The sequence below is a fragment of the Mycobacterium sp. 012931 genome (assembly GCF_000419295.1).
Taxonomy (GTDB): domain Bacteria; phylum Actinomycetota; class Actinomycetes; order Mycobacteriales; family Mycobacteriaceae; genus Mycobacterium; species Mycobacterium marinum.
In genome coordinates this window covers 2,941,251-3,402,623 of sequence record NZ_AOPX01000001.1, presented here as the reverse complement: position 1 = coordinate 3,402,623, position 461,373 = coordinate 2,941,251, and the positions used below count along the sequence as shown (strand labels likewise).

Annotated in this window: 351 protein-coding genes, 2 tRNA genes, 1 other RNA gene, 49 pseudogenes and 1 riboswitch (2 of these 404 running past the window's edge); of the genes and pseudogenes, 179 read left to right on the top strand and 224 right to left on the bottom strand. The window is 65.9% G+C overall.

What is annotated here, in order from left to right:
- Together MMSP_RS14940 and MMSP_RS14935 are read right to left on the bottom strand one after the other, a co-directional pair.
- Positions 1-19, bottom strand: partial view of a cutinase family protein gene (locus MMSP_RS14940; protein WP_020787305.1) — the 5' portion only. It extends 623 nt beyond the left edge of the window; only the first 19 of its 642 coding nucleotides appear in the window; it begins with the start codon at positions 17-19; its stop codon lies off the left edge, out of view.
- 104 nt (positions 20-123) lie between these two features.
- Complete coding sequence (locus tag MMSP_RS14935; protein WP_020787304.1) at positions 124-1,392, bottom strand: YcaO-like family protein; 1,269 nt, start codon at positions 1,390-1,392, stop codon at positions 124-126.
- A gap of 344 nt (positions 1,393-1,736) precedes the next feature.
- On the opposite strand from MMSP_RS14935, the gene car reads away from it, so the two are divergent.
- Positions 1,737-5,264, top strand: a complete 3,528-nt coding sequence (car, locus tag MMSP_RS14930; RefSeq protein WP_369797319.1) for a carboxylic acid reductase — start codon at positions 1,737-1,739, stop codon at positions 5,262-5,264.
- A gap of 39 nt (positions 5,265-5,303) precedes the next feature.
- On the opposite strand, the gene MMSP_RS14925 is transcribed toward car, so the two are convergent.
- Both MMSP_RS14925 and MMSP_RS14920 read right to left on the bottom strand, forming a co-directional pair.
- Positions 5,304-5,852: a thioredoxin family protein gene (locus tag MMSP_RS14925; protein WP_036427296.1), complete on the bottom strand. Its 549-nt coding sequence runs from the start codon at positions 5,850-5,852 to the stop codon at positions 5,304-5,306.
- 109 nt (positions 5,853-5,961) lie between these two features.
- Positions 5,962-6,591, bottom strand: coding sequence for a nitroreductase family protein (locus tag MMSP_RS14920; protein WP_020787300.1), 630 nt, complete (start codon positions 6,589-6,591; stop codon positions 5,962-5,964).
- Positions 6,592-6,714: 123 nt separating this feature from the next.
- Here MMSP_RS14920 and MMSP_RS14915 point away from each other — a divergent pair, with 123 nt between their 5' ends.
- The 4 genes from MMSP_RS14915 (at position 6,715) to MMSP_RS14895 (ending at position 11,930) form a co-directional block, all read left to right on the top strand.
- Complete coding sequence (locus tag MMSP_RS14915) at positions 6,715-7,260, top strand: MarR family winged helix-turn-helix transcriptional regulator (protein ID WP_012394635.1); 546 nt, start codon at positions 6,715-6,717, stop codon at positions 7,258-7,260.
- Positions 7,260-8,423, top strand: coding sequence for a DUF3179 domain-containing protein (locus MMSP_RS14910; RefSeq protein ID WP_036427294.1), 1,164 nt, complete (start codon positions 7,260-7,262; stop codon positions 8,421-8,423). The genes MMSP_RS14915 and MMSP_RS14910 overlap by 1 nt, the downstream gene beginning before the upstream one ends.
- Positions 8,424-8,563: 140 nt before the next feature.
- Positions 8,564-10,528, top strand: coding sequence for a serine/threonine-protein kinase (locus MMSP_RS14905; protein WP_020787298.1), 1,965 nt, complete (start codon positions 8,564-8,566; stop codon positions 10,526-10,528).
- Between the two features lie 829 nt (positions 10,529-11,357).
- Positions 11,358-11,930: a cyclic nucleotide-binding domain-containing protein gene (locus MMSP_RS14895; RefSeq protein ID WP_011740220.1), complete on the top strand. Its 573-nt coding sequence runs from the start codon at positions 11,358-11,360 to the stop codon at positions 11,928-11,930.
- Between the two features lie 31 nt (positions 11,931-11,961).
- On the opposite strand, the pseudogene MMSP_RS14890 reads toward MMSP_RS14895, so the two are convergent.
- Positions 11,962-13,671: pseudogene (locus MMSP_RS14890) on the bottom strand (PPE family protein).
- A 221-nt stretch (positions 13,672-13,892) separates the two neighbouring features.
- Positions 13,893-14,106, bottom strand: a riboswitch (cobalamin riboswitch).
- 425 nt (positions 14,107-14,531) lie between these two features.
- Between MMSP_RS14890 and MMSP_RS14880 the strand changes: the two are divergent.
- Positions 14,532-15,521, top strand: coding sequence for a 1-aminocyclopropane-1-carboxylate deaminase/D-cysteine desulfhydrase (locus tag MMSP_RS14880; RefSeq protein WP_020787294.1), 990 nt, complete (start codon positions 14,532-14,534; stop codon positions 15,519-15,521).
- A 271-nt stretch (positions 15,522-15,792) separates the two neighbouring features.
- Here the strand turns inward: MMSP_RS14880 and MMSP_RS14875 are convergent, their stop codons facing one another.
- Positions 15,793-16,263, bottom strand: a complete 471-nt coding sequence (locus MMSP_RS14875; protein ID WP_020787293.1) for a DIP1984 family protein — start codon at positions 16,261-16,263, stop codon at positions 15,793-15,795.
- 172 nt (positions 16,264-16,435) lie between these two features.
- Between MMSP_RS14875 and hrpA the strand changes: the two are divergent.
- The 3 genes and pseudogenes from hrpA to MMSP_RS29855 all read left to right on the top strand — a co-directional run bounded on the left by hrpA (position 16,436) and on the right by MMSP_RS29855 (position 23,183).
- Positions 16,436-20,378, top strand: a pseudogene (gene hrpA / locus MMSP_RS14870) (ATP-dependent RNA helicase HrpA).
- A 118-nt stretch (positions 20,379-20,496) separates the two neighbouring features.
- On the top strand, positions 20,497-22,302 hold the full coding sequence (locus MMSP_RS14865; protein ID WP_020787291.1) for a PE family protein: 1,806 nt from the start codon (positions 20,497-20,499) through the stop codon (positions 22,300-22,302).
- Positions 22,227-23,183 (top strand): PE-PGRS family protein, encoded by a 957-nt coding sequence (locus MMSP_RS29855; protein ID WP_369797318.1) that lies wholly within the window; start codon positions 22,227-22,229, stop codon positions 23,181-23,183. The genes MMSP_RS14865 and MMSP_RS29855 overlap by 76 nt, the downstream gene beginning before the upstream one ends.
- Positions 23,184-23,242: 59 nt before the next feature.
- Here MMSP_RS29855 and MMSP_RS14860 read toward each other — a convergent pair whose 3' ends face one another.
- Positions 23,243-23,809 (bottom strand): FKBP-type peptidyl-prolyl cis-trans isomerase, encoded by a 567-nt coding sequence (locus MMSP_RS14860; RefSeq protein WP_223161717.1) that lies wholly within the window; start codon positions 23,807-23,809, stop codon positions 23,243-23,245.
- Positions 23,810-23,911: 102 nt separating this feature from the next.
- Complete coding sequence (locus MMSP_RS26100; RefSeq protein WP_235065755.1) at positions 23,912-24,316, bottom strand: hypothetical protein; 405 nt, start codon at positions 24,314-24,316, stop codon at positions 23,912-23,914.
- A 91-nt stretch (positions 24,317-24,407) separates the two neighbouring features.
- On the opposite strand from MMSP_RS26100, the gene MMSP_RS14855 reads away from it, so the two are divergent.
- From MMSP_RS14855 to MMSP_RS14845, 4 genes are all read left to right on the top strand, one after another.
- Positions 24,408-25,379, top strand: a complete 972-nt coding sequence (locus MMSP_RS14855; protein WP_020787288.1) for an NAD(P)-dependent alcohol dehydrogenase — start codon at positions 24,408-24,410, stop codon at positions 25,377-25,379.
- A gap of 192 nt (positions 25,380-25,571) precedes the next feature.
- Positions 25,572-26,000: a cellulose-binding domain-containing protein gene (locus MMSP_RS14850; protein ID WP_012394646.1), complete on the top strand. Its 429-nt coding sequence runs from the start codon at positions 25,572-25,574 to the stop codon at positions 25,998-26,000.
- Between the two features lie 164 nt (positions 26,001-26,164).
- Positions 26,165-26,449: a ParA family protein gene (locus MMSP_RS29360; RefSeq protein WP_255342208.1), complete on the top strand. Its 285-nt coding sequence runs from the start codon at positions 26,165-26,167 to the stop codon at positions 26,447-26,449.
- Positions 26,450-26,476: 27 nt separating this feature from the next.
- Positions 26,477-27,055, top strand: coding sequence for a ParA family protein (locus MMSP_RS14845; protein WP_235065754.1), 579 nt, complete (start codon positions 26,477-26,479; stop codon positions 27,053-27,055).
- A gap of 92 nt (positions 27,056-27,147) precedes the next feature.
- Here MMSP_RS14845 and MMSP_RS14840 read toward each other — a convergent pair whose 3' ends face one another.
- The 3 genes and pseudogenes from MMSP_RS14840 to MMSP_RS14830 form a co-directional block, all read right to left on the bottom strand.
- The gene (locus tag MMSP_RS14840; RefSeq protein ID WP_012394648.1) at positions 27,148-27,975 is read right to left on the bottom strand and encodes a DUF1906 domain-containing protein; all 828 of its coding nucleotides are present in this window, start codon (positions 27,973-27,975) and stop codon (positions 27,148-27,150) included.
- Positions 27,976-28,303: 328 nt separating this feature from the next.
- Positions 28,304-29,989, bottom strand: a pseudogene (locus MMSP_RS14835) (GMC family oxidoreductase).
- 1,072 nt (positions 29,990-31,061) lie between these two features.
- On the bottom strand, positions 31,062-31,565 hold the full coding sequence (locus tag MMSP_RS14830) for a zinc-binding dehydrogenase (RefSeq protein ID WP_020787281.1): 504 nt from the start codon (positions 31,563-31,565) through the stop codon (positions 31,062-31,064).
- Positions 31,566-31,572: 7 nt separating this feature from the next.
- Here MMSP_RS14830 and MMSP_RS14825 point away from each other — a divergent pair.
- From MMSP_RS14825 to MMSP_RS14805, 5 genes and pseudogenes are all read left to right on the top strand, one after another.
- Positions 31,573-34,278: pseudogene (locus tag MMSP_RS14825) on the top strand (MFS transporter); the annotation flags it as partial.
- A 413-nt stretch (positions 34,279-34,691) separates the two neighbouring features.
- Positions 34,692-35,714: an AAA family ATPase gene (locus MMSP_RS14820; RefSeq protein WP_020787279.1), complete on the top strand. Its 1,023-nt coding sequence runs from the start codon at positions 34,692-34,694 to the stop codon at positions 35,712-35,714.
- Between the two features lie 109 nt (positions 35,715-35,823).
- Positions 35,824-37,504, top strand: a pseudogene (locus MMSP_RS14815) (DHA2 family efflux MFS transporter permease subunit).
- A 53-nt stretch (positions 37,505-37,557) separates the two neighbouring features.
- A complete protein-coding gene (locus tag MMSP_RS14810) occupies positions 37,558-38,094 on the top strand; it encodes a peroxiredoxin-like family protein (protein WP_012394661.1) in 537 nt (178 codons plus the stop codon).
- A 26-nt stretch (positions 38,095-38,120) separates the two neighbouring features.
- Positions 38,121-38,845, top strand: a pseudogene (locus MMSP_RS14805) (hemerythrin domain-containing protein).
- A 218-nt stretch (positions 38,846-39,063) separates the two neighbouring features.
- Here MMSP_RS14805 and MMSP_RS14800 read toward each other — a convergent pair.
- Positions 39,064-39,885 carry a class I SAM-dependent methyltransferase gene (locus MMSP_RS14800; RefSeq protein ID WP_020787276.1) on the bottom strand — a complete coding sequence of 274 codons (822 nt, stop codon included), beginning with the start codon at positions 39,883-39,885 and terminating at the stop codon, positions 39,064-39,066.
- 296 nt (positions 39,886-40,181) lie between these two features.
- Between MMSP_RS14800 and MMSP_RS14795 the strand changes: the two genes are divergently transcribed.
- Both MMSP_RS14795 and MMSP_RS14790 read left to right on the top strand, forming a co-directional pair.
- Positions 40,182-41,246, top strand: a complete 1,065-nt coding sequence (locus MMSP_RS14795) for a cupin domain-containing protein (RefSeq protein ID WP_020787275.1) — start codon at positions 40,182-40,184, stop codon at positions 41,244-41,246.
- 145 nt (positions 41,247-41,391) lie between these two features.
- On the top strand, positions 41,392-42,723 hold the full coding sequence (locus tag MMSP_RS14790; RefSeq protein ID WP_020787274.1) for a PE family protein: 1,332 nt from the start codon (positions 41,392-41,394) through the stop codon (positions 42,721-42,723).
- Between the two features lie 55 nt (positions 42,724-42,778).
- On the opposite strand, the gene MMSP_RS14785 is transcribed toward MMSP_RS14790, so the two are convergent.
- Both MMSP_RS14785 and MMSP_RS14780 read right to left on the bottom strand, forming a co-directional pair.
- A complete protein-coding gene (locus tag MMSP_RS14785; RefSeq protein ID WP_036427291.1) occupies positions 42,779-43,612 on the bottom strand; it encodes an enoyl-CoA hydratase-related protein in 834 nt (277 codons plus the stop codon).
- Positions 43,609-45,021, bottom strand: a complete 1,413-nt coding sequence (locus tag MMSP_RS14780; protein WP_012394669.1) for a DUF2254 domain-containing protein — start codon at positions 45,019-45,021, stop codon at positions 43,609-43,611. The genes MMSP_RS14785 and MMSP_RS14780 overlap by 4 nt, the downstream gene beginning before the upstream one ends.
- Positions 45,022-45,300: 279 nt before the next feature.
- On the opposite strand from MMSP_RS14780, the pseudogene MMSP_RS27555 reads away from it, so the two are divergent.
- Both MMSP_RS27555 and MMSP_RS27550 read left to right on the top strand, forming a co-directional pair.
- Positions 45,301-46,473: pseudogene (locus tag MMSP_RS27555) on the top strand (NAD(P)-binding protein); the annotation flags it as partial.
- Positions 46,447-47,193 carry an acyl-[acyl-carrier-protein] thioesterase gene (locus MMSP_RS27550; RefSeq protein WP_036427289.1) on the top strand — a complete coding sequence of 249 codons (747 nt, stop codon included), beginning with the start codon at positions 46,447-46,449 and terminating at the stop codon, positions 47,191-47,193. The pseudogene MMSP_RS27555 and the gene MMSP_RS27550, both read left to right, overlap by 27 nt.
- A 167-nt stretch (positions 47,194-47,360) precedes the next feature.
- Here MMSP_RS27550 and MMSP_RS26865 read toward each other — a convergent pair whose 3' ends face one another.
- Entirely contained in the window at positions 47,361-47,672 is a 312-nt protein-coding gene (locus tag MMSP_RS26865) for a hypothetical protein (RefSeq protein ID WP_131807378.1), read from the bottom strand.
- Between MMSP_RS26865 and MMSP_RS14765 the strand changes: the two genes are divergently transcribed.
- From MMSP_RS14765 to MMSP_RS14740, 6 genes and pseudogenes are all read left to right on the top strand, one after another.
- Positions 47,618-49,039: a cytochrome P450 gene (locus MMSP_RS14765; protein ID WP_015355745.1), complete on the top strand. Its 1,422-nt coding sequence runs from the start codon at positions 47,618-47,620 to the stop codon at positions 49,037-49,039. The two genes, MMSP_RS26865 and MMSP_RS14765, sit on opposite strands and share 55 nt — an antisense overlap.
- Before the next feature lie 304 nt (positions 49,040-49,343).
- Complete coding sequence (locus tag MMSP_RS14760) at positions 49,344-49,850, top strand: TetR/AcrR family transcriptional regulator (protein ID WP_235065752.1); 507 nt, start codon at positions 49,344-49,346, stop codon at positions 49,848-49,850.
- Between the two features lie 121 nt (positions 49,851-49,971).
- Positions 49,972-51,054: an LLM class flavin-dependent oxidoreductase gene (locus tag MMSP_RS14755; protein WP_015355743.1), complete on the top strand. Its 1,083-nt coding sequence runs from the start codon at positions 49,972-49,974 to the stop codon at positions 51,052-51,054.
- Between the two features lie 40 nt (positions 51,055-51,094).
- The gene (locus tag MMSP_RS14750) at positions 51,095-51,877 is read left to right on the top strand and encodes an SDR family oxidoreductase (RefSeq protein ID WP_020787268.1); all 783 of its coding nucleotides are present in this window, start codon (positions 51,095-51,097) and stop codon (positions 51,875-51,877) included.
- A gap of 104 nt (positions 51,878-51,981) precedes the next feature.
- A pseudogene (locus MMSP_RS14745) lies at positions 51,982-53,236 on the top strand (acyltransferase).
- A 165-nt stretch (positions 53,237-53,401) separates the two neighbouring features.
- On the top strand, positions 53,402-54,313 hold the full coding sequence (locus MMSP_RS14740) for a universal stress protein (RefSeq protein WP_020725455.1): 912 nt from the start codon (positions 53,402-53,404) through the stop codon (positions 54,311-54,313).
- Between the two features lie 428 nt (positions 54,314-54,741).
- Here the strand turns inward: MMSP_RS14740 and MMSP_RS14735 are convergent, their stop codons facing one another.
- The gene (locus MMSP_RS14735; RefSeq protein WP_081435712.1) at positions 54,742-55,428 is read right to left on the bottom strand and encodes a TetR/AcrR family transcriptional regulator; all 687 of its coding nucleotides are present in this window, start codon (positions 55,426-55,428) and stop codon (positions 54,742-54,744) included.
- Between the two features lie 67 nt (positions 55,429-55,495).
- Between MMSP_RS14735 and MMSP_RS14730 the strand changes: the two genes are divergently transcribed.
- The 5 genes from MMSP_RS14730 (at position 55,496) to MMSP_RS14710 (ending at position 60,142) form a co-directional block, all read left to right on the top strand.
- On the top strand, positions 55,496-56,668 hold the full coding sequence (locus MMSP_RS14730) for a VOC family protein (RefSeq protein WP_020787266.1): 1,173 nt from the start codon (positions 55,496-55,498) through the stop codon (positions 56,666-56,668).
- Entirely contained in the window at positions 56,665-57,615 is a 951-nt protein-coding gene (locus tag MMSP_RS14725) for a fumarylacetoacetate hydrolase family protein (protein WP_020787265.1), read from the top strand. The genes MMSP_RS14730 and MMSP_RS14725 overlap by 4 nt, the downstream gene beginning before the upstream one ends.
- Positions 57,612-59,156, top strand: a complete 1,545-nt coding sequence (locus tag MMSP_RS14720) for a bifunctional 3-(3-hydroxy-phenyl)propionate/3-hydroxycinnamic acid hydroxylase (RefSeq protein WP_020787264.1) — start codon at positions 57,612-57,614, stop codon at positions 59,154-59,156. The genes MMSP_RS14725 and MMSP_RS14720 overlap by 4 nt, the downstream gene beginning before the upstream one ends.
- A 64-nt stretch (positions 59,157-59,220) precedes the next feature.
- The gene (locus MMSP_RS14715) at positions 59,221-59,694 is read left to right on the top strand and encodes an acetyltransferase (RefSeq protein ID WP_020787263.1); all 474 of its coding nucleotides are present in this window, start codon (positions 59,221-59,223) and stop codon (positions 59,692-59,694) included.
- 214 nt (positions 59,695-59,908) lie between these two features.
- A complete protein-coding gene (locus tag MMSP_RS14710; protein WP_012394683.1) occupies positions 59,909-60,142 on the top strand; it encodes a CsbD family protein in 234 nt (77 codons plus the stop codon).
- A gap of 141 nt (positions 60,143-60,283) precedes the next feature.
- Here MMSP_RS14710 and MMSP_RS14705 read toward each other — a convergent pair whose 3' ends face one another.
- Positions 60,284-60,682 (bottom strand): MerR family transcriptional regulator, encoded by a 399-nt coding sequence (locus tag MMSP_RS14705; protein WP_020787262.1) that lies wholly within the window; start codon positions 60,680-60,682, stop codon positions 60,284-60,286.
- Positions 60,683-60,827: 145 nt separating this feature from the next.
- Between MMSP_RS14705 and MMSP_RS14700 the strand changes: the two genes are divergently transcribed.
- Complete coding sequence (locus MMSP_RS14700; RefSeq protein ID WP_036426536.1) at positions 60,828-61,277, top strand: Hsp20/alpha crystallin family protein; 450 nt, start codon at positions 60,828-60,830, stop codon at positions 61,275-61,277.
- 427 nt (positions 61,278-61,704) lie between these two features.
- On the top strand, positions 61,705-62,433 hold the full coding sequence (gene folE, locus MMSP_RS14695) for a GTP cyclohydrolase I (protein WP_015355736.1): 729 nt from the start codon (positions 61,705-61,707) through the stop codon (positions 62,431-62,433).
- 34 nt (positions 62,434-62,467) lie between these two features.
- On the opposite strand, the gene MMSP_RS14690 is transcribed toward folE, so the two are convergent.
- The 22 genes and pseudogenes from MMSP_RS14690 to MMSP_RS14585 all read right to left on the bottom strand — a co-directional run bounded on the left by MMSP_RS14690 (position 62,468) and on the right by MMSP_RS14585 (position 83,947).
- On the bottom strand, positions 62,468-63,355 hold the full coding sequence (locus MMSP_RS14690; protein WP_015355735.1) for a universal stress protein: 888 nt from the start codon (positions 63,353-63,355) through the stop codon (positions 62,468-62,470).
- A 16-nt stretch (positions 63,356-63,371) separates the two neighbouring features.
- The gene (gene fdxA / locus MMSP_RS14685; protein ID WP_036427288.1) at positions 63,372-63,716 is read right to left on the bottom strand and encodes a ferredoxin; all 345 of its coding nucleotides are present in this window, start codon (positions 63,714-63,716) and stop codon (positions 63,372-63,374) included.
- Positions 63,717-63,805: 89 nt separating this feature from the next.
- The gene (locus MMSP_RS14680) at positions 63,806-64,690 is read right to left on the bottom strand and encodes a universal stress protein (protein ID WP_020787259.1); all 885 of its coding nucleotides are present in this window, start codon (positions 64,688-64,690) and stop codon (positions 63,806-63,808) included.
- Between the two features lie 168 nt (positions 64,691-64,858).
- On the bottom strand, positions 64,859-65,125 hold the full coding sequence (locus MMSP_RS14675; RefSeq protein WP_015355734.1) for a hypothetical protein: 267 nt from the start codon (positions 65,123-65,125) through the stop codon (positions 64,859-64,861).
- Positions 65,122-65,736 (bottom strand): RNA polymerase sigma factor, encoded by a 615-nt coding sequence (locus MMSP_RS14670; RefSeq protein WP_020725466.1) that lies wholly within the window; start codon positions 65,734-65,736, stop codon positions 65,122-65,124. Before MMSP_RS14670 ends, MMSP_RS14675 begins: the two co-directional genes overlap by 4 nt.
- A gap of 19 nt (positions 65,737-65,755) precedes the next feature.
- Positions 65,756-66,823: an acyl-CoA dehydrogenase family protein gene (locus tag MMSP_RS14665; protein WP_020787258.1), complete on the bottom strand. Its 1,068-nt coding sequence runs from the start codon at positions 66,821-66,823 to the stop codon at positions 65,756-65,758.
- Positions 66,824-66,994: 171 nt separating this feature from the next.
- Positions 66,995-67,519 (bottom strand): OsmC family protein, encoded by a 525-nt coding sequence (locus tag MMSP_RS14660; RefSeq protein ID WP_020787257.1) that lies wholly within the window; start codon positions 67,517-67,519, stop codon positions 66,995-66,997.
- A 405-nt stretch (positions 67,520-67,924) separates the two neighbouring features.
- Complete coding sequence (locus MMSP_RS14655) at positions 67,925-68,215, bottom strand: WXG100 family type VII secretion target (protein WP_015355730.1); 291 nt, start codon at positions 68,213-68,215, stop codon at positions 67,925-67,927.
- A 35-nt stretch (positions 68,216-68,250) separates the two neighbouring features.
- A complete protein-coding gene (esxG, locus tag MMSP_RS14650; protein ID WP_020787256.1) occupies positions 68,251-68,544 on the bottom strand; it encodes a type VII secretion system protein EsxG in 294 nt (97 codons plus the stop codon).
- A gap of 36 nt (positions 68,545-68,580) precedes the next feature.
- A complete protein-coding gene (locus MMSP_RS14645; protein WP_020787255.1) occupies positions 68,581-69,867 on the bottom strand; it encodes a PPE family protein in 1,287 nt (428 codons plus the stop codon).
- Between the two features lie 10 nt (positions 69,868-69,877).
- Positions 69,878-70,183, bottom strand: a complete 306-nt coding sequence (locus tag MMSP_RS14640) for a PE family protein (RefSeq protein WP_011740247.1) — start codon at positions 70,181-70,183, stop codon at positions 69,878-69,880.
- Positions 70,184-70,621: 438 nt separating this feature from the next.
- Positions 70,622-71,836 (bottom strand): PPE family protein, encoded by a 1,215-nt coding sequence (locus MMSP_RS14635; protein ID WP_020787254.1) that lies wholly within the window; start codon positions 71,834-71,836, stop codon positions 70,622-70,624.
- A gap of 459 nt (positions 71,837-72,295) precedes the next feature.
- Positions 72,296-73,506, bottom strand: a pseudogene (locus MMSP_RS14630) (PPE family protein).
- 655 nt (positions 73,507-74,161) lie between these two features.
- Positions 74,162-74,998: a DUF3097 domain-containing protein gene (locus tag MMSP_RS14625; protein WP_020787250.1), complete on the bottom strand. Its 837-nt coding sequence runs from the start codon at positions 74,996-74,998 to the stop codon at positions 74,162-74,164.
- Between the two features lie 206 nt (positions 74,999-75,204).
- Positions 75,205-77,064 carry a PE family protein gene (locus MMSP_RS14620; RefSeq protein WP_369797354.1) on the bottom strand — a complete coding sequence of 620 codons (1,860 nt, stop codon included), beginning with the start codon at positions 77,062-77,064 and terminating at the stop codon, positions 75,205-75,207.
- 204 nt (positions 77,065-77,268) lie between these two features.
- A complete protein-coding gene (locus tag MMSP_RS14615) occupies positions 77,269-78,243 on the bottom strand; it encodes a patatin-like phospholipase family protein (RefSeq protein WP_086085263.1) in 975 nt (324 codons plus the stop codon).
- Positions 78,244-78,336: 93 nt separating this feature from the next.
- The gene (locus MMSP_RS14610; RefSeq protein WP_036426534.1) at positions 78,337-79,407 is read right to left on the bottom strand and encodes an ABC transporter ATP-binding protein; all 1,071 of its coding nucleotides are present in this window, start codon (positions 79,405-79,407) and stop codon (positions 78,337-78,339) included.
- A gap of 5 nt (positions 79,408-79,412) precedes the next feature.
- Positions 79,413-80,255 (bottom strand): carbohydrate ABC transporter permease, encoded by an 843-nt coding sequence (locus tag MMSP_RS14605; RefSeq protein ID WP_020787246.1) that lies wholly within the window; start codon positions 80,253-80,255, stop codon positions 79,413-79,415.
- Entirely contained in the window at positions 80,242-81,195 is a 954-nt protein-coding gene (locus tag MMSP_RS14600) for a carbohydrate ABC transporter permease (protein WP_015355720.1), read from the bottom strand. Before MMSP_RS14600 ends, MMSP_RS14605 begins: the two co-directional genes overlap by 14 nt.
- Positions 81,192-82,508, bottom strand: a complete 1,317-nt coding sequence (locus MMSP_RS14595; protein ID WP_020787245.1) for a sugar ABC transporter substrate-binding protein — start codon at positions 82,506-82,508, stop codon at positions 81,192-81,194. Before MMSP_RS14595 ends, MMSP_RS14600 begins: the two co-directional genes overlap by 4 nt.
- 81 nt (positions 82,509-82,589) lie before the next feature.
- A complete protein-coding gene (locus MMSP_RS14590; protein ID WP_020787244.1) occupies positions 82,590-83,387 on the bottom strand; it encodes a ketosteroid isomerase family protein in 798 nt (265 codons plus the stop codon).
- A complete protein-coding gene (locus tag MMSP_RS14585; RefSeq protein ID WP_020787243.1) occupies positions 83,387-83,947 on the bottom strand; it encodes an isochorismatase family protein in 561 nt (186 codons plus the stop codon). Before MMSP_RS14585 ends, MMSP_RS14590 begins: the two co-directional genes overlap by 1 nt.
- Before the next feature lie 95 nt (positions 83,948-84,042).
- Between MMSP_RS14585 and MMSP_RS14580 the strand changes: the two genes are divergently transcribed.
- Entirely contained in the window at positions 84,043-84,858 is an 816-nt protein-coding gene (locus tag MMSP_RS14580) for a DoxX family protein (RefSeq protein ID WP_036427287.1), read from the top strand.
- Here the strand turns inward: MMSP_RS14580 and MMSP_RS14575 are convergent.
- Genes MMSP_RS14575 through MMSP_RS14565 form a run of 3 tightly spaced genes read right to left on the bottom strand, consistent with a single transcriptional unit; the run spans position 84,855 to position 88,878 of the window.
- Entirely contained in the window at positions 84,855-85,370 is a 516-nt protein-coding gene (locus MMSP_RS14575) for a gluconokinase (protein WP_020725481.1), read from the bottom strand. The two genes, MMSP_RS14580 and MMSP_RS14575, sit on opposite strands and share 4 nt — an antisense overlap.
- Positions 85,367-87,367, bottom strand: coding sequence for a phosphotransferase (locus MMSP_RS14570; RefSeq protein WP_020787241.1), 2,001 nt, complete (start codon positions 87,365-87,367; stop codon positions 85,367-85,369). The genes MMSP_RS14575 and MMSP_RS14570 overlap by 4 nt, the downstream gene beginning before the upstream one ends.
- A gap of 5 nt (positions 87,368-87,372) precedes the next feature.
- Positions 87,373-88,878, bottom strand: coding sequence for a carboxylesterase/lipase family protein (locus MMSP_RS14565; protein WP_015355713.1), 1,506 nt, complete (start codon positions 88,876-88,878; stop codon positions 87,373-87,375).
- Between the two features lie 78 nt (positions 88,879-88,956).
- Between MMSP_RS14565 and MMSP_RS14560 the strand changes: the two genes are divergently transcribed.
- From MMSP_RS14560 to MMSP_RS14550, 3 genes are all read left to right on the top strand, one after another.
- Positions 88,957-89,637 (top strand): hypothetical protein, encoded by a 681-nt coding sequence (locus MMSP_RS14560; RefSeq protein WP_012394711.1) that lies wholly within the window; start codon positions 88,957-88,959, stop codon positions 89,635-89,637.
- A gap of 330 nt (positions 89,638-89,967) precedes the next feature.
- Complete coding sequence (locus MMSP_RS14555; RefSeq protein ID WP_015355712.1) at positions 89,968-90,285, top strand: hypothetical protein; 318 nt, start codon at positions 89,968-89,970, stop codon at positions 90,283-90,285.
- A 3-nt stretch (positions 90,286-90,288) separates the two neighbouring features.
- Positions 90,289-91,152 (top strand): bestrophin family protein, encoded by an 864-nt coding sequence (locus MMSP_RS14550; RefSeq protein ID WP_015355711.1) that lies wholly within the window; start codon positions 90,289-90,291, stop codon positions 91,150-91,152.
- Positions 91,153-91,293: 141 nt separating this feature from the next.
- Here MMSP_RS14550 and MMSP_RS14545 read toward each other — a convergent pair whose 3' ends face one another.
- The 3 genes from MMSP_RS14545 to MMSP_RS14535 form a co-directional block, all read right to left on the bottom strand.
- Entirely contained in the window at positions 91,294-93,954 is a 2,661-nt protein-coding gene (locus tag MMSP_RS14545; RefSeq protein ID WP_020787238.1) for a sugar epimerase family protein, read from the bottom strand.
- A 72-nt stretch (positions 93,955-94,026) separates the two neighbouring features.
- Positions 94,027-104,766 (bottom strand): SDR family NAD(P)-dependent oxidoreductase, encoded by a 10,740-nt coding sequence (locus tag MMSP_RS14540; RefSeq protein WP_036426531.1) that lies wholly within the window; start codon positions 104,764-104,766, stop codon positions 94,027-94,029.
- 330 nt (positions 104,767-105,096) lie between these two features.
- Entirely contained in the window at positions 105,097-105,456 is a 360-nt protein-coding gene (locus MMSP_RS14535; RefSeq protein WP_081651020.1) for a hypothetical protein, read from the bottom strand.
- A 156-nt stretch (positions 105,457-105,612) separates the two neighbouring features.
- On the opposite strand from MMSP_RS14535, the gene rbpA reads away from it, so the two are divergent.
- Entirely contained in the window at positions 105,613-105,948 is a 336-nt protein-coding gene (gene rbpA / locus MMSP_RS14530) for an RNA polymerase-binding protein RbpA (RefSeq protein WP_011740265.1), read from the top strand.
- Here rbpA and lnt (MMSP_RS14520) read toward each other — a convergent pair.
- From lnt (MMSP_RS14520) to MMSP_RS14510, 3 genes and pseudogenes are all read right to left on the bottom strand, one after another.
- Positions 105,931-108,618, bottom strand: a pseudogene (gene lnt, locus MMSP_RS14520) (apolipoprotein N-acyltransferase); the annotation flags it as partial. The gene rbpA and the pseudogene lnt (MMSP_RS14520) sit on opposite strands and share 18 nt — an antisense overlap.
- A 289-nt stretch (positions 108,619-108,907) precedes the next feature.
- Positions 108,908-110,512: an amidohydrolase gene (locus MMSP_RS14515; protein WP_020787232.1), complete on the bottom strand. Its 1,605-nt coding sequence runs from the start codon at positions 110,510-110,512 to the stop codon at positions 108,908-108,910.
- A gap of 174 nt (positions 110,513-110,686) precedes the next feature.
- A pseudogene (locus MMSP_RS14510) lies at positions 110,687-111,175 on the bottom strand (FxsA family protein); the annotation flags it as partial.
- A 72-nt stretch (positions 111,176-111,247) separates the two neighbouring features.
- On the opposite strand from MMSP_RS14510, the gene MMSP_RS14505 reads away from it, so the two are divergent.
- Both MMSP_RS14505 and MMSP_RS28545 read left to right on the top strand, forming a co-directional pair.
- On the top strand, positions 111,248-111,958 hold the full coding sequence (locus tag MMSP_RS14505; RefSeq protein ID WP_020787231.1) for a dienelactone hydrolase family protein: 711 nt from the start codon (positions 111,248-111,250) through the stop codon (positions 111,956-111,958).
- Between the two features lie 217 nt (positions 111,959-112,175).
- On the top strand, positions 112,176-113,045 hold the full coding sequence (locus MMSP_RS28545; protein WP_020787230.1) for a DUF389 domain-containing protein: 870 nt from the start codon (positions 112,176-112,178) through the stop codon (positions 113,043-113,045).
- An 818-nt stretch (positions 113,046-113,863) separates the two neighbouring features.
- Here MMSP_RS28545 and MMSP_RS14495 read toward each other — a convergent pair.
- From MMSP_RS14495 to cobN, 4 genes are all read right to left on the bottom strand, one after another.
- Positions 113,864-115,555 carry a threonine/serine exporter ThrE family protein gene (locus MMSP_RS14495; protein ID WP_020787228.1) on the bottom strand — a complete coding sequence of 564 codons (1,692 nt, stop codon included), beginning with the start codon at positions 115,553-115,555 and terminating at the stop codon, positions 113,864-113,866.
- A 40-nt stretch (positions 115,556-115,595) separates the two neighbouring features.
- Positions 115,596-116,405, bottom strand: a complete 810-nt coding sequence (locus MMSP_RS14490; protein WP_020787227.1) for a type 1 glutamine amidotransferase domain-containing protein — start codon at positions 116,403-116,405, stop codon at positions 115,596-115,598.
- A 79-nt stretch (positions 116,406-116,484) separates the two neighbouring features.
- Positions 116,485-116,904 carry a PPOX class F420-dependent oxidoreductase gene (locus tag MMSP_RS14485; RefSeq protein WP_020787226.1) on the bottom strand — a complete coding sequence of 140 codons (420 nt, stop codon included), beginning with the start codon at positions 116,902-116,904 and terminating at the stop codon, positions 116,485-116,487.
- A gap of 105 nt (positions 116,905-117,009) precedes the next feature.
- Positions 117,010-120,582, bottom strand: a complete 3,573-nt coding sequence (gene cobN / locus MMSP_RS14480; RefSeq protein ID WP_020787225.1) for a cobaltochelatase subunit CobN — start codon at positions 120,580-120,582, stop codon at positions 117,010-117,012.
- 56 nt (positions 120,583-120,638) lie between these two features.
- Between cobN and MMSP_RS14475 the strand changes: the two genes are divergently transcribed.
- A complete protein-coding gene (locus MMSP_RS14475; RefSeq protein ID WP_020787224.1) occupies positions 120,639-120,839 on the top strand; it encodes a hypothetical protein in 201 nt (66 codons plus the stop codon).
- Positions 120,840-120,842: 3 nt separating this feature from the next.
- Here MMSP_RS14475 and MMSP_RS14470 read toward each other — a convergent pair whose 3' ends face one another.
- Positions 120,843-122,384, bottom strand: a complete 1,542-nt coding sequence (locus MMSP_RS14470; protein WP_036426529.1) for a molybdopterin-dependent oxidoreductase — start codon at positions 122,382-122,384, stop codon at positions 120,843-120,845.
- A 162-nt stretch (positions 122,385-122,546) separates the two neighbouring features.
- Between MMSP_RS14470 and MMSP_RS14465 the strand changes: the two genes are divergently transcribed.
- Together MMSP_RS14465 and MMSP_RS14460 are read left to right on the top strand one after the other, a co-directional pair.
- Complete coding sequence (locus MMSP_RS14465) at positions 122,547-123,374, top strand: SDR family oxidoreductase (RefSeq protein ID WP_020787222.1); 828 nt, start codon at positions 122,547-122,549, stop codon at positions 123,372-123,374.
- The gene (locus tag MMSP_RS14460; protein ID WP_015355694.1) at positions 123,371-124,267 is read left to right on the top strand and encodes an oxygenase MpaB family protein; all 897 of its coding nucleotides are present in this window, start codon (positions 123,371-123,373) and stop codon (positions 124,265-124,267) included. The genes MMSP_RS14465 and MMSP_RS14460 overlap by 4 nt, the downstream gene beginning before the upstream one ends.
- Positions 124,268-124,352: 85 nt before the next feature.
- Here MMSP_RS14460 and MMSP_RS14455 read toward each other — a convergent pair whose 3' ends face one another.
- Positions 124,353-125,099, bottom strand: a complete 747-nt coding sequence (locus tag MMSP_RS14455) for an adenylate/guanylate cyclase domain-containing protein (RefSeq protein WP_020787221.1) — start codon at positions 125,097-125,099, stop codon at positions 124,353-124,355.
- Between the two features lie 73 nt (positions 125,100-125,172).
- Here MMSP_RS14455 and MMSP_RS14450 point away from each other — a divergent pair, with 73 nt between their 5' ends.
- From MMSP_RS14450 to MMSP_RS14435, 5 genes are all read left to right on the top strand, one after another.
- Complete coding sequence (locus MMSP_RS14450) at positions 125,173-126,501, top strand: hypothetical protein (RefSeq protein WP_020787220.1); 1,329 nt, start codon at positions 125,173-125,175, stop codon at positions 126,499-126,501.
- A 235-nt stretch (positions 126,502-126,736) separates the two neighbouring features.
- Positions 126,737-127,087: a hypothetical protein gene (locus MMSP_RS28540; protein WP_232022543.1), complete on the top strand. Its 351-nt coding sequence runs from the start codon at positions 126,737-126,739 to the stop codon at positions 127,085-127,087.
- A gap of 85 nt (positions 127,088-127,172) precedes the next feature.
- Positions 127,173-128,282, top strand: a complete 1,110-nt coding sequence (gene cobG / locus MMSP_RS14445) for a precorrin-3B synthase (RefSeq protein WP_011740282.1) — start codon at positions 127,173-127,175, stop codon at positions 128,280-128,282.
- Between the two features lie 17 nt (positions 128,283-128,299).
- Positions 128,300-128,926: a precorrin-8X methylmutase gene (locus MMSP_RS14440; protein ID WP_020787216.1), complete on the top strand. Its 627-nt coding sequence runs from the start codon at positions 128,300-128,302 to the stop codon at positions 128,924-128,926.
- Positions 128,923-130,392, top strand: a complete 1,470-nt coding sequence (locus MMSP_RS14435; RefSeq protein ID WP_020787215.1) for a precorrin-2 C(20)-methyltransferase — start codon at positions 128,923-128,925, stop codon at positions 130,390-130,392. The genes MMSP_RS14440 and MMSP_RS14435 overlap by 4 nt, the downstream gene beginning before the upstream one ends.
- Here the strand turns inward: MMSP_RS14435 and MMSP_RS14430 are convergent.
- The 4 genes and pseudogenes from MMSP_RS14430 to bla form a co-directional block, all read right to left on the bottom strand.
- Positions 130,389-131,615, bottom strand: coding sequence for a bifunctional 2-polyprenyl-6-hydroxyphenol methylase/3-demethylubiquinol 3-O-methyltransferase UbiG (locus MMSP_RS14430; RefSeq protein WP_020787214.1), 1,227 nt, complete (start codon positions 131,613-131,615; stop codon positions 130,389-130,391). The genes MMSP_RS14435 and MMSP_RS14430 overlap by 4 nt on opposite strands.
- Positions 131,616-131,647: 32 nt before the next feature.
- Positions 131,648-134,608 (bottom strand): annotated as a pseudogene (locus MMSP_RS14425) (RND family transporter).
- Positions 134,609-134,640: 32 nt separating this feature from the next.
- Positions 134,641-135,072 carry an MmpS family transport accessory protein gene (locus MMSP_RS14420; RefSeq protein ID WP_011740286.1) on the bottom strand — a complete coding sequence of 144 codons (432 nt, stop codon included), beginning with the start codon at positions 135,070-135,072 and terminating at the stop codon, positions 134,641-134,643.
- Between the two features lie 351 nt (positions 135,073-135,423).
- Positions 135,424-136,360 (bottom strand): annotated as a pseudogene (bla, locus tag MMSP_RS14415) (class A beta-lactamase).
- Between the two features lie 135 nt (positions 136,361-136,495).
- On the opposite strand from bla, the gene sigC reads away from it, so the two are divergent.
- Positions 136,496-137,050 (top strand): RNA polymerase sigma factor SigC, encoded by a 555-nt coding sequence (sigC, locus tag MMSP_RS14410; RefSeq protein ID WP_012394740.1) that lies wholly within the window; start codon positions 136,496-136,498, stop codon positions 137,048-137,050.
- 5 nt (positions 137,051-137,055) lie between these two features.
- Here sigC and MMSP_RS14405 read toward each other — a convergent pair whose 3' ends face one another.
- From MMSP_RS14405 to MMSP_RS14390, 4 genes are read right to left on the bottom strand one after another with little or no spacing between them, the layout of a single operon-like run.
- Positions 137,056-137,784 carry a cobalt-precorrin-6A reductase gene (locus MMSP_RS14405; protein WP_036426527.1) on the bottom strand — a complete coding sequence of 243 codons (729 nt, stop codon included), beginning with the start codon at positions 137,782-137,784 and terminating at the stop codon, positions 137,056-137,058.
- Positions 137,781-138,530, bottom strand: coding sequence for a precorrin-4 C(11)-methyltransferase (cobM, locus tag MMSP_RS14400; protein ID WP_020787208.1), 750 nt, complete (start codon positions 138,528-138,530; stop codon positions 137,781-137,783). Before cobM ends, MMSP_RS14405 begins: the two co-directional genes overlap by 4 nt.
- A complete protein-coding gene (locus tag MMSP_RS14395) occupies positions 138,527-139,699 on the bottom strand; it encodes a bifunctional cobalt-precorrin-7 (C(5))-methyltransferase/cobalt-precorrin-6B (C(15))-methyltransferase (protein ID WP_015355687.1) in 1,173 nt (390 codons plus the stop codon). The genes cobM and MMSP_RS14395 overlap by 4 nt, the downstream gene beginning before the upstream one ends.
- Positions 139,696-140,445 (bottom strand): SDR family NAD(P)-dependent oxidoreductase, encoded by a 750-nt coding sequence (locus MMSP_RS14390; RefSeq protein ID WP_020787207.1) that lies wholly within the window; start codon positions 140,443-140,445, stop codon positions 139,696-139,698. Before MMSP_RS14390 ends, MMSP_RS14395 begins: the two co-directional genes overlap by 4 nt.
- Positions 140,446-140,480: 35 nt before the next feature.
- Between MMSP_RS14390 and MMSP_RS14385 the strand changes: the two genes are divergently transcribed.
- The 3 genes and pseudogenes from MMSP_RS14385 (at position 140,481) to MMSP_RS28530 (ending at position 141,406) form a co-directional block, all read left to right on the top strand.
- Positions 140,481-140,891, top strand: a complete 411-nt coding sequence (locus MMSP_RS14385) for a F420-dependent biliverdin reductase (protein WP_012394745.1) — start codon at positions 140,481-140,483, stop codon at positions 140,889-140,891.
- A 189-nt stretch (positions 140,892-141,080) separates the two neighbouring features.
- A pseudogene (locus MMSP_RS29850) lies at positions 141,081-141,260 on the top strand (PPE domain-containing protein); the annotation flags it as partial.
- The gene (locus tag MMSP_RS28530; RefSeq protein WP_231507077.1) at positions 141,248-141,406 is read left to right on the top strand and encodes a hypothetical protein; all 159 of its coding nucleotides are present in this window, start codon (positions 141,248-141,250) and stop codon (positions 141,404-141,406) included. The pseudogene MMSP_RS29850 and the gene MMSP_RS28530, both read left to right, overlap by 13 nt.
- Before the next feature lie 23 nt (positions 141,407-141,429).
- Here MMSP_RS28530 and MMSP_RS14380 read toward each other — a convergent pair.
- From MMSP_RS14380 to MMSP_RS14370, 3 genes and pseudogenes are all read right to left on the bottom strand, one after another.
- Positions 141,430-142,900 (bottom strand): annotated as a pseudogene (locus tag MMSP_RS14380) (hypothetical protein).
- 350 nt (positions 142,901-143,250) lie between these two features.
- Positions 143,251-144,093, bottom strand: a complete 843-nt coding sequence (locus MMSP_RS14375) for a hypothetical protein (protein ID WP_015355684.1) — start codon at positions 144,091-144,093, stop codon at positions 143,251-143,253.
- Positions 144,093-146,431 (bottom strand): annotated as a pseudogene (locus tag MMSP_RS14370) (hypothetical protein). Before MMSP_RS14370 ends, MMSP_RS14375 begins: the two are co-directional and overlap by 1 nt.
- Positions 146,432-147,000: 569 nt before the next feature.
- On the opposite strand from MMSP_RS14370, the pseudogene MMSP_RS28525 reads away from it, so the two are divergent.
- From MMSP_RS28525 to MMSP_RS29840, 4 genes and pseudogenes are all read left to right on the top strand, one after another.
- Positions 147,001-147,280, top strand: a pseudogene (locus tag MMSP_RS28525) (integrase core domain-containing protein); the annotation flags it as partial.
- A gap of 536 nt (positions 147,281-147,816) precedes the next feature.
- Complete coding sequence (locus MMSP_RS29845; protein ID WP_317742248.1) at positions 147,817-148,107, top strand: hypothetical protein; 291 nt, start codon at positions 147,817-147,819, stop codon at positions 148,105-148,107.
- Positions 148,097-150,271, top strand: coding sequence for a DUF5631 domain-containing protein (locus MMSP_RS27220; protein ID WP_158420144.1), 2,175 nt, complete (start codon positions 148,097-148,099; stop codon positions 150,269-150,271). Before MMSP_RS29845 ends, MMSP_RS27220 begins: the two co-directional genes overlap by 11 nt.
- 176 nt (positions 150,272-150,447) lie before the next feature.
- Positions 150,448-150,552 (top strand): annotated as a pseudogene (locus MMSP_RS29840) (hypothetical protein); the annotation flags it as partial.
- Positions 150,553-151,332: 780 nt separating this feature from the next.
- Here the strand turns inward: MMSP_RS29840 and MMSP_RS14340 are convergent.
- The 3 genes from MMSP_RS14340 to MMSP_RS14330 are packed head-to-tail and all read right to left on the bottom strand — an operon-like array spanning position 151,333 to position 156,825.
- On the bottom strand, positions 151,333-154,695 hold the full coding sequence (locus MMSP_RS14340; RefSeq protein ID WP_020787198.1) for an ATP-binding protein: 3,363 nt from the start codon (positions 154,693-154,695) through the stop codon (positions 151,333-151,335).
- Positions 154,688-155,383: a DUF4194 domain-containing protein gene (locus MMSP_RS14335; protein WP_015355679.1), complete on the bottom strand. Its 696-nt coding sequence runs from the start codon at positions 155,381-155,383 to the stop codon at positions 154,688-154,690. The genes MMSP_RS14340 and MMSP_RS14335 overlap by 8 nt, the downstream gene beginning before the upstream one ends.
- A complete protein-coding gene (locus MMSP_RS14330) occupies positions 155,380-156,825 on the bottom strand; it encodes a DUF3375 domain-containing protein (RefSeq protein WP_020787197.1) in 1,446 nt (481 codons plus the stop codon). Before MMSP_RS14330 ends, MMSP_RS14335 begins: the two co-directional genes overlap by 4 nt.
- Positions 156,826-157,273: 448 nt before the next feature.
- Between MMSP_RS14330 and MMSP_RS27545 the strand changes: the two are divergent.
- Positions 157,274-157,396, top strand: a pseudogene (locus MMSP_RS27545) (transposase); the annotation flags it as partial.
- A gap of 301 nt (positions 157,397-157,697) precedes the next feature.
- Here MMSP_RS27545 and MMSP_RS14325 read toward each other — a convergent pair.
- From MMSP_RS14325 to MMSP_RS14310, 4 genes are all read right to left on the bottom strand, one after another.
- Positions 157,698-157,961: a hypothetical protein gene (locus tag MMSP_RS14325; RefSeq protein WP_011740305.1), complete on the bottom strand. Its 264-nt coding sequence runs from the start codon at positions 157,959-157,961 to the stop codon at positions 157,698-157,700.
- Between the two features lie 6 nt (positions 157,962-157,967).
- Entirely contained in the window at positions 157,968-160,544 is a 2,577-nt protein-coding gene (locus MMSP_RS14320) for a hypothetical protein (protein WP_020787196.1), read from the bottom strand.
- 214 nt (positions 160,545-160,758) lie between these two features.
- The gene (locus MMSP_RS14315; RefSeq protein ID WP_036426521.1) at positions 160,759-163,002 is read right to left on the bottom strand and encodes an alpha/beta hydrolase-fold protein; all 2,244 of its coding nucleotides are present in this window, start codon (positions 163,000-163,002) and stop codon (positions 160,759-160,761) included.
- Positions 163,003-163,038: 36 nt separating this feature from the next.
- A complete protein-coding gene (locus MMSP_RS14310; protein WP_020787194.1) occupies positions 163,039-164,166 on the bottom strand; it encodes a Xaa-Pro peptidase family protein in 1,128 nt (375 codons plus the stop codon).
- 123 nt (positions 164,167-164,289) lie between these two features.
- On the opposite strand from MMSP_RS14310, the gene MMSP_RS14305 reads away from it, so the two are divergent.
- A complete protein-coding gene (locus MMSP_RS14305) occupies positions 164,290-165,246 on the top strand; it encodes a 5'-3' exonuclease (RefSeq protein ID WP_015355675.1) in 957 nt (318 codons plus the stop codon).
- A 12-nt stretch (positions 165,247-165,258) separates the two neighbouring features.
- Here MMSP_RS14305 and MMSP_RS14300 read toward each other — a convergent pair whose 3' ends face one another.
- The 11 genes from MMSP_RS14300 to dop all read right to left on the bottom strand — a co-directional run bounded on the left by MMSP_RS14300 (position 165,259) and on the right by dop (position 177,385).
- Positions 165,259-166,023, bottom strand: coding sequence for a DUF4333 domain-containing protein (locus MMSP_RS14300; RefSeq protein WP_020787193.1), 765 nt, complete (start codon positions 166,021-166,023; stop codon positions 165,259-165,261).
- 106 nt (positions 166,024-166,129) lie between these two features.
- Positions 166,130-168,886: an RNA helicase gene (locus MMSP_RS14295; RefSeq protein ID WP_036427283.1), complete on the bottom strand. Its 2,757-nt coding sequence runs from the start codon at positions 168,884-168,886 to the stop codon at positions 166,130-166,132.
- Positions 168,887-168,973: 87 nt separating this feature from the next.
- On the bottom strand, positions 168,974-169,864 hold the full coding sequence (gene tatC / locus MMSP_RS14290) for a twin-arginine translocase subunit TatC (RefSeq protein ID WP_086084997.1): 891 nt from the start codon (positions 169,862-169,864) through the stop codon (positions 168,974-168,976).
- Between the two features lie 105 nt (positions 169,865-169,969).
- The gene (tatA, locus tag MMSP_RS14285) at positions 169,970-170,236 is read right to left on the bottom strand and encodes a Sec-independent protein translocase subunit TatA (RefSeq protein WP_011740313.1); all 267 of its coding nucleotides are present in this window, start codon (positions 170,234-170,236) and stop codon (positions 169,970-169,972) included.
- Between the two features lie 126 nt (positions 170,237-170,362).
- Positions 170,363-171,331: a YafY family protein gene (locus MMSP_RS14280; protein ID WP_020787190.1), complete on the bottom strand. Its 969-nt coding sequence runs from the start codon at positions 171,329-171,331 to the stop codon at positions 170,363-170,365.
- Positions 171,332-171,380: 49 nt separating this feature from the next.
- Positions 171,381-172,379 (bottom strand): YafY family protein, encoded by a 999-nt coding sequence (locus MMSP_RS14275; RefSeq protein WP_015355671.1) that lies wholly within the window; start codon positions 172,377-172,379, stop codon positions 171,381-171,383.
- Between the two features lie 53 nt (positions 172,380-172,432).
- Positions 172,433-173,791 carry a Pup--protein ligase gene (gene pafA / locus MMSP_RS14270; RefSeq protein WP_085981849.1) on the bottom strand — a complete coding sequence of 453 codons (1,359 nt, stop codon included), beginning with the start codon at positions 173,789-173,791 and terminating at the stop codon, positions 172,433-172,435.
- Positions 173,792-173,843: 52 nt separating this feature from the next.
- Positions 173,844-174,647: a proteasome subunit alpha gene (prcA, locus tag MMSP_RS14265; RefSeq protein ID WP_011740317.1), complete on the bottom strand. Its 804-nt coding sequence runs from the start codon at positions 174,645-174,647 to the stop codon at positions 173,844-173,846.
- Positions 174,644-175,513: a proteasome subunit beta gene (prcB, locus tag MMSP_RS14260; RefSeq protein ID WP_011740318.1), complete on the bottom strand. Its 870-nt coding sequence runs from the start codon at positions 175,511-175,513 to the stop codon at positions 174,644-174,646. The genes prcA and prcB overlap by 4 nt, the downstream gene beginning before the upstream one ends.
- Complete coding sequence (locus MMSP_RS14255; protein ID WP_012394770.1) at positions 175,510-175,704, bottom strand: ubiquitin-like protein Pup; 195 nt, start codon at positions 175,702-175,704, stop codon at positions 175,510-175,512. The genes prcB and MMSP_RS14255 overlap by 4 nt, the downstream gene beginning before the upstream one ends.
- 172 nt (positions 175,705-175,876) lie before the next feature.
- A complete protein-coding gene (dop, locus tag MMSP_RS14250; protein WP_012394771.1) occupies positions 175,877-177,385 on the bottom strand; it encodes a pup deamidase/depupylase in 1,509 nt (502 codons plus the stop codon).
- 296 nt (positions 177,386-177,681) lie between these two features.
- Between dop and MMSP_RS14245 the strand changes: the two genes are divergently transcribed.
- The 3 genes from MMSP_RS14245 (at position 177,682) to MMSP_RS14235 (ending at position 180,825) form a co-directional block, all read left to right on the top strand.
- On the top strand, positions 177,682-178,890 hold the full coding sequence (locus MMSP_RS14245; RefSeq protein ID WP_020787188.1) for a DUF2314 domain-containing protein: 1,209 nt from the start codon (positions 177,682-177,684) through the stop codon (positions 178,888-178,890).
- Between the two features lie 116 nt (positions 178,891-179,006).
- The gene (locus MMSP_RS14240; protein ID WP_200861949.1) at positions 179,007-180,191 is read left to right on the top strand and encodes a hypothetical protein; all 1,185 of its coding nucleotides are present in this window, start codon (positions 179,007-179,009) and stop codon (positions 180,189-180,191) included.
- A 10-nt stretch (positions 180,192-180,201) separates the two neighbouring features.
- Positions 180,202-180,825, top strand: coding sequence for a hypothetical protein (locus MMSP_RS14235; RefSeq protein WP_020787186.1), 624 nt, complete (start codon positions 180,202-180,204; stop codon positions 180,823-180,825).
- Positions 180,826-180,846: 21 nt separating this feature from the next.
- Here MMSP_RS14235 and arc read toward each other — a convergent pair whose 3' ends face one another.
- Positions 180,847-182,676 (bottom strand): proteasome ATPase, encoded by a 1,830-nt coding sequence (gene arc, locus MMSP_RS14230; RefSeq protein WP_020787185.1) that lies wholly within the window; start codon positions 182,674-182,676, stop codon positions 180,847-180,849.
- A 297-nt stretch (positions 182,677-182,973) separates the two neighbouring features.
- Here arc and MMSP_RS14225 point away from each other — a divergent pair, with 297 nt between their 5' ends.
- Together MMSP_RS14225 and MMSP_RS14220 are read left to right on the top strand one after the other, a co-directional pair.
- On the top strand, positions 182,974-183,633 hold the full coding sequence (locus MMSP_RS14225) for a hypothetical protein (RefSeq protein WP_036426519.1): 660 nt from the start codon (positions 182,974-182,976) through the stop codon (positions 183,631-183,633).
- Positions 183,634-183,641: 8 nt separating this feature from the next.
- Positions 183,642-183,944 carry a DUF503 domain-containing protein gene (locus tag MMSP_RS14220; protein WP_012394777.1) on the top strand — a complete coding sequence of 101 codons (303 nt, stop codon included), beginning with the start codon at positions 183,642-183,644 and terminating at the stop codon, positions 183,942-183,944.
- Positions 183,945-183,956: 12 nt separating this feature from the next.
- Here MMSP_RS14220 and trmI read toward each other — a convergent pair whose 3' ends face one another.
- Entirely contained in the window at positions 183,957-184,799 is an 843-nt protein-coding gene (trmI, locus tag MMSP_RS14215; protein ID WP_020787183.1) for a tRNA (adenine(58)-N(1))-methyltransferase TrmI, read from the bottom strand.
- A gap of 73 nt (positions 184,800-184,872) precedes the next feature.
- On the opposite strand from trmI, the gene MMSP_RS14210 reads away from it, so the two are divergent.
- Positions 184,873-185,754: a RecB family exonuclease gene (locus tag MMSP_RS14210; protein ID WP_036426517.1), complete on the top strand. Its 882-nt coding sequence runs from the start codon at positions 184,873-184,875 to the stop codon at positions 185,752-185,754.
- Positions 185,751-186,530 (top strand): thioesterase family protein, encoded by a 780-nt coding sequence (locus MMSP_RS14205; RefSeq protein WP_015355661.1) that lies wholly within the window; start codon positions 185,751-185,753, stop codon positions 186,528-186,530. The genes MMSP_RS14210 and MMSP_RS14205 overlap by 4 nt, the downstream gene beginning before the upstream one ends.
- 20 nt (positions 186,531-186,550) lie before the next feature.
- Here the strand turns inward: MMSP_RS14205 and MMSP_RS29835 are convergent.
- A pseudogene (locus MMSP_RS29835) lies at positions 186,551-187,252 on the bottom strand (thioesterase domain-containing protein); the annotation flags it as partial.
- 39 nt (positions 187,253-187,291) lie between these two features.
- A pseudogene (locus MMSP_RS28515) lies at positions 187,292-198,840 on the bottom strand (amino acid adenylation domain-containing protein); the annotation flags it as partial.
- A gap of 148 nt (positions 198,841-198,988) precedes the next feature.
- Between MMSP_RS28515 and mshC the strand changes: the two are divergent.
- From mshC to MMSP_RS14180, 3 genes are read left to right on the top strand one after another with little or no spacing between them, the layout of a single operon-like run.
- Positions 198,989-200,224, top strand: coding sequence for a cysteine--1-D-myo-inosityl 2-amino-2-deoxy-alpha-D-glucopyranoside ligase (gene mshC, locus MMSP_RS14190; RefSeq protein ID WP_012394792.1), 1,236 nt, complete (start codon positions 198,989-198,991; stop codon positions 200,222-200,224).
- Between the two features lie 23 nt (positions 200,225-200,247).
- A complete protein-coding gene (locus MMSP_RS14185; RefSeq protein ID WP_020787176.1) occupies positions 200,248-201,129 on the top strand; it encodes an SDR family oxidoreductase in 882 nt (293 codons plus the stop codon).
- A gap of 39 nt (positions 201,130-201,168) precedes the next feature.
- The gene (locus MMSP_RS14180) at positions 201,169-202,374 is read left to right on the top strand and encodes an FAD-dependent monooxygenase (protein ID WP_020787175.1); all 1,206 of its coding nucleotides are present in this window, start codon (positions 201,169-201,171) and stop codon (positions 202,372-202,374) included.
- A 49-nt stretch (positions 202,375-202,423) separates the two neighbouring features.
- Here the strand turns inward: MMSP_RS14180 and MMSP_RS14175 are convergent, their stop codons facing one another.
- On the bottom strand, positions 202,424-203,302 hold the full coding sequence (locus MMSP_RS14175; RefSeq protein ID WP_011740337.1) for a PAC2 family protein: 879 nt from the start codon (positions 203,300-203,302) through the stop codon (positions 202,424-202,426).
- Positions 203,303-203,651: 349 nt separating this feature from the next.
- Between MMSP_RS14175 and MMSP_RS26040 the strand changes: the two are divergent.
- Positions 203,652-203,861, top strand: a pseudogene (locus MMSP_RS26040) (vitamin B12 dependent-methionine synthase activation domain-containing protein); the annotation flags it as partial.
- Here the strand turns inward: MMSP_RS26040 and MMSP_RS14170 are convergent.
- Positions 203,851-205,296 carry a PPE family protein gene (locus tag MMSP_RS14170; protein ID WP_020787173.1) on the bottom strand — a complete coding sequence of 482 codons (1,446 nt, stop codon included), beginning with the start codon at positions 205,294-205,296 and terminating at the stop codon, positions 203,851-203,853. The pseudogene MMSP_RS26040 and the gene MMSP_RS14170 overlap by 11 nt on opposite strands.
- Before the next feature lie 395 nt (positions 205,297-205,691).
- Between MMSP_RS14170 and MMSP_RS29585 the strand changes: the two genes are divergently transcribed.
- The 5 genes and pseudogenes from MMSP_RS29585 to MMSP_RS14145 all read left to right on the top strand — a co-directional run bounded on the left by MMSP_RS29585 (position 205,692) and on the right by MMSP_RS14145 (position 211,034).
- Positions 205,692-207,797 (top strand): PE family protein, encoded by a 2,106-nt coding sequence (locus tag MMSP_RS29585; protein ID WP_020787172.1) that lies wholly within the window; start codon positions 205,692-205,694, stop codon positions 207,795-207,797.
- Positions 207,798-207,915: 118 nt separating this feature from the next.
- Positions 207,916-208,197: a phosphoribosyl-ATP diphosphatase gene (locus MMSP_RS14160; protein WP_011740335.1), complete on the top strand. Its 282-nt coding sequence runs from the start codon at positions 207,916-207,918 to the stop codon at positions 208,195-208,197.
- A 2-nt stretch (positions 208,198-208,199) separates the two neighbouring features.
- Positions 208,200-209,054: an ATP phosphoribosyltransferase gene (hisG, locus tag MMSP_RS14155; protein WP_015356102.1), complete on the top strand. Its 855-nt coding sequence runs from the start codon at positions 208,200-208,202 to the stop codon at positions 209,052-209,054.
- A gap of 116 nt (positions 209,055-209,170) precedes the next feature.
- Positions 209,171-209,653 (top strand): glycine zipper 2TM domain-containing protein, encoded by a 483-nt coding sequence (locus tag MMSP_RS14150; RefSeq protein ID WP_020787171.1) that lies wholly within the window; start codon positions 209,171-209,173, stop codon positions 209,651-209,653.
- Positions 209,650-211,034, top strand: a pseudogene (locus MMSP_RS14145) (FAD-containing oxidoreductase). Before MMSP_RS14150 ends, MMSP_RS14145 begins: the two are co-directional and overlap by 4 nt.
- A gap of 39 nt (positions 211,035-211,073) precedes the next feature.
- Here the strand turns inward: MMSP_RS14145 and MMSP_RS14140 are convergent.
- Both MMSP_RS14140 and MMSP_RS27535 read right to left on the bottom strand, forming a co-directional pair.
- Positions 211,074-212,675, bottom strand: a complete 1,602-nt coding sequence (locus MMSP_RS14140; protein ID WP_020787169.1) for a DHA2 family efflux MFS transporter permease subunit — start codon at positions 212,673-212,675, stop codon at positions 211,074-211,076.
- Positions 212,676-213,095: 420 nt separating this feature from the next.
- Positions 213,096-213,329: pseudogene (locus MMSP_RS27535) on the bottom strand (hypothetical protein); the annotation flags it as partial.
- 96 nt (positions 213,330-213,425) lie between these two features.
- Between MMSP_RS27535 and MMSP_RS14135 the strand changes: the two are divergent.
- The gene (locus MMSP_RS14135) at positions 213,426-214,979 is read left to right on the top strand and encodes an aldehyde dehydrogenase family protein (RefSeq protein ID WP_232022550.1); all 1,554 of its coding nucleotides are present in this window, start codon (positions 213,426-213,428) and stop codon (positions 214,977-214,979) included.
- Positions 214,980-215,007: 28 nt separating this feature from the next.
- Here MMSP_RS14135 and MMSP_RS14130 read toward each other — a convergent pair whose 3' ends face one another.
- The 6 genes from MMSP_RS14130 to MMSP_RS14105 form a co-directional block, all read right to left on the bottom strand.
- Positions 215,008-215,799 carry a 3'(2'),5'-bisphosphate nucleotidase CysQ gene (locus tag MMSP_RS14130; protein ID WP_020787167.1) on the bottom strand — a complete coding sequence of 264 codons (792 nt, stop codon included), beginning with the start codon at positions 215,797-215,799 and terminating at the stop codon, positions 215,008-215,010.
- Between the two features lie 111 nt (positions 215,800-215,910).
- Positions 215,911-216,726 carry an SCO1664 family protein gene (locus MMSP_RS14125; protein WP_015356110.1) on the bottom strand — a complete coding sequence of 272 codons (816 nt, stop codon included), beginning with the start codon at positions 216,724-216,726 and terminating at the stop codon, positions 215,911-215,913.
- Positions 216,710-217,297 carry a DUF3090 domain-containing protein gene (locus MMSP_RS14120; protein ID WP_020787165.1) on the bottom strand — a complete coding sequence of 196 codons (588 nt, stop codon included), beginning with the start codon at positions 217,295-217,297 and terminating at the stop codon, positions 216,710-216,712. Before MMSP_RS14120 ends, MMSP_RS14125 begins: the two co-directional genes overlap by 17 nt.
- Before the next feature lie 88 nt (positions 217,298-217,385).
- A complete protein-coding gene (locus tag MMSP_RS14115; protein WP_020787164.1) occupies positions 217,386-218,132 on the bottom strand; it encodes a histidine phosphatase family protein in 747 nt (248 codons plus the stop codon).
- A complete protein-coding gene (locus MMSP_RS14110) occupies positions 218,129-218,959 on the bottom strand; it encodes an undecaprenyl-diphosphate phosphatase (protein ID WP_036426514.1) in 831 nt (276 codons plus the stop codon). Before MMSP_RS14110 ends, MMSP_RS14115 begins: the two co-directional genes overlap by 4 nt.
- Positions 218,960-219,020: 61 nt before the next feature.
- Positions 219,021-219,323, bottom strand: a complete 303-nt coding sequence (locus MMSP_RS14105) for a hypothetical protein (protein ID WP_015356113.1) — start codon at positions 219,321-219,323, stop codon at positions 219,021-219,023.
- Positions 219,324-219,433: 110 nt separating this feature from the next.
- Here MMSP_RS14105 and MMSP_RS14100 point away from each other — a divergent pair, with 110 nt between their 5' ends.
- The 3 genes from MMSP_RS14100 to MMSP_RS14090 are packed head-to-tail and all read left to right on the top strand — an operon-like array spanning position 219,434 to position 221,879.
- Complete coding sequence (locus tag MMSP_RS14100) at positions 219,434-220,504, top strand: YncE family protein (RefSeq protein WP_036426512.1); 1,071 nt, start codon at positions 219,434-219,436, stop codon at positions 220,502-220,504.
- Entirely contained in the window at positions 220,501-220,764 is a 264-nt protein-coding gene (locus MMSP_RS14095; protein WP_036426510.1) for a DUF5703 family protein, read from the top strand. The genes MMSP_RS14100 and MMSP_RS14095 overlap by 4 nt, the downstream gene beginning before the upstream one ends.
- 32 nt (positions 220,765-220,796) lie before the next feature.
- Positions 220,797-221,879 (top strand): quinone-dependent dihydroorotate dehydrogenase, encoded by a 1,083-nt coding sequence (locus tag MMSP_RS14090; protein WP_015356116.1) that lies wholly within the window; start codon positions 220,797-220,799, stop codon positions 221,877-221,879.
- A gap of 11 nt (positions 221,880-221,890) precedes the next feature.
- On the opposite strand, the gene MMSP_RS14085 is transcribed toward MMSP_RS14090, so the two are convergent.
- From MMSP_RS14085 to MMSP_RS14075, 3 genes are all read right to left on the bottom strand, one after another.
- Positions 221,891-223,279 (bottom strand): HNH endonuclease signature motif containing protein, encoded by a 1,389-nt coding sequence (locus MMSP_RS14085; protein WP_020787159.1) that lies wholly within the window; start codon positions 223,277-223,279, stop codon positions 221,891-221,893.
- Between the two features lie 126 nt (positions 223,280-223,405).
- Positions 223,406-223,933, bottom strand: a complete 528-nt coding sequence (locus MMSP_RS14080; protein WP_011740352.1) for a YbhB/YbcL family Raf kinase inhibitor-like protein — start codon at positions 223,931-223,933, stop codon at positions 223,406-223,408.
- 26 nt (positions 223,934-223,959) lie between these two features.
- Positions 223,960-225,315 (bottom strand): M20/M25/M40 family metallo-hydrolase, encoded by a 1,356-nt coding sequence (locus MMSP_RS14075; protein WP_015356118.1) that lies wholly within the window; start codon positions 225,313-225,315, stop codon positions 223,960-223,962.
- Between the two features lie 149 nt (positions 225,316-225,464).
- On the opposite strand from MMSP_RS14075, the gene MMSP_RS14070 reads away from it, so the two are divergent.
- A tRNA-Leu gene (locus MMSP_RS14070) sits at positions 225,465-225,550 on the top strand.
- Positions 225,551-225,640: 90 nt separating this feature from the next.
- On the opposite strand, the gene MMSP_RS28500 is transcribed toward MMSP_RS14070, so the two are convergent.
- The 5 genes and pseudogenes from MMSP_RS28500 to MMSP_RS27530 form a co-directional block, all read right to left on the bottom strand.
- Positions 225,641-225,973 (bottom strand): hypothetical protein, encoded by a 333-nt coding sequence (locus tag MMSP_RS28500; protein ID WP_235065748.1) that lies wholly within the window; start codon positions 225,971-225,973, stop codon positions 225,641-225,643.
- Between the two features lie 566 nt (positions 225,974-226,539).
- A pseudogene (locus MMSP_RS14055) lies at positions 226,540-226,722 on the bottom strand (plasmid replication initiator protein); the annotation flags it as partial.
- Positions 226,723-226,770: 48 nt separating this feature from the next.
- Positions 226,771-226,896, bottom strand: coding sequence for a hypothetical protein (locus tag MMSP_RS26845; RefSeq protein ID WP_020787155.1), 126 nt, complete (start codon positions 226,894-226,896; stop codon positions 226,771-226,773).
- On the bottom strand, positions 226,893-227,708 hold the full coding sequence (locus MMSP_RS14050; RefSeq protein WP_036427280.1) for a phthiotriol/phenolphthiotriol dimycocerosates methyltransferase: 816 nt from the start codon (positions 227,706-227,708) through the stop codon (positions 226,893-226,895). Before MMSP_RS14050 ends, MMSP_RS26845 begins: the two co-directional genes overlap by 4 nt.
- Positions 227,709-227,934: 226 nt before the next feature.
- A pseudogene (locus MMSP_RS27530) lies at positions 227,935-228,303 on the bottom strand (integrase core domain-containing protein); the annotation flags it as partial.
- 656 nt (positions 228,304-228,959) lie between these two features.
- Here MMSP_RS27530 and MMSP_RS14040 point away from each other — a divergent pair.
- A pseudogene (locus MMSP_RS14040) lies at positions 228,960-229,237 on the top strand (IS256 family transposase); the annotation flags it as partial.
- An 80-nt stretch (positions 229,238-229,317) separates the two neighbouring features.
- Here the strand turns inward: MMSP_RS14040 and MMSP_RS14035 are convergent.
- The 3 genes and pseudogenes from MMSP_RS14035 to MMSP_RS14025 all read right to left on the bottom strand — a co-directional run bounded on the left by MMSP_RS14035 (position 229,318) and on the right by MMSP_RS14025 (position 233,196).
- Positions 229,318-229,548: an MbtH family protein gene (locus tag MMSP_RS14035; RefSeq protein WP_020725582.1), complete on the bottom strand. Its 231-nt coding sequence runs from the start codon at positions 229,546-229,548 to the stop codon at positions 229,318-229,320.
- 291 nt (positions 229,549-229,839) lie between these two features.
- Positions 229,840-232,699, bottom strand: a pseudogene (locus MMSP_RS14030) (RND family transporter).
- The gene (locus MMSP_RS14025) at positions 232,696-233,196 is read right to left on the bottom strand and encodes an MmpS family transport accessory protein (RefSeq protein ID WP_200861948.1); all 501 of its coding nucleotides are present in this window, start codon (positions 233,194-233,196) and stop codon (positions 232,696-232,698) included. The pseudogene MMSP_RS14030 and the gene MMSP_RS14025 overlap by 4 nt, the downstream one beginning before the upstream one ends.
- On the opposite strand from MMSP_RS14025, the pseudogene MMSP_RS27525 reads away from it, so the two are divergent.
- Positions 233,191-233,364 (top strand): annotated as a pseudogene (locus MMSP_RS27525) (ISAs1 family transposase); the annotation flags it as partial. The gene MMSP_RS14025 and the pseudogene MMSP_RS27525 sit on opposite strands and share 6 nt — an antisense overlap.
- Here the strand turns inward: MMSP_RS27525 and panD are convergent.
- Positions 233,361-233,768, bottom strand: a complete 408-nt coding sequence (gene panD / locus MMSP_RS14020; protein ID WP_020787147.1) for an aspartate 1-decarboxylase — start codon at positions 233,766-233,768, stop codon at positions 233,361-233,363. The pseudogene MMSP_RS27525 and the gene panD sit on opposite strands and share 4 nt — an antisense overlap.
- A 136-nt stretch (positions 233,769-233,904) precedes the next feature.
- On the opposite strand from panD, the pseudogene MMSP_RS27520 reads away from it, so the two are divergent.
- Positions 233,905-233,997, top strand: a pseudogene (locus MMSP_RS27520) (VapC toxin family PIN domain ribonuclease); the annotation flags it as partial.
- Positions 233,998-234,192: 195 nt separating this feature from the next.
- Here MMSP_RS27520 and MMSP_RS14015 read toward each other — a convergent pair.
- The 21 genes from MMSP_RS14015 to MMSP_RS13915 all read right to left on the bottom strand — a co-directional run bounded on the left by MMSP_RS14015 (position 234,193) and on the right by MMSP_RS13915 (position 258,768).
- Complete coding sequence (locus MMSP_RS14015; protein ID WP_020787146.1) at positions 234,193-234,597, bottom strand: hypothetical protein; 405 nt, start codon at positions 234,595-234,597, stop codon at positions 234,193-234,195.
- 84 nt (positions 234,598-234,681) lie between these two features.
- Complete coding sequence (locus tag MMSP_RS14010; protein WP_020787145.1) at positions 234,682-235,464, bottom strand: DivIVA domain-containing protein; 783 nt, start codon at positions 235,462-235,464, stop codon at positions 234,682-234,684.
- Between the two features lie 255 nt (positions 235,465-235,719).
- Complete coding sequence (locus tag MMSP_RS14005; protein WP_020725593.1) at positions 235,720-236,010, bottom strand: YggT family protein; 291 nt, start codon at positions 236,008-236,010, stop codon at positions 235,720-235,722.
- Between the two features lie 177 nt (positions 236,011-236,187).
- Positions 236,188-236,859 (bottom strand): cell division protein SepF, encoded by a 672-nt coding sequence (locus tag MMSP_RS14000; protein WP_015356129.1) that lies wholly within the window; start codon positions 236,857-236,859, stop codon positions 236,188-236,190.
- A gap of 64 nt (positions 236,860-236,923) precedes the next feature.
- Positions 236,924-237,709, bottom strand: a complete 786-nt coding sequence (locus tag MMSP_RS13995) for a YggS family pyridoxal phosphate-dependent enzyme (protein WP_036427278.1) — start codon at positions 237,707-237,709, stop codon at positions 236,924-236,926.
- On the bottom strand, positions 237,706-238,413 hold the full coding sequence (gene pgeF, locus MMSP_RS13990; RefSeq protein ID WP_036426505.1) for a peptidoglycan editing factor PgeF: 708 nt from the start codon (positions 238,411-238,413) through the stop codon (positions 237,706-237,708). The genes MMSP_RS13995 and pgeF overlap by 4 nt, the downstream gene beginning before the upstream one ends.
- 91 nt (positions 238,414-238,504) lie before the next feature.
- A complete protein-coding gene (gene ftsZ / locus MMSP_RS13985; RefSeq protein ID WP_012394856.1) occupies positions 238,505-239,665 on the bottom strand; it encodes a cell division protein FtsZ in 1,161 nt (386 codons plus the stop codon).
- A gap of 249 nt (positions 239,666-239,914) precedes the next feature.
- Positions 239,915-240,871 (bottom strand): cell division protein FtsQ/DivIB, encoded by a 957-nt coding sequence (locus tag MMSP_RS13980; RefSeq protein ID WP_020787143.1) that lies wholly within the window; start codon positions 240,869-240,871, stop codon positions 239,915-239,917.
- Complete coding sequence (murC, locus tag MMSP_RS13975; protein ID WP_020787142.1) at positions 240,868-242,334, bottom strand: UDP-N-acetylmuramate--L-alanine ligase; 1,467 nt, start codon at positions 242,332-242,334, stop codon at positions 240,868-240,870. Before murC ends, MMSP_RS13980 begins: the two co-directional genes overlap by 4 nt.
- Positions 242,331-243,530, bottom strand: a complete 1,200-nt coding sequence (murG, locus tag MMSP_RS13970) for an undecaprenyldiphospho-muramoylpentapeptide beta-N-acetylglucosaminyltransferase (protein WP_036426504.1) — start codon at positions 243,528-243,530, stop codon at positions 242,331-242,333. Before murG ends, murC begins: the two co-directional genes overlap by 4 nt.
- On the bottom strand, positions 243,527-245,158 hold the full coding sequence (gene ftsW, locus MMSP_RS13965) for a putative lipid II flippase FtsW (protein WP_020787140.1): 1,632 nt from the start codon (positions 245,156-245,158) through the stop codon (positions 243,527-243,529). Before ftsW ends, murG begins: the two co-directional genes overlap by 4 nt.
- A 6-nt stretch (positions 245,159-245,164) precedes the next feature.
- Positions 245,165-246,631: a UDP-N-acetylmuramoyl-L-alanine--D-glutamate ligase gene (murD, locus tag MMSP_RS13960; protein WP_020787139.1), complete on the bottom strand. Its 1,467-nt coding sequence runs from the start codon at positions 246,629-246,631 to the stop codon at positions 245,165-245,167.
- 1 nt (position 246,632) lies between these two features.
- Positions 246,633-247,712: a phospho-N-acetylmuramoyl-pentapeptide-transferase gene (gene mraY / locus MMSP_RS13955; RefSeq protein ID WP_020787138.1), complete on the bottom strand. Its 1,080-nt coding sequence runs from the start codon at positions 247,710-247,712 to the stop codon at positions 246,633-246,635.
- Positions 247,709-249,286: a UDP-N-acetylmuramoyl-tripeptide--D-alanyl-D-alanine ligase gene (murF, locus tag MMSP_RS13950; protein WP_020787137.1), complete on the bottom strand. Its 1,578-nt coding sequence runs from the start codon at positions 249,284-249,286 to the stop codon at positions 247,709-247,711. The genes mraY and murF overlap by 4 nt, the downstream gene beginning before the upstream one ends.
- Positions 249,283-250,851: a UDP-N-acetylmuramoyl-L-alanyl-D-glutamate--2,6-diaminopimelate ligase gene (locus MMSP_RS13945; protein ID WP_051153676.1), complete on the bottom strand. Its 1,569-nt coding sequence runs from the start codon at positions 250,849-250,851 to the stop codon at positions 249,283-249,285. Before MMSP_RS13945 ends, murF begins: the two co-directional genes overlap by 4 nt.
- A 399-nt stretch (positions 250,852-251,250) precedes the next feature.
- Positions 251,251-252,744: a PE family protein gene (locus MMSP_RS13940; RefSeq protein ID WP_020787135.1), complete on the bottom strand. Its 1,494-nt coding sequence runs from the start codon at positions 252,742-252,744 to the stop codon at positions 251,251-251,253.
- A gap of 250 nt (positions 252,745-252,994) precedes the next feature.
- On the bottom strand, positions 252,995-255,070 hold the full coding sequence (locus MMSP_RS13935) for a penicillin-binding protein 2 (protein WP_020787134.1): 2,076 nt from the start codon (positions 255,068-255,070) through the stop codon (positions 252,995-252,997).
- The gene (locus MMSP_RS13930; RefSeq protein ID WP_020787133.1) at positions 255,067-256,338 is read right to left on the bottom strand and encodes a hypothetical protein; all 1,272 of its coding nucleotides are present in this window, start codon (positions 256,336-256,338) and stop codon (positions 255,067-255,069) included. Before MMSP_RS13930 ends, MMSP_RS13935 begins: the two co-directional genes overlap by 4 nt.
- Complete coding sequence (gene rsmH, locus MMSP_RS13925; protein ID WP_086085356.1) at positions 256,335-257,522, bottom strand: 16S rRNA (cytosine(1402)-N(4))-methyltransferase RsmH; 1,188 nt, start codon at positions 257,520-257,522, stop codon at positions 256,335-256,337. The genes MMSP_RS13930 and rsmH overlap by 4 nt, the downstream gene beginning before the upstream one ends.
- 1 nt (position 257,523) lies before the next feature.
- Complete coding sequence (mraZ, locus tag MMSP_RS13920) at positions 257,524-257,955, bottom strand: division/cell wall cluster transcriptional repressor MraZ (protein WP_011741272.1); 432 nt, start codon at positions 257,953-257,955, stop codon at positions 257,524-257,526.
- A 408-nt stretch (positions 257,956-258,363) separates the two neighbouring features.
- Complete coding sequence (locus MMSP_RS13915) at positions 258,364-258,768, bottom strand: DUF3040 domain-containing protein (RefSeq protein WP_020787131.1); 405 nt, start codon at positions 258,766-258,768, stop codon at positions 258,364-258,366.
- 297 nt (positions 258,769-259,065) lie between these two features.
- Between MMSP_RS13915 and MMSP_RS13910 the strand changes: the two genes are divergently transcribed.
- Positions 259,066-259,704, top strand: a complete 639-nt coding sequence (locus tag MMSP_RS13910; RefSeq protein WP_020787130.1) for an N-acetyltransferase — start codon at positions 259,066-259,068, stop codon at positions 259,702-259,704.
- 149 nt (positions 259,705-259,853) lie between these two features.
- Complete coding sequence (locus tag MMSP_RS13905; protein WP_015356146.1) at positions 259,854-260,501, top strand: DUF3153 domain-containing protein; 648 nt, start codon at positions 259,854-259,856, stop codon at positions 260,499-260,501.
- A gap of 45 nt (positions 260,502-260,546) precedes the next feature.
- Here the strand turns inward: MMSP_RS13905 and MMSP_RS13900 are convergent, their stop codons facing one another.
- On the bottom strand, positions 260,547-261,443 hold the full coding sequence (locus MMSP_RS13900; RefSeq protein WP_012394871.1) for a mycobacterial-type methylenetetrahydrofolate reductase: 897 nt from the start codon (positions 261,441-261,443) through the stop codon (positions 260,547-260,549).
- A gap of 285 nt (positions 261,444-261,728) precedes the next feature.
- Between MMSP_RS13900 and idsA2 the strand changes: the two genes are divergently transcribed.
- Together idsA2 and MMSP_RS13890 are read left to right on the top strand one after the other, a co-directional pair.
- Positions 261,729-262,787, top strand: a complete 1,059-nt coding sequence (gene idsA2 / locus MMSP_RS13895; RefSeq protein ID WP_036426503.1) for a bifunctional (2E,6E)-farnesyl/geranyl diphosphate synthase — start codon at positions 261,729-261,731, stop codon at positions 262,785-262,787.
- Positions 262,788-262,791: 4 nt separating this feature from the next.
- A complete protein-coding gene (locus MMSP_RS13890) occupies positions 262,792-264,372 on the top strand; it encodes an alpha-(1->6)-mannopyranosyltransferase A (RefSeq protein ID WP_036426502.1) in 1,581 nt (526 codons plus the stop codon).
- 37 nt (positions 264,373-264,409) lie between these two features.
- Here MMSP_RS13890 and MMSP_RS13885 read toward each other — a convergent pair whose 3' ends face one another.
- Complete coding sequence (locus tag MMSP_RS13885) at positions 264,410-264,814, bottom strand: Rv2175c family DNA-binding protein (protein WP_020787128.1); 405 nt, start codon at positions 264,812-264,814, stop codon at positions 264,410-264,412.
- Between the two features lie 150 nt (positions 264,815-264,964).
- Here MMSP_RS13885 and MMSP_RS13880 point away from each other — a divergent pair, with 150 nt between their 5' ends.
- Positions 264,965-266,200 carry a protein kinase gene (locus MMSP_RS13880; RefSeq protein WP_174524096.1) on the top strand — a complete coding sequence of 412 codons (1,236 nt, stop codon included), beginning with the start codon at positions 264,965-264,967 and terminating at the stop codon, positions 266,198-266,200.
- Between the two features lie 157 nt (positions 266,201-266,357).
- On the opposite strand, the pseudogene idsB (MMSP_RS13875) reads toward MMSP_RS13880, so the two are convergent.
- From idsB (MMSP_RS13875) to idsB (MMSP_RS13840), 8 genes and pseudogenes are all read right to left on the bottom strand, one after another.
- A pseudogene (gene idsB, locus MMSP_RS13875) lies at positions 266,358-267,361 on the bottom strand (geranylgeranyl diphosphate synthase IdsB).
- Positions 267,362-267,377: 16 nt separating this feature from the next.
- Positions 267,378-268,544, bottom strand: a complete 1,167-nt coding sequence (locus MMSP_RS13870; protein ID WP_020787124.1) for a hydroxymethylglutaryl-CoA synthase — start codon at positions 268,542-268,544, stop codon at positions 267,378-267,380.
- Positions 268,545-268,589: 45 nt separating this feature from the next.
- Positions 268,590-269,596: pseudogene (locus MMSP_RS13865) on the bottom strand (hydroxymethylglutaryl-CoA reductase).
- Between the two features lie 73 nt (positions 269,597-269,669).
- Positions 269,670-270,782 carry a phosphomevalonate kinase gene (locus MMSP_RS13860; protein ID WP_015356152.1) on the bottom strand — a complete coding sequence of 371 codons (1,113 nt, stop codon included), beginning with the start codon at positions 270,780-270,782 and terminating at the stop codon, positions 269,670-269,672.
- The gene (mvaD, locus tag MMSP_RS13855; protein ID WP_020787121.1) at positions 270,779-271,789 is read right to left on the bottom strand and encodes a diphosphomevalonate decarboxylase; all 1,011 of its coding nucleotides are present in this window, start codon (positions 271,787-271,789) and stop codon (positions 270,779-270,781) included. The genes MMSP_RS13860 and mvaD overlap by 4 nt, the downstream gene beginning before the upstream one ends.
- The gene (gene mvk / locus MMSP_RS13850; protein WP_235065747.1) at positions 271,786-272,769 is read right to left on the bottom strand and encodes a mevalonate kinase; all 984 of its coding nucleotides are present in this window, start codon (positions 272,767-272,769) and stop codon (positions 271,786-271,788) included. The genes mvaD and mvk overlap by 4 nt, the downstream gene beginning before the upstream one ends.
- A 29-nt stretch (positions 272,770-272,798) precedes the next feature.
- Entirely contained in the window at positions 272,799-273,335 is a 537-nt protein-coding gene (gene idi, locus MMSP_RS13845) for an isopentenyl-diphosphate Delta-isomerase (RefSeq protein WP_020787119.1), read from the bottom strand.
- Between the two features lie 182 nt (positions 273,336-273,517).
- On the bottom strand, positions 273,518-274,555 hold the full coding sequence (idsB, locus tag MMSP_RS13840; protein ID WP_020787118.1) for a geranylgeranyl diphosphate synthase IdsB: 1,038 nt from the start codon (positions 274,553-274,555) through the stop codon (positions 273,518-273,520).
- 612 nt (positions 274,556-275,167) lie between these two features.
- Here idsB (MMSP_RS13840) and MMSP_RS13835 point away from each other — a divergent pair.
- Positions 275,168-276,184: a terpene cyclase gene (locus MMSP_RS13835; RefSeq protein ID WP_020787117.1), complete on the top strand. Its 1,017-nt coding sequence runs from the start codon at positions 275,168-275,170 to the stop codon at positions 276,182-276,184.
- Positions 276,185-276,552: 368 nt separating this feature from the next.
- Positions 276,553-277,554 carry a 3-oxoacyl-ACP synthase III family protein gene (locus MMSP_RS13830; protein ID WP_020787116.1) on the top strand — a complete coding sequence of 334 codons (1,002 nt, stop codon included), beginning with the start codon at positions 276,553-276,555 and terminating at the stop codon, positions 277,552-277,554.
- A gap of 259 nt (positions 277,555-277,813) precedes the next feature.
- On the opposite strand, the gene MMSP_RS13825 is transcribed toward MMSP_RS13830, so the two are convergent.
- Together MMSP_RS13825 and MMSP_RS13820 are read right to left on the bottom strand one after the other, a co-directional pair.
- Positions 277,814-278,293, bottom strand: a complete 480-nt coding sequence (locus MMSP_RS13825) for a polyadenylate-specific 3'-exoribonuclease AS (protein ID WP_012394886.1) — start codon at positions 278,291-278,293, stop codon at positions 277,814-277,816.
- A gap of 9 nt (positions 278,294-278,302) precedes the next feature.
- Positions 278,303-279,170, bottom strand: a pseudogene (locus MMSP_RS13820) (hypothetical protein).
- Positions 279,171-279,261: 91 nt separating this feature from the next.
- Between MMSP_RS13820 and MMSP_RS13815 the strand changes: the two are divergent.
- Positions 279,262-280,545, top strand: coding sequence for a glycosyltransferase 87 family protein (locus MMSP_RS13815; protein ID WP_036426500.1), 1,284 nt, complete (start codon positions 279,262-279,264; stop codon positions 280,543-280,545).
- On the opposite strand, the gene MMSP_RS13810 is transcribed toward MMSP_RS13815, so the two are convergent.
- The 5 genes from MMSP_RS13810 to MMSP_RS13790 form a co-directional block, all read right to left on the bottom strand.
- Positions 280,546-281,277 (bottom strand): 1-acyl-sn-glycerol-3-phosphate acyltransferase, encoded by a 732-nt coding sequence (locus MMSP_RS13810; RefSeq protein WP_011741292.1) that lies wholly within the window; start codon positions 281,275-281,277, stop codon positions 280,546-280,548. It abuts the gene before it with no gap.
- Between the two features lie 87 nt (positions 281,278-281,364).
- A complete protein-coding gene (locus MMSP_RS13805) occupies positions 281,365-281,754 on the bottom strand; it encodes a hypothetical protein (RefSeq protein ID WP_015356162.1) in 390 nt (129 codons plus the stop codon).
- Positions 281,751-283,025 (bottom strand): ArsA family ATPase, encoded by a 1,275-nt coding sequence (locus tag MMSP_RS13800; RefSeq protein ID WP_188069513.1) that lies wholly within the window; start codon positions 283,023-283,025, stop codon positions 281,751-281,753. Before MMSP_RS13800 ends, MMSP_RS13805 begins: the two co-directional genes overlap by 4 nt.
- Complete coding sequence (locus MMSP_RS13795; RefSeq protein ID WP_011741295.1) at positions 283,022-283,456, bottom strand: SRPBCC family protein; 435 nt, start codon at positions 283,454-283,456, stop codon at positions 283,022-283,024. The genes MMSP_RS13800 and MMSP_RS13795 overlap by 4 nt, the downstream gene beginning before the upstream one ends.
- Before the next feature lie 96 nt (positions 283,457-283,552).
- On the bottom strand, positions 283,553-283,942 hold the full coding sequence (locus MMSP_RS13790; protein WP_036426499.1) for a hypothetical protein: 390 nt from the start codon (positions 283,940-283,942) through the stop codon (positions 283,553-283,555).
- Positions 283,943-284,149: 207 nt separating this feature from the next.
- Between MMSP_RS13790 and MMSP_RS13785 the strand changes: the two genes are divergently transcribed.
- The gene (locus MMSP_RS13785; protein WP_020787112.1) at positions 284,150-285,952 is read left to right on the top strand and encodes a long-chain fatty acid--CoA ligase; all 1,803 of its coding nucleotides are present in this window, start codon (positions 284,150-284,152) and stop codon (positions 285,950-285,952) included.
- 181 nt (positions 285,953-286,133) lie between these two features.
- Here MMSP_RS13785 and pimB read toward each other — a convergent pair whose 3' ends face one another.
- The 4 genes and pseudogenes from pimB to MMSP_RS13765 all read right to left on the bottom strand — a co-directional run bounded on the left by pimB (position 286,134) and on the right by MMSP_RS13765 (position 289,822).
- On the bottom strand, positions 286,134-287,291 hold the full coding sequence (gene pimB / locus MMSP_RS13780; RefSeq protein ID WP_020787111.1) for a GDP-mannose-dependent alpha-(1-6)-phosphatidylinositol monomannoside mannosyltransferase: 1,158 nt from the start codon (positions 287,289-287,291) through the stop codon (positions 286,134-286,136).
- 71 nt (positions 287,292-287,362) lie between these two features.
- Positions 287,363-288,174: pseudogene (locus MMSP_RS13775) on the bottom strand (hypothetical protein).
- 58 nt (positions 288,175-288,232) lie between these two features.
- Complete coding sequence (gene ripC, locus MMSP_RS13770; protein WP_015356166.1) at positions 288,233-289,393, bottom strand: peptidoglycan hydrolase RipC; 1,161 nt, start codon at positions 289,391-289,393, stop codon at positions 288,233-288,235.
- A gap of 174 nt (positions 289,394-289,567) precedes the next feature.
- Complete coding sequence (locus tag MMSP_RS13765; RefSeq protein ID WP_012394895.1) at positions 289,568-289,822, bottom strand: hypothetical protein; 255 nt, start codon at positions 289,820-289,822, stop codon at positions 289,568-289,570.
- Positions 289,823-289,974: 152 nt separating this feature from the next.
- On the opposite strand from MMSP_RS13765, the pseudogene MMSP_RS13760 reads away from it, so the two are divergent.
- Positions 289,975-291,936 (top strand): annotated as a pseudogene (locus MMSP_RS13760) (DEDD exonuclease domain-containing protein); the annotation flags it as partial.
- Here MMSP_RS13760 and trpD read toward each other — a convergent pair.
- Entirely contained in the window at positions 291,874-292,977 is a 1,104-nt protein-coding gene (gene trpD / locus MMSP_RS26015; protein ID WP_012394897.1) for an anthranilate phosphoribosyltransferase, read from the bottom strand. The pseudogene MMSP_RS13760 and the gene trpD overlap by 63 nt on opposite strands.
- A gap of 153 nt (positions 292,978-293,130) precedes the next feature.
- Here trpD and MMSP_RS13750 point away from each other — a divergent pair, with 153 nt between their 5' ends.
- The 4 genes from MMSP_RS13750 to MMSP_RS13735 all read left to right on the top strand — a co-directional run bounded on the left by MMSP_RS13750 (position 293,131) and on the right by MMSP_RS13735 (position 297,563).
- Complete coding sequence (locus MMSP_RS13750; protein ID WP_011741302.1) at positions 293,131-293,742, top strand: heme-copper oxidase subunit III; 612 nt, start codon at positions 293,131-293,133, stop codon at positions 293,740-293,742.
- Positions 293,743-293,860: 118 nt separating this feature from the next.
- A complete protein-coding gene (locus MMSP_RS13745) occupies positions 293,861-294,700 on the top strand; it encodes a cytochrome c (RefSeq protein ID WP_036427271.1) in 840 nt (279 codons plus the stop codon).
- Positions 294,697-295,881, top strand: a complete 1,185-nt coding sequence (locus MMSP_RS13740; protein ID WP_020787106.1) for a ubiquinol-cytochrome c reductase iron-sulfur subunit — start codon at positions 294,697-294,699, stop codon at positions 295,879-295,881. The genes MMSP_RS13745 and MMSP_RS13740 overlap by 4 nt, the downstream gene beginning before the upstream one ends.
- On the top strand, positions 295,878-297,563 hold the full coding sequence (locus tag MMSP_RS13735) for a cytochrome bc complex cytochrome b subunit (protein ID WP_011741305.1): 1,686 nt from the start codon (positions 295,878-295,880) through the stop codon (positions 297,561-297,563). The genes MMSP_RS13740 and MMSP_RS13735 overlap by 4 nt, the downstream gene beginning before the upstream one ends.
- Positions 297,564-298,008: 445 nt before the next feature.
- Here the strand turns inward: MMSP_RS13735 and MMSP_RS13730 are convergent, their stop codons facing one another.
- The 4 genes from MMSP_RS13730 to MMSP_RS13715 form a co-directional block, all read right to left on the bottom strand.
- Complete coding sequence (locus MMSP_RS13730; protein ID WP_020787105.1) at positions 298,009-298,647, bottom strand: DUF2561 family protein; 639 nt, start codon at positions 298,645-298,647, stop codon at positions 298,009-298,011.
- The gene (locus tag MMSP_RS13725; protein WP_020787104.1) at positions 298,647-299,594 is read right to left on the bottom strand and encodes an MmpS family transport accessory protein; all 948 of its coding nucleotides are present in this window, start codon (positions 299,592-299,594) and stop codon (positions 298,647-298,649) included. Before MMSP_RS13725 ends, MMSP_RS13730 begins: the two co-directional genes overlap by 1 nt.
- A 182-nt stretch (positions 299,595-299,776) precedes the next feature.
- Entirely contained in the window at positions 299,777-300,196 is a 420-nt protein-coding gene (locus MMSP_RS13720; RefSeq protein WP_011741308.1) for a cytochrome c oxidase subunit 4, read from the bottom strand.
- An 8-nt stretch (positions 300,197-300,204) separates the two neighbouring features.
- On the bottom strand, positions 300,205-301,308 hold the full coding sequence (locus MMSP_RS13715; protein WP_020787103.1) for a cytochrome c oxidase subunit II: 1,104 nt from the start codon (positions 301,306-301,308) through the stop codon (positions 300,205-300,207).
- Positions 301,309-301,704: 396 nt separating this feature from the next.
- On the opposite strand from MMSP_RS13715, the gene asnB reads away from it, so the two are divergent.
- Positions 301,705-303,699 (top strand): asparagine synthase (glutamine-hydrolyzing), encoded by a 1,995-nt coding sequence (gene asnB / locus MMSP_RS13710; RefSeq protein ID WP_020787102.1) that lies wholly within the window; start codon positions 301,705-301,707, stop codon positions 303,697-303,699.
- Positions 303,700-303,711: 12 nt separating this feature from the next.
- On the opposite strand, the gene MMSP_RS13705 is transcribed toward asnB, so the two are convergent.
- Entirely contained in the window at positions 303,712-304,686 is a 975-nt protein-coding gene (locus tag MMSP_RS13705; protein ID WP_020787101.1) for a carbohydrate kinase family protein, read from the bottom strand.
- A gap of 191 nt (positions 304,687-304,877) precedes the next feature.
- On the opposite strand from MMSP_RS13705, the gene MMSP_RS13700 reads away from it, so the two are divergent.
- Entirely contained in the window at positions 304,878-305,567 is a 690-nt protein-coding gene (locus MMSP_RS13700; RefSeq protein ID WP_015356175.1) for a hypothetical protein, read from the top strand.
- Between the two features lie 40 nt (positions 305,568-305,607).
- Here the strand turns inward: MMSP_RS13700 and MMSP_RS13695 are convergent, their stop codons facing one another.
- Complete coding sequence (locus MMSP_RS13695) at positions 305,608-305,964, bottom strand: iron-sulfur cluster assembly accessory protein (RefSeq protein WP_011741313.1); 357 nt, start codon at positions 305,962-305,964, stop codon at positions 305,608-305,610.
- Between the two features lie 85 nt (positions 305,965-306,049).
- Positions 306,050-307,126, bottom strand: a complete 1,077-nt coding sequence (locus tag MMSP_RS13690; protein ID WP_085981928.1) for a glycerate kinase — start codon at positions 307,124-307,126, stop codon at positions 306,050-306,052.
- Between the two features lie 206 nt (positions 307,127-307,332).
- Here MMSP_RS13690 and MMSP_RS13685 point away from each other — a divergent pair, with 206 nt between their 5' ends.
- The 5 genes from MMSP_RS13685 (at position 307,333) to MMSP_RS13665 (ending at position 312,095) form a co-directional block, all read left to right on the top strand.
- A complete protein-coding gene (locus tag MMSP_RS13685) occupies positions 307,333-307,992 on the top strand; it encodes a DUF3043 domain-containing protein (protein WP_369797353.1) in 660 nt (219 codons plus the stop codon).
- 28 nt (positions 307,993-308,020) lie between these two features.
- Complete coding sequence (locus MMSP_RS13680; protein WP_012394909.1) at positions 308,021-308,581, top strand: bifunctional adenosylcobinamide kinase/adenosylcobinamide-phosphate guanylyltransferase; 561 nt, start codon at positions 308,021-308,023, stop codon at positions 308,579-308,581.
- A complete protein-coding gene (gene cobT / locus MMSP_RS13675) occupies positions 308,578-309,654 on the top strand; it encodes a nicotinate-nucleotide--dimethylbenzimidazole phosphoribosyltransferase (RefSeq protein ID WP_020787097.1) in 1,077 nt (358 codons plus the stop codon). The genes MMSP_RS13680 and cobT overlap by 4 nt, the downstream gene beginning before the upstream one ends.
- Positions 309,651-310,409 (top strand): adenosylcobinamide-GDP ribazoletransferase, encoded by a 759-nt coding sequence (locus tag MMSP_RS13670; protein ID WP_011741318.1) that lies wholly within the window; start codon positions 309,651-309,653, stop codon positions 310,407-310,409. The genes cobT and MMSP_RS13670 overlap by 4 nt, the downstream gene beginning before the upstream one ends.
- A gap of 189 nt (positions 310,410-310,598) precedes the next feature.
- Positions 310,599-312,095 carry an MFS transporter gene (locus tag MMSP_RS13665; RefSeq protein WP_020787095.1) on the top strand — a complete coding sequence of 499 codons (1,497 nt, stop codon included), beginning with the start codon at positions 310,599-310,601 and terminating at the stop codon, positions 312,093-312,095.
- On the opposite strand, the gene MMSP_RS13660 is transcribed toward MMSP_RS13665, so the two are convergent.
- On the bottom strand, positions 312,087-313,193 hold the full coding sequence (locus MMSP_RS13660) for a branched-chain amino acid aminotransferase (protein ID WP_036426498.1): 1,107 nt from the start codon (positions 313,191-313,193) through the stop codon (positions 312,087-312,089). The genes MMSP_RS13665 and MMSP_RS13660 overlap by 9 nt on opposite strands.
- 54 nt (positions 313,194-313,247) lie before the next feature.
- Entirely contained in the window at positions 313,248-314,351 is a 1,104-nt protein-coding gene (gcvT, locus tag MMSP_RS13655; protein WP_015356180.1) for a glycine cleavage system aminomethyltransferase GcvT, read from the bottom strand.
- Positions 314,352-314,395: 44 nt separating this feature from the next.
- Between gcvT and MMSP_RS13650 the strand changes: the two are divergent.
- The 3 genes and pseudogenes from MMSP_RS13650 to MMSP_RS28495 all read left to right on the top strand — a co-directional run bounded on the left by MMSP_RS13650 (position 314,396) and on the right by MMSP_RS28495 (position 317,570).
- Positions 314,396-315,541 (top strand): annotated as a pseudogene (locus MMSP_RS13650) (adenylate/guanylate cyclase domain-containing protein).
- Between the two features lie 11 nt (positions 315,542-315,552).
- Positions 315,553-317,112 (top strand): leucyl aminopeptidase, encoded by a 1,560-nt coding sequence (locus tag MMSP_RS13645; protein ID WP_020787091.1) that lies wholly within the window; start codon positions 315,553-315,555, stop codon positions 317,110-317,112.
- A 114-nt stretch (positions 317,113-317,226) separates the two neighbouring features.
- Positions 317,227-317,570: pseudogene (locus MMSP_RS28495) on the top strand (aminopeptidase).
- Positions 317,571-317,574: 4 nt separating this feature from the next.
- Here the strand turns inward: MMSP_RS28495 and MMSP_RS13640 are convergent.
- Complete coding sequence (locus tag MMSP_RS13640; protein WP_020787090.1) at positions 317,575-319,359, bottom strand: SDR family oxidoreductase; 1,785 nt, start codon at positions 319,357-319,359, stop codon at positions 317,575-317,577.
- A 228-nt stretch (positions 319,360-319,587) separates the two neighbouring features.
- Here MMSP_RS13640 and sucB point away from each other — a divergent pair, with 228 nt between their 5' ends.
- Both sucB and MMSP_RS13630 read left to right on the top strand, forming a co-directional pair.
- Positions 319,588-321,318, top strand: coding sequence for a 2-oxoglutarate dehydrogenase, E2 component, dihydrolipoamide succinyltransferase (gene sucB / locus MMSP_RS13635; protein ID WP_020787089.1), 1,731 nt, complete (start codon positions 319,588-319,590; stop codon positions 321,316-321,318).
- A gap of 4 nt (positions 321,319-321,322) precedes the next feature.
- Complete coding sequence (locus MMSP_RS13630; protein WP_020787088.1) at positions 321,323-322,234, top strand: TIGR01777 family oxidoreductase; 912 nt, start codon at positions 321,323-321,325, stop codon at positions 322,232-322,234.
- A gap of 146 nt (positions 322,235-322,380) precedes the next feature.
- Here MMSP_RS13630 and MMSP_RS28490 read toward each other — a convergent pair whose 3' ends face one another.
- The 4 genes from MMSP_RS28490 to MMSP_RS26005 all read right to left on the bottom strand — a co-directional run bounded on the left by MMSP_RS28490 (position 322,381) and on the right by MMSP_RS26005 (position 325,691).
- Positions 322,381-322,716, bottom strand: a complete 336-nt coding sequence (locus MMSP_RS28490) for an ABC transporter permease (protein ID WP_235065746.1) — start codon at positions 322,714-322,716, stop codon at positions 322,381-322,383.
- 17 nt (positions 322,717-322,733) lie between these two features.
- Positions 322,734-322,949, bottom strand: a complete 216-nt coding sequence (locus MMSP_RS28485; RefSeq protein ID WP_020787086.1) for a hypothetical protein — start codon at positions 322,947-322,949, stop codon at positions 322,734-322,736.
- A gap of 276 nt (positions 322,950-323,225) precedes the next feature.
- Positions 323,226-324,839 carry a fatty acyl-AMP ligase gene (locus MMSP_RS13615; protein WP_020787085.1) on the bottom strand — a complete coding sequence of 538 codons (1,614 nt, stop codon included), beginning with the start codon at positions 324,837-324,839 and terminating at the stop codon, positions 323,226-323,228.
- Between the two features lie 438 nt (positions 324,840-325,277).
- Positions 325,278-325,691 carry an acyl carrier protein gene (locus MMSP_RS26005; RefSeq protein ID WP_223161185.1) on the bottom strand — a complete coding sequence of 138 codons (414 nt, stop codon included), beginning with the start codon at positions 325,689-325,691 and terminating at the stop codon, positions 325,278-325,280.
- A 424-nt stretch (positions 325,692-326,115) separates the two neighbouring features.
- On the opposite strand from MMSP_RS26005, the pseudogene MMSP_RS13605 reads away from it, so the two are divergent.
- A pseudogene (locus MMSP_RS13605) lies at positions 326,116-326,313 on the top strand (NAD-dependent epimerase/dehydratase family protein); the annotation flags it as partial.
- A gap of 137 nt (positions 326,314-326,450) precedes the next feature.
- Here MMSP_RS13605 and MMSP_RS13600 read toward each other — a convergent pair.
- Positions 326,451-326,969, bottom strand: a complete 519-nt coding sequence (locus tag MMSP_RS13600) for a carboxymuconolactone decarboxylase family protein (RefSeq protein ID WP_020787082.1) — start codon at positions 326,967-326,969, stop codon at positions 326,451-326,453.
- A gap of 152 nt (positions 326,970-327,121) precedes the next feature.
- Between MMSP_RS13600 and MMSP_RS13595 the strand changes: the two genes are divergently transcribed.
- The 7 genes from MMSP_RS13595 (at position 327,122) to MMSP_RS13570 (ending at position 332,567) form a co-directional block, all read left to right on the top strand.
- Entirely contained in the window at positions 327,122-327,775 is a 654-nt protein-coding gene (locus tag MMSP_RS13595) for an RNA polymerase sigma factor (RefSeq protein WP_020787081.1), read from the top strand.
- Positions 327,765-328,049 carry a zf-HC2 domain-containing protein gene (locus MMSP_RS13590; protein ID WP_015356190.1) on the top strand — a complete coding sequence of 95 codons (285 nt, stop codon included), beginning with the start codon at positions 327,765-327,767 and terminating at the stop codon, positions 328,047-328,049. Before MMSP_RS13595 ends, MMSP_RS13590 begins: the two co-directional genes overlap by 11 nt.
- 526 nt (positions 328,050-328,575) lie before the next feature.
- Positions 328,576-329,328, top strand: a complete 753-nt coding sequence (locus MMSP_RS13585) for a flavodoxin family protein (RefSeq protein WP_020787079.1) — start codon at positions 328,576-328,578, stop codon at positions 329,326-329,328.
- Between the two features lie 32 nt (positions 329,329-329,360).
- Complete coding sequence (locus tag MMSP_RS28480; protein WP_020787078.1) at positions 329,361-329,516, top strand: hypothetical protein; 156 nt, start codon at positions 329,361-329,363, stop codon at positions 329,514-329,516.
- A gap of 12 nt (positions 329,517-329,528) precedes the next feature.
- A complete protein-coding gene (locus tag MMSP_RS13580; protein ID WP_020787077.1) occupies positions 329,529-330,200 on the top strand; it encodes a hypothetical protein in 672 nt (223 codons plus the stop codon).
- Between the two features lie 31 nt (positions 330,201-330,231).
- Complete coding sequence (locus MMSP_RS13575) at positions 330,232-330,891, top strand: RraA family protein (RefSeq protein WP_020787076.1); 660 nt, start codon at positions 330,232-330,234, stop codon at positions 330,889-330,891.
- Positions 330,891-332,567, top strand: coding sequence for an acetolactate synthase large subunit (locus MMSP_RS13570; protein WP_020787075.1), 1,677 nt, complete (start codon positions 330,891-330,893; stop codon positions 332,565-332,567). Before MMSP_RS13575 ends, MMSP_RS13570 begins: the two co-directional genes overlap by 1 nt.
- 24 nt (positions 332,568-332,591) lie before the next feature.
- Here MMSP_RS13570 and MMSP_RS13565 read toward each other — a convergent pair whose 3' ends face one another.
- The 3 genes and pseudogenes from MMSP_RS13565 to MMSP_RS13555 form a co-directional block, all read right to left on the bottom strand.
- Positions 332,592-332,984 carry a DUF1622 domain-containing protein gene (locus tag MMSP_RS13565; RefSeq protein WP_012394938.1) on the bottom strand — a complete coding sequence of 131 codons (393 nt, stop codon included), beginning with the start codon at positions 332,982-332,984 and terminating at the stop codon, positions 332,592-332,594.
- Positions 332,985-333,096: 112 nt separating this feature from the next.
- Positions 333,097-335,172 (bottom strand): annotated as a pseudogene (locus tag MMSP_RS13560) (ABC transporter ATP-binding protein).
- A 179-nt stretch (positions 335,173-335,351) separates the two neighbouring features.
- The gene (locus MMSP_RS13555; protein WP_020787072.1) at positions 335,352-337,193 is read right to left on the bottom strand and encodes an ABC transporter ATP-binding protein; all 1,842 of its coding nucleotides are present in this window, start codon (positions 337,191-337,193) and stop codon (positions 335,352-335,354) included.
- Between the two features lie 160 nt (positions 337,194-337,353).
- Here MMSP_RS13555 and lipB point away from each other — a divergent pair, with 160 nt between their 5' ends.
- From lipB to MMSP_RS13540, 3 genes are read left to right on the top strand one after another with little or no spacing between them, the layout of a single operon-like run.
- The gene (gene lipB, locus MMSP_RS13550) at positions 337,354-338,079 is read left to right on the top strand and encodes a lipoyl(octanoyl) transferase LipB (protein ID WP_020787071.1); all 726 of its coding nucleotides are present in this window, start codon (positions 337,354-337,356) and stop codon (positions 338,077-338,079) included.
- Positions 338,076-339,041, top strand: coding sequence for a lipoyl synthase (gene lipA, locus MMSP_RS13545; protein WP_020787070.1), 966 nt, complete (start codon positions 338,076-338,078; stop codon positions 339,039-339,041). Before lipB ends, lipA begins: the two co-directional genes overlap by 4 nt.
- A gap of 26 nt (positions 339,042-339,067) precedes the next feature.
- Entirely contained in the window at positions 339,068-339,820 is a 753-nt protein-coding gene (locus MMSP_RS13540; protein ID WP_011739516.1) for a DUF4191 domain-containing protein, read from the top strand.
- Positions 339,821-339,870: 50 nt separating this feature from the next.
- Here MMSP_RS13540 and MMSP_RS13535 read toward each other — a convergent pair whose 3' ends face one another.
- Positions 339,871-340,293, bottom strand: coding sequence for an RDD family protein (locus MMSP_RS13535; RefSeq protein WP_020787069.1), 423 nt, complete (start codon positions 340,291-340,293; stop codon positions 339,871-339,873).
- A 242-nt stretch (positions 340,294-340,535) separates the two neighbouring features.
- Here MMSP_RS13535 and glnA (MMSP_RS13530) point away from each other — a divergent pair, with 242 nt between their 5' ends.
- The 3 genes and pseudogenes from glnA (MMSP_RS13530) to MMSP_RS29580 all read left to right on the top strand — a co-directional run.
- Entirely contained in the window at positions 340,536-341,972 is a 1,437-nt protein-coding gene (glnA, locus tag MMSP_RS13530) for a type I glutamate--ammonia ligase (RefSeq protein ID WP_020787068.1), read from the top strand.
- A 263-nt stretch (positions 341,973-342,235) separates the two neighbouring features.
- Positions 342,236-342,454, top strand: a pseudogene (locus MMSP_RS29830) (PE family protein); the annotation flags it as partial.
- Between the two features lie 55 nt (positions 342,455-342,509).
- Positions 342,510-343,731: pseudogene (locus MMSP_RS29580) on the top strand (PGRS repeat-containing protein); the annotation flags it as partial.
- A gap of 44 nt (positions 343,732-343,775) precedes the next feature.
- Here the strand turns inward: MMSP_RS29580 and MMSP_RS13520 are convergent.
- The 8 genes and pseudogenes from MMSP_RS13520 to MMSP_RS13485 form a co-directional block, all read right to left on the bottom strand.
- Positions 343,776-344,636 (bottom strand): TIGR03619 family F420-dependent LLM class oxidoreductase, encoded by an 861-nt coding sequence (locus MMSP_RS13520; protein WP_020787065.1) that lies wholly within the window; start codon positions 344,634-344,636, stop codon positions 343,776-343,778.
- Entirely contained in the window at positions 344,633-345,271 is a 639-nt protein-coding gene (locus tag MMSP_RS13515; protein WP_015356200.1) for a PaaI family thioesterase, read from the bottom strand. The genes MMSP_RS13520 and MMSP_RS13515 overlap by 4 nt, the downstream gene beginning before the upstream one ends.
- 13 nt (positions 345,272-345,284) lie before the next feature.
- On the bottom strand, positions 345,285-348,272 hold the full coding sequence (locus MMSP_RS13510; RefSeq protein ID WP_020787064.1) for a bifunctional [glutamine synthetase] adenylyltransferase/[glutamine synthetase]-adenylyl-L-tyrosine phosphorylase: 2,988 nt from the start codon (positions 348,270-348,272) through the stop codon (positions 345,285-345,287).
- 69 nt (positions 348,273-348,341) lie between these two features.
- The gene (gene glnA, locus MMSP_RS13505; RefSeq protein WP_012394948.1) at positions 348,342-349,682 is read right to left on the bottom strand and encodes a type I glutamate--ammonia ligase; all 1,341 of its coding nucleotides are present in this window, start codon (positions 349,680-349,682) and stop codon (positions 348,342-348,344) included.
- 89 nt (positions 349,683-349,771) lie between these two features.
- Positions 349,772-351,340: an alpha/beta hydrolase gene (locus MMSP_RS13500; RefSeq protein ID WP_020787063.1), complete on the bottom strand. Its 1,569-nt coding sequence runs from the start codon at positions 351,338-351,340 to the stop codon at positions 349,772-349,774.
- 60 nt (positions 351,341-351,400) lie between these two features.
- A pseudogene (ctaD, locus tag MMSP_RS13495) lies at positions 351,401-353,133 on the bottom strand (cytochrome c oxidase subunit I).
- A 143-nt stretch (positions 353,134-353,276) separates the two neighbouring features.
- On the bottom strand, positions 353,277-354,833 hold the full coding sequence (locus MMSP_RS13490) for an alpha/beta hydrolase (protein WP_020787060.1): 1,557 nt from the start codon (positions 354,831-354,833) through the stop codon (positions 353,277-353,279).
- A 59-nt stretch (positions 354,834-354,892) separates the two neighbouring features.
- Positions 354,893-356,284 (bottom strand): wax ester/triacylglycerol synthase family O-acyltransferase, encoded by a 1,392-nt coding sequence (locus MMSP_RS13485; protein ID WP_020787059.1) that lies wholly within the window; start codon positions 356,282-356,284, stop codon positions 354,893-354,895.
- A 148-nt stretch (positions 356,285-356,432) separates the two neighbouring features.
- Here MMSP_RS13485 and panB point away from each other — a divergent pair, with 148 nt between their 5' ends.
- Positions 356,433-357,326: a 3-methyl-2-oxobutanoate hydroxymethyltransferase gene (gene panB / locus MMSP_RS13480; RefSeq protein WP_011739506.1), complete on the top strand. Its 894-nt coding sequence runs from the start codon at positions 356,433-356,435 to the stop codon at positions 357,324-357,326.
- 7 nt (positions 357,327-357,333) lie between these two features.
- Here the strand turns inward: panB and MMSP_RS13475 are convergent, their stop codons facing one another.
- Positions 357,334-357,762, bottom strand: coding sequence for a heme-binding protein (locus MMSP_RS13475; protein WP_020787057.1), 429 nt, complete (start codon positions 357,760-357,762; stop codon positions 357,334-357,336).
- 156 nt (positions 357,763-357,918) lie between these two features.
- On the opposite strand from MMSP_RS13475, the gene MMSP_RS13470 reads away from it, so the two are divergent.
- Positions 357,919-359,511, top strand: coding sequence for a CYTH and CHAD domain-containing protein (locus MMSP_RS13470; RefSeq protein ID WP_036426495.1), 1,593 nt, complete (start codon positions 357,919-357,921; stop codon positions 359,509-359,511).
- 99 nt (positions 359,512-359,610) lie between these two features.
- Here the strand turns inward: MMSP_RS13470 and MMSP_RS27515 are convergent, their stop codons facing one another.
- Positions 359,611-359,781 (bottom strand): hypothetical protein, encoded by a 171-nt coding sequence (locus MMSP_RS27515; RefSeq protein WP_015356207.1) that lies wholly within the window; start codon positions 359,779-359,781, stop codon positions 359,611-359,613.
- Between the two features lie 323 nt (positions 359,782-360,104).
- Here MMSP_RS27515 and MMSP_RS28460 point away from each other — a divergent pair, with 323 nt between their 5' ends.
- Together MMSP_RS28460 and MMSP_RS13465 are read left to right on the top strand one after the other, a co-directional pair.
- Entirely contained in the window at positions 360,105-360,242 is a 138-nt protein-coding gene (locus tag MMSP_RS28460) for a sulfotransferase (protein WP_020787055.1), read from the top strand.
- Positions 360,243-360,914 carry a sulfotransferase gene (locus MMSP_RS13465; protein WP_020787054.1) on the top strand — a complete coding sequence of 224 codons (672 nt, stop codon included), beginning with the start codon at positions 360,243-360,245 and terminating at the stop codon, positions 360,912-360,914. It abuts the gene before it with no gap.
- 62 nt (positions 360,915-360,976) lie between these two features.
- Here the strand turns inward: MMSP_RS13465 and MMSP_RS29355 are convergent, their stop codons facing one another.
- The 6 genes from MMSP_RS29355 to cobC form a co-directional block, all read right to left on the bottom strand.
- Positions 360,977-361,960 (bottom strand): PE family protein, encoded by a 984-nt coding sequence (locus tag MMSP_RS29355; protein WP_084472570.1) that lies wholly within the window; start codon positions 361,958-361,960, stop codon positions 360,977-360,979.
- 432 nt (positions 361,961-362,392) lie between these two features.
- Positions 362,393-362,818: RNase P RNA component class A (rnpB, locus tag MMSP_RS25420), an RNA gene on the bottom strand.
- A 92-nt stretch (positions 362,819-362,910) separates the two neighbouring features.
- Positions 362,911-364,035, bottom strand: coding sequence for a bifunctional RNase H/acid phosphatase (locus tag MMSP_RS13455; protein ID WP_012394957.1), 1,125 nt, complete (start codon positions 364,033-364,035; stop codon positions 362,911-362,913).
- Complete coding sequence (locus MMSP_RS13450; RefSeq protein ID WP_020787052.1) at positions 364,032-364,769, bottom strand: zinc ribbon domain-containing protein; 738 nt, start codon at positions 364,767-364,769, stop codon at positions 364,032-364,034. Before MMSP_RS13450 ends, MMSP_RS13455 begins: the two co-directional genes overlap by 4 nt.
- A gap of 22 nt (positions 364,770-364,791) precedes the next feature.
- A complete protein-coding gene (locus MMSP_RS13445) occupies positions 364,792-365,928 on the bottom strand; it encodes a Nif3-like dinuclear metal center hexameric protein (RefSeq protein ID WP_020787051.1) in 1,137 nt (378 codons plus the stop codon).
- Positions 365,925-366,980: an Rv2231c family pyridoxal phosphate-dependent protein CobC gene (gene cobC / locus MMSP_RS13440; protein WP_036426494.1), complete on the bottom strand. Its 1,056-nt coding sequence runs from the start codon at positions 366,978-366,980 to the stop codon at positions 365,925-365,927. The genes MMSP_RS13445 and cobC overlap by 4 nt, the downstream gene beginning before the upstream one ends.
- Before the next feature lie 187 nt (positions 366,981-367,167).
- Between cobC and MMSP_RS13435 the strand changes: the two genes are divergently transcribed.
- Genes MMSP_RS13435 through MMSP_RS13425 form a run of 3 tightly spaced genes read left to right on the top strand, consistent with a single transcriptional unit; the run spans position 367,168 to position 369,198 of the window.
- Positions 367,168-367,887, top strand: coding sequence for an HAD-IA family hydrolase (locus MMSP_RS13435; RefSeq protein WP_167470903.1), 720 nt, complete (start codon positions 367,168-367,170; stop codon positions 367,885-367,887).
- Positions 367,880-368,374 carry a low molecular weight protein-tyrosine-phosphatase gene (locus MMSP_RS13430; RefSeq protein ID WP_020787049.1) on the top strand — a complete coding sequence of 165 codons (495 nt, stop codon included), beginning with the start codon at positions 367,880-367,882 and terminating at the stop codon, positions 368,372-368,374. The genes MMSP_RS13435 and MMSP_RS13430 overlap by 8 nt, the downstream gene beginning before the upstream one ends.
- Entirely contained in the window at positions 368,374-369,198 is an 825-nt protein-coding gene (locus tag MMSP_RS13425; RefSeq protein ID WP_011739497.1) for an SURF1 family protein, read from the top strand. Before MMSP_RS13430 ends, MMSP_RS13425 begins: the two co-directional genes overlap by 1 nt.
- On the opposite strand, the gene MMSP_RS13420 is transcribed toward MMSP_RS13425, so the two are convergent.
- Entirely contained in the window at positions 369,180-370,121 is a 942-nt protein-coding gene (locus MMSP_RS13420) for a cobalamin biosynthesis protein (protein WP_020787047.1), read from the bottom strand. The genes MMSP_RS13425 and MMSP_RS13420 overlap by 19 nt on opposite strands.
- A 113-nt stretch (positions 370,122-370,234) precedes the next feature.
- On the opposite strand from MMSP_RS13420, the gene MMSP_RS13415 reads away from it, so the two are divergent.
- A complete protein-coding gene (locus MMSP_RS13415; RefSeq protein ID WP_011739495.1) occupies positions 370,235-371,050 on the top strand; it encodes an oxygenase MpaB family protein in 816 nt (271 codons plus the stop codon).
- Between the two features lie 20 nt (positions 371,051-371,070).
- Here the strand turns inward: MMSP_RS13415 and MMSP_RS13410 are convergent, their stop codons facing one another.
- The 9 genes from MMSP_RS13410 to MMSP_RS13375 form a co-directional block, all read right to left on the bottom strand.
- Entirely contained in the window at positions 371,071-371,994 is a 924-nt protein-coding gene (locus MMSP_RS13410) for a cation diffusion facilitator family transporter (protein ID WP_036427262.1), read from the bottom strand.
- A 307-nt stretch (positions 371,995-372,301) separates the two neighbouring features.
- Positions 372,302-373,426, bottom strand: a complete 1,125-nt coding sequence (locus MMSP_RS13405; protein WP_020787045.1) for an epoxide hydrolase family protein — start codon at positions 373,424-373,426, stop codon at positions 372,302-372,304.
- A gap of 29 nt (positions 373,427-373,455) precedes the next feature.
- Positions 373,456-373,650 carry a hypothetical protein gene (locus MMSP_RS26820; protein ID WP_012394971.1) on the bottom strand — a complete coding sequence of 65 codons (195 nt, stop codon included), beginning with the start codon at positions 373,648-373,650 and terminating at the stop codon, positions 373,456-373,458.
- A gap of 134 nt (positions 373,651-373,784) precedes the next feature.
- Positions 373,785-374,795, bottom strand: coding sequence for an NAD(P)-dependent oxidoreductase (locus MMSP_RS13400; RefSeq protein WP_020787044.1), 1,011 nt, complete (start codon positions 374,793-374,795; stop codon positions 373,785-373,787).
- Positions 374,796-374,898: 103 nt separating this feature from the next.
- Positions 374,899-375,933, bottom strand: a complete 1,035-nt coding sequence (locus MMSP_RS13395) for an AraC family transcriptional regulator (RefSeq protein ID WP_020787043.1) — start codon at positions 375,931-375,933, stop codon at positions 374,899-374,901.
- A 72-nt stretch (positions 375,934-376,005) separates the two neighbouring features.
- Positions 376,006-377,427, bottom strand: a complete 1,422-nt coding sequence (locus tag MMSP_RS13390; protein WP_015356218.1) for an SRPBCC family protein — start codon at positions 377,425-377,427, stop codon at positions 376,006-376,008.
- A gap of 10 nt (positions 377,428-377,437) precedes the next feature.
- Complete coding sequence (locus MMSP_RS13385) at positions 377,438-378,451, bottom strand: alpha-ketoacid dehydrogenase subunit beta (RefSeq protein WP_020787042.1); 1,014 nt, start codon at positions 378,449-378,451, stop codon at positions 377,438-377,440.
- Entirely contained in the window at positions 378,448-379,509 is a 1,062-nt protein-coding gene (locus tag MMSP_RS13380; RefSeq protein ID WP_020787041.1) for a thiamine pyrophosphate-dependent enzyme, read from the bottom strand. The genes MMSP_RS13385 and MMSP_RS13380 overlap by 4 nt, the downstream gene beginning before the upstream one ends.
- Before the next feature lie 59 nt (positions 379,510-379,568).
- On the bottom strand, positions 379,569-380,570 hold the full coding sequence (locus tag MMSP_RS13375) for an NAD(P)-dependent oxidoreductase (protein ID WP_020787040.1): 1,002 nt from the start codon (positions 380,568-380,570) through the stop codon (positions 379,569-379,571).
- Positions 380,571-380,938: 368 nt separating this feature from the next.
- Here MMSP_RS13375 and MMSP_RS13370 point away from each other — a divergent pair, with 368 nt between their 5' ends.
- From MMSP_RS13370 to MMSP_RS13345, 6 genes and pseudogenes are all read left to right on the top strand, one after another.
- Positions 380,939-381,499, top strand: coding sequence for a 2,4'-dihydroxyacetophenone dioxygenase family protein (locus MMSP_RS13370; protein ID WP_036426493.1), 561 nt, complete (start codon positions 380,939-380,941; stop codon positions 381,497-381,499).
- 422 nt (positions 381,500-381,921) lie between these two features.
- Positions 381,922-384,433: pseudogene (locus MMSP_RS13365) on the top strand (PE family protein).
- Positions 384,434-384,609: 176 nt separating this feature from the next.
- On the top strand, positions 384,610-385,170 hold the full coding sequence (locus tag MMSP_RS13360; RefSeq protein ID WP_012394980.1) for a 2,4'-dihydroxyacetophenone dioxygenase family protein: 561 nt from the start codon (positions 384,610-384,612) through the stop codon (positions 385,168-385,170).
- Positions 385,170-386,252: a zinc-binding dehydrogenase gene (locus MMSP_RS13355; RefSeq protein WP_020787035.1), complete on the top strand. Its 1,083-nt coding sequence runs from the start codon at positions 385,170-385,172 to the stop codon at positions 386,250-386,252. The genes MMSP_RS13360 and MMSP_RS13355 overlap by 1 nt, the downstream gene beginning before the upstream one ends.
- Positions 386,253-386,288: 36 nt before the next feature.
- Positions 386,289-387,761: a wax ester/triacylglycerol synthase family O-acyltransferase gene (locus MMSP_RS13350; protein WP_020787034.1), complete on the top strand. Its 1,473-nt coding sequence runs from the start codon at positions 386,289-386,291 to the stop codon at positions 387,759-387,761.
- Positions 387,758-389,308 (top strand): wax ester/triacylglycerol synthase family O-acyltransferase, encoded by a 1,551-nt coding sequence (locus tag MMSP_RS13345; RefSeq protein WP_020787033.1) that lies wholly within the window; start codon positions 387,758-387,760, stop codon positions 389,306-389,308. Before MMSP_RS13350 ends, MMSP_RS13345 begins: the two co-directional genes overlap by 4 nt.
- Before the next feature lie 7 nt (positions 389,309-389,315).
- Here MMSP_RS13345 and MMSP_RS13340 read toward each other — a convergent pair.
- The 4 genes from MMSP_RS13340 to MMSP_RS13325 all read right to left on the bottom strand — a co-directional run bounded on the left by MMSP_RS13340 (position 389,316) and on the right by MMSP_RS13325 (position 391,013).
- Positions 389,316-389,390, bottom strand: a tRNA-Val gene (locus MMSP_RS13340).
- A 56-nt stretch (positions 389,391-389,446) separates the two neighbouring features.
- Entirely contained in the window at positions 389,447-389,908 is a 462-nt protein-coding gene (locus tag MMSP_RS13335; protein ID WP_011739492.1) for a peroxiredoxin, read from the bottom strand.
- Positions 389,908-390,330 (bottom strand): DUF3052 domain-containing protein, encoded by a 423-nt coding sequence (locus MMSP_RS13330; protein WP_015356256.1) that lies wholly within the window; start codon positions 390,328-390,330, stop codon positions 389,908-389,910. The genes MMSP_RS13335 and MMSP_RS13330 overlap by 1 nt, the downstream gene beginning before the upstream one ends.
- Positions 390,331-390,410: 80 nt before the next feature.
- Positions 390,411-391,013 carry a hypothetical protein gene (locus MMSP_RS13325; RefSeq protein ID WP_086085331.1) on the bottom strand — a complete coding sequence of 201 codons (603 nt, stop codon included), beginning with the start codon at positions 391,011-391,013 and terminating at the stop codon, positions 390,411-390,413.
- Between the two features lie 184 nt (positions 391,014-391,197).
- Here MMSP_RS13325 and aceE point away from each other — a divergent pair, with 184 nt between their 5' ends.
- The 8 genes from aceE (at position 391,198) to MMSP_RS13285 (ending at position 401,975) form a co-directional block, all read left to right on the top strand.
- Positions 391,198-393,987 (top strand): pyruvate dehydrogenase (acetyl-transferring), homodimeric type, encoded by a 2,790-nt coding sequence (aceE, locus tag MMSP_RS13320; RefSeq protein WP_020787031.1) that lies wholly within the window; start codon positions 391,198-391,200, stop codon positions 393,985-393,987.
- A gap of 133 nt (positions 393,988-394,120) precedes the next feature.
- Positions 394,121-395,431, top strand: coding sequence for a CdaR family transcriptional regulator (locus tag MMSP_RS13315; protein WP_020787030.1), 1,311 nt, complete (start codon positions 394,121-394,123; stop codon positions 395,429-395,431).
- 161 nt (positions 395,432-395,592) lie between these two features.
- Positions 395,593-396,501, top strand: a complete 909-nt coding sequence (locus MMSP_RS13310) for an ACP S-malonyltransferase (protein ID WP_020787029.1) — start codon at positions 395,593-395,595, stop codon at positions 396,499-396,501.
- 72 nt (positions 396,502-396,573) lie between these two features.
- Positions 396,574-396,921, top strand: coding sequence for a meromycolate extension acyl carrier protein AcpM (gene acpM, locus MMSP_RS13305; RefSeq protein ID WP_015356260.1), 348 nt, complete (start codon positions 396,574-396,576; stop codon positions 396,919-396,921).
- Entirely contained in the window at positions 396,918-398,168 is a 1,251-nt protein-coding gene (gene kasA / locus MMSP_RS13300) for a 3-oxoacyl-ACP synthase KasA (protein ID WP_020787028.1), read from the top strand. Before acpM ends, kasA begins: the two co-directional genes overlap by 4 nt.
- 81 nt (positions 398,169-398,249) lie before the next feature.
- Positions 398,250-399,503, top strand: a complete 1,254-nt coding sequence (gene kasB / locus MMSP_RS13295) for a 3-oxoacyl-ACP synthase KasB (RefSeq protein ID WP_011739484.1) — start codon at positions 398,250-398,252, stop codon at positions 399,501-399,503.
- A 37-nt stretch (positions 399,504-399,540) separates the two neighbouring features.
- A complete protein-coding gene (locus MMSP_RS13290) occupies positions 399,541-400,962 on the top strand; it encodes an acyl-CoA carboxylase subunit beta (RefSeq protein ID WP_015356262.1) in 1,422 nt (473 codons plus the stop codon).
- A 125-nt stretch (positions 400,963-401,087) separates the two neighbouring features.
- Positions 401,088-401,975, top strand: a complete 888-nt coding sequence (locus MMSP_RS13285) for a hypothetical protein (protein ID WP_036426492.1) — start codon at positions 401,088-401,090, stop codon at positions 401,973-401,975.
- Here the strand turns inward: MMSP_RS13285 and MMSP_RS13280 are convergent.
- The gene (locus MMSP_RS13280) at positions 401,905-403,530 is read right to left on the bottom strand and encodes a glycerol-3-phosphate dehydrogenase/oxidase (protein ID WP_020787027.1); all 1,626 of its coding nucleotides are present in this window, start codon (positions 403,528-403,530) and stop codon (positions 401,905-401,907) included. The two genes, MMSP_RS13285 and MMSP_RS13280, sit on opposite strands and share 71 nt — an antisense overlap.
- Entirely contained in the window at positions 403,530-404,099 is a 570-nt protein-coding gene (locus tag MMSP_RS13275; protein WP_012394992.1) for a TetR/AcrR family transcriptional regulator, read from the bottom strand. Before MMSP_RS13275 ends, MMSP_RS13280 begins: the two co-directional genes overlap by 1 nt.
- A gap of 47 nt (positions 404,100-404,146) precedes the next feature.
- Between MMSP_RS13275 and MMSP_RS13270 the strand changes: the two genes are divergently transcribed.
- The 3 genes and pseudogenes from MMSP_RS13270 to MMSP_RS13260 all read left to right on the top strand — a co-directional run bounded on the left by MMSP_RS13270 (position 404,147) and on the right by MMSP_RS13260 (position 407,248).
- Positions 404,147-405,727 carry an FAD-binding oxidoreductase gene (locus tag MMSP_RS13270; RefSeq protein ID WP_020787026.1) on the top strand — a complete coding sequence of 527 codons (1,581 nt, stop codon included), beginning with the start codon at positions 404,147-404,149 and terminating at the stop codon, positions 405,725-405,727.
- 23 nt (positions 405,728-405,750) lie between these two features.
- Positions 405,751-406,686 carry a diacylglycerol kinase gene (locus MMSP_RS13265; protein WP_174524092.1) on the top strand — a complete coding sequence of 312 codons (936 nt, stop codon included), beginning with the start codon at positions 405,751-405,753 and terminating at the stop codon, positions 406,684-406,686.
- A gap of 122 nt (positions 406,687-406,808) precedes the next feature.
- A pseudogene (locus MMSP_RS13260) lies at positions 406,809-407,248 on the top strand (hypothetical protein).
- A 5-nt stretch (positions 407,249-407,253) separates the two neighbouring features.
- Here the strand turns inward: MMSP_RS13260 and MMSP_RS13255 are convergent.
- The 3 genes from MMSP_RS13255 to MMSP_RS13245 all read right to left on the bottom strand — a co-directional run bounded on the left by MMSP_RS13255 (position 407,254) and on the right by MMSP_RS13245 (position 409,812).
- A complete protein-coding gene (locus MMSP_RS13255) occupies positions 407,254-407,766 on the bottom strand; it encodes a DUF3145 domain-containing protein (RefSeq protein ID WP_011739477.1) in 513 nt (170 codons plus the stop codon).
- Positions 407,767-407,919: 153 nt separating this feature from the next.
- Complete coding sequence (locus MMSP_RS13250) at positions 407,920-408,738, bottom strand: serine hydrolase (protein WP_012394996.1); 819 nt, start codon at positions 408,736-408,738, stop codon at positions 407,920-407,922.
- 12 nt (positions 408,739-408,750) lie between these two features.
- Positions 408,751-409,812, bottom strand: coding sequence for a class I SAM-dependent methyltransferase (locus MMSP_RS13245; protein ID WP_085981931.1), 1,062 nt, complete (start codon positions 409,810-409,812; stop codon positions 408,751-408,753).
- 139 nt (positions 409,813-409,951) lie between these two features.
- Here MMSP_RS13245 and MMSP_RS13240 point away from each other — a divergent pair, with 139 nt between their 5' ends.
- The gene (locus MMSP_RS13240) at positions 409,952-411,037 is read left to right on the top strand and encodes an S-(hydroxymethyl)mycothiol dehydrogenase (RefSeq protein ID WP_011739474.1); all 1,086 of its coding nucleotides are present in this window, start codon (positions 409,952-409,954) and stop codon (positions 411,035-411,037) included.
- Positions 411,037-411,660, top strand: coding sequence for an MBL fold metallo-hydrolase (locus tag MMSP_RS13235; protein WP_012394998.1), 624 nt, complete (start codon positions 411,037-411,039; stop codon positions 411,658-411,660). The genes MMSP_RS13240 and MMSP_RS13235 overlap by 1 nt, the downstream gene beginning before the upstream one ends.
- Before the next feature lie 62 nt (positions 411,661-411,722).
- On the opposite strand, the gene MMSP_RS13230 is transcribed toward MMSP_RS13235, so the two are convergent.
- Both MMSP_RS13230 and lnt (MMSP_RS13225) read right to left on the bottom strand, forming a co-directional pair.
- Positions 411,723-412,472, bottom strand: a complete 750-nt coding sequence (locus tag MMSP_RS13230) for an SHOCT domain-containing protein (protein WP_020725705.1) — start codon at positions 412,470-412,472, stop codon at positions 411,723-411,725.
- Complete coding sequence (gene lnt, locus MMSP_RS13225) at positions 412,469-413,971, bottom strand: apolipoprotein N-acyltransferase (RefSeq protein ID WP_174524128.1); 1,503 nt, start codon at positions 413,969-413,971, stop codon at positions 412,469-412,471. The genes MMSP_RS13230 and lnt (MMSP_RS13225) overlap by 4 nt, the downstream gene beginning before the upstream one ends.
- 82 nt (positions 413,972-414,053) lie before the next feature.
- Here lnt (MMSP_RS13225) and MMSP_RS13220 point away from each other — a divergent pair, with 82 nt between their 5' ends.
- The 3 genes from MMSP_RS13220 to MMSP_RS13210 all read left to right on the top strand — a co-directional run bounded on the left by MMSP_RS13220 (position 414,054) and on the right by MMSP_RS13210 (position 416,566).
- Positions 414,054-415,007, top strand: a complete 954-nt coding sequence (locus tag MMSP_RS13220; protein WP_012395001.1) for an SDR family oxidoreductase — start codon at positions 414,054-414,056, stop codon at positions 415,005-415,007.
- Between the two features lies 1 nt (position 415,008).
- Positions 415,009-416,115, top strand: a complete 1,107-nt coding sequence (locus MMSP_RS13215; RefSeq protein ID WP_036426490.1) for an SAM-dependent methyltransferase — start codon at positions 415,009-415,011, stop codon at positions 416,113-416,115.
- A gap of 94 nt (positions 416,116-416,209) precedes the next feature.
- On the top strand, positions 416,210-416,566 hold the full coding sequence (locus tag MMSP_RS13210; protein ID WP_015356275.1) for a hypothetical protein: 357 nt from the start codon (positions 416,210-416,212) through the stop codon (positions 416,564-416,566).
- A gap of 23 nt (positions 416,567-416,589) precedes the next feature.
- Here the strand turns inward: MMSP_RS13210 and MMSP_RS13205 are convergent, their stop codons facing one another.
- Entirely contained in the window at positions 416,590-418,527 is a 1,938-nt protein-coding gene (locus MMSP_RS13205; RefSeq protein WP_020787020.1) for an Hsp70 family protein, read from the bottom strand.
- Positions 418,528-418,658: 131 nt separating this feature from the next.
- Complete coding sequence (locus MMSP_RS13200; RefSeq protein ID WP_015356278.1) at positions 418,659-419,744, bottom strand: dihydrodipicolinate reductase related protein; 1,086 nt, start codon at positions 419,742-419,744, stop codon at positions 418,659-418,661.
- 214 nt (positions 419,745-419,958) lie between these two features.
- On the opposite strand from MMSP_RS13200, the gene MMSP_RS13195 reads away from it, so the two are divergent.
- The 3 genes from MMSP_RS13195 (at position 419,959) to MMSP_RS13185 (ending at position 423,111) form a co-directional block, all read left to right on the top strand.
- A complete protein-coding gene (locus tag MMSP_RS13195) occupies positions 419,959-420,297 on the top strand; it encodes an MmpS family transport accessory protein (RefSeq protein WP_012395006.1) in 339 nt (112 codons plus the stop codon).
- 105 nt (positions 420,298-420,402) lie between these two features.
- The gene (locus MMSP_RS13190; protein ID WP_020787019.1) at positions 420,403-421,704 is read left to right on the top strand and encodes a cytochrome P450; all 1,302 of its coding nucleotides are present in this window, start codon (positions 420,403-420,405) and stop codon (positions 421,702-421,704) included.
- A gap of 33 nt (positions 421,705-421,737) precedes the next feature.
- A complete protein-coding gene (locus MMSP_RS13185; RefSeq protein WP_012395008.1) occupies positions 421,738-423,111 on the top strand; it encodes a flavin monoamine oxidase family protein in 1,374 nt (457 codons plus the stop codon).
- Between the two features lie 8 nt (positions 423,112-423,119).
- On the opposite strand, the gene MMSP_RS13180 is transcribed toward MMSP_RS13185, so the two are convergent.
- The 3 genes from MMSP_RS13180 to MMSP_RS28450 form a co-directional block, all read right to left on the bottom strand.
- Positions 423,120-423,695, bottom strand: a complete 576-nt coding sequence (locus MMSP_RS13180) for a class I SAM-dependent methyltransferase (RefSeq protein WP_232022558.1) — start codon at positions 423,693-423,695, stop codon at positions 423,120-423,122.
- A gap of 144 nt (positions 423,696-423,839) precedes the next feature.
- On the bottom strand, positions 423,840-424,352 hold the full coding sequence (locus MMSP_RS28455) for a hypothetical protein (protein WP_235065743.1): 513 nt from the start codon (positions 424,350-424,352) through the stop codon (positions 423,840-423,842).
- 43 nt (positions 424,353-424,395) lie between these two features.
- On the bottom strand, positions 424,396-424,956 hold the full coding sequence (locus MMSP_RS28450) for a hypothetical protein (protein WP_020787016.1): 561 nt from the start codon (positions 424,954-424,956) through the stop codon (positions 424,396-424,398).
- A gap of 259 nt (positions 424,957-425,215) precedes the next feature.
- Between MMSP_RS28450 and MMSP_RS13170 the strand changes: the two genes are divergently transcribed.
- The 5 genes from MMSP_RS13170 to MMSP_RS13150 all read left to right on the top strand — a co-directional run bounded on the left by MMSP_RS13170 (position 425,216) and on the right by MMSP_RS13150 (position 427,762).
- Positions 425,216-425,857 carry an ester cyclase gene (locus MMSP_RS13170; RefSeq protein ID WP_020787015.1) on the top strand — a complete coding sequence of 214 codons (642 nt, stop codon included), beginning with the start codon at positions 425,216-425,218 and terminating at the stop codon, positions 425,855-425,857.
- A 68-nt stretch (positions 425,858-425,925) separates the two neighbouring features.
- Positions 425,926-426,459 carry a hypothetical protein gene (locus tag MMSP_RS13165; RefSeq protein ID WP_012395012.1) on the top strand — a complete coding sequence of 178 codons (534 nt, stop codon included), beginning with the start codon at positions 425,926-425,928 and terminating at the stop codon, positions 426,457-426,459.
- Positions 426,456-426,854, top strand: coding sequence for a hypothetical protein (locus MMSP_RS13160; RefSeq protein ID WP_036426488.1), 399 nt, complete (start codon positions 426,456-426,458; stop codon positions 426,852-426,854). The genes MMSP_RS13165 and MMSP_RS13160 overlap by 4 nt, the downstream gene beginning before the upstream one ends.
- Before the next feature lie 198 nt (positions 426,855-427,052).
- Positions 427,053-427,430, top strand: coding sequence for a YidH family protein (locus MMSP_RS13155; protein WP_012395013.1), 378 nt, complete (start codon positions 427,053-427,055; stop codon positions 427,428-427,430).
- Entirely contained in the window at positions 427,427-427,762 is a 336-nt protein-coding gene (locus MMSP_RS13150; protein ID WP_020787013.1) for a DUF202 domain-containing protein, read from the top strand. The genes MMSP_RS13155 and MMSP_RS13150 overlap by 4 nt, the downstream gene beginning before the upstream one ends.
- A gap of 23 nt (positions 427,763-427,785) precedes the next feature.
- Here the strand turns inward: MMSP_RS13150 and MMSP_RS13145 are convergent.
- The 4 genes and pseudogenes from MMSP_RS13145 to MMSP_RS13125 form a co-directional block, all read right to left on the bottom strand.
- A pseudogene (locus MMSP_RS13145) lies at positions 427,786-428,155 on the bottom strand (potassium channel family protein); the annotation flags it as partial.
- A gap of 628 nt (positions 428,156-428,783) precedes the next feature.
- Positions 428,784-429,497, bottom strand: coding sequence for a haloacid dehalogenase type II (locus MMSP_RS13135; RefSeq protein WP_020725714.1), 714 nt, complete (start codon positions 429,495-429,497; stop codon positions 428,784-428,786).
- 116 nt (positions 429,498-429,613) lie between these two features.
- Positions 429,614-430,084: an HD domain-containing protein gene (locus MMSP_RS13130; protein ID WP_012395017.1), complete on the bottom strand. Its 471-nt coding sequence runs from the start codon at positions 430,082-430,084 to the stop codon at positions 429,614-429,616.
- Positions 430,085-430,107: 23 nt separating this feature from the next.
- A complete protein-coding gene (locus MMSP_RS13125; protein ID WP_235065741.1) occupies positions 430,108-430,920 on the bottom strand; it encodes an LLM class flavin-dependent oxidoreductase in 813 nt (270 codons plus the stop codon).
- 269 nt (positions 430,921-431,189) lie between these two features.
- On the opposite strand from MMSP_RS13125, the gene MMSP_RS13120 reads away from it, so the two are divergent.
- Positions 431,190-432,458, top strand: a complete 1,269-nt coding sequence (locus tag MMSP_RS13120; protein WP_020787010.1) for a DUF3500 domain-containing protein — start codon at positions 431,190-431,192, stop codon at positions 432,456-432,458.
- A 78-nt stretch (positions 432,459-432,536) separates the two neighbouring features.
- Here the strand turns inward: MMSP_RS13120 and MMSP_RS13115 are convergent, their stop codons facing one another.
- Together MMSP_RS13115 and MMSP_RS13110 are read right to left on the bottom strand one after the other, a co-directional pair.
- Positions 432,537-433,733: a serine hydrolase gene (locus MMSP_RS13115; protein WP_020787009.1), complete on the bottom strand. Its 1,197-nt coding sequence runs from the start codon at positions 433,731-433,733 to the stop codon at positions 432,537-432,539.
- Positions 433,730-435,208, bottom strand: a complete 1,479-nt coding sequence (locus tag MMSP_RS13110; RefSeq protein WP_020787008.1) for a biotin carboxylase — start codon at positions 435,206-435,208, stop codon at positions 433,730-433,732. The genes MMSP_RS13115 and MMSP_RS13110 overlap by 4 nt, the downstream gene beginning before the upstream one ends.
- Positions 435,209-435,514: 306 nt before the next feature.
- Here MMSP_RS13110 and MMSP_RS13105 point away from each other — a divergent pair, with 306 nt between their 5' ends.
- From MMSP_RS13105 to MMSP_RS13075, 7 genes are all read left to right on the top strand, one after another.
- On the top strand, positions 435,515-437,368 hold the full coding sequence (locus MMSP_RS13105; protein WP_020787007.1) for a long-chain fatty acid--CoA ligase: 1,854 nt from the start codon (positions 435,515-435,517) through the stop codon (positions 437,366-437,368).
- Positions 437,369-437,410: 42 nt separating this feature from the next.
- Positions 437,411-438,343 (top strand): alpha/beta fold hydrolase, encoded by a 933-nt coding sequence (locus tag MMSP_RS13100; protein ID WP_012395033.1) that lies wholly within the window; start codon positions 437,411-437,413, stop codon positions 438,341-438,343.
- Between the two features lie 267 nt (positions 438,344-438,610).
- A complete protein-coding gene (locus MMSP_RS13095; protein WP_020787006.1) occupies positions 438,611-439,903 on the top strand; it encodes a hypothetical protein in 1,293 nt (430 codons plus the stop codon).
- Positions 439,904-440,060: 157 nt separating this feature from the next.
- The gene (locus MMSP_RS13090) at positions 440,061-440,573 is read left to right on the top strand and encodes a nitroreductase/quinone reductase family protein (RefSeq protein WP_036427254.1); all 513 of its coding nucleotides are present in this window, start codon (positions 440,061-440,063) and stop codon (positions 440,571-440,573) included.
- A gap of 164 nt (positions 440,574-440,737) precedes the next feature.
- Complete coding sequence (locus MMSP_RS13085) at positions 440,738-441,391, top strand: class I SAM-dependent methyltransferase (RefSeq protein WP_020787004.1); 654 nt, start codon at positions 440,738-440,740, stop codon at positions 441,389-441,391.
- A gap of 229 nt (positions 441,392-441,620) precedes the next feature.
- Positions 441,621-442,856, top strand: coding sequence for an FAD-dependent oxidoreductase (locus tag MMSP_RS13080; protein ID WP_036426486.1), 1,236 nt, complete (start codon positions 441,621-441,623; stop codon positions 442,854-442,856).
- A gap of 164 nt (positions 442,857-443,020) precedes the next feature.
- Positions 443,021-443,341 carry a hypothetical protein gene (locus MMSP_RS13075; protein WP_232022564.1) on the top strand — a complete coding sequence of 107 codons (321 nt, stop codon included), beginning with the start codon at positions 443,021-443,023 and terminating at the stop codon, positions 443,339-443,341.
- A gap of 21 nt (positions 443,342-443,362) precedes the next feature.
- Here MMSP_RS13075 and MMSP_RS13070 read toward each other — a convergent pair whose 3' ends face one another.
- A complete protein-coding gene (locus tag MMSP_RS13070) occupies positions 443,363-443,764 on the bottom strand; it encodes a nitroreductase family deazaflavin-dependent oxidoreductase (protein WP_020787001.1) in 402 nt (133 codons plus the stop codon).
- Positions 443,765-443,859: 95 nt separating this feature from the next.
- Between MMSP_RS13070 and MMSP_RS13065 the strand changes: the two genes are divergently transcribed.
- Both MMSP_RS13065 and MMSP_RS13060 read left to right on the top strand, forming a co-directional pair.
- Positions 443,860-444,456, top strand: a complete 597-nt coding sequence (locus tag MMSP_RS13065; protein WP_020787000.1) for a TetR/AcrR family transcriptional regulator — start codon at positions 443,860-443,862, stop codon at positions 444,454-444,456.
- 102 nt (positions 444,457-444,558) lie between these two features.
- Complete coding sequence (locus MMSP_RS13060; protein ID WP_020786999.1) at positions 444,559-446,427, top strand: serine/threonine-protein kinase PknD; 1,869 nt, start codon at positions 444,559-444,561, stop codon at positions 446,425-446,427.
- Positions 446,428-446,519: 92 nt separating this feature from the next.
- On the opposite strand, the pseudogene MMSP_RS13055 reads toward MMSP_RS13060, so the two are convergent.
- A pseudogene (locus tag MMSP_RS13055) lies at positions 446,520-447,896 on the bottom strand (serine hydrolase domain-containing protein).
- Between the two features lie 665 nt (positions 447,897-448,561).
- Here MMSP_RS13055 and MMSP_RS13050 point away from each other — a divergent pair.
- The 3 genes and pseudogenes from MMSP_RS13050 to MMSP_RS13040 all read left to right on the top strand — a co-directional run bounded on the left by MMSP_RS13050 (position 448,562) and on the right by MMSP_RS13040 (position 451,685).
- Positions 448,562-448,978, top strand: a complete 417-nt coding sequence (locus MMSP_RS13050) for a M15 family metallopeptidase (RefSeq protein ID WP_020786996.1) — start codon at positions 448,562-448,564, stop codon at positions 448,976-448,978.
- Positions 448,979-449,070: 92 nt separating this feature from the next.
- A pseudogene (locus MMSP_RS13045) lies at positions 449,071-450,812 on the top strand (PE family protein).
- Between the two features lie 117 nt (positions 450,813-450,929).
- Entirely contained in the window at positions 450,930-451,685 is a 756-nt protein-coding gene (locus MMSP_RS13040; protein WP_036426485.1) for an Asp/Glu racemase, read from the top strand.
- An 86-nt stretch (positions 451,686-451,771) separates the two neighbouring features.
- Here MMSP_RS13040 and MMSP_RS13035 read toward each other — a convergent pair whose 3' ends face one another.
- Positions 451,772-453,220, bottom strand: coding sequence for a PE domain-containing protein (locus MMSP_RS13035; RefSeq protein ID WP_020786992.1), 1,449 nt, complete (start codon positions 453,218-453,220; stop codon positions 451,772-451,774).
- Positions 453,221-453,594: 374 nt separating this feature from the next.
- On the opposite strand from MMSP_RS13035, the gene MMSP_RS13030 reads away from it, so the two are divergent.
- From MMSP_RS13030 to MMSP_RS28445, 3 genes are all read left to right on the top strand, one after another.
- Positions 453,595-454,995 (top strand): wax ester/triacylglycerol synthase family O-acyltransferase, encoded by a 1,401-nt coding sequence (locus MMSP_RS13030; protein WP_036427252.1) that lies wholly within the window; start codon positions 453,595-453,597, stop codon positions 454,993-454,995.
- Positions 454,996-455,234: 239 nt separating this feature from the next.
- Positions 455,235-458,828, top strand: coding sequence for a protein kinase (locus MMSP_RS13025; protein WP_369797315.1), 3,594 nt, complete (start codon positions 455,235-455,237; stop codon positions 458,826-458,828).
- 7 nt (positions 458,829-458,835) lie between these two features.
- Positions 458,836-459,456 (top strand): WD40 repeat domain-containing protein, encoded by a 621-nt coding sequence (locus MMSP_RS28445; RefSeq protein ID WP_020786987.1) that lies wholly within the window; start codon positions 458,836-458,838, stop codon positions 459,454-459,456.
- A gap of 2 nt (positions 459,457-459,458) precedes the next feature.
- Here the strand turns inward: MMSP_RS28445 and MMSP_RS25985 are convergent.
- Together MMSP_RS25985 and MMSP_RS13020 are read right to left on the bottom strand one after the other, a co-directional pair.
- A pseudogene (locus tag MMSP_RS25985) lies at positions 459,459-459,569 on the bottom strand (cellulose binding domain-containing protein); the annotation flags it as partial.
- Between the two features lie 164 nt (positions 459,570-459,733).
- Positions 459,734-461,124, bottom strand: a pseudogene (locus tag MMSP_RS13020) (wax ester/triacylglycerol synthase family O-acyltransferase).
- A gap of 109 nt (positions 461,125-461,233) precedes the next feature.
- Here MMSP_RS13020 and MMSP_RS13015 point away from each other — a divergent pair.
- On the top strand, positions 461,234-461,373 hold the 5' end (the start) of the coding sequence (locus MMSP_RS13015; protein ID WP_020786984.1) for an NAD(P)-binding protein. It continues 1,546 nt past the right edge of the window; only the first 140 of its 1,686 coding nucleotides appear in the window; its start codon is at positions 461,234-461,236; the stop codon falls past the right edge of the window.

Sequence of the window (461,373 nt, the reverse complement as noted above, 5' to 3'; positions counted from 1 at the left end):
CAAAACTGCGTGCGATCATTCCCAAATGCTTACATATCGGCGGCGGGGGTGCCGGTGGGGTCGGAGCTTCCGCACGTCAGGGCCCTAACTGCCGGTGCTGATGCCAGCGCCGTCAATGCGTTGTCAGCGCAGTCCGATGGCGGCCAGGCCCCGTTGGCCGGGGACCACGGCCGCGTCGGTGATCAGGTGGAAGTGTTCCAGGCCGGGGATATGGGTGTGGACTGCGGTGACCCCGTTGGAGCTGGTGTGTAGGTGCCGGAAGTAGGCAGTGAAGCCGCGCGAGTGCAACATCTGCAGCAACTGCTGTAGGTGCTCGTCTGGGGTGGACGCCACGAGGGTGTCGATAAATCCCGTCGCGGACATGGAGGTGGCGAACCTGCTGAGATCGAGCGCCATGGCGGCCTGTAACCCCGGATAGTCAGCCAGTTGACTTATCGCCAGCACACGTTTGGCGGCCTGGCCGGCTCCGGCCCGCTCTTGTTCGAGCTGGACTTGAACCAGCTCGGTTAGGGCCCGATAGACCGAATAGTGCCGCGACAGCGAGGCTCCGCTGCCCAGCAAATACCGGCCTCGGGAACCGGGGGAGTACGCCAAGGTGCTGGGTACTCCCAAGTCGGTGGTGATGTCGATGAGCCAGACCTGGCGGCCGATTCGGTTTTGAACCCGGCGCAGCAGCTCCAGCAGCTCGTTCGGCAAAGTTTCGGTTGCCAGCGCGACCGGCGCATCGGGTTCCTCGGCAAGAAACGTTTTGGCCAGAAACAACGACAATGCGTCGCGCTCGATGGCCTCGTTTATCGCGTGCACGGTGGCTTCGGTGCGGCTCGTGCCGATCGCCGAACCGTTGTTGGACGAATAGCGCGCCACCGCTGTGTAGTCCGCGGTGTCGCCCACCTCGGCACGCCGTTCGGCGGTGGCCGCCTCCGCCCACCATGGATTGGACAGGAACTGCGGTATGGCCAAAGTGTCGCTGCCGTCGATGGTTTGATATCGCCGGCAGGCGATGTGGTTGTCGGGCTGGTCGGCGAGGATGGCCGCGTACGCTTCGCCGGATAGCGCCGAGTGCGCGATTTGCCCGCAGGGCAGTAACTCGATATTGAACGGGGTCAAGCTCTCTCGATGGATCAGGTAGTGCTCGAGCGCTTCGTAGAGGGCACCGACGCGCGCTTCGGCGACTTGGCCCTTGCCGAACCCGATGCCCTGCCGGGCTTGGCTATTGGTGTCGAACAACTCGCAGTGCCACGCGGTGGGGTCACCCCCGTAGTAGCGGAACTGCGCCGTCAGGCCTAGCTCTTCGAGCAAACCCATCCCGTGGGCCTCGGACTCGGTAAGCGGTAGCTGTCGCTCACCGTGCTGGTGTCGGACGTTGGCCGCGCTAGCTGCGATGGTCAACACTTGTCTTGCCCCAATGCATCGTGTTCACAGGAGATCTCCGACCTCCGAAGGGAGGCGCCTTTCCGGGCCCAGGTGTGCGAGCCCCTGAAATTCCGCCTGGAAAGGCGCGGTACGCGCTTTGAAACTTAGGTGCACAGCAACTTCAGCACGGCCTGCTCAGCCGGCGTCAGCTTCGCCTCCGCGTCATCTACGGGCCGGAGCCAAGGCGATCGGGTTGGCCGAACTTTCATCCTCATCATCAATCTCCCTTCGGTGTATACCATACCCCCCTAGGGTAGTAGTAGGGCCTGCCACTTATCCGGGTCAACCTCCACGGGAGGTGAAGTTTGTTGTCAATTACCTGTGTGGATACCCGTGCACAGCGGAGCGCTCGTCGCATCGAGCAACTTTACTCCACCGATGCGCAATTCGCCGCCGCCCGGCCCAGTACGACGGTCGGTATCGCAATCAGCAAGTCCGGGTTGGGATTACGACAGATCATTCAAACGGTGATGGACGGATACCCGCAACGTCCGGCACTTGGGCAGCGGGCGACGCGCGTTGTTACCGATCCGAATACCGGGCGTAGCTCGGCGCAGCTGTTGGCGGAGTTCGAGACCATCACCTACCGGGAGTTGTGGAACCGCACCAATGCATTGACCAACGCATTCGCCGCCGAGGCACTTGCGGATCGCGGTCAGCGGGTCTGTGTGCTGGGATTCGCGAGCATCGACTACGCCACCATCGACTTGGCGCTGACGTTGCTCGGCGCGGTATCGGTTCCGTTGCCGACGAATGCGGCCCGCGCCCAGCTGTGCCATATCGTCTCCGAGACCCAGCCCAGCCTGATCGCCTCGAGTACCGAAAACCTGCCCGATGCAATCTCTTTAGTGCTGTCGCACGGCGCACCACACCGGGTGGTGGTGTTCGACTACCGCCCCGAACTCGACGCACACCGCGAAGCCCTCGAAGCCGCTCGCGCGCGCCTGGCCGCCATCCCGGTGACCGTCGAAAAGCTCACCGCCATCATCGCGCGCGGTCGAACGGTGCGGCCGGCCGAGGCCGATTGCGGCGCCCAGTCCGCTGATGCACCGGCGCTTTTGATCTATACCTCCGGAAGCACCGGGGCACCCAAGGGCGTCGTCTACACCCGCAACCGGGTGGCGGACTTCTGGCGTACCTCGAAAGCCGAGGTCGAACCGACCGAACAACGAACCGCTCCTTCGATCACCCTCAACTTCATGCCGATGAGCCACGCGAACGGCCGCCAGGTGCTCTACGGGACGCTGTCCAACGGCGGCACCGCGTATTTCACGGCCCGCAGCGACCTCTCGACGCTCTTCGATGATCTCGCGTTGGTCCGGCCCACCGAATTGGGCTTTCCACCGCGCATTTGGGACATGCTGTTGGAGAGGTTTGGGCGCGAAGTCGACCGTCGGCTCGGGGACGGCACAGCCGAGGGCGCCGACCCGGGCGCGCTGAAGGCTCGCGTGGCGGCCGACCTACGCCAGGTGCTGCTCGGCGGACGGTATGCGCTGGCGATGATGGGCTCCGCGCCAATCTCCGAGCAGATGAAAGCATCCGTCGAATCCCTGCTCGATCTGGACGTCATGGAGGGCTATGGCTCCACGGAAGCCGGAACGGTCATCATCAACAACGAGGTTCAGCGTCCCCAGGTGATCGACTACAAGCTGGTCGACGTTGCGGAACTGGGCTATTTCCTTACCGACCGGCCATATCCGCGAGGCGAACTGCTGGTCAAAACGCGGACACTGTTTTCCGGCTACTACCGGGACCCCGAAGACGGCGCCCAGGTCTTCGACCCGGACGGCTTCTACCGGACCGGTGACATCATGGCCCAAGTCGGCCCCGATCGGCTCGCCTACCTCGACCGGCGCAACAACGTGCTGAAGCTGTCGCAGGGGGAGTTCGTCGCGGTCTCGCGACTAGAAGCAATATTTGCCAATAGCCCGTTGGTCCGGCAGATCTTCGTCTATGCCAACGGTGCTCGCGCCTACCCACTGGCGGTAGTCGTGCCCACCGAGGACGCACAGTCGCGCCACGGTCGCGCCGAACTCAAGGCCGAGCTCCATACATCGCTGCACCGCGTTGCCATGTCGGCCGGTCTGGCACCCTACGAGATCCCACGCGACTTCATTGTCGAGACAACCCCCTTCACACCGCAGAACGGCCTGCTCACCGCAATCCACAAGCTGGCCCGGCCGCACCTCACGCAGCGCTATGGCGCACGTCTGGAGCTGCTGTACGCCGAGCTGGCCGACAGCCAGACCCGCCGGCTGCACCGATTGCGCCAAACCGGTGGGCGGCTGCCGGCGCTCGAGACCATCAGGCGTGCCGCCGGGGCGCTGTTGGGCACGGCGACCACCGAGCCGCGGCCCGAGGCCCACTTCAAAGATCTGGGCGGGGATTCGGTATCGGCGGTGACGTTCTCCAACCTGCTATACGACATCTACGGTTTCGATGTTCCGGTCGGTGTGATCCTCGGCCCGGCAACCGATTTGCGGGCGCTGGCCAGCCACGTCGAGAGCCGGCGCGGTGCCGGATGGTCGGGGCCCAGCTTCGCGTCGGTGCACGCGCCGCGGGCGACCTCGGTACACGCCGGCGACCTGAAACTGGCCAAGTTCCTGGACACCAAGACGCTCGCAGCTGCCACGAGCCTGCCCGCTGCCGATGCCCGGGCGCGGACGGTGCTACTCACCGGCGCAACCGGATTCCTGGGACGCTACCTGGTGCTGGAATGGCTGCGCCGGTTGCGGGCCGTCGGCGGCAAGCTGATCTGTCTGGTGCGAGCCGCGTCCGACGAACAAGCCCGGGTTCGGCTGGATACGGCCTTCGATAGCGGCGATCCGCGGCTGCCCGAGCACTTTCGGCAGCTCGCTGTCGACCGCCTGGAGGTCATCGCCGGCGATAAGAGCGAACCAGGTCTCGGTCTGGACGGCCCAACCTGGCAGCGACTGGCCGACACGGTCGACCTGATCGTCGACCCCGCCACGCTGGTCAACCACGTGCTGTCGTACCGGCAGCTGTTCGCCTCCAACGTGGCGGGCACCGCCGAGTTGCTCCGCCTCGCACTCACCACCAAACGCAAGCCCTATGCCTACGTCTCGACCGTCAGCGTGGCCAACCAGATCGAACCGTCCGCATTCACCGAAGACGCCGACATCCGGGAGATCAGCCGCACCCGAACCATCGATGACAGCTATGCCAACGGCTACACCACCAGCAAGTGGGCCAGCGAGGTGTTGTTACGTGAGGCTCACGATCTGTGCGGACTGCCGGTCACGGTCTTTCGTTGCGACATGATCCTGGCGGACACCAGCTACGCCGGCCAGCTCAACCTCGCCGATACCTTCACCCGGCTGATGCTCAGTGTGGCGGCCACCGGGATCGCGCCCGCCTCGTTCTACCGGCTGGGCCCCGACGGCAAACGCCAGCCCGCCCACTTCGACGGATTGCCCGTCGAATTCATCGCCGAGGCGGTGGCCACCCTGGGGGCGCGGCGCCACGACGGGTTCCAGGTCCACCATGTGGCGAATCCGCACCACGACGGCGTTGGGTTGGACGAGTACGTCGACTGGCTAGTCGATGCCGGTTGCCCCATCCGGCGCATTCCCGACTATGGCGAGTGGCTGAGTCGATTCGAGACGGCGCTGCACGCGCTGCCGGATCGCAAGCGTCGTCATTCACTGCTTCCGCTGCTGCAGAACTATCGAGAACCCGCCGAGCCGATCCGGGGCGGCATCGCGCCCGCACCACGGTTTCGCGGTGCGGTACGGCAGGCGAAAATCGGCCGCGACAACGACATTCCCCATGTCGGCCCGGCGATCATCGCCAAGTACGCCAGCGACCTGCAGCTTCTCGGCCTGGCTTGAGCGGCGAGCGCCGGGGCGAACCGGCAAATGGCGCCGTGCTCAGCGCCACTTGATGCCGCAGCCGATCGACGGCCGCTGATCGGGCTGCACCGCACGCCCCGCCAAGATGGCATCGACGGCGGCCCGGATGTCGGCGGCCGTCACCGGCAGGTCGTTGCGTGGGCGTGAGTCATCGAGTTGGCCACGGTAGACGAGTCGGCGCTCGCCATCGAACACGAAGGTGTCGGGTGTGCAGGCCGCGGAGAAGGCGCGGGCGACGTCCTGGCTTTCGTCGTAGAGGTAGGGAAACGTCCACCCGTGCCGGCGAGCCTCGGCGGCCATCTGGTCCGGCCCGTCCTGGGGGTAGGTGACCGCGTCGTTGCTGGAGATGCCGACCATCGGCACACCCTGATCCGCCAGATCACGACCGAGCTGCGCGAGCCCGGCGGCGACGTGCTGGACATAGGGGCAGTGGTTGCAGATGAAGGTGGCGACAAGCGCAGGACCGGTCAGCTCCTCGAGACTGACCGTGGCTCCGGTGGCCGGGTTGGGCAGTGAGAAGTGCGGTGCGGGGGTGCCCAGGGCAAGCATGGTGGATTCGATAGCCATGTCCGCCAGCGTAGGGCCAAGGGCGTAGCGCGCCACAGGGTTGCCGCGCCGCGGGTTCACGGATCCGATGCCCGGCGGATGGTCGCAATTCGGGTCCGGCGACCGGTTCCTACCGGAACGCTCGATTGCCGTATCTGTCCAGCGAAACGATCTCTGCGACGGGCCGGCGCGTGGTGGGCCCGTACTTACCGATCGGCCATCCAAGCGGCACCACCGCGCATGGCGTCACGTTCCACGGAAGGCCCAACGCACGCCGCGCCAGCACCGTGCTCCACAGCGGCACGGTGATCAGCCCCGCGCCCAGTCCCGCCGCACGCGCGGCCAGTAAGAGGTTCTGCACGGCGGGATAGATGGAACCGTAGGCGCTGCTGGTCGATATCCGCGGCCAGGGCGCGATGACGCCCCTGAGGCAGGCCACCACGACAACCGGGATTTCTTCGAAGTGGTCCGCCTGCCATTGCACGGCCTTCTGCAGCCGCAGCATCTTCTCGTCGCCTCGGCGCGCGATGGAACGCCGGTAGATCGGGCCGAACAGTTGCATGGCGCGGCGATTGAGGCGGCCCAGTTTGGCGACCACCTCGCGGTCCTTGACGACGATGAACTCCCAATTCTGCGCGTTGGAACCGGTCGGCGCCTTCATGGCCAGCTCCAGTAGATGCAGTACCAGCGAGTTGTCTACCGGGTCGCTCTTGAGCCGTCGAATCGACCGTTGTGTGCGCATCGCGTCTTCCAGCGGCATGGTCAAAGGCTCTGCCTGCGTCATAACCCCGATTCCAGCACAACCAAGCCCCGGTAGCCGAGCATGCCGGAGCGATTGGGTGCGGTCTCGACGCCGCGCCCAATAATGATTAGGCTCCTAACTATGTCCGGGACGCGCAAGGTTCCTCAGCTGCCGCAGCCGATCGAGACCACCAGGCAAGAGACGCTGAAATGGGTCGCCGCGTCCGCACCCGGACTCGCCGTCGACGACGCGGAACTGGGCACCGCGTTGTTTGCCGGTTCGGTTCGGCTGGTGCGGACCGTCGAAAGCCACCTGCAGCGGTACGGCCTGTCGTCCGGCCGGTTCGCGGTGCTCATCACATTGGGCGCGGCGCCAGAGGGCCGCCATACGCCCTCGGCGATCGCCGAACGCATCGCCGTACGACGACCCACCGTGACCGGGATCGTGAACGGATTGGAAAGCGCCGGACTGGTGCGCAGGAGCGCCGATCCGACAAGCCGGCGCAATCAGCTGGTGGAACTGACCGAGCGGGGGCGCCGGCTCGTCGCAGAAATCGCGCCCGACCATTTTGGGCGGTTAGCCGCGGCGATGGGGGAGTTCACGCCGGCCGAACGGGACACTCTGCGCGCCGCGATGGGCCTGCTGGACCGATTCGGTGAAGTCCTGCTCGACGAAAGGGATGCATGATGCTCGCGCTGCTCTACGTTCTGGCCCTGGTCGCACTCGTCGTCAGCACCGGCGCGTTCTATCTGACGCTCATCCCGGCTTTTCCCGCCCCCTGGGTCTACTACCACTACCGGGTGCGTAAGCCTGCGGTGTGGACTTTGTTCGCCGTGGGCGTTCTCGTCGTCGGGTGGGCGGCCCTTCGGCAGGGGACGTTTCCACTCGCCGCGCTGTGGCCTCTGCTGCTATTGGCGCTGGCAACGGTGTTCACCTACCGCCTGCACCAGGAGGTGGTGTTCCCCGCGGTGGACTTCCCGCCGATGGCACCGGATGCGCTGCGGCTGCCCCTGCACGACGACATGCAACTGGCCCTGATCGAGTACCAGGGAGTCAGCAAGGCGTACCCGCTCGACTATGTGATCCACCACCACATCGTCAACGACCGCTTCGGCGAGGCCACCGTTTCGCTGACGTACTGCGCCATGTGTCGCAGCATCATTCCGTTCGACGTCACCGACATCGGACCGCTGTTCGTCGGCTCCTTCAAGAACGCCAACATGATCGTCGCGGACCGGCGCACCAAGACGTTCTTCCAACAGGGCACCTTCAGCTCGATCGTCGGCCCGCTGCATCCGCACACGCTGAACATGATTTCGTTTCAGATCCTTTCCTGGGCCGATGTGAAACAGCTCGAGCCGCTCCCACAGGTTGTCGACGTCACCGAGAAGGATCTGCGGCCGTTCGAGCTGCCCATCCACGGAGTGTGGCGGCGGATCCTCGCCAGCCAGGCCACACCGGGATTGCGGCGCGAGGACCGCGATCAGTCGATGCCAGCCCGCACCCGGGTCGTCGGCGTTCTGGAGTCCGCAGGCCGCCCGAGCCCGGTCTATGTCAAGGACAAGCTGCTCGAGCATGGCGTGGTGAAGGACCCGGAGACGGGCTGCTACCTAGTCGCGGTGCACGGTGCCGTCAACGGTTTCCGGGCCCGCGTCGATGGACACGACGTCGCTCTGAGCCTCGGTGCGGACCTGCTGCTGCACGACAAGACCAGCGCAACAACCTGGGACCTCACCGGACACCGTGTTCGCGGTCGGCTCAATGCGAACCTCACGCCCATCGCGGTCTCCGACGAGTACTGGTTTTCCTGGAAGTACGTTCACCCCGATACCCGGGTGATCGACGTCTGAGCGCTCCGCGCGGGGCCCGCCGCACGGAGAACCCCACCCCGGCGGTCGAGATTGGGCCGTCCGTCGATGTCGCACCGGACCTGCCCGCGGGCCAATGACAGGCCACGGGCCGCGGCAGCCACCCGGCTAGGCTTTCGAATATGCCGCTGAACGAAGGTGACATTTTCGCCGGATACGTCATTCAGCGGCTGCTCGGCACCGGCGGCATGGGTGAGGTCTACCTCGCCCAGCATCCCCGTCTGCCCCGTCTGGACGCCCTCAAGATCCTGTCCCTCGACGCCACCGACGACGACGAGTTCCGCGCCAGATTCACCCGTGAAGCCGAGCTCGCGGCCACACTGTGGTATCCGCACATCGTCGGCGTGCATGACCGCGGCGAGTTCGACGGCCGGCTGTGGATCTCGATGGACTATGTGGACGGTACCGACGCCCGCCACCTGGTGGAACAGCGCTACCGGTCCGGAATGCCGCTGGAAGACGTCATCGAGATCGTGACCGCGGTGGCCGAAGCGCTGGACTTTGCGCATGAGCGTCGCCTGCTGCACCGAGACGTCAAACCGGCGAATATCCTGGTCACAGAGCCATCCGAGAGCGCCCGGCGCCGGGTACTGCTGACCGATTTCGGTATCGCCCGCGAAATCGATGACAAGCACCGTCTGACCGAGGCCCAAATCGCCATCGGCACCGTGGCCTACGCAGCACCCGAACAGCTTACCGGTAAGCCGCTTGACGGTCGCGCCGACCAATACGCGCTGGCGGCGACGGCCTTCCACCTGCTGGCCGGTGTGCCACCCTTCGATCACTCGAATCGCGCCGTGGTGGTCGGCCAACACCTCAACATGCCTCCGCCCCGGATCTCCAAGCACCACCCCAAACTCGCGCACCTTGATGCCGCGTTCGCCAAGGCGCTGGCCAAGGATCCCGATGATCGGTATCCCCGGTGCATCGATTTCGCCAAGACTCTTGCCGCGGGGCCCGGCAGCATCGCCGAGCACCAGGCCCGCCGCGGCGCCACATCCACCGAGCCGTTCGACGTCAACGCGGAGATGTCGGCCGAAGCGTTAGAACCCGCACGTCCGTCCGGCACGGCCCCGTCGGCGCAAGCTCAGCCACACCCGTCAGAGGCAGGCGTGTCCACCGCTTCACTCGGTGCTGCCGACCAGCCCGGTGCCGGCAAGGCGCGTCACACCAAGCGGCTGGAGCGCATGACGGTGGACGGCACCGCCGTCTCGGTCCAGAAGCGACCGGCCGGACCCGAGCAGGATGAAGAAGTCTGGTTGTTCTGCGTGCAGCGCTACGAGTCGACCGGCGAACCACACACCGTCATTCCGGTCGAATTGCGCGGCACGTCAATCACCGGGCAACTCGCCAACGGCGACGCGGTCGGGGTCAGCGGAATCTGGGATGGCAGCACGCTGTTCGCCGATGCGGTCGTCAACTACACCGCCGCAAATCGGGGCCGACGGCGATCGTCGGCATTGAAGGTCGAGGGGGGCCTGAAAGAGGACGAGGCCAGCGCACCGGCCAGACCCCCCGGTTCGAAGTCACGCAAAGGCCGGGCCTTCGCAATCGTCGCGGCGCTGCTGGCGCTCGCGGCGATTGCGGTGGCCGCTGTCTTAACCCACGGGTTCGGGTTGTGGTCGACCAGCGAACCGGGCCCGGTGGTGAAAGCGCAGCAGGCCACCGTGTTCTCTCCGGGTGGTACACCCGATCATCCCGGGCAGGCCGGCCTCGCCATCGACGGCGACCCGAACTCGGCGTGGCCAACCGACACCTATGTCGATGCGACCCCGTTCCCCGCCTTCAAGCAGGGGGTGGGTCTGATACTGCGGCTTGCCAAGCCGACCGCGCTGAGCGAGGTGACCATCGACGTGCCCAGCACCGGGACCGAAGTGCAGATCCGTGCGGCCGGCAGCGCGACTCCGGCCAGCCTGTCCGACACCACTGCGCTGACGCCCAACGTGGCACTTCATCCGGGGCACAACCGCATCCGGGTGGACAGCACGACGAAAACGGCCAATGTGCTGGTGTGGATCAGCAAGCTGGGCACAACCAAGGGGGAGAGCCGTACCGCGATCTCCGACATCACGCTGCGCGCACGCTAATCCAGCACTCTCGCCCATGGCGGACCCGCCATGGCTATCTCGCCGATGAGCGCCCGCCGGCAGGACGGTTGAGAGCTGACCGGCGCTACTCGGCCTCGTCCGCCGGGCGCAGCACCGACGACAGTTGCAGTCTTCAGGTTGGTTTCAGATCGCCTCTGTATCAACACACATATGACAGGATTCGCGCACTTCACCGCAACGACTGCCCTAGTAATCGCCGGCTTCAGGGTAGTCGGTTCGGGTATGGCCACCGCTACCCAAGCCGGGGCAGCCATCGCCCAAGACAGCCCGAAAATTGAACTGTCCGGTCTTGCGGAGTTCGGTCCCCAAGGACCCAACCCGCGCGACCCCGGCCCAGGTTGGCCAGGCGGTCCGGGCGGACCCGGCGGACCCGGCGGACCCGGCGGACCCGGCGGACCCGGCATGGGCGAGCTTGGGCCCGGTGGCCCCGGCGGCCCCGGCGGACCGGGTGGACCGGGTGGCCCCCCTGATCCAGCCGGACCGGGCGGACCCGGCGGTCCCGGTATTGGCGGATTCGGTCCCGGCGGACCGGGCGGGCCCCCTGATCCAGCCGGACCGGGCGGACCCGGCGGCCCGGGCGGACCCGACGGACCGCCCCCCGCTGGTCCCGCTGTCAACGGTCACGGGCTTGGCGGGCAGTCGCAGTCCCCAACCGCGGTGTAGGCGGTCCAACAACGAACGGATCCGTCGCGCACCGGAGCGGGCCGGGATCGTCGGCATGCCACCTGCAAAAATTCGTCCTCGTCTCGGGGCAAAACCCGCGTAGGCTCCACGATGTCAAGGACACATCGCAGGTCAGGGGCGCAGCATGGATGTCGACATCGAGAGCAACGCCGAAGATGCCCGTCGGCTACGCGAATTCTCCGCTTTCGACGCCTTCTCCGATGCTGAGCTGGAGCGTGTCGTGGAGGCGGCACAGCGCATTTCGCAGTCCGTGCCGTGGCCTTTGATCCGCGAACAGACTCCATCAGATGCCTGCTACATCCTGCTCAGAGGGGAGGCCGGCGTTTACGTCGGCCGGGACCGCATCGCCGTACTAAGGCCCGGCGAAGTGATCGGTGAATCTGCGCTTCGCCGTGGGAAACTGCGGTCTGCGACAGTAACGACAACCGGCCCGGCCGAGGTATTGCGAATCGGCCGCGACGATCTCGCCCGCCTGCTTGATGAGATTCCCGCACTGCGCGAGACCATGGAGGCCACCACCGCTCGGCATGTGCCGGTAGCCCAGCCGCCGAAGCCAAAACCCGAACGCTCACCGCTGAATGCCTCGGCGCCGACGGAAGTGGTCGAACGTTTCGAGCAGGCAGCCGCCGCTGCCGGGGTGAGCGTCGGGGCCGCGCTCGAGGATGCGCTCACCCAGTGGATCGACCGGAACCAGTAGGCGTAGGCGGTCATCGACCCAGGTCTGCGGGCTAGTCCGGCGAGGGCGCCGGGTCGCCATCCCAGGTGCTCGGCATCGCAGGTGTTCGCGGGCCGTCGTCGTACCCGTCACCGGCCAACTTGATCAACCCGGCTGCGGTGCGGTCGCCGGATTTGCCGGCGACACCGGAGAACCCGAAAGTCCCCGCACTACCTGCCAAGCCGGACGCGGTGGTGATTCGCTCGCTGCCCGTCATCGAGTCGGGAGCCGTCTCCGATTCCAAATCCATGTACTCAAAGCCGCGGCCGAGCTGGCCGACCTTCGTGCGCCGGCGGCGCTGCGAGCGAGCCGGCTCCGATGGGGCCGGCGCGACGACCGGCACCTCGGCACCATCGGGCCGCGGGGCCTTCTTGCGGGCGCTGGCACGTGCGGCGCTCTTGGCATCCGCGCCCAGGCCACCCACCATGTAGCCGAAATTCTCCATCCCCACTCCCAGACCAGCACCGCTTACCGGCGGTGGTGCGGTCGACGGCGGTGGCGGCGGAGCCTGCGTGAGGGTAAGGGTGCTCGCGTCCCCGGGTGCTGGCGCCGGGGGAGTGGGCGGGACGTTGGGGGTTAGCGCGACCGGCGGAGCGGCGGGCGCGGCGACCGGTAGCGCCGGTGGCGGCACGGCGACCAGCGCCGCCAACCCCTTGGCACCAAGCGGCACCAGCACCGCGCCGGCCGCCAACGGCACCAGCGGAGCGGCCAACATCGGTGCCAGGGCCGCGAGAAGCACAGCGGTCTGCTCCAGCAGGGTCTTCAGCAGCGCGATCGTATCGGTGATGATCGTGCCAATGGCTTCCACGCTGGTGAACAAGATGGTGAGGCCAATGGTCATGGGATTGCCCGACGCGAACGCGGCGGCAAGGTCGGCACCGATGAATGCGAACGTTTGTGACAGGAGGGTGACATACGTAGCAAAGTCCATCGGGTAGCCGAGGGCGAAGGCGATGTTGAGCGGGCTGAGGTAGGTGAGCGGATTGCCGAGGGTGAGCAGATACGGGTCAAATCCGGAGAACAGCGCCTGCAGGAAGGGGATGTTCGCCAGCCAATCGACGAACGGCTTGATCAGCTTGTTGTAGAGGTCGACATACCCGATGTCCTTGAGCCATTGCAGAAACTGGCTTTGCCGGTCGGGAGGTAGCTCCGCTGCCTGTGCGGCGGCAGCCGCCGGCGCGGCGGCGTTCATGATCGGCGGGGCCGGGGCGGGCTGCGGCGCGGCAGCCACCGCCGTGGCCGAGACGTCCTGGTAGCCGCCCATGACCGCGGCGGCCTGAATCCACATCCGCACGTAATCCGCTTCGTTGACCGCGATTGGGATGGTGTTGATGCCGAAAAAATTTGTGACTACCAGCCCCGTATGGATCGTGTGGTTGGCCCCCAGCTCCGCCAATGTCGGCATCGCCGCCAGGGCGGCGGTGTAGGCGGCGGCAGCGGTTTGCTGCTGACCGGCCATTGCAGCGCTGTTGGCGCTGGCCTATATCAGCCACATCAGATATGGCACGTGGGCCGCCACGTAGATTTCGGCGGTCAGACCGTCCCACGCTCCGGCCTGTACGGCGGCTAGCAGAGCGGCAAGTTCCTCCGCCGCCTCGGCGTAGGTGATGCTCAGCGAAGTCCACTCGCCCGCGGCCACTAGCAACGAACCGGGGCCCGGGCCGCTGCTCAACAGGGCCGAATGCACCTCTGGCGGCGCCGCCATCCAGATCGGCGCGGTCATCGATCACCACCAGCGAACCGATGCTCACCGATGTGAGGCGCGGCCGACATCCTGACGGTGTGGGCACGTGGGGCCATCAATAGTCCTCCGGTACGACGGGATGCCCGCGCCTGGTGAACCGTGTTAGCCGCTAGAGCCGATGAATGGCGCCGTCTGCCCGGCACCGTGTCTGCATACCTACGACCATCCGCCCAATCCACGAGGCGACGCGCGCCGAACACAACGTGCCCGGCGCAACTGGCAGGTCTTCGGACTCGCAGGCCCGCACCGACGATGGTGCTCCTACTAACCGTCGCTTCCCAGTCCCAGGCTGTGGGGCCAGTGCCGATGACGGTGTTCGTTCCTGCATACCGCTGCGGGACAGTCCCGGATTCCCACCGGGTTCCCTCTCACGACGAAGCTGCGAAAGCCTCCGCCGCTTGATGCCGACAACACTCAGAATGCCGCCAGCAAACCAGCTGCGCGGCTTAGATTACTCGACGCGCACGCTTTGGGCCCAACGCTCACACCTAAATCACAGCGGGAAGCCAGGCGGATAGGCGACGCTGTTGCGGATTGAGATCCAAATGTAGGTGGGGTGCCCCCCAGGGCTCCGGCGTTGTTGATTGGCCCCTGGGGTGCCCCCCTCGGCGGCAGCATCAAATCCGTTCGAGGGGGAGCGGCTGGAACAGCCATGTTGGCGACGAGTTTGCTGAGGTTGGGTCACAACTGCCGTGACCGGGCTTCATATTCGCCGCCGCCGCGCTGGCATCGGTGATAATGGCCGAAGTGTGGACGTCCAATGATGCTGATGCTCGACCGGCCCAGAGGTGGCTGTTCGCGAGGTCACGGATGCGAGGCTCCCTAGGCCCGGTAGCCGCGTGAACGCCTACCTGCATCAGCGATTCCCCGAGCTGCGCACCACCCTCGAGCGCGTCACCCTCGGCGACGGTCCCACACCCGTGCGCCCCCTGTCCCATCTGATCAGCGCTTGCCCGTCGATCTGGATCAAAGACGACGGCGCCTACGGCAACGGGGGCTGGGGCGGCAACAAAGTCCGCAAACTGGAATGGCTGCTGCCCGAAGTAAGGCGCCAACGGCGAAGCACGATCCTGACCTTCGGTGGGCTGGGCACCAACTGGGGACTCGCGGCCACGCTCTACGCCGCCGAGCTGGGCATTCACACCGCTCTGGCACTCATCGACCAGCCGGTAGACGAGCATGTCGAAGCCCAGCTCGACCGCCTTCGGGCATCCGGTGCCGACATCTATCTGACGCGCTCCAAGGCACGAACGGTGGCCGCCGCCCCGTACCTATACCTGCGCCACCGACGTCCCTACCTGCTACCGGCCGGCGGGTCCTCACCCCTGGGAGTCATCGGCTATGTCGAGGCAGCATTCGAACTCGCCGCGCAGCTTAGAGACAGTGCGCTGCCGACGCCATCGTCGATCGTCACCGCGGTCGGGTCTGGGGGTACGGTGGCCGGCCTGCACCTGGGCCTCACGCTCGCCGGCCTGACCGATATTCAGGTGATCGGCGTCGTTGTCAACGACAAGCTCCGACTCGACCATCGATCGATCACATCGCTGGCTCGACGGGCCGCACGTCTGCTGCAAGATCGCGGCGCCAAGCTACCGTCCATCGACCTGCCTGCCGAACGGCTGACCCTGCTGCGCGACTGGCTGGGGCCCGGTTACGGCCACCCGACCAGCCAGGGGACTCTGGCACTGAAACTCGCGCGCGAATCCGAGCATCTCGATCTCGAACCCGTCTACACGGCCAAAGCGATGGCCGCCCTGCTCGACCTGACCACCAGCGGCCGGCTGCCAGTGGGACCGACGCTCTACCTGCACACCAACGGGCCGCGGTAGCGCGCACCGGGGTGCCGTGTTGCACCCCGGTGCCGCCCGCACTGCTACGCCAAGGTGGGTGCCCCTTACCCGCCCTCGCCATCACGGATCTGCACGTGGTGATGTGCTGTGTGCTGTGCCCTATCACCGGTGCGCAATGCTGGGCTGCGATGTCAAGGAGGGAATCGAACCCTCTGCGCTGCCCTCCGCGCGCCAGCAGAGACCGGACTTTGCCCGCCGATCTTGGGCTTGTGCACGCCTCCGCGACAACTACCTGCTCCACCTCGGCCCGCTAATCCAGCAGCTCGACCTCCCAGTTGGACTGTTGGATCCGAACATCGAGCTCACGAAGTTCGCGGGCGAGCTCGTCGGCCTGGGCGCGCAGTTCGGCAACGGGCAGGGCCGGCAGCATCTTGAGCTCGGACCGCAGTTGGCGCGAGTAGGTGGGCTGGTTGCTACCGGCGGCCGCGTCCGCGGCGGCGGTGAGCACGTAGTGACGCAGACGCAGGGCGTCTCGGCGGGCCAGCGCGTCGGTCAGCGTGCCGTCCGCGCCGATCGCCGTGGCGGCGTTGGTGCGGTTGATGCGCCGGATCAGCGTCTCGTACTCATCCAGCGTCTCGCCGGCTTCGGCGAGCAGAGCCGCGGCATCCTCGGCCGGTTCCTCGCCTTCTTGATAGCGGGCGTTGCCCACGATGCGCGTGCGCAGCTGCTCGACCCGCCGCGCCGCGTTCGCGCGCAGCGATAACGCCCCTGCCAGCTTCACAATCCCTGCTCCTCAGTTCGTCACCCCAAGCGCCGGCTCTCGCCAAGGCCCGGCTGCAAGCCCTTAGCATGATGGCTCCAAATCAGGTAGCTGGCAACGCATTTTCGGTGCCCGGTCAGATCCGCGGACCGCGCTATCGAGGGGCAACGCGGCACCGCCTATCCTGACCGGAGTGGCCGATCTGTCCGTTGCGCAGCTGCGCAGCCGTCTCGACGGTCTGAGCACCCGTGACGCCGTGCGTCTGGGCAGGCGCTTGAAGGGGGCTTCGCGGCGCCAAGCCGGAGAGGCTGCAGCAGCTGACCGAGCAGATCGCTGTCCAGATTTCTGCGGCCGAGGCGCTGATTGCGACGCGACAAGCCGCCGTTCCGACGATCACCTACCCCGACCTGCCGGTCAGCGAGCGTCGCCAGGAGATCGCCGAGGCGATACGGGCGAACCAGGTGGTCGTCGTCGCGGGGGAGACCGGGTCGGGCAAGACCACCCAGCTACCGAAAATCTGCCTGGACATCGGCCGCGGGGTCCGCGGGACGATCGGACACACCCAACCTCGGCGGCTAGCCGCCCGCACGGTCGCGCAACGCATCGCCGACGAGCTGCAAACCCCGCTGGGCGACGCGGTCGGATACGCCGTCCGGTTCACCGACCAGGTCAGCGAGCGCACCCTGGTCAAGTTGATGACCGACGGGATTCTGCTCGCCGAGATCCAGCGCGATCGACGCTTGCTGCGCTACGACACGCTGATTCTGGATGAGGCCCACGAGCGCAGCCTCAACATCGATTTCTTGCTCGGATACCTGCGCGAGCTGCTGCCGCGCCGCCCGGACCTGAAGCTGATCGTGACGTCGGCGACGATCGAGCCGCAACGCTTCGCCGCCCACTTCGGTGGGGCGCCGATCATCGAGGTGTCCGGACGGACCTACCCGGTCGCGATTCGGTACCGGCCGTTGGAGGTTCCCGTTTCGACGGGGTCCCCGGAAGACTCCAGCGACCCGGACGACCCGGACCACGAAATCGTCCGCACCGAGACCCGCGACGAGGTGGAGGCGATCGTCGACGCGGTCCACGAACTGCAAAACGAAGCCCCCGGAGACGTCCTGGTTTTCCTGTCCGGGGAGCGTGAGATCCGCGATACGGCCGAGGCACTCAGCGGCCTCGAACACACCGAGGTGCTTCCGCTGTATGCCCGGCTGCCGACCGCCGAGCAGCAGAAGGTGTTCGCGCCGCACACCGGGCGCCGCGTCGTGCTGGCAACCAACGTGGCCGAGACATCGCTGACCGTGCCGGGCATCCGCTACGTCGTCGACCCGGGCAATGCCCGCATCTCGCGCTACAGCCGCCGCCTCAAGGTGCAACGGCTACCGATCGAACCGATCTCCCAGGCGTCCGCCGCGCAGCGGGCCGGCCGATGTGGTCGGGTTGCCCCCGGCATCTGCATCCGCCTCTACTCCGAGGACGACTTCGCCGCCCGACCGCAATACACCGACCCGGAGATACTGCGGACCAACCTGGCCGCGGTGATCCTGCAGATGGCGGCGCTGCAGCTGGGCGAGATCGAGAACTTCGGATTTCTCGACCCGCCGGATCGGCGCAGCGTTCGCGACGGCGTACAGCTGTTGCAGGAACTCGGCGCCTTCGACCCAACCGGCGCGATCACCGATCTCGGCCGTCGCTTGGCGAGGCTGCCGGTTGACCCCAGGCTGGGCCGGATGATTCTGCAGGCCGGGGTGGAGGGGTGTCTGCGTGAGGTCCTGGTCCTAGCCGCGGCGCTGACGATCCCTGATCCGCGGGAAAGACCAACCGACCGCGAAGAGGCAGCCCGCCAAAAGCATGCCCGATTCGCCGACGAGGACTCGGACTTCATGTCCTACCTCAACCTCTGGAGGTACCTCGGCGAGCAGCGAAGGGCTCTGTCACGCAGCGCTTTCCGGCGGATGTGCCGCAACGAGTTCCTGCACTACCTGCGCATCCGGGAGTGGCAGGACTTGGTCGGACAGCTGCGCAGCATCTGTCGCGACCTCGGCCTAGCCGAGTCAGGACCGCAATCGGATGATCCGGCCGAGCCCGCCCGGGTGCACGCGGCGCTGCTGGCCGGGCTGCTCTCGCATGTTGGGATGCGCCGTGAAGACGGCCGGGAGTATCTGGGTGCGCGCAACTCGAGGTTCGTTCTGGCGCCCGGATCGGTGCTCACCAAGCGACCGCCACGCTGGGTCGTGGTGGCCGAGCTGGTCGAGACCAGTCGCCTCTACGGGCGCATCGCCGCCCGCATCCAGCCGGAAGTGGTCGAGCGAGTTGCGGGGGAGTTGGCCCAACGCAGCTACAGCGAACCGCACTGGGACGCCAAGCGCGGCGAGGTGATGGCCTACGAACGGGTGACGCTGTACGGTTTGCCGCTGGCCGCGCGCCGACGCGTGGGGTACTCGCGGGTCGAGCCCACGGTGGCACGGCAGCTGTTCATCCGCCATGCGCTCGTGGAGGGCGACTGGCAGACCCGTCATCACTTCTTTGCCGACAACGCGCGGTTGCGCACGCAACTCGAAGAACTGGAGGAGCGGGCCCGCCGACGCGGCCTGCTGGTCGATGACGATGACGTCTATGAGCTCTACGACGCCCGCATCCCCGCCGAGGTCGTCTCCGCACGGCACTTCGACACGTGGTGGAAAAAGCAGCGCCACCAGACGCCGGATCTGCTCACCTTTACCCGAAATGAGCTGCTGCGCAGCGATGATCCTGCCGACACCGATCGGCCGGACGCCTGGCAGACCGACGACGCGGCACTGCCCCTGACCTACCGGTTCGAGCCCGGCGCCGCCGATCACGGCGTCACGGTGCACGTGCCGGTCGACGTGCTTGCCCGCTTGGGGGACGACCAGTTCGCCTGGCAGGTGCCGGCGTTTCGCGAAGAACTGGTCACCGAGCTCATCCGCTCACTCCCGAAAGACTTGCGCCGCAACTTCGTTCCGGCCCCCGATGCCGTCCGGGCGGTGTTGGCCGGGATCGACCCGGCCAAAGAGCCGCTAATGCAGGCGTTGCAGCGCGAACTACGGCGTCGCAGCGGCGTCTTGGTACCCATCGATGCCTTCGACCTGACCAAGCTGCCACCGCACCTGCGGGTGAATTTCGCCGTGGAATCCGCCGATGGCACCGAGGTCGCCCGCGGCAAGGACCTCAAGGCGCTGCACGCCGAGCTGGCGGCCCCCGCCCAGCGGGCGGTCGCCGACGCGGTTGCCGGCGATCTGGAACGAAAAGGGTTGCGCGCCTGGCCCGATGACGTGGACGAACTGGCGCGCGTCGTCGAGCGCAGCGTCGGCGGGCGGGCCGTGCGAGGGTTCCCGGGGTTCGTCGATCAAGGCTCGCACGTGGACTTGCGGGTGTTCGCGACATCAGCCGAACGTGACCATGCGATGGCACCCGGCACCCGGCGGCTGGTGCGGCTCGGTGTGGCCGCACCGCTGAAAGCCGTCGAACGCCAGCTGGACCCACGCACCCGCCTGCTGCTCGGGACCAACCCGGATGGTTCGCTGACCGCGCTGCTCGACGACTGCGCCGACGCGGCGACCGACGCACTGACACCGGGGCCGGTATGGACGCGGGCCGAGTTCGTCGCCTTGTGCGCCGACGTGGCGAAAGCGCTGGTCCCGATGACCATCGACATCGTGGGGCGCGTCGCGAAGGTGCTCGCCGCCGCGCAGGAGGTGCAGCTCGCCTTGCCCGCGAAGCCACCGTCGGCGCAGACCGACGCGATCGCCGATATCCGCGCCCAGCTGGACCGGTTGGTTCCACCGGGCTTCGTGGCCGCAACCGGGCGGGCACATCTCGGCGACCTCGCCCGCTACCTGATCGCGATCCGTCGACGCCTTGACCGGTTGCCGCATGCCGTTGCGGCCGACCGGGACCGGATGGAGTGGGTACAAGCCGTTGTGGAGGCCTACGACGAACTTGTGCACGCGCTGCCGCTGGCACGGGCCAGCGCCGCCGACGTCCGCGACATCGGCCGCCAAATCGAGGAGTTGCGGGTGAGCCTGTGGGCCCAGCAGCTCGGCACCCCGCGTCCGGTCAGTGAACAGCGGATCTACCGGGCGATCGACGCCGTGCACCACAGCGACACGGAGCGCTGAGTTCGCGCCGGAATCCGAAGCGAAAGTGGCCCGCATCACAATAGGCTGTTGCTGACCCGAGCTCGTCGAAACCAGCCGGGAACCCCCCGGCTGGTTGTGAGCTTTATGGAGGTTCGACATGACCGCGCTGACGGCGGTTCCGGAAATCGTGGTACACGCGGCCACCGAGCTAAGGGACATAGGTTCTTCGGTCAACACCGCCAACGCCATGGCGACGACGCAGACCACAACCATCGTCGCCGCGGCCCAAGACGAAGTATCAGCGGCGATCGCGGCGCTGTTTTCTGTTCACGGTCAGACCTATCAGCAGTTGAGCGCGCAGGCGATAACTTTTCACGAGCAGTTTGTGCGGGCGCTGAGCAGCGCCGGAGGCGCCTACGCAGCTGCGGAGGCCGCCAACACCGGACCGCTTCAGCAGCTGCTGGAGGCGATCAATTCGCCGGTACAAGCGTTGACCGGGCGGCCGCTGATCGGCAATGGCGCCAACGGTGCGCCGGGCACCGGCGCCAATGGTGGCGATGGCGGCTGGCTGCTCGGCGATGGCGGCGCCGGCGGGTCGGGCGCCACCGGCCAAGTGGGAGGTAACGGCGGGGCGGCCGGGCTGCTGGGATCCGGAGGTGCGGGCGGGGCCGGGGGCGGCTCCACGGTCGGTAACGGTGGTGCCGGAGGGGTTGGGGGGACCGGGGGCTGGTTGTCGGGTAGTGGCGGAGTCGGCGGGGCAGGTGGGGCGACCAGCGACGTTGGCGCGGTCGGCGGGGCCGGCGGGGCCGGGGGTCTGCTGGGTGCCGGCGGAACCGGCGGGGCAGGCGGAGCGGGCCGTCTCGGGAGTGGCGCGACCGGTGGGGCCGGAGGAGCCGGGGGGCCGTGGGCCGGACTGGTCGGTGCGGGCGGAGGCGATGGCGGCATCGGCGGGATGGGACAACACAATGGCGGAGCCGGCGGGACGGGTGGCAGCGCTGGGGTGCTCGGTGGCCCAGGCGGGGCCGGCGGCACCGGCGGATACGGCGGTGTGACAGGCGGCGGCGGTGGTTCCGGCGGTGACGCCGGCGGGATGTTCGGCGTGCGGGGGCTATTCGGCACCGGTGGGGCGGGCGGGACCGGAGGATTCGGCAGTACATCCGGGGCGGCCGGGGGGACCGGGGGGACCGGCGGTGACGGTGGGTTGTTCTTCTCCAGCGGCGGGGCCGGCGGGGAAGGCGGTGCCGGCGCGACCACCGGCCCGGGTGGGGGCGGCGGGGCCGGCGGATTGCTGTTCTCCGACGGCGGCGTCGGCGGAGTCGGCGGCTCCAGCACCGGCGGTGTTGGGGGCCAGGGGGGAACGGGAGGCCGGGCGGGCCTGCTGATCGGCAACGCAGGCGCCGGTGGCGCGGGTGGCGAAGGTACGGCGGCTGGAGGCGACGGCGGTAACCGCGGCAACGGAGTGCTGATCGGTAACGGTGGCAACGCCGGTACCGGCGGAGCGGGTCCGAGCAACGGTGGCAATGGTGTCGGCGGTACCGGTGGTGTGCTGCTGGGAGCCGACGGATTCGACGCCCCGGCGAGCAGCTCACCGCTGCACAGTTTGCAGCAACAAGCGCTGACCGCGGTCAATGCCCCCATTCAGGCGGCCACCGGGCGCCCGCTGATCGGCAATGGAGCCCCGGGGGCTACCGGCAGCGGCGCGAGTGGGTCGCCCGGGGGTTGGTTGCTTGGTGACGGCGGGGCCGGCGGCTCCGGAGCTGCCGGCTCGGGTATCGCCGGTGGTGACGGCGGGGCAGCCGGGCTCATCGGTACCGGCGGCACCGGCGGCGCCGGCGCTGGCTCGGCCTCCGATGACGGCGGCGGCGGCGGCTCCGGTGGGGCGGGCGGGTGGCTATCCGGTGCCGGCGGGGTCGGCGGGGTCACGGGGTCGACGGGGTCGACGGGGTCGGCGGATTCTCACTGACCGGCGGTACCGGCGGGAGCGGCGGTGCCGGCGGGGCCGGCGGGCTGTTGGGTGCGGCCGGGCTGGACGGTGCCGGCGGGGCTGGCGTCAACGGAGACGGTGGTGGCGGCGGGAGCGGCGGGGCCGGCGGGCTGTTGGGTGCGGCCGGGCTGGACGGTGCCGGCGGGGCTGGCGTCAACGGAGACGGTGGTGGCGGCGGGAGCGGCGGGGCCGGCGGCCTACTGGGTGGGCTGGTCGGCGCCGGTGGCGGCGACGGCGGGGCGGGGGGAGCCAGCGAGTCGGCAAACGGTGGCGCCGGCGGGGCCGGGGGCGATGCCGGAGCGTTCGGCGGGCCCGGCGGTGCGGGCGGGAGCGGCGGATTTGGCGATGTGGCTGGGGGGATTGGTGGCACCGGCGGCAATGCCGGGATGCTGTTCGGCAGCGGCGGGGCCGGCGGTGACGGTGGATTTGGCCTGGGTGTCGTGGGTGGGCACGGCGGGGACGGCGGCAACGCCGGCCTGTTGTTCTCCAGTGCGGGATCTGGAGGATTTGGCGGTTCCAGCACGAAAACCGCTGGTGACGGCGGGATGGGCGGGGCAGCCGGGTGGCTGGGCTTCGGTGGGGCCGGTGGAGCCGGCGGGTTCGGTGGCGTGGTCGGTGCAGGCGACGGGGTCTCGGGCGGCAACGGCGGTGCCGGCGGTCAATTGTTGGGAATCGGCGGGGCCGGCGGGGCCGGCGGACAGTCGCTATCGAGCGGCGTTGGAGGCGACGGCGGCACTGGCGGCAACGCCGTGCTGATCGGCGACGGCGGCAACGGCGGCAACGTTGGAACCGGCACCCCCGGCGCCGGTGGGTCAGGTGGGGTCCTGCTGGGCGACGAAGGGCTCAACGGCTCGCCCTAGTCGAGGCAACCAAACGACGGGGACCGCCAACTCAGGTCGCACGGCCCGCAGGCCGCGAATCAGTTCGAGGCGCTGAGGACCTTGATCGCGAAGACCAGTGTGTCGCCCGGACGGATGCCAGCGCTGGGCTGGCCGTCGGCGTAACCATCGGCGGAGGTCATTGCGACGGCAACCGTGGAGCCGACTTTTTGTCCCGCGATGGCCTTTTGGAAGCCCGGCACCACCCCATTGAGCGGGAAGACGACCGGGGCGCCCCGTTCGTAGCTGCTGTCGAAGACCGACCCGTCGCGCCCATTGACGCCCATGTAGCAGACGGAAACCCTCGCCGTACCCGGGACCACGGGGCCGTCGCCGGCTTGCAGCGTGTGCACCTGGGTTTGATTCACGCTGAACGGGGTCGACACCTTCACGACTGGAGCCGCCGTCTCGGTGGATCCGGTGACGGCAACGCTGCCGGTGGCCCCGTTGAGCGTCCACTCCGGCGTCGTGCCACTGGACGGCGCCGCGGTTGGACACGAAGCGGCGGCGGTTGCCGTTCCCGATGCGGCGAGCGGAACCCCGATTGCCGCGACGCAGGCGGCAAGTACAGCGGAGGAATAAACCCGGAAGGACTTCACGGCGCTCAGGCTACAGCCACTGGTCACCGCCCCAATTGGTAGCCCTGCCGTAGCCGACCAGGCGAAGCGGCGGCGCCACGCGGCGCATTGAGCTGTGCCCTTTGGAACCGCTCAGAAATGGCTGGGATTAGCGGGGTTCATCGGGCTCATCGGATTTGCCGGGTTCATCGGATTTGCCGGATTTGCCGGGTTCATCGGGTTTACCGGATCCATCGGGCTCGCGGGGTTGAGAGGACTGTTCGGCCCGCTTTCCCTGGGCCCATACGGGCCGAGGTTGCATAGGGCATCCGCATTCGCCATGCAATCCGCAGGGTCAAACGGGTTGACCGGGTCCGCGCCGGCGGGGGCGGCAGCAATGAGGGCAGATGCGGCGCAAAAAGCGCCTATTGCCAATACTTTTCCAAAGCCACGGCGGGCACCAGAAAACGTCGTCAACCTCATCGAAATAATCCTTCTTTCTCTAGCGCCATCAATGGTACCGAGGAAATCGATGCATATCGCACGGCGATCTTCCATGCCGTAAGTCCCGCCGGCGCCTGACCGACCCGAGACCCGGGGACCGGTCCGGTGTCACAGGTAGGGAACCCGTTTCACTAGCCTCTGGGGCATGAAGGCCATGGCGCAGCGAACGTGGAATCCGGCAAAACCGCTAGAACTCATCGAGCTACCCACGCCCGAACCGAAAGCCGGCGAAGTCCGGGTACAGGTCCAGGCGATCGGGGTCAACCCGGTCGACTGGAAGATGCGCAGCTCGGGCCCCCTGCGGCTGGCGGCACGCCTGATCGGACCAAAGCCACCGGTGGTGGTGGGGGTGGACTTCGCCGGAGTGGTCGAGGCGGTCGGTCCGGGCGTGACGCGCGCCGCCCCGGGAGACTGGGTGGTGGGCGGCACCAACTTCTCCCGTGGTCAGCGGGGTTCATACGCCGACACCGTGCTGGTGCGCGAGGACCAGCTCTGCCGCGTCCCGGACACGGTCGACATCGCAGTGGCCGCCGCCTTGCCCGTGGGCGGTGTCACCGCCTGGATGGCGGTCGTGGAGCTGGGCCGAATCCGGCAAGTGCCGCCCGCCGACCGGCGCGTGCTGGTGCTGGGTGCCTCCGGGGGCGTGGGCCAGCTGACCGTGCAGATCGCCAAGCTGCAGGAGGCCTTCGTGGTCGGCGTGTGCTCGACAAAAAACGTCGAGATGGTCAAGGACCTAGGGGCCGACCTCGTTCTGGACTACAACCAGGGCGACGCACTGGCGCAGGCCAAGCCGCATGCCCCATTTCACGTCGTGATCGACTGCGTGGGCAGCTACTCCGGCGCCGGGTGTCGGGCACTGCTGTCTTCGCGCGGTCGCCACATCATGGTGGCCGGTGACGAGCCCAGCTCCGCCGTGCAAGTGGTGGTGCCCCCGTTCAAATCCAAGGCAATCCTGGGCAGACCCAACGGCGCGCGGCTGGAACCGCTGGTGAATGCTGTGGCCGCCGGCAAGCTGCGGGTGAGCATCGCCCAGAAGCTCCCACTCACCAGCGCCGAGGAGGCCCACCGGCTCAGCCAGACCAGCCGCATGACCGGGAAACTGATCCTCGAACCCTGAGATCGTCTGCCGGGCGCTTTGACTGTGCCGACGGTCAGTTGCGCGACAGTGCGGGGCCAATGCGGGGCACCCCGGGGCCCGACGAGTGCGGCGATGCCGACATCTCATGACGGTTTCGGTTGCGCAAAGGTACTGCAGCCCACCCGCGACGCAACGGCCAATATCGCTTTGGTGTCTCTAGCGTTGGCTGTCATGGCCAGACTGGACAGCTTCGTGAAGCGCTGGCGTACAGCGCTTCACGTCACTCTGTTGGCGTTGATGGTCGCCATCCCCGGACTCGCCATTAGCCCCGAGGCTCACGCAGCCGCGGCCACGGCAACGTTGACGGTGGAACATACGTGGCAGACCGGCTTCATCGCGCGCTTCGCGATCACCAATGCGAGCCTGGTACCGATGAGCGACTGGCGGCTTGAATTCGACTTGCCGGCGGGAGAATCCATCTCGCACGCGTGGAATAGCACCGTCGCGCAATCCGGCACGCACTATGTTGTGAGCCCCGCGAACTGGAATCGCGTCATTGCACCTGGCGGTTCAGCTACCGGTGGATTCCGAGGAGTGTTGCTCGGCACGTACTCGCCACCGACCAATTGCATGCTCAACCGACAATATCGTTGCTCCTAGGAGCACTCCGAGGTCCAGAAGTCATCAGCCCTCGCGATGCGCCGGTGCAGCATCGGCGCTGGATGTGCCATGTCCTGCCTGGGCGTCCGACAGGAGTCGCCAAGTTGAGCTCGATGATCGGCTGTGCAGAATTCCGGCAACCTATAGGCTAACTACCGCGCGCGATGTCTGGCCATAGCGCGAACGTGACGGAGGGATGTAGCGCAGGTGAGTCAGGCACTCGGCGGAGGCACGCAGTGGTAGCCGTGTCGGCGCTGGTGCTTTCCGGCAAGGGCGGAACAGCGAAAACGCTTTGGCAGATAATGCTGGCAGGGGAAGCGTCGCGAGCCGGGATCTCGACCTTGCTGGTCGACGCAGACCCAGAGCGGAATCTGTCTAATCACTTTGGGGTGTCGCAGCATTCAACCGGCTTGGGTTCCGTCCTAGAAGATGCCGGAATCGACTTTTGAGGCAAGCCCGACCAGGGCGCCAAGCGGATGCCCGAAGAGATTATTGAAACCGCATGGCCCTCGGTGGATTTGGTGCCCGCCGGCGCTTCGTTAGGCCGCGTCGCGGGCATAGGCGTATCGGACACCGGGTTGTTGCGACGCATCTTTACAGTTGCGGGGATATTCGACCGCTATGAACTTCTGCTGATCGACACCGGCGGTCGCACCGGCTCTTTGGAAGCGCTGGCAATGCATCTAGGTGATGTGGCATACGCGCCGATCACCCCAACCCTCGATGCGGTACGGAAGGCCAAGGAGGCGCGGAACAGGGTGGAAAGTGTCCAACGAACACATCCACTCAGATGGTGCGGTGTTGTCTTGTCCGCCTTCGACAGTCGGATCGGCATCGAGCGGTCGATCCGGGAAAAGGCGTACCGCGAGTTTGGCGACGAAGTCCGCGCCGAGGTGCCGAGGCGTGCCGTCATAAATGAGGCTTTCCAAGGCGGCACGCGGCTCGGTGATTGCCACGACACCATCGCGACCAATCTCGCGCGAGTCTTCCAAGGCTTCCTGGAACGCGACCTGTTGGGTCGACCCGCTAGTACGCCCCCGAACGTGCAGCCCTGACGAATCGGTGGTTGGCGCAATAACACCGGTGAGGCTCTTGGGGTCTGTATGTCGCACGCGATGATGCCGAGCTCAGCGAACGCCAGCAGCGGCTATCGCGCATCGCCATTCCGATGCCCTTGATGGAGGTTCCACTGTCCGCAGTCCGGTGCCAGAACGTCGTTGACGTCGACTTCGAATCCGCCGACCCGCGGGCCAGGACTGGACTTGGTGCTCACGACGCGCTGGTAGAGAACGGCGGCCGGGTAGATCCGATGGCCGGACCAGGCTCGAGTTTGCCAGGCCCACCGGCGGCCGGGTGTGCCCGAAGATCCGATAACACCATCGGCCGCGGCCCACTGACACACATCGATTCCTCCGTAAACCCCGGTACGTTGAACCCCAAGAACCGAGTTGATTCCGCGAAACCATTGCAGCGCAACACGGTTCCAGGTATCGCGATTGATGTCCTCATCGACCGTGAAGAAGACCGGCGCACCTTGGCCGCCGCCCGCGGCGGTGTGCAGCTGCCAGGCGGTGCGCGCATCCGCGACGCCGCCGGCATAGCCCCGCGTGAAGTCCGACGGCGCTGACCCACCCGGTTTGCCGTATTGGTAGTTACTGACTATCACCAAGCCCGCGGCCGTCAGTGAATCAGCGTAGCGCCGGGTAATCGGCTTAGCGCCAAACGATGAGCCGGGACGCGACAGCGAAACGTAGTTGACCACACCGCTGTAGCCGGCAGCTCGGATCTGCTGCGCCGGAATCTGATGCGCGGCGAAGTCGATCAGTCGAGGGGGAGCGGCGGCGGCCGCGGTGGGCATGCCGCAGGCCGCCGATGCGGCACCGAGCCCGGCCAACGCAGTCGTGTAGCGCAGCGCGTCGCGCCGGGAAATCGCTCGCGATCGAACAGCGCTGGGCGGCAGGGGCAAATTGTGCATCGCGCGATGTTAACGATGTGACTGCTGTTGCCGATAGACCTGCGCCAGCCGAAACGCGGGTGCGTTCCCAAATGGATACCAAGCGGTGACCGTTCGGCAATGGCCACGCCGAATGAGAACGCCTCGGCGTGTCGTTGGTGGGGCCGTCGACGTACGCTTCAGGTGGCGGCTACTGGTAACCCGCCATCTCCGGTTCTCTGCATAGTCATTCGGCCCAAGTGTCCGAACAGTCTCGAGTGTGCGTCCAAAGTGTGTCCAACGCCCGCGACTCCGAGCTGCCAAGTAATGCTTGGGCGTGGCGGTTGGGGACCACTCGGTATTGACCGACTCATCCCAGGATCGCCCGCGCTGCGCGCTCTGCGACCAGCATGACTGGCGCGTTGGTGTTCCCGGAAGTGATGGTGGGCATCGCCGACGCATCGGCCACTCGAAGACCGGCGACGCGGTACACGCGACAGTCGGTGTCGAGCACCGTGGCGGCCGACCTCGGCCTACCGCGTGCGTCAAAGGCTCCCATCGCGCAGGTGCCCACCGGATGAAAGATAGTTGTGCCGAGTTCGCGGGCCGCCTTCTGCAGGTCTTCGTCGCTCACCAGTTGCGGGCCGGGAAGCAACTCTTCTGGGCAGTAGCGAGCCAGCGACGGTGCCGCCATGATCTGCCGGGTCATCCGGAGGCCGCGCACGGCTAGTTGACGATCCTGGTCGGTGGACAGGTAATTGCAGAGGATCTTTGGCTTGGTCAGCGGATCTCCACTGGTTATGCGCACGTGGCCACGCGAGCTGGGTCGCAGATTGCACACCGAGGGAGTGATCGCTCCGAAACGGTGCAGGGGTTCGCCGAATTTCGGCAACGACAAGGGCTGCACATGCCACTCCAAATCGGGACTGGCCAGCGCGGGGTCGCTTCTGGCGAAGGCGCCCAGCGTGGAGGGCGGCATGGTCAAGGGCCCCGATCGCAGCAGTAGGTACTGAAGTCCCATGCCTGCCCGGCTGATCCAATTCCGGTACAGCGTGTTGACGGTCCGGGCGCCCCGGACCCGGTAGATCGTTCGCAGCTGCAGGTGGTCCTGGAGGTTTTCACCCACTCCCGGCAGGTCGACGGCCACCGGCACTTGATGCTCGGCAAGCAGCCCGGCCGGGCCCAGACCCGAGGCCTGCATCAGCTGCGGCGACCCGATCGCTCCGGCGCTCAGGATCACCTCTCGACGGGCTTGGACGTCGACGATTTGGCCATCTTTGAGCAGCCGCACGCCGGTGGCGCGGTGCTGAGCTGTGGTCCAGGCACCGCGACGCTGATCGTCGTGAACCCGGTTGTCCACCAGTAGCTTTAAGGCCTGGGTCTGGGTGTAGATGGTGAGATTAGGCCGGTGGGCGACGGGATGCAGGAAAGCATCGGCCATCGACCAGCGCCGGCCACGCCGTTGGTTGACATGAAAGTACGCACTACCGGCGTTGTCTCCCCGGTTGAACTCGTCGATCGGAGCAATGCCCACCTGGGCAGCGGCGGCCTGCCAGGCGTCGAGGATCTTCCAATGCACCCTTGGCCGCTCAACGCGAATCTCGCCACCGGCGCCGTGCCAGTCGTCGGCTCCGCCGAAGTAGTTTTCCAACTTCTTGTAGATCGCCAGTGTCTCGCCGGAGCTGTCCGGGCCGCCCCAAAGCCATCGCTGGTCGCCGGTGGCCTGCGCCCATAGGTCGTAATCGCTGGCCTGTCCGCGCATGTGGATCATGGCGTTGATCGATGAGCAGCCGCCGATCACGCGGCCCCGTGCGTAGTGAATGCTGCGGCCGGCCAGACCCGGGTCAGCCTCGGTCGTGAAGCACCAGTCGGTGCGGGGGTTGGCAATTGTGTACAGGTAGCCCACCGGCACCTTGATTCAGAACCAGTTGTCCTTGCCGCCGGCCTCGATCAAGAGCACACGGTGATCAGGGTTGGCGCTGAGCCGGTTGGCGAGCAGGCAGCCCGCACTGCCTGCTCCTACGATGATGAAGTCGAATTCGGCGACCGGGCTCATTGCGGCATCGGTCCTCCATCTCATGCGTGTTCTGGTGTCACGCGAAGACAGCCCTATCCGCCGAGAGCGGGGTACGGCTGTCCGGTATCCGTCTTGTCAACCGGCAACTGCAGAATGCCATCTTCAGAGACATGGTCGTAGCGCGACTGTCTCAACGGTGTCCTCGTCTCCGTTGCAGCGGACGTGACCGATCGGAGTTCGCGGCCCTCAATGGCCCCCAGGTAGAGCCGAATGGATTCATCGTTGCCGCGGCCGGGGAGAGAAACCGCTCATGTGGCCCCCAACGATCGTCTTACAAAATGTCGTACACTGTTGCGATGGCTAACACCATCACCTTCAGGCCCGACGAAGACACAACGAAGGCGCTGGAGGTCTTGACCAAAGATGGAACTTCGATGAGATGCGCCGCGTTGATGCGGCACTGCGCATCGTCCTCGATCTATGAGTATCCGGCAGCCTCTCTATAGCCAATGGATGCGAGGCCTTTTGGCCGACGCGGCGGGTGACGGCCGCTCACCACCGGTATGGCGGGCGAAAAGTCCTGCAACACAGCCGAAACGACGGGAGGAGCGGTGGTGAGAAACAGGTCAGGCGTTGATTCATCTGATGCAATATGCAGTGGTTAACTTGACATAATGTCGCTTATCGGCACATTGGGTGGCATATATAGGGATCGCCACACACGTCTTGGTGACCGTCGCTTGTTGACACAGCCAGGTCTCCGACGTCGCCTGCCAACACCGCCACGACGACATCGACGGCGATGTGCTCGCCCGACCTTCCCCGCGCCATGCGCACACGTTTTCGTCACGTGACAATAGCCAACGAGCGCATCTCCACAAACTATCGAGGCGATCATCGCGACGAGTCATCCCGAACGGACCGGCCGCGGATCCACACAACACACGGGACCGACCCGATTGCATGACCCCGCTTTGACCATCCGCGGATCTACCCCCCGTGCGTACCCCCCACCACCCAAAGAGCCCGCACCCGAGCCCCAGATCGAGGCCTAGCGCAGCACAGTTACGTCACGTGACGTAATGGCAATCGATGGGCGAGATCCCCGAGCTCAATGGCCAGACGCGTCGAGTACGAAGATCGGCTTATGCCCGGCCTGCTTTGAGGTGAGCACCTCCGGCATCTCGTCCCATCCGTAGATCCCGGAGGTGACCAATTGGGGATGCAGCACATTCGCGGCAACCGCGTCGAGTGTCGGCGTCATGCTGGGCCGAGCGTGACCTTTGCCGTTGTGAAAATGGACTCCACGCATATATAGCTGCAGCATCGGCAACGCGACATCCTGGAAGTAGATGCCCACACTGTTGACATGTCCTTCCGGCACCACCGACCGCAGCGCCATCTTGAGCCGTTCGGGATCGGCAGAGGCATCCACCGCAAGATCGAAGTTTTTCTCCCGCTTGCCGTTGATGTCGGCGACTTCGGCTCCAAGTTGCTCAGCGACCGCCATCCGCACCGGGTCGTCGTCGTAGTAGACCGTGTGCGCACCAGCACAGTGCACCGCGGCGTCAACGCAGTAGAGCCCGATCGAACCCGTACCCCCGAAGACCGCCACCCGCGGGTCACTCGGGCTCGTCGTGGAGAGCTTTCCCGCCGAGCGGCGAGCCCACGGGGTGAACCTGTGGGGTGCCGCCGGGGCGATCGCGGCCGGTCTCGGCCCACCCATTGGGGGCGCGCTCGTCGAGGCGCTGAACTGGCGCTGGGTCTTCTTGGTGAATCTGCCGCTGGGCATCGTGGCAGTGCTGGCCGCGCGCCGGGCGCTGGTGGAGAGCCGGGCTTGCGGGCGTCGACGGGTGCCCGACGTTCGGAGCGCGGCGATGCTGGCCACTGCGCTGGGACTGCTGACCCTGGGCTTGATCAAGGGCCCGGACTGGGGCTGGTCCAGCCTGCCCGCAATCGGGTCCTTGGTGGCCGCGGCGCTGGCGATGATCGGATTTGTCGTGAGCTCGCGAAACCACCCGACGCCGCTGGTGGAGCCGGCGCTGTTGCGCATCCGCTCGTTCGTGGCCGGCAGCGCACTCACCGCCATCGCGAGCGCCGGCTTCTACGCCTATCTGCTTACCCATGTCCTGTTCCTGAGTTACGTGTGGGGTTACACGCTGCTACAGGCCGGCCTGGCGGTGTGTCCGGCCGCGATCATCGCGGCCGTCACCGCGGGGCTGCTGGGCCGGGTTGCCGACCGGCACGGCTACCGCGTCATCATCGGCGTCGGCGCGCTGATCTGGGCCGGCAGCCTGCTGTGGTACCTGACCTGCGTCGGGACCACCCCCAACTTCCTCGGCGAATGGCTTCCCGGCCAGATATTGCAGGGCATCGGTGTGGGCGCCGCGTTCCCGCTGTTGGGCAGCGCCGCCCTGGCCGGGCTGGCCTCGGGCAGCAGCTATGCCACCGCTTCGGCGGTGACCGGAACCATCCGCCAGGTCGGGGCCGTAATCGGCGTCGCGCTGCTGGTGATTCTGGTGGGTACACCGGCGCCTGGTGCGGCTGAAGAGTCTCTGCGCCGCGGCTGGACGATGGCGGCGATCTGCTTCGTCGCCGTCGCGCTCGGCGCGGTTTGGCTGGGCCGCATCCGCCCTGCCCCCGCAGAGGCCGTCACGCCCGAATCCGTACCGCCGGCGCAGACGCCCCTACCGCAGCCGAGCGTGGCCCCAGTTGTGTCGACTTCCCCCGATATCGACGTGCTGCAGGCCGTGCCCGACCTGCATCGCCACGCCGAACACGTTGAGCTGCAAGCGGGTTCGTACCTGTTCCGGGCCGGCGACGTATCGGACTCGCTCTACGTGGTGCGCAGCGGGCGCCTGCAGGTGATCGACGAACACGGCTTGGTGGCCGAACTGGGTCGCGGCCAGCTGGTGGGCGAAGTCGGGGTGCTGCGCGACGCGCCCCGCAGCGCGTCGGTCCTGGCGGTGCGCGACTCGTCCCTGCTGCGCGTGCCCAAGTCCGAATTCGCCAAGATCGCCGACGCGCGGCTGCTCGGTGTGTTGGCCTCGGTACTGGCCAATCGTCAGGTGCCGACATCGCGCACGGCTAGCCGGCCGCCGGCACGAGAGGTCGTCGTCGCGGTCATCGGTGTCGACGCCGGCGCGCCCGCGACGGTGGTGGCCACCGAACTGTGCGCCGCCCTGTCCCAGCGGCTGCGGGCGGTGGCCCCCGGCCGGGTCAACGCCGACGGGCTGGAGCGTGCCGAGCGGTCCGCCGACCGGGTGGTGTTGCAGGCGACGGTCGGTGACGGACCGTGGCTGGACTTCTGCGTGCGCGTCGCCGATCGGGTGGTGCTGGTGGCCCGGGACTTCTTGGCGCCTCCTCGGCGACTAACGGCCAAAGCACCGGGCGTCGACCTGGTCCTCACCGGCCCCTCGGCGGCTCCCGTGTACCGGCGGGAGTGGGAGGAGTTGATCACCCCGCGGTCGGTGCATACGGTTCACCCCGCAACGATTGCCGACGACCTGCGCCCTCTGGCCGCGCGCATCGCCGGCCGTTCGGTCGGGCTGGTCCTTGGCGGCGGCGGTGCGTTGGCGTGTGCCCACCTAGGCGTGTTGGAGGAGCTGGAGGCGGCCGGGATCACCGTCGACCGCTACGCCGGCACCAGTATGGGCGCGCTCATGGCGGCGCTGGCCGCCGACGGCGTGGACGCGGCCGGAGTGGACGCCTACATCTACGAGTACTTCGTGCGCAAGAACCACAGCGACTTCACCCTCCCGAGTAAGGGATTCCTGCGGGGGAAGCGCACCGAGGTCGCCCTGCGCAGTGCCTTCGGGGACCGGCTGGTCGAGGAGTTGCCGAAGCAGTTCCGCTGCGTCAGTGTCGATCTACTGGCCCGCCAGTCGGTCGTGCACCGCAGCGGTCTACTCACCGACGTGATCAGCTGCTCGATGCGGCTGCCGGTGATGTACCCGCCGATGGCCCATGCGGGGTCCCTGCACGTCGACGGCGGCATCCTCGACAACGTGCCCGTGACCGCGCTCGCCGGGCCGGAAGGCCCGGTGATTGCGGTGAACGTGGCCGGCGGCAATCGGGACAGCGCTCCAGACAGTCGGCATGGTAAGCGGCTACAGGTGCCAGGGATCACCGATACCCTGTTGCGCGCGTTGACGATTGGCAGCGCGATGACCTCCTCCGAGGTACTAGCGCACGCCGACGTGGTGATTCAGCCCAATCCCAGCGGCATTGGGTTTCTCGAGTTCCACCAGATCGACCGCGCCCGTGAGGCGGGACGGATGGCTGCTCGCCAAGCGCTGCCGCAGATCATGAAGCTGGTGTTCCCGTGAACCGACAGGCCGCCAACAAATCCCCCCTGCCTGACGCACCAGGACGCCAGCGGGGTTGGGCGTGAACCACCCACCGCCGGTGGCACCGCCAGCAAACTGAGTGGTCCCCCGTTTTCGACGCCCGCCCAATCTTTTGAATGCTGCGCAGAAACTTGCCGCACCGTCAGAGATCGGCGTTTATCCTGGTGACCATCATGTTTTACCCCACGGTGGTGTCCTACGGGCTACGCGAGACTGCGCGCAGGCGCTGGGCGACGAGATAGTGCGGCGATGACGCAGATCTTCGGCGGCTACCCGCGGATGAGAGGCGTCACACGGCAGTTGCTCGGGCGCACCGTCGGGGAGGCGCCGACGGTTGGATCCGATCGGCCCAGCGGTAGGCCCGGAAGCCCCGTCACCGCGGGAGCACCCTCGTGACTCACGGCATGGTGCTCGGGAGGTTCCTGCCACCCCATGCCGGACACGTCTATCTCGGCGAGTTCGCAAGCCGATGGGTGGATGATCTGACCATCGTGATCTCGGTACAGGACGAAGACCCGATTTCGGGTACCCAACGATTTGCCTGGATGCGTGAGCTGTTTCCCTTCGACCACGTGGTTACCGTTGCCGTGGAAAACCCACAGCATCCGCCGGAGCATCCGTCGTACTGGGACATCTGGAAGCAGCGCCTCGAGCGGGTACTCCCCCGGCGCCCCGACTTCGTCTTTGCTTCCGAGCCTTACGGCGAGGACCTCGCCAAGGTTCTCGGAGCGCGTTTCGTGGCGGTCGATCAAGCCCGCAACATCGTTCCGGTGAGCGGAACGCGCATCAGAGCGGACCCGCTTGCCTACTGGCGCTACATCCCACGGTGCGTGCGGCCTGCCTTCGCGAAGCGCATCAGCATCATCGGCCCCGCATCCACCGGTAAGACCACCCTCGCACGAGCCCTCGCAGAAAGGCTCGGAACGACGTGGGTGCCGGAGTGGGCAAGGACACCGCGGGGGCTCAATCCCGACTCGCTAGAGGATTGGACCGAGATCGTTCGCGGACAAATCGCGTCGGAAGAGGCGCTGGCCCGCAATGCCGATCGCATCCTGATTTGCGACACCGGTCCCCTCGCGACCACCGTATGGGCCGAGTTCCTGCTTGGGCACAGCCCGCGCGAACTCGACTGTTGTGCCCGGCGTCCTTACGATCTCACGCTGCTCACCAAACCCGATCTGCCCTGCAACGCAAACCAGAGGGGTGGCCGGCCCGGCGATCGCGGCGAGTTCTTCGCGCGCTGCCAACACGCCCTGAAGACGGCCAGACGCCCGTTCGTGGTGGTCAATGGCGACTGGGACGAAAGGACGTCGACGGCTCTGCGCGCCATCGAAGAGCTCACTCCTGCGGTCCGCGTGAAGGACAGCGGTGTGGACCGCGCGGAACGCCAAGTTGGGGCGTCGCGCTCCCCGTGACAAATTCCATCACCCCCAGTCGGCGCCAACGGCCGGCTCTAGCTCCAGCGGCGGACGCGTCCCCGACCCCAACTTCCGGCGTGGCCCAAGGGTTCCGGATCCTATGGTGATGCGCCGCGCGGGCACCCCGCGCCGACCGAGATCACCGGACACTCATCCGGACAACCGAGACCAACACAGCTATCCGGACCGGGCTGGACGCCGGACTGTGGCGGATTGCCGGCGTGTGCGTTCTGGGCTCGATCATGACCATGGTGGACACCAGCGTCGTCACCGTCGCACAGCGCACATTCGTCGACACCTTCGGTTCGACCCAGGCCGTCGTTGCCTGGACGATCACCGGCTACACGCTTGCGTTGGCTGCTGTGGTCCCCCTGGCAGGCTGGGCGGCCGACCGATTCGGTACCAAACGAATGTTCATGGGTTCGATATTGGTGTTCACCCTGAGCTCACTTCTGTGCGCGATTGCGCCAAACATCGCCCTGCTGATCGCTTCTCGAGTGGTGCAGGGTCTCGGTGGCGGCATGCTGGCGCCGCTGGCCCTGACCATCGTCAACCGCGAGGCGGGCCCCAAACGGGTTGGCCGTGTGATGGCCGTGCTGGGGATTCCGGGTGTGCTCGCTCCGGCTTTTGGTCCCGCCTTGGGCGGCTGGCTCATCGACAGCTATAGCTGGCAGTGGATCTTCTGGGTCAACTTGCCGGTCGGGGTGGTCGCGGTGGGTCTGGCCGCGGTCGTGTTCCCTCGAGATACGCCCGCACCGTCGGAAACCTTCGACGTCGTCGGGATGCTGCTGCTGTCGCCGGGCCTGCCGGCGTTTTTGTACGGGATGTCGGAAATCCCCATCTATGGCACCGTGGCCGATCGCCACGTGTGGGTACCGGCGGGAATCGGTATCGCCTTGATAGTCGGGTTTGTGTTTCATGCCCTCTACCGCGCGGACAAGCCCCTCATCGATCTGCGCCTGCTCACCAACCGCGCGCTCACCTTGGCCAACGTGGCGATGTTTCTCTACATCGTCTCGACTTTCGGCGCCGGGGTGCTCTTTCCCAGCTACTTCCAACAGCTGCTCGACCACACCCCGCTGCAAGCCGGGATGAGCTTGCTGCCCCGCGGAATCGGCGCCGCGCTGGCAGTGCCGTTGGCGGGAGCGTTGGTGGACAGACGCGGTGCTCGCGGGGTACTCGTCATCGGCGTCACGCTGATTGCCACCGGTATGGGCGTCTTCGCCTTCGGGGTCGCCACCCAGCGCGACTACCTTCCGATGCTGTTGATCGGTCTGACGATCCTGGGCATGGGCATGGGCTGCACCAGGATGCCGCTTGTCGCGGTGGCAATGCAGAGCCTGGCCCCCAACCAGATCGCGAGGGGTTCAACGCTGATCAAAGTCAATCAGCAGATGGCAGCCGCGGTAGGCACCGCGCTAATGTCGGTGATCCTGACCAGCCAGCTCAACAATGGCGAAAATGCCTCCGGCGCCAGCAAGGCCGAGATCTTGCGTGAGCACCGACCCGGCGTCCCCCTTGACCAGCCCGTGTTGCACGAACTTTCGCGCGCGTACAGCGTGGTGTTTGTGGTGGCAGTCGTCCTGGCGGTGTTGGCCTTCATACCGTTGGCTTTCTTGCCGAAATGGTCGGCGCTGACCGCACTGAGCCAAACGTCGTCGCTCGAGCGCACGCCCGAACCCGACGCTGCACCCCATGGCCGGCAGTCGCCACCAGAAGACACCCGGCCCGGCGCCGGCCGCAACAGCTCATCGAACGACCTGACGCCGTTCGGGCCGGATGGCTGAATCATGCAGCGCACTGGGTACCCGGTGTCGGAAGCTCGTGGTTGGCTGGTTGCATGCGAAGAATCGAAGTCGGTGACGTTCTCGCCGCGCATCAACTCAGCGACATCCATGACCAGACGGTGCCAGTGCCCGACCCGGATCACCTGGTACATCTACAGTTCCGCCGCTTCGCCGGCTGCCCGATCTGCAACCTTCATCTCCGGTCGATCAGCGGACGACACGATGAGATCGTCGCCGCCGGAATCCGAGAGGTCGCGGTGTTTCACTCCAGCGCTTCGGCGATGCGTGAGTATCAGGCGGAACTGCCCTTCGCGACGATCGCCGACCCCGCCAAAGAGCTCTACCGCGAGTTCGGTGTCGAGTCCTCGCCGAAAGCCGTGCTAAGCCCACGGGCCTGGATGGCCGCGAGCCGGGGAATGAAGGGCCAATCGTGGCGCGGCGCCGCGGGGATCGGTGAGGGACACTTGGGACTTCCGGCCGACTTCCTCATCGGTTCAGACGGCCGGGTGCTGGCCACCAAATATGGAAACCACGCCGACGATCAGTGGTCGGTAGACGAACTATTGGACCTGGCCGCCTCCTCCCGCTGAGGCGGCTGGTCACGAGAGGTGCGATCGTGATCGATGAGCCACACCGGCCCCTGAGCCGCCGTCGCCTCTTCGGAATCGCGATGCCCGTAACCGGTGCGATCGCCCTGTCGGCTTGCACCGGTTCACCGCGCAAGCCAGCCGACGCGGGCGCATCCTCATCCGAGCAGGTGACCGTCACCGCTCCCGAAGACCTGATACGCGAGCACGGGGTCCTCAAACGAATCTTGCTGATCTACCGAGAAGGGATCCACCGCCTGCAAGTTGGCGATCCGGCTCCCACACAAGAACTCAACGCCAGCGCTCAGATAATCCGAGCGTTCGTCGAGAACTATCACGAAGCCCTCGAAGAACGATATGTCTTTCCCATGCTGGAGCAGGCCGGAAAATTCACCGACACCACTTCCGTACTGCGCACCCAGCACCAACGAGGCCGGGGAGTCACCGACCGGATTCTCGCCGCTACCGCCGCAGCGGGTAGCGCGCCCGGCCAGCCAGGGCGAGACGCCCTGGTCCGGGATATGACGGCGTTCATCCGAATGTACGAGCCGCACGAGGCACGCGAAGACACCGTCATCTTTCCGGCGTTGCGGGACGTGATGCCGGCCGGAGAGTTCCGCGACCTGGCCGAGGGTTCGAAGACGAGGAGCACCGGCAGTTCGGCCAGGCCGGTTTTCAAGGGGTGGTCGACCAGGTCGCCGATGTCGAGAAAGCCCTCGGCATCTACGAGCTGGGCCAATTCACGGCCAGCTAGCCCCGCCTGCGCAACGCCTGCCGCCCTGCACCGAAATCGCCCTCTCCGAACTGACGAAATGCATTGCTAGGCAACATTTCCCGTTCAATCACACCATTTGCACCGAATAGTTTTCCAATGCCATACATACTGTTTGGCATTGGCAGGCATCCAACGAGCGGCTAGCGACGGCACCTAACTAGACGGGGGCCGAGCGAGGCCCCGAGTTGTGGCCTGAACTAGAACGCAAACCGGTTGAGCACGTCGAAGTTTCGCACCGGTGTGGCATAGACCAGCCGCCATAGCAGTCGTATCGGCGCCGAGGGTATGCGTGCACAAAGCGCCCCAACATGGGTCTGCTCGAGGAAGCGCAGCCGCGGGTTCCATTGCTGGAGGTCCCGCACGTCACTGATACCCCACTTGGTGATGCCCTTGGTAAAGGCCTTGGACAGCCGCGGCCCCAACGGCGACGTTGTGTCAAAGGCAAGCTCCCCGGCACCAAACCGATCCGTCACACGCTGCAGCAACATCCGGACCTCCGGCTCGGTGAGATACATGAGCAGGCCCTCTGCGACCAGCAGCGTTGGGCGATCGGTGGGTATCTCGTCCAGCCACGCCTCATCGGTCACCGACGACCCGATCATCCGGTAGCCGACGCAGTCGTCGTAGAGCTTGCGCCGCAACGCGATCACATCCGGTTGATCGACGTCGTACCATTGCGCGCTCTGTGGCGGGTGCAGCCGGAAGGCTCGGGTATCCATGCCGCACCCCAGGTGCAGAACCACGGCGTTGCGATGGCGCCCCAGAAAGTCCGTACACCAGTCATCGAACTGCTTGGCCCGCATGGTGACCATGTATTGGCTGGTTGCGGGCCACATGGTGCGGTCCATGCGGCCCCAGTCGTATTCGATGCGCTGCACCGCCTCCGCTGCCGCCGTGTCGCCCAGAATTGGCGCCGGCGAGCGGCTCTCGCATGCCCGCAAGTACAGCGTGCAGAGATTTGTCCACTCCACCGACCCCCACCGCACATCGCTGAAGTCGACCTTGTGCGTCTCGGTCATTGCTGCCTCCGTTTGCCCGATTACGACTGCCGCTACGAACGCCGCCTTACCCCGAATTGTGCAATGCCACTCGAGTATCAGAATCCTCCCCACCAGGGCGACCTCCACGATGCCACCGATACGAACTACCCGACAGGCCTGGGCCTGCGATCAAGGCCCCGTTTCGCATTGATAGGCGCCGATTGTTGAACCATTCGAGATCAGTCTTGGACGGTCACTCGCCGGCGCTGCGACGATCCGAGGTATGGCAAAGGCATCGACCCAAGCCGGTTGCCGCTACCGGAGAGGAACCTTCAATGACCACGACGTCCGACCGCCTCACCACCCACGCCATCTCCCTGTGGGATGGCGAAATCGTTGAGGAAAGCGACCTGGGTTCGATCCGCCGAGTCACCGCTGACACCTTCCCGATCCTGCGAGGCATGTCGATCAAGCGAGTGCTGATCAACCCGGGCGCGATGCGTACCCCCCACTGGCATGCCAACGCCAACGAGCTGACCTACTGCGTGTCCGGAACCTCACTGGTGTCAGTGCTCGACAGCGGAAGCCAGTTCTCGTCATTCACCGTCAGCGCCGGCGAGATGTTCCACATCGACTCGGGGTCGCTGCACCACATCGAGAACATCGGCGAGGACGTCGCCGAGTTCATCATCGCCTTCCGCCACGAACGCCCCGAAGACTTCGGCTTGGGCGCTGCGTTTGGCGCGATGACCGATGCCGTGCTGGGCAACACCTACGACCTGGACGCCGCCGCGTTCGGCACGATCCGTCGTCGCGCCTCCCACCGAGCGCTGGCGGCCCGATCCGGCCCTGCGGTGGCCCCCGGCACTGCCTGGTACAACGACCCGCACAAGTTTGCGGTGGAGGCTCAGCAACCGCCCATCAGCGTCGCGGTCGGTTCGGCGCGGCTCGCGCGGGTGCAGTACTGGCCGGCGTTGAAGGACTTGTCGATGTACTCACTGCGGATCAAGGAGGATGGCATGCGCGAACCGCATTGGCACCCCGTCACGGCCGAAATGGGTTATGTACAAAAGGGTTCGGCCCGGATGACAGTCATGGACCCCGATGGCACCCTGGACACTTGGCACCTGAACGCGGGAGACGTCTACTTCATCCCGCGCGCCTATCCGCACCACATCGAGGTGATCGACTGCGACGAGTGGCACTTCACCATCTTTTTCGACCAACCCACACCCGGCGACATCGGCTACCGCGCTTCGGTGAGCGCCTACTCGCGCGAGGTGCTGGCCGCCACCTTCAACACCCACATCGACGACCTGCCGGACTTCCCGTTCACCCGGACTGACCCCCTGGTCGTCAATCGCATCAATCCCGTCGACCGGCACCTGGTAGGTGAGTGACCGCAAGCCGGCCGAAACCGGACAGCTGCGAATGTGAACGCGGGCCCCGACCAGGTAACGACGAAAGTCCCTAGTGGAGCTGGCAAGGTGCTGCGATCGTTTCTGCCATGCCAATGGGTCGATGATGACCGGGCAGGAGGTAGACATGTCATTTCTCACCGTGCTGCCGGACATGGTGGCCACGTCCGCGGAAAATCTGGTGGATGTTTGTTCGACGCTGGGGGTGGCGAACGCGGCGGCCGCGGTCCCCACGACGAGGATAGCAGCCGCAGCCTCCGATGAGGTATCCACCGCCATTGCAACGCTATTCGGCTCCTACGCTCAGGAGTACCAAACCCTCAGCGCCCGGGCGGCAGCATTTCATGACGAGTTCGTGAGCGTGTTGAAAGGCAGCGGGGCCGCATACCTAAGCGCCGAAGTCGCCAACGCCGAGCAGAATCTGATCAAGACGGTGAACGCGCCCGCTCGAGCATTGCTCGGGCACCCGTTGATCCCCACCGATGGTTCCGCAACCGCTGGCCCCGGCACTGGCGTCATCGGGACCGCAGGCCTGCGAACCGTCGATGCCGTAGCGACTGCGGTGCGTAGCGGCGCGAACGCCACACTTGGCCGGGTCACTGCGGCCGAGTCCGTGGTTGCCGCCTCGGCCACCCGGGTCGCCAGCGCGGCCACGCTCCTTCCCGGGCACGTCGCGGCCAGCGTGGAATCCGTTTCCGCATCGTTGCCTGCCTCGCTCGCGTCGCTGTCGCTGCTCGGCTCCACCGCGGCACCGGCGGCACAGGCGACGGTGGACATTGCCGCCCCGTACCAGGAACTGATCGAGAACACGGCCGCCAACCTGCAAAGCCTGGGCAGCACGTGGGCCGCCAATCCGGCGCCCTTCTTGAGTCAGATCCTCGCCAACCAGCTGGGTTACGGGCAAACGATCGCCACGTCGCTGCAGAACGCAGCCCAGGACCTCGGTGCCGTGCTGTATGACCCGTCGGCGCTGAATCGGGCGTTGGCTGACCTATCCCCGATCTCGGCCATTGGGGGACAGATCCAGCAAAACCTCATCAATCTCGGTGGCACAGCACTCACCGACGTGGCACCCGCGGTGGCGTTCGTGGCAGCAGGTCCCGCGCTCAGCACACTGCAGGGGTTCGGAATTAGCTTGAACGCCTTCACCACCGCGGTGCAGAGCGGGGACATTGCGGGGGCATTGGGCGCCCTCGTCGATGCTCCTGCTGTCTTGGCCAACGGCTTCCTCAATGGTGGGGTGACGCTGCCGTTGTTGCTGCCGATCGGTCTGGGATTCGTGGTCCTCGATGTCCCGTTCGACGGGATTCTCGTTGCTCCACATGCCACCACAGCGACCGTGACCTGGTTCCTGCCGTATTTTCAGGAGGTTGTCTCGGGTCCCACCGTTGGCGGCATCGTTAGCACGCTATTGACCTCTGTGCCACAAGAATTAGCGACGGCGATCACTCCCGCCTAGCCGTCCAAGCTGCCGCCCTTCACCGACATCTGTCGGCACGGGGTAGCCGCGGTTGTCACGGTTGCTCCCGATGATCGGGTGCGGGCAACGGTTTCCACGCCGATGACACCGACGCGCTCCAACGTGGGGCGCGGTGCTGCAGGAACGCCTCGACTCCCTCGCGTGCATCGGCACTGCCCATGACCCGCCGATGCAGTTGTGTCTCCAGCTCGGCGACCTGACGCGGTGTGTAGCCGTTGATCAGGGTGTCCCACAGCAGCCGCTTGCTCAGCGCGACCGACATCGGTGCGGTGTTGGCCGCGATGTCGCGCGCCACGGCCATTGCGTGTCCGAGCACGTGCGGACCCGGCAGTGTTCGGGTGGCGATTCCCATGGCCAATGCCTCCGCGCCGTCGAACGTGCGCCCGGTCAACAGGATGTCCGCTGCCGCCGCACTGCCCACCAGATGCGGCAGGGTCCAATGCGACATGCAGTCGGCAATGACTCCGCGACGGACCTGCACGACCGCGTATTTGGCGAACTCCGCCATGATCCGGATGTCGGCTTGCAAGGCGATGGTCAGACCGATCCCGATGGCGTGGCCGTTGACTGCGGCGATGACGGGCGTGCGCAACTCGAATGCCGCGGGATCTATCGGTGCTGCGGTAAACCCGCCGCCACCGTCGGGCGCGTCAAAAGGATTTGTGTCCCCGGAGAAATCGGCGCCGGCGCAAAACGCATCACCGGCTCCGGTGACCACGATCGCGCGCACCGCATCATCGTCATCGCACTGCCGGTAGGCCGAGCTGAGCGACAGTCCCATCTCGGCGGTGTAGGCGTTGCGGCGCTGCGGACGGTTCAGGGTCAATATCGCGATGCCGTCGGTGACGCTCACGGTGAGATCGGTCATGTCGAGGTACCGATCGCCGGTGACCACCGCCGATCCATCGCCGCACGAACTTCGCCGGCGAGTGCATCGAGCTGAGCGCTCACGCTGGCATCGAAGCCCTGTTCGGCGATGGCCTGCTGAACGCGGACGAGCCGGCCGGCGACGGCACGTCGATGCACCGGCAGCCGCGCCGTCCAGGCTAGTTCGCGAAGCAGCGACAGCAGTCTGGCCAGCACCACCGGATCTCTGGAGCCATACTGCTGCACCTGCGTGCACACGACATCAAGTAGCGCGGCCAGGTCCGGCGCGGCGACGACTACCCGGGGCGCCCCGTCGTCGTCGCGCAGCACCCGATAGCCCAGCCGGTAGTTGACGAGGTCACACAAAACGGCCGCACAAGAACTCAAGCCGTGCACCGCGGTGGTCGGGTCGTTGATGCCCGGGGAAAGTGCCCGGATCACGACATCGGTGAGCTGTCGCAGCCCGTAGCTGATGTCTTGGGTGCTGGTGCGCTCCATACCGGTGCGCATCGCAGCGCAGACGCGTTTGCGCAGCGACGCCAGTCTTTCCGCATCAAGCGGACACGACGGATCCGCCGACCAGCAGAATGCGGCCGGCACGCCCGCGATCAGCGAAGATCCGACTTGACGGTCGAGCCAGACGACGGCGTCGGCGTCCACCGCTGCGGCCAGGACGGCGCGCTCATCGACTTCCACCAGGAAACCCGACGCTTGGGTCACGATCATCGAATGCGCCGTCGGAGGTGATGGAATGCGGTCGTCGGGCTCGTCGTCATCGAGCGGATCCAGCACGCGGTGGGCGGTCGCGGTCGCCTCAGCCGAGACGTGGCCGAGCATCATCTCGATCCGGATCTGACGCACCAGATGGCCCAGAAACAAGACCAGGGCCAGCACACTCACCATGGCCAACAGATAGGACAGCGTTACCGCGATCTGGGGAACGAACTCGGCGCCTTCACCGCGCTTGTTGCGGACGCTGCGCAGGACCGTCAGCGCATAGGCGAACGTGGCGAGGAACACCGCCAGCGTGCGCTGAACGAAATGATCGGCGGCGAAGGTGCGGAGCAGTCTGGGCGTGTACTGACTGCTGGCCAGCTGCAGGGTGATCAGGGTCAACGAGAACGTCAACGACGTCACCGTCACCAACGAGGTCGCGATCGCGCTCAGCAGTTCCCGCGCCGCATCGGCGCCACCACCGAATATGTAGCTGGTCAGCGCGGGCGGCATGTGCGGATCGACGGCGCTGTCGACTTCGGGTAGCGCCAGCCCAACCGCGATCGCCATCACTACGCCCAGTGCCGGCGTTGGCCACAATCGGCTGCGCAGGCCTTCGGCGATCGCGACTCGACGCTGGGTGAGAGCCTGCAGAAAGCCCCGCAGGCCCGAATTCCGCTCACCCCCGCGCGACACCCGGCTACCCGCCGCCCGAGCCTGATCGATAGGTGCGTTCTCGGGTGTTCGGGTCCGTCATGGGGCCTCCTCAAACATGCAGCCCAACCAGTCATACACCCGGAGGTGCTCCGCAGACACCCCTGCGGGCTCCCGCGCGTCGCTTGCCGCGGCCCATCCACGGTCGGTCCAGTGGCGCGCGGGCTTAGACTCCATTCGGCGCGGCGGTAGCAAAGGAGCGCTTCGCCAGGGCGACGGTGGGTCGCGTACCGTCAGCGGCTTCAGTGTCGCCCCATACCGATGCGCGAAGGAGAGCATGTGCAGGCGCCAGCAAAAGCCATTGAAGCCGATTACCTCGTGGTGGGAGCCGGTGCAATGGGAATGGCGTTCACCGACACGCTCATCACCGAATCCGATGCGCGGGTGGTTATCGTCGACCGCGCGCATGCGCCGGGTGGGCACTGGACCACGGCTTACCCCTTCGTACGGCTGCATCAACCGTCGGCGTACTACGGCGTCAACTCACGGCCATTGGGCAACAACACCATTGACGCCGTCGGCTGGAACCAGGGGCTGAACGAACTCGCACCCGTCGGCGAGATCTGCGCCTACTTCGACGCCGTCATGCAGCAGCAGTTTCTTCCCACCGGCCGGGTCGAGTACTTCCCGATGAGCGAATACCTCGGTGATGGCCGGTTCCGGACCCTGGGTGGAGCAGAACACCAGGTCACCGTCAGCCGTCGCATCGTCGATGCCACCTACCTGCGTGCCGTCGTGCCGTCCATGCGGCCGACGCCTTACCCGGTGGCGCCCGGGATCGACTGCATTGCGCCCAACGATCTGCCCAAGTTCACCGGAAAAGATCGGTACGTGATCGTCGGCGCGGGCAAGACCGCCATGGATGTCTGCCTTTGGTTGCTACGCAATAGCGTCGATCCCGGCCAGCTGACCTGGATCAAGCCCCGAGACGCGTGGCTGATCGACCGCGCCACGCTGCAGCCCGGGCCGACATTCATCAAGCAGTTCCGCGATAGTTACGGCATCACTCTCGAGGCAATCGGTAGAGCAACATCGATCCGGGATCTGTTTGACCGGCTCGAAAAGGCCGGAACATTGCTTCGGCTCGACCCTGCGGTACGGCCAACCATGTATCGGTGCGCGACGGTGTCACAGCCCGAATTCGACCAACTGCGCCGCATCGAGGACGTGGTGAGGATGGGCCACGTCCAGCGCATCGACTCCACCGAGATCGTGCTCGACGGCGGATCGGTCCCCTGCTCAGCGTCGGGCCTCTATGTCGACTGCACCGCCGACGGCGCACCGCAGCGCCCGGCCAAACCCGTCTTCGACGGCGATCACCTCACCCTGCAGGCGGTACGCGGATGCCAGCAGGTATTCAGTGCCGCCTTTACCGCGCACGTTGAACTCGCCTACGACGGGGACGAGGTGAAAAACCAGGGAACGCCGGAGCCCTGCGCCCTCCCCGGTGCTGGATACGTATACCGAACAAGCTGGCGACTGGCCACCACCGATATCGACGAACACATGCGGCTACGCCTCGATGGTGTCGCGCGCTACATCCAAGAAGTCGGCGCCGAGCATCTCGCCGATGCCGAATTGGCCGAGGTCCACCCCCATTGGATCGTCCTGCGCACCGTGATCGACGTTATCGAGCCGATCGAGCTACCCAGCGAGATCACCTTCCGCCGTTGGTGCGCAGCCCTTTCCACCAGATGGTGCAACATGCGCGTTCAGTTGGAGGGCTCGCACGGTGGACGGATCGAAACCGAAGGCTTCTGGCTGTGCGTCAACAAGGACACCTTGACTCCGTCACGACTCACCGATGCTTTCCTGACCCGCTTCGGCAGCACCACCGACGACCACCGGCTCAAGTGGCGGCCTTGGCTCACCGAGCCGATCACGGCCGGTGTGGACACACCTTTTCCGTTGCGTCGCACAGATATTGATCCGTTTGAGCATGTCAACAACACCATCTACTGGCACGGCATACACGAGATACTCAGCCAACAGACGACCTTGACGGCCCCCTACCGCGCCGTGCTCGAGTACCGCAGCCCGATCAAGTTTGGCGAAACGGTCACCATCCGCTCCGAGCAACGCGACGGGGTGACACACCTCCAGTTCACCGTCGGTGACGACGTTCGCGCGGCGGCCCTGTTGCGCAAGCTTTAGCGCGGTTATCTCCCGTGCCCGATCCCCAGCGGCGATCGGCCGCTCTGGACCGAAACGCCGATCGAGATCGTCCACCCGGATACTTGTGGACCCCCCAAATATCCTTGCGCTAATTCTATTGATGAATTCTAGTTCTAAATTCCAATTGTGAATTCTAGTTACGCATTCTAGTCATGAATCCAGTATTGGTTGCACGGTGTCGCGAGCTTTGGTAATTTGACACCGACGGCGTCAGAAAAATTGTCCGATTTGCAGACGGCAGAATTTGCATGAGTCTTCAGCCGCAACAGTCTTCGCAGGTAGTGCCAACGTAGCGTTAAGGTTTCGATGTTTGAAGCATTGAAACCAATGGCATCTACGCCAAAATAACGGCAATTGACCGCATAGTCGACTTTTATAAAAGCACGAGCCATAGGATTTGCCAGTGCCCCATAATAATTCTGGCGTTCTGCCGCCAGGGCCACCACTTTCTCGGTCACTACAAGCCGCATTGATGTTGCTGCGCGGGCCGCAATTTCTGGCCGCCTGCCGGCGCCGGTACGGCGACGTATTCACACTGCGGATCGCGAGGATGGGCACGCAGGTATACCTGGCCGATCCTGGCGACATCAAGACGGTGTTTACCGGCGATACCCACATCTTCCACGCGGGCGACGCGAATGCGCTGTTGAGCGGCTTGATCGGGGACAGCTCGTTGATGGTGCTGGATGAAGAAGCGCATCGATGCCGGCGACGCACCATGCTGGCCCCCTTCCACCGCGACGCCGTTGCCCGCCAAGCCGGGCTGATGGCTGAGATCGCCGCGGACAATGTCGCTGGGTGGCCGGCGGGAAGAACGTTCCCGGTCACCGTGAGGATGTCTGAGATCACTTTGGAAGTGATCCTGCGGACGGTAATCGGCGCCACCGACCCGGCTCGCCTCGCGGCGCTGCGCACGGCCGTGCCGCGGCTGCTGAGCATGGGCCCTTGGGGCACCTTGGCGCTCGCCAATCCGAAGCTTCTCAGCCGCCGTCCGTGGCGAGGGCTGCGAAAGCGAATTGCCGATGTGGATAACCTCCTGTACGCGGAGATCACCGACCGTCGCAACGACGCTGAACTAGGCAAACGCGCCGATGTGCTGGCGATGCTGATCCGCACTGAAGGCAACGACAATGCAATGACGGACCGCGAACTACGTGACCAACTCGTCACGTTGCTAGTGGCCGGGTATGACACCAGCGCGACAGGCTTGGCCTGGGCGCTAGAGCGCCTGACCCGCCACCCAACGATCTTGACGAGGGCGGTGGCGGCGGCCCACGCCAGCGCGGCAGGCGATGCCGCCGGCGACGAATACCTCGACGCGGTAGTAAAGGAAACGTTGCGGATCCGCCCGCTGGCATTCGCGGTGGGCCGGGTGCTTGCAGCGCCCGTCGAGGTGGCCGGCTACCAGCTACCGGCTGGGGCATGGGCGCTGCCGGGAATCGGGCTGGTGCATGCCAGCGCCGCGCTCTATCCCGATCCCGACCGATTCGACCCAGATCGGATGATAGGCGTATCTCCGGGGCCGACCACCTGGCTACCGTTCGGAGGCGGCGCTCGCCGCTGCCTCGGGGCCACCTTCGCCCTCGTCGAAATGAGAGTTGTCTTACGTGAGGTCCTGCGGCGGGCCGAATTGATAACCACAACGGCGGCCGATGAGACGCCGACGCTAAAGTACGTCACCTTGATACCAAGCCGCGGCGCGCGCATCAGCGTCCGGACAATCAAGAACATCCCGCCGGCGTCGCCGGTGGGAGCGGAAAAGCCGGCAACAACTCCGGGGTGCCCCGCCACGGAGAATGTTGGCGCTACCCGGCCGGCGTTTTAGCCGGAGACGTCCTGCGCACTAATCATTCGCGCTTGATTCCGGTGGTATCTAGGTCGCCGCTGTCCAAGCACGATGAAAGATGCGGATCAAAAGATCTGGGGGGGACGGATATCAAGGACGAGCAGCCCATTCGACCATAGCGACAGCGCAGGGTGCGGATCGCGCATGTTCGGAGTCCGGACGAACGTCGGCATCGGACGGCCGCATCCACGAGTCGGGGTAAATGGGTCCGGGCCGCCGTTCTGCCTCTCGACAGTGCCGCACCATTGTCTCGCGGTGTGAATTACATTACGATCCGATCGTAATGGAGTCAACGGCATGGACTGACCAGCCCGAACCTCGAGTTCGATCGCAGGGACGACCGAGGGATGCCCGCATCGATGCCGCGGTGTTGCGTGCGACGACCGAGCTCCTCGAGGAGATCGGGTATGCCCGGCTCACCATTCCCCTGGTCGCGGCGCGGGCCGGCGCCACTCCCCCGGCCGTCTACCGCCGGTTCCCCACCAAGATCGAGTTGGTATACGAGGCGGTCTTTCCCAACCCGACCAGTACCGAGCTGCCGTTGACCGATGGACTCGAATCGGGCATCCGCGCACTACTGCGTGCCGCCATCGATCTGTTCAGCAGACCGGCGGTGCATTCCGCGTTGTCCGGGCTGATGGCCGAATTGCCCTCCGAGCCCGGCCTTTCGGCCCGGCTACTCAGCCGGCTACAGAGCAGCAGCTACGGTCAACTGCAGCGCTTCCTCGACCACGCCGCGGCCAGCGGGCAAGCCCCCCCGACGTCGACGCCCGGATCTTGCTGGACATGATCGGCGGAACCGTGATGATGGCCCTGGCAAACGAACGCGATCTCGATGCCGCTTGGATGGACCACACCACCACACTGCTGTTGGGCGGGCTGGCCCGGTGAGCGAGTCAACGCGGCGCGCCATGCAGATGATCGCGTCCTGGCCGCCACGAATGGACCTCAAGGACGTCGCCGCTTGGGCACAGCGGGTGGAGCGGCTGGGCTTCGACGTGATCCATGTTCCGGAAACCATTCATGACGCGTTCACCGTGGCAACGCTGGCGCTGACTCATACCCAGCGAATCATCGTCCGCACCAGCATGATCGTGGCCTTTCCGCGCAGTCCGATGCTTACCGCCTACGCCGCATGGGATCTGGCGAAGTATTCCGATGGCCGCTTTGAGCTCGGGATCGCCTCGCAGGTGCGCGGCAACATCGTCGGCCGATTCTCCACCGAGTGGTCGGACCCGGTGTCGCGCCTGGGCGACTACGTGAATTCGCTACGCGCGATTTTCGATTCGTTCCAGACCGGCGCGCCCCTGCATCACAGCGGACCGCACTACCGATTCGAGCGGCTGCAGCCCTACTTCAACCCGGGCCCGATAGCTCATCGGGCGCCGCGGATCTGGACCGGTGGGGTGAACCGGCGCATGTGCAACCTGGCCGGCGAGTTGTCGGACGGCTTCGTGTGTCACCCCACCAACTCACACCCGCGCGTGCTGCGGGCGAGCACGCTTCCCGCTCTGGCGCAGGGGGCCGCGACCGCCCAGCGAGCCGACGGCGGTCCCGCCGTGGTGACCAATCCCCAGCCCATGATGGCCGCGACCCACGATGGCGTCGAACGCCTCCGCGAGCCCCGTCGCGCCGAGTTGGCGTTCCTGTACAGCACCCCCGCGTATCGCCGACAGCTGGAGTACTTCGGCCTCGAAGATGTCGGGCTGGCCCTCTCCGAGATGGCCCATCGGGCGGACTGGACGGATCTCGCCGGCCACCTCACCGACGAAGTAATGGATCTCGTTGTGCCCCAGGGCAGCTACCCGGAGATCCCCCACATCCTGGCCGAGTGGTATTCGGGCGTGTGCTCGGGGATCAGCTTGTCGGTTCCGGGCGATGCCGAGGACGACGCCAGCCTCGCTGAGCTCGTCGGACGGTGCAAGCACATCGAGCCCGCGGCCGCACTGGCGCCACCGGAGGTGGACGAATCGGCGGAATCCCGACCAATATGAACCTAGGTTCGGCAACGCAACGAAGCGACGAGGAGAGGCTATGGCTGGGCGGTTGACCGGAAAGGTCGCATTGGTCAGTGGCGGCGCACGCGGCATGGGCGCATCGCATGTTCGGGCGCTGGTGGCCGAAGGCGCTCACGTGGTCCTCGGCGACATCCTCGACGACGAGGGCAGGGCCGTCGCCGCCGAACTGGGCGACGCGGCCCGCTACGTCCACCTCGACGTCACCCAGCCCGAGCAGTGGACGGCCGCGGTGGACACCGCGGTCAACGAGTTCGGTGGACTGCATGTTCTGGTCAACAACGCCGGCATCCTGAACATCGGGACCATCGAGGACTATGCGCTGTCGGAATGGCAGCGGATCCTCGACATCAACGTCACCGGTGTCTTTTTGGGGATCCGCGCCGCGGTCAAGCCCATGAAGGAGGCCGGCCGCGGATCGATCATCAACATCTCATCGATCGAAGGGCTGGCCGGCACCATCGCCAGCCACGGCTACACGGTCAGCAAGTTCGCTGTGCGCGGGCTGACGAAATCCACCGCACTCGAGTTGGGGCCCAGCGGCATTCGAGTGAACTCGATCCACCCCGGGCTGGTCAAGACGCCAATGACCGAGTGGGTCCCCGAGGACCTGTTCCAGACCGCACTGGGCCGTGCCGCCGAACCCATGGAAGTCTCCAATCTGGTCGTCTACCTGGCCAGCGACGAGTCGCGTTACTCGACTGGCGCGGAATTCGTGGTCGACGGCGGCACCGTGGCCGGCCTCGCGCACAAGGACTTCAGTGCCGTCGATGTCGCGGCTCAGCCGGAGTGGGTGACGTAATCGGCAAGCGAAGGGGCGACCGAGCCCGCCAGGTCGATCATCAGGCAACGCCAACCGAAACGCGGCCCAACACAGGCGCCAAGAAACCGGTGCGCGACCTTGCGGTGGACTACTACCGCGTCTCCGGTGTGGTGCTCATCGTCGCAGGGCATTGGCTGGCCGTATCCGTCACCTATCACGATGGGCGGTTCGGTCGGCAGAACCCACTGGTGGAGTTGCCCTGGACGCAGTGGCTGACCTGGCCATTCCAGGCGGTGCCGGTGTTTTTTTCTGGTCGCCGGCTATGCCGGTGCGGTGTCGTGGCGACACCATTACGACGGCGACCGTGCCTCGCGCGAGGCTTGGGTGCGGCATCGGCTGGCCCGAGTGCTCGGCCCCACGGCGGTGTATGTCGGGCTGATCTCGGCAATAGTGGTCGCGCTGCGCGGTTTCGGCGTGCCCGGCTCGGTGCTGGATTATGCGGGTTGGGCGGTGGCGATGCACCTGTGGTTTCTCGCCGTCTATGTGGTGCTCGCGGCCCTCACCCCCATTGCCATTGCCGCACATGATCGCTGGGGCTTGGTCGTACCGCTGGCACTGGCGGCGGCCGTGGTGGCGGTAGACGCGGTTTCCCTGGGGGGCCATCTCCCCCAGCTGGGCTGGCTGAACTACTTGTTCTGCTGGGGCATGCTCTACCAGCTCGGAATCGCTTGGCAAACGGGGCTGTTGACGGGCAGCCGACCCGCGGTGCTAGCTGCCGTGTCAGCGATTGCGCTGACCCTGTTGATTTGGATCGGCCACTATCCGATCAGCATGATCGGCGTTCCCGGCCAAGCCGTACAGAACACCACACCGCCCACGGCTGCCATGCTGGCGTTCGGATGCCTGCAAGCCGGAATCGCGGTGATGGCCGCGCCTGCGCTCAATCGCGCACTGCGATCCGGACGGGTTCATCGGGTGCTGTCGTTCGCCAACAACAACGTGATGGCGCTCTATCTGTGGCACATGGTGCCGGTCGTGATCGTGGCCGTCGTCGCCTATCCGGCTGGGCTGTTGCCGCAACCGGAGCTCGGAACAACGGCTTGGTGGTTGGCCCGCCTGGAGTGGGAGGTGGTGCTGATGCTGGTCACCGCGGTCGAGATGGTGATGCTGTGGTGGCTTCGGCGCCTCTTCGAGGCTCCGCTGCCCACGGTCGGTGTGGCGCTGCCGGCGCGGTGGGCCGAGTCGGTCATGCTGACCGGCGCCGCCATGTCAGCGTACTTCCTGTGGTTCATCGCCACCGAGGGCTTCGCACCGTCCGGCAGATTTCCATGGGTAGCCGCGATCGTTTTCGCCTTCGGGTTGGCGCTAGTGGCCTGCCGCCCGGCTAGGGCCGAGTGAACTCCCCCACACCGCGACGCCAACACCTGACGGGCGAGGGCCGGCCGCGCACCGAAAAGGACCGGCCGTGCCGGAAACCCGCGACGGCAACCACAGTCACTGATTCGCCCGCCAACCCCACGGCGCACCGATAGCATCCAAGGGCAGGGGGAACGAGGCAAACCAATGTCCAGGTTCGGCAAACATCCCGGGATTGTGGTCGGCGTCGACGGTTCGCCCGGTTCCAAGATCGCGATCCGCTGGGCTGCGCGCGACGCCGAGTTGCGCAACGTTGCACTGACTTTGGCTCATGTGCTGCCCACCACCGCGGGGACCCGGCTGAGTTCCTCGTTAGCTCCGCAACACACCGGCAAACTGCGAGAACGCGGCCAACAACTGCTCGACGAGGCCCTGCAGATCGCCAACGAAAGCTGTCAGCGCGGCCCGAACCAGATCAACCTGGAAATGCCCAGCGGGACGGCGGTGTCTGCGTTGGTCGACATGTCCAAAAACGCCGACTTGCTGGTGGTCGGATACCTCGGTACCGGCACCCTGCGGGGACGCCACCTGGGCTCGGTGAGCGCCGGCCTCATCTATCACTCGCACTGTCCCGTGGTCGTCATCCACGATGACGTCGACTTGAATCCCGACAGGGAGCGGTCCACGGTACTGGTCGGCATCGATGGCTCCCCGACTTCGGAACTGGCGATCGCGCTCGCATTCGACGAGGCCTCACGTCGCAAGGTCGATCTGACCGTGGTGCACACGTGGCAACCGCCGAATGTGTTTGATCCGATCGTCGGCTTTCCCGGTCCGGGCTGGCGGACGCTGCGTTCCCGAGAGGACCAGATCGTGGCCGAGCGACTGGCCGGCTGGACCGAGAGGTACCCCGACGTCGCCGTTCACCGCATCATCGCGCGCAACAACGCCGCACCTGAGCTTGTCGACAGCTCGACGCAAGCCCAGCTGGTGGTGATCGGCAGCCATGGCAGCGGCGGATTTGCCGCAATGCTGTTCGGTTCGGTCAGCGCCGCGGTGGTGCTACTGACCCATGTTCCGGTCATGATTGCGCGACGATCGCCGCCGACGCCCGGCTAACTCTGCCCGTAAAGCGCTGTGCGACAGCGACTCTGACGAGAACCAAGCCACCGGCCAGGCGGCCGGCAAGCCATTCGGGTTGCGCTGGTCATATGGGTAGCCTACCCTAACTTCCAGCGACAGAAAGGCTGGTTGCACGCCCATGCTGCCCATCGATCCACACGCCGATGCCTCCCGACGGGCTTGGCTACCGTGCCCACGCTGCCCGTGGGGCCGCGACACATACCAGGACTGCCGTAGCGGCCGCAACTGCGGCACCCATTGGCAATATCTACTGAGCAATCGCGCGACCGAGTTGCACCTGCAGTGCCCGAGTTGTGCGGCCCTGTGGTCGACGGATACGCGAAATCGTCCGCGGACCCACGCCGTCGGCCAACACTAGGGCTACCTGCGCGAAAAGCGGCAAACACGCCGCCCCAGGGCGGTCATCACGCGGCCGAGTCGGGTTGATCCCAGCCGTCCAGGTCCGGCAGTGGGCGTCGACAGATGGCGCGAGCCTGCTCGGCATCGAGTCCGAATAAGCGCAATAGGTCTTCGGTCACCGCGTCGGCGGCCGCACAGCCGTCCCGTTGCGGGTCGGCCCGCAACAAGGTGCCCAGGCCCAGCAGCGCCCCGCCGGCCATGGCCAGCGCTAGTTCCGGGTCCTCTACCCGAAACCGACCCGCATCGGAAGCGGCCTTGATGTCACGCAGGGCCCGAGGAGCCAGTCCCCGGTCCGAGGACAGCAGGGCCGCGCCATTGGCCAACAGGATCTCGCTCTCTTGCGGGCGGCGCCGGAAGAGTCTGCCAGTCAGCCGAAAACTGGCAGCAAACGTTTCGGCGGGGTCTTCGATCGACGCGGTACACCGGTCCAGCAGCGCCCCGTGTGCGTCCAGCACATCGGCGACAGCGGCCTCGAACAACTGCTCCTTGCTATCGAAGTGGTTGTAGAACGAGCCCATGCCGACGTCGGCAGCTTGGGTGATTTCCAGCACCGGCACATTGAGTTTGCCTTCGGCGATCAATCGTTGCGCAGCCCTGAGAAGGGCCGTGCGGGTGCGCCGCTTACGCCGCTCCGAGCGGTTCGCCTGGGCGGGCGCGCCCCGATCCGATGTCGTCACCAAAGCAGTATGCATCACTTGTGATGATTTCGTCAGAAATGTTGACCGAGTGGCGCCTCGTATGTGACGATTTCGTCAGTTAGTGACCAAGGAAGTGGCGGTGGACGCGATGGTCGACATCGGCGGTGACCTGAAGAAGGGCGTACATCAGGACATGCACAGCGAACAGGGCGCCCGGCCTGACGAACACCCCGGCAGGTCCGGTAATCCGATCATCAAAGTTGTCGACCTGGCGTGGCTCGAGTTCGAGAAGCCGGATCTGGTTCGTACCGAGGCGTTCGCGCGCGCCTTCGGCCTACAGGCCGCATGGCGCAGCCCCGACGAGCTTCGGTTGCGTGGCACCGATGCGGGCGCGGCCTGTGTGATCGTGCGCCGTGCGCCACGGACCCGATTCGCCGGCGTGGCCTACCGGGCCTGCGATGAGGTCGACGTCCTGCGTCTTGCCGATAAATGCGGGGCAACCGCACGACCGCTGCCGGAGACCATCGGCGGGCTTACGGTCGATCTGGTCGACCCCAGTGGAATGGCGGTACGCGTGGTTGCGGGCATGGATGAACTGCCCACGCTTCCAACGCAGCAACCAAGCGTTCTGAATTTCGGACATGATCTGTCACGCGCCAACCTTCCCCAGCGCCCCCCGCGGGTACCCGCCCGGATACAGCGGCTAGGCCATGTGGTGGTGCAGTCCACCAGGTACGCCGAAGCGCTGAACTGGTACCTGGACCACTTGGGGATGATCGTCAGCGACTTCCAGTTCTTCCCCGGTCAGCGCGACCGCGGCCCCACCATGAGCTTCATCCGCTGCGATCGCGGCTCGACACCGGCAGATCACCACACCTTGGCGATGGCACTGGGTCCGGCCAACCGCTACCTGCACTCGGCCTATCAGGTAAGTGACCTCGACGCCCTCGCCGCCGGTGGCGAATACCTCAAGGAGCGCGGCTACTTTCGCTCGTGGGGCATCGGCAGACATATTCAAGGCAGTCAGATCTTCGACTACTGGCGCGATCCCGACGGCTTCCTTGTCGAACACTTCACCGATGGCGACATGTTCGACAACAGCCTCGAACCCGGCTGGGCCCCGTTGACCGCTTCAGGCATGGCCCAGTGGGGGCCGCCGGCGACCAAAGACTTTCTCGGAACCGGCCCGAAATCCGCTCGCCACGAGCTAGTTTCGATGATCACCGCATTGCGGGCAACCAATGAGTTCGACTTCAACCGCCTCATCGGCCTACTGAAAGTTCCCTCCCTATGACCATATCCGTACTGCACACCGCCGACGGCTGGTGGGTAAAGACCGCGAGTGGAGCCGCGCAGGTGGCCACCGCCGCGGTTACCACCGCCGAGTTGCTTACCGACCGGGCCGCGATCGACCTGGCTGCAAACAGCGGCGACCGTACACCCATCGACGGCCTCCAGCTGATCTCACCGGTGACCCGACCCTGCCGGGTCGTGGCTCAGATGACCAATTTCGAATCGCACGTCAAGGATGCGGGGATGGACCCGACCGCGGTTCCGTTGACCTTCTTCCGCAAAGCGTCGGCATCGATCACCGGCCCGTTTGACGACATCGTCAAGCCCGCACACGTCCAACTCCTCGACTATGAGGTGGAGATAGGGCTGGTGATCGGTCGGGCAATTCCCTTGGGAACCAATCTCTCCGATGCGAATCTGGCCGACTTCATCGCCGGCTTGGTCGTCGCCAACGATGTGTCGGCACGCGACATTCAGCTTCCGCAGACACAATTCTATGAAGCCAAGTCCTACCCGACCTTCACACCAATCGGACCGCAGCTTGTGTTGCTCGACGCCGACGAACTCCGGCGCTTCGGCGAGCTGCGACTGCGACTGCGACTGCGACTGCGCGTGAATGGTGACGAGCGACAGAACAGCCTTGTCGAGGGCGACATGCTGTACCGGCCCCTGCAGGCCCTGCAATCACTCAACCAGTTTCAGGAACTCGCGCCCAGCGACTTGGTGCTCACCGGCACGCCGGTGGGCACCGCACTCAGCGCGCCGCCCAAGCCGGTCGAGATCATCGGAAACCTGTTGCCGCCGGCCCTCAAATGGAAAGCGTTCTTCAAGCGTCAGGCCAGCAACCCGAAATACGTTCAAGACGGTGACATCGTCGAAGCCTCGGTGCGCACCGACGATGGTCTCATCGACCTCGGAACCCAACACACCGCTGTGCGATACGCGTGAGTGACAAGCCATTCCAGACGATCCGGCAGGTACCTGTCGTCATCGTCGGCGCCGGGCCAACCGGCATCACCGCCGCGACCTTACTGGCCCAATACGGCGTCGAATCCATGGTTCTGGAACGTTGGACCGACGTGTACCCACAGCCCCGGGCCGTACACCTCGACGACGAAATCTACCGGGTGATCGCTCGTCTGGGCATCGCCGACGAATTTGCGGCAATCTCTCGGCCGACGCAGGGTTTGCGGCTGCTCGACAACCGATTCAACGTGCTCACCGAATTCCATCGCAACCCCGTACGCAGCCTCCATGGCTTCCCGCAAGCCAACATGTTCGACCAGCCGGAGTTGGAGACCTTGCTGCGGGCAAACCTCAAGCGCTACGCACACGCGCAATTGCGTGGCGGCGCGGAGGTCATCGAGATCTGCGATACCAACGAACTGCTGCGCGTTACGTTTACCGATCGATCCGACGGCAGGGTCCACCATGTCGACGCCGAATACGTACTGGGCTGCGACGGCGCCAACAGCATGGTCCGCAGCCACATCGGATCCACGATGGCGGATCTGAACTTCCAGCAACGCTGGCTGGTCGTGGATGTGGCCACCGAGTGCGACCTGGCGCAGTGGGACGGCGTGTACCAAGTGTGCGATCCGTTTCGCGCCGCCACCTACATGCGCATCGGGCAATCTCGCTATCGGTGGGAGTTTCAGCTACGCCCGGGTGAACGTACCGAGGATTTCAACTCGATAAGCGCGTTGCGTCCGCTGATCGCACCGTGGACTACCGACATCGCGGAGGGAGACCTCACCCTGTTGCGCGTCGCCGAATACACGTTCCGCGCTCAAATCGCCGACCAGTGGCGCCGCGGCAAAATCTTCATCCTGGGGGACGCAGCGCACCTCACTCCCCCGTTCATCGGCCAGGGCATCGGAGCCGGACTGCGCGACGCGATGAACCTCAGTTGGAAGATTGCCGCCGTCCGATGCGGCACTCTGACCGCAGATGCCCTTGACACCTACCAGCAGGAACGCAAACCGCACACCCGCCAGCTGATCCGACTGGCGCTGGCCATCGGTCAGTTCATGACCGGCGGCGGCCGGTTGGGCAACGTTGTTCGCCGCGCCCTACTACCCCGAGTCCGTTTCGTTCCCGGCCTGCGCGACAAGATCAGCGACTCGACCACGCCCGCACTGCATGCTTCGGCGTTGGTGCACAAGACACATCGGCTCGGCCGATCACGACAGCTCGCCGGCTCGCTATGCCCTAATCCACTACTGCCCGAAGGCCAACGACTCGACGCTGTGATCGGGACGCGGTTTGCCGTCATCACCTCGACGTCACTGGGCGAGGCCCAGAAACTGCTCTTGCGCCGGCGCGATGTGTTGGTGGTGGTCACCCCGCCCGCGAGTAGCCTTGCCGATTGGCTGCGCCGCGGCGGAGTCAAGGCGGTGCTGGTGCGGCCGGACCGGACGGTGATGCGGGCAGCACGTGACACGGTCGCCCCGTGCTCATGGGCCGACCGGGCGCTGCAAGCCAGTTAGTGCCGATGTCCACCGCCGGACCCGCGCTGTTAGGCACGAGCCGCGGCTGACCTAGCCTGGTCGGATGAATGCGCCCAACGAGTTTTTGCTGCGGCCGTGTCGTGGGCAGGCTGAATGGCCTGCGCTGGTGCAAATCTGGCGCGGCGCGGTCGAGGCGACTCACCACTTCTTGACCGCCGACGATATCGGCTTCTACGAGACGAAGCTGGCCAATGAGTACCTGGGACTGGTTGCGCTGACGGTCGCGGTCGCCGAGAATTTACCGGTGGGGTTCTCCGGAATCGCCGACGGGAAGTTGGAAATGCTGTTTATTGATCAGCAGTTTCGCGGACGCGGCGCCGGTTCTGCCTTGCTGCGCGCTGCGTTGGCCGCAATTCCGGACCTGTTGGTCGATGTGAACGAGCAGAATCCGCAAGCCGTCGGCTTCTATCATCGCCACGGTTTCGTGACGTTCGGGCGCTCGGAAACCGATGGCGACGGGCGGCCGTTTCCGCTCCTGCATCTGCGGCGCGGGTCGGCTCCACCGCGCCCCAGCTGACCACGGCCCAACCAGCCGCGGGTGACTTCCTGGGCCGCTCGAGGTGACTCAGGCCACACGTTTGAGCCTGATGCCTTCTGGAAACCCCTCTTCGTGCAGGGGAATTCCGGATCCAGACGTGAAGAAGACGCGCTAGTGCTCCGGACTCTGCTGGCTGAGCGCACCGATCGAACTGCGCGGTAGCCGTTTGACAACAAGCATCAAGGAGGAATCCATGGCGGACAAGAGTGGCCCCCAAGAAGCTGTCGAGGGCGTCGTTGAAGGCGCCAAGGGCAAGGCAAAGGAAGTCTTTGGAGCCGTGACCGGTCGCGATGACGTCAAGCGCGAGGGTCAGGCCCAGCAGGACAAGGCCGACGCTCAGCGTGACGCGGCCAAGAAGGAAGCCGAGGCAGAAGCTGCTCGCCGCGGCGCCGACGTCGCCGAAGAGCGCCAGAAGGCCAATCAGTAGTCAGCACCCTCCGATGGGCTCAGTCCGAATGGCGGACTGGGCCCATCGGCTTGCAAACGGGTCACGATACCGGCCCCACAGCGCGCGAGTCTAGGTAATGGACTGCAGCTAAACGGTTTTCGACCGCATTGCGCGGACCTGTCAAGAAGTGTCGCCGCCCTCACCGTTCTCGGCGGACCGCCCATGGTTCATCAATCTCACGGCCGCCCTCGCGGCATCGCGCAGGGAGCGATTGCTGGCCAGCAGGTCGCAATTCGCCGCAGCCAGAGCGGCATTGTCGTCTTCGAGGTTGAGAATGCGTGAGATTCCGGCCAGATTGATGCCGGCCTCGATGAGGACGCTGACGCGCTGCAGCCGGACCAGATCATCGGCACTGTAACGGCGGGTACCACCTTCGCTACGCGCGGGGGTCACCAGCCCATGGCGCTCATACAGACGAAGCGACTGCACCGCGATACCCGAAAGCTCCGCCGTCACCGAGATGCCGTACACGCCGACATCGGGGGCCGGCCCTCCGGCGTGGCCGAGACGATCGGCCATGGCCACCTCCTCGACTACCCCTCGCGCAGAAAACCTGTCTATCACACTTGCGCTGTGCTACCGATAGTGTTATACATTTATCTATGTCGTCTGACATAGATAAATTGGACTACCAATTACAGGATTGGAGTGAGAGGTGGCCGCAATGTTGATGCGTACCGACCCGTTCCGCGACCTGGACCGCTTCGCCCAGCAAGTGCTTGGCACGTCGGCCCGACCAGCGGTAATGCCGATGGACGCGTGGCGAGAGGGTGACAAATTCGTCGTCGAGTTCGATCTGCCGGGCATAGACGCCGACTCCCTGGACATCGACATCGAACGCAATGTGGTGACCGTTCGCGCCGAACGGCCGGCCGTGGACCCGAATCGAGAGATGCTGGCCAGCGAACGACCCCGTGGAGTATTCAGCCGCCAGCTAGTACTTGGCGAGAACCTCGACACCGCCAGGATCGCGGCCTCCTACACGGAAGGTGTGCTGAAGCTGCAGATCCCGGTGGCCGAAAAGGCCAAGCCGCGTAAGATTTCGATCACCAGAGGTGCTGGCGACAAAACCATCAGCGAAAACGATGCGCATCCTGAGGTGATAGAAGCCTGATCCACTACTGGGCGAAGCGCGGCCGTCCCGCCGGACGCTAAACCTTGCCGGAGTTGACAACAGCCGCGCTTCGCCCAGACACATCCGCAGTTGGACGCCACACAACAGCAGCGCTTAGTCGCCAAATTACTTGCACGCTTTGGGTTTTAGCTGATGACACGGGGCTGTCGGCGTATCGCTTGGCGGCAAGCATCTGGAAGGTATCCGCGAGTACCTGGCCCGCTTCCCTCAATCGGGGGACATCTCTTTCACCCCCATTCATGACTGATCAGCCGACAGACAACGGCGCGCCGCGGCGGCACCATGACAGTGGAGCAGTGACCAAGTCGCGCGCTCTTGGCTGACACCCCCGCAAGCAAGAGGGTTCCAACGTGAACATCGTGACCATCGCCGCCTGCCAGATGATTCGGGCGGTGGGATAAGCGCCATGCCATCGGCACCCCACCAGGGGCGCTACCAGATGCCGCCGTTGCGGCCCAGCGCCTGGCAAATGACAAATGACGGCGTCGCGTACGGGGCGGCGTCCTACCACCCGAATTCGGGCTACCCGCATTCGGGCCGGCGCCCGATGAATTCACCGGCGTGGTACGACAACAACCCAGACCTGGCCGTCGAATGCGCCGTCCAGCAGTTACTCGACGCACTGGGCGTGGACGACGGAGAGCACACCGCCGGGACGCCCGCGCGCGTCGCACGAGCGTGGAGAGAGATGTTGTGGGGATATCACGAGGTACCGGAGGACCAGCTCGCTACCGACTTTCCCGCTCCCGATGACCCGGGACTGATCGTCATGCACGGCATTTCGTTCTCCTCCACCTGCGCACACCATCTCTTGCCGTTCACCGGCACCGCCACGATCGCCTACCGCCCGCATCCGGGCCAGCGCATCGTCGGCTTGTCCAAACTGGCCCGGCTGGTGGACGGTTACGCCGCACGGCTGCAGGTACAAGAGCGCATCGGACAGCAAGCGGTGGACGGAATAATGCGCAGGCTCAACCCCTCCGGAGCCATGTGCATCATCACCGCCAGACACGATTGCATGCGACTGCGCGGGGTACGCGATCCGGCCGCCGAGGCGACTACCGAAGCGCGAAAAGGTATTTGGTCAGATCATGAAATGGCGTTGATTCATCGCCTGCACGGCGGAGCCCGCTGAAATCGGCGCCGTCATCGGATGTAGCGAAACCGAATCACGATGACCGCGCCACTATCACCGGCATCCGCACGGCATGCACGACCGCGTTGCTCACCGAGCCGAGCAGCACACCGGTGATGCCGCCACGGCCGTGACTGCCGACAACCACCAGTTGAACGGTTTGCGACATTTCGACCAGCTGATGAGCGGGTTTGTCGCATACGACCACCCGCCGGACGGTCACATCGGGATAGCGTTCCTCCCAGCCTGCCAGCCGCTCAGCGAGGCTCAGCCGGGCTTCGGCTTCCATCGTCGACCAGTTCAGGCCCGGTAGTTCGACCACATCCTGGTCACTCCACGCGTGCACCGCGATCAGCTCGACGCCGCGGCGTGATGCCTCATCGAACGCGACCGCGGTAGCCAGCTCCGAAGCCGGGGAGCCGTCGATCCCCACCAGGACCGGCGCATGCAGCGGATCCGGGATCATCGGATCTTCGTCGCGAATGACCGCCACTGGACAGCTGGCACGTCGCACCAGGCTCGAGCTGACCGAACCCAGTAGCACCCGGGCCAGCGCTCCGTGCCCAGAGCTGCCCACGACCATCAGTTCTGCCTCGGCGGACATCTCGACCATGGTCGGTACCGGCAAGGAGAAGACGATCTCACTTTTGATGGTGAGCTCGCGGTCCCCCGCCACCGACTCCTCGGCGATCTTGACCGCACCGGCAATGACCTTGCGCCCCTCGTCTTCCTGCCACACGGCCCAGGTATCGGGATAAGGCATCGGCGGCCACGTCGCCACATCGGTGTTGACCACGTGGACCACGGTCAGTAGCAGATTCCGCATCGCCGCGTCCCGGGCTGCCCAGCAAACGGCGGCATTCGATGCCGGTGAACCGTCGACTCCAACGACAACGCCGAGACGCTTTCCGAGTGTGGACATGTCCGTGCTCCTCCGATTACAAGCCGCTTGGCGGCATGGCAGCGATCAAAGGTGTGTCGACACCGATGCGCCCCACTGTATCCGCACCGCCCGGCGAGCCGAGCGGTGCGTCGCGGCCCGGCAGGATCTCGCGGAAAAAAGCCGCATTGTCGGCGAGGTGTTGTCGCTGCTCGTCCGGAAGGTCCTCTTCCCAGTAGATCGCGCCCACCCGGCAGGTCGTCTTGCAGGCACCACAATCAACGCACTCATCGGGGTTGATGTACATCGTGCGAGCGCCCTCATAGATGCAATCAACAGGGCATTCCTGAGTACACGACTTTTCGGCGACGTCCACGCATTCTCGGCCGATCACATAGGTCATGGCCACAAGTTACTAAACGCCTGGCGATACCCGCGTCTATCGAAAGGCCTGACGAGCAGGGACCAAAGACCTTTGTCGGGCGGCTGCCACTAGGCGGGACGAACGACGATCACCGGAACTTTCGCCGAGTGGGCCACCGTCGAGCTGACCGAACCCAGGAGCATGCCGGGGAACCCTCCGCGGCCCCGATTTCCCACGATCACCAACTGTGCGTGCTGAGCTTCCTCGAGCAGCCAATGCGCGGGCTTGTCGCAGACCAACGAACGCTTGACGTGCACATCGGGGTACTGCTCCTGCCAGCCCGCCAGGCGCTCAGCCAGGATCTCCTCTCCTTGACTCTCACGCTCGCGCCAATCCATACCGAGGATGGGAAACACGCCAACGTCGCTCCATGCATGCAGGGCTACCAAGTCCACGCCCCGGCGGGACGCCTCTTCGAACGCCATAGCGGTGGCGGCTTCCGCGGCCGGTGATCCATCGATACCCACGACCACGGCCGCGCCTGGGTCCGGAGCCGCGCCGCTATCGGAGTGAACCACCGCGACCGGACAATGGGCATGGTGAAGCAGCGCCGAGCAGACCGAGCCCAACAGCATGCGGCCCAGTGCGCCCATCCCCTGGCTGCCCACTACCACCATCGAGGCCTGCGTTGAGGCTTCGATAAGCGCGGCCACCACATTGGAATAGACGACCTCTGTGCGCACGTCTGGCGACTCCGAATCACCCAGCGCCTCCGAGAGGACCTTACGGGCCCGCTCCATCACGCTGTTGGCTTCGTCCCGCTGCCAATCAGGCATTTCCGCATACAGCTGGCCAACAGGCCAACCGACGACCACGGGGGCCACCCCGTGCATCAAGGTGATGGGTGTGCGATGAAGACCCGCCTCGCGGGCGGCCCAGGCTACCGCGGCATCCGACTGCGCGGAGCCGTCAACAGCGACCAAAATTCCATCTTTCTTTGCACCACTCGACATTCCATACTCCTCGCGTCGGGCCCAGGTACCTGGCGAGCGATAGGCCAACCGGGATCCCGGCACCAGATCGCCCTGGTTTGAGTCCCGACCTGACCGTATACGACAGACCGCGTTGAGCAGCAGAGTCCATGGACCCCACATCGCCGCCCAGGCTGACCCGCGAACACCTCACTGCTCGCTGGCGCGAAACGCGTTGATCGCGTTGATGACCCCCGCGATCTGCTCGTTGCTGAGCTTCTCCCCGTCGAAGGCGACGTTGAGCAGGATCTTCAGATCGAGCATTTGTTGCAGGTAGACCAGACACGGAGGACAGTCCTGCAGGTGTTTTTCCACGATCGCTCCCCACTGCTGCGGATCCGCATCAACCAGGTCATCAACGAGGTGGACGAACTCGACGCAGTCAATCGCAGGAACTGTGTTGTCGTAGACGGTCATCGTTGGTAGCGCTTCTCCAGTTCGGCGCGAAGGTTTCCTCGCCCCCGGTAAAGCAAAGCGCGTTGCGCTTCGGCGGACAGCTCAAGAGTATGGGCTGCCTCCTCGGCAGATATCCCTAACAGATCGCGCAGGATGACCAGTCGTCGCTGGCGTGGTGGCAGCGCATCCAGCGCCGCCCTTACGAAACCGACGGTTTCCTCCGCCACAGTTTGATCTTCTGGGATGAACCGCCTCGACGGCGGCACGCTCCAGTGCCCGGCATCCGGATGGCCGGCGGGATGCATGCGCCCAGAGAGCGGATCGATTTCTTCGGTGGCCAGCACCTCGTGCGCACGGATCCGTGAGTCGCGGCGCCGGTACCGCGATGCGGTGTTCTTAACGATGCCGAATAGCCAGGTTGCCACCGACGATCGCCCCTCGAAGGAGTCCGAAGACTGGATGACCTGCACCCACGCTTCCTGTACCGCTTCTTCGGCTATCGTCGGCGAACTCACCATGGTGCGAGCGAAATTCACCATCTGCCTGTGGTAGTCCCGAACCAAGCTGGCCAGCGGGATGCCGCCGACCATGTGCTCGGATGTGGGCTCGGGGGGTACCGCGGTCGGGGTCATCGTTGACCCACACGGTCACTCAACGGCATCTATCCAGTTCCCAGCGCAGCTGGGCCTCAGATGGCGACTGCACCGGAAGGAAGGCAGCCTCACGGTAGCGGCGGTTCGTCGGCGTCCTACTCGCATAGCCTTTGCCTCCGGCCACTCGTATCTCCAGGTCAGCACTAGCACAGGCGATCTTCGCGGAACTGAGTCGCAGCGAGAGCAACTCGCGCCGGCCCGCAGGCCGCTGTGTGCCGACCGACGCGGCCGCACCGGACAACGTGGACTCGGCCAGGGCAAGCCGTTCCGCGATGAGGTCGAGATCGGGAGCATAGACCGAGTTCACCCCGGCCAGAGCGATCCTGCTCTGCGCCAATGCGGTTCTGGCCAGGCCGATGCACATGGCCGACTGCAGCACCAAGAATGTCGGGCGGACCGCGTCGAGGAATCCCCCGCAGTCGGTGGACAGAACTTGTTCCGACGCGACGTACACATCCTGAAGTTCCAGCTGCGACGACGCCGTGCTGCCCATCGCCAACAGCTCGAAGTGATCCCCGACGGCAACGCCTGGGGTGGCCAACGGCAGAGCCACGATCAGCTTCTCGCCTCGCTCGGTGCGTGCCGCCGTCACCAACACAGAGTCCTGGTAGAGGTTGCTGGCCCACCGGATCGACCCACTGAGCTGGTAGCCGCCCGTGACCGGTCTGGCGGTCAGCTCCAGGTCGCCACAACCGGCCGCCTCTTTGAATGCTGCTGCCATGCCGCTAATCCCCAGTGCAGCGCCGGCTAGCAGGGGGCCGACGACGGCGAGGCTGTATTCCGTTGCGGCGGTGAGCAGGTACTCAACAGCCATGCGACTGGCCCAGACACTAAATCCGGTGCTCATACACTCCCCCGAGATGACGGAGATCGCCTCCGCCATCTGGGGCAGGCACCCGTCGGAGTTACCCGGTGCGCCCAGCCCGAGCACTCCGACAGCGCCAAGGCCCGGAAAGCTCCGACGTGCGGTTCCGTCCCCGCGGTCCAACGCACTGGCATGAGCGCGAATTTCAGCTAGCAGCTCCGAATGCAGCAAATCAGTCGCGGCATCCACGGTTGCGGTCACAGCGGGACCTCCTGTTCAGTGCTGTTGCAGGGGTAGCCGAGAAAAAACCTGCCGCGAAAGATCACCCGATCACCGAGGGGCCCGCGACGATGCTCGACCCGTACGGAGCCGGGGTGGAATAGTTCCGCGGCCGGGCACGACCTGCTCGCGTTATGGCTCATGACGAACCGCCTAGCCGATCTTCAGTGTCGAGTAGACAGTTGCCGGCCGGCGGAAGGTATTCACCACGGGCGACCACGCGATCGCGTTGTCGTGGATCTCGTTGAGCGTCGCTTCGTCGGCATCGCCGGCGAGGCTGACTTTGCACCGTACCGCAGTGAAACCAAGGAGCTTGTCGGCCGGGGTGTCACCTACGCCCCACACGGCGGAGATGTCGATGTCGGCTTCCATCTCGACCTCGATTTTGGTCAAGGCGACGCCACGGTGGGTCGCGTTGGCCAGCCGGCCCACCGAGATACATGACCCCAAGGCGGCCAGCGTGGTCTCGGAGGGGTTTGGTGCCGAGTCATAGCCGAGCAGCGACGGCGGTTCGCCGACGAGCACCGGCGCCAGGTCCCGCACGTAGGTCATGTTGCGAAAGCCGGCTTCACACACTGTCTTGGCCTTGAGCGTCTTCTTACCCGCGCTGGGGTCCGCCTTGGCGCCACAGGACAGCCGGTCGAGCCCCTCGGCGTCGATCGCAAGCACGTCGGTCATTCGGATTCTCCTTCTCGCAAGGCGAATATTTCTGGGTTGCAGCCGTTTAGTGCTTGGCGAGAAGCGAAACGTGACGAAAATGCACTGTGATCTACGTATCCGAACCGCCGATCACATCCCTGAAACATTCCAGACGTTGTCCTGTTCGATGTCGGGCATTGCACCGAGACAGCGCCGTCAAGGCGAGAGAAGCTCTGTTCACCAACAGTTTTGGGAGGGCGTCTCACAACGCAAGTAACCCAAAGGCCAAGCTGAGCCGGTCCCGACAGCACCATCCACAGCGCGCTGGCCGCGAAACCACCGCGCTGGTGATCGATGCTGCCGACCGTCCGGCAATCACTAACTGCTAGAGCATATTCCGACGTACGTGCCGGCCTAGGCCGGCGAACTTTACCGACGAGCGCACTAGGCGCCCCATTTAGCCGCTTCGGCTTGGTCACGAGCGCTCATGGCCAGGGTATTGGATTCATGGGTGCTTGCCATCGACTGATAGGCGCGCACCAAGTCCTCCATGGCCTGATTCCACTGGGTCTGCCAACCCTGGTAGGTCACACCGGTATCGCCCTGCCAGGCATTGGACAGCGCGGCCTGCTCGGCGGCGATATCAGCACCCAGGCCGTGCAGCGAGCCGGCATAGCCCGACATGTCGCCGGCATGAGCCGGCATCGCCGGGTAGTTGTACATGATCTGTGACATATGGATCCTTTCCTCGAGGCAACGTGTTGGGAAACTCAGAAGCCGGGATAGCTCGATGCGGCGGCGGCATCGGTAGCCACATACGTGCCCGCGGCATCCCCGAGGTTTGCCTGCGCCACGTCCAGCAGGGTGTTAACTTTTCCGGCGGCCTCCACAAAGCGGGCATGCGCGGCCTGAAAGGCCGTCGCGGACTCGCCGATGTGGAAGGCCTGCGCCGACAGCGCCGATTGCTCCGCCTGACCGATGGTGTGACGCATCAGCCCGACTTTGCTGGCAAACGCCGACTGCGAGGCCACCAACTGGCCGATGTGGGCATCCAACAGACTCATAAATGTCCTTTCTATCGATATGTTTCGGCGTACTACCTATGACAACGCCAGCTCCACCATCCTGTTCTCGCCCACCGGGGCGAAACAGTTTGTTTGCCAGAGACTGGGCAACAGCGGACTGGCTGCACCGCGCCCGTATTCATCACCGCCGAAGAGCGCCAGCCCGGCCGGTTGCACCACCGCCTTGCTGACAGTAGTTCCGGCAAAGCCCGACGTGCCCGCGTGCTGGCTGCCGGTCTCGAGCGGCATCGGCTCTACGCCGGAAGTGTCGTGTACCGATGAAGGCCGCGCAGCCTGGCCCACCCCCGACACCTCATCCGGCCCGCGCAGCACATCACGGTAAGACCCTTGATCCCCAACGGAAATCGGCACGTCTCCGAGATGCTGGGTGATTGCCAGCGGCAAACTGGCCGACAACGAAGCCCCGGCTCCCACCGCCAGCGAGATGGTGGCCGGCGCCACAGCACCGGCCGCGGCGGCCTGAACCATGGACAGGAGACCGACCGCTAGGGAGGGGTTTTCGTTGAGCAGAGCACCGAACTGCGGCAGAAACTGGTACTGCCAATAGTGGACGTAGTACGCAGCACCGATGTGATGGGCATCAACGGTAACGCAATCCACACCGATGCTCGATTGATCGAACATGGATCCGAAAGCGGTTGAGTAGGAGGCGTCCGAGAGCACGGATGCCGTGTCGATGAAGCTTCCGAATCCGGCGTGTCCCGAGTCGTCGTTGTCAGCAAGCATGTCCAAGTGGCTGACCGCGACGGCTGGCGCGTCGATACCGGGATTCACCAGCACCGGCGCCGGAGCCGCTGGCGGCACTGCCGCCAACGCAGCGGTCGAGCAGGCCTGATACACGCCCATCACGCTAGCGGCCTGAATCCACATCCGCACATAGTCGGCTTCGTTTAGAGCGATGGGAGCCACGTTGACGCCAAAGAAGTTCATTGCGACCAACACCTCGTGCACGGTGTGGTTTTCGGCCAACTCCGTCAACGTTGGCATCTCGGCCAACGCGCCGCTGTATGCCGCTGCGGCGGCCTCAAGAGCTGCGGCAGCTTCGGCACACACCAGGGCCGCCTCGGCCAGCCATGCCTTATACCGAATGTTTTCGGCTACATAGCTTTCCGCGCCTGCGCCTTCCCATTGCCAGCTGACTTCACCAAGCACAAAGCTGATGTCAACCGCCGCCAGCGCGAACTTCTCGCCGAGGCCCGCCCAGGCGGCCGCGGCCGCCTGCAGCGGTCCGAGCCCGGGGCCGCTGCTCAGCAACGCTGAATGCACTTCAGGCGGAGCAGCCATCCAAATGGGCGACGTCATCTCGAGTAGCTCACATGAACAACCCATAGGTCAACGCTGCAGCGGCGTCACCACTGGCATAGCTCAGACCCGATTCACCCACACCAACACCGGAACGGCCTAGTTCCTCAATGCCTTCCGTAGTGACGGCGACATGCTCGACACCGTGCGCGCTGAACCCGATCGCCGCCTCCAGCGACACCGGATCAGCCGCCGGCGGTACCACCGCAGTAATCAGCGGCGCCAATGCAGCATTGGCAGCTGCCAGCCGAGCGGTCAACGCCTCCACGGCCGCGCTGGTCGCGACCAGACCTTCAGGAACTACCCGCAATACCACTACCTTCCCCCTTCTGACTCATCAACGAAATTCGATTGCTTTCCACCGCGTCTCGCACGGAATGCGAGCCCAAGAAACTGAACTTCAATAGACCTACAGCACAGTGCATTCCATACATTCCGCCGTCGTGACTCCGCCGAGAGCAACAATGCGCCGCCCGGCGGCCTCGCCTGCACCATCCACTCCTCGCATTCCTCGGCCCGTAGCGAGGCATCAGCCCGTCGTAGCCAGTTCAGCCGTGCCCGTGGTGCCGCCACAGCGACACCACGACCGGTCATCGTCAGGACAGCGCCGTGACGGCGGATGCCCACGCCACCTACGGTGCCGCAACACGGCGACCGTCTCTTGACATTCCAAGACATTGTTTTGACTTTTCAGGACTTCGGCGTGTTGCGTACCCCACAGGCCACGCCCACGTGAGAGTCGCGTTACGCCTGGTTACCAGGTCGCCGGCAGCATCGGCTCCCGCAAGCCGCCCTCAAACTCGCTGCCGCCCAACATCATCAACCCCGCCGGGCGCACAGTAGACCCTTTGGCGGAGGTGCCGGCAAAATTCGACATGTCGGCACCCCGCTCAGAAGCCACCGCCGAAGCCGGGTTGCTTGCCGGCACCGCCGATCCAGCCGAGGCCAGTCCCGCCGCCGGCGCCGGCGCGGTTGACTCCGCCAACGACGGCGCCATCCCCCCGCGCGCGCCCACGAACACCACCTGGTCCTGGCCGGCATCGCCCAACTCACCCCTGCGCGACTGGTCCGCCAGGTACGCGGGAATGCCAATCGGCAATGCCGTCGCCAATGAGACCGGCACCCCCGTCGACAACCCGATCACAGCGCCGTTGAGGAGCAATGGCGCGGCGATCGTAAGAAGCGGGGGCCCGAATAGCAGCCCCAGGAACCCCACGAAGATCGAGAACATGAGCCCCAGAATCGTGAAGACAAACGCCTCCACAAGGATCAGAAAAGGCAGGACAAAGGCCAAGATGATCGTGTAGGCGACGATGGCATACAGGATCTCGAGCAATATCAGAATGATCTGAACCAGGATCCACAGGATGGACGGGCCGTCGGCCGGCGCGGCGGGCAGAGCGGCCGCAGAAACACCCTCCGCCGCACCGGCTTTGAGCACCACCGGGGCCGGCACGCCGCGCGGCGCGGCAGCCAGCGCCGCAGTCGAGCCCGCCTGATAGACACTCATCACCGTGGCCGCCTGGACCCACATCCGCGCATAGTCGGCCTCATTAAGCGCAATCGGAATGGTGTTGATCCCGAAGAAGTTCGTCCCAAGCAACACCGCGTGAGCGGCATGGTTGATGGCCAGCTCCGCCAAGGTAGGCATCGCCGCCAGTGCCGCAACATATTCCGCAGCAACCACCTCTTGCTCAGCAGCCATCACCGCATAGTCGGCACTGGCCTTGGTCAGCCACGCCGCATAAGGCAGATGAGCCGCCACATAGCTGGCCGCGCTCGGCCCTTGCCACGCCTGAGCCTGCACCCCGCCAAGAACACCAGCAAGGTCCTCGGCCACCGACGCATACTCAACACTCAACGACGCCCACGCCGTTGCAGCCTCCTGCAACGGCCCCGGCCCCGGACCCGCACTCAACAAAGCCGAATGCACCTTAGGCGGTACAGCCATCCAAAAAGCCGCCGTCATGCACTCACTCCTTCAGGCACAGCGAACAAATATGCGGTCACACGCCTTTAGTGCTTGGCGCGCAGCCACACGTGACGCCATTGGGCAGCGATTTACACGATCGACATGAACGTCATATGCCCGAAATGTCAGTGAGGCGCATTGTGAGCCGAGGACAAATGAGATGTTCGCCAACGGTTTTGGGCACTTGTGGCGCGCGCCACAAATTGTGAGCCGGATCAGCGCGGCCTGGACGACCAAGTGCGACTAGGTGACGTTCGGCAATAATCGGCGGCCCATTACGGCCAGCGCACGGGCCGTCGTGAATGGTATCGGGCAGGCTGGCAGCGGACGCCCCCCGAGCAGCCGGCAGCGGGATGCTAGATATTGCCCAGACACGTTGTTGACGCCGCGGTATTGCCCTCGCGGGTGCGTTGACCGTCCCCAGAATCAGGGAGACACATCACCCGACACAACGTGTCAGTTGGCCACGCCCACCAACGCCGACCCCCACGTCGCCGGCAGCATCGGCTCCCGCGATCCGCCCTCAAACTCGCTGCCGCCAAACGCGGTCAGGCCCGCTGGCTGCCCAACGGACCCTTTGGTGGAGGTGCCGGCAAAGCTCGACATGTCGGCACCCCGCTCAGAAGCCACCGTTGAGACCGAGTTGCTCGCCGGCACCGCCGATCCAGCCGAGGCCAGTCCCGCTGCCGGCGCCGGTGCGGTTGACGCAGTCAGCAATGGCGCCATCCCCGCGCGCGCGCCCACGAACACCACGTGCTCCTGGTCGGTGTCGTTCAACTCGTCCCTGCGCGACTGGTCGGCCAGGTACGCGGGAATGCCAATCGGCAGTGCCGTCGCCAACTACACCGGCACCCCAGCCGTCAACCCGATCAAGGAGAACCAGTCAACAGGAATGGCGACGAGACCAACAGAATCGGAGTGCCCAAGATAACCGCCACGACCGACAGGACAAACGCCTCTACGACGACGATAATCGGCAAGATGATGCTCAAGATGATCGTGTAGGCGACGATCGCATACAGGATCTCGAGCAATACCAGAATGATCTGGATCAAAATCACAATGATGATCGGCAATTCCGCCGCCGCGGCGGGCAGAGCGGCCGCAGAAACACCCTCCGCCGCACCGGCTTTGAGCACCACCGGGGCCGGCACGCCGCGCGGCGCGGCAGCCAGCGCCGCAGTCGAGCCCGCCTCATAAACACTCATCACCGTGGCCGCCTGGACCCACATCCGCGCATAGTCGGCCTCATTAAGCGCAATCGGAATGGTGTTGATCCCGAAGAAGTTCGTCCCAAGCAACACCGCGTGAGCGGCATGGTTGATGGCCAGCTCCGCCAAGGTAGGCATCGCCGCCAGTGCCGCAACATATTCCGCAGCCGCCGCCTCATGCTCAGCAGCCATCACCGCATAGTCGGCACTGGCCTTGGTCAGCCACGCCGCATAAGGCAGATGAGCCGCCACATAGCTGGCCGCGCTCGGCCCCTGCCACGCCTGAGCCTGCACCCCGCCAAGAACACCAGCGAGCTCCTCGGCCACCGACGCGTACTCAGCACTCAACGACGCCCACGCGGCCGCAGCGTTCTGCAACAGCCCCGGTCCCGGCCCCGTACTCAACGAAGCCGCATGCACCTCAGGCGGTGCAGCCATCCAAATAGCCGCCGTCATGCGCGCACACCCGCGCCGGGCGCCACATCACGCACCCGCCTCACGTGGAAAGACTCGACTAAAAGCAAGCCGGTCATGCACTCACTCCTTCCGGCACGGCGGACAAATATGCGGCCACAGGCATCTGGCGCATGGCGCGCAGCCATACGTGACGCCACTCCGCAGTGATCTACACCATAGACACGAGCATCACCACGCCCGACAGCGCAGGGGTGTGTTGGATGTTGGCGGCTGCGCATGCCTGCGCCCACGAGCAGCAACGCACCCCCCAGCCCGATCTCGCCGTCGATAGCTGCTTAGGTTTGCTAATCGCTTCCCTAAAGACTGTGGCGCAGAACACAATGCCGGTGGAATCCGCCGCGGGCGGATCTAGCGGGAGCCAGCGTGCGAGATCGCCGGCGTCGCGCTGCGGTTTTGCCATCGTGCGTGACGGACCGTCACCGGCCGGATGCTGGGCCAGACCCAACGGCTCGAGCACGAATGCGCAGCCTGCCCTCGCACCGGAGCGCGAAATGAAATCACGGCGATCATTTTTCCCGCGGCGTGCCATCAATGCGCGAGCTGCCAGAGGATGGCCAGCTCGTGCCACCAGCTCCGCGGCACGCACCCGGTCCGTCCTCGGCGTGACGGACAATGGCGCCGCGGTGGGCGGTGGTCACACGCCAGGCGCGGTCACGAAGTCGATGAGTTCTTCCACCCGACCGATCAACGCCGGTTCCAGATCGTTCCAGTCCCGCACCTTGGAGCGGATGCGCTGCCAGGCGCGGGCGATGTCCGCCTGATCGGCATGCGGCCAGCCGAGCGCCTCACAGATGCCGTGCTTCCACTCGATGTGTCGCGGCACATTCGGCCACTGCTTCAGACCGAGCCGCTGCGGCTTCACGGCTTGCCAGATATCGACATAGGGATGACCAACGACCAGGGTGTCGCAACCACCCGGTCCCTGGCGTACCGCCTCGGCTATCCGTGCCTCTTTCGAGCCGGCCACCAGGTGGTCCACCAGAACACCCAGCCGACAGTCCGGACCGGGTCTGAAGTCGGCAACGATTTGGACCAGGTCGTCAACGCCGCCGAGATACTCGACGACGACGCCTTCGATGCGCAAGTCTTCGCCCCAAACCTGGGATATCAGTTCGGAATCGTGGCGGCCCTCGACATAGATCCGGCTCGCGCGGGCAACTCGGGCACGCGTCCCCACGACCGCGACGGAGCCCGATCGCGTCCGGCCCGGACCGGACGGAGCGGGCCGCTTCGGCGCGGTGAGAATCACCGGGCGACCGTCAATCAGATAGCCCGGGCCGAGTGGAAATCCGCGGGTCTTGCCGTGCCGGTCTTCGAGATCGATGCGGCCGTATTCGACGCGGACCACCGCCCCCACGTAGCCCGACTGTGCGTCCTCGACCACCATGCCGAGCTCCACCGGGTGCTCAACGGATCGGGGTTTGCGGCGCGCTCCCGCGGCCAGCACATCGGTTCCATAGCGATCCACCACGCGGCAATAGTAGGAAACCGGACGGGCGATCGTCGCTGCGGCGCGCCGGTTAGACCTCGAAAATCACTGCGCTGGAAACATTTTGCACGATGTCGGACAGCTGATGACGGGCGCGCAAGCTAGCTCCTGGAAAAACGGGATCCGCGCCGGTGGCCGCTGGTCCGGGCACAACCGGTTTGAGGCAGCGCACCCGCAGTCGCCTACCCCTACCCGTTCTGCCCGGCCGAGCCGATCAGTCCTCCCCTGCCACCGGAGCCGCCGGACGCCGGCGGGACACCGGCTCCGCCGTTGCCGCCCGTACCGATCAGGAGCGCGGCATTGCCACCGTTGCCGCCGGCACCGCCGGTGCCCGCACTGCCGCCGGTTCCGCCGGCCCCGCCGTCGCCACCGTCACCGCCGTTGCCGAATAACAGTCCGCTTGACCCGCCCTGGCCGCCGACACCACCGTCACCACCGTCGAAGCCGGTTCCACCGACGCCGCCGTCCCCGGCGTTGCCGCCGGCGCCACCGTTGCCGAACAGCAGGCCGCCGCTACCGCCGATGCCGCCGTCGCTGCCGGCACCCCCGGATTCCTGAAGGACGTTGCCGAAGCCGGTCCCACCGGTGGCCCCGTTCCCACCAGCCCCGCCGTTACCGATCAGCATCGCGGCTCCGCCCTGGCCCGCCACGCCTTCGAAGCCGCTGGTTCCGCCGCTGCCGGCATTGCCACCGTTGCCATAGAGCAGCCCGCCTTGACCACCGGAACCGCCTGTTTCGCCAAACTGAACGCTGAGGCTACCGGCCCCTACGTCGCCGGCGTTGCCACCGTCGCCGCCGTGACCGATCAACCCCACGCCATCGACGCCGATCGGTCCGAGCGTTATGTTGCCAACCCAGCCGCCCTCGCCGCCAAGGCCGCCGAAGCCCGCGAAACCGTTGGCGCCGGCGTCGCCGCCCTGACCTCCATTACCACCAGCGCCACCATTGCCCAATACCAAACCACCCGCACCGCCATCCCCCGCGGAGCCGCCATTGCCGCCGCTACCGCCGAAGATGCTTGCACCCCCTAGCGTGGACCCGGCGGCTCCCTTTCCGCCGCTACCGCCGGCTCCGCCGTTGCCGATGACCCCCGCGTCGCCGCCCCCACTGGCGAGTCCGGCACTGCCACCGGTGGCACCGTTCATGACACCGGTTTGGGTTTCGTCGCTGCCGCCACCGCTGCCACTGTCCCCGCCATTTCCGGCGTTACCGATCAGCCAGCCACCGTGGGCACCGGAGCCGCCATTGCCGCCAGCGCCTCCGACACCGCCCAAATCCGAGCTTGTTGTGGCGCCGGTCGCTTGTCCACCCACGCCGCCGAGGCCCCCGCTACCGCCGTTACCGAACAAGAGCCCGGCGTGACCGCCCGAACCCCCGGCACCGCCGGCGCCGCCGCCCAGGCCCGCAGCGACCGATCCCGATGCCGTGGCGTTGCCCCCGGCACCGCCGATGCCACCGTCTCCACCGTGGCCATAGATCCATCCACCGGCGCCGCCGTTGCCGCCGGCACCGCCCGCGCTGCCGGCTTGACCGCTCGCGCCGTCGGCACCGGTGCCGCCCAGGCCGCCGTTGCCACCGCGGCCCCACAGCCCGGCCGAACCGCCGCTAACGCCATTCTGGCCGACCCCTCCGGACCCGCCGTTGCCCCCGTTGCCGATGAGCCAGCCGCCATCGCCGCCGTTTTCGCCGGTCCCCGCCGCCCCGTCGGCGCCATTGCCAATCAGTGGACGCCCGGTCAGCGCCACCGCGGGGGAATTGATCAGGTCGAGCACAGCTTGCTCGACCGTCTGCAACGGTGACGCGTTGGCCGCCTCAGCGGCGGCATATTGCGCGGCCCCACCACTCATCAGCTTGACGAACTGCTCGTGCAATGCCAGCGTCTGAGCGCCGAGCGTCTGATATGCGTTCCCGTGCGCTTCGAACAACGCCGCAATGCCCGCCGAAACTTCGTCGGTGCCCGCCGGCAGTAGCCCCGTTATCGGAGCCAACGCGGCCGCATTGGCCTGGCTGATCGTCGAACCAATAGTTGCCAGATCGTTGGCCGCCATCTCAACTACCGCGGGCACCACGGTGACCTGCAAGATCGACACCTCCCAGTGACTCTTCGCCGCCGGTCGCGACAAAGTGATCCACGACACACTCGGAATTGGTGCAAATGGTACGTTCGTCCGAGGCAAGTTGGGCGGCATTGACCAAAATCACTCCGCCGATATCCGCTGAGCCCTCTTGGCCAAGCGCGCCGGGGCAAGACGCTAGGGCGAGGGCGCGGCAGGACTCCCGCACTCAGTCAGGTAGTCGGCGTAATTCCAACTCTGCAAAAACTTGCGGCCCGCCTGTAATCCGCGCCGGTAGAGCGCATCCCGTTGTTCGGACGTGATGTCGAAGTCGATCGGGCTCACGCCGTCAGCCGGTACGAAGATGGTGCGTTGCACGGTACATGGATCGTCAATGTAGGCGTTGTCCTGATTGCTCACCAGCGTCTCAATCGCGGCGATTCCCAGTGACACTGGACCGTGCACCGGACGGGTGAGAGGAATTCCCGGGCGCGCCGACAGCCGGATTCCGAAGGTCGGCCACCGCGGTTCGCCGTCGGCACGATCGAACAGTGCCACCGGAAAATTGGACAGCAAACCACCGTCAACCCAGGTAGCTCCGCGCACCCGAACGGGTTCGAAGACGAAGGGGATGGCCGAGGAGGCGTGCACCGCCCGCGCCACCGAAAATTCGTCCGGGTCAAGGCCATAGGAGTCCAGATCCCACGGGATGCGGACCAGCCGGCGCCGGGACAGATCACTGGCGGTGACCACCAGCGACCAGGCGAACTGCTCGGGCTGCTCGCCGGTGCGCAGATCGCCAAAAGTGTGCACGCCAAGATCGGCGAGTAAGCCGGCGAGCAGCTGTTCGAGGTACGCGCCTCGATAGACCCCGTCGGACACCAGCAGCGAGAGCCCGCCACCGATCAACGGGATATGCCCGATCAGGTTACGGTCAAGGAACTTCCGGTAATCGAGGGTGCGCATGATCTCCGCGAGCCGCGACAGCGGTTCACCGGCGGTCTGCAAAGCGGCGACCATCGCAGCGACAATGGCACCCGCACTGCTGCCCGCGACACGCGGAAACTCGTAACCAGCCTCGGCCAAGGCATCCACCGCACCGACCAACCCGATGCCGCGGACCCCGCCTCCTTCGCACACCAGATCGACACGCGCTGCGCTCACGGGCGCCAGGGTAGCACGATCGAGTCGATTTGCCGGTAGGCGGCGCGCCGGACGACGGAGGGTTCCGGCGCCGGGGCATGAACCCGATCGGAACGCTGCGGCTCAAGCGATACGGCGGCCGTCGACGGTGAAGAAGTGCAATTGCGCCGGTTGTGGATACAGCCGCACCCGACTACCCCGCTCGGGCGGGTTGCTGCCATCCGCTCTAGCCACAACGGATTGGTCGATCATCGTGCCGCCGTTGCTGATCCGACCGTAAAGGTAGGCGTCGGCGCCGAGCTCTTCGACCACGTCAATTTCCATTTCGACTCCGAGGTTGCCCACTTCGAAGTGCTCGGGCCGGACTCCGACAACGACCTCGGGTGCCGGCACGGTCACCTCCCTGGGTAGCTGAATCAACCAATCCCCCAGCAACACTGAGGAATCGACGATCGGCAGGATGAACATGTTCATGGCCGGCGATCCGATGAATCCGGCGACAAACACATTGTCGGGCCGGCGGTAGAGTTCACGCGGGGCCGCGCATTGTTGTAGTACGCCGTCGCACAGCACCGCAACACGATCGCCCATGGTCATGGCCTCTACCTGATCGTGGGTCACGTAGACGGTGGTGGTACCCAACTGCCGTTGCAGTCCGGCGATCTGGTTGCGGGTTTGCACCCGCAGCTTGGCATCAAGATTCGATAGCGGCTCGTCCATCAGGAACACCTGGGGGCGGCGCACGATAGCGCGCCCCATCGTTACTCGCTGGCGCTGGCCGCCCGAGAGGTCTTTGGGCTTGCGATCGAGATAAGCCTCGAGATCGAGCAGTTTGGCTGCCTGAAGGACCCGGTCGCGGATCTCAGCCTTGGGGGTCTTGGCGACCTTCAGTGCAAATCCCATGTTTTGTGCCACGGTCATGTGCGGGTACAGGGCATAGTTCTGGAACACCATCGCCACGTCGCGACTCTTCGGATCGACATTGGTGACGTCGCGTTCAGCGATCCGGATCCGCCCTGCATCTACCTTTTCCAATCCGGCCAGCATCCGCAGCGACGTCGTCTTGCCGCAGCCGGACGGACCGACCAGCACCACGAATTCGCCGTCGTCGACCACGAGATCAAGGCTGTCGACGGCCGGACGGTCCGCACCCGGGTATCGACGTGTTGCCCCCTCGAAACTCACCGAAGCCATCCGGGTCACCCGCCCAGTCCAGTCACGGCGATACCACGGATGAAGGCGCGCTGCGCGACGGCGTAGACGGCCACCAGTGGCAACAGAATCAGCATCGATGTTGCCATCAGTACCGGCCACCGAGCCACGTACTCTCCCTGCATCCGCACCAGACCGAGGGTTAACGTGGCGATGCTGTCGCGCTGGACCATCAACAGGGGCCATAGGAAGTCGTTCCACACATTGACCCAGGTGAGCACACCGAGCACCATCACCGCTGGCCGCGCGTGCGGCAGCAGGATTCGCCAGTAGATCTGCCACGGCGAGCAACCATCGAGAGTCGCGGCCTCCTCCAAGTCGCTGGGCAGCGTCCGGAAGAACTGGCGCATCAGATAGGTCCCGAACGCGCTACCAAACAGTCCCGGCACGATCATCGCCCAGGGCGTGTCCACCAAGCCCACCGTTCGCATCAGGATGAACTGCGGAATCACCGTCACGGTGAGCGGCACCATCAAAGTGCCCAGGTAGAGGACGAAAAGTGTGTCGCGGCCTCGAAACTCGAGTAGCGCAAACGCATATCCGGCCAGTGAGCAGAAGAAGATCTGCCCGGCGGTGACGCAACCGGCATAGAGCACGGTGTTGAAGAACATTCGCCAGAAGGGCATCAAGGTGAATACCTCAGCGTAGTTGGACCACTGTGGGTCCGACGGCAACAATCTCGGTTCGCTGACCTCACCGCCCTTCCTCAGTGAGCCGGACAGGGCCCACAGAATCGGAAACAGAGCACACCAGGCGATCGCGATCAGCGCCGCATAGAGGGCGACAGCACGCACAATGTTGCGCTGCACCACCCGGTCAGCTGAGCCCACTGGACGCCTCCCACGACCGTCGCCGGGTGATCCGGAGCTGCAGCACGGTCAACACCAGCAAGATGGCAAAGATCACCCAGGCCAGCGCGGACGCATATCCGAACTCCAGGAACGAAAAGGCGTGCTGAAAGAGCATGATGCCCAGCACATAGGTTCCCGTTTCCGGTCCGCCGTTGGGACCGGTGAGGACGTAGACGAGGTCGAACGCCTGGAAGGCGTGAATGATCGAGATGACAACGACGAACGACATTGCGCCACGAATCAGCGGGACCGTGATGGACACAAACTGCCTGATCTCGCCCGCGCCATCGATTTTGGCGGCCTCGTAAACGGTCTCGGGGACGCCCTGCATCGCGGCCAGCAAGACGACGGTGGCGAACGGGACACTTCGCCACACGCTGACCAGACACAGCGAGACCATGGCCCATCTGGGCTCGATCAACCACGGGACGGGACCGACTCCGATCCAGCCGAGGATGATGTTGAGTAGCCCGTTGTTGGTATCGAAGACGAACTGCCACACGACCGCCATCACCACGGACGAGATGGCCAACGGCAGGAAGACGATTGTCCGAAAGACACCGATTCCGGGCACTTTTCGGTTCAGCACAGCAGCCACCACGAGGCTGATCAGAACGGTCGGCACGACGGTTCCAGCGGTGTAGACCACCGAGTTCCGCAGGGCGATCAGAAACAACGGGTCAGACGTGAACAGCTTGGCAAAGTTCTGCAAACCGACAAAGGTGGGGGCGCGGAACAGATCCCAGTTCTGAAAGCTCATGTAGAGCGAGAATCCCAGCGGGAACAACAGGAACACCGCAACGGCGGCGAGATTTGGAGCCACGAACATGCGGCCGGCCCACGAGCGGCGTTGCCAGCGGCGCGACCGGCCCGTTTCGGCGCCAGGTTCTGGCGTGCTGCGCGTGTCGATGGACGTCATGGGCTGCGCAGCACTTCGTCAAGGGCCCGCGACATGCCGATCAACGATGTCGCGGGCCGAGATCCGCGCAGAACCGGGCCGAAGTTGCGAACCATCAAGGCGTGGACCTTCGGCCACGCCGGTGTGATCGGTAGCCCCTGTGAGTGGCCCGGCCCCGCGGTGAGCACAGCCAGATTGTCAACCCTGCGGTGGGCTTTGGCGAACCCGGCCGAGTTGAGCGCGGACCCCAGCACAGGGACGAACAGATCGGTCTCGCCGATCAACGCCTGCCCGGCCGGACCGGTGGCGAACTTGACGAACTCCCAGGCTTGTTCTTTGCGTGCACTGCTGGCCGCAATCGCCAGACCGGTGGCGCCGATGTTGGAGCACGCAGCGCGCCCGTTGGGACCCAACGGCAACGCGGTGACGTCGAACTCCAACCCGTCGGCGCGGTCGAAGGTCTGGTATCGCCAATGGCCGCCCAGTGCCATCGCCGCCTTGCCCAACGAGAAGAGGTCGGTGGTGGCTATCGACTGCAGCTCCGATGCGGTGGGGGCCACCTGGTGCTTGGCGGACAGGTCCGCGTAGAACTGCACGGCCTGGATGAAGGCGTCGTCGTCAAAATTGAGGTGGGTCGGATTCATCCGCGGAGTCGACCGCGGTACGCCGTTGTTCAACGCGAACAGCCCGGCCGAAAGCGGCGGCACAAACGTGTCGACAAATCCCCACTGTGTGACCCGGCCCGCGCCGTCGCGCTTGGTGAGCGCGCGGGCCGTGTCCAGAAACTCGGCGAAGCTCCAGGGCTGGTCCCAGCTGGTCGGCGGAGGTGGCACACCGCCGTCCGCGAAGAGCCCTCTGTTGTAGAACAGGAAGTTTCCCGACCACTGCTCGGGAAACGCGTACTGGCCCCCGTTGTAGGCGAAGGTGTCATACAGTGCCCCGATGCTGTCCGCGGCCAGCTCGTCGGCGAACTTCTGGTCCCGCGCCAGCATGGTGTTCAGATCCAGGAACACGCCTCGATCGGCCAGTTCGGCGTAACTCAATTCCCACGCCATCAATACATCTGGACACTTGCCGCCGGCACAAAACGTCGATATCTGCTGCAAGGCCCCCGGACCTGACAACAACGTCCGCACCTTGATGTCGGGATGACTGCGCCCGAACGCCTCGACAACCCGGATCCGGGCGTCCGCTTCCTCAGGATTCGCCGCGAAAAAGAACGTCAGGGCGTCATCGTCGGAAGCGCAACCGGCCGCCACCGGTGCCAGGGCCGCCGCGGTGAGTAGTCCAGCACCCCGCAGCAGCTCCCGGCGCCGCAGCGGCTTGTCGAACATTTCGCTCCCGATGGTGGCCCCGGCTCCAACGCCGACGGTATCTAGGTCCTTAGTACCCGCGTTGCGCCGGATTGGCCGCGATCAGCTCGGGAAGTAGCGGACTCGGTGGATTTCATTGCCTCGCCAGGGCAACTCGGCGAACATGATGCCCCGCCCGTGATCAGTGACAACTGACACCGTGACGGTGGACCCGGATCCGATCATCTTCGACCAGGTGGCCCGACGAAGCTGCTCGATGAGTTCAGCCAGCTCCAGCACATCGTCGTCGCCCAAAGTTATTGTGGCCGTGTCCGAGAGGGTCCGCGTTGCGGCCTGGCTGTCGCCACGAACGACGGCGTCGAGGAAGGTCGACACCAGCGCTTGGTGACGCGCACCCGACCGCCGGAATCCGGTCATGAAACCCGCGGTCCCGCGCAACCCCTGATTGCCCAGTAAACCCCGGGAGAGCATGAGTGCGGGCTTGGCTACCTGCGCTCCCCCGCGCAGGAACTGCAGCATCATCGCCGGCAGGTCCCAATACGCCCGCAGCACGGCGATCTTCCATTCGTCGCTGGCCTTTCGCAGGTCGTAGCGAAGAAAGGCGGGGACGAACATCGTGACGCCCGCAGCCATTGCCACCTCGAGTTCGAAATCGCGCAGTACCACCGTGCCGCAGACGATGTCGAGGTCCCGGTGGAACTTGATGTCTCGTGGACCGATGAACGTGTCGAAGAACCGGCCGATCTGTTCATGCCCCACGTGTGGCATCGACCCCACTGGGTCTTCGACGCGGCCGTCGCTGGTGAACAGACTCACCCAGCCGGCGCGATCGTGGGCCGCGGCGGCCCGTGGCGACCGCTCGACGGCGGCCAGGAGATCGTCGCGCTTGGGTAGGGCCATTACCGGCTCCCGACCAACGCGACCCCGGCGGTGCGCATCCCGGCCAGCGCCACCTCGGTTGTCTCGGCCGAAATGCCCGCGGTCAGGTCCAGCAGCACCCGGGTAGCGAAGCCGGCCCGAGCCGCGCCTTCGGCGGTCTGACGCACGCAGTGGTCGGTGGCAACACCAACCACGTCGACCGCATCGATACTTCGCTGTCGCAGCCAGTCCTCCGGCGTCGTGCCGTGGTGATCCACACCCTCGAATCCGCTGTAGGCAGCGCAGTAGGCGCCCTTTCGGAACACCGCCTCAATCGGGGCGACGTCCAGATCCGGACAGAACTGGGCGCCGGTACTGCCGGCACGACAGTGCGGCGGCCATGACGACGAGTAATCCGGGCAATCCGAGAAGTGAGCACCAGGATCGATGTGAAAGTCCTGGGTGGCCACCACGCGGTCATATCCGGGGCTACCAGCCAGATAGTCGTTGATCGCGCGTGCCACGAGGTCAGCGTTTTGCACTGGCAGCGCGCCGCCGGCGCAGAAATCGTTCTGCAGATCGACGATGATCAACGCTCGCACAGCGTCCACCATATCGCCAGCGGGACGTGGTCACCGTGCGGCGGGACAAACCGGCCGTGGGTTTGTTCGCCGGCACAGCGGGTAATACGAGAATCATGTTGATCCGCAGAATCGCACGACCCATGCTGTCGGCGGCGTTCATCGGCCAGGGCGTCGAGTCGCTGCTGAACCCCAAGCCGGCGGCGCAGGCCGCCGCACCCGCGGTGGCGGGTTTGCGCACCCTGCCGGAACCGATGGGCAGCCGCGTCCCGGCGGATCCCGAAACCGTCGCCCAGATCAACGCCGCCGTTCAGATCGGCGGTGGCCTGCTCCTGGCCACGGGCCGGTTGCCGCGCCTGGCCTCCGCTGCGCTGGCCTTGACGGTGGTACCGGGAAACCTTGGCGCCCACTTGTTTTGGAACGAGCCAGACCCGGACCGCAAAGCCCAGAAGCGACGGGAATTCCTCACTGACGTAAGCCTGCTCGGCGGACTGATCATCGCGTCCGCCGACACCGCGGGCAAGCCGTCATTGGCCTGGCGGGGCCGGCGGGCCGCCGAGAAGTTGTCCGGCGCGGTGTCTTCGGCTCTGCCGGGATCCGACGACATGCGGCTGGAGTCCGAGTTGGGCGACAAGATCGTGCATGGCATACAGGCGGGAGCCGAGCGCGGCCGCGAGCTGGCCAGCACCGCAGCGGAGAAGAGCGCCCCCTATGCGGAAGCCGCGCTGGAACGCGGCAGGGAGCTGGCAAGCACCGCAGCGGAGAAAGGTGCCCCGCTGGCCGAGGCGGCACGCAGGCGGGGCGAGCGCCTAGCCCACAGCGCCCGCGTTCGCGGGGCTGAACTTGCCGAGACCGCACGCCACCAAGGCACCCAGCTCGCCGACACCGCGCGTGCGCGGGTCGAGGCCCCGGTTAGGGGCCGTCGGCACTAGCCACTAGCCAGGAACGCCTCGACGATCGAATCGACATCGCCGCCCACACCGTCGATGTCCACGGTTACACCTCGCTCGTCGTCACCGAGCGGCTCCAATGTGTCCAGTTGGGAGCGCAGCAGGGTGGCCGGCATGAAGTGATCCGACCTGGCGGCCAAACGGCGGCCGATCAGTTCTGCGGAGCCGCTCAGATGGAGAAACTCAACCTGCGGACAGTTCTCCCGCAACGCGTCGCGGTACCGGCGCGCCAGCGCCGAACAGCTGATCACGCCCCCGCCGGGATGGTCGGCCAACCACCGCCCGACCCGCCGCAACCAGGGGCGGCGATCATCGTCGTCAAGGGGCTTGCCGGCGGCCATCTTCGTGACGTTGGCCTGCGAATGCAGCGTGTCAGCCTCCGTGAACGGCACCCCCAAACGCTGTGCCAGCGCCGCCCCTACCGTCGACTTGCCTGCCCCGCAAACACCCATCACCACGATCGGTGACGGTTTCGGCGACCGGTGGACGCTCACACCTGGTTGCGGTTCCATTCCATCCATCCGACGCCGCTGCGACCATCCGTGGTGGCCACAGCGACCCACGCGCGCGGGAAATGGCTCACGCGCCCGTCGGAGGCACTCAGGCGTACCGGCGCGTGGGCACGTACGTCGACTTTCGCCGTGATATCACCCGGTTTCAGACTCAACGTCGTGTTCTGCGGTAAGCCGTTGCCGCCGAACGCTTCCCGAAAGTTCACGGCCTGCAGCTCGGTGAGGTTCCCGCCGGAATCCTGAACGTAGCCAACGCTGAAGGCGGGAGTGCCCGGCAGCTGGATGTTCACCCCGTGCAGGTGGGTTCCGTCGTCGAGATGCAGCGCACTCCACATCCAGTCCATGCTCCACCAGTCGCGCACACCCCAGGAATGGTCACGCTGTCCGGGGACCGCATCGACGCGATAGTGCGTCCCGTCGACGGTCACGGTACCCGCTACCGTGCAAGGGATCTCGTAACGCGACGTCAGCCGGTATTGGTAGGGGACTCCGTTGGTTGTCCAGACCAGGTTCATCGTTACCTCGACCGGATCCCCGGGCTCCCCGCGCAGCAACGCTGACGGGTCCTCGTATGCCTGGCCTCGCGCCCGCAACTCCACCGCATAGGTCTGCAGCGGTGCCGTGGCATGGTGGCGCAGCTCAATATCACCGGTTCGCACCGCCCACGGGTCATCGGGTAGCGCGACCTCGATGTCGGCAACCGCCACGGTCGCCATGTCGGGCCCGCACAGCAACGCGTGTACCCACGCCTTCTGCTGGTTCGCTATTCGGCCGAGACGAAACCAGCCGCCCAAACCCTGTGCGGCATCGACGAAATCGGCGTACCAGCTTTCACTCCAGAGCGGCTCATCGGTGGGCTCGTGCGCCATTTCGTCTTGCTCACCCGGGCACAACGGTTCCGGCGGTGCCGCATCCGGCAGCGTGGCCAGGGCGTCGGTGTCCAGAACGTGTTCGCAGTGGCGGTGCAGCATCGTCATTAACAGCCGATCGCCCCGGTCGGTCCGTTCCACCAGCATCGATGACACGATCGCCATCATCACGCCGAAAAAGCTCTGCCGCCGTACCTCGTCGGCGACTTGCTCGAGCGTGATCGGCGCTTCCGGGCCCAACGCATCGTGATAGGTCCGCAGCAGGTCGTCGTAGTGCGCGCGCCGCTCATTCGGTTGCAGGGCACAGCCCAGGAAGTAGGCCAGATCTGTCAGAGCCGGGCCCCAAGATACGGTCTGCCAGTCCACCACTGTCAACGGCCGCTCGGCACCGGCGGCACCGAAAAGCAGGTTGTCCAAACGGTAGTCACCGTGCACCAAGCCCTGGATTGCGCCTCGGGAGGACTCCTGAGCCAGGTAGCCGTCGAACGCCGCCACCAACCGTTCACACACCATGCGACTGCGTGGGTCGATCTGCTCGCCGTAGCGGTCGAGGAACCCCGCGTACAGCCCGCTGACCATGGCTTGGTTCAGCGGCGAATCACGGTTGAGCCATGGCGCTTCGGCCAGTGCCGCGTCACCGAGCAGCGGACCGTGCAGCCGCCCCAGCTGACTGACCGCGAGCTGTGCCTGTGCGACCGTGGCACCGGCAATATCGTCGCCGACCAGCGCTGGCCCCGCATCACCGAGCAACAGGTCGAATGCGCCCGTTTGGGCGTCGACGGCGGCGTGATAGCACGGCGCTATCGGCCCACCCAGACGCGGCACCACTTCGGCGTAGAAGCGAACTTCGCGTTCGTAGAGCCCCAGCGCCTGGCCGGTCTGGCGGCTCATCGGATCGGTGGCCGCGACCTTGAGCACCACCGACGACGGACCGCCGGGCATCGCGTAGGTGAGCTGGACGCGGTAGCACTCGCTCATCTGGCCGGTGCCGATCCGCTCGACGGTGAATTCGGTGACGTCCCCGGCGCCGATCTTTTCGGTCAGCCACGACGCGGTGAGGTCGCCGGGTTCTTCGATGATGCCCGCGTTCTGGTCGCCCTCGTCGTTCATGACGTTCACCGCGCCAGCGAGAAGCCGTCCCACGCCAGCCTGCGGTGCTGGTGCGGATCGATCTCGACGCGACTCTTGCGGTCGATCACCATGACAGCACGGCGGGTGTGCGTGTAAGCCGGCCAGTCCTCGCCGGGCGTACCGGTCTGGCTGAACGAGCGCCAGCGCCGGATCACCTCGTCGCTGACCCGCAACGCGTGTCTGCGGTCGGCGGCGGCGGTCAGAAGCGCGCCGAACCTGGTTCGATAGATGTCGAAGACGGCGAACAACTCGGTCGCATGCGTGGCCCCGAACCCGGACCAGCGCAATGTCCGTGGCGCGTAGTCATAGCGATAGAGGTACGTGGGAGCGTGCGCTCCTTGGGCTTCGGCGATCTGCCAGGCCGCGGCGTTGAATGCGAAATCACCGCCCAGCTGTATGCAGGCAGCGGACTCCGGATAGTTCGGGTAGGCCGCGGTGATGCGTTCACGGGTAGCCGGTTCGGTGTCGGCGAGCAACTCGTCGATCATCGCCTTGTTGGTCGGCAGCATTTTGAGGAACCGGGTGAACAGGCGGCCCTCGTCGGCGTTGGTGCCGACGATGAGCGGCACTTTGTGTGATTGCCCGGCGCGCATGGCCTCGACGGGGTCCAGCGGCAGGCAGTCATCACCGAAGGTTGGGCCGATTGGGAAGGCGCCCAAGCGTTTCTGCATGCCCTGATCGATCAGCCGGTGCTGGGTTTGCACCAGTTGAGCCGCGGTTGCCCGCATCAGCGCGCTGGCGGCGTCGTGCTTGCGCGCACCGAGCAGTCGGGCAAAGCGTGTCGCGAATTCGGCCGCGATTTCCCGCGGACGCACCATACCGGCGGCCGGACTCTCCGAGATCGCGCGGGCGAAAAGACCTTTGGCCGCCGGAACCGCCAGCAGCGTGGCGGTGATATGCGCGCCCGCGCTTTCCCCGAAGATGGTGACGTTGTCCGGATCACCACCGAACTCCGCGATGTTGTCCTGGATCCACTGCAATGCCATCACCAGGTCGCGCAGGTACAGGTTGCCGTCGATGGCGATGTCCGGTGTCGACAGCGAAGACAGATCCAGACACCCGAGCGCGCCCAGCCGATAGTTGACCGAAACATAGACGCAGCCTCGCCTCGCCAGTGCCGCGCCGTCATATATCGGAGTCGCCGAGCTGCCCAGGATGTAGCCCCCACCGTGGATGAAGACCATGACCGGCAGCGGTCGATGCGTGGGGGCTTCGGGTGCGACGACGTTGAGGGTCAGGCAGTCTTCGCTCATCGGCTGGTATTTGCCCAGGCCGAGCATGGTGTAGCGGCGCTGCTGAGGCGAGCAGTGAGTGAACCCATGACAGTGGCGGACACCCGACCAGGGCTGCGGGGGCCGCGGCGCGCGGAACCGGAGCGGGCCGATCGGAGCCCGCGCGTAGGGGATGGACCGCCAGCGGTGCACGCCGTCGCGAGTGAAGCCTTCAACGACGCCGGTGGCCGTGCGGGCGCGGACGGTGCGCTCATGCATAACCCGACGTTAGCGGACCCGAAACGCACACGGCGTGCGTACCACTTGAAATCCCCTCAGGGCGGCTAGCCTGACGGGATGCGAATCGCCGCGCTAGTCGCAGTACCGTTGCTGGTTGCCGGGTGCGCACATGACGTCGACAGCGACTCGGGTCGTTCGCAGACCAGCACCCCGGCGACGCCGAGCAGTAGCGTTTCTTCCTCGACAAGCAAACTTCCCACAGCCTCGAAGGTGCCGTCGGCCGGGGCGCCGATCTCCGAGGTCATTGCCTGGATAGAGGCTGGTCACGCCGCTGATCCGGCGCGCTATCACAGTGTGACGCGAGAGGATGTCACCACCGAGCTCGGCGACGATATCGCATTCAGCGCCCAAGGCGGCAAAGTGTCCTGCCTGACCGACACCAAGCACACCGGTGACGCGATGGCCTGCCTGGTCAGCCTGACCAACCCGTCTCCCCCACCCCCCACCGCCTACGGCGAATGGAAGGGCGGCTGGGTCGATTTTGACGGCACCAACTTGCGGGTCGGGGCCTCCCGAGGCGACCCGGGACCGTTCACCAACGGCAACGGGCCCGAGTTGGCCAACGGCGACTCGCTGTCGTTCGGCGACTACCGTTGCCGAGCCGATCAGGCCGGCGTTTTTTGCGTCAACTACGCCCATCAGTCCGCCATTGGGCTCAGCAGCGCCGGCGTCGAGCCGTTCGGCTGCCTGCGGTCGGTACCGCCGCCCGACGGTGTGGGCGCCGCGTTCAGCTGCTGAGGCGTGCCCGTCGGCTGCTATGCCTCGGTGATATCCAGTGCAATGGGAAGGCAGCCCCCCCTTTGGCGGGCCACGCGGTGGGGCCGATGACTTGCCCGACTGTGGCGGGTTTGTAGAGATGTCAACAGATTTCACCTCGCGGTCTGGCCCGCATCGGCCAGCTACGGTTGACGTCGTCAGCTACTTTGCGCAGTCCGGGTGCCGGGGCGTGATTATCGAGGATGCTTCACCGGCGGCGGGCAGGCAGCCGCTCAGGTACTCGACTTCGGCTGCCGCCGGTGGATGAACTACTGACGCACCCGCCATGGCCATGACACCATCACGCCCGTCATGGGCGTTACATTCCACAAGCTGGCGCCGTTGGTCGGCACCCGCACCCGGGGCAGGCTGGTGGGCATCCTCGGATTTCCGCTGCTAAGGATGGCGGTTCGCTCACCGCTGCCAATCTCGCCTTGCGCAACACGTCCGGCGCCGCTGACCTGGAAGCAAAGTGTTGCGCCAGACATTGAAATCTGGAAGCATCCGGCGGCGGTGCGGCAGGGGCATGATCCGCAGTTGGAGCGCGCCGCAACCGTCGCCATGGAAGCCCTCACCAAGAACCCAGCGCCCGCGCCTGCAGAGCCCGTCTATCCCAACTACGCGAAGTAGATCATGATCGAATACGACTCGCACAAATGGCTGGACCACTTTTTTGACATCCGCGGCTCGCTGGTCCGGGAGATCAGCGGTCGCGTCTCCCTATGCGTCGCGTGGTCGGCGGCGGTTGTCACCTTTCACAACTATGTCGCGCCGGTCGGCATGCCGTTCCAGCTGCACACCCTGATGGGCCTCGCTCTCGGTCTCCTTCTGGTTTTCCGCACCAACTCCAGCTACGACCGTTTCTGGGAGGGGCGCAAGCTATGGGGAGGCATCGTGAATGAAACACGCAACCTCGTCCGGAGCGCCAGCGTATACATCACCGGAGATCCCGCGCTGGTGGCCCGACTTACCCGATGGACAGCCGTCTTTCCCTGGGCGGCCATGCACAGCCTGCGCGGTACCAAAGGCCTCGGGCCACAAATCGCCGAACTTCCGCCCGCCGAGGCGCAGGAGGTGATCGACGCCCAGCATCCGCCTCTCGCTGTCGCCGGCAACATGTCCGATTGCCTCCGGGAGGCGCGCGAGCGGGGCCTGATCTCCGACATCATGCTCACCTCGATGGACCAGAACATTCAGCTCCTGGTCGACTACCTCGGCGGCTGCGAACGAATTCGCAAGACGCCGATGCCCTTCGCCTACGCCGTGCACCTGCGCCGGGCGCTTGTACTCTATTGCTTCACCCTCCCCTTCGCCATGGTCGAGACCTTCGGCTGGACGACCATTGTCGACGTCCTCATCATCGCCTACACATTCTTCGGCATCGAGGAAATCGCCGTCGAGATCGAAAGCCCCTTCGCGAATGACGCGAACGACCTCCCGCTCGAGGACATCTGCGAAACCATCCACAAGAACGTCTACGCCCAGGCGGGCATCTAGCAGCTCGCGTGCCCGAGGGGCTTCAACGCATGGCCCGCCGGGCCCGCTGGCAGGTCAACAACGAGCGCATCCGCCAGCTCGGGCGCGAGGAGGGGCTACGGGTTAGCGCCCGGGTGATTTCTGTGGCTACTAACTCGCCGACTAGGCCAAATCAGCGGGATCGCTCTGCGTAACCGATGAATCGCCTTCGGCCGCCAGCTCGAGCACTTGGATCTCCCCGGTGGTGCCGTCGACCTCGATGAGCGCGCCCGGCGGCAAGAACCGGGTGGCGCCCTGGGCGTCCACCACACAGGGGAACCCGAACTCGCGGGCCACCACAGCCGCATGCGACATGGGGCCACCCAGTTCGGTGACGACGGCCGCCGCGTAGCAGAAGGCAGCCGTGTAGCCGACGTCGGTGACCTCGGCGACCAGAATTTCGCCCGGCTCTAGTTCATCGATGGTCTCCGGACGCACGATCCGCACCCGGCCACGCACCCGCCCGCCGCAGACGCCGACTCCGCGCAAGGTGCCCCCGGCCGTTAGCGCCGCCGCCGAGGCGGTCGACGGCTCCCACTTCCCACTGAACACCGTGGGTGGGACGACGGCGGTCAGCCTGCGTTGTTCTGCGCGGCGCCGGGCCACCAACTCGGCCACGTCCGCGGGCAGTGCGTCGAGTTCGTCGACCAAGAGGTAGAAGACATCGTCGGAGGCGTGCAGCACGCCGGCTTCGGCCAGCCGGCGCCCATGCTCGCGCAGCAGGGCGCGCAGCACCCAGATCGCGCGAACCATCTTGTCTCGGCGCGCTTCCCGGTCACGCAGTTGGCGTGCGGCCAGCACCGCGATCGGCTTGGCCTGCAATGGTATCGACGGCTGCGGCGGTTGCGGCACCGAGGAGGTGCTCAATGTCTTGGCCACCATGCCGACCAACAATTCCGGGTTGTCGGCGTAGCTGGTCGACATCATCTCGACTTCCGCCGGCCCACGGTGCCCAATCAGCGAAAGCTCTTGGCGCACTGCATCGTAGAAGTGCGGCGCCGCCACCGCCAGCTTGCCGAGGCGGTCCCCGGGTTCGGACAGCAGCCGAATCACGGCTTCGTCGTGGCGCGCCGCGTCCACCAGGCGCTGTACCGCTTCCACCGAACGGGCGCTGACCAGTTCGGGCCCCGCGGCCGGGGCGGTGTCGCGGCCGCTCACGGCGCGCAACAGCACGTTGAATGCGGCACAGAGCATGAAGGAACCCGAAGCCAGCACCCAGCCGTGCACCACGTGGTCGCGGGCCAGCAGAATCAGGCTCAGCAGGCGCCGATCGTCAAGCGTGGTGACATCGCCCCCGGCAAGCTGCTCCAGGCGGTCGACATCGGCGATGAAATCGTTGGTGTCCAAGGCCGAACCGGCGCTCAGGCCGACCAGGTTGACGCCGAATACGCCGATATTGCGAACGGTGCGCAGTTGCCGGCGCACGAAGCTGGATTCTGCCGGTGGGCGTTCCTCGCCGAAAATGGGCAGCGAGCCCATGCTCGGGCCGAAGAACCCGCTGTTGCTGACGATCATCGCCGGCTTGGCGAATGGCACTGTCTCGGCCATGAAGTGCGCCGATGTGATGGCCCCGTAAAGCCGATGGGCGAACACCGCGACGGTGCGCATTGCGATCTCGCGCTGAATCACTCCACCTGGCCGCAACCGTTCGGCAATACCGACGCCGCCCGCACGCAGGCCACGCACGGTGACCGATGCCGATGAAGGCGAGAACGGACCGGGCAACGCTTCGGACAGATTGGTGGCCAGAAACGTCGGGAAACGCGGATCGATAGGTGTGTCGAACTCCCCGTTGACACCTTCCGGGCCTGCCAGCCGGGGAACCACACCGTCTTGCGCGGGAGCGTCAACGGCGGGCAGGTCCTGGATGTTGGCGAGTCGCCAGGGCAGCGATACCACCCGTCTGCCCAACGAGACTCGGCCACGCACGGCCAGCGCGAAGTCCTCGACAGACTCCTCGGCGGTGAAGGCCGGCTGGAACTTCCATTCATCGTGCAACCGCGCGGTGTCCATCACGGGAACGCCTTGCACCAATTGGAATTCGGCGACCGACCCAATACGGCGAAGCGCCGCGCCGACCGGCAGGATGGGGCGTCGCAGTGCCGTGGCGATCTCGCGCAACGTGGGTAGCCCCGGGGCGGCGAGATTGACCGGACCGGTGCCCGCACCGACGTCCGATACCGCGCGCGTCAGCAGCCGAAGTACGTCGTCGAGGTGCACCACCTGCAGTACGTCATCTGCCGAACCGTCGGGGAACGCCGGCAGAGCAAACAACCGGCGCACCCAGTTGTCGATGTTGCGCCCTACGATGAGCGCCGAACGCACGGCAACCCATTGCGCGCCGGACTCCTGCAGCATCTGCTCGACGCCCGCCTTGTGCCGCCCCTCGGCCGAAGCTGGCGCCACCGCACCGTGTTCGGTGGCCGGCATCGGCAGACCCGGCCGGTAGACGTGGGGGGAGCTGGGGGCCACGATGCGGCCGGTACCGCAGGCTGCCATCGCATCCAAGACGTTGCGGGTTCCGTCGATGTTGATCTGCTGGCTGATCCGGCCGTCCGGACCCGGGTTCCGGGCCCATGCGCAGTGGGCGACCACGTCCGCGCCCGTGATTGCGCGCCGGACCGCGGCCGCGTCGCGGATATCGCCGGCAACGAAGTCGGCCTGACTCGGCCAGCTGTCGGGCCGCCGGCGCGACATCCCGACGACTTCGTGGCCCTGGCTGAGCAATCGGGAGGCCAGGCCACGGCCCAGCACCCTACCGGCCCCGGTGACCGCGACCCTCACTGAGTTTCCTCGCTAGTGAGCACCGCTCCTCCTCATTGCTTTACTCTGCACCCCTGCGGGTGCGGCTCATGTCTACTCGTCGTCGTTCATGAACGCCGCGTTGACCAGGGCGTCGAGGTCCATGTCCGCTAGATCTTCCTCGCTGGTCTCCGCGGTCACCGCGGCCTGCCCATTGCCGCCGGTCTCATTTGCCAACGCGAGCAACAGTTCCAGCACCCCGGCTTGGCGCAGGCGCTTGACCGGAATCGAGGCGACCACCCGCTGCAGTTCGGCTTCCCCGGGTGCCTCGGCCGTGGTGTCGCTTTGCGGCGACGCGCCGACCAGTTCCCGGTGCATGTAACCGGCCAACGCGGCGGAGTTGGGGTAGTCGAAGATGAGCGTGGGCGAAAGCGCCAGCCCCGTCGCCGACTTGAGTCGGTTGCGCATCTCGACCGCGGTCAGCGAATCGAAGCCAAGTTCCTGGAAGGCACGGTCCGGGTCGATCGCGTCCGGGCTGGAGTTGCCCAGCACTGTCGCGATGTGGGAGCGCACCAAGTTCAGCAAGATGGCGTGCTGCTCATCTTCGGGCAGTCCTTCGAGGCGTTGCAGCAGAGCCGATTTCGACTTCGCCGCGGCCAGGGAATCATCGACCTGACGTCGAGTGGGCGCGTTGATCAGATCAACGAACATCGGCGGCAGGGTCCCGCCGTCGAACTTCACCCGCAATGCGGCAAAGTCGATGTGGGCGGGCAACATGAATGGTTCGCCGAGGACCATTGCGGTGTCGAGCAATCCGAGCGCTTCATCGGAGGACATGGCCACGATGCCGTCTCGGACGAACCGCTTGAAGTCGACCGCTGCCAATCCGCCGGTCATGTTGCTGGCCTGATCCCACAGACCCCACCCCAGCGAAATCGCCGGCAGGCCGTGCGCTTGCCGGTGTACGGCCAGCCCATCCAGGAACGAGTTGGCGGCCGCGTAGTTGCCCTGGCCCGACGAACCCACCAGGCCGGCCATCGACGAAAACATCACAAACGCGGACAAATCCATGTCGCGGGTGAGCTCATGCAGGTTCCACGCCGCATCCACCTTTGCCCGCAGCACCATTTCCATGCGCTCGGGCGTCAGCGAGGTGACCACCGCGTCATCCAGCGCCCCAGCGGTGTGAATCACGGCGGACAGCGGGTGCTGCACCGGAATATCGGCAATCAGCTTAGCCAGCGCCGCCCGGTCGGCGGCGTCACAGGCGACCACCTGGACTTGGGCGCCAAAGGCGCTCAACTCCTCGGCCAGCTCTGCGGCCCCCGGAGCGTCCGGACCACGCCGACTGACCAGGACCAACTGACGCACCCCGTGGTGAGCCACCACATGGCGGGCCAGCGCCGAGCCGGCCATCCCGGTGCCACCGGTGATGAGTACCGTGCCTGCCGCCCACGCGTCGGGCATGGTCAACACGACCTTGCCGACATGGCGGGCCTGGCTCAGGTAGCGCAAGGCCGCCGGCGCGCGCCGCACGTCAAAAGTCGTCACCGGAAGAGGCCGCAGCACATCCTCGCTGAACAGCGCGGCGAGCTCGGCGAGGATCTGCGCGATGTGATCCGGCCCCGCCTCGAAGAGGTCGAAGGCCCGGTATCGCACACCGGTGTGCTGCTGGGCGACCACCGCGGCCTCGCGGATGTCGGTCTTGCCCATCTCCAAGAAGACACCGCCGGGGGCAACCAGCCGTAGCGACGCGTCGACGAATTCGCCCGCCAACGAGTCGAGCACCACGTCCATGCCGCGCCCGCCGGTGGCCGCCCGGAACTTGTCCTCGAATTCCAGGCTGCGTGAGTCACCGATGTGGTCCTCGTCAAAGCCCATGGCCCGCAACGTGTCCCACTTGCCCTTGCTGGCCGTGGCGAATACCTCGAGACCCCAGTGCCGGGCCAGCTGCACGGCCGCCATGCCGACGCCACCGGTGGCCGCGTGCACCAGGATCCGCTGTCCGGGCTGCACCGAGGCCAAGTCCCGCAGCGCGTAGAAGGCGGTGGCGAACACGACCGAGGTGGTGGCGGCCGCGGTGTCAGACCAACCCGCGGGGATCTTGACCAGCAGTCGGTGGTCGGTAATGGCGATTGTCCCGGTGCCCTCCGGGAACAGACCCACGACCCGGTCGCCCACCGCGAAACGCCCGTCTGGCGAGGCGGTTTCGACGACGACGCCGGCGCCTTCCACGCCCATCGCCGCGTCCGGGTCGGGGTAGAGACCCAGCGCGATCATGACGTCGCGGAAGTTTGCGGCCATCGCCGACAAGGCGACCCGAACGTGCCCCGGTTGCAGCGCGGCATCAGCATCGGGAATCGTTTCCAGGCGCAGGTTTTCGAACGTGCCCGCGGTGCTCATACCCAAGCGCCACGGGCCATCACCCGGTGGCACCAGCAGGCCGGCAACCGCGCGGCTGCCGTGTACCCGCGCGGTGTACACCTCGCCGTTGCGCCACAGCACCTGCGGCTCGCCGGCGGCCAACACCGCCGCTACAGCATGTTCGTCAAGTTGCGCATCGGTGTCGACCAACACGATTCGACCGGGGTGCTCGGTCTGTGCCGAGCGCACCAATCCCCATACCGCCGAGCCTGCCAGATCGGTGACATCCTCGTCCGGCAGCGCCACCGCGCCGCGCGTGGTGATGACCAATTGCCCTACCCCATCACGGGACAGCCAGGATCGCAGCACCTCGAGCACGGCGGCGGTGGCCGCATACACACCCGCCACCACCTCACCGGCCTGAGGCACGGACTCGAACACCACCGAGGCCCCGGGGTCGTCATCGCCTTCGGACTCCACTGCGCCCCAGATACGTACCGGCACAGGCTGCAATTCGGCCGAGGGCTGCGCCGTCCAATCCACCCCGAACAGGCGATCGGGTCCGGCCCCTGATACCGCAGCCCGCAGCTGCTGATCGGTCACTGGCCTTGCCAGCATCGACGCAACCGAGAGCACCGGTAGTCCTAGCCCATCGGACAATTCGATCGAGACCGCGGATGGCCCCGCGGGCGCAATGCGCGCCCGAACCGCCGAGGCTCCCGCGGCATGCAGCGTCACGCCCTGCCAGGCGAACGGAACCAGGACCGAACCCTCGGGGACCCCGAAATCGTCGGCGCCATCGGAAGCCAGTATCACGGCGTGCAACGCGGCGTCCAGCATCACCGGATGAATACCGAAGCCGGACACCGATACCCCGGCGTCGGCGGGCAAGGCAACCTCGGCGAACACTTCGTCGCCGCGACGCCACATCGCATTCAGGCCACGGAACGCCGGGCCGTAGCCGTACCCGCGTTCGGCCAACTGCTGGTATCCGTCGGCGTTTTCCACCTCGACGGCGCCGACCGGCGGCCACGTCGACAGATCGGTGGCCGGCTCCGGCGAACCAGAACCCAGCGAGCCCTCGGCGTGCAGTACCCAGTCCGAGCCGGCGTCGCCACGCGAGTACACCGACACCGCGCGGGCACCGGAGTCATCGGGGCTACCGACTACCACCTGTACCGCGACCGAGCCCCCGGACGGCAGTACCAGCGGTGCGGCCAGCGTCAGTTCGTCGACCACTCGACAGCCCACCTCGTCGCCGGCGCGAATGGCCAGCTCGACGAAGCCGGCACCCGGGAACATCACCACACCGCCGACGGCGTGGTCGGCCAGCCAGCCCTGCGCCGCAAGCGACAAGCGGCCGGTGAGCACCACTCCGCCCGATGCGGGGAGCTCCACCACCGCGCCCAGCAGTGCGTGTTCGCCGGCCTGCAGCCCCAAGCCGGCCGCGTCGGCGGCAACTGCATCCCCCGAGAGCCAGAACCGTCGCCGCTCGAAGGCATAGGTCGGCAACTCCACAAAGCGGGACTGCCCCACCACGGCTCGCCAGTCTACGGCGGTGCCGGCGACAAATACCCCTGCCACGGCGCTCACCAGGCTCACCGGCTCCGGTCGGTCCTTGCGCAGCGCGGAGGCCGTGGCCACCGGGTTGGTCACCGCAGCATCGGAGAACACCTCTTCGATCGATGCGGTAAGACCGCTGCTGGGGCCCACTTCCAGGAATCGGGCGGCACCGGCTGACTGCGCGAAGCGGATGCTGTCGGCGAATCGCACCGCATCCCGGACGTGACGCTTCCAGTAGGCCGCCGAGCCGAAGTCCTCTCCGGCCAGCTGCCCGGTCAGGTTGGAAATGATCCCGATGGTGGGCGCATTGACCGTGAGTTCACCGGCCACCGTTGCGAATTCGTCGATCATCGGATCCATCAGCGGCGAGTGGAAGGCATGCGAGACGGCTAGCCGGTGCACCCTGCGGCCGTCGGCTCGAAGCTGCTCGGCCACGGCGCTCACCGCGTCCTGGGCGCCCGAAATCACCACCGACGCCGGTCCGTTGATGGCCGCGATGCTGACCTGGGCACCGAGTAGGGGCAGCACTTCCTGTTCGGTTGCCTGCACGGCAATCATCGCGCCACCGTCGGGCAGCGCCTGCATGAGCCGGCCGCGCGCGGCTACCAGCACCGCCGCATTCTCCAGCGACAAGACACCGGCGACGTGGGCGGCCGACAATTCACCGACCGAGTGCCCCATCACGAAATCGGGTCGCACACCCCAGGACTCCAGCAGCCGGTACAACGCGACTTCCACGGCGAACAGCGCCGGCTGGGCGAACTCCGTTGTGTTGAGCAGATTTTCGTCGTGGCCCCAGATGACCTCACGCAGTGGGCGCAACAGATGGCGGTCCAGCTCACCGACAACGGTGTTGAACGCCTCGGCGAAGACCGGGTATCCGGCGTGCAGTCCCATGCCCATTCCCAGCAGGCCGCCGCCCTCGGAGAACCCGGTGCCGTCGGCCGCGCCCGCGAAGGCTTTGCAGCGTCCATCCGCTGACAATCCACGCCAACGACTGAATTCAACGAAGATGTCTGGGGTGGCATTGATGGTGACGCCGCCGGCCAGCGCCAGATCACACTCACCGGACCGCAGCGACTGCACCGCCATATGCAACGCCACCAACGACGACGAACACGCCGTATCCACCGACACCGCCGGGCCCTCCAACCCCAGCACATAAGCCACCCGACCCGAAGCCACGCTGGAGAGCTGCCCGGTCAGACGGAAGCCTTCGACGGGTTCGGCAGCGAACATGCCGTAGCCCTGCGTCATCACCCCGGCGAACACACCGGTGGCGCTGCCACGCAAACCGCCCGGCTCAATCCCGGCGCGCTCCAAGGCTTCCCAAGACAGCTCCAGGAACATCCGCTGTTGCGGGTCCATCGCCAGCGCCTCACTGGGCCCAACACCGAAGAAGGCGGGTTCGAAATCACCGACTCGGTCTACGAAACCGCCGGTGCGGGTGTAGCAAGCGCCGGGCACGTCAGGATCCGGGTTGAACAGGCCGGCCAGATCCCAGCCTCGGTCGGCCGGGAAGTCAGACAGCACGTCGCGACGGGCCATCAGCATGTCCCACAGGTCGTCCGGCGACTCGATGCCACCGGGGTAGCGGCATGACATGCCGACGATCGCGATCGGATCGTCACCGGTGACGCGTACGGCCGGGGTGTGCTTGACCTCTTGCGGGGCACCAGCGAGTTCGGCACGAATGTAGTTGGCCAAACCGTTGGGGGTTGGGTAGTCGAAGATCAACGTTGGCGAAAGCGAAAGTCCGGTAACCGTTTTGATCCGGTTACGCATTTCGACGGCGGTCAGCGAGTCAAAGCCCAGCTCCTGGAACGCCTTGTCCGGGTCGATGGCCTCGGGCGTGATGGTGCCCAGCACGGTGGCGATGTGCGACCGCACCAAGTCCAGCACCACGGCGTGCTGCTCGGGCTCCGGCAGTCCGTGCAGGCGATGTGCCAGAGCGGATTTCGATTTCGCCGCGGCCAATGCGTCGTCGACCTGACGCCGGGTCGGAGCGCTGACCAGATCACTGAACATCGGCGGTACCGCCACCGCGTGAGCGCGCAGTGCGGCCAGATCTATCCGGGCCGGAGCCAGGAACGCCTGGTTGACGATGAGGGCGGTGTCGAACAGTTCCATTGCCTCATCGGAGGACAGCGCCAAGACACCCTCACGACCCAGCCGGGCCCGGTCGGCGGCATCCATTCCACCGGTCATGTCGCTGGCCTGATCCCACAGGCCCCAGCCCAGCGAAATGGCCGGCAAGCCGTGCGCCCGTCGGTGTGCGGCCAGGCCGTCGACGAACGTGTTGGCCGCCGCATAGTTGGCCTGGCCCGAGGATCCGACCACGCCGGCCATTGACGAAAACATCACGAACGCAGAAAGATCCAGATCACGAGTCAACTCGTGCAGGTTCCACGCGGCATCGACTTTGGCCCGCAGCACCGTGTCGACACGTTCGGGGGTCAGCGAGGAAATCACCGCGTCATCAAGCACACCACCGGCGTGGACCACGGCGGACAGCGGCCGCTGAGCGGGAATTTCGGCGATCACCTTGGCCAGCGCCGGACGGTCGGCCGCGTCACAGGCCACCGCCTCGACCTGTGCTCCGGCAGCGCTCAACTCGGCTACCAGCTCGGTAGCCCCCGGTGCGGCGGGGCCCCGCCGGCTGATGAGCACCAGATGGGCCACGCCGTGGTGGGCCACCAGGTGCCGCGCGAGCGCCGAACCCGCCATGCCGGTTCCACCGGTGATAAGTACCGTTCCGCCACCAAGCGCACCACCTTGGTCGGCAGGCATGGTCATCACGACCTTGCCGACATGGCGGGCCTGGCTCAGGTAGCGCAACGCCGCCGGCGCGCGCCGCACGTCGAAGGCCGTGACCGGCAGTGGCCGCAGCACGCCGGCGTCAAACAGCCCGGCCAGGTCGAGCATGTACTGGTGCATGCGCGGGCGACCGGGTTCGAACAGGTCGAATGCGCGATAGCGCACACCCGGATATTCCTGGGCGATGACGCCGGGGTCGCGGATGTCGGTCTTGCCCATCTCCAGGAACACCCCGCCAGGGCCCAGCAGGCGCAACGAAGCATCCACGAATTCGCCGGCCAGCGAGTCCAGCACCACATCGACGCCACGGCCACCGGTGACCTCGCGGAATTTCTCCTCGAATTCCAGGCTGCGCGAATCCGAGATGTGGTCTTCGTCAAAGCCCATGGCCCGCAAGATGTCCCATTTGCCCTTGCTGGCGGTGGCGTACACCTCCAGACCCAGGTTCCGGGCCAACTGCACGGCCGCCATGCCCACCCCGCCGGTGGCGGCGTGGACCAGTACCCGTTGGCCTGGCTGGACATTGGCCAGGTGCACGAACGCGTAGTAAGCGGTGGTGAAAACGGCTGAGATTGCGGCCGCTTCGGCGTAGGACCAGTCGGCGGGCTTGGGCAGCAACAGCCTGACGTCGCCGGCCACCAACGTGCCGCTGCCGTCCGGGAAGAATCCGTATACCGCATCGCCGACCGCGAATTCGGTTACTTCCGGGCCGATTTCGACGACAAAGCCGGCACCTTCGCCGCCGATCAAGGCGTCGTGGGTGAACATGCCCAGCGTGATCATGATGTCGCGGAAGTTGGCGGCGATGGCGCGCATGGCCACCCGCACCTGGCCCGGGCCCAACGGCGCGCCGGCGTTGGGAACCGGCTCCAGCTGCAGATTCTCGAAGGTGCCCGCGCTGCTCAGCCCCAACCGCCACGGCCCGTCGACAGGCGGCACCAGGATGCCGTCTGCGGCGCGGCTGGCGTGCACCCGCGCCGTGTAGTGCTGCCCGTTGCGCAGCACTACTTGTGGCTCACCGACCGCCAGGGCCGTCGCTACCGCCGCAGCGTCGACCGCAGCGTCGGAATCAACCAGGACCAGCCGGCCTGGGTTCTCGGTCTGCGCCGAGCGCACCAATCCCCATACCGCCGCGCCGGCCAGATCGGTGACGTCCTCGCCGGCCAGCGCCATGGCGCCCCGGGTGGCCACCACCAGCACGCCCGAATCATGTTCGGTCAGCCACGACTGCACAGCCGCCAGCGCCTGATGGGTGCGCTGATAGGTCCCGCTGAGCGGATCGCCGTCAGCCGCAACGGATTCAAAGAGTTCATAGGCGGGTGCCGCATCGGTGGCGGCAACCGTCATCGGCGTCCAGACCACCTCGAACAGCCGGTCTGGACCGGATGCGGACACCACGGCGCGCATCTGCTGCTCGCTTACCGGGCGGGCCACCATCGCCTTGACCGAAAGCACCGGCAGACCAAGGTCGTCGGCGAGTTCCACCGAGACCGACGAGGGGCCAACCGGCGCGATCCGTACCCGCACCGACGCGGCCCCCGCCGCGTGCAGAGACACGCCCTGCCAGGAGAACGGCAACACCAGGTCCGCGTCGGGATTGGCGATCACCGCGGTGTGCAGCGCGGCATCCAGCAGCGCCGGGTGCACGCCGAAACCGCTGGTAGATCCGGCCGCCTCGGGCAACCGGGCTTCGGCGAACAGCTCCTCGCCACGCGCCCACATCGCAGTCAGTCTACGGAACGCGGGCCCATACCCGTACCCACGTGCATCCAGCCGCTCGTACCCGTCAGCCACGTCGACCGCGATGGCTCCAGCGGGAGGCCAGGCCGACAGGTCGGCCGCGGGCTGGGCGGAGTCGGCGCCCAGGGTTCCCTCGGCGTGGCAGACCCACACCGAGCCGGCGTCGGTGTCGGTGTCGGTGCGGGAGTAGATCGACACGCTGCGCTCCGCCGAATCGGCGGCGGCACCGACGACCACCTGTACCGCAACCGAACCCGATGCCGGGAGTACCAGCGGCGTGCGCAGTGTGAGTTCGTTGACCACCGAGCAGCCGACTTCGTCGCCGGCCCGGATTGCCAGCTCGACAAACCCGGTGCCGGGAAACACCACTACCCCCGACACCGCGTGATCGGCCAGCCAGCCGTGCGCGCCGAGCGCCAAGCGGCCGGTCAACACGACACCGCCCGATTCCGGAAGCTCCACGACAGCGCCCAGCAGCGCATGCCCGCCGGCGCTCAACCCCAGTCCGGATGCGTCGACGCTGACGCCCTCTCCGGAGAGCCAAAAGCGCCGCTTCTCAAAGGCATACGTGGGAAGCTCGACCAGGCCGGCACCGTCGAGCGGGCCGCGCCAGTCCACATTCACGCCGGCAACGAAGGCCGCGGCGGCCGACGCCAGGAATCGCTGCAGCCCACCGTCTTCCCGACCCAAGGTGGGCACGACGATGGGGTCGGCACCGGAATCGGCCGCGCAGTTGCGATAGGTGTCCTCGATACCGGCGATCAGCGCGGGGTGCGGGCTGGATTCGATGAAGGTGCGGTATCCGTGGCCACACGCGCTGCGCACGGCCTGGTCGAACTGCACCGTCTGCCGGATGTTGCGGTACCAGTACTCGGCATCCAACTCTGCTGTGTCCAAACGACTTCCGGTCACCGACGAGAAGAACGCGGTCCGCGACGAAAGCGGCTCGATCCCAGCCAGAACTTCGGTCAGCTGGCCTTCGATCGCCTCCACCTCGACCGAGTGCGACGCATAGTCCACATCGATGCGACGGGTACGCAGCTCCCGGTCCGCGCACTGCGCGATCAGCTCCTCGAGCGCTGCCACCTCGCCGGAGACCACTACGGCAGAAGGGCCGTTGATGGCGGCGATGCTGACCCGATCGCCAAAGGGCTCCAACAACTCCCGCGCCTGTTGCTCGCCACAGGCCACCGACACCATGCCGCCCGGTCCGGCCAGTCCGACAAGCAGCTTGCTGCGCAGGGTGACCACCTTGGCGGCATCGCGCAACGACAGCGCACCGGCCACATATGCGGCAGCGATCTCGCCCTGAGAGTGCCCGATGACGGCATCCGGGCGCACCCCGACCGACTTCCACAGTTCGGCCAGCGACACCATCACCGCAAACAGTACCGGCTGCACGACGTCGACCCGGTCAAGCCCGGGTGCCCCCGCAGCGCCGCGGAGCACGTCGAGCAGCGACCAGTCGACGAATTCCGCGAAGGCCTGACCGCATGACTCGATGTGGCGCGCGAATACCGGTGCGGTGTTGAGCAATTCGATACCCATGCCGATCCAGGCGCCGCCCTCGGACCAGCCGACCCCGTCGGCCGCGCCCGCATAGGCTTTGCTGCGCCCGTCCGGCGCCAGCCCACGATGCCGGCTGAACTCCACGAAGACGGTCGGGGTGGCATTGACGGTGGCACCGCCGGCCAGCGCCAGATCACACTCACCGGACCGCAGCGACTGCACCGCCATATGCAACGCCACCAACGACGACGAACACGCCGTATCCACCGACACCGCCGGGCCCTCCAACCCCAGCACATAAGCCACCCGACCCGAAGCCACGCTGGAGGTCATGCCCGTCAGGCGGTAGCCCTCGATCTCCTCGGCGAACATGCCGTAGCCCTGGACGATCAGTCCGGCGAACACACCGGTGGCGCTGCCGCGCAAGCCGGTCGGATCGATGCCGGAGCGCTCCAGTGCCTCCCAGGACAGCTCCAGCAGCATCCGGTGCTGCGGGTCCATCGCCAGCGCCTCGCTGGGGGCGATACCGAAAAAGCCGGGATCGAAGTCGGCCACGCCGTCGACGAAGCCGCCGGTGCTCGCGTAGGACTTGTGCGGCGTGTCCGGATCCGGGTCGAATAGGTCGGCCAGATCCCACCCGCGGTCGGCGGGAAAGTCCGACATCACGTCGCGGCCCTCGGCCACCATCTGCCACAGGCCTTCGGGGGAATCCACCCCGCCCGGGAAACAGCATGACATTCCGACGATCGCGATCGGCTCACTCGACCGCTCCAGCAGCGCACGATTGGTGCGCTTGAGGCGCTCAACCTGGACCAGCGCTTTGCGCAACGCTTCGGTCGCATGCTGAAGTTGATCAACCATTACTGACCTCGCCTAACCCTCATCTAGCAATTGGTCGTCGACCGCCGGCCCTCGCCGGATCACGGAAGTTGCTGCACGAAGCGATGTCGCTGCATTTTCGACCACCGTCGTGCTGCGTTCCGACCGAAGAATGTCGCTGGTGAGTATCGCCAACTCCGGCAAGATTTCAAAACGTCCAATACTCCCAGCTATTTGCGAAACGGGCGGGCGCCAATGCGGCCGGATAACCCGTGGGCTGGATTTCCGTTGCACTGTGGTCCCGTATACCCCTGCGTACACCAGGCCCGCCGTCCATGGCGCGACTTTACCCGGCGCGCCGAGGCCAAACGGTCAGACACCCACTCGGCGCCAGCCGTCGGCGGCCCTGGCGGCCCGCAGCAGCTCGTCGCACAACTCACGCAGCTCGTCGACGCCGGCTCCCTCGTCAAGCGCGGTGGCGACGTCCTCGGCTGCGCATCGCACCTGGTAAACGCGATCCGACAGGTCGGCCGCCTCGTCCGCCGACAACACCACGGCATCGGCCGGCAGCGCCAATGCGGCCCCCGCATCGCCCCGGGTCATCATGGCCCGTTGCTCGTAGGCCCGCTGCCGGCATGACTGCCGGCAGTACTGACGACGACGGCCCATACCCGCGTCGGTGACGTCACGGCCGCACCAGCGGCATGGTTGAGGGCGAGGACGACGACTCACGCCTGCCGACTTTAGTCGGCCTCGCTCGACGCACTCAGTATCATTAATGGTCGCGTCGTGCGCCCGGGAACTATGTAGCCGGTCGCGACGTTTGGCAATCGGAAAGAATCACCAGTACGGAGCCCACCAGCTCGATGATCCGGAGGAGTAGCGGCGATGGCTGATCGTGTCCTTAGAGGCAGTCGATTGGGGGCCGTAAGTTACGAAACCGACCGCAACCACGACCTCGCCCCGCGTCAGATTGCTCGATACCGCACCGAGAACGGCGAAGAGTTCCAGGTGCCGTTCGCCGACGATGCCGAGATTCCCGGCACCTGGCTGTGCAAGAACGGCATGGAAGGCACCCTGATCGAGGGTGATCTGCCGGAGCCGAAGAAGGTCAAGCCGCCGCGCACGCACTGGGACATGCTGCTCGAGCGTCGCTCGGTCGAAGAACTCGAAGAGCTGCTCAAGGAACGTCTTGACCTGATCCGGTCGCGTCGCCGCGGCTGATGCCGCGGCCGGACCGCCGGCTAGCTGTGGTCGTGGGTGTGGGCGCGGTCGCCCCCACCCTCAGAACCCGCGAACCTGCCCTTGACGCCCCACCGGGTGACTTTGAACAGCGCCTCGCGGATGTTGGACCCGCTCATCTTCGATACGCCGATCTCGCGTTCGGTGAAGGTAATGGGAACCTCGGCGACGACGAAGCCGCTGTTCACGCTGCGCCAGGTCATCTCGATCTGGAAGCAGTAGCCCTTGGAGTCGACGCTGGCGAGGTCGATCTTCTCCAGCACCTCACGGCGGTAAGCCCGGTAGCCGGCGGTGATGTCGTGCACCCCAATACCGAGCGCGAGCCGCGAATAGGTGTTGGCCGTCTTGGACAAGGCCAGGCGCCGCCACGGCCAGTTTCGTACCGTGCCCCCGGGGACATAGCGCGAACCGATGGACAGGTCCGCACCGGCGTCGACGGCGTCCAGCAGGCGGTGTAGCTGTTCGGGCGCGTGGCTGCCGTCGGCGTCCATCTCGACCAGCACCGAGTACCCCCGGCTCAAGCCCCAGGCGAACCCTTCCAGGTAGGCAGCACCCAGGCCGTTCTTGGCCGTGCGATGCAGGACATGAATGCGATCGGGATCGGCGGCGACCAGCTCGTCGGCAAGCCGCCCGGTGCCGTCGGGGCTGTTGTCATCGACGATCAGCACGTGTACGTGCGGGCACGCGTCGACCACCCGCCGATGGATCAGGGGCAGGTTCTCCCGCTCGTTGTAGGTGGGAATGATCACCAGGGTGCGCTCGCTGGGACGAGGTCCCGGGCTCTGGGGCGCAGGTTGGCCGGTGGTCATGTAGCTCCTTATATGTCGCCCGAAATCAGGTTGAGTGGTGGCCGCCCGCCTCAGGCGGGGTGCCGGTTGCTGTCTGCAGGTCGTCCTCGGATTCGTTCCGGGACGCCGCGCCCGAGTCGTCAGCTTCGTCCTGGGGCGCATCGGACTGATCAGCTTCGCCCGCGGGCCCGGACCGCCGACGCGTCGGACGCGGGAACCACCCATTGTGCCGCATCGCGACCAGAATCAGCACGCCAGCCGCCCCCACCATCAGCCATTGCAGGATCGGAGCCCAGCGTGTTGCCGGGGTGAGTCTGGTCTTGAGACGGACCTGTATGTCCAGATACGCGGGCTCGAAGAAATCGGCCCGAACCAGCTCGCGGCCGTCTGGCGCTATCACCGCGCTGATTCCGGTGGTGCCGGCGACCACCACATATCGGTCGTGTTCGACGGCCCTCACCTTCGCAAAGGCCAACTGCTGCTCGCTCATCGTCTTGTTGAACGTGGCGTTGTTGCTGGGCACGGCCAGCAGTTGGGCCCCGTTTCGGACGGCCTTTCGCGGAGCCCTGTCAAAGATCACTTCCCAACAGGTCGACACGCCCACCGGTACGCCTGCGATGTTCACCACATCCGAACCCGGCCGGGGTACGAAGTGCCCGGCCCGGTCGGCATACCCGGAAAGATGCCGGAACAGCCACGGCATGGGCAGATATTCGCCGAATGGCTGCACGATTTCCTTGTCGTGGCGGTCGCCCGGTCCGGTGGTGGGATTCCAGACCAGCACGGTGTTGGTGTACTCCGCGTTCTCCAGGTTCTTCTGGCTGCTGCCCGGAGCGTCGAGCACCGTACCGACCAGGATCGGCGCTCCGATCGCCACGGCGGCCTTCGAGATCTGCTGCGCAGCGTCGGGGTTGATCAGTGGATCGATGTCCGAAGAGTCCTCCGGCCAGATGACGAACTGCGGCTGCGGAGCTAGGCCGGCTCGGACGTCCTCGGCCAGCTCGAGTGTCTCGCGGACGTGGTTGTCCAGGACCGCGCGACGCTGCGCATTGAAGTCCAGACCCAGCCGGGGCACGTTGCCCTGCACCACCGCGACGGTGATGGTGGGTTCTCCGCCGGATCCCGCACCGGCGTGGCGCACCTGCGGCCACACAATGACCGCGGCGAACAACACCAGACAGACGGTGATACCCGGCAGCAGGACCGCGGGGGGCTTGGCCGGCTCAACCGGCTGGGCCGCCTCGGGGTCGGCCTGCGGAGCGGCCGGGCTGCCGGTGCGCCACCACTTCTCGATCTCCAGGGCGATAGCGGCAAAGCTGGAGCCCACCAGCACTACCCCGGTGGACAACAGCGGCACACCGCCGAGCTGCGCCAACGGCAGCAGCGGCCCGTCAACCTGGCCGAACGCCACCGATCCCCAGGGGAAACCGCCGAACGGAACGATCGACTTCAGCCATTCTTGTGCGCCCCACAGCACCGCGAACCAGATCGGCCAGCCCGGCAATCGGCGCACCACGACCGCCGACAGGCCGAACAAACCCGGGAACAGCGCCGAGGTGGTGGCCAGCACCAGCCAGGGCACCGGCCCCACCAACGTCCCGATCCACGGCAACAGCGGCACGAAACAGGCCAACCCGAACACGAATCCATAGCCCAGCCCGCCCACAGGGGTGCTGGCTGGGTGCATCAGCACCCAGGTCAGCAGCGCCACCGAGACGATGGCAGCCCACCACCAGTTGGTGGGCGGGAAGCTGGCATACATCAGGAATCCGGCGACAAGCGACACCACCAACCGCACCAGCCGCGGGCGAGTTGCGGCCCACAGGCCGGGCAGTCGAGCCGCCGCTCCGGCGCCAAATGCCACCAGCCCCTGGCGCGCGGCAGTTCCGAGCCGAACGGCAGCGCTCGGCCCGGCGCTCACCTGCGTGGTCTCGGCCTCGGTCTCGGAATCCTGCGCCTCGTCCTGCGCCTCGTCCTGCTCGTCGGCGAGATCATCGGCGATCGCGGCGTCATCGCCCGGGTCAGCGGTATCCGCGTCGGGCTCTCGTTCATCGCCAAGCGGACCTGTTTGGTCAACGCCGGGCTCAGGTTGCACAACCTCCGGATTGTCCTCTTGAGCATCCACAGGCAGCCTTTCGCGACCGAGCCAGTCCCTAGCCATAAATGACCGCACCTCGATGCACGGTTTGACGACACCGCGGCAGCGGATCCGCCGGATCCAGCCGCGGCAGCGCGGGCACGCGCGACCGCGGGTCGGTAGACCAACGCTGGACGGCATCGCGGGGTGCGCTGACGGTCAGAGCGCCGGCGTCCCACACGGCATACGAAGCGGGCGCCCCGGGAACCAGGGTTCCGGTCTTTCCGTCCCGCACGCCCGCGGCCCGCCAGCCGCCGCGCGTTGCTGCCGCGAACGCCGCCCGCGCTGACACCGCGCTGCCCGCGGTGTGGTGGTTGACCGCCGCACGCACGCTCGCCCAGGGGTCAAACCCGGTGACGGGTGCGTCGGAACCAAACGCGAGGGGCACGCCTTGGGATGCTAACAGCGCAAGCGGATTGAGCAGGCGCGCTCGCTTCGGACCAAGGCGCCGGGCGTACATGCCCTCAGCGCCTCCCCACAGCGCGTCAAAGTTTGGCTGCACGCTGGCGATGATGCCCCACGCGCCCAGCTTCGCCGCCTGTTCAGCGGTGACCATCTCGGCGTGTTCCAGGCGGTGGCCGCAACGAGCCACGGCGACCACCCCGAGGTCGGCCACGACCCGCTCGAACGCGTCGACCACTGTCGCGACGGCGGCATCACCGATGACGTGAAATCCCGCGGTGACTTCCGCCTCGGTGCAGGCTCGCGCGTGTGCTTCCACCGCTGGCCCGCCCAGGTGGCAGGTTCCGACGCAGCCGGGCTGATCGGCATAGGGCTCATGCAGCCAGGCGGTACGCGACCCGAGCGCCCCGTCCACGAAGAGATCACCGGCCAGGCCGCGCGCGCCCGTTTCGGCCATCAGCGTGCGCGCCTGGGCGGCAGTGGTAACCGCCTCACCCCAGTAGCCGATCACCTCGACACCGTGCGGCAGGGCGGAGAGCTGCAGCCAGTCGTCGAGGCCACCGATTTCGGGGCCGCCGCACTCATGCACCGCGACGATGCCGGCGGCCGCCAGCGACCCCAGCGCCGCGGTCCGCGCCTCGGCGAGCTGTGGTTGAGTCAGCAGATCGCGGGCGCGGGCGCGGACCAGGTGGTGGGCTTCGCCGGTCAGGGGCCCCTGCTCGGTGAACCCGGCGGCCTCCGACAGGTGCGGGACCAGCCGGCGCAGGCCCGAGGAGGCCAGCGCGGAATGGACGTCGACTCGAGCCAGGTATGCGGGCCGTTCACCGAGCACCGCGTCGAGTTGAGCGGTGCTGGGGGCGATGTGCTGCGGCCATGCCGACTCATCCCAGCCATGGCCCCACAGCGGCTGGCCCGGGTGCGCCGCGGCGTGGTCGGCAGCCAACTGCAGGCACCCCCCCAGTGAGCTCGCGGGCCGCAGGTCCAGCCCACTGATCGTCAGACCGGTCGCGGTCAGGTGGATGTGGCTGTCCACGAACCCCGGCGCAACCAATCCGCCGTCGAGATCCTCTACCTGCGCATCGGGGAACTGGTTGCGGCCGACGTCGTCGCTGCCCAGCCAGGCAACGGTATCGCCGCGCACCGCCATGGCGGTGGCGTCAGGATGCGTCGGGCTGTAAACCCGGCCGTTGACCAGCAGCTTGGTGGAAATCCGCGTCACACCGCAAAACTACGTGGGCGGGCCGGCCAGCTACCTGGCACCCGGCGCCGAGCGGTGGCGCGTCGAGGTACGCACGTTTCCGAAACTGTCGAAGCGAGTAAAGCCGTTGAATCGATCGAAACCATCGAAATCATCGAATTCGTCCAATTCGTCGACCTCGACCACCGCCTGCGGCAAGGTCGGCGGCTCACCATCGATGACGTCGATAACCTCGCCGTCGATGAAGTCGCGCTGCTCACGGGCGTTGCGGCGGTTGAACGCATCAGCCATGCTCGCCGCCGCGGCGCCGGTCAGCGGCACCCGTCGCAGCAAACCTCGCACCGCGATAGCGGTCAGGCCGGGACGGGCTGCGGCCCGGATCGGCGGGGCCAGCAGCAACAACCCGAACACGGTGGTGACCAGGCCGGGAACCAGCACGAGCCCGGTGGCCACAGCAACCAGCGCGCCGTCGCTGAGCACGCTTCGCGGTTCCTGCAGGCCGGAGCGCAACTGCCCGAGCTGACGGCTCAGCTGCCAGCCGCCCATTGGGGCCCAGAGCACCAACCCCAGGACGAAGCTGGCCAACAGCACCAGAACTGCCCAGGCGAACCCGATCGCTGCCGTAAGCCCAATCAGTGCCATGAGTTCGACAACGGCGTAGATGAGAATTAGCCAACCTACCATGTGACGCCAACGTATGGGAACTGCGCCCGAGTTCCGCGTACGGTCGCAACACGGCTGCAGTTAGATGACGCTATGACGACGATTGATATCGACACCCCCGCCGGACCAATCGACGCACTGCTGGGCGTTCCCACCGGAGAAGGTCCGTGGCCGGGGGTGGTCGTGGTCCACGACGCGATCGGTTATGCCCCCGACAACGAGGCGATTTCCGAGCGCATCGCCGCGGCAGGCTACCTCGCGCTGACTCCCAACATGTATGCGCGCGGCGGGCGCGCTCGTTGCATTACCCGCGTCTTCCGCGAGCTCTTGACCAAGCGGGGCCGCGCGCTCGATGACATCTTGGCCGCCCGCGACCACCTATTGGCCATGGCCGAATGCTCCGGCCAGGTCGGCATCGCGGGCTTCTGTATGGGCGGTCAATTCGCCTTGATCCTGTCACCCAGAGGCTTTGGCGCATCGGCACCGTTTTATGGCACCCCGCTGCCGCGCCACCTCAGCGAGACGCTCGACGGCGCGTGTCCGATCGTGGCGAGCTTTGGCAACCGCGACCCGCTGGGCCTGGGCGCACCCAGCCGGTTAGGCGAAGTGACCCAGGCCAAACAGATCCCCGCCGACATCAAGGGCTATCCGGGTGCCGGGCACAGCTTCGCCAACAAGCTTCCCCGACAACCGCTGCTGCGCATCACCGGCTTCGGCTACAACGAAGCCGCGACCGAAGACGCGTGGGGCCGGGTCTTCACGTTCTTCGGCGAGCACCTGGCCGCCGGGACTTCGGGTAGCTGAGCACCGCCAGAGCGGTTGGCGTTCGGCCCGCGGACGTCGGTGCGAAATCGCCAGCGCGAGGTTGCATTACGGCAAACGCCGCGGCGTGTCGCTGCCCGAAAAGCCGGCAAATTGTCACACTGCCGGCATGTTTCGTCCCTCAACAGACGATCACCGCCAGCAAAGTGGCTGGTGCAGAGTGAGATCCGCACCCCGACCGCGATAGGCGACCCGACTGATGACGGTGGAGCTGCCCCCCAAACCGATGCTGACCGAAATTCCCGGCCGCAGCGCCGTGGGCGAGTCCGATGACCGGGCCACAACCGACCCAACCGACCCCAAGGGCAGGGCGGTTCCCTGGCGACCAAAGTTATTGCCGGTCGAGGACCGTCGCTCGATCATGGACACGCTGATGGTGACGCTGTCCGGCGGGGCGCTGTGGCGCTTCGCGGCCCTGATGGTCCTGTCCAGCATGGTCGCCTCGATCGGCCTGCTACAGAATTCCGCGGCCGTCGTCATCGGTGCGATGATGATCGCCCCCTTGATGGCCCCGATCATGGGGATAGCCGCCTGCCTGATCATGGGATGGGGACACCGGCTGCTGCGTGGACTGGCGCTGGTAGCGGTATCGGCCATGGTTGCCGTCGGGGTCGGATGGATCACCGCCACGTTGCTGCCCGCGACCGGCACCGGTCTGCCCAGCGAGGTTGTCGCCCGCTCCAGCCCGGACATCCGCGACCTTCTGGTCGCGATGAGTGCCGGCGCGGTCGGAGCGCTGGCCACGGTGCACAAGAAGATCTCTGCGGCCCTGCCGGGCGTCGCGGTCGCCGTCGCGGTCGTTCCCCCCGCTGGGCGCGGCCGGCGTCCTGCTCGGGCGCGGACAGCCACAGTTGGCCCGCGGTGCCGTCATCCTGTTTTCGACGAACCTCGTCGGCATCGTGGTGATGGCGGCGGTGGTCTTCCTGCTGAGCGGACTGGTCCCGCTCCGCAAGTTCCGCACCCACCGCCGCCAGATCGTCGCGTCGCTGGGTTTGGCGGCGGTCAGCGCCGTGGCGGTTGCCATGATCCTCACCCCGCGGTTCATCGCGCTTACCGGCCATGCCCGTGATCTCGAGATCGCCACCCAAACGCTGACCGACATGCTCAGTCCGGGCAGCGTGCTCAGCCACATCACCGCCACGGGCAGCACGGTCCGAGCCGACATCACCAGCCCCACCTCGCCCCCACCGGTGCAGACCGTGGCCGCCAGTCTCAGCCGGGCCCTGGGGCACCCGGTCACCGTGGAGTTGAGCTGGATTCCGGTGCGCGATCCCGAGCACAGTCGCCCGGACACACCCCAGGGAACGCCGGAGCCCTGGGACACACCCCAGCCACCGCTGAACGAACTGGGCCCGGTGATCCGAAGCTGGCTGGGTGCTCAGTCGTTGACCCTGCAAGGGCTCAGCTACGAGTCGGGGACGCTGGTGGTTTCCACCGCCGGGCCATTTCCACCGAAACGGGCCGAGGAGCTGACGTCGCTGATCGACTCGCGGTTCAACTACCGCATCCCGGTCAGCCTGGCCTGGACTCGCACCTCAGGCCCAGCCAAGTCCGATGGCACTCAGGCCGCGCTGGATACCGCGCGCACAACCGCGACCGCCTGGGCCGCCAAGAGACCGGACGTCGCGGTGTTGAGCACCAATGGCACCGCCAGCGCCATCACCATCACCCTGATCGGCCAAACCCAACCGGAAGTCGACTCGCTGGAAGCCGACCTGCAGACCGCCCTGCCGCAGTCCACCATCACCATCCAATGGATTTCCGGCGGCGTGCTGGTCGTCGCCACGCCCACCCCCGAACCCACGCCGGCTCCGGCACCAGAGCCCGAACCGACGCCCGCAAAGGTGTCCACCTCGACGCGCTGACCGAGACGGCCGGCGAGGACGGCTAGGACTCGTCCCGGTGACCACCGTGACCGCCGTGACCGCCGTGCCCCCCGGTTCGGTCGTTGTCCTCGGCGGCGTCGGAGTGGTCGGTCGACGCCGGCTCGAGCGCGACACTTCGCGATTGTTGGCCTCGGGTGTTGGTCGACTGCGCGTTCTTGGTCGGTTCCAGGCGCACCACTCGGCCGACGGCCCGACGTAGTCCGGGCGGACCCTCGATCCGCAACAAATGACCGATCCGTCCGGCGCGATACCGCAGTGGTGAGCCGACGAACTCACCCAGCACCACCCCACTGCCCAAGGCGAGCGCGGTCGCCGTCGCCGACAACAACTGGCTTTGCGCCTCATCGAAATGCGAGTCGGCAGCGAAGTAGAAGACAGCGCGGAAAACCGCCAGACCGGGCAGCATCGGCACGATGCCCGCTGTGGCGGTCACCAGCGCGAGGGCTTGACGGCGAATGGAGATCAGGGTCGCCAGAAAACCGACCCCGACCGCAGCGATCCCGGTGGCGATCACCTGACCGAAACCGGCGGTGCCAAGACCGATCAAGACCAGGTCGGCGAGTCCGGCCGCGAACCCGGCGGTGACGGCCGACCGCAGCGGCGCGTAACTCGCCACGGTCAGGCATGCCCCGGCCAGCATGGCTCCGAGCACCGTGAGCAGGATCGGCAGCGGCCCCTGCGGAACAACGAACCCGCCACTCCCATGGACACGCAGCTCGATCTCGACGCCCGCGGTCTTGGCGATCTGCAGGCCGGCAAGGATGCCGACGACGATTCCCGACGTCAGGAACAATGCCTCGCCGATCCGGGCAACCGCGGTGACCATATAGCCGGTTATCGCGTCCTGCATCGCACCGACCAGCGTCAATCCGGATAGCAGCATCACGATCCCGGTGGCCACCAGGGCCGCCAGCCCCTCACCGGTGAACAGATAGGCCGCCACCGCGACCAAGGTCGCGACGGCCGCTCCGGTCACCCGCTGGAAGAAGTACGGGGTCCCGATCCGGTTCAGCACCCGGCCCAGTCGATCGATCGTCGCGGCGGTCAGCGCGGCGATGGCGCAGGTCCGCCAGTTGGCTCCCAGCATCATGGCGATGCCGAGGGAAAAGCCCGCCCAGCAGACGGTCGCCAGCCAGCGCGGGTATGGATGCGGCCGTTGGGTCAACTCGTCCATGGCTTCGTGTGCCTCATCGACGGTGACCCCACCGGCGGTGATCTCCTGGACCAGCCGGTCCAGTTCGGCCAGCCGGGTGAAGTTGGTGGAGCGGGTCCGCGCCGAGCGCACGATGGTGACCGGCGCACTCTCCGCGGTCGGCAGGGCCGACACGATGATCGTGGTGACCGTGATGTCGACGACGCAGTCGGTGATCTGATACGCCTGAGCCACGTCGTTGGCGGTGGCGACGACGTCGGCGGTACCCGAGCCGGAGGACAACATCACCTCGGCTAGTCGAATGGTGAGGTCCAAAACCTTGCGGACGTGCTGATCACCCATACCGCTCGAGGTCCGGCTGCGCTGTCCGGCGACGGGCACTGGGTCGCGCCGTCCGCGCAGCGCGATCCGCAGCCCGCGCCGCGAGCCGGCCACGCCATCCAATCGATCCTGCACCCCAGGCAGGATACTGATTTTTGAGGGTGAACCTCGGACCGCGAGCACAACCGCCACGACCGTCAGCGGAGCCAGCCCGCCCATGGTGGCCGTCGATAGCTCGAGTCCGCCGCGCTAGCGCAGGTCAAGACCCCGCATCGGGATGCCGCGAGCTCAATTTCCACGACAACACCTGCGCAAACGTGTGCGTATCACCTGGCCAGCGCGCTGACACGTAGCCGCCGTCGTCGACCACAAACGCCGGCCGCGAGTCGGTCGCGGTGTCACGCACCATGCCGGAAGTCTTGAGCCATCGGTGCGGGGCAGTGCGAGCAACATCACAGAAGTCGGTGGGATCTTCAAGCGCTCGGGTGACTTCCGCCTGCACCGACATGTATCCGCGGGCCTGGCCCGGCTCCTCGGTATAGGTGCGGTAGTAATCGGGATCCCAGCGGCGGGTGCGGCGGGTGAGCTGCCACGCCCGCCGCTCCAACGCCCAGGTCAGTGCGGTCGTCCGGCGCCCGTAGAGCACCGATCTGCCGGTAGCCGGATCGATGCTACGAGCGGCGAGCAAGACGCCATGACAGATCGCGGCCACGATCAGCCCACCCGCAAAGGCCTCTACCACCAGCCCCTGCAGTGTCTGGCTGTCGATGTAGCTGCGCATTCCGCGGGCCCGGTGCCCGCCCGGAAGCAGCAGTGCGTCGACCCCGGCCAGAGTGGCTTGTGCCCAGCTGAGGGGGTGCTGGAACTCGACCGACTGCCGCATCAGTGCATAGCAGCGGCGACCGTCTTTGTTGGCTCGAAGCATCCGACCGATGAGCGAGACGGAACCCAAGACGGGAAGCGCCGACCAGATGTCCAAACCTCGGCCGCTCACCATGATGTCGTCGGCGATCCCCGTAGCACCGCTTTCGGTGGCAAAAATGACCCGATGGCCGTCTTGGGTCAGCACGCGTCAGCTGACCGCAACCTCGGTGGGGTCGAAATCACGGTCCGGGATCGGAATCAGGACGGTGCCCATGCGGTCGGCCCTAGGCCACCCTGAGCTCGAGTCCGACGTTCTTGTCCATGCCGCCGCGCAGTTTGCTGAATAGGTTGAAGACCTTGCCCACGATGCCGTAGCGCTTGCCGATCGCGTCGTACACGGCCGCCGTTTGCGACTTGTCCAGGATGGCGGCGGTGCCTTCGACGGCCTCGCTCTTCGGACGACCGCGCATGTCGCAGATGGCCAGCGTGACACGCGGTGTGTTGCGGATGGCCAGCGTGACACGCGGTGTGTTGCGGATCCGCTTGACCTTCCACGACTTTCCCTCGGTGATCAACAGCAGGCGGTCACCGTGGTCACCGTCCAAAGCGGCCCAGACCGGCACCGGCTTGGGCCGGCCGTCCTTGGTGAAGGTGGTGAGCAGGATGTATTGCGCCTTGGCCAGGTCAGCGAACGTGGGTGTCACGCTGTCAACCTACCGCGGGCCGGTTCCCCTAGCTCGCGAGCAGACACAGAATCGCACTCGGAGGGCTATCCGAGTGCGATTCTGTGTCTGCTCGCGCCGGGGGGGCTACCCCTCCAGATCACCCTCGGTTTCCAGCAGCGCCTGGCGCAGACCGTCGAGCGTCTCGGGCTGCGGCTGAGCCCACATCCCGCGCCCGGCCGCCTCCAGCAGTCGCTCGGCCATGCCGTGCAGCGCCCAGGGGTTGGACTCCGTCATGAACTTGCGGTTCTCCGGGTCCAGCACATAGCGCTCGGTGAGCTGCTCATACATCCAGTCGGCCATCGCCCCGGCGGTCGCGTCGTAGCCGAACAGGTAATCGACCGTCGCCGCCATCTCGAAGGCGCCCTTGTAGCCATGCCGGCGCATGGCGGCCATCCAGCGGGGATTGACCACCCGCGCCCGGAACACCCGGGTGGTCTCCTCCGACAGTGTTCGGGTGCGGATCGCGTCGGGGCGAGTGTTGTCGCCGATGTAGGCGGCCGGCGCTTGGCCGGTCAGGGCACGCACGGTGGCCACCATGCCGCCGTGATACTGGAAGTAATCGTCGGAATCGGCGATGTCATGTTCTCGGGTGTCGGTGTTCTTGGCGGCCACGGCGATGCGCCGGTATTGGCGGTTCATGTCGTCGACCGCTTCGCGGCCCTCCAGGTCGCGTCCGTACGCGAATCCGCCCCAGGCGGTGTACACCTGCGCCAAGTCGGCGTCGTCGCGCCAGTTGCGGCTGTCGATCAGCTGCAACAGCCCGGCGCCATAGGTTCCCGGTTTGGAGCCGAAAATCCTTGTGGTGGCTCGCCGTTGGTCGCCGTGCTGAGCCAGGTCGGCCTGGGCGTGCGCGCGTACGTAATTGTCTTCGGCCGGCTCATCGAGTTCGGCCACCAGCCGCACGGCATCGTCGAGCATCGTCACCACGTGCGGGAACGCGTCGCGGAAGAACCCGGAGATCCGGACCGTCACGTCGATGCGCGGCCGGCCCAGCTCGGCCAGTGCAATGGGAGTCAGGTCCACCACGCGCCGGGACGCCTCATCCCACACCGGCCGAACGCCCAGCAGCGCGAGCACTTCGGCGATGTCGTCACCGGCGGTGCGCATCGCCGAAGTGCCCCACACCGACAGCCCCACCGACTGCGGCCACCGCCCGTGGTCATTGCGGTATCGAGTCAACAGTGAATCCGCTAGCGCCGCACCGGCTTCCCAGGCTAGCCGGGATGGTACGGCCTTGGGGTCCACCGAGTAGAAGTTACGTCCGGTCGGCAAGACGTTGACCAGACCGCGCAACGGCGACCCCGACGGACCCGCGGCAATGAAGTGTCCGTCCAGGGCACGTAGCACCTGGTCGATCTCGGCTTCCGTCCCGGCCAGCCGCGGCACCACTTCGGTAGCGGCGAACCGCAGCACCGCCGCCGCCTCGGGATTGTCGGTGATCTGTTCGACGGCAGCGCAATCCCAGTCCGCGGCCTGCAGCGCGGCCACCAGGCCACGGGCGGCCGCCTCGATCCGGTCCACTGCCGCACGCTCGTCCGTGCCGTCCTCGGCCAGGCCGAGTGCCTGGCGCAAACCGGGTAGCGCCTGCGCACCGGCGAACAGCTGGCGGGCCCGCAGAATGGCCAGCACTAGATCGAGTTCGGTCTCCCCCGTTGGCTTTTGCCCGAGGATGTGCAGGCCGTCGCGGATCTGGACATCCTTGATCTCGCAGAGCCAACCATCGACATGCAGCAGCATGTCATCGAAGCAGTCCTCTTCCGGGCGCTCGGTCAGCCCTAGGTCGTGGTCCATCTTGGCGGCCCGGATCAGCGTCCAGATCTGCTGACGGATGGCCGGCAGCTTGGCCGGGTCCAGCGCCGCGACGTTGGCGTGCTCATCGAGCAACTGCTCCAGCCGGGCGATGTCACCGTAGGTTTCGGCGCGGGCCATCGGCGGGATGAGGTGATCGACCAGAACCGCGTGTGCCCGCCGTTTTGCCTGGGTCCCCTCACCGGGGTCGTTGACCAGGAACGGATAGATCAACGGCAGATTGCCCAGCGCGGCATCGGATCCACACGCCGCCGACATGCCCAGCGTCTTGCCCGGCAACCATTCCAGATTGCCGTGCTTGCCCAGGTGCACCACCGCATGAGCCCCGAAGCCCGCATCCAGCCAGTGGTAGGCGGCCAGATAGTGATGACTCGGCGGCAGGTCCGGGTCGTGGTAGATCGCCACCGGGTTTTCCCCGAAGCCGCGTGGCGGCTGCACCATCAACACCAGGTTGCCCGACTGCATCGCGGCGATGACGATTTCGCCATCCGGATCATTGCTGCGGTCGACGAACAGCTCCCCCGGCGGCGGACCCCAATGCTGGGTCACCGCATCGGTCAGCCCGGATGGGAGCGTGGCAAACCAGCGCCGATAGTCCTTGGCGGATACCCGGATCGGGTTACCGGAAAGCTGACCTTCGGTGAGCCAGTCCGGATCCTGGCCGCCGCGCTCGATCAGCGCGTGGATCAGCGCGTCGCCATCGGCCGCTTCGACACCGGGCAGCTCGCCCACCTGGTACCCACGTTCGCCCATGGCCCGCAGCAGCGCCACCGCACTGGCGGGGGTGTCCAAGCCGACCGCGTTGCCGATGCGCGCATGCTTGGTCGGGTAAGCCGAGAACACCAACGCCACCCGTTTGTCGGCGGGGTCAACGCCGCGCAGTCGCGCGTGCCGCAGCGCCAGGCCCGCGACCCGGTCGCAGCGCTCCGGATCGGCGACATAGGCGATCAGGCCGTCGTCGTCGATCTCCTTGAACGAGAACGGAACTGTGATGATGCGGCCGTCGAACTCCGGTACCGCGACCTGAGTCGCGACGTCGAGCGGGGACAGTCCGTCGTCGTTGGCGCACCATTGCGCCCGCGGGCTGGTCAGGCACAGCCCCTGAAGAATCGGAATATCCAGGGCCGCGAGGTGTTCCACGTTCCAGCTGTCGTCATCACCGCCGGCGGATGCGGTTGCCGGCTTGACCCCACCGGCGGCCAGCACGGTGACCACCATGGCATCGGCACTACCCAGCGTTGTCAGCAGTTCCGGCTCGGCGGTGCGCAACGAGGCGCAGTACGCCGGAAGCGCACGTCCGCCCGCGGCTTCGATCGCCGCGCACAACGCCTCCACATAGGCGGTGTTGCCGGCCAAGTGTTGCGCGCGGTAGTACAGCACGGCAATGGTGGGACCGGCGCTGCCGGCATCCGGTCGCCGCAGCACCCCCCAGGACGGGATGGCAACCGGCGGACCGAAACCAACGCCCGTCATCAGCACGGTGTCGCAAAGGAACGAGTGCAACTGGCGCAAGTTGTCCACGCCCCCCTGCGCCAGGTAGATGTGAGCCTGCAGCGCGATACCCGCCGGGACCGAGGAACGGTCCATCAACTCCGCGTCAGCGGCCTGCTCGCCGCTGACCATGACCGCGGGGACGCCGGCGGCCAACACGGCCTCGATGCCGTCCTCCCAGGCCCGGTAGCCGCCGAGAATCCGCACCACCACGATCGCGGCGTCGGTTAGCAGGTCCGCCAGCTCCAGATCGGACAGCCGCGCCGGGTTGGCCCACCGATAGGCCCTGCCGCTGGATCGGGCACAGATCAGGTCGGTATCCGACGTCGACAACAGCAGGATGGTCGGCTCAGCCACCAGTCATTCGTACCGCAGCGCCCTCATGGCGACGAATCGGCACGTAGGGTTCCCATATGAGCAGGGGTTTCGTCGTTACCTTCGCGGTCGGGCTGATCATCGCGCTATTCGGGTCGATCTGGGCGCTGCAGGGATTCGGAGTGCTCGGCGGCAGCCCGATGAGCAACACCACCACCTGCTCTGTCATCGGGCCGATCACTGCGCTGGTCGGCATAGTGATCGCGGTGATCAGTTGGCGCAGGATGTCGTCTAAATAGACCTCACTTGTCCACCACGGTGAAGGTCACCGTGTGCCAGCCGGTAGCGCCATCGGGAACCGGATCGGCCCGATCTTCGGTTTGCACCGCCCCGGTGTTGTCGATGGCCCGCACAGTAATGGTGTGAGTCCCGGGGCTTTTGGCCTGCCAAGGCAAACTCCACAACCGCCACGTCGCATTGGAATAACTCGCGCCCAGTTCAGCGCGCTGCCACCCGCCGTCCCCGATACGGACCTCCACGGCCCGCACGCCACGATTCTGCGCCCATGCGACACCGCCGAACACCACGGGCCCCACCCGCACCTTCTGACCTCTTTTCGGCACATCGATCCGCGACTCGGTCTTGATCGGCGCCCGCGCGGCCCAGCCCTGCCGCGTCCAGTACGCCTTGGCCCTGTCGAACCGGGTCAGCTCCAGCTCGACCACCCATTTGGTTGCCGACACGTAGCCGTAAAGTCCGGGCACCACCAGGCGGGCGGGGTAGCCATGCTCGACCGGCAGGGGCTGGCCGTTGAGGCCCAGCGCTAGCAGCGCTTCACGGCCGTCGGCGAGGGCCTGCACCGGAGTACCGGCGGTGAACCCGTCGATTGAAGTCGAGAGCACCATATCGGCGTCTTTGTGCACACCGGCGGCCGACAACAGATCCGCGACCCGGTATCCCGTCCAGATGCCCGTTGAAATGAGGTTTCCACCAACCGGATTGGATACGCAGGTCAGTGTGGCCACCGTTTCGACCACGTCGAATTGGGTGAGGTCGTCGAACGTGTAGCTGATTTCGCGGTCCACCATGCCGTGAATGCGCAGCCGCCAGTCACCGCGGCTGAGTTGCGGCACAACAAGTGCGGTGTCGATCCGGTAGAAGTCGGCGCTAGGTGTGATGAAGTCCGGGAGCGCAACACCTTTCGGTTGCACATCGGCCGGTATTGGCGGCGCCGTTGTTCCTGGCTGGGGAAGGGTGAATGCCTTGCGGTCGGCCGCCACCGAATGCGCCAGGCGCACGAGGACCGCACCCGTTACCCCGGTTACGACTCCGAATCCCAGCAAGCCCAACATGATCAACCTGCGCCGGCCGGCGTCCGACTGGTCGCCGCTGCCGTTCGGATCCTCTGCGTCGGGCCAGAACCGGCGCATCAGCACGCGCAGCAGCAGCACACCGCAGGCGGCGCCCGCGATGGTGGGAATCGTGTCCAGGAGGGTCCCACCCTGGCGCGACAGCACGGCGGCGCAGCCGAGAACACCCGCCGCGGCGATCACGGCGCTGCCGAGCGGGCGGCGCTGGGTCTCGAGGGTCCCGGCCAGCGCCGCCAATGTCGCGATCACTACGAGCACCACGATGGCTAGGAAGGGTTTGTCCAATGGACCGAGGGCCTGGATCACCCACTCTTTGATCGGCCCCGGGGTGATATCGATGACCGCAGAGCCGACCGCCGTGCGTGCGTCGGCGCGCGTCCCAAACGGGATGCTGACCACCTGGGCGACACCGAGCGCGACGGACGCAGCGGCAACCCCGGCAAGCATCCACTCGTTCGCCGAGGGCCCCGCCATCCCAGCGACTCTACTCGCGCCGCTCTCTGCCAGCGCAAAAGTTCCGCCGCACAAGCAAACCAGCGCATTCGGCACGGTTGCGTCGGCCACTGGCGGCGCCGGTGCGGATCCCTCCGTTGGTGTGGGTTCCTGGGGACAGTCGCCAAGTCGTACCGTGTAGCGATGACATTTTCGGTTGCCGGAAAAGTCGTCGCCATCACCGGTGGGGCTCGCGGAATCGGTCTGGCTATCGCCACGGCGCTACACGGCTTGGGCACCAAAGTCGCGATCGGCGACATCGATGAGTCCACGGCCAAATCATCCGGCGACCGGCTCGGGCTGCCGCTGGCCTGCGGATTGGATGTGACAAACCGGCAGTCGTTCACCGCTTTCCTCGACACCGTCGAGGACAAGTTGGGGCCACTGGATGTCCTGGTGAACAACGCCGGTTTGATCTCGGTGGGCAGCGCGGTCGATGAGCCTGACGATGCCACTCACCGCCTGTTCGACGTGAACGTCCACGGCGTCATCCTCGGCACCAAATTGGCCACGCAGCGGATGCTGCCCCGACGCCGCGGGCACGTCATCAACATCGGCTCGGTGGGCAGCATGCTGCCCACCGAAGGCATCGCAACCTACTGCGCCACCAAGCATGCCGTGCTCGGCTACACCGACGCGGTCCGAATGGAAACCCGCGGCAAGGGAGTCCATTTTTCGGTGATCATGCCGACGCTGACCAATACCGAAATGGTCGCCGGTGTCGGACATGCGAAGGGCTTCAAGAATGCCGAGCCGGAAGACGTCGCGCGGGCGGTCGTCGGCGTGATTGCGAAGCCGGAACCCCATGTGGCCGTGCCTCGTTCGCTGGGTGTGACGCTGTGGGCGCAGCGTCTGATGCCGTTGGGCCTGGCGGAGGCGCTTGGCCGCGCGCTGGGGTCCGGGCGCGTTTTCACCACCGATCTGCGACGCGACCAGCACGACGTCTACACCCGGCGGACCGGCATTTCGTGACCCCGGTGAACACTCGCGTCGACCTGGGGCCCGAGTCGCTGCTCTGGCGCTGGGCGGGCGACATGCGAATCGCTTTCGAGGGCGGTACGGCGGGTTTGATGCAGACGATGCATCCCGCGATCGGCCAAGGGCTCATCGACCACTCGAACTTTTTCGACGATCCGGTAGACCGGGTATTCCGTTCACTGCCCGGCATTCTCGGCACCATCTACGACGGACCCGATGCGGACGCGACCGGGATCAGGGTGCGCGACTTCCACCGCGACATCAAGGGCCAACTGCCCGACGGGCAGCGCTACCACACACTCAAACCCGAGACGTACTGGTGGGCACACGCCACCTTCCAGATGATGGTGCACCGGCTCGCCGAGCACTGGGATGTCCACCGGTTGACCGATCGCGAACGCGAACGCCTTTACCTCGAGGGCTGCGAATGGTACCGGCGATACGGCATGACCGACTCGGTGCTGCCCCCGACGTTGGCTGATTTCAACCGTGAATACGAGCGCTACTGCACCGAAGTGCTGCAGCCCAACGCTGCTTCGGATTTTCTGATCGAGTTCATCCAGCGCACGGCGATCCCGGACATGAGCACCTCGCCGGATTATCCGAGCACTCCGCTGCTGCGCCCGATCATGGACGCCCTGCTGCCCACGATGCCGGTTCGCACCGCGCTGGCAACGCCGATGCGCCTGGTCATCTTTGGCGGTCTGCCTCCGGTTGTGCGGGAGCGCTTCGGGATTGGGTGGTCCGGCGTCGACGAGGCAAGCTATCGCGCGTTGCGGACCACCATCAAACAGGGTTGGCGCACCGTGCCCGCGTCGCTGAAGTGGCACGACACCGCGCGCCGGAGCTGGCTTCGTGAGCTGGGCCGCATTCCACGCCGGTTCTAGCCGGGGGCAGCACAGCACCGTGCTTCGCGGGGACTGACCGCCCGCGACAACCGCTAGTTGCCGATCTGGGCTCGGTAGTTCCGATTTACCCGGTCCGCTCCCCCAGCACTCGAAAGTGGGTGATCGGCGCATCGATTTCCGCCATGGCCACAGCTGCGCACCCCTCCAAGTCGAAATGGTCACGTACCAGGGCCGCAACGGTGTGCGAGACCACCGCGGCGCCCGGCGGCGCCTGGCCGGACACCCGGGTAGCAACGTTGGCGGCCAGCCCGTAAACGTCGTCTCGAGTGATGTCGGAAGACACCAGCCCGCGATGCACCCCGGCTCGCACGGCGATCCCCACGCCGAATCGGCGTTGCGCGTAGTCGCTGAGCTTGCTGACCTCTCGGGTGATCTCCAAGCTCGCCCGCACGGCACGGTGCGCGTCGTTGTGCTGCCCCGCCCGATGCCCGAAAACCACCAGCAGCCCCTCGCCCTTCGGCGAGCCGATGTGGCCGCCAAACCGGTTCGCGATCTCCAGCACCAGGTCTCGATAGCGGCCCACCAACAGCCCGTAGCTACAGGGCTCCAGTCGGGTCGAAAGAATGGTGGCGTCGACCAGGTCGGCGAACACGATCGTCAAGCGCCGGATCTTGCCCCCGTCGCCCGGGGCCGCCGCCAGCACGCCCCGGGCCTCGATGTTTCCCTGTTCGACCGCCAGCACCTGCTGCGCGAGAGCATCAGCCACACCACGTTCGCCCCGGTTGAGGGCCAGCACGGCGCGGTCCAGCAGCTCGTCGAGCGACCCAGCGGCGCGGTTGGGTTGCTCGGGGCGCGGCTGACCCTCGCTCACGTCAATATCGTGTCACCTACCCGCATCGGCGTGAACCGAAGACGCGCACTGGTTCGACCCGTCGACCATCGAGATGCTCGGCTCATTGCTGGCCAACGGAACCGGTCGACTACTGCTGGTAATCACCGGACGCCCCGGCGACTGGCTTCCGCGGCAGTGGCCGGTCGAAGTGATCGAGTTGAAGCCGTTGACCCAGGAACAGACCGATACCCTGATCGACGCTCTGGATCCCGGCCTGTCCTCGGACGATCGCGCGGCGATAGCTGGCCGTTGCGACGGCGTGCCGTTCTACATCGAGCAGGTCGTCACCGGCCTGCGCACCAGCGGAGTTCCGGAGGGCCTCTACGAGCCCCTGCTGGCCCGGCTGCGCGCGAGCGCCAACGTCGTCCCGGTCGTGGAGGCCGCCGCGCTCATCGGCCGCCACCTGGATCGTGGCTTGTTGACCTCGGTGGTCGACCTGAGTGACGACGCGCTCGACGATGTCCTGGGCGAACTCGAGGATGCGCAGGTGTTCGAGCCGTGGGGTACCAACGGCTGGCGATTCCGCCACGAGTTGCTTCGCGAGGTAGCCGCGGAGTTGGCACCGCCCAGCGTCCGCCGCGAACTGCATTCCAAGGTGGCCAACGCCTTGATCGGCGGGGCGGGCGGCGAACCCGACTGGCAGCTGGTGGCCGCACACTACGAGCGGGCCGAGAACCACGGCGAGGCCGTATCGGCGTACCAGCGGGCATCCACCGCCGCCAGACGCCGCGGCGCCGTCGGCGAGGCCCGCGGCTACCTGACAAACGCACTCACGCAGATCGATCGACAGGGGGCCGAGCGCGCCCGCGATCTGCGGGAGATGGCGGTGCGGCTGGAACGGGGGTTTCTCGCCAGCGTTGCCGAGGGCCCGCTCAATCGCGCCACCGCGACCGACTTCGAGTGCTGCCTGCGGTTGGGCGGGGCCGAGGTCCGTGATGACGAGGTCTTCGAGACGTTGCTCGCCCTGGCCGGGTATTACTTCGCGGTGGGCGACCTGGCCCGCTCTACCGGAGTATTCGAGGCGTTACGCGCTGGCCTCACCGACGGGCGGGAGTTCTTCGGGTTGTTGATCAGGATCTGTCTCGGCATCGCAGCGTGGCTGCGCGGTGCGTTTGCCACCGCGGGCCCGCAGATACAGTGCGCCGTCGAGGAGTTGCTGGCCGCAGACCAGCACACAATCGAGGCCATGTGGTTCGCGCCGACAGATCCGCTGACCATGGCACACGGTGTGCTGGCTCTCGATCGGATCGCCCACGGCGATCTGCGCGCGGCACAGGCCCAGGTTGCTCAGGCCGCCCGGCGGGCCGACGGACTCAGCTTCCCGCACGGTCCCTTCAGCGTCGGCTTTGCGCGGTTCTTCGAGATTTGGGTGGACGTCTAAGCCCACCGGTTCGACCACGCCGCGGCGGCGGCCTCCGGCCTGATCGACCACGCCCAGCGGCACGGGTTCGAGGTGTGGGCACTGTGGGGTACGGCGCTGCGGGCCACGGTCGACGCGCTGGCATCGATTGGGTCGGATGACCCGGCCGTGATCGGCGCGAGCATCGCGCGCGCAACCGAACTGGTGCAGACCGTTCGCGCGGCCGGTTTAACGGTGTACGTCACCCTGTTCGAGGGTGCCCTCGGGCAGGCGCTGGCCGCCGCTGCTGCATCGCGAGCAGGCCCGCGCCCGCTTGGAAGAGGCGATCGCGTTGGGCCGTAGCACCGAAATGTGCTTCTACGAAGCCGAATTGTTGCGGCTGCGCGCACATACCCAGGACGACCCCGCCACCCGTAGTTCGGAGCTGGCCGCCGCCCTGGACCTTGCCCGCCGACAGGGCACCCCGCTCTACGAATTGCGCGCCGCACTTGATGATTTCGAACTACGCGGGGGGCCCGCCCGCCAGGCGCTCGTGGAAGCTTTCAACCGGATGCCCACCGATAGCCCGCTGCCCGAACTCGCGCGTGCTCGCCGCATGCTGGCCTGAGCCGCTGCGTGGGTCACCCCACTTTCGGGGCCGCACCCGGAGTCGGTTGATACGGCGCGCTTGCTGCGTCCCGTACCGTGAGCAGGTGACCCGTGCGCGTGATGCCGACGCCTGTCCGGGTGCGCTGCAAGTGCATCAGGCCGCCGACGGCGCTCTGGTGCGGGTTCGGTTGCCCGGCGGCCGGCTCACCGCCGACCAGTTGGCGGCGCTTGCCCGCGCCTCCAACGAGTTGGCATCGGCAACGCTGGAGCTGACCGCCCGCGGCAACCTGCAACTGCGCGCGATCACCGACGTGATGGCGGTGGCCGACGCCATTGCCAATGCCGGGCTGTTGCCGTCACCCACCCATGAGCGGGTCCGCAATATCGTGGCCTCGCCACTGTCTGGCCGCGTCGGCGGGCTGGCCGACCTGCAGTCGTGGGTCGGCGAGCTGGATGCCGCGATTTGCGCCGAACCCCTGCTGGCGCAATTGGGCGGCCGGTTCTGGTTCAGCATCGACGACGGGCGCGCCGATGTGTCCGGGCTGGGTGCCGATGTGGGTGTGCACGTGTTGGCAGACGGATGCGCGGTGCTGCTGGACGGGCGTGACACCGGTGTCCGGCTGGCCCCCGACGACGTGGTGCCAACCCTCACGGAGCTGGCCGTGAGATTCACCCAGATGCGCGGAAACTTCTGGCGGGTAAACGAATTGATCGATCCGAGCGTCCTGGTTCCCGGCGCCGCGCCGGGCTCGCGATTTCCGGCCGTCACCAAGGCTCCGGTGGGCTGGATACCGCAACGGGACGGCCGCGTCACGCTGGGCGCTGCGGTGCCGCTGGGGATTCTGCCCGCCCGCGTCGCGGAGTTCCTCGCCGCGATCGAGGCTCCGATAGCGATCACCCCGTGGCGATCGGTGCTGGTATTTGATCTCGATGAAGCCATCGCCGACACCGCACTGCGGGTGCTCGCACCGCTGGGGTTGGTGTTCGACGAGAACTCTCCCTGGCTCAACGTCAGCGCGTGCACCGGCAGCCCCGGCTGCGCCAGCTCGGCCGCCGATGTTCGGGCGGATGCGGCGCTGTCGGTGCGTACCGAAGCCGCAGCTTCCGGGGTGCACCGGCACTTCGTCGGCTGTGAGCGGGCGTGTGGGAGCCCGCTGGCGGGTGAGGTATTGGTAGCCACCGCGCAGGGCTACCGGCTGCTGCGAAAAGCCTGACGTCTTAGGGTGAGCGAGTGCTCGACTACATCCGTGACGCCGTGGAGATCTATCGACAGTCGTTCGCGACCATCCGCGCCGAGGCCGATCTGAGTCGGTTTCCCGCCGATATCGCACGGGTGGTGGTACGGCTGATCCATACCTGCGGACAGGTCGATGTCGCCGAGCACGTGGCCTACACCGCTGATGTGGTCACCCGGGCCGGGACCGCGCTACGCGATGGTGCCCCGGTGTTGTGTGATTCCTCGATGGTGGCGGCCGGGATAACCGTCGCACGGCTTCCCGCCGACAATCAGGTGGTGTCGCTGGTCGCCGATCCCAGGGCGGCCGGGCTGGCCGCGCGACGCGAGACGACCCGCTCGGCGGCCGGGGTGGAGCTGTGGGCGGATCGGCTGGCCGGCGCGGTGCTGGCGATCGGCAACGCACCCACCGCCCTGTTCCGGCTACTCGAGTTGATCGACGAGGGGGCGCCAGCACCAGCCGCGGTGCTGGGCGGTCCGGTGGGCTTCGTCGGCTCGGCCCAGTCCAAGCAGGAACTCATCGACAGACCGCGCGGCATGTCCTATCTGGTGGTAGGTGGCCGCCGCGGCGGTAGCGCCATGGCCGCGGCCGCCGTCAACGCGATTGCGAACGACAGCGAATGACCGATCGGGGCACACTGTGGGGTGTCGGGCTGGGGCCCGGTGATCCAGAGCTGGTGACGGTCAAGGCCGCCCGGGTGATCGGCGAGGCGGATGTGGTGGCTTACCACAGCGCCCGGCACGGCCGCAGCATTGCCCGCGGCATCGCGGAACGGTATCTGCGGCCCGGCCAGATCGAGGAGCATCTGATCTATCCGGTGACCACCGAAACCACCGATCATCCCGGCGGTTACGCCGGCGCGCTCGAGGACTTCTATGAGCAGGCCACCGAGCGCATTGCCGCGCACCTCGATGCCGGGCGCAACGTGGCGCTGCTCGCCGAGGGAGACCCGCTGTTCTACAGCTCATACATGCACCTGCACACCCGGTTGACCCAGCGGTTCGACGCCGTCATCGTGCCGGGGGTGACCTCGGTGAGCGCCGCCTCCGCGGCCATCGCCACCCCGCTGGTGGCCGGCGACGAGGTGCTGTCGGTGCTGCCCGGCACCCTGCCGGTTGCCGAGCTGACCCGTCGCCTCGCCGACGTCGACGCGGCCGTGGTGCTCAAGCTGGGACGTTCGTATCACAATGTCCGCGAAGCACTTTCGACTTCCGGCCAGCTCGATGACACGTTCTACGTGGAGCGAGCCAGCACGCCGGGGCAGCGCGTGTTGCCAGCCGCCGACGTCGACGAAGCCAGCGTGCCCTATTTTTCGCTGGCCATGCTGCCTGGCGGCCGTCGGAGCACGGTGGTCGCCGGCACCGTTGCCGTGGTCGGATTGGGCCCCGGCGACACGGACTGGATGACGCCACAGAGCCGCCGGGAGCTGGCACGGGCGACCGACCTGATCGGCTATGGCCCCTACCTGGACCGGATTTCGGTCCGTGACGGCCAGCGGCGTCATCCCAGCGACAACACCGACGAACCCGCCCGAGCCCGGCTGGCCTGCTCGCTGGCCGAGCAGGGGCGCGCGGTGGCGGTGGTGTCTTCTGGCGACCCGGGCGTGTTCGCAATGGCCACTGCCGTGCTCGAGGAGGCCAAACAGTGGCCCGGGGTGCCGGTTCGGGTCATTCCCGCGATGACGGCGGCCCAGGCCGTGGCCAGTCGGGTCGGCGCCCCGCTGGGACATGACTACGCGGTGATCTCGCTGTCGGACCGGCTCAAGCCGTGGGAGGTGATCGCGGCACGCCTTGGCGCTGCCGCCGCGGCGGACCTGGTGCTGGCGATCTACAACCCGGCGTCGAAGACTCGGACGTGGCAGGTCGGCGCGATGCGAGAGCTGCTGCTGCAACACCGGGACCCAGGCACTCCGGTGGTGATCGGCCGCAATGTGTCCGGACCCGATGAGGATGTCCGCGTGGTGCGCCTGGCCGACCTGAACCCAGCCGACGTCGACATGCGCTGCCTGCTGATCATCGGCTCGTCCCAAACCCAGTGGTATGCCGTTGATTCGACCGACCGGGTGTTCACGCCCCGCCACTACCCCTAGCCGGCTGGGCCGGTATTGAGCGCCACCGCAATGAAATCCAGCCGCCACAGCGACTTGAAGAGGTGGCGGCCGAACTCCTCGAGTTCGGCGATGCCGCCCCCGGGGCCCTCGCCGCTTTGCGCGACACCGGCCGCGATTTCTCCAATGGTGCGACGGCCGTCGACCTTGCGTAAGAAGGCCAGCTGCTCTGGCTTGGGCGTCATCTGGAAACCGGGCCAGATCATTTCGTTGCCCGACACCACACAGCGCGTCCGCAGCACCGGAACGTAGTCCAACGCGTCTGCAGCCGAAAAGTCAATCGTGTAAGACTCTTTGGGCCGATCCGGGTGACAGGCCATGAACAGATGGACGCCGTTCAATGTTTCCACGCGCTCCATCACCGACCACAGTTTCGGCTCCGGCAACGCGTTCACCGCCGCATAGAACTTGCTGTTGGGCACGAAGAAATCGTGCGGATAGTACGGTGTCTTCTGAAACCAACCCTGGAATACCAATCCGGCGTCCGCGACGAGGTCGACGCACTCCTCCACGGTGTAGCTGCGTTGGCGGCCGTGCAGAAAGGTATCGACCAAGGCGGCATCGGAGGTCAGGTCCCGAGCCTTTTTCAGATAGTTCTGAACCGGATGGTAGGGCGGCATCAGAGCGATGGCTTCCTTGACCATCGTCACCGAAACGTCGTCCTGGCCCAGACCCAGGTCGCGGAAAACCGAATCCAGCAGATCGACGCCGATGCGACCGTACTTGCCGTACAGCATCGCCGCGACCACGCCATCGGGGCGCAGGCAACCGGCCAGCGCCTTCATTCCGGTCAGCGGATCTGCCATGTGGTGCAGGACGCCGCTGGATACCACGAGATCGAAGTCACGCCCCAGCGTGTGCAGGTCTTCGATTGGCAGCAAATGCAACTCGAGGTTGGTCAGCCCGTACTTGTCTTTCAGATACTGCTGATGATCCAGTGAAGTCTGACTGACATCGACGGCGACGACCTTCGCCGATCGATTCGTGAACGCGAAAATCGCTGCCTGGTTGGTTCCGCAGCCGGCGATCAAGATATCGAGATCGGGCTGGTATGCCCGGTCCGGCCACAGAATCCGGTGGGAATACACCGGATCGAACCACTCCCAGTTGGCTGAGGTCCATGCCGGCAAATCCTCGATGGGATGCGGGTAGACCCACCGCTGGTACTGACGAGAGACGATGTCGGCACGCGGATCGTCGTTCACTTCGGCGCTGGCTCCTTCGGTTGTCGGGCCAGCTAACGAGCGCTCCCGTCAGCACCGCCCGTCTCCGGCGCCGGAGCAGCTGCTGGGACAGTGGCCGGATCGCCGTTAGAACGTTCAGGCGAACCACCGTATCCAGCCGGCTGGGAAGTCGCCACATCTGTGGGCTCGCCCAGCAGCAGGGAACGAACCAGCCGGCGCGGCTCGAAGGGGCCCAGCATGTAGCTGGCCGGGCGCGGCCGCACTCGCAGCGGCCACCAGAACCAGCGTCCGAGCAGCGCGGCCACCGATGGCGTCATCAGCGAGCGCACGATCAGGGTGTCGAACAACAGGCCGAGACCAATCGTGCTGCCGGCCTGGCCAATCGAGCGCAGGTCGCTGGCAACCATGGACAACATGGTGAAGGCGAACACCAGTCCGGCCGCGGTCACCACACCGCCCGTTTCACCCATCGAGCGAATGATGCCGGTCTTCAGTCCTGCGCCGATCTCTTCCTGGAAGCGCGAAACGAGCAGCAGGTTGTAGTCGGATCCGACCGCCAACAGAATGATCACCCCGAACACCGGCGCGATCCAGTTCAAGTCCAGGCCCAGGATGTGCTGCCAGACCAACACGGACAGCCCGAATGCGGCGCCCAACGACAGCAACACCGTTCCGACGATCACCAGTGAAGCCACCAAGGCCCGGGTGATGATCACCATGACCACGAAGATCAACGTCAGCGCCGCGATTCCCGCGATCAGGATGTCGTACTTGGAACCGGTTTGGATGTCGTTGTAGATCGCCGCTGTCCCGGTGAGATAGAACTTGGCGTCGGCCAGCGGCGTCCCCTTCACCGCTTGGCGCGCGGCATTGAGTTCCGGCTTGACCGCCGCGATACCTTTCGGAGTTGCCGGGTCGGAGTCGTGGGTGATGATGAAGCGCGCGGCCTTACCGTCCGATGACAAGAACAGTTTCAGACCCCGCTGGAAGTCAGGGTTGTCGAACGCTTCCGGCGGCAGATAGAAGTAGTCGTCGGCCTTGGAAGCGTCAAACGCCTGGCCCATCGCGCTAGCGGTGTCGGTCATCCGCGACATCTGTGTGACAAGCCCCGAGAAGCTGCTGTGCAGGGTGAGCAGCGTGCCTCGCATGGAGGTTGCCACCGCGATCATCGACGGGAACTCGGCCTGCATCCGGGGCAGTATCGAGTCGACGTCGTTCATGTCGCCGATCAGCGCGTCCATGTTCTCGCTGAACTTGTAGACGCCGTCGATGGCGTCAAAGACCGATCGCGACGCCCAACAGACCGGGATGTTGAAGCAGTGCTGTTCCCAGTACAGGTAGCCGCGGAACGGTCGCGCGAAATCATCGAAATCGGCCAGATGATCCCGCATTTCGTTGAGCGTGACCCGCATTTCGCCCATGTCGCCGACCATCCGGTGCGTCGTGCCGCTCATCTGACCCAGCAGACCCTGCATGCGCTCCATCGAGGCGATCATGGCGCCCAGGTCGTCGCTCATCTTGAGCATGTCGGCCGTGCGCTCTTTCATGAACTTCAGATTCTGTTGTATCGGCAGCGCTTGCATGCTGACCTGGAACGGAATCGACGAGTGCTCGATGGGGCTGCCCAGGGGCCTGGTGATGCTTTGCACCCGCGCGATACCCGGTGCCCGGAACACCTCCTTAGCGATCCGGTCCAGCAGAATCATGTCCGAGGAATTACGCATGTCATGATCGCCCTCGATCATGAGGATGTCGGGGTTCAGTCTCGCCGCACTGAAATGCTGCTCCGCGGCGACGTACCCAACGTTGGACGGCAAGTTACGCGGGATGTAGTAGCGATCGTTTTAGCTGATCTTCATGCCCGGCACGACCATCATCCCGACCAGGGCAATCAGCAGTGACGCCACGAACACCGGCCCAGGCCAGCGGACGGTCGCGGTACCGATGCGCCGCCAGCCGCGGACCTTGATCATCCGTCGCGGATCGAGCAGGCCGAACCGGGTGGCCACCGCGACGATGGCCGGCGCCGCCGTCAGCGCACCGGCAATGACAACCAACAACCCCAACGCAGAGGGGATGCCCAGTGCCTTGAAGTAGGACAGCCGAGCCAAGTGCAGACAGAACGTTGCGCCGGCGATCGTCAGCCCCGAGCCCAAGATGACGTGATAGGTGCCGCGGAACATCGAATAGTAGGCCGTCTCGCGATCTTCACCGGCCTGGCGTGCCTCTTGGTAACGGCCGATGAGAAATATCGCGTAGTCGGTGCCCGCCGCGATTGCCAGCGATGACAACATGGCCACGACGAACGTCGAGAACCCCAGCAAATGGTGGTGCCCGAGCAGGGCGATGACTCCCCTGGCGGTGCCCATCTCGAAACCGACCATCGCCAACACCAGCAGCACCGTGCTGACCGAGCGATAGACGATGAACAGCATGATCATGATGACCACGCCGGTCACGCCCATCATCTTGAACATGCTCTTGTCGGCGGCCTCGTTCATGTCGGTGGTCAAAGCCCCCGGACCGGTGATGTAGACCCGCATTCCGTCAGGTGGCGGTGACCGGTCCACGATGGCGCGCACCGCGTCGACAGACTCGTTACCCAGGGTGCTGCCTTGGTTTCCCGCGATGTTCAGTTGCACGTAGGCGGCTTTGCCGTCGCCACTTTGAACACCCGCGGCCGTGATTCGGTCCGCCCACAGGTTGTGGACGTGCTGGACGTGTTCGGTGTCGGCCTCCAGCTTTTGCACCAGGCCGTCGTAGTAGCGGTGTGCGGCGTCGCCGAGTTCCTTGTCGCTCTCGAGAACGATCATCACGATGCTGTCCGAGTCGGACTCGTGGAACGTCTTGCCGATGCGCTTGGCGGCGATCATCGCGGGCGCATCTTGCGGCGACATCGTCACCGCGTTATCCCTTGCGACAAACTCGATTTGCGGCACGAAGACATTGACCGCGATGGTCAGCAACAGCCAGATCAGGATGATCGGTATCGCGAACGCGCGCACCATCCGCATGAATCGGGGGCGGTCGTTGCCGCTCTTGCCGCTCATGCTGCTTTCACCAAGCAGAAGGTCTGGGCGTGGTGTCCCTGCGCGGATTGCTCGTCCTTGACGTCACCGTTGACGGTGATGCGACAACCAATGCTGTCGCTGTTGCCCTGCGCCACAATGTTGGCGATGATCGCCGGGATTGTCGTCGTGATCGTGCGGGTCCAGGGCAGGGTGCTGAAATCCGCTTCCTCGGGCTCGGCGTTCTTGTTCAGATAACTCACGCTGCCGGCCGTACCACTTGGCCCAAAAACCTCGTAGGTCACTTGTTTTGGGTTGAACGGCACGATGGTCTCCACGCTGCTGCCGGTCGACGAGAAGATCTCGTCGGAGCCGAACACACCCCGAAGACGATCGACCGCTGTGCCCCCGATGGCGACCGCGATAACAACAACGATCGGCACCCACGCCCGCTTCAGAAAGGTGAACACTTACGTTTCCCTTCGCTCATGGCCCCTAGCCACCGAATTAGTCTGGCGCGCCCGCTGTCGCGTGGAATAGGGCCATTTGCCCCTGCGAGCGGTGGTCATCAGGCCCAAAGAACGCCCCGCCCTGACCACGTCAACACCACTTTCACCGCCCCACGCATGCCGGCACGACACGGGACGACCAGTTGCTGACATGCGCCAACTCACCCGTCCCCTCCTTCGCTCACGACATCCTCCCGACGACCATTTATACCATACCCCGTAGGGTATATAGGAAGGCTGGCGGAGCGAACCAAGACGATGCCGATACATGTGGCTAGCGCACGCCGCCGGCCAATTCAGGCAAATGCAGGCTCAGGCAGACCACTGTGCGAGAACGTCGGCCACGCACTTGGCCGCGTCGGCTACCAGCGGATCACACCAGGGGGCCTCGGGGCCGCCGCCGACTCGATCGGTCATGATCGCCACCACGTAGGGCGTGCCACCCGGTGACCACACCACCGCAACGTCATTGGCCCGTCCGTATTCGCCCGAGCCGGTCTTGTCGATCACCCGCCAGTCAGCCGGGAATCCGGCCCTGATTCGCTTGGCGCCGGTGGTGCTGCGCCCCAACCAGTCGATCAGCTTGTCGCGCTTCTCGGGGAGCAACGCGTCACCGAGAACCACCTGTTGATAGTCCATAGCGATGGCATGGGGGGGTGGTGGTGTCGCGCACGTCTCCGGGCGGATTGCGGTTCAGCTCTGGTTCCATCTGATCAAGCCGGCTTACCGAGTCACCCAGGCTCCGCAGGTACTCGTTGAAGGCCGCGATACCGCCGATGTCCTGGAGCAACAGATTGGCCGCGGTGCCGTCGCTGTAGCGAATCGTCGCATCGCACAGCCCGCCGATGCTCATCCCGGTCGCCAGATGCTGCTCGGTGATCGGCGACGTCGACCGGATATCGGCACTGTTGTAGGTGATCACCGTGCCGAGATGGGCAATCGAATACCGGTGCAGGACCGCGGCACCGAGCAACCCCTTGAACGTGGAGCAGAAGGCGAATCGTTCATCGCCGCGATGCTCGACCGCCGCCGTCGCGTCGGTTCCCGGCACGTACACCCCCAGTCGTGCCTCGTACTTCTGCTCGAGTTCAGCAAAGCGGCTTTCGAGGTCCGGGCTGGGCACCGCCATCGTCGAGGCCAAGTGTTGATCACTGGCCGCTTTGGCGCATGCCGAAAGCGGGACCAACGCAGCCATCGCCGCTAGCAACTGACGCCGGTTTACCGCCGACCGCGGGTTTGAGGGACGCATATCGCGAACGAGTGTCCCACGATCCCGGTTTCAGCGTGTCGCTTCCCCGGCGCTGCGGCGTGGGGCGGCCCCGCCGCGGCGCTCTACGACGGCCGGTCGTAGGGCGCCGCACCTGCCCGGTTAAGGTATTTGCCCATGACCACGTCACCGGACGACGAGGCCGTCACAGCATTGGCTCTGGCGGCCGCGGATGGTGACGCGCGGGCATTCGAAGCGTTCATCAAAGCCACCCAGCAAGACGTGTGGCGTTTTGTGGCCTACCTGTCGGACGCGGGCAGCGCCGACGATCTGACCCAGGAGACCTTCCTGCGCGCCATCGGCGCCATCCGGCGGTTCGGCGGGCGGTCCAGTGCTCGAACCTGGCTACTGGCGATCGCACGGCGGGTGGTGGCCGATCACATCCGCCACCTGCAAGCACGGCCGCGCGCCGCACACGGGGTGGACCCCGAGCTGCTCCTTGACCGTGGACGGCGCGCTCGCGGCTTCGAAGACCTGGTGGAAGTGACCACGATGATCGCCCAGCTGACCTCCGATCAGCGGGAGGCGCTGCTGTTGACCCAGCTGCTGGGCCTGTCCTACACCGACGCCGCCGCCGTGTGCGGCTGCCCGGTGGGGACCATCCGGTCCCGTGTCGCCCGGGCGCGCGACGCGCTGCTCGCCGACAACGAGCGCGACGATCTAACCGGCTGACGTAGCTAGCGCAGGCGCGCGACCCAAGCGGCGGCCTCCTCGACCGTGCCCACACTGCTCACGCCCGCCGGTAGCCGCGGTCGCGCCACCATCACCACCGGGACATCGAGTGCGCCAGCGGCATCCAGTTTGGCGCGGGTCATGGCGCCGCCGCTGTTCTTGGTGACCAGTGCGTCGATCCGGTGTTCGCGCAGCAGCCTCACCTCGTCGTCGTAGTGGTATGGCCCCCGGGAGAGCACCAGCTGGTGACGACGCGGCAACGAGGCGCCGTCAGGCGCGGTGACCGCGCGAATCAGAAACCATGCGTCGCTGTCGATGAAGGCCGCCGTGCCGGATCGGCCGGTGGTCAGAAATATCCGCGAGAACCGTTGTTGTGCTACCGATTCCGCCGCTTCGATGTCGGATCTCACCACCAGGGCCGCCCCCGGATCCCATGGTGGGCGAGCCAAGACGATGTGGGGTAAGGCCAGTTCGGCACAGACTTGGGCGGCGTGGGCGGTCATGGTCGCCGCGAACGGATGGGTGGCGTCCACCACGGCGTCGATGCGCTCGTCAACGAGCCAGCGTCGCAGCCCGTCGACACCGCCGAACCCGCCGATGCGCACCGGGCCAACCGGCAGCGCGGGGTCGGGCACCCGCCCGGCCAGCGAGCTGACCAGGTCGACCTGCGGATGTAGCCGGGCGGCCAGGGCGCGCCCCTCGCTGGTGCCGCCGAGCAGCAATAGCCGCGTCAATGCGCCCCCCGGCGGGCCACCGAGTACAGGTAGCTGTCGGTGAAGCCGTCGGCCGCCAGCACGTCGCCCACGACGATGACCGCGGTCTTGGTGATGTTGGCGTTGTGCATCTGTGCGGCGATGTCGGACAGCGTGCCGCGCAGCACGGCCTGTTGCGGCCAACTGGCGAAAGCGACTACCGCGGCGGGTGTTTCGGGTCGGTAGCCTCCGGCCAGCAGTTGCGGGATGATGGCATCGATCTGCGCGGCGGCCAGGTGTAGCACCAGCGTGGCGCCGGGCTTGGCCAGGGCAGCCAGGTCCTCCCCCGGCGGCATCGGCGTGGACAGGGTGGAAATCCTGGTCAACGTGACGGTCTGCGACACCCCGGGCACGGTGAACTCGCGCTTGAGTGCGGCCGCGGCAGCGGCGAACGCCGGTACGCCCGGAACGATTTCGTAGCCGATGCCCAGCGCGTCGAGTCGGCGGCACTGCTCGGCCAGCGCGCTGTACAGCGACGGGTCACCCGAGTGCAGCCGGGCCACGTCGTGGCCGGCGGCGTGAGCGGCGGCGAGTTCGGTGATGATCTGCTCGAGGGTGAGCGGACCGGTGTCGACGACTTTCGCCTCAACCGGACAGTAAGCGAGTAGGTCATCGGGCATGATCGAGCCTGTGTACAGGCACACCGGGCAGCTTTGGAGCAGCCGTTGACCGCGCAGCGTGATCAGATCCGCTGCCCCCGGCCCGGCGCCGATGAAATAGACCGTCATCGCTTGGTCACCGCCCATTGGGTGACCGGCATCTGCGGGCGCCAGCCGGTGAAGCCCCCCAGCGGCTCGCCCTGATAGTGCTGGAATCGTCGCAGCTGGCCGCCGAGGCGCGAGTGCGCGTGCACCAACGCGGCTTCCGACTCCGCGGTGACCACGTTGGCGACCAGGCGCCCGCCCGTGGGCAGATGGCCCAGGCAGCTGTCGAGCAAACCGGGCTGGGTCAGGCCACCGCCGAGGAAGATCGCCGATGGTTCGGCGGTGCCCTCGAACGCCAGCGGCGCTTCGCCGCGCGCATCGACGCTTACCCCGAAGGACACCGCGTTGGATTCGATGTTGGCCCGGCGCCGCTCGTCACGCTCGAAAGCCACCGCGGTGCAGCCCGGCCAGCTGCGGCACCACTGGACGGCGATGCTGCCCGAGCCCGAGCCGACGTCCCATAGTCGCTCACCCGGCCGCGGCGCCAGGGCCGCCACGGTCAGCGCGCGGATGCCGTGTTTGGTGATCTGGCCGTCGTGAGCGAAGGCGTCGTCGGGCGGCGCCAGTACCCGCGCCTCGGGCAGATAGCGGATGGCGATGACGTTGAGGTCGTCGACGTCGACGGGGGCCTCGGCGGCCCACTTTCTGGCGGTGCCATGGCGGTGGCGCTCGACCGGACCGCCGAGCTGTTCGAGCACGCTGAATTCGGAGTCACCGCTGCCGTGCGCATGCAGGAGCGCCGCCAGCTGCGAGGGCGTGGCCTTGCTGTTGGACAAGATGATCGCCTGCCCGCCGCGGCGTAGCGCGGTGTGCGGCGGCGCGGTGACCAGGCTGATCACCTCGGTGTCATGCACGTTCCAGCCCATTCGGGCGCACGCGAGCGTCACCGCGGAAACGTGCGGCACGACCCTGACGTGTTCGGGGCCGAACAGCCGGATGAGGGTGCCGCCGATGCCGTGCATCAGTGGATCGCCGCTGGCGACAACGTGGATGTCGGGTCCATCGGCGGGCAGTTGTTGCAGCGCCGGCAGCATCGGCGACGGCCACTCACGACGACTGGCGGTGACCGTCTCATCGAGCAGGTCAAGCTGCCGTTTGGAGCCGTAAATTATTGTGGCTCTTTGCAGTTCGCAGCGCGACGCATCGGATAGCCCGGGTATGCCGTCGGCGCCGATACCGACCACGACAATCATCGCGGCATCTTTCGCCACAGGAATTGCGGCAGTAGCCGCAGCACGAAGAACATCGGCCGCAGTGCCCACGGAATCCAGACGGTGCGCCACCCTTTGGCCAGTGCCCGCGTGGTGGCGGCGGCCACCTGGCCCGGGGTGCTCGATAGGGGTGCGGGGGCCATGCCCTCGGTCATCCGCCCGATGACGAAACCGGGCCGCACGATCAGCAACCGCACCCCGGTGCCGTGCAGCGCGTCGGCCAATCCGCTGGCGAAGCCGTCCAGGCCGGCCTTGGCCGATCCGTAGACATAGTTGGCGCGACGTACCCGCGCCCCGGCCACCGAGGAGAACACCACCAGCGCCCCGCGGCCGGCGGTGCGCATCGCCGCCGCCAGGTGGGTGAGCAGACTGATCTGAGCGACGTAGTCGGTGTGCACAATGGCGATGGCATGCTCGGCGTCGCGCTCCGCACGGGCCTGGTCGCCCAGGATCCCGAAAGCCAGCACCGCGGTACCGATCGGCCCGTGATCGGCGACGATCGAGGCAACCAACGGGCCGTGGCCGGCCACGTCGTCGGCGTCGAACTCGCGGGTGTGCACCGCCGCCGCGCCGGCGGTCTTCAGGGCGGCGACCTGCACGTCAAGCTGGTCGCCGCCCCGCGCCGCCAGTATCACCGTCGCCCCCGGAGCCAGCCGACGCGCGAGTTCACTGCCGATCTCGCTGCGACCGCCGAAAATTACCACCGGACCTGCGCTCGTGTCGTCCACGGCTGCGATTATCGCCTGCGCTAGCGTGGGTAGCGATGGCCAAGACGACTACCCGGCTTACCAATGACGCGCTGGCGTTTCTCTCCGAGCGCCATTTGGCCATGTTGACCACGCTACGGGCCGACAACTCACCTCACGTGGTGGCGGTGGGGTTCACCTTCGATCCCCACACCCACATCGCACGCGTCATCACCACCGGCGGTTCCCAGAAGGCGGTCAACGCCGACCGGGGCGGGATCGCGGTGCTCAGCCAAGTGGATGGTGCGCGGTGGCTGTCACTGGAAGGCAATGCCCTGGTGAACAACGACCTCGACGCCGTGCGTGACGCGGAATTGCGTTACGCACAGCGCTATCGCACCCCCCGGCCCAACCCGCGACGGGTGGTCATCGAAGTCGAGATCCAGCGGGTGCTGGGGTCCTCGTCGCTACTTGACCGCGGCGACTAGCCCGCTCCCCCGGCGACGTCGTCATGACGCGGGGGTCACTCAGAAACCACCGGCGGCTGTCAGACGCAGTTCGTGAGCGGATCAGCCCGGATTTCGGAAACCAAGTTTCTGCCCCTGCGGCAAATGGACTTTCGTGATCGCCGAATTGGCGACTCGCATCGGTGTGCACGGGGGAAGGCTTCACTGGGAATGAATTACGTTATGCGGGCGCCTGAGATCAATTCATTGTTGATCTATTCCGGCGCGGGTTCGGGACCGATGTTGCAGGCGTCGGCGGCCTGGGCTGGGTTGTCCGATGAATTGGGCGCGGCGGCGCAGTCTTTCCGCTCATCGATCGCGAACCTGGTGTCGGCGGCGTGGCGGGGTCCGGCGTGGGCGCTGGCGGCGGCGGTTCCAACGTTGGCTTCTTCAACTCGGGTAGCGGTGGCTACAACTCCGGTTTCATGAACTCCGGCAAGTACGATTCCGGCGCCATCAACACCCGCACGGAGCAATCGGGATTCTTTGGCCGTTAGGGCCGCTGACCACCCTGCGCGCGTCAGGTTCCCGGCGAGAGGGTGTATCGCACCCACGCACCCCCGACCAAGCTGGACACGGCGTGCAACCGGGAGTTCTGATCACCGGATCGGGGCAGTGCAAAATCGGCCCCAGCGGCGGTGCAGGCCAACGGAGCACCCGCGAACGTGACGGCCCGTCGAGGTCACCGCCCATGTTCCCGCCGCGGTCACGCAGGCCGCGGGGTGCGCGTCGGTACACGGCGCCGACACCCAACGTCCGTCCCGGTCCTGCAAGGTGCACTCGCCGGCGCCGGCGCGAGGTTCATCTGGTGCCCAACTCCACAGCGACGCCTGGATCCGTCCGTCCTCTGGCAGCAGCTGGTCGAAGCCAAACAGATTGACGCCGCAGTCGATCATGGCTTTGGCTTTCGCCGGTGCGAGTGCTTCCGGATCCGTCGGCGGCCGGGTCGGTTTGACCAGGGCGGAGACCAAAGTGGAGTCCTCGTAGTAGCGGACCAGTCTGGAGGCGTAGGTGCCCGCGCCGTAGGTGGCGTCGCAAGCCGGGTAGGCCCGGTAGCCGGAGGTGGAGCCCTTCTCCACCTCGACACCGTCCCAGTTGAAAACATCCGACGCCCACCCGGATGCACACGAGCCGACCACCACAACCTGTGCACCAGATGCGCGAACGTCATTGCGCGACAGGTTAAGCGGCAGCCGCACGCAGCCGTCTGCGGCGCGCTGGGCCGGGTTGGGTCGGTAGATGAAGCTGCTGCCGTCCGGACGACGCAAGACACCGTCAAGGGTGCCAACCGCCGAGGCGTACGCGCGCGCGTCCTTCAACTCGTCTTCAAGGTAGAGCAGGATGACCTGATCGGAATGTGCCGGCGTGCCGAGCCAGTTGGCGATTTCGGGTAGCACGTTGCCAAAGGCCGGTTCGGTGGTGCAGCCCAGGTTGGCCTTGTCCGGTCCGAGCCCGTGACACACCGTCACCCCACGTCCGCCGACGAGGTCGAGCCGCCGGATGTAGTGCAGGTCCAACTCCAGCGCACGGACGTCGATATCGAGCTGCTGGGCCAGCGAAAGCTGTTGGTTCGAGTCGGCATGCGAGGGCGTGAAAGACTCGCTGAGGCTGTTGAACGAGTTGTGGGTGCCCAGCCACTGGGCCTGCCGTAGCGGCAACTCGTCCTGCAGCGCGTACTGGAACTGCGCCACGCGGTGGACCCAAGATTGCAGGTAGGCGTCCCGCGCAGCCTGAGTTACCTTGTGCGCCAATGGCAGAACACAGTGCGCGTCGGCTATGCCGACCCGGCGGCATTCAGCGCCGAACGCATCGGTGGCCTTGCCGAGCGCAACACACGGGACCGCGATGGGGCTGATGGCGTCGCACGGCGCGGTTGGCGAGGGCGGAGCCACCACCCCGGAGGTGTCGGCGGCCACCGGCGGGATGGTCGTCAACACCACCCCGAACACGCCGATGACGACGGCGCCCTTCATCCATCGGCTGCCGGGCATGCGCTACCTTGACACGCCAGCGCGCCGACATCGAGAGATGTTGTCGAAGTGTTGCAAGGACGGTTGGAAGGTGTAAGCGGAGTTCTGAGCCGACCTCGGTAGTCCCGGAACTGTCTTCTCCGCCTTGGGCGCCACCGTCCCGTCGTCTCAGCTCAGTGGCCCTACCTCAACCGAACCGGACTCATCGGTGCACACGCACGCCACCACAGCGGGCCAAGCGGTCACGTCGATACCGGGTTCAGCCGTCCACACCAGGGTGAAATCGTCCAGCGCCGCAGGCCAACCCGCGGCGGCGCCGCAGGCGTACTCGTCGAACCTTCACCCCAAAAACGCTGCGAGGCTTGACCTTCTCATGCATTCGCGCTCGTTGACGGCCAGCCGGGAGACGCCGGCAGGGTCGGAAACAACGACCGGTCATATTCCTCGCCGGGCACAAGGTCGGGGTGCGGGGGCGCCTTCGCGAGACAGGTGTCTCTGTCTTCGGCAGCACCCGGCCAGTCCGACCCCACTCCAGCTGCGACGAACCACCCACCCTGGCGGCTGGTGATCCTCCAACCGGCGAAAACATCGATCGACGGCGCGCGCGCCGGTCCCTGCTGGGCGGGCAGCGGCGCAACAGGCTTGACAGGAGCGGTCATGGTGATCCGCATCTTATCGATACCCGAATACGGTTCTGGCCCTACAACATGCGCGCGCCACCATCCTCCACGCAAATAGCTTTCACTGGCGACGCCGAACGTGTATTCGCAGACTATTACCGTCACGTCGCGGCCGGATGTCGTCACCGACAGAATGTGATCGCGCTGGGTGCCAACCCACCGAGGCTCCCGCGGGTCGTCGGTCTTGGGCCACAGAAACTGTGTGCTGATCGGATCGTGGATGGATTTGTTGGGATCAACCGACTGCGCAAAACCCGGATAAAGATACTTGTCATCACGGGTGATGGAGGCCAGCAGGAACGACTCGGTGTAGGCACGCACCACCACCGCGGGCCACGCGGTCACGTCGATACCGGGTTCGGCCGTCCACACCATAGTGAAATCGTCCAGCGCCGCAGGCCAGCCCGCCGGCGCCACCGCAGACGTACTGGCCGGACCCTCACCCGAGCGCCCACCCGAACCGCATCCGCCGACCAACAGCACAGCAACCGCCAAAAACGCTGCGATGGTTCGCAACTCGGGTCGGATTCGCATCACTTCCTGCCCTGATCGGGGTGCGGGACACCAACGATATCGTCGTAGCGGCTGACCAACGCCGCATCCGGGGACAAGCTCTCGCTGGGCGGCCTGGGTTCGAGCGACTGCGACAAAGCGGGACCAATGACGTTGCTGTATTGACCGGGGGTAACGCCTTGCGGCTCAAGTTCTTCCAGCGTCGCGATGCGCCCGTTGGGGTGGTCGTCGTAGACGATGTAACCGGGCGGCAACCCGGTGACGGTATGTCCCGTTCCGAGCATGGCGTTGAGGATCTCCTGGTCGGCCATGCCCAAAGACATGGGCTGTATCGGATTTTCGGTCGGCGCGGTCGGTGCTGGCCCGAGGATGCCATTTTCCAGGTTCTGGCCCAGGACGCCGATGGTAGGACCAGCGATGCGGCCGACCCCGGGGACAAAGCCACCAGCTGCGGTGAGACCTTGTAAGCCCGTTTCATATGCCGATTTCTTGGACTGGTATTCCGAGACATCCTGGTGATAGCCATTGTCCTCGTTGGCTTGAAACCCGTTGTGGGCCCCGACGTCGACCAGCGCCCGCAACGTCGCGGCGTCGTACAGATGCTGGTTGTAACCCGAATGCGTGGGATCAGCGGCAAAGGCGCCCTCGTGAAGCACGGCCTGCGCGTATGCCTGGCCGTTGAAGTACTGGGCCGCCTCGTTGTCGCTGCTCAGCACCGAGAAGACACCCTTGGCCACCGGCAGCGCACCAGACAGGGTTTTGCCGTCCAGCGGATCACCGAATCCCGGTAATCCCCCAGATGTCTCGGCGATGTTGTTGACGTAGGGCCCCAGCCCGTGGGCCATATCGCGGACCAGGTTCGGGTTCACCTGGCCAAGGGTGTGGTTCCCCGGAAGGTGCAGCAACTCCTGCTGGTTGTTGCCGATGTATGAACTGTAGGCGTGGGCGGTGTCGGCGGCGATCCCTTCCTGCGGACCTTGCACCACCGCAGGGTCTCCCGTCCAGGAAAACAGCGACCCAACACCTTGGCCGTTGTCCTTCCAGTAATGGTGGGTGATGTTTTCCAGGAACTTGTCGTGGTCGGCTCCGGTGATGGTGTCATGCACCACCTGGTGATCCGGCGAGACCGCCGAGAGGGCATTGGAGACCGCCGGGTCTAGAACGGGATCGCGTTCGACGTCTTGGCCTTGGCTGGCAGGGTCGGCATGCCAGATCGGCGTGTCCATCATGACCGATGCCTTGTGAATCATTGCGCGATCCAGCTCGGTATTCGTCTGAAAGCCCTTGTCCCCGTCCTTGACGATACCGGCGATGTCGTTCATTTGATGTGTGAAGAGTGCTCCCGGCGAATTCAACGCCTGCTGGACGCTTTCAGGCAATTGCGTAACACCACCTTTTACCGTGTCGGAACCCTGCTTGGCCCCGACGGTCAGCGGAGTCTTGGGGAAGCTCATATTCGGGTTGCTCATCAGCTGCCAAGAATCGGCGATCATGCCCCTTTGTGCGCCCAGGCGCTGCTCTGCGGCCGCGAGCGCCTCAACGGACATGCCGTGTTCTTGAGCTTGCAACTGGCTCAACACCGAGGCCTGCTCGGCGGTCAACGGAACCTTGCCCGCCAACTGATCGGGGGTGATAGAACCCAGTACAGCATTGACTCGTCCAGCCGCACCCTGGTCACCAGCGAGTGCATCATGGACGTCTTGTTCAGCTTGTTCAGCCGACTCCGGCTCGTGATTGTCGGCGCCCCAAATCCGAGCGGGGTCGAACCCGTCGACAGCCAGACTTTTCTCCGCGGTTCTCAGGAAATTTGAATACCCGTCGCGGATCGAATTCAGCTCAGCCAGGGCAGCCTGGGTGTCGCGAATCGCGTCGTCTTCGCACGCGTGCATGAAAGCATCCAGTGCTGCCTTGTCCTCAGCGGTGAGCTGGTGGTTTCTCTCAAGCATCACTGCCTGGCCGATCTCATCATCGAGTTGCCGCAGCTGACCCTCGAGTCCAGCGATCTTCCCACTCGAGGATCGCTGCACCTCGGCCAAAGCGGCGGCGATGTTTTCCAGATCCACCCCGATCTTGGGTAATTCCAGGGACTGGGCGCCCAGCGACTGGGCAACTCGCTGCACCTCAGCGGAGTCGTTGATCGGGTGCTCGCCGTTCTGCCGATTCCAGGCTTCCTCGAAGCGGCGCCGGGCCTGATCAAACGCGGCGTCCGCCTCCGCGGTGCACCGGCCGGCAGCATGAAACGCCCCCCCAGGTCCGAAATCTGCGCCGGGCGACCCGCTTGGAGGCTTTGATCTATCGCCCACGGATCACCACCGGCTTCGGCGATCAGCAGAGGGATACTTATGTAGCGAAGCTGCACTGCACCCTCCGGGGTTTTGGGTCATCCATATCGGCGAAAACGTACCGGCTCCTGCCTCGTAGCGCCGCTGATGACGACTCTTCGGCAGCCACCCGGGCCACCCGCGGTGGACATCCTACGGAGTCGACGCCGAAGGAGCCACGCGCGAATTCTGCCTTACGGCATGAGTTGTCGCCATTCACTCGATGCTCCTGCACTCCGGAGAAGGGACTGCGGAAGCATCGGCCCCCTCGCGCACTCCTGGAGGTGTGGCAACCACATCTGTCCTCGACATCGTCGCCAGCCCAACAGCCACGAGAGTGGGAATCGGCCGCGACAGGAATGGCCTCACCCAGGCCACGACGACCACCCACTACCCGAACGGCAGGCCCCACCTCGCTCCGAGACATGGCCGGAAGGTGCCCTGTCGGCCGTTGCCGTCTTACTCGGCGTCCCTCTGGATTCACCGTCAGCGGAGCAACGCGCGGAATTCTCACGTGCGGCGCTAGAACCGGTATTCCCCCCGGTCTCAAACGGCGACAAAAGGGGCGCCACGGCCGCGTTGCCAGCACAATCAACCGATCCACGGGGGTAGCCACCATCGCAGCAATACATTCGTCCACGCTCTGGCCCGCCACGACATGGTCGGCACGGTCGGCGCCATGGGTCGCGTCCAGGCCGCCGGCGACAACGCCGCTATGGCGTCGTTTTTCAGCCTCCTGCGAAAGAACGTGCTCGGTCGCCGCCGCTGGGAAACCCGCGAGCACCTGCGCATCGCGATCGCTACCTGGACCGAAACGCACCTACGACCGCCGCCGTCGGCAAGTCGCTCTTGGCCGGTTGCCCCCGTCAGATTCGAAGCAATCATGATCAGTCGCGCCACCCAGGCCGCGTAGCCGAAACTGTCGCCTATCAGTGCGGCAGACCCACCCGCCGATATCTCCACACGGGCAGGTGAGTTGCCCGATGCGCCTATCCAATCCACGATTGGACCGCAAGGTCAGCGCCAGCGACGGGAGGCTCATATCATGGCTGACGACATATCAGCTCGATTCTGGCTACCACCACCGCCGACGCATCCTCGCGAAGGTCATCAACGATGACCCATGCTCCACTCACGGCAACACATTTACGGCAACGAATAGCCTTGTGGCGTGACTACTAACCCCCCACCCGCCGCGCAATGGGTACCGAACTATCCTCCCCAGCCGGTAGCAAGCCCGCGCACGTGGCCACTCGTCGCCCTGGCCATCATCGCCATAGTGGGTGTTGTGCTCGGGGCCGCAGCACTAGTTGTGGCACTCACGCGCCCAGGGAACGCAGGATCCGCCGCGGCCCCAACAACGACAGCCTCGCCGACATATACAGCTGAGGAGATCGCCGCAGCGCATCAGAAGTTGTGTGAGGTGTACAAGCTGGCTGCGCGTTCTGTGCAGATTGACACCAATGGCGGCGATCCAGCGCTCGCCCGCGTAACTGGTGTGAATGGCGCGGCGATGTTGGAGCAAGCACTGCGTACGGCCCCAGCGCTGGCTCCCGACGAGCGCGACGCCTCCTTTGCACTGGCCGAGGCCTACACCAATGCAAATGCCGTAGCGAGCTTTTCGACTGGACGTGGCGATCCTGCATGGCGGGCAGCGGCCGACGACGTCATCGCCAAGGATGCGGAAATGAGGGCGACCTGTGGTGGGGGCTGACCTACCACCCGGCAAGTGGTCTGCATGGCTGGTCGGCGCTTGGTGGCCCGCATTGCCAGACGCACCCGCGACCGGTGCTACTTACTGGCGCGGGGCGGGGGCAATCAAGCATAACGAGGCGCGCGATCTCCAGAACGAACGATCGCAATTAGCAGTAAATCAGGGCCGCACCGCCGACGACCTAATGGACCGTTACTGGCGGGGCGAACAACGTCTCACCGCTATCGGCGACCAGTGCGATACTAAGAGTGTCCAGAGCGGCCGTGTAGTCGATGCAGTCAACAACCTGCGTGATCGGCTGCGCGACATCGCTCATTCGGGCAATGATGAGACTGACCGAATTCTGTCCGGCAAAGGGCCAACAGAAGCAAAAGTTGCTGCGGTGAACGCCGTTATCGCTGAGAGAAACAGCGAAGCCGCCAACGCGGCAGCAACGACGATGTCCAACATCATAGACGCGACGCAGCGGGTACTCGATGCAACCATCGGCGGCAATGCGCGAACCTGGCTGAGTCAGCTTGGCGCGGACATCGACGGCCCACCACCGACACTCCCAATCACCCAAAACGACCTGGATTCCCCACCGCACACCCCGCCCGAATCATCAACGTTAGGTTTGGCTCTGCAGGACGCATCGGCCCCTAACGAGATTGCGCCAGAGCCACCGCCATCGTCAACTGTCGGCGGAGCCCTTGCGTCCCACGGTTCTTCGACTTCTGCTGTGGTAGCGCCTACGCCTTCACCAGGAGACACAACGTTTGGTGGAGCTATTCGGGGACTGCCAGGCGCACCAGCGTCGCCGACTGGCTTCACCCCCGCCCCCTCGCCCCTCCAGCCCGGTGCCCCCGCAGTCGGCGTCGGAGGCCCATCAATCCCCGGCGTCTCGACACCTGCAGCGTCTGCTCCCCCCTTATCGCCACAGTCCCTGGCTCAGTCTTTTACGAATGGAATGTCGACGGGCGCCCCGGCGGCAGCCGGTGCGAACTCCATATCTGCCGGCGCAATGACCGCGGCCACTGAGCCCCCGCCCCCGACGACCGCTCCTCCGGCGGCGCCGCTCATACCCCCCTCGACCGTCCCAGCCACTGGTGCGGGTTTCACCCATGTTCCAGACGCAGGCCTTGGTGCGGCCCCCACAAGCCCTCCGCCTGTGGCACCACCGACCAGCGACATGACCGGCGGCGTGACGACCGTAGCCCCGATGATGGCCGGCGGCCCTGTCACTGGATCGGTAGCACCGGCGGTCGGGGCGCCCGCGGGGCCGCTGCCCGCCTACGGCTCTGATCTGCGTCCACCGACCGTTGCGCCGCCAGCCGTCCCTTCAGCACCGACCGGCCCAGTGTCAGGCGCGCCGGTGGCCTCACCCTCATCGTCACCGTCCGCCGGTGGGTCGATGGTGTCACCGGTCGCAAAATCCGCCGCCCACGATGCCGCCCAGGCTCAAACTACGAGCGGGCCGACGTCGATGGCCGGCGCGACAGCCGCTGCCACCACCGGGGCGGTGACTGGCGACTCAGCGAAACGATCTGCCGAGCAGCAACGCTTGCGTCGCATCGTCGATGCGGTGGCCCGTCAAGAACCGGGACTATCGTGGGCCGCCGGACTACGCGACGACGGACGAACCACGCTGCTGGTCACCGACCTTGCTGGCGGCTGGATTCCACCCCATGTTCGGCTGCCCTCGCACGTGACCCTGCTGGAACCGGCCACGCGGCGCAGTGATATCGGCGCGGCCGACTTGCTGGGTGCGGTCACCATCTCGGCAGTGCACCAACCGCACGGCTACATTGGCGAGCCGGGAAGAGACGCGCCGAAACTGGCCGGGGACCGCGCGGCGCGGATCGCTCCCGAGATCGACGAACTCGGGCCAACGCTGGCCGAGCACGTGCGTCGCCGCGACGGCTTGCCCCGGGTTGCGCAGGTGGTGGCGGTGGCCGCCGCACGCAATTACGGGGTGCCGGACAACGAGGCGGAGTTGCTGCGCGACAGGGCCAGCGACATTCACCGTTCGGTTCTTGCGGCATACCCGCACCATGATTTGGCCGAGGCCACCGATTGGATGCTGCTGGCAGCCATTGACGCCCTGATCGACGGCAACCGCACGGCAGCGAACTATCACCTAGCCTGGGCAATGGCGGCGATGTCAATGAGGAGACCCACATGACCATCAACTCCGTTCCGGAAAGCTATGGCCACGCGACAGGCATGCCGGCGCCGATACCGCTGGCACCCGGACCTGTCCACCCTGGCGGAACGTCACCGGTTGATGCTGCGATGGCGGGATTTGGCATGGCCACCAACGCCGATCTGGGACCCGTAAACGGCGAGATCGCCGCCGATGATGCCGATCGCCGAGCCCACGCGGCCGATGCCGCGGCGAAGTTCCCGGCGAATGAGGCCGATGCCGCCCAACAGTTCCAAGGCGTGGGCGCCGACGGAATGGCCCAAATGATCCCGCAGATGGCATCGGGTATCGGCGGTGCGCTCAGCGGTGCGCTCGGCGGTGTGCTCGGCCCGCTGACGCAAATACCCCAGCAGGCGCTGCAGGCCGGGCAGGGCGCGCTGCAGCCGCTGATGGGCGCGCTTCAGCAATCCGCCGGCGTTGAGGGCTTGGAGGCCGCGGACGGGGCCAGGCTGGTCGACAGTCTTGAAAGCGAACCCGGTCTTGGCGGCGGCGGAGCTGGTGAGCTCGGCACAGGCGGCGGAGGCGGTGGCGGTGGCACCATCCCGACGGGCTATCTGGGCCCGCCGCCGGTGCCGACGTCATCGCCGCCCACTACTCCTGCCGGGGCGCCGACCAAGCCCGCATCAATGATGTCCACGAGTGGCACACCGTCGAGCTCCACACCGATGGGGGCGACCGGCATGCCCATGATGCCGCCGGGTGCAATGGGTGCCGGCGGCACCGGGGGCAGCAAGGAAAAGCCGGCCGAAAAGCGGGTGACCGCCCCGGGCGTGCCCAATGGCCAGCCGGTCAAAGGCCGCTTGACGGTTCCGCCGAGCGTCCCGGTCAAATCCGTCGACGGCAAACCACCCGTGGTCACCCGATCGACGCGGCGAATCCTGCTCCCTGATCGCAACGAAATCGGACGCAATATCTCCGATGAGAAGACGGACGGCAACGAGTAACGACGCGGCGTCAGCGTTCGACCCGGTTTGCGCGCAGACCGATGCGTGAAGATCCGCGGAGCGCCACAACCAGCCACCGAACCAGTCCGGTGTGCCTCACACCCCGGCTGGTACTCGTTCCGCCGTCTTGCGCATCTCTTGTCGCAGCGACGTGAACTCCGAGATCGTCCTGGTCGCCACCGACGCCACCGGTCGCGCGTTGCCGCCGGTGGGTTCGGTTTTGGACACCATCACCACGCTGTCGATGTAGGGCTCGATGGTGGTGGCGTTCTGCACCGTCGCGACGATCACCAGCTGGAAGCCGAACTTGCGGAATGCGTGCAGCGCCTGCTGCGCGAATTGGGGGTCGGACTTCGAGAACGCCTCGTCGAGCATCAGCTGCGCGAAAACCGGCTTGTTGTTGTCACTTTCGGGGCTGGCCAGGTTGAATCTCAGCGCGCCGGCGAGGCAGAACGCCATCAACTTCTCCTGCTCGCCACCGGAGTTGTCGCCGGCGTTGCTGTGCGTGCGGATCAGTTCCTCGGTGTCGACGTCCCATTCGGCGCAGTCGAACGTGAACCGGTTGCGCACGTCGAGCGCGTCGCGCGTCCACGCCTTGTCCTCCGGCGCCGTGGAGGCCAGCCGGTTGCGTAGTCGGAGGATCTCGGCGTACTGGTCGAGGATCGCCTGCTTGTCGCCCAGCCCGACCTCGGCGATGCGCCGCGAGATGGACCGCACGATCTGGGTCAGCTCATCCACCGCTACCAGGTGCCGCGGGGTCGCCCGCAACGTCAGCCTGGTGCCACGGTTGAACTCCACCGCCGCCAAACCCGTGTTGACGCGGTCGATCTGGCCGCTGATCCGTCGCGCCTCCTGCTCGGCGACACGGTGCAGCGTGAGGATCGCATCGGGCGCCTGCTCGGTGACCAGCCGCATCATCCGCTCGTAGGCTTCGGGAAGTTCGCGTTCGTCAATGTGGCGGCACAGCGCGACGTAATCGTGCACACGCTCGTCAAAATCGTCGGAGTCATTCGGAATCGCATCGGGAAACGACGTGTCGAACGTGTTCAGGATGCGGGCCAATTCGTCATAGGAACGACGGCGGCTTTCACGCAGTTGTTCACGTTCCTTCTTGATCGCGGCGAACAGCGCATCGCGGTGAGGTTCCGGGTCAAGCAGCTCTAGCGCGACGGGCAGCTGCGCGGCGTAGCGCTGCAGCAGCTCTGTCAACGGCTCGGACACGAACGCCGGGGACAGCCGCTCCTGGAGCTCCAGCAGCCGGGTGCGCCGCTCGTCGAGGCTGTCGCGGCGCGTCTGGATCGCGCCGCGGCGCGTCATCAGTTTCTGAATCTGCGACCAGCATTCGTCGGCGCGGGCGTTGAGCGCCGCGATGTCGGGATTGTCGGCCATCAGCAGTTCGTACTGCTCGCGCAGCCGCTCGGCATGCCCGTCGGCGGTCTCGGTGTCGATCTGACTCCACTGCGGGTATTGCTCGCAGATCGCCTTGCACGCCGCCGTCCGGTCGCGCCACTGCTGGCGCTGGGCGGCGATGTCGTCGGCGGTGCGGCGGGCCTTCTGATAGGCCTCCTCGGCGGCCGCCAGCTCGACGGTCAGCGCGTTGATCTTCGCGGTGACGTCGCCCTGGTAGAGGTACTCGGACAGCTTGACCGGTCGCCGGTCATCCTTGACGGCCAACCGGTCGGAGTCCTTGTACAGCCCCGTGTCGGTGACCGCGCGGCGGAACCGCGAGAATACGTCGGGAGTATCGACGCACACATGGTCGCCGGCTCCGGTGATGACGTCGACAGCTTCGGCGGCACAAAGATGCTTCGGATCGACGGGGAAAAGCTTGCCCGCCAACGTGTTCGGCTCGGGCTCAGCAGGTTCGGCGCCGAGGAACTTCGCCCGCACGTGGTGCAGCTGCAGTCGGCCCCGCATGTCGGTCTCGTTGACGAACCGCAGCACCTTCTCCCAATGCTGGTCGGGCACCAGTAGCCGCAAGCCCACCCCGCGCAGCACCTTCTCGACAGCGAGGCGCCAGCGGGTCTGGCCGGGCCTGAGATCCAGCAGTTCGGCGATGTAGGGCAGCTCGGCGGCGTCGACTTTGATTGCAGCGCAGATGTGGTCGCGCATCGCGAGCGCGAACTCCGGCAGCGCCGAACCGACGTGTTCGACGCGCTTGAGCTCCTTGGCGACATCGTCGCGGGCGATGCGGGCAGCCTTCTGCGCGTACTCGGCGTCGGTGGATGCCTCTCGGTTTCGTTCGACCTTGGCGAGCAGTTCGGTGGCCTGCGCGAGCAGTTCCTCGCGAAGGTTCCAGAACTCGTCTGCGGTGTCGGGTATTTCGATACCCTGGGCGGCCAGCATGTCCTCGTAGGTCGTTCGGCGGCGCTCCACCTGCTCGGCCTGGGTCTCGGCGGCGGTGACCTGCGATTGCAGCGGAGCGATGTTCGCGCTGGAACCGCTGATCTGCGCGTTGAGCGAATCCGCCTCGGCCTTGGCCAGATTGAGGCTGCGGGTAACGTCCTCGTATTCGTTTTCGAGCTGGTCGACGGTGCCGTCGAGCGTGGCGATCTGGGCGGGACATTGCGCAAGCCGGGCGTGGTCGGTGTAGGCGCGCACCATCGGCGCGTCGACGAGGTCGATGATGCCGAGGTCGGAGGACTCCGAGGCGTAGCGCTGCTGGATCTGTTCGATGTCGCCCAGGATCTTGCGTTTCTTCTGCGCAACGGCCAGCAGTTCGCGAGCCTCGACCAGGGGGTCGATCTGCTTGAGCGCCTCGGGCAGCCGGGCCAGGCTGTCGGGTTCGTCGAGCATGAATTCGCGGACGAATTGCTCTAGCCCACCAACGCTTTTCAGCGACTTGGCCTTACCGAGCAGCTGCTGGGCGGCGTCGGACGCGCGAATGCCGATCGCCGCGTAGAGCTGGGCGAGGTACTGCGATTCGACCTTGGTGGAAAACCGCCAGTCTTCTTTGAAGACTCCTGCGTCGAAACGGCCGGAGGCCCAGCGGTTGCAGACTTCCTCGATGTCGAGGTCACCGTCACCGAGTACGAAGCGGCTCGACGAGTCGTTGCGGGACTCGCCTGTCAGCCATTTGAGCACCAGGCCGGTGACGGTGCGGCCGGAGTCACTGGCGTAGGTGACGGCCACGGCCGACCAGGCGGTGCCGTCGCCGCGCAGATACATCACCCGGCTGGTGCCGCCGTCGCTGCGCTGGCCCCAGGCGCCGCGGACGTACTTGTCGACAGTGCGGCGCCCGGCGCTGGACCCGGCGGCGGTGTTGTCTCCGGACGCGTTGAAGTTGCGGCGGTTGAACGGCAGGAATCCCAGCGAAATCGCATCCAGCAGTGACGATTTGCCGCTGCCGGAGGCTCCGGCGATGAGTGCGCCGCCTACGCTGAACGGGATCGAGTGGTAGCCGTCGAACACGCCCCAGTTGATGACCTGCAGCCGAGACAGGTGGAACTGTTCAGTCACCTTCGGGTTCTTCTTCCTCTGCTGGCGCACCGCCGTTGAGCAGCTGCTCGAACTGCTGCTGCAGCTCGGTGATCACCGAGGCAGTCATCACGGCGGTGATGACGGGGCTGATCGTGTAGCTGTCCTCGTCGTCGCGGGTCTTGCGCAGGATCTCTAGGCCGGTCAGCCGGGCGATGGCGCCGTCGATGCGGCCGGCGAACGAGACCGCGTCGCGGTCGGTGTCGTTGAGCACCCCGGAGAATAGGCCGTGCATCTCCTCACGGCTGATCAGGACGGTCTGCCCACCGGAGGCACGCATCATCTGGGCCAGGTGCAGGGCAAGGATCGAGTCGTAGGTGCCGAGCGGCTCGCGGCGTAAAAGCTTGATTCCCCTCGCAGACTCGTAGCGGGCCTGTTCGACAAAAGCGACATCGGCGGCGTCGACGATGCGCAGCAGCAAGTCGAGTTCGGAGAGCCGGACGGCCAGGTCCTTGCGGTATTCGAGCACCCAACTGTAGACGTCGGCGTCGGCTTCGGCGCTGATGTAGCGGCGGGTAAGCAGGTGCTGCAGGGCCCAACAGGCCCGGTCGGGCAGTTCGGAGACATCGCCGTCGAAGCGCGGCCGGCGCTGAACCGGTGGGCGGGCATTCTGGTCGACCTGAGGGAGTGAGGAGAAGTCGATGTCGACTTCATCGTCTTGGAGGGTCACGTGCTGGCTCCGGCGATGGTGTTGATGGGCTCGGTAAATGTCAAACGAGGTACCGCGATTTCGAGGTCACGGCCGTCCAGGGAGCGGAAGCGGACGGCGGTCGACTCGGCGGTGTCGGGGTTGGGCTGTTTGAGGGCCCAGGACCACAGCACGATGACGTGGCCCAGGTAGGCGGTGTCGAGCATGGCGACGGCGTCGGGTAGCGCGACAGGCCCCGCGGTGATCGCGTGGTTGAGCATGTCGGACATCGCGGGCGCGTCGACCTGGGTGGTGAAGGCGGCGAAGCTGGTGAGGTCGACCTCGGTGTCGCCGGGTTTGGCGGGCTTGGGGTTGGACAGGTCGCCGATCCGGAAGCCGAGGGCACCGACGGAACTGATCGCGTGCCGCGCCAGCGGGACCTCGATGTCCAGGCGTGAGTCGGTGAACGACGACTTGAGCAGGGCGCGGGCTGCGGCGATGGCTTCGTTGAGTTGGCGGGCGACACCGCGGCTCTGTTCCATGGTGCCGAACGCGGTGAAGCGTTTGACGCGCTGGGCGCAGCGCTGCTGGATGCGCTCGACTTCGTCGATCTGATGGCCCACGAGCTCGAAGAAGCCGGCCATGACCTTGCGCAGGGCCGGGTCGAGGCTGGGCAGGGCTTCGGCGACGGCGGCGACGTCGGCCTCGAACTCGGCGCGTTGGTCGGGGTCGTTGATCATGCGCAGGAAGGCGCGGTGGGAGTCGCGGCCCTGGGAGTCCCATGCGGCCTGGTAGTCGCTGTACATCTGGCGTTGGCGGTCGCGGTACTCGGCGTTGGAATCGATGGGTTCATCGAGGGCGGAGGTAGCCCGCTCGATCATCGTGCCGTACTGGCCGATATCGGTGATCAGGCGTTCCATCTGCAGGGCGATCGCGCGGGCCTCGTCGTAGCAGTCGGTGACATCGGTTTGGGGACGCTGGCCAGCATCGAGCTGGTCAAGCTCCTCGTGGAGCGCGGCGATTTCGGCTTCGATGTGTTTGCGGATCCGGGCGGGGTCGTTATCCACTTTGACGGCCACTTGCTTGAGGCGCGCGGCGATGCCCGTAATCGAGCCGCCGGTGGCGATGGTGTCCTGGCGACGCAAGCCGCGGAGAAAGTCCAGCGCCCGGCGAGCGTCCTGGGTCAGATAGCAGACATTCTGGCCGTGGCGCTCGTCGACGATGCGGTGCAGCCAGCCCTGCGCGGCCCAGGACTTGATCAGGGCGAGCCCGGGCTGCGGATCGTTGACGTCTTCGAGGTCGCGCTCGAGCTGTACGACGAGCTCGGTCTCAGGCAGCGCCCCGTCGCTGAGGTGGCGCTCCATGAGCGTCGCGTAAAGGCTGAGGTTGGTGGTGGCGAGCAGGCGAATGGCGCGAGAGCCCTGCAAGTCGCGATTGAGATCGAGCAGCTCGGTCGCCGACAGTCCCGCGTTGTCGTCGTGCATCTGCGTCCTCGATCTGTAGTTGGTCGGACGCCTCAACATAGGGCAAGACGGCGACATCTCTGGTGTCGGCCCAGTCCGTGTCGGGCGGGATTTTCGTCACCGCGCATGTTTACCGACGTCAGCGGAATGTTCGCTCTCCCAAGGCTTGCGCCGACTCGGCGAACTTGTGGTGCTTCTGTGGATTGTGAGGCCTGTGGTGCTTTCGGGGTGTGCACGCCAGCGCACACCAAGCCCGGCGTTCGTCGGCACACCAGCTGAGCGTCACCGTGACGAACCTCCCGGCATGCCCGGCGGCGCGCGTTGATCGATGGCAACAGAGATGGACCCGTGTTGTTGGACGGCGGGTTAGGTGGCGCCGGCGCAGGCGTCGGGGGCCAGGAACGCAGCACGCTTTGCCTCGGCGCCAGGGCTCCGGCGTTGTTGATTAGCAGGCTTGTGAGCTGGGTTGATGATCTTTGGTGCCGCGCTATTGGGGCCGGAGTGTAGGCACGGGCTATCTGGAGAACGATCGAGTTGGTTACTGTTCGTCGTTGGTCTGGAGTTGCCCGTGCCTACCGTTTCACCCTGGCCTCGACGCCGATATCAAGGTAATTCGGTAGCTCATCGGCCACCCCGATGGCAACGACCTCCACCGCAAAATTCGCCAACAGCTACCAAAGTCAATGGCGCACATCATTTATCCCATATTCAACCCATCAGAAGGGCACGACCGAATGTCCACAGAGGCCCTTCTCGCGCCGCTATCGCAATGCGCTAAAATATCCTTTAAACGAATATCACGGCAAATGGGTTGTCGAAACCATCCTAATGTCAACGAATTGATCCGCTCATCACTTCAATCCGGGTCCGACCATGACCCGGAAGGCGCCACATCACACCGGCGTCCCCCTGTTGCTGCCAGGCCGCTGCAGGAGCAAGTCATCGTGTTCACGGCGACGGCAAGCCTCGATGAAGGCAATTGCCGCCGAGCTGTCGCGCAAGAAATTGTCGTATTGGTCTCGAGTAAGCTCGTAATACTCCTCGTAGTCAACGATCCCGTTGCTGACCGGTATCGATGCGTAGTACCGGCTCGAAGTGGATTCGATGCCAATCGAGTATCTGTCTTCTCGTGAAAAATATGTGTCATCAAACTTCATTCGATCTCATTTCTCCTCGAAGACATCCGTCACAGTGTAGTCACCCTGGGGGATTTTTCCGCCGTCCACAACCGCCTCTGAGGCGCCAGTGGGCAGGCGCCCTCCCGGAATCCATTGTTCGTTGGCACCCGCTTCATTACCGGAAGGAATCCGGAGGTTAAATTGCCGAGGATCCTCGATGTCGATCCTGACAATCTGGTTTGAGTCGAGAAATCCCTCGGGCAAGCCCAATTCTTCCTCCATAAGACGCAAGTCACCGCCCGTGCCCGCGATCATAACGTCGGCTTCGCTTTTTGGCATTACAAATGAGGTGCCGTCGCGTTGCGCGATCCCATATTTATCGAGATTGCTTTCCGGCATAAAGCGGGTCGCGCCGTCAGTGAATCTGTCAAGATGACCCTGAATATATTCGGGTGATAAGTACTCGGATGGGTCGGGGCGACTCCCCTTTGGCATCGCGATGATTTCGTCACGCTTCTCCGCGCTCAATCCGTGACCTGACACATCGTCCCCGTGGGCATCACCTCCATCTGCAGTCCCATGAGCCGTGCCGTCGCGCGGTGGTTCAGCGTGGCGAGCGCCGTGGGACGCGTCGCCCGGTCCATGTGGACCACCGCCGTGCGGGGGCAATCCGTGCGGATGTCCCCCGGACGGACCGGCGTCGCCAAGCCCGTGTGGAACACCGCCGTGCGGCGCTGATAGCTCAGCCGGGCGACCCGCGCCGGTCATCACGTGGGCCCCGGGCGCGGCCGGTATTGCGGCCGGTGCCGAATGCGCGCCAGCAGGTACCGGCCCAGCGGCAGCGCCGACGGGAACACCCGGCGCTCGTGCCGGTTCACCCACGTGCGGGGTGACCGGCGACACCCGCTCACCCGGCGTCACCGCCGTTGCTGCTGGATGAGATCCGGCCACTGGCGCCGATGCCGGGTCATGCGGGCCGAACGCAGGTTCGGACCTGCCAGGGACGACCGAACCGGGCGCCCCGGAAGGCGCCTCGAGGGCCGGCTTGCCGGGTGGCACCGATTCCACTGGACGCGGCGTCGGCTCGATCGGGGCACCTGCCGGCTTCGGGGGCGGCAGGGCCACCGGGCGACCGCCGACGGGGGGATCAGCCTTGGGTAGATCACCGCCCAGATTTGCCAGATCCTCGGTCAGACCACGACCGGTCTTGCCGATGTCGCCCAGTGTGCGGCCGGCGCCCGCGAGGTCACCAACCTCACCGGCCAGTCGACCACCCCGACCGGCTGCCGCAGCGGCATCGGCCGCCTCGCCACCAACCTCGGCTGCCCGCGCGGCTCCCGCAGCGCCCTTGGCACCCGCGCCGGCTCCCCCGGCTCCCGGAACAAATAGTGTCGCGACGTCGAACAGGTTTCCCCCGAAACCCAGTCCCGGCCGATCGCGGCGCCAATCCTCAAGGTGCAGAGGCCCTTTGACCATCTCTTTGTCCGCGGCGACTGCCTCCTCGGGGTTGAGCAAGTGGTTGATCAATCCCGTCTTGGTCATGGCTTTCCAGGTTTCCGCCGCCCCCTGCGGGTCGATCAGGAAACGTTGCGGGTTGAGCTGCTCGATGCCTTCCACCATCCCGACAGCGGCTTTGAAAACTCCTTCCTGCGTATTGGTGTAGGCGTCGAACACGGTCGCCAGTGGATTGCCGACATCTTGACCGAGGAACTGGGTGAGCTGACCGCGCACGTAGCGCTGCATTCCCACCACCAAGCCGTCGATGGCCTGCATCCCTTGCTGCATCAGCTGCTGTTGAGCGCGGGCCTGACGCCCCAGGTTGCTCAGCACGGCCCGGATGTCCTCGGCGATCTCTTTGATCTCGTCGAGCGCATCACCCTCGAAAATGGCCACCACCTGATTCCACAGCCCCGAGACGGACCCGAATCGATCCAACAGATCCCGGATCGCGTCCTGGGTGTCGGCCACCTCATCGGCGAAGTCGTCGAGTGCACCGGCCAGTTTCCGGCACTGTGCCCCCACGCCGGCCAGATCGGAGCCGATTGCCGATAGGACCTGCTGAATCTGTACGCCTTCGGGAATGTCTTGTCCGGCCACCACCGATTTCGGAGAGTTCAGTGCGCCCTGCACGCCGTTGAGGGCCGCCGCGAAGTCGCGCCAGTGCCCCGCGGCCGCGTGCAAGCCCGCGACATCCCCGTTGGGCCACAGGTCACCGACGAAGGCCTCGACCACCGACCACAACGCCGGAGCAAGCACCCCGGAACCTAGCGTCCCCGGCGCTCCGGGAGCCGTGAACTGCGCCGGTTCCGACGGCGCAGGCAAGACGCCGGCTCCCCCGCCCAGCGTCGAGGCCGCCTCGGCAGCCGAGTAGTTCGACGCGGAGAGCTGAATCTTGGCGCCGTTGTGGCGCAAAGCGTTGATCCCGGCCCCCGCCGCTTTCACCAACGACTCCGCCGCGTCCTGATAAGCCAGCCCGAACACCTCGCCGGCCGTATCCTGACCGGTGTTGGCCGAAAAGCCCGTGGTCAGCGAGCTCAATGCCGCCGCCAAGGCATCGCCCGCGGCGGTCACGGCACTGCCGGCGCCCGACAGCGCCTCGGGATCAACCGACAACGGAGCCACGCCCGGATTTTTGCCCAAAGCGCCGCGTCGCGGTATTCACCCTGTTTTTGCGCGCTAAATCTAGCGACGACTGGTGGGGAGCACCAGCCACCAGTCCACAGCCCCTAGCAAGGGGTGCGCAGACAACGCGTGGCCGATGACGTCAACGCCAAGGACGCCACAATGAAGGCCCGCTGCGCCGGCGGCTAGCCGACCCATCACCGGCCGCGACGCGTCAGCTACGCGTCAACGTAATACTGTGCCGCCCAATAGGAACCGACACCGTCGTACCTACTGGCTGATCATCCAGCTTCACCTCCACCCCGGCGGGCAACGCGCCAAGCGTGATCTGTGCGGCGGTGTCGGTAGCCACCTGAATCGTCGATGACGGCAGCGAGGCCAACCCCGCGCGCTTGACGTCGACGGTCAGGCTGGCCACCCCGGTGAGCCGCAGGGTTAGATACGGCAGCTCGTCCACGGGCCCTCCCACCTGCCAATCCAGCTCGGTGTAGAGCCCGGGTGTGGGATCGAAATGCGGAACGAAACCGCGATGGCGCCGAATGCTGTGCATCGGGTCAGGTCGGGCATAGGAACGGGCATCGACCTCGGCGGTGGCCCCGCGGCGCGCCGTCACCGCGGGGTCGGCGGTCAGCTCCGACAACCACCACACCTGGTGCGGCCCGATCCCCAAATCGGCCCGCACCAACTGCGGATACCACGCAAAGGTGATGTGCCCCGGATCCGCTTGGCGCAGGCCGGTTCCCATGTGCGCGATCGGATCGTTGAACTTGTCCTGCAGGATCCAGGCGATGTGGTCTTCGAACGGATAGACTGTAAATCGGTGCCGGTAGCCGAGGCGGTCCAGCTCGAGCACCTGCTCGGCCACCGACGGGAACGGCACCAGCTCGTCGAGCAGGCCATGGGCGATCACAAGCGGCAGCCAGCGCGCGTTGCCCAGTAGCTCCCAGCTATCGCCCTCCCGGGCGCAGGGCGAGTCCAGGTTGAAATCGGCCGGGATGTCGACGTTGGGCACCAGGCGCACCCCACACGTCGGCGGCCCGGCCAGCACAACTGCCTGGGCAAACACCTCGGGATAGGTCAAGCCCAGCTTGTAAGCGCCGTAGCCGCCCATCGAATAGCCAGAAACCACCGTGCGGTTGGGATCGGTCCCCAACTGCTCGGCCACCCGCGCCCAGACCTCCCACGCGTCGAGTTCACCGGCGCCGAAGTACCAAGTAGACGGACCACGCGCCAGCGGGGTGACCACCACCGAGCCTCGGGTTTCGCAAACCTCGTGCAGCAGGCGCGGATCGATCGAAGCGAACTGGTTTTGCCCCAGCGCAAGCGAATGCAGCAGCAAGGTAAGCGGCATCGCGCGGCCGGGAGCATAGGTTGAGGGCAAGCACACCGAGTACGGCTGCACCCGGCCCAGAAACTGCGGATCGGTGTCCAGAACGTTTCCCGCAGCCACACCCTGCCCGAGCTCCACCGAGGACACATACCAGCGCGTCGAGGGACCGGTGATCACCGGTTCGGGTGCGGTTTCTCGGCCTGCCAACTGGTCCCACGCCACGGCTACCGCGAATTCCGAAACGTCACCGCTGGTCAGCGCGGCGGCTTGGGCCTCGTCAGACCAGAAGTTCAGATGCGGCTGCTCCTGATTGTGGGTGCGAAACGCCACGTTGTAGACGTTGGGCTGGCCCGGCAGGGCACCCCGTTCGGCGGGCATGTCGGCGAACCCGTCCCCCGCCGAGTTGGCCAATCCGGCGGCCAGCCGAACGGTCCAAGTCCCTGACGGCTCCACTACCGACCGCGGCACCCGCGCCAGAAACGACCGTGCCGGCAGGTCGACGCTGTGTTCGACGGGAGTCTGCACGTGCGTGACCAGATCGATCAGCCGGGCGCTGCGCCCCGAGATCAGCAGCGCCATGTCGATGCCCTCCGAGCGCACACCGGCCCCAGCCGGCCAGTCCGCTGACGCGCTACGGCTGCGATCGGTGTCGAAGGTGAACAGCGCGATTGGCACGGTGGCGTCCTGCAGCGTGTTCCAGTCGACGCGCCACCAGGTGTGCGTCTCGGTGAGCCCGATCGCCACGCGAAAGATGTCGGCGCCGTTGCCGGCCGCGGGACCATCGGGATAGACGTAAGTGCCCCGCGGCGGCGCCTGGATCTTCAGATCGCCGACCGGCAGACCCGTCGCGCCATGATCGTCGTAGATGAAGTCGGTCCAAAACAGCGCCCCGCCGGCCAGGCGAGCGGCGCCACACGTACGCGGGAATTCCTCGCCGAACGGCCATCCCGCCGGTACCGGAAGCGTCGGCTCAGGCCGTCGCGCGGCCGGTGGCACCCCCTCGGGCATCCCGTCGACCACGATGAGTTCGGCCGGGGGTGTCGGCGAACGTTGCCCCACGGGCACCACGGCCTCGGCAACGCTACGCGCGATACGAAAAGGAAGCAGCGCTAGATCCACCAATGACACCCCGCCAACCTACTTGGCGCAGCCGACATCTGGACGCTAAGACACCGGCACCACCATCAGCTCGTGCGGCCGATTGTTGACCGATAACGCACCGTTTTCGGTAACCACCACAATGTCCTCGATGCGGGCTCCCCACCGGCCCGGAAAGTAGATGCCCGGCTCGACCGAGAACGCCATGCCCGCGACCAGCGGCAACTCGTTGCCGGCGACGATATAGGGCTCCTCATGCACACACAGCCCGATACCGTGTCCGGTGCGGTGCACAAAGTACTCGGCCAATCCGGCGTCGGCCAGCACGTCACGGGCGGCAGCGTCGACCTGTGCCGCCGTAACCCCCGGACGGACCGCATCAACGGCCGCACGCTGAGCCCGCTGCAGGGCCGAATACTGTTGTGCCACATCAGGACTAGGATCGCCGATGCTGTAGGTTCGGGTCGAGTCCGAGTAGTATCCGGGCTCGTATGTCCCCCCGATATCGACCACGACGATGTCGCCGACCTGCAACTTTCGGTCCGAATATCCGTGGTGCGGATCGGCGCCATGTGGACCGGATCCGACGATGACGAATGCCACTGCCGAATGCCCCTCGGCAACAATCGCTTCGGCAATGCCGGCGGCAACCTGCGCCTCGGTGCGGCCGGGCACCAGAAACGCCGGTACCCGGGCATGCACCCGATCAATGGCGGCTCCGGCCTTGGCCAGCGCGTCCACCTCGGCCGCCTCCTTGACCATCCGCAGCTGACGCGGCACATCGGTAGCCAATACCGGCAGCACCCCCAGCGCATCGGCCAGCGGCAACAAGTGCAGGGCCGGCATCGAATCGGTAACCGCGGTAGCTGCGGGCGCACCCCCCAACGCCTCGGCCACCAGCTGGTACGGGTCATCGCCGTCGACCCAATCGCGCACGCACACTCCCAAATCCGATGCGGCCGACTCCTTGAGCGACGCGAGCTCCAAGCGCGGCAAGACGATGGTCGGCACCCCAGAAGCGGGCAGCACCAGCGCGGTGAGCCGCTCGAACGTATCGGCGCGCGAGCCGATGAGATAGCGCAGGTCATAGCCCGGAGTGATGACCAGACCGGCAAGGCCGGCCTGCTCGGTCGCGGCCGCCGCCGCGGCCAAACGTCGCGCGTACACCGCGGTGTCGAATCGCCCAGAATCCATGCCAGCCAGGCTAATGCCCGGCGACTGGCGGATGCGCGGTTGCCCGGCTCCTCTTCACCCGCTGCGCGCCCACATCGTCGCCAGGGTGACCGCCCCCGCACCGGCGCTGGCAGGATAGCCCGCATGCCTGCACCCCTGCTGTTGCTGGATGGAGCCAGCATGTGGTTCCGCTCCTACTTCGGCGTTCCTTCGTCGATCACCGCTCCGGATGGCCGGCCGATCAACGCCGTCCGCGGATTCATCGACTCGATGGCGGTGGTGATCACCCAGCATCGGCCCAGCCGGCTGGCGGTCTGCCTGGACCTGGATTGGCGCCCGCAATTCCGGGTGGACCTCATCCCGTCCTACAAGGCGCACCGGGTCGCCGAGCCCGAGCCCGCCGGACAGCCCGACGTCGAGGAAGTGCCAGACGAGCTGACTCCGCAGGTCGACATGATCATGGAACTGCTTGACGCCTTCGGAATCCCGGTCGCGGGCGCAGCAGGTTTTGAAGCCGACGATGTGCTGGGAACGCTGGCAGCCCAGGAACAGCGGGACCCGGTGGTCGTGGTCAGCGGGGACCGCGACTTACTGCAGGTCGTGGCCGACGACCCGGTCCCGGTTCGGGTGCTCTACCTGGGCCGCGGGCTGCCCAAAGCCACGCTGTTCGGGCCCTCCGAGGTCGCCGAACGGTACGGGTTGCCCGCGGAGCGGGCCGGGGCGGCCTATGCCGAGCTGGCCTTGCTGCGCGGCGACCCCTCCGATGGCCTGCCCGGGGTGCCCGGGGTCGGTGAAAAGACCGCGGCTACCTTGCTGGCCCAGCACGGCTCACTGGATCGGATCGTGGCCGCCGCGCACGACCCCAAGTCCACGATGGCCAAGGGTGTGCGGACGAAACTGCTTGCGGCCTCGGCCTATATCGATGCCGCCCGCTCGGTAGTACGGGTGGCCACCGATGCGCCGGTCACCTTCACGACGCCCACCGACGCGCTGCCGCTGGTTGCCGCCGACCCTCAGCGCACCGCCGAGCTGGCTACCGAATATGGCGTCGGATCGTCGATCGCGCGACTACAGAAGGCTCTGGACGCGTTGCCTTCGTGACGCTTCCGACCGCTATTGCGGTCGGCCAACCTCGTAGGTGCCCTTGTTGTCCTGGAAAGTCACGGTCACGTGCTTAGATGCGCCGTCGATGCTGACGGTGCAATCGAAGGTGGCACCCTTCTTGACGGTGGGGTCGGTGCCGTCGTTGCACTTGACGTCTTTGACGTTCTTGGCGCCGTAGCCATTGGCCTCATCGGTCAGAACCTGCTGCACACCGGCATTGGCCTTGCTGACGTCGAGCTTGGTAGTCACGAAGAATCCCGGCACCCAGAACCCGAGCACCAGAATGACGACCACGAAGAGCAGCGCAATTCCGCCGACCACCCCGCCGATGAGCGCCATCGAGCGCTTGGATCCCTGACCCGACTGGTCGTACGGGCTGAATTGGCCCGGGTACTGACCCGGCTGACCGTATTGCCCCGGTTGCCCTGGCTGCCCCGGCTGGCCATATTGGCCGGGCTGGCCGTATTGACCGGGCTGGCCATATTGGCCGGGCTGGCCGAACTGTGGAGGCGCCCCGAACTGGGTGGGCTGGGAACCGAAGTCGGACTGCCCATAGCCGGGTGCGGCCGGGTACTGCTGCGGATAAGCCGGCTCGACAGGTTGCTGGTACTGCTGGTAGTCAGCGGCCGGATACGACGGCGGTTGCCACGACCCTTCCTGGCCTGGCTGCTGCCAAGGCGATCCGGCAGCCATGGTCGGGTCTGAGGAATGGTCACCGCCCTGGCCGGGTGGTTGCCACGACTGTCTAGGATCTGGTCCCTGCGGTCCGCTCATTGTTTCTCCTCAGTTCGTTCGTCTGTCCTGGCCACGAACTGGCCCCAAGTGTCCTCTGGTGGTCCTGCGATCACATTTCCGGATCTAACCGTAGCTGCGGCCCAGCCTACCCGGCGTCAACTGCGACGACGCCGCGCCGGATGTCATTGATCGCGCGCTTTGCGGCGGCCCGCACTTCGGGGTCCGGGGCGGCGTTGCGCACCTGGTCAAGCAGGTCGAGCACCTGGCGGCACCAGCGCACGAAATCCCCCGCTGACAAGGGAGAACCGGGGCCCTCGATGTCCGCGGCGGCCAATGCCGCCGACAGGTCCCCGGTGCGCGCCCAGCGATAAACGACGTTAACAAAACCATCGTCGGGTTCGCGGCTTTGGCCGATCCGGTGCGCTTGTTCGTCGGCACGCAGCGCCACCGACAGCCGCGACGTCTGGATGAGCGCCTGACGCAACCGCGGCGTCGGCGCCTCGACCCCGGGACGGCCACCGCCACCGTCACTGCCGCGCGTTTCGTAGAGCACGCAGGACACCACCGCCGCCAGCTCCGGCGGCTTCAACCCCGCCCACGCGCCGGTGCGCAAGCACTCGGCCACCAACAGATCACTCTCGCTGTAGATCCGCGCCAACAAGCGGCCATCATCGGTGACCCGAGGATCATCGGCTGGGCCGTGGATGTACTCACGCTCGGTGAGCAGGCCGACGATCCGGTCGAACGTGCGAGCCAACGAATTGGTGGCGGCGGCGACCTTGTTCTCCAGCTGCGCGTTGTCCCGTTCGATGCGCAGGTAGCGCTCGGCTTGACGGATCCGGCTTTCGACTCCGGGCGCGTTGTGGCAGGGATGCCGGCGCAGTTTTTCGCGGAGCGACGCCAGATCGGGATCGTGCGGCGCTCGCGTCTTCTCGCGGCGGGCCGCTGGCGCCGTCATACCCGCGGCGGCCGACCGCAGTGCCGAGGCCAGATCGCGGCGGACCCGCGGCTGGCGATGTTCGACACGCTTGGGCAGTGTCATCGATCCGACCGGCGGCGACTCGCCGGTGTAGTCGGCCGACGAAATCCGCCCAGCCCACCGGTTTTCGGTCAGCACCAACGGCCTCGGGTCGGAGCTGTCGCGGGCGGATTCCAGCACCACTGCCAGCCCGCCACGGCGTCCGTGCGTGATGGTGATGATGTCTCCCTTGCGCAGCGCGGCCAGCGCTTCGCTGGCCTCCTGCCGACGCTGCAGCCGGGATGCACGGGCCTGGGATCGCTCCATCTCGGTCACCCGCGCACGCATCCGGGCATAGTCCAGGATCGGCGCGTCGGGCCCACCGAGCTCGGCGGCCAGCTCGTCGAGCATCTCCCTGCCCCGCTCAATGCCGCGGACCAGGCCCACCACGGATCGGTCGGCCTGGTACTGCGCGAACGATTGTTCCAACAGCCGATGCGCCTGCTCCGGGCCCATGTGCTGCACCAGGTTGATCGTCATGTTGTACGACGGGGCAAACGAACTGCGCAGCGGGAAGGTGCGGGTCGAGGCCAGCCCGGCCACCGCCGACGGATCGGCGTTTTCGTCGGTGGGATGCCAGAGCACGACGGCGTGGCCCTCGACATCGATACCGCGACGACCGGCGCGCCCGGTCAGCTGCGTGTACTCCCCCGGCGTCAGCGGGACGTGCTGCTCACCGTTGAACTTCACCAACCGTTCCAGCACCACGGTGCGCGCGGGCATATTGATGCCCAGCGCCAAGGTCTCGGTGGCGAAAACGGCTTTGACCAAGCCGGCGGTGAACAGTTCCTCAACGGTGTGCCGAAACGCCGGCAGCATCCCGGCATGGTGGGCGGCCAGGCCGCGCAGCAGCCCCTCGCGCCACTCGTAGTAGCCCAGTACCGCCAGGTCGTCGTCCTCAAGATCGCCGCACCGGTGATCGATCACCTCGGCGATTTGGGCGCGTTCCTCCTCGCTGGTCAACCGCAGCGGTGAACGCAGGCACTGCTGGACCGCCGCATCACAACCAGCCCGGGAGAATACGAAAGTGATCGCCGGCAACAAACCCGCCGAATCCAGGGTCGCGATGACGTCCGGACGTGGCGGCGGGCGGTAAAACCGCGGCCGGCCCCCTCTGCCGTATTCGCCGCGTCCAGACCGACGCGGCTCCCAGTCCGACATCCGATCCGCCTCGCGGCGATGCGCGATGTGACGCAACAGGTCCGGGTTGACGCGCGCCTGACGGCTCGAACCCGCCGGTTTGTCAGCCTGGTAGTCGAACAGGTCGAACAGGCGCTTGCCCACCAAAACGTGCTGCCACAGCGGTACCGGCCGATGCTCATCGACCACCACGGCCGTGTCGCCCCGAACGGTTTGGATCCAACCGCCGAACTCCTCGGCGTTGCTCACGGTCGCGGACAGGCTGACCACCCGCACCTCGTCGGGCAGATGCAGGATCACCTCCTCCCACACCGGGCCCCTCATCCGGTCGGCGAGAAAATGCACCTCGTCCATCACCACATAGGACAGCCCCGGTAGCGCGGGAGAATCCGCGTAAAGCATGTTGCGCAGCACCTCGGTGGTCATCACGACCACGGGCGCGTTTGCGTTGACCGCCAGATCACCGGTCAACAACCCGATCTTGTCGCGGCCGTAGCGCGCCGTCAGATCGGTGTGTTTCTGGTTGCTCAGCGCCTTGAGCGGCGTGGTGTAAAAGCACTTGCCTCCCGAAGCCAGCGCCAGGTGCACCGCGAATTCGCCGACCACCGTCTTTCCCGCGCCCGTCGGGGCACACACCAGCACGCCGTGCCCACCTTCCAGGGCAGCACAGGCGCGCCGTTGGAAGTCATCGAGCGCGAAGGGTAAGTCGGCGGTGAACCAGGCTAGCTCGACCAGCTCTGTCACGCGGCCGCCCGAGGGCGCGAGGGTGCGCAGTTGCACGGCCAGTGCGGCGTGTCGCTGTCGCGACACGCACGCTCGCGGCGAGGTGGCCTAGGTGATGTCGTCATGGGATCCGCCGGGGGCCGACGGCGTCGGTATCGGCTCGGGCTCCTCGATTGACGATGCTTCGTCATCGGCAAGCAACACCTCGCGCTTGGCTTTGCGCTTGTCGTGCAGCCGGGCGATCTGGATGGCGAACTCGAGCAGCACCGTCAGGGCCACGCCCAGTGCCGTCATCGAGAACGGATCCGACCCGGGCGTGAACACCGCCGCGAACACGAACATGGCAAAGATCAGACCGCGCCGCCAGGACTTGAGCCGCTGGTAGGTCAACAGACCAGCCATGTTGAGCATGACGATCAGCAGGGGGAATTCGAAGCTGACCCCGAACACCACCAGCAGATTGATCAAGAAGCCGAAATATCGGTCGCCAGACAGCGCCGTCACCTGCACGTCGCTACCGACGGTGAGCAGGAAGCTCAACGCTTTGGACAGCACCAGGTAGGCCAGCACGGCGCCGGCCACAAACAGCAGCGCCGCGGGGATGACGAACGCCACCGCGAACCGGCGTTCCTTCTGGTAGAGCCCAGGGGTGATGAACGCCCACAGCTCGTAGAACCAGATCGGGCACGCCAGCACAATCCCGGCCGCCATCCCGACCTTGAGCCGCAACATGAACTGGTCGAACGGCGCAGTGGCCAACAACCGGCACTGCCCGTCCGCGCTGATGTCCGCTCGCGCCGACTGCGGCAACGAGCAGTAAGGCTGACGCAGCCACTCGCCCAGACTTTCTAGTCCGAAGACCGAATGCGAGTACCAGATGTACCCGAAAATCGTCGTGAGCAGGATCGCGGCCAACGAGATCAGCAACCGGGTACGCAGCTCGGTCAGATGACCGACCAGCGACATCGTGCCGTCAGGATTGACGCGGCTACGCCGCATCCGAGGATTGAGTCGTTTGAAGAGAGCCCCGGCGCGTGCTGAGGCCCGGAAACCGTTCACCACGGTAGGTCAGTAAAGCTCAGGCAACCCGACGGTGCTGCCGGCCTAGGCAGGCCGCGCCTCGGTCTGGTCCTGACCTGTGGCCGCTGCAGGGTCGATCCGCTGCGACTGCACCGGCGTGGGGTTTGCCGTGTTGGTCTCGATAGCAGAGGGTTCCGCTTTGGTCTCGCTCTGCATTTCCCGCATCTCCGACTTGAAGATTCGCATCGACTTGCCCAACGAGCGCGCCGCATCGGGAAGCTTCTTGGCACCGAACAGCACGATCACCACAACAGCGAGGATCGCCCAATGCCACGGACTAAGACTGCCCACTTTGATTACCTCCAGACGTCAACCCCCGATGCTACCGCAGTAGGGGCTGCTCGCCCGGCTAGGCAAACAACACTCCGTGCCGCGCGCCGCGGGTACGGGCCGCACATCGACGGCTTGAATTCGGCCTTAGGCCAGCTCGGCGGCCTGATACGCGTTTAGGGCAGTCGCCGCGGCGGCCCGCACACGCTGCGCTAGCGACTCGGGCTCCAGCACTTGCACCGTCGACCCGAAGCCCAGCATCAGACGGGTCATCCAATCCTCAGAGGCGTAGGTCATGGCAACCTCGCAGGATCCATCGGCGAGCTGGCGCAGCTCCCGGATCGGGTAGTACTCGAACATCCACGACGCCGAGGGCGCCACCCGCAGCGTCGCCGACGGCAGTGCCGGGTCGCCGTCGAACAGCGACGTGTCGGGGGGCGCCTGCACCGCGGGCTCCGGCGGCATCGCGGGTTCACCGAGTTCGACGGCGTCCACGATCCGGTCGAAACGAAACAGTCTGACCCCTTCGGACTCGCGTGACCAGGCCTCCAGATAGCTGTGGCCGCCGATCAACAACACTCGGATGGGATCGACGGTCCGGGTGGTCAACGTGTCGTGCGATGCGGAGTAGTAGTCGATGGTCAACGCGCGCTTGTCGAGCACGGCGGAGCGCACCGCGGCAGCGGCGGGGCTCTCCAACGGAGCGGGCTCGTCGACCGCCGACAGGGTGCTGCTATGCGCGGCCGCGCCGGCCGCCGCCGCGATCTTGGCGATCGCGCTGCGCGCGGCCTGCGGGTCGACCACGCCTGGGATGTCCGCCAGCGCCCGCAGCGCCACGAGCAGGCCGGTGGCCTCCGGTGACGTGAGTTTGAGTGGACGGTCGATGCCGGCCGAGAACGTCACCTCGATGGTGTCGCCGGAGAACTCGAAATCGATCAGATCTCCAGGGAAATAGCCGGGCAGGCCACACATCCACAGCTGGTTGAGGTCCTCCTCCAGCTGTTTGGCCGACACGCCTAGCTCGGCGGCGGCCTCAACGCGGGTGATCCGCGGGTTGGCTTGGAAGTACGGCACCATGTTGAGCAGCCGCACCAGCCGAGTGGATACGGGACTCATCAGCGCCGCTCCTTCTCATCGCTTCGCCGCGCATCGTCGTCGGCGGGGTTCACGCAAGCGCCTCTTCGACCCCGGCCAGCGCCCGCAGCCGGGCCAGCACATCCTCGCGCAGCGCGGGCGGCTCGAGCACGATGGCGTCGGCACCGTGACCGGTGATGTCGCGGGCCAGCCGATCGCTGGATCCGATTTCGAGTTCTATGACTTCGCCGTCGCGGCCGGCCAGTCGCCGTGGCCCCATCGACCGTCCGGCACGCCGCAGTGCGGTGGCACGCCCGTCGGCGACCCATACCGTGGCCTGCATGCCGGTCGGTGACTCAGCGACGGTCCGGGCGACAATCTGTCGCAGATCCACGTCCTCGGGTACCTTCGATTCCCCGGGCGCACCGACCGGTGCGACGTCGGCGCCGATCCGCGACAGCCGGAACGTGCGGGTCGCTCCCCGGTCGCGGTCGTGGCCCACGAGATACCAGCGCCCCTTCTCGGTCACTACCCCCCAAGGCTCGACGGTGCGGGTGACGTAGGGCTCGTGGCGGGACGCCCGGTGCGGGAACCGCACCGCCTGACCGGAGTCAATGGCCGCCAACAAAATTCCGAGGACGTCCTCGGAGCCGCGCAAACCCGGCACCCCGGCCGGCGAGGCAATGGCCACCGGCGCGTCGGGATCGACGTCGACCCCGGCGGCCCGCAGCTTGAGCAGCGCGCCCTGGGTGGCGGTGATCAGCTCAGGGGACTCCCACAGTTGGGTGGCCACCGCGACAGCCGCCGTTTCATCGGGAGTCAACTCGACCGGCGGCAGCGCGTACGCGTCGCGGTTGATCCGGTAGCCCTCGGTGGGATCGGTACTCGATACCCTGCCAACCTCGAGCGGGATACCCAGGTCACGCAGCTCGTTCTTGTCGCGCTCGAACATCCGCGAAAACGCCTCAGCGGTCGGGCTGTCCGAATAGCCCGCCACGCTAGACCTGACCTTCTCAGCGGTGATGTAGCCACGAGTGGACAGCAAAGCGATGACCAGATTCACCATCCGCTCGACTTTGGAAGTCGCCATTTACACCAACCTAGATTTGCCCAGCTTCACCGATCACCCGCGCGCGGGCTCGGCTACATGCTCGCGATCAGCCGCTTGACCCGCTCGTCGACCGCCCGGAATGGGTCCTTGCAGAGCACCGTGCGCTGCGCCTGGTCATTGAGCTTGAGGTGCACCCAGTCGACGGTGAAATCACGACCGGCCGCCTGTGCGGCGCTGATGAACTCACCGCGCAGCCTGGCGCGGGTGGTTTGTGGTGGGTTGTCGACGGCGTCGGCGATTTCCTCGTCGGTGGTGACGCGTGTCGCCAGGCCCTTGCGCTGTAGCAGATCGAAGACGCCGCGCCCGCGCTTGATGTCGTGGTAGGCCAGATCGAGCTGGGCGATCTTGGGGTCCGACAGCTCCGTGTTGTAGCGGTCCTGGTAACGCTGGAACAGCTTGCGCTTGATCACCCAGTCGATCTCGGTGTCGACCTTCGCGAAATCCTGACTTTCGACGGCGTCAAGCTGGCGGCCCCACAGATCAACGACCTGCTCGACCTGTGCGTTGGGCTCCCGGGTTTGCAGATGCTCGACGGCGCGGGAGTAGTACTCCCGCTGAATGTCGAGCGCACTGGCCTGACGCCCGCCGGCCAGCCGAACCGGACGCCGACCGGTGACGTCGTGGCTGACTTCACGGATCGCACGGATGGGGTTGTCCAGCGAGAAGTCGCGGAACGGCACTCCCGCTTCGATCATCTCCAGCACCAGCGACGCGGTGCCCACCTTGAGCATGGTGGTCGTCTCGCACATGTTGGAGTCGCCGACGATCACGTGCAGACGCCGGTACTTCTCCGCGTCGGCGTGCGGCTCGTCGCGGGTGTTGATGATCGGACGTGAGCGGGTGGTCGCGCTCGAGACGCCCTCCCAGATATGTTCGGCGCGTTGGGACAGACAAAATGTTGCGGCCTTGGGGGTCTGCAACACTTTTCCCGCCCCACAGATCAGCTGACGAGTGACCAGGAACGGCAGCAACACGTCGGAGATCCGGGAAAACTCGCCGGCCCGCACGATCAGGTAGTTCTCGTGGCAACCGTAGGAGTTGCCGGCCGAGTCGGTGTTGTTCTTGAACAGGTAGATGTCGCCGCCGATGCCCTCGTCGGCCAACCGCTGCTCGGCGTCGACCAGCAGGTCTTCGAGCACCCATTCGCCAGCCCGGTCGTGGGTAACCAGCTGCACCAGGCTGTCGCATTCGGCGGTGGCGTATTCCGGATGGCTGCCCACGTCGAGGTAGAGACGCGCGCCATTGCGCAGGAATACGTTGGAGCTGCGCCCCCAGGACACCACCCTGCGGAACAGGTACCGGGCAACCTCGTCAGGGCTCAGCCGGCGATGACCGTGGAAGGTGCAGGTGACACCGAACTCTGTCTCGATGCCCATGATTCGTCGCTGCACGTAATCGAGCGTACTGGTTGTCGCAGCGGTGCGCAGCCGCACCGGCGGGGCGCTAATCAGACGAATCGGCGTCGGATTTTTTGCCCGTTTTCTTGCCCTCTTCGGACTCTATGGGCTCTTCTGACTCGGCAGATTCCTTGGAATCCCGCTCCTGCAGCAGTGTTTCGAGGGTCGAGCGAGTCAGCCGGCGAAACGCGCGCCGCGGCTTGTTGGCGTCCAGGATGGCGGCTTCGAGGCTGGCCACACCGAGTACGGGCTGGTCATTGCTGGAATTCTCCGCGCTACCGGCGCGTAGCGCCTCCACCGCGATATCCAGCGCGTCCGGCAAATCGGCGTTTTCGGTGTAGGTGTTCTTGAGCGCCGTCGTGATCGGCTCGGTGGTCCCGCCCATCACCACGAAATGCGGCTCATCGGCGATCGACCCGTCGTAGGTGATTCGGTAGAGCTCGGGCGCCTTCGTTTCCCCGTAGTGCGCCACCTCAGCGACGCATAGCTCGACCTCGTAGGGCTTGGCCTGCTCGGTGAAGATGGTGCCCAGCGTCTGTGCATACACGTTGGCCAACTGGCGTCCCGTGACGTCACGACGGTCGTAGGCATAACCGCGGGTGTCGGCGAACTGAATCCCGCCCCGGCGCAAGTTGTCGAATTCGTTGAACTTGCCGGCGGCCGCAAAACCCACCCGGTCGTAGAGTTCGCTGATCTTCTGCAGCGACCGCGACGGATTCTCGGCAACGAACAGCACACCGCCGGCGAAGGCCAGCGCCACCACGCTCTTGCCGCGCGCAATACCCTTTCGCGCGAGCTCGCTGCGCTCGCGCATCGCCTGTTCCGGCGAGATGAAGTAAGGGAAGCTCACTTCTCACCACCGTCAGGGCCGAAAGTGTCAGCGCGTGAACGACTTCCGATGACTTCACGAGCCAGTTCGGCGATGCGGACCTCGGGTACGTCAACCGCACCGTCGGCATTGATGGTGACCGCTGTCGGGTATATCCCGCGGACCAGATCCGGGCCGCCGGTGGCCGAATCGTCGTCGGCTGCGTCGTAGAGCGCTTCGACGGCCACCCGCAGCGCGGAATCGGCGTCGGTGACTTGCGCGTACAACTTCTTGATCGACGATTTGGCGAAGATCGATCCCGAACCCACCGCTTGGTAGCCCTCTTCCTCGATGTTCCAGCCGCCGGCAGCGTCGAACGAGACGATGCGACCAGCGGACCTCGGGTCAGACGCGTGGATGTCATAGCTTGCCAGCAGCGGCAGGGCCACTAATCCCTGCATTGCGGCCGCCAGGTTGCCACGCACCATGATGGCCAGCCGGTTGACCTTGCCGGCGAATGTCAGCGGCACGCCCTCGAGCTTTTCGTAGTGTTCGAGTTCCACGGCGTAAAGACGCGCGAACTCAACGGCGATCGCGGCGGTGCCGGCGATGCCGGTGGCGGTGTAGTCGTCGGTGATGTAGACCTTGCGCACATCGCGCCCGGCGATCATGTTGCCCTGCGTCGAACGCCGGTCCCCGGCGATCAGGACACCACCGGGATACTTCAAGGCGACGATGGTGGTGGCGTGCGGCAACTGGTCACCCACGGCACCCCCACCGTGTTTGATGCTCGCAGGTAATAACTCCGGCGCCTGGCGGCGGAGGAATTCAGCGAACGATGATAGGTCTACAGCGGATCCGGAAATGGCCGAATTTATGGACAGGCGATCAGGCAACGGCCAGGTCACTGGCCGCCCTTTTGGACGTACGCGCGAACGAAGTCCTCGGCATTCTCCTCAAGGACGTCGTCGATCTCGTCAAGCAGATCGTCGGTGTCTTGAGCTAACTTCTCGCGGCGCTCCTGGCCCGCGGCGGTGGTGCCGGTGACGTCTTCGTCATCGCCGCCACCACCGCCACGTTTGGTCTGTTCCTGAGCCATCGCCGCCTCCTGCTTCGTCATGGCCGATTAGATGCCGGGGGGGTCGTGACTCACGCCCCCGCCGGTCTTTCCCTAACAGTACCGGCCAGCCCCGACGTTTCCCGGCTGAAGCCCCATTTGTCGGGCTATGCCGTCACCATCTCGCCTCACGCGCCTGCCCCATCAAGGGCCCTCAGCTGGTGAGTTGTTCCACCAGTTCGACCGCGCTGTCCACCGAATCCAGCAGCGCTCCGACATGGGCCTTGCTGCCGCGCAGCGGTTCGAGCGTGGGAATACGCACCAGCGAATCCCCACCCAGATCGAAGATCACTGAATCCCAGCTCGCCGCGGCGATGTCGGCGCCAAACCGGCGCAGGCATTCGCCGCGGAAGTACGCGCGGGTGTCGGTGGGCGGGTTCTCCACGGCCTCGAGCACCTGGTGTTCGCTGACCAACCGCTTCATCGATCCGCGCGCCACCAGCCGGTTGTAGAGCCCCTTGTCCAGCCGGACATCGGAATACTGCAGATCGACCAGGTGCAGGCGGGGCGCCGACCAGTTCAAGTTCTCCCGCTGCCGGAAACCTTCGAGCAATCGCAGTTTGGCCGGCCAGTCCAAGACCTCGGCACAATCCATCGGGTCACGCTCGAGCCGGTCGAGCACGTCTGCCCAGGTTTCCACGACGTGTGAAGCCCGGGGATCGGGGTCACGGCCATCGACCAGTTTCGCCACCCGTTCGAGGTAAATCCGTTGCAATGCAAGACCGGTCAGTTCACGGCCGTCGAGAAGCGCCACTGCCGTCCGCAGCGAGGGATCACGACTGATGGCGTGCACCGCGTGTACCGGGCGGGCCAGCGCCAAGTCGGTCAGGTCGATGCCGTGCGCCGGACCTTCCTCGATCAGGTCGAGCACCAGCGCAGTGGTGCCGAGCTTCAGGTAGGTCGACGTCTCAGACAGGTTGGCGTCGCCGATGATGACGTGCAGCCGGCGGTACCTATCGGCGTCGGCGTGCGGTTCGTCGCGGGTGTTGATGATGCCGCGCTTGAGCGTGGTCTCCAAGCCGACCTCGACCTCGATGTAGTCGGATCGCTGGGACAGCTGGAAGCCCGGCTCATCACCGGAGGGCCCGATGCCGACACGGCCGGAGCCCGTGACCACCTGCCGAGACACCAGAAAGGGCGTCAGACCGGCAATGATGGCCGAAAACGGGGTTTGCCGGCTCATCAGGTAGTTCTCGTGCGATCCGTAGGACGCGCCCTTGCCGTCGACGTTGTTCTTGTACAGCTGCAGCTTCGCGGCACCGGGGACGCTGGCGACATGGCGGGCCGCGGCCTCCATCACCCGCTCCCCGGCTTTGTCCCAGATCACCGCGTCGAGCGGATCGGTGCATTCGGGTGCGGAGTACTCGGGGTGTGCATGGTCGACGTACAGCCGCGCCCCGTTGGTCAGGATCATGTTTGCCGCGCCGACCTCGTCAGCATCCACCACCGGCGGTGGACCCGCGGAGCGGCTCAGGTCGAAACCCCGAGCGTCGCGCAGCGGTGATTCCACCTCGTAATCCCACCGGGTCCGTTTGGCGCGCTGGATGCCGGCGGCCGCGGCATAGGCCAGTACCGCCTGCGTCGAAGTGAGGATCGGGTTGGCTGTCGGGTCCGACGGCGACGAGATGCCGTACTCGACCTCCGTTCCGATAATCCGTTGCATGCCTAGAGCCTAGGCCCGCCGACCCAGAACATCTCAGCGGCCCGTGCCGCGGGCGAGGTGGGCGTCCCCAGGCTGGCATGCCGCGCTGGGACAGCAACCTCCGCAATTCGCGATACAAGTTGCCCGCACGCCTAGTGGTGCGGACCGCGCGGGGTTGATACGGTCTCGGCTGACCGTCGCATCGAGCCCCTCGGGGAATCTACGTTGACGTTAAAAATCTTGCAGCCGTTGCTATTTCCGATGAGTTTGCCAACTTCTCCTCGCACCGCCGGCACGGCTACCCGGGGCGGCCAACGGTGAGCCCGAACCCTTTTCAGCAAGGGCAGGACGTCACCGACCTGATTCCGGCCGGGCCGCTGCTCGACGGCGGGATTGCCTTCACATTCGCGATCTATTACCTGCCCATGCCTGCCGCAGACCCCTTCGACACCCTGGATGAACTGCTGGCGAACACATCCGCCGGATTTCACCAGGTGGAGTCCATCAACGGTGACGAGACGGAGCCGACGGTATGTGCCTTCGCCAACATCGATCCGCGAAACGACTATCCCCCGCCGGATCCGGAATTTGTTGAACTCTTCAACTACGGCGTCAGCCCGCAGCTGGCCGTCGCTCTACAGTCCACCCAGGCCGCGTTCATCCTCAACTTCAGCTGCCCGATTGAGCAGGCTTGGGATCGTCTTCGTGCCGCGCAGCAGCTAACGGGTAGCCTCACCGCCGCCACTGGCGGACTGATTTGGGATGCCGAGACTCGGCAGATATTCACGCCGGGCGCCTGGCAGGAAATCAGGGTCGATCGATGGACCAGACCAACCCCAGATGTTGACGACCATACGATCATTCACGCCTACGAGATCAATGGCCAGATGCGAGTCGTCACGCTGGGAATGGCGAAGTTTGGGCTGCCCGACGTAGTCGTGAACCAGGTGCCGCGGTCGGTATGCAGCAACGTCGGACAGCTCGTGAGCGCGTTCTGCCAGGCGATCGCTGATCGGCCCGTTGTCGATCGTTCCGGAGAATTCGATCTGGATTACCGGCGTTTGAGGCCCAACGCGACCGGGGCCGCGCCGCTCACCGTGAGAATGGGCGAGCACCACGACGGCGATCCGATGAACCGGCTACTCGAGATCACCTTCGACCGAGGACCGGGCCAGGACGCTGGGGCCCGTCGGCACGCGATTCTCTGCGCCGCGTTCGACTCCGGAGCTTCGATCGTTCCCGCTGCCCACAACGACGCATTGGCAGCCGCCAGCCGATCCGCGCGAGCCAAGCTGCCCGCGCTGCGCGCCGCGTTCAACGAAGGGCTGCCGCCCGGCGAATTTATGCAAGTCAAGGCCGCTTTTGAGGGCCCGGACGGCACCCGGGAGTACATGTGGGTGGACGTAGTTACGTGGAACGGCGACGAGATCACGGGACCGCTGGCCAACAAACCGTTCAACATCGCCGGTCTGCACCCCTCTGCACCCCGGGCAGGTGGTAGTGGTCGCGTAGTCCACCGTCTTTGATTACAAGCACAAACGCAGTGGCGGCACGATCGACGGGAATGAAACCGAAAGACACATCATCAGCACGTTGAACTAGCACAGCAGCAACGGTGGGCCGCCGCTAGGGTTGAGCCGGCATGAACCCTTCCCCGCACCGCGCTCCGGCACGCCGAGACCCGTCGAGTGCCGCGGCGGAAAGCTGGTTTCTGGAACGGGGCTTGCCCGCGGTGCTGACCAGGCGGGCCCGTTGGCGGCGGCTGTGGTCACGGTCTGCCCCGGTGCTGGCCGCGTACGCGACACTGCACTGTTGGACACTCCCGATTCTGCTGATCACCCACGGCGACGAGGTCGTCATCGATGGGCAACCGACACCCCGCGAATGGGTGCTGGTGACCCTGGTCGCGATCGCACCGGTCTTGATCACGTTCGTCGGCTGGCTGGTGTCGCGACTGTCCGACAGCCGGAAGCGTTCGGTGGCGGCGACCGTGGCGGTCAGCCTGGTGGCAATCGTCCTGATCGTTGAGACCTCGGTGTCTCATCTGCCGGACGCGGCCCTGGCCGCGGTGATGGTGCTGTTGCTCACCGGTAGCGGTATCGGATCGGTCACCGGGTGGTCGGTCCGAATGACGCTGTCGCACCTGGCGACGATCGGCGCCCTGGCGGTTCGAGCCTTGCCCGTCGTTCTGCTGACCACGTTGGTCTTCTTCAACAGCAACATCTGGCTGATGGCCTCCACAATCAGCGCGGAGCGGCTGGCCCTGGCCATCGCATTTTTGGTCGGTATCGCGAGCGTATTCGTCATCTCCACCACCGCGGAGCGAGTCAAACCCATGCTGCAGGCACCGACCGTGCAGCCCAAGAACTGCCAGGAACTGGCCGACACCCCGTTTGCGGCGATGCCGGATCCGCCGAGCAGCCGGCCGCTAACCCGAGCCGAGCGGGCCAATGTGGTCTTCGTGCTCACCGCCCACCAGTTGGTGCAGATCATGGTGGTGGCGATGCTGACCGCCACCATCTACGTCATCCTCGGGCTGATCGTGCTCAGCCCAGCCCTGCTCCAGGAATGGAGCCACAACGTGTCCAGCAACGCGACCGTGCTCGGGCTGACCGTGCCGGTGCCGGATTCGTTGATCCATCTCTGTCTGTTCATTGGCGCGTTGACCTTCATGTACATCAGCGCCCGCGCAGTTGGTGACGCCGAATACCGTGCAACATTCGTCGACCCGCTCATCGAGAACCTGCACATCACCTTGATCGCACGCGGCCGCTACCGCGCCAACATCGATGACACCGATGTTGACGCCAGTCCCGGCGGTGATTAACTTCACGCTGGTGTCCGTACCCGAGCAGGTAGAAGACTTATCCGGGAAACGCTACGGCGAGGTGCTTCTCGTCGAAATCGGTGAATCCGGTCCACAAGCCACCGTCTACAACAGCTTTCCGCTCAACGATTGCCCCGCGGAACTGTGGTCCGCGCTGGACGCGCAAGCCCTGGCCGCCGAAAACGGGGTGGCCGCAGCCCTGCTCAACGGGCCCCGCTACTGGCTGATGAACAGCATTGAGAAGGAGCCCCAGGGGCCGCCGGAGAGCAAGTCATTCGGCGGAATCGAAATGCTCAAGCAGGCAACCGTGCAGATGTCGTCGATGAGCCCCGCCCCCTACACCGTCAATCGGGTGAACCGTCACACGGTGTTTGTCTTCAACGCCGGCGCAGAGATCTACGAACTCATCGACCCGGGTGGACAACGCTGGGTGATGCAGACCTGGAGCCAGGTGGTGGACCCCAACCTTGCCCGCGCCGACCTACCCGGCCTGGCCGCACGACTGGACCTGCCGGAAGGATGGTCCTATGAGCCACGCGTGCTGGCCGAGACGCTGCGCGTCGACACCACCGACCGCCCCGCTCACGTGACGCAGGACGACCTGTCCAACAGCTACTCGCTCGAGGTCGACTGACCCTCTTCCAGGTAGCGCCCCTTACAGGTACTGGCCGAGGTTGGACTCGGTGTCGATCGCCCGGCTGGCACTCGACGACTTGCCGGTCACCAGGGTGCGGATGTAGACGATCCGCTCGCCCTTCTTGCCCGAGATCCGTGCCCAGTCATCGGGGTTGGTGGTGTTGGGCAGGTCCTCGTTCTCGGCGAACTCGTCGACGATCGAGTCGAGCAAATGCTGAATGCGCAGGCCTGGCTGGCCGGTCTCGAGCACCGACTTGATCGCATTCTTCTTGGCTCGGTCGACAACGTTCTGGATCATCGCCCCGGAGTTGAAGTCCTTGAAGTACATGACTTCCTTGTCACCGTTGGCGTAGGTGACCTCCAGGAACCGGTTGTCGTCGATCTCGGCGTACATCCGATCGACGACCTTTTCGATCATCGCCTTGATGCACGCCGGACGTTCGCCCTCGAACTCGGCAAGGTCGTCGGCGTGAACAGGCAGCGTCTCGGTGAGGTACTTCGAGTAGATGTCCTGTGCCGCTTCGGCGTCGGGCCGCTCGATCTTGATCTTCACGTCCAGTCGCCCTGGCCGCAGAATGGCCGGATCGATCATGTCCTCGCGGTTGGAAGCACCGATGACGATGACGTTCTCGAGTCCCTCCACCCCGTCGATCTCACTGAGTAGCTGCGGAACCACCGTGGTCTCGACATCGGAGGAAACCCCGGTGCCGCGAGTACGGAAGATCGAGTCCATCTCGTCGAAGAACACGATCACCGGTGTGCCCTCGGAGGCCTTCTCCCTGGCCCGCTGGAAGATCAGCCGGATGTGACGCTCGGTTTCACCGACGAACTTGTTCAGCAGCTCGGGGCCTTTGATGTTGAGGAAGTACGACTTCGCCTCGCGAGAGTCATCACCGCGGACCTCGGCCATCTTCTTGGCCAGCGAGTTCGCCACGGCCTTGGCGATCAGTGTCTTGCCGCAACCAGGCGGGCCGTAGAGCAGCACGCCTTTCGGCGGGCGCAGCGCGTACTCCCGGTACAACTCCTTGTGCAGGAACGGCAGCTCGACCGCGTCACGAATCTGTTCGATCTGGCGCGTCAGGCCACCAATGTCCTCGTAGCTGACGTCGGGCACCTCTTCGAGCACCAGATCCTCGACCTCGGCCTTGGGGATGCGCTCAAAGGCGTAGCCCGCCTTGGTGTCGACGAGAAGTGAGTCACCCGGACGCAGCTTGCGTGGCTTCGTGTCGTCGTTGAGCGCGTCGGGAAAACCATCCGGCAGGTCCTCGGCAACCAGCGGCTCAGCCAACCAGACGATGCGTTCCTCGTCCGCGTGGCCGACGACCAGCGCCCGATGACCATCAGCGAGCACCTCTCGCAAGGTGGAGATCTCGCCGACCGATTCGAACGTGCCGGCCTCTACGACGGTCAGGGCCTCATTGAGCCGAACCGTCTGGCCCTTCCGCAGCAACGAGATTTCGATGTTGGGCGAGCAGGTCAGGCGCATCTTGCGGCCGGAGGTGAACACGTCGACCGTGTCGTCGTCGTGCGTCGACAGCAGAACGCCATAACCGCTGGGCGGTTGACCCAACCGGTCGACCTCTTCGCGCAGCGCCAGCAACTGCTGCCGGGCTTCTTTAAGAGTTTCCATTAATTTGGAGTTGCGGGCGGCAAGCGAGTCGATGCGGGCTTCGAGCTGATGCACATCGCGGGCAGACCGCGCCGTGCCTTGCGGCCCAACTGCGCTCTCGAGTTGCTCACGCAGCACCGCGGCTTCACGCCGCAGCTGTTCTAATTCGGCAGCATCTTTGCTGGACAAGGGGGTGTCGTCGGGTGTCCCGAATGCTTCGGAACGCTCTGAATCAGCCATGTTGCGCTCCTTTCCCACACCAGGAATGGTGCAGCGGATACCCCAACGCTACCGGCGATCGCGGCTTCATGTGCGGAACCAAATGCCGTTGAAAAGTTACAAGTTGAAGTCCACTGGTAATCTCGGCTACCACTTGGGCCGACAGAAAGGAGCGCCGCGACGTGAAATCCCTAGCCACAGCCGCCGCGGTCCTGATGCCGATGGGCGCCGCGCCCGAGGGTGTGATTTGCACTCCATCTTCGCGAGTGTCGTCTTCGCGAACTTCCCTGAAACGCCGATAGCCGACCCCGCCGCTGGATGCACCGAAACCGCCGCTTGGCCATCACCGCCATCACCGCCATCACCGCCGTGGCGACGTTGGGGGTCGCGGGGTGTTCACCGTCACCGGACAACGCCGAGAGCTCGACGTCGGCCGTCGCACCCGCGCCACCGGCCGCACCCAGTGCCCTGCCGGTCCCACCGTCCGCTCCCCTGCCACCCCCCGAAGCCCTAGTCGATGCGCTGTCCCGGCTCGCCGATCCGAACATTCCGGGAGACAAGAAACTGGACCTGGTTGAGGGGTCAACCCCTGACACCGCTGCGGCCCTGGACCGGTTCACCACCGCCGCCCGAGATGGCGGGTACCTGCCGATGAACTTCGCTGCCAACGACCTCGCGTGGTCGGCGACCAATCCGTCCGATGTGGTGGCCACCGTCGTCGTCACCACCGCCCAACCGGAGAATCGCGAGTTCACGTTCCCGATGGAGTTCACGCCGATCCACGGCGGCTGGCAGCTATCCCAGCGAACCTCGGAGATGCTGTTGGCTCTCGGCAATTCCCGGGGATCCCAGACGGCTACGCCAGAGCCCAGTCCTGGCCCTGCCCCCAACCCGGAACCTGCCCCGGTCGAGCCGGCCCCCGAAGAAAGCCCACCAGCGACTGGGTCTGTCGCCCCGTCTTCGGGTCCTCCCGGCTGAGTCTGCGGATGTGGATCGGCTGGCTGGAGTTCGATGTGTTGCTGGGCGACGTGCGATCACTCAAACAAAAGCGGTCGGTGGTTCGCCCGGTTGTCGCCGAGCTCAGGCGCAAGTTCGCCGTGTCGGCCGCCGAGACCGGATCACTCGAGCTGCACCGACGGGCCGGAATTGGGGTGGCCGTGGTTTCCAGCGAGCGCAGCCATGCCGTTGATGTCCTCGACGCGGCCGAACGCCTGGTAGCCGCGCACCCCGAGTTCGAACTGTTGTCGGCGCACCGCGTCCTGCACCGCAGCGAGGACTGGCTCGGTTAGGCCTGTTCCCGGCTAGCCATCGCGCCCCTCGCGTTTGCGCCCCAGTGGCGCGGGGGCTACCGCACCCGGCGCCAGCCGGCGTGCGGCGACCAGAAACGCGGTGTGTCCGCGCATGGAATGCTGCGGCCGTACGGCCAGCCCGACAACGTTCCAGCCCCGCTGCAGGGTCTCCCACGATCTCGGCTCTGTCCAGCACTGCCGGGTCCGCACGGCCTCGACAACCTTGGACAGCTGGGTCACCGTGGCCACGTAGATCATCAACACGCCACCGGCGACCACCAGCCTGGAGACCGAGTCGAGCACCTCCCACGGCGCCAACATGTCCAGCACTACCCGGTCGATCGAGCCGTCGGGCAGCTCCGAGTCGGCGATATCGCTGATGATCAATTGCCAGTTTTCGGGCGCCTCGCCGTAGAAGTTGGTCACGTTGCGACGAGCATGCTCGGCATGATCGGCGCGCTGCTCATAGGAGATCACCTGCCCCTGCGGCCCGACCGCTCGCAGTAGTGACAGGGTGAGTGCCCCGGATCCGGCGCCCGCCTCGAGCACCCGGGCACCGGGAAAGATGTCGCCCTCATGCACGATCTGCGCGGCATCCTTGGGGTAGATCACCTGGGGCCCGCGGGGCATCGACATCACATAGTCGACCAACAACGGGCGCAGCACCAGAAACAGCGCGCCATTGCTGGACTTGACCACGCTGCCTTGCTCCAGGCCGATGATCACGTCGTGCGCGATGCGGCCACGATGGGTGTGGAACTCCGCGCCCGGAGTGAGGGTGATGGTGTAGTGACGCCCCTTGGCGTCGGTGAGCTGAACACGTTCGCCGACGTGAAACGGACCGGTCGCTGACACGTCGTCTAGGGTGCCAGCTGACGCGCCGTAGCCGGTGTCCGGGGTTGTCGGTGCCCAGTCATAGGCTGCGAATATGACGGACCAGCCGGGCTCCGTGGCGAGCGTGTATATCCGACCGGCGCTGTCGCCGTCACGGGCCGCCGATTTCAAACAGTGCCCACTGCTGTACCGGTTTCGGGCGATCGATCGATTGCCCGAGAAACCGTCAACGGCGCAGCTGCGAGGCTCTGTGGTACATGCCGCCCTCGAGCAGCTCTACGCTCTACCCGCGGTGCAACGCGGACCGGACACCGCCCGGTCACTGGTGGAATCCGCCTGGGAGCAGGTGATCGCCGGTGAGCTAGACCTGGCCGGAGAGCTGGCAGCCGACCAGCAAGCCCAATTGCTCGAGGATGCCCGTGCACTGTTGTCGGGCTACTACCGGCTGGAAGATCCGAGGCGATTCGACCCGCAGAGCTGCGAGCAGCGCGTCGAGGTGGAGCTGGCAGACGGCACGCTGTTGCGCGGCTATATCGACCGGATCGACGTCGCCGCTACCGGTGAGTTACGGGTGGTCGACTACAAGACGGGCAAGGCCCCGCCCGCCGCCCGGGCGCTGGCGGAGTTCAAAGCCATGTTCCAGATGAAGTTCTACGGAGTAGCGCTGTTTCGGTCGCGGGGCGTGTTGCCCTCCCGATTGCGGCTGATCTATCTGGCTGACGGGCAGGTGCTGGACTATTCGCCGGATCGTGACGAGCTGCTTCGCTTTGAGAAGACCCTGATGGCCATCTGGCGTGCCATCCAATCGGCGGGACAGTCGGGCGACTTCCGCCCCAATGCATCGCGGCTATGCAATTGGTGCCCGCACCAGCAGCACTGTCCGGCTTATGGCGGGACACCACCGCCGTATCCCGGGTGGCCGGATCGGCCGCCCGCCGAAGCGGTTTCGTGCTCCGCAATCGAGCCGACGGCATGAACGGTTGCTACTACCGCCGCCTGCCCGGGGCCGACGGCGATTACCAGATGTTCGACTCGACCGACTTCACCCGCAGCAATTGGGATCCCGACATTCAGCACGGATCTCCCCCGTTGGCGCTGCTGACCAAACTGATCGAAGAACTGTCGGCGGGATCGGGTTTGCGGATCGGCCGGCTCAGCCTGGACATCCTCGGGGCCATTCCGGTGGCTCCGGTCCGGGCCCGGGCTTGGGTGCAGCGCCCGGGGTCGCGGGTCGCCATGATGGTTGCGGAGATGGTGGCCGATCGCGTGCTGGCCCGGGTGACCGCGTGGCTACTGGCGGTCAGCGACACCACCGACGTCGCATCCGATCGGTATCCCCCGCTGGTGGAGGGACCGGCGCAACCCCGTCCAGCCGCTTTTGCCGGGGTCGGTGGCTACTTCGACGCACTCAGCTGGCGCCCGCAGGACACTGAAGGACAACCCGCCGCGGTGTCCTGGTTCAGGCCGACGGCTCACATCGTCGACACCGATCCGGCGTCACCGCTGCAACAGCTGGCCGCCGTGGTCGACTGCGCCAACGGCGTCGGCGCGATCCTGGATCCCAACCGGTTTCTCTTCATGAACACCGATACGGTCGTTCATCTGCACCGACTTCCGACCGGCACCGATTTCGCGTTGCGCGCTCGCGCCTCCGTCGGGCCAGATGGCCTGGGAGTGACGACGGCTGAGATTTTCGATACGACCGGATTTGTGGGGACGTCGGCGCAGACGCTGCTGGTGCGGCGCCGGTAGTCCGGCGGCGCAACGTCGGCTCAAGCTTCTAATAGTTTCTTGAGTTGTTCGCCGTACATGCTGAGCGATTCGGCGGTCAGCATCTCATGGTGTGTGCAGTCGACGGAGTACGTTGTAATGTCGCCGGCAATATACTTTCGCCAATTTTGCAGTTGGGACGAATCACTCATTTGTCCACTTCGCCCAGCGAGAAATATGGTCATATCTCCGTCGAACACGTCGGCCTTGTGTTCCAGAAGATACGACTGGACCGCCTTGGCATTTCGGGCTGCGAAGTCAAAGATTCCAATGGGTAGAGCGGTAAAGTCCACCACTTCTCGCAGTTGGTTAATCAGCTGCTCCGCTTGCTCTCGAATAGCCGCGTGGTTAGGCCGCGAGCCGCCGTCCACGATCTGATCTTCTTCAACCCCAAGGCTTCTCAATGTGCTGCCGGGCAGTTGTGGCGGATCCAACAGGATCAACCGTTGCACCACACATCCGCGTCGGTGAAGTTCGATGGCAAGCTCGTGAGCCACGACGCCACCAAAAGACCAGCCGAGGAGGTTATAGGGTCCGGCCGGGTAGGCCGCTTGAAGCCTGTCCGCGTAGTTTGCCGCCATGCTGCGAATCGATTCGGGTTCAGCTTCGCCATTTTCCGCGATTTGGTTGATGCCGATTATCGGGCAGTCCAAATAATTTCCCAGAGCCCGATATGACCAGCTGAGCCCGAGGCCATCATGTATACAGCACAACGGAACACCCGCGTCCTCCTTCAGGATCTCGACAGGGACTACTTCCAGGGAACGCCGGAGCCCTGGGACTACTTCCATTCCGTTGTCACTTGTGTGCAGTCGCTGACTCAAGATTCTCACTGAGGGCGCGTCGCGCAAGGTGCGCGCCGGAAGTTCAAGACCGAGGGCTTTGTTGACCTTGGCGATCACCCGCAGCGCAGAGAGTGAGTCTCCACCCAGTTCAGAAAACGAGTCCTCAACCCCCACCCGCTCCAACCCCAACACCTCGGCATAAATACCCGCCAAAATCTCCTGCACCGGACCCACCGGAGCCCGATAACGATCACCATCGCCATACTCCGGCGCCGGCAAAGCCCGCCTATCCAACTTCCCATTAACCGTCAACGGCAACCCCGCCACCACCACCACCGCGGCCGGCACCATATACCCCGGCAACCGCTGCCCCAACACCCCACGCACCACCACCGGATCCACCGCCCCCGTCACATACCCCACCAACCGCCGATCACCACCACGATCCTCACGAACAACCACCACCGCCTGACCCACCCCATCAACAGCACCCAACGCCGCCTGAACCTCACCCAACTCAATCCGATACCCACGAACCTTCACCTGATCATCAACACGCCCCCGATACTGCAACTGCCCATCCCGACCCCAACACACCAAATCCCCCGTCCGATACATCCGCTCACCAACACCCCCAAACGGACACGCCACAAACCGCGACCCCGTCAACGACCCCCGCCCCCAATACCCCACACCCACCCCAACACCAGCCACATACAACTCCCCCACCACACCCACCGGCACCGGCCGCAACCACCCATCCAGCACAAAAAAGCCCAGATGCCCCAACGGCACCCCAATCGGACTCACCGCACTCTCAACGTCAGCGCCAACAATCTCACGCACCGAGGCATGCACCGTCGTCTCAGTCGTGCCATACAAATTGATCAACCGCGCCAACCCCGAACGCCGCGCCAACCACACCCCCGCACACTGAGGCTCAAACGCCTCCCCCGCCAAAAGCACCGCCTCAACCCGCAACTCACGCCCCAAACCAGACCGGACCGTAACAGCACCCTGCAACGCATAAAACGCCGACGGCGTCTGACTCAACACACTGACCCGCTCAGCCACCAACAACGCGAGGAAATCCTCAGGCGAACCCACCACCTGCTCGGGCACCACCACCAACCGCCCACCACTTAACAACGCCCCCCAAATCTCACACACCGAAACATCAAAGGCATACGAATGCCACTGCGACCACACCCCCGCCACCGGCACACTCGAGGCCAACGACTCCACCAACGCGACCACATTGCGATGACTAACCGCCACACCCTTAGGAATGCCGGTGGTCCCGGAGGTATAGATCAGATACGCGATGTCATCAGCAGCCGGTGCCACCAAACCCGTACCCGCACAAGCCTCAACACCCGCATCAGCAACATCGACCACCACACAACCGCACCCATCCAACCCCGCACCCCACCCACCGGTAGTCACCACCGCCACCGGCCCAGCATCAGCAACCATGAACTGCACCCGCGCCGCCGGCAACCCCGGATCAATCGGCACATACGCCGCCCCCGTCTTTAACACCGCCAAAATCGCGGTCACCGCCTGAGCACAACGACCAAACACCAACGCCACCCGCTGCCCCGGACCCGCACCCAAACCCACCAAAAAACGCGCCAACCGATTCGAGGCCTCATCAAGCTCGCCATAAGTCAGGCTCTGACCCTCAAAACTGAGCGCCACCGCATCCCGACCACGGACAACCTGAGCATCAAACAACGCCGGAATCGACACCCCCACCGGCACCGACGCACCCAACACCGACCGATTACCCCACCCATCCAACCGAACACGCTCCACCGAATCCAACACATCCAACGACGAAACCCGCACCCCCACATCACCAGTCATCGCCACCAACACCCGACCCAACCGCTGCACGAGGTCGGCGACCCCAAGGCCCGTCTCGGGAGTGAGCACGCTGAGCGCGTCGCCCGTGGCCGCGATCATCAGCGTCAGCTGGTCCCTCGCAAATTCGGCGGTCACGGTCACCGGGAAATGCGTCGGACTGTGCGCAGCCACCCGGCGGAAGGTCGCCGCCCCGACGGGAACATCCTTGCCGACGGCCAAGCCACCGGTCGGGAAGTTTTCGAATACCAGCAACGTGTCGAACATCTCACCGACACCAGCCGCCTGACGCAGCCACGCATGACTGAAGTAGGCATATTCACGCACCAGTGCGGTATCTCGCCGCACCGCCGCGCACACGTCGGCGATGACTGCTTGCGGATCGAGTCGGACGCGCAACGGCACGGTGTTGATAAACAGACCGACCATTGACTGCACGCCGGCCAGCTCAGAAGGCCGCCCCGACACCGCAATCCCGAAAACCACATCGTCACGACCGGTCAGCGCCCCTAACACCAACGCCCACGCCACCTGCACCAGCGAATTCACGGTGACGCCACGACTGCGAGCACCATCAACCAGCCGGGCCGTCACTTCCGCACCCAGACATAACTCAATACGCTGGGGCTCCTCGGCCACCTGCCCACCCTGGCCACCGGCCAGCGCCCGCGACAACATGGTGGGCGCCGACAGCCCAGCCAGGTAGTCACGCCAAAACTGTTCACCCGACTGCGAATCCCAGCCGTCCAGCCAGCCGAGGTAGTCGCGAAATGGCCGCGGCGGCGCCGCAAGCACATCGATGGCCCCACCCGCCCGATACAAAGCGAAGAGCTCGTTGACAAACACCGCCAGCGACCAACCATCGATCACAATGTGATGGGCGGTGATGACGAATCGCCAACGCTCGTTTGGCAACTCGACAAGCAGAAACCGCATCGTCAGGCCACGTTCGAGATCGAATCCCGACCGTTGCTCATCGGCCTCCAGCGAGGCCACCTCTTCGGGCATCGCGACCACCTGCCGCCACGACAGATCCACGTCACTGGGCACAACCTGCACCGGATGCGGCAAGTCACCGTATATGAATCGGGCTCGCAGATTCGGATGGCGATACAACATCGCTGTAGCGCAGTTGCGAAGCAATACGGTGTCCAGCTGCCCGAGCACATCAAAGGTTGTCGCGATCGTGTACGGGTCATCGACCGGGGACTCGCTGAACATGGCCAGCGCGAACAGCCCCTGCTGCAGCGGAGTCAGCGCCATCACGTCCTCGACGCCGACCAGCCCACCGGCTGCCTGGTCTCTATCGCGCTGATCACCGGTTCTCGCCAGAATGTCGGATAGCTCGGCTAATTCGGCTGCCGACAAACCCGACATACCCATCGGCGGGCAAGACAGGCCCGCGTCTCGAAGATCAGCGATCGGAATGGTTTCTAGAGTATTTCGCAGTTCGTCGTCGGGATCAGCAGGTGACGGCCTCGATCCGCCATCTGTTGGGACACCATTGTTTTCGCCCAGTCGCTGGCTCAGATACCCCGCTAGTAGCTGGGGAGTGGGATAGTCGACGATCAAGGTGGGTGGCAACGCCAGCCCAGAGATGATCTTGAGTCTGTTGCGCAACTCCAGATCCGTCAGTGAGTCCAGTCCCAGGTCCCGGAACGTGTGCTCGGGGTCGACGTCGTCCCCGTTGGGGCGACCCAACACCGCGGCCGCCTGCTCACAGACCATCTCGATGAACGCAACTCTGTGGCGCTCCGGGGCCAGGTCGTTGAGGCGTTGGGCCAAAATCGATTTGGCGGCCATGGTGTCGTTGTCGACGCGGCGCCGCACTGGACGGCGAATCAGATCGTTGAACAGCGGCGGCAGCTGGGAACTGATGGTGGGGTTGGCCAACGCGGCCTCGTCGAGTCGGGAGGTCACCACGGTGGGGTGATCAAGAACTAGTGCGGCATCGAAGAGTTCGATGGCCTGCTCCGCCGAGATCGCCCGCATCCCGATACGGGTCATCCGGTCCACATCGCGACCACGCAAATGCGCGGTCATCGTGCTGGATTGTTCCCACAACCCCCATGCCAGCGAGATGCCGGCCAGCCCGGTAGCGTGCCGATGCGCTGCCAGCGCATCGAGGAATGCGTTGCCAGCGGCATAGTTGGCCTGTCCTGGGGCCCCCAGGGTCGCCGCGATCGACGAGCACAACACAAAAGCCGACAGCCCCAAATCACGGGTGGCCTCGTGCAGATTCCAAGCGCCATCCACCTTGGCCCGCAACACCGCATCCACCCGCTGCGGCGTCAGCGAAGTGATCAACGCGTCGTCGAGTGTCCCTGCGGCGTGTATCACCGCGCTCAGCGGCGGACACTGCTCGGGTAGCTGATTCATCAGCCGTGACACCGCGGCTGGATCTGCGACATCACAAGCGACCACCCGCACCGTGGCCCCCGCCGCGGTCAGTTCGTCGACCAACTTGCTGGCCCCCGCGGCCGCATCACCGCGCCGGCTCACCAACACCAGATGCCTCACCCCATGGCTGCTGACCAGATGGCGAGCCAAAGCCGCTGCGACCATCCCAGTCCCCCCGGTGATCAAAACCGTGCCCGCCGCCAGCGCATCGGGCAACAAGGTGGGCATGGTCAATATCACCTTGCCGATATGACGCGCCTGGCTGACAAACCGGTACGCGGCCGGAGTGCAGCGCACATCCCAGGTCTTGATCGGCAGCGGATGCAACGCCCGAGCCTGAAACAACTCCAGCAGCGCACCCAACATCGCCTGGATACGCGCGGGGCCAGACTCCAGCAAGTCAAACGCGCGATAGGTCACACGGGGATGGTTCTGGGCAATCGTGTGTGGGTCCCGGATATCAGTTTTGCCCATCTCGATAAAGCGTCCGCCACGGGCCAGCAACCGCAACGAGGCATCGATGAACTCCCCGGCCAGCGAGTTGAGCACCACGTCGACCCCGCGGCCGTCGGTGACCGCCAAGAACTTGTCTGCGAAGTCCACCGTGCGCGAATCACCGATGTGGTCATCGTCAAACCCCATGCGCCGCAGGATGTCCCACTTACCGCGGCTGGCCGTGACAAACACTTCCAGTCCCCAATGCCGGGCCAGCTGCACCGCGGCCATGCCCACCCCGCCGGTCGCGGCATGCACCAATACCGACTCCCCAGACCGCACACCCGCCAGATCCGACAACCCGTACCAAGCCGTCAAGAACGCCACCGGCACTCCTGCGGCTTGCGCCAACGACCACCCGCTCGGCAACTTGACCAGTAGGCGCTGATCGACGACGGCCTCAGGCCCGGCCACCCCTACCAGTCCCATCACCTGGTCACCAACACTCAACCTGCGCACGTGGTGGCCGACCTCGACCACCACGCCCGCGCCCTCCCCGCCCAGCGGCGGGGCCTGCCCGGGGTACATCCCCAACACCACGAGTACATCCCGGAAATTGACCCCCGCCGCGGCCACCGCCACCCGCACCTGCCCCGGCCCGAGCGGCGCCTGCGCCTGTGGGTTCGGCTCCATCACCACGCCGGCGAGTGTGCCTTCGCCGCCTGCGGCCAGCCGCCACTGCTGGTGGGTGGGGAGGACGAGGGTTTCCTCCACCGCGGCAAGACGCGCCGCGTGCACCCGTCCGGCACGCACCATGAGTTGGGGTTCTTTGGTGGCCAGCAACCCCGCCAGGTCGACCACGGCAGTATCGGTGTCGATCAGGACGATCCGGCCGGGGTGTTCGGTTTGTGCTGAACGGACCAAACCCCAGACGGCCGCTCCGGCCAGATCGGTGATGTCGTGTTCCGCCGATCCCACGGCGCCATGAGTCGCGATCACCAGCGTCGCCGACCGATCCCGGGCCAGCCAGCGCTGTAACACCTCGAGCGCGGCGTGGGTGGCGCGATAAGCCTGATCGAGCACCCTTCCGCCGGCCGGCTCGCAACGCCACAGCACCACATCGGCTTGACCGGCGGCGTGATCATCATCGGCCGCCACATAGTCCGCCCACTCCAACACCACCGGTCGATGACCACCGCTCGTGGACTCCACCGTGATCGGTGACCACGCCAGCTCCAACAACCCTTGATCGGTCTCGCGCGCTGCCGCGCTCAACGCGGCACGTAGTTCCGCGGTGCCGACCGGGCGCACTGCCAACGAGCCTGCCGATAGCACCGGGCCTCCCGCGCTATCGGCAAGCTCTATCGAGACCGTCCCAGAGGCGCTGGGAGTGATCCGCACCCGCAACCGCTCGGCACCACCCGCATACAAAGACACGCGCTGCCAGGAATACGGCAACACCGCTTCAGCGTTGCCGGCGCGCGACCCGCCGAAATCCAAGGCGCCATACAACCCCGCGTGCAGCGCCGCATCCAACAAAGCCGGATGAATCCCGAACCGGCCCGCTTGAGCGCTGACTTGCTCGGGAAGGGCGACTTCCGCGAACAGCTCCTGGTCGCGCCGCCACAACGCGGTGCACCCGCGAAACGCCTGACCATACTCAAAGCCACGCGCCGCGAGCTGCTCATATGCATCGGAGATTTCCACCCTCACGGCACCGACCGGAGGCCACTCCGACACCTCCGCCGGCGGCTGCACGACGTCAACGTCCAGCACACCCTGGGCATTGAGCAGCCACCCGGAATCGGGGCGATCGGCATGCGAATACACCGTCACCGAGCGGCTCCCGTCACCACCGTCGGGGGCGACCACCACCTGCACCTGTACCGGTACGTCGCGGCTCAACACCAACGGAGCAACCATCGTCAACTCCCGCACCAACGTGCAGCCCACCACGTCACCGGCACGGATCACCAACTCCAAAAACCCTGTGCCTGGGAACAACATCACCCCCAGCACCGCATGGTCGGCCAGCCAAGGTTGAGCGCTCAGCGATAGGCGTCCGGTGAGAATCACCTCCCCCGAATCGGGATGCTCGACTGCGGCGCACAACAAACCGTGCCCAGCCTCACCCAACCCCAAGCCCGCAGGATCGACCGATCCTGTTGGGGCCGGCGGCAACCAGAACCGCTGCCGCTGGAACGCATAGGTTGGCAGTTCCACCAACCGCGCACCCCAGCCGGCGTACACCGCCCGCCAGTCCATCCCCACCCCAGCAACATGGGCCTGGCCGGCAGACATCCAAAACCGCCCCAACCCGCCATCCAGTTCCACGGTACCCATCAACCCGCCGGTGACCGTCGAGAAGAACGACGTCGAACTCGGCCGCGGCTCGATGCCTGCCAATGCCTCCATCAAAGGCCCAGCGATCGCATCGACCTGAGCCGAATGCGACGCATAGTCGACCTCGATGCGGCGAGCCCGAACACCCTGGGTCTCAGCGAGGTCCATCAGCTCCAACACCGCATCGACCCGACCCGAGATCACCACCGCAGAAACTCCATTGATGGCGGCAAGGTCGAGCCGATCACCGAAGCCGGCCAGCAACTGCTCTGCCCGCGCCACCCCACAGGCCAGCGACGCCATCGCCCCGGCACCGGCCAAATCCACCAACAGCCGGCTACGCAGTGCCACCACCGCCGCGCCATCTCGCAGCGACAACGCCCCGGCCACACATGCCGCCGCGATCTCCCCCTGCGAATGACCGATCACCGCATCCGGTGTCACCCCCACCGAACGCCACAACTCGGCCAGTGACACCATGATCGCCCACGACAGCGGCTGCACCACATCGACTCGATCCAGCCCCGGCGCCCCCGCTACCCCGGCTACCCCGGCTACCCCGGCTACCCCGGCTACCCCGGCTACCCCGGCTACCACATCCAATAGCGACCACGAGACAAACTCCGCTAGCGCCTCATCGCAGCGGCGCATCCGCTCGGCGAACACCGGTGATTCGTCAAGTAACTGGCGGCCCATCCCGGTCCACTGGGCGCCTTGGCCGGGGAACACCAGCACCGTTTTGCCCACCGCGGCGGCCTGACCCACCACCACACCAGCACCCGGCTCACCGCGCGCCAGCCCGGTCAACCCAGCCAGCAACGCCTCCCGATCCCGACCAACGACCACCGCGCGATGCTCAAAGACGCAGCGCTACGCCAGCGACAACCCCACATCAACGGGATCGAGGCCATCATCACCACCGACACGACCCAACAACCGACTCGCCTGAGCCACCAACGCCTGCCTCGACTGAGCCGACAACACCCACGGCACCACAGACGCCCGCACCACCGACTCGACCGAGCCCACACCCTGCCCGCAAACCCCTGACACACCGCCACTTTCGGCCACCTCAGGCAACGCCTGCTCAACAATGACATGCGCATTAGTGCCACTAATCCCAAACGAAGACACCCCAGCCCGACGCGGACGCCCCGGCACACCCGGCCACGACCTCGCCCGACTCAACACCTCAACCGCCCCCGCCGACCAACCCACCTGCCCCGAGGGCTCATCAACATGCAACGTCTCAGGCAGCAACCCATGACGCATCGCCTGCACCATCTTGATCACCCCGGCCACCCCCGCCGCCGCCTGAGCATGACCCATATTCGACTTGATCGAACCCACCCACAACGGCCGACCCGGCTCACGATCTTGCCCATAAACCGCCAACAACGCCTGAGCCTCAATCGGATCCCCCAACCTGGTACCCGTCCCATGAGCCTCAACCACATCCACATCCGCAGGCCCCAACCCCGCACCTGCCAACGCCGCCCGAATCACCCGCTGCTGCGCCGGCCCATTCGGAGCCGTCAACCCATGAGAAGCCCCATCCTGATTCACCGCAGACCCACGCACCACCCCCAACACCACACGACCCTGCCGACGCGCATCCGAGAGCCGCTGCAAGACAAACACTCCCGCACCCTCACCCCACCCCACCCCACCCCATCCGCAGCCTCCGCAAACGCCTTACACCGCCCATCCGGAGCCAACCCCCGCTGCCGAGAAAACCCCACAAACACCGACGGCGTCGCCATCACCGTCACCCCACCAGCCAACGCCAGATCACACTCCCCCAACCGCAACGACTGCACAGCCTGATGCACCGCCACCAACGACGAAGAACACGCGGTATCCACCGACACCGCCGGCCCCTCCAACCCCAACACATACGCCACCCGCCCCGAAGCCACACTGGTGGCGGTGCCAGTCATGGCATATCCATCCGCGCTGTCTGAACCGCCATCCCCATAGGGCTGAGCCCAGGTGCCCACGAATACCCCGGTAGCGCTTCCCCGCAGCGCCTTTGGGTCAATCCCGGCGTCTTCCAATGCCTCCCACGACACCTCTAGCAAGACCCGCTGTTGGGGATCCATCGCCAGCGCCTCGCGCGGGGCGATCCCGAAGAACCCGGCATCAAAGCCGGCCGCATCCTCCAAGAACCCGCCCACCTGGCAATACGTCCTACCCAGTGCATCCGGATCCGGATCAAACAACCTCCCCGCATCCCAGCCCCGATCACCCGGAAAATCCGAAATCACATCCCGGGCCGACACCACCATGTCCCACAAGGAGTCCGCCGAATCCACCCCACCCGGAAACCGGCACCCGATACCGACGATGGCCACCGGGTCTGCCGGAAGCGCCACTGCGCCAGCGTCACTCGCCGCATGATGCCCCAACCGTTCTCGCACTCCACGCTGGTGACGTGTCTTTTCACCGAGGCTCAGGATCTGGACCAGATCTCCAACCGTGGGATGGTTGAAGATGTCTACGGGTTGCACGTCTTGGCCCAGCACCTGAGTTAGCCGCGACGCCAACTCGGTGACTCCGATCGAGTTGAGGCCCTGATCCCCCAGCGATCGATCGATATCCACACTGGCCGCGCCGATACCCAAGACCTCGGCCGCCTGCCCGCACACCACCGATAGCAGCTGCTCGGTCGTGGGCGCAGCGCCAACGGGTTCATCGTCTGTGCGGCGGTCCACCAGCAGCGCTTGGGCTTGCAGGGTGCCGTCGAGAAAGCGGGCGCGGCACCGCGAGCGCTGCACTTTGCCGCTGGTCGTCTTGCTCACGCTCCCCGGCGGCCCCAGCACTACCACCCCACAGCACAGCTGGTGGTCTTTCAACACCGCCGCCCGGATCGCTGCCACTACCCCTGCGAGCAGGTCGGGCGACCCGTCGGTGCGCACCTCGACCAGCACCGCCAGCGTCTCGCTGTTGCCGTCCGCTACGGCGAAAGCCGCGAACCCGCCCGGCCTGATCGCGGGGTGGCAATCTCGCAGGCTGTCCTCAATGTCTTGCGGATAGATGTTGCGCCCCGCCAGGATCAGCAGATCCTTGATTCGCCCACACACATACAGCTCACCGTCGTGCAGAACGCCCAAATCCCCCGTTCGCAGGTAGCCGCGGCCACCCTCGACCCCGGCTAACGCAGCCTGAAACGTGGCACGGCTTTTCGCTGACAATCCCCAGTAGCCGGCGGCTTTGCTCGGCGAGTCCGCCCAGATCTCCCCCACCTGTCCGTCGCCGAGTGGAACACATAGCTCGGGGTCCACGATGCGCACATCCACGTCATCGGTTGGCTGCCCGCAGCCCATCAGGACCTGGGCATCGGGAGCGTCGCTAGGAACCGCTAGCTGCCGCGTTTCCAGCTGGCAGCGATCCACCCGCAGGCTCGAGCGCCCGGACACGGTGATGCCGACGGTGTGTTCCGCAAGCCCGTAGCACGGACAGAAGGCTTCCCGGCGGATCCATGAGGCGGCAAAGGCTTCAAAGAAGCGGCGGGTAGTGTCCTCGCGCACCGGTTCCGCGGCACTCACTATCACCTGCAACGGGCTCAGATCCCAGCCAGCGCGCTGCTCGGCAGTGGTCTTGCGCATCGCCAACTCGAATCCGAAGTTGGGTGCGACAGTGACGGTGGCGCGAACTCGGTCCATGACCTCAAACCACAAGGCAGGGCGCTGGATAAAGCTCATCGGCGACATCATGGTGAGGTCGAAATTGCCGGCCAACGCGCTCAGAATGCCGCTGATGAGGCCGAAGTCGTGGTACGGCGGCACCCAGAAGACAGCCCGATGGCCCGGGCCGAGTCCGATGAAGCGGCGGTTGAACTCGGCCTGATGCACCACGTTGCCATGGGTGATGACCACACCCTTGGGGTCCGATGTTGAACCCGAGGTGTACTGCAGTAGGGCAGGCGTCTGCGGGCTGGGGGCCCACTCTGAGATCGCCTCACTCACGGCCCGCGGGGCGCTCTTTCCGCGCCCACTGGCCCCCCGCGATGTCACGTGCCAGGGAAGGGCATTCGGCCAGTCCTCATCGAAGGCGGTCCCCACCGGAGCGGCCACGTCTAGCTGCCGAGCGTCGGCATAGTGGTGGCTGGTCAGGACCGCTGTTGCGCCGCAGTCGAGTGCCACCCGCCGGAAGGCTTCGCCGGACTTTTGTGGGTTGATCGGGTCCGGGGGGAACACCGGCACCGCGATTACCCCGGCCGCCATGCACCCCAGCAATCCACACACGAAGTCCAGACCGGGCGGATACACCAAGACCGCCCGATCTCCGGGCGCCAAGCCGCAATCCTGCCGCACGAACTGGGCAACCTTATTCATTTCGGTCACCACACCGGCGCGACTCATCGATTCGGTGACCAGGCCTCGATCATTCACAAAAGAGAGGGCAGCGGCGTCTGGGATTTGCGTTCCCAGTTCCCGAACCCGGTCCAATATCAATGACATGATCGCCCCCTACAGTCAGGGCTCCGGCGTTCCCTGGGCCCGCACCGCGGGCCGCGGGTGGGTTTGGGTCGCCCGCGTGAGCCCGATGGCCGGGCTCCTCCTCGGCCCGCACCGCGGGCCGCATCGTCGCCCAGCCTAGAGTCGAGGCATGCAATCTTGGTCGTCTGCACCGGTTCCCATCGTGCCGGGGCGTGGGCCGGAACTCCGGCTCTACGACACCGCTGACCGGCAAGTGCGTCCGGTGGCGCCGGGAAACACGGCCACCATGTACGTCTGCGGGATCACGCCCTATGACGCGACGCATCTGGGCCACGCCGCGACTTATCTGGCGTTCGACTTGATCCATCGTCTGTGGCTGGATCTCGGCCATGAGGTGCGCTACGTGCAGAACGTCACCGACGTCGACGATCCGTTGTTCGAGCGAGCCGACCGTGACGGCGTCGACTGGCGTGACCTGGCCGCCCAGGAGGTAGCGCTCTTCCGCGAGGACATGGCGGCGCTGCGGGTCCTCTCGCCCCACGACTACGTCGGGGCTACCGAGGCGGTTGCCGAAATCATCGAGCTCGTTGAGAAACTGCTCGCTTCCGGCGCCGCCTATGTCCTGGACGGCGAACATCCCGACGTCTACTACCGCTCCGATGCCACACTGCAATTCGGCTACGAGTCCGGCTACGACCGCGACACCATGCTCGGCCTGTTCGAGCAGCGTGGCGGTGATCCGGGCAGACCAGGCAAGAACGATGCGCTCGACGCTCTGCTCTGGCGCGCGGCGAGACCCGGGGAGCCCAGTTGGCCGTCACCGTTCGGCCCCGGCCGGCCGGGCTGGCACATCGAATGCGCGGCCATTGCGCTCAGCCGCGTGGGCAGCGGTCTGGACGTTCAGGGCGGCGGCAGCGACCTGATCTTCCCGCACCACGAATTCACCGCCGCGCACGCCGAATGCGTCACGGGTGAGCGGCGATTCGCGCGGCACTACGTACACGCCGGCATGATTGGCTGGGACGGACACAAGATGTCCAAGAGCCGCGGCAACCTGGTGCTGGTATCGGGGTTGCGTGCCGAGGGAGTCAACCCGGCGGCGGTCCGGCTGGGGCTGCTGGCCGGGCACTACCGGGCCGACCGGTTCTGGTCCCAGCAGGTGCTCGATGAGGCGGTCGGTCGATTGCAGCGCTGGCGCGCCGCGACGACATTGCCGGCCGGTCCAGACGCGGCGGCGGTTGTGGCCCGGGTGCGCCAGTATCTGGCCGACGATCTGAACACGCCCAAAGCGATTGCGGCACTCGATGGTTGGGCGACCGATGCGCTCGACTACGGAGGCCATGACGAGGTAGCGCCAAGGTTGGTGGCCAGCACCATCGATGCGTTGCTGGGGGTAGACCTGTAGCCCACGGTGGTACGTTTTCGGCCATGACATCGGTGCAGGACAAAGTCGTCTTCATCACGGGCGGTGCTCGCGGCATTGGGGCAGAGGTCGCCCGTCGCCTCCACAACATGGGCGCCAAACTGGTGCTGACGGATCTGAGCGAGGCCGAGCTGGCGACGATTGCGGCCGAACTCGGTGGAGACGACCGAGTGCTCACCGTGGTTGCCGACGTACGCGATCTGCCCGCCATGGGGGCGGCCGCCGATCAGGCCGTCGAGAAATTCGGCGGCATCGACATCGTGATGGCCAACGCCGGCATCGCCAGCTACGGTTCGGTGCTGCAGGTGGATCCGGAGGCGTTCAAGCGGGTGCTCGACGTCAACGTTATGGGTGTCTTTCACACCGTGCGTGCCACCTTGCCGGCGGTCATCGAACGCCGCGGCTACGTGCTGATCGTCTCTTCGCTGGCCGCCTACGCGGCATCTCCCGGGCTGGCGCCTTACAACGCGTCGAAGGCCGCGGTCGAGATCTTCGCCAACGCGCTTCGACTGGAAGTCGCAGACCGTGGCGTCAGCGTCGGGTCGGCGCACATGTCGTGGATCGACACCGCTTTGGTTCGTGACACCAAGGGCGACCTGCCCGCGTTTGCTGAGCTGCTGTCCAGGCTGCCCTGGCCATTGAACAAGACCACCTCGGTGAACAAGTGCGCGGCCGCCTTCATCAAGGGCATCGAAGGTCGCAAGACCCGTATCTACTGCCCGGATTGGGTGGGACTGTTCCGCTGGCTCAAGCCAGCGCTCTCCACGCCGCTGGGTGAACTGCCCGTCCGTAAGGCCACAGCCGAGCTACTGCCCAAGATGGACGCTGAGGTGGCGGCGCTCGGGCGCTCCACCAGTGCCTACAACCAGGGCTTGGAAAAGCCGTAGCCGCGGGCTGCGCAGAAGGAAGTCGGTGACGCCCTGAGGGTGGCTGTTTGCGGCGCCGGCATCGCGGGGCTGGCACTGGCGGAGCGGATGTCGGCGCTGGGTGCCGAGGTCGTGCTCGTGGAGCGCTCACCCGGTCCGCCGAATCAGGGCGCCATGATCGACCTGTTCGGAGCTGGATACGAGGCGGCCGATGCGATTGGCATCCTGGACGCGATTCGAGACGTCTCCTATCCCATCGGTGACACCGGCCTGGTCGATGAGCTGGGCCGACGTCGGGCCGGTCTGCCCTACGGGCGCATCGCCAAGGCACTCGAAGACAGGCTGTGCCGGATAACCCGAACCGATCTGCACAAGGTCCTCCTGGACAACCTTCCGACCAATGTCGACCTGCGGTTCGGTACCTCGGTGTCGGAGGTGACGCACGGCGACGATCGCGCGGTGGTGACCCTGGACGACGGTGCGCGCCTCGATGTCGATCTACTGGTCGGCGCCGACGGGATCCACTCCACGGTGCGGGCACTGGCGTTCGGCGCCGAAGCGCAATATCTGCGCTACCTGGGCTTTCATTTCGCGGCCTTCGTCTTCGACGCCTCTGACATGGACGACAAGGCCGGCGATCACGTCGTCATCACCGACACCGTCGACCGGCAACTGGGTCTCTACGCCCTGCGCAATGGCCAGACGGCGGTCTTTGCGGCCTATCGCGCTGCCGATCCCGAACCGCCTCCCGACGCCCGTGCGGCGCTACGGGACCGATTTGCGGGCATGGGCTGGCTGGTGCCCGAGGTGCTCGAGAGATGTCCGCCATCGGGGGACATCTACTTCGGGCAGGTTGCACAGGTCGAGATGCCGCGCTGGAGCACCAACCGTGTGGTCCTGGTCGGCGACGCGTGCTCGGCGGTCTCGCCGCTGACCGGGCCGGGTGCCTCGCTGGCGCTGGCCGGCGCATACGTGCTGTCCGAGCAGCTGCGCAGAACGTCATCGGTGGAGCGCGCGCTGGACTTCTACGAGCGGCTTTGGCGTCCGACGGTCGAGGAGAAGCAGGAAAGCGCGCGCGCGGTCTCCGGCTGGATGCTGTCGCCGTCGTCCTCACAGCTCTCGATTCGCCGCGCCGGGCTGCGCTTCACCTGGCGCCCGCTGATCAACCGATTCGTTGAGACAACTTTGGCCGGTGAGCCCACCGCCGTCATAGCCATGCTGCGCCAAGGGATGTCAGACTCCGACAGCCCGATTGCGTCCAACTAGGTTTGCCGCAGCGGCGCTGCCTGGGACAGACCGGCGAGAGCTCGGCGGGCTAGAGTCCAAAACCTGGCCGGCGGCGCCGCAGATAGCGCTCGAATTCGGCGGCCAGTGCGTCCCCGTCGATCTTGCCCAGCGCGTCGTTCATTTCGACCGCTTCATCGCCGTGCTTCTCCAGCGTCTGCACGTACTCGGCCAGCTCGTCGTCATCAGAGGTCATCTCGGTGATCTCTTGCTCCCACACCTCGGCTTGGGCGGGCAGGCTCGACAGCGGTACCTCGATGTCGAGCACGTCCTCGACGCGGCGTAACAGCGCCACCGTGGCCTTGGGGTTCGGCGGGTGCGATACGTAGTGCGGCACCGCCGCCCAGAACGTCACCGCCGGGATCCCGGCCGCTACACACGCGTACTGAAACACTCCCGCAATGCCGGTGGGGCCCTCGTAGCGCGTTTCTTCCAGACCGAAGACCCGCGCCGACTCGGCCGAGTAGGCCGCGCCCGATACCGGGACCGGGCGGGTATGCGGCGTATCGGCCAGCAAGGCCCCGAGGATCACGACGGTGTCGACGTTGAGTTTCTCGATGATCGCCAGCAGCTCCGCACAAAATGTGCGCCAGCGCATGTTGGGTTCCAACCCGCACATCAATACGACATCGCGGTCACTGTCGGGTGGGCGGCAGTGCGAGATCCGCATCGCTGGCCACTCCAGCTCCCGGGTAACCCCGTCGATCTGTCGGATGACCGGCCGATTCACCTGATAGTCGTAGTAGGCCTCGTCGTCGATCTCCACGATGGGAGTCGCGTTCCAGATGGCGGCAAGGTGTCCGACCGCGTCGCTGGCGGCGTCGCCCGCGTCGTTCCAGCCCTCAAACGCCGCCACAACCACGGTCTTGTGTAGTTCAGGCAGCTCTCGGCTGGCATCGGACGGGGTCATCTGGTCAGCCTAAGGCCTCGAGTGGGTTAGCTGAGCGCATGCCTCCTGACCGGCCGGATATCGCGGGCGCAATCGGTCGGTCGCTGTCAACGGCTGAGGGAATTGCATAGCGCCACTATGTTTGCTGTGTGTGACTGCCGCTGGCAGGCCCCCTTGCGACACTGATCTCCTCGTGCTGCAGCGAGATCCTCAACGAAACCCGCCCTGACGTGCTGGAAACCATCCACCGGAACTAATTCGAGTCCGGTGCCGACGCGGTAGAGACCAACACCTTCAGCTGCAACCTGTCCAACCTCGGCGACTACGACATCGCCGACGAGATCAGGGACCTCTCGGAGAAAGGCACGGCGAGGACAACTTCAAGCTCGGCTATCGAGGTGCCCGCTTCGCCTTCGGCTACGGCGCCTGCCCCGATCCGGAGGATCGCGCCAAGATGATGAAGCTGCTGGAGCCCGAACGCATCGGCGTGACCTTGTCCGAAGAACTGCAGTTGCACCCCGAGCAGTCGACGGACGCCTTTGTGCTGTACCACCATGATGCGAAGTACTTCAATGTCTAGCAGGGGTCGGCGTCGGTCCAGGTGCGTGGCAGCATGGGTAGCGTTGTGGTTTCGGCGAATCTGGTTTCCCTGCCCGCGGTGAGCCTATCCGGTTGTCCAGCAATTGTTTTGGAGATTTCTCGGGAAAATTCAGACGCATTCGCGCCGTGTTCGCTGACGGCGCTTGGCTCCGCTGCTGGTGGGTCCACTGTGGTCGGGTATCCGTCGGCGTCAAGGAATTCATAGCGGTACTGGCGTAGGCGTTTTGTGCCGTCCGGGCTCTGCGGGAGGCGGCTCGGGCCTGGTCGCCGGGCAGTCTGGCGGCCGGTGCCACGGCGTCGGCGGTGGCACCGGCAAGCGCTTTGCCGTTTGTCGTCGGAGTGTGGCCGCCGCCGTCGGGGCCGAGGACGGCGTAAAAGCTCTGGGCGGCAACGGGTCCAGCGGAGGAGGGGCCCGATGGTGCGGCGGCCGCGTGCGCAGTGGGAGTCGACCCGGCAACGGTAGCGCCGCTGCTAACGCCGGCAACGGCGACGCCGGTGGTCGCGGGTGAGATCTGATGGTTCGGGGGTGCGGACTGTGCAACGTCGGGCAGGGGCGGCGCCGTTTGTGGTGGGGTGCTGATGCCGGCAAGCCCGGCCAGCCCTACAGTCACGGCCGGTAGCCCGAGCGGACTGATTGCCGGGGTGAAAGGGCCGAAGTAGATCATCGGGTCTAGCACCGCGTATGCGACGAACTTGAAAACCGACCCGGACGCGAACGAGATGAATGAGTCCAGAACGTGGACAACGAATTTCTCCAACGGCCCCGAGAGCGTCTCGGCTGCCAGGTTGCGCAGGAAATTCAGGAAGCCCTGAAGCGCTTGGAGGATGATTTTCACGGGATCGGGCATGGAGCTAGTCGCGGCGGGGGCGGCATCGGCCGTCATGATCTGGGGTGCGGGCGAAGTCCGGGGCGTCGCCGTCACGCTATGTTGGCTGACAGCCTGATAGCCGGTCATGGTGATGGCGGCCTGGACCCACATCCGCATGTAGTCGGATTCGTTGAACGCGATCGGGATGGTGTTGATCCCGAAGAAGTTGGTGGCCACCAATGCGCCGTGCACCGCATGGTTGGTGGCCAGCTCGGCGAGGGTGGGCATGGCCGCCAAGGCCGAGGTGTATCCGGCGGCCGCGGATTCGTGGGCGGTGGCCGCTGCGTTGGCTACCGCGGCGGCCTGGGCCAGCCAGTCGAGAAACGGTTGGTGCGCCGCAACAAATCGCTCGGCCGTCGGCCCGTCCCAGGAACCGGCCCGCACGGCCGCGAGCAGCTGGGTGAGTTCGTCCGAAATGTCGGTGTATTGCGTGGCGAGGGCCCGCCATGCTGCCGCCGCGGACCACAGTGCGCTGGGGCCCGGGCCGGTGGAGAGCAGGGTCGAATGCACCTCAGGGGGAAGCGCGAACCAGATCGGGAAGGTCATGAGCCGCCTCCTCCATCACAGAATAAAGTTAGGCTAACCTATCCTAGGTTGGCCTAATGTGGCCAGGGGGGCTGGCGCGGGTTGGGGTGTGGTCGGCGTTGGCGCGCCCCGGTCGAGGGGGGGTCAGTTGGCTTGCCCGGTTTGGGCGGGGTCGCCGCGCGCCTCGGGTCGGGTTGGCTGAAGTCCCCTCTCCAAGGGGGCGCTGCCCGGGTATTCGACCGCGGTTGAATATTGCCGCTTGCGGAAATATTTGTGGGACATATTTGAAAGTTCTATGAGCGCCAGGGAAAGCTCTAAAAGTTGCCGATGGAAATGGTAGTCGTAGACGACCGTGTGAGTGGTTAGTTTGCCGAGTGCTCGACAAATGTTGCGCGATGAGTGGGTGACGTAGCGATGTGGTACTTATCGGTGGCCCGGACGAGTTGGCGGCGGCGGCAACGGAACTGCGCGGCGTCGGCTCGATTGTCAGCACGGTCAATGCGGCTGCCGCGGTTCCGACCACCGCGCTTTGGCCCGCCGCTGCCGATGAGGTCTCGGCCGCCATAGCGGCGCTGTTTTCCAGCCACGCCCAGCAATATCAATCGCTCAGCGTCCAGGTGGCGGCGTATCACGACCAATTCGTTCGAGCCCTCGCCGCCGGTGGTGCGTCTTATTCGCTCGCCGAGGCCGCCAGCGCGTCACCGCTGGAGCAGCTGCTTGACCTGATCAACCTGCCCAGCCAGACGCTGCTCGGCCGCCCGCTGATCGGTGACGGCGCTGACGGCACCGCATCGGCCCCCAACGGAGGTGCCGGGGGATTGCTCTACGGCAACGGGGGCAACGGCTACGACAACAGCGCAAGCGCCGGGGTTGCCGGCGGTGCCGGCGGATCTGCCGGATTGGTCGGTAACGGTGGCATCGGTGGTGCCGGTGGGGCACTCGCGGCGGGAGGCGCAGGCGGGACCGGCGGGCTGCTGTTCGGCAACGGCGGGTCCAGTGGGGCCGGTGGACTGGGTGCAGTGGGCGGCCAGGGGGGTGGCGCAGGGACGCTGTCACTGGTCGGAAGCGGTGGCGACGGTGGGCACGGCGGCGAGGGAACGCCAGGCGGATCCGGCGGCACCGGCGGCGGCGGCAGTGCGGGACTGTTCGGGCGCGGCGGTTTCGGCGGGAGCGGCGGGACGGGCGGCGATGGTGTCGTGGGTAGCCCGGCCGCGCTAGACGGCGGCGCCGGTGGGACCGGGGGATCGGGTGGCTGCGGCGGACTGTTCGCGGTGGGCGGCGATGGCGGCCACGGCGGGATCGGCGGCAACGGAGCTCGTGGCGCCGACGGGGTCGGCGATGGTGAGTCGGGCACCGCGGGCGGCAACGGCGGTGCAGGTGGTGCTGGTGGCGTGGGCGGCACCGGGATCTTGTCGGGTTCTGATGGCGTCGGCGGCGGTGGCGGTAACGGTGGTCGTGGCGGTGATGGTATTCGGGGTGCGGATGGGGTGCTCGACTGTGAGTCGGGTTACTTGGGCGGCAGCGGCGGGGCTGGCGGTGCCGGTGGTCCGGGTGGCGACGGCGGGGACGGCGGTCACGGCGCCTACGGCGACGGCAAAGCTGGTGGCGGCGGCGGGGCCGGTGGTCGCGGGGGCGACGGGGGTGACGGGGACACCGGTGGTGCTGCCGGTAACGGTGGCGACGGGGGCGAGGGCGGGAATGCTGTGGCCAATTCAGGGCGGGGAGGCGGGACCGGTGGAGCCGGCGGTGTCGGTGGGGACGGCGGCAACGGTACAAACGGCGTCGGGGGGGCCGGCGGTCACGGCGGGATGGGCGGCAATGCCGGCAGCAGCGACGCCGCAAATGGTGCAGTCGGGAGCCGCGGCGGTGACGGCGGTGCCGGCGGTAAGGGCGGGCAGGGCACCACCGGTGGCGACGGCGGTAACGGTGGATCCGCCGGCAAAGGCGGGACAGGGGGTGCCGCAGCTCAGACCAACGACGCGGGTGATGGCGGTGACGGCGGCGCCGGAGGCGACGGTGGCATCGGCACGCTCGGGCCCGGCGGTGACGGCGGTGACGGCGGTGCCGGCGGTAATGACGGATCCGGCGGTGACGGCAATACCGAGCCCGTCGGCCACTCGCTCGGCGGCGGCGGTGGCGTCGGCGGCAACGGCGGACAAGGGGGTGCCGGCGGCCAGGGCATCACCGGCGGGGACGACACCGAAAACGCCGAGCCCAGCGCCGGCGGCGCCGGCGGCGAGGGCGGTATGGGCGGCGGCGGTGACGGAGTCGTCGGGACCGGCGGTATGGGCGGCGGCGGTGGTCAAGGCGGCGCAGGTGGCGATGCCATCGACAGCTTCGGCGGCATCGGCGGTAAGGGTGGCGGCGGTGCTGACGGCGGTGGCGGCGGCGCCAGCTCGACCAGCACTGGCGGCGCCCCAGGCGGCGTCGGCGGCGATGGTGACGACGGCGATCCCCCGACCGGCCAGACCGGCGGCGGCGGCGGTACCGGCGGTGGTGGCGGCGCGCCGGGTGTTGTCTGAGCAAGCCGGCGGCTGGGCTGCGGCAGCACCAGGTGGTCAAAGTGGCCGACGGTGGGCATGCCACTGATGGGGTAACTCGGCCGCCAGGTGAAACCGCCGTGACTTTGCCTGGTGAGGCATGAAACAATCGCTGGCCGTGAAGACCTTCGAGGATCTGTTCGCCGAACTCGGTGACCGCGCCCGCACGCGGCCGCCCGGCAGCGCCACGGTGGCGGCGCTGGATGCCGGGGTGCATACCTTGGGTAAGAAGGTTCTGGAGGAAGCCGGCGAAGTCTGGCTGGCCGCCGAGCATGAATCCAACGAGGCGCTGGCCGAGGAGATCAGCCAGTTGCTGTACTGGACCCAGGTGTTGATGATTTCGCGCGGAGTGTCTCTCGACGAGGTGTACCGGAAGCTGTGAGCATGTTGCGGGTGGCGGTTCCCAACAAGGGCGCCCTGAGCGAACCGGCCACGGAGATTCTGGCGGAAGCCGGCTACCGGCGGCGCACCGATCCAAAAGACCTGACGGTCATCGACCCGGCGAATAACGTCGAGTTCTTCTTCCTGCGACCCAAAGACATCGCCATCTACGTCGGCTCGGGACAGCTCGACTTCGGGATCACCGGACGTGATCTGGTCCACGATTCCGATGCGCAGGTGCGCGAGCGCTTGGCGCTGGGATTCGGGTCGTCGAGTTTCCGCTACGCCGGCCCCGCCCAGCGAGATTGGACGATGGCCGATCTCGCTGGCAAGCGGATCGCCACCGCGTATCCGAATCTGGTCAGAAAGGATCTGGCCGCCAAGGGTATTGAAGCAACGGTGATCAGACTCGACGGGGCGGTGGAAATCTCCGTGCAGCTGGGTGTGGCCGATGCCATTGCCGATGTGGTGGGCTCGGGCCGCACCCTGCGGTTGCACAATCTCGTCGCATTCGGTGAGCCGCTGTGTGACTCGGAGGCGGTGCTGATCGAGGGGAACGGCCGCGACGGCGCCGCCCAGGTCGAGGCCCGCGATCAGCTGGTCGCCAGGGTGCAAGGCGTGGTCTTCGGCCAGCAATACCTGATGCTGGACTACGACTGCCCGCGCGCGGTGCTGGACAAGGCCACCTTGATCACCCCTGGCCTGGAGTCGCCGACCATCGCCCCACTCGCCGACCCGGAATGGGTTGCAGTGCGGGCATTGGTGCCGCGCCGCGATGTCAACGGCACCATGGACGAACTTGCCGCCATCGGGGCCAAAGCCATTCTGGCTTCCGATATCAGGTTCTGTCGGTTCTGAGCATGTGCTATGGGGCGTTGCTGTGTTAGCGTCCCGCTAGGGCCGATTGCCCGCTAGTTGCATGGGCATTCCCCTTCACGTCGCCAGGCTGTTCGTCTGTCCCAGGAGGGATCGTTGTGACGCACTTTGTTGTTCTGCTGCTGGCTCTGCTCATCGGCGTTGTCGCTGGCCTGAGGTCGATGACGGCTCCAGCCGTGGTCTCCTGGGCCGCGTTCTTGAGCTGGATCAATCTTCATGGAACATGGGCGTCCTGGGTGGGCAACCTCATCACGGTCGTCATCCTGTCGGTCCTCGCGGTTGGCGAGCTGGTCAACGACAAGCTCCCCAAGACCCCACCGCGCACCGCGCCACCGGTGTTCGCGGTTCGAATCATCTTGGGTGCCTTCGCCGGTGCAGTCATCGGCACGGCGTGGGGTTATCGGTGGGGCGGGCTCGGGGCAGGAATCATCGGCGCCGTCCTGGGCACCCTGGGTGGCTACCAGGCGTGCACCAAGTTGGTGGCCGCGCGCGGCGGCCACGATCTGCCCATCGCACTGCTGGAGGATTCGATCGCTGTCCTGGGTGGTTTTGCCATCGTTGCGACAGTGGCCGCCCTGTGACACAGCATTACGACGCGATAGTCGTCGGTGCAGGCCAGGCCGGCCCGCCATTAGTGGGTCGGCTGACCGCCGCGGGCGAGCGCGTTGCGATCGTGGAGCGCAAGCATGTCGGCGGTACCTGCGTGAACTCCGGGTGTATCCCGACCAAGACGCTGGTCGCCAGTGCGCACGCCGCGCAATTGGCCCGCCGTGGCGCCGAATACGGTGTCGGTACCGGCCCGGCCCCATCAGCGTGGACATGGCCAAAGTCAAGGCACGCAAAGACGGCATCATGCTCGCCGACCGTAAGGGTGTCGAGCATTGGCTGGACGGCATGAACGGCTGCACCGTGTTCCGCGGGCACGCCAGATTCGAGGATCCGCACACCCTGCGGGTCGGTGACGACCTGTTGAGTGCGGACCGGATATTCCTCAACGTCGGTGGCCGCGCGGTGGCTCCGAACATCCCGGGGCTTGCCGACATCGATTTCCTGACCAACGTGTCCATCCTCGAACTCGACACGCTGCCAGAGCATTTGGTCATCGTCGGCGGCAGCTATATCGCGCTGGAGTTCGCCCAGATGTACCGTCGTTTCGGTGCTCCGGTCACCGTCGTCGAGCGGGGACCGAGGCTGGCTTCCCGCGAGGACGAGGACGTCTCGGCCACCATCCGAGAGATCCTGGAGGCCGAAGGCGTCAACGTTGTCGTTGGTGCCGACGACGTGCGAATCACTAAGCGCGACAGTAGCGTTGGCGGCTTCGAGCTGACTCCCTGCGCGGGCGCGGCCCCCATTGCGGGCAGCCATCTATTGCTGGCGGTGGGGCGTCGGCCCAACACCGATGACCTGGGGCTGGAGGCCGCCGGGGTGCAGACCGACGCCCGCGGCTACATCGTGGTGGACGACCAGCTCAAGACCAGCGTCGACCACATCTGGGCGATGGGCGACTGCAACGGCAAGGGCGCCTTCACTCACACGTCGTACAACGATTTCGAGATCGTTGCGGCCAATCTGCTCGATGACGACCCACGCCGGGTCAGCGATCGCATCACCACCTACGCCCTCTACATCGACCCGCCGCTGGGGCGGGCCGGGATGAGTGTTGCTCAGGCCCAGGCGACCGGGCGCAAGCTGCTGGTCGGAAAGCGGCCGATGACCAGGGTCGGTAGGGCCGTGGAAAAGGGTGAGACGCAAGGCTTCATGAAGGTGGTCGTCGACGCGGACACCGACGAGATCCTGGGAGCGACGATCTTTGGCGTGGGCGGTGACGAAGCCATTCACGCGATCCTCGACGTGATGTCGGCCAAAGCGCCCTACACCACGTTGTCACGAACGATGCATATCCACCCCACGGTCAGCGAACTCGTTCCCGCGATGTTGCAGGAGATGGCGCCGCTGGTCTAGCGGCGATCATCAGCGCAGCGGGATGGGGCACAGCGGGTTTCACCCCGGGACATCGACCTCTCCTGGCGCAATCGTTGTTGGCTTTGCCGGTAGGAACGCTGCGGGAAAATACGCCAGCGCCCCCAGGACGGCCGCCACCGCGAACGTCAGCGTGTAGGCATGCGAAAGGTCATGCTGCAACTCGACCAAAAAATCGGGGCCAACCGCTCGCGCCGGTACCGCCGAGGGGGCAATCGGCACGACGTGGCGCTCGGCGTTCTCGCGCAACACCGCCATGTTGTTTGCTGTCGAGATGGTGTGGCTCCGGCAGAACTGGTTGGTCAGGATCATCGACATCAGTGCCGCACCTATCGAGCCGGATATCTGCTGATTGACGCTGATCAGCGCCGATCCGCGGGCGATCTGATGCGGGGCCAGGACTCGCATTACCGACGCGGCGAGCAGCAGTCCGGTGCAGCCCAAGCCCATACCGGCGACGGTCAGGCCGGCCAGCAGCGTGGGCAGATAATCTGCCTCGTTGGCGACTCCGAAGACGAATGTGCCCGTTCCGGTGGCAATCAGAGTGAGTCCGATCAGCACCACCTTGCGTGGACCGCGGCTGTCCATGAAGGCGCCGGTAAGCGGCATGGTCAGCATGGCTCCGAATCCGATAGGGACCATCATCAGCCCGGACCGCATTGGAGTCTGGTGTAGCAGTTGCTGAAAGTAGCTCGGCAGTAACAGGCTGGCATCCGCCGCCCCGGCGACGTACAACAGCAGCGCCAGGTTGGCCAGCCGGACCACTCGGTCGGTAAACAACCGCAGATCGATTAGCGGGTGATCCGTTCGATACCAGGCGTGCAGGGCGAACGCGGTAATCAACACCGCACCGCTGATCGCCGGTACCCACACGCGGTGATCGGTTACCGTGCCCGACCCTGGGATTGCTGATACTCCCAACAAGAGCATCGCGATGCCGGGCAACAGCAGTAGCATGCCGATGAAGTCGAAGCGTTCGGACGGTTTCGGTGGATCCTCCGGGACGAGGATCGCGACAAGGCCGAATGCCAACAGGCCGGCCGGCACGTTGATCAGAAAAATCCATTGCCAGCCGTACGAGTCGATCAGCCAACCACCCAGAATCGGTCCCAACATCGGGGCAGTCAGCATGGGAATGGCCCCTACCGCGAGCAGGCGGCCGAGCCGCCTTGGTCCCGCCTGGTGGGTCACGATGGCAAGGACCAGCGGCCCCAGCACGCCCCCACCGATACCCTGCACCACGCGAAATATGATCAGTAGCCCAATGTTCGGGGCGCTCGCACACAGCATTGAGCCGAGCGTGAACGTCGCAACCGCGCCCATGAACAGCCGTTTGGCGCCCAATCGGTCGGCCGCCCACCCTGTCATTGGCGTAGCGGTGGCCATTCCAAGCATGTAGCCGGCCACAGTCCAGGCGACAGTGGCCTGGGTGGAATGGAATGCCACGGTGAAGGTGCGTTGCGCGACGGTGACGATGCTGATGTCGAGGTTCGCCATGATCGCGGCTATCAGGCACACGCCCGCAATTCGGATGGTCGGCCAGTCGAGCCGGTCGGGATAGTTGTCTTGAGTCGGGCCCAGCTGCGTCGCAGTGGCGCGTGCATCGGCCCCGCAGGGCTCCATCGCGAGACACCTTGTACGGCACGGGTTGCTTTCGCAGCCCCGATCAGTTCGAAAATTGTTATTCATGCTCTGGTGAATTCACTGAGAGTTGTCTTATCCGCGAAAATACTTCTCAAAAGGCAACGATTTCCCACGCCCTGGCTGCATCGGGTTCGCGCGGTTCGCGCGTGAAATCGATGACGATCCGCCAGCCAGTCGACAGTATCAAAACGGCGTCAAAGACGCAGCCTAAATCCGAAGTGGCCCAAGGATCAATTAACCCGGTGATGAATTTCTCGCTGGGGTGACGGGTTCGTTGGAAAGGTAGAAATTCATCCTTTGTTTATTTATTCCTCGAGTGGAGATGCGGGCGAATTTGTCCGATAGTTGGTGATAGATTGTCGGCTTGGTCGACCGGGTTTTTCACGCCACTGTAGGGGCAGGGTCCCTCGGGTCTGGCATCGAGGCCAACACATCGAGAAACTCCGATTCGATGAACTCGCTGCGCTCACCAGGACTCCAGCGGTCGAACACCTCTGGAACCGACGACACAGGCAATACTGAAACGGTAGGCACGGGCAACTCCAGACCAACGACGAACAGTAACCAACTCGATCGTTCTCCAGATAGCCCGTGCCTACACTCCGGCCCCAATAGCGCGGCACCAAAGATCATCAACCCAGCTCACAAGCCTGCTAATCAACAACGCCGGAGCCCTGGGTACCGTACGAACAGCTCCGGTTGGCGCCGGCGGCAAAGGCGGTGGCAGTGATGATGGATACGACAAATCAGGCAAACCCGGCCGAAGCCGACACCCGCGATGAAGTGGTGGTCAAATGTCCGGCCACCGGCGAGATCGTCGGAACCGTCCCAGTCACAACGGTCGATGGCGTTGCGGCGGCGGCGGCACGGCTACGGGCCGCACAACCCGAGTGGCAGCGATTGGGTGTGTCCGGCCGCGCGTGCTGGCTGGGCAGATGGCGCGACTGGATGCTCGACCACCGCGATGATCTGCTGACGCCGCTGCAGCTGGAAACGGGCAAGTCCTGGGGTGACGCGGGTATCGAGATCGCCACCGTGCAGGTCATCAACTACTGGATCGACAACGCCGCAGAGTTTTTGGCCGACCAGCCGGTGCGCCCATACGGCGCAGCCAACGCGGCCAAGAAGCTGACCATTGTCTACGAGCCTTATCCCCTGGTCGGCGTCATCACCCCGTGGAACGGTCCGTTGTCGGTACCGCTGCTCGACGTTCCCGCCGCCCTGTTGGCCGGATGCGCCGTGCTGTCCAAGCCCTCGGAATTCACACCATTGGCCTGGCAGCACGCGGTGGAGGGGTGGAAGCAGATCGGTGCACCGGACGTGCTCGACGTGGTCTTCGGTTTCGGAGAAACCGGTGCGGCCCTCGTCGACGTCGTTGATTACGTGATGTTCACCGGTTCGGTGGGCACCGGGCGCCGGATCGCCGTCGCCGCGGCCGAACGGTTGATCCCGTGCGGGCTGGAACTTGGCGGCAAAGACGCGATGATCGTCTGCGCGGACGCCGACATCGACAGGGCGGTCGACGGCGCGGTTTGGGGCGGATTCGCCTACACCGGCCAAGTCTGCATTTCGGTGGAACGGAGCTATGTCGAGGCCCCGGTATTTGACACGTTCGTGAGCAAATTGGTGGCCAGGACAGCGCAGCTGCGTCAGGGCATGGATGCCGGGCATGACTATTCGTGCGAAATAGGCTCGATGACTACCGCGCAACAACTCGAGATCGTGTCTCGACACGTCGACGACGCGGTCTGCAAGGGCGCGAAGGTTCTCATCGGCGGCAAAACGCGTGATCCCGGCGGGGAAGGGTTGTTCTACGAACCGACGGTGCTGGTCGATGTCGACCATGACATGGACTGCATGCGTGAGGAGACATTCGGCCCGACCTTGCCGGTGATGAAGGTGCGCGACGTTGCGGAGGCGATCGAGAAAGCCAACGATTGCCGATTCGGGTTGTCCGGCAGCGTCTGGACACGCGACAAAGCAAAGGCAATTGACATTGCCCGGCGCCTGAATACCGGCACCGTGAACATCAACAATGTGATCACCGGCATCTTTCAAATTGGGGTTCCGATGGCCGGCTGGAAGGAGTCGGGGTTGGGCACCCGCTCCGGCGGCGCCGAAGGCATCCGCAAGTACTGCCACCCCAAGAGCATCGTCGCTGAGCGGGTCGCGATGAAAAAGGAGTTGCTCTGGTACCCCTATAGCCGCAAGAAGGGCAGCTTCGCGGAGAAGGTGGTCAGAATGCTGTCGGCCAGAGACTGGCGGCGTCGACTAGGTCGGTAGGACGGGGCCGATCCAACCGGTAGCGGTTTTACCGCCACACCTGCCGGATGGCATCGAGCAGCACAGGCGCCAGCTCGGGGCGACACATCACGAAATCGGGCAGGTAGGGGTCCAGCTGGTTGTACCGAAGCGGCGACCCATCCAATCGGGATGCGTGCATGCCGGCGGCCATCACCACGCCGGCCGGCGCCGCCGAGTCCCATTCCCATTGGCCTCCGGCGTGCAGATAGGCATCGGCTTTGCCCTCGATGAGGGCCATCGCCTTGGCACCGGCCGAACCAATGGCGACTGGTTGGATGGCCAGCGTCCGACTGACGTGATAGAGGATTGCCGGCGGACGGGTGGTGCTGACCGCCACCCGAATGACATCCGGCACCCCGACCGGTGCGGCGTCGGCGGTCACCGTGTCGCTGCGGAAAACGATGTTGCCGCGGGCCGGCAGTGACACGACAGCATCGGTGATCTCGGGCCTGCCGTTGGCGCGACGCTGCCACAACGCGACATGAACCGCCCAGTCGTCCCGGCCACGCGTGGAGAACTCGCGGGTGCCGTCCAGCGGATCGATGATCCACACCCGATCAGACTTCAGCCGCACCAGGTCGTCGTGAGCTTCCTCACTGAGCACCGCGTCACCGGGCCGCTCCGCCCGTAGCCGCCGTAGCAGCAGGGAGTTCGCCTGGAAGTCACCGGCGTCACCAAGCGCCCATGGATGGTCGAAACTAACCTCTTCCCGCACGGCCAGCAGCAATTTCCCAGCGTCCACCGCGAGGTCGGCAGCCAGCTCCGCATCGGTCAGGTGGCGCGCGGGCGGGTGGCTCACCGCACAAGTATCGCCGAGTTGGCACGCGCGCTCATGCCGGACCAAACACGTCGCACCCACAACGGCGATCAGGAACGGTCAAACGCGCCGGATCGGACTCGCGACAACCTTCTAGAAGGCCGGCCACGGTATTGGGCGGTGGCGGTCCGGTCCAGGCATCACGGGATTGTCCAGCAACATCTCCGCCCGCCTGCCCAGAGCGACAATCTCGGCATGGGTGATCAAGCCCGCCAGCGTCTCGCCCAGCTTCCCACGCAGATCATCGATGAGCCCGGCAACCTTCTGCAGGGTCTGATCGTCGATCGGCTTGCCCGCCCAGCCCCACAGCACTGTCCGTAGCTTGTCCTGGACATGCATGCTCACGCCGTGGTCGACCCCGTACACCCGGTCGTCGACGCCACAGAGGATGTGCCCGCCTTTGCGGTCGGCATTGTTGATCAGGACGTCGAACACCGCCATCCGCCGCAACCGGACATCGTCGGCGTGCATCAGGATGACCTCGTCGCCGGAGTAGTCGTACGCGCGAAGGACCGGCAGGTAACCCGGTTGCGGCTTGCCGCAGGGAAACAGGTCGACCAGGTCGGGCCCGGGCCGGGGATCGGTGCCTACCGCGTCACCGGGTTGCTGTACCCGCAGCTGCAGCATCCCGGGCCCGGCGGGTCCGTCTCGAATCACGGTGTAGGGCACGATGTTCCAGCCCAACTGGGCCGAAACGTGATATGCGCTGAGTTCGCGGCCGGCCAGGGTGCCATCGGGAAAGTCCCATAGCGGCTGTTCACCCGAAACCGGCTTGTAGACGCAGTGCACGGTGTTGTCGCCGAGGGTGGATTCGCACAGGAAAGTGGCGTTGCTGGCCGAACGAATACGTCCGAGGACCGTCAGCTCGCCGTCCCGCACTACCTCGCGTTCGTCATTCCTCGGGGTCATCGCTGGACCCGAGCAACACGTCGCGCCGATAGCCATTGGTGCGCGCACAAATATGTCCCTCGGGGTCCAGCGGCTCGTCGCAGAGCGGACACGGCGGGCGCCCCGCCGAGATGACCCGGTTGGACCGGGTGGCGAACTGCCGCGCCGACTCCGGCGTCAGGAAGACCCGCACCGCGTCGGGACCCTCGTCGGTGTCATCGAGCACCACCGAAGCGTCGAACTCCGCGTCGGTGACCGCCAACAATTCGACGACCACGGTCTGGGCTTCCGAGTCCCAGCCCAACCCCATGGTCCCGACCCGAAATTCGGCGTCCACCGGCATGATCAGCGGATTTAGATCGTCAACCTCGGCGGGTTCCGGGGGAACCGGTGTGCCGAACCTGCGGTTGACCTCGAGCAACAACGCGCCGATGCGCTCGGCGAGGACCGCGACCTGCTGCTTCTCCAAGATCACCGACACGACTCGTTTGTCGTGCACCGCCTGGATGTAGAACGTGCGATTTCCGGGCTGACCAACAGTCCCGGCCACGAATCGGTCGGGTGTACGGAATACGTGAATTGCGCGGGCCATGGCACCTCCAAAATACCGTGCAGATGGCGTTGTCGTGGGATTCGCAGGGGGTCCGCACCGCTAAACCACAGCGGTGGGGACCGCTCCCCTAGTCGGTCGAGCCGCCGACCACCGCGTCTCCGGACGGCACGCCACCGACTGACTCAGTCTGAACCTTGTCGGGCTCTTCGTCTGGCTTGTCCGGCGCCGCCTTCGGGGGAAGGCCCGCGCGCAGTCCTGCGGACAGCCGCGCACCGGTGTGGTTGACATGCAGCACGAACGGCCGCAGCTGGGTGTAGCGGATCACGCTCGCCGATGCGGGGTCGGCGGTCACTCGCTGGAAGCTATCCAGGTGCATACCGTAGGCATCGGCCACCACCGCTTTGATGACGTCGCCATGGGTACACGCCAGCCAGAGCGCATCGCCCCCATACTTCTCGGCCAGCCGTCGATCGTGTTCGCGAACGGCGGCCACCGCCCGCGCCTGCACCTGCGCCAAACCCTCGCCGCCCGGGAACACCGCGGCACTGGGGTGCGCCTGGACCACTCGCCACAGCGGCTCGTTGACCAGCTCAGCGATCTTGCGGCCGGTCCAGTCCCCGTAGTCCACTTCGGCGAGTCGCTCTTCGACCAGCAGCTCCAGACACAGCGCATCGGCCAGCGGCTCGACGGTGGTGCGGCACCTCAGTAGCGGGGAGGACACCACCGCACGGACCGGCAGATCGCCGATCCGGTCGATCAGCCCCGAGGCCTGCTGGCGCCCTTTGTCGTCAAGGTCGACCCCCTCGGAACGACCGGCCAGAATGCCTGCGGTGTTCGAAGTGGACCGGCCGTGGCGCAACAGGATGACGGTCATGTCGCCGCGACCGTACCGGTAGCCAGCAGAATCAGCACTACCACGCCAACCGCCACCCGGTAGCCGACGAACCAATACATGCTGTGGCGCAGCAGAAACCGCAAGAACCATGACACCGCGGCGAGGCCGACCACAAAAGCGATGAGGGTGGCCACCAATAGCTGCGGACCGGTAGCGCTCATGCCCTCCGTCGCGGGGTGGAAGGCATCGGGCAGGGAGAACAACCCGGACGCGAACACCGCCGGTATGGCGAGCAGGAAGCCGAACCGGGCGGCCAACTCACGGTCTAGCCCTAGAAACAGGCCGGCGCTGATGGTCGAGCCGGACCGAGAAAACCCAGGAACCAGCGCCAGGGTCTGGGCAACCCCGACCACCAGGCCATCGCGCCAGGTGAGCTGTTCGACGTGACGGCTCTGGCGGCCCAGGTATTCGGCAAGCGCGATTACCCCAGAGAACACCACCAGCGCCGTGGCCACCACCCACAGGTTTCGCACGCCCGACCGAATCTCGTCCTTGAACAGCAGCCCCAACACACAGATTGGGATGGTTCCGATGATGACGTACCAGCCAAGGCGATAGTCCGCGTTGCGATGCGACTTAACCACCAGACCGTCGAACCAGGCCCGCAGGATGCGCACGATGTCGCGGGCGAAGTAGACCAGTACGGCGGCTTCGGTGCCCAGCTGGGTGACCGCAGTGAAAGAAGCACCGGCATCGTCGCTGAAGAAAACCCGCGACACCACTGCCAGGTGTCCCGATGAGGAAACCGGCAAGAATTCGGTCAGACCCTGCACGACAGCCAACGAGATGACTTGCCACCAGGACATCGCCGCAACTGCAGACACGACGACGACCGTACCTGGTGCGAGAGCCCGTTATGAGATGTGACTAGTGCGACGCAGGCAGGGCATGCGTGACAGAATCACGCACCGCCGCCGCCAGGCTGCGCTCGTCGGTGAGGTCGATATCGACCAAGCCGCGGACCGACCGTGCGACGACGTCTTCGGCCTGCGGAACCGGCCCGGTCAGACGGGGTCGGTAAATTTCGACAACGAGCGAGCGGTGTTCGATGCGGAAGGAGAAACTGTGGCCATCTCCGACTTGCCCGTACCCACTGGCGAAAATGCCCGTCAACATGTCTTCGATCGCAAACCCTTTGTCTGCGGTATGCCGGTCAGCAGCGACGGTCATGCCCAGACAATACCTCGTCAGAAATACTTTCCGTGGGCAACATGACGAGATTGGATGCGACAACGTTCCTTAAATTTTCGAGTCCATGGCCGACATTCAGAGGGTAGACGTTGCTGCGAAATCATAGAAAACCACTTCAGCGCTATTTTTACGCACCAGTCATTTTGCTGACCCTGCTGACCCTGTTGACGGGCTGTTCTTCGGGCCCGCTGCAATCGGCGCCGCCCACGATCGAGCCCGCGCGGCCGGCCGTGTCTCCGCCGATTTCTCAGCCTCCGGCAGGTGTGGTTCGGCCGCTGGGCGGGCATCCGCAGGCGGCGGTGTATGACGTCGACTCCGGCAGGTTGGCCGTTCTGAGCCCGGGTTCGGACGCATCGGCGCCGGCCAGCATCAGCGTGTTCGCTCAGGAGCAAACCCCAGCTCGACCAATCACACTTCCCGGGCCCGCAACCGGGTTGACCGGTGACGGCCACGGCAAGGCCTACGCGTCTGCCCGTGGCGGCTACTTCGTGGTGGACCTGCCCAGTGGGGGCGTATCGCAGGTCAACGTGGCCGATTCGGCAGACACCGAATTCACCGCGATCGCACGCCGGATGGACGGGAAGCTGGTTTTGGGCACCGCCGACGGCGCCCTGTACACCCTGGCCTCACCGCAAACCCCCGCCTCCGCCGGCACCGCCCAGGTCCTCAGCCGGATCAAGATCTTCGCCCGCGTCGATGCGGTCGTTACGCAAGGAAACACAGCCGTCGTGTTGGACCGCGGACAGACTTCGGTGACGACGATCGACGCCGACGGGCGCGCCGAACAGGCACTACGCGCCGGTGAGGGGGCGACCACCATGGCCGCCGACTCGCTGGGGCGAGTGCTGGTCGCAGATACCCGTGGCGGCCAATTGCTGGTGTATGGCGTTGACCCGCTGATCCTGCGCCAGGCCTACCCGGTGCCACAGGACCCGTACGGGCTAGCGGGGTCGAATCAACTGGCCTGGGTGTCCCAGACCGCGGCGAACCTCGTTATTGGTTACGATCTCAGCACCGGAATACCCGTGGAAAAGGTGCGTTACCCAACCGTGCAGCAACCCAACTCGTTGGCCTTTGACGAAGCGTCAGGCACCTTATTCGTCGTGTCCGGGTCAGGCGCTGGGGTACAGGTCATCGAGCATGCGGCAGGTGTCCCTTGACCAGCAGTTCCGTGTCGCGGCGGGGCCAGTTGCCCGCCGGCTGGGCCACCGACATGTCGGACGAGTATGAGTGGGCGCCACTGCGCCTGCCGCCGGAAGTGACCAGGCTCAGCGCATCCACCCGGCTGTCCATCGAGGCCGAGTATCGCGGCTGGGAGCTGACCCTGGTGCGCCTCTACACCGACGGCAGCAGACGTGTGTTGTTGCGTCGCAAGAAGTCTCGTCTGGATAGCCCGATGCCCGACCAGTCGGAACTGTGACGGTGGCCAACCCGCACCAGGACGGGTCTCGAATGTACTGCTTGCTGCGTAGGCTGCTGTTCCTGCTGCCGCCCGAGCGGGTGCACAAGTTGGTTTTTGCCGTGCTGCGCGGTGCCACCGCGGCCACACCGGTACGGCGGATGTTGACGCGATGGCTGGGCCCGACCGACCCGGTGCTGGCTTCTACCGTGTTTGGGGTGCGATTTCCCGGCCCGCTCGGACTGGCCGCGGGGTTCGACAAGGACGGCACCGGACTGGACACCTGGGCCGCGATGGGCTTCGGCTATGCCGAAGTCGGCACGGTCACCGCGCACCCGCAGCCCGGTAACCCGGCCCCACGGCTGTTCCGGTTGCCCGAGGACCTAGCGCTGCTCAACCGGATGGGATTCAACAACCACGGCGCGGGCGCACTCGCAATCCGGCTGGCCCGCCACCATCCCGAAGTACCCGTCGGGGTCAACATCGGCAAGACCAAGACCACCCCGGCCGACCAGGCGGTTGACGATTACCGGGCCAGCGCCAGACTGGTCGGCCCGCTGGCGTCCTACCTGGTGGTCAACGTCAGCTCCCCGAACACACCGGGATTGCGGGATTTGCAGGCGGTGGAGTCACTACGGCCCATCCTGGCCGCCGTGCTGGCCGAAACGTCGACACCGGTACTGGTGAAGATTGCGCCCGACCTCTCCGATTCCGACGTCGACGAGGTCGCCGACTTGGCCGTCGAGCTTGGCCTGGCCGGCATCGTTGCGACCAACACCACCGTGTCGCGCGATGGGTTGCTGACCCCTGGCGTCGGCCAACTCGGCGCGGGCGGCATTTCCGGGCCGCCGGTGGCAGAGCGCTCACTCGAGGTGTTGCGCCGGCTCTATCAGCGCGTCGGCGATCGACTGACCCTGATCAGTGTGGGCGGCATCGAAACCGCCGAGGATGCCTGGGACCGAATTACCGCCGGTGCATCGTTGCTGCAGGGCTATACCGGCTTCATCTACGGCGGGGGCCTGTGGTCCAAGCACATTCACGACGGCATCGCCCGCCGGCTGCACCAGGGCGGTTTCGGCTCACTGCACGAAGCGGTCGGCTCCAACGCCGCCGAGCGGGGACGTCCGCCCAGTTAGGAGCGACAGGCTTACGCCGCCCCGTGACCCTCGTCGTCATCGTCGGCGCTGTCGCGGAGCAGTTTTTCCGGGTGGTGGTAGCTGTTGGTTCTTGGCTGTCCGTGGTCGAGGTGCGGCGGTGGGAGCCATTCGGTATCGCCGTGAGCGTTCTTGCGGGTGCGCCAGCCTTGCTCGAGCAATTTGTGATCCGGGCCGCAGGCCAGGGTGAGTTGGTTGATATCGGTGCGCCCGCTGATGGCCCATGCGGCGACATGATGCACCTCGCACTGATAGCCCGCCACGTCACAGCCCGGGCGGGTGCAACCGCGATCTTTGGCGTAAAGAACGATCCGCTGCCCCGGTGTGGCCAACCGTTTGGCGTGATAGAGCCCGATCGCCTCACCCCGATCAAACACCGCCAGATAGTGATGCGCGTGACGAGCCAACCGGATCACATCCGACATCGGCAGCAACGTGCCCCCACCGGTCAGCCCCCTGCCCGCGGCGGCCTCCAACTCCTTCAGCGTGGTCGACACGATGATCGACGCCGGCAACCCGTTATGCTGCCCCAGCTCTCCCGACGCCAACACCGCCCGCAACGCCGCATTGAACCCGTCATGTTGACGTTGACTCACACTGCGACTGTCACGATCAGCGGCGTCGCGCGACACCGGCCCATCCACCACCGCGGCCTCGTCCTCGGGGTTACACATCCCCGGTGCGGCCAGCTTGGCCCACACCGCCTCCAACCCAGCGCGCGCCTCCGGGGTCAGCCACCCGCTAATGCGCGACATCCCGTCCAACCCCTGCCTACCCAGGCTCAGACCACGCCGCCGCGCCCGGTCCTCATCGCTATGGCGACCATCAGGATTGAGGCAATCCATCAACCGCCCGGCCAACCTGGCCAACTGATCAGGACGAAACTGGGTAGCCAGCTTCGCCAGATGAGCCTCGGCCCTGTCCCGGGTCCCCACGTCGACGCCAGCAGGTAGCTGCCGAAAGAAGTCACGAATCACCCGGACGTGACCCTCCCCCACGACCCCCTGCCGCAAAGCCACGGCCGTGGCCGTCAACACCGGCCCCACCGGCTGACCGCTCAACGCGCGCCGCGGCCCCACCTCGGCAGCCTCAGCCACCCGGCGACCCGCCTCGCTGCGGGTGATCCGCAACCGACTGGCCACCACCGCCGCCAGTCGCCCACCCAACTCCGCCTCACCAGCCTGCTCATCAAGCTGGTTGAGCAACGCATACTGGGCCGCCGGCAACCGACGCGCCACCACCTCCAACCGCTCCAACACCCGCAACCGCTCCGGAGTGGTCAACGCCTCGAACGACACCTCAACCAACGCATCGACCGCACGACCGAGCCGGTCCAGCGTCGCGACCACCGACTCCCGATCCGAACATCCATTCGAATGCATGTTCGAATACTATCGGCGCACACCGACAGAACTGCCACACCGGCATTCATGCCGATCAGGCGGCCGGATCAAGGACGGCGTGGTCTACCCGACCCGAAACCGCCGTGCCCGCGCGGGCCGTGACGGCTATGTCTGTTCGTAGGTCCCGTGGATGACCGCGCGCGCGATTGCGTGCTGGAACAGGTTGAACCCCAGGAAAGCAGGGCTGGCGTCCTCGCTGAGTTCGAGCTTGTCGACGTCGACCGCATGCACCGCGACGTAGTAGCGGTGCACACCGTGCCCGGCTGGCGGCGCGGCGCCGATGTAGCGCCGCATGCCCGCGTCGTTGACCAGGGCGAGCGCACCCCCCGGTAGTTCGCGGCCGTCGCCGGCCCCGGCAGGCAATTCGGTGACGTCGGCGGGCAGGTTGGCCACCGCCCAATGCCAGAACCCGGACAGGGTGGGGGCATCGGGGTCATAGACGGTGACCGCGAAGCTGCGCGTCCCTTCGGGGAATCCCGACCAGCTCAGTTGCGGGCTGACATCCTCCCCGCCCGCTCCCATGATTCCGCTGACTTGTGGTGTGGCAAGCGGCTGCCCGTCGGTGATCGAAGCCGAGGTCAGGCTGAATGAAGGCAGTTTGGGTAGCGCATCGTACGGGTCTGGCGATGTCATGGTCAGTCCTCTCCTGCGCTTTCCGACTAGCAGTGTGTCAGGAAGTGTGTCAGTACCTCGGTGCCGAACCTGAGCGCGTCGATGGGCACCCGCTCATCGACACCGTGGAACAGCGCGGCGAAATCCAGTTCCGGCGGCAACCGCAGCGGGCTGAAGCCAAAGCAGCGAATACCCAAGCGAGCGAAGGCTTTCGCATCGGTCCCACCGGACAGCATGTAGGGAACCGTTCGGCCGTCGGGATCGACCGACAGCACCGCGGCATTCATGGCATCGACAAGGTCCCCGTCAAAGCTGGTCTCATAAGACGCCAACTCGCTTATCCACTCCCGGCTCACATCGGGGCCGATCAGCTCGTCGACTTCGGCCTCGAATGCCGCCTGACGGCCTGGCAGGACGCGACAGTCCACCACCGCCTCCGCCGTCGCCGGGATGACGTTCGCCTTGTACCCGGCTTTGAGCATGGTCGGATTCGCGGTATCGCGCAGCACCGCCTTGAGCATGCGAGCGATCGGGCCGAGTTTGTCCAGAGTCCCTTCCAGGTCCGGTGAGTCGGGGTCGAGTTCGAGCCCGGTCTCCTCGCTCACCGCGTGGAGAAACTGGGCGACGGTGTCGGTGATCACGAGCGGAAACTGGTGACGGCCCAGCCGGGCTACCGCCTCGGCGACCGTGGTGACTGCGTTGTGGTCGTGCACCATGGAGCCGTGGCCCGCCCTCCCCTGGGCCGTCAAGCGCATCCACAGGATTCCCTTTTCGGCGGTCTCGACCAGGTACAGCCGGCGTTCACCCCCGTCCCGGCGCGGGACGGTCAGGGAAAAGCCGCCAACCTCGCCGACCGCCTCGGTGACACCGTCGAATAGATCTGGGCGGTTATCGACGAGCCAGTGCGCACCGAAGTGGCCACCGTGCTCCTCGTCGGCGAGGAAGGCAAAAACCAGGTCGCGAGGTGGCACGATCCCGGCTCGGCGGAAGTGCCGGGCAACCACGATCATCATCCCGACCATGTCCTTCATGTCGACCGCGCCGCGGCCCCAGACATAACCGTCTTCGATCGCGCCGGAAAACGGGTGCACGCTCCAATCGGCGGCCTCGGCCGGCACCACGTCCAGATGGCCGTGGATCAGCAAGGCGCCCCGGGAGCTGTCCGCGCCCCGAAGGCGAGCGAACACGTTGCCCCGGCCCGGCGCACCGGACTCCACGTATTCGGTCTGGTACCCGACCTCTGCGAGTTGTTCGGCTACCCAGCGGGCGCACTCCGCCTCGCCCTTGGTGGTCTCAGGTTCGCCGGTGTTGGTGGTGTCGAACCGAATCAATCTGCTGACAACCTCGGCAACGTCATCGCGCGAGTCGGTTGAAGTCCCGGTCTCCCCATTCTTTTGGGTCACAGTCACCTTTCCTACCACCCTCGGCCCAGCCGCTGACGCCGCCCGCACATTCAGGTTGCCGCAACCCCACCAACGGGCCGACGTCCGGCCAAGTTGGGTCCAGCCGCACCCATCCGATAGCCTTAGCTGCCGACCGATGCGGTTGGTTTGTCCGAGTGGCGGAATGGCAGACGCGCTAGCTTGAGGTGCTAGTGCCCTACTAATGGGCGTGGGGGTTCAAGTCCCCCCTCGGACACATCCGACGACACGACTCAAGTCGGCCGTCGCCTTGACCCGCCCCAGGTAGGGGTCGTAGTCAAAGACGCAAACCTAGGCTTGCCTACACCTATGCGCGTTCCGCCCCGGTCGCGGCACCGAGCACGGCTGACAGCCCACCCAGTTCCTCGACTAATTCGCTGATCTGTGCGGCGGACATGACACGGGGCCGCTCCACTTGCTCAAGACGGGCCTTCAGCTCGTCACGCTCGGCGGTGCGGCGATGCAATGCGGCGGTCAAGTCCTCCACGGCCACGCCAGACTCCACGGCGGTAACCAAAGCAGCAACCTGGGCATTCGCCTCGCGAAGCTGGCGTTGCATGCCGGCGTAGCCAGTACCGGCTGCCGGGTCGACGTCCTGCCCGCGGCGAGGTCTTCCGGATTGGCCAAGGTGGCGATCCATTCATCAAGTCGCGCAGTCACCTCGTCTTCACGAACGATCAACTGACCAGCGAACACATTGGTACGAGCGTTAGCGTGAGACACAAGGACCTCCTACGGGTGCATGCAGACACATCCCCCCCGTCAGGAGGCCCTCCCACTTTCAAGCAGCACGCCGTTAACAACCTCCCGGATCACGACAACTTGGAGACACGACGCTTCGGGCCTCCGCTTCCACGGCAGCGAACGGCTTTGTCCCACATCGAAGTAATCACCGATGAGGACCCCGCCATGCGGAGTGATCAGGTCGATGGCCCGCCGTTTCTGCCAGATTCGACTCGCCTCTGGGGCTTGAGCGTCCTCCGTGCTCACTCGGCCGTAGAAGGCGAACCTCCGACTCACGCCACTCCCCTCGCTGATCCAAGCATCCGGTCCCGTACAGCCAGTATGACCTGCATCAGCGCACGGTCGGCGTCCTGCGGAAGGCAATAGTTCTCGGGTACAACCATTTCAACACCTCCGTTCGACACGGCCGATGCGTCGATTCGACTGTCACAATCGGTGCTAGCACCCGCTGCTCGGGAATTGTCAGCCATCGCCGCCGTTGGGCGGATCTGTCTGTTGGCTGGGGCTTTGGCGACGGGCTTCCACCAGGCCTACGCGGCGGGTATGGATGCGTTGCAGGGCAGCGGCGTAAATGAGGGTGCGGTCGCCGGGGCTGGTGGGGCCGGCATGGTCAAACTCCCACGCCACCAGCTCATCGCCATCGGCAGAGCCGAAATCGAGCACAACGTCTCTCGCGTAGCCCGCAGCCGTTCACTAGAGCGGCCGGCCGGGACATCCGTGCGCCGACCCGCTCTGGGCGAGGCGTTCGGCGGTCAACGTACCGGAGAAGCCGGTGGCGCCGTATACGACAATGCCGAACTCGCGCTCAGCTGGGTTCATCGGGACGCCGCGAAATCCTTAGTGAAGCAGTACATCCGGTACGAGAGTTCCCCGCCTTCCAGGTAGCGGGACAGCTGCCTACCTACCGCGCGGTCCGCGAAACGCAGGAAGGCTGGCAGATTGCGATCGACCAGCACCCGTGACGTGTGTGAATCCTTCTCTATACCGCGCACCACCTCCGCATTGATTTCCCGTTGCGAGAGTTGCCGCAGCGGGCTGCCGGCCAGGTCAGCCTCCCATTCGGCGATCTCATTGCTAGGGCGCAGGTCGGTGTACAGGGGATATCCTCCCGGGCGCAGGACGCGCACTACCTCGGCGAGGAAACGACTAAAGTGCGGGTAGCAATGCGAGGCTTCGACATTGAGTACCACGTCGAAGGATTCGTCCTCGAAGGGCAGGTTTTCGGCGTCGCCCCGCACGAAATCCAAACCAGGGAGGTTGTGTCGTCGCTGGCACAGCTTGATGCCGGCCCGGTTCAAGTCCAGCCCCGTGTAGGAGGCCGGATGCAGGGTGCGCGTGAGGTAGGAGGCTCCGCCGCCGTGGCCGCAACTGACCTCCAAGACCCGTTTGCCGCTCAGCTCCACGTGGGTGGCCGTGCGGTGGTACATGTTGATGTGGTCTCGGTTGGGCTCGTCGGATACCTCCAACGTCAGGTCTATCGGCGGATCTTCCTCATAGGCCCAATTGAGGAATGCAATTTTGTCGGCACCGAGCCCGCGCGTCATCAACGGGTACCAGTACCGCCAAACTCTCTTGTAGATCGAGGTGCTTCCCAAGCGGGCGAGGAGGCGGTGGGCGGGACTGAAGGCCATAGGCAGAAAGTATGGCAGACACCAGACATGAAAACGCTCGAATACATCCCAAACCGGCCTGCGAGGCCGGAGGTGGTAAAAGCCGCCGATTCCGAAGCGCCGATCAAAGTCTCGATCGAATGCCGACGTGCGGAAATTGAGAACCACTCGGTTCTGCCGCGCCGGGTCGCCGCGGTAAGCGCTGTGACCGGACCCCATGAATTGGTCCACGGAGAACGAGAGTCGTTCATTGGTGTGTACAGGTGGCAGCGTAGTCGGCGGGGGCTTGGTATCCCAGGGCTGAGCGGCGGCGGTGTCGGTTCTAGTCGTGTTTCCAGTCGCTGATGACCACGCGGGCCTAGGGCAGGGACCAGAAGTTATTGATGTTGAGGCATTCGTCACGGATGCGGGAGTTGAATGATTCGACGTAGCCGTTTCGCCAGGGCTCACCGGGTGGGATGAAGTGCAGGCCGACATGTTCGTTGGCCCAGTCGGCCATTGCTGCACAGGCTAATTCGGGTCCGTTGTCGCATCAGAGTACGGCCGGGTAGGTGCCGCGCTGGGCGGCGATGCGGTCGAGTTCGTCGATGAGGTCATCGCCGGTGCTATGCCGCTTCCTCGTTGCCATGATCTTGTCGAACCTTCCTGCCCACAGCGTGGGCTGCTGCAAGGCTCTCATAAGCCATGGATCCCAATCGGGGTCAGGCCAGCTGTTTTCGACAGCGCGCGCCGGAAACCGCTGATGTCGCAGTAATTCCGGCATTCGCGCTTCAACATGCCTACAGAAATCAGCAATGGTCGTCCTGGGCGATGCCATGAGCAATGATCAGAACCTGTGCGTGCGAAGCGATGTCGTGTGTGTGAGTGAACTCGCGAGTAGGAGGTCGGTGGTGCCGGTCGCGTAGTTCTCGGTTGGTGTTCGTGACCGATCCCCGCTCTGACGTGCGTCGACTGGTCCTGCCTGGTGCGAAGCTCAGGGAAGGAACCTAAGGGCCTCCGTTTCCATCCGGAGGAGCGACCAGGAGGGGAGGGCCGGACGGGCGAACGTGAGTGCCCCCCTTGATGACACCTGGTTATTTGAAGCTCGGGCAGACGGGATGGGAAACCGGGTGGGAGGACCTGGCCAGCCCCGGCGCACCAATGCGCCAGGACTACCCGACATGAGCTTTGGTGAGGGGGCGTGAAAGTGGGCGCACCCTCCCGTGGATGATCTGAAAGTCCAGAAACTCTGATCAAGAACGACGTTGGCGCGCTGGTTGGGAAGTTACGCCCGTGCTCACCACAGATCACGATGCCGCGGAGGCCAACGACATGGCCGCCGATCATCGGTCGTTGCTCGATGAGATCGTCCGCGACGGTGCTCGGCCGATGCTGACCGCCGTACTGCAGGCCGAGGTCGCCGCCTACGCAGCCCGGTTCGCCGACCAACTCGACGAGACGGCCACCGCCTGGTGGCGCGCAACGGCTATCACCAGGAGCGCGAGGTGCTGACCGCGGCGGGCGCGGCCAAGGCGCACGCGCCGCGGGTCAACGATCGTCGTGTAGATGCGCAAGCCAAATATCCAGCCGCCCCGCGTCAGCGGAAGGGCGCGCTCACCAATATCCATCCGACCGGCGCGGACCCGATGACTTACGCTTCAACGGGCCGGTCCTGAGCTAACCGCTCGCGCAGACTCTTCGGCCGGATATCGGGCCAGTTCTGTTCCACGTAGTCCAGACACGCAGCGCGCGCTGCCTCACCGAAGACCACCCGCCAGCCCGCCGGCACCTCAGCGAAGACTGGCCACAGGCTGTGTTGTTCCTCGTCGTTAACCACGACGAAGAAGGTGCCGTTCTCGTCGTCGAATGGATTGACGCTCACGGTGCTTCCATCCCCCATTTCTCGCTACTTCAACTCGAAAATTGCGTTCAGACCAGCCAGCGCCGAGTGGCCGGTCCGGCTCGGCTGATGTGCGTGTCGTAGTTGGCGTTATGCAAGCTTCCGCAGCACATTGTATCCGTGTTCGGTACTTCACCGAGCTTTTTCCGGTAGTCCCTGACGACATGGACACCACTACGCGTTCGCACAGAGGGGTCAATCGGGGTGCGGCGCACGTATGGGCCGATTATCGAACTAGCCAGTCCGCCATATGATTCGGCCTCCATTATCGGATCAGGCTTGCGGCCGCACCGGCCGTGCCCGAGCGGGTCGGGTCCGTACATTGATCGGCCACCAGAACCACCGGCCGAGCAGCGCCGCGATGGAGGGCACCATGAACGACCGCACGATCAGCGTGTCAAACAGCAGGCCGAGCCCGATGAACGTCCCGATCTGACCGATGGTGCGCAGATCACTGACCACCATCGAAGTCATCGTAAAGGCGAATACCAGACCTGCCGCCGTCACTACACTGCCTGCTCCACCCATCGCGCGGATGATCCCCGTCTTCAGCCCGGCCGGAATCTCCTCTTTGAACCTGGCCACCATCATCAGGTTGTAGTCCGCGCCGACCGCCAACAGGATGATGACAGCCATCGACATCACCATCCACTGCAGCGGCAGACCCACGATGTACTGCCACAGTAGAACCGGGAGTCCAACGGATGCGCCCAGCGATAGCAGCACCGTGCCCACGATCACCATCGCGGCGACCAGACTCCTCGTGATCAACAGCATGATCGCGAAAATCAGGCAGACCGTGGCGATCACCGCGATTACAAGATCGTATCGAGTACCTTCCGACAGGTCGTGGTAGACCGAGGCAGTTCCGCCCAGTGACACCTTGGCATTCTCCAGCGGGGTTCCCTTGAGCGCCTCGATCGCCGCCAATTTGATCGGATCCACCCGCGATATCCCTTCTGCCGACGCCGGATCACCGCGGTGCGAGATGATCATCCGCAACGACTTGCCGTCCGGCGAGATGAACAGATCCATCGCGCGCCGGAAGTCGGGATTGTCGAAGACCTCAGACGGCAGGTAGAAGGAGTCGTCGTTGCGCGCCGCGTCGAAAGCCTTACCCATTTCGGCTGCGCCGTGGCTCAATTCGTCCATCTGGCGGTACATGCCGGACATGGTGCTGTGCATCGTCAGCATCATCTGCTGCATGCTCTCCATGGTTGCGATCATGGGGGGGGAACTGCGCGATCATCTCCGGTATCAGGGCGTTCAAGTCGGTCATACCCTTGATCATCCGATCCATCTGGTCGGTCATCGCGTCGATCCCGTCGACGGAATCGGACACCGACCGCAGAGCCCAGCACACCGGGATGTCGAAGCAGTGCGGCTCCCAGTGGAAGTAGTTGCGGATCGGTCGGAAGAAATCCTCGAAATCCGCCAAACTGTCCCGCGCGTCGCGAACGGCGGTCTGCATGTCATCCATGTCGACGACGAGACCGTCGCCCACTCCGGCCATTCGGGACATCGAAGCCTGCATCCGCTTCATGATCGCCACCGTGTTGCCCAACGACTCGGCCTGAGCTTTCATATCGTCGATGCGGTCAAACATCAACTTCATGTTCTGTTGTACACCGACGCCCTGCATACTCATCATGAAGGGTATCGAGGTGTGCTGGATCGGTGCACCATCCGGCCGGGTGATCGCCTGCACCCGCGCAACACCTGGCACGCGGAAAATGGCTTTGGCGAGCTTGTCGATCACCAAGAAGTCAGCCGGGTTGCGCAGGTCGTGGTCGGCCTCAACCAGCAGAACCTCAGGATTCATCCGGGCCGCCGAGAAGTGCTGCTCGGCGGCCGCATAGCCCGCATTGGCCTCGATGTCGCCGGGGATGTATCGGCGATCGTTGTAGCTGGGTTGGTAGAACGGCAGTGCTATCAGTCCGACCAGGGCCGCCGCCAGTGACGCGAGCAGAATCGGTGCGGGCCACCGCACCACCGCGGTTCCGATGCGACGCCAGAAGCGAATTCGTATGGCACGCTTGGGCTCCAGCAGGCCGAACCGACTGGCGACGGTGACCGCAGCCGGGCCCAGGGTCAACGCAACACTCAAGGCCACCAGCATGGCTACTGCGGTCGGCACGCCGAGGCTCTGCAAATACGGCATTCGGGTCAGGCTCATACACAACGCGGCGCCGGCGATCGTCAGCCCCGAAGCCAACACAACGTGCGCAGTGCCGTGCCACATCTCGTAGTACGCCGATTCGCGGTCGACCCCCGCGGCGCGCGCTTCCTGGTAGCGGCCGATCAAAAAGATCGCGTAGTCGGTCCCGGTCGCGATAGCCATGGCGACCACGAGGTTGACCGCAAACGTTGACAGCTCGACGACCCCGAGATAGCCGATCACGGCGGCGACACCGGTCGCCGCCGACAGCTGAATACCGACCACACCGAGCAGCACCAGAACGGTTGGGGCCGAACGGAAGAAGAACAACATCAGCACGATGATCACCGTGAACGTAGCAATCTTGATCGTTCTGACCGTGCGTTCAGCAGAGTGGATCAGGTCCGCCTGCAGTGCCGCCGGACCGGTGACATACACCTTCACACCGGGCGGCGGCGGGCGCGCATCCACAGCCGCCCACACCGCCCCGACCGACTCGTTGGCCAGTGTGTCGCCGATGTTCCCGGAGAGGTACAGCTGAAGGTAGGCGGCCTTGCCGTCCGGGCTCTGAGCGCTGCCTTCGGTCAGCGGATCACCCCAGAAGTCCTGGACATTTTGGACGTGGGCGGTATCGGCCCGCAGTCGCGTCACCAGGTCGTCGTCGTACTCGTGAGCATCGGCCCCCAGCGGTTGTCGACCCTCCAGGAGGATCAGCGCGACGCTGTCGGACCTGGACTCGCCGAACACCCGGCCCATCTCCTTTATCGCCTGCAGTGACGGGGCGCCGGCGGGATTCATCGACACCGAGTTATCGGCCGCGACTTGTTGAAGCGAAGGAACCAGGATGTTGATGAGGACGATGATCGCCAGCCAACCCAACATGATCGGGATCGCCAGGCGACGGATCCAGCGCGCCAGCAATGCGGGCTCGGTGCGCACCTCTCGCGACGATGGGCGAAACACCCGGGTGGTCACGCGGACTTCGCAATGCAATACACGTATGCACTCACGGCGCTGGAGGTCCGTTCATCCTTGACCTCGCCGTCAGACGAGATACGGCAGCCGAGGAAATCGCTGTTTCCCTGCGCGATGATGTTGGCCACCATCGACGGTGCGTCCGTTTCGACCTCAATCGACCAGGGCAGTGCGACGTCGTTGAGCTGCTGAGCTTCGCCGGCCGGGTCCATGTAGTTGATGTCGGCGATGGTGCCTGGTGCGCCGAAGATCTCGTATCGCACGCGCTTGGGGCCCGAGCTGCTGACGCTACCCGCGGGCGTGCTATCAGCGTAGGTCGGCAGCTGCTGCGAGCCGAACATCCCGCGAACCCGCGACACCGCGAAACCGCGAAACCGCGAAACCGCGAAACCGCCGACGGCAAACACCACCGCCAGCACCAGCGGCAACCACGCTCGTTTCAGAACGGTGACGATCTCAGTACACCCCCCAGGGAACGCCGGAGCCCTGGGGCACATACCGGAAACGGCGCACAGGTCCTAGCAACGCTACGCAACACCGCGATCAATCTGCACCGCCTCAACGGCGCCGACAACATCGCCGAAGCCTGCCGGATCACCGCTTTGACCGCCAACCGCCGCCTAGACCTCCTCAATCCACAATTCCCCAGCTCACAAGCCTGCTAATCAACAACGCCGGAGCCCTGAGCGCCGGGGACGGGCTGCGCCGGATCGGACCTCAGTCCAACAATGCTGTTGACCGCGTCGACGTGCACCACCTTCGCCGAATGGCCACAACGCTCCTCTTCGCCAACGATGAGGTACGACATGATGATGACCAGATCGCCCGGCGCAATAAGATGTGCTGTCGCGCCATTTATTCCGACGACACCGGAACCCCCAGGACCCGCGATCGCGTAGGTGACCAGTCGCGCTCCGTTGGTGATGTCGAGGACGTGGACCTGTTCGCCTTCAACAATCCCGGATGCCGCCATGAGGTCGGCGTCGAGAGTGATCGATCCAACGTAGTTCAAGTCGGCCTGTGTGACGGTGGCGCGATGAATCTTCCCTCCAAGGACCGTCCGCTGCAATCTGACTCCTCAGTGAATTGACAATCGTTTCGGGCTCACCGGTCACGAATACGTTTGTTCCACAAATGCCGCCGCGACACCAAAATGTCTGTCGGCTCAGCGGCCACTACGTCGGTTAAATCCCCCTGTCCCCGCCCCAGGCCTGATCATCGCCGCATGGGACCGACGCCTGCACACCGGAGCCAAAGCCGCCAGGTGCCGAGTAGCCCCCGCCCAACTCGACCCCTAGCCCACCGCCCCGATATCGGAGTGAGTCAACCCCAGCACGGACGACGATCAGGTACCGATCCGCCAGGTCTCGACCCGTGTCGCAGTTCAGGTTCGCGACAACAGCATCAGCTTCTCGAGGTAGTCGGACAGGCTCAATCCGAGCCAATAAGCCGCGCTAGCCAACAAGATCGGGCTCGAGCCACGGCATGGCGCGCTATTCGGCGCTGTCGTCACGCTTAGCGTCGGCGGACACCGTCGATTCTTCCGCAGTATCGGAGCCCGCGTCTGTGCCCTCTGCGTGCTCTTGGCCCTCGGTGTCCTCGGAGCCCTCTTCGACGTCCTCGACATCTTCGGCGGCCGGTTCCGCCTCGGCGTCATCGTCAGGGTATTCGACGTAGTCGGCCTCGCCGTCGGCATCGGCTGGCTGTTCGGCCTCATCCTGGTCTTTGCTGGCCGCCTCACGTTGCTGACGCTCCCTGAGGGCGTCAACGATCAGCAAAACCACACCCAGTGCACTGGCGCCGATGCACACCCACGCCACCAGCTGATTGCTGGTGACCACCGCGAACACCAGCGCAACGAGCCCAATGAGGGCTAAAACGAGGGCAATGATCAGCATCGGTCATCCTCCGGCCGGCGGGCAGCGACTGCCAAAACCTACCAGGGTTTGCGCGCCAGCCGGCCAGCCCGGCCCGTGTCCCGGCTAGTTGTTGCCCCGGTTGAATTGCTCGAACCCGCCGGCGTCCGCGCTCGAATCGACCGGCGCGGCCGATCCGCGCTGACCGAGTTCCTCGAGCTGGGACTCCAGGTAGGTCTTGAGACGGGTCCGGTATTCGCGTTCGAATGTCCGCAGTTGCTCGAGGCGGCCTTCCAGCACGGTGCGCTGCTGGTTGATGGTGCCCATGATCTCGGAGTGCTTGCGCTCGGCATCGGCCTGCAGGGCGTCCGCCTTCTCCTGGGCCTGCCGCAACTGGCTCTCCGACCGGGCCTGCGCATCCGCGAGCATCCCATCGGCGCGCTGCCGGGCTTCGGTGACCGTTGTCTCGGCCGTGTGCCGGGCCTCGCTGAGGATTTGGTCGGCGTTGGCGCGGGCGTCGGACAGCATCTTGTCCGATTCGGCCTTAGCTGTGCTGGTGAGGCGGTCGGCGGTGTCTTGCGCCAGGCTCAGCACCCGGGCCGCCTTCATGGCCTGTTCCTCGTTGGTTGCCGCCGAGGCCACAGGCGCAGCGGGCTTTGCCGGCTCGGGCTCCGGCTCGTACACGGGCATGGCTTGGGTGGGCTGAGCGGTCACAGCAGCCCCGCCGCCAGCACCCGCGGCCAGCTCAGCGATCCGTTGACGCAGATCCGAATTCTCTTCGATCAGTCGAGTGAGCTCGTTCTCCACCAGGTCAAGGAAGGCGTCGACCTCATCTTCGTTGTACCCGCGCTTGCCGATAGGCGGCTTACTGAACGCCACATTGTGGACGTCGGCAGGTGTAAGCGGCATTGTTTGTCCCCTCAAGTTCCTGGACGGTCAAACGATCTGGATAGTGTAGAACGAACTGGCAGCAGTCGCTCAACTGCCGTCCATCCTGTCACACCAGACTCGGCGGTTGCCGATTGGACTAATAAATAAGGACCAATTTCAAACTCTCAGGCAAATAAATCACATTCCTTAGATTTGAAAATCATGCCGGCCAAACTTGTCGCCAAATCGTGGCCGAACCGTCTCTCAACTAAGTCCAAATGGCGGCGGGGCCACTCAGGCGGCGGCACCGAATGCCAGCTGCATCCCGATGAAGGCCACCAGCAGCAGCACCATGATGGAGAGATCGAAGCGCACCGCGCCGATGGTCAGTTGCGGGATCAGCCGGCGCAGCAGCTTCACCGGAGGATCGGTGATCGACATGATGATCTCGAGGATCACCACCGTGAAACCGGTGGGGCGCCAGTCACGACTGAACGAACGAATGAACTCGACGACAACCCGAGCGATGAGCAGCAGCCAGAAGATGAACAGCGCAAACCCGAGAATCTGGAAAAACAGCACCAACGAGAGCCTGACCTTACCGATTCGGATACGAGGACGCCGCCCGTGCGGTCGGCAAGCGCAAGCCTACCGACCAGCCCAACGGCACACATCGCATAGGTTCACCGCAGCCGGCCCCGACGAGCGGACAGCCCGTCAGGCCGAGCTGCGACCTGCCGGGCTGAACAGCAGCAGATTTGTCTATTGGTAAGCGTAGAAGCCGGTTTCGGCGATCCGACGACGCTCCTCCGGGGTTACGTCCACGTCTGCGGGCGAGAGCAGGAAGACCTTGGTGGCAACCTTGTCGAACGATCCGCGCAGCGCGAAGGCCAAACCGGCCGCGAAGTCGACCAGCCGCTTGGCGTCGGCGTTGTCCATCGACACCAAGTCCATGATCACCGGCGTGCCGTCGCGGAACCGCTCACCGATGGTGCGTGCCTCGCTGTAATCCTTGGGGCGCAGTGTGGTGATCTTCGACAACGGATGACCTTCCTCGAACATCATCGCCATCCGGCGCGGGTCCATCGCCAGCGAGCCGCGGGTGGGGTTGCGCAACCACGACCCGAAGCGCGGCCGGGCCATATCGGCCCGGTCGAACTCGCGCGGCTGGAATCGCGCTTCATCAGGGTATCCACCCCGATAGCCGCCCGGCGGTGGATAGTCGGCCGGCTCGCCTCGCAAATCGGCGCGCATACCGGCACGAGGATCGCGGCGCGGGTCTTCGAAATCGCGCCCTTCATAACGACCGTAATCATCCTCGACTCGAGGACGCGAATAGCCGCGGGAAGGCCCGCGGTCGTCGTAATACTCGTCGTCGTAATCCTCCATCGGAGCCATACCGAAGTAGGCCTTGACCTTGTGCAGAGTGCTCATCGCTGACCCCTTCTAGCCCTGGGATATTTGTTGTCTGTGATGAAGGTGTGACTACAGTGACTTTTCACGGTGACCGTAACCGCCGCGAACCCAATAGCGCGGTACCGACACGCACACACGTCGATCCATGTTTCACGGCGATCTCGAGGTCATCGGACATACCGGCGGAAAGTCTCACCGCCGTAGGGAACGACTCGAGCACTCGACTGTGTTCGGATTGCAGCCGCTCAAAGGCCTTTTCCTGGCCCCAATCGCGGGGCGGAACACCCATCAAACCGATCAGCTCGAGGCTCTGCAAATCGCTGACCTGGGCGCAGATCCGGTCCACCGCACCGGGGTCGGTCATGTCGACACCGCCGCGGGAGACGTCGCCGTCAAGGCTCACTTGGACATACACGCGCAACGGATTGCCGCGCCGACGATCGGCTATCGCCGTGGTTATCGCTCGGTCCAGCGCTGTCACCAGTTGGGGGGTGTCGATCGAGTGAGCGGTGTGTGCCCAGTTTGCTAGCGAACGCACCTTGTTCCGCTGAATCTGGCCCACCATGTGCCACTGAATCCCCCGCGATCCCGACCGCATGGGAGCGGAAAACATCCGGGCCAGCTCGGCGACCTTTGCCGAAGCCTCCTGGTCCCTCGACTCCCCCACGGCTCGGCAACCCAGTCGCGCCAAGATGGCAACATCGGTCGCCGGGAAGAACTTGGTAATCGGCAGCAGCTCGATTTCACTGACCTTGCGCCCCGCCGCCTCGGCGGCCGCGGCGAGTCGCGACCGCACCACCGCCAACGCGTGCGTCAGTTCTGACTGACGCTCCCCTTGCGCTGAAATGTCCACGACCATCGCGGTCATTCCATCCACACCAGCGACGCCAGCCGCCCCGTGGGCGCACCGCGTCGATGGCTGAAAAGGGTCGGGTCCGCCACCGTGCAACGGGGGTCGACATCGATGGACTTCACACCCAAGTCCCCCAGCTGGCGGGCAATTCCGGCGCGCAGGTCCAGCGCGGCCGTCCCGGCGGCACTGGTGGTCCGGCTGCCCGGCAACGCCGCCTCGACCTCGTCGGCCATCGCCGCGGGAACTTCGTAGTTGCGCCCGCTGGCCGCCGGACCCAGGAATGCCGAAATGTCACCGGGCTGCGCGCCCAGCGCCTGCATGGCCTCCACCGTGCGCGCCACGATGCCGCGCTGTGCGCCCACCCGGCCGGCATGGACGGCCGCGGTGACGCCCGCCCGCGCGTCGGCCATCAACACCGGCACGCAGTCGGCGGTCAGCACCGCCAACGCCAGGCCGGGAACCTTGGTCACCAACGCGTCGGTGTCATCGAAAGCGTTGTCGCGCGGCGCGTCGACCACCTCAACCCGGTCACCGTGGACCTGGTTCATCCACACCACTCGTTCGGTGGGCATACCGATGGTGGCGGCCAGCCGGGCTCGGTTGGCCGCCACGGAGGCCGGGTCATCACCGACGTGGTCACCGAGGTTGAAGGAGTCGAAAGGCGGCTTGGACACACCGCCCTTCCGAGTGGTAGTCACCCGGCGGATTCGAACGCTCACCCCACCAGTATCCGGATTCGACTGCCGACCAGGTTGCGGCGCGGTCCGGCCGCGGCCGGTTTGTCGCGTTCTGGCAAGCAAATTGAGACCCTCAACGGCGCATGAAGGGTGGCACATCGACGTCGTCGTCATCGCCGCCAATGCTCAACGTCGCACCATTGGTATGCAGCGGCACGCTGACCGCGTCGACCGGCTCGAACAACGTCGAGCTGAGCTTGCCCGCCTTGGCCGACTCGATCCGATGCGCGCCCCCGGTCTCCCCGGGTGCGGCGCCGGTCGCGCCCGCCACGGGCTTGCGGCCCGGTCCACTGGCGTCGAAGCCCGCTGCGATCACGGTCACCCGCACCTCGTCGCCCAGCGAATCGTCGATGACGGTTCCGAAGATGATGTTGGCGTCTGGGTGGGCGGCATCCTGTACCAATGACGCCGCCTCGTTGATCTCGAACAGGCCCAGGTCGCTGCCACCGGCAATCGACATCAGCACGCCCTGGGCGCCCTCCATCGACGCTTCCAACAGCGGCGAATTGATGGCAATTTCGGCGGCTTTGAGTGATCGACCATCGCCGCGGGCCGACCCGATGCCCATCAGTGCGGTACCGGCACCAGACATGATGCCCTTGACGTCGGCGAAGTCGACGTTGATCAGGCCTGGCGTGGTGATCAGGTCGGTGATGCCCTGCACACCGTTGAGCAGCACCTCGTCGGCGCTACGGAACGCGTCCATCAGGGATACGGCGGCGTCACCCATCTGCAGCAGCCGGTCATTGGGGATCACGATGAGGGTGTCGCAGCTTTCCCGCAAAGCCGCTATACCGTTCTCCGCCTGGTTGCTGCGGCGCTTGCCCTCGAAGGAGAACGGCCGGGTCACCACGCCTACGGTCAAAGCACCAAGCTTGCGCGCGATGCTGGCCACCACGGGCGCACCGCCGGTGCCGGTGCCACCACCTTCGCCGGCGGTGACGAACACCATGTCGGCGCCGCGTAGCAGCTCCTCGATTTCATCCTTGGCGTCTTCGGCGGCTCGGCGTCCGACCTCTGGGTCGGCACCGGCGCCGAGTCCCCGGGTCGAGTCACGGCCGACGTCGAGCTTGACATCGGCATCGCTCATCAACAACGCCTGCGCGTCGGTGTTGATCGCGATGAACTCCACGCCTTTGAGGCCCTGTTCGATCATGCGGTTGACAGCGTTGACGCCGCCACCACCGATACCAACGACCTTGATGACAGCCAAGTAGTTATGCGGGGGGGTCATCATTCGTCTTCCTCCCTGACGGGCTCAGTTCTCCTGCGGTGTGTCTGCTTGCAAAACCCTCAACCTCAACCATAGAGTTAGAGTTATGTCAAGTAGTTCCGCGTAACCAGAACCGTATGGGTACGACGGGAACTAGCCGTGCAGGCGCGCCGACGCGTCATGCGCATTTTTTTGTGCCCTACCGCTGAGCGCGGCGTCAGGTCGGGCGCCGAATGCGAATCGGGTCGGGCTCTCGCGGCGGGTTGCGGACTACTTCACGGTCGGCAGATCGGGGCTGGACACGTCGTAGGTCCGCCCTGGCTGCGTCAATAACGCCGCTAGCTTCTCCGCCTTCTCCTCGGCACGATCGGTGGCCCCCCAGATCACCACTCGCCCGTCGGCGAGCGTCAGAGTGATCGATGACACAGACGGAGCAGCGATCCGGCCCACTTGGCCGGCGACCTCGGGACGCAGCGCGGTCAATACCTCCAACGCAGCCAGCGTGGCGGGATCGGTCGGCCCCGGATCATCGACGTCGAGGTAGGGCAGCGCGGGTGGCGGCGGACCGGTCGCAAAATCCACCCCGTCGCGGTCGAACAGGTGCGGGCCGTCCGGGAAATCCTTCACCACCAGCGGCACCCGCTCCACAATGGTGATCCGGAGCGCCGATGGGTATTGGCGCTGCACCCGCGCACTGGCCACCCGACGGATCGTCGCTACTCGGTCGGCGACATCTTTGGTGTTGATCTGCAGTAACGGGGTCCCGGTCGGCACACTCGCCGCGCCGAGCACTTCCTCGCGGGTCACCGTGCCGACCCCCGTGACAACGACATCGCGAGCCGACATCGCCGGGGTGAAGTAGAGCACCAGCCCCAACCCCACACCCACCACCACCAACGCCACGGTGGCCAGCAGCATTTTCAAGCCGCGAACGACGCCACGAGCGACCGGCTGAGGTTCCTTGGCGACGTGGCCGCGAGCGCGCCGCTTGGCGTCGCGCCGAGCCTCCTCGATCGCGATCGCGCGAGCCTCGGCGGCACGGCGTTCGGCGCGTTCACGACGGGCGCGACGGCGTGGTCCCTCGAATTCGTCCTGATCCTCGGCTTGGTCCGCGGCCTCCTGCGGCTCCTGAGAATCGATGGCGATCGGTACGGTGGCCGGTTCGCGCTCGTCGTCCAGGTCGTCGGCGACCACGTCGGTCGATCGGCCGTCGCTAGCTTCGGTCACTGCAACACTCCTGGCCGTCCGGGTTCACTGCGATCGGCTCGCATCCGCAGCGCGGCCACGATCTCCGGTCCGAGCAGGGTGACATCTCCGGCACCCATGGTGACAACGACGTCGCCCGGTCCCGCGGCCGCGGCCACCACCTCCGCCACCGCAGAAAAGTCACGCAGATAGCGGACCGGCACGGTGACATGCTCGGCGACACTGGCTCCGCTGATCCCAGTCAGCGGTTGCTCGCGCGCGGCGTAGACGTCGAGCACGAACACCTCATCAGCGGCATCCAGAGCGCTGCCGAACTCGGCGGCGAAAGCCTTTGTCCGGGAATATAGATGTGGCTGAAATACCACCAGTAGACGCCCGCTGCCACTTTGGCGAACCACCGAGCGGACCGCCTCCAGGGTCGCCCTGACCTCGGTCGGATGGTGCGCGTAGTCGTCGAAAACCCGCACCGATTCCGCCGTCCCGACCAGTTCGAATCGCCGACGCACCCCCTCGAAACCGGCCAGGCCGTCGAGCACCTCGCCGACCGGGGCGCCGACCTCGATCGCTGCCAGCAGCGCACCCAGGGCATTGAGCGCCATGTGCCGCCCGGGCACCGAAAGCCGCATCGAGCGTGGGTCCGCCTCGCCTGCCAGCTGGATCTGCGCAACCGCTCCGGTGCCCCGCTGTTCCCACGACACCAACGTCGCGGCCAACGCGGCCCCGGCATGTCCGGCCGATCCGTAGCGCAGCACCCGAATGCCCAGCTCGGCGGAGCGTTCGGCCAGCGCCGCCGAGCCCGGGTCATCGGCACAGACCACCAGCGCTCCGCCGGGGGCGAGTCGCTCCACGAAAGCGTCGAACACCCCGACATAAGCCTCGGTGCTGCCATAGAAGTCCAGGTGATCGGCCTCGATGTTGGTCACCACGGCGACGTGGGGGGTGTATTCCAACAGCGAGCCGTCACTTTCGTCGGCTTCGGCGACAAAGTAGTCGCCGCTGCCGTGGTGGGCGTTGGTGCCGGCCTCACCGAGTTCACCGCCCACCGCGAAGGAGGGGTCGCGGCCACAATGCTGCAACGCAACGATGACCATCGAGGTCGTGGTGGTCTTGCCGTGTGTGCCGGTCACCATCACGGTGGTGCGCCCGTCCATCAGCTTGGCCAACACAACCGGTCGCAGCATTACCGGTACGCCGCGGCGGCGGGCTCCGACCAGCTCCGGATTGGTCTTGGGGATGGCGGCGTGGGTGGTGATGACCGACGTAACACCACCCGGCAGCAAGTCCAGTGCGGACGCGTCGTGCCCGATCCGGATCAGCGCGCCGCGTGCCCGCAACGCGTGCACACCCCGCGATTCCTTGGCGTCAGAGCCCGACACCAAACCACCGCGGTCGAGCAGGATGCGGGCGATGCCCGACATCCCCGCTCCCCCGATGCCGACCATGTGCACCCGTTGCAGTTCGGGCGGCAATTGCTCGGCGGTCATCGTCGCCCTCCGACAGCTCGTCGCCGTGACGGAGCCAGACGCGCGATGTCCAATGCCGCCTGAGCCACCTGCGCCGCCGCGTCGCGGTGTCCGACCTGCGCGGCGGCCGCCGTCATCGCCGCCAGTCGCGGCGGGTCGGTGAGCAGGCCGGTCACTTCGCGAGCTACCAGCGCCGGCGTGAGATCGGCATCGGCAACCACCATGCCGCCGCCGGCGTTGACCACCGGGAGCGCATTGAGCCGCTGCTCGCCGTTGCCGATCGGCAGCGGAACGTAGATCGCCGGCAGTCCGACGGCCGATACCTCGGCTACCGTCATCGCACCGGAACGGCATATCACCAGGTCAGCAGCGGCGTAGGCGAGGTCCATCCGGTCCAGATAGGGCACCGCGACGTAAGGCGGGTCATCTTGGCCGGGGGTACGTGGCGCTAGGAGCTCTAGGACGTTTTTTGGCCCGTGCGCGTGCAGCACCGAAACATCCGACGCGGCCAGCTCGGCGGCAGCGGCAGAAACCGCCTTGTTGAGTGACACCGCGCCCTGCGATCCGCCGAACACCAGCAACACCCGGGCGTCGTCGGCGAAGCCGAAGTGAGCCCGCGCTTCCGCTCGCAGAGCCATGCGGTCAAGGGCGGTGATCGCTGCCCGGACCGGCACCCCGACTACCTCGGCACCCCGTAGCCCCGAATCCGGGACCGCCGAGAGCACCCGGTCCGCGGTCCGTAGACCGACCCGGTTGGCCAGCCCTGCCCTGGCGTTGGCTTCATGAATCACGACCGGGATCCGGCGCCGTAACCCGGGGATGCCGCGGGCGGCCAGGTAAGCGGGCAGCGCGACGTAGCCACCGAATCCGATGACGACGTCGGCATCGACCAAGTCGAGCACCGCCCTGGTCTCCCGGACGGCTCGCCACACCCGGGGAGGAAGCCGGGCCAGGTCGCCGCTGGGTTTGCGCGGCAGCGGCACTGGCGTAATCAGCTCGAGGTGATAACCGCGCGCGGGCACCAACCTGGTTTCCAGACCGCGCGATGTTCCCAAAGCGGTGATTCCGACATTCGGTTCCAGGACGCTGAGCGCATCGGCCACGGCCATCGCGGGCTCCACATGGCCCGCGGTGCCGCCACCGGCGAGCACAACCGACAACGCAGGACCGTGATTTACCCCGAGCCCGCCAGCCGGCTCCCTGACCGTGTCATTCACCCGTAACGCTGACCTTCCAATGCACGAACCCGCCCACTATGACGCTGACCGGCGTAGCGCTGCACAGCCCCCTGCTGCCCGGACCGAGCGCCCGACCGATCTGGTCTGCGGGGCAACGCTGGCCGCAGCGGCTCCTCGGCGAGCCGAGTCGCCGCCTTGGGAGCCTTCCGCGCCGCCGCCTGCTTGGCCGGTGGCCGGGCAGCTGGTGGCTGCACGCGCTTACGGTCGCGGAACACCTCGAGGCGGGTGGGCGCATACGGCTTGGGTAGCGGGAGCCGCAGCATCCGATTCACTCTATCGTCGCGGCCCGCCCGTAACGCGGCAACCGCCTCCGGCTCGTGTCGTGCCGCGTTGGCGATGATGCCGATCATCGCAAGGGTGGTGGCCGTCGATGTCCCGCCGGCCGAAATCAGCGGCAGCTGCAACCCGGTGACCGGCAACAGGCCGATCACGTAGCCGATGTTGATGAACGCCTGGCCCAACACCCACAGCGTCACGGTGGCGGTCAACAACCGCAGAAACGGATCGGCCGAGCGGCGTGCTATCCGCATTCCGGTATAGGCGAACAGCCCGAACAGGCCGAGCAGTCCCAGCGCTCCGACCAGGCCCAGCTCCTCGCCGATGATCGCGAAGATGAAGTCGTTGTGGGCGTTGGGCAGGTAGTTCCATTTGGCCACGCCCTGGCCCAGACCGTCACCGAAGATGCCGCCGTGGGCCAGCGCAAACTTCGCCTGCCGCGCCTGGTAGCCCGAGTCTTGGGGATCGTTGTCGGGGTCGAGCCAGGAGCGCACTCGGTCCGACCGATAACCCGCGGTCATCGCTAGCACCCCCGCCGAGACAACAACGGCCGCAAATGAGCTCATGAAAACGCGCAGCGGCAAGCCCGCGTACCAGAGCAGGCCCAGCAAGATGATGCCCATCGATACCGTCTGCCCGAGGTCGGGCTGAGCCACGATCAGGGCCAGCGCGATCACCGCTGCCGGGACCAGCGGAATCAGCATCTCGCGCAGGGATGCCCGCTCCATGCGGCGGGTCGCCAGCAGGTGCGCACCCCAGACTGCGAATGCCATCTTGGTCAGCTCAGAGGGCTGCATCGAGAAGCCGGCCACCACGAACCATCCCCGAGAGCCGTTGGCTTCCTTGCCGATTCCCGGGATCAGCACCAGCACCAACAGCACGATGGTGAAGGCAAAGCCGGAGAACGCGATGCGCCGCAAAAAGCTCACCGACATGCGCAGACCGACGTAGCAACCGACCAGGCCTACCCCCGTCCACAGGACCTGCTTGCCGAAGATCACCCATGCCGATCCGTCGTCGTCATAGGACCGCACCCCCGAGGCCGACAGCACCATGATCAGTCCGAGGGTGGTCAGCAATGCAGCAACGGCGATGATCAGGTGAAACGACGTCATAGGCCGACCCAGCCAGGCACCGAAACGGGTGCGCGGACCCCGCTCCTCGGAGTTGGTTTGCCCCTTCGCGGCCTTGTCGCTCGCGTCAGCGGCTACCGGCTGCTCGGCAGCGGAGTCAGCCGAATCCGCTACCTCCGGGTCCGTGTCGACCTGCAGGTCGGCATTCTCGGTATCGGTCTTGCCCCGGCGTAACAGCCGGGTCAGAGCGCTGGCCACTCCCGCCTACCGGACCGCGGCGCGCACGGCCGCCGCGAAGGCGTCGCCGCGATCGCCATAGCTGGTGAACTGGTCAAATGAGGCGCCGGCCGGTGCCAGCAGCACCGTGTCGCCGGACCTGGCCATATTGCGAGCCGCCGCCACCGCGGCACGCATCACGCGAGCGCCGAGGGAACCCCCAACATCGTCAACTTTTGTAACAGAAGCACCACACGCCTCACCCATATCAGCATCCTCGCTTGTCACAACCTGGACAACGGGGACATCGGGCGCGTGTCGTGATAACGCCTCGGCAACCTCTGCGCGATCTTGGCCGATGAGCACCGCCCCGACCAGCCGCGACGCCATCCGGGCCACCTCCGCGTCCACGGATGCGCCCTTGAGCAGTCCGCCAGCCACCCACACCACCCGTGGATAGGCCAGTACCGATGCCTCGGCAGCGTGCGGGTTGGTGGCCTTGGAGTCGTCGACGTAGGTGATGCCGTCAACGACCTCCACAACTTCGCTGCGGTGCCGGCCAACCTGAAACGAGGCGACCGCGTCGGCGATCGCATCGGCCGACACCCCGACCGCGCGAGCCAATGCGGCCGCGGCCAGGGTGTCGAGGACTCCCACCGGTCCCGGCACCGGGATAGAGGAGGCCGGCAACAGCACCAGATCGTCGGAGAAGGCCCGGTCGACGAGATGCCCGTCGCGCAGGCCCAACTCTCCGACCGCCGGCGTACCGATTCGGAAGCCGACGCGTACCGGAGCCGGCGCGGTGTCGCGCAGCGCGGCCGCGCGGCTGTCGTCGAGCCCTACCACCGCCACCCGACCGGTAAGCACCCGCGCCTTGGCTTCGGTGTAGGCCGCCATCGTGCCGTGCCAGTCGAGGTGATCTTCGGCGATGTTGAGGACCACGCCGGCCTCGGGCCGCAGCGATGGCGCCCAACGCAACTGGAAGCTCGACAACTCCACGGCCAACAGGTCCGCGGGCTCCTCGAGCACGTCCAGCACCGGGCTGCCGATGTTTCCGCACAGAACGCTGCGGTGTTGGCCGGCCACCAGCATGGCGTGCAGCATCGAGGTCGTAGTGGTCTTGCCGTTTGTCCCGGTCACCACCAGCCAGCGACGCGGCGGTCCGTAGCAGCCCGCGGCATCCAATCTCCAGGCCAGCTCCACATCGCCCCAGATGGGCACGCCGGCGGCCGCCGCCGCGGCCAGCACGGGCGTGCTCGGCTGGAAACCGGGACTGGTAACTACCAGGGCATATCTTGATTCCGGGCTGGGTTCGGGCTGCGCCAGCTGCTGCACGGCGACCGACGGGTCCACGGTGGCGACCCCGCTCTCGGCGAAGGGACGCAGCATCGCCGGATCGTCATCACACATCGTTGGTATCGCACCGAAGCGGGTCAGTGCGGCCAGCACCGCGCGGCCGGTCACCCGGGCGCCGGCGACCAGCACCGGTGCGCCCGGCACCAGCGGGTCCAGCATGTCAGGCACCGATCGCGGCCAGCCATTCACCGTAGAACAGGGCCACGCCCAGACCACAGGTGATGGCGGTGAGCAGCCAGAAACGAATGATCACCGTGGTTTCGGCCCACCCGGCCAGCTCGAAGTGATGGTGGAACGGCGCCATTCGGAATACTCGGCGCCCGGTGGTGCGGAAGGTCAGGATCTGCAGCACCACCGATGTGATTTCTGCGACGAACAGCGCCCCCAACACCACCGCCAGGATCTCGGTGCGGCTGGTTACCGAGAGTCCGGCGATGATGCCGCCCAGCGCGAGGGATCCGGTATCGCCCATGAAGATCTTGGCGGGAGCGGCATTCCACCACAGAAAGCCGATGCAGGCACCGGCGGTCGCGGCGGCAATGAGCGTCAGGTCCAGCGGATCACGCACGTTGTAGCAGCCCAGCCCGGGTGCCGTGACACAGGCGTTGTGGTCTTGCCAGAAGGTGATCAACACGTAGGCGCCGGTGACCATCGCCATGCACCCAGCAGCCAGCCCATCGAGCCCGTCGGTGAAGTTGACCGCATTCGACCAGGCGCTGACAACGAGCACACAGAACAGCACGAACAACGCCGGCGTCAAGGTGACGGTGGCGATCTCGCGCACATAGGACAGTTCGGCGCTGGCCGGCGCCAACCCGGCCGGATTGCGGAACTGCAACACCAGCACCGCGAACAGCACGGCGGAGGTGATCTGCCCCACCGTCTTGGCCGTCTTGTTCAGCCCCAGGTTGCGCGACCTGCGGAGTTTGATCATGTCGTCGAGGAATCCGACGCCGCCCAGCGATGTCGCCAGGCCCAGCACCAGCAGACCCGATGCGGTGATTCCTTCGCCGTCAAAAGCCAGGCCGGCGAGGTGGGTACCGAAGTAGCCCGCCCAGATGCCGGCCAGAATCGCGACTCCACCCATCGACGGTGTTCCGCGTTTGCTGTGGTGGCTCGGTGGGCCGTCCTCACGGATCTGGTGACCAAATCCCTGCTTGGTGAACAGCCGGATCAAGGCCGGTGTCAGCAGGATGGAAACCGCCACCGCGATGGCGACGGCGATCATGATCTGTCTCATGAGTGCGCACTCCCGCGGTCTTGACAGCCTGCGTCTGCGCAAGCCAGCGCGTCGGCCAGCTCACCCAGGCCGGCCGAGTTCGAGGCCTTGATCAGGACGACATCTCCGGGTTGGATCTCCGCGCGCAACAATGCCAGGGCAGCGTCGCGGTCCGGGACGCTGACCGCCTCCGTGCCCCACGAACCCTCCATGACCGCTCCGTGGTACATGGCGCTCATCGACCTCCCAGTTCCCACGACAACGAGTCGAGACACATCTAAGCGCACGGCGAGCCTGCCGATGTGATCGTGCTCGGTTATCGCGTCCGCGCCGAGCTCAGCCATCTCGCCCAGCACTGCCCAACTGCGCCGACTTTGAGGCCGGACACCAGGCTGACTCGCGGCGGTCGACTCCGCCTCACCGCGGGCGATCCACGCCAGCGCCTGCAGCCCGGCGCGCATGGAATCCGGGTTGGCGTTGTAGGCGTCATCGATCACCGTCACCCCGTCCGGCCGGGTGCTCACCTGCATCCGGTGCCGCGACACGGGCCCCGCCTCGGCGAGTGCGGCCGCCACCTGCGACACGCTCGCGCCGCATTCGAGGGCCACCGCGCCGGCGCACAACGCGTTGGAGACCTGGTGGTCCCCGTACACCCCGAGTCGTACCTGGGCCGCGGCGTCACCGGCGTGCATGGTGAACTGCGGCCGGGCCAGCCGATCCAGCGAGACCGGTCCCGCCCAGACATCACCGGGACCGGCCCAGCCGGCTCCGGTGGCGGTGGCTCTACCCACCCGAACCACCCGGGCGGCAGTCACCTCGGCCATGGCCGCCACAGCCGGGTCATCCGCGTTGAGGATGACCACCCCGGATGCCGGGACGGCTTGCGGCAGCTCAGATTTGGTTTGGGCAATGATCTCGCGTGAACCGAACTCCCCCAGGTGTGCGGTGCCGACGTTGAGCACCACCCCAATGGCCGGTGGTGCCACCCGTGCCAGCGCGGCGATATTGCCGGGATGGCGTGCCGACATCTCCAGAATCAGGTAGTCGGTGCTGCGGGTGGCACGCAGCACGGTCCAGGGATGCCCGAGTTCGTTGTTGAAGGACCCGGGTGGTGCGACGACCTCGCCCAAAGGTTTGAGCACCGCGGCCACCAGATCCTTGGTCGATGTCTTGCCCGACGACCCGGTGATCCCGATGATGGTCAGTCCGCCGGCCACCAGCTCCGCGGCCACCGCCTTGGCCAACTTGGCCAGGGCGGCCAGCACGGCCGCACCCGACCCGTCGGCGTCGTGCTCGAGCACCCCGGTCAACGCGTCGGCGGTCGAGTCCGGTTCGGGTGAAACCACGATCGCCGGGACCCCGACGGGGCGGGCGGCGAGCACGGCGACGGCACCGGCCGCGACCGCCGCCGCCGCGTGATCGTGTCCGTCGGCACGCGCGCCGGGCAGAGCCAGAAACAATCCGCCCGGGCCGACCGCCCGCGAATCGAACTCCACGGTCCCGGTGACCCGCCGTTGCTCAGCCTCTTGCGGCGAGATGTCGACCAGCGTCCCCCCGACAATCTCGGCGATCTCGGCGACGGTGTAGTCGATCATGTGCAGGACTCCAGCGCCTCTAAGGCTCGGGCCAGCTCCACCCGGTCGTCGAACGGACGCACTTCTGCGCCGCCACGCTGCCCGGTTTCATGCCCCTTACCCGCAATCAGCACCACGTCACCGGTGCGCGCCCAGTCGACCGCGTAGCCAATCGCCTCACCTCGGTCGGCAATCTCAACCACCTGCGCCGCCCCGCCGCTTTCGGCCGCCCCGGCCACAATCGTGCGTCGAATTGCCCCGGGATCCTCACCACGAGGATTGTCGTCGGTCACAACGACCAAATCGGCCAGCTCCGCGGCGATGCGCCCCATCGGTCCACGCTTGCCAGGGTCACGATCACCGCCTGCCCCGAAGACCACCGCCAGCCGGCGCTGCGGATTCCGCAGGGTGCTCAGCACCTCCCGCAGCGCGCCGGGTTTGTGCGCGTAGTCCACCAGCGCCAGGAAGTCCTGACCGCGGTCCACCTGTTCCAGGCGCCCAGGCACCCGGGTTTCCCGCAACCCTGGCGCAGCCTGCTCCGGCGAGACCCCGACAGCATCCAGAATCGCCAGCGCCAGTAGGCAATTGGACACGTTGTAGTGTCCGGGCAACCCAATGCGCACCCGATGCCCCACGCCGGCAGGATCGAGCGCGGTGAATTCTTGCCCTCCGGCCCCCACCGGGGCCACATCGGTTGCGCGCCAGTGCGCCGGCTGACCTGTGGCGCTGACGGTGATGGCGACACCGGCTCTATCGGCCATCGCACGACCGGCCTCGTCATCAATGCAGACGACCACGCTGTGGCCACGCAGCGCCGAGGCAGGATCGAACAGCAATGCCTTGGCTTCGAAGTAGTCAGCCATCGTGGGGTGAAAATCGAGATGATCGCGCGACAGATTGGTGAAGCCGCCGACCGCGAACCGGATGCCATCCACCCGGCCCAGGGTCAGCGCGTGACTGGACACCTCCATTACCACCGTGTCCACCCCGCGTTCGACCATCGCCGCCAGCATTGCCTGCAGGGCGGGCGCTTCGGGGGTGGTCAGGGTGCTGGGTATGTCGGCGCCATCGATGCGGATGCCGATGGTGCCGATCAGGCCGGCGACCCGCCCGGCGGCCCGTAAACCGGCCTCCACCAGATAGGTCGTGGTGGTCTTACCCGACGTTCCGGTGATACCGACAACGGTCAGCCGGTCGGACGGGTGTCCGTACACCAGCGCGGCGGCCTCACCCAGTACGCCGCGGGGCGCGGGATGGACGAGTACCGGCACGGTGCCGGGCACACAACCCAGCGCGGATATCGCCGTCACCCCGGCAGGGTCGGTGAGCACCGCGACGGCACCGCGCTCGATCGCGTCGGCGGCATGGCGTGCCCCGTGGGTGGCAGATCCTGCCAGCGCCGCGAACAGATCGCCTGGCTGCACCGCCTGAGCGCGCAGCGTCATGCCCGTGATCAGCGTGTCCGGGACGGCCGCGGCTCGATGTGGGCCATCGGCGAGCACCGCTCCGACTTGAACTGCCAGCTCAGCCAGCGGCACACCTGGGCCGGCGCTGGGGCGCAACACCGACTCCACCTCGCTCACCACCTCCGTCCGACGGCCGACACCGGGAGAAACCGGTCGGCCATGACACCCTACCCAGTCGCGCCCGGTAACGACGCGGTGCCGTACCCACCCGGCGCCGCGCCGGCTGCCCAACTCTGGGTTGACCCGCAGTGACAGCCCAGCTCACAGCGGACATCTGGCCCGCCGTTCCCGACCGCCGGAGCCCGAGCCTAGGTCAAGCACCGCGACGAACAGCTCGTGATCGGCCGCAACCCGGCGGGGCGGGGCCGACAATCGCGCTCACGCCGGTTCCTGGGCGCTACCTACTGAGGCGCACGACACCCCGATAAACAGCGGCTAGGCCACATGAAAGCCAACCAGCAGCAGACGGCGGCGGCGCAATCAGCACCGGCAAGCCGCCGACAGGCACATCAGCGCACGTCAGCCCTGGGCGCCGGGCGAGCCGAATAGTCGACCGCCTCGCCCGCCGAAACCGCCGGTCGCTGGCGGTAGGCCGAACCCGCCGGTTCCGCCGGCCCCGCCGTTACCGAGCCAATCGGCGTTGCCACCGTCGCCGCCGGCCCCGCCATCACCCATCATCCCGGCTGCTCCGCCGCCACCACCGTTGCCGCCGGCACCGCTAGCGCCGGTTCCGCCAGCCCCTCCGGACCCGCCATTGCCGTACAACGACCCGCCATTCCCGCCGGCACCGGCATGTGCACCGAGTCCGCCGGACCCGCCGGCGCCGCCGGACCCGCCGTTACCGATCCAATCGGCGCTGGCACCGTTGCCGCCCAGGCCACCAGCGCCAGTACCGTCCCCTCCGTTGCCGCCCGCCCCGCCGGCCCCGCCATCGCCGATCAACCCGGCTGCCCCGCCGCCGCCACCTTTTCCGCCGATGCCGCCGCCGCTGTAGATCTGGATGCCCCCGGTGCCGCCGACCCCACCGGCCCCGCCGTTTCCGCCGGTCCCGCCGTCCCCGATTACTGTTGCGGTACCGCCGAAGCCACCGTCGCCGCCGGCCCCGCCATTGCCCCACAGCCCGGCATTTCCCCCGTACCCTCCGGCAGCGCCGTTCGGCGTGGCCTGAGCCGTAACGAATTTATTATTTGCCCCGGCGTCGCCACCGCCGCCGCCATTGCCGAAAAGCAGCCCACCATGCCCGCCGTTACCACCGGCCCCCTCGAGTGCCCCCAGTCGAGAGAAATTCTGATCGTAATCATAGGTAGCGCCGCCGTTGCCGCCGGCTCCGCCGTCACCCCACAGCCCAGCGTTGCCACCCGCACCACCAACCCCGCCCGCTGTGTAGTCCCCAGCGGCGGCCCCGCCTAGCCCGCCGGCCCCACCGTTGCCGTAGAGCCATCCACCGTTGCCCCCGGCACCCCCAGCTCCTCCGGCCCAGCCACTGCCTCCAGCCCCGCCATTGCCGATCAACCCCGCCGCGCCCCCGTTACCACCTGCCTCAGCGGTGGCGCCGCTGGTGTAGCTGTAGCCGGCCCCACCATTGCCGTACAACAACCCCCCAGCCCCACCATTAGGGCTGGCCGCGGTTCCCGCCGCCCCATCACCGATCAGTGGGCGCCCCAACAACGCTTCCGCGGGCGCATTGACCACCCCCAACACACCCTGCTCAACACCCTGCAACGGCGATAGGTTGGCCACCTCCGCGGCCGCATACGCGCCCCCCGCATTGGTCAACGCCTGCAAAAACCGGGCATGAAACGCATTCGCCTGAGCGCTGAGCGTCTGATAAGCCTGTCCATGACCGGAAAACAACGCCGCCATCGCCACCAACACCTCATCAGCACCCGCTGCCAACACCCCGGCCGTCGGGGCCGCCACCGACATATTGGCCGCCTGCAGGCTCGACCCGATCACCCCAACATCCGACGCAGCCGCGGCCAGTGCCTCCTGAGTTACCGACACGAAAGACATCGCTAAATCCCCTCACGCAAGTCCGATGCCGGTTAGCGGGCGACCCGGATGGACAGGTCGACCGAGTTCTGACATCACGCAATTCCCGATTGCCAGAACTTTACATTCAATGCCGAATGTAAACCGCAGTTTCAGATATTTGACTGATTCCAGTGAGGCATGGCGGCCAGCATTCTCCCTAGCGGTCGCGACACGAGCCGGCGCACCTAGGCGTTGCGCTGGTTCAGTGGTGGGTCTCGGCAGCAGGTTCCTAGGTGGCCTGCAGCAGCAGGGGCGGCCCCGGGTCCGCGGACAGCGGCACGTTCTCGCGCTGCATCAGCCACGCAGCGATGTTGTGGAACAGCGGCGCCGACGAGTGACCGGCGGTTCCATCGGAGTTGCGTTCCGGGTTGTCCAGCATCAGGCCGATGACGTAGCGAGGATTGTCGACGGTGGCCAGTCCCGCGAAGGTGATCCAGTACACGTTGTCGAAATAGCAGCCACATGCCGGGTTGATCTGCTGCGCGGTTCCGGTCTTGCCCGCCATCTGGTAGCCCGGCACCGCGGCGGCGGTTCCGGTGCCCTGCTGATAGCCCATCGGGTCGCGCTGGACGACCGCGCGCAGCATCTCGCGCACGGTTTGAGCGGTCTGCGCCGACACCACCCTGATGCCCTCGGGCCGTGGCTCTTCGGTACGCGTTCCGTCGGCGGCGATGGTCGCCTTGATGATCCGCGGCGGTATCCGCGCCCCGTCGTTGGCAATCGCCTGGTACATGCCGGCCATTTGCAGCAGTGTCATCGAAAGCCCTTGGCCGATCGGCAGGTTCGCGAACGTGCTGCCCGACCACTGGTCGAGCGGCGGCACCAGGCCGGCGCTTTCGCCGGGCAATCCGACACCGGTGCGCTGGCCCAGACCGAACTTGCCGACCATGTCGTAAAAACGTTCCGGGCCGACCCGCTGCGCGAGCATCAGGGTGCCCACGTTCGAAGACTTCCCGAACACCCCGGTCGTGGTGTAGGGCATGACACCGTGGCCCCAGGCGTCGTGCACGGTAACGCCGCCCATTTGGATCGTGCCGGGCACCTGTAGCACTTCGTCGGGGGTGCTCAGCCCGTACTCGATGACCGAGGCCGCGGCGATGATCTTGTTTACCGAACCCGGCTCAAAAGGCGATGACACCACCAGATTGCCGAGTTGGCGGTCGCCCTGGCGGCCGATGTCTTGAGACGGGTCGAAGGTGTTGTCGTTGGCCATGGCAAGGACTTCGCCGGTCTGGGCGTCCAGGACCACCGCCGAGGCGTTGCGGGCTCCGGACAAGTTCTTCGCCTGCTGCACCTGTTGCTGCACGTAGAACTGGATGTCGTTGTCCAGGGTCAGCTGGACGGTGGACCCGTGCACCGCTTTGTGCCGGTTGCGATAGCTGCCGGGGATGACGACGCCGTCCGATCCCCGGTCGTAGGTCACCGACCCGTCGGTGCCGGCCAGCACCGCGTCAAGCGAGTCCTCCAGGCCGAGCAAACCATGGCCGTCCCAGTCGATGCCGCCCACGATATTGGCCGCCAACGATCCACCCGGGTATTGGCGCAGATCCTGGCGCTCCGAACCGACTTCGGGATACTTGTCGGTGATCGCGCTGGCGATAACCGGATCGACGGCGCGTGCCAGGTACACGAACGACTCGTTGCTCTGCAGCTTCTTGAGCAGGGTGGGCGCATCGGGCTTGTTGTTCAGCTTGCCCGCAACGTCCTTCGCGATGTCCTTCAGCCGCTGCTGGGGGTCGGGCGCAGCCGGAGACTTCAGCTTGGCCTCCTCCAGCTGCTTGCGAATCCGCTTCGGCTGGAATGTCAGCGCACGTGCCTCGATGGTGAAGGCGAGCCGATCGTTGTGCCGGTCGACGATGGAGCCGCGCAACGCGGCTTCGACGTCGGTGACCTTCAGCTGACCAGCCGCCTGCGCACGCAGGTCCTCGGCATTTGATACCTGCAGAACGAACAGCTGGGTCGCCGCCACCAGCATCAGCACCAAGATCACCGCGTTTCCGGCTCGGTGCCGAAACACGAATGAAGCACCGCGGCTGGCAACTTCCACCGCCTGGCGGGTGCGCCGCTCCCGTGCCGACCGGCCGGGCGGGCCGACCTCAGTGCGCGCCGCCGGACGGGTCTTCTTGGCCTGTTTGGCTTGGGGCAGTCGCTTCGGTTCACGAACCTGCTTGGGCGAGCGGTCGGCCCGCGTCTTACCGGACGACCTGGGCTGGCGCGGTTCGTGGGCGCTATGCGCCTTGCCCGAGACCCGCCGTGACCGCGAGGACTGCGACGGACGAGCCTGCCGCGATTCGCCGCGGCTCACCGTGACACCCCTGGCGCCGCAGCAGCGGCTGGACCGGGCTGTATACCGCTAGCCGGAGCCGGAAGCGCTGGCACCGGCGCCGGTACCGCCGCCTGAGGAGCCACCGGAAGCCCGGCCGTCCCCGGCACCGGCGCAGCCAGTGGGGTCTGCGGGGCCACGGGGACGACCGCGACGGGCGGCGCCGTGACCGCTGGCACCGGTACCGGCACCTCAGCGGGCACCTGAGCGGGCACTGGTGCGGGCAACACGACCGGAGCCGGGGGAACTTGGACCGCCCCGGCCGCCGGTCCTGGCAACTGGCCCGGCCCGGTGACCGGACCCGCAACGCCAGGCAACTGGCCGGGAAGCGGCACCGGCCCCGGCGCCCCGGGTACCTGCCCCGGAATCTCGATCGGGGGCTGGCCCGGTAGGTGGTTGGTGCCGGCGCCAAGGGTCGACGAACCGTCTGGAGTGCGCGGCAACAGTTGCGGTCCCGTTCTGGGCAGCAACGCCGGATCGTCGGGACCCGGCATCACCCGCACCGGAACCTCGGGCGGCAACGCGGCCGGCTTCGGAGGCGCCGGAGGACCTTCTTCGGACAGCTTGCTGTTCAGCGGTGGCGGGGGTACACCATCAGCCGGCTTCGGGGTACCCACCACCACCCAGTTTCCGTCCGGAGCCTGAACCAGATGGGCGGTGTCCCGGGTGGGGATCATGCCCTGTTTGCGGGCCGCTTCAGCCAACGCGGGCGCGGATTCCGCCTCGCGCACATCGCGTTCCAGCGATTCCTTCTGCTGCTGCAGCATCCGGGTTCGCTCCCGAGCATGGCTGAGCTGATACGAACGCTCGGCCGCGTCGGTGGACAGCCACAAGGTGAGCCCCAGCCCCACCCCGAGCGAGCCGATCACCAACACCACAAACGGAACCCTGCTGAGCAGTGCGTGGGGACGCAGGTCCATCGAGGCCAGCCGGACCGCCATCCGCTCCGTCAGCTTGGGCCGGACGACCTTGGGTGCCTTGGCTTTCCGAGCCTTGGCCCGCGCTTCGGCTTGCCCGGTGTTCTTCGGCCGCGCCGGGCGCTCCGCGGGCCGCGGCATGGGTGTGGTCTGCGGTCCCGACATCGGGATCCGCGCCTCCCGGTTGGGCGCCTTCTTCTTTCCGGCCCGACCACGGCGCGACGCGTCAGCCGGTGTGCGCCTGGTGGTACGGGCGACCGAACCGTCGCGTCCGCCGCCACGATCGCCGCTTTGGCGTTTTCCAGGCACCCGAGCCTCGCGCTTCGCCTTCATGACTCGCCCTTCCCGGTTCCTTGTCGCGGTAGTGCCTCGAGCTCAAGCCGTTGCAACGCCCGCAATCGCACGGGCGCGCTGCGCGGGTTGTGTTCCACCTCGGCCGCATCCGCGCGTTCGGCGCCGTGGGTCAACGAGCGGAATCGCGGCCCATGGCCGGGAAGTTCAACCGGAAGGTCCACCGGTGTGCGCGAGGCGACCGCGTCGGCGAACACCCGCTTGACGATCCGGTCCTCCAGAGATTGGTAGGCCATGACGACAATCCGCCCGCCAACAGCAAGCGCGTCCATTGCGGCGGGGACGGCACTACGCAAGGAGCCCAGCTCGTCGTTGACCGCAATTCGCAGCGCCTGGAACGTGCGCTTGGCCGGATGTCCGCCGGTACGCCGCGCCGCAGCCGGAATCGCCTCGTAGAGAAGAGCAACGAGTTCCGCGGTGGTGGTGAACGGCCTGTCGGCGCGCCTGCGGATGATGCGGGCCGCGATGCGGCGCGCGAACCGCTCCTCGCCGTAGCGGTGCAGGATATCGGCCAGTGCCGCCTCGTCGTAGGTATTGATGATGTCGGCCGCCGACAGCGCTGACTGCGGATTCATTCGCATGTCCAGCGGGGCGTCCTTGGAATAGGCGAAGCCTCGTTCGGCCTGGTCGAGCTGCATCGACGAGACGCCCAGGTCGAATAGCGCGCCGTCGATCGATTGCGCTGCGCCATAACCCAGTTCGGTCAACGCCGAGGCCAGACCGTCGTAGCGCGTGTGCACCAGCGTGACCCGGTCGGCGAAGCGCGCCAATCGAGTCCGGACGATCTCGAGGGCACTGGGATCACGGTCGAGCCCGATCAGTCGCAAACCCGGCAGCTCCGTCAAGAACCGCTCCGCGTGTCCACCCGCGCCGATAGTGGCGTCGACCAGAACCGCCTCCGACCCGTCCGCGTGGTGGCGAGTCAGCGCGGGCCTGAGCAGTTCGACGCAGCGTTGCGCCAGCACGGGCACATGGTGAAAGTCATTGAAGCCGGGTTCCGTCGGGCCGTCAGCCACCGCGACACCTCCCCTGGTTGGGGCCGGGCAATCCTCGCCTACCAGGCGCAATGCCCCTGCGCCGAGGTCCCTGTCCGAAGGCACGAACCTGGCGTTGGGGAAGTACGCCAGGGTCGGTTCGGGCAGAGACCACGGTGCACGGACATGCACCTCAGAAAATGTCGCCGAGTGCTTCATCGCTGGCCGCGGAGAAGTTCTCTTCATGGAGTTGCTGGTACTCGTGCCAGGCCTGCGCATCCCAGATTTCGAGATAGTCAACCGCTCCGATCACCACGCAGTCCTTGGTGAGGCCCGCATAGCGGCGGTGGTCGGCCGACAACGTGATGCGGCCCTGGCTGTCGGGATGCTGTTCATCGGTGCCGGCGGCGAGGTTACGCAGGAAGGCTCGCGCTTCGGGGTTGCTGCGCGGCGCCTTGCTGGCCCGGCGAGCCAATTGCTCGAACTCCGACCGGGGGTAGACAGCAAGGCTGTGATCTTGGCTCTTGGTGACCATCAACCCCCCTGCCAATGCGTCGCGAAACTTGGCCGGCAGCGTTAGCCGCCCCTTGTCATCGAGTTTGGGCGTGTAGGTGCCGAGAAACACTAGGCCACCTCCAGCCAGAGTCACTCTGCTCACCCAAACACTTCAGCCACCATACCCCACAATCCCCCACTTCGCCCCATTGCCAGGGTTTCGCGCCCATGTTTTTCCACTGATCTGCCACTTCGGGATGAAGCCCTACCGCCACCACCCCCCATGTAGAGGGTCTAAGGAGTGACAAAGCCGCATTTCAGAGGCATCCAGGCCGAGAATGGGCGCCAAGTGGGGCCAAGTGGGGCATATGCGACACGCCGATCGGTCACAGATGGGGATCGGTACGGACTATCCGCCGTAATTGCCCAGTTCGTGGGTGCGCACGGGGAAAAGGGCAAACCCGCACCGGGCAGCCCAGCGCACCGCGGCACAAAAAAGGGGCGGCCGTGGGCCGCCCCGCCTTGTTCAGATATTCGCCTACTCGTCGAAACGGCGGCGGAACCGATCCTCCATACGACTGGTGAACGAGCCGCCCGACCCCTTGCCGCGGCACTGACGCGATGTGCCAGACGCCGGCCGGGAGTGATCCACCCGACCCGACAACCGCGGGCCAGAAATGGCGAACACCACGCCGCCAAACATGACGACGAAGCCGAACACACTCAAAATCGGGAAGCTTCCGATCATCGTGGCCTTGAACGCCACACCGGAGACCAGCATCGCCAGACCGATGACGAACAACGCCGCGCCCTGTAACCGCCGGCGCGCTGTCGGTGCACGGAAACCCCCGCCACGGACGCTCGAGGCGAATTTGGGGTCTTCGGCGTAGAGAGCGCTCTCGATCTGCTCGAGCATCCGCTGCTCATGATCGGAGAGTGGCATTCGTCCCTCCTTGCCGACAGCTGTCACGTAACTACCGATAGCAAATGCCCGTTGTGCGGGCAACTAACTCAGATGATACGAGCTGAATCCGTGCGGTACCACTGGTTCGCCGGCGATTCTATCCTGGCGTCATCAATGCGCACGAATGGGTGGGAGTACCGCTGCGATGCAACCCATCACAATTGCCCCGTCGACTCCGGGTCGATCACCATCCAACCGCTCGCTGAGCTACTGGCGCGTGGTCAGATACTGGTGCTGAAGCATCGCACCAAACAACCACGAGGAGGGCAGCCCGCGTTGACGATCTTCGTCATTGATCTGCCGCCGGACGAGATGGAGCGCCACCTCAGGGAGGCCTTGACGGTCTACGTCGACGCGATGCGTTACCCCAGAGGCACCGAAAACCAGCGCGCTGCCATGTGGCTGGAACACGTCCGACGCAGCGGCTGGAAGGCGGTGGCCGCGGTTGACGTACCGCAAACACAGCCATCAACGCAGCTCCCCGACATCATTGGCGCCGATCCCAACCACGAGTTGCCGGCCGCAGATCTGGCCAACGCTCCGATGGTCGGGGTGGCCTACGGCTATCCCGGAGCACCCGGTCAATGGTGGCAACAGCAGGTCGTTTTGGGCCTGCAACGCCGCGGTTTTCCGATGCACGCGATCGCTCGGGTGATGAGCAGCTACTTCGAGCTAACGGAGTTGCATATCCATCCGAACGCCCAAGGCCGGGGCATCGGAGAGGCGCTCACCCGTCGGCTTCTGGCCGGCCGCGGCGAGGAGAGCGTCTTGCTCTCCACTCCGGAAAGCAATGGCGAGGACAATCGAGCGTGGCGGCTGTATCGGCGGCTGGGATTCACCGACATCCTCCGCGGCTATTACTTCGCCGGCGATCCGCGCGCATTCGCAATCCTGGGCCGCGCGCTTCCCCTGTAGGCCCCGGCGGCACCCGAACCGGCGGACAGGTTGCCGTACCAACCCACCGGGTCTGGCACGATGACCAGGTGCGTGCCAGCTCTCCCACACTTTCAGCCCCAGCTGCCCCAGCGTTGCGCGCCCGACGACGGCGGTTGCTGGCAATCGCAATGCTATTGATGCTGGTGCCGCTTGCCACCGGGTGCCTGCGGGTCCGAGCGTCGATCACCATCTCGCCCGAGGACCTGGTGTCCGGGGAGATCATCGCGGCGGCAAAACCGAAGAACAACAAGGACACCGGGCCCCAGCTGGACAGCGACAACGTCGCGTTCAGCCAGAAGGTCGCGGTCTCCAACTACGACAGCGACGGCTACGTGGGATCGCAGGCGGTGTTCTCCGATCTCACCTTCGCCGAACTGCCTCAGCTGGCCAACATGAATCCCGACGCCGCCGGAGTGAACCTGTCGCTGCGCCGCAACGGCAACATGGTGATTCTCGAGGGCCGCGTCGATCTGACGTCGGTGACCGATGCCGATGCCGAGGTCGAGCTGACCGTTGCGTTCCCTGGCACCGTGACGTCCACCAACGGCGATCGCATCGAGCCCGAAGTGGTGCAGTGGAAACTCAAGCCGGGTGTGGTCAGCACCATGAACGCTCAGGCGCGCTACACCGATCCCAACACCCGGTCCTTCACCGCGGCAGGCATCTGGCTCGCCATCGCGTCGTTCGCCGCCGCCGGGGTGGTGGCGGCGCTGGCTTGGGTCAGCCGGGACCGCTCCCCGCGATTCACAGCCCCCGGCGATCAGCCGCCAAGCTAAGCGCGCTCGACTCGACGCCGCCGGGGCCCGGTGCCGCCGAACGGGCTAGCCGTGTGTGTCGGGCGCCCAGTAGGCGAGCATTTCCGCGAAGGTCTGGAAAGCGGCCGGAGACACCCCGTAGGTCGCCTCGAAATGGATGCTGAGCGGGAAGCCCAGACCGACGACGCCGTCCATTATCCGCTTGTACAGGTCGACCATGAGCTGGCGCTTCTGAGCAGGTTCGCTCGCGGCCAGGCGCTTGACGAACTCCTGTTCCGCGGCCACCGCAGGGTTGCCGGGATCCTGGATCAGCCAGTTGATCAGGCCGACGCGGCTTTCGACTTTCGGGATGAAGCCAAACGAGAGCAGCAGCTCGGGCCGGTGGTCGGTGCTGTCGGCAAATTCGGTGAGGAACTTGACGATGGCGTCCGAATACAGCAGCTGGGTCATGCCGTAGGTGGCGCCCTGGTTGCACTTGAAATTGAGCCGGCCCTGTTCGCCGTCTCGGGTGGGAATCACGATCACACCGCGGTTGGGCAGCAAGTCACGATAAATCGACAACGCGTCGGTGGGTGCAACCCCGGAGCCTTCCCCGTCGTTCATGGTGCGCGGCACGCCGACAAAGACCACGCCCTCCATACCGGCGTCAGACAAATCCACCAGCCGGCGACGCAGGGCCGCTTCGTCGGTAAACGCGGTTACTTGCGTACACAAGCCGTTGATCCCCGGCATTTCGGGTTTGATGATCTGCCAGAAGTCGAGCACGTCGAGCTTCTGCTGCATCGGCACCGGCCGATCGTCGTCTTCGGCGATCATCCCGGGGATCATCACGTGCCGCAGACGGCCGTCCAGCCCGAAGTCCGCCGAGTACTGCACCACTTTGCGCGCATCTTCCAATGCCCGTTCCTTGCCGCCATCGACATTGGGCGGCACCAGCTCAAGCGCGATCGTGCGTAGGGTCACACAGCTCCCCTTTGTTTTGACGATTATTCTCTGCCCGTTGCCAGGCGGCGCCACACCGCGCACAGGGGATCCGGGTCGCGCGGAGCCGCAAAACCCAGGTCACTTCCAACAGCATAGGTGTGGGTTAGTCAGTTAGGCGAAGCAACTTGTGGGGTCAACCCGCGCCGCAACCCTAAAAGACCAACACCCGCCGCCTGCGCTGTGGCCTAATACACTGTCGGGCCAGAGACAAGCCGAGCAGAAAGGGGCGCCGCGCTGAGCGTCGACGCATCGGCAACCGAAGAGCTGGCCGGCGCCATCACCGACCAACTGCGACTGTACTTGCGTGATCGTCGCAGCCAGGCGGCCTACATCGGCGACGACTACGGCGCCTTGACCGCATGGCTGGAAGAGTTCGTGCTCTCCGGGGGCAAGCGGCTAAGGCCGATTTTCGCTTATCGGGGCTGGCAGGCCGTGACAACCGAAGATCCCGACCCGGATCTACTGTTGTTGTTTTCTGCGCTGGAGCTGCTACATGCCTGGGCGTTGATACATGACGACGTCATCGACGCCTCGTCAACGCGGCGCGGCCGGCCAACGGCCCACATACACTTCGCGGCGCTACACCGGGACCGGAACTGGCTCGGCCCAGCACAGCAATTCGGGATCTCGGCAGCGATCCTGATCGGCGATGTGGCACAGGCCTGGGCCGACGACATCATTTCGCGGGTTTCCCAGTCAAGCCTGTCACCCGACGCGCAACGGCGGGTCCAGCGCGTCTGGTCGGATATCCGCACCGAGGTGCTGGGCGGGCAATACCTTGACATCGTGGCCGAAGCCAGCGCGGCCGATTCCATTACGTCGGCAATGACTGTCGCAACCTTCAAAACCGCCTGCTACACGGTCTCGAGGCCGTTGCAGCTGGGGGCGGCCGCGGCCGCCGACCGGCCCGATGTCCAGGAGGCGTTCCACCAGTTCGGAACCGATCTCGGAGTCGCGTTTCAGCTGCGCGACGACGTGCTGGGGGTGTTCGGCGACCCGGCAGTGACGGGAAAGCCATCCGGCGACGACCTGAGGTCGGGAAAGCGCACGGTGTTGATCGCCGAGGCGGCCGCGCTGGCGGACAGGTCGGACCCGAAGGCCGCCAACTTGTTGCGGTCCGCGGTCGGCAGTGAGCTCACCGACTCGCAGGTGGGCGAGCTGCGCGAGGTGATCGTGCGGGTCGGGGCCCTTGCGGCCGCCGAGAACCGGATCGCCGGGCTCACCCGGCGCGCACTTGCCACACTCGAGTCCATACCCATCAATGCCAGCGCCAAAGCCGGCTTGTCCGCGCTGGCCCGGACGGCCACGGACCGGTCGGCCTGAACCAATGACAAGTCCAACACCCACTCCGGAAGCCCTCTCTGTGACAAAAATGTCTGTTAGGCAACGCCTTTCGCGGATTCGAGAGTTTGCGTCCTCCCCCCAGGCCGGGCCTGCGCGGCTGGGGCTGCTGGGTGCGGTGCTGATCACCGTCGGCGGGCTGGGAGCGGGCAGCATCCGCCAGCACGATCCACTGCTGGAATCCATCCACATGTCCTGGCTGCGCTTCGGTCACGGGCTGGTGCTGTCATCGATCGTTTTGTGGCTGGGCGTTGGTCTCATGCTGATCGCCTGGCTGCGATTGGGGCGAGGGGTCCTCGCCGGCCAAGCCAGCGAGTTCACCATTCGGGCCACCACGGCGTTCTGGTTGGCGCCCCTGTTGCTTTCGGTGCCCATCTTCAGCCGGGACACCTACTCCTACCTCGCCCAGGGGGCACTGCTCCGCGACGGCCTGGACCCCTACGCCGTCGGCCCGGTTGCCAACGCGAATTCGCTGCTCAACGACGTGAGTCCGATCTGGACGATCACGACCGCACCGTACGGTCCGGCATTCATCCTTGTGGCAAAGGTCGTCACCATGATCGTCGGCAACAACGTTGTCGCAGGAACCATGCTGCTGCGTTTGTGCATGCTGCCCGGGTTGGCCCTACTGATCTGGGCGACCCCGCGCCTGGCTCACCATCTCGGGGCCGACAGCCCAACCGCAATGTGGATCTGTGTTCTCAACCCATTGGTCCTGATTCATCTGATGGGCGGGGTGCACAACGAGATGCTGATGGTGGGTCTGATGGCCGCCGGTATCGCATTAACCCTGCAACGCCACCATGTTGCGGGTATCGCGCTGATCACGGTCGCCGTCGCGGTCAAGGCGACGGCCGGGCTGGCACTGCCCTTCCTGTTCTGGGTATGGATGCGCCATCTACACGAGCGCCGGGGGTATCGGCCGGCTCATGCCTTCCTGGTGGCCGCCGCCGCCTCGCTACTGGTTTTTCTTGCCGTGTTCTCGGTGTTGTCCGCGGTGGCCCGGGTGGGGCTCGGGTGGCTCACTGCGCTGGCCGGTTCGGTCAAGATCATCAACTGGCTGACCCTGCCGACCGGGGCGGCCAACCTGATCCATGCCCTGGGCAGGAACTTCTTCACGCTCGACTTCTACACCTTGCTGCACGTCACCCGACTCATCGGAATCGCGATCATCGCCGTATCGCTCCCGCTGCTGTGGTGGCGGTTCCGGCGCGACGACCGGGCCGCATTGACCGGCATCGCGTGGTCGATGCTCATCGTGGTGCTGTTCGTACCAGCCGCCCTGCCTTGGTATTACTCCTGGCCACTGGCCGTCGCGGCGCCGCTGGCGCAGTCCCGGCGATCGATGGCGGCCATCGCCGGGATTTCGACCTGGATCATGGTGATCTTTAAGCCCGACGGATCACACGGGATGTACTCCTGGCTGCACTTCTGGATCGCCACAGGCTGCGCACTGGCCGCGTGGTACGCGCTCTACCGCGCGCCCGACCTGCGCACCCGGCCTGGCGAGACACCGGCCGACGAGCCCGCGGCGCCCCTCGATATGGGCACCAAGGACCCTCAGTAGGGCTCAGCGAGCCTCAGACGGCCTGGATCGAGCCTTCTTAGTAGGCCATGGCCTGCGCGCGGCGGACGACTTCACGAACCTGGTGAGCATGGAGCGCGTCGACGGGGCGCGCGTTGCTCACCGCGTCGCGTGAGCCGTCGCGTGTGACGGTCAACGACGGGTCCGGCGTAAACAACCACCGGATGATCTCGGTGTCGTGGTATCCGCCGTCATGCAGGATCGTCAACAACCCTGGCAAGCTCTTGACCACCTGACCTGAGCTGGTGAAAAAGACCTGCGGCACGACCACACCCCCCTCGCGCCGCACCGCGACAAGGTGGCCTTCGCGCAACTGCTGATGCACCTTGCTGACCGGAACGCCGAGAAGTTCGGCGACCCGAGACAGGTCATAGGTTGGTTCGTCGGGGTCCAGGACGTCGTCGCCGGCCGGAATACTGCCCACCGCGCCAGTGTAGAACCTGGCAAGCTGGCGGGTGTGCGCGTTGCGGCTACGTTGCGCCCTGCGATTCGCGGCGCAACCTAGGATGGCTCAGTGGCTCGAGCTGAATTCCCCGGCTCCTTCGCAGACCGTGTCGGCCCGCATCGGGGCCGAATTGAAGCCGGGATTGGGGACCAATTGGACGGCGCGCTGTTGGATGGCCGTTACCTGGTCGGGGCCAGGATCGCCAGCGGCGGAACCTCGACGGTCTACCGCGGCCTGGACGTTCGCCTCGATCGCCCGGTCGCACTGAAGGTGATGGACTCCCGCTATGCGGGCGATCAGCAATTCCTCACCCGCTTTCAGCTCGAGGCCCGCACGGTCGCCCGGCTGAAGAACCCCGGCTTGATCGCCGTCTACGACCAGGGCTTAGATGCGCGGCATCCATTTCTGGTGATGGAGCTCATCGAAGGCGGCACCCTGCGGGAGCTGCTGAGCGAACGTGGCCCGATGCCGCCCCATGCCGTCGCGGCGGTGCTGCGCCCGGTGCTTGGTGGACTGGCGACCGCGCACCGAGCCGGCTTGGTCCACCGCGACGTCAAGCCGGAGAACATCCTGATCTCCGATGACGGTGACGTGAAAATCGCGGACTTCGGGCTGGTCCGTGCCGTCGCAGCGGCTGGGATCACCTCCACCAGCGTCATTTTGGGCACCGCAGCCTATCTGTCCCCGGAGCAGGTCCGCGACGGCAACGCCGGCCCCCGTAGTGACGTCTACTCCGCCGGCATCCTCACCTACGAACTGCTCACCGGCGCTACGCCGTTCACCGGTGACACGGCGTTGTCCATCGCGTATCAACGACTCGATCATGACGTGCCGCCCGCCAGCGCTGTGATCACGGGCGTTCCAACACAGTTCGATGAATTTGTGGCGTGCGCTACCGCCCGTGACCCGAGTGAACGGTACGCCGACGCGATCGAGATGGCGGCCGATCTGGACGCAATCGTGGAGGAGCTGGCGCTGCCCGAATTCCGGGTGCCGGCACCGCGCAACTCGGCACAGCACCGGTCGGCGGCGCTGCAGCACAGCCGAGTCAACCAACACCGGCCCTTCGAGGCCTCCGAGCAAGTCTCGGCCTCTCCGCACGGCCGCCAGCCGACGCGCGAGCTCCCCCGAGAACCCGAGAATCACAACGAGCCCCCCGGCTCCGACTTCGATGACGAATCCGACGAGTATGAATACGAGCCGGTGTCAGGGCAGTTCGCCGGAATCTCCCTGAACGAATTTGCCTGGGCACGACAGCATGCCCGTCGCACCGTGCTGATCTGGGTAGCGGTGGTGCTGGCAATCACCGGGATGGTTGCGGCCGCGGCGTGGACGATCGGCAGCAACTTGAGCGGACTGCTGTAGTCGCGCAACACCACTGAGCGAGTTTCCTACGCCGGCGATCCGCTGACCACCCAGCACCGCCTGATCACCTATCGCGACCGATCACCAGTTGCGCCAAGCCGATCAGATCAGATCAGATCAGATCAGATCAGATCAGATCAGATCAGATCAGATCAGATCAGATCAGATCAGCCGAGCCTAGCTGGTCAGGCAACGCGGCAAGGGCGGCATCCATGAGTTCATCGGCATGCCGCCGAGCTGCCTTGCCCCCCCTGCGGCTTCGATCAGTTCACTCGCCCACGCCACATCATTGGCCGTCATCGGCTCCGTAGACCGATACAGCTCAGCCAGTTTGAGCGCCGCCGAGGAGCCGGACTCCAACGCCGCAATCACCGGCAGAGTCTTCTTGCGGCGGGCCAGATCGCTGCCGACCGGCTTGCCGGTGACAGATGGATCTCCCCAAATGCCGACGATGTCGTCGAGGATCTGAAAGGCCAGGCCCAGGTGGTAGCCTAACTACCGCATCGCCGATACCGTCAACGGATCCGCACCCGCGGTCAGCGCCCCCAGCTCACAGGCACACCCCATCAATCCCGCGGTCTTCCCGGCTGCCATCCGCAAGTACCCGTCGACCGTTACCCGCTTGGGCGTCTCGAAGTCACCATCATCGACCTGGCCGACACGCAAACCCAGAAACGACGACTCCAACGTCGCGATCGCGGTCATGGCAACCTCGGGCGCCAACATCTCGGCCAATACGCGACTACACAAGACGTGTAGCGCATCTCCGAACATGATCGCGCTGGTTTCTCCCCAGACCGTCCATACCGTCGCCCTGCCGCGGCGAGTGACATCGCGATCCATCACGTCGTCGTGAACCAGCGAGAAATTGTGCATCAACTCCACCGCCGCCGCCACCGGAGCCGCCGCACTCGCGTCACCGCAAGCGGCGGCTGCCCCGACCACCAAAGCGGCCCGCGTCGCCCGCCCTGACCAACCACCCGTCCCGGATCCGTTGACATCCCACCAGCCCAAGTGATACCCGGCCATGGTTGCCAACGGCTCAGCCAACCAGCCCACGGCTACCCGCATTACCGGATCGCACTCGCGCCGAGCCCGCGCCAGCAGTATCCGACCCGCATCCGGTGGCGCATCTGGAACATCGGCCATGCCGAGCGACATCGACCACCTCCTCACATCAGACTGCGCCGTACATCCGTTTGTGCTCGGAGATCGCTGTCAGCCGGAACGGGCGGGAGGTTTCCACCGGCAGGCTGTGGTGGTTGCCGTTGGTGGGCAGCGTGAGGTTGTGCAGTCTGCGATAGTGCTCATAGCTCAGCGGGATTCGCGTTTCCAGCGCTGCGCGGTGCTGATCGGTGCGTAGATGTTGCTGATATCCGGGAGTGACGGTTCCGGCGAATAGTTCGGCTACACAACCTGATCCGTAGCTCAGCATCGCTATCGGCTGATCTGAGAGGTCGTCCGCTTGATCCAGCAGCGCCGCGAGGGCCAGATACAACGATGCGGTGTAGCTGTTGCCGATCCGCCGGTTGTACTCGACGGTGTTGCCGACCGCCGCCTGGACCGCGGCGTCGCTGGCATCTTCACCGGCTTCTGCGGCCAGTTGTTTGTGTGCCTTGTACGCCATTTTCGTGAACGGTTGGTGGTAGCAGAAAGCCGCGAATTCGCCGAAGGGTCTACCGCCGCGTTCGGTGTAGTCTTTCCACGCGCCCGATGCCGCCTCCATATATGCGGTGACCGAGGCCTTTCCGTCGACCAACGCGGTGCTGCGATAGTTCGGTCTCCAGAAGTCCATGATGTCGGCGGTATAGATTCCGGTGGGCTCCTCCAGCCGCAGCAGCGCGGGGTCTGTCGAAACCAGCATCGCCGCGGCCGCTGCGCCCTGAGTGGGCTCGCCCGGGCTGTCGAGGTCGTAGCGGGCCACATCGGCTGCGATGACCAACACCTGCTGGGTCGGGTCGCGGTGTACGAGTGCCAGCGCGAGTTGCAGAGCACCCGTCGCCCCGTAGCAAGCTTGCTTGACTTCGAGTACGCGGGCGCTCGAGGGTAGGCCGAGCAGGGAGCTCACCCAGATTCCCGCCGATTTGGACTGATCGACGCCGGTCTCGGTACCGATGACTATTGTCCGGATCTTTTGGCTGCCATGCCGTTTGATGATCGGGTCGGCGGCCGCGGCGGCCAAAGTGACGATGTCCTCATCTGGTGCGACGATGCTCATCTGCTGTTGGCCCAGACCGATGAGGTATTTGTTCACGTCCACGCCGTGGTGTTCGGCCAGGGTTGCGTGGTCGAGTACGTAATGCGCAGTGGCTATTGATAGGTCGTGAATTCCGATCGAGACCATGATGGATGTTCCTTTCCGGTGTTGCGGTTTTGGGGTTGTCTGTTGTTAGGCCGTCGATGGTTTGCGTTCGTATGTGGTGTGCGCGCGCATGAGTTCGCCTGGGTTGGTTTGGGCGGCCATGAGTGACAGTTCGCCGCACAGCACGGTGGCCGCGCAGATTACGGCGAGCCGGCGTGCGTTGGCGCCGGGGGGCCGTTGTTCGCGGCATCCCAGCTGGGCGAGGTTGTCGGTGACGAAGTCCAGGTCTTTACCGTTGCCTACGGTGCCGGCGATCAGGTTGGGAATGGTGCAGGAGAAGTACAGATCGCCGTCGCGGTCCTCGGCGTGTGTTACACCTTGGGAGCCTGCGATGATGTTGGCGGCGTCTTGGCCGGTGGCGAGGTAGAAGGCCAGCAGCATGTTGGCGTAGTGCGCGTTGGCCGATCGGATGGTACCGGCTTGCAGGGTGCCGATGAGTTTCTTGCGGATGTTGAGCGCGGTGATCGCTGCCGCGCTGGTGTGCAGGTGCTGTTCGACGAGGTCGCGGGGAATCACGATCTCGGTGACCACGTTTTTTCCGCGGCCTAGGATGCCGTTGATCGCGGTCGGCTTTTTGTCGCAGCACAATTGCCCGAGATCGATCCGTATTCCATCTGCGGATAGCGGGTCAGGATATGTGCGATCAGGTGATCGGCCGCTAGTGTGGCCATGTTGTGGCCGCTGGCGTCGCCGGTGCGGAACTCGAATCGAATGAACAGTAGGTTCGCGGTGATCTGCGGGTGCATCCCGATCAACTCGGCGAAGCGGCTTGTTTGTCCGACAACCGCTGCTAGCTCTGCGAATTCGGTCTGCAGTTGGCGCGCGGTGTTGTTTGCGACGGCGGCATCGGGGGCGATCAGCAGGATCGACCTGGTCATCTTCTCGTCGATCAGGGTTGTGACAATGCCGTTTTCGGTCAGACGGGACAGTTTGGCCCCGCGGCCAACGGACGGCCATACCGGTGATTCATAGGTGGCCAACGGTGCATGGGCGCTGAATTGCCCTTCGCTGCCCGAGATCTTGATGGGCCCCACCCAGCGTAGGGGGACACATGCACCGAGAGCTGCTCCTGTTGTGTGGTCATTTGTGGTTACCTCTTTCGGGCTGTTAGAAGGATGTTGTTGTTGGAAGAGCAATATCGGCGGCGTTCACCGTTGGTGGGGCTACGTCGACGTCGAGGGGGCGGATGCCCGCGTGCAGCCAGCTACGGCCAAGCCCGGCCACATCGACGGAGCTTCCTGCCAATGCAATCCCGCAGTCGCCACCTCCAGCACCGGAGGGTTTAGCGGCCGCGCCGCTGGTTTCTGCTGCGGCGCACAGCGCGTTGAGCCGCTCGGTAAAGATGCCCATTGCAGTAGCGCGGTCCAACTCGCACAGCAGATTCCGGAACTGACGCACATGCTCGCCGAGTCCCGCGCCAGCGGGCGCAGACCCGCAGCAGGAGGCCGTCGCAGGTGTCAGCAGGCCAATAGCGGCGTCGACACATTCTTCGGAAGACTCGCGGAACCGGCGCACAATCTCGTCGCGGGTTCGGTCGCCGGATGCCAGCCTGCCGATCTGGGCCGTGGTGGCCGCGGGAGCGCCCGTCCACCCGACGAGCAGACGTTCAGGCGGCGGCGCGACCGCGGCGATGACGTGGCCGGGCCATTCGGCGTGAACCGCCGAATGCAGGTCCGCGGCGGCGAGTTCGACGATGGCTTGGCGATCCGGGGAGCGGTAGGACAGCCAGCCGCCGAACACCGCCGCAGCCACGTCAACACCGGAGCCAGAGGTCGTCAGGCGCGCGGTCGCGATCAACGCAAGCCGGAATAAGGTCGTCCGGTCTACCGGGGCGCCCCATGCGGCGGTAACCGCATCGACAACCGCCACGGTGACAGCCCCACTGGAACCTAGGCCCAGCTTCACGCCACGCTCATGCAGCTGCGAGGTGATCGTCAGTCCGACGCCGCGGTCCGGGCAGTCCAGCCACTGGCGCGCGATGGCCACCGCGGATGCGATATGCGGCAGCTGCCGGGCCGCGACGGACCGGTCAGAATCCAAATCCACAGTGCCAGCTATCAGCTCGCTACTGACGGCGACCCCGCCACCGATGCCCAGATCCGCGGCCTGGACAGTGACATAGCGGTCCATCGCAGCGACCAGCGCGCCACAGCCAGGCTCGACGACCGCGAACTCGCCCAAAATGACCAGTTTGCCCGGTGCTTTTCGGATGCTGTTCACCGCGTGGCCTTCTCTACAAGAGCCACCCCGGGCCCCGGATGGGCCACCACCACCGTCTGGACCTGACTCAGCTCCTTCAGTGAGGCCGCGATAAGTGCCGCATCATCGCGCGAGCAGAGCACCTTCACGTTGGGACCGGCGTCCATCGTCAGGTAGGCCGCGATGCCGTCGCCGCGCATCGCGACGACCCGGTCGATTACCTGTAGCGAGGCCGCACTGATGTATCGAACAGCGGGCCGGGCGGCCAGCATGGTGGCGTGCATGCCCATCGCGTTGGCCTCGGCGATCGCACCGGCGCCGTGCAAGTCGCCGGCGGCAAGCGCGGCCTGCATCGCGTGCAGGTCATCACCGCTGGCGTCAGCCCAGGCTCGATACAGCGGAGAAGTCTTGACGGTCTGGCTCATTGCCGCCCGGCTCGAGATCTGCTTGGCCCCGGCCTCGACCGCAACGACCACCAGCGCTAGATCAAGCGCGACATCGATTGGCTCGGCATAGGATTGGGCATCACCGTCGGCTCCAATCGCGGCACCGGCGTGCCACACCGAGAACCCGCCGAACACCGAACGACTCGCCGAGCCTGAACCACGACGCGCTAGCCGGGACAGTTCCCGGACATCGGTGTCCAACCCGTAGGCCGCACACGCAGCGGCGGCCAGCGCGGCGAAGCCACTCGCCGATGAGGCCAACCCAGCTCCGGTGGGCCCCGCATTGTGGGTATCAACGATCGCCGGGGCCCGCGACTTCACCCGCACTCGGAGCAGATCCAAGAATTCGGTAACTCGGGTCGAAAAAGCCTCCGGCGCCGGCTTCCAGGCCATCATCACGATATCCGGACCAACTCCACCGCCGGTGGGCCCGACCTCGACGGTGGTCGTAGTCGGGAAGATATCCAGGGTCATCGACAGGCTCGAGGTCATCGGAAGCATGAACTCTTCGTCGCGCTTGCCCCAGTACTTGATCAGCGCGATGTTGGGATGAGCGACCGCGGTCGCCGCTGCTGTGCTCACGGCGCAACCTCGCGACCCGATGCGCTCGCGGTGAGCCGTCCGGCGAAGGAGTCGAGCGCGACAGCCCAGGTAGCCACCGCGCCGGCCTTGAGCATTGCCTCACCGATGACTTGCGCGTGGACCCAATCGCGGGCAAGTGCGAGCGCGCATCCGCCGCGACCGCTGCCAGTGAGTTTGGCGCCCATTGCGCCACTGGTGTTGGCCGCCTCGATGAGACCCTCCAGCCGCGGCGTTGACAGGTTCAGCCCGCGGAGCAGGTCGTGGTTGCGAGCCATCGCTGCCCCGAGTGCGGTGAGATCGCCTTGCTGCATGTCGATGGCCGCGCGACCGACCAGAGCATCGAGTTGCTCGACGAGCCAGTCCCGACGAGCCAAGCCGTCTCTGTCGGCAGTCAAGATTGCCGCGACCTCAGCGACGGAGTCTTTGGTCGCGCTGATCTCGCCGCTGTCAGCCACCACAAACACCCCTACCGGCGCCGGGCTCACCGGTCGGACAGCCCCCCGGCGGAACACAATGGGCCCGTCAGCGCCGGTAGCGGCCGCATCCACCCCACTGGGTGTGCCGTGCGCGGTTCGCTCCCTGGACTGAACCAGCTCATAAACCTGCGCCGCAGACGGCTCACACTCAAACAGGTCCGCAAGCGCCAGCACCACCGCTCGCACCACCGCCGCGCTCGACCCCAACCTACGCCCGCATGGCACGACGTGCGACACCTCGACAACCACGCCCGACGCGACTGCGGCTGGCACGTCGAACCGTTCAGCGAAGTCTGAGATCAGCGACGCCATGTCCAGACCCATCGACCCCACCGTTGGCTGCCGGACCGGGGTTGGTGCCGGGCCCCGGTGTGCGGTGGCCGTCTCGACCAATATTGGGATCGGAATGGCCAGTGCGGCCGCCCCATGCACCACCAGGTGCTCGCCTAGGACGATCGCTTTCCCGGTCGCCGTTCCCACACCCGATCTCGAACGTGCCTTCATCGCGGGATGACTCACTTGTTGCCCTATCGCTAGTAGATCTCTTGCGTGAACTGGGCGAAAGCGACTCGGGCGGCGCTTAATACGGTGAGGAACCAACCGGAGAAACTATCCGCTTCGAGCAGCTGGGCCAGTTCGGCCGCGGTCACCATGCGCACTTCCGAGACCTCGTCGGGGTCCGGTTGTGGCGGACCCGAGATTCGCCCCACGTACAGGTGGTTGAACTCATGCTCGACCAGACCCGTCTGCGCATCGGCGTGGCGATACGTCACCGTCCCTGCCGGTACGAGTTCGACGTCGAGCCCGAGCTCTTCGCGCACTCGGCGCTGCGCGGCCACCCGCGGGCTCTCCCCAGGAAACGGGTGTCCGCAACACGCGTTCGACAGGACTCCTGGCCAGTGATACTTGCCCGCGGCACGGCGCTGCAGTGCCATTCGCCCGGAGTCATCAAATAGGAACACCGAGAACGCGCGATGTAGCAGCCCCGGCGCTTCATGCGCAGCGATCTTCTCCGCCACACCCTGCGTGACGCCACCGGCATCAACCAACTCCAACATGATCTCCGGCATTTCAAGCAGTCCTTTCAGCGTGGTCCGGCAAATCCCCGGAAGCAGTTCCCCATCACCGCATCGTCGCGGCCTACCAAATCGTCAACCGCTACTGAACTGTTGGCCGCTTACCCGACAACCAAGAAGTGCAGCAAGGGGGCCTCTCGGGCCGTTCTGATTTCATTTCGGCTCGGTGTAAGAAGTCACCGGTCGCGGGCAATGACCAATTGCGTCAACGCAATCAGATCTTCTGATCGCGCGGAGTCAGGTAGTGCCGCCAGCGCGGCACCGATGCATTCATCGGCCTGCCGCTCGGCGGCCTTGCGGCCCCCCGCGGTCTCCACCAAGTCGATCGCCTGCCGCACTTCATCGGCTGACATCGGCTCTTCAGCCCCATAAAGCTGCGCCAAGCTAGCCGCCGCCTCCGTACCAGAGCCCAAGGCGGCGACCACCGGAAAAGTCTTCTTGCGGCGGGCCAGATCACTACCGACCGGCTTACCGGTGACATTCGGATCTCCCCAGAGACCCATCACATCATCGACGATCTGGAACGCCAAGCCCAGTTGGAAACCGAACTGATGCATCGCCGTCACCGTGGCAGGATCCGCATTCGCGGCCAACGCCCCCAACGCACAGGCACAACCCATCAATCCCGCCGTCTTGCCGGCCGCCATTTCCAGATAGCCATCAACGCTCACCGACTCGCGTGTCTCAAAGTCACAATCTTCGAACTGGCCATCGCACAAAGTCACACACGAGGATTCCAACCTCATAACGGCGTTCGCCGCAACCTCAGGCTCCAACATCTCAACCAACACACGGCCGGCCAACGCGTGCAACGCATCTCCGAGAACAATCGCATTGGTCTCACCCCACACCGCCCATACCGTCGCCCTACCCCGGCGAGTGGCATCGCGATCCATCACGTCGTCATGAACCAACGAGAAGTTGTGCATCAACTCCACCGCCGCCGCCACAGGAGCTGCGGCACGCGCATCACCACACGCCGACGCCGCCCCAAACGCCAACGCCGCCCGAATCGACTTGCCAGACGAACCATCTACCGGCACCCCATTGACGTCCCACCAGCCGAGGTGATATCCGGCCATCTTGGCCAACGGCTCACTCAACCACCCCACTGCTGTCCGCAAGACCGGATCGCACTGTTGCCGAGCATTTTTCAGCAGCGCCCGAGCTGCGTTCGGGGTCGCATTGGCAACATTGACCATGCCCAACGACATCGACCAACTCCTCACATCAGAAGAAACCTGTCCGCGAACCACAAGCGGTGACGGGCAGTGTCCGGTACCGGCCTCAACAACTTCTCAATGAGCTGACCTGCGGCGCTCGTTGGGCCGCAGAAGCATGTCGATCCGGTAGGGATCAACCGAATATCCAAGTGCGATCTGGATTTAACGTGTACGTAATAGATGTCTGGGTGAGTCGCTTGAGACCGACGCGCGGCGCCGCTCGCCTCCCCCGGGACGCATGCCAGCCGCCCCAGATGCGGCCATCGCGGCCGCGGGGCGGAACCCGCAGGCAAGTGCGTTTTGGTACCCATATTCAGGATGCGACGCGGGCGGCGATGAGAGTGCGAGACTTCGTGAAGATGTCGCTCTTGCAGGGACTTAACTCCGCTCTGCCGCTCGCCCGGCCCCGATCACACACGCCCGACGGGCTCTCCATTCACATCACACCTTGCGACGCCGAAACATCAAGCTGCCCAGCTTGATCACACTCCTTTCGCGGCGAGACACTCCGCCACGGTTCAAGATCCGTTGAGAATCCATTGAGGACGAGCCTGTTCAATCAGCGGCGGAAATTCCCAGTAGCGCAACGGAAATGGACTCCAAGTGAACGTTATTGACTTCCCCCAGGTCGACTTGGGTACCGAGGCGACAATCAGCCCCGATGTCGACAAAGCAGGGGAACACCTGAAGACATGGTCTCGCGCCACAGGCATCGTCCTCGACGGCCCCAACGGTGACGCCTTCGATGCACTCGCGCAGCATCGCCTGGCGGCATGGACCTATCCGGCGGCAACCGGTGCGGAGCTTGATCTGATGGCGGACTGGATCGGTTGGCTCTTTGCCTTCGACGACGTTTTCGATGAATCGATAGACGGCTGCGATCAGGACTTTGCCATTGCGACGGCGGCGGCCACCAACACCGTCTACACCGGGCTGCCCTCAGCACCCCCGAGCCCAGTAGTCAGGCCCTATGTGGTGGCGTTGGAGGATCTTTGGGAGCGGACTACCCAGGGCATGCCGGCGTACTGGTGCAGACGACTGGCCAACGACATGGTCGATTACGTCAACTCCTACCGAAGCCATGCCCTGATCAACGCATCACGCATTGCGCTCGACGAACAGTCATATCGAGCCCACCGGCTGATCTCCAGCGCAGTATTCATCACGCTCGACCTCGGCGAAGCCGCCGCTAGACGTGCCCTATCGGAGTCGCTGTTGGTGCACCCATACATACGGGCCGCTCGCGAAGCCGCCAACAACATCGTGTCCTGGAGCAACGACCTCTACTCCGCGCCCAAAGAGCTCAGTCTGGGCGACCTGTGCAACTACGTCGCCGTCCTGCAGTCTCAGGATGATCTCACGACTGCGCAAGCAGCCGACCGGGTCAGTCAGTACCTGCACGAGGAGATCGCGCGCTTCGATCAAACCAAACAGCTCATCCACACCCGCCTCATCCCACGCTTGCCAACCGAAGATCAACAAGGCGTGATCTCCATGCTGGATACCTGCAGCAACTGGATAACCGGCAACGTGGCGTGGTCATTGGAGACCGCACGCTACGCATCGCGCGCCATCGACATGGAGCGCGAAAAGGAAGTATTCGGGGACTTGCGAACCTAGGACTCGCATCAGCGCCCAGGGGCTGCGGCGAACATCAGCACACGACAAGGCGCGGCCGTGAGCGAAAAGAAACTGGCGACCGTTGGTTCAGCCAGGTAGTTCACGGCCGGCGTCTTGGCCGCGGTCGTCAGCAGGACAACACCAAAATCCAAGACCGCCACTTCAACTCGACCACAACTGCATCCACGGTGACCGGGCCAGCGCCATCCACACGCTGTCAACGGTCACCCATTCGACACTGATCTCGCAATAACTTCCACAACAATTTCCTGGAGGAGATCATGGAGCACCGTCCCGAATGCTGCTGTGGTTGCGCGCTCGCGCAAATGCCCTCTCCCCCAGAGGAATCTGTGCCCTTACCGCCCACAGTGGGCATACTAGGCACCGCCGCATTCGTACCGCCGCGCGTCGTCACCAACAACCAGGCAGGTGCCAGCGCCGGCATCGACGATGCCTGGATATTCGCCCGAACTGCGATCCGGACCCGACGCTGGGCCGACCCGGAGCAGGCCACCTCGGATCTGGCCGTCCAGGCCGCCGAACAGGCCCTCGCCAACACCGCAATCAACGCCGGGCAGCTCGGAGCGATCATCGTCTCGACCTCCACACCCGACCAACCCCAGCCACCCACGGCCGCCTTTGTCCAAAATGCGCTGCACGCCAACAGCGCATACGCCTTCGACACCAATGCGGTGTGTAGCGGGTTCCTGTTCGCCATCAACACCGCACACGCGCTGGCCCAACGTGACAGCATCCACGTGCTGGTCATCGGAGCAGACGTCTACTCACGCATCCTTGACCCCACCGACCGAAAAACGGTCTGCCTGTTCGGCGACGGCGCCGGTGCTGTGGTGGTCGGACCCACCACAGCCAGCTCGAGGCACCTGCGCATCGTCGACACCGAACTGCACACCTTCACCCAGCACATCAACCTGATCGGGGTGCCCGGCGGCGGCAGCCGCCAGCCCCTGACCACGGCCACTCTCGACGCGGGACAGCACTACTTCCACATGGACGGTCGAGGCGTCCGCGACTTCGTCACCACCACGGTCCCGGAGCAAGTCCGCAAATTCTTGGCGCGACACCACCTCGCTGTGGAGGACATCGACCACGTGGTGATGCACCAAGCCAATGGACGCATGCTCGATGAGATCTACTCGCTACTGGACCTGCGTAACGCCACATGCCACCAAACCATCGACCGATTCGGCAACACCGGTTCGGCATCGATCCCCATCACCCTGCACCACGCGTACCCCGAGCTGCACGGCAATATCCTGTGCATCGGTTTCGGTGGGGGAATGGCCGCCGGTATCACGCTGCTGGCCGCGGCGTCGGGCAGCGCGGGTGATGTGGGCGCTCACAAGTAGCACGCGCTGCGCCACCACCGGACCGCCCCCGACCGGGGCGACGATCCGGGAGCGTCGCAATCCTGCCCGCGCCTGGTCACGAACAGGCGCGCGCCGGACCCGGGTAACCGACCCCAGCGCCGCGGGCTGACCGTCCGAAATTCGGACGGTCAGCAGCGGTCATCCCATCGGAAAGCCCACCGCCAACGGCGGTTAGTCGGGTCCAGTTCATCGGTACATGGTAACTGGGCATTGTTGCGGGCTGATGGGCCGAACGTTGCTAGCGGTCGGTGATGATCAAAAACCTTCGCAATTGATCACGGGCATCGACCAGCGCGTCGTGGGCATCTCGGGACCGCGGGGGTAGCCGCGGGCTGCCGCGATCCTCCCACAGCTGCCGCAATTCCCGGGTGAAACGCGGTATCGCCTTCGGCAGGCCCGGCATCGGACCCCACAACTGACACAGCGCGACATGATCGTAGGCCCCGACCCAGGCCCATAGTTCGATCTGCTCGCCGCTGTCCACACCGAGGAACTCCTCCAGGTCCAGGCGGATCTGGCGGCGCGAACGCCACACCTGCGAGGCGGGTGACGGCAGTTTGGTCAGAACATGGGCACGAACCCAACTTCCAGCCCGTTCCGGATCGAATTCCGTGGAAACGGCGTAGTACTCACGGCCGTCCTCGGCGACCACGCCGATCGAGACCAGTTCGATGGTGCGGCCATCCTCGATGAACTCGGTGTCATAGAAGTACCGCATCGCCGCAGCCTATACGGAGGTCAATATCGGCTCGGTGCCCTCGGGTGGCGGCGCGGGGTGAACGTCGCGATCCAACTGCGCCTCGACGGCGCGCTCGTCGGGCAGCCGAGGGGTGCCGGCGATCGCACACTGCAACCAGAGCTTGGCCCGCACCACCGGGCGGCGCAAGGTGCGCTCGCGCTGCAACGCTCGCCGCATCTTGTCCGGTTTCGCGGTATAGCGCCACCGGGCCCAAGGGGCATGCGGCCGCGACAGCCGGATTGCACCGATGACCAGCAACACCACGATGAACATGCCGAGCAACCCGGTCCACACCTTGCCCTTGATCAGCACCACCGTTGCCAGCGGCAGCGTGAGCACCAATCCGCCGACCACCACCGCACGCGGGAGCACCGAATCGCTACCGGACCAGATCGTCGGGAAGAACATCAGGGGATGCAAACCCAGGGTCAGCAGACCCGCCACCGCTACCGCCGCAAAAACCGCGTCCACCGAGGTACGGCCGTCTTCCTCCCAATAGACGTCGGACAGATGCAGGATCAACGCATACTCGTCGAGCACCAGTGCCGCGCCGATCCCAAAAAAAAGTTGCCGCCACGCTGAGTTCGGGCTCGCGTCCGTTGACAGCCAGCGTCACCAAGGTCAGCCCCGAGATCATCACCAGCACCACCCCGAATGTCACATGGTGGACATGCACCGACCCGAGGTGCACATTGCGGGGCTGCCACCACCTGGGCAGCGGGCCATCGTCTGGGCGCCCGCGGATGACGCGCACGAAGGTGCGGGTCACAAAAAACGTCAGGATGAAGGCAACCAGGCAGCACAAAAGCGGCAATCGGCCGCGGTCGACAATGTCATGCTGCAGCCAATAGAACACCACAAAAAAGTTACGCCCACCGACGAATGCAGGTCGGCAGCCTCGCTGCAGCGGTGTCCGGCCGTCCGGTAACGATTAGGCTGTCGGGGAAATGAGTACATTGAGGTCGCCCGACGTGGGCAGTCGACTCGGGCGGGTCTCGGTTTGGTACCTGCTGTGGCTGGTAGCGGCCGCGGCACTGGGATGCGTGGTCTGGCGGTTGTTCGGGCACATCCCATACCGCATCGACATCGACATCTATCAGATGGGCGGTCAGGCCTGGTTGGACGGGCGCCCGCTCTACAGCGGCGACGTGAAGTTCCACACACCAATCGGACTGGACCTGCCGTTCACCTACCCTCCGCTGTCGGCGGTGGTGTTCAGCCCGTTTGCCTGGTTACACATGCCGGCGGCCAGTGTGGCGATCACATTCTTGACGTTGGTGGTGCTGAGCGCGTCGACGGTGGTGGTGCTTACCGCTCTGGATGTGTGGCCCAACTCGGAGCAGCTGCCCGGACCCGCGTGGCTGCGCCGGTTGTGGTTGGCGGTCATCATCGTGGCCCCGGCCTCGCTCTGGCTGGAGCCGATCAGTTCCAACTTCGCTTTTGGCCAGATCAATGCCGTGCTGATGACCTTGGTGATACTCGACTGCTTCCCGCGTCGCACACCGCGGCCCCGGGGGCTGTTGCTCGGCTTGGGGATCGCCCTGAAGCTGACTCCGGCCGTGTTCCTGCTCTACTTCCTGCTGCGCCGCGACAACCGGGCGGCGCTGACGGCGGTGGCGTCTTTCGTGGTCGCCACGCTGGCCGGTTTCGCGCTGGCCTGGCACGACTCATGGGAGTACTGGACCGACACCTTGCTGCACACCGACCGGATCGGTTCCGCGGCGCTCAACACCGACCAGAACATTGCGGGCGCACTCGCCCGCCTACCGATCGGCGAGCATGCGAGCCACCTGCTGTGGGTGTTGCTGTCTTTAGGGGTACTCGCGGTGACCGTCTGGGCGATGCGGCGGGTCCTGCGGGCCGAAGAGCCAAGCCTTGCGGTGATCTGTGTCGCCTTGTTCGGCCTGGTGGTTTCCCCAGTGTCGTGGTCGCATCATTGGGTTTGGATGTTGCCGGCGGTGGTCGTGACCGGGGTGCTGGCCTGGCGGCGGCGCAACGTCGCGCTGGCGGTGGTCACCATTGCCGGATTGGCGCTGATGCGCTGGTCACCGATCGATTTGCTGCCCAAACACCGCGAGGCCACCGCGGCCTGGTGGCGTCAGCTGGCCGGCATGTCCTACGTGTGGTGGGCGTTGGCCGTGATCGTCGTGGCCGGACTGACGGTCACCACCCGGATGACAATGCAGCGTCCGGCGGAGCCGGACCGAACCCCGGCCCCGGCCGCGCGCTGATTATCCGGCGGCGGTTTCGGGAATCCGTACCGCGTCGCCGGACCCGTCGTCATCCCCCTTGCCGCCGTTCTTGATGCTGGCGGCGTAGATGTCGACGTACTCCTGGCCCGAGAGCCCCATCAGCTCGTACATCACCTCGTCGGTGACGGCCCGCTCGATGAAGTGGTTGCCGGCCAGACCCTCGAACCGCGAGAAATCCATCGGCTTACCGAAACGAACGATGACGCGGCCGAAGCGCAACATCTTGCGTCCCGGCGGGTTGACGACATTGGTGCCGATCATCGCCACCGGGATGACCGGAACTCCGGTGTGCAGCGCCAGCCGAGCCAGGCCCGTCTTGCCTTTGTAGAGGCGACCGTCGGGCGAGCGGGTGCCTTCTGGGTACATGCCCAGCAGCTTGCCCTGGCGCAGCAGTCCTGCGGCGGTTTCGAGTGCGGCCTGTGCCGCGTCGGAATTGGTGCGGTCGATCGGCACCTGCCCGGAGACGCTGTAGAACCAGCGGTTGATCCAGCCTTTCACGCCGGTACCGGTGAAGTATTCGGCCTTCGCCAGGAAGGTGATCCGACGACGCACGACCAATGGCAGGTAGAAACTGTCGGCCACAGCGAGGTGATTACTGGCGAGAATAGCCGGCCCGGAGCTCGGGATGTGTTCCAGCCCTTCGACTTTCGGCCGCCCCAGCAGGGTGAAGAGCCAGCCCATGAAGATGTACTTGAATAGGTAGTACCACATGGCCCTCCCTCTCACCCGCATCGGAATGATGTCTGCGCCAACTGTACCCATCGGCGATAGGTACGACCACCTCCGTAGGTTGGTCGCTTACTCTTGCAGAGTAATCGGGATCGCCTGGTAGCGCGTCTTCGCATCGGCGTTCGCCGACCCGTTTTCGGGGGCGCTCTCACTGCTGAGGCCCCCGCCGGGCGGACCATCCGGCGGCGGTTTCGCCGATCGGTCGATGTCGTCGACTATGGCGCGAATCACGTTGAGCAACGCCACACTGTGTTCGGCGATAACCGTCGTCAACGGGTGCTGCTCACCATTGACCAGCGCAGCGAGCGCACACAGCGGGCACCACACCTGTTGGCACTTGCCGGTCGCTCCGCCCGATGCCATGGCGGCCGCGGCGCGCAGTGCAGGATCTACGCCATCGAGGATCGCCTGGGCGAGTTTGCGCAGTTCAGGACCAACTTCGGTATGGGGCCCAGTCACGTCGGCCACACCTCCGGATCTGGTCGAAATCGAACGGTCAGCTCACCGCCAGACAGGCGCGCGTCCAGCACGATGCACCTCCGCAATACGGAGGCCAACCGCACCCTGCGCCGCATGCCGCCGGCACTGATGATCAGGTCGTCATCAGCTCGGCCCAGTGTCAACGAACCGGGATCGAGCTGGGGCAACGCTAGCCGCAGACGATATACCGACCCAAGGCCGGACCCGGACTCGAGGTCAACAATCGGACGCAGCGGCCCCGGCGGCGCGCTTCCGCGGCGCCGGCGGGCGCCATCAAGCAGCCCACCGAGGGCCTTGGGTCCGATCGGCTCGCCGGCCGCATGCGCAACCAGCACCAGCGCCACATCGCCAATGGTGGCGTCGAGTTCCTCGAGAACGGCACGCTGCTCGGAGATGCGTTCGGCATACCAGTAGAAGGCGGGGTGGTCGGGCAGACTGCGGTACTCGTATGCCTCGTCCCGCACCAGAACCTGATTGACGAGTAATTCCTCGACGCGGACGCCCATCAGGGCCAACGATCCCAGCGTGCGCGTCGCCTCCGCTGCGACCACCCGCTCAGGAGTCAGCACCAGATGCGCGCCGACCAGAGAACCATCCGTCAGCAAAGTGCTGAGTCGATCGACGCTGGCACTGGTTCGCTCCAGCAGCTCCACCAGCGCGGCCGAGCGGCCATCTTCGATAGCGAGACTGAGCCGGCGATGCCGCGGCCACGCGCGCTCGACGTACAGGGAGAAGGTGGCGGGGAGGGTCAACATCCGCAGGGCGTCCGCGGTCGAGGCGCAGTCGACCACGATGCGGTCCCAACGTCCACTGGCCGCGAGCTCACCGACCGCGTGCAGACCGAGCACTTCCTGGACTCCGGGCAGCGCGGAGAGCTCCTCGGGAGCAATGCTGCCCAACTCCGAATCCGGAAATCGCCCATTGAGGGCATCGACAACGTCTCGCCAGCGGTCTTCGAGCAACGCCAGGGTGTCCAGCGCTAGGGCGTCCAAGAACCCCCCGCCGGTGTCGACCTGACCGGTCTCGAGATCAGCAAAAACACGAACCGGCTCGCCGGAGCCCGTCGGCGCAACCGCAATGCCCAGCACATCACCCAGCGAGTGCGCCTGATCGGTGGATACCACCAACACCCGCTGACCAGCAGTGGCGTCACAAACCGCGGTGGCGGCCGCCAAAGTGGATTTTCCTACCCCGCCTTTGCCTACGAAGAGACTGATCTGAGCCGGGGTGGGCGCAACAGGATCACTCAGCCCTCAACTCGTTTCTTCAGATCTTTCAGGGCTCCGTCGATCAGCCTGCGCTCAGCCTTGCGCTTGAGCATTCCGATCATCGGAATGGCCAGATCAACCGACAACTCGTAGGTAACGTCAGTACCAGAGCCTTTGGGCGCCAAGTGATACGAACCTTCAAGGGCCTTCAGCAGCGAGCTGGACTGCAGGGTCCAGCTAAGCGATTGACGGTCTGCCGGCCACTCATAGGCCATGATCAGGGTGTCCTTGAAGATGGTGGCGTCCATCAACATCCGGGCCAACATCGGATAGCCGTCGTCATCGGCCTCGAGGATTTCGACTTCCTTGTACTCGGAGATCCATTCGGGGTAGGCCTCGATGTCAGCGATCGCTTTCATCACCTCACCCGGCTCCGCATCGATGTAAATCGTCTGCGTCGTCTTGTCCGCCACCTGACCACCTTTCTCTGCCCCCGCACTCGATGTTTTTTCCCGGGGACACGGCCTTCCGGCAGAAACGGTACTCCCCGAAGCGCTACCTTGACCCGGCTAAATTACCGGAGAAACTCCGATCGGGCGTGTCTGCTCCAACGTCGTTTTCACCTCGAACGCCATCTTCTTGCCCGCCACCCGGCGCTGATGCGTCATTTTCGCCAGCTTCATCCGGGCCAACTCCCAAGCCGTCACTCCAGTGGGTTCAGCATGCAGGAAATAGTGCAGCACGACCCCGTCCAACGACGGCTCGAGCCAGATCTCCATCGTGCCGGTCAAGGCCCCGGTAACCGCCCACCTGATTCCCTTGTCGGCGCGGTCCTCGGTGACTTGCAGCCACAGATCGGGCCACCACCGGCTCCAGCTTGATCGATCCGCGACCGCGGCTCCGACCCGTGCGCCATCCGCGGCGATATACGTCTCATCCACGATCTGGATGCTGTTCATGGCCACAGCTTCACACACCCACCTGAGGGGGGCTGGCACCACCCCGCAGGTGCGGAACCCGCGCGCGGGCAATCGCAGTGAGAATCCGAACCAGGTGCCAACCAGGCGCCTCCATGCTGCGCGAATGCTGCGATTAGGCTGTGAGCAGGCAGTCCGCCCGCAAAATGGCAATCAACGCCACAACAGGTGTAGCGAGGTCGAAACGAAGTGCGTCAGTACAGTGTCCCCGCCCGTTTTTCCGTCGACGAGCGCGACAACGTCGCGGCCATAGTTTTCGAGCACGAGCGCGATGATCCCGACCACATCATCTATCAGCGCCAGATCGACGATATCTGGACCGATATCACCTGCGCCGAGGCGGCCCGGCACATTCGTTCTGCAGCATTGGGTTTGATCGCACTCGGAGTCCAGGCCGGTGACCGGGTGTCCATTTTCTCGGCCACTTGCTACGAGTGGGCGATCCTGGATCTGGCGATCCTGGCGGTGGGCGCTGTCACCGTGCCCATCTACGAGACATCGTCTGCCGAGCAGGTGCGCTGGGTGCTGCAGAATTCAGAAGCCGTGCTGGCGTTCGCTGAGACTGACGCGCATGCCGCAATGATCGCAGAGCTGACCGGTGACCTGCCCGCCCTGCGCCGCGTCCTGGTTATCAACGGTTCGGGTCCCAAGGCGCTCGAGCAGCTCGCCGAGGAGGGCGGGTCGGTTGACCGGGCAGAGCTGACGGCGCGACTCGATGCGCTGCGCTCCTCGGATCCGGCAACCCTGATCTACACCTCGGGCACCACCGGGCGGCCGAAGGGCTGCCAACTCACCCACTCCAACCTGCTTCACGAGATTCGCGGCACGCAGGAGTGCCTACCCACGCTGCTGACCCCCGGGCAACGGCTGCTGGTCTTCTTGCCACTGGCCCACGTGCTGGCCCGGGCGCTTACCTTGTCGGCCTTCGCCAGCAAGGTGACCGTCGGATTCACCAGCGACATCAAGAATCTGCTGCCACTGTTTGCGGTGTTCAAACCCACCGTTGTGGTTTCGGTACCGCGGGTTTTCGAGAAGGTCTACAACACCGCGGAACAGAATGCCTCCAACGACGGCAAGGGGGCGATCTTCAAGCTCGCCGCGCAGACGGCGGTCGATTGGAGTCGAGCCTGGGATGACGGCCGCCCGGGGTTGCTGTTGCGCGCCAAGCATGCGCTGTTCGACCGGCTCGTGTACCACAAGCTGCGCGCGGCGCTTGGCGGCGACTGCCACGCGGCGGTCTCCGGTGGGGCACCGTTGGGCGCACGACTTGGTCACTTCTATCGCGGGGTCGGCCTAACCATCTACGAGGGCTACGGACTGACCGAGACCAGCGCGGCCGTCACGGTCAACCAGATTGACGCTCTCAAAATCGGGACGGTCGGAAAACTGGTGCCCGGCAACAGTTTGCGAATCGCCGACGACGGCGAGTTATTGGTACGCGGCGGCGTGGTGTTCAGCGGCTACTGGCGCAACGAACAGGCCACCGACGAGGCATTCACCGACGGCTGGTTCCGGACCGGCGACCTCGGCGCAATTGACGACGACGGCTTCCTGAGCATCACCGGCCGCAAGAAGGAGCTCATCGTCACCGCGGGCGGTAAGAACGTCGCCCCCGCGGTGCTAGAGGATCAGCTACGGGCGCACCCGCTGATCAGCCAGGCGATGGTGGTCGGGGACGCCAAGCCGTTCATCGGCGCACTGATCACCATCGATCCCGAGGCGTTCGGCGGTTGGAAGCAACGCAACAGCAAGGCCGACCATGCGGCGGTGCGCGACCTGGCCGAGGACCCCGACCTGGTTGCGGAGGTGGATGCGGCCGTCAAGGAGGCCAACTTGGCGGTGTCCCACGCCGAATCGATCCGCAAATTCCGAATTCTGCACGTCGATTTCACCGAGGACACCGGCGAGTTGACGCCAACGATGAAGGTCAAGCGCAACGTGGTCGCCGAAAAGTTCTCCGTCGAGATCGAGGCGATCTACACCAAGGATTAGTCCAACGCGCCGCCGGCGGCTCCGCCGGCGGCGCGCATGAGCGGATCGCCCGACTCCTCCTCCGGCCTCACCGGCCGGCATCGTCGCCGCGCACCACCCCAATCGCCCGACTCCTCCTCCGGCCTCACCGGCCGGCATCGTCGCCGCGCACCACCCCAATCGCCCGACTCCTCCTCCGGCCTCACCGGCCGGCATCGTCGCCGCGCAGAAGCTCGGCGAGGCGGGCCGCCAACGTGTCCCAGCGCCACTGAGACGTCACCCACTGCCGGCCGGCGTCACCCATCCGGGCCGCCCGGTCGCGATCGGCCAACACCTCGATGACCGCGCCGGCGACCTTGTCCACCGAGTTGCCGTCGACCACCAGCCCGGTCTTGTTGTACTGCACCGTTTCCGGCGCTCCACCAGATTCACCCGCAATGACCGGCACGCCGCTGGCGGACGCCTCGAGAAAGACGATGCCCAAGCCCTCAACGTCCATACCAGAGCCCCGAGTGCGGCACGGCATCGCGAACACGTCGGCCATCGCGTGATGGGTCGGCAGCTCCTCGCCCGGCACGCCGCCGGTGAACGTCACATGCTCATCCACCTCGCAGTCCCGCGCCAGCTTGCGCAACGTCTCCAGATAGGGGCCGCCTCCGACGATTACCAGCGCCGCCCCGTCGACCCTCCGGCGGATCGCGGGTAGCGCCTTGATCAGGGTGTCCTGGCCCTTGCGCGGCACCAGCCGCGACACACACACCACGGTGGGCCGCTCCCCCAGCTGGTAGCGCTTGCGAAGTTCGGCGCGGGCGGCCGGGTCCGGCCGAAACCGGTCGGTGTCGACTCCGGGCGGCAAGTATTCCGATGAAGCCGCGGGCCCGAAGGCCGGCGCGAATCGCGAGCGCGTGTAGCGACTGACGAAGGTCACAATGTCAGTGGTGTCCCCGATTCGACGCAGTACCGACCGCGCGACGGGAAGCATCGACCAACCCACCTCGTGACCATGCGTGCTGGCCAGCACCCGGGTCGCACCAGCCTGCCTCGCACGCGGCGCCAGCAGAGCCAACGGTGCGGCCGCACCGAACCACACGGTATCGATGTCGTGCTGGGCGATCAGCCGGCGCATCCGGCTGTCGACTGTCGGAACGGGCAGCATCAGCGTGCTGGGATGGCGTACCACCCGATAGCCCGCGGCCCGGGCCACGTCGTCATACCCCTGCGCACCCTTCCATTGCGGTGCATAGACCGTTATGGAATGCGACCCGGCCTCAACGAGGCGACCGACGAACTCGCTCAGATATGACTGGATGCCGCCGCGACGGGGCGGAAAGTCGTTAGTTACCAGCAGGACCCGACTCACCAGGGCCAATCTAGCCTGGCCACGATGTGGACTATCCAGCGGTCTTTGCCACGCGTTGGATCGTGCTCGAATCAGGACGAGACGCTCATCCATTGCTGCCAGCCGGCGAGCAGCCCGACAGCATCCGTGCCGAGCACCTCGAGCGCGGCTCGCGGCAAGTCCGAATGCCCTGGACCGCAGGCGGCCAGGTAGAGGTCGCGCAACTTGGTGGTGCCATAGGTGTCGGCCACAAATCGGGTAAACCACCATGCTCGGTCATACGCTCGCGAGCGCGCCGGCCCGGGAATGTCGAGGTCGTCGTCTGACGGCAGAGCTGCGGGTGGGGCCTCAGCCGGCTGGGAAGTGGTCGGCCGCGCGACGAAATCGGCCACCCCCTCGGTCAACCACCGCGGCGCGTCAAGTGCCGTGTCAACGCGGGCCGCGTAGTGAAAAAGCTCGTGGGTCAGCACTATTCGCAGCGCCGTGGCGCTCATCTTGACCGCGCCTGGTGCGAACACAATTCGTTGGCCAGCCACCGCCCGGCTGCCAGGATCGAAGCGCTCGGCCCAGTCACCGCCGCGATGTCAGCCCATTGGGACGCCGTACCGCCGCCCGCCGCCGTTCGGAATTGTTCGTCTGAACCGGCGGCCACCACCGAGATTTCGCGGGCCCAGTCGGTGCCCCAAAAGGCCACCACCGCATTGACCGCGCCGCGGATGTCCGCCCCGACGCGCGACAACAGTAGGTCGGAGTTCGCGCCGCCGAGGTTGATCAGCCGCACGGTCCGATCTCCGATGACAACCGTCGGCGGGCCAGGATCCTCAGCAGACGCTAGTGACCGCTGTGGCGCACTATCCGGATGACGCGTTACGGCGGCAGCCGTTACCAACTCGATGACAAATATGCACGCCAGCGCAATCGAAAACCATCGGGATCGATGCCGCAGCACCGTGGCAGAGCCGTCAGTAGCGGCGCGCGTCGTAGATCGGTCCCGAGGAATTCATCGGCACCACCCGCACCGGTACACCGTAGGTGGACGAATGGACCATCAGTCCGTCACCGATGTAGATGCCGGCATGTGACGCGTCGGAGTAGAAGGTCAGGACGTCGCCTGGCTGCAGGTCCGACAGCGATACCGGTTGACCTCCATGGGCCAGCGCCTGGCTGGAGTGAGGTAGCGCGATGCCGGCTTGCTGGAAGGCCCACATGACCAACCCGGAGCAGTCGAACCCACCTGGAGCGGCACCGCCCCACGCGTAGGGCGTCCCAACTTGGGTTAGCGCCGCCTGCACCACGGCCGCGCGGTCGCCGCCGGCACCGTCTGGCGGCGTGAACGGCATCGCGGACACTCCACCGGGCGGCGGGGCCTCACCCGGCACCGGTGCGCCCGCTGGCGGCGGTCCACCTGGCGGTGTGCCCTCCGGCGCCGGCCCGGGGGCACCTGGCAATCCGGCGGGAACCTGTCCTGGATCGGCGAGCGCGGTGCGCTGGTCCGGAGTCAATGCCAGGTACTGCGACTTGACGACCGCGATCTGGACCTGCAGCTGGCTCTGCTTGTGCTGCAGATTTGCCCGCACGGCCGCAGCTTGTTCGGCGGCGGACTTGGCATCGGCGGCCGACTTCTCGGAGGCCTGCTCAGCCTTGGCGGCCTGCTCCCTGGCGGTCCGGAAACCCGACATCTGGGTGGCCATCTGGTGCGCCATCACGCGCTGCATCGACAGGCCGTCGATCAGCAGCTGCGGGGACGGAGCCGTCAGAATCGTGTCCATACCGTTGGCGCGACCACCCATGTAAGCGGCCGCGGCGACCTTGTTGACCGCGGTCTGGAACGAGGCCAGCTGCCCCTTGGCGGCGTCCAGCGCGGCCTGGTCGTCAGTGAGCTTGTTTTCAGCGGCCTGCTGAGCCGCCAGCTTCGCGCCCAAGTCGAGCTCTGCGCTGTGCATCGCTTCGGTGGTTTGTTCCGCCTGCCGAGATAGCTCGTTTAGCTTTGCCAGCGCGTCCTCAGCCTGGTCCGCCATCGCACCCGCGGCGACGAAGCCGGACAACGCGGTGAAGCTCGCTAACGAACCGATGGCGGACCGCCGGATAACGCGCGCAGTCAATTGCCTACAGTCGAGCCTCAAGATTTTGCTTCCTTAAACTGCCATCTGCGATGTGCCGTCGAGCCGGTTTAGGTCTCAAATAGGTTACGAAATGATATCGGCGTTTGTCCAAACGGGAGAGTTAAGAAAATAGCAAGATTTCTGTAGTTTTCATGTGGGAGCGCGTCTTTGCGCGATCACCACCATACATAACTTCTACGCGACGCCAGTCGCTCGGTTACGGCGGATTGGGACCAGCCGTAACCTTGGCGCCAGCCCGGCATCCGCGAGGGCTTCCAGCGCCACGCGTTCGTCGTACATCAACTCGTCGGGGACCCCGAGCAAGACGCTGACTACACAGTCGCGGCACGCGGGCCCGCGGACCGCGCAGTCATCACAATCAATCACCACCGGATCGCCCGGTTCGGCCCCCGCACCGCTTTTGCTGTCGGTTCCGCTGGTGTGTGCCATTTGGGGTCGGTCCTCTCGGTAGTGTCTTGCGCTCACTGTCAACTGAGCCGAACGCTAACCGGCGCCACCGACAGATCTGGTCCTGCCGAGATCCGGCAGCACTCCCTGACAGCCGGTGCGAGTGTCTGCGCGCGCCGCGTGGGAACCGGCGAATGCCGGTGCGAGTGCCTAACGTCACGGCCATGGGTGCGACGGGTGGAACTCAGCTGAGTCTCACCGGGCTCGATCCGGCCGCCTTTGCGGACATCGCCTTACCGGGCACCGACCTCACTGACCCGGCGGCCGCCCAGGCAGACGACGTGTCGCTGCGCGAAACCACCTTCGTGGTCGTGGACCTGGAGACCACCGGCGGACGAGCGACGGGCACTGAAGCATCGCCGCCGGACGCCATCACCGAGATCGGGGCCGTCAAGGTACGTGGTGGCGTGATCCTGGGCGAATTCGCGACCCTGGTCGACCCGCAACGCAGCATCCCACCCCAGATCGTGCGATTGACCGGAATCACCACGGCCATGCTGTGTGATGCCCCGACGATCGACCCCGTCTTGCCGATGTTCTTCGAGTTCGTCGGCAACTCGGTCCTGGTCGCCCACAACGCCGGGTTCGATATCGGGTTCCTGCGGGCGGCCGCAGGGCGCTGCGACATCGCGCGGCCGGGATCGAAGGTGGTGTGCACGGTCCGGCTGGCTCGCCGAGTGCTCAGCCGCGAAGAAGCACCCAGCGTGCGGTTGGCCGCTTTGGCGCGCTTGTTTTCCGTCGCCACCCAACCCACACACCGCGCCCTCGACGACGCGCGCGCCACTGTCGAGGTGTTGCATGCCCTGATTGAGCGGGTGGGCAACCAGGGCGTGCATTCCTACGCCGAGCTGCGTGCATACCTACCGGGCGTGACGCCGGCACAGCGTCGCAAGCGAGTGCTCGCCGACCGGCTGCCGCACCGCCCGGGGATCTATCTGTTCCGAGGGCCATCGGGCGAAGTCCTCTATGTGGGCACCGCCGTCGACTTGCGCCGCCGGGTCAGTCAGTACTTCAACGGCGCCGATTCTCGGGGCCGGATGAAGGAGATGGTCGCCCTGGCCGGCGCCGTCGACCATGTCGAGCGCGCACATGCCCTCGAGGCCGGAGTCCGTGAACTGCGGATGCTTGCCGCGCATGCACCGCCGTACAACCGTCGATCGAGGTTCCCGCACCGTTGGTGGTGGGTGACGCTCACCGACGAGGCGTTTCCCCGCCTATCGGTAGTTCGTGCTCCCCGGCATGACCGCGTTGTCGGCCCGTTTCGGTCGCGCACCGACGCGACAGAAACGGCGGCCCTGCTGGCGCGCTTCACCGGTGTCAGAACCTGCACCAAGCGGCTGGCCCGCTCGGCACTGCATGGTCCGGCTTGCCCAGAGTTGGAGGTGTCGGCCTGCCCCGCCGCGCGCAACGTCACCGCCGAGGGGTACGCCGACGCGGCCAAGCGTGCGGCCGACTTGATCGAGGGAGTGGATAACACCGCACTGACCGCGGCCGTGCACCAAGTCAGCGACCTGGCCGAGCGGCACCGCTATGAGAGCGCGGCACGGCTGCGCGACCACATCGCCACAGCTGTCGAAGTGCTCTGGCGTGGCCAACGACTGCGCGCGCTGGTAGCCCTGCCCGAGCTGGTCGCGGCCGCTCCCGATGGCTGCGGCGGCTACCAGTTCGCGGTGATCCGCCACGGCCAGCTCGCCGCCGCCGGTAATTCCCGACGTGGGACACCGCCGATGCCGGTGGTCGACGCCCTCCACGCCGGAGCGCAAACGATCTTGCCGGCACCGGCGCCACTCGGCGGCGCGCTGGTAGAAGAGACCGCGCTGATTGCCCGCTGGCTGGCGACCCCGGGAGTGCGGATCGTGCGAGTCACCGGCGCTGAGCACACCGCCGACCGTGCGGAGTCCGCCGGCTGGACTTCGCCGCTGAGATCAGCCGGACCGTGGGCGGCATGGGCGGCTGCGGCGCGTTCGGCGCGGCTGGCCGCAGAGCAGGTTAGCCAAGGAAATCCGCGTGGTCGCCCGGATGGCGGCCGGCAATCAGACGTGCTGGCTGAACCGCACCCATCGCGCGAGCAATTGCTCGGCCGCACCGCTGTCGATAGCCACCGCGGCGCGTTGCAGCCCGTCCTGCCAGGCGGGCAGCCATTCAGCGCGGCTGGATAGCCCGGCATGAGCAACGATCGCACCAGCCGCATTGAGCACCACCGCGTCCCGGACAGGCCCGGCTGCACCGCCCAAGACAGCGCGCGCCTCGGCCGCGTTGGCCTGCGGGTCTCCGCCGAGTAGCTGGCTCAGTTCAGCACGCGCGAACCCGAAATCTCCCGGGTCGAAAGTCAACTTGTCGACCGTTCCCGCCTGGACACGCCAGATCGTGCTCGTCGTAGTCGTAGTCAGCTCGTCGAGCCCGTCGTCGCCATGCACCACCAGCACACTGGACCCACGCGTGGCGAACACACCGGCCATGATCTCGGCGAGATCGGCGAAAGCACAGCCAATCAATCCGGCCCGCGGCCGCGCCGGATTAGTCAGCGGGCCAAGGAGATTGAACACGGTGGGCACCCCGATTTCACGGCGAACCACCGATGCTTGCCGATAGGACGGATGAAACTGCGGCGCGAAACAGAACCCGATCCCGATCTCGTTGAGGCTGCGCGCGACCTGATCGGGCCCCAGGTCTATGCGCACCCCAAGGGCCTCCAGGGTGTCCGCGCCGCCGGCCAACGACGAGGCGGCTCGGTTGCCATGCTTGACCACCGGCACACCCGCGGCGGCGACCACGATGGACGCCATAGTGGACAGGTTCACCGTGTTGACCCCGTCGCCACCGGTGCCGACGATGTCGACGGTGTCGTCGCGGATCAAGTCGGCCGGCATCGGACGCGCGTAGGCGAGCATCACGTCGGCCAGCTCGCCGACCTCGCCCGCGGTGGGAACCTTCATCTTCATGGCGACGGCGAAAGCGGCGACCTGGGCGGGCCGCGCGTTGCCGCTCATGATCTGCTCCATGGCCCAGCCCGCCTGACCCGGCTCCAAATGCTTGCCCTCCGTTAGCCGGCCGAGCAGCTGCGGCCACGAGGACGTCGGTATGGGTGCGGCCGCCGAGTGGTCGGCCGCGGATGAAGCTTCGGATGACAGCACCACGCGCCCGATAGTCCCATGCGTCCGACTACCTCCTCCTATCGCCCGCCCACCGGTTGGCCGCGACCGGCGCAAACGCAGCGCCGACGCGACTCTCGGAAGCGAATTTCAGCCCCGGGTAGAGTTCGACAACTACAAAGCGTCATACTTGCGGATGTGACGAGTGCTGTAGGGACCTCGGGTACTGCCATCACGTCGCGCGTGCATTCGCTGAACCGACCCAACATGGTCAGTGTCGGCACCATAGTGTGGCTTTCCAGCGAGCTGATGTTCTTTGCTGGGTTGTTCGCTATGTACTTCACCGCGCGCTCGCAAGCCGGCGGGAAGTGGCCGCCACCGCCCACGGAGCTGAATCTCTATCAGGCCGTGCCGGTGACGTTGGTGCTAATCGCGTCGTCGTTCACCTGCCAGATGGGGGTGTTCGCGGCCGAGCGCGGCGACGTGTTTGGGCTACGCCGCTGGTATGTGATCACCTTCCTGATGGGTCTGTTCTTTGTCCTGGGCCAGGGCTACGAGTACTACCACCTGGTGACTCATGGGACGACCATCCCCGGCAGCGCCTACGGAAGCGTGTTCTATCTGGCCACTGGCTTCCACGGGCTACACGTCACGGGCGGTCTGATCGCGTTCATATTCCTGCTGGTGCGGACCGGGATGAGTAAGTTCACCCCGGCCCAGGCAACCGCCAGCATCGTCGTCTCCTACTACTGGCACTTCGTCGACATCGTGTGGATCGCGCTGTTCACCGTTATCTATTTCATTCGATAACAGCTGGCAGCCCCCAAACAGGCACGATCAGGAAACGAACAGGAGAGCTCAGTTGAAGAAACTGGGATTCACCCGATCCGGTGGCAGTGAGCCGGTTGCCCGGCGACTCGTCGGGGCGCTGCGCGGCCCGCGTAGTCACCGATCAGAACAGCGAACTAGTCGCGCACGACGGCGTCTTCATCGCCGGTTATCGGGTGGGCTGCTGCTGTTGATAGCCCTGACCATCGCTGGCGGCGTGGCGGCCGTACTCACACCCGCCCCGCAGGTAGCCGTCGCCGACGAGTCTTCCGCCGCACTGCTTCGCACCGGCAAGCAGTTGTTCGACACCTCATGTGTGTCTTGCCACGGCGCCAACCTGCAAGGCGTGCCCGACCACGGCCCCAGCTTGATCGGAGTCGGCGAGGCCGCCGTCTACTTCCAGGTATCGACGGGCCGGATGCCAGCCATGCGCGGCGAAGCGCAGGCACAGCGCAAAGAGCCGATTTTCGATGAGGCACAAACCGACGCTCTTGGCGCGTTCGTGCAAGCCAACGGCGGTGGCCCCACCGTGGTGCGCAACCCCGACGGCAGCCTCGCGATGAAGTCGCTGCGCGGAGATGATCTGGGCCGCGGCGGTGATCTGTTCCGCCTCAACTGCACCTCCTGCCACAACTTCACGGGCAAGGGCGGGGCGCTGTCCTCCGGCAAGTTCGCGCCGGATCTGGGGCCCGCCAACGAGCAGCAGATCCTCACCGCGATGCTGACGGGTCCGCAGAACATGCCGAAGTTCTCCGACCGTCAGCTGTCATTCGACGCGAAGAAGGACATCATCGCCTACGTTCGCAACGCCGCCGAGGAGCGGCAGCCCGGCGGCTACGGACTCGGTGGATTCGGTCCCGCACCTGAGGGCATGGCGATATGGATCATCGGTATGGTCGCCGCCATTGGGCTGGCACTGTGGATTGGGGCGCGATCATGAGCGACGGCTCAACGGAAACCGGCGTCTCGCGCGAGCCCGACGAGGCCGCGCTGGCCGAAATGTCCCAGCAAGAACTGCTGGAGCTGGGCGGCAGCATCGACGGCGTGCGCATCGCCCACAAGGAACCTCGCTGGCCGGTAGAGGGCACCAAGGCGGAGAAGCGCGCGGAGCGCGGCGTGGCCCTCTGGCTTTTGCTGGGTGGGTTCTTCGGCCTGGCGCTGCTGCTGGTCTTCCTCTTCTGGCCGTGGGAGTACAAGCCGAGCGGAGACAAGGGCAACCTGCTCTACTCCCTTGCCACCCCGCTGTACGGGTTGACCTTCGGGATGTCCGTACTGGCGATCGCGATCGGCGCGGTGCTTTTCCAGAAACGCTTTATCCCCGAAGAGATCACCATCCAAGATCGCCATGACGGCGCCTCCCGCGAGGTAGACCGCAAGACGGTGGTGGCCAACCTCGCCGACGCCTTCGAAGCCTCCACGATCGGACGGCGCAAGATGGTCGGCGCGTCGTTGGGCGTGGGTCTGGGCGCGTTCGGGCTCGGCACCTTGGTTGCGTTTGCCGGCGGCCTCATCAAGAACCCGTGGAAGCCGGTGGTCCCCACCGCTGACGGCAAGAAGGCCGTGCTGTGGACCTCGGGCTGGACCCCGCGTTTCCACGGCGAGACGATCTATCTGGCGCGAGCCACCGGACTCGGTGACGGGCCTCCGTACACCAAGGTGCGCCCCGAGGACTTGGACGCCGGCGGGATGGAGACGGTGTTTCCCTGGCGGGAGTCCGACGGCGACGGCACCACCGTCGAATCCCACGAAAAGCTGCAACGGATCTCAATGGGCGTCCGCAACCCCGTGATGCTGATTCGGATCAAGCCCACCGACATGCACCGCGTGGTGAAGCGCCAAGGCCAAGAAAGCTTCAACTTCGGAGAACTCTTCGCCTTCACCAAGGTCTGCTCTCACCTGGGCTGCCCGTCTTCGCTGTATGAGCAGCAGTCCTACCGAATTCTGTGCCCGTGTCACCAATCCCAGTTCGACGCGCTGCATTTCGCCAAGCCGATATTCGGCCCGGCCGCGCGTGCGCTGGCACAGTTGCCTATCACAATCGACACCGAGGGATATTTGGTCGCCAACGGCGACTTCATCGACCCCGTTGGACCGGCATTCTGGGAGCGCACAACATCATGAGCCCGAAACTCAGTCCGCCGAAGATCGGTGATGTCCTAGCCCGCCAGGCCGAGGACATTGATACGCGCTACCACCCCGCTGCAGCGCTGCGCAGACAGTTCAACAAAGTCTTCCCGACGCACTGGTCGTTCCTGCTCGGCGAGGTCGCGCTGTACAGCTTCATCGTGCTGCTGATCACCGGCGTGTACCTGACGCTGTTCTTCGATCCGTCCATGATGGACGTCACCTACAACGGCGTCTACCAGCCGTTGCGCGGCGTGGAGATGTCGAAGGCCTACGCGTCGGCACTCGACATCTCCTTCGAGGTGCGTGGCGGCTTGTTCGTCCGCCAGGTACACCACTGGGCGGCACTGATGTTCGCCGCGGCGATCATGGTGCACTTGGCACGTATTTTCTTCACGGGCGCATTCCGGCGGCCACGTGAGGCCAACTGGATCATCGGTTCGTTGCTGCTGATCCTGGCCATGTTCGAGGGATACTTCGGCTACTCACTGCCTGACGACTTGCTCTCCGGCATCGGTTTGCGGGCCGCGCTCTCCTCGATCACGCTGGGGATGCCGGTGATCGGCACCTGGCTGCACTGGGCGTTGTTCGGCGGCGATTTCCCCTGCGGTGGTGTGGGCGACGACTGCACCGCGGCGGGCTACATCATCCCGCGCATGTACTCCCTGCACATCCTGTTGCTGCCGGGAATCATCCTGGCGCTGATCGGGATGCACATGGCCTTGGTGTGGTTCCAGAAGCACACCCAGTTCCCCGGCCCGGGCCGCACCGAGCACAACGTCGTCGGTGTCCGAGTGATGCCCGTGTTCGCGGTCAAGTCTGGTGCGTTCTTCGCGGCCATCACCGGTGTGCTGGGTTTGATGGGCGGTCTGCTGCAGATCAACCCGATCTGGAATCTGGGCCCCTACAAGCCGGCCCACGTCTCGGCAGGGTCGCAGCCCGACTTCTACATGATGTGGACCGAAGGCCTGGCCCGTATCTGGCCGCCATGGGAGTTCTACTTCTGGCACCACACCATTCCGGCACCGGTGTGGGTCGCTCTGATCATGGGTCTCATTTTCATGCTCCTGATCGTCTACCCCTTCCTGGAGAAGCGGTTTACCGGCGACTACGCGCACCACAACCTGCTGCAGCGGCCGCGTGACGCTCCGGTTCGTACCGCAGTCGGAGCGATGGCGATCTCGTTCTACATGCTGCTCACGCTGGCGGCGATGAACGACATCATCGCGCTGAAGTTCCACATCTCGTTGAACGCAACGACGTGGATCGGACGTATCGGCATGGTGATTCTTCCGCCGTTCGTCTACTTCATCAGCTACCGGTGGTCCATCGGACTGCAGCGCAGCGACCGTGCGGTGCTCGAGCACGGTATTGAGACCGGCATCATCAAGCGACTGCCGCACGGTGCCTACATCGAACTGCACCAGCCGCTCGGTCCGGTCGACGAGCATGGTCATCCGCTTCCGCTGGACTACCAGGGCGCTCCATTGCCCAAGCGAATGAACAAGCTGGGCTCGGCGGGATCGCCGGGTAGCGGTAGCTTCCTGACCGCCGATCCGGCATCGGAGGACGCGGCACTGCGCGAGGCGGGTCACGCCGCCGAACACCGTGCTCTGACAGCGTTGCGCGAATACCAGGACAGCCTCAACGAGACGTCCAACGGCGAGGGCGATCACTAGCCTCGACGGGTAGCAACCACTGGCCAGGCCCGGTCCCCCAAGCGGAGTCACCTCGACCCGCTTTCGGGAGCCGGCCTATTGGCGTCTTTGGGCCCTGCTACTTGGTTCTATGGCGTCGCGCTAGGTGGCCGTTGGGGCGGCGCCAAGTGGGTTTCCCAATAAACCCACAGAACCGATTGAACCCAATGACCCCATCATGGCCACCGGCACTCGCTGGCCCGGACCGCGAGTAGGCCATCCGCCAACCATCGCTCGTCCGTGGGGAATTCGTGCCCTCAGCCGGTCCCCGACTGCGCTACACCAGCACCGGTCGAGATAGCCAACACCTCTCCCCTCCCCCACCCGGCATCCGAGGCATCTCAGGCGTCTGAACCACGACAGCCATAGGGACGAACGCCGGGGAAGTCGCCGGCTGGTGCCTGACCGAGACCTATCCGGCCGAGATCTATTTGACCGAGACGCGACGCAACTGGCGCACGTAGAACCACTCGATCGCCGGCATTCCTGCGGTCACGATCCCAGCCAGCCCGTAGGCGACCCAGGACGCACCGTCGTGACCGACCGCCATCAGATTGGTCGCTGCGCCAACGGCAATCAAAGCAATCCCTATCGTCCCGACCAGGGCCACGGTGCCACGCAACCAAACGCGGTCCACCGCCTCGCTAGACCACTCCGTGCCCTCCGGGCGCCCATTTGCGTGATCCCGACGCGCGCTACGGTCGGCGGCTCGCATCGTGGCGTTGGCCGTCCGCAACGGCTGCCCGCCCGTTCTACGCAATGGCACCGAGGTCACCAGCGGTCCAGTCTCGGCCATCCGTCGCGCCCGCAACAGCATCGGGACCGCCCCGACGATGATCAATGCCGAGACTACGATGACCGCGTACAACACCCAACTGCTGTGCGAGTCCTTCGATATCTTCTGTACGCCCCGGCCAAGATCGGCCAACGCGACCACGGCGGCCACACCTACGCCCACCAGCGCCAGCCAGACCGCCGCACACGCCCCGATGAGAATTCGGTCGACGACTTCGGGAGCGACAACGCCTTCCGGTCCACGCCGGTACGCGGAGTATTTACCGAGCATCAGCAGCTCGTCTGCGGTGCGTCGTTGCTGTTGGACGACAGCACCGTCCCGTCACTGGTGGTGATCGAGCAGTTGAGCCTGCTCACCCGGAACAGGCTGGAGGCCTCCACAGAGCCCACATCGGACTGCGAAATCGGAGTGACGGTCATCGACCAGGGGATATACACGTTGTGCTGGGTCCTTCGCCGGCCTGAAGCGTCCACATAAGTCACCGAAATGATGTCACCGGGTGCCTTGGTACCGGTCACCGAATAGGTAACTTGCCGCGGCCCCGCAGGAGTCGTCGTGGTGGGGGGCGGCGCAGCCGCCGGTGTCGTCGGAGTAGTAGCCGCCGGTGGCGGCGCCGCAGAGGTCTCCGGAGGCGGAGGCGGCGGGGGTGGAGGTGTCACCGTCACTGTCTGCGTCTCCGTCGCTGTCGGAATCTCGGTACTAGGCGGTGGCGGCGGAGGAGGCGGAGGGGGCGGCGGCTTGGTCGTCGTGATTTCGTCCTGTACCGGCGGTACCGATGACGTGGTTGCGGGATTGGCGAGCTTCGTGGAATCGGTGCGCGTCACCAGCAGCGACACCGATGCCACCAGCGCTATGGCGGCCATTATCGCCGCCACCCCAACCACCCAGGGCCAGCGTGGCGTGCTTGGCTCATCCTCTTCGTCGAGCGAGTCGTCGTAGCCGTCATAGTCGTAAAGACTGAGATCTGCCGGCAGGTAGGCCCCGCTGATGAATTGCTCGGACTCCGGCGCCGAATAGGCCCGTGAATACGCTTCCGATTCCTGCGCGGAGTCTACCGGCTCAATCTGGCCGCTCTCGCTGACGGGTTCGAGTTCGCCGCCTGCAAGAGCGTCGTCTGGCTCATCGTCGGTGTCGCCAAAGGGTTCCAGTTCAGCGCTGGAATCGCCAGCTGGGTCGGGTTCGTCAGGTTCCCATCCCGGCGGATTCGGCCCGCTCATGTTTGCCTACCCTGTCCAAACTGACTCACCAAAGCGCGGTGCTCCGCAGCTGCATCTGTGCACGCCCGCTCGGTGCATTCTCACTGTGCATCAAAACCCTACCCAACCGGGTAGCTCACAGAAGTCTTGGCTAACTGGCCACTGATCAACTGATGCTCTGATTGTGACCTTCCCGGCTCGAGTCAGTGCTTCTCAGGACCCACGTAGTACTCGAAGACCAGACCGGCCGCCGATCCCAGGATGAACACCACGCCGGCGACGATCAGCCACGGAAGCCACAATGCGATGCCGGTTGCGGCCACCGAACCGGACAAAGCCACCATGATCGGCCACCAGCTGTGCGGGCTGAAGAAACCCAATTCCCCTGCCCCATCGCTGATTTCAGCGCCCTCGTAGTCCTCAGGCCGGGTATCGAGCCGGCGAGCCACGAAGCGGAAGAAGGTGGCCACGATCAAGGCCATTCCACCGGTCAGCGCCAGCGCCGTGGTGCCGGCCCACTCGACCCCACCGGTAGCGAATATGGAGGTCACGACACCGTACAGCACCGCCGTGACGACGAAGAACGCGGCAACGAACTCAAACAGCCTGGCTTCAATGTGCATTGAGTGTCCTAACCTACGGGCATCGGGGCCTGTTGGCCGCGCCGGGTCTCGAACGGGTGGGTGGTAATCGCCAGCGGTGGCTGGTTGATCGCCTGCAGCGCCTCGGCATTGGTCTTTCCGGCAATACGCTGCTGCAAGTAGGCCTTGAAATCGTTAGCGGCCACAACGCGGACTTCGAAATTCATCATCGAGTGGTAGGTGCCACACATTTCGGCGCAGTGCCCGACGAACGCTCCGGTCTTGGTGATCTGCTCGACCTGGAACCTGTTGACCGAATTATTGGCGGCCGGGTTGGGCATCACGTCGCGCTTGAACAGGAATTCCGGCACCCAGAAAGCGTGGATCACGTCGGCCGAGTTGAGCTGGAATTCGATCCGCTTGCCGGCGGGCAACACCAGAACCGGAATCTCGGACGTGGTTCCCAGCGTTTCGACCTTGTCGAAGTTCAGGTAGGTGCGGTCCTCGGTGTTACGTCCGGCCACCGGCCCGACCAGTTCCTCGCCGTGCTCGTCCTTGCCTTCCGGCTTGGATTCCATGGCACGATTACGCGCCTCATCGGCACCGTCGTAGGTCAGGGTGTGGTCGTGGAAGTCGACCTTTTGGTAGCCGAACTTCCAGTTCCACTGGAACGCCGTGACGTCGACAACAACCTCGGGGTCATCGGCCAGGTGCAGCATCTTTTCCTGCACCACAACGGTGAAGTAGAACAGCACCGAGATGATGAGGAACGGCGTGACCGTGAGAACCAGCTCCAGCGGCATGTTGTAGCCGAACTGGCGCGGGAAGTCGGTGTCGGTCTTCTTCTTCCGGTGGAAGGTGGCCGACCAGAAGATCAGGCCCCACACAATGACACCGACCACCAGGGAGGCGATCACCGCGCCGACCCACAGCTCCCGGTTGACGTGTGCCTCCGGTGTGATGCCCTCAGGCCAGCCCAGGGCCAGCGCTTCAGACCAGCTGCAACCGCTCAGGGTGACGGCCAGCAAACCCAGCGCGCCGGCCAGCCCCGCTAGCCGAGCGATCCGCCGCGCGGCACCGCTGCGACCAACGGAATTGCTCTGAGAATTGCACGGCGACAAGCTTTGCGAACGACCTGGCTCGCGAGGTGTCACGTTGCGCCTCCTGTATCACAAGCTGGGCCGACCGGTGCTGGACGCCGCGTCTGGCGGAATTCGTCGGCTCACTCGGATTCGAATACTACGCAGCGTAGACCACGCCGCTCGCGCGGGCGACGATGCGGGCCAAAACTCGTCCGGCGCGCTGTGCTCCAACCGGGTCGAAACCTGTGTTTGCCACGGTGGACGCGCATGGGCGCGGCGAGTGGCCGACGCCACCGGCCCCGGCGCGCGGCACCGGTGGCCGAGCGAGGACTCCACGCGAGACCGCCCGCGTGGGTGCGCGTCGGGCACCGTGAATGGGCGGCAACCATCCGGGCCCGCCACCCGCAGATGGCGACCCGCCGGGCTCGACCCCCACAAGCTTCGCCAATTGCGGCATACTGGGGCGCCGTGTGTGGACTGCTGGCCTTCGTTGCGGCCCCGGCCGGCGCTGCCGAGACGCAAGGCACCGATACTCAACTCGCCCAGGCCGACCAAGCCGCGCTGGCCGCGCGAGCCGACAGCGCAATCGCGGGCGCGTCGCACCTGATGCGCCACCGCGGCCCCGACGAGCCCGGCACCTGGGCAGACCCCGATGCCGACGGTTCGGTGGTCTTCGGATTCAACCGGTTGTCCATCATCGACATCGAGCATTCGCACCAACCGCTGCGATGGGGGCCACCCGAAGCTCCTGACCGCTATGTCTTGGTGTTCAACGGCGAGATCTACAACTACCTCGAACTACGCGAGGAACTGCGTGCCGAGCACGGCGCCACCTTCGCCACCGATGGTGATGGTGAGGCCATCGTCGCCGGTTACCACCACTGGGGTGCCGACGTGCTGCGGCGACTCCGCGGCATGTTCGCCTTCGCGCTGTGGGACACGGTCACCCGCGAACTGTTCTGTGCCCGCGATCCGTTCGGCATCAAACCGCTGTTCATGGCGACCGGACCGGGCGGCACCGCGCTGGCTAGTGAGAAGAAGTGTCTACTGGGCCTGGTCGACTTGGTGGGATTCGACACTGAAATCGACCACCGGGCGCTACAGCACTACACAGTCCTGCAGTACGTCCCCGAACCCGAGACACTGCATCGCGGAGTCCGACGGCTCGAATCGGGCTGCTACGCGCGCATCCGGCCCGGGTGCAACCCCGTAGTCACCCGTTACTTTGTGCCGCGGTTTGCCGCCACACCGATCACCAGCGCCACCGAGCGGGCGCGCTACGACGAGATCACCGCGGTGCTAGAGGACTCGGTGGCCAAACACATGCGCGCCGACGTCACTGTCGGTTCGTTTCTGTCAGGCGGGATCGACTCCACGGCCATCGCGGCGCTGGCCATCCGGCACAATCCGCGGCTGATCACCTTTACCACCGGCTTCGAACGCGAGGGTTTTTCCGAGCTCGACGTGGCGGTGGCCTCGGCCGAAGCCATCGGCGCCCGCCACATCGCCAAGGTGGTCAGCGCGGAGGAATTTGTGGCCGCATTGCCCGAAATTGTCTGGTATCTCGACGAGCCGGTCGCCGACCCGGCGCTGGTACCACTGTTCTTCGTGGCCCGCGAGGCCCGCAAGCACGTCAAGGTGGTGCTCTCCGGGGAGGGCGCCGACGAGCTGTTTGGCGGATACACGATCTACCGCGAGCCGCTCTCGCTGAAACCCTTCGACTATCTACCCCGACCGCTGCGACGGTCGATGGGTAAGGTCTCCAAACCCCTGCCCGAGGGTATGCGCGGAAAAAGCCTGCTCCATCGCGGCTCGCTGACGCTCGAGGAGCGCTACTACGGCAACGCCCGAAGCTTCTCCGACGCCCAACTGCAAGACGTGCTGCCCGGATTCCGGCCGCAGTGGACACACACCGATGTGACCGCTGCGGTCTACGCCGGGTCAGCGGGCTGGGACCCGGTAGCCAGAATGCAGCACATCGATCTGTTCACTTGGCTACGCGGCGACATTCTGGTGAAGGCCGACAAGATGACGATGGCCAATTCGCTCGAACTGCGGGTGCCATTCCTGGATCCCGAGGTGTTCGCCGTCGCCGCCCGATTGCCGCTGCAGGCCAAAATCACCCGCACCACCACCAAGTACGCGCTACGGCGCGCATTGGAGCCGATTGTCCCGGCACATGTGCTGCACCGACCCAAGCTCGGGTTCCCAGTCCCGATCCGGCACTGGTTGCGCGCCGGCGAACTGTTGGAGTGGGCCTATGCGATGGTGGCCACGTCGCAGGCGGGTCACCTGATCGACCTGGCAGCGGTCAACCGGATGCTCGACGAGCACCGCACCGGCGCCAGCGATCACAGCCGCCGGCTGTGGACCCTGCTGATCTTCATGCTGTGGCACGCGATCTTCATCGAGCGCAGCATCACACCACAGATCAGCGAGCCCCAGTATCCGGTCGAGCTCTAGCTCCTCGCGGCGCTAAGCCAGGACAGCAGTGATCTCGTTGGCGGCGTCGTCACCGTAGGCCTCGGCCAGCCGGGCGGTCGCGACCTGGCGGTCCCACTGCCATTCCTGGGTGCCGGTGGATTCCAGCACCAGAACGGCCACCAGCGAACCCAACTGCGCGGCGCGCTCCAGGTTCAAACCCGCGCTGCGGCCGGTCAAGAAGCCCGCGCGGAACGCGTCACCGACGCCGGTGGGGTCGGTCTGGCTGGTTTCGGGGACGACGCCAACGTGAATGCTGGTGCCGTCGGGCTCCACCAGATCCACGCCCTTGGGGCCCAGTGTCGTCACTCGCAAGCCGATCTGGGCCATCACGTCGGCCTCGGACCAGCCGGTCTTGGACAACAGCAGGTCCCACTCGTAGTCGTTGGTGAACAAATAGGTGGCACCGTTGATGAGCCGTTTGATCTCATCGCCCGACAGCCGTGCCAGCTGCTGCGAGGGGTCGGCGGCGAATGCCAGTCCTAGCTGGCGGCATTCCTCGGTGTGCAAGAACATCGCCTCGGGGTCGTTGGCGCCAACAATCACCAGCTCCGGGGTACCGACGGCCGATACCACGTCGGCGAGCTTGATGTTGCGCGCCTCAGACATGGCGCCCGGGTAGAACGACGCGATCTGCGCCATGTCGACATCGGTGGTGCAGGTAAATCGGGCCGTGTGCGCGGTCTGCGAGATCGGCACATGGTCGCAGTTGACGCCGTGGGCTTTGAGCCAATCGCGATAATCGGCGAAGTCGGCGCCTGCGGCGCCGACCAGCGCCACGTCACCTCCGAGCACACCGATGGCAAAAGCCATATTTCCGGCCACCCCGCCGCGGTGCACGACAAGGTCGTCGACGAGGAAGCTGAGTGACACCTTGTGCAGATGCTCGGGCAGCAGCTGTTCGGAAAAATGGCCTGGGAACCGCATCAGATGGTCGGTCGCAATCGAACCGGTTACCGCAATCGTCACAAAATCTCCGTCCTATTCACGCGAGGTCGTCTAGCCTCTCACAATTATCGGCGTCGGGACCCGCCCCGTCGCGTCGAAAGCCGTCGGCAAGTATTGCGCTAGCCTGCCTAGGGAGCTCATCGGCTTTGCCGGAATCCCGCGCTCGCGGCAGCCCCGCCTGTCGTCCCGTCCACCACCGTAGGAGAACCACGATGGCCGGTCCGCACCCGTCGAACCCCGCCGTCAGCACGGAGGGACCGATGCCATACCCGGAGAACGGGCCCAACGAGCCCCTTGAGTACCCCCATGACCTGGGCGGCGCCGAACCGGCATTCGGTGTTCCGCCAGCCGATGGCCCGCCGCGACTGCCGGTTAGCTACCCAGGCCTGCCCCCGGCGCCGGGCGGATACCGGAATCGACGCCCCAAACGGCTGCTGATCGGCACGTTGCTGGCGCTGGCGCTGGTGGGTGCGCTCACCGCGACGATTGTCTACGGGGTTCGCACCAACGGGACCAACAGCAGCGGCACGTTGTCCGAAGGCGCAGCCAAGACCGCGATTCAGGGCTACCTGAACGCCCTCGAACACCGCGACGTTGATGTCATCGTCCGTAACGCCTTGTGCGGGATCTACAACGGGGTCAAGGACAAGCGCTCCGATCAGGCGCTGGCCAAACTCAGCAGTGACGCCTTTCGCAAGCAGTTCTCCCAGGCCGACGTGACGTCGATCGACAAGATCGTCTATTGGTCGCAGTATCAGGCACAGGTGCTGTTCACGATGCAGGTGACGCCGGCCACCGGTGGCCCGCCCAAGGGCCAGGTACAAGGCATCGCACAGCTGCTCTTTCAGCGTGGCCAGATCATGGTGTGCTCGTACGTGCTGCGCACTGCCGGGCAGTACTGACCGGGCCGCAGCGGCGGCCCGGCCAGGTGCGACTAGCTGCTCAGTTAAAGGAATCCCCGCAGGCGCAGGACCCGGTGGCGTTGGGGTTGTCGATGGTGAAGCCCTGCTTCTCGATGGTGTCCACGAAGTCGATCAACGCACCTTCGACGTAGGGCGCGCTCATCCGGTCCACCGTCAAGGTCACGCCACCGAACTCCGCGGTCAGGTCGCCGTCGAGGGCCCGATCATCGAAGAAAAGGTTGTAGCGCAAGCCCGCGCACCCGCCCGGCTGCACCGCGATCCGCAGCGACAGGTCGTCACGTCCCTCCTGGTCGAGCAGGGATTTTGCCTTGGCGGCGGCAGCCTCGGTCAGGATTACGCCGTGGGTCTTTGCGTCCGACTCGTTCTGCACGGTCATTGCTTCTCCTACATGCTTCGTCGTTGGGTGGGCCCGCCCGGCTGAAATCCAACCGGGGTCTGCCACAGGGGGAAGCCCAGTCCTATTAACGGTACCCCGCAGGTCCCCGATTCCCGAGTCGTGCGGCAACCTCAGATGACAAACCCATCAGCTGGTTCGCCGCGTCAGCCAGTGCCAGGCGTACCGAACCCGCATAGTCGGCGATGGACAACGCGGACATGATCCCGGCCAGGCGGATCGTGGATTTGTCCAGGTCCACCTGTCCCGCCAGCACGATCACCGGAATGCCCAGCGGCCGCGCCGCGGCAGCAATCTCACCGACCACCTTTCCGTGCAGCGATTGTTCGTCAAACCGCCCCTCCCCGGTGACGATGAGCTCGGCGTCGGCGAGGTCGTCGGCAAGATGCGTTAGCTCAGCGATGATCGCGGCTCCGGACTCGCATCGACCCCGCAGTGCAAGTAGCCCCGCCCCGATTCCTCCGGCGGCCCCGGCCCCTGGCTCGGCACTGACCGCGCGTCCGGCCGCCGCGTCCAGCTCAACCGCCCATGCCGCCAGGCGCCCCTCCAGCACGCTGATGGTGGCCGCGTCAGCACCCTTCTGCGGCGAGAACACCCTTGCCGAACCCCACGGGCCCAACAGCGGGTACTCGGCGTCAGAGGCGGCAATCAGCTCTATTCCGACCAGCCGATCACGGGCCGCATCCAGGCCGCCGAGCTCGGTAATCATGCCGTGGCCACCGTCGGTGCACGCGCTGCCGCCCAACCCCACCACGATGCGCCGCGCTCCCGCGGCCAGCGCCGCATCAATGAGCTGGCCCACTCCGCGGCTGTGGGCCGCCAACGCGGTTTCGGGCGACGGCGGACCACCCAGCAACGAGAGACCACAGGCTTGGGCGCATTCCAGGTAGGCGGTCGCCGAAGATCGCTCAAACACCCACTCCGCACTGACCGCGGTGTCCAGTGGCCCGGACACCTGCAGCTTCCGGACGCCACCCAGCCGGCTGCGCAGCACATCGATGAACCCCGGACCACCGTCGGATTGTGGGGCCACGATAAAGGAGTCATTGGGTCGTGAGCGGGTCCAGCCGGTGGCAATGACCGCCGCGGCTTCAACAGCCGACAGGCTTTCGCCATAGCAGTCCGGGGCCACCAGGACCCGCATCGCGGGCAGCTGGATCCGGCCGGGCCCGAGGCCATCGGCGGCAGCATCCGAGGCGAGGGAGCCGTTCATCACAAGCAAGAGTAGGGCCAACCGCTACACCGGCGCTGGGTAACACCGGCACAATTCCGGGGACTGGGCTCTCGCGAAGTAACCTGTCGGTTGTGAAGCTGCTGGGCCGCAAGAAAGACCATGACGAAGGCGCCGACATTTCGGTCGCATCCGACCACGCCGACGAGTCGGCGGCGAACTCCGGGGATACCTCATCATCGGCAACTTCTCGCGGACCGAAGACGACCGGCCCCAAGGGCCGGCCCACACCGAAACGCAACGACGCCACGCGATCCAAGAAGGGCCCGGTCGTTCCGGCGCCTATGACCAGCGCAGAGGCGCGGGCCCGGCGTAAGAAGCTGGCCCGGCCCAAACTCAGTCGCGAGGAGCGCAAGGCGGAAAAGGCGGCCGGCCGGGCCCGGATGGCCGAACGCCGGGAGCGCATGATGGCCGGCGACGAGGCATACCTGTTGCCCCGCGATCAAGGGCCGGTACGCCGGTACGTCCGCGATGTGGTGGATGCCCGGCGCAACCTGCTCGGTCTGTTCATGCCGTCTGCGCTGGCGCTGCTCTTCGCCATGTTCGCCGTCCCGCAGCTGCAGCTTTACATGTCGCCGGCAATGCTGGTGCTGATGGCGCTGATGACCATTGACGGCATCATTTTGGCCCGCAAAGTCAGCAACCTGGTCGACGTCAAGTTCCCGAACAACACCGAAGGCCGTTGGAAGCTGGGCCTGTACGCGGCCGGCCGCGCGTCTCAAATGCGCAGGATGCGGGCGCCCCGGCCCAAGGTCGAGCGCGGCGCCAGTGTCGATTAGTACTCACCGGAAAGCTGTTTGACCACTCATGCGCACACTGGTTCTCGGTGGGATCAGGTCGGGCAAGTCCCGCTGGGCAGAGGAGACCATTGCGGACTCGCTTACGCCCGAACAGCCGGTCCGTTATCTGGCCTCCGGACCGGCCACCGACTCCGACTCAGCCGCATCGCAGGACTGGGATCAGCGCGTCGCCAGGCACCGCGATCGCCGGCCCGGACACTGGTCAACGGTCGAAACTGACGACATCACGACCCAATTGCGGCAAGTGCCGGACACGCCCACTCTCGTCGACGATCTCGGTACGTGGTTGACCAGCGCCATGGACAGCCACCGCGCCTGGGAGGGCGGCTCCCCACCGGCCGCCCTGCAAGACACCATCGACGACATGCTGGCCGCCGTCGGCGAATTCGGATCGACGCTGGTCCTGGTCAGCCCGGAAGTGGGGCTGACCGTGGTGCCGGCGACCGCATCCGGGCGCCGGTTCGCCGACGAGTTGGGCACCCTCAACCAGCGAATGGCGGCACTGTGTGACCGCGTGGTGCTGGTGGTGGCCGGCCAAGCCGTCCCGATCAAACCGTCGCGCGCATGATCGGGTTCGCACCGATCTCAGCACCCGACGCCCTCGCCGAGGCGGCAGCGCGGGCTCGCCAGGACGCGCTGACCAAGCCGCGGGGTGCGCTGGGGCGGCTCGAGGACCTGTCTGCGTGGGTCGCCTCGTGCCAGGGCCAGTGCCCGCCGCGGCAGTTCCAGCGCGCCCGCGTGGTGGTATTCGCCGGTGACCACGGTGTCACCCGGTCCGGGGTGTCGGCCTATCCCCCGGATGTCACCGCCCAGATGGCCGCCAATATCGACGGTGGCGGAGCCGCCATCAACGCGCTTGCCGACGTCGCGGGCGCCACGGTACGGGTGGTGGATCTGGCTGTCGACGCGGAAGCGCTCTCGGAGCAGATCGGCGCCCACAAGGTGCGGCGCGGCAGTGGTGATATCGCCACCGAGGACGCATTGACCGACGACCAGACCGCCGCCGCGATCGCGGCCGGTCAGCAGATCGCCGATGCCGAGGTCGACGCTGGCGCCGACCTGCTGATCGCCGGTGACATGGGAATCGGTAACACCACCCCGGCCGCGGTCCTGGTGGCGGCGCTGACCAACACCGAGCCGGTTGCCGTGGTCGGCTTCGGAACCGGAGTCGACGATGCGACCTGGTCACGCAAGACCGCAGCGGTACGCGATGCGCTGTTTCGGTCCGCGCGAGTGTTGCCTGACCCCGTCGCGTTGCTGCGCTGCTGCGGCGGCGCGGACCTGGCCGCCATGGCGGGCTTCTGCGCGCAGGCCGCGGTCCGGCGTACCCCGCTGCTGCTCGACGGCATGGCAGTCACCGCGGCAGCGCTGGTCGCCGAACGCCTGGCCCCCGGCGCCCGGCAATGGTGGCAAGCCGGCCACCGCTCCACCGAACCCGGCCATCAGCTGGCACTGACGGCGCTGGCGCTGGACCCAGTGGTGGATCTGCGAATGCGGTTGGGCGAAGGCACCGGCGCCACCGTTGCCCTACCGGTGCTGCGCGCCGCCGTGGCAGCGCTGTCATCGATGGCGACCTTCGCCGAAGCCGGGGTGTCCACGGCGTGCGACGACGCCGGCGCCACCGAGCCACCTGAATCGTGATTCGTTCGCTGGCAACAGCTCTCTCCTTTGGCACGGTCATACCCGTCCCTGCCTCGGTCGCCGCACCGATGGGGCGCGGGGCGATGACGGCACTGCCGGTTGTCGGCGTCGTGCTGGGCGGACTTGCCGCCGGCGTCACGTGGTCCGCATCGCTGGTGTTCGGCCCGGTCAGCCCGCTGCCCGGACTGCTCGCGGTGGCGGTGCTACTGCTGGCCACCCGCGGTCTGCACATCGACGCCGTCGCCGACACGGCTGACGGGCTCGGCTGCTACGGGCCACCACAACGGGCCTTGGCCGTCATGCGCGACGGTTCGACCGGACCGTTCGGGGTGGCCGCGGTCGTGTTGGTCATTGCCGTGCAGGGGTCGGCGTTTTCGACACTGAGCGCGGCAGGCAGCCGCGGAATCGCGGGCATCGCCGTGGCGGTCTTTGCCGGCCGGGTCACCGCGGTACTGGGCTGCCGGCGGTCGGTACCGGCGGCCGCGGGCAGTAGCTTGGGCTCTCGGGTCGCCGGCACCCAGCCCATATCGGTGCTGGTGGCGTGGCTTGCTGTGCTGCTGTTCGCTTCGCTGGCCGCGGCTCCGCGGCCATGGCAGGGCCCTGCCGCGGTGGTGGCCGCGGTCTGCGCCGGCACCCTGCTGATCAGGCATTGTGTCCGACGGTTCGGCGGCATCACCGGCGACGTGCTGGGTTGCGCGATTGAGCTAGCCACCACGGTGACTGCCGTGGTGTTGGCGGCTCTGGTACGTTTGTAGAAGCTGAAAACGCTAGATTGGTGCCAAGTTGGGTTGGTCAGATTCCGACCAACCAGCATTTTTTGAGCCGGTCCGCAGGACTAATGGAGATTCCTCCGATCGGTGGACACGGGATTGCACCGGCAATATCTGATTAATGTCCGATTAGTGGACCCTATTTTGGATCACGCGGACGTAAAGCCTCTTGACATGACCGCATCACGGCTGGTCGGCTCGAACCCCAGAACCCCGTTCGGACGACTGGTAACCCAGGGTAGCTTCTACTCGGCGGGGATGCAGATGGGCAGCGGCGCCGTGGTTCTGCCGGTCATTTGTGCGCATCAGGGACTTACTTGGGTGGCCGGGCTGTTGTTTCCGGCATTCAGCATCGGCGCGATTCTGGGCAACTCGGTCTCCCCGTTGATTTTGCAGCGCTTCGGCCAGTACCGGCACTTGCTGATGGCCGCGATATCGGCGAGTGCCGCAACCCTGATCCTGGCCAACGCCGCAGTTCCCTGGACCGGCGCGCTGGTCGCCGCGGTTTTCTTCGTGACCGCGACCGCCAGCGGTGTCGTCGCCGGGGTTTCCGGTGTCGCCTACACCGACATGATCTCCAACAAGTTGTCCGTGTTGCGCCGCGGCGAGCTACTGCTCACCCAAGGGGCCTTCGGATCGCTGTTGGCCACCGGCGTCACGTTGGTGATTGTGCCGAGACTGGCCCACGGTGACGAGATGGCGCGCTACCACGATCTGCTCTGGCTGGGTGCCGCGAGCATGATTGTCGCCGGCGTTGCGGCGCTGTTCGTCGGTCCGATGCGGTCAGCGTCCAGCGCACCCACCGTCCGGTTGCCGCTGCGCGATATCTACCGTCAGGGCTTCGAGATCGCCCGCCGCGAGCCATGGTTCCGTCGGTATGCGACCACCTATCTGTTGTTCGCTCCCATCAGCCTGGGTACCACGTTCTTCAGCCTGCGCGCCGCCCAGTCGAGCGGCAGCCTGCACGTCCTGGTGATCCTTTCGAGCATCGCGTTGGTTATCGGTTCGCTGCTGTGGCGAGCGGTGAACCGCCGGTTCGGCGTGCGCGGCATGCTGTTGGGTAGCTCACTGTTCAGCATCGCCGCCGCGTTGGTGTGCATCGTCGCCGAGCTGTGCGGCCAGTGGACCCAGATGTGGGCATACGGCACGGCGTTCCTCCTGGCGACCGTCGCTGCCCAAACCGTGGTCGCGGCCTCCATTTCGTGGATCAGCATGTTTGCTCCCGAACAACACCGCGCGACGCTGATCTGCTTTGGAGCGACCTTGGCCGCGGTGGTGTCCACGCTGCTGGGAGCCGTACTGGGTGAACTCGCGCAGCGGCACGCAACCATCGGCCCAGTCCTCGTCTCGCTGACCTTGGCCATCATCGCCGCCGTCGCCAGCCTGCGCGCCCCGGGACTAAGCCAAACGATCGAAGCGCAGAGTCAGCTCGTCGAGAAGGCCCCGATGCGCCGGCTGAGTCGGGCCAGGCGGGGTGCACACCGCTTGGTCACCGGCACCGCTCCGGGGCTGGGTCTGGCACTGACCCGCCACACGGCGGCAGACCGCCGCGGCCGGTACCCAAGCCTGCGCCGGGCACATCGCCGGCCCGCGCCATCCCCGATCCGGCCGGGCTGCCACGCCAGCGCGCACCGGCCCGAGCCCGGCAACCTCGCAACAGTTCTAACTTAGCCGCGACATCCAGCCGTGGGTGTCGGCAAAAGTACCCCGCTGGATCCCGGTCAACGTGTCACGCAACGCCATCGTCACCTCGCCAGGTTGACCGTCGGCGATGGTGAACTCGCCGTCGCCGTACTTCACCCGCGAGACCGGGGTGATCACGGCTGCGGTACCGCACGCGAAAACCTCGGTGATCTCGCCTGCCGCCGCCTTCTTCTGCCACTCGGCGATGTCGATCTTGCGCTCCTCCACCGCGAATCCGGCGTCAAGCGCCAACTGCAGCAACGAATCCCGGGTGATGCCGGGCAGCAGCGAGCCGGATAGCTCTGGGGTTACCAGTCTGGCCGACCCCCCCTTGCCGAGCACGAAGAAGATGTTCATCCCACCCATCTCCTCGACGTAGCGCCGTTCCACGGAATCCAGCCACACCACCTGGTCGCAACCGTTCTCGGTGGCTTCGGCCTGAGCCAGCAGCGACGCGGCGTAGTTGCCGCCGAACTTGGCGGCGCCGGTTCCTCCGGGGCAAGCACGCACGTAGTCGGTCGACACCCAGACACTGACCGGATTGATACCGCCCTTGAAGTACGCGCCGGCCGGCGAGGCGATCAACAGGTACCGGTACTGCTTGGCCGGGCGCACCCCGAGTCCCGGCTCGGTGGCGATGATGAATGGCCGCAGGTAGAGCGCCTCCTCGCCACCGGCCGGCGACACCCAGACGTTATCGACGGCGATGAGTTGGGTCAGCGATTCGATGAACAGCTCTTCGGGCAGCTCGGGAATCGCCATCCGCCGGGCCGAGGAGCGCAAGCGCGCCGCATTGGCCCAGGCCCGAAACGACACAATCGAGCCGTCCGCCCAGCGATAGGCCTTGAGACCTTCGAAAACTTCCTGCGCGTAGTGCAACACGATCGCCGACGGGTCCAACTCGATCGGGCCGTAGCCGATGACCCGCGGATTGTGCCAGCCCACACCCTCGTCGAAATCGATCGACACCATGTGGTCGGTGTGATAGCGGCCGAAGCCGGGGTCAGCCAGAATTGATACGCGCTCAGCCTCGGTGGCCGGAGTTGTCGCGCGCGTCACGGTGAACTGTTGGGACCCCCTGGTCATGGCCACGATTGTATATCGCTGTGCCAACTGGTTTTTGCCACGTGATTGGGCGCCCTACCGCGTCTTGGCCTCGACGAAGGGCGGACGCACCACTTCGCACTCGACGGCACGGCCTCGCACGTCGACGGTGATTTGCTGGCCGTCTTCCACACCCGCGTCGGTGTCAATCAGCGCAAGCGCGATACCGATCTGCAAGGTTGGCGAGAATGTCCCCGATGTGGTGACCCCGACCGGGGTGGAGCCGTTGAGCACCGTCAGGCCCGGACGCAACACACCGCGGCCGACCATACGCAACCCCCGGAGCAAGCGGCGCGGGCCGGCCGCTTTCTCCGCCAACAACGCTTCCCGGCCAAAGAACGCGTCCTTCTTCCAGCCGATCGCCCACCCACATCGGGCCTGCAACGGCGAAATGTCGAGCGACAGTTCATGCCCGTGCAGGGGGTAGCCCATTTCGGTGCGCAGCGTGTCGCGCGCGCCCAGGCCGGCCGGCTCGCCGCCCACTTCGGAAACGGCGGCCGCCAGGGCGTCGAAGACCACGCCGGCGGACTCCCACGGCGGTAGCAGCTCATAGCCGTGCTCGCCGGTGTACCCGGTGCGGCAGACCCGAACCGATACCCCGTTGTACGACGAGTCGGCATAGCCCATGTAATCCATCTCAGTGGGCAGGCCGAGCGCGGCCAGCACCTCGGTCGAACGCGGCCCCTGCACCGCCAGCACCGCGTAGGAGCGATGCAGGTCGGTGATGGTCAAACCGCTCGGCGCCGCCGCCTGCAAGGCTGCGACCACCGCGGCGGTGTTGGCGGCGTTGGGCACCAGGAAGATTTCGTCGTCGGCAACGTAGTAGGCGATCAAGTCGTCAATCACGCCACCGGATTCGTTGCAGCACAAGGTGTATTGCGCCTTGCCCGGCCCGATGCGGCGTAGATCGTTGGTAAGCGCGGAGTTGACGAACTCCGCCGCACCCGGCCCGCGAACCAGTGCCTTACCGAGGTGGCTGACGTCGAACAAGCCGGCGGCGTTGCGGGTGGCATTGTGCTCGCTGACCGTCCCGGCGTAGGACACCGGCATCAGCCAGCCGCCGAATTCGGCGAAGCTTGCGCCCAGCGCGCGGTGGCGGTCTTCCAACGGTCCCTGCATCAACTCTGGCGCGTCACTCACGGCGTCTCACCCTAATCGGTCCGGCTGCTGGCACACTTGGGCAGGTGTCCGGTTCTCCCGACCCCCTCGACTTCGAGGCGCTCGAAGCTGCCGGAATCGCTAACCCCCGGGAGCGGGCCGATCTGATCAAGTACCTCGATGACCTTGGCTTCACCCTCGAGGAAATGGCCGAGGCCGAACGGCGGGGACGGCTATTCGGCCTCGCCGGCGATGTCCTGCAATGGCCAGGCCCCCCGATCTACACCCTGACGGCCGCCGGCGAGCAACTCGGGCTATCTGCCGACGACATCGCTCACATCTGGGCCCTGCTAGGTCTCACCGTCGCCGGTCCCGACGTACCCACCCTGAGCCAGGCCGACGTCGATGCGCTGGCAACCTGGCTCGCCGTGAAATCGGTGGTGGGTGAGGACGGCGCGTTCGGGCTGTTGCGGGTGCTCGGCGCGGCCATGGCCCGGCTGGCCTAGGCCGAATCGACGATGATCCGCGCGGGGACACCGGACATCCAAATGACGTACACCAATGACGAACTGGCCACGGCGCAGGCCTACCGCGCGGTCGCCGAGTTTGTCCCCCGCATCGGCACCCTGACCGACATCGTGCACCGCCATCACCTGACCAGCGCCCGGACTCACTTCGAAGGCGTCACTCGTGATGCATCGGCCAGCGTGGTGTGCGGCATCGGTTTTGCCGATCTGTCGAGCTTCACGGTATTGACCCAAACGCTGACGCCGACGGAGCTACAGGGCCTGCTCAACGAGTTTGGCGCGGCCGTAGCCGACGTGGTGCACGCCGACGGGGGCCGGGTGGTGAAGTTCATCGGTGACGCGGTGATGTGGGTTAGTTCGACACCACAACGGCTCGCGCAGGCGGCGGTCGACCTGGTCCACCACCCCAGAGCACGCGAAGAAGGATTGCAGGTGCGGGCCGGACTTGCCTACGGCACCGCACTGGCCATCAACGGGGACTACTTCGGCACGCCGGTCAACTTGGCCGCGCGTCTGGTGGCGGCCGCGGCGCCGGGACAAGTCCTCGCCGATGCGGCGTTGCATGACCAACTGCCGGATTGGCCCACGATCCCCCAGGGCCCATTGACGCTCAAGGGATTTGACGACCCGGTGAATGCATTCGAACTGCAAGGCAGCGCCGATCGACCAGACGGTGGGCAAGCAGGCCCGCGCTGCGGCGACTAGGGTGATTGCCCGTGACCGCCGAATCGGGTGACCAAATCCCCACCGTCCATGTCGCCACCTCGTTGCCGAAGCGTGGTGTGAGTTCATCCGTGCTGATCGTGCCGGTCGTCTCGACCGGCGACGATGAGCAGTCCGGCGAGCGGCCAGGCGCCGTCGTCGCCTCCGCGGAGCCATTCCTGAGCGCGGATGCGATCGCCGAGATCGAGGCGGGCCTGCGGGCCCTGGACGCTACCGGCGCCAGTGACCAGGTGCACCGGCTCGTGGTGTCGTCGCTTCCGGTGAGCAGCGTGCTGACGGTGGGCCTGGGCAAACCCCGCTATGAGTGGACACCGGACGCGGTGCGTCGTGCCGCCGGCGCTGCCGCGCGTGCGCTCGGCACTGCGAAGGCAGTGGTGACCACGTTGGCGGACTTGCCCGGCGACGGTGTCTGCGCCGCGGCCGTCGAGGGTCTGATCCTGGGCAGCTATCGGTTCAGCGCCTTCCGTAGCGCCAAGACGGCACCCAAAGATGCCGGGCTGCACAAGATCACCGTGCTGACGACGGCCAAAGACGCCCGGAAGCACTGCGCGCACGGTGCAGCCGTGGCAACCGCCGTCGCCACCGCCCGCGACCTGGTGAACACGCCGCCCAGCCACCTCTATCCCGCCGAGTTGGCGCGACGGGCCAAAGTTCTGGGCGAGTCGGTCGGACTCGAAGTCCAAGTGCTCGACGAGAAGGCACTGCAAAAAGCCGGATACGGCGGGCTGGTCGGTGTCGGTCAGGGCTCGTCCCGCCCGCCGCGGCTGGTGCGGTTGACCCACCGGGGATCGCGGCTGGCCAAGAACCCCAGACGGGCCAAGAAGGTCACCCTGGTCGGCAAGGGAGTGACCTTTGATACCGGCGGGATCTCGATCAAGCCGGCCGCGTCGATGCATTACATGACCTCGGACATGGGTGGCGCGGCCGCGGTGATCGCGACCGTCGCGCTGGCGGCCCAGCTGGAGTTGCCGATCGACGTGATCGCCACGGTGCCGATCGCCGAAAACATGCCTTCGGCCACGGCACAGCGGCCCGGCGACGTGCTGACGCAGTACGGCGGAACCACGGTCGAGGTGCTCAACACCGACGCGGAGGGCCGGCTGATCCTGGCCGATGCCATCGTTCGGGCGTGTGAGGACAACCCGGACTATCTGATCGAGACCTCGACGTTGACCGGAGCCCAGACCGTGGCCTTGGGTGCGCGTATCCCCGGAGTCATGGGCAGCGACGAGTTCCGCGACCGGGTCGCGGCGATCTCCCAACAGGTGGGTGAGAACGGTTGGCCCATGCCGCTGCCGGACGAACTCAAGGACGACCTGAAATCCACGGTGGCCGACCTGGCCAATGTCAGTGGGCAGCGCTTTGCCGGCATGTTGGTCGCTGGGGTGTTCTTGCGGGAGTTCGTCGCCGATGCGGTGGACTGGGCACATATCGATGTGGCCGGCCCGGCGTACAACACCGGTAGCGCCTGGGGCTACACGCCCAAGGGAGCCACCGGCGTGCCGACCCGCACCATGTTCGCGGTGCTCGAGGACATCGCGGCTAACGGCTGAACCCGCAGCGCGAAGATCGCGAAACTCCTGCCACCGCAAATACCGCCGGTTTAGCCAAGGAGCACAGCGGTTAGTCCGGTCACCGACGGCGATACTGCGGCCCATGGCCGGACTGTGACTGTGCGACGGTTGATCATCGCCGTAGCCGCCGTGCTCTTGGTGGCTGGCGCGATTGGGCTGTTGGTGCCGGTGACGGCATCCAAGGGCGACGGCGGCTCCGTGTCTTGCGGCAGCGGCCTGGTGGCTGACCTGTCCGCAGCGGGGACGCAAACAACAGCAATGGCGCCAACATACCGATCCCCAACCAGGTCATCCCGCACACCGACGTCGTCGCGCAATGTCAGTCGGCGGTGTCCAGCAGGGGCATGTGGGCGATACCGCTGGCGGTCATCGGGGCCGGCGGAATAGCCGGCGCGGTGCTCGCGCGGCGGTCCGAAGGTGCAGCGGCGAGCGTCTGACGCGTCAGATGACCCGCATGCGTGCGGTGCTTCGCAGCGCCGGGGGCAGCACTCGGGAGATGCCGTAGAGCGCGTAGGCCTCCGGAGCTACCGGCCGGATCGGCTTGTTCTTCTTGACGGCGGACACAATCGCTTTGGCGACCTTGTCCGGCCCATAGCTGCGTAGCGCAAACATCTTGTCGATCTGTCCACGCCGGCCGTCCAGTTGGTCGCCGCCTTTGCCGGGCGGCGCGTCGAAGCGGGTGGTGTTGACGATATTGGTGTTGATGACGCCGGGACAGATGGTGGTCAGGCCGACATCGGCCGCATCGAGTTCGGCACGCAGACAGTCCGAGAACATGAACGTCGCCGCCTTTGAGGTGCAGTAGGCGCTCAATGACTGCAGCGGGGCGTATGCGGCCATCGACGACACATTGACGATGTGGCCTCCGGTACCGCGCTCAACCAGACGCTGACCAAAGGCTCGGCAGCCGTTGACCACACCACCCAGGTTGACGTCGAGCACCCGGTCGAACTGCTCTGCGGGAGTGTCCAAGAACCTCCCCGCCTGGCCGACGCCGGCGTTGTTGACGACGATATCGGGCAGCCCGTGCGTGGCGCTGACCTGATCCGCGAACGCCTCGACCGCCTCGGTGTCGGATACATCGAGCACATAGGGGTGGGCAACACCACCGCGCGCGGCGATTTCGGCGGCGGTGTCCTTCACGGTGGCCTCGTCGATGTCGCTGAGCACAACTTCGGCGCCCTCGCGCGCGAACGCGAGGGCGGTTTCCCGGCCAATTCCGCTGCCCGCCCCGGTGACCGCCACCAGGGTGTCACCGAAGTACTTGCGGGGACGGCCAACCTGGGCCCGCAGCAGAGCGCGGCTCGGCGGCTTGCCGTCAACCAGGTCGGCGAAGTCGTGCACCGCTGCCGCCATCACCTGCGGATGCGACATCGGCGAAAAATGACCTGCTTTGATGTCGCGGCGCCACAACCGCGGCACCCAGCGCGCGGTTTCGTCGTACCCGTAGGGCCGCACGTAGGGGTCCTTGGTGTTGACGATGAGTTGCACCGGCACGTCGATGACCGGCACGCCGCGTGTGCGCGACTGCCGAGAAAAGGCCCGAAAGTAGTTAGCCGGATAGGTCTTCACCGAGTTGGCGGCATCGCTGGCCAAGTTGTCGGAATGGTGAATCTGGTCGAGGGGAAGGTTGTCGACCATGTTGCGCCGAACCGAGGCACGCGACAGCGTCGCCCGCAACACCAGCGGGGCCAACACCGGCACCGAGAACAGCGCCATGTAGCTCAACCGCAGCGCCTGGGTGAGTGCGCGAGCAAAGGTTTTTGGCCGCCACGGCTGGCGCAGACCGCCGAATATGTAGTTGACCAGCTGGTCCTGGCTCGGGCCGGACACCGACGTGAACGACGCGACCCGATCGGCCGCGCCGGAGCGGGTCAAGTAGTCCCAAATCGCCACCGAACCCCAGTCGTGACCCAGTACGTGTACCGGCTGGCCGGGGCTGAGCGCTTCGATGACGGCGGCGAAGTCGTCGGCCAAACACGCTGTGGTGTAGGCAGAAACGGCCTTGGGGGCCGACGACAGGCCGACACCGCGATTGTCATAGCGCAGAATCCGGAACCGTTCGGCCAAACGCGGAACGACCCCGTCCCACAACACGTGAGAGTCGGGAAAACCGTGCACGAGCACCACCGTCGGGCCGTCGGGGTTGCCCTCTTCATAGACAGCGATCCGCACGCCACCAGCGCTGTCGACGAACTGCTGGGGTGCTTGTTTTGTTGCCGGCATCGGACCTCCGCCCACCTGCGACTTGTTATGCCAATCAGTCGCCACACCGTAGCAAGCGCCATACACAAGCCCCGCGGGCCAAGCGCCACGCCCTGGGTGCGAGCCGACCAAGCGACAGTGACAGGATAGGTTTCGAGATCAACTTGGGTTCCGTACCTGGTGCACGACTGTGTGGTAAGCCAGAGGTCGGCCTATGCCTACCGACGACCGATCTAGGAGTCAAAAACGATGGCCTTCTCAGTCCAGATGCCGGCACTCGGTGAGAGCGTCACCGAGGGAACCGTCACCCGGTGGCTCAAGCAGGAGGGCGACACCGTCGAGATCGACGAGCCACTGGTTGAGGTTTCTACCGACAAGGTCGACACCGAAATTCCCTCGCCGGCCGCCGGCGTGCTGACCAAGATCGTCGCCAAGGAGGACGACACGGTCGAGGTCGGCGGTGAGCTCGCCATCATCGGCGATGCGGCCGAGAGTGGCGGCGGCGATGCGCCGTCCCAACCGGAGCCCGAGGCCGAGCCCGCCGCGGCGGCTCAGCCCGAACCGGAGGCCGAGCCCGAGCCGCAACCCGAAGCCAAACCCCAATCCGGAGGCTCGTCGGCTGCTGGTGGCGACGCGACCCCGGTGCTAATGCCCGAACTGGGCGAGTCGGTGGCGGAGGGCACCGTAACTCGCTGGCTGAAGAAGGTCGGGGATTCGGTTCAGGTCGATGAAGCGCTGGTGGAGGTGTCTACCGACAAGGTGGACACCGAGATCCCGTCACCGGTGGCCGGCGTCCTGCTCAGCATCACCGCCGAGGAGGACGACGTCGTCCAGGTCGGCGGCGAGTTGGCACGGATCGGCTCCGGATCTGCGGCCGCCGCACCGCCCGAGTCCAAGCCGGCCCCCGCCCCCGAGGCGGCCCCCGAAACCAAGGCCGCTCCTGAGCCCAAGGCGGCTCCCGAGCCCAAGCCTGCGCCCGCGGCAACGCCGCAGCCCGCGGCCGCCCCGGCACCAAGTGCGGGCGACGGCACCCCCTACGTGACTCCCCTGGTCCGAAAACTGGCCGAGGAGAACAACATCGACCTCGACTCGGTGACCGGCACCGGTGTCGGCGATCGCATCCGCAAGCAAGACGTATTGGCCGCTGCCGAGAAGAAGAAAGAGCGACTAGAGGCCAAGCCAGCGGCTGCTCAGGCTTCGGCTCCCGCCTCGCCTTCGAAGGCGGCAGCCCCGGCTGCGGCCGCGGCGCTGGCACACCTGCGGGGCACCAAGCAGAAGGCCAGCCGGATTCGGCAGATCACCGCGATCAAGACCCGCGAATCCCTGCAGGCAACCGCGCAGCTCACTCAGACCCATGAGGTCGACATGACCAGGATCGTGGCGCTGCGGGCCCGGGCCAAGGGGTCCTTTGCCGAGCGGGAGGGTGTGAACCTGACCTTCTTGCCGTTCATCGCCCGTGCCGTGATCGACGCCCTCAAGATCCACCCGAACATCAACGCCAGCTACAACGAGGAAACCAAGGAGATCACCTACTACGACGCCGAGCACCTCGGGTTCGCCGTCGACACCGACCAGGGCCTGCTCTCCCCCGTGATCCACAACGCCGGCGATCTGTCGTTGGCCGGGCTGGCACGGGCGATCGCCGACATCGCCGCCCGCGCTCGATCGGGCAACCTCAAGCCCGACGAGTTGTCCGGCGGCACCTTTACCATCACCAACATCGGCAGCCAGGGCGCCTTGTTCGATACCCCGATTCTAGTGCCGCCGCAGGCCGCCATGTTGGGTACCGGGGCGATCGTGAAACGACCGCGAGTGGTCGTCGACGACACCGGCAACGAATCGATCGGCGTCCGCTCCGTGTGCTACCACCCGCTGACCTACGATCACCGCCTGGTCGATGGTGCTGATGCGGGACGTTTCCTCACCACCATCAAGCACCGCCTCGAAGAGGGAGCTTTCGAGGCCGACCTGGGGCTCTGAGAGCGTGGGCAAAGCCGTTGTCGCCATAGCGGGTTCGTCTGGATTGATCGGCTCGGCGTTGGCAGCGGCACTACGCGCGGCCGATCACCGCGTGCTTCGGATCGTGCGCCGAACTCCGGCCAATTCCGAAGAGCTGCACTGGAACCCCGAAAGCGGCGAGTTCGATCCCGACGCACTCACCGATGTCGACGTCGTCATCAACCTGTGTGGCGTCGGCATCGGCCGCCGCCGCTGGTCAGGCGCCTTCAAACAGAGCCTGCGCGATAGCCGGATCACACCCACCGAAGTGCTCTCCAGCGCCGTCGCCGACGCCGGCGTGCCCACCTTGATCAACGCCAGCGCGGTGGGCTACTACGGGGACACCCGCGACCGGGTGGTCGACGAAAACGACCCAGCCGGAATGGGATTTCTCGCCCAGCTGTGCGTGGACTGGGAAGCCGCCACGCTACCCGCCCAATACGCCGGCACCCGGGTCGTATTGGCGCGCACCGGCCTGGTGCTGGCCCCGACGGGAGGCACCCTACGCCCGTTGCGCCCGGCGTTCTCAGTGGGACTCGGCGCCCGGCTGGGCAACGGCCGCCAGTACATGGCATGGATCAGCCTCGAAGACGAGGTGCGCGCGCTGCTGTTCGCCATCTCCAACCCGACGTTGTCAGGCCCGGTCAACATGGCTGGGCCCGCGCCGGTAACCAATGCCGAATTCACCACCGCCTTCGGACGCGCGTTAAACCGCCCAACCCCGTTGATGCTGCCCGGTTTCGCGGCGCGCGCCGCCCTCGGCGAGTTCGCCGACGAAGGCCTGCTGATAGGCCAACGCGCCATCCCCACCGCACTCGAGCAAGCCGGTTTCCAGTTTCACCACAACACAATTGGTGAAGCGTTGAGTTACGCCACAGCACGCCGCGACCAGATCTAGCACAACTCCGGACACCGCGAGCATGCTCGGCGGAACCCGCCACCAGGGCGGGCCAGGCGCCAAGTCGCCCCACCGACTACTGCGCAAACGGACCGATCGGCCCCTGCGCGTCATGCCGAAGACACACAACCAGCTCAACAGCAGGGCTAAAGGGAAGTGCGGCGGATATAGGCGCGAATGGCGATAGGGGCCAATAGTGCGGTCAGAACTATCGAATAGATCAGCGTGGACAATGCCGGATGATGCAGTGGCAATTGCGCGCTTGGCGGCGCCATTGGCTCATCGATGGTGAGCTTGCGCAATGCCAGCGCCAAGGATGAGAGCGGATTCCATTCGGCAATCACGCGCAGCGCGTGCGGCATAGGCTGTGTTGGCACAAAGCAGCCCGATATGGAAATAATTGGCAGCGTTATCAAGAACACCGCAGCACCAACTACCTCCACAGTCCTGACCATCAAGCCAACCACCATGCCCAGCCACATAAACCCGACACCGAAAACTAGTACCAGCACAAAGCCAGCACAGCATCGGCCAGGCTGCCGTGCATCCGCCACCCAATGAGCATGCCACTAATACCGATCAGAATGTATACGATCGCCGCGTAGAGCAGCGAGACCAGGCCGCGCGCGATCAACGGCGCGGAATTAGATATTGGAAGCGAACGGAATCTGATAAAGACGTCATTTTCGACATCCGCAGAGATCGCCGCCCCCACAAGTATTATTGTCGCTACTATCGCCTGCGCCTGGATACCCGGCAGGGCTCCGGCGTTCCCTGTCCTCCACCCCAACCACACCCCCACCTACACCAACCACCTCAAAAACTTCCTCCACTGACACACACAAATCACCCAAGAAGAGTTCAGCGGAGCCGGTCTGCCCCGGCAAGCTTGCCGAGCCACCGGCCGCCCCTCACTACCGACGCATCCGGACGTGATGCCCACGCGCCGTTGTGCGCATACACCTGGCGGCACCAGCCGCGACAGCTGCCGTTACATCAGTGCGCGCGCGCCTTCCCGACGCAGCTTGCCCGACGTCGTCTTCGGCAAGCTACCCGGAGCCAGCAACCGCACCTCACGCGGCGCATGACCGACGTGACTGCTGACGCGCGCTGCGATCGCTCGTCGCAGTTGGGTCAGCTCAGATTCGTCGAACCGATCGTAGACTTCGGCCAGTACCGCGAAACCTTCGCGATCGGTGTCCAGCCGCAGGGCCGCTACGCATCCTTTGCGTACGCCCTCGACACTTGCGGCGGCACGTTCGATGTCGTGGGGATAGAGATTTCGGCCAGCCAGCACGATCATGTCCTTGGCACGACCGCAGACATAAAGCCGTCCCAGCTCATCGAGATAGCCGAGATCTCCCGTATCAAACCAGCCCGCGTCGTCGACCAACGGTATGGTGCCGTCCACGGTGACGTAGCGCTTACCGATCGAGGGACTGCAGAGTTCGATGACGCCTACCTTTCTGGCGTCTTGCAGCTGCCCATCTCTGGTGATGCGGATTTGCATGTCGGGAATGGGCAGCCCAACGCAAACCACAGGTTGCGCGCCCTGGGCATCTGCGGCGACAGGTTTTGCGAAATGATCTTCCGAAAGACGCTGCCGGGAAACGTAATCCACGACGGCCGGCGCGCCGAATGCACCAGCCGAAACCGTTAGCGCGGCTTCCGCTAGCCCATAGAATGGCGTTGGCACGCCCGAACCCATACCGAACCGCGCCCCCACGGTCGCCAAGTTCTCCAGATCACGGTGATCGATCGGCTCAGCTCCGTTGACCGCCACGCGAAGGGCCGACAGATTGATCGATTCTGGGTCGGCCCGTTCGAGCACGCGCGCCAACACCGAATACGCGAAGTTGGGCCCGGCGGTGACATTGGCCCGGAACTTGCTCAGCATCTCGGCCCAGACGATGGGTCTGCGCAGGAACTCGTCAGTTCGGATCACCACCACCGTGTTTCCCGTTTTCATCGGTATGCAGATGAACCCGACCATCCCCATGTCGTGACACAGCGGTAGCCAGCTGGCCATCACCGTATCGACGGTGATACCGACTGCCTGACATGACGCGTCGATGTTCGCGACAAGATTGCCGTGGCTGATTTCCACCGCCTTCGGGATCCCGGTCGATCCCGAGGTGAGTTGGCGCATCGCGATGTCGTTGTCGTTGGTATCCACAACAGCGGCTGGACCCGTGCCACGCAAGGAGCCCACAGCGCAGACAAGGAGTCCCTCCGCGGCCAGAGCATCCGCGGCCATCTCAAACGGATCACCCACGACCACCAGCGCGGCACCTAGCATCCGGCATGCACGTACGGTATCGGCGATCCACACCGCGAGATCACTCCGCGGAGTCGGCTGCTGCAGCATTGTCAGTGCGGCACCACGAAGCCACAGTGCCTGAGCCAGCGGCGCCACATCGCAGGCCTCCGCCGCCAGCACCGCGACGGTGTCGCCACAACCAATCCCCCTGGCTGCCAAACTGTTTGACATGCCATGGGCCTGTTCCTCAACCGCACGCAAAGTTATCTCTCGGGGAGCATCGACCGAACCGACATAAAGAGCGTTCGGGGAAGACTCGGCAGCGGCACCAATTTCACGGACCAACCTACTACTCAAGACAAAAACTCCTTTACTCGGCAAACGTTATCGACACAGGCCGCATCGCCACATAACGCGCGATTCCCCACCCCACCGCTTACCCGGCGGATCCGATCGGTGGACGCAACACCGGCCAGCCCAATCTAACGAGCAACAGAAACACCACTACACTCCCGAAAGCGACACCACCATTCAGAACCCGACACTCACACACCCGCAATCGCAACAAACCATACGAGCGCAACTTCACTCTCCCGCGACAAAACCCAGCACGGCTTGCCCGCACAACAACTTTCCCAAATATTCACTCTTAGTAACGGCCCTGAACCTCGGAGTAGCCACGATTTCTTCAGCGGGCCTAGGATGCGTCCGCGCACCTCGCGATCTGTGTCAAAATTCGCCGGATATCAGATGCGCAGCCATCGCACGGATCGTCGGATAGTCTCAGACGATGGTCGCATCTGCCTCGATACCGTGCTCACGCTGAAGATCAGCACATAAAGACAGACTCATAGCCGAGTCAATTCCACATTCAGGCAACGGAAGATCAACGTCAACCGAGCCCGGAGACATGTTGAGGTACAGGCCGACTTTTCCAATCAACCAATCTGCGAGCTGCCGCTCGTCCAATTCACCACTGTCGATATTAGACAATCCCGCCCCAATCATCGTTGCCGAGGCGACCATTCCGATAGCACTGGCCGCGGACAAGCCACCAACGCCCAGCGTCGCACCGACAAATCCAACACAACTCAAATCTTCGATCGATTGCCGCGCTACGCTTGCGTGGCAATCGACGCGTCCTCCATCATCAAGCCCGGCTTCCACGCCATCGCTTAATCCGACAATTTCCGGCAACTAATGAATACGTTGCCACAACGCTAATCAGACAACTCGATTATCCGGTGTCTACTATGGCAGTGCATTCAGGAGTTTTATGATACTACGGATTCGCCAAAGAATCCTCGTTACCAAACTTCCAAGCCGCCCGCCGATGGGATCAAAGCGTATCCGTTTCTGCCGGTGTCCGGCCCCGGGCCAGCGACGATGTCAGCCCGACTCATCGGCCACCCGTAGCGGATGCTGACCACCGAGATTGCTGGCCTCAAAACCGAAATCACCGAACACATCACGATGCTCGCTCCCGTCGCTGCGCGTGACCTGACTGGCGACACTGCCCGAGGCGGAGATCGTCGACGAGACAACTCCTCATCGGCTTCGGTCCAAGGACAGCACCGCCTGCCAAAGGGAGCTTTCGAGGCCAACCTGGGGCTCCGAGAGCGTGGGCAAAGCCGTTGCCGCCATTACGGGTTCGTCCGGCTTGATCGGCTCGGCGTTGGCAGCGGCACTACGCGTGGCCGATCACCGCGTGCTTCGGATCGTCCACCGAGCACCAGCCAATTCCGAAGAGCTGCACTGGAGCCCCGAGAGCGGCGAGTTCGATCGTGACGCACTCGCCGATGTCGACGTCGTCATCAGTTCCACCACAACATAATTGGTGAAGCGTTGAGCCACGCCACAGCCCACCGCGACCAGATCTAGCACAACTCCGAACACCGCGAGCACGCTCGGCGGAACCCACCAACAGGGCGGGCTACCGCCAAGCCGCCCAATCAACTACGCCAACACCCGCGGAAAATCGATCTCGGTGCCCGCAACGTTGTTGAAGTAGTTGGTCAACACGTTAAGCGCCACATGACCGAGGACCTCGGCGATCTCGGCGTCGCTGACTCCAGCATGACGCACCGCGGCAAGCTCGGACTCATCGATCCGGCCGCGCTGCTCATTGACCGCCACGGCGAACGCGAGAATGGCCGCCACCTTTGGGTCGTCCGCGTCGCCCTTGCGTGCTGCCGCCGCCTGCTCGGCGCCCAGACCCGCCAGTCTCTGTCCGGTGTAGGTATGCGCCGACAAGCAGTACGAGCAGGTATTGGACTGGGCGATGGCAATTGCCAGGCGCTCACGGGTGGACCTGGGCAAAGTGCCGCCATCGAGGCTTCCGGCAAGCCCGAGATAGCCATGCAGAAGTGCGGGGCTATTGGCCATCGCGCGAGTCAGATTGGGGACCGAACCCAACGCTTGCTTCACCGCCGCAAGCGCTGTCGCCTGTTCGGGTGTTGCGTCGGCCTCAGTCACGAGGGGCAGAGTGCTCACTATTCCTCCATAGGTGTCGATTTGTTTCCGGCCCGCCGCCGCAAGCACGACGGGTACTGCTTGGACACCGACAACCCCTGCGGCGTTACACCGCAGGCGCAAGGTTCTGTCGGCGGAGTGAGGATTCAACACCAGTGACGGTACCCAAACGAACCATCGTCGATGATCGATGGGCAACCGAAAGCGATCTGATCGCTGCTTTGCAGGCCGGCGACGGGCAATCGTTTCGCGCCCTGGTCGAAACACTTCACGCACCGCTGGTCAGGCTGGCCAGCATCTATGTATCGCGGGCGACAGCCGAGGACGCGGTCCAGAACGCGTGGGTCTCGGCGGTGCGCTCCATCGGCAAGTTCGAAGGTCGGGCCAGCATTCGAACCTGGATGTTCCGGGTCGTGCTCAACCAGGTGAACACGCTGGCCCGTAAGGAAGCCAATACGGTGCCCTTCGCGAACGCCGGACCCGAGGTCGACCCACGTCCATCCGTCGATCCCGAGCGGCTGATCGATCCCGAACTAGGACCCAACCATTGGCGTGATGTGCCGGTCCGATGGGACCTACTGCCCGAGCAGAGACTGTTGTCGGCAGAGGTTCGCTCCGTGGTAGTCGAAGCGCTGCAGAAGCTGCCCGGCGCTCAACGCGAGGTGGTAGCGATGCGCGATCTCGAGGGGTGGTCGAGCGAGGAAACCTTTGAGGCATTGGGCATTTCAGCGGTCAATCAGCGGGTCCTGCTGCACCGTGGCCGCACCGCCCTGCGCGCAATACTGGAGGAGTATTTCCATGACCACTGATGGCGACTTCATCTCCAACGAACTACGTATTACCTGCTCGGACGCGGTGGCTCTGGTGACCGACTATCTCGAGGATGCGCTCGACGAGTCTGACCTGGACCGGTTCGAACAGCACACCAGAGGGTGCCAGGCGTGCCGCGTCTATGTGGACCAGATCCGGCGCACTATCCGAATCGCCGCAACCACGCGAGATGAGTCGGTAGAGGTGCGGCCGGCCAACTTCGACGCGTTGCTGGCCGAGTTCGACCGCCTCGGTCGGGATTCAACGTTGTAGCGTGGCCCCCGCTGTGCGGTGACCGGGTTCGCGGATCTCGCCGACTGCCACGGTCACCCCGCGATTGTGGTCCCGGCCGTCAACTGACGGTGAAACGTCGTTCAATCCAGCCGCCTCGGTGCGGGGGATCCAGCCTGGGCGGGATTTGTCCGGACCACCGAGGGGCGGACCGTTCGCCATCTCCAAAGTGCGCTGGCATCGGTGAGCGGTTCGCCGGCCGGGCGATCACGCCGCAGCGCCGAGCATCCACTGATGGATGTGCTCCAGAACGGAGTTCTAATCACGCTATGGTCCAACGGCTTTGACTGCTGCGACCGGCAGCGCCGCGGCGCGCGGCCGACCCAGATGGAGTTGGTCCGCACCCGCCCGCCGGGGGCCTCACTTCCCGGTGGACCACGGGGCATCATCGTTGCTGTGCGCCAAAAATTTAATTGGTTGACGACGGCCCTGCAACGCCCCAAATCGTGTAATCTTCGCTCTCGGTACGCATCCCTGTGGCCAGCTAAATGAACAAACGGAGACGCGCGTGGCATCCTCGATTTTCCACGAGATGAAAAAGGAAGGGCCGCTCTACGCGCTCTTTCTGAACTGCACCCTGAAAAAGGGCCCGGAAGTATCGAATACCGAAGCATTGTGCAATCTGCTTATCGACCGGCTCAAGGCCCACGAGCCCGACATCGAGACCGAGATAGTCCGAGTCGTCGACTACGACGTCAAGCCGGGAGTCGGCAATGACGAGGGGGACGGCGACGAGTGGCCGCTGATCCTGGAAAAGGTCAAGCGTGCCAACATCATCGTGCCCGCCATGCCGATCTGGATGGGTGTGCGATCGTCGGTCATGCAGCGAGTGATCGAGCGCCTCGACGGCACCACGAAGACGGTGATGTGCGAAAAAACCGGGCAGTTCCCGCTCTACGGGTCGGTGGCCGGCATCGTGGTGACGGGCAATGAGGACGGCAGCCACGATTGTGTGGCCAACACTTTCGGTAACCTGCTGCACTTCGGGGCGACGGTGCCACCCAACACCGATCTGTATTGGGTCGGTGACGCAGGTCCGGGCGCGAGCTATATCGAGGCCGGCGGCGAGCTGTCGCCCTATGTGCGCCGCAATGCCGAGCTGACCGCCACCAATCTGCTTCTCGCGGCAAAGCTGTTGCGGGAGAACCCATATTCCGTCAACATCGCGCAGCTGAACGCACAGATGATGGAACGCAACAAGGTCAAGATGGCTGCGATGAAGCTTGCGATCGACTACATGCGTGCGAACATGCCGGACTGATCTTCTATCCCTGGGAGATAAGGGAATTTGCCATGCAGCCGTCCGGAGATCCGGTTCCAAGCGTCGGCGAGGCCGAGGCGACGGGTGAAATTGCCGAGCTCTACGCGGACATCCGCGAGACGCTTGGAATGTCATTCGTCAATCTGATCTGGCGCAACATCGCGTCCATTCCGGGTGGGTTGCGCTGAACCTGGGAAACGATGAAACCGCTCTACACCAACGGCGCGGTGTACGGGCAGGCGGACGCCTTGCGCGAGGCGCAGGATCTGCCGACAGTCCCCCGGTTCAGCCGGGCCGCCCTGCGGTCGGTGGGCATCAACGCTGAGGGTGAGTCGGCGATCCGTGCCGCGCTGATCGGCTACGACCGCGGCAATCCGCTCAACATCGTTTCCTTTTCGGCCATCATGGCGCGATTGGACGGACAAGGCCAACCGGCCGCTCCCCCGGCCCAGCAACCGCCGCGGCACGGCGCCGGCACGCCCGCCCCGACGAGGTTGAATTTCGATCAGATGCCCTCACACGTGGCCGAGATGGTGCGCACGGTCAACTTGATCGGCGCCCGCGGCAAGGCCAAAGACGTGCAGGTCAGCCTGCCGCGAAACCTGGCGCACTGGCCAGGCTTCTTGGTGCTCTACTACGCCGCGTTGCGCCCGCTGCACGATGACGGGTCACTGCTGACGGCGATCGACGCGGTGCTCGCCGACGGCCGACGCCGGGGGGTCACGGTCAGTGGTGCACTCGGGCCGACCGAGCCGCCTGACCCCGAAATCGCGGCAGCAGTGAAGGATTCGCTGGAAAACCTGGTCCCCAACGCGATGGGGCGGATGATTCCGGTGGTGAGCCTATTGCTGAACATGATGCCCACCGAATAGCCGCTTTCGAATAGAAGGGTAGGACGAAGTCATGCAGCTGACCGAACTGGTGGATAGCCTCGGGGTCGCCGACGTCGTCGACGCCATGATGATGACCTATGCGCATCGCGCCCACATCATCGAACTTGACAGCCCAGACCCGGACCGAGTGCTCGTCGGCCCCGCGGTCACCATTTCCTTTCTGCCGGTACGCAAGGACCTGATGGACCCGGAGAAGCACAGCCTCGGTCCGGCGATCTACCGTGCCGTCGCCAAACATGACCCTGCCGGCGCCGTGCTGGTGATGGCATCCAACGGCTACCACCAGACTTCACTCGGCGGCGGCACCAAGCTCAGTCGGGTCGAAAACCTCGGCATGGCAGGCATTCTCGCTGACGGCATGCTGCGTGATTTCGAGGAGCTGAGCACCTACAACTTCGCGACCTACTGTCACGGGGAAACGGCGCGCGGGGGCGGTAACGAGATCCAGCCCTACCTGGCCGACGTTCCGGTAGCGATCGGCGGCGTCACCGTGGTTCCCGGCGATGTGATCTTCGCCAAGGGTTCGACGGCCGTGGTGATCCCCGGCGATCAGGCCGAGGCAATCCTGACCAAGACACACAACATCATGAAGAAGATGGACCAGGTCAAGGAAAGCCTGAAATCCGAAGATCCCGAGACGGTGCTGCGTCAGGGCAGCGGTGAACTCTGATGGCGCCGTCGAACACCAGCGAACAGATCGTCGCGGCGCTTGCGGCCGAGGGCGTGGAGTACGTGTTCGGGATCCCGGGCGATGAGAACCTGCATTTCATGGAGGCGCTGCGCAACGACGGGCGGATCAAGTTCATCCTGTTCCGCCACGAGCAGGCGGCGGGCTTTGCGGCCGCCGCCTATGGGCGCCTCACCGGCAAGCTGGCTGTCGCGATGTCAACACTTGGCGCGGGCGCGATGAACCTGACCACCCCGGTGGCCCACGCCTATCTGACGGCCATGCCCATGCTCGTCATCACCGGCCAAAAGGCGGCGCGCGACAACCGCATGGGGCAGTATCAAATTGTCGACGTCGTCGATGTGATGCGGCCCATCACCAAGTTCGCCGCCAAGATCCCGTCCGGACCAATGGCCGGATCGTTGCTGCGCCAGGCGATGATGTCGGCGCTGGGTGAGCGTCAGGGGCCCGCGCACCTGGAACTTCCCGACGACGTGGCCAGAGAAACCGAACTCGGGCCACTGGTCCCATGCTGGCACGGCGACATTCCGGTAGCCACGCAGGACAGCATTGAGACCGCGGCCCGGTTGATCCGTGACGCCCGCCGGCCGCTGATCATGGTCGGCGGCGGCACCCGCGCCAATCGGCCCGCGGTGGCGGCGGCGGTGCGCGCGCTCATCGAGAAGACCCAGATCCCCTTCGTGGCAACCATGATGGGCAAGGGCGTCGCCAACGAGGACGATCCACGCTATCTCAGTTGTTCGATCATGCCGGGTGACTATCCCAACTGCGCCATCACGACGGCGGATGTCATTCTCAACGTTGGTCACGACGTCCTGGAGAAGCCGACCTTCTTCATGCAACCCTACGACGGGCGCACGGTCATCCACCTCAATCCGTTCGCCGCCCAGGGCGACAACAGCTACTTCCCACAGGCGCAGGTCGTCGGCGACATGGCAGACGCGCTGCACCGGCTGACCGAGCAACTCTGCCCCAATCCGGCGTGGGACCACGTTGGCTTCCACCGACTCGCAAAGGCGATGCAGGACAGCATCAAACGCGCCTCGACCGACACGTCTTTCCCGGCCAAACAGGGGTACCTGATCGCCACGCTGCGTGACTTCATGGCCGACGATGACATTCTGTCGCTCGACAACGGCATCCACATGATGTGGGCGACCCGCAACTTCAACGCGCGCCAGCCCAACACGATGCTGATCGACCATGCGCTGGGGTCCATGGGCATCAGCCTGCCCGCCGCGATCGCCGCCAAGCTGGTTCATCCCGATCGCAAGGTGGTGGTGGTGACCGGTGACGGCGGATTCGCCATGAACAGTCAAGACCTGGAAACGGCGGTTCGCCTCGGGCTGGATCTGATCATCGTCGTGTTCAACGACAATGGTCTGGGCATGATCGCCCTCAAGCAGATGTCCGATGGCTTCGGCAGGTACGGGGTGGACTTCACCAATCCGGATTTTGTCGGCTTCGCCCACAGTTACGGGGCGACGGGTCACCGGTTGGATGATCCAGCCCGGTTCCGCGAGGTGCTCGATCAGGCCGCCGCGGCCGGCGGTGTCCACATCATCGATGCGCCGGTGGACCCACAGCAGAACATGGCGCTGATGATGGAGATGCGTTCGGTGGACTGCGAAAAGCTGCTGGCCGGCAGCCAACGATAGCGGGCAGCCACGCCGGCGTGCTGGCTAGCTGTCGGCAGCCGCGTCGAGTTGGCCCCCAGCGGCGGTGGTCTCCGGTGACACCGTCGGCTGCCGCCAGGGCCATCGACCCGTCATCTCGACGGTGAGCGAGATGCTCAGAAAGGTCCTGATCGCCACGACACCGGCTAGCGCGGCAACGCTTTCCCCGTTGGGAGTCACCAGGATCGTGTTGATGATGTCGCCGGCCACCAGCAGCTCCAGGCCGATCAGGATGGATCGCCCGAGATTTTGCCGGAACTCCCGATAGGCGCGGTCCGGCCTGCGCGGCAGGTGGGCGACGAAGAGCCCCGATGAGACCACCGCGCCCAGCATGATCACCGCGACGCCCATGCCGTCGATGGCCATGCCTATCCGACTGACAGTTTCGATGAAGCTCATTACACGCAGGGTATCGCTGTAGCCCGGTGTTGTGACAGCACATCAACTACCCACGCGGTCCGCCGAATTCCTGCCGCGCCGAATCACGTTCGGCACCTGACGGAATCGCCGATCAGAACATGTGACGTCTTGGTGCGCGACGCAATCCGGGGCCCAGGGCGGTCCGGGGTATGTTCACCGGCCGGTGATGCGCCTCGCTCACCCGGGACCGGGGGTGCCGACGCCCACCGTCGCAACACGGTGCACCGCCATCGTCGGCCCGTCCCGGCCGAGGCGCCACGCACATGCCGGCGGCCTGCATCATCTGAAAGTAGCTGCCGCGCCGGGCCACCAGCTGTCGGTGAGTCCCCTGTTCGACGACCCGCCCTGCCTCCATGACGAGGATCGCGTCGGCGTCGCGGATCGTCGACAGACGGTGGGCGATAACGAAACAGGTTCGGCCACGCCGAAGTTCGATCATCGCTTGCTGAATCAGGGCCTCGGTGCCCGGGTCGACCGAACTGGTGGCCTCGTCGAGGATGAGAAATTGCGGACCCGCCAGAAATGCCCGAGCGATGGTGATCAGCTGCTTTTCGCCGGCGCTGAGGTTGCCGCCGTCCTCGCTCACCCAGGTGTCGTAGCCGTCACGCATGCCACAGACGAACTCGTCCAGATGTGCCGCCTTGGCCGCCGCGATGATCTCCTCGCGGCTGGCTTCGGGCCGTCCGTAGCCGATGTTTTCGGCGATGGTGCCGGCCAGCAGCCAGGTGTCCTGCAGGACCATGCCGATCCGAGAGCGCAGCGAATCGCGGTCGACGGTGCCGATGTCCACTCCATCGATCAGGATCCGTCCGGAGTCCACCTCGTGGAACCGCATCAACAGATTCACCAGCGTGCTCTTGCCCGCCCCGGTGGGCCCAACGATCGCGACCGTCTTGCCCGCCTCGGCCACCAGGGACAGATCCTCGAGCACCGGCCTGCCCGGCTGGTAGCCAAAGTTGACCTGGTCGAATTCGACCCGGCCACCCCCAGCACCGACTGCGGGCAACTCGAGGCCCGGGTCGTCTTGCTGTTCAGGCGCATCGAGCAGCTCGAAAACCCTTTCCGCGGAAGCAAACCCGGCCTGCAACACGTCGTACCTGGTCGCGACGTCGGTCACCGGCTGGTTGAACTGGCGCACGTACTGGATGAATGCCTCGATGGTGCCGAGGCTGAGGCTGCCCGACGTCACCTACAGTGCGCCCACCACCGCCACCACCAGGTAGCCCAGATTGCCGACGAACGTGGTGGCCGGAGAGATCAGCCCCGAGATGAACTGCGCACCCGAGCTGGTGCGGTAGACATCGTCGTTGATCTGCGCAAATTGTTCGCGCACGGGTGTCTGATGGCCGAAAGCCTGGACCACGGCAAGCCCGCTGTAGATCTCTTCGACCGCCGCGTTGAGCCGACCGATATCGGCGGCCCGGGCCACCCGTAGTTGCTTGGAGCGCTGCAGGAGGAAGCGACTCGCCAGCACCGATATCGGCACGGTGACCATCGTGAGCACCGCCAGGAGCGGGGAAATGGTCACCATCATCACCAGTACCGCCAGCACGGTCAGCACCGTGGTGGGCAGCGCGCTCGCGGTCTGCTTCAGAGCCATCTGAACGGTATCGATGTCGTTGGTGACCCGGCTGAGCAGCTCGCCGTGCCGGTGCGCGTCGACATAGGACAGTGGGAGCCGGTGCAGCTTCTCCTCGAGCTCGGTGCGCAGGCGCTCCATCATTTTCTGGATTGCGATCTTCAGCAGCTGGGCTTGGACCGAGACCAGCAATGCGGAAACGCAGAACAGGGCCGCGGCCACCAGCAGGGTGTGGGCGATGGCGGTGAAGTCGATACCCACGCCCGGCACCACGTCCATCGTGGACAACAGGTGCGCGACGGTGCCGTCGCCCCGCGCGTATGCCGCCGACACCGCCTGCTCCTTGGTCGTGCCGGCGGGCAGCTGACGACCCATCATCCCGGCGAACAGCAGATCGGTGGCGTGCCCGAGCAGCCGTGGCGCAATCACATCGATCGCGGCGCCCGCGATGGCCAGCACGACGACGGCGGCCATCAGGCCCCGACTGGCCAGCAGCCGTTTGCACAGAAGTGCGGCGGTCCCGGCGCGCCGTGCCGGTACGGCGGCACACCCCCGCCGGAACCGGGGCCAATGTTGGTGGCCGATCACTGTCACGTCCCTCCCCAGCTCGATGACCGAATTCGCTTATCGCCGCCACCAGCGTCGAACGTGTCCCTTGTCGGCTTCTGCATGCATTCTTGAGACGCCGGGTTTCGCGTGGCAGATCCCCTTGGACCGGCTCGACACCGGTTCAGGCCGGTTCAAGACGGTTCAGGGACGTGTCCGGGTTATGCCGGGGCCTGGGCCGCGACGAACTCGGCGTAGCGCGGGCAATCGGCCAGCAGCGACTCGTGGGCGTCCATTGGGGCGCGTGAGCCGGTGGCCGAGCCGCCGTGCAGGAAAATCACCTGGTCCGCTTCGGCCGCCGCGTCAACTCGCTGCGACACCGTGATGACCGCCGCGTCGGGGCAACTGGCGCGCAGTGCGGCCCACACATCACGCTGAGTGCGCACATCCAGCGCCGAGAAGGCATCGTCGAGCAGATACACCGAGGGCCGGCGGATGACGGCGCGGGCGATGGCCAGCCGCTGTCGCTGGCCACCGGAGAGATTGACACCGCCCTGCGCAACCGGCATCTGCAGGCCGTCGGGGTGGGCGGCCACGAATCCGTCGGCGGCCGCGATGCGTAACGCCTCCCACATCTCGGCGTTCGTGGCGTCGGGCTTGCCGTAGCGCAGATTGTCGGCAACCGACCCGGCGAACAAGTATCCGCCCTGAGGGACCACCGCGATCGAGCGCAGCTGTTCGGGATCGCAGTCGCGCACGTCGACTCCGTTCACCCGTACCGATCCACCGGTAACGTCATAGAGCCCGGTGAGCAGTGAGATCATCGTCGACTTGCCCGAACCGGTGGCGCCGACAATCGCCGTCACACTGCCCGGCGCGGCGGTGAACGACACGTCACGCAGCACGGCCCGGTCCGCGTCGGGATAGCCGAAACTCACGTTGTGCAATCCGATGACGGCATCATTGCGGGCGGGCGCGCCCCCACCATGGTCGGCTCGGGCCGGTGTCGAGGCCAGGCCGGCGTCGGTCGATAGCACCTCATTGATCCGCTCAAAACTGGCGGCCGCCGCCGGCATGTTGGCCAGTATTTTCGACAGCATCGACGCCGCGGCCAAGATCTGCATCGCATACAGCATGAAAGCGAGTAGCTGCCCCACCCGCATCTGGCCGGCGTCGATGGCCGTCGCGCCGAACCAGACCAGCGCAACGCTGGACAAGCTGATCACCAGGGTGGCAACCGGCGCCAGCAGGGCCTGCCACCGATCGGCGGCCAGCGCGGTCCGCGAGTAGCTGGCGCTGACTTGGCCGAACCGGCCCCGTTCGAACCCGTCGCGAGCGCAGGCGCGGACCACCCGGATGCCCGAAAGCTGTTCGCGTACAACCTGGTTCATTCGATCGAAGAGTTTCTGCAGGCCGCGCTCGTGGGCGATCAGGTGCGACATGATCCATGAGGTGAGCGCCGCCAACACCGGAACCGCCACCAACAGCACCCAGGACAGGGCGGCGTCTTCGTGCGCCGCCATCACGACCCCGCCGATGCCGGTTATCACGGTTGCGATCAGCGTCGTGATGTACTGCTGCAGCGTCGACTCGATCGTTTGTACGTCGGTGGTGGTGCGCGTCAGCAGCGAGGAGGCTCCGAACCTGGACACCTCGAGCATCGACCAACCGGTCACCCGGTCAAACAGCTCCCGGCGCAGGGCACGCCCGAACCCCATGCTGACCAGCGAGCCGAGGTAGACCGCGGCCACCGAGCAGAGCAGCTGAATTCCGCCGGCGGCCAGCATCACCGCCCCCAGCCTGATGATTGTGGCGGTGTCCCCCTGGGCGATGCCGCGGTCGATGATCCTGGCGTCGACGGCCGGCAAGTACAACGCCGCCAGGGTGCCGACCAGCTGCACCGCGGTGACCGCCGCCAAAAGGCGGGGATTACCAGCGACGCACCGCCGCACCAGCCTCAGCGCGGTGGTCGCGGTAGAACTGCGCCGCGCGGCGTGGCTGACCAGGCGCCGCAGCGCCGTATCGCTGGCTGGCACGCCCGGTCCGGGTTGGGCAGCGATCACTGCGGCGTCCTTCCGATGCATCCAGTGGTGCGGTCAACCACAGCGTCAGCGGCGCGCCCTGGCGGATTCTGAAAGGATTCTCAAGACGGTCGACAGCCAGGGCCGGGACCTGGCACACCACGCCCGCGGGTGACCGGCTGCTACGGGTAACGTCGCATCTGTGACCGGGTCAATCCGCTCCAGCACGGCTGGAATCGACGTGCGCCAACTTGGCAGCGTCGATTACCAGACCGCCTGGCAGATGCAACGCGACCTGGCCGACGCCCGCGTCGCCGGCGGCCCCGACACGTTGCTGCTGCTGCAACACCCCGCGGTCTACACCGCCGGACGACGGACCGAGCCGCACGAACGGCCCGGCCCCGTCTTTGCGGGCGCTGCCGGGGACGAGGCGATAGATGTCGTAGACACAGACCGCGGCGGAAAGATCACCTGGCATGGCCCAGGCCAGCTGGTCGGCTATCCGATCATCGGTTTGGCCCAGCCACTCGACGTGGTCAATTACGTTCGGCGCCTCGAAGAATCGCTGATCAAGGCGTGTCTCGACTTGGGTTTGGAGACCAGACGGGTCGAGGGCAGGTCCGGGGTGTGGATACCGGCCGGATCCGGGCGCCCGGAGCGCAAGATCGCCGCCATCGGTGTCCGGGTGTCACGGGCGACAACGCTGCACGGCTTCGCGCTGAACTGCGATTGCGACTTGGCCGCGTTCACCGCGATCGTGCCGTGTGGCATCTCCGATGCCGGGGTGACCTCGCTGTCGGCCGAGCTTGGCCGCACCGTTGGCGTCGAGGAGGTCCGCGGCGCGGTCGCCGACGCCGTCTGCAATGCGTTGGACGGAGCCCTGCCGGTCCGCGACCACCCGGGCGCCCGCGTAGCATCATCAACGTGAATGTCGCTCCGGAGCCCGGTGCCGCCGGCGCTGCGGCTCCGCAGGGCCGCAAGCTGCTGCGCCTGGAAGTGCGCAACGCGCAGACCCCTATCGAACGCAAACCCCCGTGGATCCGCACCCGCGCCCGCATGGGGCCCGAATACACCGAGCTGAAAAACCTGGTTCGGCGCGAGGGCCTGCACACGGTGTGTGAAGAGGCCGGCTGCCCGAACATCTTCGAATGCTGGGAAGACCGGGAAGCCACGTTTTTGATCGGCGGGGACCAGTGCACCCGACGTTGTGACTTCTGCCAGATCGACACCGGAAAACCGGCCCCGCTGGATCGCGACGAGCCGCGCCGCGTCGCCGAGAGTGTGCACACCATGGGCTTGCGCTACGCCACCGTCACCGGCGTGGCGCGCGACGACCTGCCCGACGGCGGCGCCTGGCTCTACGCGGAGACCGTGCGCGCCATCAAGGAGCTCAACCCGTCCACCGGCGTCGAGCTGCTGATCCCGGACTTCAACGGCAAAGCTGATCAGCTTGGCGAAGTCTTCGAGGCCCGCCCGGAGGTATTGGCGCACAACGTCGAAACCGTGCCACGGGTTTTCAAACGGATCCGGCCCGCCTTCACCTATCAGCGCAGCCTGGACGTGCTTACCGCGGCCCGCCAGTTCGGCCTGGTGACCAAGAGCAACCTCATTCTTGGTATGGGGGAAACCCCTGAGGAGGTGCGCACCGCGCTGGTCGATCTGCATGATGCCGGCTGCGACATCATCACCATCACCCAATATCTGCGCCCGTCGCCGCGCCACCACCCGGTCGAGCGCTGGGTACGGCCCGAGGAGTTCGTCGAGTACGCCGAGGGGCTGGGCTTCGCCGGGGTGTTGGCCGGTCCGCTGGTGCGCTCGTCCTACCGGGCGGGCCGGCTCTACGAGCAGGCCCGGTCCCGCAACACCTCGGGAGCCTCGAACTCAGGCTAGCCAGTGCCTACGTATTCTTGACAACTATGGCCAGATCCCGAAATTCCGCTGAAAACAAGGCCGCCAAGGCCGAGGCAAAGGCGGCCCGTAAGGCCGCCGCCCGGGAACGCCGCACCCAGCTTTGGCAGGCGTTCAACCTGCAGCGCAAGGAAGACAAGCGACTGCTGCCCTACATGATCGGGGCTTTCGTCCTGATCGTGGGCATCTCGGTGGCGGTCGGGGTGTGGGCCGGCGGGCTCACCATGATCACGATGATCCCGTTCGGCTTGCTGCTGGGCGGTCTGGTGGCGTTCATCATTTTCGGCCGCCGCGCTCAACGGGCGGTCTACAGCAAAGCTGAAGGCCAGACCGGTGCGGCCGCCTGGGCGTTGGAGAACCTGCGCGGCAAGTGGCGCGTGAGCCCCGGGGTCGCCGCGACCGGCCACTTTGACGCCGTACATCGGGTGCTGGGCCGGCCCGGCGTGATTCTGGTCGGCGAGGGATCCGCGGCCCGGGTCAAACCGCTGCTGGCACAGGAGAAGAAGCGCACCGCTCGCCTGGTCGGCGAGGTACCGATCTACGACATCATCGTGGGCAACGGCGACGGCGAAATTCCGTTGGCCAAGTTGGAACGCCACCTCACCCGCCTTCCGGCCAACATCACGGTCAAGCAGCTGGACTCGCTGGAGTCGCGACTGGCCGCGCTGGGGTCACGGGCCGGCGCCGGCGCGCTGCCGAAGGGGCCGTTGCCCAACGCCGGCAAGATGCGCGGTGTCCAGCGCTCGGTGCGCCGCAGGTAGCTGCGCACACGCTCTGCCCGGGCCAGACCGCCACGGACCGGGGCGCGGTCTCAGCGCCGCACCACCGCCGTGGCCGTCAGCCGGTCGTGGATCCCGCGCCCATCGGCATCGGTGAACAGCGGCGGGACCACCAGGGCGATCAGCAGTCCGCGTCCGGCCAGACGGCCGACCCCGACTGGCATCCGCCCATCCAGCCTCACCACCGCCAGACCGAGCATCAACTGGCCTGGCGTGAATCCGAACAGGCGTACCGCCAATACACTCATCAACAGCCAGATCACCAGGACCACCGTCGACAACATCGCCTGGGGCCAGGCACCGACTCCCACGCCCAGCAGGGCCAGACCGTAGGCCAGCAGCCAGTCGACGCACAGCGCCGCCAGCCGGCGCCCCGTTCCAGCAAGCGATCCCGGCCCGGTTCTCGGGAACCCGAGCGTCTTACCCGGATAGCTGGTGGACGATTCTGTGGTCATCGGCCCGGTCCGCTCGCATGGTTGTGCTTCCCAGCGAGCCGGCCGACGGCTGGCGGGGATATTGTCATCGACAGACCAGTTACGATCTTGCGGGCCATGGCTTCACAATAGGACTCGGCCAGAAGCCGGGGGCTGTTGCCGGGGCTGATGGTCGCGTAACGTCCGCGCAACACGGGGTTGACTGGCGGGCAACAACACCTCCATAGCGTCGGCCGCGAATCACCTAAGCAAAGGAGCACTCAGTGACGGATAAGACGCCCGACGACGTCTTCAAACTCGCCAAAGACGACGGCGTCGAGTTTGTCGATGTGCGGTTCTGCGATCTGCCCGGTGTCATGCAGCACTTCACGATTCCGATCTCCTTCTTCGATGAGGCCGTTTTCGAGGAGGGCCTGGCCTTCGACGGCTCCTCGATCCGCGGATTCCAGTCGATCCACGAGTCCGACATGCTCCTGCTCCCGGACCCCGATACCGCGATCATCGACCAGTTCCGCGAAGCCAAGACGCTGAACCTGAACTTCTTTGTGCATGACCCGTTCACCCTTGAGCCCTACTCCCGCGACCCGCGCAACGTCGCCCGCAAGGCCGAGAACTACCTGATCAGCACCGGCATCGCCGACACCGCCTACTTCGGCGCCGAGGCCGAGTTCTACATTTTCGACTCGGTGGCCTTCGACTCGCGCACCAACGGGTCGTTCTACGAGGTGGACGCCATCTCCGGGTGGTGGAACACCGGCGCAGCCAACGAAGCCGACGGCGGCCCCAACCTCGGCTACAAGGTCCGCCCCAAGGGCGGGTACTTCCCGGTGGCGCCGGTCGACCACTACGTCGACCTGCGCGACAAGATGCTGACCAACCTGATCAACGCCGGCTTCAGCCTGGAAAAGGGTCACCACGAGGTGGGCACCGGCGGGCAGGCCGAGATCAACTACAAGTTCAACACGCTGCTGCACGCCGCGGACGACATGCAGCTCTACAAGTACATCGTCAAGCAGACCGCATGGCAGGCCGGCAAGACCGTGACCTTCATGCCCAAGCCGCTCTTCGGTGACAACGGATCGGGTATGCACACCCACCAGTCGCTGTGGAAGGACGGCACCCCGATGATGTACGACGAGACCGGGTACGCCGGCCTGTCGGACACGGCTCGCCACTACATCGGTGGCCTGTTGCACCACGCGCCTTCGCTGCTGGCCTTCACCAACCCCACGGTGAACTCCTACAAGCGGCTGGTGCCCGGCTACGAGGCCCCGATCAACCTGGTCTACAGCCAGCGCAACCGCTCGGCCTGTGTGCGTATCCCGATCACCGGCAGCAACCCGAAGGCCAAGCGCCTCGAGTTCCGCTGCCCCGACTCGTCGGGCAACCCGTACCTGGCGTTCGCGGCGATGTTGATGGCCGGCCTGGACGGCATCAAGAACAAGATCGAGCCGCAGGCGCCGGTCGACAAGGACCTCTACGAGCTGCCGCCGGAGGAAGCCGCAAACATCCCGCAGGCCCCGACCCAGCTGGCTGCGGTGATCGACCGGCTCGAGGCTGACCACGAATACCTCACGGAGGGTGGCGTATTCACCCCCGACCTGATCGAGACGTGGATCAGCTTCAAGCGCGAGAACGAGATCGAGCCGGTCAACCTGCGGCCGCACCCGTACGAGTTCGCGCTCTACTATGACTGCTAGAGACGTCTAGCGCGCTTCCAAGTCGTGTAACACACACCGGGTACAGCAACCCGCTTGGCGGCCCTCACCGGTCGCCAAGCGGGTTGTCTGTTTTTCGCGCCGGAGTCGCGCGGTGCCACCCTCGCGAGACGTGCGTCGCAAGGGCCGGCGACAGCCGGCAATCGCGCTTGCGGATCCACGCCATCGATTAGGCTCTGCTCAGCACGGCTCGTCGACTCTGGCTTGCTGAATTCTGACTGTTCCTAACCGAACCGGGGGGGCACATGTCGTATGTCATTGCGGCACCAGAAGAGTTTGCCTCGGCGGCAAGGAATTTGGCGAATATCGGCGTGACGATCAACGCCGCCAACGCCAATGCGATCCTCGCGACCACCGAAGTCATCCAGCCCGGCGCCGATGCGGTGTCGGCTGCGATCACCGCACTGATCAATTCGCACGGCTTGGGATATCAGTCGATCAGCCAGCAGACGACGGCGTTTCATGACCGGTTTGTGCAGACCGTCAACGCGGCTGCGGCCAGCTACACAACTACCGATCTCACCGCTGCGTCCCTGCTCAAGCAGCATGCCTGCCGCAGTCAACGCACCCGCGCAGGCGTTGTTTGGGCGGCCGCTGATCGGCAACGGCAGCAATGGCGCTCCAGGAACCGGGGCACCCGGCGGCGACGGCGGAATATTGTTCGGCAGCGGCGGAGCCGGTGGGTCCGGCGCTGGCGGTCAAGACGGTGGAGCCGGTGGGCGGGCCGGGCTCTTCGGCAACAGTGGCGCCGGCGGTCCGGGCGGCTCCGGTGGCCTCAACGGGGGTGCCGGTGGTGCCGGCGGGGTCGGCGGGTTGTTGTTCGGGGCCGGCGGTGCCGGCGGGGCGGGTGGATCGGGGACCTCCGGTATCGGTGGTTTGGGCGGGGACGGCGGTAGCGCCGGTGCCCTGTCGATTTCCGCCGGCGGGGCCGGTGGCAATGGCGGCAGGCTCTACGGCAACGGCGGGGTCGGGGGTAACGGCGGGTTCAGTGGCCCCATCACCGCCGGCGGGGCCGGTGGCACCGGCGGGACCGGGGGCTCCGCCGGACTGCTCGGTGACGGTGGAGCGGGCGGCGCTGGCGGGGCCAGCGGGTTCGCCAGCGGCGGTACCGGCGGCATCGGCGGTACCGGCGGGTTGCTCTTCGGCGCGGCCGGTGACAGCGGCAACGGCGGGTTCGGCGCTGGTGGACGAGGCGGCTCCGGCGGGGCCGGCGGCGACGCCTGGCTGTTCGGCAGCGGCGGCTCCGGCGGCGGCGGGGCCGGCGCCATCAACGACGGCGGCTCCGGTGGGGCCGGCGGCAACGGCGGGCGTCTGTTCGGAGATGCCGGAGCCGGTGGCAGCGGCGGGGCCGACGGAACCAGCTTTCTCGATACCGTAATCGTTAGCAGCAACGGCGGGGCCGGCGGCAATGGCGGCAGCGCCGGGCTGGTCGGCAATGGCGGGGAACGGCGGGGCCGGCGGCGACGGTGGCGGCGCCGGGTTGCTGCTGGGGGCCGGCGGCGCGGGGGGCCAGGGCGGCCTGGGCGGCAACACCGGCGACGGTGGCAATGGCGGCAACGGCGGCAACGCGGCTTTGATCGGTGACGGCGGAAGCGGTGGCGCCGGCGGCGGCGACGCCCGGCTGGTCGGCAGTGGTGGGAACGGCGGCAACGGCGGATTCAGCGCGACGCCGGCCGCCGGCGGCACGGGTGGCGCCGGCGGCGCGGTGTTCGGCTCGGATGGGGTGGCTGGGCTGCCCTGACCGGCGACCGACCCAAAAAGCCGGATTGGCCGTCCGCGCCAGGGCTAGCCGTCGAGCGAAAGGTCCTTGCGGAATCGCGCCATGCCGTCGATCTTCGCGTCCAACCCGGCGTCCGGCCCGGTGTAGAACATCCACGGCATGGTGATGATCCCGGTGATGCCGGCATCCTCGGCACGCTGGTAGTCGGCGGGGGTGAAGGCATCGGTCAGCGGCGTCAGGATGGTGAAATCATCTACCGGCAAGCCGTTTTCGGCACGCAGTTCGCGTAACCTGCCCACCGCCTCGATGGCCCGTTCGGTCTTGATCAAGTCTCCGATCCAGCCGTCGTAGCGGGCGGCGCGGCGCAATGCGATGTCGCTGAGCCCCCCGACGTAGATCGGAATGGGCGGCGGAGTTGGCTGCATCTCCAGGCGCGGAGTTTGGTAGAACCGACCCTCGAATTCCGTCCAGCCCGGTTCCCACAGCCGCTTCATCAGGGCGAGCATTTCGTCGGTACGTTTGCCGCGGGCCGCGAACTGCTCCCCCATCAGAGCGAATTCCTCGGCGCACCAGCCGACGCCGACGCCCAGCTCGACCCGTCCCGACGCCAGAAGTGCGGCAGTGCCAATGGCTTTCGCCGCCGAATAGGGGTTGCGCATCGCGGGAATGTACACGGTGGTGACGAACTTCAGCCGCCGCGTCACCTGCGCAAGCGCACCCACGAGGACCCAGGGGTCGGGCCAGTCGGTGAACGGCTGCCATCGCCGCTGCCCGTCCTTGGTATAGGGGTAGGGGGTCTGCAAGGTCTCCAGGTTGACCACGTGGTCCGGGATCCCGATGCCGTCATAGCCCAGCTCGTCGGCGGCCTTGGCGATCTCGATGATCTCCGGGGTGTTGAGGAAGGCGCTGCTGACGTAGAACTTCACGGGACCTCCCGCGCCCAAGCCGGTTTGATGAAGACCCCCTCGGCCTGCGCCGTGACTCCCTCGGCGTCGGACAGAAATCCGCGCGCAAAGGCTTTGACCCCTTCGGTCCGGTCCACCCAGGCTTCGCAGCGCAGCGGCCCCAGTGGGGTGCCGCGCAGGTATTTCACCGTGATGGTGCCGGTGAACAGGGGCTGGGTCCGTCCCTGGCTGGCCGCCTCGCCAAGCAGATGATCCAGCACCAGTGCGCACACCCCGCCGTGCACCAGGCCGGGCGGACCCTCGTAGGCCGCGCCCAGCACGAACTCGGCCCAGCACCGGCCGTCTGCGGCGTCGGGATCGTGATGGACAACCACCGGCGGTGCTATCGGATTGCACTGGCCGATTACCGCATTTGCCAGCGGAATCGGGCGCGCGTCACCGCGGTAGCTGACCTCGCAGGGCCGGCTCTGCTCGCGGCGCAGCGATTGTGTCACCGCCTCGATCACGGCCCTCGCTTGCAGGATCCCCTCTTCGTCTGCCCGGGTTTGGATGGTGGCGTCGATGAGATCGCGCACGGCCTCGGCCAGGGGTGCGTAGGTCGCCTCGACCCGATCCAGCTCAGCGTCGTCGCTCGAGCCCTCGAACGCGGCGCCCAACCCGGACCAGCCCCTAACTTCCGAACACCTTGCGCACGACGGCTTTCGCGCGCCGGGTTACCCGCAGATAGTTGTCCAGGAACTCGCCACCGTCGTCGTTGTGCCAGCCGGCGGCCACCGCCACCGCGTTGAGCTGACGTCCCGGTCCCGGCAGCTGGTCGGTGGGCTTGCCACGCACCAGCACCAAGGCGTTGCGCGCCCGGGTCGCAGTCAACCAAGCCTGCCGCAGCAGCTTCACCTCGTCCTCGGCGACCAGTTTCGCCTCGGCTATCGCATCCAGTGATTCCAGCGTCGAGGTGTTGTGCAAGGCCTCGATCTCGTGCGCGTTTTGCAGTTGCAGCAGCTGCACGGTCCATTCGATGTCGACCAGCCCGCCGCGGCCCAGCTTGGTGTGCGTATTGGGGTCGGCGCCGCGCGGCAGCCGTTCGGACTCGACCCGCGCCTTGATGCGGCGGATTTCATGCACCGCCTCGGCGGAGACGCCGTCGGGCGGATAGCGGGTGTGGTCTACCAGCAGCAAGAACCGCTGGCCCAGCTCCGCATCGCCGGCGACCGCGTGCGCGCGCAGTAACGCCTGAATCTCCCAGGCCTGCGCCCACTGTGCGTAGTAGGCCTCATAGGACGCCAACGTGCGAACCAGTGGACCGTTGCGGCCTTCCGGCCGAAGGTTGGCATCCACCTCCAGCGGTGGATCGACGCTGGGGGTGCCCAGTTTTGCTCGAACCTGCTCGGCCACCGCGGTGGACCATTTCACCGCCTGCGCATCGGTCACACCGCTGGCCGGTTCACAGACGTACATGACATCGGCATCTGATCCGTAGCTCAGTTCGGAGCCGCCCAGTCTGCCCATGCCGATGACCGCGATGCGGGCCAGGGGCCGTCCCCCCTCGGGGGTGTTGGCCCGGATCATCGCCTCCAGCGCGGATTGCAGGACCGCCACCCACACCGAGGTCAGCGCACGGCACACCTCGGCGACTTCGAGCAGGCCCAGCAGGTCCGCGGAACCGATGCGGGCGAGCTCGCGGCGTCGTAGCGTGCGGGCGGCGGCGATGGCGCGCAACGGATCGGAGTATCGGCCCGCCGAGGCGATCAGTGCCCGGGCAACCGCCGCGGGCTCCGTCTCGAGCAGCTTGGGTCCGGTCCGGCCGTCACCGTAGTTCTGAATCACCTCGGGTGCGCGCATCAAAAGATCTGGCACGAAAGCCGAGGTGCCCAGCACGTGCATCAGCCGCCTACCCACGGTCGGCTTGTCGCGCAGGGTCGACAGATACCAGCTTTGCGGGGCCAGCGCCTCGCTGAGCCGGCGGTAGGCCAACAGCCCGCCGTCGGGGTCTGGGGCATAGGACAGCCAGTCCAACAGCCTGGGCAACAGCACCGACTGCACGCGCGCGCGCCGGCCGCTGTGATTGACCAGCGCCGCCATATGCTTCAACGCGGTCTGCGGGCCCTCGTAGCCCAGCGCCGCCAGCTGGCGCTCAGCCGCCTCCGACGTCATGCCCCGCCCGGCGATTTCCAGCCCGGCCGGGGCAATCGACTCCAGCAGCGGCTGATAGAAGAGCTTCGCGTGCAGCCGCGACACTCGCACGTTCTGATGCTTGAGTTCCTCGCGCAGCATCCCGGCCGCGTCGTGACGGCCGTCGGGCCGGATGTGAGCCGCCCGCGCCAGCCAGCGCACCGCCTCTTCGTCGTCGAATTCGGGGAGCAGGTGGGTGCGTTTGAGTCGCTGCAGCTGCAGGCGATGCTCGAGCAGGCGCAGGAATTCGTAGGAGGCGATCATGTTCGCCGCGTCCTCGCGCCCGATGTAGCCGCCTTCGCCGAGCGCCGACAGCGCGTCCACGGTAGAGGCGACATGCAGCGACTCGTCGCTGCGGCCATGCACGAGCTGCAGCAGTTGCGCGACGAATTCCACGTCGCGCAGCCCGCCGGTCCCCAGCTTGAGCTCGCGCCCGCGGATATCGGCGGGCACCAGCTGTTCCACCCGGCGGCGCATGGCCTGCACCTCGGCCACGAAGTCGTCACGTTCACAGGCGGTCCACACCATCGGCATCAGCGCGGCCAGGTAGCGCTGGCCCAGTTCCGCGTCGCCGACCGCCGCCCGGGCTTTCAGCAGTGCCTGGAACTCCCAGGTCTTGGCCCAACGCTGGTAGTAGGCGATGTGCGATTCGACGGTGCGGACCAACTCGCCGCTGCGGCCCTCCGGGCGCAGTCCGGCATCCACTTCGAAGAACGTCGATGACGCCACCCGCATCATCTCGCCGGCGACGCGGATGCTGATCGGGTCGGCGCGCTCGGCCACAAAGATGACGTCGACATCGCTGACGTAATTCAGTTCGCGGGCGCCGCATTTGCCCATCGCGATGACCGCCAGTCGCGGTGGTGTGCGGTCGCGGCACACCGTCTTTTCGGCCAGCCGCAAGGCCGCCGCCAGCGCGGCGTCGGCGATATCGGCCAGGTGCGCGGCCACCACGGTGAACGGCAGCACCGGTTCGTCTTCGACCGTCGCCGCCAGGTCCAGCCCGGCCAGCACCAGAACGTGGTCACGGTGCAGGGCGCGCAATCGATGTACGGCCGAGGCCGGCGCCGCGGCCACCTCCTCGGCCAGATCCACGAACGACTCGAGCAGCGCCGCGTGTGATGGCAGTGCGACCTTGCCCCTGAGCAACTTCCACGACTGCGGATTGGCGACCAGGTGGTCCCCCAGCGACAGCGAGGAACCCAGCACGGCGAACAGTCGCCCGCGCAGGCTGCGTTCGTTGAGCAGCGCCGCGTTCAGCTCGTCCCATCCGGTGTCGGGGTTCTCGGCGAGCCGTACCAAGACCTTCAGGGCAGCGTCGGCGTCCGGTGCGCGTGATAACGACCAGAGCAGATCCACATGCGCCTGGTCATCGTGTTCGGTCCAACCCAGCTCCGCCAGGCGCGCCCCGGCCAGAGCATCCACCAATCCCAGACGGCCGACGCTGGGCAGCTTTGGTCGCTGCGTCGCGGGCTTCGTCACGTTCATGACGGTAGCGCAAGCCGACCACTGATCGGACCGTCTGGTCCATCAGATTGATTTCACCGCGCCCCGCGGCTACAGCGACAGGTATGTGCTCAGTTCGTATGGGGTGACGTGACTGCGGTAGGTGGCCCATTCACGACGCTTGTTGCGCAGGAAGAAGTCAAAAACATGCTCCCCCAATGCCTCCGCGACCAGCTCGGAGGATTCCATCGCGCGCAGCGCGCTGTCCAGGCTCGTCGGCAGCTCGCGGTAGCCCATGGTGCGGCGCTCTTCGGGCGTCAGGTCCCACACGTTGTCCTCGGCCTGCGGGCCTAGCACGTAGCCCTTCTCCACCCCGCGCAGCCCGGCGGCCAGCAGCACGGCGAACGCGAGATACGGATTGCACGCGGAGTCGGGGCTGCGCACCTCGATCCGCCGCGACGAGGTCTTGTGCGGCGTGTACATCGGCACGCGCACCAGCGCGGAGCGGTTGGCCGCCCCCCAGGAGGCGGCGGTCGGCGCTTCACCGCCCAGGATGAGCCGCTTGTAGGAGTTGACCCATTGGTTGGTCACCGCGCTGATCTCAGAGGCGTGCTCGAGGATCCCGGCGATGAACGACTTGCCCACCTCCGACAGCTGCAGCGGATCGTCGGGGCTGTGGAACGCGTTGACGTCACCCTCGAACAGGCTCATGTGGGTGTGCATCGCCGAACCGGCGTGCTGGCCAAACGGCTTGGGCATGAACGTGGCGCGCACGCCCTCTTCCAGCGCCACTTCCTTGATGACGTAGCGGAAGGTCATCACGTTGTCGGCCATCGAGAGCGCGTCAGCGAACCGCAGATCGATTTCCTGCTGGCCCGGCGCGCCTTCGTGATGGCTGAATTCCACCGAGATTCCCATGAACTCCAGGGCGTCGATCGCGTGCCGGCGGAACTTCGACGCCGATACATGCACCGCCTGGTCGAAATAGCCGGCGTTGTCGATCGGCACCGGTTCCGTCCCGTCCTCGGGGCCGGGGTTGAGCAAGAAGAATTCGATCTCGGGATGTACGTAGCAGGAGAAGCCGAGTTCGTTGGCCTTGGTCAGCTGACGCCGCAGCACGTGGCGCGGATCGGCCCACGACGGCGAGCCGTCCGGCATGGTGATGTCGCAGAAGATCCGAGCCGAATGGTGATGGCCGGCGTCGGTGACCCAGGGCAGCACCTGGAAGGTGGACGGATCCGGGTGCGCCACTGTGTCGGATTCCGAGACCCGGGCAAAGCCCTCGATCGACGATCCGTCGAAGCCGATGCCTTCCTCAAAGGCGCCTTCGAGTTCGGCAGGTGCGATCGCAACCGACTTGAGAAAACCAAGCACGTCGGTGAACCAAAGCCGGACGAAGCGGATGTCACGCTCTTCCAGTGTGCGGAGGACGAATTCCTTCTGCCGATCCATGACTCGAACAGTATGCAAGATGTGTTAAATGCGTGTTACCGATGCCCGGCCAGGCACGTTGCGGAGTGCCCGGGCGAGCGCGCGACCGGCTAGGACCCGCAGCGCAAATTGGCCGGCGGCGGCGTCAAGTTGAGCAAATACCGCACCACCGCGCCGTCAACACAGTCGTTGCCGTCGAATACGGCGGTGTGCTGAGTCCCGTCGTAAGTGATCAGCGGAGCACCCAACTGCCGGGCCAGGTCAACGCCGGCCTGATATGGCGTGGCCGGGTCATGGGTGGTGGACACCACGACAGCCTTGCCCGGCGCCGCGGGCGAGGCCGCATGTGGCACCGACGTCGCCGGCACCGGCCACAACGCACACAGATCACGCGGGGCCAACCCGGTGAACTGCCCGTAACTGAGGAAGGGAGCGGCCTGACGGAACTGTTGGTCGGCCGAGACCCACGAAGCGGCATCCGTCGGTGTCGGCGCGTCCACGCAGCGGATCGCGTTGAACGCGTCCTGGCCGTTGTTGTAGCGCCCCGCGCGGTCACGGCCGTCGTAGTCGTCGGCCAGCAACAGCAGGTCACCGGCGTCGGTACCCCGCTGCAGGCCGAGCAAACCGCTGGTCAGATACTTCCAGCGCTGCGGCGCATAGAGCGCATTGATCGTGCCCGTGGTGGCGTCGGCGTAGCTGAGGCCGCGCGGGTCTGAGGTCTTTGCCGGCTGGCTGACCAGTGGATAGACCAGAGCGTGGTACCGGTTGACCCATTGGGCCGGGTCGGTGCCCAGCGGGCACGCCGGTGAGCGAGCACAGTCGGCGGCGTAGTCATTGAAGGCGGTCTGGAATCCCGCCAACTGTTTGGCGTTTTCGTCGATCGGCCCGGCCATCGGATCGATGGCGCCGTCGAGCACCATCGCCCGGACGTGGGAACCGAACCGTTCGAGGTAGGCGGTGCCTAACTCGGTACCGTAGCTGTAGCCCAGGTAGTTGAGCTGATCGTCGCCCAGCGCCCGGCGGATCATGTCCATGTCGCGTGCGGTGGCCGCGGTGCCGACGTTGGCCAAGAAGCCCAGGCCCATCCGGTCAGCACAGTGTTGGGCCAACTCTCGGTACACCTGCTCGATGTGAGCCACGCCGGCCTGGCTGTAGTCCACCATCGGGTCACGCCGGAACACGTCGAATTCGGCGTCAGTGCGACACCGCAGCGCGGGAGTGGAGTGGCCCACTCCCCTAGGGTCGAATCCCACCAGGTCGAAATGGCGGGCGATCTCGGTGCCCCTCAGCTCGGGTGCCATACCGGCGACCATGTCGACCGCGGACGCTCCGGGCCCGCCGGGGTTGATCAGCAGCGCACCGATTCGCTGGCCCGTCGCGGGAACCCGGATCACGGCCAGTTTGGCCTGTGCCCCACCGGGTTTGTCGTAGTCGATCGGGACCCCTACGGTGGTGCACCGTGCGGTTGGAATCTCACTGACGTTATCGATGAACGGCCCACAGGAGCCCCAGTTCTGCTGCGGCGCTGCTATAGGTATGCCCGGGCTCTGGGTCTGACCGACATCGGGTTCCGGTATCGCGCCCGCCACAGCCAGCGTGGTCGGCAACGCGCCGCAGAGCACCAGCCCAAAAGACAGCAGCGCCGAGCTCAGCGTTCTCAGGCGCAACATGGCGGACATCGTCTCACCCACGGATACCCGTGGCGCCGCGAAATGGTTACGCCTTGGTCTCGTATCTCACTACGTCGGACTACCCGCCAGTTCTGAAGTGTCGGTCTCGATTTCGTGACGACCGACGTGGGCCTCGGCCCGAAGACGTTTCACCATGTGCGGGTAGTGCAGCTCGAACGCCGGTCGCTCCGAACGAATTCGGGGCAGCTCGGTGAAATTGTGCCGAGGCGGAGGGCAACTGGTGGCCCATTCCAGCGAGTTGCCGTGTCCCCACGGATCGTCGACCAGCACCGGTTCGCCAAAGCGCCAGCTCTTGAACACATTCCATACAAACGGCAGCACCGAGACACCGAGGGTGAATGCTCCGATCGTGGAGATGACGTTGAGCGTCTGGAAGCCGTCGGTGGGCAGGTAGTCCGCATACCGACGCGGCATCCCCGAATTGCCCAGCCAGTGCTGGACCAAGAAGGTGGCGTGGAACCCGAGGAAGGTCAGCCAGAAGTGAAACTTGGCCAGCCGCTCGTCGAGCAGGCGCCCGGTCATCTTGGGGAACCAGAAATAGATGCCCGCATAGGTGGCGAACACGATGGTGCCGAACAGCGCGTAATGGAAATGGGCAACCACGAAATAGGTGTCGCTGACGTGAAAGTCCAGCGGCGGGCTGGCCAGCAACACGCCGGTCAGCCCGCCGGCCAGGAAGGTGACCAGGAATCCCAGCGAGAACAGCATCGGTGATTCGAACGTCAGCTGACCCCGCCACATGGTGCCGATCCAGTTGAAGAATTTCAGACCGGTCGGCACCGCGATCAGAAACGTCATGAACGAAAAGAAGGGCAGCAGCACGGCCCCGGTGGCGAACATGTGGTGGGCCCAAACCGCCACGGGCAGTGCCGCAATCGACAGTGTCGCGTAGACCAGCGTCGTATAACCGAAGATCGGCTTGCGACTGAACACCGGGATCACCTCGGACACGATCCCGAAGAACGGCAGTGCGATGACATACACCTCGGGGTGCCCGAAGAACCAGAACAGGTGCTGAAACAGAATGACCCCACCGTTGGCGGGGTCGTAGATGTGGGCGCCGAGGTGACGGTCGGCGGCCAAACCGAACAGCGCCGCGGTCAACAGCGGGAAGATCATCAGCACAAGCAAGCTCGTGACCATGATGTTCCAGGTGAAGATCGGCATCCGGAACATCGTCATTCCCGGAGCACGCAGGCACACCACGGTGGTCAGCATGTTGACTCCCCCGAGGATGGTGCCCAGTCCACCGACCGCCAGGCCCAGAATCCAAAGGTCCGGCCCCACACCGGGACTGTGAGCGGCGTTGGACAGTGGCGTGTAGGCGGTCCACCCGAAGTCGGCGGCGCCTCCGGGCACGATGAATCCGCTCAAGGCGATCAACGCGCCAAAGACAAAGAGCCAGAACGACAATGCGTTGAGCCGCGGGAAGGCTACGTCGGGTGCGCCGATCTGCAAGGGCAGAACCAGATTGGCGAATCCGAACACCACCGGGGTCGCGTAGAACAGCAGCTGGCGGTGCCGTGCATGGTGAACAGCTGGTTGTACTGCTCGTTGGACAGGAACTGTAGCCCCGGTGTGGCGAGCTCCGCGCGCATCAGCAACGCCATCAAGCCGCCGATGAAGAAGAAGATGAAGCAGGCGACCATGTACATGATGCCGATCATCTTGTGGTCGGTGGTGGTGATGATCTTGTAGATCAGGCTGCCTTTGGGCCCCATTCGCGGCGGAAATGGCCGGCGGGCTTCGAGATCGTGGGCAGGCGGCGCTTCGGTGGTCATTGATCAGCTCCAAAGGCAACGGTGACCGAATAGCTTTGGACAAGCCGCCCAAGTATTCCGGGCCGGCGCTGCACCGCCCTAGGGCCAATAGTCCCTAACCGCGGCGTCCGGCGCGGAGCTGGTTACCCGGTGTTATCGCACGCCTAGCACTTCGCGCCGCGCGGTGGCGTGGTGCCGCCGATCAGATAAGCCGTGACGTAGTCGTCGATGCAGCTGTCGCCCTGGAACACCACCGTGTGCTGGGTTCCGGCGAAAGTGAGCAACGAACCATGCAGCTGGTTCGCCAGATCCACCCCGGCCTTGTACGGCGTGGCCGGGTCGTGGGTGGTGGACACGATCACGGTCGGCACCAAGCCCGGCACCGACACCGCGTGGGGCTTGCTGGTCGGAGGGACCGGCCAGAACGCGCAGGTGCCAAGGGGGGCGTGGCCAGTGAACTTCCCGTAGCTCATGAACGGCGCGATCTCGCGCGAGCGGCGGTCTTCGTCCACGATCTTGGCGCGATCGGTGATGGGTGGCTGGTCAACACAGTTGATCGCCACACGCGCGTCGGTGGCGTTGGTGTAGTGGCCGTGCGAGTCGCGACGCATGTACATGTCGGCCAGGGCCAGCAGGGTGTCACCACGATCCTCGGTCAGCTCGGTGAGACCGTCGGTCAGGTGCTGCCACAGGTTGGGCGAATACAGCGCCATGATGGTGCCCACGATGGCGTCGCTGTAGCTGAGCCCGCGCGGGTCCTTGGTCCGAGCCGGCCTGCTCACCTGCAGGTTGTTCGGGTCGACGAGCTTGTCGACCAGGCTGTGGTAGACGGCGACGGCCTTGGCCGGGTCGGTACCCAATGGGCAGCTGTCGTTCTCGGCGCAGTCGGCGGCATAGTCGTTGAACGCTTCCTGAAACCCCTTGGCCTGCCGCAGGTCCGCCTCTATGGGATCGGCATTCGGGTCGACCGCACCGTCGAGGATCATCGCCCGCAACCGGTGCGGGTAGGCCTCGGCATACGCCGAACCGATCCGGGTGCCGTAGGAGTAGCCGAGGTAGGTCAGCTTGTCATCGCCGAGCGCCGCGCGGATGGCATCGAGGTCCCGTGCCACGTTGACCGTGCCGACGTTTTCCAGGAAGTTCTTGCCCATCTTGCCGACACAGCGGGCAACGAACTGCTTGGTTTCCTCCTCCATCCGCGCGACGCCGGCCTCGCTGTAGTCGACCTGCGGCTCCGCGCGCAATCGGTCGTTGTCCGCGTCGGAGTTGCACCACAACGCGGGACGCGAGGACGCCACTCCGCGTGGGTCGAATCCAACCAGGTCGAAGCGCTCGTGGACGCGCTTGGGCAACGTCTGGAAGACGCCGAGCGCTGCCTCGATGCCGGATTCACCGGGCCCGCCGGGGTTGATCACCAAGGAACCGATTTTGTCGCCCGTGGCCGGAAAGCGAATCAACGCCAGCGCCGCGACATCGCCGCGGGGTTGGCGGTAGTCGACCGGCACGGCGAGTTTGCCGCACAGCGCTCCGCCGGGAATCTTCACGTTCGGATTGGAGCTGCGGCACGGTGACCACTGGATCGGCTGGCCGAGCTTCGGCTCGGCCATGCGGGCGTGCCCGCCAACGACGCGGATGCAGCCGGTCAGGACGAGCGCCACGCTGGCGATCGCGGTCCATATCAGCAGCATTCGCGCGAGCTTGTCGCGGCGAGACAGGAACATGGCAACCTATGGTGCCAGAGAACACGGTAAATGCTGGTTAACCACCGTCACCGCGCCCGTCATCCGGTCTCGGCCAGCAGTTCTTCCATTACGGTGGCGAATTCGTCGGCCATTTGCCACAAATCCGGAAGCAGCTCCGGGCAGGCCACCAGCCCGACGTCGAGTTTGCCGTTCAGCGACATCACCGTGACGTTGAGGCCCGAACCGTGGAAGATGGGCCCCAGCGGGTACATCGCCTTGACCTCACATCCCAGCATGTACAGGGGCAGCTGCGGGCCCGGCACATTGGAGACCACCAGGTTGTGCACGGGCAGGCTTTCGGTCAGCCGGCTGCTTGCATAGACACGCATGGCGGCGCCGAAGACCGCCGGCGCGGCAAATTGCGACCAGTCCTGAAGCAGCGTGGCGCCGATCGCCGAACTGTGGCCCTTGGCAACCGTATTGCCGTGCGCGATGGCGTTCAGCCGCTCGGCCGGATCGGCGATCTCGGTGTGCAGGCTGGAAAACATCGCCGATACCTGGTTACGGCCGGGACGGTCGGACTTGCCGTGCACCGACACCGGCACCGGCACCACCAACGACGACGTGGGCAGTGCGTCCCGGTCCGCCAGGTAATTGCGCAGCACGCCGGAGACCAGCCCCATCACCACGTCGTTGACCTTGACGCCGAAGTGATTCTTCAGCGCCTTGATGTCCTCGAGATCCAGCTCCGCGTAGGCAACGGCGCGCCGGCCGCTGACGCGGGCGTTGAACACCGTGCGCGGCGCGGTGAATGGACGCGCCATGGTCAGGCCTTCGCGCGCCCGCAGCAGGGTGGACACCACCGAGGACACCGTTTCGGGCACCACATTGGCCAGCTGCAACGGCCGGGTGGCGAACCTGAGCAGGCCCCCGGCGGCGATCTGCCAATCGGTGGCACCGCCGACCCCGTCGACCGGATCCGGGGCGGGAGCGTCGGCTTCGGTGGTGCACAGCTGCGACATCAGGTTGGCACCGGTCACGCCGTCGACCGCGGCATGGTGCACCTTGGTCAGGACCGCCAGGCGCCCGTCGTGGTGGCAGTCGGTGCCTGCCACTCCTTCGATCACCCACATCTCCCAGAGCGGGCGGCTGCGGTCCAACGGCAGTGAGGCGATGTGACCGCAGATTTGGGAGAGCTCGGCCCGGCCCCCCGGTGGGGGCAGGCCGATACGGTGCAGATGCCGATGCAGCTGGAAGTCCTCGTCGTCCACCCATACCGGGTGATCGAGGTTCAGTGCGCTGTTGGCCAGCTTTTCGCGGAATTCCGGCATCGCCTTGATCCGCAGTGCCAACGCGTCCTGCAGCCGGTCGAACGTGTAGCCGCCGGGCATCGTCGACGTGTCCAGCTCCATGATCGAGCAGACGTGCATCGGCTGATTCGAGGTTTCCAGGTACAAGAAGCTGGCGTCGAGGCCACTAAGCCGCTGCATTCCGCCAATGGGTAGGCCGTGCGCGGGCTCACAGTGCATCCGTGCGTAAGAAATGGCAGACTAGCCAGGTCAGATGAACCCGGGGACCCGGATATCAGCTTGTGCTGAGGGCCACGAGGATCTACCCGACCAACAGCTAGGGGCAATGATGTCTGAGCAGATCTCTGAGCAGTCTGAGCAAAATGTCTATGGCGCGTGCCCGCCGGTGCCCGCCGGTGAGTCGTCGCCTTCCGCGGCCAGCGCGCCGCGGACCAAGGTGCGAACCCACCACCTGCAGAAATGGAAAGCCGAAGGCCACAAGTGGGCCATGCTCACGGTCTATGACTACTCGACCGCGCGGGCCTTCGACGACGCAGGCATCCCGGTTCTATTGGTCGGCGACTCCGCCGCCAACGTCGTGTACGGCTACGACACCACGGTGCCGATCTCGATTGATGAGCTGATTCCCCTCGTGCGCGGTGTGGTGCGCGGCGCCCCGCACGCGTTGGTCGTCGCCGACCTGCCGTTCGGCAGCTACGAGTCCGGACCTTCGGCCGCGCTGGCGGCGGCCACCCGATTCATGAAGGAAGCCGGTGCCCATGCCGTCAAGCTCGAGGGCGGCGAGCGGGTGGCCGAGCAGATCGCGTGCCTGACCGCGGCGGGCATCCCGGTGATGGCCCACATCGGCTTCACCCCACAGAGCGTGAACACCTTGGGCGGGTTCCGGGTGCAGGGCCGCGGTGACGCCGCGGAACAAACGATCGCCGACGCGATCGCCGTCGCCGAAGCCGGGGCATTCTCGGTGGTGATGGAAATGGTGCCCGCGGAATTGGCCACCCAGATCACCGGCAAGCTCACCATCCCGACCATCGGAATCGGCGCCGGCCCGAGCTGCGACGGCCAGGTCCTGGTTTGGCAGGACATGGCCGGCCTCAGCAGCGGCAAGGCCCCCCGATTCGTCAAGCGCTACGCGGATGTCGGCGGCGAATTACGCCGCGCCGCGGTGCAATACGCGCAAGACGTGGCCGGTGGCGTATTTCCCGCCGAGGAGCACTGCTTCTGATTCTCCCCTACTGCTGACACCGATCCCGAAAGTCGGTCAGCGGCTGGCGAATGCCCTGTAGCTCGGCGTGTACGCCGGGGTTGGCGTCCATGTACTGCTGCAGTTGGTCACGGATGTCGTCGCGAGGCTGACCTCGCAGACCGGTGAAGTAGTCGTTGACCTCGGGATGGCTGAACAGGTACACCGAAGTCGCTGCGGCAACCCCGGCAGACACCCCGGCCAGGTCCGCCGCCGTGCAGTTCGGCGGTGCCGGTGCGGGAACGGGAGCGGGATCATCCGGATCTGCCCCGGCGACCGCGGACGCGAAGCCGGCTGCGCCCAGGAACATCGCGCCGGCAACGATCCCACCGGCGACCAGGCGCGATCTGGCAGCACCGAACAACACCATGAACGACTCCTTCATCAAGTAACCGAAGGCCGCCGGGACGGCCCGCATCGCACACGATAGGTGCTTTCGGGCCGGCGCAGGAACCGAATGGTGTGTGGCGTCGGCAACCGAACCTTGAGGCTCACGCGTCACCTAGGTGTGGCACTCTATGATGCCTATCCACGATTTCATGTCCGCGGATCTGTGGCCTGACCGGAGGCGAAAATGCCTGTAAAGGCGCCGAAGACGGCGCGTCACTTGGAGGTCGAGCGCAAGTTCGACGTCGTCGAGTCGACGGTATCGCCCTCGTTCGAAGGCATTGCGGCGGTGGCTCGTGTGGAAAGGAAGCCGGTCCAGGCGCTGGATGCGGTGTATTTCGACACCGCAGACCAGGACCTCGCGAGCAATCGGATCACCCTGCGGCGGCGCACCGGTGGCTCCGACGCCGGCTGGCATCTCAAGCTGCCGGCCGGTGGTGACGCCCGCACCGAGCTGCATGCGCCGATCACGGAGCCGGACACATCCGGGTCCTTGGGGGCGCCGACCCAACACCGCGTTCCGGCGGAGCTGCTCGATGTGGTGTTGGCGATCGTGCGTGATCGCCCGCTGCAGCCGGTCGCGCGCATCAGCACACAGCGCGCGAGCCAGTTCTTATACGGCGTTGACGGAGCACCGCTCGCGGAGTTCTGCGATGACCACGTCACCGCCTGGTCGGCTGGTGCCGGTCCGGATGCCGAACCGGCGCAACAACAGTGGCGCGAGTGGGAGCTGGAGCTTTCGGACCCGAGCCAGAGCGTCAGTCGCGAACTGCTGGACCGGCTGAGCAACCGGCTGCTTGACACCGGAGCGGCACCGGCTGGGCACGGCTCCAAGCTGGCTCGGGTGCTGGGTTCGACCTCGCCGTGGGCGGGCCGGCCCGAACCGGCGGATCCGGTGCACCGCGCGGTGGCCCGCTACGTTGCGGAGCTGCTGGTGTGGGATCGCGCCGTGCGCGCCGACGTCGACGATTCCGTCCATCAGATGCGGGTAACCACGCGCAAGATTCGCAGCCTGCTCGCGGATTCGCAGGATTCGTTCGGATTGGCCGACAAGGCGTGGGTTCTCGACGAGCTGCGCGAACTCGCCGCCGTGCTGGGGGTGGCCCGTGATGCCGAGGTGCTTGGCCAGCGCTACCAGCATGCCCTGGAGAGGCTAGACCCGACGCTGGTGCGCGGACCCGTCTACGAGCGTCTGGTCGACGGGGCCCGGCACCGCTACCACGCCGGGCTGCGGCGGTCGCTGGTGGCCATGCGGTCCAAGCGCTACTTCCGCCTGCTCGATGCCCTCGACGCCATCGCGGCCGCGTATCCGGCCGACACCGCCGCCGCGGGGGCTGAGCCGGCCCCACCCCCGAGTATCGAGGCGGCCTACCGACGGGTCCGCAAGGCCGCCAAACTCGCCAAGGCGGCCGCCAAGGCGCCAAGTTCGCCGGCCGAGTCTGCCGCCGTGGACGCGGGTGCCCACCTCGGCCCCAACGAGGCGCTGCACCGAATCCGCAAGCGCGCCAAGAGGCTGCGCTACACCGCCGCGGCCACCGGAGCCGTCCAGGTCTCCAGCCAGGCCAAGGCCATCCAGACGCTGCTCGGCGATCACCAGGACAGCGTGGTCAGCCGAGAGCACCTGCTCCACGAGACCGATGCGGCGCACGCCGCGGGCCAGGACACCTTTACCTACGGTCTGCTGTATCAGCGGGAGAGCGATCTGGCCGAGGGTTGCCGGCAGCGGCTCGACGCCGCCCTGCACCGGCTCGACAAGTCGGTACGCAAGACCCGACGCTGAGCGCGGGTGGGCAAGTCAAACGCCATCCCACGCGCAGCATCAGGGCTCCGACGAACAAAGCGAAGGCCAGTAGTGCGAGCAGGCCCAACACGTTGGTCATCAGGCGGGCACAGCTGGCCGCGTCACGGTGAAGCTGCCGGGTGTGGCACCGCCACGGATCAGCGCCAGCTCGCGCGCGGCTGTCGCAGAGTCGGCCGACAATCCCGGCGTCTCGATCACGTCGGCGGTGGCTGCCCAGCGGGCGCTGGAGCTGCCGGCACCGATGGGCATCGCGACCGGCGAAGCCGGGCTGCGCGATGGGGATTACGTCGGTGCGGTACTGAATCGTGCGGCACGGGTTCTGAATCCGCGGCCAGCACCACCGCAACCATCACCGCGACGGCGCAACATCACCCACCGAAGCCAGAACCTCCGCCGGCCCAGCCCCCGTGTTCCCGCAGACCGATCTTGATGAGCCTGGCTCATGGCGGGCGGCCGCGTTCATGCGCGATCATCCAACGAAAGGAATTTGCGATCGGTTAGCATGACGGCATCACACGAGGTAGACGTCCGCAGGGCAGGTCATGGTGCGGAAGCCAAGTCGGGGGTGTTCCGTGAAAGCCATTCATTTCATCTCCGGTCTGCCGCGTTCGGGTTCGACGTTGCTGGCCGCGTTGCTGCGGCAAAACCCGCGGTTCCAGGCCGGAATGTCGGGTCCGCTGGCCGGCCTGTTCGGCGCCCTGCTCGACTAAATGAGTGGGCGCAACGAGTTTTCGGTGTTCATCGATGACGCCAAGCGCGAGCGCATCCTGCGCGGGTTGTTCAACGACTTCTATGCGGACTGCACCGCCGAGGTGATCTTTGACACCAACCGCGGCTGGTGTGCGTGGATGCCCGCGATTGCGCGGCTGTTTCCCGATGCGAAAGTGATTGCCTGCGTGCGTGAACTGCAGTGGGTGGTGGACAGCATCGAGCGGTTGATTCAACACAACGTCTTTAGCCCGTCGTCGATTTTCAACTACAGCGCCGGCGGCACGGTGTTTAGCCGCGCCACAAGTGTGGTGGCGCCCGACGGCATGGTCGGCGGTCCCTACGATGCCCTGCGGCAGGCGTGCTACGGCGCGCAACGAGATCGACTTCTGTTGCTGCAGTACGAAACCCTGAGCACCGACCCGGCCAAGGCGATGCAGGCCATCTACGCGTTTCTGGGTGAGCCGGTGTTCGAGCACGATTTCGGCCATGTCGAGTACGACGTCACCGAGTTCGACGAGCGCGCCGGGACACCGGGGTTGCACACCGTGCGCCCCACGGTCACGGCCGAACCGCGCGACACGTTGCTACCGCCGGATCTGTTCAACCGCTTCACCCACGACGCCTTCTGGCGCGACCCGGAGAGGATTCCGGCCGGGCTGACGGTCGTGTGAGGTTTGCTCTCTCCCAGCCATCTCGACCAGGCCGTGGTGGCGTTTCGATCAGCGGCGAACTGTCACGGCACATTCGCGCCGGGCGTACCGAAAAGGTCCACTCCCATCCAGTCGGGGGGAGCTGTGAGGTCGGCGGCCCCGCCGTTGCCGCCGGTGTTGCCCAGGCCGGTGCCGCTACCGCCGTTGCCGCCAGTGCCGGTGCGGGTGTCGATGGTGCCGCCGGTGTTTGCGGTGAAGGTGGATCCCCCGCCGTTGCCGCCGATGCCGTCGGTGATGCCGTCACCGCCGGCCCCGCCGTTGGTGGCGCTGCTAGTGACGGTGCCGCCCCCGATGGCCGTGATTCGGGCGATGTTTCCGGCGCCGCCGATGCCGCCGGTGGAGCCGGCCCCGCCGACCCCGCCGGTGGCGGCGCCAGTGGCGACGGAGCTGCCCGCCCCGTTGGCAAACAGGGTGGCGCTGCCTCCTAAGCCGCCGCGGCCGCCGGTGCCCGCGCCACCGCCGCCGCCGGTGGCCGTGCCGTCAGTGACGGTGGCGCCGCTATAACCTCTGATCGAGGCGTAGTTTCCGCTGCCGCCGTAGCCGCCGGCGGTGCCCGCGCCCCCGGCGCCGCCGATGGAGATGCCGCTGGCGGAGCTGCCCGCGCCGTAAGCCCGGAGGAAGGCGTTGCCGCCGCCTCCGCCGTGGCCGCCGGTGGTGCCCGCACCCCCGTAGCCGCCGCTGACCGTGCCCGTGGCGGTGCCGCCGTTAGAAGCACTGACCTGGGCGTAGCCGCCAACGCCCCTGTACAAGAACCCACCGCCATTCAGCGCCTGCACGAACTGGTCATGAAACAGCGACGCCTGCGCGCCCAGCGCCTGAAACTGCTGGGCGTAACCACCAAACAACTTTGCGACCGCCGCCGACACTTCATCCTCAGCCGCCGCCGCAATCGATGTCGTCAAGCCCGCCGACGCCGCATGCGCCTCCCTGATCGACGACCCCAGGCTGCTCAAGCTGGAAGACGCTGCAGCTAACTCCTCGGGTGCGGCATAAACAAAAGCTGACACTCGTCAATCCCCATCACGACCGGGCGGCCCAAGTCCGAAGGAAACAATTTTCGGCCTTCTCCGACTTTTCCGAGACGCTACGCCCGCCCATTCCGATGATCGCAGCAAATCCACGGTCCGGTGACAGAAGCCCCATGCTCTTAAGGACCTAAGTCACTAACTCGTGAGGCTAATTAACCAACGGCAAACCAGCGAAAGGCAACCCACCGAAGCTTGCCCCCCAAGGCACCGGCGCCCGTCGTCGCCGCCGACCTTCTTGGCGACCAGCGGTGCACATCGCCGGATCAGCAAACTCCGTCCCACAGTCCCGCCTACAGCCGCCTGCGGCCCGATTCCGACAACCGGACGCGGGACGCAATTGATTCGGTACTCGGATCTGCTGCGGACGGAGGCGGCTCCGGCTAGCTGAATATGCAGGTCGTAAACGTAAGGCGGACGAGTTGGCCTGTAAGCCGGATTCTGTTCCACACCGCCGCGGCTGAACCAGCGGCGGCGCGGCGGCGACCATCCATCTGGGCACACCGTTGCCGGGTACCTCGAGCGGCCTACCCGCAGACTCGGGCGAGCAGCCCTCAAACGCCTGCGCGGCCGCACCTACGGTACGGCCTTCTTGACCTTGCTTCGGGTGGGGTTTGCCTAGCCACCCCGGTCACCCGGGGTGCTGGTGCGCTCTTACCGCACCGTTTCACCCTTACCACCGCGAGGGTGGCGGTCTGTTTTCTGTGGCACTTTCCCGCGAGTCACCTCGGATTGCTGTTAGCAATCACCCAGCTCTGTGAAGTCCGGACTTTCCTCGATTCGGCGCTGAACTCGTGACAACACGAGCCCAACCCGAGCCGCGGCCGCCCAGCCAACTCGTCCGCGGAACATACGCTACCCGCTACGCAAAATCGCGGCCAACAGACGCCGTCGAACCCAGCCGCCTGGCCCGATCGTTGACGGCGGCGCTGCTACAGGTAGCCGGTCTGGTTGACCAGCCGCACCGACGACGCGCCGTCGGCATAGAACTCGGCGATGCTCAGCGACGCCAGATCAAGATGCAGCCGGTAGAGGACCTCGGAGCCGACATCGAGCGCGAGTCGCAGCAACATCTTGATGGGCGTGACGTGTGAGACCACCAGCACGGTCGTGCCTTCATACCGGGAGATCATCCGGTCGCGTCCGCGCCGAACCCGCCGCAGCACTTCATCGAAGCTCTCACCGCCCGGCGGCGTGATGCTGGTGTCGTTGAGCCAACGATGGTGCAGGTCGGGGTCGCGGTTGGCGGCCTCCGCGAAAGTCATGCCTTCCCAGTCCCCGAAGTCCGTTTCGACCAGGTCTTCGTCCACCGTCACGTCCAGTCCGAGGGCTCGGGCCGCCGTCGTCGCCGTATCGTAGGCACGCTGCAAAGGCGAGGACACCACCGCAGCAATTCCGCCGCGGTGCGCGATGTAGCGGGCGGCCAAACCGGCTTGGCGCCAACCGACTTCGTTGAGCGCCGGGTTGCCGCGCCCGGAATAGCGGCGTTGCACCGACAGCTCGGTCTGACCATGTCGCAGCAGCAGCAGCCTGGTGGCCGTATCGCGTCTACCGGTCCATCCGGGAGCTGCCGGGGTTTGGACAGGCGCCGTGTTGGCGGGGTCGGCGACGGCGGCCACCGCCACGGTACCGGGTTCGCCACGCCGATTGGTGCGAACCGCGGCGTCCATCGCTTCGTTGGCCAGCCGGTCGGCATGCGCATTGCGGGCCCGCGGAATCCACGCGTAGCTGATCCGGCGGAATTGCCCTGCCAGCTCGCGCGCCTGCCCGTGCAGTTCCACCAGGTCCGGGTGCTTGACCTTCCAGCGCCCGCACATCTGCTCGACCACCAGTTTGGAATCCATCAGGACCGACACTTCGGTGGCACCCAGCTTGACGGCGTCGTCCAAACCGGCTATCAGACCGCGGTATTCAGCGACGTTGTTGGTGGCGCGGCCGATCGCCTGTTTGCTCTCCGCCAACACGGTCGAACGGTCCGCGGTCCACACCACTGCGCCGTATCCGGCCGGCCCCGGGTTACCACGCGATCCACCATCAGCTTCGATGATGACTTTCACAGCTCGGGTCCCTTGATCCGTAAGAGGATCGCGGCGCATTCCGGACACCGAACCACCTCGTCCTCGGCGGCCGCCGAGATACGAGCCAATTCGCTGCGGCCGATCTCAATACGGCAGGCACCGCAACGGTGGCCCTGCAACTGCCCCGCGCCTGGCCCGCCGCCGGCCCGCAGCCGTTCGTAGAGCGCGGCAAGATCGGGATTCAACGATGCGGCCAGCGTGTCGCGTCGCGATGAATGTTCTTGACGGGATTGGTCGAGTTCGGCCAGGGCGGCATCGACGGACTGCTGGGCAGCGGTCAGTTCGGCTTGCAGGACTTCGAGCGCCGCAATCTCGGTGTTCTGTTGCGCCTGCAACTCCTCGCGGCGCTCCATCACCTCCAACAGCGAATCTTCCAGACTGGCCTGGCGGCGTTCCAGGGTCTCCAGCTCGTGCTGCAGGTCAGCCAATTGCTTGGCATTCACAGCCCCCGAGGTGAGCAATGACCGGTCCCGGTCTTCACGCTTACGTACCGCGTCGATCTCGTCTTCTAGGCGTGAAACCTGGGCGTCCAAGTCCTCCAACGCGATTCGCACCGCAGCGAGTCGGTCACTGACCGCCTCGTGCTGAACCCGAACCTGCTCGAAAGCGGACCCCTCGGGCAGATGGGTGGACCGATGGGCGATCCGTGACAGCTCAGTATCGAGCTTCGCCAACTCCAATAGCGAACGCTGCTGTGCCGCTTCGGCCTTCATGTCTGATCTCCCGGTCCTATTCTCAGCTGTCGTTCTCGCGGCTTGCTGCAACGTTCCACGGGTCGGTACGCAACGGGCATACCCGCACCGGCAGCGCCTCACCGAAATGGGACCGCAGTACCTCGGCCGCCTGGCCGCACCAAGGGAACTCGCTTGCCCAATGCGCGACGTCGATCAACGCGACCGCGGAGGCGCGGCGATGTTCGTCGGCAGGATGGTGGCGCAGATCTGCGGTGAGGTAGGCCTGGACGTCCGCCGCGGCCGCCGCGCCCAGTAGTGAATCGCCGGCGCCACCGCACACCGCCACCCGCGTCACCAGCATCTCGGGGTCCCCCGCCGCGCGCACTCCCCAGGACGTCTGCGGTAGCACGGCGCCGACGCGAGAGACGAAGTCGCGCAAGGTTTGCGGCCGGTCCAGCGTGCCGATGCGCCCCAACCCGACGTCGGCCGGTGGTGGCACCAGCGCAAGAATGTCGAATGCCGGCTCTTCGTACGGGTGCGCGGCTCGCATGGCCGACAGCACGGCGGCACGGGCGCGCGCGGGTGCGATGACCTCGACCCGGTCCTCGGTGACTCGTTCGACGGTGCCGACGCTGCCGATCGCCGGTGACGCGCCGTCCAGCGGGAGGAACTGCCCGATGCCCGTAACGCTCCAGCTGCAATGCGAGTAGTCACCGATATGTCCGGCGCCAGCGTCAAAGATCGCCGCCTGCACGGGTTCTGTGTGCTCGCGCGGCACGTAGATAACCCACTTGTCCAGCTCGGCCACGCTTGGCGACCGGGCGAGCACGGATTCGACGGTCAGTCCCAGCGCTTGGGCCAGCGCGTCGGACATCCCCGGCGATGCCGAGTCGGCGTTGGTGTGCGCGGTGAACAGCGAGCGACCCGTCCGGATCAAACGGTGGATTAGCGCACCCTTGGCGGTATTGGCGGCCACCGTATCGACCCCGCGCAACAGCAACGGGTGATGGGCCAGCAGCAACCCGCGCTCCGGAACCTCATCGACAACCGCCGGTGTGGCGTCCACCGCGACCGTCACCGATTCCACCGGCTCCCCGGGATCTCCACACACCAGGCCGACCGAGTCCCAGGACTCGGCAAGACGCGGCGGATATGCGCCGTCGAGCACTTCGATGACGTCAGCGAGCCGAACGCTCATCGTCGCCTCCCGCTGCGGCCGGCCTGCCTGACTTCGGCGATGGCATCGACCAGCTGCGGCCATTCGGGCCGCACCGCCGCGCGCAGATACCCGTCGTCCAAGCCGACGAAGGTGTCGCAGCGGCGGATCGCGATTCCGCGCTGATGCAGCCGTTTGCGGAGCTCATCGGCATCGGGGACGCTGAACAAGACAAACGGTGCGCAGCCATCGACCACGCTGGCACCAACCGAACCGAGGCCGCTGACCATCTCGGCCCGCGCTGCCAGCAGCAGTCGAGCATCGGCGGCGGCCTCGGCCACCGCTTCGGGCGTGCAGCAGGCCGCGATGGCCGTCAACGGCAGGGTGCCCACCGGCCAGTGGGCCCGCATCCGGGTCAGCCGGTCCAGCAGGTCCGGCGTGCCAAGGGCGTACCCCACCCGCAGACCCGCCAGTGACCACGTCTTGGTCAGGCTGCGCAGCACCAGCACGTCGGGCAGGCAGTCGCCGGCCAGCGACTGCGGCTCGCCGGGAACAGCGTCCGCGAACGCCTCGTCGACCACCAGGATCCGGCCCGGCCTGCGCAATGCCAGCAGCTGCTCGCGACTGTGCAACACCGAGGTCGGGTTGGTCGGATTGCCGACGACGACCAGGTCGGCATCGTCGGGGACCGCGGCTTCATCCAGGCGGAACGGCGGCGCCAGCACCACATGGTGCACCGGGATCCCCGCGGCGCTCAGGGCCGCGGCCGGCTCGGTGAATGACGGCGCGATGATTGCTGCCCGAACCGGACGCAGGTTACTCAACAGGGCAAAACCCTCGGCGGCCCCGGCCAGCGGCAGCACCTCCGCGCGGGTTCGGCGGTGACGCAGCGCCGCCGCATCCTGCGCGCGCTGGGTGTCCTCGATGCTGGGATAGCGTGCCAGCGTGGTCAGCCGCTGCGCCAGCAGTTCGACCAGCCAGTGCGGCGGGTGCGGGTGGCGGACATTCACGGCGAAATCCAGCATGCCGGGCGTGGCGGCCTGATCCCCGTGATAACGCGCCGCCGCCAGCGGGCTCGTGTCCAGACTCACCACCTAGAAAACACTAGTGCGCCGGTGACAGAACCAGGCATCCGGAGCACTACGCCCCTGCCTGGCACACGGCTACCCGCGCGGCCGCGAGTCCCGGGCACCGGCCGGGTCCGACCAAACTCGGCTGCTCAAGCCGGTCTCGCCAGCTCCTGCCGACCCCGCCGACCGCCGCATCAACGACAATGGAGTGGTGACAGGTTCGATTGCAGCCGATTCACCGGCTGACCCCGGCGCCACACCGCAGGACACCCGGTGCCCGGAGAGGACGCCGCAGCTGGTGATCTTCGATCTCGACGGCACCTTGACCGACTCGGCCCACGGGATTGTGGCCAGCTTCCGCCACGCACTCAACCACATCGGTGCCGCCGTTCCCGACGGCGACCTGGTCGCCCAGATCGTCGGCCCGCCGATGGACGACACCTTTCACGCCATGGAGCTCGGCGACCGCGTCGAGGACGCGATCGCCGCCTTCCGGGCCGAATACGGTGCCCGTGGTTGGGCGATGAACACCCTGTTCGACGGGATCGCGCCGTTGCTGGCCGACCTGCGTGCCGCCGGGGTTCGGCTGGCGGTGGCCACCTGCAAGCTGGAGCCAACGGCGCGGCGGGTACTCGCCCATTTCGGGCTCGACGCGCATTTCGAGGTGATCGCCGGCGCGACCGGCGACGGCGCACGCCGCAGCAAGACCGAGGTGCTCGCCCACGCGCTGGCCCAGCTGCACCCGCTGCCCGAACGGGTGCTCATGGTCGGTGACCGCAGCCACGATGTGGAGGGCGCGGCCGCCCATGGCATCGACACGGTCGTGGTTGGCTGGGGTTACGGAAAGGCCGACTTCGCCGCCGGTACCCACAGCGGCGCCGCCCTGCATGCCGGCACGGTCGACGAATTGCGGGAGGCGTTAGGTGTCTGACTCAACGCTGCACGTCACTTTCGTGTGTACCGGCAACATCTGTCGCTCGCCTATGGCCGAGAAGATGTTCGCCCACCAGCTGCGGGAACGCGGGCTGGGCGAGGCGGTGCGGGTGACCAGCGCCGGCACCGGCAACTGGCACGTCGGCAATCGGGCCGACGAACGGGCAAGGCAGGTGCTGCACTCCCACGGCTACCCCACCGATCACTGCGCCGCCCAGGTCGGCACGGACCACCTGGAGGCGGATCTGGTCATCGCGCTGGGGCGCAACCACGCCCGGCAGTTGCGTCAGCTCGGCGTGGAGGAGAGCAGGCTGCGGATGTTGCGTTCGTTTGACCCACAGTCGGGGGCCTACGTTCTCGATGTCGAGGACCCCTACTACGGGGGCCATGACGACTTCGAGGAGGTCCTCGTCGTCATCGAGGCCGCCCTGCCCGGTTTGCACGATTGGGTGGACGAACAGTTGGCGCAGGACGGCAAGGTGTGATGCGACGCCTGGCGTTTCTGCTGCGGCCCGGGTGGATAGCGCTGGCCCTGGTGGTCATCGCGTTCACCTACCTGTGCTTCACGGTGCTCGCGCCGTGGCAGCTGGGAAAGAACACCAAGACGTCGCGGGAGAACCGCCAGATCAACCATGCCCTGAGTTCGCCGGCGGTTCCGGTCAAAACATTACTGCCACAGCAAGATTCGTCAGCTCCCGAGGCGCAGTGGCGCAGCGTGACGGCGACCGGACACTATCTGTCCGATGTGCAGGTGCTGGCCCGGCTGCGGGTGGTCGACGGAGACCAGGCGTTTGAGGTACTGACCCCGTTCGCCGTCGACGGCGGACCCACCGTCCTCGTCGACCGCGGGTACGTCCGCCCCGAACCGGGCTCGCACGTGCCGCCTATCCCCCGCGCCCCGGACCAGACCCTGACCATCACGGCACGGCTGCGCGACTTCGAGCCCACCATGGCGGGCAAGGAGCCGTTCTCCCGAGACGGCTTCGAGCAGGTGTACTCGATCAACGCCAAGCAGATCTCCACGTTGACCGGAGTGCCGTTGGCCGGCTCCTATCTGCAGTTGGTCGAAAACCAACCCGGGGGGCTCGGTCTGATCGGCTTGCCGCATCTGGATTCCGGACCGTTCTTGTCATACGGCATCCAGTGGATCGCCTTCGGCATTCTGGCGCCAATCGGACTCGGCTACTTCGCCTACGCCGAACTGCGGGCCCGCCGGCGCGAAACACGCGCCCGCGAGGATGCGCCGCCCGCGGACACACCGATGACCGTCGAGCAAAAGCTCGCCGACCGCTACGGCCGCCGGCGGTAGACAAAGAGCCCGGCGCCCACTGCCGCGGCGGCCTGCACGGCCCGCGACAACGTCACGGCGCGGCGCAGGTCATCGACCGTGGGTTGACCGCCGTCCCCGAGGGTGGGGCGAATCTGCAGCTCAAAGTGGTACCGGGTGGGCCCGCCCAGACGCACCCGGAGCGCCCCGGCAAAAGCGGCCTCGACCACCCCGGCGTTGGGGCTGGGGTGCCGCGCCGCGTCGCGCCGCCAGGCCCGCACCGCGCCCAGCGCTGACCCACCGACCAGCGGCGCGCACAGCACCACCAGCCCCGCGGTCACGCGGGCCCCGAAGTAGTTGGCCAGATCATCCAGCCGCGCTGCGGCCCAACCGAATCGCAGGTAGCGCGGCGAGCGGTAGCCGATCATCGCATCCAGGGTGTTGACGGCGCGATATACCAGTACCGCCGGCACGCCGCCGACCGCCGCCCACAGCAGCGGCGCCACCTGCGCGTCGGAAGTGTTCTCGGCAACCGATTCCAGGGCCGCGCGGGTCAAATCCGGCACGTCCAGCTGGGCCGGATCGCGACCACACAGCGACGGCAGCAACCGCCGGGCGGCATCGAGGTCGCCGCGGTCCAACAGCTCGGCCATTTCCCGGCCAGTGCGCACCAGCGAGGTTCCGCCCAGCGATACCCAGGTCGCCATCGCCGTCGCCGCGACCGACCACGGCCTGCCGGCCGGGCGCCCCAAGACCGCACCCAGCAGGCCCACCCCGCCAACCAGCACGCCAACGTACACCGCGCCGGCGGCCCTGGTATCGCGATAGCTGGCCCGCTCCAACCCCGCGGCCAGCCGCCCGAACACCGCGACCGGATGACCTCGCTGTGGGTCGCCCAGCACCAGGTCGGCCAGATAGCCCACCAGGACACCGACCGTCCGGGCCTGCCGTGCCGACGCAACCACTCAGGCAGCGTCTCACATGGCCGTCCGGTGGCCACCGGGCCCGCGCGTTCGGCTAGTCCATGACGGCACCCCCCGGCGCGTGGTCTACTCATCCTCATGGGTCAGGAATCCCGATGAAGCGTCCCGCGACCCGGGTCGCCGACCTGTTGAACCCGGCCGCGCTGTTGCTGCCCGCCGCCAACGTGATCATGCAGCTGTCGTTGCCCGGCGTCGGGTATGGCGTGCTGGAGAGTCCGGTGGACAGCGGCAACGTCTACAAGCATCCGTTCAAGCGCGCCCGCACCACCGGCACCTACCTGGCGGTTGCCACCATCGGGTCGGAGTCCGACCGCGCGTTGATCCGCGCTGCGGTGGACTCGGTACACCGGCAAGTCCGGTCCACCTCGTCGAGTCCGGTGTCCTATAACGCCTTCGATCCCAAATTGCAGCTGTGGGTGGCCGCCTGCTTGTACCGCTACTTCGTCGAGCAACACGAATTCCTGCACGGACCGCTCGATGACGGCGCCGCCGACTCGGTCTACCTCGACGCCAAACGGCTGGGCACCACCCTTCAAGTGCCGGAGCGCATGTGGCCGCCGGACCGGATCGCCTTCGACGAGTACTGGAAGCGCTCACTCGATGAGCTGCACATCGACCCACCGGTGCGCGAACACCTCCGAGGGGTGGCTTCGATGGCGTTTCTGCCGTGGCCGCTGCGGGCGCTGGCGGGGCCGTTCAACCTGTTCGCGACGACGGGGTTCTTGGCGCCGGAGTTTCGCGCGATGATGCGGTTGGACTGGTCGCAATCCCAGCAGAGCCGATTCGAGTGGCTGTTGGCCGCCCTACGGCTGGCCGACCGGCTCATCCCCCATCGGGCGTGGATCTTGATCTATCAGCTTTACCTGTGGGATATGCGGTTTCGCGCCCGCCGCGGGTGGCGCGTCGTCTAGATCGAGGCCGACCGGCGGTGCTAGCCGAGCGGCACACCGCGTGCGGCCCAGCTGAAACTGCGCATCTGCGGCAACCTGGCCCCAAGCTGGTCGGCGACCCGCCGGCCGATGTCGTCCGCGTCGGCCACCGACATGGCGGGGTCCACCCAGCCCTCGACCTCCACGCGTAGCGTGCGTCCGGTCCAGCGGGCCCGCGCGTGCGCGTGAACGACTCCCGGTATGGCGGCGGCGACCGCTTCGGCGGTGTCCACCACGCCCGGGTCTACCCCATCGAGCAGGCGATGCCCGATCTCGGAGCTCACCTCCCAACCCACATGGCAGATGAATCCCGTCACCGCAAGCCCGGCAACCCCGTCGGCCCATCCCCACCCCATCGCGACACCACACAATCCCAGCAGCGCGCCCGCCGAGGACAGCGCGTCCAGCCAGGAATGCTTCGCATCGGCGATCATCGTTGATGACTGAATCCGGCGCCCGACAACGAGCTTGTAACGGGCCACCAGCTGATTGCCGACAATGCCAACCGCCGCGGCGGCGATCCCCCAGCCCACATGCTGGGTTGAGCCGTGCCGCAACAACTTGCCGACGCTTTCGGTCCCGGCAACCGCGGCGCTGGCCCAGATCACCAGCGCCACACCAATCCCGGCGAGATCCTCGGCCCGCTCCAAACCGTACGGGTAGCGCTCGCTCGCCGACTTGCGCGAGCTCCGAAACCCAACGAACACAACCAGACTCGTGGAGACATCGGACAGGTTGTGCAGTGCGTCGCCGAGCAAGGCCACCGAGCCGGACACCAGGGCTATCGCCAGTTCGATCAGACCTGTCAACCCCAGCCCGGCCGCGCTGACGGCGACCGCACGATTGGCCCGCCGGCGTTCGGCTTGGTCGTCGACGGCCTGGGCCAAGGGCCAAGGGCCAAGGCAGGCAGGCAGGCAGGCAGGCAGGCAGGCAGGCAGGCAGGCAGGCAGGCAGGCAGGCAGGCAGGCAGGCAGGCAGGCAGGCAGCAGCAGCAGCAGCACAGGCAGGCAGGCAGGCAGGCAGGCAGGCAGGCAGGCAGGCAGGCAGGCAGGCAGGCAGGCAGGCAGGCAGGCAAGGCAGGGCCAAGGGCCAAGGGCCAAGGGAAAGCTTGCGGCCGGATCCCGCTGACCGTCAACCAGATGCATGTCCCCTAGCCTGCCACGCCCCCGGTGCAACCTGCCCGGCTAGCGCACAACTTTTTCACGCAGCCGGCCCGGTTGTGCCGCGGTCGCGTCAGCGCACCGTGGCGAAGAACGCACGGACGTCTCCGACGAACAATTCCGGCTGTTCGAACGCGGCGAAGTGACCACCGCGCGGCATCGTCGTCCAGTGGGTGATGTTGTAGTTCGGTTCACACCAGGCGCGCGGTGCACGCAGCACCTCCTTGGGAAACGACGCCACACCGGTGGGCAGTTCGACCCGCTCGGTCTGCCCCCAGACCTTGAAACTCTCCCAGTACAAGCGGGCCGACGACGCCGCGGCGGCGTTTACCCAATACATCATGACGTTGTCCAGTAGCTCGTCGCGGGTGAGGATGTTCTCCGGGTTTCCCGCGCAGTCCATCCATGCCCAGAACTTCTCCACGATCCAAGCCAGTTGTCCCACCGGGGAATCGGTCAGGCCGTAGCCCACGGTCTGGGGTCGGGTGGACTGTTGTTTGAAGTAGCCGGTTCCCCATTTCCGGTGGTACGCCAACGCTGCCAGCACCTCTTGTTCTGCCGCGGTCGGGTTGGTCAGCGCTGTACGCGTGGGCATGGCGATCGGCATATTGAGATGAATGGCCACACAGCGCCCGCCGTTTCGGCCGATCTGGGTGGTGACCGCGGCGCCCCAGTCGCCGCCCTGGGCGCCGTATCGCTGATAGCCCAGGTTCTGCATCAGCGTTTCCCAGGCCCGCGCGATCCTGTCCACTCCCCAGCCTGTGCTGCTCGGCTTGCCGGAAAATCCGTATCCGGGAAGGGACGGGCAGACGACGTGGAAGGCGTCTTCGGCGCGCCCGCCATGGGCGGTGGGGTTGGCCAGCGGCTCGATCACCTTGTGGAACTCCACCACCGAGCCGGGCCAGCCATGGGTGATCAGCAGCGGAAACGCGTCCTCGTGCGGGGAGCGTTGATGGATGAAATGCAGATCCAGGCCATCGATTTCGGTGATGAACTGGTCGAAGCGGTTCAGCGCGGCCTCGCGCGCCCGCCAGTCGTACTCGTTGGCCCAGTAGGCGGCCAAGTCCCGCGTGTAGCTCAGCGGGATGCCCTGGCTCCAATCGTCGGCACACTCGGCCTCCGGCCAACGGGTGCGCGCCAGACGGGCTTTCAGGTCATCGATAACGTCTTCGGGAACATCGATGCGAAACGGCCTCACCCGTTCATCATGCCGCCTGGCCGGGCGGCCTATTTCTGATTTGCTTCCTTGATCAGGGTGCTGATCTGTTCTAGCAGTTCACGCATATCGGCGCGCATCGCATCGACCGCGGCGTACAAGTCTGCCTTGGTCGCCGGCTGCTGGTCTGACGAGAGCGGCCGCACAGGCGGCGCCGTCTTTCCCGCCGACGCGCTGTCGCTCTGAGTCCCAGGTCGCTCATCCACGCCCCAGAGACTGCCACAACCGGCTCGCCAGCGACAACGAAACCCACCCCGAGTGTGCTGTCAGTCACCGTATTGCCTTGTCACGGGGACCATCGGAGGCATTGGGGTCCGTTGCGCGGTGCTGGCGCCGGCGCTCAGATGAGACGTTCGGCCCGTGCCCACTCGTGGACGCGGGCCATCCCCTCCTCGATCGAAACCCGCGGTTGGTAGCCCAGCATCTTCTGGGCCTTCTCGATCGAATAGGCGCCGGGCCGATTGACCAGCCACATCGTTCCGGCCGACAGATCGGTTTTCTGGCCCAAACGGCGCAGCAGCGAGCCGAGGAGTTCGGCGGCCGGTGCGGCCACCCGGATCGGCAGCGTGTGGATCGTGCCGTCACTCATGCTCGCCATCCGGCCGAAGAAATCGGCGCACCGCACACCTTTGCCGTCGGTGATGTTGAAAATCTGGCCCACCGCGTCATCGGATGACACGGCGAGCACCATGCCGTCGACGAAGTTGTCGATGTACACCGGGGAGAAGATGCCGTTTCCGCCGTTGGGCAGCGGAAAGCCGGTCCTCTTGCGCATCTCGGCGATCGGCGAACGGACCCACACCGAGCCGGGACCCCAGACATCGCCAGGCCGGATCACGGTGACATCAATCTCGCCGGCGCCGTGCGCGGCCAGCACGACCGCCTCGGAGTTCACCTTGGTGTCGGTGTAGACGTCGCCGTTGACATGCACGGGATAGGTCTCATCCGCACCGTCGGGGAACTCGAAGCCGTAGGCCGCCACCGAGGAAAAGTGCACGAACCGGCGGACCCCGGCGTCGATCGCCGCGCGCAGCACCCGGCTGGTGCCCAGGACGTTGACGTGCCAGGCCTGTTTCAGCGGGAACGCCGCCCCCAGCAGCGCGGCGGTGTGGATCACGGTGTCCGCCCCCTCCAGCCCCGTCGGCCCCGCCGCCCAGGTCTCGGGACGCGTGATGTCACCTGCGACCACGTCCCCTGCCGGATCGGCCGCCAGATCGACACCGCGTACCACGGCGCCGAGGGCGCGGAACCGGGCCGCCATGGCGCGGCCGATGAAGCCGTTGGCTCCGGTGATGAAGATCGTGCGACCGGACAGCGAGGGCGCGGGACGGTCGAATTCGTGTTCGCTCATTGCGATTCCATTCGTTGTGGGTGTGGTCGTCTCAAACCAGCATGCTCACCGAATTCACCGGTGTCTTGACAGCAAAGGACATGACTTTGACCGCAACGGACGATCAGCGGGTGGACTGCAGCGTGATCGGCGATGCGGTCCGTTGCCACTGCGCCCTCAGCGACGCCTGGCTCGCACCGAACCACCGTTGACACGACCGGGAGAGCACGCTTTGCTCCGCATAACCCAGTTGCCGGGCCAGATGCGTGAGCGTCATGTCGCTGTCGCGCAAGTAGCGTTCGGTCACCTCCCGCCGAACGTCGTCGACAACCGCGTTGAAGTTCGTCCCCTCGGCGGCGAGTCGGCGCCGTAATGCCTTGGGGTGCAGCCGAAACTGGTCGGCAATCACCGGAACCGTCGCCGCGCCGGTCGGCAACAGCTGGCGGATCAGTTCTCGAATCGAGGAGGCCATTGTCGGCCGTTGCCGGTCGATGACGGTGTCGAGATATTCGAGCACGACACGATGCGCCAGCTCGTCTCTGACCAGGGGGCGCTGCAGGTCCTCGCTCGGCAACCGGAATCCGCCCCTGTGCGACCCGAAGCGAGGTGTGCACGCGAAGTAGCGCAGGTAGTCTTCCCGCGGGGTCAGCGCCGGGTGCGGAAGGTCGACCACGGTGGGCGCATACCCAGCACCCAGCAGAAAGCGCAGCACCCGCAACATGACTCCCAGCGACAACTCGGTGGTCTGTGGGTGCGCCGGCGGGTGCGCGATCAGGATCTTGAACTCCAGGAATGAGGCTTCACCGCCGGGCTCGCGGCTCATCGTCGCGGCGATCGCGGGGCTGTAGGCGGCGAGGTAGTGCTCGAAAGTGTCGAGTGCCTCGGCAACCGATTTCGAGGTCCGCGCCGCCACCCCGACCGGCCCCAGGATCTCGATGCCTTGGCGTTCGGCCAGCCGACGGCCGAAGTCAGGTGTTTTCGTCACTGCCGCAGCGGATTCGACCGCGTGGATCAGCGCCAGATAGGTGATAAATGCGTCGAATCGGCCGACATCGGACCGCTTCACGCCAGCGCGGGCGAGCAGCGCCTCGGGATCCGCCCCGAGTTCGCTCACCAGCGCCGGATAACCGGTCAACGCGGTGCCACGGATCACCGACACGTCCTTTACAGTCAAGCATCCGTTCCCCGCCGTCAAGGCCCGATGGCCCCAGCGGATCGACCGCGAAATCGACTACGCGGTTATCCGGGCACCGGTCCGCTCGGCCCGGCGGGCCAGCCCGCGGACCAGAATGCGCAGCATCCTGGTGGTGATCAACGTCGAGCCGGGCAGCTGGGAACGGTACTGCGCCTCCCAGGTGATCGTGCAGCCTCCGGAGGAGTCCGGCTCGACGGTGACGAACGCGTGGTAGCGGTTCAGACCGGGCGCCCCCTTGGCGCGGTATTCGAAGCGGTAAGGCGCCTCGGCGGCGACCACCCGCTCGACCACCGACATCCCGGCCGGGCCGCCGCTGAGCCGCCGGACCAGGCCGACACCGTCGGTATCGCCGGTGCTGAGCACCTCGGAGCGCTGGAACGGAGTCCACTGGGCCATGGACTCGTGGTCGGCCAACACCGTCCACACCTGTTCGGGCGACGCCGCACAGCGGGCGACCGCGCGGGCCCGGGTAACGGGTGGTTCTTTTTCGGTGAAGCCGAGTTCGATCAGGTTGAACGGGTCGGCGCGGTGCCGATGCCCCTTGCTCCCATGAAACAGCAGCTCGATCGAGAAGCCCATCGGATCATTGACATAGCTGGCATGCCACCAGCGGTCCAGCAGGGTGGACTTGGTGCTGTTCGGGTGTATCCCGTGGTGCTGCCCCTTGGCGACGAGCGCGTCGAGGCTCGCCCGGTCCTGAGGTCCCAGCGCGACGTTGAGGATGCCGATGTCGCTGATGTGGTAGCCGGCCGGCCATGGCTTGCCGACCGGGTCGAGGTACTGCACCACCTCGAGCAGGCTGTCACCGGCGCGCACCACGAAGGATTCGCGATCTGCCCCGGCCAAGCCCCACAGCTGCTCGTGCTCGGGGTAGTGCAGCCGGTAGTCGACTTCGGGCAGCCCCATCACGTCCACCCAGGTTCGCCGCGCCTCGGCCAGGTCCGGCACCGACAGGGTGGCGAAGCGGGCGACCGCCGGCGATCCGGTGGGGCGCGCCGCCATGCCGGCAACCACAGGGTCCGCCTCCAGGATCTCCAGCAGGGTTCCATCGGGATCCTTGACACAGACCCGGCGAGAACCGGGCTCCCCCATGGGCTCGGTGAGCGGGGGCACGCGGCGGCGAGTGAGATTCCCCAGCGTCGCGTCGAAGTCGGTGACGTGGAAGCCGAGCATCGTGTAGCCGATGTCGCACGGGCGCCAGTCCTGCGGAATCGGACGCGGGTGCGGCTTGGAAAACTCGAACAGCTCCAGCTGGAAGCCGGGTTTGCCGTCCAGCAGCCACCAGCACACGCTGGTGGCGCCCGGCACGCCCTGGACGTCCTCGGAGCCCAGCGCCGGGATGAACATGTGGGTACCGCCGGCCTCGGTGAGGCCGAAGATGTCGCGGTACCAGCGCTGGGAGTGCTGGATGTCGCGAACGCTGAGCGCGATCTGGACAAGGGGAAGGGTGGTGGTCATCTCGGGGTCCTCAGGCTAATGACTTGGCGGCGGCGATGATCCGTTCCGCGTTGGGCAGGACGGCGTACTCCAGGTGTGGCGCGAATGGGATGGTCTGCTCGACCGCCACCCGCGCGTAACGGGCGCTGGTCCCGGCTTCCAGCAGCAGCGCGGCGACCTCGCCGGTGAGCCCGCCGCGAACGTAGTCCTCGTCGGCGACGACCACCCGGCCGGTCCGGCTCACGTGCTCGACGATGGCCTCCTTGTCCAGTGGGGCCAGGGTGCGCAGGTCCAGCACGGTGGCCTCGATGCCGTCGGCGGACAGTCGCTCGGCCGCCTCGAGGCAGCGATGCACGCCGACGCCCACCGACACCAGCGTCAGGTCTGACCCGTCGCGTCGAATTGCCGCCTGGCCGAACGGAATCGGCTCGACCCGGTCGGGCACCTCGCCGCGGACACCGGCTGCGGGCTGCACGTCGGTCAGGTCGACCGTGGACCGCTGGTCACCACCGAGGTAGTCCAGGATCTGCTGATCGAGCAGCTTGGGGGTGAGGAAAACGGTGAACTCGTCGCTGCGCACGGCCGACAGCATCAGGCCCGCCGCGTCGGCCGGCGTGGAGGGCACGACGACCTCGGTCGACGGGTAGGACGCCAGGGTGCCCCACAGCGTCTGCTCGTGCTCGCCGCCGTCGGCGTACCAGCCGCCGACCCCGGCCCGTAGCACCATGGGCACGTTCCAGCGGCCACCGGAGAAGTCCTTGAACTTCGAGCCCGCGTTGATGATCGCGGACCAGCCGACGGTGCCGAAGTCGATCATGTACAGCTCGACGACCGGACGCAGCCCTGCCATCGCCGCACCGACTCCGGCGTACATGAACGCCTGTTCGGAGATCGGGGTGTCGCGCACCCGGTCGGGTCCGAATCGACTCAGCAGCACCCGGCGCAGGATCTGGACGTCTTCGCCCCAGGTGAGCACCCGCGGATCGGCGGCCATCGCCTGCCCGAGTGCGTGGTCGACGGCCTCGTCGTAGCGCATGATGGTCATCGGTCTGCTCCTGTCTTGATGCCGAAGCCGGCCCGCTTGCCGACGCGGGCGCGTGCTTCGGTCATGGCGGCGAGCACCTCGGCTCGCTCCTGGGCTTCGATGGCGGTTGCGGCGTCCGCGCTGATCAAGGACCGGCCCCGGCGGACGGGATCCTTGCCGGCAGTGCGGCCCACGTCGTAGGCGAACCGCGCGGCGCGCTTGCCGATGCCGGCCATGGCGCGCAGTTTGTCTGTGCGCGAACCGCTTTCGGTGGCGGTCAGCCCGGAACGCAGCTCCGGCACCCAGACCGACAGCTGCTTGCGGGGGGCACGCAGCAGGCCGACCAGCGGATCGCCTTCGAAGTGGCCGCCGGGCCGGTGGCAGGTGACGTAGAGGAAGCCGGATCCGTTGCCGGAGCGGGCACGCTCGATGAGCCGCCCCGCCGCTGCATGCACGTCGGCGACCTTGTGTCCGGCGGCGCTGGCGACCTCGAGTCCAAAGCCGCGTGCTCGGCTGATCGGGTCGGCACCGGTCTGGTCCTTGGAGTAGGTCGTGATGCCCCATTTGTTGTCTTTGCAGACGAACACCACGGGCAGGTTCCACGCCACGGCCATGTTGTAGGCCACCATCAGCATTCCCTGGTTCATCGCGGCCTCCCCGTGGAAGGCGATCGCGACGCTGCCCGGGTGCAGCCGGGTGTGCGCGATCGCATGTCCGACAGCCAGCGGGCCGGCGGCACCGACGATGCCGTCAGCTCCGGCGCGCAGATCGGGGTCGAAGATGTGCATGTGCCCCGCCATGCCGCTGGCGATGCCCTGGCCGGAGCCCAGCACTTCGAGCATCAGGGCCTGCAGGTCGATGCCCCGACCCACCAACGGCGCGGTGTTGCGGTGGTCCAACGCCAGGGTGTCGAATTCGAATAGCTGGGTGAGGATGCCGGCGACGATGCCCTCTTCGCCGATGGCGGAGTGGTATTCGCCGGGAACCAGCCCCTCCTGCCACGCCTCGACCAGGGCCTCTTCGGCCAGACGCATCCGCACCATCATCCGGTAGACGCGGGCGGCGTCGATGGGGCTCATTCTGCGCGTTCCTTTCTTTCGTGTCTTTCGTGGAATCCGTTGGTGCCTAGGCTCGGATCTCAAATGAGGCCCTCATGGCGGGCCCATTCTTTGGATCGGGCCATCCCCTCGTGATAGGAGACGACCGGCTTGAATCCCAAGCGGTCACGGGCCTTGTCGTTGGAGACGACATAGCGGCGGTTGAGCATGTGCAGCAGGGCCGGGCCGAGTTCGCTGCTCATACCGAGTCGACGCTGGATGCGGCCGATGGCTCCCAGAGCCGGTGCACCGATCCGGATCGGCACCGAGCGGACCTTTGCGCCGGTCCAGGACGCGACCTCGCCGAAGTACTCCTGGCAGCTAACCGCCAGCTCCTCGCCGAGGTTGAAAACCTCCCCGGCGATGCCCTCGGTGGCCAGGACCAGCACCATGGCGTCGACGAAGTTGTCGATGTAGATCACGTCGAACACGCCGGAGCCCCGTTCCGGCAAAATCAGCTGGTTGGCCTTGGCCATCGCGATCGGCTCGCGGATCCACACCGAGCCGGGGCCGTAGACGTCGGCGGGACGCACGACCACCATCTCCATGCCGCGGTTGGCGTTGGCGAGCGCGACCAACTCGGAGTTGGTCTTGGTGTCGACGTAAGTGCTCAGGCCGGCGGTCACCCTGGTCGGGTAATCCTCGGTCACGTGGTCGGGAAAATCCCACCCGTACGCGGCGATCGAGCTCAGGTGCACGAACCGGCGCACCCCCGCGTCGACCGCAGCGTCGATGACCTTCTTGGTCCCGAGCACGTTGACGTCCCAAGCGGTTTCGACCGCAACCACGGTGCTCACCAACGCCGCCAGGTGCACGACCGTGTCGACGCCGTCCAGTGCCGATGCCCAAGCGGCCGGGTCGGCAGTGCTGCCGGCGATGATTCCGTTGGCGGGATCTGCGACCAGGTCGACGCCGGTCACCCTCGCGCCGAGCTGGCGTAGCCGGGCCGCGAGGTTTGCGCCGATGAAGCCGTTGGCTCCGGTGATGAAGATCTTGCGCTGGGCGAAAAACGGTGCGGGACGCGCAGATTGGTCGGTGCTCACGATGGGTTTCCATTCGCTGTGGACGTTGTTGTTAGCCCTTAGCCTGCCCGTCCGGGCCGTCGATGTATTGACAGCAAGGGACACCTACTTGACCCGAGGGGACGCACATGCGATCGAGGCACCTGCCACCCAGCGATGAGGCGCCGAGCACGGCCATCGAAAACCCGCGGATCACCACCGGCACCACGGCGATGCCCGGCGGCCGCAAACACCCCACCCCTAGGCCAGGCGTGCGGGTTCCGCCGCGGGCTTCCGATCGCCGAACGTCCCTTACGGTCAAGCGTTTGTCCCTTACCGTCAAGACATCAGGGAGCGCCGCAGGCACGGTTGGAGTCGACAGCCCCGCCATATCCCGAAAGGACCCCACCATGACCCTGGCGACCGCACCCGCACCGGCGACCACCGCAACTGGCGCCCCGTTGCCCCTGGTGGCCCTGCCGCAGGGCGAACTGCTGACCGTCAACGAACACGACGTACCCCTGTTGCACGACGCCCTCGGCCCCGGCGTGCACTTCAAACCCCTGCGCCTGGACATCGAGAACGGCGAATGGCTGGTACTGGCCACCTTCGAACCCGGCGCCACCGTGCCGCTGCACTACCACACCGGCACCGCCGAGGTCTACACGCTCTCCGGCTGCTGGCACTACCTCGAGTACCCCGACCAGCTGCAAACCGCCGGCTCCTACCTCTACGAGCCGGGCTCGTCGGTGCACACCTTCGTCACCCCCACCACCAACACCGAAGACACCGTCTTCCTGGTCCGCGTGCAAGGCGCCAACATCAACTTCACCGACGACGGCCAGTTCGACTCCATCCTCGACGCCGCCCTGATCGCCCACGTGACCCAACTGAAGGCCGAAGAGCAAAACCTCGGACCGATCAACTACATCGGCGGCGGCGCCGCCGGCCACACCACCAAGGAGGCCTGACACCCAGCAGTTCTCCCGCCAGACCCGAACCGTAGATCCCGGCGCGGCCGAGCCACTCGAGCCGCGCCGGGATTCACCGTGGGCGGTCCGGCCACGATCACCGCTCGGTGCTCACGTTACGAATTCGAGCAATCTCAATGCAGATCAGGACAATTCACGCCGGGCCTGTCCGCACGACCCTAGCGGCGTGCCAAACAGGTTTAACCACATAGCATCTGCATATCCGATGCACATGATCACCGGCCGGCAGTGCACGAAATGGTCATCCACCAGGCGCGTCACCACACGCAATCAGCAAGTAAGCAAAGAACTTTGGCCATAACCGCGACGCGGTATATCGCCTGAAGTTACGGTGACGGTGCCCGGCTCATGGTGGTCGTCGAAGCGCACACCGGATTGTGATGATCTTCTGGAGGTTTCGAATGTCGTTGGTGATCGCAGTACCCGAACTGGTGGAGGCTGCGGCAACCGAGCTGGCCGGAATCGGCTCGGCACTGGGTCAGGCCACCGCGGGCGCGGCAGCCCCAACCGTGAACATCCTGGCCGCCGCAGAGGACGAGGTGTCGGCGGCGATCGCGGCGGTGTTCTCCGGGCATGCCCAGGCCTACCAGGCCGCCAGTGCCCAAGCCCAGGTTTTTCAACGGCAATTCGCACGGGCCCTGGCCGCCGGGGCGACCTCGTATGCAGGCGCCGAGTCCGCCGCCGCAGCGGCGTTGGCCAACCCGGCCCAAGTGGTGCCCCAGGATCTGCTAGGGGCGATCAACGCACCCGTGCTGGCGCTTACCGGGCGCCCGTTGATCGGCAACGGCGCCAACGGCGGGCTCCGGCGGCGCCGGCGGGACCGGCGGCAGTACCAGCAGCGGAGTTGCTGGGGCCGGGGGTGCGGGCGGGGCCGGCGGCTGGCTGCTGGGCACCGGTGGCGCCGGCGGAGCCGGCGGATTCAGCGGGATTTTAGCCCCCGGAACGGGTGGGGTCGGGGGGCCGGCGGGACCGGCGGACTTCGTGGGGGGCGGGGGGTCGGCGGCGCCGGCGGGACGACACATTCAGTTTCCACCGGGGGTGCCGGTGGGGCCGGTGGAGCGGGTGGATTGTTGTCCGGGCTGGTCGGTGCCGGTGGCGGCCATGGCGGCACCGGCGGGTCTGGCGGCGGCGCCGGAGGCGCAGGTGGGGCCGGTGGTCATGCCGGGTTGCTGGGCGGGCCGGGCGGGGCCGGCGGCGACGGCGGAACCAACGCCCTTGGCACCGGGGGCCGGGTGGGCCCGGTGGTGCTGGCGGGTGGTTGTTCGGCAGCGGGGGCGCCGGCGGCACCGGCGGGTCCGGCTCCATAGGGGGTGCGGGTGGGGCTGGCGGCGATGCGGGGCTGCTGTTCTCCAACGGCGGTACCGGCGGCACCGGCGGATTCAGCAGGTCCGGTCCCGGAGCTGACGGCGGGACCGGCGGTACCGGCGGTACCGGCGGCTGGCTGGGTAACGGCGGCACCGGCGGCACCGGCGGCACCGGCGGCACCGGCGGCACCGGCGGCACCGGCGGAAGCAGCATGGTCGGTCGCGGAGGTGACGGTGGCGACGGCAGCACCGCCGGGCTGCTGATCGGCAACGGCGGCGCCGGCGGCACCGGCGCACAAGGCGCCACCGGCGGCGGTGCCGGCGGGACCGGTGGTAACGCGGTGCTGATCGGCAACGGCGGCAACGGCGGCATGGGTGGTACCGGCGCCACCGTCGGCGCCACCGGCGCGGGCGGCATGAGCGGACTGCTACTGGGCTTGGACGGCTACAACGCCCCCACCAGCACCTCACCCATCCACGTCGCCCAGCAGCAGGCACTGGCCGCGATCAACACACCCGCCCAAGCACTGACCGGACGCCCCCTGATCGGCAACGGCACCCCCGGCGCCACCGGCAGCGGCGCCGACGGCACGCCCGGCGGATGGCTGCTCGGTGACGGCGGAGCCGGCGGCTCCGGCCTGGCCGGCGGGGACGGCGGGGCTGGTGGGGCCGCCGGGCTCTGGGGCACCGGCGGCACCGGAGGTGATGGCGGAGCCGGTGGAGCCGGTGGCTGGTTCTCCGGTGACGGCGGTGCCGGCGGTATCGGCGGCCACAGCACCGCAATTGGGGCCGCGGGCGGGGCCGGTGGGACAGGTGGTGCCGGCGGGCTGTTCGGGGCCGGAGGGAACGGCGGCGCCGGCGGTGTCGGCACTTACCTAGGTTCTGCGTTCGGCGGGGCCGGCGGCACAGGCGGGAGCGGTGGGCTGTTGTCCGGGCTGGTCGGCGCCGGCGGGGGCCACGGCGGCGCCGGCGGAATGACAATAGGTAATTCTGAGGCTGGTGGTGCCGGTGGGGCCGGTGGCGATGCCGGGCTGCTCGGCGGGCCGGGTGGGGCCGGCGGCACCGGCGGGCCTGGCCCTTATAGCCAAGCTCACGGCGGAGCGGGTGGGGCCGGTGGGAATGCCGGATTGCTGTTCGGCAGCGGCGGCATCGGCGGCACGGGCGGATTTGGGAGCGCCAGCGCCGGGGACGGAGGTCACGGTGGAAGCGCCGGGCTGCTGCTCTCGGGCGCCGGAGCCGGTGGCGCCGGCGGGTTCGGCGTGAGCGGCCCCGGCGGTGCCGGCGGGCGTGGCGGTGACGCCGGCTGGCTAGGCGATGGCGGCGCCGGGGGCACCGGCGAATTGCCCAGCGCGATGACGGCGGCGCCGGCGGGGCGGGCGGCGGCGGCCAAGGCGGCCAAGGCGGCCAAGGCGGCCAAGGCAACGTCGGCGGCACCGGCACAGGCACCGGCGGTGACGGCGGGGCCGGCGGCGACGCCGTGCTGATCGGCAACGGCGGCAACGGCGGCAACGGCGGCACCGATGACACCGGCGCACCCGCCGGCAGCCCCGGCGCCGGCGGCACCGGCGGAATTCTGCTCGGCGCAGACGGAAACGACGGGCTGGGCTAGCAACCCCAATCTCGATCGGCGCGCGAACCCACGCTGATCAGGCTGCCGGGCGGATGTGCCCCGGATCACCGATATGTCCCTTGCTGTCAAGCACTTGTCCCCTGGCGTCAAGATTTGGGGTCTCCTGGCGGGCACAGTTGGAGTCATCAAGCCCAACACTCCCGAAAGGCTCCACCATGACCCTCATGACCGCCCCCGCTCCGGCTGCCACCGCCACCGGCGCACCGCTGCCGCTGGTAGCTCTGCCCCAGGGTGAGCTGCTCACCGTCAACGCCAACGACATTCCGCTGGTTCGGGATGCCCTCGGTGACGGCGTGCACTTCAAGCCGCTGCGCCTGGACATCGAGAACGGCGAGTGGGTGGTGCTGGCGACGTTCGCGCCCGGTGCGCGGATCCAGCTGCACTACCACACCGGCACCGTCGACGCCTGGACCATCAGCGGCTCCTGGCACTACATGGAATACGCCGACCAGCCGCAGACCGCCGGCTCCTACCTGTTCGAGCCCGGCTCCTCGGTGCACACGCTCGCCTGCCCGGCAACCAACACCGAAGACACCGTGGTCCTGTTCCGGGTCAGCGGCGCCAACGTCAACTTCACCGACGACGGCCAGTTCCACTCCATCCTGGACGCGGCCCTGATTGCGCACTTGACCGGTCAACTCGCCGAGGCGCAGGGGCTCGGTCCGATCACCTACATCGGTGGCGGCGCCGCCGGCATCACCGCGGGTGGTGCGTGATGCGTGCGGTTTTGATGCAGGACTCCCAGCTGCAGGTCGCCGAGGTGCCCGAGCCGGTGCCCGACCCCGGCGAGGTGCTGGTCGATGTGCTGGCCTGTGGCATCTGCGGATCGGACCTGCACTGCGCGGCCCACGGCCCGGAATTCAACGCGGCCACCCAGGCCGCGGGTGGATTCGACATGATGGATCTCAGCCGTCCGGTGGTATTCGGACACGAGTTCGTAGGCCGCATTGCGGCCTACGGACCCGACACCGACCAACGCATCCCGGTCGGCCGCCGCGTGGTCTCGGCACCGTTTCTGCTCCGCGAGCAGAAGGTGACCCTGGGCTTCGCCGGCCCTGAGGCACCCGGCGGCTACAGCGAGCGCATGCTGCTGTCCGAACCACTGCTGATCGAGGTGCCCGATCACGTGCCGACCGAGGTCGCCGCACTGACCGAACCACTGGCGGTGGCCTACCGCACGGTGGCCCGCGTCGACACCACCACCGACGACGTCGCCCTGGTGGTCGGGCGCGGACCGATCGGGCTCGCCGTCATCGCGGTGCTCAAGATGAAAGGCGTCGGCCCCATCGTCGCGTCGGACTTCTCTCCCGAAAGGCGGTCCCTGGCAGCACAACTCGGTGCCGACGTGGTCCTCGACCCGAACGAGAACTCCCCGTTCGAGGCCTTCATGGCGGCCGCAGTCACCGACGACCCGGCACGAATGGCACCCGCGCACACCGTGCTCGGACAGTTGCCGCTTCGTCCCACCGTCGCGTTCGAATGCGTCGGCGTCCCCGGCCTGATCCAGCAGCTCATCGCCGGTGTCCCGCCCGGCACCCGGATCGGCGTGGCGGGCATCAACATGAGCTCGGATCACTTCGAGCCCGCCCAATGCATCGCCAAGGAACTCGACATCTGCTTCTCGCTGTACTACACGCTCGACGAGTTCGCGCAGACCTTCGCACACCTGGCCGTCGGCGATTTCGACGTGGCCCCGCTGCTGACCGGGACCGTCGCGTTAGAAGGCGTCGCCGACGCCTTCGAGCGGCTCCGGAACAACCCGCACGACGCGAAGATCCTGCTCGACCCGACGCGCTGAACACCCCGTCCCCTCTCCCGAGAAAGCTCCGACAAAATGCGCGCCCTCACCAGTCTCGACAGCATGTTTCTTGCCGCCGAAGATGGTCGAACCGTCACCAATGTGTCCAGCCTGGCGGTCATGGACCGCACCGATGAGTCCGGTAAGGAACTCACCCGGGCGGACATCGCCGAACTGTTGGCCGACCGCCTGCACCTACTGCCCCCGCTGCGCTGGCGGCTGGCCACCGTTCCGCTCGATCTGGGCCACCCGTGGTGGGTGGAGGGCGAGGTGGACCTCGACTTCCACGTCCGCGAGACGGCGGTGGTGGCCACGGGCAACCGGGCCGCACTCGAGACGTTGGTCGCTCGGCTGTCGGCCCATCCGATGGACCGCTCCCGCCCGCTGTGGGAGGTGTATCTGATCCAGGGTCTGCAAGACGACAAGGTCGCACTGCTGACCAAGCTGCACCATGCCGCGGTGGACGGGATGTCGGGCGGGGAGGTGCTCAACGTAATGTTCGACACCACGCCGCAGGGGCGGGTGCTGCCACCGGCCCCGCGGTACCGACCTGAGAAAGAGCCCGGCCAACTCGGGATGTTGGCGCGCACCATCGTGGGCATGCCACGCCGCCAATGGCAGTCCGCGGGCGCGGCTCGGCGCACGCTGACCCATTTGGATCAGATCGCAACCCTGCGCTCGATACCCGGCGTGGCGGCGGTGGGGAGCGCGATGCGACGAGCCCAAGCACCCATCCGCAGGGGGCCATCGGCACCCAGCCCCGCGACGGTGACCGCGCCCAGACTGGGTTTCAACGGCAAGATCTCCCCGCATCGGCGGGTGGCGCTGACCAGCTTGCCGCTCGAGGACGTCAAGGAGATCAAGACCCACTTCGAGGCGACGGTCAACGATGTCGTCGTCACCCTGTGCGCCGGTGCCCTGCGCCGCTGGCTCGCCGATCGCGGTGAACTTCCCGAACAGCCGCTGGTGGCGGCGATCCCGGTGTCGGTTCGCGCCGAAGCCGAGTTCGGAACGTATGGCAACAAGGTGGGCACCATGCTGGCGGCATTGCCGACCGACGTGACCGATCCGGCGATTCGCCTGCAGCGGTGCCGCAAGGAGCTGCGTGCGGCCAAACGCCGCAATGAGGCGGTGCCGGCCTCGTTGATGCGCGATGCCAATGATCTGGTCCCGCCGGCGCTGTTCGGGCCGGCGATGCACGCGATGACGGCCGTCGCGGCCAGCGACGCGCTCTCTCCGGTCGCCAACCTCGTCATCTCCAATGTGCCGGGCCCCCGGTCGCCGCTCTACTGCGCGGGCCGACGGGTTTGCGAGCACTACCCGGTGTCCACGATCAGCGACAGCCTAGGCCTGAACGTCACGGTCTTCAGCTACACCGATCGTTTGGAAATCGGCTTGGTGGGTGACCGCTATCTGGTCAAGGACCTGGACCGCCTCGCCGATGCGTTCGGCGCGGAACTCGCTGTGCTCGAGCAGAGCGTGCGCAAGCCCCGAGGAGGCCGCAAATGAGACGGCTCAGCAGCGTTGATGCCCAATTCTTCGCGATGGAGGACGGCCGCAACCATTCTCACGTCTGTCAGCTCACCATCGTCGAGGCCACCACCACGGATGGCCTGCGACTGGACGGGCAGCGGATCCGCGGCCTGTTGGCCCAGCGCATCGACCTGATGCCGCCGTTGCGCTGGCGGGTGCGTGAGGTCCCGTTCGGCATCGACTATCCCGTGCTGGTGCAGGACGACACATTCGATCTGGATTCGCATCTCTGGGAAAGCGCGCTCCCCGCACCCGGGGATGACGAACAACTCGGCCGGGCCGTCGCCGATATCGCGTCGAGGCCGCTGGATCGGGCTCGACCGCTGTGGGAACTCCACGTGATCCACGGCCTGGCCGGCGACCGCGTCGCGCTGGTGACCAAGTTGCACCACAGCGTGATCGACGGGGTCTCGGGCATGGAGTTGCTGGGCGCGCTGCTGGACACCGTTCCCTTCCCGGACGCCGGGCCGGAGCTCGAAAAACCCCCGACCGGCACCGCGATCGGCGACGCACCCAGTGACGCCGGGCTGCTGGCGCGCGCGCTCGCCTCGTTGCCCGTTCAGCCCGCGCGAATGGCGCGGGGTCTGCCGCCCATGCTGCGCCATATCGATCAACTCCCCACCATGCGCCACCTGCCCGGTGCCGCCGTGATCGCCAAAGTCGCCGACCGCGCCGAACGGCTCGCCACCCGCAACAAAGACGGTCGCAATCTGCAGCACCCTCGGGCCGCTGCCCCGAAAGTCTCCTTCGGCGGCAGGATTTCGGCACAACGGCGATTCGCATTCGGGTCGTTGCCGCTAGACCAGATCAAGGCCGCCAAGTTCGCCGTGCCCGGCGCAACCGTCAACGATGTCGTGGTCGCCGTGTGCGCCGGGGCCTTACGGCGACGCATGATCGCTCGGGGCGACGACGTGGCGACTCCCCTGGTTGCCATGGTGCCGGTGTCGGTGCGCACCGGCGAGCGACAGTACGGCAACCAGATCTCCTCGATGATCGTGCCGATTCCCACCGACCAGGCCGATGCCCGCGCCCGACTGATCTCCGCCCACCAGGTCATGCGGGCGGCCAAGGAACGGCACCGCGCCATCCCCGCCAAGCTGCTCACCGAGGCGAACCACACCGTTCCCCCGGCGCTGCTGACCCGGGCCGCCCGGGTGATCTCGATGACCACCGGCTCGGGTTGGATAAGGCCGCCATTCAACGTGACGATCTCGAACATCCCGGGATCGCCGGACCCGCTGTACTGCGCGGGAGCCCGGGTGGTGTCCCAACACCCGGTGAACGTCCTGCTCGACGGGATGGGCCTGAGCATCACCCTGCTCAGCTACCAGGACCGGCTTGACTTCGGGCTCACCGCCGATCGCGAATTGCTGCCCGACGTCTGGCACCTCGCCGACGAACTGGCGGCCGAACTGAGTGCCCTGGCCGCCGAGGTTGGCGCGCCGAGGAATCCGGTGGCCGATGGTGCACCCACGGGTACGACGGGCCGGCCAACGGCCAAACCCGGTGCGATCCCCCGCTGAACGAACTTGGTGGGCGCGGACGGTATCGAACCGCCGACCGCTGGTGTGTAAAACCAGAGCTCTACCACTGAGCTACGCGCCCTATGCACGCCGCAGGCTACACGCCCGAGACGTCAACACCCAAAAATCTTGGCCCGCTCAGGCCTGTAATGCCGCCAACGCATCCGTCCACAGCCGCTGATCGCGGGCCTCACCGGGCTGCTTCATCTCGGCGAACCGAATGATCCCCGCCCGGTCGACCACGAAAGTCCCGCGGTTGGAGATGCCGGCTGTGTCGTTGAACACACCGTAGGCCTGGCTGACCGCGCCGTGCGGCCAGAAATCCGACAGCACCGGGAAGGTGAATCCGCTTTGGGTGGCCCAGATCTTGTGGGTGGGTGGTGGCCCCACCGAAATCGCGACCGCCGCGGTGTCGTCGTTCTCGAACTGCGGCAGATGGTCACGTATCTGGTCCAACTCGCCCTGACAGATCCCGGTGAAGGCCAGCGGGAAGAACACCAGCAGCACGTTCTTGGCGCCGCGGTAGTCGCTGAGCGTGACCGGCTGCTGATTCTGGTCGCGCAGCGTGAAGTCCGGAGCGGTGGCTCCGACTTCAAGCATCAGCGCTTCCCGGCCCGCGACTTGGGCTGGACCAGCCGACTGGCAGCCCAGTTACCCAGGTTGACCGACGACGTCGGCATCAGCCCCGCGGTGGGGGCCGCCTCCGCGATGTCGGCCGGCAGCACGTGGCCGGGCTGGCCGGTCTTGGGTGTCAGCACCCAGATCACGCCATCCTCGGCAAGCGGGCTGATTGCGTCCATCAGAGTGTCGACCAGATCCCCGTCGCTGTCTCGCCACCACAGCAGCACGACGTCGACCACCTCATCGGTGTCTTCATCGAGCATTTCGCTGCCGCAGGCTTCCTCGACGGCAGCGCGGATCTCATCGTCGGTATCTTCGTCCCAGCCCCACTCCTGGACGACTTGGTCTCGTTGGATGTCCAGTTTGCGAGCGTAGCTCGGGGCGTGATCCGCCGCGACCACCGTGGAACCTCCCTTTTCCTTCACACAAAGTGCGATTCGCACTATCGTCGCACAAACATGATCGAACCAATACGGCTACCTCAGTAGGAAGCCATGCAAAGCTTCAAAGCCTTGGTCTTAGTGCCGTTGAGCTGATCGACTCTTCTGTTGAACTCCCCCGTCGGCGCATGCGTGCCGATCGCGTTGGCCACCGAACGCGCCGCGTCCGTGTAGGCGTTGAACGCGTCGCGCATATCCGGTGACAGCGCCTCGTTGAGTGCGCTGGAAACCGAAGAAGCGCTGTTGTTGAGCGCTTCGATGGCCGGGCCTTCGGTCGGGCCGGTGCTGCGTCCGGCATTGAACGCGCCGACGAACTCGTTCACCTTGTCGATGGCTTCCTTGCTGGTGGTGGCGAGGGTTTCGCACGAGGTGCGAATCGCCTTGGTGGTCAGCGACTGTTGCCGCTGGGACTCGCGCACGCTCGAAGTCGCCGCGGAGGCCGAAATCGACAGCGATACCGATGAGCGGTAGGCCGGAGCCACCTTGGTGTCCGGGGTGGCCGTGCCGTCGGTGACGCTGGTGCATCCCACGATGCCCATCAGCAGCACCGCGATGCAACCGAGTGCCTGGGCACCTCGCCGGGCGCGCGAACCAGAGAAAGCCCCCCCGTGCCGGCGAGGAACGGCACGCCATCCGATGAGCACGGCTAGTGACGTTACCGGGTCGGGGCTCGGACTGGCTTCAACGCATCCAATTCGTTGTCACAGCGGCCATCGGAGCCATCTCACGGCATCGACCGGACGGCGGCTATCTACTCGAAACGTCGGTGCGGCACGATAGGAAGACGATCACCCCACCCGATAGCCCGCCGACTACAGGAGCGGAAGTTTGACCACCGAGTTCGTCCGCCACGATCTTGCCAAAACCTCAAGCAGCGCAAGCGAACCCGACCGCGTTCGGGTCATTCGCGAAGGCGTGGCGTCCTACCTGCCCGATATTGACCCCAAGGAAACTTCGGAATGGCTGGAGTCATTCGACGCACTCTTGGAGCACTCCGGACCGGCGCGGGCGCGCTATTTGATGCTGCGACTGCTCGAGCGGGCGGGCGAACAACGCGTCGCCATCCCGTCATTGACCTCAACGGATTACGTCAACACCATCCCCACCGAGTTGGAGCCATGGTTTCCCGGCGATGAGGATGTCGAGCGCCGCTACCGGACCTGGATCAGGTGGAACGCGGCAATCATGGTGCACCGCGCACAACGCCCGGGCGTCGGCGTCGGTGGCCACATCTCGACCTACGCTTCGTCCGCGGCCCTCTACGAGGTCGGCTTCAACCACTTCTTCCGCGGCAAATCGCATCCCGGCGGCGGAGACCAGGTGTTCATCCAGGGCCATGCCTCCCCCGGCATTTATGCCCGCGCGTTCCTGGAGGGACGACTCAGCGCGGATCAGCTTGACGGCTTCCGGCAGGAGCACAGCCACCCCGGTGGCGGGTTGCCTTCCTACCCGCACCCACGGCTGATGCCCGACTTCTGGGAATTCCCGACCGTGTCGATGGGCCTGGGTCCGCTCAACGCCATCTACCAGGCGCGGTTCAACCACTACCTGCACGACCGCGGCATCAAGGACACCTCCGATCAGCACGTGTGGTGCTTCCTGGGTGACGGCGAGATGGACGAGCCGGAAAGCCGCGGACTGGCCCACATGGGCGCGCTGGAAGGCCTGGACAACCTGAGCTTCGTGATCAACTGCAATCTGCAACGCCTGGACGGCCCGGTCCGCGGCAACGGCAAGATCATCCAGGAGCTGGAGTCCTTCTTCCGCGGCGCGGGCTGGAACGTGATCAAGGTGGTCTGGGGCCGCGAATGGGATGCGCTGCTGCACGCCGACCGCGACGGCGCGCTGGTGAACCTGATGAACAGCACCCCCGACGGCGACTACCAGACCTACAAGGCCAACGACGGCGCCTACGTGCGCGACCACTTCTTTGGCCGCGACCCCCGGACCAAGGCCCTGGTGGCCAACATGAGCGACCAGGAGATCTGGAACCTCAAGCGTGGCGGCCACGACTACCGCAAGGTCTATGCCGCCTACCGCGCCGCCGTCGACCACAAGGGTCAGCCGACGGTGATCCTGGCCAAGACCATCAAGGGCTATTCGCTTGGCGCGCACTTCCAGGGCCGCAATGCCACGCACCAGATGAAAAAGCTTGCCCTCGCCGACCTCAAGCGGTTCCGGGATTCGATGCGCATCCCGGTCAGCGATGCCCAGCTCGACGAGGACCCCTACCTGCCGCCCTACTACCACCCGGGCTCGGACGCCCCGGAGATCCGGTACATGCTTGACCGGCGCCGCACCCTGGGCGGGTTCCTGCCCGAGCGCCCGACCAAGGCCAAGACCCTGACCCTGCCCGGCCCCGACGCCTACAAGGTGCTCAAGAAGGGGTCCGGACAACAAGAGGTCGCCACCACCATGACCCTGGTCCGTACCTTCAAAGAACTGTTGCGCGACAAGAACATTGGGAATCGGATCGTCCCGATCATTCCCGACGAGGCCCGCACCTTCGGGATGGACTCCTGGTTCCCGTCGCTCAAGATCTACAACCGCAATGGGCAGCTGTACACCGCCGTCGACGCGGAACTGATGCTGGCGTACAAGGAAAGCCACGTCGGCCAGATCCTGCACGAGGGCATCAACGAAGCCGGGTCGGTGGGCTCCTTCACCGCGGCCGGCACCTCGTATGCGACCCACAACGAGCCGATGATCCCGATCTACATCTTCTATTCGATGTTCGGGTTCCAGCGCACCGGCGACAGCTTTTGGGCCGCCGCCGACCAGATGGCACGCGGGTTCGTGCTGGGTGCGACCGCTGGACGCACCACGCTGACCGGTGAGGGTCTGCAACATGCCGATGGCCACTCGCTGCTGCTGGCCGCGACCAATCCGGCGGTGGTCTCCTACGACCCGGCGTTTGCCTACGAGCTCGCCTACATCATCGAAAATGGCCTGTCTCGGATGTTCGGGGAGAACCCGGAGAACATCTACTTCTACATCACCGTTTACAACGAGCCGTATGTGCAGCCGGCCGAGCCGGAGAACTTCGATCCCGAGGGCGTGCTGCGCGGCATGTACCGCTACCGCGCGGCGACCAAACAGTGCGCGCACAAGGCTCAGCTGCTGGCCTCCGGGGTGTCGATGCCCGACGCGCTGAAGGCGGCGCAGATGCTGGCCGACGAGTGGGACGTCGCGACTGACGTGTGGTCGGTGACCAGTTGGAGCGAGCTGAACCGCGACGGGGTGTCCGTCGAACGTCACCGGCTGCGTCACCCCGGTGAACCCGCCGGTGTCGCCTACGTGACGACGGCGCTGGAAGGCACCAGCGGCCCGGTGGTCGCGGTATCGGACTGGATGCGCGCGGTGCCCGAGCAGATCCGGCCCTGGGTGCCCGGGACCTACGTCACCCTGGGCACCGACGGGTTCGGTTTCTCCGACACCCGGCCCGCCGCCCGCCGCTACTTCAACACCGATGCCGAGTCACAGGTGGTCGCGGTGCTCGAGGCGCTGGCCCGCGACGGTGAGATCGATGAGTCGGTGGCCGTCACCGCCGCCCGTCAGTACCGGATCGATGATGTGCAGGCCGCGCCGAAGCAGACCTCGGATTCCGGCGTCGCATAACCCCCGGCCGTTCGTCGCCGTGCGTCACGCCAGTGTGACGCACGGCGGCGACCGCCACGCTGGCGTGACGATCGACGCCCGGCTCGCAAAACTTTTAGCAGGTTCTTCTAGAAATCAGGCGTAGCTTTTAGGCGTGAACGACAACCAGTTTTCCGCGATCGCGCGACTTGGGTCTGCAAGATCGCCGCTGGAACTCCTGGAAACCGTGCCCGATTCCCTGCTGCGGCGGTTGAAGCAGTACTCCGGCCGGCTGGCCACCGAGGCGGTCTCGGCCATGCAGGAGCGGCTGCCGTTCTTCGCTGACCTGGAAGCCTCCCAGCGCGCCAGCGTGGCACTGGTGGTGCAGACGGCAGTAGTGAACTTCGCCGAGTGGATGCAGAATCCGCGCAGCGACGTCAGCTACACAGCGCAGGCGTTCGAACTGGTACCCCAGGACCTGACCCGACGCATCGCGCTGCGCCACACCGTGGACATGGTGCGCGTCACCATGGAGTTCTTCGAGGAAGTGGTGCCGCTGCTGGCTCGATCCGAAGAGCAGCTGACCGCCCTGACGGTGGGCATCCTGAAATACAGCCGGGATCTGGCCTTCACCGCCGCCTCGGCCTATGCCGACGCCGCCGAAGCGCGCGGCACCTGGGACAGCCGGATGGAGGCCAGCGTGGTCGACGCGGTGGTACGCGGCGACACGGGTCCCGAACTACTGTCGCGGGCGGCGGCACTGAACTGGGACACGACCGCTCCGGCGACGGTGGTCGTGGGCACGCCGGCATCGGCGCGCGACGGCTCCGACGGCAGCGAACGGGCCATCCAGGACGTCCGGGACGCCGCCGCCCAGCACGGCCGAGCGGCGCTGACCGACGTGCACGGCACCTGGTTGGTGGCGATCGTGTCCGGCCACCTGTCCCCCACCGACAAGGTCTTTAAAGACCTATTGGAGGCCTTTTCCGACGGGCCCGTGGTGATCGGCCCCACCGCCCCCATGCTGACGGCGGCCTATCACAGCGCCAGCGAGGCAATTTCCGGCATGAATGCGGTGGCCGGCTGGCGCGGAGCCCCGCGCCCCGTGCCGGCCCGGGAATTGCTGCCCGAACGAGCCCTGATGGGTGACGCGTCGGCCATCGTGGCGCTGCACACCGACGTGATGCGACCGCTGGCCGATGCCGGTCCAACGCTGATCGAGACACTGGACGCTTACTTAGATTGTGGCGGTGCTATTGAGGCTTGTGCCAGGAAGTTGTTCGTTCATCCAAACACCATCCGCTACCGACTCAAGCGGATCACCGATTTCACCGGGCGTGATCCGACTCAGCCACGCGATGCCTATGTCCTTCGAGTGGCCGCGACGGTGGGCCAACTGAACTACCCAACGCCGCCGTCGGGCGCCGCCAACAACACCATCACGCCGGTTCCACTCCCGGTCAGAAGGGGTACGGAAGGGCCATAAAGACCCGACCTGAGCCAATAGTGACCTAGAGCACAAGTCGCGGGGCGATCTCAAACATGTAGCTTACCGAGCTGTTTTGTAGGGTCCCCACAAAAACCTAAGACGAGGTTCATAATCTGTTACACCGCGCAAAACCGTCTTCACAGTGTTCTCTTAGACACGTGATTGCGTTGCTTGCGCCCGGACAGGGCTCCCAGACCCAGGGAATGCTGTCGCCGTGGCTGGAACTGCCAGGCGCGGCGGACCAGATCGCCTCCTGGTCGCAGGCCAGCGGCCTGGACCTCGCCCGCTTGGGCACCACCGCGACGACGGAGGAGATCGCCGACACCGCGGTTGCTCAGCCCTTGATCGTTGCGGCCACCCTGCTGGCCCACCAAGAGCTGATCAGGCGGGGCTTGCTCAACGACCAAGAAGTGATCGTGGCCGGGCACTCGGTCGGCGAAATCGCGGCCTACGCGATCGCCGGCGTGATGGCCGCCAACGATGCTGTCTCGCTTGCCGCCACCCGCGGCGCGGAGATGGCCAAGGCGTGCGCCACCGAGCCGACCGGCATGTCCGCCCTGCTGAGCGGCACCGAGGACGAGGTGCTGAGCCGCCTCGAACAACTCGACTTGGTCCCCGCCAACCGCAACGCCGCCGGCCAGATCGTTGCCGCCGGTCGCCTGACCGCGTTGGAGAAGCTCGCCGAGGACCCACCAGCGAGGGCCCGAGTACGCGCCCTGGGGGTCGCCGGAGCGTTCCACACCCAGTTCATGGCTCCCGCGCTCGAGGGGTACGCCGCGGCGGCCGAGGCCATCGCCACCGCTGAGCCCACCGCGACGCTGCTGTCCAACCGCGACGGCAAGCCGGTCACATCTGCGGCTGCGGCGATGCAGCCTCTGGTCTCGCAGCTCACTCAGCCGGTCCGATGGGACCTGTGTACCGCGACCATCCGCGAGCACAGTGTCACGGCGATCGTGGAGTTCCCCCCCGCGGGCACCCTCACCGGCATCGCCAAACGCGAACTTCGGGGGGTTCCGACGCACGCCGTCAAGTCACCCGCAGATCTGGACGAATTGGCAAACCTCTAGCCACCGGTTACGTCCAGAACCAAAGCACGTCAATTCGATTTACACACAACATATTACGAAGGGAAACAAGTCGTGGCCGTCAGTCAGGAAGAAATCATCGCCGGTATCGCCGAGATCATCGAAGAGGTCACCGGTATCGATCCGTCGGAAGTTACCCCGGAGAAGTCGTTCGTCGACGACCTGGACATCGACTCGCTGTCGATGGTTGAGATCGCCGTGCAGACCGAGGACAAGTACGGCGTGAAGATCCCCGACGAGGACCTCGCCGGTCTGCGTACCGTCGGTGACGTCGTCTCCTACATCCAGAAGCTCGAGGAAGAGAACCCCGAGGCTGCCGAGGCCCTGCGTGCCAAGCTCGAGACCGAGAACCCCGAGGCTGCCGCCAACGTCAAGGCGAGGCTGGAAGCAGAGAGCAAGTGACCAAGCCTTCCACTGCTAATGGCGGTTACCCCAGCGTTGCGGTAACCGCCGTCACAGCGACGACGTCGATCTCGCCGGACATCGAAAGCACGTGGAAGGGCCTGTTGGCCGGCGAGAGCGGCATCCACGTCCTTGATGACGAATACCTCACCAAGTGGGAGCTGCCGGTCAAGATCGGTGGGCACCTCAAGGATCCGGTGGACAACCACATGGGCCGGCTGGACATGCGACGGATGTCGTATGTCCAGCGCATGGCCAAGTTCCTGAGCGGGCAACTCTGGGAGTCCGCCGGCAGCCCCGAGGTCGATCCGGACCGGTTTACCGTCGTGGTTGGTACCGGTCTGGGTGGCGCCGAGCGCATCGTTGAGAGCTACGACCTGATGAACGAGGGCGGGCCCCGTAAGGTGTCCCCGCTGGCCGTTCAGATGATCATGCCCAACGGTGCCGCGGCGGTCGTTGGTCTGCAGCTGGGCGCCCGCGCCGGGGTGATCACTCCGGTGTCGGCGTGTTCGTCGGGTTCGGAGGCCATCGCCCACGCATGGCGTCAGATCGTCATGGGTGATGCCGACGTCGCCGTCTGCGGTGGCGTCGAAGGCCCCATCGAGGCGCTGCCCATCGCGGCGTTCTCCATGATGCGGGCCATGTCCACCCGCAACGACGAACCCGAGCGCGCCTCGCGGCCGTTCGATAAGGACCGTGATGGTTTCGTGTTCGGCGAGGCCGGTGCGCTCCTGCTCATCGAGACCGAGGAGCACGCCAAGGCCCGTGGCGCCAAGCCGCTGGCCCGGCTGATGGGTGCAGGTATCACCTCCGACGCGTTCCACATGGTGGCTCCTGCCGCCGACGGTGTGCGTGCCGGCCGGGCGATGCAGCGGTCCATGGAGTTGGCCGGTTTGTCCCCCAAGGACATCGACCACGTCAACGCGCATGGAACGGCGACACCGATCGGTGATTCCGCCGAAGCCAACGCCATCCGGGTGGCGGGGTGCGAGAACGCGGCGATCTACGCGCCGAAGTCGGCACTGGGTCACTCCATTGGCGCGGTCGGCGCGCTCGAGTCGGCGCTCACCGTGCTGTCGCTGCGTGACGGAGTCATCCCACCCACCTTGAACTACGAGACACCCGATCCCGAGATCGATCTAGATGTTGTGGCAGGCGAACCGCGTTACGGCGAATTCCAGTACGCCATCAACAACTCGTTCGGCTTCGGCGGCCACAACGTGGCGCTCGCTTTCGGGCGCTACTAAGCACGGTGTCCGGCAACGAAGCAGGCCCCTAACGGCCCGAAGAGGAGCCGGACAGATACGGAAGGAATCTTCGCAACACCCATGACAGAGCTGGTTACCGGGAAAGCGTTCCCGCATGTAGTCGTCACCGGCATTGCCATGACTACTGCACTCGCAACCGACGCTGAAACCACGTGGAAGCTGTTGTTGGACAGCCAAAGCGGGATTCGCACGCTCGACGACCCGTTCGTTGAGGAGTTCAACCTGCCGGTTCGCATCGGCGGGCACCTGCTCGAAGAGTTCGACCACCAACTCACCCGGGTCGAACTGCGTCGGACGGCTTACCTGCAAAGAATGTCCACCGTCATCGGCCGCCGAGTTTGGGAGAACGCCGGATCACCCGAGGTCGACACCAACCGTTTGGCGGTATCGATCGGCACCGGGTTGGGCTCAGCTGAGGAGCTCGTCTTCGGGTACGACGAAATGCGGGTGCGTGGGTTTCGCGCGATCTCCCCATTGGCCGTGCAGAAATACATGCCCAACGGAGCCGCGGCGGCCGTCGGTCTCGAACGCCACGCCAAAGCGGGTGTGATGACACCGGTGTCGGCGTGTGCGTCCGGTTCCGAGGCCATCGCCCGCGCCTGGCAACAAGTCGTGCTCGGTGAGGCCGACATCGCCATCTGCGGTGGTGTGGAAACCCGGATCGAGGCGGTGCCGATCGCCGGATTCGCCAACATGCGGATCGTGATGTCCACCAACAACGACGACCCCGCCGGTGCCTGTCGGCCATTCGACAAGGACCGCGACGGCTTCGTGTTCGGCGAGGGCGGCGCCTTGATGGTGATCGAGACCGAGGAGCATGCGAAGGCTCGCGGCGCCAACATCCTGGCCCGCATCATGGGCGCCAGCATCACCTCGGATGGCTTCCACATGGTCGCGCCGGACCCCAACGGGGAACGCGCCGGACATGCGATCACCCGGGCCGTCCAGCTCGCGGGCCTGCAGCCCAGCGACATCGATCATGTCAATGCCCACGCGACCGGCACCCAGGTCGGTGACGTCGCCGAAGGCAGGGCCATCAACAACGCCCTCGGCTCCCACAAGCCGGCGGTGTACGCGCCCAAGTCCGCTCTGGGCCACTCGGTTGGTGCAGTCGGTGCGGTGGAATCGATCTTGACCGTCCTCGCGTTGCGGGACCAGGTCGTTCCGCCGACACTGAACCTTGTCAACCTCGATCCAGAAATCGACCTAGACGTGGTAGCGGGTAAGCCGCGGCCTGGCAATTACAGGTACGCGGTCAACAACTCGTTCGGATTCGGCGGACACAACGTGGCAATCACGTTTGGGCGGTATTAACACCCAAGCAACACCCGTTAACTACAGGAGACCTGCGATGACAATCATGGCCCCCGAGGCGGTTGGCGAGTCGCTCGACCCCCGCGACCCGCTGTTGCGACTGAGCAACTTCTTCGACGACGGCACCGTGGTGCTTTTGCACGAGCGTGACCGGTCCGGAGTGCTGGCCGCATCGGGCACCGTGAACGGTGTGCGCACCATTGCTTTCTGCACCGACGGCACCGTAATGGGTGGCGCGATGGGTGTCGAAGGCTGCGCGCACATCGTCAACGCCTATGACACGGCGATCGACGAGCAGAGCCCGATTGTGGGTATCTGGCACTCGGGCGGCGCCCGTCTGGCCGAGGGCGTGCGGGCACTGCACGCGGTCGGTCAGGTATTCGAAGCCATGATCCGCGCGTCGGGCTATGTCCCGCAGGTTTCGGTGGTCGTGGGCTTCGCCGCCGGCGGCGCCGCCTACGGGCCGGCGCTGACCGACGTCGTCGTCATGGCACCGGAAAGCCGGGTGTTCGTCACCGGGCCCGACGTGGTGCGCAGTGTTACCGGCGAGGACGTCGACATGGCCTCGCTGGGCGGCCCGGAGACCCACCACAAGAAGTCCGGGGTGTGCCACATCGTCGCTGACGACGAGCTCGACGCCTACGAGCGGGGCCGCCGCCTGGTCGGCTTGTTCTGCCAGCAGGGGCATTTCGACCGCAGCAAGGCAGAGGCCGGCGACACCGACATCCACGCGCTGCTGCCCGAGTCGGCTCGGCGGGCCTACGACGTGCATCCGATCGTGACCGCGATCCTTGATGCGGACACGCCTTTCGACGAGTTCCAGGCCAACTGGGCGCCGTCGATGGTGGTCGGCCTGGGACGGCTGTCCGGCCGCACCGTCGGGGTATTGGCCAACAATCCGCTGCGACTGGGCGGCTGCCTGAACTCCGAAAGCGCCGAGAAGGCAGCACGTTTCGTGCGCCTGTGCGACGCGTTCGGCATCCCGCTGGTGGTGGTTGTGGATGTTCCGGGTTATCTGCCCGGCGTCGACCAGGAGTGGGGCGGCGTGGTGCGCCGCGGCGCCAAACTGCTGCACGCCTTCGGCGAGTGCACCGTTCCGCGTGTCACGCTGGTCACCCGGAAGACCTACGGCGGGGCCTACATCGCCATGAACTCGCGTTCGCTCAACGCGACCAAGGTGTTCGCTTGGCCGGACGCCGAGGTGGCGGTGATGGGCGCCAAGGCCGCGGTCGGCATCCTGCACAAGAAGAAGCTGGCCGCTGCGGCCGAGCACGAGCGTGAGGCTCTGCACGACGAGCTGGCCGCCGAGCACGAGCGGATCGCCGGTGGTGTGGATAGCGCCGTCGACATCGGTGTGGTCGACGAGAAGATCGACCCCGCGCACACTCGCAGCAGGCTCACCGAGGCGCTGGCGCAGGCACCCGCACGCCGCGGTCGCCACAAGAACATCCCGCTCTGATTTCTCCCGCGAGCAGGCGCGGAATCGCACTGCGCGTGCTTCGCGCAGTGCGATTTTGCGTCTGCTCGCCGCAGTTATCCCCAGCCTGACTGGCCAAGCCGAGGCCCTGCTCGCATCCTCGGTCAGTGCCCACAGATGCCCAGGCGCTGTTGCAGAAATCCGGCGGGTTCGCCACGACCGCGCAGCTGTTGACGGTCATGACCCGCCAACAGCTCGATGTTCGGGTCAGAAACGGCAGCCTGGTGCGGGTATGGCATGGCGTCTACGCGGCCGAGGAACCGAATCTGTTGGGCCGCTTGACCGCACTCGACGTATTCATGGGCCGGCCGGTCGTGGCGTGCATGGGTACGGCAGCCACTTTGTACGGGTTCGACACCGAGTGCAGCTCCGCCGTCCACGTACTGGACCCCGGCGTCCGGATGCGCCCCACGATCGGCCTGATGGTTCATCAACGCATTGGCGCGCGGTTGCAGCGGGTGGCCGGGCGGCTGGCGACCGCCCCGGCATGGACGGCCGTCGAGGTCGCCAGAGCGCTGCGCCGTCCGCGAGCACTGGCAACACTTGATGCCGCGCTGCGGTCAATGCAGTGCACTCGCGATCAAATCGAATCCGCGGTTGCCGAGCAGCACGGCCGGCGCGGGATCGTTGCGGTACGCGAACTCCTGCCACTTGCCGACCCACGCGCGGAGTCGGCCATGGAAAGTGAGACCCGGCTGGTCATGATTGATGGCGGGTTGGCGCGTCCGGAGCTGCAGTATCTAATCCACGGTTCCGATGGCGAGCTGTGGCGAGTGGACTTCGCCTGGCCCGACCTGCGCCTGGCCGCCGAATACGACAGCATCGACTGGCACGCCGGACGAGTGGAAATGCTGCGGGACAAGACCCGCTGGGCCAAGATCCAAGACCTCGGGTGGACGATCATCCCGATTGTCGTCGATGACGTCAGACGCGAGCGCGGCCGTCTCGTGCAGAGAATCGGCAACCACCTCGATCGCCTGCGCGCAGCCAGCTGACGGCCCCGCCCTCCCCCCGCGAGCAGACCCCCGCCAGAAAATCCTCGGCGATGCCGACCACGCGCTGCCGATCATGGGGCACCAACCCAATGCGGGTCCGGCGATCGAGAATGTCCTCGGCGTCCAGTGCGCCCTCGTGGGTGACCGCGTACTCGAACTCGGCCCTGGTCACGTCGATGCCTTCGGCGACCGGGTCGGTAGGCCGCTCACATGTTGCGGTCACGACGACGTTGGCCGCCTCCGCTCCGAAGCGCGCGACCAGAGACTCGGGCAGGCCACCCGGACCGGCGGCCGGCCCGGGGGTGGCCGGCGCCCCGATCAGCGGCAGGTCTCGCGTTCGGCACTGGTTGGCCTGCAACTGCCGCAAGCTGATGGCGCGATTGAGCACATCCTCTGCCATGTAACGGTATTCGGTCAGCTTGCCACCGACCACGCTGATCACACCCGATGGCGACTCGATGACCGCGTGGTCGCGCGAGACGTCAGCGGTGCGACCTTCGCCGGTGTCGATCAGCGGTCGCAGACCGGCGTAGGCTCCGATGACGTCAGAAGTCTGCAACGCGGTGCCCAGCGCGGTGTTGACCGTATCGAGCAGGAACATGATTTCTTCCGAAGAAGGTTCTGGCACATCGGGAATCGGACCTGGGGCGTCTTCGTCGGTAAGCCCGAGATAGACGCGGCCCAACTGCTCGGGCATGGCGAACACGAACCGGTTGAGTTCACCTGGAATCGGAATAGTCAGCGCCGCAGTCGGATTGCCGAAGGCGTTCGCATCGAACACAAGATGGGTGCCGCGGCTCGGACGCAGCTTCAGCGCGGGGTCGATCTGGCCACCCCACACTCCAGCGGCGTTGATCACCGCGCGCGCAGACACGTCGAACGACTCTCCGCTACGTTGGTCGGTCAACCGAGCCGACGTGCCGGTGGCCTCGGACGCCCCAACATATGTCAGGATGCGCGCACCGTGCTGGGCCGCGGTGCGCGCGACCGCGGTAACCAGCCGGGCGTCATCGATCAATTGCCCGTCGTAGGCGAGAAGGCCGCCGGCCAACCCGTCACGCCGCACGGTCGGCGCCAGCTCCACCACACGCTGCGCTGAAACTCGCCGCGACCGGGGCAATGTCGAGGATGGCGTGCCCGCAAGCATCCGCAACGCGTCACCGGCCAGGAACCCAGTCCGCACCAGGGCACGCTTGAGATGATCCATCGACGGCAGCAACGGGACCAGTTGCGGCATCGCGTGAACAAGATGCGGGGCATTGCGCGTCATCAGAATTCCGCGCTCGATGGCGCTGCGGCGGGCGATGCCGACGTTCCCGCTCGCCAGATACCGCAGCCCGCCGTGCACCAGTTTCGAGCTCCACCGGCTGGTGCCGAAGGCCAGGTCATGCTTTTCTACCAGGGCCACTTGCAGGCCCCGCGACGCGGCATCCAAGGCGATACCGACACCGGTGATGCCGCCGCCGATGACGAGGACGTCCAGCGCTTCGCCGTCAGCGAGTGCGGTGAGTTCGGTGCTGCGGCGAGCGGCGTTGAGTGCGGTCGAGTCAGGCATTAGGCCAGGTATCCGTTCAGTGAGTAGGTGAGTTCTGCGGCCAGGGCCTCGGAGTCGAGGATCGGATCGATGATGTCCACCGACTGGATGGTCGACTGGGTGATCAGCAAGACCATGGCCGCAAGTTTGCGGGGATCGCCGGCGCGGACGCTGCCCGTTCCTTGGGCGACTTGCAGCCGCGCCGCAAGTCCTTCGAGCAGGAAGTGCTGGCTGGCGCCGAGACGCTCGGTGATGTACACCCGGGCCAGGTCCGAGTGCATGAGTGCCTTGACTAATTCGTCGCCCCGGAGCCGATCGGCCACGGCGACCACTTGCCGTACCACGGTCTGTCGGTCATGGCCGTCGAGGGACACCGCGCGCACCACGTCGGTGACATGGCTGGTCAGCAGCGCCGAAATGATCGACCGCGTATCCGGCCAGCGGCGGTACACGGTGGGGCGGCTCACGCCCGCACGCCGCGCGATCTCGGCGAGGGTCACGCGGTCGACACCGTAGTCGCGAACGCAGCTCGCGGCCGCCTGAAGTATGCGGTCCCCAATATCTTCGGGAGCATTACTCATTGACAACATGTGTAATATTGTAACGCATGACGCATCCTGAGGAACTCCTTCCACCGATGAAATGGAACGCGTGGGGAGATCCCGCCGCAGCCAAGCCGCTCTCCGACGGCATCCGGGCCCTCCTGAAGCAGGTTGTGGGCCTTGAGGATTCAGGCGAAGCCGAACTCGGCGCCGACCAGGTCAAGCTGCGCCCGTGCGCGTTGTCGCAAAGCGATCAGGATGCGCTGGCCAAGATTGTCGGGCCCGAATACATGCGCACCGCCGACCGCGACCGGCTGCTGCGCGCTGGCGGCAAGTCCACCCCCGACATGCTGCGACGGAAGGACACCGGCATCCAGGATGCGCCAGACGCGGTCCTGCTGCCCGGCGACGACCAGGCCGTTGCCGAGATCCTGCGGTACTGCTCGGATCAGGGCATTGCGATCGTCCCGTTCGGGGGCGGCACCAACGTGACCGGTGCGCTGGACCCCAACCGCGGCCAGTTCAGCGCCGTGATCTCGCTGGACCTACGCCGGTTCAACGAACTGCACTCCCTCGACGAAGTCTCGGGCATCGCCGAACTGGGCGCCGGCGTCACCGGCCCGGACGCCGAACGGCTGCTCGGCGAGCGCGGCTTCTCTCTCGGGCACTTCCCGCAGAGCTTCGAATACGCAACCATCGGCGGCTTCGCGGCGACCCGGTCCTCAGGCCAGGACTCGGCCGGGTATGGCCGCTTCAACGACATGATCATCGGATTGCGCATGATCACTCCGGCAGGCGTGCTGGATCTTGGTCGGGTGGCCGCCTCCGCCGCCGGTCCGGACCTGCGTCAGCTGGCGATCGGCTCGGAAGGTGTTTTCGGTGTCATCACCAAGGTGCGGCTGCGGGTGCACCCGGTGCCCGAAACCACCCGATATGAGGCGTGGTCGTTTCCGGACTTCAGCACCGGGGTCGCAGCCCTGCGCGCGATCACCCAGACCGGCACCGGCCCGACCGTGGTGCGCCTTTCCGATGAGGCCGAAACCGGGATCAACCTGGCCACCCACGAGTCGATCGGCGAAAACCAGGTAACCGGCGGATGTCTGGGGCTGACCCTGTTCGAGGGCACCAAGGAACACACCGAAAGCAGGCACGCCGAGACCCGCGCGTCGCTGGAGGCCCATGGCGGCAAGTCGCTGGGTGAAGGCCCGGCCCAGAGCTGGGAGCATGGCCGGTTCAGCGCTCCCTACCTGCGCGATTCATTGCTGGCCGCCGGTGCGCTCTGCGAAACCCTCGAGACGGCCACCGACTGGTCCAACATTGCCGCGGTCAAAGCCGCGGTTACCGAGGCACTCACCACATCGTTGGCGGAGTCGGGCACCCCGGCGCTGGTGATGTGCCACGTCTCGCACGTCTACCCCACCGGTGCATCGCTGTACTTCACCGTCGTCGCCGGGCAGCGGGGTAATCCGATCGAGCAATGGATGGCCGCCAAGAAGGCCGCATCCGATGCGATGATGGCCACCGGCGCAACCATCACGCACCACCACGCCGTCGGCGCCGACCACCGGCCCTGGATGCGCGACGAGGTGGGCGACCTGGGTGTGCAGCTGTTGCGCGCGGTCAAGGCCACCCTGGACCCGGCTGGGATCCTCAACCCCGGCAAGCTGATTCCGTGACCCCCGAGAACCCGGTCAACCCGTTGGCAGGGCAACTACGTCAGCGCAGCATCAGCAAGGTGACCGCCCTGACCAATCCGCTGTCCGGACATGGTGCCGCGGTCCAGGCCGCCCAGCACGCGATCGCCCGGCTGCATCATCGTGGCGTCGAGGTCATCGAGATCGTTGGTGAAAACGCCGAGGATGCGCGCTACCTGCTGGCCGCGGCGGTCGAGAAGGGCACCGATGCGGTCGTCGTGACCGGCGGCGACGGCGTCATCTCCAACGCGTTGCAGGTGCTGGCCGAAACCGATGTCCCGCTGGGCATCATCCCGGCCGGCACCGGCAACGATCACGCACGTGAATTCGAGATTCCCACAAAGGATGCCGAAGCCGCCGCGGACATCGTGGTGGACGGCTGGACCGAAACCATCGACCTGGGCCGGATTCAGGCCGGCAGCGGCAAAGACAAGTGCGACAAATGGTTTGGCACCCTGGCCGCAACCGGTTTCGATTCGCTGGTAACCGACCGGGCCAACCGGATGACCTGGCCACACGGACGACTGCGGTACTACATCGCGATGCTGGTCGAACTGTCGCAGCTGCGGCCATTGCCATTCCGGCTCGTGCTCGACGGCACCGAGGAGATCGAAACCGACCTCACGCTGGCGACCTTCGGCAACACCCGCAGCTACGGCGGCGGGATGCTGATGTGCCCCAACGCCGACCGTACCGACGGTCTGCTGGACATCACCATGGTGCGATCCGGCCCGCGCAGCAGATTCCTGCGGCTGTTCCCGACGGTGGTCAAGGGCACTCATGTGGAGCTCGACGAAGTGACCACCGCACGAGCCAAGTCCATCGACGTTGAATGTCCTGGCATCAACGTGTATGCCGACGGTGACTACGCGTGCCCATTGCCGGCCAATATCTCCGCGGTTGCGGGCGCACTGCAGATATTGCGGCCCAACGACCGATAATCATTTGCAGCGCTGCCGGGTCGCCGATGCCAATTCTCGGGCGACCTGTCGACGCCCCTTCCTGTAACACCTAATGCACCGAATACGACATCTTTCTCAGAGCCGCTCACCTGGGAGGAAAGATGTCGAGGCCTCACCAAACCGGACTTGGAGCCGCGGCAGCGGCTTGGTTTTGCGTCTCGTTGTGTTTCGCGCCGCCGGCTTACGCGGGTGAAGTTGCGGCATGGAATGGGGATTACATTCTGACGCTCGCCGCCAATGCGAAGACCGGCACCAGCAGGGGGTGAATAACCCTCCCCCGCCCAAAAATGAATCCATGCCGCAATCAATCGAATTCACCTGGAACGGGTCCCAATGGGTACGCGAGATGACCTGGAATTGGGATTGTCTACTGCCGGACGGCACCATTGAGTACAACCCGGCCAAATCCATCTCGGTGTACACGCCCGGCGACTACGGAATTCTCACCGGCGTCTTTCACACCAACATCTACAGCGGCGCGTGCAAAGGCAACGTCGATATGCCGTTGTCGGCCAAACCGGTCGCGGTGCCGGTCAGCTAGCCGGACTAGCCGACGCCGCGGCTGAGCCAGGTCACCTCACCGGTGTCGCCACCGTCGCGGTAATCCTCCAGCGCCTCGTCCCACGCCGTTCCGAGCACCGAGTCCAATTCGGCAGCAAGGGTGTCCGCCCCCTGCGCCATCAGGGTCCGAAGCCGCATCTCACCCACCATGGTGTCGCCGTTGGCGCTCATCGCCCCGCTCCACAAGCCGAGCTGCGGAGTGTGGCAGAACCGCTGCCCGTCCACGCCGGGGCTGGGATCCTCGGTGACCTCAAACCGCAGCACCGACCACGAGCGCAACGCGTTGGCCAGCCGGCCGCCGGTGCCCACCGGCCCGACCCAGTTGGTGACGGCACGCAACTGGCCAGGCATCGCCGGCTGCGGCGTCCAGACCAGGTTCGCCTTGGCATGCAGGGTCGACGACAGTGCCCACTCGACATGCGGGCACACCGCCGCTGGAGAGGCGTGGACGTACACCACGCCGCTCGTCACGTCGGCGAACTGATTCGATGCACGCATCTCTTACTCCTTCGGTTCCACGAGGGACGTCTTCCCCAACGACCTGGTGAACCCGATAGGCGGGATGCCTGCGACGAAACTTCTGCGATTTTTGATGTCTTGCGTGTCTATTGTGCCCTGTGAGACCCCTGTTGCGCTAGTGTGCAGTTCGCATTAGGCATATTCGGCTAGTACGGAGTCCGAAAGCGCTGGCCAGGGCTCTCGCGCCCAGTCCCCGAAATCACGGTCGGTAAGGACCACCAGCGCCAGGTCGGCTTCGGGATCCACCCAGATGAAGCCGCCCGCCTGCCCGAAATGGCCGTAGGTTCGCGGCGAGTTGCGGATACCGGTCCAGTGCGGCGACTTGGCGCTCTTGATCTCAAATCCCAGCCCCCAGTCGTTGGGGCGCTGCACACCAAATCCGGGCAACACACCGTCCAGACCGGGAAACTGCACGGCGATCGCCTCGGCGTGCATCGGCGGGGAGACCGTCGACGGACGCAACAGGTCGCCCGCGAACAGCGCCAGGTCGCCAACCGTCGAGGTGGCCCCGAACCCGGCCGCGGCCGCGCCGCCTTCCAGCTTGCTCGTCGACATGCCCAGCGGCTCGAACACCGCCTCGGCCAGATAGCTACTGAACTCGATTCCGGATTCCTGCGCCACGGCTTCGGCCAGCGCGGTGAAGCCGTAGTTGGAATACATGCGGCGGGTCCCGGGCCGGGCGAGCACCTGATTGGTGTGCATTGACAGGCCCGAGGTGTGCGCCAGGAGGTGGCGAATGGTGGAGTCGGGCGGGCCCGCCGGGGTGTCGAGGTCGACGACGCCTTCCTCGATCGCGATCTGCGCGGCGCGCGCCGCCATCGGTTTGGTCACCGAGGCCAACGCGAAGACCTTCTCGACATTGCCGTGCGTCGCCAATACACCGGTAGGGCCGATCACCGCTGCGGCGGCGGCCGGTACCGGCCAATCATCAAGAGCGTCCAGAGCAGCCATCGTGGCGGTTCGTCACTTCCTGGCGATGTAGTAGTTGTTCAGCGGGTCCGACTCGATCTCGGCCACCGTCACGTCCTCGAATCCGGCGTCGGCCAGCATCTTGGTGGCCAGCTGGCTGCCCCACACCGTCCCCAAGCCGACGCCGTCCAGCGCCAGCGACACGGTCATGCAGTGCATCATCGAAATTGTGTACAGGTAGGTGCTCATCGGGTTGCCGACGTTGTCTTCGAGTCGGCTCGACGCCTTGACGTCGACCATCAGCAGCACGCCGCCGGGCCGCAGCGCGCGGTAGATGTTCTCCAGCACGCGCGCCGGCTGCGCCTGATCGTGAATGGTATCGAAGGCGGTGATGACGTCGTAGACCCCGACATCGTCCAGGGTGGTCAGATCCCGAGATTGAAAGGTTGCGTTGGACAGGCCGCGACGCTGCGCCTCCTGGGAGGCAGCCGCGATGGCTGGCTCGGAGAAGTCGATGCCGGTGAACCGGCTTTTCGGAAATGCCTGCGCCAACAGGTTGACCGCGTGACCGCTACCGCAACCGAAATCGGCCACCTCCGCGCCGGCCTGCAAGCGTTCGGGAAGGCCCTCGACCAGCGGCACAATCACGTCGACCAGCGCACTGTCGAATACCTCGCCGCTCATCTCGGCCATCAGCGTGTGAAAGCGCGGGTATTGGGTGTAGTGCACACCGCCCCCTTCCCGGAAGCAGGCGATCACCTTCTGTTCGACCTCTCCGAGCAGTGAGATGAATTGCGTCACGCGGGCCAGGTTGTTCGGGCCGGCGGCCCGCGTCAGCATGGCCGCGCGATGTTCGGGCAGCGAATATGTGGCCGTCTCGGCGTCGTACTCGATCACCTGCCCGGCCGTCATCCCGCCCAGCCATTCCCGCACATAGCGCTCGTCGAGGCCCACCGCCTCGGCGATTTGGGCGCTAGTGGACGGCGGCAATTGAGAAATGACATCCAGCAGCCCGGTCTGATGTCCGACACTGAGCAAGATCGTCAAACCGGCGCTGTCGATGGCCGCGACAATTCTGCCGCCGAATTCCTCCGTGGTTTCGGTTCCGCCGTCGATTGCCGTCATGCTCAGCGACGCTACACCGGCATCGCCGCCCGTCGGGCCGGCTATCGAGACCAAAGCTCAACGCAATATGGGCGCCGCGAGCGCAGGCGCGGCGCAACCGCCGCGAATGCCGAACAGTAGGTTAGAGGCCATGAGTCAGACAGTGCGCGGCGTAATTTCCCGGAAAAAGGGCGAACCCGTTGAATTGGTGGACATCGTCGTCCCGGATCCCGGGCCCGGCGAAGCCGTCGTCGATATCAGCGCTTGCGGCGTTTGTCACACCGATCTGACCTACCGCGAGGGCGGCATCAACGACGAGTACCCGTTCCTGTTGGGCCACGAGGCCGCGGGCACGGTCGAAGCGGTTGGGCCCGGGGTAACCAACGTGGAGCCAGGCGATTTCGTGATCCTGAACTGGCGTGCGGTGTGCGGCCAGTGCCGGGCCTGCAAACGGGGCCGGCCGAGCTACTGTTTCGACACGTTCAACGCCGAGCAGAAGATGACACTGACCGACGGCACCGAACTCACCCCGGCACTGGGCATCGGGGCATTCGCCGACAAGACGCTGGTGCACTCCGGCCAATGCACCAAGGTTGATCCCGCGGCCGACCCCGCCGTGGCGGGCCTGTTGGGTTGCGGGGTGATGGCCGGACTGGGCGCCGCGGTCAACACCGGTGGCGTCACCCGCGATGACACCGTCGCGGTGATCGGTTGTGGCGGCGTGGGTGATGCCGCCATCGCCGGTGCGGCGCTGGTCGGAGCCAAGAAGATCATCGCCGTCGACACCGACAACACCAAACTGGAGTGGGCGCGCGCCTTCGGCGCCACCCACACCGTCAACGCCCGCGAACTCGACGTCGTCGAAACGATCCAGGACCTCACCGGCGGCTTTGGGGTCGACGTGGTGATCGACGCGGTCGGCCGGCCCGAAACCTGGAAGCAGGCGTTCTACGCTCGCGATCTGGCCGGAACCGTTGTCCTGGTGGGGGTTCCCACCCCCGACATGCGGCTGGACATGCCGCTGGTGGACTTCTTCTCCCGCGGTGGCGCGTTGAAGTCGTCCTGGTACGGCGATTGCCTACCCGAGCGCGACTTCCCCACCCTGATCGACCTCTACCTGCAGGGCCGGCTTCCGCTGGACAAGTTCGTTTCCGAGCAGATCGGTCTGGGCGGTATCGAGGAGGCATTCGAGAAGATGCACGCCGGCAAGGTGCTGCGCTCGGTGGTGGTGTTGTAGTGGTTCACATCGACCGGGTGGTGACCCACGGAACCTTCGAACTCGACGGCGGCAGTTGGGAAGTCGACAACAACATCTGGCTGGTCGGCGACGACTCCGATGTGGTGGTCTTCGACGCCGCCCATCAGGCGGCTCCGATCATCGAGGCGGTCGCCGGCCGCAATGTGGTTGCGGTGGTATGCACCCACGGCCACAACGACCACGTGACGGTGGCTCCCGAACTCGGCGCGGCACTCGACGCTCCGGTGCTGCTCCACCCCGGCGATGAGATGCTGTGGCGGATGACCCATCCGGACAAGGACTTTCGCGCTGTCTCTGACGTTGAGACGCTGCGGGTCGGCGGTACCGAGCTACGCGCACTGCACACTCCGGGCCACTCCCCGGGATCGGTGTGCTGGTACGCCCCGGAGCTGGATGTGGTGTTCAGCGGGGACACGCTGTTTTGCGGCGGACCCGGCGCGACGGGACGCTCGTTTTCCGACTTCCCGACCATCCTGCAGTCGATATCCGAACGGCTGGGCAAGCTGCCCGGCGACACCGTCGTGCATACCGGCCATGGCGACAGCACCACCATCGGCGACGAAATCGTGCACTACGAAGAATGGGTGGCCCGCGGCCACTAGGGCGCAACAGGTCAAACGCTCACCGAAATCGGCAAGCAAGCCACGCGCCCGCGCGACGCCGGCTATCTGCCGTCGAGGATCCGGCGTTTCTCGCTCTGGAATTCCTCCTCGGTCAGCGCCCCCGAATCGCGCAACGCCGCCAGCGTCTTGAGCCGCTCCAGCCTGATCCCGTCGTCGCTGGGCTCGTAGGCCGTCCTGGGCGGATCGCTGGGGTGGGAAGCCAGGACGGGTGCTTCGGCAAAGTAGGGGCTGGCCGGCGACGCCGATGCGGCCGGGCGGCTGCGGCTCAACCACACCACCGAAAGCACCAAGTCGATCAGCCCGACGCCGAACATGGCGACGAAAACCCACACCAACCAGCCATACGAACTCTGGTGCCCGAACGCCAGCCGGGGGTTGATGTATCCGCCGACCTCACCGTCGGTCGTGACGCGGTAGGTGGCCTCGACGGGAACGCGGACCATCCATACCCGTACGTGGGCGTCGTTGTTGACCGTCGTTGTGCTGCCGATACTTTCGGTTACCTCCGGTTGCGGTACACCGTCGGGCGGACTGATCGAGATCCCCAACGGCGGCACCGGCAGGCCAACGCCGTTGGTGCCGCCGATGACCAGCGTGTGCAGGCTGACGGTGACATCTCCGGCCGGCAAATGCACGCTGCCCGAACCGGGGATCGCCACCTCGCCGTACGCGTCGTACTTGTCCAGGAAGAACGCGTTGAGCACCAGGGTGACGATGAAGCCGGCCACCGACACCACCAACGTGAGGATGGCGACGGTCAGCGAAAACTTGGCGACCCGTCTGCTAGTCATGCACGCAGTGTGTCACGCATTCGATAGCGGCGAAGCCCAGCTGAGCCGGCGTATCCCGCCAGCACCACCAGGGCCGTCACCGGCACCCAATCCCCCAGTCGTCGATACAGCGTGTCGCGCGAACCCAGCTCGATGCTGTCCACCGTCACGCCCGCGAAGTCCGACGGGCACCACGCCAGCCGGCGTCCCCGGGCGTCGAAGGCCGAACTGTCACCGGACAACCCGGCGTGCACCGCGGGTCGCCCCACTTCGACGGCACGCACCGCGGGTTGGCTGGCCAACTGCGGCTGCGCCCAACTCCCTTGAAACGACGAGGTGGAACTCTGGAATGCCAACAACTCGGCGCCCAGCAGCGCTTCGCGTCGGGCCAGATCGGAAAACGTCGTCTCGTAGCTGATCAGCGGTCCGATGGCCAGCGGTCCGGCATGCAGCACCACCGGGCCGGTTCCCCGCCGCCGGTCCTCCGCGGCGGCCTTGGTGCCCTGGGTGATCCAGCCAACCAACCGCCGCAGCGGAACGTATTCACCAAACGGCACCAAGCGGGTCTTGCGGTAGCTGCCCGCCACGCCGTGCTCACCGAGCAGCACCGACGACTTGTAGATGCCCCCGCCCGGTGCCCGCGCATCGACATTGACCAGCAGATCCGCGCCAACCCGCGCGGACAGGTCCGCCAGCCGGGCCAGGTCGCCGGGATGGTCGGCCAGGTCGTGGCCGACGCTGCTTTCCCCCCAGACCACCAGGTCCGGCCGTTGACCCACCAAGCCGGCGGTCAGTTCTTCACCGGCCGCCTGGCGGGCCGTCGAGTCGGCGATGGGGCCCGGCTGCACCAGCGCCACCCGAATCGCCGGACCCGCAGCGGGAGCTGGGCCAACGAGGTACCACAGCGGTCCGAGGCCCACCCCCGCCACCGCGCAGCCCAGCAGCACCAGCCGGGGCAGCCCTCGGCCCACGATGCCGGCCACGATGGCGGTATTGACGGCCATCACCAGAAAGCTGGTCAGCCACACCCCGCCCACCGATGCCGACGCCAGCGTGTAGGGCTGGTTCCATTGCGACGCACCCAGCGGAGCCCACGGACCGCCCAATGGCGGCCAGGACCGCGCCGCTTCTGCCACCACCCAGGCGCTCGGTACGACGGCCAGTGCCCCAGCCGCGCGGGCGGCGGAAAGCGGTGCCGACAGCAGGCGGTGCGCAACCCAACCCCACGGCAACCACAACGCGCCCATTCCGAGAGCCAACAACGCCAGCAGCGGGCCGATGCTGGCGGCCAACCAGTACTGGTTGGCCAGCACGAAGCCGGCAACACCGCAACCGGCCCGCACCGCACCATCGCCGGACGTCGCCGCTGCCCGCACCAGCAGCAGCAGCGGCACCAGCGCGAACCAGGCCAACCACCACCACGATGGCGCCGGGAAAGCGAGCGCGGGTAGCGTGCCGAGGGCCAATGCTGCCGTCCACCCGAAAGCACGCCGCCGGAGCGCTCTCGGGTGCGGGACCATGGGCTAAAGCATGCCGCTCCGACTCGCGGATAGCGGGGAAAAGCGCACACTGGACAGCAACACCGGAAAGGGAGTGATACGCATGGCCAGCGATCTCATCGCCACCGTGCCCGATCTGTCCGGAAAACTCGCGATAGTCACCGGAGCCAATAGCGGGTTGGGTTTTGGGCTGGCCCGGCGGCTGTCGGCGGCGGGCGCCGATGTGGTGATGGCAATCCGTAACCGCGCCAAGGGCGAGGCGGCGATCGAGGAGATCCGCAGTGCCGTGCCCGATGCCAAGTTGAGTATCAAAGCGCTCGATCTGTCCTCGCTGGCGTCGGTAGCCGCATTGGGTGACCAGCTCAACTCCGAGGGCCGCCCGATCGACATCCTGATCAACAACGCCGGCGTCATGACTCCGCCCGAACGTGATACCACCGCCGACGGCTTCGAATTGCAGTTCGGCAGTAACCATCTCGGACACTTCGCGCTGACCGCGCACGTGCTGCCGCTGCTGCGCGCGGCGCAAGGCGCGCGGGTGGTATCGCTGAGCAGCCTGGCGGCCCGGCGTGGCCGTATCCACTTTGACGACCTGCAGTTCGAGAAGTCATACGCTGCGATGACGGCATACGGTCAATCCAAGCTGGCGGTGCTGATGTTCGCGCGCGAGCTGGACCGTCGCAGCCGGGCGGCGGGTTGGGGCGTGATGTCCAACGCGGCGCACCCAGGACTGACCAAGACCAACCTGCAGATCAGCGGGCCTTCGCATGGGCGGGAGAAGCCGGCACTGATGCAGCGGTTCTACACCACCTCATGGCGTTTCGCTCCGTTCCTTTGGCAAGAAATCGAAGACGGGATCCTGCCGGCGCTCTACGCCGCCGTTACACCGCAGGCCGAGGGCGGTGCTTTCTACGGCCCGCGGGGCTTCTATGAGGCGGCCGGTGGCGGTGTGAGGGCGGCCAAGGTGCCCGCTCGTGCTGGCAATGACGCTGACTGCCAACGCCTTTGGGAGGTTTCCGAACGTCTCACGGGTGTCGGTTACCCCACGTCGAGCTGACATGCCACGGGAGATCAGGCTGCCGGAGTCAAGTGTGGTGGTCCGGCCGGCGCCAATGGAAAGTGCGACCTACAGCCAGTCGTCAAGACTACAGGCCGCGGGCTTGTCGCCGGCCATCACGCTGTTCGAAAAGGCCGCCCAAACCGTGCCGCTGCCCGATGCACCGCAACCGGTCGTCATCGCCGACTATGGGGTGGCCACCGGCCACAATTCACTCAAGCCCATGATGGCCGCGATCAACGCACTTCGCCGGCGCATCCGCGAAGATCGCGCAATCATGGTGGCGCACACCGAGGTACCGGACAACGATTTCACTGCCTTGTTCCGCACCTTGGCCGATGACCCGGACAGCTACCTGCACCATGACTCGGCGAGCTTCGCATCGGCAGTCGGCAGGTCGTTTTATACCCAGATCCTGCCCAGCAATACGGTGAGCCTGGGCTGGAGTTCATGGGCGATCCAATGGCTTAGCCGAATCCCCGCGGGGGCGCCGGAACTCACCGATCACGCGCAAGTCGCCTACAGCAAAGACGAGCGAGCGCGCGCGGCATACGCGCACCAGGCCGCCACGGATTGGCAAGACTTTCTTGCCTTCCGGCGGCGGGAGCTGTGTCCGGGCGGGCGATTGGTGGTGCTGACAATGGCGCTCGACGAACACGGCCACTTCGGCTATCGACCGATGAACGACGCGCTTGTGGCGGCGCTCAACGATCAGGTGCGCGACGGGCTGCTGCGCCCAGAAGAGCTGCGACGCATGGCGATACCTGTGGTCGCCCGGGCCGAAAAGGACCTGCGCGCTCCGTTTGCGCCGCGCGGCTGGTTCGAGGGTCTGACCATCGAGCAGCTCGACGTGTTCAACGCCGAGGACCGGTTCTGGGCCGCCTTCCAATCAGACGGCGACGCAGAGGCTTTCGGAGCGCAGTGGGCCGGCTTCGCCCGGGCGGCATTGTTCCCCACGCTCGCGGCCGCGTTGGACTGCGGGACCGGCGACCCTCGCGCAACCGCGTTCATCGAGCAGCTGGAGGCTTCCGTCGCCGACCGGCTGGCAAGCCAGCCCGAGCCGATGCGGATTCCGCTGGCATCGCTGGTGCTTGCCAAGCGCGCCTGATCGCGGTAGCGCGCGTTTCGACCCGGCACCGGGATGGGTAACCGGAGCAGAGGGTCGGTCACAACCGCAACTAACTGCGCAGGGAGCAAGAGCCATGACTGCAGCCCAAGATCAGCCGGCTGACCAACATGAGGAGCCGGATCGTTGCGACAACATCGAGCCGGACCAAGGCGCCCAAGACAAGGCCGCCGAGATGATGACTGCCTATGAGGACCGGCCGACGCTGGTGTTACCCGGTTCCGGCAAGACCATCACCGGGACCGCGGTCAACGACTGGCTCGACGAAAACGGCGACCCCAAAGCCGCCGGTGACCGGAACGCCCCAGCGGCGAAGGCCAAAGACGTCGCCACAGCAGGCAAGGCCGACGGGACCGGCGAGTGGAGCGCCGAAGAAAACTACGCCCAAGACAAGGCCTACAACGAGCGCGTCCTCAAGGATGCCGCCAGCTGAACGCCGCGGGGCGGTCGCTCACCTCATTGACCGTTTGCCGCCTGGGGCGCAATTACTTGCGGCGCAATGACCTGCGGCGCGATGACTTGGCCGAACCCGGGAACTCCCGGCACCTGAGGCACCTGAGGTATCTGCGGCACCTGCGGCACCTGCGGGAAACCGATTCCCGGGATCTGCGGGATGGGCGGAATCTGGGGAATGGGCGGGATCGGGGGCGGCGTGGGCAGTTGCTGTGTCGCCGGCGCCTGCGTGGTGGGCGGCGCCTCGGTGGTGACCGGCGGCTGGGTGGTTGCCGGCGGCGCCTCGGTGGTGGCCGGAGGCTGGGTGGTGACCGGGGCTTGTGTGGTTGAGGGCGGCGGTGCCTCGGTCGACGGCGGCGGGGGCGCCTGCTGTGTCGGCGGCGGCGCCGGCTCCTGGGAGGCAGGTGGCTGAGTGGACGGCGCGGGCGCGGAAGTTCCGGCATCGGTCACCGGTGGCACGGCTGCGGGGGCCGAGGTGGGCGGGGACGTGGTCGCTTCGGGCGAGCGAGTCGCCGGCTGTTCTCCGGAGCTCAGCGCGATCGCGACCGCGGCGCCGACGAGCAGCACCGCAACCACCGTTGCGACGATGATTACTCCGGGCAGGCGGTACCACGGGATCACCACGGACTTGGGCGCCGGCTCCGCCCGGGCATTCTCTTCAAAGGTCAGCTGGGGCCGCGCGGAGGTGTAGCCGGAAGCCCCCGAATAATCGTCGCCGACCACCGGCATCGCCCGGGATTGGTCGTCGGCTTCCGACCATGCCAAAGCGGGCTGCAACGCCGACACCGGCGCGTCGGCCGCCGCGACCGCCCCGACGTCTGGGTCCAGCGGCGCCATCGCGGTCTGGGTCATCGGTGCCGCTGAGGTCAACACCGTCGCACTGGAATCACCCGGTCCCCGGGCAGCCCGCAGCGCCCCGCCGGTCGCGGCTGTCAGCTGCGGGCGGGGTGCGGTAATCACCGGTACGCCGAAGCGCCCCGACAGCGTTGTGGTGACCGACGGGATATTGGCGCCACCACCGACGGTGACGATGGCGACCGGGTCCGCGGCGGGGACGCCGGCGCGCTGCAGCGTGTGTTCGACAACGCGGGCAAATCCATCGAGCGAATCGCGGATCGTCTCGTCCAACTCGTTCCTGGTGAGCCGAACCTCTCCGCTTACCCCGGGCAACGCGTCAGACAGCGTGGCCACCGTGCTGAGGGAGAGCTGCTCCTTGGCCTGGCGGCACTCGGCGCGCAACCGGTTCAATGAGCCGATCGCCGAGGTCCCCGACGGATCGAAAGAACCCGTCGCCGGCATCTCGGACATGACGTAGGTCAACAGCGACTGATCGATCAGATCGCCGGAGAAATCCGGGTGCCGCACCGTTGCACCCAGGGGCTGATATTCGCCGGAGGCGTCGGCCAGCGTGATGCTGGTACCGCTGCCACCGAAATCGCAGACCGCGACGACGCCGCGGGCCGGGATGCCAGGGTTGGCACGCGCGGCGAACAACGCCGCCGCGGCGTCCGGGATCAGCAGCAGAGGCTGCCCCGCCGGCGACCATTCCGGAACCCGGCCCAATGCGGCGCCCAATGCGTCTACCGCGCTCGTGGTCCAGTGAGCGGGATAGGCGACTGCGGTACTGGCGGGCAGGGTGTGACCGCCGGTGGCCGTATATGCCAACGCCCGCAACGCATCGGCCACCAATGCCTCGCTGCGATGCACCGACCCGTCGGCCGCGACGATGCCGATCTGGTCCCCGACGCGGTCCACGAAGTCGCTGATCACCAAACCGGACTGATCCAGCCTCGGGTTCTCCGACGGCAGTCCGATCTCGGGTGGACGCTGTCGGTACAGCGTCAGTACGGGCTTTCGCAGGATGGCGCTATCGGCGGTTACCGCCGCCAGATTGGTGGCACCGATCGATAGACCCAGCGCGGGCCGTGCTCCCTCTGCCATCTAGTAAGTCCCCATGTCCGGCGGCACGCCACCCGCCTAACTCAAATTCTGTCGATAGAACCTATAGCCAATCTCTGCGCCAGCTATGCGCCAGCTGTATAAGCACTTCAACGCCAAGCAATCGACGCAGGTCAACGGATTGTGCCCGCGCCTGGAATCAGCGGCAGGTCGAGCGCGGTGACCCAGCCCGGCGGCAAGTCGTTGACGGCAGGCACCGCATTGAGCGCCCGCATGCCGGTCGCCAGACACCCGGCGGTGGCTGGATCTCGCCCGGAACCGTCGGTGAACCGGAACGCGGTCTCCTGGAAGATGCTGGGAGTTCCTTCGATATCCACCCGATAGACGTCGTCGTCGTGGCCGGAGGGCCAGTCCGGCGCGGCATCGTGGCCGATGCGGTTGACGTGTTCCAGTTGGATGCGGGTTTCGCCCTGATAGACCCCATTGATGGTGAACCGCACCGCGGCCACGTGGCCCGCTTTGATGAGGCCCTTGGCCGACTTGCGCTCGGTGGGGGTCACCCACTTTTCCCAGGTGGTAGTGATCTCATCGAGCATGATCCCGGCGGCATGAGCGATCATCGGCACGGTGGCGCCCCACGCGAAGATCAGCACGTCGCGGTTTTCCAGCATCGGGCTGAATTCGGGCTCGCGGCCGATGCCCATCTCTTTTTCGTAATCGCCCTCGTAGTTCGTGTAGTCCAGCAGTTCGGAGGCCCGCACACGCCGGACCTCCGAACACAAACCCATCAGGGTCATGGGAAACAAGTCGTTGGCGAATCCCGGGTCGATGCCGGTGGTGAAGCACGACGACTCCCCCAACGTGCAAGCCTCGGTGATGGGCTGAATCCACTGCGGCGGGTTCAGGTGCATCGTCGGCCAGATCCACGGCGTCATTGCGGTCGAGCAGACGTCGATGCCGGCCCGCAGGAAGCGCGTGATGAGTGAGATGTTGTCCTGCGCGTGCATCGCCGTCGGGCCGTAATGCACCAGCGCGTCGGGCCGCAGCGCGATCAGCGCGTCGACATCGTCGGTGGCGCTGATTCCCACCGGCTCGGAAAGTCCGCAGATTTCGCCGACGTCGCGCCCCACCTTGTCAGGATTGCTGACACCAACACCCACCAGCTCAAACAATGGATGCTTGACGATTTCGGGAATCACCATCCTGCCCACGAAGCCGGTGCCCCAGACGACCACTCGTTTCCCGCCACTTTGCGACATAAACGGCCACCTCCCTGACTACGTCACACTAAGCGCGATCGGGGGCGACATCTAGCATCAGGGCTCACATTTGGGTCTTCAACGAGTCCGCTCGCTGTTCTCGGGCACCAAACGCACTCGTGCCGGCGGGGCGGGAGCCCAACAAACCACTTACATGCCGTCCTACCTGATGACACTATGGAAAACCATGACCAGTCGATTGGCAGCCAGACCCATGCGCCGTCTCAGCGGACCGGCGATTCTGCTCGCTATCGGTGTCGGCGTCGCAGCCACCTGCGGCGTGGCGAACGCCGACCCGTTTCAGCAGGTCCGCTATGAAGTGAGCGGCCCGGGCGTCGCCGAGTTCGTCTCGTACCAAACCGCCAAGGGCCAGCAGCGAGCGACCAACATCAACCTGCCCTGGTCGTCGGAGTTCACCGCCTTCGGCGGGCAGGTTTTCGTGCTCAGCGCCCAAGGGCAGGGCAGCATTACCTGCAGGATTCTGGTTGACGGCAGCGTGGTGACCGAGCAGACCGGGACCGGAACGCCCGGACACACCGTGTGCACACACTGACCCACCGCATGCGGTGGCTCCGCACCGCCACGTTGTCGCCGCCAGCGGTTTAAGCTCGCCAGTGTCACCCCTTCAACGACGAAGCGGAGACGTAGGAGAAGCACGATGGACCTCAGCACGAACCTCAACACCGGCCTGCTGCCTCGGGTTAACGGGACACCGCCACCGGAAGTCCCACTGGCCGACATCGAACTTGGTTCGCTGGAGTTCTGGGGACGCGATGACGACTTCCGCGACGGCGCTTTCGCGACCTTGCGCCGCGAAGCCCCCATCTCCTTCTGGCCCCCGATCGAACTCGCCGGACTCACTGCGGGCAAGGGGCACTGGGCGCTGACCAAGCACGACGATATCCACTTCGCCAGTCGGCATCCGGAAATCTTTCATTCCAGTCCCAACATCGTGATCCACGATCAGACACCGGAGCTGGCCGAATACTTCGGCTCGATGATCGTGCTCGACGATCCGCGCCACCAGCGCCTGCGCTCGATTGTCAGCAGGGCGTTCACCCCGAAGGTGGTCGCCCGCATCGAAGCCTCGGTGCGGGAGCGGGCCCACCGGTTGGTCGCAGCCATGATCGAGAACCATCCCGACGGGCAAGCCGACCTGGTCAGCGAGCTCGCCGACCCGCTGCCTTTGCAGATCATCTGCGACATGATGGGGATTCCCGAAGAAGACCACGAGCAAATTTTTCATTGGACGAACGTGATTCTCGGGTTCGGCGACCCCGACCTGACTACCGATTTCGATGAGTTCCTTCAAGTTTCGATGGCCATCGGCGGCTACGCCACCGCGCTGGCCGATGATCGTCGGGTCAACCACCACGGCGATCTGACGACCAGCCTGGTGGAAGCCGAGGTCGACGGCGAGCGGTTGTCCTCGTCGGAGATCGCGATGTTCTTCATCCTGCTGGTGGTCGCCGGCAACGAAACCACCCGCAATGCGATCAGTCACGGAATGCTGGCGCTGTCGCGCTACCCCGACGAGCGTGCCAAGTGGTGGTCGGACTTCGACGGTTTGGCCGCGACCGCGGTCGAGGAGATCGTGCGATGGGCTTCGCCGGTGGTCTATATGCGCCGAACGTTGAGCCAGGACGTCGACCTTCGGGGCACCAAGATGGCGGCCGGCGACAAGGTCACCCTGTGGTACTGCTCGGCGAATCGCGATGAGGAGAAGTTCGCCGATCCCTGGACGTTCGATGTGACCCGCAACCCCAATCCGCAGGTCGGCTTCGGTGGTGGAGGTGCCCATTTCTGCCTGGGCGCAAACCTGGCCCGCCGTGAAATCAGAGTTGTATTCGACGAATTGCGCCGGCAAATGCCTGACGTCGTCGCGACCGAGGAGCCGGCACGGTTGCTGTCACAGTTCATTCATGGCATCAAACGGCTACCAGTCGCGTGGAGCCGTTGACTGCGAAGCCGTTTGCCGGTAGGCCTATTCAGCATGGCCGAGGTCGATGTATGCGTGGTGGGTGCGGGGTTCGCTGGCCTGACCGCCGCGCTTCGGCTGAAGCAGGCCGGTCACTCGGTGGCATTGCTGGAGGCTCGGGACCGGGTTGGCGGCCGAACCTTCACCGTGGTGCGTGAAGACGGGTCGTGGATCGACAAGGGCGGCGCGTGGATCGGCCCCACTCAGCACCGAATCTATGCGCTGATGAAGGAATTCGGAGTCGCGGCGTTCAAGCAGTACACCGACGGCGAAGCCATGATGGTTGTCGATGGCAAGCAGTACCGCTACCAGGGCACGATCCCGCGGACCCTGAGCCCGTTGGCCTCGATGAATCTGGGCACAGCCATGTTCGAAATCAGCCAGATGTGCAAGACGATTCCACTCGAGGCGCCCTGGGAAGCCAAGCGAGCCGCGAAATGGGACCGAATGACCCTGGCCCAGTGGCTGCGCAACAACGTCAAGTCCAAAGCAGCGCACGACCTCCTGGAAACGGCGATCGCCGGCTGCTACACCTCCGACGCCTCGGAGGTATCGATGCTGTTCGTGCTGTACCAGATGGCCTCGGGCGGTGGGCCCGGCTTCGTGCTGGGCAGCAAGGGCGCCGCACAAGACGCCCGGCCGATCGGTGGCATGGGCGCCGTTTATGGGCCGATGGCCGCCGAGCTGGGCGACGCGATCCACCTGTCCCAACCGGTCCGATCGATCACCCAGGATTCCGGCGGCGTGACCGTGCAAGCCGAGGGGCTAACCGTGCGGGCGAACCGAACGATCGTCGCGGTTCCGCTCGCGATCGCCAGCCAAATCGTTTATGAACCAATGCTTCCCACCGATCGGTCATTTCTGCACCAGCGGATGCCCAGCGGCGCGGTTGTCAAGATCTCCGCCGTCTACGACGAGCCGTTCTGGCGTGCCGATGGATTGTGTGGCCAAAGCGCCGCGCCGACATCGCTGGCTACGCTGACCATCGATGCCAGCCCCAATAGCGGGACACCGGGGGTGCTGTGCGTGGTGATCGAGGGGCCGGTCGCCCGGCAATACGAGCGCCTCGACGACGACGGTCGACGTCAGGCGGTGCTCGCCGCCCTGGTGGAACGCTTCGGCGCCAAGGCCGCGAAGCCGATCGACTACTTCGAGCAGAACTGGAGCCGTGAGCGCTACTCCGGCGGTGGGATGCTCAGCCATACTCCCCCGGGTGTGCTCACCCAGTTCGGTCATGCGCTGCGCAGGCCGTGCGGCCGGATTCACTGGGCAGGCACCGAGACCTCGGCCAAGATGTGCGGCTGGATCGATGGCGCCATTCGCTCGGGCGAGCGCGCGGCCAGCGAAGTAATGGCGAACCAGACGATGACCATGGCCAGCGACTCATGACCTGGCGATCACCACTGAGCCGATTCGGCAAGCTCGTACACGAATAGCTCGCGCGGGTACACGCTGAGCCATTCTGGTGGCTGCCGAGCCTGCAGAACGCAGGATGCATTGTCGCCCAACCAATTTAGTGCCGATCGGTAGGAGCCTATGGTTGCCGGGCGAAATGGGCAGCGGTAGTAGCGGGCGAACACGTGGACATGGAGGAAAAGAATGCCTTTGCCCAGCCGTCCGTCCGGCATGTCTTCGAACACGATGATGCTGCGGCGCGCAACTCGGTAACACTGTTTGATCAGCGCCACCGGGTCATGGCTGTGATGCAGCACTTCACTGAGAACAACATGGTCAAATGACCTGTCCGGAAAAGGAATTGACGTGCCATTGAACTCGCGGAACGGAATCTCGGTACGACGAGCGTCCTTGACGTCTATGCCACTCGGGGATATCCCGTACATCTGCTGCAAGTACGCAGACAGATAACCCGTCCCGCACCCGACATCGAGAACGCTATCGCCCTTGCCGAGGTGGCCGCCAAGCGCGTGAGCCTGTTGCCGAAGTCGCTCTGCCGGCCGCAGCACCTCGCGCATGTGGTTAAGCTTTGCGCTCAACTTCTCGGAAAATGGCTGCACGGCCCTCATTTTGCCGTGACCATATCAGAGAATCGGCGTCTGGCGGCCGAACGGACACGACGTGCCCGATGACCACAGAACGCGAAGCGGCGATCCAAGTGGTCACGGCTGACGCAGCTCTCGATGCAGGTTCCGGTAGATCGTCTGGGCCGCGCGCAACTGGGGGTGCAGCCAGGACGGAAATCCTTCGATCGGCAGCGGCTGACGATTGCCTGGCGCGATGTCTGACCTCGCCCTCGCCTCGCGGAACAACACGTCATGCAGTTGCGGACAGCGCGTGTCGTAACCTGAGCGCACGATCGGGGGCGAGGCGCTGGGATCGCGCGGGGACAACCCGAGGAACGCGGCGAGCGCGCCGAGCCGGGCAGGCGGATCGGCCTGCACCGCAGCGAAATCGACAAGCGCCACCCCCTGATCGCCGGCCGGGGTGTTGTCGTACAGATCCCACAGCGCAGACCAGGCGAAGTGGCGATCGTTGAATGGGCGCACCAGCGGTTCAGGCAGTGTGCTCAGAGCGCAGGGCGGGGTGCCCAGGTATGGCTCGAAGTCACCGACATCTCCCAGCCTGCGCTGTCGCGCCTCGTTGGCCCAGACTTCGCGTTGCAGGCTGGGCATGCCGAACAAGGCGCTCTTATGCCAATGGGCACGCAAACGGCCTTCATCGAATCCGCTGAAGTCGCGTTCCTCGCGCAGCCGTGCCAGGAAGTCCGCCCAGCAGGTCAGCCCAGCGGGGCGGGCAGGTCGCCCGCCCCGCTGGGCTGAGCCACAGCCGGGGCCTGGCCTCGGAACCTCCCGACAACAGGTCCGCCAGCCCGAGTGTCATCAGGATCAGCGACTCCAAGGCCAGCGCCGGCTGGCGCACCAACACCAAAGTCTTGTCGATGATCGCGCGCCAAGCCCGCCACTCCCGATCGGGCCCGATATGTTGCGCGGTCTCCTTGATCAGCACGACAGCCGGCCGGGACGCCGGGCACGGACCAACCGCAGCAACCGCATCGGCGATCAGCCCAAAAGTCTCGACGACCCGAGCATCGGCCCGCAGATGGTACTGGCCCGCCGGCTCGGTCACCACCGCATCAACCTGACCGTGTCGCGCCAGGGCATTGGCAAGCGCCGTCGAACCGGTGCGCGGCGGCGACAGCAGCAGCACCAGCCGCAGCCGGCCGGTCGCCACACGTTGGAGTAGGTAGTCGTAGCTGGATAGTCCGGCGATATCCATCCTGACTACCGGGGGTGGTGTCGGCGAGTTGTGGGAAATCCCCGGCTGCAATCCATAGTCGATGGATACCATATAGGGGTATGCGGCACAAGCGCGACAGGACTGGACTCCGGAACAAGACGTCACCGGGCCGCCGATCAGTGACACGTCAACGGGCACAGGCGTTTCTGAGCTTGATGACGCTGGCGTGACCGGGCCCGCCCGGGTCGGCCAACAAAAGTATCTGGCCGGTCGATGAGCTCGGAGCCTATCGTCAAGCATGCCCATTTCCGCGTTTCCCGCTCCCGAGGTGCTGGCGGCCCGCCAGAAGCTGGTGCTCGACCATTTCCACGATGAGGTCCGTCAGGACTGGGACGACGTGCTGTCCACCTTTCCGCACCCGCGCTACGAGCTGATCCCGCAGATGACCGTCCACGACGGAGACCAGGCGGTGCGCGGCTACTACCACTACACCCGAACGGCGTTCCCGGACCAGGACCAGGACCAGGACCAGGACCAGGACCAGGACCAGGACCAGGACCAGGACCAGGACCAGGACCAGGACCAGGACCAGGACCACGAAATCATCGCTTTGCGACACAGTGCCGACGCGGTGATCGTCGAGTTCTGGCTGATGGGCACCCACCGCGGCTACCTCGGCAAGATTCCGCCCACCGGAAGCCGGTTCCGGGTCCGGGTCCGGATGACCGCCTATTTCGTTTTCGACGAGGCGGAAACCCTTGTCTGCGAACGCATCTATTTCGACACTCTGACCATGATCAAACAGTTGCTGGGCGGGCTGGCCATGCGGCGGCCGTCGAACTGGCTGCTGGCTGCGCGTTGTGTCCGGGGCCTGCTGTCCATGTCGTCGGGGGAACCGGACCGGGCACTGACCAACACCACCGAGCCGACGTTTGCGTGACTACGCTTCCCCGTGGCAGTGCGAATGCCTAGACTCCCCCGCTAGCCGATGCTTTTCAGGAGGCTGCCATGCGAGTAGCAGACCGACATGTGTTGGGCGCCCTGGCCGCAATACCATTGCTGTCCGGCTGCGCCACCACCACTCATCAAGCGGGGCAGGAATCCACGATCGCGCCGCCCACCAAAGCCGCAACAGCGGTCACCGCTACCGTCCCGGCGCAGCCCGCCTCCCCCGGCTCGAGCACACAGAAATGGATTGACCTGCAGGTCGGGGATTGCGTCGCCGACCTTCCCCCGGCAGACCTGAGCCGCATCTACGTCACCGTAACCGATTGCGCGACAACGCATCTAGCTCAGGTGTACTTACGCGCTCCGGTGGCCGTCGACTCCGCCGTCGCCGACGTCGCCAATCGGGAATGCGCGGCGGGGTTTGCGCCCTACACCGGCAAGGCCGTCGACGACAGCCCCTACGCGGTGACCTGGCTGATCGACTCACGGCAGGACAGAACGGGCGCAGACCCCACCCCCAGCACCGTCATCTGTCTGCTGCAGGCCGCCGACGGTCAGCCGCTGACCGGCTCCGCCCAGCGCCCAGGCTCATGAACCACCAACATGTAGACGCGGAAACCAAAGCGATACAGCAACCCGACAGGACCGTGCGATTCCTCGACGGCAGCGTGCGTGTCGTGATGGAACTGTTGGGCACGGTCGCCATCGGCCATGGCATCTACCAACCCGGCTGGAAGTCGTCGGTCCACGTCGGCCCGACAACTGGCAGGGCCTCGGCGCGGCACGTCGGGTACGTGCTGAGCGGGCACATGGCGGTGCGCAGCCACGACGGTCTGGAGATTCTGGTGGGACCCAACCAGGCATTTGCCGCCGAGCCTGGCCACGACGCGTGGGTGGTCGGCAACGAACCCTGCGTCGCGCTGGACTGGTCGCCGATCGACCCATCTGCCTTCAGCGTCGCGACACCAGATGACGAGCGGAATCGCTGACACCAACCCCACCCGCCCTGAGTCGGCCCGGCCACCCGCCCTCAGCTGCGGTTTGCGTATCGTCGCACCGAGCCGGTTGGCCTCAGCCCACACCGATCGCTGGCGTTTCGGCTGTGGGCGCCCGGACCGGGCACAACTCTGGCTAGACTCGGTCGACGTCGAAAACGCCTGTGCCCAATATGACTTGCGAGGTGCCTAGTGGCCGAAACCACCACACCCGACAGCGAAGAATGCGCCGAGACCGAACCCGACTACCGGTTCACTCTGGCCAACGAACGAACCTTCCTAGCCTGGCAGCGAACCGCGTTGGGGCTTCTTGCCGCGGCGGTCGCCCTGGTGCAACTCGTCCCCGAGCTGGCCGTCCACGGTGCACGCCATGTGCTGGGCGTGGTGCTCGCGACACTGGCGATTCTGACCAGCGGGATGGGGCTGCTGCGCTGGCAGCAGGCCGATCGCGCCATGCGCCGCGGCGAACCACTGCCCCACCACCCGACACCGGCATACCTGGCTGTAGGACTGGCGATCGTCGGCGTCGTCGCGCTCATCTTGGTGGTCGCCAAGGTGGTCACGGGTTGAGCCAGTCGTCGGAGACTGCCCAGGCGGCGGATCGCGGATTACAGGCCGAACGCACCACGCTGGCCTGGACCCGGACGTCGTTTGCGCTGCTGGTCAACGGCGTGTTGTTGACGACCAAGGACGTGCAGGCCCACCCCGGACTAGCGGGGCTGGTCCCGGCCGGCCTGGCCGCGCTGGCGGCGTCGTGCGGCTACATCATCGCCTACCAACGCCAGCGAACCCTGCGCCGGCGCCCACGACCGCAACGAATCACCGCTCGCCGTCAGGTCTACATCGTCGGGCTGGCGGTGCTGGTGCTGATGGTCGTGACCGCGTTCGCGCAGCTGCTGTAGGCCGCGCCAGGCCATCGCCGGGCTCAGTTGACGCGGTCGGAGTGCTGTTCGCGCAAGAGCGCCGCCAGTCGGCGTACTTCCGTGCGCAGCTCATCGATCTGCGCAGCGGTGGCGGCACGGTTCGCGGAATCAGTTTCAGCGACCCGCTGCACTATCCACAATGCGAGTGAGGCGGTAACGACACCGATCAGGCTAATGCCACCGATCATCAGCAATACGGCAATTACTCGGCCGGTGACTGTGATCGGGTACAAATCTCCGTAACCAACGGTTGTCACCGTAGTGATGGCCCACCACACGGCCTTTCCGAAAGACGTAATGGTGGCCCCCGGATGGCCACGTTCCTGGTTGAGGATGGCCAGTGAAGTGACGTAGATCAGCAGGGATACACCCCAGGGCTCCGGCGTTGTTGATTAGCAGGCTTGTGAGCTGGGTTGATGATCTTTGGTGCCGCGCTATTGGGGCCGGAGTGTAGGCACGGGCTATCTGGCCCTGGGATACACCCGAGATGGTGTAGAGCATGATGCGACCGCGAACGGCATTGCCCACCGCCTTCTGCAGCGCGCCGACCAGGACGAGCAACCTCAGCAAACGCAGTGGCCGCATCATGGGAAGCGCGACGATAAGCAGGTCGATTATGTGCCGGATAAACCAACGCCCACGGTGAGGCGCCAAACACAGGCGCGCGATGTAATCGAAGACGAAGAGGCTCCAGGCGACCCAAGTTGCCACCCCCAAGAAGGTCGCCTCTAAACCCTGCGGCTGATACAGCACTTCGATCGAGTACATGGCGAGGAATGCGATGGCTACCATGGCCAGTGGCCATTCGGTGCGCTGCTCCCATAGCTGGTCTTTAGTTTGCTCAGTCATAACGGCTGGGCCTCCGAGTCGATCATGGCGTTACGTATCCGTCTCAATTTCTGCCCGGCTTTAGGGTAGCGGGCTGGCCTTCCGCGCGGTAAAGGTGATAACGGGCTAGCCGAATTCGGTTCGCGTGAAACTTGTTTCGACTCCGCAGCGATCAGCAACCGAGTTGCCCGGCAAGATCGAGGAAGTCTGCGGCGTTGATGTCGAACTCATCGGCATAGGTTGCATCGGCCGCACCACCGATACCGAATTCGAGCGGCCGCGCGACGAAGGCGGTGCGCAGACCCAGACGGGCCGCGGCGCGGAGGTCGTACTTATGGCTGGCCACCATCATGACCTCGGCAGGTTCACACCCGAGGTAGCCGACGGCCATCCGATAAGCGGCCGGATCGGGCTTGAACACCCCGGCCATCTCGGCCGCAAAGATCGCATCCCAGGGCAGAGCGGCCCGCTTCGAGATGTTGACGACCGCGCTGACGTCCGCATTGGACAGGGTGGCCAGCGTGAACTTCGTCTTCAGCCGAGTCAGGCCGGCCACCACGTCCGGCCAGGGACGCAGCCGCTGCCAGGCAAGGGTGAGCTCGTCACGCTCGGCGGCCGAGAGTCCGGTGACACCGCAACCGTCCAGCACCGCGTCAAGGACTTGTCGGTACACCGAGTAGACCGAAACCCACCCGCCGTGTCCGCCCGAGGAAGCATCCAACGCGCTGAAGTAACCGGCCCGCCAGCGCCGGACCAGCTCGGGCCAGTCCGCATCCGGGTGCCGTCCGGCGCTGATCCGCCGCGCCTCGTCACAGACGGTCGAATGAAAATCCGTCGCGGTCCCCTGCACGTCGAAGAGCAACGCCGTCACCATGAGGCTCATCATCCAACCTCGGCCACCCCAAGCTTGCCTGGGGTTTGCCTCTCGCCCGGTCTTGGCGAGCAGACACAGAATCGCACCGCGGGCTCCGCGCGGGTGCGATTCTGTGTCTGCTCGCGGTGCTAGCGGTTGGCGCGGGCTCTGCGCTCGGCACCATCGCCGAAGTCGGCACCGAGCGCCCGGTAGGCGTGCGCGTACTTGCTGGTCAATCTGGCGCGGTCGGCGTCGCTGAGGTTTGCCATGCGTTCCGGGTCGGTGTTGTCGGCCAGGTCGGCGAGTTTGACCTCGCGAGCGATCGGGTGTTCGCGGATACGCCGGTAGTAGTCGTCGGGTGGGACGTGATCGCGTCGGGTGAGCCGCTCGACTGCATCGATCGCGCTGGCGGGGATGCCTTGCTCAGCGAGTTGGGCAGCCGTAATCCCCGAGTCCTCGATGACGTCGTGCAGCAAAGCCGCCACCGCGGCCTCGGCGTTGGCCGGATCGACATAGGCCGCAACCCGGCGCACATGCCCCAGGTAGGGCAGCCCGGCCTTATCGAGCTGGCCGGCGTGAGCCGCGGCGGCGATCGAGTCGGCAATTGCGATGTGGTCCACGTCTCCGCCCTCACCAGCGCCACCTAGTCCAATGCCGCAATCGCGGCCTTCAGTTTGGGCATTGTCTGCTCGAGCAGTTTGAGGCTCTTCCAGCCTTCCTCGGGTGACAGACCGCCCAGCAGCGGCTGAAACGCAAATCCCGACCGGTCGACCACGTCAGGCACTCTGGCCAGCAGATCATCCGGTGTCCAAGCCGCGAACAGACCCGCCTGGCGCAGCACGGCGGGATCGGTCAGCGACTTGAACGGCGAATTGGACGCATCGCCTTCCTGCTCAGCCCATTTGGCGTACTCGGTGATGACATGGATGGCATGGCGTTCGATTGCGGCCCAGCCACGCTCGGTGTCTTCGCATAGATGGATGCTGATCGGGATGAGCATCGGCCGAAAGTAAAGCCCCGGCTCACGACCGTGTTTGCGGCATTCTTCGAGATAAACATCCACCAGGTCGGGAACCATTGGCAGGAATCCGATACCGAAGCGCGCGGCGCGACGGGCCGAGGCTTTGACGCCGCCGCCGACCAAGATGATCTCCTCGGGCTTCTGTATCGGCAGCGGGCGCACACACACCGGGCGGCCGTCGGCTTCGAACGTCTCGCCACGCAGCGCCCGGATGATCGTCTCGATACCCGAGTCCATGAGCTTGGCCCGATCGGCCAGCGACTTGCCGAACATCGCGAATTCCGATGCCACATAGCCGGCACCGAACGTCACGTTGATGCGCCCGCCCGACATCAGATCGGCGATGGCGATCTGTTCGGCGACCAGCACGGGATCGTGCAGCGGCAGCACCACCGCGCCGATAAGCAGGCGGGCATGCTTGGTCACCGCGGCCATCCCGCCCGCCATGCAGGGGGAACCGACGACACAGGCAATACTGAAACGTAGGCACGGGCAACTCCAGACCAACGACGAACAGTAACCAACTCGATCGTTCTCCAGATAGCCCGTGCCTACACTCCGGCCCCAATAGCGCGGCACCAAAGATCATCAACCCAGCTCACAAGCCTGCTAATCAACAACGCCGGAGCCCTGTGGCCCGGCATCCACAGCTCATTGCGCAACCACTTGCAAACGGGTCAGCCGCTGGGGACAGAGGCGATCGCATGAGCGCGAAGTTCCGGGAGTTCATCCCGCCCGACGACGCACCGCGCTACGCCGGTCTGGACGCGGACGCAGAAACCTACGCCGACCACGTGGGCGAGATGCTGCGTCTGGGTTTGGGGGACAACAATCCCTTCGATCTCATCGTGGAGAGGTCCAATGCACCGTTTCAGGGGGTGAGTGCCGACGGGACGATCGAGCCGGGCCTGTTCGACCTTGCTGCCGAGGGCGCACCCATCGCCGACATGGTCAAGGCGGCGAACCACTTGCTATCCACGGTGACCCCCGCCGAACGCGCCAAGCTCGTTCATCCGCTGACCTCGGTGCTGCGGCGGCGCTGGCTCAACCCGGAGTTCTACTTGTTCCGCTACGGCCTGCGCCTCGACGAGGTCACCGCCGAAACCCGAACCGCCATCTTCGATTTCCTCAAGACCACGCTGAGCGAAGCCGGCTACACCAAGGTGCGCAACTGCATGTACGTGAACGGGTTCCTCGGAACGATCATGGTGGCGCCGCTGATCATGAACGAATACAGCTACAACTTCACGCTGTTTGGCGAGCCGTCGTTGACCGAACCATGGGGCTGGCAGATGCACGGCCATCACTGCGTGCTGAACTGTCAGATCGTCGGCGAGCAGATGGTCATGACGCCGTGTTTCTGGGGAGCCGAACCCAATGAGGTCGACCGAGGTCCGCGCCGGGGCCTGACCTTTTTCACCGACGAGGAAAACCTCGCGGTGGCGCTGTTTGAGACGCTTCCCGCGCAGCTGCGTGAACGCGTCGTGCTCTATCCCAGCGCCTACGATCCCGCCGTGCCCCAAGGCAGGCTCAGTCCGTTCGACCATCTGCATCTGGGCGGGTTCAGCCAGGACAACAGGGTCATCCCCTATCAAGGAGCCCCGGCAGCGGACTTCGGCGCGGCCTCCCGCGACAAGCTCGTCGAGCTCATCGAGGTCTATCACCGACACCTGCCCGATGGTCCGAAGGCCGCACGGATGGCCGAGATCCAAAAGCAGCTCGACAGCACGTATTTCTGCTGGATCGGCGGTTCGGGCCCGGAAGATCCGTTCTACTACCGGATTCAAAACCCAGTAACCCTGATCGAATTCGATCATCACGCCGCGGTCTTTCTCAACAACCCCACCGCCATGCGGTTCCACATCCACACGCTGGTGCGCACACCCAACGGCAACGATTACGGCATGGCTCTGGTGCGGCAATACTGCGAGGCGCACCAGCGCTCGATGGCCGGGCTGGAGCTCAATCAATAGGCATATAGCCGACAACTCGTGGACTCCGCTGGCGACAGCTGCCCCGCTGAATCCGCCGCGGACCCCGCTCAGCGCAGGCTAGTTGGTAATTCCACCCAATTCCCGTGCCACCGCGTCGAATGCACGCAGCGTGTTCGCCTGTTGCTGCGGGTCGTCCTGAGAGGCCGGCCGGCTGGACAGCTTGGCGCCGACCACCTGCGCGGCGCGGTTGATGTAGATCAACTGGCCACACATGCCCACGCACAACGCGACGTTGCTGCCCGGGTAGGGAAACCACACTTGGTTGCGGTACATCCCGCCCGGCATTTTGGTGTCGTCGGGGCTGGCGGCAAATGCCTGACGCGAATCGGTACCGCCGTCGAGCGTGTCGGCGATCCACGCCGCCGGCACCACCTGCTGGCCGGTCAACGAGACACCGTCACGCAAGAACAGCGACCCGAACCGGATCATGTCGGTAAGACAGGCGTTGATGCCGCCGTCGAATATCCCGGTGCCGGCCGGGCCCGCCGTGTCTAGCGCGATGCTGGCGTCGCATTGGGCGCCGATGCGACTCCACAGCAGATGCGACATCAGTTCGGGCATCGGCTGGCCGCCGGCGACCTCGCAGATCCAGCCGAGTACATCGGTTTCACACGAGCGATATTCGAAGGGGCCGCCGTGGGCCGACTTCTGCCGCAAGGTGAGCAGGTAGTCGCGCAGTGTGGCGGGGACATCCGGATTGTGCTTGGGCGCCCACCCGATCACCTGCTCGCGCACGTGTATTTCGGCGGCCGGGTCGTCGTAGTTCTCCGAGAAGCCAACACCTGATCTCATGTCCAGCAGGTGGCGCACCGTCGCACCCGCATAGCCGCAGTTCACCAAGGCGGGAACGTATGTCGTGACCGGCGCGTCAACGTCGATCGCACCGGCCCCAGACAGCGCGCCGACCACCGCCGCCACCAACGATTTGCTCACCGAGAACAGCAGGTGCCGCGTCTGGGGCCGCAATCCACCGAGGTACTCCTCGGCCACCAGCGCACCGCGGTGAGCCACCGCCCACCCGTCGGTGACGGTGCCGGCCATCACCGCATCAACGGTGGTCGGCGCCCCCTCGGTGTTGGTCAACTCGATGTCGGCGACCGGAGCACCGGCCGCGGGCAGCGCCACGGCGGGGTTGGTCCCGCGCGAGATCAGCGCGGTCGGCATGAAGTCCTCGACACGCTGGAACGCCCAGTGCGAATACGGTGACGAGAGCCAATTGCCCAGCGAAAGACCGGCCGGGACGCCGCCGCTCACGCGCGTGCGACGAGCCGCGAGACGATCGGCGCGGCCGGCGTCAGGGGTGTCGAGGCAAAGTGCGCCTTGAGGCCCTTGACCCAGCGCTGGCAGCGCTCAGTGAGCTGGTAGTCGTCGGTCTGCAGATGCCCGCGGGTGACAAGCACACCGAGTTGGGCTCCCTCGCAACGTAAGTCGCCAGGTGCGGCGACCCGCATGTAGAACGCCTCGGACTCGTCGAGCAGCGTGGCCCAGTCGTTGCCCTGACGAGCGAAGGAGACGCTGCCATCGTGGTGCAGGCGCCACACCCCGGTGCGTGGGGTTGAGGTGAACAGCTCGAGCTCCGGCGAGGTCTCCGACATGATGAGCTGACCCCAGACCTCGTCCTCGCCGTAGCCGCGTTCCCAGCGCGTGTTGATCTCCTCGATGTCGAGCTCGTATTCCACGTCCATGTATTCGAGCAGGTGGAACAGGAACAGCGGCATATCGGCGTAGGCCTCGGTGGTCAGGTTCGTCATCGGGCTGGCCCCGCTCAGGCGTGGGTTCACCTCGCCGAGGTAGAGCTCGTTTGCGTCCAGATCGTGCAACAGGTCAACCTCGAAGTAGCCGCGGTAGCCCTCGCGGCTCAGGACATCGCCCAGCTTTCGAACCATCTCGCGCGCGGCGCGCGTCTGGGCGGGCGGCAGCACCTCACGCCAGACGTCATTGCCGCACCAGGCCCCTTTGGACGGAGTCAGCTCCGGGTAACCGACCAGACTCGTCATCGCGGGGCCGATCACGGTGCCGTGGCGGGTCACGGTCCCCTCGATACACACCTCGACATTGCGGATGCGCTTCATGACCTTGATTTCCGGCTGCTCCACCAGGTCAGCGGCGCACTGGTCCCAGTCACGCTCACCGCGCACGAAGAAGGTCGCACTGCCGGCGTTGCCATATGCGGCCTCGATGACCAGGTCATCTCCCAGCCCGGCGTCATGCGCCAGCGTCGATAGCTCCTCGTAGGAGCCGGACCGCCCGATCACGTGCGGCACGCTCGGCACGCCCGCCTCGTTGGCCAGGCGAGTCATGACGATCTTGGAGCCGAGCCGGTGGCGCAGCTCCGCCGGGGGATGAATGACCTCGAGCCCCGCCTGGCGCGCCAGGGCCTGGGTCTCTCCGTCCAGCATCACAAAGCAGGCCTTGCCGCCGGGCCCCCGGCGCGCGATGAACTCGAGCGTCTCGGGGTCACGCAGCAGGTGGTTGCACACATCCCCCATGCCGTCGAAATCCCTGCGGTCACGCCGCCGCGGCACGAACACGCGCGAATGCGCGCCCTCGAAGGAGTCAAAGTAGGTGAGGTAGAAGAAGTTTCGCACCCATCGGTCGATGCCTAGCAGGTTGAACGGCGTCGGCGAGATGAAGTAGAGCGGCAGCTTGTTGTTGTGGAAGAACGCGCGGACGTCCGAAAGACCGTTCAGCACACGGGGCGGCTTGGGCTCGGGATTACCTGCGGTCACGATCGCACCAGCCGCGGTGTCGTCGAGCCTTGAGCCCGGCGCGGGGGCGGCGGCGGTAGGGACGGTGCGGTCAGCGCGACGGCGGTGAATTCGCATACCTCCATTGGTCCAGTGTGGACCCGAAGGTGGTCGTATCGAAATGTGGGGTGCCTGAACGTCCGCCGAGCAACGGGTACATTCTCGTCTAACCAGTCCACCCGGCATCACTGGCAAATTCAAGATCTTCGATGCGATGAGGCCGATCGACCCTATCCCGGGCGCAAGATCGAGCATGATCCTCAGAGAGATAGTCGAAGGAGCGGACCAATGAGCAAAGGCGATCTCGCGGTGATTCGCCACCCCAGCGGAGTATCGGTGTCCACCCTGCCCCAGGCTTTTCAGCAGACCGCGGCCGTAGCCCCGGACTCGGTGGCCATCCGCACGGTCGGAAACCAAGCCGTCCTCACCTGGCGCCAGTACGCCGATCGGGTGCGAAGGATCGCTGCCGGGCTGGCCGCTCTCGGGGTCGAACGCGGCCACACGGTGGGGATCATGCTGCGCAACCGTCCGGAGTTCCACTTGGTCGACACCGCGGTCCTGCATCTGGGCGCGATCCCGTTCTCGATCTACAACACCTCGGCTCCCGACCAGATCAAGTACCTGTTCAGCAACGCTGAGAACAAGGTCGTCTTCACCGAGAAGGACTTTCTGCCGGCCATCAATGCGGCCGTCGCCGACCTTGCTCACGTGATCGTGATCGACGCCGACGCCGACGCCGACGCCGACGCCGGTATGAGCCTCGAACAGCTCGAATCCAGCGGGGCCAAAACCGATTTCAACTTCGATGCGACGTGGCAATCCGTCCGGCCCGATGACATCGCCACCCTCATCTACACCTCGGGTACCACCGGCCCGCCCAAGGGCGTCGAGCTCACCCACGCCAATGTGATCGCCGAGTTCTCCGCGATCGTCGAGCTGCTTGGCATGCAGCCGACAGATCGGATCACCTCCTACCTGCCGCATGCACACGTCGCCGACCGCGTGACCGCGCACTACGCCAACATGGTCTTCGGAGTGCAGGTAACCGATGTCGCCGACGTCAAAGCGATCGCCGAGGCGTTACCGGACGCCCGCCCCACGTTATGGCTGGGGGTGCCCCGAGTCTGGCACAAGATCCAAGCTGGGATCGAAACCAAGCTTGCCGAGGCCGGCGGAGCCAGGAAGCGGCTGGCCCTGTGGGCCATCGACACCGGCATCCGCGCTGCCCGTCAGACCTTGTCCGGCAAGTCCCTCTCCCCGGCACTGGCCATCAGCCACAAGATCGCCGACCGCCTCGTGTTGGCCAAGGTGCGCGAGGCGCTCGGCCTCGATCAACTGCGCTGGGGCGTCACCGGCGCCGCTGCCATGCCGGTCGAAACACTGGAATTCTTTTGGGGCCTAGGCATTCCCGTCTACGAAGTGTGGGGAGAATCGGAATGTGTGGGCGGCGCGACCTCCAATCGACGCGACGCCATCAAGCTCGGTTCGGTAGGTAAACCGCTGCGCGGCGTCGAGGTCAAGGTGGCCGGGGACGGCGAACTGCTGATCCGCGGACCGATCGTGATGCGCGGCTACCGGCACCAGCCAGAGAAGACCGCCGAGGCAATCGACGCCGACGGCTGGTTGTACACCGGCGACATCGGCACCATCGATGCCCAAGGATTCGTCACCATCGTCGACCGCAAGAAGGAGTTGCTCGTCAACGAATCCGGAAAGAATCTCTCCCCCAGCAACATCGAGAGGGCGATCCAGGCCGATTGCCCCTTGATCGACCAGGTGGTCGCGTTCGGTGACGCACGTCCCTACGTGACCGCACTCGTTGTCCTCGATCGTGACACCGCCGCGGCGCAGGCCGCCGCCTTGGGCATGGCCGATCCGTCGGCGGCCGCGTTCGCCCAGAGCCGCCAGGCACGCGAAATGTTTACCGCCGCGGTCCGCGAGGGAAACTCCAAGCTCTCCCGGGTGGAACAGATCAAGCGGTTCATCATCATCGGCACCGCGTGGGATCCGGGTGGAGACGAACTCACCCCGACGATGAAACTCAAACGCAAACCCATCGCGCAGAAGTATTCGACCGAGATCGACAAGCTCTACGCCGCAACGCCCGGCCCGGAGATCGTCGACCTATCCAAACCCGACTGACTCGCGCACTCACATGTCATCGCACTTGGTCGCAGCTTCTCGATGAAGCTGAGCAACCCACTGCGGCATCCTTTTTTCGTACCGCGCGTCGAAAAGCCCCGCGCGGAGGGCCGTTTCTACCTGCCCGATGGGCGCCGGCTTGGCTTCGCCGAGTTCGGTGACCCCGCGGGCGCGGTGGTGCTGTGGTTCCACGGCACGCCCGGCGCGCGACGCCAGTTCCCGCTGCTGGGCCGGCGTGCCGCCGAAGAATTTGGTTTGCGCGTAGTCGTCGTGGAGCGCCCCGGCTCGGGTCTCTCCGACTGTCACGCCTACACCGCGATGGCCGACTGGGCCACCGACATGACTGCGGTGGCCAACGCGCTGGGCGCCGAGCGGCTTGCTGTCGTCGGCCTGTCCGGCGGCGGCCCCTATGCCCTGGCCTGCGGCGCGGTAGCACCCCTGGCGTCTCGCGTGGCCACCGTGGCGGTGTTGGGCGGAATAGTTCCGTCGGTCGGCCCCGACGCCACCGCCGACGCGGTCACCGATCTTGCCCGTCGCTTCACCCCCATCCTGTCGGAGTTGCGCCGCCCGCTGGCGGCGCTGGCCGCCGGACTGCTGCCCCTGGTCCCGGTCTCGCACTACCTCTATCGGGCTTATGCCAGCATCACTCCCGAGGGCGACCAGCAGGTCTTCGCCGACCCCGAATTGGAGGCAGTGTTCCTCGATGACATAGTCCTGGTCGTCAAGAGCCGCTGCCAGGCCATGATCGACGATTTGCGGCTGTTCGGACGGGACTGGGGCTTCCGGTTGCCCGACGTGACGGTGCCGGTGCGGTGGTGGCACGGCGATGCCGACCCGCTGGTACCGCTGGCCGCCGCCCGAGCGGCGATCGCGCGGCTGCCCAATGCCGAGCTCATCGCGCGCCCGGGCGAAAGCCACCTAGGCGGCTTCGCCGCCGCCGACGAGGTCCTCCAGTTTGTCCGCTCATCGCTTTGAGCTGCAACGACTTTGTCGACTCTGCCCCGCGGCTTTGATCCAGCCCACGTGGCGCGAGCGAAATCGCCGCCCACCGTGGTATTCGCATGTTCACGTGGGTTGGTGCCGCCGCAATTCACCCGTTGTTTGCATTCGGGCGCCATGCCCAGTCACTGAGATGGCCCCTTGCCGCGCCCGGTAGCGACAAATGCCTGCGAACTCTCACGCCGGCTGCATACACTGCCGAGAGATTATTAGGGTCCCCTTAGCAGATATGAGGTGTCCGGCGTGCCAACGAGGACCGATGACCCGCAGATCGTGGTGTCGTTCCAGGACGACAGCCTGCTGATTGGCGGTGATTCTGCCGCTGTCGAGTCCTATCTGTCGCGGTTACGTGCGATCGCCGGGCAGACCATGCGGGTCGCGGGAATCCACGGCGCCCCGCTGGCCCGCGCGGCGGGCAAGCTCGCCGGGGTGACCGCGGTGCTCACCAATTGCGACAAATACGTTCAGTTGCATCCCGACAGCCTGAGCGCGTTGCGGATCGGCAACCTCGTTCCCAGCTCGGCGGGCTTCTATTGGATGACGGCACCGGCTGAGGCCGGCCAGTTCCTGGCGCAGTTGCAGTGGCGGCCGGCGGGGCTCGGCCCGGAAGCCATGGTTTCGGCGCAGATGATCGCGGTGCAGATGGCGTTGAAGTCCGCGATTGCTCAGGTCGAAGACGCGGTCCGTCGGGTAGAAGACAAGGTCGAAGCGGTGCTCGAAGTCGCCAGAGCACAACGTGCCGGCGACGTTCTGGGTAACAGCCTGACCATTTCGCGGATGGTTGAGTCGCTGGAGAAGTACGGGTCGCTGCCCGATGCCTACTGGGATTCGGTGGCAGCTCTGGGCCCCGCGCTCAATGTCACAGCCGAACAACTGCGCAACCACGTCAGGCGCGCGCTGGCGTGTTTCGCTGACGACCTGCCCGTGCAGCAGCGCGCGGCAAAGCTGCGCAACGCCGTCAACGACAACCGGCTTGGTGATGCGTTGAGCCTGTTGGTGATCGCCGAGGAGTCGCTGCACAAGTGGCAGCGTCTGAGCCTTGCCCGAATCGAGTCGACGCAACCACAGCAGTTGCTACGAGCGATCGACGAAGCCCGCGAGCTCGTCGATCATCATCTGCGCGAGGATGTCCGCATCTATCAGGACGCCAAGGAGATTATGGACCGGTTCGCGAAGCTAGAGGCGATCGACGGCTTCCGTTTCCTGGCGGTGCGCGAGCTGGCCAAACAGCGCCTAGCCCTGCGCGACGAGCTCGACAGTTTCGCGAGAGCCCGCCACCAACAGGCCGCGATGTGGGAGGACTTCCACGTTCCGAGTGTGCTCGATGCGGCATTTGCCACCATCGAAGTCGCGGCGGGCACCACCAACCGGGCCCTGGTGGCCGTCGGTCGGGGGCTCGTCGGCCTGGGTGCGCAGCTGACCGAGCCGCTACGGGGCAACAGACGCGGCGAGCAGGGACCAGTCATACAGCGCGACAAAGACGCTGAATCCGCGATAGACGGCGCCGGTCTGCAGGAATCCGATCCGGCCTGCTGAGCAGGCGGCGCCGGTAGCCGACACCACTTTCTGTGGGACGAATGGCTCCCCGGAAATGGGCCTAAAGACCCGTTCGGCCGGTTTCGCCACGCGATAGCGTGATCGGTTTACGGCCAACAGAATCCGGTTGCCGGTGCCGGCTGAGCGGGAGCGTGCGGTGAGGCAGGACACGACAAGCACATCGCCCGTTCGGCGGGCCGCGATCCAGGTGCTGGCCGGGGCGGGGCTGCTGCTGGTTGTGCTCGAGGCGTTCTTGATCGTCTCCTTTCGGTTACGTCTGCGCCCAGCGATCAACGCAATCCGGCGCTTCAACAGGGCCGTGCTCAACCCGGCCATGTTGACGATGGCAGGGTCCGCACACTGGTATGCCTCGGTGATCCATCATCAGGGCCGCACAACGGGGCGGGCCTACGCGACGCCCGTCGTCGCGGAGCGTGTTGGTGACCAGTTCTACATCCCGCTCCCCTACGGCCGGACGGACTGGTGCGCCAATGTCATGGCGGCCGACGAGTGCACCGTCGAGCACAAGGGCCGGCGCTACCGCACCACAGCGCCGGCGGTCATCGGGTTCGCGGTCGCGGCCCCGTTCATCTCGGCGCGGTCGCGCCGAACGTTCCGCCTCTACAAGGTGCGTTCCTTTCTTCGCCTCGACATCACCGACAAGGCGTGAGCCACCGGGAAAGTTTCTCCAGTGTGGTCAGCCTGATCGCAAGCCTGCGAACATCTCGTTGTGGGCCTGTGGTCGGATTAGTGTGGGGTAAGGTGCCCTCGCCGGTGCCGCCGCGGTGCCGCGAGGGCAATGCAGTAATGCTGCGCTGAGCACTGGGGAACGCGATGAACCAGCAGGATTCGCCGAGTACTTGCTACCGCGCGGAGCCCGTTGACGCCCAGGCATTTACCGCGCACTTCGATCGCCTGTACACGCGACTGGCCCGCCCCTACGACCTCGCGGTCAAGCTGCTGCCCGTGTGGCGGCATTGGATCAGTGCAGCGCTCCCGCACATCCGCGGCCCGCGCGTCCTGGAGGTCTCTTTCGGCACTGGTTGGCTGCTCACCGGCTATGCGAACAACTTTGACACCTACGGGGTGGACCTCAATCGCCGCATGGTCGCAATGGCGCGGCGCAATCTGCGCCGCGCGGGTGTGAGCGCCGACTTGTCCCAGGCAAACGTCGAGGCACTGCCCTATCCGGACGGCCAGTTCGACACCGTCGTCAACACCATGTCCTTCAGTGGTTATCCCAACGGTGCACGGGCGATGACCCAACTGCATCGTGTGCTGCGCAGACAAGGCCGGCTGGTCTTGATCGACGTTGGCTATCCCCAAGACGGCAATCGCCTGGGCACTGCGCTGGCCGGTATGTGGCAACGGGCCGGTGACGTGATTCGTGACATGCCAACGCTGTTGGATGACTTCGGCTTCGAGGTCCAGCACGAGCAGATCGGCGGTTTCGGCAGCGTCCATCTCTACCTTGCGACAAAATTATGACGACGCCACCACTCACGTCATCGCCGGTCCGGACCAGCCACGTCGGTAGAGTTCGGCAGGTGAACTCGCCGTCGGTGCTAGAGGCGACACTGCCGGCCGCTTGCGCGCAGCTCCGCGACGAGCCGTCGGCGACATCAACGGGAAAGAACCGGTCGGGTATGGCAGCCCCGGCATGCGGCATCGAATCGCACACCGGCCCCGATCGTCGGATCCAAGCGCAAGGCGGGATATGGAATCAGAGCTGAGAGCGCGCTGTTGTGTCGCCGGCGGCGGGCCGGCTGGCATGATGCTGGGCTACCTGCTGGCCCGGGCCGGGGTCGACGTCATCGTGCTGGAAAAGCATGCAGACTTTCTGCGGGATTTCCGCGGCGACACCATCCACCCGTCAACTCTCGAGGTCATGAACGAGCTTGGGCTCTATGACCAGCTGTTGCAGCGGCCGCATCAGCCGACACCGACGCTGAACGCTCAATTCGGTAGCTTCCGAGCACTGGTCGCCGATTTCCGCCACTTGCCGGTTCGCGGAAAGTTCGTCGCGATGATGCCGCAGTGGGACTTCCTGGATTTCATCGCGAAAGAGGCACAACGCTTTTCGTCTTTCCGGCTGCTGATGCGGGCCGAAGTCACGAAACTGATCGAGGAGCCCAACCGCGTCACCGGCGTAGTCGTGAATACCCCCGACGGTGAGCAGAAGATCCACAGCGACCTCGTGATCGGCTGCGACGGACGGACCTCCACCGTGCGCGCCCAAGCGGGCTTGCAGGTGCTGAGCCTGGGTGCGCCGATGGATGTTCTGTGGTTCCGGATGTCGCGCCGGCCCGGCGACCCGGAGGAATCCATGGGGAATTTCGGTCGCGGCGCCATCCTGGTGTTGATCAACCGGGGCGACTACTGGCAATGCGGTTTCGTAATCGCCAAGGGGTCCATCGAACAAGCGCGTCGCCATGGGGTTGAGTTCTTTCGCGAAGAGATCGTGAAGATGGCGCCCTTCGTCAAGGACCGAGTCGCGGAAATCACCGACTTCGACGATCTGCGGCTGTTGACCGTCTCGGTCGACCGCCTCAAGCAATGGCATCGGCCGGGACTGCTCTGCATCGGCGACGCCGCCCACGCGATGTCACCGATCGGCGGAGTTGGGATCAACCTGGCCATCCAGGACGCGGTCGCGGCGGCCAATCTACTGATCTCGCCGTTACGTCGCGGCCAGGTGAGCGATGCCGATCTGCAGCGTGTGCAGGCACGGCGCGAGTTGCCGACCCGCGCTACCCAGGCGGCCCAGGTGTTTCTCCAAAAGAACGTTGTCACCGCGGTATTGGGTAGTTCGCAACAGTTCAAGGCGCCACTGCAAGTGCGACTGATCCGGCGGCTCCCGTTGCTCGCCCGCATTCCCGCCCGCCTGATCGGCATGGGAGTGCGCCCCGAGCATCCCGACCTGGCGGTGATTGACAAGCCAGGGCCGACATAGCGCATAGGGTGGGCAAGGAGGACAACCGTGGCGCTTTCCCTGAGCCAGGCCCGTTCGGTCTACGACAGGATCGGACGCATTCAGGACTGGCAGGCCTTCTATGAGGATGAGACGCTCGACCGGCTCGTGGCCAATGCAGCCCTGGCGACCGGTCCGCGGACCGGGTGCTGTCCACGTTTGTGTTCGACCTGCTCGATGAGGCGTATGCGAGGGCGGTGCTGGACGACTTGCGACGAATCCTGACTGCCGACGGCCTGTTGTGCGTGGCCAGTCTCTCCTACGGGGAGCGGCCGCTGGAACGGGTCGCCTGTCGCGCCTGGAACGGGCTGTGGCGCGTTGCGCCACAACTTGTCGGCGGATGCCGTCCGATCAGTGTGAGCGCGCTGCTAGACCCCGGATGGAAGCTGGCGCATCACTCGCACGTACACCGCTTCGGGCTCGTGATGGAGGTCGTGATCGCCAGCCCCAACGCTTCCCAGCCATGACCGCGTGCTTGCCCCCTGCGGTCAGCCCGCCGGCGCCAGTTCGCGCACCACGTCGAGCTTGAGGAACTCCGGCGCCTTGAGCACCCGGCGAAGCATGAACCGGATGAACGCCGGCATATCGGTCGCGTCCTCGTCGCGGAAGACCACGGGGTCGCCCAGCTGATAACGATGCCGCCTGGTCTCCAGTTCGCAGCCACCAGCGGCGAGGACATTCTTCACCCAGTCCGAGCTGGTGCCGTAGGTCAAAGCGATGACAAATCCGTTGCGCCGGTGAAAGGCCCACAGCGGGGTGCGGAACGTGCGGCCCGACTTGCGCCCGCGATGGACCACGACGGCCCACCCTGGGGCCCATGGGGCGACGTACTTGGTGAACCGATTGAGACTGATCTTGTTGGCCTTGGCGACCCAGCGTGGTGCCGGCATTTTGAAAAACTCCTCACTCGTGGAATTAATGCCATTACGCTAACGTTGGCCGCCCGAAAAGTCAACGACTGTAGAATTTCAGGACTATGCCCCCAATGGGACGACGTCGAGGTAACCCCGACACCCGCAATGCGATCGTCACGACCGCTCGGCGGCTGTTCGCCGAGTCGGGCTACGAACAGACCTCGGTCCGTGACATCGCCTCCGCGGCCGGGGTGGACCCGGCGCTGATCCGGCATTACTTCGGCAGCAAGGCCGAACTCTTCCGGTCCATCGTGGGATGGCCGTTCGAAGCTGATGCGATGAGTGCGCTCATTCTCAGCGGCGATCGTGACGAGCTCGGGGCGCGGCTCACCCGGGTGTTCTTGGAGGCTTGGGAGCGGCCGGAATCACGCGCCCCTTTGCTGGCGATCCTGCGCGGTGCGGCCACCCATGAAGAGTCCACCACCCTGGTCCGGCATTTCTTTCAGGACCAGATGTACCCGCAGTTGGCCCAACCGTTGCCAGGCCCCGATACCGAACTGCGGATCGACCTGGCCATGGCCCAGCTGCTGGGCATCGCCTACCTGCGCCACGTCCTTCGGCTGGAGCCCATTGCCTCCACGCCGCGGGAAGAGGTGGTTGCCCGGGTCACGCCCACCATCATCGCCCACCTCGAGCCATCGCGACTGGACAAAGCCGCGGACCGCTAGCTGCGAATGTGCGGCGGCGCGGCGCATCGAAATGCCTGCGACTGCGATTGCTGCCGCGTTATGGTCGGGCCAGTTGCTGGCCGCTTGCGGTGGGAGGCCTTGTTGGAGGGAACGTCGTTCGGGAAGTACCGGCTGCTCGAATTGCTGGGCCGCGGCGGTATGGGCGAGGTGTGGCGGGCCTATGACCCGGTCACCGACCGGGTTGTCGCAGTCAAGATCCTGCCTGCCGAGATCTCCGACGACGAGGTGTTTCAGCAGCGGTTCCGCCGCGAAGCACACGTGGCCGCGCGATTGACCAGCCCGCATCTGATCCCGATCCATACCTATGGGGAAATCGACGGACGGCTGTTCGTGGACATGCGGTTGATCGAGGGCCACGACCTGCAATCGGCGCTGAGCCGCGGACCGCTGCCCCCCGCCCGCGCCGTGCACATCATCGAGCAGGTTGCTAAGGCACTTCACGCCGCCCACCGGGACGGGCTACTGCACCGGGACGTCAAGCCGTCCAACATTTTGCTCGATGACGACGACTTCGCGTATCTGATCGATTTTGGAATCGCACGTGCGCCAGGAGAACTGGGCTTGACCGCGGCCGGCGATGTGATCGGCACCTGCCACTACATAGCCACGGAACGATTCAACCTGGCACAGATCGACGCCCGCGCCGACATCTACTCGCTAGCCTGCGTGCTCTACGAGTGTTTGACCGCGCAGCATCCGTTTCCCGGCAATACCGTGGACCAACAGATCAGCGGTCACCTCGAGGCTCCGCCGCCACGGCCGTCGCGCATCAAACCCGGGCTGCCCGCCGGCCTGGATACGGTCATCGCCAAGGGCATGGCCAAGAATCCCGCCGATCGCTACGAGACTGCGGTGGCGTTGGCGCGCGCCGCCCGCGAGGCGCTCACCGCGCCTCCATCGGGACCGCCGATGCGCCCTCGGACGCCGAACGCCGGCGTTGCCGACGGCCGCCCCGACGGTGTCGCCGGCCCGGGTCAACCGGATACCTCCACCGCAACAACCGTCCCGCGACGGCTGCGACATCCGTCGCCACGGCGCGAACCCACCGCCGGGCGGCCAGCCGAGCAGCCACGATCACCGTCACGGCCCTGGTGGCGCCGCAAGGCGGTCGCTATCTCGGCCGCTGCCCTGCTTGTCGTCGCGGCGACCGTTGCCGCCGTGATCACCGTGACCACGTTGCATTCGGGAGAGCAGCGATTCCACCAGGTGACGCTGCCATTCACCGGATTGCGTGACCCGCAGGGTTTGTCGGTGGATTATGGCGGCACGGTCTACGTCGGTGACACTCTGCACAATCGGATACTGGCGTTGTCCGCCGGCTCAACCACCCCGGCCGTGCTGCCTTTCGAAGGCCTCAGCTATCCGACCGGGGTGACCGCAGACAACAGCGGCACCGTGTATGTGAACGACGCCGGCAATCGGCGGGTCCTGGTGCTTCGCGCCGGAACATCAACCCAAATCACCCTTCCCTTCACGGATCTGGGCAATCCGACGGGTCTTACGGTGGACAGCAGCCGCACCGTCTATGTCACCGACACGGCCAAGAACCGAGTGGTAGCGCTTCCGGCCGGCTCCAACATGCAGACCCAACTGCCCTTTACCGGTCTTAATAGTCCGACCGGCCTGGTGGTCAACGGCAGCGGCACCGTCTACATGGCCGACGGCGGCAACAACCGAGTGCTCGCGCTGCCCGCAGGATCGAAAAGGCAAATAGCGCTGCCCTTTACCCGCCTCAACCAGCCCGGCGGCGTCACGCTCGACAACGAGGGCGCGGTGTATGTCACCGATAGCGGCAACAATCGGACGCTCAAACTGCCGGCGGGTTCCACGACGCAAATCGAGCTGCCCTTCACCGGACTCGATTTTCCGTGGGGTCTGGCTGTTGACAACATGGGCACCGTTTATGTCGGTAGCCGCAGCAGCCAGATAGTCGCGCTGCGCCAGAAGTAGCGGCCCGTTTCGCCGCGAGCAGACGCAGAATCGCACTTGCGCGTCCCCGCGCGTGCGATTCTGCGTCTGCTCGCGGTGCCGGCGGCCACCTCCTACAAGCCCAGCGCCAGGGCGGCCGCTGTGGCCACCTGTCCACGCAGGTCCGAAATCGGTGTGCTGCCCCGCAGATGAATTGCGTTCGACAGCAGAACCACATAGCTGTCGGAACCCGGGTCTATCCACAGCGAAGTTCCGGTGAAGCCGGTGCCACCGAAGCTGCCGATGGGAAAGACCACGCCCCGCGGCGCGGAATATGGCGTGTCGATATCCCAGCCGAACCCAAACAGGGTTTGTCCGCTGATCGCCGGATAGCGCGGAGCCAGCATCGGATCTGTTCAGTTCGGCCGGTGCGCAAGCGCTTCTCGCGCCGCGGCGTTCGCGGCGTCCAGTTGCGCCATGTGATGTCCGGGCTGCTGCGGGGTCGTCATCAACTCGCACGTCGCCTGCGTCAGTGGAAATGTGCTGGGGCGGCCCGCAAGACGATCGAGCAGGGCCTGCGCGAAGCTGCTGACATCGTGCGCCGTGGAGAACACCCCGGCGTGCCCGGCCACTCCCCCCATGCGGCGCGCTGTGGGGTCATGCACCGTGCCCCGAAGCAGCCGGTTGAAATTGGGGTTCCGGCTTGGATCGGCACCGCTCTCCTCATCGAGTGCGGTTGGCGCGATATGCGACAGCAGGGCGGTGTCCCAGGTACCCGCAGGGCAGGGCGCCCGCGGGCGCCCTGCCGGCGCGGGAGCCCACCCGATCGCGGCTCCTCTCACGCTGTGTGGACCGCAGGCTTTGGCCGCAGGAAGAAAGTCGCTGTCTTGCATGCCAATTGGGGCGAATACATGTTGCGCAACGTAGCCATCTTCGGCCTCACCAGCGATTTTCTCGAGCAGCGCGCCCAACAAAATGTAGTTGATGTCGGAGTATCGGAACTCCCGCCCTGGCGGCGACTGCAGCGGCGTGCTCAGCGCACGGTGAATGCCTTCCGCTCGGTCTGTGCCGTCCAGTCCCCATGCATCTTGCAAACCGACATCTACCGGTTCGCCGGAGGTCTGTGTCAGCAACATGCGGACCGTCACTTGAGCACGCTGTGGGTCGCTCGCGGGGTTGAAGCCGGGCAAATGGTTCTGCACCGGATCGTCGAACCCAACCTTGCCCTGTTCGTATAGCTGCATGATTGCCGTCGCCGTCGCGAGGCATTTTGTCAACGACGCGATGTCGAAGATCGTGTCTTCGGTCATCGGCTCCGCGGGTGCCGACACCCCATCGAGCCCCTGTCCACCTGCGAGTTTGCGGGAGCCATGGGCCTGGTGGAAGACAATCTTGCCGCCGTGGCCGACCACGACGACGGCTCCCGGTAGCCGCTCGGCCGCAATGGCGTCGTTGATCAGCCGAGAGACGGGTGCGAAGGCAGCCAGGCCAGCCGCATCCACGGCGGGCATGGCGGGCCTCGGTCCCTCCCTTACCGGTGCGGGTGCGGCCTGCGATGGCGCTGGGGGTGTCGGCTGGTGGGGCGCGCATGCCGCAACGAGGGTGAGCAAACTAGTTCCAACGGCGATGGCCTTGAGCACTTTTCGCGCAGGCGGCAGCCCGGCCGGACGTTCTGGGCGGGTCCGGCGAGAAGGCGAGCCGCTGTCGATGCTTACCTGCGTCAGCGTAGTGACTCCGAACCGATCATCGTGCCACCGCGCGATTGTTGCCCGCTGACCCCGGATATCGTCGGCTGCGTGTGATCATCGGGCGAGTGTGCAGGCAACGCAGATGGCTCATCACCGGCCGACGCTTTCGGGCAGCCTGTTGCCTTACTCGTTGAAATGATCGCGGCTGCCGTCCTGCTCGCGCAGTGCACCGTGGCGCCCGCACCCTTCGGTGCGAGTGTCTCCCCGGTGACTGCCGCCGACCTCGGCGCAACCTGGCACCCGGATTGGCCGATCGGACCGACGCGGTTACGCCGAATCGAGTTCAACCACTTCGGTTTTGACGCCGCGTTCCGTCGTCGCGAACTGATCGTGCACCAAGATCTGGGGGTGGAGGTCATCACGATCTTCGAGCGGCTCTACCGACTGCGCTTTCCCATCGAGAACATTCGCAGGGGCGACCACTATCCGTGGCCGCCGATGATCAGCTATCGACGCAGGACAATGCGTCAACCCTCAATTGCCGGGCCATCACGGGACCCGGCCAATCGTCTCCACACGCCTTCGGCAATCGCGCAAAGACCTACATCGACGCGGCGGGAGTATTCCAACCGAAGAACGAGCCGGCGTGTCCGGATCGCGGCCGCAGCGACGCCGGACTCCCACACAAGGGCGATCCGGCTGTGCCTGCCTTCGCCGATCACGGCTGGCGGTGGGGTGGTGCCTGGACAACTCCTATCGGCTACCAACACTTCGAGCGGCGATTCCAGCGAGACATCGTTGTCGGCGCACGGCTTCGGTGGTCGGCCTCGCGAGCGGACTCGTGCGCCGGCGGTGGCCAGCCCTTGATGTGTCTCATCACCTTTGCCCAAATCAGGAAACGCTAGAACCCAGACCGCTAGCATCAGGGGTGTTGACGATCGCCCCGGCTAACGGCGGGCGGTGTGGTGTGGTTTCCGGCCGGATGGGGTGATCGACTATGTCATTTGTGGTGACGGCACCGCAGCTGTTGGAGGCTGCGGCCCGCGCAGCTGGCCGGTATCGGTTCGAGTATCAGTACAGCCAGTGCTACCGCGGCGAGCCCGACCGCAATGCTGGTGGGCGCGTTGGGCGCCGATGAGATCTCGGCGGCTGTGGCGGTGATGTTTGGTAACCACGCGCAGGCCTATCAGGCGGTCAGCGCGCAGGCAGCGGCGTTTCATGACCGGTTTGTCCAAGCGTTGACCGCGAGCGCGGAGTCATATGCCGGGGCTGAAGCCGCAAGCACCTCGGTGTTGCAGACAGTGGGCCAGGACCTGGTCAACGTGGTCAATAGACCCACGCAGGCGTTATTGGGTCGCCCACTGATCGGCAACGGCTCCGATGCAACCTCGGGCAGCGGGGCCAACGGCGGCGCGGGGGGCATCTTGTACGGCAACGGCGGCGCGGGCGGGTCCGGAGCACCCGGTCACGCCGGCGGCCGTGGCGGTAACGCCGGGCTGATCGGCACCGGCGGGGCCGGCGGGTCCGGCGGAAGCTCGACAAGCGGAGCTGGTGGGGCCGGCCGGTGACCCCGGCGCCGGCGGGATCGGCGGCCACGGCTCCAGCACCGGCGCCAACGGCAGTTTCGGGTCCACACCTACCACCGCTGCCGGCAATGGCGGCAAAGGCGGCAACGGCTACACCCCCACCACACCCGGCGCTGACGGCGGCGCCGGCGGAACGGGTGGCAGCGGCGGCCTTTACGGCAACGGCGGCGATGGCGGGGCCGGCGGCAACGGGGCTACCGGCGCGCCCGGAGTCAACCCCACCCCCAACCCGGTGGCCAGCCACGCCGATCCCGGTGCGGCCGGCACCACCGACAACGGCGGCGACGGCAACGGCGGAACCGGCAGCAACGGCACCACCGCCGGGGAGCAAGGAGGCACCGGCGGCGACGGCTTCAACAGCGGGGTCATCGACGACAATCCCTTCGGCGGCAATGGCGGCAATGGCGGCAACGGTGGGACCGGCGGGCCGGGCACCCTCGGCGGCGACGGCGGTAGAGGCGGATTTGGTCCGCTGGTCGGCGGCTGGGGCGGCAACGGCGGCATCGGCGGGCACTCGAGTGGCTCCGGCGGCATTCTCGGCACCGCCGGCAACGGCGGCAACGGTGGCAACGGCGGTACCGGCGGCGGGGCCGGCGGCAACGGCGGCGATGGCGGCTCGCTCACCATCAACGACAACGCCAACGCCGGCACTGGCGGCAACGGCGGCACCGGGGCCATCGGCAGCATCGGCGGCAACGGCGGCGCCGGCGGCGCTGGTGGGACCGGCGGTCTGTATGGCAACGGCGGGACGGGCGGCAGCGGCGGCAGTGGCGGCACCGGGGCCACCGGCGGCAGCGGCGGCAACGGCGGCGACTCTTTCGACAATCCCAATGCGCCCGGCAATGGCGGCACCGGTGGCACCGGCGGCAACGGCGGCACCGGTGGGGCCGCGGGCGCGGGCGGCACCTATGGCCAGTCGGGCATGGTCGGTGCAGGGGGTGACGCCGGCTCCGGTGGCGACGGCGGTGGCGGCGGCGCCGGTGGCGACGGCGGCGACGGTGGCACCTCGTTCGACATGGATGACAATCCCGTTCCGCCCTCCGGCACCGCCGGCCAACCCGGCGCCACGGGCGCTACCGGCGCCAACGGCCAGTCCGGCCAGGCCGGACTGAACGGTGGCAGCGCCGGCACGAGCGGGCCCGCTATCCCTTGAGAGGCACGACCGCGTCAGCGCGGCGAGCCGAGCTCCACGTAACTGGTTGACACGCCGGACATGTCGGGGCCAGGCTGAATGAGTCGAATCTGTATCCCCGTGTCAGAGGGCGGAAAGATGTCGAGCTACCGCGTCGGCTTACTCGTACCCAGTTCGAACACGACAATGGAAGCCGAGGTTCCTGAAGTGCTGCGCGCCAACGGCAGCACAACCGGTGATCGTTTTACCTTCCATGCCAGTCGCATGCGGATGAAAAAGGTTGATCCACAAGAGCTTATGGCGATGAACGCCAGCGCGGAGCGCGCGACGACCGAGCTCGCCGACGCTGCCGTGGATGTGATGGCCTACGCCTGTCTGGTCGCCGTGATGGCCGCCGGACCCAACGCACACCGCACAATCGAAGAGCGCTTGACAAAGGTTGCCTCTCAATCCGGCGGGACCGTCGAGGTGATCTCCAGCGCCGGCGCTCTGGTCGAGGGCATCCGGGAACTGGGCGCCAAGAAGATCGCGATGGTTGCGCCCTACATGAAACCTCTTACGTCGCAGGTGGTCGACTACATCGAAGCCGAGGGCATCGAGGTAATGGATGTGATCAGCCTCGAGGTAGAGGACAACCGTGTGGTGGGATGCCTGGACCCGATGCGCCCGCCGCACATCGCCCTTCGGCTCGACACCCACGACGCCGACGCCGTCGTGTTGTCGGCATGCGTCCAAATGCCCTCCCTGGCAGCGATTCCCGCCGCTGAGGCGATGCTGGGCTTGCCGGTGATCTCGGCGGCAACCGCGACGTCGTGGAAGATACTGCGGTCCTTGGGTGTTGCGCCAGTCGCCGCCGATGCGGGCGCCCTGTTCGACGGCGGCGCGAGTGGGTGAACAACCTGCGCTCCGGGGCTGATCCCCGGGACCGCGGCGGCGGGTCGCCGCCGGAACCGGCGTCCCGTTCGTCTGCGCCGACTCGACTACGCCGGCAATACGATCCCGGCGGTCGGCCCGAGGAAGATCGCCTGGCCGCCGGGGGCGACGTAGCCACCGGTGGGTCCGTAGATGCCGTAGATCGGGTTTAGCGGGTCGGCACCGGCCCAGATGTCGTTGATCCACCCCGAGGACAACGTGTACACGGCCTGGGTGGCGCCGGGCGAGGAGAACCCGGTCAGCAGCTGGGCGGCGAAGTCGATGAGGGGATTTCCGCCCAGCATCGAGTCGACGTGTGAGCCGTTGACAATCTCGACCCCGGTGAACTGGCCTGGGTACAGATTGACCAGTTGATTCGTGGTGGCACCAAAAGCGTTCCATGGCTGCGGTGGTGCTGCCACCACATAGATGGGAACATTCGCCGCCTGCAGGTTGGCTACCGCAGCCCCGAAGGCCGAGGCATTCGACGCGACCCCGTCGAACATCACCACACCCTGTAGGTGGTTGGTGGCCGCCCCAAGGTTCGCGAGGTAGCTGCCGGCGGCGATCGAGGCCAGCCCACCGCCGGCGGAGTGCCCGGACAAGATGAAGTCCTGCGGCAGGGTGCCCAGGTAGCCGGCCTGGTTCGCGCTGATGTTCAGCGCCGTCTGACTGCCCAGGAACAGCGAGCCCACGCCCTGCTGCATCTGCGCACCGCCGATCCACATGCCGAACGGCAACGGAATCGAAGGCACGGTGGGAACCACCACGATGCTGTTGGTCTGCTGCGCCAGCTGCATGGCCAGCGGCTGGTAGAACCAGCCGATCGCCCCGAAGCCGTGCTGTAGGTAGATGACGCCGTTGGCGTTGACCGAACCGTCGGCCTGCGTCGGGAAGTACCAGTGTGCGGGGGCGGGGAAGTTGAATTGCGGAATCGTGATGCCCAGGAATTCCGACGGGCCGATCGGAATCTGCAGGAACGAGAACCCCGACTTGACCCCGGTCGCCCCGGTAGCCGGAGCGGCGAGCGCCTCGGCGGCGGCGTAGTTCACCGCCCCGCCCAGGCCTGCCTGGTTGGTGCCCGAGGTGAGCAGCGAGCTGGCCTCGGTGGCCCCGGTGCTCGCGGCCGCGACGGAACCGTTGCCGAACAGCGGACGCCCGATGAGCCGCTCAATGGGTGCGAAAACCCCGAGGCTCTCCGCCTCTTGCAGCAACGCCCGCAACGGCGACACGTTCGCGGCCTCGGCGGCCGCATAGGCGGCCCCGGCCTCGCTCAACGCGCGCTCAAACTGGGCCTGAAACCGCGTCGCTTGCGCACTCAGCGTCTGAAACTCGTCAGCGTAGCTGCCGAAAAGCCGCGCGATGGCCGTGGACACCTCGTCTGCCGCCGCGGAGATGATCCCCGTCGTCGAGGGCGCCGCCGCCGCGGCCGCCCCCTTGACCGCCGCCTCGATACCGGCCAGCTCCCCCGACGCTACGGAAAAAGCATCGGGCGCTGCGATCACGTATGTCGACATCGGCGGCTCCCATACCCGGTAGTCCGACAACCTCAGGACCGCTACAGAATGTTAGCCGGGTTGGCGGTCCGGGGTGGTCAGAACGATCGCAGACGCACGAACAGGCGTTCGGCGATTTCCCCGATCCTGTTCAGGGCGCGATTCGACGCTGCCACAGCAGGTTCGAAACGACTATCCGAGCGGCCCCGGCGCCGGGACTGCCGAACCGGCCGGTCTCACGCCTAGCCGCAGGGACTTACGGCTGGCACAGCAAGGGCCCTTAGGCCCTCGTCGACCGCGGTCGTCGCGAGGGAGCATCCGGGGTACGGACCCTTGAGCGCCCTGCCCCGATGGACGATCACACGGTGGCCCGGATCTCGGATGGGAGCTCGACGATGACCAAACCGATTCCGCCACTGGATCTTTCCTGGCTGCTGCTCGAGTCGCCGGCCGGCACCACACACGTCGGCGCGATGTTGCTGTTCAAGAAGCCGTTCGGCCGAGATCCCGTGGACGAGATCGTGGCCGCCTACCGAGGGTGCTCACCCACGCCGCCGTTCAACTATGTCCCGGAACTGCTGGTCCGGGGCGCGCCCCATTTCCGGGAGGTGGCGAACTGGGACCCGCACTACCACGTTGGGCACCTGGCGTTGCCGGCCGGCGCCGGCTACGACGATCTGCTGCGCCTGGTTGCCGATCTACACGAACCACAACTCGACCGGCACCGGCCGCTGTTTCGGTGTTGGGTGATCGATGGTGTGCCGGACGACATGTTCGCGATCTACACGAAGACGCACCATTCGATCATCGATGGCGAATCCGGCCTCAAGCGGCTCTACGAGGGACTGAGCACCTCCGACCGCGACACCATCCCCAAGCCCGCATTCGCACTCGATGCGCCCGTCCCCGAACCGCACCCGCCCACGCCGCTGGCCGAGAAGGTCGCTCACTCGATCCGCGGGGCGGTCACCGAGTTCACGGCGCTGAACCAGGTCGCTGTCGGCGCGGCGCGCAAGGTGCTTTCCGGTCTGCTGGGATCCCACCTCGAGGGCAGTCTGCCGTTCGTCGCGCAGCACGCCCCCACCAACGCACCGCTGGAAATCGGTCGACGGTTCGCAACACTGTCGCTGCCGCTTGCCGAGATGCGCGAAATCGGCCATCACTTCGGGGCCACCCTCAACGACGTCGCCGCCAGCGTCATCGACGGCGGACTGCACGCATACCTACGCGAGACCGAGCGCGAGTTCGCCCATCCTTTCATCGCGATGTGTCCGGTCTCGCTGCGCGCCGACGACGACACCACGATCGGAACACGGGTGTCGGCGATCTTCGTGCGGCTCGGCCAGCCGCGGGCGAGCATGCCAGAACGGATCGGGCAAGTAATGAACTCGGTGGCCACCGCCAAAAAAGAACTCGGCGCCATGTCGAAGGAAGCGGCCATGACCTACGCGGTCGGACTCGTCGCGCTCGCCGGCGTGGGCGCCTCCACCCATCTCGATCGCATCGCGCACCCGGCGTGCAACCTGGTCATCTCCAACGTCGCAGGCGCCTCAGACATCCGATACCTCAACGGAGCCCGACTCCTCGGCATCTACCCGGTCTCCGCGCTCGCCGCCGCCATCGGGCTCAACGCCACGCTGGCCTCCTACCACGACAATATGGACTTCGGGTTCATCGCCAACGCCGCGGCCATCGAGGATCCGACACGACTGGCAGACCTGACGTTGCGAGCCTACGAGGAGTTGCGCGACGCGGCGGAGACAGCCGCGGGGAGGTCACAGCGCGCTTCTCGGTGAGCGGGTGCTGTTGGCCACATCCGCACCGGGTCGACTTCGTGTTTCTCGGCGGCGCCTATACCGTGTTGCTCTACGATGCACGTCGCCCCACCTACGACATCGACATCACCCCGCTAATGCGATGGGGAATCTCCAAAAGAGTGTCGGAAGCATGCCTTATGGGCTACAAATTGGGCGGTACGCGGCACGTTAGAAGAGTCGGGTGATGTGCAGAACAGTTAGGTTGAGAGCGTAATCAATTGGACGCCAGGGAATTCGGTCGATATCGGTTGTTCGAGCTCATCGGACAGGGTGCTGCAGGCACGGTATATAAGGCGCACGACACCGTTATGGGACGCGACGTGGCGATCAAAATCTTGCCTGCCGATCGGGCCAACGAGCCGGGTTTTCGCGCGAGGTTCAGCCGGGAAGCTCTCATCGCGGCTCGGTTGACCGACCCGCACATCATCCCCGTCCACGACACCGGCGAAATTGACGGCCAGTTGTACCTGGTAATGCCGATCATCAACGGGGTTGACCTCGAGGTCGCGCTCCAGCGCGACGGTCCCATGACTCCGGCGCGAGCCGTTCGAATGGTCGAACAGATCGCAGCCGCTCTGGATGCCGCCCACGCCCATGGGCTGGTGCACCGGGATGTTAAACCATCCAACGCCTTGATGACCGATCAAGGATTCGTGTACCTGATCGATTTCGGCCTGGCCCAGGACGGTACCGGCGCCAAATTGACCGCCGAGAGCCGCACCGCCGGAACGTGGGCATACATGGCCCCCGAACGAATGATGAGCGACGTCATCGATGCCCGCGCCGACGTCTATTCGCTGACATGTTTGCTCTATGAATGCCTTACCGGCGAAATGCCATTCCCTGGTGACCGGGTAGCGCTGCAAATGACGGCGCATCTCGCCACGCCCCCGCCGAAGCCGAGTGAGCGCCGGTCCGCCGTGCCCGCGGGATTCGACGATGTCATTGCCCGTGGCATGGCGAAACAACCTGACGATCGCTACCCCAGCGCTGGTGAACTCGCGATGGCGGCAGCTGCCGCACTGGCGACGCCGCCGGGCGGGCAGACCACCACGGCCGGACACCACATCCAGGTTGCTACGCAGACCCCCAAGCTCGTCGACTCGCCATCGCCTAGAGACACCGCGCCCCTTGGACTCGAGGACATCCCGCGCGCCGGCATGGGGGCCGCGTCGTTCCCCTGGCCACCACCGTCGCAACCGGACCGACCGCCATACCTCGGATGGGAACCCTTCCAGCCGGTCGACGCGGGCGTCTTTTTCGGTCGGGACGCCGAGGTGGCGCGGGCGATGGACGCCCTGCGCGGAATGCGTGCGAGCGACGAGACCCTGTTCGTGGTGCTGGGCGCGTCCGGAGCCGGCAAGTCGTGTTTTCTGCGTGCGGGAATCGTGCCCCGGCTGCAAAGACAGGCAAGCAAGTATCTCGTCCTCGACATTGTCCGCCCCGAGCTCAAGGCGCTCACCGGCGCCTGCGGGCTGGCACAGGCGATCTGCACCACGCGGCAACGCCTCGGCCTGGCACAGCCGCCGCTGGGCGACATCAAGGAAGCGTGCGCGAGCGGCGACGTGGCCCGGCTGCGGACGTGGCTGCTGGAGTGCCGTAAGGCCGCCAACCGGCAACCGGCAACCGGGGCTACCGATGACACCCCGGTGACCCTGGTGTTGCCGCTGGATCGGGCCGAAGAGCTGTTCACCAGCGACGCCGGCGTGGAGGCCGCCGGGTTGTTGGCGCTCATCCGGGATCTGGCTCTCGGCACGAACGGCCAGGACAGGCTGCCATTGATTGTGGCAGCGACGATCCGCACCGACCGCTACGAGCTGATGCAGACCGCTCCACAGCTTGCCGGGCTGCAGACCAAGCAGTTCGACCTTCGGCCGATGGACGCAACCCAGTTCAACAGGGTGATCACCGGACCTTCGCAGCGTTCGACGGACGGCGGACGCCCGCTGTACCTCGACGAGGAACTGGTGCGCCACCTGCTCGCCGACGCCACCGGCGGCGCAGACACGCTGCCGCTGCTGTCACTGACGCTGGCATGGCTGTACCGCGACTACGGGTCGACGGGCCGGCTCACTCTCGAGCCTTACGCCAAGCGGGGCGGAATCGATGGCGTCGTGCAAGCCGAGATCCACGAGATTCTGTCCTCGGATCCCGACGAGCGGGCCCAGCAACTCAAATTGCTGCGCGCGGCGTTCATCCCGTGGCTGGCCACCATCAATCCCGACAACGACCAGCCGATGCGCCGCTTGGCACGCTGGGCCGACCTGCCCGATGACAGCCGCCCGCTGCTAGAGCGGTTCCTGGCCCGCCGGTTGCTGATCAAAGACCTACGCGACGGAGAGGTCATCGTCGAGGTCGCCTTGGAGAGTCTGCTGCGCCAATGGGGCGATCTCTCGGGCTGGCTGGCGGACGAGGTCGAAGACCTCAAGGCGGCCGACGCGCTGGAACGCAGCGCCGCCGAGTGGGAGAAAAAGCGGCGCGACGAAGCCTGGCTGCTGCGCGGATCCCAGCTGGCCGCAGCCGAAAACCTAGCCGCCAAAACCGGATTCCGCGAACGCCTCAACCAAACCCACGACTACCTGCTGGCCTCCCGGCACTGCGAAAACGAACGAGCCGAGCTCGAGAAGCAACGCCAGCGGGCCGAACTCGAGGCCGCCAAGAAACTCGCGGCCGCCGAAACCCAAGCGCGCGAGCAGGCTCAAGAGAGCGCCGCCGCCCTACGACAGCGGTCTCGCGTCCTGCGCGCGGTAATCGCCGCAACGTCCGTCATCGCCGTTATCGCCGTGGTAGGCGCCGCCACCGCGGTGATCATGTTCAACCGCGCCACCCGTCAAGCCCGCGACGCACTGGCCGCCCAACTCGATGCGCAGGCCTCGTTGGTGTTCTCCGGGACCATCGCGGAGAGCGATATTCGCGCGCTCGCCGCCACCCTGGCGGCACGACAGTTGCGTTCCAACCCAGCCGCCAGCCGCGGCGCGTTCTACACGGCCACCGCGGCGCTGAACACCACTCGCATCATCATCCCCACGCAAGCACCCGTTAACACCGTTGCGATAAGTCCCGACAGGCACACCCTGGCTTCCGGCGGCGAGAACGGCAACATCCAGCTGTGGAACCTCACCGACCCCGCACACCCAGGCCCCCTAGGCCCACCCCTGCAGGGCCACAGCGCCAGTGTCGCCGGCGTCGCGTTCAGCCCCGACGGACACACCCTGGCCTCCGGCAGCCACGACGGCACCATCCAGCTATGGAACCTCACCGACCCCGCACACCCAGGCCCCCTAGGCCCACCCCTGGAAGGCCACAGCGCCAGTGTCGCCGGCGTCGCGTTCAGCCCCGACGGACACACCCTGGCCTCCGGCAGCGACGACGGCACCATCCGACTGTGGAACCTCACCGACCCCGCACACCCGGGCCCCCTGGGCCCACCCCTGCAGGGCCACAGCGCCGGTGTAGCCAGCGTGGCGTTCGGTCCCGACGGAAACACCCTGGCCTCCGGCAGCGTCGACGACACGGTGCGACTATGGGACGTCACAGATCCAGCGCAGCCCGGTCCGTTGGGTCAACCTCTGACCGGCCACCACGGAACCGTATGGAGCATCGCGTTCGGGCCCGACGGACACACCCTGACCACCGGAAGCCACGACGGCACCATCCGGTTGTGGAACCTCAATACTGTGCTGCCCGTTCGGGGACATACCGGCCCCGTGCGCAGTGCGGTGTTCAGCCCTGACGTGCAGACGCTGGCCTCCGGCGGCGACGACGGACCCAGCCCACGCGCGACAGCTCGGCAAACCCCTGTATGGCTATAGCAGCGCCGTGCTTGGCGTGGCCTTCAGCCCTGACGGCCGCTTGCTCGCTTCCGGCAGCGGCGACGACACCGTCGTGCTGTGGAACCTCACCGACCCGGCGCACCCGAGCCCGCTTGGGCACCCCCTGCACGGACATAGCGGATACGTGAATCGGGTGGCGTTCAGCCCCGACGGTCATACGCTAGCGTCGGGCAGTTCTGACCACACCGTGCAGCTCTGGGACCTCACCAATCTGACCCCTGCCGGGCTGGGCCAACCCCTGCGGGGGCACACCGACAGCGTCCTTGGTGTGGCGTTCAGCCCCGACGGTCATACGCTAGCGTCGGGCAGTTCTGACCACACCGTGCAGCTCTGGGACCTCACCAATCTGACCCCTGCCGGGCTGGGCCAACCCCTGCGGGGGCACACCGACAGCGTCCTTGGTGTGGCGTTCAGCCCCGACGGGCACACCTTGGTGTCCAGCAGCGCCGACGCTACGGTGCGGGTCTGGCCCACGCCGCTGGATGCCACCGTCACGGTTCTGTGTTCAAAACTCACATCCAGCATCAGCCGCCATGATTGGCGCGAATGGATATCGCCCGATGTCGACTACATTGCCCTCTGCCCCAACTTGCCCGTCCCACGGTAGTCGTTCCACGAGTCCGAGAGGAATTCTCGCACTGGCAAGTCGAATTCGAGTCGCCAGTCGTTTAGCCGCATCGAGCTCGAGTTGGTGATCGTGTAGTCGGCGATGAAGCCTGTTCAACCTCGATCTCACCTGCAGCATTGCCGGCACCGAGGGCCGGATGGTCACAAAATGCCGAAAGACCGAAAAGACCACGTAAGGCATTGGGCGCCGGAGCTTCTCGTAGCGGCCAGTGCGATCATAGGAGCCAACACCATAGCCGAACAGGCGATGTCGGGGTTCAGCCCGCCGCGCTCCCCCGCTTGCCGCGGCTCTCCTTCACCAATCGCGCCACCCCATCCTCGATCCCGGCGGCCAGCACCTCGATATCCGGTGCGGTGTCGTAGTCGGCGGTGATCCCGAAGACGAAGTTGTCGCCGTAGCTGACCATCGCGACCCCGGTACGCAGGTTCAGCGCGATCGGTGGAATCGGCAACATCTCCAGCACGCGCCGACCCATCAGCTTCTGCTCGTCCCGCGGCCCGGGCACATTGGTCGCCAACGCCACCACCGCGCGTTGCGGCAACCGGCTCAGCAACCGTACCGCCCACGCCGAGAACGCAAATGGCGCGCTTTTCGCCGCGGCAACCAACGCGGTGCCGCCTTCACGCTGGCCGCTGGCTTTGGCTTCGACCAACCGACGGTGTACCAGCTCAAGCTGTTTGACCGGGTCTTCCTCATCGACGGGCAACAAGGGCAGCATCGCCGAGACCTGATTGTCAGTCATGTTGAAGTGGCTCATCCCGCGCACCGACACCGGTACCAGCGTGCGCAGCGAGGTGTGGCCGGGCTTTTCCCCCGCTCCAGCAGAATCGACCGGTAGCTGCTGGTGATCGCCGCCAACGCCACGTCATTGAGCGTCACGTCGAATGCTCGCGCAACCGTGTGCAGATCGGACAAGCGCACCCGCGCCACGCTGAAGCGCCGCAGCGTGGTGACAGGCCCGCTCAGTGACGTTTCCGGCGCGGGACTGAGCAGACTGCCGGTCAGTTCGGCGGCCCCTAACGCGACATGCTCGACAACGGAGACCGCACCCAGAGCGCCCCGCACAATCCCGGTCACCCAGTTCAGCGGGTTCAGACTGACCTTCACCGGAAGCCCCGGCCCGTGCGGAGCCGGCTCTTTGGCCGCACGAATCTCGGTGGCAAAGGACCCGCCACCGCCGCTTTCGTCACCGAACTTGGCCAACATCTGCGTTGTCGCGATGCCATCGGCGATGCAGTGATGCAATTTGGTCAGCACCGCCCACCGGTCATCGCTGAGCCCCTCGATGAGATAGCACTCCCAGAGCGGACGGTCCCGATCGAGCCGTCGCTCCATCACCGTCGCGATCATCTCGAAAAGTTCGGCGTCGCCGCCCGGTTGCGGCAGCGCAAGGTGGTGTACATGTCGGGAAACGTCGAAGTGCGGGTCCGCGACCCATTCGGGTGAACCGAGATCGAGCGGATGGGTCCGCAGGATCTGTTTGAAGCGCGGAATCGCCGACGCCCGCTCCGCGAAGGAGTCGACGAACTCCCCGAAAGCCCGAGCCGGCCCTTCCACAATCGACACACCGCCGATCGCCAGGCTCACATGCGGATCGCTGTCCTCAACCTCCAGGAAAGTCGCATCGAGGGGGGTTAGATGCTCCATCCCTTTACCATTCACCCCCACCTCAGTCCACGATCAGGGTCAGAAGTCCCTACCTTGAAGGCCAAACGAAAGCTGCACACCACCATGCCCGGGTCATATCGTTGCCACCATGGTGCCCGAGCAGTCCCCCGGTGACGTGCCCGAGGTAGCGGCGCCAGCACCCGAACCAGCACCCGAAGATGTCACGCCCCTGCCCGACCTGCTACACGGACGGCACCGCGCGGGGCCGGACCGCGAACGTCGCCCGGT

Excerpts from the sequence above, each read along its gene's own strand:
- MMSP_RS14925 (WP_036427296.1), bottom strand. The coding sequence starts at position 5,852 with ATGGCTATCGAATCCACCATGCTTGCCCTGGGCACCCCCGCACCGCAC.
- MMSP_RS14920 (WP_020787300.1), bottom strand. The coding sequence starts at position 6,591 with ATGCCGCTGGAAGACGCGATGCGCACACAACGGTCGATTCGACGGCTC.
- MMSP_RS14915 (WP_012394635.1), top strand. The coding sequence starts at position 6,715 with ATGTCCGGGACGCGCAAGGTTCCTCAGCTGCCGCAGCCGATCGAGACC.
- MMSP_RS14910 (WP_036427294.1), top strand. The coding sequence starts at position 7,260 with ATGCTCGCGCTGCTCTACGTTCTGGCCCTGGTCGCACTCGTCGTCAGC.
- MMSP_RS14905 (WP_020787298.1), top strand. The coding sequence starts at position 8,564 with ATGCCGCTGAACGAAGGTGACATTTTCGCCGGATACGTCATTCAGCGG.
- MMSP_RS14895 (WP_011740220.1), top strand. The coding sequence starts at position 11,358 with ATGGATGTCGACATCGAGAGCAACGCCGAAGATGCCCGTCGGCTACGC.
- MMSP_RS14865 (WP_020787291.1), top strand. The coding sequence starts at position 20,497 with ATGACCGCGCTGACGGCGGTTCCGGAAATCGTGGTACACGCGGCCACC.
- MMSP_RS26100 (WP_235065755.1), bottom strand. The coding sequence starts at position 24,316 with ATGGAAGATCGCCGTGCGATATGCATCGATTTCCTCGGTACCATTGAT.
- MMSP_RS14855 (WP_020787288.1), top strand. The coding sequence starts at position 24,408 with ATGAAGGCCATGGCGCAGCGAACGTGGAATCCGGCAAAACCGCTAGAA.
- MMSP_RS14850 (WP_012394646.1), top strand. The coding sequence starts at position 25,572 with ATGGCCAGACTGGACAGCTTCGTGAAGCGCTGGCGTACAGCGCTTCAC.
- MMSP_RS29360 (WP_255342208.1), top strand. The coding sequence starts at position 26,165 with ATGTCTGGCCATAGCGCGAACGTGACGGAGGGATGTAGCGCAGGTGAG.
- MMSP_RS14845 (WP_235065754.1), top strand. The coding sequence starts at position 26,477 with ATGCCCGAAGAGATTATTGAAACCGCATGGCCCTCGGTGGATTTGGTG.
- MMSP_RS14840 (WP_012394648.1), bottom strand. The coding sequence starts at position 27,975 with ATGCACAATTTGCCCCTGCCGCCCAGCGCTGTTCGATCGCGAGCGATT.
- MMSP_RS14810 (WP_012394661.1), top strand. The coding sequence starts at position 37,558 with ATGCGAAGAATCGAAGTCGGTGACGTTCTCGCCGCGCATCAACTCAGC.
- MMSP_RS14800 (WP_020787276.1), bottom strand. The coding sequence starts at position 39,885 with ATGACCGAGACGCACAAGGTCGACTTCAGCGATGTGCGGTGGGGGTCG.
- MMSP_RS14795 (WP_020787275.1), top strand. The coding sequence starts at position 40,182 with ATGACCACGACGTCCGACCGCCTCACCACCCACGCCATCTCCCTGTGG.
- MMSP_RS14790 (WP_020787274.1), top strand. The coding sequence starts at position 41,392 with ATGTCATTTCTCACCGTGCTGCCGGACATGGTGGCCACGTCCGCGGAA.
- MMSP_RS14785 (WP_036427291.1), bottom strand. The coding sequence starts at position 43,612 with ATGACCGATCTCACCGTGAGCGTCACCGACGGCATCGCGATATTGACC.
- MMSP_RS14760 (WP_235065752.1), top strand. The coding sequence starts at position 49,344 with ATGGAGTCAACGGCATGGACTGACCAGCCCGAACCTCGAGTTCGATCG.
- MMSP_RS14755 (WP_015355743.1), top strand. The coding sequence starts at position 49,972 with ATGCAGATGATCGCGTCCTGGCCGCCACGAATGGACCTCAAGGACGTC.
- MMSP_RS14750 (WP_020787268.1), top strand. The coding sequence starts at position 51,095 with ATGGCTGGGCGGTTGACCGGAAAGGTCGCATTGGTCAGTGGCGGCGCA.
- MMSP_RS14740 (WP_020725455.1), top strand. The coding sequence starts at position 53,402 with ATGTCCAGGTTCGGCAAACATCCCGGGATTGTGGTCGGCGTCGACGGT.
- MMSP_RS14735 (WP_081435712.1), bottom strand. The coding sequence starts at position 55,428 with ATGCATACTGCTTTGGTGACGACATCGGATCGGGGCGCGCCCGCCCAG.
- MMSP_RS14725 (WP_020787265.1), top strand. The coding sequence starts at position 56,665 with ATGACCATATCCGTACTGCACACCGCCGACGGCTGGTGGGTAAAGACC.
- MMSP_RS14715 (WP_020787263.1), top strand. The coding sequence starts at position 59,221 with ATGAATGCGCCCAACGAGTTTTTGCTGCGGCCGTGTCGTGGGCAGGCT.
- MMSP_RS14710 (WP_012394683.1), top strand. The coding sequence starts at position 59,909 with ATGGCGGACAAGAGTGGCCCCCAAGAAGCTGTCGAGGGCGTCGTTGAA.
- MMSP_RS14705 (WP_020787262.1), bottom strand. The coding sequence starts at position 60,682 with ATGGCCGATCGTCTCGGCCACGCCGGAGGGCCGGCCCCCGATGTCGGC.
- MMSP_RS14700 (WP_036426536.1), top strand. The coding sequence starts at position 60,828 with ATGTTGATGCGTACCGACCCGTTCCGCGACCTGGACCGCTTCGCCCAG.
- folE (WP_015355736.1), top strand. The coding sequence starts at position 61,705 with ATGCCATCGGCACCCCACCAGGGGCGCTACCAGATGCCGCCGTTGCGG.
- MMSP_RS14690 (WP_015355735.1), bottom strand. The coding sequence starts at position 63,355 with ATGTCCACACTCGGAAAGCGTCTCGGCGTTGTCGTTGGAGTCGACGGT.
- fdxA (WP_036427288.1), bottom strand. The coding sequence starts at position 63,716 with ATGACCTATGTGATCGGCCGAGAATGCGTGGACGTCGCCGAAAAGTCG.
- MMSP_RS14680 (WP_020787259.1), bottom strand. The coding sequence starts at position 64,690 with ATGTCGAGTGGTGCAAAGAAAGATGGAATTTTGGTCGCTGTTGACGGC.
- MMSP_RS14675 (WP_015355734.1), bottom strand. The coding sequence starts at position 65,125 with ATGACCGTCTACGACAACACAGTTCCTGCGATTGACTGCGTCGAGTTC.
- MMSP_RS14670 (WP_020725466.1), bottom strand. The coding sequence starts at position 65,736 with ATGACCCCGACCGCGGTACCCCCCGAGCCCACATCCGAGCACATGGTC.
- MMSP_RS14660 (WP_020787257.1), bottom strand. The coding sequence starts at position 67,519 with ATGACCGACGTGCTTGCGATCGACGCCGAGGGGCTCGACCGGCTGTCC.
- MMSP_RS14655 (WP_015355730.1), bottom strand. The coding sequence starts at position 68,215 with ATGTCACAGATCATGTACAACTACCCGGCGATGCCGGCTCATGCCGGC.
- esxG (WP_020787256.1), bottom strand. The coding sequence starts at position 68,544 with ATGAGTCTGTTGGATGCCCACATCGGCCAGTTGGTGGCCTCGCAGTCG.
- MMSP_RS14645 (WP_020787255.1), bottom strand. The coding sequence starts at position 69,867 with ATGACGTCGCCCATTTGGATGGCTGCTCCGCCTGAAGTGCATTCAGCG.
- MMSP_RS14635 (WP_020787254.1), bottom strand. The coding sequence starts at position 71,836 with ATGACGGCGGCTTTTTGGATGGCTGTACCGCCTAAGGTGCATTCGGCT.
- MMSP_RS14620 (WP_369797354.1), bottom strand. The coding sequence starts at position 77,064 with ATGGCGGCCAACGATCTGGCAACTATTGGTTCGACGATCAGCCAGGCC.
- MMSP_RS14610 (WP_036426534.1), bottom strand. The coding sequence starts at position 79,407 with ATGGCTTCGGTGAGTTTCGAGGGGGCAACACGTCGATACCCGGGTGCG.
- MMSP_RS14600 (WP_015355720.1), bottom strand. The coding sequence starts at position 81,195 with ATGACGTCCATCGACACGCGCAGCACGCCAGAACCTGGCGCCGAAACG.
- MMSP_RS14595 (WP_020787245.1), bottom strand. The coding sequence starts at position 82,508 with ATGTTCGACAAGCCGCTGCGGCGCCGGGAGCTGCTGCGGGGTGCTGGA.
- MMSP_RS14590 (WP_020787244.1), bottom strand. The coding sequence starts at position 83,387 with ATGGCCCTACCCAAGCGCGACGATCTCCTGGCCGCCGTCGAGCGGTCG.
- MMSP_RS14580 (WP_036427287.1), top strand. The coding sequence starts at position 84,043 with ATGTTGATCCGCAGAATCGCACGACCCATGCTGTCGGCGGCGTTCATC.
- MMSP_RS14570 (WP_020787241.1), bottom strand. The coding sequence starts at position 87,367 with ATGAACGACGAGGGCGACCAGAACGCGGGCATCATCGAAGAACCCGGC.
- MMSP_RS14565 (WP_015355713.1), bottom strand. The coding sequence starts at position 88,878 with ATGCATGAGCGCACCGTCCGCGCCCGCACGGCCACCGGCGTCGTTGAA.
- MMSP_RS14560 (WP_012394711.1), top strand. The coding sequence starts at position 88,957 with ATGCGAATCGCCGCGCTAGTCGCAGTACCGTTGCTGGTTGCCGGGTGC.
- MMSP_RS14555 (WP_015355712.1), top strand. The coding sequence starts at position 89,968 with ATGGGCGTTACATTCCACAAGCTGGCGCCGTTGGTCGGCACCCGCACC.
- MMSP_RS14550 (WP_015355711.1), top strand. The coding sequence starts at position 90,289 with ATGATCGAATACGACTCGCACAAATGGCTGGACCACTTTTTTGACATC.
- MMSP_RS14540 (WP_036426531.1), bottom strand. The coding sequence starts at position 104,766 with ATGGTTGATCAACTTCAGCATGCGACCGAAGCGTTGCGCAAAGCGCTG.
- rbpA (WP_011740265.1), top strand. The coding sequence starts at position 105,613 with ATGGCTGATCGTGTCCTTAGAGGCAGTCGATTGGGGGCCGTAAGTTAC.
- MMSP_RS14505 (WP_020787231.1), top strand. The coding sequence starts at position 111,248 with ATGACGACGATTGATATCGACACCCCCGCCGGACCAATCGACGCACTG.
- MMSP_RS28545 (WP_020787230.1), top strand. The coding sequence starts at position 112,176 with ATGACGGTGGAGCTGCCCCCCAAACCGATGCTGACCGAAATTCCCGGC.
- MMSP_RS14495 (WP_020787228.1), bottom strand. The coding sequence starts at position 115,555 with ATGGGCGGGCTGGCTCCGCTGACGGTCGTGGCGGTTGTGCTCGCGGTC.
- MMSP_RS14475 (WP_020787224.1), top strand. The coding sequence starts at position 120,639 with ATGAGCAGGGGTTTCGTCGTTACCTTCGCGGTCGGGCTGATCATCGCG.
- MMSP_RS14470 (WP_036426529.1), bottom strand. The coding sequence starts at position 122,384 with ATGGCGGGGCCCTCGGCGAACGAGTGGATGCTTGCCGGGGTTGCCGCT.
- MMSP_RS14465 (WP_020787222.1), top strand. The coding sequence starts at position 122,547 with ATGACATTTTCGGTTGCCGGAAAAGTCGTCGCCATCACCGGTGGGGCT.
- MMSP_RS14450 (WP_020787220.1), top strand. The coding sequence starts at position 125,173 with ATGCTCGGCTCATTGCTGGCCAACGGAACCGGTCGACTACTGCTGGTA.
- MMSP_RS14435 (WP_020787215.1), top strand. The coding sequence starts at position 128,923 with ATGACCGATCGGGGCACACTGTGGGGTGTCGGGCTGGGGCCCGGTGAT.
- sigC (WP_012394740.1), top strand. The coding sequence starts at position 136,496 with ATGACCACGTCACCGGACGACGAGGCCGTCACAGCATTGGCTCTGGCG.
- cobM (WP_020787208.1), bottom strand. The coding sequence starts at position 138,530 with ATGACGGTCTATTTCATCGGCGCCGGGCCGGGGGCAGCGGATCTGATC.
- MMSP_RS14395 (WP_015355687.1), bottom strand. The coding sequence starts at position 139,699 with ATGATTGTCGTGGTCGGTATCGGCGCCGACGGCATACCCGGGCTATCC.
- MMSP_RS14385 (WP_012394745.1), top strand. The coding sequence starts at position 140,481 with ATGGCCAAGACGACTACCCGGCTTACCAATGACGCGCTGGCGTTTCTC.
- MMSP_RS14375 (WP_015355684.1), bottom strand. The coding sequence starts at position 144,093 with ATGCGAATCCGACCCGAGTTGCGAACCATCGCAGCGTTTTTGGCGGTT.
- MMSP_RS14330 (WP_020787197.1), bottom strand. The coding sequence starts at position 156,825 with ATGCACGACGACAACGCGGGACTGTCGGCGACCGAGCTGCTCGATCTC.
- MMSP_RS14325 (WP_011740305.1), bottom strand. The coding sequence starts at position 157,961 with ATGAAGTTTGATGACACATATTTTTCACGAGAAGACAGATACTCGATT.
- MMSP_RS14310 (WP_020787194.1), bottom strand. The coding sequence starts at position 164,166 with ATGGATTCTGGGCGATTCGACACCGCGGTGTACGCGCGACGTTTGGCC.
- MMSP_RS14305 (WP_015355675.1), top strand. The coding sequence starts at position 164,290 with ATGCCTGCACCCCTGCTGTTGCTGGATGGAGCCAGCATGTGGTTCCGC.
- MMSP_RS14300 (WP_020787193.1), bottom strand. The coding sequence starts at position 166,023 with ATGAGCGGACCGCAGGGACCAGATCCTAGACAGTCGTGGCAACCACCC.
- tatC (WP_086084997.1), bottom strand. The coding sequence starts at position 169,864 with ATGCGGCGTAGCCGCGTCAATCCTGACGGCACGATGTCGCTGGTCGGT.
- MMSP_RS14280 (WP_020787190.1), bottom strand. The coding sequence starts at position 171,331 with ATGAGTCCCGTATCCACTCGGCTGGTGCGGCTGCTCAACATGGTGCCG.
- MMSP_RS14275 (WP_015355671.1), bottom strand. The coding sequence starts at position 172,379 with ATGGCGACTTCCAAAGTCGAGCGGATGGTGAATCTGGTCATCGCTTTG.
- MMSP_RS14255 (WP_012394770.1), bottom strand. The coding sequence starts at position 175,704 with ATGGCTCAGGAACAGACCAAACGTGGCGGTGGTGGCGGCGATGACGAA.
- dop (WP_012394771.1), bottom strand. The coding sequence starts at position 177,385 with ATGCAACGGATTATCGGAACGGAGGTCGAGTACGGCATCTCGTCGCCG.
- MMSP_RS14240 (WP_200861949.1), top strand. The coding sequence starts at position 179,007 with ATGAACCCTTCCCCGCACCGCGCTCCGGCACGCCGAGACCCGTCGAGT.
- arc (WP_020787185.1), bottom strand. The coding sequence starts at position 182,676 with ATGGCTGATTCAGAGCGTTCCGAAGCATTCGGGACACCCGACGACACC.
- MMSP_RS14225 (WP_036426519.1), top strand. The coding sequence starts at position 182,974 with ATGCACCGAAACCGCCGCTTGGCCATCACCGCCATCACCGCCATCACC.
- MMSP_RS14220 (WP_012394777.1), top strand. The coding sequence starts at position 183,642 with ATGTGGATCGGCTGGCTGGAGTTCGATGTGTTGCTGGGCGACGTGCGA.
- MMSP_RS14210 (WP_036426517.1), top strand. The coding sequence starts at position 184,873 with ATGACGGACCAGCCGGGCTCCGTGGCGAGCGTGTATATCCGACCGGCG.
- MMSP_RS14205 (WP_015355661.1), top strand. The coding sequence starts at position 185,751 with ATGAACGGTTGCTACTACCGCCGCCTGCCCGGGGCCGACGGCGATTAC.
- mshC (WP_012394792.1), top strand. The coding sequence starts at position 198,989 with ATGCAATCTTGGTCGTCTGCACCGGTTCCCATCGTGCCGGGGCGTGGG.
- MMSP_RS14185 (WP_020787176.1), top strand. The coding sequence starts at position 200,248 with ATGACATCGGTGCAGGACAAAGTCGTCTTCATCACGGGCGGTGCTCGC.
- MMSP_RS14175 (WP_011740337.1), bottom strand. The coding sequence starts at position 203,302 with ATGACCCCGTCCGATGCCAGCCGAGAGCTGCCTGAACTACACAAGACC.
- MMSP_RS14170 (WP_020787173.1), bottom strand. The coding sequence starts at position 205,296 with ATGACCTTCCCGATCTGGTTCGCGCTTCCCCCTGAGGTGCATTCGACC.
- MMSP_RS14160 (WP_011740335.1), top strand. The coding sequence starts at position 207,916 with ATGAAACAATCGCTGGCCGTGAAGACCTTCGAGGATCTGTTCGCCGAA.
- hisG (WP_015356102.1), top strand. The coding sequence starts at position 208,200 with ATGTTGCGGGTGGCGGTTCCCAACAAGGGCGCCCTGAGCGAACCGGCC.
- MMSP_RS14140 (WP_020787169.1), bottom strand. The coding sequence starts at position 212,675 with ATGGAGCCCTGCGGGGCCGATGCACGCGCCACTGCGACGCAGCTGGGC.
- MMSP_RS14135 (WP_232022550.1), top strand. The coding sequence starts at position 213,426 with ATGATGGATACGACAAATCAGGCAAACCCGGCCGAAGCCGACACCCGC.
- MMSP_RS14125 (WP_015356110.1), bottom strand. The coding sequence starts at position 216,726 with ATGACCCCGAGGAATGACGAACGCGAGGTAGTGCGGGACGGCGAGCTG.
- MMSP_RS14120 (WP_020787165.1), bottom strand. The coding sequence starts at position 217,297 with ATGGCCCGCGCAATTCACGTATTCCGTACACCCGACCGATTCGTGGCC.
- MMSP_RS14115 (WP_020787164.1), bottom strand. The coding sequence starts at position 218,132 with ATGACCGTCATCCTGTTGCGCCACGGCCGGTCCACTTCGAACACCGCA.
- MMSP_RS14110 (WP_036426514.1), bottom strand. The coding sequence starts at position 218,959 with ATGTCCTGGTGGCAAGTCATCTCGTTGGCTGTCGTGCAGGGTCTGACC.
- MMSP_RS14105 (WP_015356113.1), bottom strand. The coding sequence starts at position 219,323 with ATGACCGTCGCTGCTGACCGGCATACCGCAGACAAAGGGTTTGCGATC.
- MMSP_RS14090 (WP_015356116.1), top strand. The coding sequence starts at position 220,797 with ATGTACTGCTTGCTGCGTAGGCTGCTGTTCCTGCTGCCGCCCGAGCGG.
- MMSP_RS14085 (WP_020787159.1), bottom strand. The coding sequence starts at position 223,279 with ATGCATTCGAATGGATGTTCGGATCGGGAGTCGGTGGTCGCGACGCTG.
- MMSP_RS14080 (WP_011740352.1), bottom strand. The coding sequence starts at position 223,933 with ATGACATCGCCAGACCCGTACGATGCGCTACCCAAACTGCCTTCATTC.
- MMSP_RS28500 (WP_235065748.1), bottom strand. The coding sequence starts at position 225,973 with ATGGATCGCCACCTTGGCCAATCCGGAAGACCTCGCCGCGGGCAGGAC.
- MMSP_RS26845 (WP_020787155.1), bottom strand. The coding sequence starts at position 226,896 with ATGAACCCAGCTGAGCGCGAGTTCGGCATTGTCGTATACGGCGCCACC.
- MMSP_RS14050 (WP_036427280.1), bottom strand. The coding sequence starts at position 227,708 with ATGGCCTTCAGTCCCGCCCACCGCCTCCTCGCCCGCTTGGGAAGCACC.
- MMSP_RS14025 (WP_200861948.1), bottom strand. The coding sequence starts at position 233,196 with ATGTGCCCCAGGGCTCCGGCGTTCCCTGGGGGGTGTACTGAGATCGTC.
- MMSP_RS14015 (WP_020787146.1), bottom strand. The coding sequence starts at position 234,597 with ATGCTGATCATTGCCCTCGTTTTAGCCCTCATTGGGCTCGTTGCGCTG.
- MMSP_RS14010 (WP_020787145.1), bottom strand. The coding sequence starts at position 235,464 with ATGCCGCTTACACCTGCCGACGTCCACAATGTGGCGTTCAGTAAGCCG.
- MMSP_RS14000 (WP_015356129.1), bottom strand. The coding sequence starts at position 236,859 with ATGAGCACTCTGCACAAGGTCAAGGCCTACTTCGGTATGGCTCCGATG.
- MMSP_RS13995 (WP_036427278.1), bottom strand. The coding sequence starts at position 237,709 with ATGACCGCGATGGTCGTGGACATTTCAGCGCAAGGGGAGCGTCAGTCA.
- ftsZ (WP_012394856.1), bottom strand. The coding sequence starts at position 239,665 with ATGACCCCCCCGCATAACTACTTGGCTGTCATCAAGGTCGTTGGTATC.
- murC (WP_020787142.1), bottom strand. The coding sequence starts at position 242,334 with ATGACCGCCGAGCAATTGCCGCCCGAACTGCAACGGGTGCACATGGTC.
- murD (WP_020787139.1), bottom strand. The coding sequence starts at position 246,631 with ATGCTGGACCCGCTGGTGCCGGGCGCACCGGTGCTGGTCGCCGGCGCC.
- mraY (WP_020787138.1), bottom strand. The coding sequence starts at position 247,712 with ATGAGACAGATCATGATCGCCGTCGCCATCGCGGTGGCGGTTTCCATC.
- murF (WP_020787137.1), bottom strand. The coding sequence starts at position 249,286 with ATGATCGACTACACCGTCGCCGAGATCGCCGAGATTGTCGGGGGGACG.
- MMSP_RS13940 (WP_020787135.1), bottom strand. The coding sequence starts at position 252,744 with ATGTCTTTCGTGTCGGTAACTCAGGAGGCACTGGCCGCGGCTGCGTCG.
- MMSP_RS13930 (WP_020787133.1), bottom strand. The coding sequence starts at position 256,338 with ATGAAGGCGAAGCGCGAGGCTCGGGTGCCTGGAAAACGCCAAAGCGGC.
- MMSP_RS13915 (WP_020787131.1), bottom strand. The coding sequence starts at position 258,768 with ATGCCACTCTCCGATCATGAGCAGCGGATGCTCGAGCAGATCGAGAGC.
- MMSP_RS13905 (WP_015356146.1), top strand. The coding sequence starts at position 259,854 with ATGCTATTGATGCTGGTGCCGCTTGCCACCGGGTGCCTGCGGGTCCGA.
- MMSP_RS13890 (WP_036426502.1), top strand. The coding sequence starts at position 262,792 with ATGACAAGTCCAACACCCACTCCGGAAGCCCTCTCTGTGACAAAAATG.
- MMSP_RS13870 (WP_020787124.1), bottom strand. The coding sequence starts at position 268,544 with ATGGTCTCGATCGGAATTCACGACCTATCAATAGCCACTGCGCATTAC.
- mvk (WP_235065747.1), bottom strand. The coding sequence starts at position 272,769 with ATGAAGGCACGTTCGAGATCGGGTGTGGGAACGGCGACCGGGAAAGCG.
- idi (WP_020787119.1), bottom strand. The coding sequence starts at position 273,335 with ATGCCGGAGATCATGTTGGAGTTGGTTGATGCCGGTGGCGTCACGCAG.
- idsB (WP_020787118.1), bottom strand. The coding sequence starts at position 274,555 with ATGTCGTTGGGCATGGTCAATGTTGCCAATGCGACCCCGAACGCAGCT.
- MMSP_RS13825 (WP_012394886.1), bottom strand. The coding sequence starts at position 278,293 with ATGCGGTACTTCTATGACACCGAGTTCATCGAGGATGGCCGCACCATC.
- MMSP_RS13815 (WP_036426500.1), top strand. The coding sequence starts at position 279,262 with ATGAGTACATTGAGGTCGCCCGACGTGGGCAGTCGACTCGGGCGGGTC.
- MMSP_RS13810 (WP_011741292.1), bottom strand. The coding sequence starts at position 281,277 with ATGTGGTACTACCTATTCAAGTACATCTTCATGGGCTGGCTCTTCACC.
- MMSP_RS13790 (WP_036426499.1), bottom strand. The coding sequence starts at position 283,942 with ATGAACAGCATCCAGATCGTGGATGAGACGTATATCGCCGCGGATGGC.
- MMSP_RS13765 (WP_012394895.1), bottom strand. The coding sequence starts at position 289,822 with ATGGCACACACCAGCGGAACCGACAGCAAAAGCGGTGCGGGGGCCGAA.
- MMSP_RS13740 (WP_020787106.1), top strand. The coding sequence starts at position 294,697 with ATGAGCGACGGCTCAACGGAAACCGGCGTCTCGCGCGAGCCCGACGAG.
- MMSP_RS13735 (WP_011741305.1), top strand. The coding sequence starts at position 295,878 with ATGAGCCCGAAACTCAGTCCGCCGAAGATCGGTGATGTCCTAGCCCGC.
- MMSP_RS13730 (WP_020787105.1), bottom strand. The coding sequence starts at position 298,647 with ATGCTCGGTAAATACTCCGCGTACCGGCGTGGACCGGAAGGCGTTGTC.
- MMSP_RS13725 (WP_020787104.1), bottom strand. The coding sequence starts at position 299,594 with ATGAGCGGGCCGAATCCGCCGGGATGGGAACCTGACGAACCCGACCCA.
- MMSP_RS13720 (WP_011741308.1), bottom strand. The coding sequence starts at position 300,196 with ATGCACATTGAAGCCAGGCTGTTTGAGTTCGTTGCCGCGTTCTTCGTC.
- MMSP_RS13700 (WP_015356175.1), top strand. The coding sequence starts at position 304,878 with ATGGCCGGTCCGCACCCGTCGAACCCCGCCGTCAGCACGGAGGGACCG.
- MMSP_RS13695 (WP_011741313.1), bottom strand. The coding sequence starts at position 305,964 with ATGACCGTGCAGAACGAGTCGGACGCAAAGACCCACGGCGTAATCCTG.
- MMSP_RS13690 (WP_085981928.1), bottom strand. The coding sequence starts at position 307,126 with ATGCGGGTCCTGGTGGCCCCGGACTGCTATGGCGAAAGCCTGTCGGCT.
- MMSP_RS13680 (WP_012394909.1), top strand. The coding sequence starts at position 308,021 with ATGCGCACACTGGTTCTCGGTGGGATCAGGTCGGGCAAGTCCCGCTGG.
- cobT (WP_020787097.1), top strand. The coding sequence starts at position 308,578 with ATGATCGGGTTCGCACCGATCTCAGCACCCGACGCCCTCGCCGAGGCG.
- MMSP_RS13665 (WP_020787095.1), top strand. The coding sequence starts at position 310,599 with ATGACCGCATCACGGCTGGTCGGCTCGAACCCCAGAACCCCGTTCGGA.
- MMSP_RS13660 (WP_036426498.1), bottom strand. The coding sequence starts at position 313,193 with ATGACCAGGGGGTCCCAACAGTTCACCGTGACGCGCGCGACAACTCCG.
- MMSP_RS13640 (WP_020787090.1), bottom strand. The coding sequence starts at position 319,359 with ATGCCGGCAACAAAACAAGCACCCCAGCAGTTCGTCGACAGCGCTGGT.
- sucB (WP_020787089.1), top strand. The coding sequence starts at position 319,588 with ATGGCCTTCTCAGTCCAGATGCCGGCACTCGGTGAGAGCGTCACCGAG.
- MMSP_RS28490 (WP_235065746.1), bottom strand. The coding sequence starts at position 322,716 with ATGTGGCTGGGCATGGTGGTTGGCTTGATGGTCAGGACTGTGGAGGTA.
- MMSP_RS13590 (WP_015356190.1), top strand. The coding sequence starts at position 327,765 with ATGACCACTGATGGCGACTTCATCTCCAACGAACTACGTATTACCTGC.
- MMSP_RS28480 (WP_020787078.1), top strand. The coding sequence starts at position 329,361 with ATGCAGCCGTCCGGAGATCCGGTTCCAAGCGTCGGCGAGGCCGAGGCG.
- MMSP_RS13580 (WP_020787077.1), top strand. The coding sequence starts at position 329,529 with ATGAAACCGCTCTACACCAACGGCGCGGTGTACGGGCAGGCGGACGCC.
- MMSP_RS13575 (WP_020787076.1), top strand. The coding sequence starts at position 330,232 with ATGCAGCTGACCGAACTGGTGGATAGCCTCGGGGTCGCCGACGTCGTC.
- MMSP_RS13570 (WP_020787075.1), top strand. The coding sequence starts at position 330,891 with ATGGCGCCGTCGAACACCAGCGAACAGATCGTCGCGGCGCTTGCGGCC.
- MMSP_RS13565 (WP_012394938.1), bottom strand. The coding sequence starts at position 332,984 with ATGAGCTTCATCGAAACTGTCAGTCGGATAGGCATGGCCATCGACGGC.
- MMSP_RS13540 (WP_011739516.1), top strand. The coding sequence starts at position 339,068 with ATGGCCAGATCCCGAAATTCCGCTGAAAACAAGGCCGCCAAGGCCGAG.
- MMSP_RS13535 (WP_020787069.1), bottom strand. The coding sequence starts at position 340,293 with ATGACCACAGAATCGTCCACCAGCTATCCGGGTAAGACGCTCGGGTTC.
- MMSP_RS13510 (WP_020787064.1), bottom strand. The coding sequence starts at position 348,272 with ATGAACGTGACGAAGCCCGCGACGCAGCGACCAAAGCTGCCCAGCGTC.
- glnA (WP_012394948.1), bottom strand. The coding sequence starts at position 349,682 with ATGGATCGGCAGAAGGAATTCGTCCTCCGCACACTGGAAGAGCGTGAC.
- MMSP_RS13500 (WP_020787063.1), bottom strand. The coding sequence starts at position 351,340 with ATGTCCGCCATGTTGCGCCTGAGAACGCTGAGCTCGGCGCTGCTGTCT.
- MMSP_RS13490 (WP_020787060.1), bottom strand. The coding sequence starts at position 354,833 with ATGTTCCTGTCTCGCCGCGACAAGCTCGCGCGAATGCTGCTGATATGG.
- MMSP_RS13485 (WP_020787059.1), bottom strand. The coding sequence starts at position 356,284 with ATGCAGCGGCTTAGTGGCCTCGACGCCAGCTTCTTGTACCTGGAAACC.
- panB (WP_011739506.1), top strand. The coding sequence starts at position 356,433 with ATGTCTGAGCAGATCTCTGAGCAGTCTGAGCAAAATGTCTATGGCGCG.
- MMSP_RS13475 (WP_020787057.1), bottom strand. The coding sequence starts at position 357,762 with ATGCGGGCCGTCCCGGCGGCCTTCGGTTACTTGATGAAGGAGTCGTTC.
- MMSP_RS13470 (WP_036426495.1), top strand. The coding sequence starts at position 357,919 with ATGCCTGTAAAGGCGCCGAAGACGGCGCGTCACTTGGAGGTCGAGCGC.
- MMSP_RS27515 (WP_015356207.1), bottom strand. The coding sequence starts at position 359,781 with ATGCCCATCGGTGCCGGCAGCTCCAGCGCCCGCTGGGCAGCCACCGCC.
- MMSP_RS13465 (WP_020787054.1), top strand. The coding sequence starts at position 360,243 with ATGAGTGGGCGCAACGAGTTTTCGGTGTTCATCGATGACGCCAAGCGC.
- MMSP_RS13450 (WP_020787052.1), bottom strand. The coding sequence starts at position 364,769 with ATGAAGGCCGAAGCGGCACAGCAGCGTTCGCTATTGGAGTTGGCGAAG.
- MMSP_RS13445 (WP_020787051.1), bottom strand. The coding sequence starts at position 365,928 with ATGAGCGTTCGGCTCGCTGACGTCATCGAAGTGCTCGACGGCGCATAT.
- MMSP_RS13425 (WP_011739497.1), top strand. The coding sequence starts at position 368,374 with ATGCGACGCCTGGCGTTTCTGCTGCGGCCCGGGTGGATAGCGCTGGCC.
- MMSP_RS13415 (WP_011739495.1), top strand. The coding sequence starts at position 370,235 with ATGAAGCGTCCCGCGACCCGGGTCGCCGACCTGTTGAACCCGGCCGCG.
- MMSP_RS13400 (WP_020787044.1), bottom strand. The coding sequence starts at position 374,795 with ATGAGCGAACACGAATTCGACCGTCCCGCGCCCTCGCTGTCCGGTCGC.
- MMSP_RS13390 (WP_015356218.1), bottom strand. The coding sequence starts at position 377,427 with ATGACCACCACCCTTCCCCTTGTCCAGATCGCGCTCAGCGTTCGCGAC.
- MMSP_RS13385 (WP_020787042.1), bottom strand. The coding sequence starts at position 378,451 with ATGACCATCATGCGCTACGACGAGGCCGTCGACCACGCACTCGGGCAG.
- MMSP_RS13380 (WP_020787041.1), bottom strand. The coding sequence starts at position 379,509 with ATGAGCCCCATCGACGCCGCCCGCGTCTACCGGATGATGGTGCGGATG.
- MMSP_RS13370 (WP_036426493.1), top strand. The coding sequence starts at position 380,939 with ATGACCCTGGCGACCGCACCCGCACCGGCGACCACCGCAACTGGCGCC.
- MMSP_RS13360 (WP_012394980.1), top strand. The coding sequence starts at position 384,610 with ATGACCCTCATGACCGCCCCCGCTCCGGCTGCCACCGCCACCGGCGCA.
- MMSP_RS13355 (WP_020787035.1), top strand. The coding sequence starts at position 385,170 with ATGCGTGCGGTTTTGATGCAGGACTCCCAGCTGCAGGTCGCCGAGGTG.
- MMSP_RS13350 (WP_020787034.1), top strand. The coding sequence starts at position 386,289 with ATGCGCGCCCTCACCAGTCTCGACAGCATGTTTCTTGCCGCCGAAGAT.
- MMSP_RS13345 (WP_020787033.1), top strand. The coding sequence starts at position 387,758 with ATGAGACGGCTCAGCAGCGTTGATGCCCAATTCTTCGCGATGGAGGAC.
- MMSP_RS13335 (WP_011739492.1), bottom strand. The coding sequence starts at position 389,908 with ATGCTTGAAGTCGGAGCCACCGCTCCGGACTTCACGCTGCGCGACCAG.
- kasB (WP_011739484.1), top strand. The coding sequence starts at position 398,250 with ATGACAGAGCTGGTTACCGGGAAAGCGTTCCCGCATGTAGTCGTCACC.
- MMSP_RS13290 (WP_015356262.1), top strand. The coding sequence starts at position 399,541 with ATGACAATCATGGCCCCCGAGGCGGTTGGCGAGTCGCTCGACCCCCGC.
- MMSP_RS13280 (WP_020787027.1), bottom strand. The coding sequence starts at position 403,530 with ATGCCTGACTCGACCGCACTCAACGCCGCTCGCCGCAGCACCGAACTC.
- MMSP_RS13275 (WP_012394992.1), bottom strand. The coding sequence starts at position 404,099 with ATGTTGTCAATGAGTAATGCTCCCGAAGATATTGGGGACCGCATACTT.
- MMSP_RS13270 (WP_020787026.1), top strand. The coding sequence starts at position 404,147 with ATGAAATGGAACGCGTGGGGAGATCCCGCCGCAGCCAAGCCGCTCTCC.
- MMSP_RS13255 (WP_011739477.1), bottom strand. The coding sequence starts at position 407,766 with ATGCGTGCATCGAATCAGTTCGCCGACGTGACGAGCGGCGTGGTGTAC.
- MMSP_RS13250 (WP_012394996.1), bottom strand. The coding sequence starts at position 408,738 with ATGGCTGCTCTGGACGCTCTTGATGATTGGCCGGTACCGGCCGCCGCC.
- MMSP_RS13240 (WP_011739474.1), top strand. The coding sequence starts at position 409,952 with ATGAGTCAGACAGTGCGCGGCGTAATTTCCCGGAAAAAGGGCGAACCC.
- MMSP_RS13230 (WP_020725705.1), bottom strand. The coding sequence starts at position 412,472 with ATGACTAGCAGACGGGTCGCCAAGTTTTCGCTGACCGTCGCCATCCTC.
- lnt (WP_174524128.1), bottom strand. The coding sequence starts at position 413,971 with ATGGTCCCGCACCCGAGAGCGCTCCGGCGGCGTGCTTTCGGGTGGACG.
- MMSP_RS13220 (WP_012395001.1), top strand. The coding sequence starts at position 414,054 with ATGGCCAGCGATCTCATCGCCACCGTGCCCGATCTGTCCGGAAAACTC.
- MMSP_RS13215 (WP_036426490.1), top strand. The coding sequence starts at position 415,009 with ATGCCACGGGAGATCAGGCTGCCGGAGTCAAGTGTGGTGGTCCGGCCG.
- MMSP_RS13210 (WP_015356275.1), top strand. The coding sequence starts at position 416,210 with ATGACTGCAGCCCAAGATCAGCCGGCTGACCAACATGAGGAGCCGGAT.
- MMSP_RS13205 (WP_020787020.1), bottom strand. The coding sequence starts at position 418,527 with ATGGCAGAGGGAGCACGGCCCGCGCTGGGTCTATCGATCGGTGCCACC.
- MMSP_RS13200 (WP_015356278.1), bottom strand. The coding sequence starts at position 419,744 with ATGTCGCAAAGTGGCGGGAAACGAGTGGTCGTCTGGGGCACCGGCTTC.
- MMSP_RS13195 (WP_012395006.1), top strand. The coding sequence starts at position 419,959 with ATGCGCCGTCTCAGCGGACCGGCGATTCTGCTCGCTATCGGTGTCGGC.
- MMSP_RS13190 (WP_020787019.1), top strand. The coding sequence starts at position 420,403 with ATGGACCTCAGCACGAACCTCAACACCGGCCTGCTGCCTCGGGTTAAC.
- MMSP_RS13185 (WP_012395008.1), top strand. The coding sequence starts at position 421,738 with ATGGCCGAGGTCGATGTATGCGTGGTGGGTGCGGGGTTCGCTGGCCTG.
- MMSP_RS13180 (WP_232022558.1), bottom strand. The coding sequence starts at position 423,695 with ATGCGCGAGGTGCTGCGGCCGGCAGAGCGACTTCGGCAACAGGCTCAC.
- MMSP_RS28455 (WP_235065743.1), bottom strand. The coding sequence starts at position 424,352 with ATGCCCAGCCTGCAACGCGAAGTCTGGGCCAACGAGGCGCGACAGCGC.
- MMSP_RS28450 (WP_020787016.1), bottom strand. The coding sequence starts at position 424,956 with ATGGATATCGCCGGACTATCCAGCTACGACTACCTACTCCAACGTGTG.
- MMSP_RS13170 (WP_020787015.1), top strand. The coding sequence starts at position 425,216 with ATGCCCATTTCCGCGTTTCCCGCTCCCGAGGTGCTGGCGGCCCGCCAG.
- MMSP_RS13165 (WP_012395012.1), top strand. The coding sequence starts at position 425,926 with ATGCGAGTAGCAGACCGACATGTGTTGGGCGCCCTGGCCGCAATACCA.
- MMSP_RS13160 (WP_036426488.1), top strand. The coding sequence starts at position 426,456 with ATGAACCACCAACATGTAGACGCGGAAACCAAAGCGATACAGCAACCC.
- MMSP_RS13135 (WP_020725714.1), bottom strand. The coding sequence starts at position 429,497 with ATGATGAGCCTCATGGTGACGGCGTTGCTCTTCGACGTGCAGGGGACC.
- MMSP_RS13125 (WP_235065741.1), bottom strand. The coding sequence starts at position 430,920 with ATGGCCGCGGTGACCAAGCATGCCCGCCTGCTTATCGGCGCGGTGGTG.
- MMSP_RS13120 (WP_020787010.1), top strand. The coding sequence starts at position 431,190 with ATGAGCGCGAAGTTCCGGGAGTTCATCCCGCCCGACGACGCACCGCGC.
- MMSP_RS13105 (WP_020787007.1), top strand. The coding sequence starts at position 435,515 with ATGAGCAAAGGCGATCTCGCGGTGATTCGCCACCCCAGCGGAGTATCG.
- MMSP_RS13100 (WP_012395033.1), top strand. The coding sequence starts at position 437,411 with ATGAAGCTGAGCAACCCACTGCGGCATCCTTTTTTCGTACCGCGCGTC.
- MMSP_RS13085 (WP_020787004.1), top strand. The coding sequence starts at position 440,738 with ATGAACCAGCAGGATTCGCCGAGTACTTGCTACCGCGCGGAGCCCGTT.
- MMSP_RS13080 (WP_036426486.1), top strand. The coding sequence starts at position 441,621 with ATGGAATCAGAGCTGAGAGCGCGCTGTTGTGTCGCCGGCGGCGGGCCG.
- MMSP_RS13070 (WP_020787001.1), bottom strand. The coding sequence starts at position 443,764 with ATGCCGGCACCACGCTGGGTCGCCAAGGCCAACAAGATCAGTCTCAAT.
- MMSP_RS13065 (WP_020787000.1), top strand. The coding sequence starts at position 443,860 with ATGGGACGACGTCGAGGTAACCCCGACACCCGCAATGCGATCGTCACG.
- MMSP_RS13040 (WP_036426485.1), top strand. The coding sequence starts at position 450,930 with ATGTCGAGCTACCGCGTCGGCTTACTCGTACCCAGTTCGAACACGACA.
- MMSP_RS13035 (WP_020786992.1), bottom strand. The coding sequence starts at position 453,220 with ATGTCGACATACGTGATCGCAGCGCCCGATGCTTTTTCCGTAGCGTCG.
- MMSP_RS13030 (WP_036427252.1), top strand. The coding sequence starts at position 453,595 with ATGACCAAACCGATTCCGCCACTGGATCTTTCCTGGCTGCTGCTCGAG.